This window comes from Haemophilus parainfluenzae (assembly GCF_036288925.1).
In the GTDB taxonomy this organism is placed as follows: Bacteria; Pseudomonadota; Gammaproteobacteria; order Enterobacterales; family Pasteurellaceae; genus Haemophilus_D.
On record NZ_CP127167.1, the window covers coordinates 1,491,672 to 1,953,044 of the forward strand.

Sequence of the window (461,373 nt, forward strand, 5' to 3'; positions counted from 1 at the left end):
ATGACGCGAGTAAAGGTAAAGAAACGGCATTTAACTCATCCCCTTGATGTAATACCACATCACCTTTTTTCACATCTTCACCAATACGGCGAATATTCTGATTCGCTTTAGGTAATGCTGCAAAGGTAACAGAACCATCTTCATTGACGGTGACATCTTCTTGCATCACCACCGCATCAGCACCTTCAGGAATCATCGCCCCCGTCATAATTCTGACCGCACTTTGAGCTACCCATTCCCCTTGAAATGGATTACCCGCAAAGGATTTTCCTGCGACAGAAAGCGTCATGGATTGCTGTAAATCGGCTAAACGAACTGCATAGCCATCCATCGCAGAGTTATCAAAAGAAGGCACGTTAATCGGAGAAATCACATCTTCCGCACAGATACGATCTGCAGCTTCAGTTAAAGCCAGTGTTTCAGTTTTTGTTGGGAAGGGAAGTTGGTTGAGCATTTGCGCCAAGGCATCTTCAAGTGGCAACATAATCAATCCTTTGGGTTGAGCAAAATAAACGTGGATATATTGTAGCCCGAAATACAATATGAAGGAAATTAATAAATTAGGGTGATTTTTCGCATTTTACGAATAATTCATCTTTTGTTAAAATAACACAATATTTTTTATAAATGGAAAGTAAATGAACGCGATTTCACCTGATGCGGAAAGTGTCCGCCGAGCCTTGGTAGCCAAAGGCATCGAAACACCAATGATTGATCCGACTCAATGTAAAGATGAGCGCCGTGCGGCGATTGCTTCGCATATGCGTGAAGTGATGGAATTGATTGGATTAGATCTGCATGATGATAGTTTAGAAGAAACGCCAAATCGCTTAGCCAAAATGTTTATTGATGAAATTTTCAGTGGAATGGATTATGCCAATTTCCCGAAAATGACGAAAATCAAAAACCAAATGAAAGTGAGCGAAATGGTGCAAGTGAATGACATCACCTTGACCAGTACTTGCGAGCATCATTTTGTGACAATTGATGGCAATGTTGCTGTCGCATATTATCCAAAAGATTGGGTGATTGGCTTGTCTAAAATCAATCGCATTGTGGCGTTTTTTGCGCAACGCCCACAAGTACAAGAGCGTTTAACTGAACAGCTTTTAACGGCATTTCAAACCATTTTAGAAACTGATGATGTGGCCGTTTATGTGAAAGCAACACATTTCTGTGTGAAAGCTCGCGGAGTAAAAGATACCCACAGTTATACCGTGACATCAGCCTATGGCGGGGTCTTTTTAGAAGATCGCGAAACTCGAAAAGAATTTTTATCTTCTATTTAGAAATAACGAAAAAAGCACCGAGCATTCGGTGCTTTTTTATGTTTTTAGCTTCGAACACTTAATTTCTCAAATTCATCGAAGAATGTTGGGAAGGTTTTAGCCGTACATTTTGGATCTAAAATCGTGACGGGGGTATCCGATAAAGCAATCAACGCAAAGCACATTGCCATACGGTGATCGTTATAAGTCTCAATTTCGGCATGTTTAAATTGAGAAAGGGGAAGCGGTTGAATTCGAATAAAATCTTCACCTTCTTCAACCTCTGCACCGACTTTTCGTAACTCGGCAGCCATAGCTGAAAGGCGATCGGTCTCTTTCACACGCCAGTTATAAATGTTGCGAATAACGGTTTCACCCTTGGCAAATAAAGCGGTTGTGGCAATCGTCATAGCCGCATCAGGAATGTGGTTCATATCCATATCAATGCCGTGGAGTTCAGCTTGTTCTGCTTGAATAAAATCTTCACCCCAAGTGATTTTAGCGCCCATTTTTTCTAGCACGTCAGCAAATAGGCGGTCGCCTTGAATGGAATGTTTGCCAATTCCCGTCACTTTTACGTTGCCTTTAATCGCGGCAGCGGCAAAGAAATAAGAGGCAGATGAGGCATCACCTTCGACCATGTATTTGCCAGGTGAAACATAGGATTGGTTACCTTTCACCTTAAACACTTGATAATGTTGATTTTCAACCGAAACACCAAAATCTTTCATCATCGCGAGGGTAATATCAATATAAGGTTTTGAAACTAAATCACCCACAATATGGATATCTAAATCGCCTTCAGCAAGAGGCGCAGTCATTAAAAGTGCGGTCAAAAATTGAGAAGAAATTGAACCGTCAATTTTAATCATGCCACCTTTAATCCCTTGATTACGAATTGCAACTGGTGGGTAACCGTCATTTTCTAAATAACGAACATTGGCGCCTGCTTGAAGAAGTGCATCAACCAAATGTTTGATTGGACGCTCTTTCATACGGGGCTCACCAGTCAAAATAACTTCGCCTTCTGTATCGCCTTTTAAACAAAGCGCAGCGGTTAAAGGTCGCATAGCGGTGCCAGCATTGCCTAGAAACAGCGACAAGCCATTTTCAACCTGAAATGCGCCACCTAAGCCTTCAACTTCACAGCAAGTTTTGTCTTCGGATAGTTGGTAATTCACCCCTAAAGATTTAAGGGCATTTAACATATGACGAATGTCATCACTGTCTAACAAGTTAGTGACCGTTGTGGTGCCTTTAGCTAATGCTGCTAATAATAATGCACGGTTTGATAAACTTTTCGAGCCAGGTAAGTTGATCTCACCTTCAATGCGAGAAATTGGCTCTAAAGTGATTGCTTTCATTACAAGACCACCGTTTTATTTTTATACACAAAAATACGATCATGTAAGGCAAGATCAAGCGCACGGCTTAATACGGTTTTTTCCACATCACGGCCTGCACGCATCATGGCATCGGCAGAGTAAGTGTGATCCACATTTATTACATTTTGCATAATGATCGGACCTTGATCTAATTCATTATTAATAAAGTGAGCCGTTGCACCAATAATTTTTACGCCACGTTCATAGGCTTGTTGATAGGGTTTTGCTCCAATAAATGCGGGTAAGAATGAATGGTGAATATTGATGACGCGATTGGGATAACGCGCCACGAATTCTGGATTTAATACACGCATATATTTAGCTAACACAATATAATCAGGTGCATATTCATCAATTTTTTCAGCGAGTAATTTATCGTGTTCCACACGAGTGAGCCCTTCATGACTGACACAATGGAATGGAATATCAAAGCGTTCAACTAATTCGCGTAAATTATCGTGATTACCAATGACTGCCGCAATTTCTACATCTAATGCACCGTAGTAATTTTTCATTAAAATATCACCTAAACAGTGCGCTTCTTTAGTCACTAAAATTACGATACGTTTACGTTTTGCACTGATTAGCCGACAGTTTGTCCCTTTCGGCAAACTATAATCTAAATCAGCTAGCAAGGTGTCTTCATTAAAAATCCCTTCTAACTCTGTACGCATAAAGAAATGCTTCGTTTCAAAATCAACGAACTCATTATTATGAAGGATATTTAATTGATGTTTGTAACAAATATTGGTGATTTTGGCGATTAAGCCTTTATCATCAGGACAGTCCGTCAGTAATATTTTCTTTTCTAACATAATGAATATTTTGCAAGGTAAATAAAAAAAGAGAACCCATAAAAATGGGTTCTATATAGTTGATAATGAAATTAGATTTCGAAAGAAGCTAAAGAAGCACCTTTATCTAAGGCCTTTTGAATCACTCGAGGTGTACGGCCTTGGCCCGTCCATGTTCTTTCTTGACCTGTTTCATCAGTATATTTGTATTTTGCTGGACGAGGTTCACGTTTTTTACGAATTGAAGCTGGGGCAATACCAATAATTGCCGTTAATTCTTCTGCCGTGATACCTTCTTGTTTAATTAACTCTTTATATTTGGCAATACGAGCACGACGTTCTTGTTCAGCTTGTTTAATTTCAGCGGCTTGAGCGCGTTTTTCTTCAACAGCAGCTTGTAATTTTAAAAGTGAATTTTCAGCTTGCTCTAATGTTAAATCGCGTATAGCTGCGCGCAAGCTACGAAGATTAGTTAAACCTTTTGTTAATTCGTTCATTACTACCTCTTTTTACGTGTGTGAATGCTTAATTATTTTCAAAACATATGATAGCGAAAATAATATATTTGGTAAATATGAATTAACAAAAATACAATAATTAATTAGTCGAATGTCATCATATTTATATTATCAATTGAATTATTCTTATATTGTTTTCCTCATATAGAGGTTAAATTTCTTAACAAACACGTAACAATCTTATAAGTAATGGTAAATAAAACAATAGATCTAGGAAAAAACATAAGATTTTATTGGTAATATTATCTGTTTTAATGTAATCTTTCTATATCCTATACAACAGTAGAGGTGCGATTACTATAAGTATTTTCTTAGAGTGGATAACGTTGAAGAGAAAGGAAAGGAGTGGTTGCCGAAATCGAATAAAAGTCATTTTATTCGGTTGGTTGCGTGTTCGAAAGGAACGTGACTGTCATAGTTTTATGTATTAACTATGGAGCGCTACGGTTCGGTCTGGTTATACTTGATTGTATCTTTTCTTGCCGTTGTCTCCATTAATTTATAGGTATAACTTAATGGAACTAATTGATTATTCTTCATCTATTTATTCAGTTATACCCGCATTTCTTGCGATTGTTTTAGCGATTGCAACGCGTCGGGTTCTGGTTTCTCTAAGCGCAGGGATTATTGTTGGGACGTTAATGTTGGTTGACTTCCATCCATTGGATGCGCTTATTTATTTAAAAGATAATGTTGTTGCGTTAGTTTATAGTGACGAAAATGGCATGAATTCAAATATGAATATCGTGTTTTTCCTCGTTTTACTTGGCGTATTGACCGCACTTTTAACGGTATCAGGTAGCAATCGTGCTTTTGCTGAATGGGCTCAAAAGAAGATTAAAGGTCGTCGTGGTGCAAAATTATTAGCCGCATCTTTAGTATTTGTGACATTTATTGATGATTATTTCCATAGTCTTGCTGTGGGGGCAATTGCTCGTCCAGTCACCGATCGTTTTAAAGTTTCTCGTGCTAAATTAGCGTATATTCTTGACTCAACGGCCGCACCTATGTGTGTCATGATGCCAGTATCTAGCTGGGGAGCATATATTATTACTCTCGTAGCCGGTTTATTGGCAACCTATTCTATTACATCTTATACGCCAATGAGTGCATTCGTTGCCATGAGTTCAATGAATTACTATGCGATCTTCTCATTATTAATGGTGTTCTTTGTTGCTTATTTCTCATTTGATATTGCGGCGATGGCTCGCCATGAAAAATTAGCCATGGAGCGTGATTATAAAGAAGAAGTCATTGAAGGTGTAAAAGGTAAAGTTCGTAATTTAATTTTACCGATTGTGGTTTTAATTGTGGTGACTGTATTTATGATGATCCACACGGGGAGTGAAGCTTTAACTGCTGATGGAAAACCATTTAGTATCTTAGGTGCCTTTGAGAATACAACGGTGGGAATATCACTGGTTGTAGGTGGTTCAAGTGCGGTTGCAATGTCAACATTATTGATTATCCTTGAGCGTCAAGTTTCTTTACAAGAATATGGAAAAGCCTGGATTGTTGGTATTAAATCGATGTTAGGGGCAATTGCCATTTTATTCTTTGCTTGGACAATTAATAAAGTAGTAGGTGATGCACAAACAGGTAAATACTTATCTTCTTTAGTGAGTGGTAGCATTCCTGTTCAATTTTTACCTGTTCTTTTATTTGTACTTGGTGCGGCAATGGCGTTCTCAACAGGGACAAGTTGGGGAACATTCGGGATTATGTTGCCAATCGCAGCAGCAATGGCGACCAATTCAGCACCAGAGTTATTACTCCCTTGTCTTTCAGCCGTAATGGCTGGTGCAGTATGTGGGGACCATTGTTCACCGGTTTCTGATACGACGATTTTGTCATCAACTGGGGCGAAATGTAACCATATGGATCACGTCACCACACAATTACCGTATGCGGCAACAGTAGCAACAGCAAGTGCTGTCGGTTACATTGTAGTTGGTTTTACAAAATCAGGTTTAGCGGGATTTGTAGCAACTGCAGCAGTATTAGTTGCTTTAGTGTTTATCGTGAAAAAACGTTAATCAATAAGTAAAAGAAGAAAGGGGCGTACTATGCAGTACGCCCTTTTTGCATTCATTATCAAAATTATAATAATGGACTAAACAAGAAAAACAATCGTTCGATAATTCGATGATAGAGAGGGCGATTAAGCCATTCTTGCATATCGAGTTTAGATGAATTCGCTAAGTAATTTTCGTGGAGTGTTGCGACTTCATTCGCAAAATTACGATCTTCGACGACAATGGTGATTTCAAAATTAAGTAAAAAACTACGCAAATCCATATTTACTGTACCAACAAGTGCAAGTTTATTATCAATCAGTATACTTTTTGTATGCAGAAGCCCCGCCTCAAAATGATAAATTTTTACTCCCGCTTCTAGCAAATCATCAAAGAAGGTACGGCTTGCCCAGCGAACCATTAGGGAATCATTTTGTTTCGGTAAAATAAGCGTGATATCAACGCCACGGAATGCGGCAATACGTAATGCTTCAGCGATATTGTGACTTGGTACAAAGTAAGGCGAGGTGATAACAATACTTTCCCTTGCTGCATAAATGGCGGTAGCAAGAGATTGAGCGATTAGATCATCAGGAAAAGCGGGTCCACTCGCAATGACTTGCACTGAATGCGTGTCGTTATCGTCAATTTCCATAATCGGGCAGTTTGGTAATAAAAGCGGTAATTCTTCCGTCGTTTCAATTTCCCAATCCCAAGCGTGTAGGCTGTTTAAAATCGGCGAAACAGGACCATTAATTCGCACCATTATATCTACCCAATTGCCCACATTACTTTCTTGTTTAAAGAAATTGGGATCCACCATATTCATACTCCCTGTATAGGAAATTTGATTATCAATAACAATAATTTTACGGTGTTGGCGTAAATCAATTCGGTTGAAGAACATTCGGAATAAATTTACGTGTAGCGCCTCAGTAATTTCAATGCCTTTCGTTCGCATTGCTTTACAAATAGGGCTTTTCAAAAAAGCATGACTGCCAACGGAATCGAGTAAAAGACAAACTTTTACTCCACGTTGTACAGCTTCTTCTAAGGCTTGTTTCACCTCATTAATCAGGCCATCATTGCTCCAAATATAGAACACCATATTAATCGAGTGGCGAGCTTGTTGAATATCACCGATGATACTTCGAATAATGCTTTCCGGCGTATCGAGAATATGTAATTCATTGCCTCGAATATTCGGAATGCCTAAGCGTTGGTGGACCAATTTAAATAAAGCACGATAACGTGGATCTTTAGAATGAGTGACCACATCTTTTTGTTCTGAAAGTAAGTTAAGCCATTTGATATATTTAGGTTTTAACAGCTGAAATGCTTTGGCACGGCGAGTACCGAGTTTCACTTCACCAAAAACTAGATAGGCAATGACACCAATTAGCGGCACGAGGTAAATAATCATTAGCCATGACAACGTAGCGGAAACCGCTTGTTTTTTGACGAGTAACCGCAAGGTGACAGAAATAACCGCCACCCAAATTAACACGGGAATAATATAAACCAGTATAATATGTTCAACATTCATCAATTTTTAACCGCACTTATGAAATTAGACATTATTTATCAGACCGATGATTTTATCATTATTTACAAGCCTTGTGGACTGAGCGTGCATAAAGATCAAAGCGAAATTGGTTTAACCACTTTGCTTGCTGAGCAGCTTGGCGTGTCACAGATTTGGCTTGTACATCGGTTAGATAAAGTGACATCAGGTTTACTCATTTTGGCATTGAACGCCGAAAGTGCGGCTGAATTTTTCCGACTTTTTGCTGAACACCATATTCAAAAAACTTATCTCGCCCTTAGTAATCAAAAACCCAAAAAGAAACAAGGATTGATTGTGGGAGATATGCAAAAAGCGCGTAATGGTGCTTGGAAACTTTGCCAATCGAAAGAAAATCCAGCAATTACGCGTTTTGAAAGTGTAAGTTGTGAGCCTAATTTACGAGTATTTATCTTAAAGCCACAAACAGGGAAAACTCATCAATTGCGTGTAGCAATGAAAAGCTTAGGTAGCCCGATTTTAGGCGATGCGCTTTATGGTAAAAACACTGAAAAAATTGACCGCACTTATTTACATGCCGCCAGATTGCAATTTGAATTTAAAGGTCAGGCATTTAATGTGTTTACTCTTCCTAAAGAAGGGGAGTGGTGGCATCGTGAGGGTGTTATGTCTCAGATTCAAAAAATGGCTTTAGCAAGTGCTGAAGTCAACTGAATAGGAAAAGTGCGGTTAAGATTTCAATTATTTTGTATAATAGCCACAATTTTTCACATTAGGAACAAAAATGAAATTTATCTCTTTTAATATTAATGGCTTACGAGCTCGTCCTCATCAACTTGAAGCAATTATTGAAAAATACCAACCGGATGTGATTGGTTTACAAGAAATTAAAGTGGCGGATGAAGATTTTCCGTATGCAATTACCGAAAATCTGGGGTATCACGTTTTTCACCATGGACAAAAAGGGCATTACGGTGTCGCCCTGTTAACTAAACAAGAACCAAAAGCGGTGCGTCGTGGTTTTCCAACGGATAATGAAGATGCGCAAAAACGCATTATTATGGCGGATTTAGAAACACCATTTGGTTTGTTAACGGTAATCAATGGCTATTTCCCACAAGGCGAAAGTCGTGCACATGAAACCAAGTTTCCGGCAAAAGAAAAATTTTATGCGGATCTTCAACGCTATTTAGAACAAGATCACGATAAAGCCAATCCAGTGTTAATTATGGGAGATATGAATATTAGCCCAAGCGATTTAGATATTGGCATTGGCGATGAAAACCGCAAACGTTGGTTGCGTACTGGAAAATGTTCATTCTTGTCCGAAGAGCGAGAATGGTATCAACGCTTATACGATTATGGATTGGAAGACACGTTCCGCAAATTAAATCCAACGGTCAATGACAAGTTCTCGTGGTTTGATTATCGCTCAAAAGGTTTTGATGATAATCGTGGATTACGTATCGATCATATTTTAGTGAACCGTCAATTAGCAGAGCGTTGTGTTGATGTTGGCATTGCATTGGATATTCGTGCGATGGAAAAACCGTCAGATCACGCACCAATTTGGGCTGAATTTAAATAGGAAAGCAACATGGATATGGCAAATTGGCAGAATTATCGTTCACAAGTGAATGGTATGCCTGCCGTATTTAGTGCAAATATTGAAAATTTAGATGTTTACCATGGTAAACATCTTAGTAAGGTTGTGCAATTTACCGTGCCTTATCAAGGTGATGAGGACGGTTTGCCGAATGAAGACGAATATGAAAAATTGATTAATCGCCTTTTTAAAATCCTTGCACAATTGACCGCGCTTCCAAATGTATTCTTTGCCGGGCATTTTATTTGCAACCATCAGGCAAAAATGCATTTTTATTGTGAACATGATAGTTTGCTTAAAGAAACCCTTCAACAGCTTGATTTTGTTTCAGAAATCAATGTACAGAATGATCCTAATTGGGATACCTATTTTGATTTCTTATTGGCTTCACCATTAGAAATGAAATTAAATGCGACAGAAGAAATTTTGAGCATGCTGAATAGCAAAGGGCGTAATTTAAGCGACATTTATTTGATCGAACATACTTTCCATTTTGATGACGAAGAGAAAATGTTTCCTTTTATGGATGAATTGACGCTCGGACAAGTGTCTTTTAACACGCTGAAATATTCTAGCCAAGCGATTCAAACAGAAGAAGATGAAGAACCTTACTTTATGGTGAAATTGGAGCAAGAACTTTCATTAGACAGTAATGAGATCTTCCAGTGGGTAGAGCGCTTTGAAAAGCTAGCCGTAGAATTTTCAGGCGATTATATTGGTTGGGAGTGCGATAATTTAATCGACGACCATTCAGTGCTAAATTAGTGCGATAATTCGTCAAGCAGTATAGTTTAGATAAAAATAAAGCCCATCAATACGATGGGCTTAAATTCTTTTGGCTACTAATTTAGAATTCGTAAAAGGAGACAAACGAAAGCTAAACCAAAAGAGAAATTTGGCTCCTCCTGCGGGACTCGAACCTGCGACATATGGATTAACAGTCCACCGTTCTACCGACTGAACTAAGGAGGAATAAATTTAGTATCACAAAGAATAGGCGCGCATTTTAATGAGCGGTCCATTCCTTGTCAAGGCCAAAAATGAAAAAAAGTATAAAATTTTTTGCACTTTTTTCTATCCACAAAGCCTGTGGATAACTTTGTGGATTGTTTTTGTTTAAAATGGTCAACCACTGGTGCAGACTGGCTTTTCCTTAAATTGTTCATCTATTAGCCATAAGTGGATATTCTTTTAAATATCAATACGTTGCATAAAGTCCAGCAAAAAAAATAAAATATTTTTCAATTTTGAAGTGTTTCAGACTTGACACGCCTAAGTATGTGTAAAACTTGGATTTTTATCGCTCAATTTGGAGTAATAAATGTGCTAAAATAGTCACACTTCTAAAACAGTTAAAAAATTGACCGCACTTATGGCAGAGAAAATTAATACTAAGCCTTTTATCCTTCATTCTGATTTTAAACCTTCCGGTGATCAACCCCAAGCAATCGAAAAATTAGTTGAAAATTTAGAGGATGGTTTGGCCCATCAAACCCTTCTAGGGGTAACGGGGTCAGGCAAAACATTTACCATTGCAAATGTCATAGCGACATTAAATCGTCCAGCGATGTTACTTGTCCCAAATAAAACCCTCGCTGCTCAGCTTTATGCAGAAATGAAAGCATTCTTTCCTGAAAACGCAGTGGAATATTTCGTCTCATACTATGATTATTATCAGCCGGAAGCTTATGTACCGAGTAGTGATACCTTTATTGAGAAAGATGCTTCCATTAATGATCAAATTGAACAGATGCGTCTTTCTGCTACCAAGTCGTTCTTAGAGCGTCGAGATACTATCGTAGTGGCGTCCGTATCAGCGATTTATGGTTTGGGCGATCCAGATAGCTATTTGAAGATGATGTTGCATTTACAGCAAGGGGCCATTATCGATCAACGTCAGATTTTAGCGAAGTTAGCGGAATTACAATATACAAGAAACGATCAGGCTTTTCAGCGTGGTACATTCCGTGTGCGTGGCGAAGTGATTGATATTTTCCCTGCGGAATCTGACGATCGAGCGGTACGAATTGAGTTATTTGATGATGAAATTGAACGTTTAAGTTTATTTGATCCTTTAACGGGCACAAGTTTTGGCGCTGTTCCGCGTTTTACGGTGTATCCGAAAACCCACTATGTGACGCCAAGAGAGCGTATTTTAGATGCCATTGAAAAAATCAAAGCGGAGCTTGTGCAACGCCGTGAATATTTCATCAAGGAACATAAATTGCTGGAAGAACAGCGTATTACTCAGCGTACGCAATTTGATATTGAGATGATGAATGAGCTCGGTTATTGCTCAGGCATCGAAAACTATTCACGCTATCTTTCTGGCAGAAATGAGGGCGAACCGCCTCCGACATTATTTGATTATATGCCGTCTGATGCGATTTTGATTATTGATGAATCACACGTGACTGTGCCGCAAATTGGCGGGATGTATCGTGGTGACCGTTCTCGTAAAGAAACCTTGGTGGAATATGGTTTCCGTTTGCCTTCTGCATTGGATAACCGTCCATTACGCTTTGAAGAGTTTGAGCGTTTAGCGCCGCAGACCATTTACGTTTCTGCGACACCAGGGCCTTATGAGTTGGAAAAATCGGGCAGTGAAATTGTCGATCAGGTGGTACGTCCAACGGGATTGCTTGATCCACAAATTGAAATTCGTCCAGTATCCATTCAAGTAGATGATTTACTGTCTGAAGCGCGTCAAAGAGCGGATAAAAATGAGCGAGTTTTAGTAACGACGCTGACGAAGAAAATGGCGGAAGATTTAACGGATTACTTAGACGAGCACGGCATTCGTGTGCGTTATTTGCATTCAGATATTGATACGGTTGAGCGTGTAGAGATTATTCGTGATTTACGTTTAGGTGAATTCGATGTGTTGGTTGGCATCAACTTGTTACGTGAGGGCTTGGATATTCCTGAAGTTTCTCTTGTCGCCATTTTAGATGCGGATAAAGAAGGTTTCTTGCGTTCTGAGCGTTCCTTAATTCAAACCATCGGTCGTGCCGCTCGAAACTTGAATGGTAAAGCGATTTTGTATGCTGATAGCATTACTAAATCTATGGAAAAAGCCATTACCGAAACGAATCGCCGTCGTGAAAAACAAATGAAATACAATGAAGAGCATGGTATTGTTCCACAGGCATTGAATAAGAAAGTCGGCGAGTTGTTAGATATTGGTCAAGGTGCAAATCAAAAAGCGAAATCGAAACAGCGTGGAAAAACGGCAGCTGAACCGACCGCACTTTACAATGCACCTAAATCCGCCAAAGAATTCCAACAACAAATTAAGAAATTGGAACAACAAATGTATAAATTTGCTCAAGATCTCGAATTTGAAAAAGCCGCAGCAGTACGCGATCAGCTTCATCAATTAAGAGAGAAGTTTATGATATCGGAATAAAGTAAAAGAGCGGTCAAATTAAATTGACCGCTCTTTCATTTTATTGCACTAATAAGTAGAAGTTGTTTTGACCACGTAAGATATTAAGTGCAATGGCAGATGGTTTTTCATCTAATGCTTTGCGTAAGTCTTGCGTGCTTTCAATTGGCTGACGGTTGATGCCGATGATGATATCACCTGATTTTAAGCCGCGTTGTGCTGCCATTGAATTTGGCTGTACTTTGCTAATTTCCACACCTTTCACGCCTTTTACATCATAGTTGTTTAAGGTTGCACCGTCTAATGCAGGAAGTTCGGTTTTACTTGTTGTTGGTGTACCATCGTCTGCTTGCAAGGTCACTTTTACGTTTTCAGTTTTACCATCTCGTAAGTAAGTGAGCTCAATTTCTTTACCAACACCAGAAGTCGCGATTTTTGCACGCATTTCGGCAAAGCTTGAGATTTTTTGACCATTCATTGCGGTAATCACATCACCCGCTTTTAAGCCCGCTTTTTCGGCAGCAGAATTTGGAATGACTTCACTCACAAAAGCACCTTGTTGCGCACTGACATTAAAGACTTTTGCCAAGTCTGCATTTAATTCGCCACCTTTAATACCGAGTAAACCACGGCGTACTTCACCAAATTCTAAGATTTGTTGAACGAGATTGTTGGCTTGGTTGCTTGGAATTGCAAAGGCGATCCCAGCGTTACCGCCACTTGGAGAAATAATTGCGGTATTAATGCCAATTAATTCACCTCGTAAATTCAATAATGCACCACCAGAGTTACCACGGTTTACCGCAGCATCGGTTTGAATATAGTTTTCATACGCTCCGCTATCTGAACCAGTAGAGCGGCCAAGTGCTGAAACGATACCAGAGGTTACAGTTTGACCTAAACCAAATGGGTTACCGATAGCCACAGTAAAATCACCGACACGTAATTTATCGGAGTCCGCCATTTTGATAGCAGTAAGATTAGTTGGTTTTTCAATTTGTACTAAAGCGATATCAGATTGTTCGTCTTTTCCAACGAGTTTTGCTTTGAATTCACGTCCGTCTTGTAATTTTGCGGTAATTTTATCCGCACCATCTACCACGTGATTGTTAGTTAAAACATAGCCTTTATCTGCATTGATGATCACGCCAGAACCTAAACCACGGAAGTTGCGTGATGAGCCACGGTTTCCACCAAATTGTTCGCCAAATTGATCACCAAAGAAAAATTTAAATTCTTCTGGAATATCATCAGGTAATACTGAACGGCTGTTTGCTTTTGCTTTGCCTTCAACAGAAAGAGTCACGACTGCTGCTTGCGCTTTTTCTAACATTGGCGCAAGGCTGCCTTGTTCTACGATTTCATTCGGAATAGCTGCTTGAGCGGATAAAGAGGTCGCAAATACGCTTAAACCTAATGCGATACCGGTTAATACAAAATTTCTTTTCTTCATAAGTTCTCCAAGTAAAAATAAATGACTGAATCAGTGTTCAATCAGACAAAAAAATGAGGGGAATGTTCAGTAAAAACAAGGGAGTTTAAAAAATATTTAAAAAAGTGCGGTTGGAATTGAAATTGTTTTTTATGACCACATTTTATTTAAATTTATTTATTCATTTTAGAGGATAAAAGAATAATCTATTTTAAATGGAGCAGGTACAACCTATTTTTACGCCAAAATCCTTGCCAGATAAGGTGAAAGGTAGTTTAATAACGAGTTACTAGGATTGCTTAACGAGTACAAGTTTTATGCAATTGTATAAAATTAGTGTATGAATTCAAATGAACTAGTTTACTAGTACAAAAATGGGTGTAGAGTAACGCCATGAGATTGAAACACAACATTTAAGATTTAGAGAGTGACATATGGCGACGAAGAAAGAAGAAATCGAAGTAAAAGTTGCAAATGATGATACCCGAATTGAAAAAGTCGATCAGGTATTACCTCCCATTGCCTTATTAGAAAAATTTCCTGCAAGTGAAGAAGCGGCAGATTTAGTTCATGAAACCCGTTTGCATGCGCACAATATTATTCATGGTAAAGAAGATCGTTTACTTGTAGTAATTGGCCCTTGTTCGATTCATGATCCTAAAGCCGCATTAGATTATGCTAAACGTTTAAAAGTATTACGTGATGAATATAAAGATACACTTGAAGTGGTGATGCGCGTTTACTTTGAAAAACCGCGTACAACAGTGGGTTGGAAAGGCTTAATTAATGATCCTTATTTAAATGATACATATCGTTTAAATGATGGTTTGCGTATTGCACGTAAATTATTATCTGACATCAATAACTTAGGCGTACCATCAGCAGGTGAGTTCTTAGATATGATCACACCACAATATGTAGCGGATTTCATGAGCTGGGGCGCAATTGGTGCGAGAACAACGGAATCTCAAGTTCACCGTGAATTAGCTTCAGGCTTATCTTGTGCGGTAGGCTTTAAAAATGGCACAAATGGTGGCGTAAAAGTAGCATTAGATGCAATGGGCGCGGCAGAAGCTTCGCATTACTTCTTATCTGTGACAAAATTTGGCCATTCGGCTATTGTTTCAACAAAAGGAAATGAAGACTGCCACATTATTTTACGTGGTGGGGATAAAGGTCCTAACTATAAAGCGGAAGACGTTGCAAAAGTTTGTGCAGAGATCGAAAAATCAGGTCGTATTCCACATGTCATGGTTGATTTTAGCCATGCAAATAGTAGCAAACAATTCAAAAAACAAATGGATGTTTGTGAAGATGTTTGCCAGCAAATTGCAGGTGGTTCAAAGCAGATCTTCGGTGTCATGGTAGAAAGTCATATTGTTGAAGGGCGTCAAGATTTAGTAGATGGTAAAGCGCATACTTACGGACAAAGTATCACTGATGCTTGCATCGGTTGGGAAGATACAGAAATCGTGTTAAAACAGTTATCTGATGCCGTAGCGGCTCGCCGCCGAGTAAATAACTAATAATTTTTTATTTTTCAGATAATTAAAAGTGTGGTTAATTTTGACCGCACTTTTTTATGCGCTTTGAAAAAGGGGGAGAAAAGGGGTATGCTAGCCTCAGTGGAATAAGAAAGGAGATGTATGATGCAGGATATGATAAATGGCTTATTAATTGTCTTAGTACCGATGGTGTTAGGCTATCTACTGAAGGTCAATAATAAATCCTATATCGCAAAGATTAATCATATTGTCATGTTTTTGCTTTACATCATCCTTTTCTTAATGGGGTATTTACTTGGTCAATTGGATGATTTAGAACATAAACTTCCTATTATTGGTACAACCGCATTGACGCTATCGGCGATCATTTTGGGTTCAAATATGATCGGTCTGATGCTTTATGATCGTTTTAATCCTGCTGAGCCACTTAAATCACAAGGTAAAATTGATTCTCGTTGGCATTCCTTAATCGATTCTCTCAAGCTTTCGGGCACAGTGGTACTTGGTACTCTTTGTGGTTTCTTTTTTAAATCCTATCTTATGTTGCCTACAGGTATAAATCTATATGTATTGATTGTGCTGATTTTCTTTGTGGGTATTCAACTAAGAAATAACGGCATTTCCTTAAAAGAAGCACTTTTCAATAAACGTGGTTTCCAAACAGGGATGGTGTTTACGTTTACCTCGTTACTAGGTGGCGTGGTTGCTGCTTTCGTTTTAGCGATGCCCATTACTCAAGGACTCGCTTTTGCCTCTGGAATGGGCTGGTATTCGTTATCTAGTGTGGTATTAACTAATGCGTGGGGACCGGTGCAGGGTAGTATTGCCTTTTTTAATGATTTATCCCGTGAAATTGTGAGTTTATTTGTCATTCCATTATTTATGCGTCACTTCCGTTCAACCGCGATTGGAATCACGGGGGCAACTGCAATAGATTGTACATTGCCGATTATTCAAAAAGCAGGGGGCATTGAAGTCACGCCAATTGCGATTTCATTCGGCTTTGTGACGAATATTCTGCCACCATTGTTATTGGTTTTCTTTTCCAGTATTCCGCTATAAAAAGATAAAAAAGAAATACAAAAACAAAAGCGTTAATCGTTATTTTTCGATTAATGTGGGGGAGTGACAATATTTGCATAAAGGAAAAGAAAAAATTTGGCGGGAAAAATTTGGCTTAGGGCTTGTGTGGTGCGGGATTGGATGATTTGCCGGTCGGATTTATGCAAAAATAAAAATGGTGGGAAAATCTGTAAAATGGTCGAAAATTGGGTTTTATTTTGCATAAAAATGAACGGTGGATTTGTAGTTTTTAAACCTTTTTAAAATTTTAAAGATCATTTTAAAAAGGTTTTAAAGTTTTTAATAGATGGGTTTAAGGCGGTTTCTGTGTGGAAACTGCCTTTTTTATTGGTTATTTATGGTTATTTTGGTGCGTTTGGGTGAAATCTAGCGGTTTATTGTGTGTAATTATGGGTAGAATTAGCGAAAATGCGCCATTATTTGGCGATATTTGAAAGGAACACTGGCATCCGTGCCGTTGTGTTTTAAAATATTAAGAAAGCGCTTGTGAGGCGGTTTTTTGGGGATGTTACCGACATTGATGTCGGTGACATATTAGAAGTCCCGATAACCACGCACGACTTGCCCTATCACGACAAGGCTGTTTGCTTCTTCTGTGTCTAGTTTTAATGGGCGATAGGATGGGTTGTCACTAATTAGCTCTACTCCACCGTAGGTAAACTGTACTTTCTTTACCAACATTGATCCGTTGTGGTTTAGTACAAATATTTTCCCTTCTGTTAATTCACGCTTAGAGCGGTCAACAATAATTTCTTCGCCATCTTTCAGGGTAGGCTCCATGCTTTCCCCTTTTACGGTAAACATTGCACAATGTTTTGATTTATTGCCAGTTCTTTGAAACCAAGAGCTTTCAACCATTATGTAAGCTGAATCATATTGTTCTTCATTTTCTAAACCTAAGCCTGCTGAAACTCTGACACCCCTAAAATCATCAATAGGTTCGTAGTGATCTCTGTTCATCTGTTTAAAATCAGCAAATCCATTCTCTTTTATAGCGTGCTCTTCCATAGCTTTGAATGCATTACTCTTTATGGATTGAATGCTATCTCTTAGCCCTAAAGACATCTGTGCTTCTTTTGGCAATGTAGATATATGGTATTCGAACCCACCTCCTTTTATACCTTTAGCTTCTCTAGATAGCCAATTTTCATTTTTAGCTTTCCTTGTGATGTTTGTTGCATGAGATGGCAGTCCATTTAGCTTTAAAGCCTCAAGTTCTTTGGCAGTAAACCAAACTTTATCTAATGATTTCATAAATCACCTTTCTTAATCAAAATAATTTAAAAAGATTCAGCCGATTAAGTTAAATAAAATCAATAATTTAAACACCGAATAGAAAGATTTTATAAAATTTTATTAAATCACCTATTGATTAAGAAAATGATTTGATATATATTCTAAATCGTAGATGATTAAGTACTTAATCAAGTAGTCAAACAACTAACTTTTAAGGATCGCACAAAATGAAAGAAAAAGGAAGATTTAATGATATGCATAGAGCTGACATTAGAGCTGAATTGATTAAGAAAGGGATTTCATTAGCTCAATTAGGGATTCAGCATGGATTAGCAAAAACAACTCTAAGAAATGCGTTTGATAAACGCTATCCAAAGGGGGAAAAGATTATTGCTGATGCACTAGGTAAGGAACCAAAGGATATATGGCCAAGCAGATACTTAGACTAATAAGGAAGGATTATCGTGAAACTATGGTTTATTCATGAACGTGAGGAACGCGAAGAGCGTGAGCGTAAAGAACGTGAGGAACGTGAAGAGCGTGAAGAGCTAAAAAATAGAGAAGAACTAATCTATAAGTATCTAGCGAAATGGCTAACAGATAACTGGTTACAAAGTGTGCGCGAAAAATCTTATGATAAATACTTAAATAAGTATGGTGCGAAGGCTCAAGTAAATCAAAATGGACTGCAAGCTTTACTCGACATACCATTCGAGCGAGATGCATATGGTTCAGATGGGGTTATTAATCCTGACGCCTACGCCGACGCTAAGACAGCGATGTTAAACGAGTTAGAGCGTATTAAAAAAGGCGAGGTAGATTTAAATGCGACCAAAGATTTTGAAATCGTAAAATATGATTATAAAAACATTTTATAACTCAAAGTGCGGTCAATTTGGGCCGCATTTTGTTATAAGTCAATGATTATAAGAGATAATAATGACAAACAAACAAACAAACAAACAAACAAACAAACAAACAAACAAACAAACAAACAAACAAACAAACAAACAAACGGAGTGTACTATGTTTAAACAAGCACCACTACCGTTTGTTGGGCAAAAGAGGATGTTTTTAAAGTGCTTCGAGGAAGTGTTAAACGCCAATATTAAGAATGATGGCGAGGGCTGGACTATCATTGATACATTTGGCGGGAGTGGTTTATTAAGCCATGTAGCAAAACAGCTCAAGCCTAAAGCACGCGTAATTTATAACGATTTTGATGGGTATGCTGAACGATTAGCACATATTGATGACATTAATGCACTTCGCGCACAGCTTTACGCGGTAGTTGATAACGCTACGCAAAAAAACAAAAGATTGACGAAGGATTGTAAGGCAGAATGCATCAAAATCATTCAAAATTTCAAAGGTTATATTGACCTAAATAGCCTGGCAAGCTGGCTTCTTTTTAGTGGCCAACAAGTGGCAACATTGGACGACTTATTTCAGCGCGATTTTTGGCATTGTGTTAGACAGTCTGATTATCCGAAAGCGGATGGATATTTAGACGGACTTGAGATTGCGCGCGAGTCATTCCACACGCTTTTACCTAAATTTAGCAGCGACCCTAAAGCATTATTTGTTCTAGACCCGCCATATTTATGCACCCGCCAGGAAAGCTATAAACAGGCGACGTACTTTGATTTAATCGACTTCCTCCGATTAATCAACATCACGCGCCCTCCTTATGTATTCTTTAGCTCAACAAAGAGTGAATTTGTTCGCTTTATCGAATATATGGTAGAGGATAAAGTTGATAATTGGGAAGCTTTTTACAACTCCGAGCGCGTTGTTGTTAAGGCTTCAGCAAGTTATTCCGGCAAGTATGAAGATAACATGGTTTATAAGTTTTAATACTTAAAATTTAAACGCCCTTTAATGATGATTTAAAGGGCGTTTTTATTTCAGTTTGATTTGTGATTCATTTTACATAAAGGTTTCAGGATTATGCAAAATAAATTCCAATTTTATGCAAAAAGTTTTGCGAACTTATATTAACTCTTTTTCTTATATTTTAATATTAGGAATTATCAGTTTCTATGCATGGCAATAACAGCCTGACCTAAACTGAGGCCTCCATCACCCATCGGTAGTTTATGCGCACTTAATACATGGAATTCGCTCAAATTTTCTTTTAATAAGCGACGTAGTAGTTGGTTATGCATCACACCACCAGATAACACGATAGTACGGCATTGGTATTTGCGAGCTTGATTTGCAGCAAGTTCAGCAAACCCTTGGGCGAGAGCATAGTGAAAGGCGAAGGCTTTATCTTCAACAGAAGCATGATAATTCAACCAACTTTGCCAAAAGTAAGCCAAATCCAGTTTATTGCCGATAAGCGGCATTTTTACTGGAATATTGATCGCACTTTTTGGGTGTGTAGCAAAGGATGAGTTATTTGCCAGAACTTCTAGATGGCAGGCGGCTTCGCCCTCCCAAGAAACAATGGTTGGTGCAATACCGAGAGCATAAGCTACGGCGTCAAATAAACGACCAGCAGATGATATAGGTGGACAATTGAGTCCGCGCTCAATGGCATTGACTAGTATTTGCCAATTCGGTTCAGCACAAGTTTTTGTGAGTATTTCTTGCCACTGTGGCACAAATTGATGCAGGTGAGCCAGCCAGTTGCGCCAAGGTTGTTTCGCTGCAAGATCACCGCCTGGTAGAGCAACAGCCGGCAGACCACCTAAATATTGACTATGTTGATAGTCAACGAGTAGGCATTCGCCTCCCCAAAGTTGTCCATTTTCGCCCATGCCGATACCGTCTAGAGCAAGACCAATTACTGGTTCATTACAATTGTGCTCGGCTATCACGCTGACAATATGAGCATGATGATGCAGTACTTCTATTGGTGTGATTTGTTGCTGTTCGGCAAGTTGTTGACCAATGGAAGATGAAAAATAGCCAGGGTGAGCATCAACCGCGATGATGTCTGGTTTAAATTGATAAATCTGCTGAAATAATGCAAGATTTTCACTCAATTGTGACCGCACTTGTTCATTTGCTGTATCGCCAATATGTTGGCTCAGTACGGCTTTATTGTGACGTAGCAGGCAGAATGTATTTTTCAGATCAGATCCTAAAGCCAACACATTCTTCGTGCTTTGTGTTTCAAGTGGTATTTCATCGGGTACATAGCCACGAGCGCGACGCAATGTTTCTAATCCATCGAAGGCAACACGAACGAGACTATCATCGGCACGTTGTAGAATATCGCGGTTGTGACAAAGATAAAAATCAGCTAAATCAGCTAATTGTTCCACTGCATGTTCATTTTTCAATACAGGAGGATGTCCGCTTGCATTTGCAGACGTCATCACGAGCGGACGATTAACCGCTCGTAACAACAAATGCTGCAGTGGGTTGCTTGGAAGCATTACTCCGATTTCCTGTAAGTTTGGCGCAATGTTATTCGCAATATGCGGCACTTTGTGTTTTAAAAGAAGTACAATTGGCGCAGCACTGCTGGTTAGTAATTCTGTTTCTTGGGCACTTAAATCTTGTAAAAACTGCAGGTCAGGCACCATAATGGCTAATGGTTTTGTCGGACGATGTTTCCGTTGACGTAATAAATCAACAGACTTTTGGTTATTTGCATCACAGGCTAGGTGAAAACCGCCTAAGCCTTTAATCGCAACGATATGACCTTGTTGTAATAAAAGTGCGGTCTGTTTTAGCGCAGTTTCATGAGTAGCAAGCGTTTGTTCTCGATCTTGTAACCAAATATGGGGGCCGCAAACAGAACAAGCATTGGGTTGAGCATGAAAACGACGATCAGCGGGATCTTTATATTCTTTTTCACATTGTGGACAAAGTGGAAAAGAAGCCATTGCCGTGTTTTTTCGGTCGTAAGGAATTGCCTTGATGATGGTAAAACGCGGACCGCAATGGGTGCAGTTAGTAAAAGGATAATGATAGCGTCGGTTATTGGGATCGAATAAGTCAGCTAAACAATGTGGACAGGTAGCTGCATCTGGAATAATTTGCGTGTCCATTTGATTGTTTTCACTTTCCCGAATGGTAAAGCCCGTTACAGCGGTTGCTTCTGGCCAATCTATTGGACGCTGAGTAATGTCAGTAATTTGCGCTAGCGGCGGGAGTTTGTTTTGCAGGTCGGACAAAAATTGCTTGAGTGCATCTGCTGATGGGGAGACAAAACGAATTAATACGCCTTGCCCATCATTATTTACATCTCCGTTTAACTTATATTGATTTGCCAGAAGCCAAACAAAAGGGCGAAATCCCACGCCTTGAACCTTTCCTTTTATGCGTAATTCGATCCCTTGCATAACGCAATCCTGTTTATTTTTGATTTAAGCCAAGAAAATCGCCGACTTCGTGTTCTAGCTGGCTCATGGCAATTAAGGCTTCTTGCGTTTGTTTGGCCTCTTCTTCATCGATAATCGTCATGGCAAAACCCACATGCACGAGTACCCATTTACCAACGAGAGGTTTGGGGTCATCCTGACAAATTAATGAAATATTAACTTCTCTTTTAACACCACACACATCGACTACAGCAAGCTGTAATGCACTGTCTGCAACTTGAATAATTTGTCCTGGAATACCTAAACACATAATCTGTCCTTAGTTAGAATGTTTATGAGATAAATCGTTTATTGTGTTTCAATAAACGTACTGCGAGTGTGAAATTTTATCATGTAAGCACCTAAATTTGTATAGCCATATTTTAAATAAGGCTACTGCATTTTTGTTTAAAGTCTGTTCACATTTTTAACATAAAATTATTATGTTTCACTGTTATTTAACAGGTGCATCAGAGTAATAGAAAAACAATGGAAATCTTTTGATCTTAATCACAAATTTTCGAATTAGTTCTTGAGCTTTACTTTTTTACAGGAGTATCCTTACTCCTAGAGTGGTTATTGTAAAAAACGTTATTTACATACAAGGAGGGGGAATGTATGAATCGTTTTGTAATCGGTGATCCGAAGGATTGCATTGGATGCAACACCTGTATGGCCGCTTGTAGCGAAGTGCATAAAGCTTTCGGATTACAATCTTTTCCACGCTTACAAGTCATGCGTAATGATGATGTAACCGTGCCAATTCTCTGTCGTCATTGTGATGATTCACCATGTGCTACTGTGTGTCCGGTGCACGCAATTACACATATCAATGACACTATTCAACTTAACGAAAGTCTCTGTATCGGTTGTAAACTTTGTGGTATTGCTTGCCCATTCGGTGCCATTACCCAACATGGTTCTGCACCGATTGACGCACCAACCTATTATGAAGGATTCTCCTTCACTGATGCGGTAAAACGAGATATTCGTACTGCACCAGATAATACGGATTTACACAATATGTTGGCATGGCAACCAGGTGTGAAAGCCATTGCGGTGAAATGCGATCTTTGCTATTTCCGTGAAGATGGTCCGGCTTGTGTGCAAACCTGCCCGACCAAAACGTTATTTATTATTAGTGATGAGAGTATCAAACAGGCTAACGAAAGAAAACGTGAAATGGCAATGGTTTCTTCGCCTGCTATCCCAAGATAATTAGTGTGTTTAACTTGTAATCAATGGAGTGATATTATGAGTTTACCAATCAATTTACTCATCACGACCCTGTTGATTTATGTCGTAGGTGCGTTTATTTCGCTCGCAGTGAGACGAAACGAACAACTTTCAATCAATATATCCGGCGTGACCGGTGTACTTGCTGGAGTGTTAGGTATTGTTGCCTGCATCCCCGTTCTGATCAGCAGCGACACAGTCGTTGATGTTTTCAAAACCCCATTTGAATTTGCCTCGTTCTCCATCCGTATTGACGGATTGGCAGCCTTTATGGTGTGTGTCATTTCTTTATTAGTTATTGTGACCGCACTTTATTCTTTCTCTTATGTAAAAGAATATAAAGGTAAAGGCGCAGGTTCCATGGGTTTCTTCATGAATTTATTTATCGCTTCCATGGTTGCGTTAGTCACCAGCGATAATGCATTCTACTTCCTTGTATTCTTTGAAATGATGTCATTGGCATCTTATTTCTTAGTCCTTACCGAACAAGATGACAATGCCGTAAATGCAGGCTTGCTTTATTTCTTTATTGCGCATGCCGGTTCGGTATTAATTATGATCGCCTTCTTCATTTTCTACTGCTATGCCAGTAGCTTTGAATTTAGCGCATTCCGTCAAACCACTTTACCGGCACCGCTTGCCTTTACCGCCTTTATTTTGGCATTTTTAGGTTTTGGCGCCAAAGCAGGGATGATTCCATTACACAGCTGGTTGCCAAAAGCTCACCCAGCTGCACCTTCTCATGCCTCAGCGATGATGTCTGGAGTGATGGTAAAAATTGGTATTTTCGGGATCATTAAAGTAGGTGTTGATCTTCTCGGTTCTACCAATGTTTGGTATGGCGTTATAGTACTTGGTTTCGGTGCAGTATCTTCCGTACTCGGCGTACTTTATGCCTTGGCAGAACATGACATCAAAAAACTCTTGGCTTATCACACGGTAGAAAATATCGGCATCATTATGATGGGGGTGGGCGTTGGTATGATTGGTATCGCGACACATCATCCAGTATTAGCAACCGTGGGCTTACTTGGTGGGTTATACCACTTGCTTAACCATGCTGTATTCAAAGGCTTGTTATTCTTAGGTGCAGGTTCTGTAATGTATCGCTTGCACACTAAAGACATGGACTTAATGGGCGGCTTAGGCAAACTTATGCCTTACACCGCATTCTGTTTCTTAATCGGTACCATGGCGATTTCTGCATTGCCACCGTTTAACGGTTTTGTCAGTGAATGGTTTACTTATCAATCCTTATTCACCTTAAGTCAAAGTGATGATTTCGTCTTAAAACTTGCCGGTCCAATTGCCATTATTATGTTGGCATTGACGGGTGCGTTAGCGGCACTTTGTTTCGTGAAAGTGTACGGCATCAGCTTTGGTGGTGCACCGCGTAGCGAAAAAGCAGCCAATGCACGTGAAGTGCCAAAACCAATGGTAATTGCGATGGCGGTATTAGCGTTATGTTGTGTATTGTTAGGTGTGGGTGCATCTGTGGTGACTCCAATAATTGCGAAAATTTCGACCGCACTTGCTCACAGTGAGCCGCTAATGTTGGCTCAAAATGGTGTGGTGGTCGCACAAGCTGAACCGCATACCGCGCTTTCAACACCGATGGTGACTATCATGCTATTGGCATTCTTCTTCTTGCCATTTAGTTTTTACGCCTTCACCAAAAATCAACGTTTATCCGATCGTGCAAAAGGCAATCCATGGGCTTGTGGTTATGCTTATGAACAAGATATGGCGGCCTCTGCAGGTAGTTTCACTCGTCCGTTGCGTACGATTTTCAAATCACTTTATACCTTGCGCGAAGTGTTGGATCCCGCACCTTTAGGTGATAAAGGTATCCAAGCGGTAATTAAAGGTGCAACAAAAGCTGAACCTTTCTGGGAAGAAAAAATGACGATGCCAATCGCTCGTTTTATTCCTTGGTTAGGAACTAAAATTCAATGGTTGCAACAAGGTGATTTCCGTGTGTACTGCGTGTACTTCGTGATTGCCTTGGTGGCAATACTACTTTCCATTGCGTTGATGTAGGAGGTTGAAGATGATTACGTTACCTTCAGAAATTGCAACATCTGCCGGAATGTTTGTTTTTGCCATTGTGCAAGCCTTGATTTTGCTCGCCCTTGCACCGTTATTTTCCGGTATTTCACGTATGATCCGTGCTCGTATTCAATCTCGTCGCGGTCCTGGCGTGTTACAAGATTATCGTGACATTGCGAAATTAATGAAACGTCAAAACATTTGGCCAGACAATGCGGGTTGGGTTTCTAAAGCGATGCCTTATGTGCTAATTAGCACAGTGATGGTGGTTGCCATGAGTTTGCCTTTATTTACTCGTATCGCACCATTTGGCGCTGGCAGTGATTTAATCACCGTGATTTACTTATTCGCCTTGTTCCGTTTCTTTTTCTCAATTGCGGGTTTGGATTCAAACAGCACATTCTCAAGTTTAGGGGCAAGCCGTGAAGTCACATTAGGTGTTTTAGTAGAACCAATTCTCATGTTGGCATTCCTTGTGATTGCTTTAATTGCCGGTTCAACCAATTTTGCGGTTATCGGTAATGCACTTTCCGAAAATACTTGGCAATATCCAATTGCGACAGTGATTGCTATCGCAGCAGCATTCTTCGCCGTGTTTATTGAAATGGGGAAAATTCCATTTGACTTGGCAGAAGCGGAACAAGAATTACAAGAAGGTCCATTGACTGAATATTCTGGTCCAGCACTCGCCTTATTAAAAGTCGGCTTAAGCTTAAAATCTATGGTTGTAGCATCTATCTTTGTGAGCGTGTTGCTTCCGTTTGGTATCCCAACAGAGATGAGCTTAAGTGCGGTCGTTTTAGGCGGTGTTTTATTCTTCGTGAAATTATTCGTGGTGTTCGTATTGGCTTGTGTCTTTGAAAACACACTCTCTCGTACCCGCTTTATGTTAACAGGACGTTTAACCGTAGTCGGCTTCGGCATTTCTGTGTTAGCGTTTGTATTTTACTTCACAGGGTTGTAAGGAGGACAAATATGGAACGTTTAGCTCTGATTACAATCATTTTACCTTTCGTAGGGGCGTTTATTGTTGGTTTGAACAAAAAACACTTTGCTCAAATTGCCACTGTATTTGCAGCGCTTGCTACGTTAGGAACCATGTTAGTTGCTGGGCAATGGTTTGCCGATGGTCATCAAAGCGTCACTTATGACATCGTCGCTTTTGATAAAACGGCGATCTTTGGTGTCACTCTTGATGCAGTCAGTACATTAATTGCCTTTGCCGTTGTGGCCTTGGGTTTCTTAATCTGCTTATATTCTTGCGGATACTTAACCGATAAAAACCGTGAGCACCCACATAACGGGTTACCACGTTTTTATGCCTTCTTGCTCATCTTTATTGGTGCCATGGCAGGCTTGGTGTATTCCTCAACTTTAGCAGGACAATTATTGTTCTTCGAAATTACTGGGGGATGTTCTTGGGCATTAATCAGTTATTACCAAACACCAAAAGCCCAAGCCGCTGCAATGAAAGCGTTGATTATTACCCATGTTGGTGCAATCGGGTTATATATTGCTGCAGCCTATTTGTTCAGCCAATCAGGTACATTCTCCATCACAGCATTAGAACATTTAGATCCGAGTGCGAAAACCATCGTGCTATTTGGTGTGATGTTTGCTGCGTGGGGTAAATCAGCGCAATTACCAATGCAAATTTGGTTACCAAATGCGATGGAAGCACCAACACCGGTGAGTGCATATTTGCACGCTGCATCAATGGTTAAAGTTGGGGTCTATATTTTCGCTCGTTCAGTTATGTCTGCTGGTGAGATTCCACATATTGTGGGTGAAGTCGGCATCATCATGGCGATGATTACCTTGATTTACGGCTTCTTGATGTACTTGCCACAAACTGACTTAAAACGTTTATTGGCGTATTCCACCATTACCCAACTTTCTTATATTTTCATTGGGATTTCTCTTGCTGCATTAGGTTCTAAATTGGCCTTTGTGGCAGCGATTAGCTACATCTTCAACCATGCTTTCGCGAAAAGCTTATTCTTCTTGGTCGCTGGTTCATTAAGTTATGCGACAGGAACCCGCTCAATGCCATTGTTACGAGGTATTATGCGTACAATGCCAGTGGTCGGTGCAGGATTTGGTGTTGCAGCATTAGCTATTGCTGGGGTACCACCATTTAATGGATTCTTCAGTAAATATCCATTATTTGCGGCCGGATTTGAATTAGGCAATGAATATGGCTGGATTACTTGGTTAGTGGTACTTGCTTTAGTTGAATCTACCGCGACATTCGTGTGGTTGTTGTATAAATTCGGACAATGTGTCATTGGTAAACCATCAGAAGCAGTTGCCAATGCACAACCTATACCATTCTCTATGCGTTTTGTGTTAGTTGTATTAATGGTGATGTCCGTGGTGTCCAGTTTTATCGCCGCATATTGGCTAGGTTTGGCTGGTTAGGTTAAGGAGGAATCTATGTTAATGATAAATGGACTTGCGTGTTTACTCATTATTACCTCTCTTTGCGTAATTATGGCTCGAACCGCCAAAAAAGCTGCGTTATTTTATAGTTTGCAATCATTGGTGTTGGTGTTACTGTTTGTCTATCTTGCCAATGAAATGCAAGCCCATGAACTTTATATGTGGTCAATCAGCGCATTTATTACCAAAGTGGTTTTGGTGCCCGCGATTTTAATCTATGCGATGAAAAAAGTTGATGAAAGTCAAACTCCTGCTGGAATAAATGTCGCTTGGTTGATCCCGATCACAGCAGTGATAGTGACATTGTGCTACTTTGTCGTTGTCCCAATCGATTTACCGTTGGTTGCGCATCTTAAACCGGCATTATCAGTGTCATTAAGTCACTTCTTATTAGGTTTAGTGTGCATTGTTAGCCAACGCAATATCGTAAAACAAGTATTCGGTTATTGTTTGATGGAAAACGGTTCTCATCTCACATTAGCCTTATTGGCAAATAAAGCACCTGAGTTAGTGGAAATCGGAATTGCCACAGATGCTATCTTTGCCGTCATCATAATGGTGGTGTTGGTAAACAAAATTTACCGTACATTCCACTCATTAGATGCAAAACAACTTATGAGTTTGAAGGGGTAACGCTATGTATGAACAATGGATAATCGCGTTATTAATCGCACCTTTAGCAATATCACTTGCCAGTTTCGCTTGTGGCGTGACAAAAGCACGGACAATTTGTACCGCACTTCATGTTACAGGTTTGATTTTGATGTTAGCATTTGCCTTACAAATTATTAATGGCGTGCTAACTCAGGGGGAAATCAGTGCATTAAATAACTGGGTTTACATCGACAGTCTATCTGCTATTTTCTTAGGGCTCATCGCTATTGTTGGAACATTAGCCGGTATTTATTCAATCGGTTATATTGGTACTGAATATCGCGAAGGGCATCTTGATTTGAAAACATATTGCAATTATTACGGCTTTTTGCATTTGTTTTTCTTCACTATGATTATTTCTGTGATCACCAATAACGTGATTTTGATGTGGGCTGCTATTGAAGCAACTACATTAAGTTCTGCGTTCTTGGTCGGTACATACAAACAAAAAACTTCTCTTGAAGCCGCATGGAAATACATCATTATTTGTTCTGTTGGGGTCGCGTTCGGATTGTATGGCACGATTTTAACCTTCTCTAATGGTACGAATCTTTTGGCAGATCCTAGCCAAGCCATTTTCTGGACAGAAATCAATCAGCAAGCGGCTGGTTTGAATCCGATGCTCATGTATCTTGCTTTTGCCTTCATTTTGGTTGGCTTTGGTACTAAGTGCGGTCTATTTCCAATGCATACTTGGCTATCCGATGCACACAGTGAAGCGCCAAGTCCGGTGAGTGCGATTTTATCTGCGGTATTATTGAACTGTGCCATGTTGGTGGTATTGCGCTACTACATCTTAGTTTCTAAAGCAGTTGGTCCAACTTACCCTCAAACCTTATTGTTGGTATTTGGTTTACTTTCTGTATTGGTTGCGGCCTTGTTTATTATCGTTCAATTCGACATCAAACGCTTATTGGCATACTCCAGTATTGAAAACATGGGTTTAATTAGCTTCGCTTTTGGTTTAGGTGGCCCAATCGGCGTATTTGCTGGGTTATTACATACCATTAACCATAGCTTAGCGAAAACCTTGCTGTTCTGTGCTTCTGGTAACATTTTATTGAAATACAAAACCCGTGATATGAACCAAGTACGAGGTTTATGGCATGTGGCACCAATGACAGCGGTATTATTTGCCGGAGGTGCATTAGCACTAGGTGGTATTCCACCATTTAACGTGTTCGTCAGTGAATTCAGTATTGCTGTTGCGGGTATTTACGCAGGTAAAACTTGGTTAATGGTATTCTGTTTAATTTTACTCACTATTGTGTTAGCTGGATTGTCTTTAATGGTATTAAAAACTGTATTAGGCAAACAGCCAGATAATATTGAAGTGGGGGATGTGAACAAAGTTTCACTCGTGGCGATGGCAATTTTATTGTTATTCATGTTTATTATGGGTATTCATATTGCCGAACCAATTTTGCAGTTATTAAAAAGTGCGGTCGGAATTGTACTCGGATCTGAACAAGTGTCTTTTGGTGAAATGTTAATTTTACCTTGGCAAAGTTTAGCGCAATGATCGACAGGAGGGATAAATATATGGAATTAACTAAAAATACATCAGTCGATCCAGCCAAAATGATTGGTAAAAATTACATTGAAGCAGTCAATGCAAAATTTCCAAATACCATTTTGGATGAGGAGTGGTCAACACCAAATCAGGTTACCCTTACCATTAAAACCAATATGTTACCTGATGTAGTTGAATACCTTTATTATCAACATGACGGTTGGTTACCTTTGGTATTCGGGAATGATGAGCGTTCAATTCATGGCAACTATGCAGTGTACTACGTGCTTTCCATGGAAGGGGAAGTGAAAACTTTTATCACTATTAAAGCCTTAGTTGATCCTGTGAGCTTAGAATTTCCGTCAGTGACACCAAAAGTCAAAGCAGCTGTTTGGGGCGAACGTGAATTATTCGATATGTATGGTTTGAAAGCCGTTGGTTTACCTGACCAACGTCGCTTAGTGTTGCCAGATGATTGGCCGGATGATCTTTATCCATTACGTAAAGACTCCATGGACTATCGTTTACGTCCGGATCCAACAACGGCAACAGAAACCTACGAATTTATTAACGAAAAAGGCGAAGCGCGCATTGTGCCAATTGGCCCATTACACATCACCTCTGACGAACCGGGACATTTCCGTTTGTTCGTGGATGGGGAAGATATCATTGATGCGGACTATCGTTTGTTCTATGTGCACCGCGGTATGGAAAAATTGGCAGAAACTCGCATGGATTACGACCAAGTCAACTTCCTTGCTGACCGTGTGTGCGGGATTTGCGGTTTTACTCACAGTGTGGCGTATGCCAATTCCGTAGAAAGCGCTTTGGGGATTCAAATTCCAAAACGTGCTGAATGGATCCGTGCGATTTTGTTAGAAGTAGAACGTTTACACAGTCACTTATTAAACTTAGGTCTATCTAGCCACTTTACCGGCTTTGATACCGGCTTTATGCAATTCTTCCGTGTTCGTGAGAAATCCATGACCTTGGCTGAAGTGCTAACTGGTGCACGTAAAACCTATGGTATTAACCTTATCGGTGGTGTGCGTCGTGATATGTTGAAACATCAACGTGAGCAATGTATCAAGCTTATCGGTGAAATGCGTGAAGAACTCAAAACCTTAACCGATATTTTATTAAATACACCGAATATGGAACAACGTACGGTAGGCGTTGGTGTCTTGGCAAAAGATATCGCTCGTGACTTTAGTCCGGTTGGTCCAATGATTCGTGGTTCTGGCTTTGCGCGTGATGTGCGTAAAGTACACCCATTCTCCGGTTATGGCGATATCCCTTTCAATCTCTTCACTGAAGCAAATGGTGATGTATTATCCCGTGTGAAAGTGCGGATTAATGAAGTGTTTGAGTCTATGAATATCATTGATTACATGGTGGACAATTTGCCGAGTGGTGAAATCTTAAAAGAAGGTTTCAATTATACGCCAGGACGTTTTGCTTTAGGGATTACGGAAGCGCCACGTGGTGAAGATATTCACTGGTCAATGCTAGGCGACAACCAAAAACTTTTCCGTTGGCGTTGTCGTGCTGCCACTTATGCTAACTGGCCAACCTTGCGCTATATGTTGCGTGGCAACACTGTGTCTGATGCGCCACTTATTATTGGTAGTCTTGACCCTTGCTATTCTTGTACCGACCGTGTCACCGTGGTGGATGTACGTAAACGCAAAGCGAAAACCGTGGATTATAAAGAGATTGAACGCTACGGTATCGAACGTAAAAATTCACCATTGAAATAGGGGAGGCGGAAAATGTTTAAATTACTAAAAACGGTATTTAAAGCCGGTGATGTTACCACCAAATATCCGTTCAAACCTTATGAAGTTGATGATGATTTTAGAGGAAAACCGGAACTCAATTCTGATCAATGTATAGTCTGCGCGGCTTGTACCATTGCCTGTCCAGCCAATGCGTTGACCATGAGAACGGATCCAGTGACAGGCGAACGTACCTGGTCATTATTCCTTGGTCGTTGTATTTTCTGTGGACGTTGCGAAGAAGTTTGCCCAACCAAAGCCATTCGCTTATCACAAGATTTTGAACTATCAGTGACCAATAAACAGGATCTTTTCCAAGAAACTACCTTTGCTACAGTAACTTGTCAGGAATGTGGTCAACCGTTTATTTCTTATAAAGAACTGAATTACACCATTGATTTATTCAAACAAACTTTGGATAAACCAGAATTAGTGAAACAAAAATTGGCAGAGTTGCATACTTGTCCGGTTTGTAAACGTCAGCACAGCTTAGAAAAAACCGCGAATATGGAATCCAACATGCGGATGAAATTAATCGACTTTAAAGAGCCAGTTCGCTTGAATTTCAAAAAAGCACTCGAACAACGAGAACAAAGTGCGGTTGATGTACCTAACGTTTTAGCAGGAGGCGAAAGACGATGAACACACAAATTCCAATGCCGGTCAATGGCATATCAACACCGTTTAGTATTGATGAAAATATTGCCAAAATGAAACAAACGTTGCTGAAAGATATTCAACGTTCAGCTTATGTTTATCGTGTGGACTGCGGCGGTTGTAATGGGTGTGAAATCGAAATTTTCAGTACCATTACGCCAACATTCGATGCAGAACGTTTTGGTATTAAAGTGGTCGCTTCACCTCGTCATGCAGACATTTTATTATTCACCGGTGCGGTTACTCGTGCTATGCGCACTCCTGCCATGCGTGCTTACCAAGCTGCGCCTGATCCAAAGATCTGTATTGCTTACGGAGCTTGCGGTTGCGGCGGTGGTATTTTCCACGATCTCTATTGTGTATGGGGTGGTTCTGACCAAATTGTACCGGTTGATGTGTATATCCCTGGCTGTCCTCCAACTCCTGCAGCGACCATTTATGGATTCGCAGTAGCACTTGGTTTGCTTGATCAAAAACTCAAAGGTAAACAAGAAAAAGCTGATCCTAACGCAGAAGCTAAATTGCGTTTCCCAACCATTCCGTTAGATTTGCGTATTAGTCTTGAACGTGAAGCACGTCGTCTTGCCGGTTATCGTCAAGGCGGCAACATTGCTAACCAATTTATGGCAATGATGACAGAAAATGATAAAGTGCCATTTGGTGTACGTTTAGGTGAATACCTAGAACGCGAAGCCGATCCGCGTTTAAGCGAAATCGTCAATCGTTTGCATGCGATTAGTATGCCGTTTTCGGGATAGTCTAACGATTGCTAAATAAACTAATAGCTCCGTTTTGATTTCTGCCAAATCTCCCCTTACCCCTCTTTGCTAAAGAGGGGAATAAGAGCGGTCAATTTCAATCTAGTTTTCTGCATTAACAACAGAAAATTAAAATGAGAGAGGAGTGCTTTATTGCTAAAGAAAAATCCCCCTCTTTAGCAAAGAGGGGTAAGGGGAGATTTGGCAGTATTGATTAGCGAAGAAATTACTTTACAAGTTTTATAGGACGTACCATGACAACCCATGTTTTTTTCTATTTACTCAATGAGCGTTTCGTCGAAAACGATGAACAAGTGCCAGAGCAAGCAAAACAGGTGATGTATTACTCTTTGGCGATTGGTCACCATGTTGGCGTAATTGATTGTTTTAAAAAATTACTGGTTTGCGATTACGATGCTTATCAACGTTTTGTAGATAGCTTTCCAGAAGGGGATGCTAAACGTAAATTTGCCGGCTTAATACGATTCGGTGAAATCGTGATTGATTCTAGCCATGTCAATTTATTGGCGAAAGCGATGGATGAAAATAAAGCAAATTTCACCCCAGAACATCAAGAGTGGGTCGAAATTCTGATGAATACGTTAGCATCAATTCAGCGTGAACCTGTGATGTATATTATGGTGAAACGTCGTGACGAATAATGTGATCTTAACCGTTGGCAACAGCATGATGGGGGATGACGGTGCTGGCCCTTATCTCTATCAGCTATTGAATGAAAATCCATTGCCAAATTGGACCGCACTTGACGGTGGCTCAGCACCGGAAAATGTTGCACATATTGTGCGAGGCATGAAACCTGATTTGCTTTTAATTTTCGATGCGGCTGATATGGAATTAGCACCGGGCAAAATCCGAATCATTGAAAAAGAGAGCATTGCGGAAATGTTTTTCATGAGTACGCATAATATGCCGCTCAATTATCTCATCGAGCAACTGGAACAAGATATTAAACAAATTGTTTTTGTTGGGCTTCAACCCGATCTGGTTTCCTTTGGTTTTCCAATGACAGAAAGCGTAAAAGAGTCTGTGCAATTTATGTATGATTTTTTAAAAGAGGGAAGATCGCTTGAAGAGATTCCTGTTTTGTAAAAAAGTGAGGGTGATTTTCTAAACATATTTTAAAAATATTACGAAAACCTGTTTTATATCAATAAATCCATGTTTTTTATAAGACTATAAGTTGATTTTGGGTGTAATATATACCCAGAATTAATTATTCTAATTCTATCTCTAACCTCGTGTTGTATCTAAAATAAGGACGTTACTATGGCTATTAAAAAAGTAATTACCGTATGTCCGTATTGTGCCTCAGGTTGTAAAATCCATCTTTTGGTGGAAAACAACAAAATTGTGGGAGCTGAAGGTGCAAACGGCAAGACAAACGAAGGGGAGTTATGCCTAAAAGGATATTATGGCTGGGATTTTGTGCATGATACAAAAATCCTGACTCCTCGCCTGACTCAACCGATGATCCGCTACAAACGTGGCGAACCATTCACACCAGTGAGCTGGGAAGAAGCGATTTCTTACACAGCAAAACGTCTCAGTGAAATCAAAGAAAAGTACGGTAACGAATCTATTATGGTAACGGGCTCTTCCCGTGGACCAGGTAACGAAGTGAACTTCGTTATGCAAAAATTCGCCCGTGCGGTATTAGGAAATAACAACATTGACTGTTGTGCGCGCGTGTGACACGGCCCTTCTGTAACAGGTCTGCTCAAATCGGTCGGTAACGGCGCAATGTCCAACTCAATTGTTGAGATTGAAGATACCAAATGCGTATTTATTTTTGGCTATAATGCCTCCACTTCACATCCTATTGTGGCGCGTCGGATTAACCACGCCAAAGCAAAAGGGGCGAAAGTGATTGTTTGTGACCCTCGTAAAATCGAAACAGCCCGTATTGCGGATATTTATGCACCGCTTGCTAACGGGTCTAACGTGGCATTCTTGAATGCGATGATGAATGTGATTTTAGAAGAAGGATTACAAGATCAAACATTTATTGATGAACACACCGAAAACTTCGATGCGTTCTATGAAACCGTGAAAGCTTATACACCGGAATCCACTCAACACATCACCGGTATTGAGCCTGAAATGTTGCGTGAAATTGCCCGCACTTATGCGAAAGCGGAAACCGCTACTATCTTATGGGGTATGGGCGTTTGCCAATTCCGTCAAGGTGTAGAAACCGTACGTGCATTAGCAAGCTTGGCAATGCTTACCGGTAACTTAGGTAAACCAAATGTTGGGGTGAACCCAGTACGTGGTCAAAACAACGTACAGGGTGCATGCGATATGGGGGCGTTATTCAACACATTACCTGGCTATCAAAGTTTTGCTAATCCAGAGATTAATGCAAAATTTGCGAAAGCTTGGGGCGTGCCATCTATTCCAACCAAACCTGGTGTGCCGTTGAGTGAAGTGCCTGAAGCGATCATGGAAGATAAAATTAAAGCATTCTATATCATGGGTGAAGATACATTACAAACTGAGCCTGATATTAATGCGGTTAAAAAAGCCTTCGAGAAAGTTGAGCTTCTTATTGTTCAAGATATCTTCATGACTCAAACCGCAGCAGAAGCAGATATTTTATTACCTGCGACTTCTTGTGCTGAGCATGAAGGGGTGTATAGTGCCGCCGACCGTGGTTTCCAACGTTTCTATAAAGCGGTTGAACCAACCGGCGATGTTAAGGATGACTGGGTGATCATTAGCGAAATTGCTACGGCAATGGGCTACCCAATGCACTATAACAATACCAAAGAAATTTGGGATGAGTTACGTGATCTTTGTCCACTTTATAAAGGGGCAACTTACGAAAAAATGGAAGGTATGGGCTATATCCAATGGCCATGTACTGACGAAGGTCCTGAAGATCAAGGTACAACATACTTGTATAAAGGCCAAATCTTCGACCGTCCGAATGGCAAAGCTGAGTTCTTTGCTTGTGATTGGGAGCCACCGATGGAAGAGCTTTCTGAAGAATTCCCATTAGTACTCTCTACCGTGCGTGAAGTTGGTCACTATTCTTGCCGTTCAATGACTGGTAACTGCCGCGCTCTAGCTGCACTAGCGGATGAGCCGGGATTCGTACAAATGAATGATCAAGATGCCAAAGAATTAGGTATTAAAAATAATGACTTGGTTTGGATTGCTTCTCCGCGTGGTAAAGTGATTTCTCGCGCGGATGTGAGCACTCGTACTAACAAAGGCGCTTGTTATATGACCTATCAATGGTGGATCGGTAAATGTAACGAATTAACCGCTGAACATTTGAACCCGGGTTCTAGAACGCCGGAATACAAATATAGCGCGGTTCGTATTGAGAAAATTGAAGACCAAGCCTGGGCTGAACGCTATGTGGTCACTGAATACGCGAAATTAAAAAATCGCTTAAAAGAAACCGCACTTGTGGCTTAATTAGTGTCATAAATGAATGACGGGCGAACTTAAATGGTTCGCCCGTTTTTTATTCAATTATTTTCTCATGATTATGAACGCATTTAGCCATCATTATCTGTGGCTAAAGACAAACAGGAATCGGCGAGCGTTTCACTAAAGTGTAAATCATGCGAGGCAATAAGCATTGGTAACTGTAACTCGCGTAAAAGTGCGGTCAGTTTGGCAATATTTTTTACATCCAGTCCATTGGTTGGTTCATCAAGTAATAATACTTTGGGTTGCATCGCTAGCACGCCAGCCAGTGCAGTAAAATTCTGTTCACCACCAGATAGGGTATTCACGGAACGATCTTTTAATCCAACAATATTCAGACGTTCCAGTTGTTGCAAGGCAATTTGATAGGCTTCATCTCTGTTCAATCCTTGATTAAGTGGACCAAAGGCCACATCATCAAATACGGTTGGACCGAAAAGTTGATCGCCTGCATGTTGGAAACAGATACCAATCTTTCCACGTAACGGTACAAAATCTTTTTCTTGACGGCAGGTGTTATCGAACCAGCGAATCTCACCTTGTTGGTAAGGTATAAACCCTAATAGGCTATGTAATAGCGTTGATTTCCCACAACCAATATCGCCTTGTAAAAAAAGACGATGACCTTCAGGGAGCTCAAAAGAAAGGTTATCAATAATCACACGTTGGTCGCGCATGATCTGTAATTGTTTGACTTCGAGGACGTTCATCAAGATTTATCCTGTGTTTTTTTCACATCATGCAGCTGAAAGCCACGTGCTTTTAGCGCCATTTCTGTTTTTTCTGCTTTAACGAGAGCATGAATTAATAATAATGCCACGCGTTGTGATGCAATGAATAAGGTTCTGCTGTTAAGTTTTGGCTGGTATCCGCGTGCGCGCATTGCCATATCCATTTTTTTATGTACATCACCGAGTACAGAAATATAACGTACGGTTAGAACAAATAGGTGAAGTAGTTTTTCGGGCAATGGTAAACGACATAATGCTTGTAATAAAAGGCTCTTGTTCATATCAATTAACAAGAGGCGAGTTAAACTTAAAATCAAATTGAAGCGTAGCGTGATGAGCCGTGCGAGCTGAATACCCATTGGATTTAATACTAAACCTTGCTCGGTGATTTTCCAACTTAAGGTCAACCAAACAAGCAAAGTGAAAAAATTCAGTTTTAGCCAATATTTGAAATAACCGGCAAGGGATTTTTGATAACGTATTAGCGCAATAAGTAACCCGCTGAATACGATCAGATTAAGGATAATAAGCGTTGAAATATGTGTCATTGTGCTGACGATAAGTCCACACAAAAACACATAAATTAATCGTAAGTGCGGTTGAAAAATAGCAAGAAAATTCATTTCACTACACTGAGCGCTGTTGGATACATTTTGTTTAACAATAAGACCACCCCGACGCTGACGATACTGTCGACAATAAACACGGGAATATGTGATATCACCAGAAGCATAATTAGATCGCTGTAGGCTTTACCGCCATCTAGAGCCAAGACTAAAGAAGCGAGCAAGGCTGAACCGCCAACGCCGATCACGCCAGCTCCAATTCCTGCAGTAATTTGAGTGCGACGGGAATTGTCATTTTCAAGCCTTTTTGCAAATAGCCAATGTACAAGAAGGGCTGGTAATGCCATTACGCATAAATTGACACCTAATACGGCAAATCCCCCGAAGGAAAATAGCAGGGCTTGTAATACCAATGCGATTAAAAAAGCAGGGAAAACAGCCCAGCCGAGAAACAGGCCGGCCATGCCGTTTAAGATGAGATGCACGCTACCAATACCAACCGGTACATGAATGGTACCCGCAACAAAAAAAGCAGCAGCAAACAATGCTGTTAGCGGTAATTGCTGCGAATTGAGGCGTTTCAGGCCAATCATTACGCAGACTAATGCGACAGCTGCACCACCAAGCAATACGGGTGTATGCAACACACCTTCCGATAAATGCATATTATCTTTCCTTAGATTGCGACGCACGCGTCATCTTTGAGGCTCTAATCAATGCCCATAAGCCAAAAATACCAACAATATAACCGATACCACCAATAATATCGTGCAGGTAAATTTTGTCTTTTAATTTAGAAATATCTTCGCGAACCAACATCAATGCATTGTTACTGTTATTAGTGGTTTGTGCAGATACTCTGTTGGCAACAATTGAGGCTCGATGTCCTTCTTCACCTTCTATCACCACTTTAATGGCACCTTCGGTAGTCGTATTGATCGGATAGGCAAATTGCCCATCGCGATCCGTTTTGCCTTCCAATAGAGGAGAGTCCTGGCCTGCTTGCAAAATTTCCATATAAGTTTCTGCCGCAGGGGTCATATCGGAATAATAGGCTTTACCAGAGACTGTGCGTCCATCATATTGTGCAAAAACATGCAAACTATGAGCCAATGCTGATGGTGCGCACAGCCAGGTGAAAAGTGCGGTTAAAAATATAACTCTTTTCATTATTTTGCATCAAAAGTCAGCATATATTCAACACTGCGCTCGGTATAGTCAGGGTTTTCTTTAACTGGCTCGTCAAATTCAGCCCAAACTTTGTTATAACCCGCTTTAGGGGTGAATTGTGCGATACCTTTTTCATTGGTTAAGTTGAATGGGTGATCTTCGCCTAACCCCACTTTGATGCCTTGCACAGGTTTACCTTTTACTAACACGAGAATATCGAGTGGTTGTCCCGCTTTCGGTTCACTTTGAGGGATTAATTCATAATCCATATTGTGTGATTTATTTGCTTGCGTATCCCAGTGTAAAATGGCTTTACCGAATTTGATTGGATTAACACTGCGTACAGCTTCAGGTGCCTGTTGTTTGGTTTTTTCGACATATTTACCGCTAGGTAATTTTGACCAAACACCATTATCAAAGCGAATAAAAGCGATGGCTGCATCTGGTGCAGCAAAGTGTGCTTCGCCTTCCTTAAAGTTTACAGTGGCATTTTGCAATTGGCCCTTAGCATCGAGTAGGCGTACCACTTTTAATTTGCTTTGAGGATAGGTTTCAGTTTCCTCATGACCAAATTTAACCACATATTGCCCTTTTGCATCCTTAGCAGGCTCCAACCAAACATTATGTGCATTAGCAAGTGAAGCACCGAATAGTGCGGTAATAAACAATGCTGTTTTTTTCATGGAAGTTCTCCTTTTCTAACATGTGAATACTATGATAAAGTATAAAATATGAAGTAACTTCAGAGTCAAGTGTAATTTTATAAAAATGAAAATTGGTCAACTAGCCAATATCGTTGGCTGTACGGTGGAGGCCGTACGTTTCTATGAAAAGCAAGGATTAATCGAACCCGCCAAACGAACGAGCGGTAATTTTCGTGTTTATACGGAAGAGCATTTGAAACAACTTTCTTTTATTTGTTATTGCCGCAGTTTGGATATTTCACTAAAAGAAATCAAAATGTTGCTGAATCCGCAATGTGCCACTCAAGAGCAGGAAAGGGAAATCAATGAGCTGCTAGATCGACATATTCGAGAAGTATCAAAACGGATCCATGAATTAGCTCACTTGAGACTTCGCTTAATTCAGCTCAAAGGTAAATGTAGTCACTTTGAGCAAAATAATGATTTAATGAACACTTTATTGCAGCACAGTGGCATTAATTTTGTGCCGTTGAAATAAAGTATAATGCCAACACGGGTGAATATTGAAACTCAGAAAATGAATAGTAAAAAGAGCAGAATTAAAACATACTGCTTTTTATCCTAAGGAGAAAATCATGCACGAAATGTCCCTCTGTCAGAACATGATGGAAATTATTGAACAGCAACAGAAAAAGCATAACATCCATGAAGTGACAGATATCTGGCTAGAAATTGGAGCACTGTCTTGTGTCGAGCAAAGTGCGGTTGAATTTTGCTTTGAAATTATGCGTAAAGATACTGTTGCTGAAAATTGCCAATTACATTTTATTCATTTACCCGCGATAGCATGGTGCTGGCAATGTCAAAAGGAAGTAGAGATTGAGGCCTATCAGGATTGCTGTCCACATTGTCACAGTGCATGTTTACAACGTCGAAGCGGCACAGAATTTAGAGTGAAAGAAATTGCCGTAAAATAGCAGAGTATTTTAATTGGTTAGAATGTCGTCTGACTTTTGAATATAAAACCCGCTAACTGATTGATAGTATGTGTTTATCTCTCTTCAAAGAATATATTTAACATTGAGAATATGGTATTCTAACACACATGAATTAGCATAGATTCTAAGCATTTACAGAATAAACGAAAAATTATTGAGGTGACTTATGTGTACAACCTGTGGCTGTGGCCATCCAGACCAAGTCAGAATCGGTGAATTACCGCATGTTCATCATGATTCCAATGCGCAACATGCGACAAAACTACCTAATTTTTCTCACTCCTCCTTCCGCATGCCAGACACGCCGCAACAAGAAGAAACACAGCAACGATTACTGAAAGTAGAACAAGATATTCTTGGTGCCAACAATCAATTAGCCGATATGAATCGTCGTTTTTTTGCGAATCAGCATATTTTGGCACTTAATCTTGTTTCAAGTCCTGGTTCAGGCAAAACAACCTTATTGACGACTACGTTAAATGCATTAAAAAATGACTATCCTTGTTATGTGATCGAGGGCGATCAACAAACAGAAAACGATGCGGATCGTATTCGTCAAACCGGTGTGCCAGCAATTCAAGTTAATACGGGTAAAGGTTGTCATTTAGATGCACAAATGATTGGTAATGCATTGGTGAAATTGCAGCCACAGGAAAATAGTCTGATGTTTATTGAAAATGTCGGAAACCTAGTCTGCCCATCAGAATTTGATTTAGGTGAGCATGCCAAAGTAGTGATTTTATCTGTAACAGAAGGTGAAGATAAACCACTCAAATATCCACATATGTTTGCGGCTTCTAAGTTAATGATTTTAAACAAAGTGGATTTACTGCCGTACTTAAATTTCGATGTGGAAAAATGTATTGCTTATGCGAAACAAGTGAATCCAACAATTGAGGTTATCCAGTTGTCTTCTCAAAGTGGAGAAGGATTACAGCAATGGCTAGACTGGTTAAAAGCGCAAGAACGATAGGAGCATCAAATGCAGTTTGTTGATGAATTTCGTGATCCTGAACTGGCTAAAAGTCTGTTGCAGCGATTACAAAAAATAATGGAAAAACAACCGCACTTTACGCCAGAAAATCCGTTATATCTGATGGAGGTCTGCGGCGGACATACTCATACCATTTTTAAATTTGGGCTTGATCGTTTATTACCGAAAAGTATCGAATTTATTCACGGTCCAGGCTGCCCAGTATGTGTCTTACCGATGGGGCGAATTGATGTCTGTATTGAGATTGCTCGTCGTCCAGAAGTCATTTTCTGTACTTTCGGTGATGCGATGCGAGTGCGCGGACGTTTAGGCTCATTATTAGAAGCCAAAGCTCAGGGCGCGGATGTTCGTATCGTTTATTCACCGCTCGATGCATTGAATATCGCATCAAATAATCCAGACAAAAAAGTCGTATTCTTTTCACTCGGTTTTGAAACGACGATGCCAAGTGCCGCGATTACCTTGCAACAAGCGAAAAAACAGCAGTTAAAAAACTTTTTTGTGGTATGCCAAAATATTACTATCATCCCGACATTACACAGCTTATTGTCGCAAGGACAAGTAAAAATTGACGGCTTTATTGCGCCCGGTCATGTCAGCATGGTGATTGGTTCTGAACCTTACCAAGAATTGTGTGACACCTATCATAAGCCTTTTGTGATCACTGGTTTTGAACCTTTAGATATCCTACAAGCAATTTTAATGTTGGTAACACAGATTGCTGAACAACGCTGTGAAGTGGAAAACCAGTATAAACGCATTGTGCACCAACATGGCAATCTGTTGGCTCAACAGGCAATAAGCGAAGTATTCCGCTTGAAAGCCAGCAGCGAATGGCGTGGATTGGGCGAAATTGCCGAATCGGGTGTAGAACTGACAGATGATTATCAATGCTTTGATGCAGAAGCTCATTTTGCTTGTCAGCCACATCAAGTTGCAGATGATCCTGACTCTCGCTGCGGTGATGTATTAATCGGTAAATGCAAGCCGGCGGATTGCCCATTATTTGCTAAAAAATGTAATCCAGACAATGCTTATGGTGCGTTGATGGTGTCTTCCGAAGGGGCATGTGCGGCCTATTATCAATACAGACGAGAATAAAACAATGACTGATTTTATTACAATGGCACACGGAAATGGTGGTGCCACAATGCAAGAGTTGATCCGCGATTATTTTGTCGAGGCATTTGATAACCCAATACTTTCACAAGGCGAAGATCAGGCTCGCATTGCTTTACAAGAGTTGAATGCTTTAGGTGGGACTCTGTCATTTTCTACCGATAGCTTTGTGATTGATCCGATTTTTTTCCCTGGTGGTGATATCGGCAAATTGGCTGTATGTGGTACAGCTAACGATGTAGCGGTATGTGGTGCTGTACCAAAATATTTATCCTGTGGTTTCATTTTGGAAGAAGGTTTACCACTAGAAACTTTAAAAAAATTGATTCAATCCATGGCAAAAGCCTGCCAGTCAGCCGGTATTCAAGTGGTAACCGGTGATACCAAAGTGGTACAAAAAGGCGCGATAGATAAAGTGTTTATCAATACGGCAGGCATTGGTGTGATTCCAAACGGACTTGACTGGGGCGTACATCGCATTCAACCAGGTGATCAGATTATCGTGAGTGGTACTTTGGGTGATCATGGTGCAACCATTTTGAATTTACGCGAAAATCTCGGTATTCAAACAGATTTATGCAGTGATTGTGCCGTGCTTGCCCCGCTTATTGATTGTATTCGTCCGATTGAAGGGGTTAAAGCTGTACGCGATGCAACTCGTGGTGGTGTGAATGCGGTACTTCATGAATTTGCACAGGCACAGAAAGTGGGGATTCAAATTGATGAAACGATTTTACCGATTCGTCAGGAAGTACGCGGTATTTGCGAATTACTCGGTTTGGATGCATTAAATTTTGCTAATGAAGGTAAATTGGTGATTGTGGTGGATAAAGAAAAAACAGCAGAAATTCTGACCGCACTTCGTCGCCATCCATTAGGTGAAAATGCGACCGTAATCGGCGAGGTAACGACTGATGGCAAAGTTCGTGCTGTTGGTCTTTTCGGTCAAAGTCGTTTATTAGACTTACCACGCAACGAACCTTTACCACGAATTTGTTAAGCAAAAACCGGTTTAATTTAAAATTAAACCGGTTTTAGTTTATCAATTGATATATAGAGAAGAGTGATTATTTTTTCCAAATAACGTGGAATTCACGATCTTCTTCTCGGTGTGAAATTAAGAATTTTGCAAACACATCATCCATTTCATCTTTCTCATTCACTAACCCTACCCAAACTTCAGCAAAAGCGTCAGGATCGATTAACACCCCAATTTCTTGTTCCCAATCGTCTGCTGTTTCGACAAACTCGACAGCTCCACGATCTTCAAATTGCAGATTGAATAGCATAATATCAGCGGGATCGAGATTTTCACCTGCCATCTCTAAGAAAATATCATAAGCAAGATCAATCGCTGCATCGGGATCGAGTTTTTGAATATCAGTTGTCATTGGGTTTTCCTTCATTAAGTCAATTGTGCGTATGATACCGCAAGAAATACAAAACAAAAAGTGCGGTCAAATTGATCTGACCCCAAAAAGTTAGACTGTTATTTAAAGGATTGTTTTCGATATTGTATCGGACTCAGTCCTTTTAATTTTAGTTGAATCCGTCGATGATTATAGTAATCCAAATAATCTCTGACAGCATCAACTATCTCTTCTTTTGTTTTAAATTCCCGACCATAAAAACATTCCGTTTTTAATCGCCCAAAGAAACTTTCCATTGCGGCATTGTCCAAGCAATTCCCTTTTCTCGACATACTTTGAATGATGCCATGTTCAGCTAAAATTCGACGATAAGCTACCATTTGATATTGCCATCCCTGGTCTGAATGTAAAATGACACCACAAGCTTTATTTAATCCTTTGACGGCTTGCATTAACATGTCCTCTACTTGCGCCCAATTTGGGGAATAGCTGAGATTATAGGAGACTATCTCATTGTTAAATAAGTCTAAAATTGGAGATAAATAGACTTTACTCCCATCTTTCGCCTTAAACTCGGTGATATCTGTCACCCATTTTTGTTTCGGGGCCGTTGCACTAAAATCGCGTTCAAGATGATTCGGTGCAATTACCCCTATCGTGCCTCGATAGGTGGTAAATTTCTTGCTTTTTCTTGACCGCACTTGAAGCCCAAGTGTCTGCATTAAACGTTGAACTTTTTTATGATTCACGCCTGGCAAGCTGGCATGAACACGTCGGTAGCCATAATCAGGATGATTGGCTTTGATGCGTTTAATGGCCTTTTTCAGCTCCTCATCCTTATCCGGTTTAATCTGAAGTTTCGCAAAAAACGTACTACGCGCTAACTGTGCAAAGCCTAAAAGCCATTTTAACGGATAGCGTGTTCTTAACCTTTGGATAATTTCCGTTGCTCGGCTTCGTCCTGAAGTCTGAGCCTTCTCAACTCCTTTAGGTAGGCTACCTCCGCTTCAAGCTGTAAAATTCTCAGGCGTAAACGGTCTTCTTCAGTTTTGGGTGGCGGTGGCATTCTGGCATATTTAGGTTTCATAGGCGGTCGTCCTGATGGTTTACGGGGAATAAGTCCCTTTATGCCACTTTTTTCAAACCGTTTCAACCATGTCCCGACTAGGGCGTTGGAAGGAATATTGTAAAAACGAGCTGCTTCTCTAATACTCATTTTTCCATTCAAAATAGGTTGAAGAATTTGTAATTTAAATTCGATTGTGTAGTGTTTACCCATAAAAAATCTGCACCTCAATTGTTGGTTTGTTGAGTCCAACTTTTGGGGTGCAGATCAAATTTATCATTATTTTTGGCCGCACTTATTTTTAGTTGCCGTAATTAGCCCGTATTCCGCATACCTGCGGCAATACCTGTGATGGTAATCATCAAGGCTTGTTCGACATCAGGGCTTGGGTTTTCAGGCGATTCACGGAAACGGCGGAGCAATTCCACTTGAAGGAGATTGAGTGGATCCGTATAAACATTACGTAACGCAATAGAATCGGCGATCCATGGCAAGTCCGCCATTAATTCATCTTTGTGAGAAAGCGAAAGCACGGTTTTAATATCTGCATTCAGTTGGTTACGCAGATTCTCACCTAAGTACCAAAGCTCTTTTTTCACTAAGTTATGATCATATTGCTCTGAAAGCCAAGTATCGGTTTTACTGAACACCATTTCTAACATGCCTACACGAGTAGAGAAGAATGGCCACGCTTTACACATTTCTTCAATAATATGACCTTTGCCTTCATCCACAATTTTTTGAATTGCCGCCCCTGCACCAAGCCATGCTGGTAGCATTAAACGGTTTTGCATCCAAGCAAAAATCCATGGAATGGCACGTAAGCTTTCTACGCCACCATTTGGATTACGTTTTGCAGGGCGAGATCCAAGTGGTAGTTTAGACAGTTCTTGTTCCGGTGTAGCACTGCGGAAATAAGGCACGAAGTCTTTATCTCCACGAACAACACGACGGTAAATGTCACATGAAGTAACGGAAAGCTCATCCATGACCGCACGCCATTCTGCTTTTGGTTCTGGTGGTGGAAGTAAGTTTGCTTCTAAAATTGCACTCGCGTAAAGATCAAAGGTTTCAACTGCGACTTCAGGTAAACCCAGTTTAAAGCGGATCATTTCCCCTTGTTCAGTCACACGTAAACCATTTTTGAGTGAACGTGGAGGTTGAGAAAGTAATGCTGCATGTGCAGGTGCACCACCTCGACCGATTGTACCGCCACGACCATGGAATAAAGTGAGTTCAATACCCAGTTCTTCGGTTAAATTGACTAATGCTTCTTGTGCACGATATTGTGCCCATGAAGCTGCCATCATTCCCGCATCTTTGGCTGAGTCAGAATAACCAATCATCACCATTTGATGATTGTTAATCACGCCACGATACCAACCAATATTAAACAATTGACGCATGACACCTTCAGAGGCATCTAAGTCATCTAAGGTTTCAAAGAGTGGTACGACAGGAATGTGATAAGGCACGCCCGCTTCTTTTAATAATAAATGCACAGCAAGCACATCAGAGGCACTTCTTGCCATTGAAATAATATAGCAAGCAATCACGCCTTGTTTTTGTTGGGCAATGACTTTGCAAGTCTCTAAAATCTCTTGGGTTTCAGCAGACGGCTCCCAATGGGCTGGAATTAATGGACGGCGAGAATTTAATTCACGAACCAAGAAAGATTGTTTTTCTGCTTCGCTCCATTGTGCATAATCACCAATGCCAAGATAACGGGTGATTTCAGCAATCGCATCGGTATGACGCGTGCTTTCTTGACGGATATCCATTTGTGAAAGGGTGACCCCAAAACAGCGAATACGGTGCAAAATATCCAATAAGGATCCATTGGCAATAATACGCATGCCACACGCCATTAATGATTGATAGCAATCATAGAGCGGTTCCCAAAGTTGATTATCTTCCATGATGATATCCGCCTGACTTACACGAGGCGGACGATTTGCCATGCAATCTTCAAAGTAATCAAGAGTCCCGATAAGTTTTTCACGAAGTTGTTTGACCACAAAACGATAAGGCTCTAAATGTTCACCATATTTTGCGGTAAAGTCTGGTGTGCATTTCACCATGGATAATTCATCGGCAAGAGATTTGATGTCATTTAAGAATAAATCCGCTGCTTTCCAACGAGCAAGATAGAGCACTTGTTGGGTTATTTTTGAGGTGACAAACGGGTTACCATCACGGTCACCGCCCATCCAAGAAGAAATTCGGACAGGACGTAAGCCCACAGGTAAGTCGTAGCCTAAGAATTCACGAGAATGTTCATTTAATTGACGTAAGAATTCCGGCACGCCTTGCCATAGGCTATTTTCGATCATGGCATAGCCCCATTTTGCTTCATCGAATGGCGTCGGGCGAACAGTGCGGATCTCATTAGTGTGCCACGCTTCAGCAATTAAACGAAGTAGCAATCGTTCAATAATACCGCGTTCTTTAGGCGTTAAATCATCGTGCTCTAATTTGCTTAAGCATTTATTGATCTCAACGTGTTTATGGACTAAAGAACGACGTGTAGTTTCGGTTGGATGTGCCGTTAATACAAGCTCAATGAGCAAGTTTTCAATGGTTTTGTAAACCTCTTCTTTTGAGGCATTTTGTGCTTTTAAGCGTTGAAATAAAGCACTTAATGAACGGTTAGAGGATTGTAAATCTTTATGTTGGCGAGAGACCGTTTGGTATTGTTCAGCGATATTTGTTAAGTTAAGAAAATGGCTGAATGCACGCGCAACGGGAATAATGTTTTCGTTAGAAATGGTGGAAAGAGTATCCAACAATGTTTTACGCGCTTGGCTATCGCCCGCTCGAGATTGTTTGGATAATTGGCGAACCTTTTCAATCAAGGTAAGAATGTCTTCGCCTTGCGCATCATTAATGGTTTCTCCAAGAAAACGCCCTAACATATTAATATTATGGCGGAGAGTGCGATACTCATTAGTCATATGAACTCCGATAAAGAAAAATAAAATAAAACCAGGAGAGATATAACCAAAAATATGTATCGGGATCAAATGCTATACGTCGAAAACTTGTATTAAATCAAAAAAGCTGAAAATAAGTAAAAAAAGACCGCACTTTTTTAGATAAAATTTAAAGTGCGGTCAAAAAATTTAATGTTTATGCAAGTGTACGGACTGATTTTCGTAGTACCAATTCTGGATGGATCGCAATACGATGTTTTTCGTGGCTGTCGTTATCTTTATTGGCGATTCGTTCAAATAACAGATTAACCGCCTGTGCACCTAAACGTGATTTAGATTGGTGAATCGTGGTGAGTGGCGGTGCATAGAAACGTGATGAGTGAATATTGTCATAGCCAATAATCGAAATATCATCAGGCACGCGCAAGCCTTTTTCTGTAATAGCAGAAATTGCACCTAATGCCATCACATCATTACAGCAGAAGACAGCAGTAGGTAGGCTGTCTTGTACGAGAATTTTATTCATACACTCGTAACCATCTTCAGGCTCGAAGAAACCTTCCATAATCCAATTTTCATGAATTGGCAGATTGGCTTCATTCATGGCTTTCACAAAACCTTCATAACGTGTTCTTGCGGTAGTTTTATCCAATTCCCCCGCAATAAGACCAATGGCTTTATGACCACAATCAATTAAGTGCTTAGTCGCAATATATCCGCCCGTAGAGCTATTATCTTCAATGACATCTGTATCAGTATTAGGCCCCCAGTCCATTACAACCATTGGTATGTCAGCTGCGTTAGAAAGGATATCAAGTGAATGGGATGTATATTCAGAACACATGACTAATAAGCCATCTACACGTTTTTTGGCAAGCATGTCTAAATGGTTTTTAATCTTTTCTGGATCATTTTGTGTGTTACATAAAAACAATGAATAGCTTTGGCGATAACAATGATCTTCAACGGCATGAATGATTTCAGCAAAATAAGGGGATTCACTAGTGGTAACAATCATCCCAATAGATTTTGTCGTATTGACTTTCAAACTCCGCGCAACAGCACTAGGTGAATATTTCAAGTTTTTAATGGCTTGCATCACCGCTTCTTCGGTTTCTTTTGCTACAAAACGGGTTTTATTAATTACATGGGAAACTGTGGTAGTTGAAACACCAGCCATCTTCGCGACATCTTTAATTGTTGCCATAATTTTGCCTCTAGAAAATTTTTTCTATTATAAAGATTGAAACTAAAGAGGTTAAGCAGATTATAAAAATTTTTTGAAAAAACGTACTTTATTGTTAGAATAGGATATCTTTAACTAAACAAGTGGGAAATTAAAATGGGTGATTTTGGTTACGCGATGCTAACAGTAGTACTTTCTTTAAGTGTTGTAGTTGGTTTAGCTGTTGCAATTTTTTAATAGAAAGAAAAACATATTTAGGATTAACCGCGCTTTAAGCAATTAAAGTGCGGTTATTTTTTTGGTTGTTTTTTGTCTCCGAGCTAAAAGCAATGCCAACTGGCTATTTCTTTAGTATAATTTGCAACTATTTTCGTTTGTTGCAATCAAAATAACGCAAAAACTAAATTGAGATAATGATGAATAAATATTTGATTTCACTAGATAAAGATGTTCAGCGTCGTGAGCTGTTTTTTGCTCAACCTGATACCGCCGATTTTGCTGTATTTTCAGCGATTAATACCATGCAAAAAGAGTGGGATGAATTGGCTGAAGTATTCAATCCAACGAAGTTTGAACAGCATTATGGACGCAACGTCACAAAAGGCGAAATTGGTTGTACATTAAGCCATTTAGCGGTTTATCGTCAGATCGTAGAAGATCAAAATGTGACGGAAAATGACTATGCGTTAGTCTGTGAAGATGATGCGTTATTTAACGCTAATTTATCGCCAAACACAACCGCACTTTTAACCGAAAAATGCGATGCAGATATTGTATTAATCGGGCAGTCAAAAATTGCGGAATTTGATGATGTGGAATTGGAAATTAATTATCCGACAACCTTCTCATTTTTACGTCAAACAGTGGGTGATGTCACCGTAGCTTACCCATATAAAAGTTATTTTGCAGGCACGGTAGCATACTTAATTAAAAAATCAGCGGCACGTGCATTTTTAAAGCAACTCAAACAAGAAAAGCCGTTTTGGCTGGCTGATGATTTCTTATTATTTGAAACCCAATTCCAAATCAATAACAATGTGGTTCGTCCGCTTGTGGCCATTGAAAATCCACAGTTAGTGAGTAATTTGGAAGCGATTCGTGGTTCAAAATCTAATAATTTAGTAAAGAAATTAATGAAATATCCGCTCAAAAAAATCTTAGCGGTGAAAAAGAATTTAGGAAAATAACGTAAAAAATGACCGCACTTTTTAACCTTTTTTATCTTTACGATCCTTGGCTGTTCCATGTCGTACGAATGTCATTCGTCGCGGGCTTGGCTGCATTGGTTGTTTTGGCTTATCAGTACATTAAAAAGCAGAAACCGCAAGGCATCATTTTGCCTTTAGACAGTCTTGCTGTTTTAGGCGGATTGATTGTTTTCAGTGTGATTCCGTTATTACTTAATGGCACAAAAGATCTTTCAGTTATCACCATGTATGTGAAGGAATTGATTTTATTCCTCTTAGGCGTGGGACTGTATAATGCGTTTTATGCCAATGCAAACGGACAACAACGAGTCGTGCGAGATTTGCAAATTGGTGTAGTGGTGCAATTTGCAGTGGGCATCATTGGCTTGCTCGGCGCATCATTTGTGATCGATTTCTTGCTTTCAACCAATGCAGTGTTGCCCGCACGTTTTTATGGTTCAGAGCAGGAATATCGCTTATATAACATCACCGCAACCGCCTTTTTCCAACTGAGTTTATTCTATTTAATGCTGTTGCATTTCTTACTGGCTTACAACGCTAAACATAATACACTTCCAAGTATTTTAGTGTTTTTTATGCTATGTATCGGATTAATTTCAGGACGTACATTCCTTCTGTTATCGGTTGTGAGCATTTTAGTGTATTTCAAATGGCGTTATGTTCCATCACTCATTGCATTTGCTATTTTGGTCTTGTTATTGGCGTATTTCTTACCAGAAAATCCTTATGTTGCACATGCTTTAGAACCCGTGATTAATTTATTACACGGTGAAGGATTTGTCAGTTCGTCAACAGATACCTTGATGAAAAACCACCTCTTTATGCCAACGCTCAAGCAGTTCATTTATGGCGATGGTATGTATATGACAGGTGAGTTAGAAGTCGGTCGTTATTATGGGCATACGGACTCTGGTTTCTTACGCCAAATTCTTTATGGTGGTGTGTCTTATGCTTTAGTGTGTTTTGCCGTGACATTCTATTTTGTACGCAAAGTTGCCTTAAACTGGTTTGATGGCAGCTGGAAATTTATCCTTTCTGCCTTTGTGATTTTAGCGTTCTGTAATATCAAAGCAGACACCTTTGCTTTCCCGGGCATTATGTTTGTCATGCTGATGTTCTTATCGCTTTTTGGCACTCACGGTAAACAACTTATTTTATTTAAACAAAAGGAGCCGAAAGATGTTTAGTATCATCGTGCCTTCTTATAATCGGAAAGAAGAAATTCCTGCGTTATTGGAAAGTTTAACCAAGCAAACCACTTATAATTTTGATGTGGTGATTGTGGATGATTGTTCTAAAGAACCCGTTGAAGTGACACAATCTTATCCATTTGCAGTTAAAGTTATTCGTAACGAAACCAACCAAGGGGCAGCAGAAAGCCGTAATATCGGGGCAAGAAATGCCGATAATGATTGGTTGTTATTCCTTGATGATGATGATCGTTTTGCAAATGATAAATGTCAGAAATTAGCCGATGTGATTACCGAGCATGCTGATGTTAACTTTGTTTACCATCCAGCTAAATGTGAAATGGTGAATGAAGGCTTTAGCTATGTGACCAACCCAATTGAGCCACAAGAGATCAGCGTTGAACGAATTTTACTGGCGAATAAAATTGGTGGTATGCCGATGATTGGGGTGAAAAAAGATCTGTTTTTAAAAATTGGCGGATTATCAACCGCACTTCGTTCATTGGAAGACTATGATTTCTTGCTGAAACTTGTGCAAGATCCTACGTTTAAAGCGTGTAAAGTAGCAGAACCATTAACTTATTGTACGTTCCATACTAAGCGTTCTAGCGTATCAACGGATACGACTAATACGCAAAAAGCGATTGATTATATCCGTGAAAATTATGTGAAAACGGCAGAGCAAGAAAAGAATTTTGCCATCAACGCACAATATATGTTGGCTTACCCACATATAATGAATTTATCCCGTAAAGCGGCTTTTTACTATTTTGAGATTTTTAAATTAACGAAAAGTATTAAGCAGCTAATTATTGCCTTTGTGGTTCTAATTTCACCTAAATTGGCAATTAATTTGAAACGGTTTATATAGATAACTTATTAGATAGAGAAGTATGAAATTTTCAGTTTTAATGTCCTTATACGTTAAGGAAAATCCACAATATTTAAGAGAATGTTTTGAAAGTTTAGTGGCTCAAACCCATCCAGCAGATGAGATCGTATTGGTGTTTGATGGTGCGGTAACACCAGAATTGGAAGCCGTGGTTGCTGAATTCGAAACCAAATTACCCTTAAACTTAGTGAAGTTGCCAAAGAACTTAGGCTTAGGCAAAGCACTCAATGAAGGATTAAAACATTGTTCTCACGATTGGGTCTTCCGTATGGACACAGATGATATTTGTGTGCCAGAGCGTTTTGCGAAACAAGTGGCGTTTATTGAGCAACATCCGGATACGATTATTTTTGGTGGGCAGATTGCTGAGTTTGGCGAAAATATTCAAGACATCGTGGCATATCGTCATGTGCCGACTGATGCACAAGATATCGTTAAATTTACGCAAAAACGTTGTCCGTTCAATCACATGACGGTGGCATATCAAAAAAGTGCGGTCATTAATTGTGGTGGATATGAGGATTTACAGGAAGATTATTACCTGTGGATTAAGCTTGTAGCACAAGGTCAAAACGTGGCAAACTTGCCGGACATTTTAGTTTATGCCCGCGTGGGTAATGGCATGGTCGGGCGTCGTCGAGGTTTAAACCAAGCGAAAGCAGAATGGCGTTTATTTAAATTGAAACACCGCTTAGGTATTCAAGGTTTATTTTCAGGCCTATTCACCTTTGTCTTGCGTTCAGGTTCTCGCTTATTACCAACCTCGTTATTGAAAGCGGTTTATAACCAATTTTTACGCAAATAATGCGATATTTTGATAATTAAAAAAGGAAAACAAATGAATTTAATCTCAACGTTAAAAATGACGGCATTATCGACCGCACTTTTATTAGTGGGCTGCTCGAGCGTTTCAATGGTAAATAGTAGTGCTATTTATAGTAAACCGAGAACTTTAAATAACTTCAATGATTATGTACAGTTTTTAAAAGGTAAAGCAGCGGCTGAAGGTGTATCGGCTTCAGTATTAAATGCGCAGAATAATATTCAGTATATGCAAAAGGCCGTGGATTTAGATCGTGCACAAGCGGGTAGAAGTAAACGTAGTGCAGATAAACCTCAATTACCCAATCCAAACGGCACAACCAATTATTTGAATAAAGTACTGACTCAAAACAAAGTGGATATTGCCGCAGAGCGTTATTGGGAAGTCCAAGCGCCATTACAACAAGCAAGCCAACGTTATGGTGTTCAACAGGAATATATCCTTGCCTTATGGGGTATGGAAAGTAGCTTTGGTCACTACCAAGGTCGCTATGATGTGCTTTCCGCTTTAGCCACATTAGCATTTGATGGCAGACGTGAAGCCTTATTCAGTAAAGAATTTGTGAATGCGATGAAAATGTTAGAACGTGATCATATTCAACGTCACAGAATGTTAGGCTCTTGGGCGGGCGCAATGGGACAAACTCAATTTATGCCAAGTGCATTCTTGAATTATGCGGCAGATGGTAATAATGATGGTGTGAAGGACATTTGGACGAACCAATTTGATGCGTTTGCTTCAATTGCAAATTATCTTCACACTGTAGGTTGGGATAACAAATTGCCTTGGGGCGTTGAAGTCACATTAAATCAACCATTAGATTTATCGCTTTCAGGCATTGAGAAAAACAAAGCTCGTTCATTAAGTGACTGGCAATCCAAAGGTATCACCTTAGCGAGCTTCAGCCAACAAGAACAAGATAAATTGACCGCACTTTCGCAAGCCGATCTTTGGTTAGTTCGTCCCGATAAAGAAGTTGGCCGTGCATTCTTGGTCTCCAATAACTACCGCACAATTTTAGATTGGAACAAATCAAACTATTTCGGCGTGAGTATTGGTATGTTTGCTGATCGCATTAAGATGGCCACCGGCTTGTAGAAAATTATTTTCCTTTTATAATCCAGCAAAGCTTTGTTGGATTATTTTTTATCTATAATTTGAATATTTGGAGAACACGATGCAAAAAAAATGGCTTTCTATTTTATTGTTTGCACCTTTGATACAGAGCAATTATACCTTAGCTGATCAAGCTAAAGGAAAAGAATTGAATTATCAAGGATTGGGTGAAGTGCTGTTTTTTGATAAATCGCTTTCTTTTAATAAAACACAAAGCTGCTCAACTTGTCACAACCCGGGTACGGCCTTTGTGGATCAACGTAAAAATTCGGCAAATCAAATGGTCTCCGAGGGAGATAATCCGCATCTTCATGGTAATCGCAATGCCAACACGGCACTTTATGCGATGTTTTCACCAGATTTTCATTTTGATGAAAAAACTCAAGATTATGTTGGCGGACAATTCTGGGATGGGCGTGCAAAAGATTTAGCCGAGCAAGCAGGTGGTCCACCTATTAATCCAGTGGAAATGGGCATGCCAGATAAAAAATCGATTGTCGAACGTCTAAAAGCAAATTCAATTTATTACAAGGCAATTACAGATATTTATGGTGAAAGTATTTGGGCTGATACCGACAGAATCTATGCCATTATGGAAAAAGCCATTGCAGAGTTCGAAAAGCATGAATTATTTGCGCAATTCTCTTCAAAATATGATCGTGCATTAAAAAATGAAGCGGAATTGACCGCACTTGAATCGGAAGGTAAGGCATTATTTTTCGATAAAACACGAACAAACTGCAGTAATTGCCATCAATCAAGTGACGCGAATTCAGTAAAAGAGACCTTTACGAATTATCGCTATTACAATATCGGCGTGCCAAGTAACCAAGCGTTAATTAAGTTAAATAAACTTGCGGCTGATTATGTGGATAATGGACTATTGGATAATCCAATGGTAAAAGGCGATGAAAAGCAAAAAGGTAAATTTAAAGTGCCAACATTGCGTAACATTGGTGTCACAGCACCTTATATGCATAACGGCGTTTTCCGTGATTTAAAAACCGTTTTGCTATTTAAAGACAGTTTTAATAATCCTAATCGTAAAATCAATCCTGAAACAGGAAAAGCGTGGGATAAAGCCGAATATGCTCCAACCATTAATCCTGATGTTTTAAAAGCCAAACCGCTTACAGATGAAGAGATTAATGCATTAGAAGCATTCTTAAAAACGTTAACTGACGAAGCTTACGAAGAATAATTATCAGATTAATCTATTAGAATAAGTTTACACCTATACGAAACAGAAAAATCTGATTACTATAATGGTATTACATGATTTAAGTCTTGCCGCTCAATTTTCAGATGAGTTGATTTTACTTGGTGAAGATAAAGTGCAAGGCGTAGGCGATGCTCATCATGTTTTACAAGTCGAAACCATTAATCGTTTGTATCATGTAAACGTTGAATTATTGCAATGTAGTGCCGGTTTGCAGTGGTTCGTCCACAACGTAAATCAGCACATTCTTAAGAAGGAAATGAAAATGAAGAAAATTGTACTTGCAGCATTAGTAGGTTTAAGTTTTACTGCTCAAGCCGCACATTATGACATTAAAATGTTAAATTCAAATAGTGAAGGCTCAATGGTTTTTGAACCGGGTTATTTAAAAGTTCAACCAGGAGATACAGTGACATTTCGTCCAGAAAATAAAAGCCACTTTGTACACAGTAAAGCGATTCCTGAAGGTGCACAAAAATTCCAATCTGAAGAAGATCAAGAGCTTACGATCACTTTAGATAAAGAAGGTGTGTATGTTTATAGTTGTCCAGTACACCGTTCAATGAATATGAATGGTGTGATTCAAGTGGGTGATAATCTACCAAACAAAGAACAAGCGGAGAAAGTGGTGAAAGATCTTGAGAAGAAATCCATGACGAATAAAGGTCGTCTTGAAAAATATTTTGCTCAAGTAAAATAATTATTGAAATCGATGCGCCAGTTTAATGATTGGCGCATCTTATTTTATAGGTAGATGCTGTCTAGCTATAAATAAAAAAACCTTACTTGTTACAGTAAGGTTTTTTTCATCTTTAACGCTTAATTATTTTGCAGCTGGAGCAGCTGGTGCTGCAGGTGCAAATTTTTGTGCTAAATCAGCACCGTCTTTTTGTAATTTAGCGACTGCAGCTTGTAGTTTTTCAACTTTAGCTTGGTAAGCTTTAGTTTGTTCTTCAGTTGGTGCTTTAGTTGCTAAGTTTAATTGATCAACTAATAATTCACTTGATAACGCAAGTACTTCTTTATTTTGATCTTTGATGTTTTTCACTGAAGGTGAAGCAACTTCTAATTTATCTAAGCTTGCAATAGTATCTTCAACAGTTTTGTTGAAAGTTTTGATTGCTTCTTCAATTTTCTTTTCATCTTTTGCTTCAACCGCAGCAGCTAAATCAGATTGAAGTTTTTGTTGTGCAGTCATTTGAGCTTGAGCTTGGCTTGCATTCCATTCAAGTAATTTGTTGTAGTCAGCTTGTTCTTGAGCAGGAGTTGCTTCAGCTGGTTTAGCCGCTTCAGCAGGTTTTGCTGCTTCTTGTTTAGCTTCTGGCGCAGGCTGAGTAGTTTCAGGTTTTGCCGGAGCTGGTTTATCTGCTGGTTTATCACAAGCAGTTAAGAATAATGCAAATAATGCAGTTGCACTGATTTTAGTAAATTTGTTCATAAACAATCCTTTATTGATATATAAAAAACTTCTTAGCTTATAAAAATTAAGCCCTTTTTAAGACCTTGTATTTTAAAATTAGTTTAAAAAAATTTCAAAAACTATTTTAGTGTTTGAATATATTCACTTAAATTATGAATATCTTGTTCACTTAAACGTTGTTTTGCAGGGCTTCCTGCGCTAGGAATATTTCCTGCTTTTCGTTCTGAAAGTGCGGTTGAAATTTCTTCTGGTTTTAGCTGATTAATGATTTTTGATTCACCCATTGCTGGTTTTTCGCCTTGTTTTCCATGACAAGTTGCACAAGACCGTTTATATACCTTTTCTGCTTTCACTAAGTCAGCTTCGGCAGAAAGGGCTGGAGCCGCAAATAAAAAGCCTAAAACGGGTAAAAAAATAGAGAGTAAGTAAATTCGTTTTTGCATTTTGGCTAGCCTTTAAATAATTTATCTAAATCTGCTGCGGGAATCGCCCCTTCATATTTAGCCTGAATATTGCCTTCAGGTGTGATCACAAAGCTTGTTGGCGTGCCAATAAGCTGATAGCGTTCCGCTGTGATTTTTAATTGGTCTTTGATAACTGGCAGCATAAGCTGACGTTTGGCGACTACGGCTTTGGTATCCACTTTATCACCATCTACGTTAATAGCGATAAGTTGAACTTTATTTGGATTAGCTTCAGCCAATTTTTCAAATTCTTTTAACTCAGCGACACATCGACCACAGGTTTCAGACCAGAATGTCAGTAGGCGAGTGCCTTGCCAATTATCAAGTTTCACCTCTTTACCTTGTAAATCATAGGCAGCGATGTCTGGCGCTTTTTGACCAATAGCCGCAACTTCGTCTTTACAAGAAACGCTGCCAAAAATGACCGCACTTATCGCAAGTAGTTTTACGAATTTATTTTTCATGAATGTCCTCTTTTACAAATTTTCCGTGGTGGAGATAAATAACACGATTGGTTAACTCACTCAATTCAGGATTGTGTGTAACCATCACAATGGTTCTACCTTGACGATTTAACTCTTGTAGTAAATCCAGTACAAGCGCTTCATTTTTTTCATCGAGGTTACCCGTAGGTTCATCGGCAAAAATGACCGGAGGTTGGTTCACTAATGCACGAGCAATACATACCCGTTGTTGTTCGCCTCCGGAAAGTTGGCTTGGACGGTGATCAATACGATGACCTAGTCCCACTTGCTCGAGTACCGCTTTAGCCGCCGCTTCATCAATCACACTGTGATAGTGCTGTGCGAGCATCACATTTTCAAGTGCGGTCAAATAAGGAATTAAATGGAATTGTTGGAAAACTAGACCAATTTTTTCCGCTCGGAAACGTTGGCGACCTACTTCATCCAGTTGGGCTGCATCGACACCATCTAAAATGACTTTACCTTCACTGGCGGTATCTAAACCGGTCAGAATATTCATGAGCGTGGTTTTACCGGAACCCGATGCCCCCATGATGGCAATAAATTCACCTTGGCGAATTTGAATATTAATATCTTCTAAAGCAGTGACTTGCCCGAATCGTTTATATAAATGTTGCGTTTCAATCACAAATTCACTCATTTTATTCCCCTTTCAACACATTTGCGGTTTGAATATTTAAAGCGCGTTTGGTTGGTACAATCACCGCAATAAAGGCAACCAATAACGATAAGACGATAGTAATAGGAATAACCGGTAGACGCATATCAATGTAAGATTTAAATACGGTTAATCCAAGTAATTGTGCCAAAATGTAGCCGAGAATCAGTCCCGCAACAATAGCACAAAGTGCAATGATCAGAATCTCAGTACTAATCTGTTTAATGATGTCACTTTGTTTAGCACCTAAGGCTTTTTGTAGTGCAAATTCTTTTGCTCGCTCACCAACAATCGCAATCAACGTGGTGTTCACACAAAGGGTAGCGAGAATCAAAATGACTAATGAGATTAAGCCCATCAATCCTTTAATTTTATCTAAAATCTGCCCTTCAGACGCTGAGACTTTTCGAATTGGTCGAGCAGTTAGATCGAGTTGGCGTTGCATAATGTCTTGGGCAAATTGTGCAACGTTACCTTGTTCATTTTTGACATTGAGCAAGGCGTTGTTTGCCAATCCTTCTTTATCTAACCAACTTTGTGCAAATTCTAAGCTAACGATTAACATGTTGTCTGTGGCATCGCCTGCCTCAACAATACCTTTTATCGTGAATTCATGTTTTTCGACGGCATTTTTGGAAAGCTTTAACTTACTCCCAACGCCTAAATTAAGACGTTCAGCTAAGGTTTTACCAATCATGGCATGGCGATCGTCAAAATTCACATTAATGGACGAACCGGTAATTTGCCAATAAGGCGCGAGCACACGCATATCTTCAAACCACACGCCCATAATCACGATTTTTTCTAAATCACTTCGTGCAACACCATATAAATAAGGGCTGGCAGCGGTGATAAAATTATCCGGTGCATGATGAAGAATTTGTTTTAATTGGCGTTCTTTCATCAAACCACCATTGGCAGCCCCAATGTAAAAGTTTGCCCCGAAAGTACGGAGCTCTTGGCTCATTTTGGTATTAATATCAAAATATACTGCAGCCATTGCGGTCACAATGGACGCACCGACAGTCAACGCAGAGAAGATAATAAATACCCGTTGTAAACGTAGGCGTAATGCTTGGAAGATTAAACGCCAAAACATACTTTTATTGGCGGCCATACAGCACCTCCACAGGGTAAAGTTTGGCAATACGATGGGCTGGGAACCAAGTGCCCACCACAGCAATTAAAATAGACAGCATCAATACGCAAGGGATGACAATCCAAGCGAAACTCAGTGGTACGCCAAATAGCGCTGAACCAATAAATCTTGCTAAGCCCCAACCTGCAATACAACCAAGAGTGCCACCAATTAAGGCACTGATAATGGCTTCACAATAAAATAATAAAGCAATTTGCCATTGGTATGCGCCTAAAGCCTTCATTAGACCAATTTCTTTTGAGCGCTCAATGATCCCAGTACTCATTAATGAGGCAATGCCCATAGCAGCGGCGATTAAGGCAGCAAGAGTCACGACAGCAAGCAATAACTGGATTTTACCAATGACGACACCTTCTGATGCGGCAACCTGCCAAATTGGGCGAACAATAGCACCAGAGATAGCTTCTTCTAACTGATGTGAAATAGACGAAACATAAGCTGTACAATACCAACGATCGTACTCTTCAGCATCCAATGCATCGGTATTGGCACGTGCTTTGCGAGAAAGATCATTTTCCGGAACAGTAAGCGCAGACACTTTAACCGCTTGAATTTTTCCTTCTAAACCTAGTAATTTTTGCACGGCATTGAGTGGCATGACTAATTGATTATCTTCAGCGCCCCCAGTAGATAAAATCCCGGTAATTTCAACCGCACTTTGATTATCAAGTTCATCATTTTGATAGTGGAGCTTGATTTTATCGCCTTGTTTTAACCCAGTTCGTTGTGCTAATTGTTCACCAATGATCGCAGGAATAAATTCACCTTCAGGCATTTCAAGATCGTTTACCCATTCTCCTTGAACATGCCAATAAGGGCTAATAATTTTTTGGCCAGTATGGAAATCGTCTTCGTCTGGTACAGGAATGTTGTGATCGAAAAATGTACCAAGCACATTAATTTGTTCAAGTGCGGTCGATTTTTCATACGTTTTTGCAGAAAGAATTTCTGCTTTCACATCTGCACTTAATAATGGCGCAAATCCCACAATGTTATTTCGCCAGAAAATATCTTTAATATTCGGCAGTTCTTTTTCATCGAGGAAATCTTGGCTACTTAAATCTGTGTTATGGCTGAGTTCGCCAGGCAAGGCTGCATTGCTCGCAGGTTCAACTAAAATATTGGCACCGTAAGATTTTAGTTCTTTCGCCATTTTGTCGCCGATATCAATAGAAACAGCTAATAGCGCAGAGACTAATCCCGCAGCCAAGAAAATAGTCACCACGGCTAAAAATTTACGTTTTATGCTAAAACGCCAAGATTGGAATAACATTCTTGCTAGCATTATTCCCCCTTACCTAAATATTTTTCAGGGTTATCACGGAATAAATCAAGATTTTTCTCGCTTTCAAAGAAGTAAGTCTTACCTTCGTAATTATATTTGTGCTCTGTTTTAGTGTTTTTCATTTGGGTGCCACTAATAGGATCTTTTACATCGATTTCAACAATCGTGCTAAATAAATTCAGCCCTTCTTCTAAGCTGGTTCGATTAATGAGAATTTCAGTCTCAGTTTGTTGCCAATCTTCAATCGGTACAGGATTACAGCCACCCGGTTTACCAATAGATGGAATAAACATATGTACGCCGCAACCCACGCAAACGACTTGGTTACCTTCCATCACATAGCCTTGGTCACCACAAAGCAAGCAGGCATCAAATACTGCGGCTAAGCTCAATTTATCTGGCTGACGATTAATGACAAAGAAACGCACAGCTTTACCATCATCAGCAATCCAAACAAAACGGTGTAATTTGCCGTCTTTTACTTGCTCAATCGGAATGCGAACTTGTTGCTTGTCATCTAAGGTAACAGGAATTGCTTCTGAAAGTTGTGGGGGACGAGAAGCAATTTGCTCCCAATAAAGTTGCGTTGCAAAAGTAATCGCTAAAGCTAAATAGCCCCAACCGAGTAGGTGAGAAGAGGTACGTAATGCAGCTAATTTTTGGCGTTTTTCAATCGGTTCTTGTGTGGTATTAACTTGTTGCTTGCGTGATAAATGAATTTTGCCGTAAAAGATGGCAAGTACAACTAAGAGCAATGTTGCACAGATGTAATTTAACCAACGAGTGATTTCGCCTGATTTCGCAACAAAACTTAAACGAGGCTTGGTAAGTTCAAGCACCTGAAGTTTCATTAAAATTAATAAGAGTTCACCGATAAGTGGAACAAGCAAGCAAACTAAGAGAAGGCTAATAGCACCTTTTAAAAGTGCGGTTGATTTTTGTTGTGTTTTTACCGCTTGTTTTAGAAGTAAATAGATCCAGCCTTGTAAGCATAGACAAAAAACAAAGGCAAAAATGACCGCACTTATATGTAAGATCGAATCGGTATTGATAACATCAGTAGAAACGAGAGCGGTAATGTTAGGATCTTTTGCCCAGAAGCTTCCAGCGATGAGCATTAATACCGTTTGCCAAAAGGCAGGTAAGCGACCTTTGCCGAAAATTAAACATAAGGCAAAGATAGTCAACAGCGTCAATATCACGCCATTAACGATTAAATTGGTGATTTGTCCCGTAGGTAAACTAAGGCGCAGTACGATACCGGCAATAAAACCGAATAGGCTAAGCCAAATTATTTTTTTCGCACTCACAGTGGATTGTTTACTGTGATAAACACCGAGCAATAATGAAAAAGGTAAAAGTGCTTGAAGCAGGAAAGTAAAAAAATAATTCATAGTTTGACCATTTAATAGGATAAAACAGACGATATTTTAAGGTTAAATGAAATGCTATTGCCTTCCCCTGACATACAAGGGAAGGCAAGTCGGTAAAATCAATGTTTACCTGAGATTATTTGATGCCAGTGAATTTGAATTCATAGCTTACATCAAATGGTTTCCACCAACGACCTACACCCGTTTCAGAGTCGGTATGACGGTGCATACCCGCTTTTGATGGAGGATCGATGTGGTAAGTTAATTTATAGTTACCTACGCCCATCATTTTCACGTTTGCACCGTAGTGAGGACCATCACCCGCTACCATTGGCATGAAAGTACCTTCTTGTTTTTCACCCGTATCAGCATTTACCAAAGTATAGTTGATGGTTAAGTAAGGCATCCATTCACCATCACCAAAGCCATTTTTGTTACCTTTTACTGCGTGGATATCCGCTTCTAAGTGAATATCTGATTTTGCCGCAGGTAAACCCATACCACGAGGTTCCATATCGATTGGTTTGAGATAAACCGCCGCAATTTCCATTTCATTCATGGTTACCGCTTCACCGATTGGGTACTCTTGGAATGCGTTTGCAGTAGACGCGGTAAAAATACCCGCAAATAATGCTGTTGCTAAAAGTGCTTTTTTCATTGTTTTTCTCCTAAAGGATTGTTGGGTATTACGCGGCTTTTTTGCTTTGATATTTCATAATAAACAGAGCAAATACGGCTGCGATGAGTAAGATTGCTTGTGGGATTAGGGTTTCCATATAAGGATAAATACCTAACCACGAAATTTCAGGCACACCGCTAATCAGCGTTGGCTCGAAAAGTTTGCCTTCAATGAGTTCTAAAACAGATTTACCGGCGAATACAAAGGCCATTAAATACATGAAAGAACCCGTGAACATAAAGAATGGTTTAAGCGGTAATTTCACCACGGTATAACGCATCACGAAGTAGCAAATGGTGAGAATAATTACACCGACAATGATACCTGCGAAAAGATAGATAAAACTGACCGCACTTTTCGCATCACCCACGAGGGCATAGTAGAACAATACGGTTTCTGCCCCTTCACGATATACGGCTAAGAAACTGGTAAGCCATAAGCCGATGAGTGAGCCAGTAGTGAGGGCAGTTGAGAGTTTGCCTTCTAAATAACGTTTCCAGTTTTGTGCTTCGACTTTGGACAATAACCAGTAGCTCATCATAAAGAGCATGACTACAGCAAAAATCATCGTAAAGCCTTCGAGCAATTCGCGGTTTTGACCGGAATTTTCAAAGATAAGTTGGAAGATAAATGCGGTAACCACACTGGCAATTAATGCCACATAAACAGATTGGCGGATAACTGGCAATTTATCTTGGTGGTTATTTTTAATTAAGTAAGTCACGATAGCCGCAACAATTAATAAGGCTTCCAAACCTTCACGAAGAATGATTAAAAGGCTATATAAGAACATAGACCAATCACTTTGTTCTCCGCCCTGTAACATATCAACCGCTTTAGTTAGATTCAGGTCTAAACCATCAGCTTGCGCTTGTAACTTATCACTTTGTTCAGCTTTCATTAAGCTGACTAGACGGGTAAAGTAGCCTTCAAGTTCCGCTTTAAAGTTGCTATCACGAGAGCCAATTTTGTTCTCCATACCACTGCTTTCAAACACATCAAAATAGGTGTCTTGTACAGAAAGAATTGCTTTTTTGCTTTCACCTTGTTGATAGAGCGCAATAGCTTGTTGAATACGTTGGTTGATCTCTTGTTTAATCTTATTCCAATCTTGCTCTTGTTGATTATCTGTTGCTTGCTGCGCTGCATTGGATTGAACATTTTGTTCTTCACGTGTCGTTGGCAGGTTAGGCAAGTTTTCTTCAATATCTTGTAATAATTGCGTACTTTGATAACCAATCTCTGTGATTTGATCGGTTTGTTCACTTAAACGGATGATGTTGTAAAACTGTTGATTAATCGCCGCTGAAGTTTCTGCAGAGCGATTTTGGCGAATGGACATTTCCATTTCTGAATTTTTATAGCCATCGTATTGCGCTTGTTGGAACAATTTTTTCGCGTTAGCGAGATCACCATTTTGATACGCTTCGAGCCCTTGAGCGAGCAAATCATCAATGGTTTTAAAACTTTGTTGCCAATAAGGGGCAATCGCTTGATTATCATAAACACCATGTTGACCATCGGCATTGAGCTGATGACCTTCAATCAATGATGGCAACACTTCTTGTAATTCTTTTTTGAGCTGATCGATTTTAGCTTGAATCTCTTGTTGTGAACTGCCTTCACCGATCATTTTACGGATCTCACCAAAAGTCGCTTCCATTTGGTAACTTTTTTGTGCCGAGAAATTGATACGAATTGGACCTTCTAGATTTTCAAACACTTCAAAATAAGCCATTTGCACTTCAGTGCGAGCATCATCAGTATTACCTTGCTGGACAAGTTGAGCGGTTTTATCTAAGCGTGACGTAATATCATTAACCCACTGTTGGTAGTCGTCTTGTGCAAAGAGTGAAGAAGAGAAGGCGAGTGAAAAAATTAAAAAGAAAAATCGAATAGAACGGAATAGCATCGCCTATTTACCTCAAATGAAATTAATTCCTATTAATAATTATACTTTGATATCAGTAAAATGACAATGAATAATTCCTATTTTTGTGATGAAGATCAAAAAATTCACAAGAGTCAGAAATGTTTAGAGGACGGTTGTATGCTTAAAAGAATAAAGCGCCTTTGTTAGGCGCTTTATGGCGATATCAAAGTGCGGTCAAAAATAAGCGAGTTTATTGAGTGGGTGCGGCTTCTTCAACAGGCGCTTTATTATCTAACACATCCCATACACTTTCTTGTTTTGGTGATTCTGGTTGTTCAGGTTGTGGCGATTGTGTAGTCTGCGCCGCTGTAGCAGTTGCCGTACTCGTCGTTGGCGCAGACGCACAGAAGTTTTGATCTTTATTTATCCACACAGGGATTGTCCGACTGCTACCACAACTCCAACTGCCGTAAGCATTAATGCCAACCCATTTAATCGTAGAAGGTTGTCCGAGTTTTAGTTTTTCAATAACGACACGGTTTAAATAATCTTTATAGATTTGTAATGCACCTGAGGCTCCCGTCAATTTGGTTTCACCGTTATCATCACGACCTAGCCAAATGGTGCTGACATTTTTACCATCAATACCGACAAACCACGTATCACGGGCATCATTGGTGGTGCCTGTTTTACCTGCAAGACGAAGATCCGCGTAATCATTTTGTAAGCTACGCGCGGTACCACGTTCTACGGTTTGTTGCATCGCATACAAGGTTTGATAAGCCGCTTCTCTCGGTACCACTTGATCCGGCACCGTATTGTGTTCGTAAATAATATTCCCTTGGCGATCAGCAATGCTTTGAATGGTACTTAACTCAATTTTGCCACCTTGATTTGCAATGGTTTGATAGAGTTTGGTCACATCATAAGGTGAAATACTATAAGAACCAAGCAAGGTTGCAGGTACTTTTGGAATCGCTACATTATCCCAGCCCATGGCTTTTTGCGTATTGATCACTTTGCTTAAACCGACTTTCATCCCAATATTTACCGTTGGAATATTCATCGAGCGAGCAAGGGCATCCATCAACATCACCGAACCGCTGTATTTGCGATCGTAGTTACGAGGTTGCCAAGGTTGGCTACCTTTAACATAAATCGTGATTGGCTGGTTTTGAATTGGCGTATTTAAACGAAATTGTTCCGGATTCATCAGTGCGGTCAAATAAATGGATGGTTTTACCAAAGAACCAATTTGACGTTTTGACATTAACGCACGGTTAAATCCGGCATATTCTGTTTGTAATCCACCTACGACAGCACGTACTTCACCCAGGTGATAATCCGCCACAATCATGGCACCTTCAAGGTGTGGATTTTTGGTTTGTAGTTGTAAATGATTGACCGTATTCACCACAGCATTTTCAGCTTGTTCCTGTTGTTTTAAATCCATAGTGGAGAAAATACGCGCACCAAGTAGCGCAGAGGTTTTATTTTCCCCTAATTGACGGCGAAGATCGGCTTGCAATGTTTGAATGAAAGCAGGGTATTTACGAGAAATTTGACCTTTAGCTTGCACGCCTAATGGACGTTTACTCAACATCTCATACAACTCATCCCCAATCATTTGGTGATCAAGCATCAGTTTTAACACCACATTTCGGCGATCGAGTGCATATTGTGGATTTCGCCATGGATTATAAAGGGATGGACCTTTCACCATGCCGACTAAAAGGGCAATTTGGTCAAGGCTAATTTCACGGATGGAGCGACCAAAATAGAATTGGCTCGCCAACGCAAAACCGTGAATTTGAATATCACCATTTTGACCAAGGTAAATCTCGTTCAGATAGGTTTCTAAGATACGGTTTTTATCATATCGCCAATCTAACACCAATGACATTAAGGCTTCATTGGCTTTACGTGTCAGGGAACGTTCTCTGGATAAAAATAGGTTTTTAACTAATTGCTGAGTGAGTGTACTGCCGCCTTGAACCGTTTGACCAGCTTTAATATTGGCAATCATCGCTCGCACAATACCCACTGGATTAATCCCGTTATGCTCATAAAAGCGGCGATCCTCTGTGAGTAATAAGGTATCGATGAGTAAGCGAGGGTATTGTTGTAATGGGATCGCCAAACGATCTTCATTATCTGATTCCAACATGGCAATTAATTTAGGCGCAAGACGGAATTCATCAACGGCTTTTACGTTGACCAAGTCTTCAATACGAGAAAGTTTGTTATCGGTAAAACGTAAACGTAATACACGTTGTGGCTCTGGTTTGTCAGGATAAGGGAACGCACGACGAAGTAACACGATGGTATCCTCTTCGAGCTTAAAATCTCCCGGTGCTGCAATCATTGTGGTTTGACGGTATTCGTTATCGAGTAAGATTTGAATCACTTCGTCAAAAGAAAGGTTATCAGAAAGTTTTACGCTTTCTAAACGACTATACACTTCTGCCGGTAAACGCCAAATTTGGCCATCCATTTTTGAGCGAATTTGCCAGTCTAAATAGCCACCATAAAATACAGCAAGCGTCCCTAAAGTAAAGGCTGCTTTAGCTAAAAAGATTTTACAAGAACGTCGCTTATCTGGCGCTTGTGTTTCTTGTTGTTCAGGAGAGGTGTTTTCCGTTTCCGACATAATAGTTAGCTTCAGAGAATGAGGTTAAGCAATAAATTCAAAATAGGCATTAAGAAAGTGGATGAAGTCTGTTGTACCGCAGAAGGCGATGCTTTCTTCATCATAATAATGGAAGTCGTCTTCTAAAATTTCATCTGTTTCAATCGCAAGGTTATTGGCGCGAATCATCACTTCATCGGTATTGATAAAAAGGGTGTATTCTGAACCAATTAACGTGACTTCATCATTATTTTTAATCTGCTCACAGGCAGAAAGTGCGGTCAAAAACGCTTGAGGATTTGACCGCACTTCTGAATTAAACCAATTGGCTAGCGCAATGTGTTCCATTGAACATTTGGCGTGCACATTGCCTAGATAATAGGTAAATTGAAAATCCATATTAAATGCTGAATGACGAACCGCAACCACAGGTGCTGGTTGCATTAGGATTGTTCACCACAAAACGAGAACCTTCTAAGCCTTCAGTGTAATCCACAGTACCGCCAATTAAGTATTGTAAACTCATTGGGTCAATCACTAATTGCACACCGGATTTTTCAATAGTTAAGTCACCTTCATTAACTTTATCATCAAAGGTAAAACCATATTGGAAACCACTACAGCCACCACCGGTGATGTACACGCGTAATTTTAATTCGTTGTTTTCTTCTTCGCTAATTAAACTTTTTACTTTATTGGCTGCCGCATCAGTAAAAGTTAGCGGCACGGCCATATCTAAATCTGACATATCTCTATCCCCACTTTCCTAAAAATAATCCTTGTATTATCTAATAACCTGTTAATTCATTCAAGATTTTTCACGGAATTAGTGCTATTATATGCGAATAAATCAGAATTAAATAAGGAGAAATAATGGGCATTCCATTAAGAACGGAAGAAGAAATTGTTAAGTTGCGTGAAGCGTGTAAATTAGCGTCCGATGTTTTGGTCATGATCGAACCTTATGTCAAAGAAGGGGTGACCACAGGTGAATTAGATCGCATTTGTCATGATTACATGGTGAATGTACAAAAAGTGATTCCTGCTTGCTTAAATTATCATGGTTTCCCGAAAGCAACCTGTATTTCTATAAATGAAGTAGTTTGCCATGGTATTCCAAGCGACGATAAAAAATTAAAACAGGGCGATATTGTCAATATTGATGTGACCGTAATAAAAGATGGTTATTTCGGTGATAACTCTAAAATGTATGTCGTGGGAGAAACCAATATTCGTAGCCAAAAATTGGTTGAAGCGGCACAAGAAGCGCTTTATGTGGGATTACGTACGGTTAAGCCTGGTATTCGTTTAAATGAAATTGGTAAAGCGGTACAAAAATATACGGAAAGCCAAGGTTTTAGCGTGGTGCGTGAGTATTGCGGCCACGGTGTGGGAACTGAATTCCACTGCGAACCACAAGTGTTGCACTATTATGCTGACGATGGTGGTGTGATTTTAAAACCAGGTATGGTATTTACCATTGAACCAATGATCAATGCGGGTAAAAAAGAAGTGCGTTTAATGGGCGATGGTTGGACGGTAAAAACCAAAGACCGTAGCCATTCAGCGCAATATGAACACCAAATTGTGGTGACCGAAAATGGTTGTGAAGTGATGACAATTCGCGATGAAGAAATTGCGGAAGGCCGAATTCAACGTATAATGAATAATCTTTAAATTCAGCTAAAAGCCTACGATAGTGGGCTTTTTTTATAATTGTTTTGTTTGTGGAATACCTATGCTTTTTCCTTATCATTTCGATTCTCCACTCACGCCAAGTGCGGTCAAAATCCAGCGTGAAAATTTGAAGGAATTTGAACGTCAGCATTTTGCTGATTATTCCATTTTTAATCTGATCGCTAACCGAACACAGTTTTATGATGATTTGTTAAAACAGCTTTGGCAGCAATTTGAATTAGATAAAGCTCATCTCACCTTAATTGCAGTAGGAGGTTATGGCAGACAAGAAATCTTTCCTTTATCTGACCTAGATGTTCTTATTCTCTCAAAAGAAGAAAGAGAGTCTGAAACAGAAGAAAAAATTGCTCAGTTTGTGCAGTTCTTGTGGGATTGTGGATTCGACGTAGGGCATAGTGTTCGTTCTTTGGAAGAATGTGAAAAGGAAGGTAAACAAGACATTACCATTGCAACCAATTTGCTTGAGTCCCGTTATTTATCGGGAGATGTATCGCTTTTCAATGCGTTAGGTGAAATATTGAAAAAGCCAGATTTTTGGGCGGTAAAACCATTCTTTGATGCTAAAGTTCAAGAGCAAATTGAACGTTATCAGCGTTATCACAACACCAGTTACAATTTAGAACCTGATTTAAAATACAGTCCTGGTGGCTTGCGGGATCTTCACCTTTTATATTGGATCGCCTTACGTCATACCGGAGAAATGACCCTTGATGGCATTTTGGAAAGCGGCTTTATTTACCCATCAGAATACCAACAATTATTAGAAAGCCAAGAATTTTTATTCAAAGTGCGGTTCGCTTTACACTTGATTTTAAAACGTTATGACAACCGACTGCTGTTTGATCGTCAAATTAAAGTGAGCGAGAAGCTTGGTTTTGAAGGCGAGGGAAATCGTGGTGTCGAAAAAATGATGAAACGTTTTTTCCAAGCTTTACGCACGATTTCTCGTTTGACCGATATTCTAATTAAGCATTATAAAGCGCATTTTTTATCTTCAAACGGAGAGGAATCAGTTCACCATTTGGATGACGGTTTTGAAATAGTGAATCAAAGTTTGCGTTTACGTAAGGAAGACGTGTTTTTACGTTCACCGGATCGTATTTTGGATCTTTTTTTCTATCTTACGCAGCATGAACAAGCCGAAATTCATTCTTCAACATTACGCCAATTACAGATTGCGTTGGAAAGTTTGACACAGAAATTATGTGATATTCCTGAAGCAAGAGAGAAGTTTATTCTGTTATTTAATCAACCAAAAGCGATTCAGCGAGCATTCCTCCCAATGCACCAATATGGTGTGTTAACGGCTTATTTGCCACAATGGCAGGGGATTGAAGGCTTGATGCAATTTGATCTCTTCCATATTTACACGGTGGATGAGCATACCTTGCGAGTGATGTTGAAATTGGAAAGTTTTTTAGCCGAAGATGAGGCAGAATCACATCCTATTTGCCATCAAATATTTACTCAAATTCCTGACCGCACTTTGCTCTATGTTGCCGCACTTTTCCATGATATAGCGAAAGGGCGAGGGGGGGATCATGCGGAGTTAGGGGCTGAAGATATCGCTGACTTTGCTCGTTTGCATGGTTTTGATCGTCGAGAAATTGAAACAATGATCTGGTTGGTAAAAGAGCATTTGCTCATGTCAATTACCGCACAGCGTCGAGATATTCATGATCCGGAAGTCGTGATGAACTTTGCGGAAAATGTGCAAAATCGTGTTCGTTTAGATTATCTTACTTGCCTGACTGTTGCGGATATTTGTGCGACAAATTCGACTTTATGGAATAGTTGGAAACGTTCTTTGTTTGCTTCGTTGTATGATTATACGGCTCAACAATTCCGCCAAGGGATGGATTTGTTATTAGATAATGAAGAAAAAATCCTTGAAAATCGTCAATTGGCGTTGGCAATTTTATCCGAAGAACAACCAGAATTATCGGAAGAGAAAATTTCAGCGTTGTGGCAACATTGCCCATCTGATTATTTCTTACGAAATAGTCCAAAACAAATTGCGTGGCATACCGAGTTATTAGCTGAATTTGATGGTGAAGTACTCGTTAAAATCAGTAATTGTTTTTCTAGCGGTGGGACTGAAATTTTCGTTTATTGTCCCGATCAAGCTAATTTGTTTAATAAAGTGGCCTCAACCATTGGTGCGAAAAAATTCAGTATTCATGATGCGCAAATTTTGACATCCGATGATGGCTACGTATTCGACAGCTTTATCATCACAGAATTAAATGGTGAGTTGGTTCGTTCAGAACGTCGCCGAGAATTAGAGACGGTATTAACCTCTGTTTTATTAGGCGAAAAATTGCCGTCAATGTCTTTTGCAAATAATCGACAGTTGCAACACTTCACCGTAAAAACAGATGTACGTTTTTTGAAAGAAACTAAAAAAGAGCATACCGAATTAGAAGTAGTGGCTTTAGATAAACCCGGTTTATTGGCTCAAATTACTCAAATTTTTACCGAATTAAAACTTAATATTTGTAATGCAAAAATCACGACAGTAGGAGAAAAGGCAGAAGACTTTTTTATTTTAACAAATGAGAAAGGCACAGCATTAACCGAAGAGGAAAGAGGATTATTAGAAAACGTTCTCTATGAATGCTTATAATATGAAATAAAAAAGTGCGGTTAAATTTGATCTGCACCCCAAAAGTTGGACTCAACAAACCAACAATTGAGGTGCAGATTTTTTATGGGTAAACACTACACAATCGAATTTAAATTACAAATTCTTCAACCTATTTTGAATGGAAAAATGAGTATTAGAGAAGCAGCTCGTTTTTACAATATTCCTTCCAACGCCCTAGTCGGGACATGGTTGAAACGGTTTGAAAAAAGTGGCATAAAGGGACTTATTCCCCGTAAACCATCAGGACGACCGCCTATGAAACCTAAATATGCCAGAATGCCACCGCCACCCAAAACTGAAGAAGACCGTTTACGCCTGAGAATTTTACAGCTTGAAGCGGAGGTAGCCTACCTAAAGGAGTTGAGAAGGCTCAGACTTCAGGACGAAGCCGAGCAACGGAAATTATCCAAAGGTTAAGAACACGCTATCCGTTAAAATGGCTTTTAGGCTTTGCACAGTTAGCGCGTAGTACGTTTTTTGCGAAACTTCAGATTAAACCGGATAAGGATGAGGAGCTGAAAAAGGCCATTAAACGCATCAAAGCCAATCATCCTGATTATGGCTACCGACGTGTTCATGCCAGCTTGCCAGGCGTGAATCATAAAAAAGTTCAACGTTTAATGCAGACACTTGGGCTTCAAGTGCGGTCAAGAAAAAGCAAGAAATTTACCACCTATCGAGGCACGATAGGGGTAATTGCACCGAATCATCTTGAACGCGATTTTAGTGCAACGGCCCCGAAACAAAAATGGGTGACAGATATCACCGAGTTTAAGGCGAAAGATGGGAGTAAAGTCTATTTATCTCCAATTTTAGACTTATTTAACAATGAGATAGTCTCCTATAATCTCAGCTATTCCCCAAATTGGGCGCAAGTAGAGGACATGTTAATGCAAGCCGTCAAAGGATTAAATAAAGCTTGTGGTGTCATTTTACATTCAGACCAGGGATGGCAATATCAAATGGTAGCTTATCGTCGAATTTTAGCTGAACATGGCATCATTCAAAGTATGTCGAGAAAAGGGAATTGCTTGGACAATGCCGCAATGGAAAGTTTCTTTGGGCGATTAAAAACGGAATGTTTTTATGGTCGGGAATTTAAAACAAAAGAAGAGATAGTTGATGCTGTCAGAGATTATTTGGATTACTATAATCATCGACGGATTCAACTAAAATTAAAAGGACTGAGTCCGATACAATATCGAAAACAATCCTTTAAATAACAGTCTAACTTTTTGGGGTCAGATCAAATTTAACCGCACTTTTGCTATTTATTGAATATCTTTTTTAAGAAACAATACGAATAATTCAATAAGAGAAGGGTAGAATTGGCTTTTCAATTTTACTTTCTGACTTTGTTGTTGAAATAAATCCATCCAACTAAGTAAAACAATTTGTGCAAATTCTTTTTGTTTCTCGTTATTTTGATCTTCAATGAGCTTTATAAAAATACTCAATAGCACTCCAATATGATCACTTGGTTCATTCTGCGCTTTATTCACTTTGAGCTTGTAGTGTTGCATATAACCATCTACAAGTGAGAGTGCTTTTGAAAGTTCTTCATCTTGTAAATAAGCTGACATATAAGGAATTGCACTTAAGCTTCCTTCTAACAAGAAGCAATGAGTAAAATCTGCAGCAAGTTCAAGTTGATCGTATTGCAATGATTTTAGTGCATTACGCAATGCATCAACTTGCTGTGAAAAGCCCATTTCTCCTAAAAGCTCAAATAAGCTGTCGAAATGCCCATTTTGATAATAAGAAAGTTGCTCTTGGGTAAGCTCTTTGCTTAACAAAGAGCCCATCCATTGATAAATAAATGCTCGTTCTTGATTATCTAAATTAAGCATCTTCTATTGCTCCGCTAAAGCCATTTGGTTTTGGTGCAACGCCTTGGTATTTTTCGACATTGACTAAACAAGTATTAGCAGATACAGCTTGAGCAAGCATCGAGCTACCGATATCTAATGTCATGGTATTTGGGTCACCATAGGTATCAATTGCACCGATTTCAGCACCTTCTGGAGAGTACCATGCCCCTTCTTGTAAACGTACAACGCCACTTGGGAAGTTATCAGAGATATGCGCACCAACAATAGCTTGTCCACGGTCATTAAATACGCGTAGAAGATCACCATGTTGAATCCCTAATTTTTCTGCATCTTGTGGATTCATGAATAGTGGCTCACGTCCTTGAATGCTGTAGGTTTCTCTAAGCTCTTTAGACTCACAAAGTTGTGAGTGAAGACGTTTATCTGGGTGAACGGATTGTAGCCAGAATGCAAATTTATCTGAATTAGGGCCACCATGAGAACGCTCGGCTTTTTCAAACCACATTGGATGCCCTTTACAGTCGGAATAACCGAAACTCGCAATTTTATTACTGTAAATTTCAATAAAACCTGATGGGGTACCTAATGCATGCAGTTCTGGATCATCACGGAAATCAGCATGTCTTACCCAAGGTTTACCCTCTGGGAACATGACATAGCCTTTTTCCCAGAATTCTGCAAATGGAGGCATATCAAATTTGCCTTTGTTTTCTTTTCGGCAATCTTCATATAATTTTTCAACCCATTCCATTTCATCCATATTGCGACAATATTCTTTTTCTTTGCCAAAACGGCGGCAGAGTTCTTTAAAAATCTCGAAATCTGGTTTGGATTGATACAGTGGGTCAACTAATTTTTGCATTGCGATAATGCCACGGTTGCTATAAGAACCGTAGGCATCAATATCGTTACGCTCAAATGGCGTACAGGCTGGTAATACAATGTCGGAGAATCGACAAGTTGCAGTCCAACTGTAATTGATCGACACAATCGTTTCTAACGCTAAAAAGGCTTTTTTCATTTTATTGCGTTCAGACTGTCTATGCCACTGATTACAACCAGTAAAGATAGCCATTTTATAAGGTGCATAAACCACTTTGCTACCATTGTAGTTAATGGTTTCACCTGGATATAACAGCGAATCAGTGACACGGGCGCAAGGTAAAACTGCACTGTAGCCTTTATAGTCTGTATTATTATATTTTGGTGTTTGATCCTCATCTAAGTTTAATGGGAATGCACCAGGCATAGCCGCACCAGATTCTGGAATACCAATAGAGCTATAATGGTGAGCATAACTAATTCCACCACCAGGTAAGCCAATTTGACCTAACATCGCGGCTAAAACAGCACCTAACCAATAAGGTTGTTCACCATGTTGTTGACGTTGAATAGCCCAACCAAAAATAAGTTGAGTACGTTTGCCTGCAAGCATGTGGGCAAACTCACGAATGCGATCAGCACCCACGCCACAAATATTTGCTGCCCACTCTGGTGTTTTTTCAATGTGATCTTCAGTTTGACCAAGTAAGTACGGCACAAATTTTTCAAAACCAACGGTGTAAACATCAATAAATTTTTTATCGTATAGCCCTTTGGTGTAAAGCTCATGCGCAATAGCCAGCATAAACGGCACATCAGTTTGTGGGTTAATGTACTGTTGTTCACAATTTAAATAACGTTGTGTTTTCGTTTTAACAGGGTCAACGCTAATCACGTTAATTTGCTTATTCGCGATTTTTTCTTTTAACATTTCCAAGTAAGCATAGGCCTCATGGGTTTCACAGTTCCAACCTACTTGTAAGTTTTTAACCGGATCGCTTGCCCAGAAAATGATGTTTTGACTTTCTTTTAAGATAATTTCCCAAGAAGTACCTTGAGAATAAACCTCAGTTGAACCTAATACATAAGGCAAAATCACTTGACCGGCACCAGTTGAATAATCGCCCGCTGTGCTAACACTGTTTCCGTGCATCGCAATCGCACGAATCATATGGTTACCGCAGCTATGGAATTGTCCAGTTGAACGCCAACCTACGTTACCTGTATGTAATGCCCAAGGACCATAATTTTGCTGAATGCGTTCTAGTTCTTCGTAGAAGAGATCTAAGGCTTCATCCCAAGTGACACGAACAAAGCGGTTATCGCCACGAGAAGTGCGGTCGCTTTTTTCTTTATTTTTGAGCCAATCTAAACGTACCATAGGGTAGCGAATACGTGATTCGCTATAAATAAGCCCTTTGATACCATTGATCATTTCTGTTGGGTATTTATCTAACTCAAAAGGTTTTACATCAACGACTCGACCGTTTTCTACTTTGGCACGAATTGCCCCCCAGTGAGAGCCAGTAATTTTCCATTGAGTAATATCTTCATCTGTTGGTGTTTTTGCGACTAACCAACTAGGCATTGCGCACGCAGCACCCATAAGAGATATATTTTTTAAAAATTGACGACGTGTTTGTAACATAATGATATCTCCTATTTTCCTTCTTCTTTCTTAGGTGCGGTATCTGAAGCATGTAATTGTAAATAACGTAGGACTTCTTTACTGGTTGCTTCATCAATATTTGTGAAACCAACCATTCCTTTAAATAGACCAATCCAGGTGTTGGAATCAAAATGATCAACATGTGGCTGTCTATGACAAGTACTACATTGTGTTTTATAAACGTTTTCTGCCGCTTCCCATACGGTATTTACATCGCTAATTAATTGATTTTTTGCAATCCATACCGGTAATTTCACTTTTTGCCAAGTTAAGCCCGTTAATGGATCTTCTTTGGTTTCTAAGACGGTATATTGCGGTTCAGACTGCATAAATTCTTTTGTTAATACCGCATCAGTAATATTTTTACCAAATTGGTTATACCAAATGCGTCCAAATCCTTTGTCTTTACGCCACATCACCAATTCAACAAGATCACCTTTATCGGTGGATTTTACTGCATTAACTGGAGCGGCTGTTTCGAGATGACCGATATTTTGAGTCAACGATTCATCTGCAAATAATGGCACAATGGCTTTCGCATAGTATTGTTGAGATGGTTTAATATCACTCACTACGAATGCTTCAAATTTAGATGTGTTGCCAGCATCTGCTTTTTTAGCTGGTAAGTGGTGAGCGATACCTTTATGACAATCGACACAGCTTTGATTACGTTCTGCAGCTGGTTTCATGGCTTTTTGTGCCGCTTTAGACATTTTTTCAAAGTTCATGCGATCGTAACTATGGCAATTTTTACACTCTTTAGAGCCATTTGCAGCAAATCTCGCCCATTCGCGTTCTGCCATTTCTGCGCGATGTTCTTCAAAAGAGCCTTCTTCATTATATTTACCGCTCAATTCTGCCAATACTTCGCGGCTTGCTTGCATTTTACGTGCATATTTTGCGGTTTTGTCATGTGGCAAGTGACAATCAGGGCAGGTTGCACGTACGCCACTGTTATTGCTCCAATGTACAGTTTGTTTAAGTTCTTCAAGAGGTGTTTCCATTGAATGGCAACTCACACAAAACTCTTCTGTGCTTGTCGCATCCATGACATTATTAAATTGTTGCCAAGCAATTGCACCTGCTATAAAACCAAGCGTAACGAGTACACCAAGTCCAATTCGGTTAGATGGTTTCAGAAAAAATGACTTTATTTGTTTTTTCATTTTTGGCTCCTTATATTGACTAAGCGGTTGGTAAACCAATTACATATAATTGTAAGAACCAGACAATAAAGCCATATAACCCCACACTCATTGCCATACCTAAAGGTAAAATAATAAATAATAAAAGTAGTAATTTTGAGATATCGCTTCTCATTGATGATTGATTCATCGCTCCCCCCCCTATATGTTCATATTTACATACTTATTTTTAATTAGCGGGCAATATTATCATACGCTAGTGAAAAAAAAGTGATTTATATCAAACTTTATTGATTAAATAGAATTTGCATCCTTCTTTTGGGTAAAAGACGTTTTTTTATACTTTAAGTGTTTTTAGAGCAGAGAAGGGATAGTTGAGAAAATAAAAAATGCTGATTTTCTATAAAAATCAGCACTTCATTAGTTTGGCTAAAATACGGTGAAAATTAACCGCACTTTTATATTTTAAGCCACTGCTGCAAATGCAATATCAGCGGCAGCAAGCGTTTTTTCAATGTCTTCATTTGTATGTGCTAAAGACATAAAGCCCGCTTCAAAAGCAGAAGGCGCAAAATAAACGCCTTGATCGAGCATTTTATGGAAGAACACTTTGAATTTTTCGGTATCACATTTCATGACTTCTGCATAAGAGGTAACTTGTTTTTGGTCAGTGAAGAAAATGCCAAACATGCCGCCTACATGATTAATCACAAATGGCACATTATGTTTTTGAGCTAATGCTTTTAAGCCATCACAAAGTTTTGTGGTTAATTCTGCAAGGTGTTGCTCGTTACCTGCTTTTTTCAATTCAGTTAAACAGGCTAAACCTGCCGCCATTGCAATCGGGTTACCAGAAAGGGTACCCGCTTGGTAAACCGGACCGGTCGGTGCAAGGTGTTGCATAATCACTTTTTTACCACCCACTGCACCAACAGGCATACCGCCGCCAATGACTTTCCCTAATGTAGTGAGATCTGGTGTGACTCCATAATAAGCTTGTGCACCTGCAAGTGAAACACGGAAACCCGTCATGACTTCATCAATAATGAAAAGTGCACCATATTGGTCACAAATTTCACGAATGCCTTGTAAGAAACCTTCTTTTGGTGGAATACAGTTCATGTTGCCTGCGACAGGTTCAATAATCACACAAGCGATGTCGTTAGGAAATTCTTCAAATAATTTTTTAACAGAATCAAGATTGTTATATTCTGCTGTTAATGTATGTTTTGCAAAATCTTCAGGCACACCTGGTGAGCTTGGTTGACCAAGTGTTAACGCCCCCGATCCTGCTTTTACTAGAAGTGAATCAGAATGGCCGTGGTAACAACCTTCAAATTTTAAGATTTTGCTTCTATTTGTATAACCACGCGCAAGACGGATTGCTGTCATGGTTGCTTCAGTACCTGAACTTACCATACGAACCATTTCAATAGATGGCACAATTTCACAGACTAATTCCGCTAAATCAATTTCAGAGGGGGTTGGTGCACCAAAGCTTAAACCATTCTCCGCTGCTTTTAATACAGCATCTAAAATAGCAGGGTGGTTGTGACCTAAAATCATAGGCCCCCAAGAACCCACATAATCGATATATTGTTTGCCTTCAGTATCGTAAATATAAGCGCCTTTGGCTTTTTGAATGAATACAGGTGTACCACCTACGCCTTTAAAGGCACGAACAGGAGAGTTTACGCCACCAGGAATAACTTCTTGTGCACGAGAGAAAAGTGCGGTTGATTTTGTCATGATTTGAATCCTTATATTAATAGTAAGCATATTGTACTAAAAAACTGAATTTGAGAAAAATCTTTGTGTGCTGATTTTTCTTTATGTTATCCTTTGCAAAAAAATTTTTAGGATAAAAACTATGCTAAGTCTTATTGTAACTTTCTTAGGGGCATTTTTAACCTTGATTGTGATGCGACCAATTGCGAATAAAATTGGCTTGGTTGATAAACCAAATTATCGTAAGCGTCACCAAGGTGCGATCCCACTGATTGGCGGTGTTTCTCTTTTTATGGGAAACCTTTGCTATTATTTAATGGAGTGGGATCAACTTCGTTTACCTTATCTTTATATATTCAGTATCTTTATTCTACTCGCAATCGGTATCTTAGATGACCGCTTTGATATTAGCCCTTTCTTACGTGCAGGGATTCAAGCGGTTCTTGCGATTTTAATGATCGATTTAGGTAATGTTTATTTAGATCATTTAGGCCAAATTCTCGGGCCGTTCCAATTAACGCTTGGTTCTATCGGATTGATTATTACCGTATTTGCCACGATCGCAATTATTAACGCCTTTAATATGATTGATGGTATTGATGGATTGCTAGGTGGGTTGTCTATTGTTTCATTTGCTGCTATTGGTATCTTGATGTTCCGTGATGGACAAATGGATATGGCATATTGGAGTTTTGGTTTAATTGTCGCGATTCTGCCTTACTTATTATTAAACTTAGGGATTCCGTTCGGACCAAAATATAAAGTGTTCATGGGCGATGCAGGAAGTACTTTAATCGGCTTTACGATTATTTGGATTCTACTTTTAAGTACGCAAGGAAAAGGACATCCGATGAATCCAGTGACCGCACTTTGGATTATTGCTGTTCCTTTAATTGATATGGTGGCCATCATTTATCGCCGTTTACGCAAAGGAAAAAGTCCATTCCGCCCGGATCGCTTACACGTACACCACTTAATGGTTCGTGCTGGATTAACCTCTCGCCAAGCCTTTTTATTAATTACTTTCTTTGCGGCCATTTGTGCCACAATCGGGATTTTAGGCGAAGTCTTCTATATTAATGAATGGGCAATGTTTATTGCGTTTATTGTATTATTCTTCCTTTATGCTTATTCAATTACAAAAGCATGGAAAATCACCCGTTGGGTACGAAGAATGAAACGTCGCGCACGTCGTAACAAGCAATAAATGAAATAAAGAGGATAGCAATTTGCTATCCTTTTTTACGTTTTAGCATTAAAAATAAACGAATGCATAATAAATTCTATACAAATTGAACAAAAATTTATCTTTTGATATTTTTTTTCAAAAAAGTGCTAGACAAGATATTTGTAAATCATTAATATACGCCCCGCAACGACGCAGTAACGCGTTCGTAGCTCAGTTGGATAGAGCGTTGGCCTCCGGAGCCAAAGGTCGCAAGTTCGAATCTTGTCGAGCGCGCCAGAAGTCAATGCGATGAACAACAAATCAATGGTGGCTATAGCTCAGTTGGTAGAGCCCTGGATTGTGATTCCAGTTGTCGTGGGTTCGAATCCCATTAGCCACCCCATTTCTCTTGGTTGAGAAATCTGACGGCGAGTAGCGCAGCTTGGTAGCGCAACTGGTTTGGGACCAGTGGGTCGTAGGTTCAAATCCTATCTCGCCGACCAATTTATTTTTTTTGCTCTTTAACAATGTATCAGACAATCTGTGTGGGCACTTGTTGATTGACTTGTTTTAAAAATATTTTTTAATTTTGAAGTCTTAATAGGTGCTAACTAGAAATTCATTATACTTTATTAAGTAGTGACATTTTATGTCAGCAGTATTGAGCGATTGAACTTGAATTGAAGAGTTTGATCATGGCTCAGATTGAACGCTGGCGGCAGGCTTAACACATGCAAGTCGAACGGTAACATAGAGAAGCTTGCTTCTTTGATGACGAGTGGCGGACGGGTGAGTAATGCTTGGGAATCTGGCTTATGGAGGGGGATAACTACGGGAAACTGTAGCTAATACCGCGTAATATCGAAAGATTAAAGTGTGGGACCTTCGGGCCACATGCCATAGGATGAGCCCAAGTGGGATTAGGTAGTTGGTGAGGTAAAGGCTCACCAAGCCGACGATCTCTAGCTGGTCTGAGAGGATGACCAGCCACACTGGGACTGAGACACGGCCCAGACTCCTACGGGAGGCAGCAGTGGGGAATATTGCGCAATGGGGGCAACCCTGACGCAGCCATGCCGCGTGAATGAAGAAGGCCTTCGGGTTGTAAAGTTCTTTCGGTAGCGAGGAAGGTGGTTAGTTTAATAGGCTAGCCAATTGACGTTAACTACAGAAGAAGCACCGGCTAACTCCGTGCCAGCAGCCGCGGTAATACGGAGGGTGCGAGCGTTAATCGGAATAACTGGGCGTAAAGGGCACGCAGGCGGACTTTTAAGTGAGGTGTGAAAGCCCCGGGCTTAACCTGGGAATTGCATTTCAGACTGGGAGTCTAGAGTACTTTAGGGAGGGGTAGAATTCCACGTGTAGCGGTGAAATGCGTAGAGATGTGGAGGAATACCGAAGGCGAAGGCAGCCCCTTGGGAATGTACTGACGCTCATGTGCGAAAGCGTGGGGAGCAAACAGGATTAGATACCCTGGTAGTCCACGCTGTAAACGATGTCGATTTGGGGGTTGAACTTTGAGTTTGGCGCCCGTAGCTAACGTGATAAATCGACCGCCTGGGGAGTACGGCCGCAAGGTTAAAACTCAAATGAATTGACGGGGGCCCGCACAAGCGGTGGAGCATGTGGTTTAATTCGATGCAACGCGAAGAACCTTACCTACTCTTGACATCCAGAGAACATTCCAGAGATGGAATGGTGCCTTCGGGAACTCTGAGACAGGTGCTGCATGGCTGTCGTCAGCTCGTGTTGTGAAATGTTGGGTTAAGTCCCGCAACGAGCGCAACCCTTATCCTTTGTTGCCAGCGATTCGGTCGGGAACTCAAAGGAGACTGCCGGTGATAAACCGGAGGAAGGTGGGGATGACGTCAAGTCATCATGGCCCTTACGAGTAGGGCTACACACGTGCTACAATGGCGTATACAGAGGGAAGCGAGAGTGCGAGCTGGAGCGAATCTCACAAAGTACGTCTAAGTCCGGATTGGAGTCTGCAACTCGACTCCATGAAGTCGGAATCGCTAGTAATCGCAAATCAGAATGTTGCGGTGAATACGTTCCCGGGCCTTGTACACACCGCCCGTCACACCATGGGAGTGGGTTGTACCAGAAGTAGATAGCTTAACCTTTTGGAGGGCGTTTACCACGGTATGATTCATGACTGGGGTGAAGTCGTAACAAGGTAACCGTAGGGGAACCTGCGGTTGGATCACCTCCTTACTAAAAATGAGAGACAATAAGTGTCCACACAGATTGATTGATATATTGTAGACAATATCGAGCAGAAAGCCGTTATTCCCTTGGGTCTGTAGCTCAGGTGGTTAGAGCGCACCCCTGATAAGGGTGAGGTCGGTGGTTCAAGTCCACTCAGACCCACCACTCAAACTGAGTGAGTGATGAAGGTGAATAGGGTGGTAAATAAACGATGATATGGGGATATAGCTCAGCTGGGAGAGCGCCTGCCTTGCACGCAGGAGGTCAGCGGTTCGATCCCGCTTATCTCCACCACTTATCATCGTTAAGTAAATTGACTGATTTAATGCTTAAAATGCTTTAATGAGTTTATTTAACGATGATAACTGAAAATGTTATTTATTTCTGTTCTTTAACAACCAGGAAACAAGCTGAAAAACTGAAGAGACTTTCAAGTCCTTTAAGGATAAGAAAAAGTCTGAGTAAGAATAAAATCTTGATTGAACAAAAGCAATCAAGTGTTTAGTTGAAAACACAACATCAAGAATTTTTGAGGTTGTATAGTTAAGTGACTAAGCGTACAAGGTGGATGCCTTGGCAATCAGAGGCGAAGAAGGACGTGCTAATCTGCGAAAAGCTTGGATGAGTCGATAAGAGGCGTTTAATCCAAGATGTCCGAATGGGGAAACCCAGTAGATGAAGAATCTACTATCACTGACTGAATACATAGGTAAGTGAGGCAAACCGGGAGAACTGAAACATCTAAGTACCCCGAGGAAAAGAAATCAATCGAGATTTCGTTAGTAGCGGCGAGCGAACGCGAAGGAGCCTGTTAGTGATAATGACAGAGACAGAGGAACAAGCTGGGAAGCTTAGCGACACAGGGTGATAGCCCCGTACTCGAAGTCCAGGTCATGGTACTAAGCTAACGACAAGTAGGGCGGGACACGTGATATCCTGTTTGAAGATGGGGGGACCATCCTCCAAGGCTAAATACTCCTGATTGACCGATAGTGAACCAGTACTGTGAAGGAAAGGCGAAAAGAACCCCGGTGAGGGGAGTGAAATAGAACCTGAAACCTTGTACGTACAAGCAGTGGGAGCCCTTTAAGGGTGACTGCGTACCTTTTGTATAATGGGTCAGCGACTTATATTTTGTAGCGAGGTTAACCGAATAGGGGAGCCGAAGGGAAACCGAGTCTTAACTGGGCGTCTAGTTGCAAGGTATAGACCCGAAACCCGGTGATCTAGCCATGGGCAGGTTGAAGGTTGGGTAACACTAACTGGAGGACCGAACCGACTAATGTTGAAAAATTAGCGGATGACTTGTGGCTGGGGGTGAAAGGCCAATCAAACCGGGAGATAGCTGGTTCTCCCCGAAATCTATTTAGGTAGAGCCTTGAGCGGACACCTTCGGGGGTAGAGCACTGTTTCGGCTAGGGGTCCATCCCGGATTACCAACCCGATGCAAACTACGAATACCGAAGAGTGATACTCAGGAGACACACGGCGGGTGCTAACGTCCGTCGTGGAGAGGGAAACAACCCAGACCGCCAGCTAAGGTCCCAAAGTCTATATTAAGTGGGAAACGAAGTGGGAAGGCTTAGACAGCTAGGATGTTGGCTTAGAAGCAGCCATCATTTAAAGAAAGCGTAATAGCTCACTAGTCGAGTCGGCCTGCGCGGAAGATGTAACGGGGCTCAAATATAGCACCGAAGCTGCGGCATCAGTAGCAATACTGTTGGGTAGGGGAGCGTTGTGTAAGCGGATGAAGGTGTGTTGAGAAGCATGCTGGACGTATCACAAGTGCGAATGCTGACATAAGTAACGATAAAACGGGTGAAAAACCCGTTCGCCGGAAGACCAAGGGTTCCTGTCCAACGTTAATCGGGGCAGGGTGAGTCGGCCCCTAAGGCGAGGCTGAAAAGCGTAGTCGATGGGAAACAGGTTAATATTCCTGTACTTGGTAAAGCTGCGATGTGGGGACGGAGCAGGTTAGGTTATCGCACTGTTGGATATGTGCGTTTAAGTTGGTAGGTGGGAAGTTTAGGCAAATCCGAACTTCCTTAACACTGAGAGATGATGACGAGGCTCTACGGAGCTGAAGTAACCGATACCACACTTCCAGGAAAAGCCACTAAGCGACAGGCTTTACTAAACCGTACTGAAAACCGACACAGGTGGTCAGGTAGAGAATACTCAGGCGCTTGAGAGAACTCGGGTGAAGGAACTAGGCAAAATAGCACCGTAACTTCGGGAGAAGGTGCGCCGGCGTAGATTGTAGTCCCTCGCGGGCGAAGGTTGAACCGGTCGAAGATACCAGCTGGCTGCAACTGTTTATTAAAAACACAGCACTCTGCAAACACGAAAGTGGACGTATAGGGTGTGATGCCTGCCCGGTGCTGGAAGGTTAATTGATGGTGTAATCGAAAGAGAAGCTCCTGATCGAAGCCCCAGTAAACGGCGGCCGTAACTATAACGGTCCTAAGGTAGCGAAATTCCTTGTCGGGTAAGTTCCGACCTGCACGAATGGCATAATGATGGCCAGGCTGTCTCCACCCGAGACTCAGTGAAATTGAAATCGCCGTGAAGATGCGGTGTACCCGCGGCTAGACGGAAAGACCCCGTGAACCTTTACTATAGCTTGACACTGAACATTGAATTTTGATGTGTAGGATAGGTGGGAGACTATGAAGATGATACGCCAGTATTGTTGGAGTCGACCTTGAAATACCACCCTTTAACGTTTGATGTTCTAACGAAGATTGCGAAACGCGGTCTCGGACAGTGTCTGGTGGGTAGTTTGACTGGGGCGGTCTCCTCCCAAAGAGTAACGGAGGAGCACGAAGGTTTGCTAATGACGGTCGGACATCGTCAGGTTAGTGCAATGGTATAAGCAAGCTTAACTGCGAGACAGACAAGTCGAGCAGGTACGAAAGTAGGTCATAGTGATCCGGTGGTTCTGAATGGAAGGGCCATCGCTCAACGGATAAAAGGTACTCCGGGGATAACAGGCTGATACCGCCCAAGAGTTCATATCGACGGCGGTGTTTGGCACCTCGATGTCGGCTCATCACATCCTGGGGCTGAAGTAGGTCCCAAGGGTATGGCTGTTCGCCATTTAAAGTGGTACGCGAGCTGGGTTTAGAACGTCGTGAGACAGTTCGGTCCCTATCTGCCGTGGGCGTTGGAGAATTGATTGGGGCTGCTCCTAGTACGAGAGGACCGGAGTGGACGCACCACTGGTGTTCCGGTTGTGTCGCCAGACGCATTGCCGGGTAGCTAAGTGCGGAAGAGATAAGTGCTGAAAGCATCTAAGCACGAAACTTGCCAAGAGATGAGTTCTCCCAGATTATAAATCTGTAAGGGTTGTTTAAGACTAAGACGTAGATAGGCAGGATGTGTAAGCGGTGTGAGCCGTTGAGCTAACCTGTACTAATTGCCCGAGAGGCTTAACTATACAACGCTCAAGGGTTTTGGGTGTTGGGTAAACAAAACAAACTCAGAGAAGAAGAAAGTTTTAAAGTTGAATCAGCTTGTTTGGTTGTGAGCGCTAGAGATAGCGGAGCAGAGAGAAATAGAAAAGTTATTAAAGGAATAATCCTGGCGGCGATAGAGCGGTGGTCCCACCTGACCCCATACCGAACTCAGAAGTGAAACGCCGATGCGCCGATGGTAGTGTGGGGTTTCCCCATGTGAGAGTAGGACACCGCCAGGTAGTGAATATAGAACCCCGAGCTGAATGGCTTGGGGTTTTGTTTTATATAAAACATTAGAATTCATATATAAATGAGTTTAATAATGATAAAATCTCACCTATTTCTAGATAGTAATAATTATGAAAAAACAGATAAGTAAGATTTTTTCCAGTGATGGTGAATTGAGTAAGAATATCAAAGGATTTAAGCCTCGAGCAGAACAGCTCGAAATGGCTCAATCTGTAGGATATGCTATTCAAAATAAGCAACCGCTTGTTGTAGAAGCTGGAACGGGTACTGGAAAGACTTTTGCTTATTTAGCACCAGCACTTATTGCAGGAAAGAAAACGATTATTTCAACCGGCTCTAAAAATCTACAAGATCAACTCTTTTCAAGAGATCTACCTGCCATAAAAAAAGCCTTAAATTATTCTGGAAAAATTGCATTATTGAAAGGGCGATCTAATTACTTATGTTTGGAACGACTGGATCAGGTTATCGCTCAAGGTGTGCTTGGGGATAAATCTGTTTTAGCCGATTTAAGTAAAGTAAGAAAATGGAATAATGCGACGAAAACAGGTGATTTGACTGAATGTATTGAATTGGCTGAAGATAGCCCAATTTTGCCTCAATTGACGAGTACGGCAGAAAGTTGTTTAGGAACAGATTGTCCTAACTACGCTGAATGCTATGTTGCACAAGCTCGTAAAAAAGCGCTAAATGCGGATCTTGTCGTAGTAAATCATCATCTTTTCTTTGCTGATATGGCGGTAAAAGAAAGTGGCTTTGGTGAGCTTATTCCCAATGCAGAAGTCATCATCTTTGACGAAGCACATCAACTTCCCGATATTGCAAGCCAGTATTTTAGTCAATCATTAACTTCTCGCCAGCTATTTGATTTATGTAAAGATATCAATATTGTTTATCGAACAGAATTGAAAGATATGCCGCAGCTTGGCACTACTGCAGATACATTGCTTAAAGTTATTCAGGATTTTCGCCTTCTTCTTGGGGAAGGAAATCAGCGAGGAAATTGGCGTGAGCTATTTAAGCAAAGTGCGGTTAAAAAATCGGTTGAATTATTACAAGAAAAAATTGAGTTTCTTTCTGAAGTGATCAAGATTGCATTAGGTCGCTCTCAGACTTTGGATAGTATTTTTGAACGCACTGAAAGTATCAAGAATCAATTAATTCGTCTTTGTGATACGGCCATTGTTGGCTATTGTTATTGGTACGAAAGTATGGGGAGACAATTTGGTTTGCATATTACGCCACTTACTGTTGCAGATAAATTTGGCGAACAGCTAAATAATAAAGAAGCAGCTTGGATTTTCACCTCCGCCACGCTTGAAGTCGGTGGCACTTTTAATCATTTCTGTCAGCGACTTGGTATTGAGCAAGCAGAACAAAAAATTCTTCACAGTCCTTTTGATTATCCTAATCAATCGCTACTTTGCGTGCCACGCTATTTACCAGCAACAAATCAAAATAATACGTTACAATCTCTTGGTGAAATGTTATTGCCTATCATTGAAGCGAATAAAGGACGATGCTTTGTGCTTTGTACTTCTTATTTAATGATGAGAGGCTTGGCAGAGTATTTTAGAGAAAATAGTGAGCTTTCTATCTTATTACAAGGTGAAATGCCTAAAGCCAAATTACTCGAACAATTTATTCATGAAACCCACAGCGTGCTAGTTGCAACCTCGAGCTTTTGGGAAGGTGTGGATGTCCGTGGTGATGCGCTATCATTAGTCATTATTGATAAATTGCCTTTTACTGCACCAGATGAACCTTTACTAAAAGCGCGCATTGAAGATTGCCGATTACAAGGTGGTGATCCATTTAATGATATACAGATCCCTGAAGCGGTTATTACGCTGAAACAAGGTGTAGGACGCCTAATTCGAGATGTGACAGATCGTGGTGCGGTAATTATTTGTGATAATCGTCTTGTTATGCGAAATTACGGCGAAACCTTTCTAAAAAGTTTACCTAATTCAACCCGTACCCGAGATCTCAACAAAGTGGTACAATTCTTACAAAATGAGAAAATGGATTAATAATGAAAAATATCACCTTATTAGCACTTGATACTTCAACAGAAGCCTGTTCAGTTGCACTTTGGCATAAAGGCGAAAAAACACATTTAGATGAATTAGCACAACGTACACACACAAAACGTATTCTTCCAATGGTTGATGAGTTGCTCGCTAATTCAGGTATCAATTTGAAGCAAGTCGATGCGTTAGCATTTGGACGTGGTCCTGGTAGTTTTACTGGTGTCCGTGTCGGTGCAGGGATTGCTCAAGGGCTTGCATTTGGTGCTGATTTACCTGTTATTGCGGTATCAAATTTAACAGTAATGGCTCAGGCTGCATTTGAATTACATCAAGCTGAAAATGTGGTAGTTGCCATTGATGCGAGAATGAATGAAGTTTATTTTTCTCAAGTAAAACGAGAAAAAGTGCGGTCAGAATTAGGTGAGTTTTTCCAATGGAATCCAGTCATAGAAGAACAAGTTTGCGAACCTGAAAAAGTGCTTGAACAGCTTTCAGAATTAACCGCCTATCGAGTCGGAACAGGTTGGGCAGCGTATCCTCAATTTAAAGACAGTGATTTAGAAGGGAGTGATATTATTTTACCTTCTGCACAATATATGCTTGAGCTTGCTTTAACAGATTATGCTCAGAATAAAATCATATCCGCTTTAGAAATTGAACCAGTTTATTTGCGTAATGAAGTAACTTGGAAAAAATTACCTGGGCGTGAATAATTTTCAAAAAGGAGTTGAAGATGAATAAAAAAACGGTCTTAGTTTTGACCGCACTTTCGACCACATTAGTGGGATGTGTTAATGCACCGAAAGGACTGGAAAAAGAGCAGTTTACTTTAAAATCATTATCTTCAATTCAACAGAGTGATTATAGTTGTCAGTGCAAATCAATTCGTTTAGGCGGAAAAGTATTAACAGCACACGCCTTGCCGAATAAAACTAAAATTGAAGTATTAAGCTATCCAGTTTACTCAATCTCTGCAAAGCCCATGATTGATGAACAACCTAATGGACGTTTTATTACTTATCTTGATGGTTTTGTTGAGCCTGAAAGTTTAAAAGACCAATTTATTACAATTGGCGGCACCTTACTGAAAACAGAACAAGGTAAGGTTGATCAGGCAAGCTACACTTACCCTGTAATTCAAACCAATCATTATCGTGTCTGGAAGCTTTCTCAAAGCTATTATTATCCAGATGATATGTGGGATGATTGGGGCTTTTTCGGTAGAAGACCATATTATTGGTATGGCGAGCCTGAAATTCGCTATTATCTCTATTAACTACATGATAAAATTAAGAAAATTTCCCAAAGAATAAGGATAAAAAGTGGAAAAAGTTTGGTTTCAAAATTATCCAGAAGGTTCACCAACCACGCTGGATACCTCAAAATATGATTCGATTCTCGATATTTTAGATAAAGCAATTCGTGAGCATCCAGACCGTCCTGCTTATATCAATATGGGACAAGTGCTAACTTTTCGTAAATTAGAAGAGCGAAGCCGTGCATTTGCTGCATATTTACAAAATGAATTGAAATTAAAACGTGGTGATCGTGTTGCTCTCGTGATGCCGAATTTATTGCAATATCCTATTGCGCTGTTCGGTATCTTACGTGCGGGCTTAGTTGTGGTAAACGTGAATCCACTTTATACCCCTCGAGAATTAGAACATCAGTTACAAGATAGCGGTGCAACGGCGATAGTTGTTGTTTCAAACTTCGCTTCAACCTTAGAAAAAATCGTGTTTAATACTAAAGTGAAACACGTGATTTTAACAAGAATGGGCGATCAGCTTTCTTTTGGTAAGCGTAATCTGGTCAATTTTGTCGTGAAATACGTCAAAAAGTTAGTGCCAAAATATAAATTACCGAATGCAGTGACTTTCCGTGAAGTGTTAAGTATTGGTAAATATCGCTAATATGTTCGTCCACAAGTGGATCGTGAAGATTTAGCCTTCTTACAATATACAGGTGGTACAACGGGTGTTGCTAAAGGCGCAATGCTGACTCATGGCAATATTATTACCAATATTTTCCAAGCGAAGTGGATTGCGGAGCCATTTATTAGCGATCATACCAAGCAACGCATTGCCGTACTGGCTTTACCGCTTTATCATGTTTTTGCCTTAACGGTAAACTGTTTACTCTTTTTAGAACTGGGCGTTACCGCACTCTTAATTACGAACCCACGTGATATTGATGGCTTTGTTAAAGAGCTCAAAAAATACCGCTTTGAAGCGATTACAGGGGTAAATACCTTGTTTAATGCGCTACTTAATAATGAAAATTTCAAAGAAGTGGATTTTTCACGATTAAAACTTTCTGTTGGCGGCGGTATGGCTATCCAACAATCGGTCGCAACGCGTTGGCATGATTTAACTGGCTGCAACATTATTGAAGGTTATGGTATGACAGAATGTTCACCGCTAATTGCCGCTTGTCCGATTAATGTGGTGAAACACAATGGTACAATCGGTGTACCCGTGCCAAATACCGATATTAAAATTATCAAAGATGATGGCTCGGAAGCACAACTTGGTGAAGCGGGAGAGCTTTGGGTTAAAGGTGATCAAGTCATGCGTGGCTATTGGCAACGTCCTGAAGCTACGGCTGAAGTGCTTCAAGATGGTTGGATGGCAACGGGTGATATCGTCATTATGGACGAGAGCTATAGCCTCCGTATTGTTGACCGCAAAAAAGACATGATCTTGGTTTCAGGCTTTAACGTTTATCCAAATGAAATCGAAGATGTGGTGATGCTAAATTATAAAGTCGCTGAAGTGGTCGCTATCGGTGTGCCACATGAAGTGTCGGGAGAAAGCATCAAAATCTTCGTCGTGAAGAAAGATGATAGCCTCACGCGTGATGAATTACGCCAACATTGCAGACAATATCTCACTGGTTATAAAGTCCCGAAAGATATTGAGTTTCGGGATGAATTACCGAAAAGTAATGTAGGCAAAATTTTACGACGCGTACTGCGTGATGAAGAAATAGCAAAACGCTCACAACATTAATTTAATCAGGGATATGTGTTCATATCCCTGTTTAGTCTTTACCTCTATTTGAAAATACATCCTATTACAATGATAAAAGAATGCCAAAATCAACCGCACTTTACATTAATTCAAAATAATGAAGAGCTCGCTCAGGTTTGTCAGTTAGCGCGTCAGCAAAGTGCGGTCGCTTTAGATACCGAATTTATGCGGGTATCGACCTATTATCCTAAATTAGGATTAATTCAACTTTATGATGGTGAACGAGTTTCATTGATCGATCCTTTATCCATTACTGATTTTTCACCTTTTGTAGAATTATTACGCGATCAGCAGGTGACAAAAATTTTGCATGCTTGTAATGAAGATTTATTGGTTTTCTTACAAGAGTTTGATGCACTTCCACAACCTATGATGGATACGCAAATTATGGCGCGTTTTTTAGGTTTTGCTAATTCAGCGGGTCTAGCCAAATTGGTGTTACATTATTTAGGCATTGAAATGGATAAAGGGGCAACGCGTACAAATTGGCTAAAACGTCCACTTTCCTCCGTACAGCTACAATATGCTGCAGGGGATGTATGGTATCTCTTGCCGGTCTATCAAAAAATGCAAATAGAATTAGCGCAATCTCCTTGGCTTCAAGCGGTAATTGATGATTGCCAGCTTGCGATCGCAAAAACCGGTAAATTAGATGATCGCGATCCAGACAAAGCTTATTTGGATATTCCGAATGTTTGGAAATTGAATCCGCTCGAATTAGCGCGTTTACAGCTATTGGCCAAATGGCGACAAGAAACGGCAATGGCACGAAATTTAGCCCTTTCTTATGTGGTGAAATCGGATAACCTTTGGAAAGTAGCAAAAAACAATCCTCGCAATACATCAGAAATGCTAGCGCTTGGATTATCTGAAAATGAAGTCCGTGTACGTGGCAAAAAAATGCTTCAATTATTAGCACAAAGCCGTCGAATTTCCCCTTATGATTATCCTAAACGTTTAGTGCGTATTGTGGATGATCCTCGTTATAAAAAGGCAATTCGATTGTTACAAGAAAAAGCTTATGAACTGACACCAAAAGGATTAACCCTTGATATTCTGGCAAGTAAACGAAATTTAGAAGATCTCATTAAATGGGTCTGGTTAAAAAATGAAGATATGACCAAACAGCCCGATTTACTTTTAGGATGGCGAAGAGAAATTGGCTTGAAGCTGGTTGAATACTTAAAATCTGTAGAGTAGTCATTAAAAACAATCCTAAAAATAACCGCACTTTGAATTATCAAAAGTGCGGTTATTTTCTTTAGTGTTTTACAACAAAGGCTTTAATTAAGCTTGTGTTGCTTGGATCGCGGTTAATGCGATGGTGTAGATGATATCATCTACTAATGCACCACGAGATAAGTCGTTAACCGGTTTACGCATACCTTGAAGCATTGGGCCTACAGCCACCAAATCAGCAGAACGTTGTACCGCTTTATAGCCGATGTTACCAGCGTTGATATCAGGGAATACAAATACGTTTGCTTGACCTGCCACTTTAGAGTTTGGCGCTTTAGAAGCAGCCACATCTTTCATTACCGCGGCATCGTATTGTAATGGACCGTCGATTAATAAATCAGGACGTTTTTCTTGTGCAATACGCGTTGCTTCTTTCACTTTCTCTACAGATTGGCCTGAACCAGAAGTACCGGTTGAGTAAGAAAGCATTGCGACTTTCGGATTTAAACCAAATGCTTTTGCCGATTCAGCAGATTGAATTGCGATTTCAGCCAGTTGTTCAGCGGTTGGCTCTGGGTTTACTGCACAGTCACCATACACTAATACTTGATCTGGTAATAACATGAAGAATACAGACGAGATAATTGAGCTACCAGGTGCTGTTTTGATGATTTGCATCGGTGGACGAATGGTATTTGCCGTGGTGTGAACGGCACCAGAGACTAAACCATCTACTTCGCCCGCTTCTAACATCATCGTACCTAATACAACGGTATCTTCTAATTGTGCGCGTGCTTGCTCTTCCGTTAAACCTTTAGATTTACGTAATTCAACTAAACGAGCAACGTAGTTTTCGCGTACGTCAGCTGGATGGATGATTGTGACGTCAGCACCTAAAGTCACGCCTTGTTCTGCCGCAACTTTTTTCACAGATTCTGGATCCGCTAATAATACCGATTTTGCGATACCACGTTCAGCACAGATAGCTGCCGCTTTAACGGTACGAGGTTCGTCACCTTCTGGTAATACGATGGTTTTACCTGCTTTGCGTGCTAAATCAGTTAATTTGAAACGGAATGCCGCTGGAGAAATACGTGCTTCACGAGCAAGTGGTGCAGAGATTGCATTCGCTAACGCTTGTGCATCTAAGGTTTTAATTTTGCCTGCTTGCGCACCAAACACCCCTAAGATTTCAGCGTTGTTCACTCCGCCAAATTCTGAAGCAACGGCTTCGACTAATGTGCCTTCTTCATTGTTTGCCACTAAGATAATTTGAGCATCTAAGGTTTGTGCAATCGCCAAGTTTAAGCTATTTGCAAAAGGCGCTTGAGCTGAAGGTTGAACACCTTTAACAACCACTAAATTTGCATTTAATGCTTGGAAATCAGCCACGATTTTTTCTAATAACACGTCTTTTTGGTTATTTGCGATTAATGCTTGAGCGGCTTTTACATCTTCTACTGCATTGAATACGACGGCGCCTGTTGTTTTAGCCACGTCTAATGCTGCAGCTAAATTTGCTTCTGCACTAGTTGGAATAAGAATAACTGCTTTAGTCATTTTGATATACCTTTTAATGAATGAAAAAAACCTGCTGATCTCTCAGCAGGTCTGAAGAAAATTGATTAGCCCGCTAAACGTGCTGTATCTTGTGCAATGACTAATTCTTCGTTAGTTGGAAGAACGATCGCTTTGAATGCAGAGTCATCAGCGGTAATTACGCCTGATTTGCCAAAGCGAGCAGCAAGATTACGTTCTTGGTCTAATTTGATACCAAATAATTTTAAGTGGCCTAATGCTAGTTCACGAACATGAGCTGAGTTTTCACCGATACCACCCGTAAATGCGATCGCATCTAAGTGATCATCACCTAAAACAGCCATGTATGCACCGATGTATTTTGCTAAACGGTAGCTGTAAACGTTTAATGCACGTTTTGCTTCTGGTTTAGATGCGTTGTCGTAGTTATCTTCTGCATAACGACAGTCGCTCGTTACTTCAGTTAAACCTAAAAGACCTGATTTTTTCACTAAGGTCTCTTCGATTTGCTCCATTGACATGCCTAAGTTTTTGTATAGATAGAAAACGATCGCAGGATCGATGTCACCACAACGTGTCCCCATGACTAAACCTTCTAATGGAGTTAAACCCATAGAAGTGTCGATACATTTACCGTTACGAACTACAGAAACAGAACCACCGTTACCCAAGTGACAGATAATTGCGTTTACTTGATCTGCTGGTTTGCCTACGTATTCAGCCACTTCACGAGAAACGAAGTAGTGGCTGGTACCGTGCGCACCATAGCGACGTACGCCATGTTCTTTGTAAAGTGAGTATGGAAGCGCATACAAGAATGCTTCTTCAGGCATAGTTTGGTGGAATGCGGTATCAAATACGACAACGTTCTTATCTTTTAAGTGTGGGAATGTTTTGAATGCTTCACGGATACCGATTAAGTGAGCCGGGTTGTGAAGTGGTGCAAATTGTGCAGCATCTTCAATACCTTTAACTACTTCATCTGTTACGACAACAGATTGGGTGTATTTCTCACCACCGTGAACGATACGATGGCCAATAGAGGTGATAGAGTTTTTAAGCTCATCAGTCATAATGTTTGATGCGATGAAGTTAAGTGCTTCAGTGTGCGCAGCACCAGCACCTAAATCAGCACTACCTTTTTCACCGTTAAGTTTCCATTTTATACGAGCTTCAGGAAGATAAAATGCTTCGGCTAAGCCTGATAATTTTTCTTCACCTGTCGCAGGATCGAGGATTGCAAATTTTAATGAAGAACTACCACAGTTAAGGATGAGAACAAGTTTTGACATAGGAACCCTGTTTTTTATTGAGGTTAATAAAAATCCATTCACAAGAAAGGATCACAAATATGATATAGAATACACCTTTTGGCGAATAAAATAAAATAACACAAGTGTAAAAATGCAATCTTTTCTTAAAAAAGTTGAAAATTTCAACAATTTCTAGTCAAGGATGACAATTAAACTTAAACTAGAGTATTATAAGCGCGGTTATTTTCAAGGATGTTTTCATGTCATCATTTTTTTCAACCTTAAAACAAGGGCAAATTTATTTGCAAACATGGCCATTAGAGGCGAAACTCGGCATTATTTTTCCGGAAAATCGCATTATTAAGGCTACGAAATTTGCTCAGAAATTTATGCCTTTTATGGCCGTATTTTCGGTGCTCTGGCAGCAACTATACGCAAAAGACGATCTTACAGCATTTTCGCTTGCTATTTTGACCGCACTTTGTGCGTTAGTTCTTCCATTTCAAGGTTTATATTGGTTGGGAAAAAGAGCAAAATCACCGCTAGAGCCGCAAAGTTCTCAGTGGTTTTATGAGATTAGTGAACGTTTGAGAAAACAACATGAAAGTTTGCCAACTGTGAAAGATAAACCGACATATCAGCACTTGGCAGAAGTATTACAAAAGGCGCAGCGAAAATTAGATAAAGCATTTTGGCAGGAAATCTAGTTAATTGCTTCAAATTTAATTGACGCAAACGTTTTCCTTTTGTGTTTTTTTATGTAAAATACTGCGGTCGCAATGGCGACCCTTTTTAATTGAGAGACTATTTAATGATTGATTATATTATCATTGGCATCATCGCATTTTCGATTATCGTGAGTTTATTACGTGGATTTGTGCGAGAGGTGATGTCCCTTGCAAGCTGGGTCGTTGCATTTATTGTCGCTAGCCAATTTTATCCTTATCTCGCCACCTATCTTACTCAAATTGAATCTGACTACGTGCGTAACGGCACGGCAATCGGCATTTTATTTGTTTTAACCCTAATTGTAGGCGGCATTGTTAATTATGTGATTAGCCAATTAGTGGATAAAACAGGACTAACCGGAACAGATCGTGTTCTCGGTGCGGCATTTGGCTTAATTCGTGGGGCGTTAATCGTTGCTGCGATCTTATTCTTCTTGGATACCTTCACTAACTTTGAACAAACCGATTGGTGGAAAGAATCAAAATTAATTCCTCATTTCGGCTTCATTATTGAATGGTTCTTCCAACAACTACAAGCAAGTTCTAGTTTTTTAAACTCAACTTTTAAACAATAAGGTAGTCAATCAGTATGTGTGGAATTGTCGGTATCGTTAGCCAAAATCCGGTTAATGAATCCATTTATGCAGCATTAACGTTATTACAGCATCGAGGTCAAGATGCGGCGGGGATTGTCACAATCGATGATGAAAACCGCTTCCGTTTGCGTAAGGCTAATGGTCTTGTAAGCGATGTGTTCAGACAAGAGCATATGTTACGTTTACAAGGCCATGCAGGCCTAGGACATGTACGTTATCCAACCGCCGGCAGTTCAAGCGTATCTGAAGCTCAGCCTTTCTATGTTAACTCACCTTATGGTTTAAGCCTTGTTCACAATGGTAACTTAACCAACTCAACCGAATTAAAAGATAAATTATTTAAAGAAGCGCGTCGTCATATAAATACCAATTCGGATTCAGAACTTCTTCTCAATATTCTTGCGAATCATTTGGATAGAGTGAATAAATACCATCTCGATCCGCAAGATATTTTTAATGCAATTCGTGCGACACACAAAGATATTCGTGGTGCTTACGCATGCTTAGCCATGATTATTGGACATGGTATGGTAGCATTTCGCGATCCGTTTGGTATTCGTCCACTCGTGTTAGGTAAACGAGAAGAAAATGGTTCTGTGGAATATATGTTTGCCTCTGAAAGTGTGGCATTAGACGTCGCAGGTTTTGAATTAGTGCGTGATGTTGCGCCAGGCGAAGCGATTTATGTGACCTTTGATGGCAATCTTTATGCTGAGCAGTGTGCAGAAAGTGCGGTCTTAAATCCGTGTATTTTTGAATATGTGTATTTTGCGCGCCCAGATTCGACGATAGATGGCGTGTCTGTTTATGCGGCACGTGTTCACATGGGCGAACATTTAGGTAAAAAAATTGCAAAAGAATGGGTTGAGGAAGCTGATAGCATTGATGTTGTTATTCCAGTACCAGAAACTTCAACAGACATTGCGTTACAGATTGCGAAAATCTTAGGCAAACCTTACCGTCAAGGTTTTGTGAAAAACCGCTATGTTGGCCGTACGTTTATTATGCCTGGACAAGCACAACGTATTAGTTCGGTCCGTCGCAAGCTCAATACGATTAAAGCAGAATTTAAAGATAAAAATGTGTTATTAGTCGATGATTCTATTGTTCGTGGTACAACATCAGAGCAAATCGTATCTATGGCTCGTGCTGCGGGTGCGAAGAAAATTTACTTTGCATCAGCCGCGCCAGAAATTCGTTATCCGAATGTGTACGGCATTGATATGCCAACAAAACGAGAACTCATTGCCTATGGCCGTAATGTTGATGAAATTGCGAAATTGATTGGTGTAGATAAATTGGTTTTCCAAGATCTTGAAGCGCTGACAGAATCAGTACGCCAAGAAAACCCAACCATTCAAGGCTTTGATTGTTCAGTCTTTACTGGTGAATATATCACTGGCGATATCACACCAGAATACCTTGATAGTATCGCATCTCAACGTAATGATTCAGCAAAGAAAAAACGGGAAAAAGATGCAAGTAATCTCGAAATCCATAATGAAGGATAAAACAATCTAAAAGTATAAAGCGCCAAATTCGATGAAGAGTTTGGTGCTTTTTCTTTTTAATTTAAAACGAAGAAAAAAATGACCGCACTTGGTATATTTGAAGTGCGGTCATTTTTTAATGTGTTTTAGTCTTTATAAAAATCGTTATAAAGTGTACTTTCAAATTGTACAAGTGGAGCACGTTTCGTTTTACTTTCTAAATCGCCAGTGGAGTAACCATTAATAAATTGAACGAAAGCCACTTTTTCACCTCGCGCATTGGTCATAAAACCAGCAAGGTTATATACGCCTTTTAATGAGCCTGTTTTCGCAATGACATTTTTAACCAATGGTGGACTAATTAAGCCACCGCGTCCACTGATGGTTCCATCTACACCTGCAATTGGGAAGGTTTCCATTAAATGCAGTGTATCTTCATTTTTAGCGATGTACTCTAAAACAGAAAGCATGGTTTTCGGTGCAACCAAATTATGACGAGAAAGCCCCGAACCATCGGCTAAAATGCTGTTACCAAATTTAATACCTTGTTTTTGTAATACGGATTTCACCGCCAATGTACCTAATTGGAATGAAGCAGGGCGTTTATAGTAGTTGTAGGCTACCGCTCTAAATAAAGCATCGGCAATCTGGTTATCTGATTTTTTCATCATTTTTTTCAATAACTCAGGCAGTGGTTTAGATAAATGTTGTGCAAGTTTTTGCCTTTGCTGTGGTTTTTGAGGCTGTTTCACTTTACCTGTAAATTCAATACCAAGACGTTTTAGTTGACGTTGAATAATGGCAGCGGCGTAGGCATCCGGATCTTGTACTGCAAAACTAAGCCCAAAAGGTTTTGCTTGACGAGCAATACAGCCTTTTACTTGGTAGCGATTATTGTCGTGAACAACGACGTCTAACTGGCAATAACCAGCCTCTTGCTGATCCACGACGTAAACTTGTCCGAAAACTTGAATAGGAAATTGAACAGGAACGTTAATTTTGACGGTTTCACCCACAGGTTGATTTGCATCTAACTCGGCATAAAAACAATTATTATCGATATTTGCGGCAGCAGGAGGGGAGTTAAAGCACATTGTAAGATCGTTCCAAATCCAACCTAACCCACGATCATGGCTCGAAAATACAGAGGTATCTAAAATAAGATCACCATTAATTTTCTGAATGCCTTGGTTTTTTAAATTTGCTAATAGGCTATAAAGTTGTCCACTGGTCAGATCAGGATCGCCAGTAAATTGCACAACAAGATCGCCTTCTAAAACATTATTCTGAATCTTTCCGTTACTTAAAAGTGATGTTTCAAACTGAAAGGCATCGCCTAATACTAATTTAGCTGCTACAGCGGTAAAGATTTTTTGTGTGCTAGCAGGTAACATAAACGCTGAACCATTGTAATCTGCGATAATTTGATCGTTATTGAGGTTTTTAGCAATAATACTGGCAGACGCGCCTTCTGGTAAATAGTGGGTGATAGAGGCCACATCAACTTTAGCCATAGAAGAAAAAGAAAATCCGAATGTGACAAATGCGGCCTTAAGTGCGGTCGAAATAGAAGATTTTTTAGTCATTTTTAGTTCTGTTTTGGTTGCTATTTTTCTCAAGAAGAATAATAATAAGCCTCGAATTCAATAGAGTAAATCATTTTTTATTTTTCATTGACTGCGGCAAAGTTGTAAAACATTGTCGTGGTTTTGTTTTGACCAAATTTCAAGGAAAAAGAATGAAGCAAATTCCAATGACTGTACGTGGTGCAGATCTATTACGCGAAGAATTAGATTTCTTAAAAAATGAGCGTCGTCCTGAAATTATTAAGGCGATTGCTGAGGCTCGTGAGCATGGTGACTTAAAAGAAAATGCAGAATATCATGCAGCACGTGAGCAACAAGGTTTTTGTGAGGGACGCATTCAAGAAATTGAAGGCAAACTTGCAAATTGTCAGGTTATTGATGTCACTAAATTGCCTAATAATGGTAAAGTGATTTTTGGTGCGACAGTGGTATTAATGAATACGGATACTGATGAAGAAGTCACTTACCAAATTGTGGGTGATGATGAGGCTGATATTAAATCAGGTTTAATTTCTGTGAATTCACCTATTGCTCGAGGCTTGGTGGGTAAAGAGTTGGATGATACCGTAAATATTACCACACCAGGTGGAACGGTTGAGTTCGAAATTATTGAAGTTAATTACATCTAAAAAACATCCCCTCAAATTGAGGGGATAACAATTATTTACGAGGCAGCTGGATTTTACCTTCTTCGCTTGGTCGATAGAGCACCAAAATATGCCCGATTGTTTGAACATTAGATGATTGTGTTTCACGTACAATTGCATCAATGATTAACTGTTTAGTTTCGCGATCTGCACCAGCAATTTTGACTTTGATTAATTCGTGATGATTTAACGCATTATCGATTTCGGCCAATACACCTTCAGTTAAGCCGTTACCGCCAAGCATGACGACAGGACTAAGGTGATGAGCAAGTCCTTTTAAAAATTGTTTTTGTTTTGTTGATAATATTGTCATAAGGAATCCTTTAAATAGATGAATATGAGTCAAAAAAAGACCGAAAAGAGCGGTCAGAAAAAACGTGGTTTTTCAGCACTTTTTGGTAAGTCTAGCCTTGAATTTGGCAGATTGTACCCAAATATAGACGAAACTACTACAAAAAATAGTACAAAAGAAAGAGATTATGGGAAAGAAAAAACGTTCGGCGAGTTCTTCTCGTTGGCTAAACGAACATTTTAAAGATCCGTTTGTTCAGAAAGCACATAAGCAAAAATTGCGCTCACGTGCTTACTTTAAGTTAGATGAAATTCAACAAACGGATAAATTGTTTAAACCGGGAATGACTGTGGTGGATCTCGGTGCCGCACCAGGTGGTTGGTCACAGTATGTTGTGAGCCAAATCGGTGGAAAGGGCCGAGTGATTGCTTGTGATATTTTGGATATGAACCCAATTGTCGGCGTGGATTTCTTGCAAGGCGATTTTCGTGACGAAAATGTGCTGAATGCATTATTAGAACGAGTTGGTGAAGCAAAAGTTGATGTAGTGATGTCTGATATGGCGCCAAATTTTAGCGGCATGCCATCTGTTGATATTCCACGCGCAATGTATTTGGTAGAACTAGCTTTGGATATGTGTAAGCAAGTTTTAGCAAAAAAAGGCAGTTTTGTAGTCAAAGTATTTCAAGGAGAAGGTTTTGACGAGTATCTGCGCGAAATTCGTTCACTCTTTAGTGTCGTAAAAGTGCGTAAGCCGGAGGCCTCTCGTGGGCGTTCTCGCGAAGTTTATATTGTAGCAAGTGGTTATAAAGGCGAATAGATAATTGCTTTGATAGCTTTTCATTATGTCGGGGATGAGATAGTATCTCGTTTAATTTTAATTAACTTAAGAAAGGCAGGTTAAACCTTGAACGATATGGTCAAAAATCTAGTTCTATGGGTTGTGGTAGCAATTGTTATGATGACGGCTTACCAAAGTTTTAATTCTAATGGTGTGAGTGACTCAGCAGATTACACAACCTTTGTGTATGACGTGAGTAACAGTCAAGTGAAAGAAGCGCGTTTTGATGCGAATGAAATTACTGTGACTAAAAATGACGGATCTAAATATATGACCGTCATGCCACCATTGGAAGATAAAAAACTCTTAGATGACTTATTAAATAAAAAAGTCAAAATTGAAGGTACGCCTTTTGAAAAACGTAGTTTACTATCACAAATTTTGATTTCGTGGTTTCCGATGCTATTCCTTGTTGGGGTATGGATTTTCTTCATGCGCCAAATGCAAGGTGGTGGCGGCAAAGCCATGAGCTTTGGTAAAAGCCGAGCTAAAATGCTGAACCAAGACCAAATCAAAGTCACTTTTGCAGATGTTGCAGGTTGTGATGAAGCAAAAGAAGAAGTGGGTGAAGTGGTCGATTTCTTGCGTGAACCGAAAAAATTCCAAAACCTTGGCGGTAAAATTCCAAAAGGTATATTGATGGTTGGCCCTCCTGGTACAGGTAAAACTTTATTAGCTAAGGCTATTGCGGGTGAAGCAAAAGTACCTTTCTTTACGATTTCAGGTTCTGACTTTGTGGAGATGTTTGTGGGGGTTGGTGCTTCTCGTGTACGTGATATGTTCGAGCAAGCAAAGAAAAATGCACCCTGCTTAATCTTTATTGATGAAATCGATGCGGTAGGTCGCCAACGTGGTGCTGGTTTAGGTGGTGGACACGATGAGCGTGAACAAACCCTTAACCAGATGTTAGTTGAAATGGATGGTTTCGGTGGTAACGAAGGCGTAATCGTTATTGCCGCAACGAACCGTCCAGATGTACTTGACCCAGCATTAACTCGTCCAGGCCGTTTTGACCGTCAAGTTGTTGTGGGTTTACCGGATGTGAAAGGTCGTGAGCAAATTTTAAAAGTACACATGCGTAAAGTGCCTGTTGCTGATGATGTAGATGCGATGACACTTGCTCGTGGTACACCAGGTTATTCAGGTGCGGATTTAGCGAACTTGGTTAATGAAGCGGCATTATTTGCTGCGCGTAGCAATAAACGTACTGTATCGATGCTTGAGTTTGAAAAAGCAAAAGATAAGATCAATATGGGACCTGAACGCCGTACCATGATCATGACGGATAAACAAAAAGAATCGACAGCGTACCATGAAGCAGGTCATGCCATTGTGGGTTACTTAGTACCTGAGCATGATCCTGTACATAAAGTCACGATTATTCCTCGTGGCCGCGCATTAGGTGTGACTTTCTTCTTGCCTGAAGGTGATCAAATTAGTATCAGCCAAAAACAATTAGAAAGTAAACTTTCAACACTTTATGCAGGACGTTTAGCAGAAGATTTGATTTACGGTGAAGAAAATATTTCGACTGGTGCATCTAACGATATTAAAGTGGCAACCAATATTGCACGTAATATGGTGACCCAATGGGGCTTCTCAGATAAACTCGGTCCGATTCTTTATACCGAAGATGAAGGCGAAGTATTCTTAGGTCGCTCAATGGCGAAAGCAAAACATATGTCAGATGAAACGGCGCATGCGATTGATGAAGAAGTTCGTGCGATTGTAAATCGTAACTATGCGAGAGCAAGACAGATTCTGATCGACAATATGGATATTCTTCACGCCATGAAAGATGCGTTAGTGAAATATGAAACCATTGAAGAAGAACAAATTAAACAGCTAATGAATCGTGAACCTGTTACACCACCATCTGGTTGGGAAGATAACAAAGATACGAGCCCGAAAGCTAAGCCGCAAGAAGACGCAACTGAAAGTGCGGTTAATCATTCAGAAGATTCTGAAGAGTAAGAATAAAGCCTTCCTAATTAGGAAGGCTTTTTTTATTTATAATGTCATTCTATTAATCACTATATTCCGTTATAATCTAGCCTTTAAAATTTGATTTAAAAATTGACCGCACTTTATGAAACTTTACGCTAATAACAAATGTCTAGATTTATCATTCCCTCAAATTATGGGAATTTTGAATTTCACGCCCGATTCATTTTCAGATAGCGGACAGTTTTTTAGTCTAGACAAAGCATTATTTCAAGTTGAAAAAATGCTCAAAGAAGGTGCAACAATTATTGATATTGGCGGGGAATCAACTCGATCAATGGCAGAAGAAGTGCCTGAAACTGAAGAGTTGCAACGAGTGATACCTCTTGTTGAAGCCGTGCAAAAACGTTTTGATTGTTGGATTTCAGTGGATACCTCTAAAGCAATTGTGATGCAAGAAGCAGCTAAGGTCGGCATGGATTTAATCAATGATATTCGTGCTCTACGTGAACCTGGCGCACTCGAAATAGCAGGACAGTTGAATTTACCGACTTGTATCATGCATATGCAAGGACAGCCGCGCACAATGCAGACTAATCCGCATTATGATGATGTAGTCCAAGATGTTTATCAATTTTTAAACGATAGAACTCAAGCTTGTTTAGCAGCGGGAATAGCCAAAGAAAATATTATTTGGGATATGGGCTTTGGTTTTGGTAAGACTGTACAGCATAATTATAAGCTTTTACAGCAGTTAGCTCACTTTTGTGAAAGTGGATATCCTGTTTTAGCAGGGCTTTCACGTAAATCGATGATTGGTGCTGTATTAGATAAGCCCGTGACTGAACGCGTTGTAGGAAGTGTAGCCGGGGCATTAATTGCTGCACAAAATGGTGCGACTATTTTACGTGTGCATGATGTGGCTGCAACAGCTGATGCCTTAAAAGTATGGCAAGCTACACAAGAAGCGTAAGCAACTAACAGATTTTATATGTTGTGGAATAAATGATTTTTGTAACATCATTATTCAAATTTAATTAAGGAATAAATATGGCAAATCGTAAATATTTTGGTACTGATGGTGTCCGTGGAAAAGTGGGTACATATCCAATCACACCTGATTTCGCATTGAAATTAGGTTGGGCAGCAGGTAAGGTTTTAGCTTCCCAAGGTTCTCGTACGGTATTAATCGGGAAAGATACTCGTATTTCAGGTTATATGCTGGAATCTGCACTTGAGGCAGGTTTGGCTGCAGCGGGTTTAACTGCCGCATTTACTGGTCCTATGCCGACACCAGCCGTGGCGTATTTAACCCGTACTTTCCGATTGGAAGCAGGTATTGTCATTTCGGCATCTCATAACCCTTACTATGATAACGGGATTAAATTCTTCTCTTCACAAGGTACAAAATTACCAGACGATATTGAGGAAGCGATTGAAGCCATGCTTGATCAGCCAATGGATTGTGTGGAGTCTGCTGATTTAGGTAAAGCAAGCCGTATCAGTGATGCCGCAGGACGTTATATTGAATTTTGTAAAAGTACTTTCCCTGCACATCTTGGTTTAGATGGTTATAAAATCGTGGTGGATTGTGCAAATGGAGCGACTTATCATATTGCGCCAAATGTATTACGTGAGTTAGGCGCAGAAGTGATTGAAATTGGTACAGATCCTAACGGAATCAATATTAATGAGAAGTGTGGTGCAACCGATGTAAAAGCGTTACAGGAAAAAGTGCTTGAAACAAAAGCAGATGTTGGTCTTGCTTATGATGGTGATGGTGACCGTATTATGATGGTGGATCACTTAGGTAATAAAGTAGATGGTGACCAAATCCTTTTCATTATTGCTCGTGAAGCTTTACGTTCAGGTCAGCTAAAAGGTGGCGTAGTGGGCACATTAATGAGTAATATGAGCTTAGAGATTGCTTTAAAAATGTTAGGTGTACCTTTTGTGCGTGCTAACGTTGGAGACCGTTATGTGTTAGAAAAAATGGTAGAACATAACTGGACGCTAGGCGGAGAAAACTCAGGCCATATTATTATTGCTGATAAAAATACGACAGGTGATGGTATTATTGCATCACTAGCTGTATTAAGTGCAATGGTTCAACATCGTTTATCTTTAAACGAGCTTGCAAGTGCGGTGAAATTATTCCCTCAAGTACTCATTAATGTTCGTTTTGCTGGTGGTGATAATCCATTAGAAAGTGAAGCGGTAAAAGCGGTAGCTGCAGATGTGGAAAAACGTTTAGAAGGCAAAGGTCGAATTTTACTGCGTAAGTCTGGTACTGAGCCTCTTATTCGCGTCATGGTCGAATGTGAAGACGGTGTACTTGCAAAACAATGTGCAGAAGAAATTGCAGAAGCAGTGAAAGCGAATTAATAAAGTGGGGGCTTGCCCCCATTTTTGATCCATAAAATTTATCTTTTATTATTTTTAGGAAAGCAAAGACATGAAAATTTTTATTATGCGTCATGGAGAAGCTGAAGTTGTCTCTTCATCAGACGAGGCTCGGCATTTAACCGACTATGGACGCAAACAATCAATATCACAAGGTCAATGGCTTAAAACACATCTAAATTCAACCGCACTTTCAGTTCAGAAAGTGATTGTCAGTCCTTATGTTCGTACTCAAGAAACCTTTGAGCTCGTCAATTCAGCGTTAGACAATATTCTTAATGATGTTGAAACTTGGAGTGGGATCACACCTTACGGGAATGCGACGCTAGTAGCAGATTATTTATCTGTTTTACAGGAACAAGGTGTTAAAAGTATTTTGCTTGTTTCTCATTTACCTTTAGTGGGCAGTATTGTTTCGGAGCTTTATGGCAAGCGAAATCCAATCAGTTTTTACCCTTCAACGATTGTTCAAATTGACTGGAATGGTGAAAAAGGTATTATTGAAGCCTGCAATTCTTATAAAGAACATGGTTAAAAGTGATTAAAGAGAGCAGGGTAAATACGTTTTATTTGATTCGCTTTTTAATAAATGCAAAAAATTCAATTACTAGAGATGTGTTTTTGGGGTGTATTCTTTTTTCTTTTTTGATAGACTGGAGGGGAGCTATATTTGAATAGCTTTATATTAACCACTATAATCATGCTAGGAGAGTAGTTATGAATAATAAAATTGAAGATACGGTAACTGAAGTAAAAGAGACGACAGTTAATGCTGCGACACAAGTTAAAGATGTATTAGTTGCAGCAGCTAACTATGTAAAAGATACTGTGACAAATAACGCATCAGAAGCAAAAGAAGCAGTGGAAGATAAAGCTGCTGAAGTGAAAGATGCGGCTGAAGATAAAGCATCAGAAGTAAAAAAAGCAGCTTCAGAGGCAAAGGATGAAGCGACAGATAAAGTAGCAGAGCTAAAAGATGCAGCTGAAGACAAAGTATCAGAAGCAAAAGAGGACGTTTCTGAAGCAAAAGATACAGTGCTAGACAAGGTCGCTAAATTAAAAGATGCATTTGCAGATAAAGTTGCAGAAGTAAAGAATGCGGTTTTTGAAGCAAAAGATGGCGCGGCTGATAAAGCAACAGAGCTAAAAGATGAAGCTAAAGACAAAGTATCAGAAGTAAAAGAAGCTGTAGAAGATAAAGCTGCTGAAGTGAAAGATGTGGCTGAAGATAAAGCAACTGAAGTGAAAGATGTGGCTGAAGATAGAGCATCAGAAGTAAAAAAAGCAGTCTCAGAGGCAAAAGATGAAGCGACAGATAAAGTAGCAGAGCTAAAAGATGCAGCTGAAGACAAAGTATCAGAAGCAAAAGAGGACGTTTCTGAAGCAAAAGATACAGTGCTAGACAAGGTCGCTAAATTAAAAGATGCATTTGCAGATAAAGTTGCAGAAGTAAAGAATGCGGTTTTTGAAGCAAAAGATGGCGCAGCTGATAAAGCAGCAGCGCTAAAAGATGAAGCTGAAGATAAAGTATTAGAAGCAAAAGAAGCAGTGGAAGATAAAGCTGCTGAAGTGAAAGATGCGGCTGAAGATAAAGCATCAGAAGTAAAAAAAGCAGCTTCAGAGGCAAAGGATGAAGCGACAGATAAAGTAGCAGAGCTAAAAGATGCAGCTGAAGACAAAGTATCAGAAGCAAAAGAGGACGTTTCTGAAGCAAAAGATACAGTGCTAGACAAGGTCGCTAAATTAAAAGATGCATTTGCAGATAAAGTTGCAGAAGTAAAGAATGCGGTTTTTGAAGCAAAAGATGGCGCGGCTGATAAAGCAACAGAGCTAAAAGATGAAGCTAAAGACAAAGTATCAGAAGTAAAAGAAGCTGTAGAAGATAAAGCTGCTAAAGTAAAAGATTAGGTTTCATAGGCAAAAAATATGGTGTCTACTAAAGTTTACGCTGTAAAAGATGTAATAGTAAGCACGGTAGTACAAGTTAAGATTCTGTCATTGTCGTAGCTAAGCATGTTAAACATGTTGCCGAAAAATGACTGAAGTAAAAGATGCCATATGCTCTAAAGCAGAGGAAGTAAAAACTAGATTCTGAAACAAAAGATCAATCTGCAGACGTAAACAAAGTAACTGAAAAGTAAAAACAATGATTAAGGATTATTCAAATTAACTGAGCCTGTCTGTTTAAAAAAACACAAAAAGTAATTTTTATCTTTACAAAAAATAAAATTTTTATAATGAACTTGTGTATAAGTTTTTAAATTCATAGAGTTATAGTTATTTTTATAAAAACTATATCTTTAGAAATGTAAATTTTTTTTGAAGATATTCTATTTTGAGTTTTTTTGTGTAGACTAATCAGCGCAAAGCATGTAGCTTTGGATTAATCCTTAACCATGAAATGGAGAATAACAATGAAAAAATCAGTATTAGCCGCATTAGTATTAGGTTCATCTTTAGCCGTAACAGGCTGTTTCGATAAAGAAGAAGCACAACAAAAAGTTGAAGCGACAAAAGATGCGGCAACACAAGCTAAAGATGCAGTAGTAGATAAAGCCGTTGAAGTAAAAAATGGGGTTGCTGATAAAGCTGTTGAAGTAAAAGATGCGGTTGCTGATAAAGCAGCTGAAGCAAAAGATGCGATGTCTTCTAAAATGGAAGCGGCAAAAGATTCAGCTTCTAAAATGAAAGATGCAGCAGCAGATAAAATGGCTGAAGCAAAAGATGCGATGTCTTCTAAAATGGAAGCGGCAAAAGATTCAGCTTCTAAAATGAAAGATGCGGCAGCAGATAAAACGGCTGAAGCAAAGGATGCAATGTCTGCTAAAATGGAAGCAGCAAAAGATTCAGCTTCTGAAACAAAAGATGCAGTAGCTGATAAAGCTGTAAAAGTAAAAGATGCAGCGGCAAATAAAGCAGTAGAAGCAAAAGATGCAGCAGCAGATAAAGCAGCTGAAACGAAAGATGCTGTGACTAAATAATTAAACTTTTGTAAAATGAAAACCTATCAGAGATTATCTGGTAGGTTTTTTCTTTTGGAGCAATAAAATGTTATGTGCAATTTATAAAAGTTTACGTAAGCCAGGCTGCTATCTCTATATTTCGAAACGAGATGATTTTTCAGCTGTACCAGACGTATTGATGCAAAGTTTTGGTAAGCCTCAGTTTCTTATGCTATTTAATTTGAAAGGAAGCAAGCTGCTTGTTCATGCTGATAAAAGCGAGGTAATGGAAAAAATCACTCAGCAAGGATTTTATCTTCAAATGCCAAAACAGAATGATGGTTTATTTTATAGTTTGAGTGAGATCAAATAAAATTGTTATTTTTTAGTAAAATTATTAAAGTTTGTGCTATCTCAATATTTTTTATTTAAAATGCCTTTAAAATTCAATCCGATTTAAAAAGGAGAGTGAAAATGAGTAGTTTTTTTGTGGTTGGCACAGATACAAATGTAGGAAAAACTACAGCTTGTCGTGCCATTATTCAAGCATTACAAGCAAAAGGTGTGAGAATTGTAGGTTATAAGCCGATTGCTTGTGGCTGTGAGGAAAATATATATCTGACTGAAAATCAGTCTGATGAGAGTCAAACAGATTATGATGCTGAAAATAATTCAGATGTGTTAGCTTTGATGGATGCAACAAATGAACCAGTATCTTATCAAGAGGTGAATAGTTATACTTTTTTACATTCTTTACCTATGTTAACACAAGATAAATCACGTATTAAATTAAGCAAGATAGATCAGGCGTTAACAAAATTAATCAAAAAATATCAATCTGTTGTAGTTGAAGGTTCATTTGGCTTACTCACACCAATGGCTGAAAATAAAAGTTTTGCAGATTGGATTGTTACACATAAAATGCCAGTTGTATTAGTTGTTGGAATTAAAGAAGGATGTATAAACCACGCATTACTTACAGCAAGAGTGATTAAACAGCTTGGCGTCCCTTTATTAGGTTGGGTTGCTAATCGTATTAATCCAGGCTTAGGTCATTATAAAGAAATTATAGGTGTCCTAGAATCACAAATTGATGCACCGTTGCTTGGAAAAATTCCTTATATTCACAAACCAGAAATTCAGGAGTTAGGGCATTATTTAACGGATATTGATCATTTAATGTACATGCAAACAGAATTAGTTAAATAGCAGTTTTAAATGTGGAGTGAGGTTAAAATTTTTTAAATTTTAACCTCATTGTTTTTATTCTTCATTTTCTGAATATTCTTTTTTCAGAATATCATTTTCTGCCAAACTAGATAAACGAGCAATGGCATTACGATAAGAAATTTCAAGGCTTTCGCGACTTGTTGCTATTACACCTTGATCTACTAGGAAACCATCATTTACATCATATACCCAACCATGTAGCGAAAGCTTTTGTCCTCGTTCCCAAGCACTTTTTACGATAGATGTACGGCCTAGGTTATAAACTTGTTCTGCTACATTTAATTTAGTTAGCATGTCTGCACGTTTTTCTGCAGAAAGGTTACCCAATAGGTGCCCATGCTTGAACCAAATATCACGAATATGGAGTAACCAGTTATTGATTAATCCAAGATCTTTATCTTGCATAGCCGCTTTAATACCTCCGCAATTTGTGTGCCCACAAATAATAATATGTTCAATTTTGAGTACATCAACGGCATATTGCACAACCGAAAGACAGTTGAAATCTGTATGAATAACTTGATTGGCAACATTACGATGGACAAATAACTCGCCTGGTTCAAGATTTGTTAATTTTTCGGCTGGAACGCGGCTATCAGAGCAACCAATCCAGAGATAGTGAGGGGTTTGGTGGTCTGCAAGTTCTTTAAAATAAGTGGAATTTTCTTCCTTCATTCTTTGCGCCCAACTGTAATTGTTGGCAAAGAGTTGTTTAATTTTGTCCATTTTTACTTTCCTTAATTCGATGTACTGAAAGATTGTTTTAAGTACAATAAATGAAATAGGGGATAAATTATCGCCTAAAATAATGACCGCACTTTAAATAAAGTGCGGTCAATTTAATCAATATTTTTAGAAATTTGCATTTCTTGGTGCACGAGGGAATGGAATCACATCGCGAATATTTTGTACGCCTGTTACATAAACAATTAAGCGTTCAAAACCAAGACCAAAGCCTGAATGTGGTACGGTACCATATTTACGAAGATCACGATACCACCAGTAATCTTCAGGATTTAAGCCCATTTCTTCCATACGTTTATCTAATACGTCTAAACGTTCTTCACGTTGAGAACCACCGATGATTTCACCAATTCCTGGGGCGAGAACATCCATTGCCGCAACGGTTTTACCATCGTCATTTAAACGCATGTAGAAGGCTTTGATATCTTTCGGATAGTTTTTCACGACAACCGGTGATTTGAAATATTCTTCTGCTAAGAAACGTTCATGTTCAGAAGACAAATCAATTCCCCAAGATACAGGGAACTCGAATTTTTTACCTGATTTTAATAATACATCGATCGCATCAGTATAGTCGATTTGAGCAAAATCAGAGTTTACAAAGTTTTCTAAACGAGTAATAACATCTTTATCTACATGTTTTTCAAAGAATTTTAAGTCATCTTTGCGCTCAGCAAGCACTGCGCGGAACACATATTTCAACATGTCTTCTGCTAATTTAGCATTGTCAGCAAGTGTTGCAAACGCAACTTCAGGTTCAACCATCCAGAATTCTGCAAGGTGACGAGTTGTATTTGAATTTTCAGCACGGAATGTTGGGCCAAAAGTATAGATTTTGCTTAATGCACAAGCATAAGTCTCGCCATTTAATTGGCCTGAAACCGTTAAAAATGATTCTTTTCCGAAGAAGTCTTGGCTGAAATCAACTTTACCATCTTCGCCACGAGGAAGGTTTTCTAAATCAAGTGTTGAAACACGGAACATTTCACCCGCACCTTCAGTATCTGATGCAGTAATTAATGGGGTAGCGACCCAATAGAAACCTTGTTCATGGAAGAAGCGATGAATAGCTTGAGCTAAGCAGTGACGAACACGTGCGACGGCACCGATAATATTGGTACGAGGACGTAAGTGAGCCACTTCACGTAAGTATTCAATTGAGTGGCGTTTTGCTGCCATTGGATAAGTGTCAGGATCTTCTACAAACCCTGTCACTTCTACTTTTTCAGCTTGAAGTTCAACACTTTGACCTTCAGCAGGTGACTCAACAATAGTACCGGTTACGATCACAGAGCAACCCGTTGTTAAGCGTAAGACTTCGCTCTCATAATTTTCAATATCATTATTAACAATCGCTTGAATAGAATCAAAGCAAGAGCCATCATAAACTGCAAGGAAAGAAAGACCCGCTTTAGAATCACGACGGGTACGGACCCATCCGCGTACAGTAACTTTTTCGCCTATAGCGATTTTACCTTGTAACACATCAACAATAGATGCAACTTTAGACATATAAACCTCTGTAATTCATTATAAATTAGGCAATAAAACTGTGGTAGTTTACCTTAAATCGCAAAATTTTCCATAAAAAGTTAGTGTAAATCAGGCTTGCACAGTAAAATAATTCCTTCACTTTATTTAGGAGAAAAACTATGTGGTCTGATATTTTGACCGGCTATGGCATTTTTATTTTAGAGATTTTAACGATTTTACTTGTAATCGCCGCTATCGTGGCAATGATTATTTCTGCAAAGCAACGTAATCTGGCACATCATGGTGAATTAGTTGTGACAGATCTTTCTGAAGAATTTAAGGAAACAGTTAAGCATTTACGTGATTTCCAACTTTCAGAAGAAGAGCTAAAACAAGCCGAGAAAACAGAGAAGAAAACCAAAAAACAAGAAGCAAAGGCTTTAAAAGCAAAATTAAAAAATGGTGAGAAAGCAGCACCTAAACCTTGCGTTTACGTGCTCGATTTTAAGGGGGATATTTCTGCATCAGAAACAACCGCACTTCGTGAGGAAATTTCGGCAATTATTAATGTGGCAAAAACCGATGATGAAGTCTTACTACGTTTAGAAAGCCCAGGCGGTGTTGTTCATGGTTATGGCTTGGCTGCCTCACAGTTAGCCCGCTTAAAACAAAAAGGCATTAAATTAACGGTTGCTGTAGATAAGGTTGCAGCAAGTGGTGGATACATGATGGCTTGTGTGGCAGATAAAATTGTTTCTGCGCCTTTTGCGATTATCGGTTCTATTGGTGTGGTTGCGCAAATCCCTAATATTCATCGTTTATTAAAAAAACATGATGTCGATGTTGATGTGATGACAGCCGGAGAATTTAAACGCACCGTCACGGTGTTAGGTGAAAATACTGAAAAAGGGAAACAGAAATTCCAAGCAGAACTTGAAGAAACCCATCAATTATTTAAACAATTTGTGGTCCAAAATAGACCGCACTTAGATGTAGATAAAGTCGCAACAGGTGCGCATTGGTTTGGTCAGCAAGCTTTAGAGCTTCTGCTAGTCGATGAGTTAGCAACCAGTGATGATATTATTCTTGAAAAGATGAAAGATAAGTCAGTGATCTCAGTGAAATACAAAGTGAAAAAGCCACTGTTACAAAAAATAGGTAAACAAGCAGAAGAGAGTATTGAGGGAATTATCCACCGAAATTTAACAAAAAATGGGCAAGATTTTATTCAATGAGAAAAATTTTTACTTATTTGACAACTCTTTACACAACTTTACAAAAAAAGTTTCATAAAAAATCATTTTTTAATGTTTTTTTATTTACAAATTAAAGAATTATGACTACTATCACGCAACGGAACTTTTTATAGTTTTATTTGTAAACTTTATAAAGTTTAGTTGTGTGGGTTCTTCTTGCAAGGATTGCACCTTAACAGAAAAAAGGTAAAGAAATGAAATTATCTCGTATTTTATTATCTGCAGTTGCAGTAGCAACAGTTGTTGCTTGTGGTAACTTAAGCAAAGTTACAGAAGCTGGTACACCAGAATATAAAGAAGTTGATGGTCAACAAGTACCACAATTGGTATGGCCAAAAATTGATAAGTCAACTTTTAATCATGACGGTAGTCAATTTGGTTCATGGCCAAATTGGGACAACGTTCGTATGATCGAACGTGGTATGAACAAAGACCAATTATATAACCTAATCGGTCGACCACACTTCTCTGAAGGATTATTTGGTGTTGAAGAATGGGATTATGTATTCAACTATCGTGAGAATGGTGTTCATAAAATTTGTCAATACAAAGTATTATTTGACAAAAACCACAATGCTCAAAGTTTCTTCTGGTATCCAAACGGTTGTAACGGAAACTCAGCATTTACTTTAAGTGGTGACTTCTTATTCGACTTCGATAAAGATACTTTAACTCCACGTGGTAAACAAGTTGTTGATAGCGTAGCATCTCAATTAAAATCTACTGGTGCTAAAGATGTTAAAGTTGCGGGTTACACAGACCGTTTAGGTTCTGATGCTTATAACTTAAATCTTTCACAACGTCGTGCTGATCGTGTTAAAGCACGTTTAATTGAAGATGGTGTGAATACTCAAATTACCGCTGTTGGTTACGGTAAAAACCCTCAAGTAAAAGCTTGTGATGGTATTCCACATGGTCAAGCATTAAAAGATTGTTTACGCCCTAATCGTCGCGTTGAGATCACTACTTCTGGTTCTGTATTAAAATTACAAGAAGGTGGTCAAGTTAACGGTGGAACTCAAGGTCCAGCACCTCTTTATCAAAAATAATAGATAGAGAAGATAGAAAGAGCGTAATGAAAATTACGCTCTTTTTTTATCTGATGTTTAAGAAATTATTCAAGTAGAAGTTCTTCAATCAATTTAGTGGTTAAGTTGATATAACTCCCATTAAAACGATGGCTAAAATTTAGTAAATAATAGAGCTGGTAAAGGTGTTTTCTTTCTTCAAAGCCGTCTTTATCAAGAGGTAAAGTGCGGTCATAAATTTCATAGAATTCAGCTGAGAACGGTTGGAAAAGCTCACTAAATGCCAAATCACATTCTCTATCCCCCCAGTAGCAAGCAGGATCATAAGTAAAGGTTTGATTACCTACTATAGCCGTATTTTCAACCCATAAATTACCATGTAACAAAGAGGGTTTCGGATTATGTTTTGCGAGCTTTTGTTTTACTTTTTCAGTTATTAAATCAAGATCGCCAAAATCCAATCCTTTATCTTTGCAAAGTTGTAATTGCCATCCAATACGTTGTTCTGCAAAGAATTTCGCCCAGCTCCCATTCCATTTGTTAGGTTGATACTCAGGACCAAGCCAAGTATCAAAATCTAAACCATAGTTTTTAGTACCAGATATTTGATGAAGTTTTGCTAACTCTTCGCCAAAATGTGCTGTCGCATCAGTTTGTTTAGTAATAGGAAGTGATTCTAGCAGTAAGAAACTATGATTTTGAGAACAGCCTACGCCATACACTTGTGGAAGTCTGATTGTATTCGTCTTGCCTAGTAGATTTAATTGGTCAGCCTCAGCACGAAACATTGAACGATAAGACCGTTCATTTACTTTAACAAAGACTGGTTGGATTCCATCCGTAATAAGCCAAGTTTCATTTACCTCCCCTCCAGGTGTTTTGTTTTTTTCTTTGATGTTATAGTAAGCACCAAATTGATCAGCTAAGACTTGAGAAATTGATTTCCACATATTACACCTCCTAGACATGGTCGATTGTCTAGTATTCTAACTAAAGTATTAAAAATTACTGTGATAGATCTCAAAAAATAGTAAAAAATTTTGTTATTTTTTCATTCGAAATGTCAATTCCTCAATAAATACGTGATTTTTTAATAAGTTAGTATTATCATTAAGCGTATTTTTAGTTAGAAAAGATAATCAGGGGAAACCATGCAACATCTGAAAGATCTTGTTGAGAAAGCAAAATCAGCGATTGAACAAATCGAAAATAAAAGTTTGGCCACATTAGATGAAATTCGTGTGGAATATTTTGGTAAAAAAGGTCATTTTACCCAACTTATGCAGGAATTGCGTAATGTTGCAGCAGAAGAGCGTCCAGCAATGGGGGCTAAAATCAATGAGGCAAAACAAACAGCATTAGATTTTTTAAATGCTAAAAAAGCAGAGTGGGAACAAGCTGAACTCAATGCGAAATTGGAAAAAGAGCGTATTGATGTGAGTCTTCCAGGTCGTAAAACAGAAACGGGTGGGTTACACCCAGTGACCATTACCATTAATCGCGTAACAAAATTCTTTTCAGAGCTAGGTTTTTCTGTGGAAACCGGTCCCGAAATTGAAAGTGATTATTACAATTTCGATGCATTGAATATCCCTAAACATCACCCAGCTCGTGCTGATCATGATACTTTCTGGTTTAATCCCGAATTATTACTGCGTACACAAACCTCTGGTGTGCAAATTCGCACCATGGAAAAAATGCAGCCGCCTATTCGTATTATGGCGCCAGGTCGTGTATATCGTAACGACTATGATCAAACACACACACCGATGTTCCATCAAATTGAATTGCTTTATGTAGATAAAAAAGCAAACTTCACCGAATTAAAAGGCTTATTACACGATTTCTTACGTGCATTTTTTGAAGAAGATTTACAAGTTCGTTTCCGTCCTTCCTATTTCCCATTTACTGAACCTTCTGCAGAAGTCGATGTAATGGGTAAAAACGGTAAATGGTTAGAAGTATTAGGTTGTGGTATGGTGCATCCTAATGTGTTACGTAACGTAGGTATTGATCCAAATGAATATTCTGGCTTTGCAGTAGGCATGGGGGTTGAGCGTTTAACTATGTTACGCTACAACGTCACAGATTTACGTTCATTCTTTGAAAACGACTTACGTTTTTTAAAACAATTTAAGTAGTTAACCGTAAGGTTAAATTGACGATAATGATTAATTTAGAACGTAGCACGTTCATCAATAAAGGATACAGAGATAATGAAATTTAGCGAAAATTGGGTGAGAGAATGGGTTAATCCATCAATTTCAACAGAGCAGTTATGTGATCAAATCACAATGCTTGGTTTAGAAGTTGATGGTGTTGAAAAAGTAGCTGGCGACTTTACAGGTGTTGTTGTGGGTGAAGTTGTTGAATGTGCGCAACACCCAGATGCAGACAAATTACGAGTCACTAAAGTAAATGTTGGTGGCGACCGTTTATTAGATATCGTTTGTGGTGCACCAAATTGCCGTCAAGGTTTAAAAGTAGCATGTGCAACTGAAGGCGCTGTATTACCCGGTGATTTTAAAATTAAGAAAACTAAATTACGTGGTCAACCTTCAGAAGGGATGCTTTGCTCATTCTCTGAATTAGGCATTGATGTAGATGCAGAGGGCATCATTGAATTACCATTAGATGCACCAGTAGGGACAAATCTACGTGAATATTTAGATTTAGATGATAAAGCCATTGAAATTAGCTTAACGCCAAACCGTGCAGATTGTTTAAGTATTGCTGGTGTTGCACGTGAAGTTGGTGTGGTTAATAAACAAGTTGTTAATCAACCGCACTTTGATGCTGTGCCAGCAACGATTTCAGATAAAGTTCAAATTGAATTAAACGCGCCAGAAGCATGTCCACGTTATTTATTGCGCGTGGTAAAAAATGTGAATGTTAAATCGCAGTCACCAATTTGGTTACAAGAAAAATTACGTCGTTGTGGTATTCGTTCTATCGATCCGATTGTGGATATTACCAACTATGTTTTACTTGAATTAGGTCAACCAATGCATGCTTTTGATGCATCAAAAGTAGCTCAACCTGTTCAAGTGCGTTTAGCCAATAGCGGTGAAGAACTTGTTTTATTAGATGGCACAACGGCAAAATTACAACCGAATACTTTAGTGATTGCAGACCAAACTGGTCCATTAGCAATGGCAGGTATCTTTGGTGGTCAAGCTAGTGGTGTTGATGCTGAAACAACAAAAGATGTGATTTTAGAAGCGGCATTCTTCGCACCATTAGCGATTGCGGAACGTGCAAGACAATATGGTTTACACACAGATTCCTCACACCGCTTTGAACGTGGTGTTGATTTTACGCTACAACGTCACGCAATGGAACGTGCAACAGCATTGTTACTTGACATCTGCGGTGGTGAAGCAGGCGAAATTTGTGAAGTCGTGAGCGAGCAATATTTACCAAAAATCAATGAAGTCATTTTACGTCGTGAAAAATTAGATAGCTTATTAGGTCATCATATCGAAACTGAAACCGTGACCGAGATTTTTAAGCGTTTAGGCTTTGCCGTGAAATATACGAATGATGTTTGGACCGTGACTTCTGCAAGCTGGCGTTTTGATATTGAAATCGAAGAAGATCTCATTGAAGAAGTAGCCCGTATTTATGGCTATAATAGCATTCCAAATAATGCACCATTAGCGCATCTTCGTATGCGTGAGCATAAAGAAGCTGATTTAGAGTTAAGTCGAATTAAGACCGCACTTGTGGATGCAGATTATCAAGAAGCGATTACTTATAGCTTCGTTGATCCAAAAGTACAGACATTACTTCATCCAGAAATTGATGCACTTGTATTGCCAAATCCAATTTCAGTTGAAATGTCAGCAATGCGTGTTTCATTATTAAGTGGATTACTCGGTGCAGTACTATACAACCAAAATCGTCAGCAAAACCGTGTACGTTTATTTGAAACAGGATTACGCTTTGTTCCGGATGCCAATGCAGAATTTGGTGTGCGCCAAGAATTTGTTCTTGCAGGTGTGATTACAGGTACGGCTAAATCTGAATCTTGGACGGGTAAGGCCGAAAATGTTGATTTCTTTGATCTTAAAGGTGATTTAGAAAGCATTCTTTCTCTCACTGAAGTGGGGAATCGTGTTAAGTTTGTGGCAAAAGCATATAGTGCATTGCATCCAGGACAATCTGCTTCAATTGAATTAGATGGAAAAGAAATTGGTTTTATTGGAACTATTCATCCACTTATTGCTCAAAAATTAGGATTAAATGGTAAAGCGGTTGTTTTTGAAATTTTATGGGAGGCCATTGCAAATCGTCGAGTAGTGCAAGCCAAAGAGATTTCAAAATTCCCAGCAAACCGTCGTGACTTAGCTTTAGTCGTTGCCGATAATGTGCCAGCGGGCGATATTATCGAAGCATGTCAGCAAGCTGGCGGAGAAAAATTAACACAAGTCAATTTATTCGACGTATATCAAGGCATTGGCGTTGCGAGCGGACATAAGAGCTTAGCAATCAGTTTAACCATTCAAGATAATGAAAAAACGCTTGAAGATGATGAGATTAATGCGGTAATCTCAGCTGTATTAAACGAAGTTAAGCAACGCTTTAATGCGGAGCTTAGAGACTAAACAGGAGACTAACATGGCAACGATTACAAAAATTGATATTACTGAATACTTATTAGATAAGTATCAATTACAAAAAGCTGAAGCTAAATCATTAGTGGAAGACTTTTTTGAGGAAATTCGTTTATCGTTAGAATCTGGTGGCGAAGTGAAATTATCAGGTTTTGGTAATTTTGAACTTCGTAATAAAGCTTCCCGTCCAGGGCGTAATCCAAAAACAGGTGAAAGTATTCCTGTTTCTGCACGCCGTGTAGTGGCATTCAAGCCAGGGCAAAAATTACGTGCTCGCGTGGAAAATACCAAGCCAAAACAATAGTAAGAAAAGTGCGGTCGTTTTTGACCGCACTTTTGTCAGGATTGAACATGAATAAGGTTAAATGTGCTTTTTTAGTCGCAGGAAGTTTTTTACTTTTTGCTTGTTCAAGTGGTGTTCGTGAAGAGTATGCAATGAACTATAAAGGTCAGATTGGTGATCCTATTATGGCCATTGCCATGTTAAGTGAACAACAATATGAATGGGCGGGTACTCCATATGTTTTAGGCGGGCAATCTCGAGGTGGTATAGATTGTTCTGGTTTTGTGCAAAAGACCTTTATTGAGCGTTTTAACATTCGCCTTCCTCGTACAACGAAAGATCAAGCGGGTTATGGAAAACTTGTTCGTAAAGAAGATATCCAAACTGGCGATTTAATTTTCTTTAAGACAGGGCGAGGACCAAATGGCTATCATGTTGGGATTTATGTAAAAGAAGATAAATTTTTACATGCTTCAACCAAAGGTGGTGTGATTTATTCTTCGATGAATAGCCCTTATTGGAAGAAAGCCTTTTGGCAAATTAGGCGAGTATAGTGAGAAATAGACTCCATGGATGAGCGATAGATCCGATTGTAATCAACCATCTGAATATTTTCTGATGGTAAGTACCTCGTTTAAAAGAGTGTGATAAAAATGGCAAAATTTAACTGAAATTAAAAGGACTAAGTACGATATGACATCATCACTAGCCCTTAATTTTAGTGGTATCTTCAGGAGGTCAGGAAAAATGACCTCACTTAGTTTATATAAAAATTATGATTTATGATTAAAGCCCAGCTTTCAAACTCGCTTCAATAAAGCGATCAAGATCGCCATCCAATACGGCTTGAGTATTCCGATTTTCAACGCCAGTGCGGAGGTCCTTAATACGCGCATCATCTAACACATAAGAACGAATTTGGCTGCCCCAACCGATATCAGATTTATTATCTTCCATCGCTTGTTTGTCTGCATTTTTCTTTTGTAACTCAAGCTCATACAATTTCGCTTTTAACTGCTTCATGGCTTGATCTTTATTTTTGTGTTGAGAACGATCGTTTTGACATTGCACGACAATCCCACTTGGCATGTGAGTAATACGCACCGCACTTTCAGTTTTATTGACGTGCTGACCACCCGCACCAGATGCACGGTAAACATCAATACGTAAATCAGCTGGATTGATTTCAATATCAATGTCGTCATCAATTTCAGGATAAACGAAAGCCGCTGCAAATGATGTATGACGTCGATTATTGGAGTCGAATGGGCTTTTGCGAACTAAACGGTGAATTCCCGTTTCTGTGCGTAACCACCCAAAAGCATATTCACCACTGACACGAATCGTCGCTGATTTTAAACCTGCGACATCGCCATCCGAGACTTCCATTAATTCTGTTTTAAAGCCCTTGCTTTCAGCCCAGCGAAGGTACATGCGAAGTAACATTTCCGTCCAGTCTTGTGCTTCTGTACCACCAGAACCTGCTTGTAAATCGACATAACAATCACACGCATCATGTTCACCGCTAAACATACGGCGGAATTCTAATTTGGCAAGTTGTTGTTCAAGCTCATCTAATTCAGCAACGGCTTCATTGAAGGTTTCTTCATCTTCCGCTTCAACGGCTAATTCAAGCAGTCCTTCAACATCTTCTAAACCTTGTTCTAAATTTTTGATGGTATCAACTACTTGTTCAAGTGAAACGCGCTCTTTCCCAAGCGCTTGAGCTTTTTCAGGTTCGTTCCACACATCGGGTTGTTCTAATTCGGCATTAACTTCTTCTAAACGCTCGACTTTGGCATCGAAGTCAAAGATACCCCCGAAGCACAGAAGTGCGCTCGGAAAGGTCGGTGATTTTGTTTTTGATTGGATTGATTTCAAACATAATAAATAAACCTCTATAAACGGCAGAAGTATAAGTCATTTTCAGTTTTTTGGGTAGTTTGGCTTGCACAAATTATCGATCCATTTATAATTCTACTCCTCGTTGTTTAGATATATTTAGGAATAAAAATGAAGAAATTACTGACCGCACTTTTAATCTCTGCTTCAGCTACTGCTATGGCGAGTGATGCTGAGATTAAATCGAAGTTACAGGCATTAGGTGCAAAAAATATTGAAGTGAAAGATTCCCCTGTGAAAGGCCTGAAAACAGCCGTGACTGATCAGGGGATTTTATATGTGAGTGAAAATGGGCAATATGTTTTGCAAGGCAAAATGTATGAATTAACAAATAAAGGCCCGGTTGATGTCGCAGGTAAATTTTTAGCCGATAAAGTAAATGCATTAAAAAATGAAATGATTGTTTATCCGGCAAAAAATGAACAATATGTCGTAACCGTATTCATGGACATTACTTGCCATTATTGCCATCTTCTCCATCAACAGACAAAGGAATATAATGATTTAGGTATTACAATTCGTTATCTTGCTTTCCCTCGAGCAGGAATGAATGATACGGCTCGTCAAATGGAAACCATTTGGACTGCAAAAGATCCTGTATTTGCATTGAACGAAGCAGAAAAAGGTAACTTACCGAAAGAATTGAAAGCACCTAATATTGTGAAAAGACACTATGATTTAGGTGTACAACTCGGCGTGCAAGGTACGCCAAGCATTGTAACGTCAACAGGTGAAGTGATTGGAGGATATTTAAAGCCTCAAGATTTGCTAGCGGCCTTAAAAGAATCGGTGCAATAATTTTAAGTGAGGGCGTGTGATATACGCCCTTAAAATATTCATATCATAAAAATACATACCAAATATTTCTTTAAGTGATTATTAGTCAATCATAAAATATTGTGAAAAAACTCATCAAACGTCGTGAAATTCCTGCCGGAAATTCTGTTTCAGATAATGCATTACTCGATCGTCTTTATCGTTCTCGTCATATTAAAAACAGTCAAGAATTAGACCGCACTTTGCAATCAATGCTGAATCCCAATAAATTATATGGTATTCAAAAAGCTGTAGATTTATTGGTAGAAGCTTATCAACAGCAACAAAAGATAGTTATCGTTGGTGATTTTGATGCTGATGGGGCAACGAGTACGGCGCTTTCAGTATTGGCTTTACGCATGCTTGGTTTTACTGATGTAGAATATCTTGTACCAAACCGTTTTGAACAGGGTTATGGCTTAAGCATTCCTGTTGCAGAGATGGCAATGGAAAAAGGTGTGCAATTATTGATGACGGTAGATAATGGTGTATCATCCTTTGATGGTGTGGCCTCTTTGAAAGAGCAAGGTGTGAAGGTATTGATTACGGATCATCACTTGCCACCAGAAATGCTACCGAATGCTGATGCCATTGTTAATCCAAATTTGCAACAATGTGATTTCCCTTCAAAATGTTTAGCTGGTGTAGGTGTGGCATTTTATTTAATGCTCGCTTTACGTGCAAAATTTCGCGAGTTGGGCATTTTTACGGCAGAAACACAGCCTAATTTTACTGAATTACTGGATTTAGTCGCACTCGGCACGATTGCGGATGTTGTTCCCCTTGATCAAAATAACCGCGTTTTAGCTCATCAAGGGTTGATGCGAATTCGTGCGAAACGTTGTCGCCCTGGAATTATTGCATTAGCAGAAGTGGCTAATCGAGAAGTCGAAAAACTTTGCTCGACGGACTTGGGCTTTGCGATAGCACCCCGTTTAAATGCTGCAGGGCGATTAGATAATATGTCTGTTGGTGTGGAGTTATTACTTGCAGAAAGCATGCAAGAGGCAAGAGAACAAGCCTTGGACTTAGATAGCCTGAATCAGGTTAGAAAAGAAATTGAACAAGGCATGAAGCTTGAGGCTTTAGAAATTTGCCGCAATCTCACCGCACTTTCCGATGAATTACCGATGGGAATCGCCTTATTTCAGAAAGATTGGCATCAAGGCGTATTAGGCATTGTAGCTTCTCGTATTAAAGATCAATACCATCGACCAGTCATTGCTTTTGCACAAGATCAAGAAGGCATTTTAAAAGGTTCTGCACGTTCAATTGAAGGCTTGCATATGCGCGATGTATTAGAACGCATCCATTCTCAACATCCAGATATGATTTTAAAATTTGGTGGTCATGCCATGGCTGCAGGATTAAGCATTAAAGAAAGCTTTTTCCCTGATTTTCAAAAGATTTTTAATCAAACTGTACGAGATTGGTTAGATAAAGAACAACTACAAGGCGTGATTTGGACGGATGGTGAACTTCAAACAAATGAATTTAATATTCAAACAGCAGAAGAGATCAAATCTGGCGGACCTTGGGGGCAAGCATTCCCTGAACCAGTGTTTGATGGCGAATTTAGAATTTTTGAGCAACGTGCTATTGGGCAAAATAAGAATCATTTAAAAATGTTGGTAGAACCTAAAAATGGTGGGCCATTATTAGATGCCATTGCGTTTAATATTGATACTAGGTATTATCCCGATTTATCTATTAAACAGGCAAAATTTGCTTATAAGTTAGAAATTAATGCGTTTCGAGGAAATCGAAACATCCAATTATTAGTCGATTATATTGAACCAATTGGTTAATTCATGAAAAAAGTTTGGCAGAATAAATTATTAAAAGGATCCTTTGCAATGATATTGCTAAGCGTGACAGATATCGCATTTAGTGAAGTTAATTCAAAGAGTTTTTCTGTCCAAAATTCACCACATTTACCATCAGCAAATATCATACAGTTTGAAGATGGGCGTGATTATTTTTCATATCAAGAACCAATTGTACAAGCTAAAAGAAACGATCGTAAAATCCCCATCCAATTTTTCTTTGATTATGACTGCCGAGTTTGTTCTTCAGCTCAAGATATCTTACAGCTTTATAGTCAAATTCGCCCAAATAAGCTCATTTTCAAGGAATATCCTGTTGCAACGAATGAGGATAAATTTTCAGCAATAATATTTTATACATTGCAGCGCTTAAATGCGAGTGAGTTGTCTGATGCGTTATTATTTGAAACCTCAGAAAAAGCTCGTTATACCGAGTTATCGTCATTAGATAAAATGAGTGAATGGGCTGCTTTGCAAGGAATTAATCAGTCTGAATTTGACGAGGTAGCATCCTCTATTGGAGTGAAAGAGGATGTGAGTAATGCTATTGATTTAACTGAAGAATATGGTGTTTTTACCTTTCCTTATGTGGTTGTAGATGGAAAATATGTGCTTACAGCAAGCACACTATATAATGATGATTACAGTGTAGCGGTATTGGATTTTTTAGTGAATAAAATAGAACAAGAAAGGAAACAATAATGAAAATCGGGATTGTTGGTGCAATGGCACAAGAAGTGGAAATTTTATCTCAGTTAATGACAGATAAAAGAGAAACAAAAGTGGCAAGTGCGGTCATTTTTGAAGGCAAAATTAATGGCAAAGAGATCGCATTATTACAATCAGGAATTGGTAAAGTTGCAGCCGCTATTGGTACTACCGCTTTATTACAATTGACAAAACCGGATGTGGTTTTAAATACCGGCTCAGCAGGTGGTGTTGCAAAAGGTTTAAAAGTAGGAGATATCGTTATTTCCGATGAAACATGCTACCACGATGCAGATGTGACAGCATTTGGCTATGAAAAAGGTCAGTTACCTGCGAATCCAGCGGCTTTTCTTTCTGATAAACAATTAGCCGATTTAGCTGATGAAATTGCACAGTTACAAGGACAAAATGTAAAACGTGGTTTAATTTGCTCGGGTGATAGCTTTATTAATAGCGAAGAAAAAATTGCTCAAATTAAAGCGGATTTCCCCAATGTGACCGCAGTAGAAATGGAAGCAACCGCGATTGCGCAAGTTTGTCATGCCTTTAACGTACCTTTTGTGGTCGTTCGAGCTATTTCTGATGCAGGTGATGGCGAAGCGAGTATGTCATTTGAAGAATTTCTCCCACTTGCAGCAAAACAATCTTCAGCGTTAGTATTAGGAATGCTTGAACAGCTATGATCGTTTACGGGCAATTAGTTGGATGATGAAACTCGCTGCGTTCACTATCGCGGAGAAAAAGACATTATTGCCCTAAAATGCGAAAAGTGCTTAAAGTTCTATCCCTGCTATCAATGTCATAATGAAGCCGAGGATCATAATTTTGAACCTTGGCTTGCCTCACAGTTCGATGAACATGCTATTCCTTGTGGATATTGTAAACAAACATTAAGCATCGAAACTTATCTTTCCGTTGATGCCTGCCCGCATTGTTATCATCCTTTCAATCCAAATTGTGCAAAGCATTACGAATTATATTTCAAAAAATAGACGTCTCTTTTGAGGCGTTTTTTTTCATTCTAAACGCTATATTCTAAAAAGCTATATGTTAGGGTGAATGAGTATTAGATTGTTATAAAAAACTTTTCTAAAATCATCCGCACTTCTATTTTAAAAGTTAGTATTTTAATAATTAACAGGAAAGAATATGCGATCCTTCATTAAAAAAGCACTCACAACAAGTGCGATTCTTTTTTATTCGGTATTTAGCCAAGCGCAAGATGAGAAAAATTTGCGTGTTGGTATCGACTTAACCTATGCGCCTTATGCATATTTAGATAATGGCAAAGCGAGTGGTTTTGATCCTGATTTAATGCGTACCTTGGGCAAAAATCTTAACAAAAATGTTGAGTTCAAAGATACCCGTATCGAAAACATTATTATCGGTTTAAATGCGGGGCACTATGATGTAGTGGCATCTGCACTTTACGTCAATCCACAGCGTGCGAAGCAAGTAGATTTCTTGCCTTACTTGCAAACAGGCGGCGTGCTTGTTGTTCGTGGTAATGATGATTTTGCGCCGCAACGCTTAGAAGACTTATGCGGTAAAAGCATGTCTTCAATGAAAGGTGCAGCATGGATTCCAACAGTAAATAAAGTGTCAGAAGAATTCTGTGCGCCGAAAAATTTAAAACCAATTACGATAAAAGAATATCCAAGTGCGCCTGAAGCTGCACAAGCATTATTGTCAGGTGGTGTGGATGTTCAATATGAAGATGCTGCCGTGGCACAAATGGTGATTAATCAATTAGGTGATCGCTTAAAAATTACTAATAAAGAACAACTTTATCCAGTATTAATCGGCTTAGCATTTAACAAAGATGATGTGAAAGGCAAAGCGATTATTGCACAAGCCATTAAAGATACATTGGCAGATGATTCATACAATGAATTGTTGAAAAAATACAATCTTGAGTTTCCAAATGAAGCCTTACTCAAAGCTAATGGTTTAGAGAATGCAATTGATCAAGCGATCACTGCAAATTCTGCAACGCAAAGTGCGGTCGATTCTGACAAAGTTTCTGAAAAAGGTTTTAACTGGGCGTATTTAGGTAGTTTATTTACTAATACAGATTTTTGGAAAGCGGTATTAACGGTTTTAGAACTCAGTACCTTAACGTGGATTTTTGCGATCCTTTGGGGCTTTGTTTTAGCATTGGGTACACAATCTAAAAATCCATTATTTAATAAAGCGGCAAACACCTATATTTGGTTGTTCCGTAGCTTGCCGTTGTTAGTGTTACTGATCTTTATCTATAACGTTCCACAATTTTGGCCTGCAAGTTCAGTGGTATTATCAAATCCGTTTGTGGCAGGTTTGATTTCAATGGTGCTAAGCGAATCAGCCTATATTGCAGAAATTCATCGTGGTGCATTATCAGCTATTCCTAAAGGTCAATATGAAGCGGGTAAAGCCTTGGGAATAGGCTTCTGGGGCGTTCAGCGTCATATTGTGATTCCACAAGCGTTGAAAGTCGCGTTACCGCCATTAACAAACCAATATATTACGATTGTTAAATTAACGTCATTGGTTTCAGTGATTTCATTAACAGAAATTTTATTAGTAGGCCAACAGCTTTATACACGTAACTTCTTGGTATTAGAAACGTTATTAGCCGTAGCATTCTACTATGTTGTGATTGTGAGCTTGCTTTCTTGGTTATTGAAAAAATTAGAACAACGTTTAGATGTGTCATTACGTCATGAAGAAAGTGAACAACCAGTTAATGTAGAACGTTCAGAACTTGCACCTTACAGTGTGTTAAAAACTGAACACAGCAACAATGCTGAAGCGTTACGCATTGAAAATGTGAAAAAATCCTTTAATCATGTTCAAGTATTAAAAGGTATAGATCTTTCATTGAAATGGGGTGAAGTGCTATCAATTATTGGTTATTCTGGTTCAGGTAAAACGACATTAATTCGTAGCATTAACGGATTAGAAACTTTAGACCAAGGTTCAATTTACTTGGATGGCGAAAGCTTTATTGAAGGTAAACATTTAGCATCGAATGCACAAAATAAAATTGTTAACTTAGGTATGGTATTCCAAAACTATAACTTGTTCCCACACAAAACAGTATTAGAGAACTTATTATTAGCACCAGAATATCATGGTAAACCAGAACAAGAAACTCGCTTGCTTGCATTGGCAATGTTAGATAAAGTAGGTCTATTAGCACATGCGAATAAATATCCGCATCAGCTATCAGGTGGTCAACAACAACGTGTGGCAATTGTACGTGCGTTAGTAATGAAACCGAAAATTATGCTCTTTGATGAACCTACATCAGCATTAGACCCTGAATTAGTGGGCGAAGTATTGTTGGTAATGGAAGAGCTTGCAAAAGAAGATATGACAATGGTGATTGTTACCCATGAAATGCAATTTGCCTTGAAAGTATCAGATAAAATTGCCTTTATGGATGCGGGTGAAATTGCCTTCTTGCAAACACCAGATGAATTAAGAAAAAATGACGATCCTCGTATTCGTAAATTCATCAATAACGAAATTTTAAGAAACGACTTTATTATTTAAGGAAAGCATTATGTCAGTAGATTTTCCAGAATTTGTAGAAATTGGAATTCTTCAACAACGTAAAATTGAAGCAGAAATTATCAAGCCAATTTATGAAATTATGAAACGTGAATTTGGTCTTGAAAAGGCTAAAGCAATTATCGAAGAAGCGGTTGCAAATGCAGCTGTGGATGCTGGTAAAGAATATGCGAAACGTGAGCCTGAAGGTACGAGCGTAGAAAGCTTTGTGGCATTGCAATATCTGTGGGAAAAAGATGATGCACTTCGCATTGAAGTGCTTAATAACGATCATTACCAATATAATTACAACGTCCATCGTTGTCGCTATGCGGAAATGTATCAAGAAATGGGATTAGCTGATATTGGTTTCTTGCTTTCTTGTAACCGTGATAGCAAATTTATTGAAGGCTATGCGCCAAATGTAAAATTAACACGTCCTCATACGGTAATGAATGGTGATGGTTTCTGTGATTTCCGTTACCAACTTCAAGAAGAAACAAAAGCAGAGAAATAATGTATGACAGTACAAATTAATACTGCGAGATTATTAAAACTCATTGATGATTTTGCTCAATTTGGACGAACAGAAAAAGGCGGGGTAACCCGCCTTACTTTAAGTGATGAAGACAAACAAGCTCGTGATTATTTTGTACAAATTGTAAAAGAGGCGGGCTTTTCTGTTCAAGTAGATGGAATTGGTAATATTTTTGTTCGCCGCCTAGGATTACAACCAAATTTATCACCAATTTTGCTTGGTTCACATGGTGATTCTCAACCGCTTGGTGGTCGCTATGATGGTATCTATGGTGTATTGGCTGGATTAGAAGTTTTACTCTCGCTTAATGATCAAAGAATTGAAACTGTGCGTTCGATTGATTTGGTGATGTGGACGAATGAAGAAGGCGCAAGGTTTGCCCCTGCGATGATGGGGGCTGCGGTTTTTACGGGAAAATTGTCCCTTAATGATGCGTTAAAAATCCAAGATAAAGATGGCTTAACGATTAAAGATGAGCTTGAACGCATTGGCTACTTAGGTCAGGCGGATTTTTCACAATATAAAGCTCATGCAGCGTTAGAAGTTCACATTGAGCAAGGTCCAATTTTAGAACGCAATCAAACAGATGTCGGCGTAGTGACTGGGGCATTAGGACAACGTTGGTATCAAATTACATTTGATGGTTTAGCGTCTCATGCAGGGACTACACCGATGAATATGCGTCAAGATGCAGCTGTGGGAATGGCTAAAGCCATTGTGAAATTTAATGAAATTGGATTGCGTGAAGTACTAAATCAAGGTCGTGTAACAGTAGGGTATGTACAACTTACCCCAAATTCGCCAAATGTGATTCCTGGAAAAGCGTATTTTACCTTAGAAGTTCGTCATCCAAGTACAGTGTCTTTAACTCAAATAGATCAAGAAATTCGTCAGATTTTGACAGATATTGCAACTGAAACCAATCTATCAGTGTGCATTAAACAAGTTGTTACATTAGAGCCTCTAGCATTTGATGTTCGCCTGACGGATATTATTCAGAATACTGCGGAAGCATTGAATTATTCATGGGAACGTATTGTATCAGGTGCAGGGCATGATTCTTGTCATTTAAATAGTAAATTTCCAACAGCAATGATTTTTATCCCTTGCATTGATGGTTTGAGTCACAATGAAGCGGAAAATATTACGGATGAATGGTGTGAGTTTGGCGGAAATATGTTGTTAAATACGACACTTGCTCTGGCGAACGAACACTAAATGATTGAGTCATTTGATAGAAGTCTTTTATAATGCACAAAATTTAAAAGATAGGATTTTATTATGGGAATGATTATTACCGTTGATGGTCCAAGTGGGGCAGGAAAAGGAACACTTTGTTACGCATTGGCTGAAAAGTTAGGTTTTACCTTATTAGATAGTGGCGCCATTTATCGTGTGACAGCATTGGCTGCGCTGAAACGTCATGCAGACTTAACCGATGAAGAAAGATTAGCGGAGTTAGCTCGTCATTTAGATATTCAGTTCATTCCAAAGAATGGCGAAGTCAATGTGCTTCTTGGTGGGATGGATGTGAGTCATTTAATCCGTACGCAAGAAGTGGCGGAAGCTGCTTCAAAAGTGGCGGTTTTCCCCAAAGTGCGGTCAGCTTTACTGCAACTTCAGCAGGATTTTGGTAAAAATGACGGTCTGATTGCGGATGGGCGAGATATGGGAACGGTGATTTTCCCAAATGCACAAGTGAAACTATTTTTAGACGCGAGTGCGGAGGAACGTGCAAAAAGACGCTATAAACAGTTGCAAAATAAGGGAATTAATGGTAACTTTGCACAGATTTTAGCCGAGATACAAGAGCGCGATTTTCGCGATAGAAATCGTGAGGTTGCGCCATTGAAACCGGCCGATGATGCTTTATTGTTAGATAGTACAACATTGAGTATTGATGAAGTCATTGTTCAAGCGTTAGCTTATATTCAACAAAAAGCGTCAATTTCGATTTAACTGTTTATTCAAGGAAGAATAGACATTTACCTCAACCCCGCATTTTATGGATCTTAATGTGGATGTTATTAACTTAAATTAAGAAGATTATTTATATGTCAGAATCTTTTGCTCAACTCTTTGAAGAATCATTAAAAGGCCTTGAAACCCGTCAAGGTTCAATCGTTAGCGGTACTGTTGTTGCTATTCAAAAAGGCTTTGTACTTGTTGATGCAGGCTTAAAATCTGAATCTGCAATTCCTGTTGCTGAATTCCAAAACGCTCAAGGTGAACTTGAAGTTAAAGTTGGCGACACAGTAAACGTAGCTTTAGATGCAGTTGAAGATGGTTACGGCGAAACTAAACTTTCTCGTGAGAAAGCAGTTCGTCACGAATCTTGGATTGAATTAGAAAAAGCTTACGAAGAAAAAGCGACCGTTATCGGTTTAATCAACGGTAAAGTGAAAGGCGGTTTCACAGTTGAGTTAAACGGTGTTCGTGCATTCTTACCAGGTTCATTAGTTGATACACGTCCAGCACGTGAAGCTGATCACCTACTTGGTAAAGAATTAGAATTCAAAGTAATCAAATTAGATCAAAAACGTAACAACGTTGTTGTTTCTCGTCGTGCAGTGATCGAATCTGAAAACAGCCAAGAACGTGAACAAATCCTTGAGAACCTAGCTGAAGGTTCAGAAGTTAAAGGTATCGTTAAAAACTTAACTGACTACGGTGCATTCGTAGATTTAGGTGGCGTTGACGGTTTATTACACATCACTGATATGGCTTGGAAACGTGTTAAACACCCAAGCGAAATCGTGAATGTAGGTGATGAAGTTACAGTTAAAGTATTGAAATTTGATAAAGATCGTACTCGCGTATCTTTAGGCTTAAAACAATTAGGTCAAGATCCTTGGATTGCTATCGCTGAAAACCACCCAGTAAACAGCAAATTAACTGGTAAAGTAACTAACTTAACAGACTACGGTTGTTTTGTTGAAATCTTAGACGGTGTTGAAGGTTTAGTTCACGTTTCTGAAATGGATTGGACTAACAAAAACATCCACCCATCTAAAGTTGTAAGCCTTGGTGATACAGTTGAAGTAATGGTGTTAGAAGTTGACGAAGAACGTCGTCGTATTTCTTTAGGCTTAAAACAATGTAAAGCTAACCCATGGACTCAATTCGCTGAAACTCACAACAAAGGCGATAAAGTTACTGGTAAGATCAAATCAATCACTGATTTCGGTATCTTCATCGGTCTTGAAGGTGGTATCGACGGTTTAGTTCACTTATCTGACATTTCTTGGAATGTTGCAGGTGAAGAAGCAGTTCGTAACTACAAAAAAGGTGACGAAGTTTCTGCAGTAGTATTAGCAGTAGATGCAGTGAAAGAACGTATTTCTTTAGGTATCAAACAACTTGAAGATGATCCATTCAACAACTTCGTAGCAATCAACAAAAAAGGTGCTGTAATTTCTGCAACTGTTGTTGAAGCTGATGCTAAAGGTGCTAAAGTTGAATTAGCAGGTGGCGTTGAAGGTTATATCCGTGCAGCAGACTTAACAAACGAAGTTGCAGCAGGTGATGTAGTTGAAGCGAAATATACAGGTGTTGATCGTAAAGCTCGTATCGTTCACTTATCTGTAAAAGCGAAAGATCAAGCTGAAGAAGCTGCTGCAGTTGCAAGTGTGAATAACAAACAAGAAGAAGTTGCTATTCCAAACGCAATGGCTGAAGCTTTTAGAGCAGCTAAAGGTGAATAATTAATTCATATAAATAAGGCTGAGTAATTACTCAGCCTTATTATTACTCGCAATATTTAATAAAGATTTAGCGATAATTTGTTATGAACAAATATATTACTCGTAAATTTTAATGAAAGGTTTGAATATAATTTAAAGGAGAGTTGACGATGACTAAATCAGAATTAATTGAAAATCTATCAACAAAGTATCCAACTTTATCGACAAAAGAAGTAGAAAGTATTGTGAAGGATATTCTTGAACTGATTACACAATCTTTAGAAGATGGTGATCGGATTGAAGTACGTGGTTTTGGTAGTTTCTCTTTACACCATCGTCAACCGCGAGTTGGCCGTAATCCTAAAACGGGTGATTCTGTAAAATTGGATGCTAAATCCGTACCGCACTTTAAAGCAGGTAAAGAATTAAAAGATCGTGTAAATGTTTTTGCTTAAGCATATCAATTGATATCAATAAAACGACACTTAGGTGTCGTTTTTTATTATAAATTTTGGCATAATGAAACTATTCTTAATAAGGAGATTGTGATGATTAAATATATTCTTGGACTTATTATTGTGTTTGCTATCGTATTAGTTGCGATAACTATTGGGGCAAATAATGATCAAGTCATTACTTTTAATTATATTGTTGCCGAAAGTCAATTACAACTTTCAACATTGGTTGCAATTTTATTTGGCATTGGATTGATTCTAGGTTGGTTAATTACTGGATTCTTCTACTTAAAATTAAAATTCAAAAATATGTCGTTAGCGCGTCAAGTTAAACGTCAAACATCACAAATTAACGAATTAACGACTACTCGCGATAAGGCAGTATAATGCTTGAATTACTCTTTCTGCTTCTGCCAATAGCCGCCGCTTACGGTTGGTATATGGGGCATCGGAGTGCTAAGAAGGATCAGGAAGATATTAGTAATAAACTCTCCCGTGATTATGTCACGGGGGTGAATTTTTTGCTTTCTAATCAAACGGATAAAGCTGTTGATTTGTTTCTTGATATGCTGCAAAAACAAGAAACAGAAAATGAAATTGAAAGCAACTCACAGTTTGAAGCAGAGCTAACGCTCGGTAATCTTTTCCGTTCTCGAGGCGAAGTGGATCGTGCTTTGCGGATCCATCAAGCCCTCGATCGTAGTCCCAATTATTCTTTCGAACAAAAATTATTAGCTAAACAGCAACTTGCCAAGGATTTCATGGCGGTAGGTTTTTATGACCGTGCTGAAGCGCTTTACATCATTATGGTGGATGAACCAGAGTTTGCTGAAAATGCACTGCAACAGCTTTTGGTGATTTATCAAAAAGTAAAAGAATGGAAAAAAGCGGTTAATATCGCAGAGAAGCTTGCCAAGATTTCACCTACAGAAAATAATGTGGAATTAGCACAATGTTATTGTGAATATGCCTTAAGCGGTGAACTTGAAAGTGCGGTCGAAAAACGCAGTATTCTACAAAAAGCGCTGAATGTATCTCCAACCAGTGTGAGAACATCAATGCTACTTGCTGATTTAGAAATGGCCAATAAAAACTATCGCCAAGCTATTCAGTTTTTAGAGAATATTCTTAATCAAAATCCAATTTATATTGGTGAAGTGCTGAAAACGCTCAAATATTGTTATGATGAATTAGGGGAGAGAGATAACTTTGAGTTATTCTTGATTCGAGCTAGCCAGCAGGCTAACAATACTAAAGTCGATTTAATGTTAGCAAGTGTGATTGAAGAGAAAGATGGTAAAAGTGCAGCACAATCAAAACTTTATCAACAATTAACAAAGCACCCAAGTATATCTATTTTCCATCGTTTTATCCAATTTCAAATTGATGATGCTGAGCAAGGTCGAGGCAAAGAAAGCCTAATTTTGCTACATAAGATGGTTGGTGAGAGGATTAGACAAGATTTTGGTTATCGTTGTACAAATTGCGGTTACCAAACTCACAAATTGATGTGGAATTGCCCTTCTTGTAAAGAGTGGGAGTCCATTAAACCTGAACATAATTAATTGACACTGTGAGGTAAAATTATGAATAGTAAAGTAATCGTTGCATTGGATTACGAAACGGAAGCACAAGCGCTATCCCTCGTGGATAAAATTGATCCAAGCTTATGCCGTTTAAAAGTAGGTAAAGAGATGTTTACCACACTGGGAACAAATTTCGTTAAGCAATTACACGAGCGTCAATTTGATGTTTTCCTCGATCTTAAATTTCATGATATTCCGAATACTGTGGCAAGAGCAGTACGTTCTGCGGCTGATTTAGGGGTATGGATGGTTGATGTCCATGCTAGTGGTGGTCTGAAAATGATGGAAGAGGCGAAGAAAATTCTCGAGCCTTATGGAAAAGATGCGCCTTTATTAATTGCAGTAACCGTATTGACCAGTATGGAAGATTTGGATTTATTACAAATCGGTATTAATTCTTCACCGCTTGAACATGTTTTACGTCTTGCGCATTTAACACAGCGAGCAGGATTAGATGGCGTCGTTTGTTCACCACAAGAAGTGGAGATTTTACGTAATACTTGTGGTCCTGATTTTAAATTAGTCACACCGGGAATTCGTCCAATAGGAAGTGATTTTGGTGATCAACGTCGCGTCATGACTCCTGCTGCGGCTATCCGTTCTGGTTCTGATTATTTGGTGATTGGTCGCCCAATTACTCAAGCTGAAAATCCAGCAGAAGTGCTTCGTTCAATTAATTCATCACTTTTGTAATATGACAGAGAGTACTTTAGTTTATTCTACCGAAGTTGATCGAATTAAAGCGCAAAAGCAGCCGGTACAACGCCCTAAAGGTGATGGAGTGGTTCGTATACAAAAACAAACTAGTGGTCGAAAAGGCGCAGGCGTTTCAGTGATTACTGGGCTAGATTTATCAGATGATGAATTGAAAAAGTTAGCGGCTGAACTTAAAAAGCGTTGTGGTTGTGGTGGTTCAGTTAAAGACGGCAATATTGAGATTCAAGGCGAAAAACGTGATTTACTTAAACAACTTTTAGAACAAAAAGGGTTTAAAGTAAAATTAGCGGGTGGCTAAGATAAAACAAAAAATCCATCTTCAATTGAAGATGGATTTTTTTATGATTAACTTACCATGAAGTCTGGTTGGTAAGCAAAGAAAATTGCGCCCAAGAAACTTAATACAGCAAATGCCAGAAATGCATTATTTGGATTTGTAGCTTTGCGACTAAAATATTTAGCCGAGAAGAAGATATAAAGCACAAGCATGATGATTTTCATGATGAGCCAGCTTTGTAACTGATAACCGACCAAGAAGAAAATCGTTAAGCCACTGGCAATTAAAAGTGTATCAACTAAGTGCGGTAAAATTTTTAGCAGTTTAATCGCTCGCCAATCTTTCCCACTTAATTGCATTCCCCCACGGATAATTAATAATCCTAAACTTAAAAATGCACAAACAATGTGCAAATAAACTAACATAATCACTCCAGATGTAAAAGGAAAGTGCGGTCAAAAGTGACCGCACTTTGATTGCTTATTTTGCAATACGCTTATATTTAATACGATGTGGTTGTGTTGCGGCTTCACCTAAGGTTTTCTTTTTCCACTCTTCGTAGTCTGAGAAGTTACCTTCGTAGAACGTCACTTTACCTTCATCACCGTAATCTAAAATATGCGTTGCAATACGGTCTAAGAACCAACGGTCATGGGAAATCACCATGGCACAACCAGGGAATTCTAAGATCGCATTTTCTAACGCACGTAAGGTTTCAACGTCTAAGTCATTGGTTGGTTCGTCCAATAACAGTACGTTACCACCACGCTGTAGAAGTTTAGCCAAGTGTAAACGACCACGCTCACCGCCCGATAATTCGCCCACACGTTTTTGTTGATCTACGCCTTTGAAGTTGAAGCGTCCAACATACGCACGGCTTGGAATTTCAAAGTTACCAATCGTGAGAATATCTTGTCCGTTAGACACTTCTTCCCATACGGTTTTCTTATCATCCATTGAATCACGGAACTGATCGACAGAGGCAAGTACTACCGTTTCACCCATTGTAATTGAGCCGCTATCTGGTTGTTCTTGACCTGAAAGCATACGGAATAGGGTCGATTTACCCGCACCATTCGCCCCAATAATACCCACAATAGCACCTTTTGGAATGCTGAATGATAAATCATCAATTAAAGTGCGATCGCCGTAGGATTTAGTGAGATGTTCTACCTCAATCACTTTATCACCTAAACGTGGACCAGGTGGGATAAAGAGTTCGTTAGTCTCGTTACGTTTTTGGTATTCGCCAGAGTTCAACTCATCAAAACGCGCCATACGCGCTTTGCTTTTCGCTTGACGGCCTTTAGGATTTTGACGAACCCACTCTAATTCTTTTGCAATCGATTTTTGACGTGCGTTTTCAGTGGCTTGTTCTTGTTCTAAACGTTTCTCTTTTTGCTCTAACCAAGAAGAGTAGTTGCCCTCCCAAGGAATACCTTCACCACGGTCAAGCTCTAAGATCCAACCTGCTACATTATCTAAGAAGTAACGGTCGTGGGTAATCGCCACAACGGTACCTTCGTAGTCATGTAAGAAACGCTCTAACCATGCTACAGATTCCGCATCTAAGTGGTTAGTTGGCTCGTCTAATAAGAGCATGTCTGGTTTTTCGAGTAATAAGCGACAAAGTGCGACACGACGACGTTCCCCTCCGGATAAATGCTCAATTTTTGCATCCCAATCCGGTAAACGTAATGCATCTGCGGCACGTTCTAACTGGTTATCTAAATTATGTCCATCATGCGCTTGAATAATCGCTTCAAGGTTGGCTTGCTCAGCGGCTAACTTATCGAAATCTGCATCAGGATCGGCATAAAGTGCATAGACTTCATCTAAACGGGTCAGTGCATTTTTTACTTCAGAAACCGCTTCTTCTACTACTTCGCGTACAGTTTGTTGCGGATCAAGTTTTGGTTCTTGTGGAAGATAACCAATCTTAATACCCGGTTGTGGACGAGCTTCACCTTCGAACTCTTTATCCACGCCCGCCATAATGCGTAAAAGGGTTGATTTACCTGCACCATTTAAGCCCAGTACCCCGATTTTTGCACCAGGGAAAAAGCTTAAAGAAATATCTTTCAAAATATGACGCTTCGGTGGCACGACTTTGCCGACACGATGCATCGTATATACAAATTGCGTTGACATTATTTTCTCTATGTTGTGAATAAAAGTACGGTTATTTTACTTGATGTTTCGGGAATAAGCTATTTGAAAGGTAAAAAAAACCACCCATGCAGGGTGGTAGGAAAGTAGTTTAGCTATATTTATGATTATTTTATTTAGGAACTTTATGAATATCAAGCAATCACTTGACGAGGCAAATAGTACATAAATTTCAGTTATAATGGAAATGCGAATGAATAATTTGTTGATACAAATCAAGAAAATCACAGAATTTTTTACGTTTAGAACGATTTTTATTCGATTTTGATTAGGAACTACTTGTGATAAAATCTGTCTACTCAATTATTTAGCCCACTTTATTCTTATTTATGTTTAAAAAATTACTCTTTGGATTATCACTAATTTCTCCTTTTTCAGTTTTTGCTCATCCTCACGCCTTTATTGATATGCAAACCAAACCCTTAGTGAAAGATAATCAACTTATTGGTTTTTCAACCCAATGGCTACTGGATGAAGCTAGCTCTTCAGCCGTATTGTATGATGTGATGCAGACGAAAGGGGATAAAGCAGCTAAACAAAAACTCATTGATGAAGTGATGGCAAATGTTGTAAATGAGCATTACTTTAGTTATGTCTTTGACAAAGAAAATCATAAAATTAAATATAAAAAACAGCCTGAAAATTATGGCATGCGTGTTAAAGGGAATGAGGTGGAATATTATTTTGATTTTCTTTTGGCACAACCACAGCCTTTGCAAAATAATGAATTTACGCTGATGACTTATGACCGAACCTATTATGTGGCAATGCGTTATGTAGAAACAGGAAAAAGAGCGGTTGATTTTTCAGCACTTCCTGCAAACTGCAAAGGGGAAGTGCTCGAAGCTAATGTGGATGAAAAAATTAAATCCTACGCTTCATCATTGGATAAATCTCAAAAAAATGAAGATGACTCTCTTGGTGTATTGTTTGCACAGAAAGTAAAAATTAAATGTGAATAAAAAAATGAAGTTAAAACTGACCGCACTTTTTATCGGCTTATTGGCGGTTATTTTCGCCTTGTTACCTTGGCTTTTTGTGCAAGTAGCCGATTGGCAAAAAGCCTTTAATCAGCTGATTTCTGAAAATCTGCACCAAATTCAAGCACATTCATCTACTGCAGGATTGTGGTTAATTTTTGCCGCCTTTTCTTATGGTGTATTACATGCATTAGGCCCTGGGCATGGGAAATTTATTATCGCTAGTTATCTTTCCACTCACGAAAGCCAACTTAAAACCAGCGTACGCTTAAGTTTGCTTTCCTCTCTCATGCAAGGTTTTGTCGCAGTCGCAGCAACCTCTATTGTGGTGGTGATACTTAATCTTTCCTCAAAATATTTTAAACTTAGTCAGCTATGGCTGGAGCGTAGCGCTCTGATTTTATTATTGTTGTTAGGGCTTTATTGGATGGCTCAAGGTTTGAAAGGCTTGAAGAAAAAACAATCTTTTCGTATCACATCGATTCAATCATTGCCAAAACAGATTGGAGCAGCTTCGCCATTTAGATATGAGCCAGGAAAAGCAAGCCAAGCGCAATGTAGTTGTGGACATCAACATCTACCCAATCATCAACAGCTTAAGCAATCGGGTGATTTAAAATCTCAACTCTTAGTGATTTTAACTATTGGTATGCGACCGTGTAGTGGCGCCATTTTTGTGCTTTTTCTCGCTTATATGCTGGATCTTTATTGGTGGGGAATTTTAGCCACGTTTGCCATGTCTTTGGGGACAGGATTAATGCTTTCGCTTTTTGCAGCGTTAGTACGCTATGCGAGAAATGTCGCGACTCGCTTAGGCCATTGGTATGGTTTAGCGGGTTCTAATCAAAAAGGCGAAGCCATGATCAAATGTATTGCGGGCGTAATGATGATCTTTTTTGCACTAAGCTTGTTATATGGCACGATGGGGGCTGTAACAGGTGGCGCAGCCTTATTTGGTGGATAAAGAAAAGGGCAGCGTTTGCTGCCCCTTTCTTTAAAAATGGATTATTCAACCCAAGTGACGATTTCTTCAATTGGTCGACGAGATTTTTTGGTAATGTCTCTCGCACGATAACCAAATGTTGCGGCCACGGATACACCCCATTCATTTGGATCAAAGAGACCTTCAGCGGCTAAAACTTCATTCATTTTATCATAGTTAAAGCCTTCAATAGGGCAAGAATCTACACCGATAGCGGCAGCACCCGTTAGCATATTGGCTAATGCAATGTAGGTTTGTTTGCTTGTCCAGTCAAATAATGCACGCTCGCTTTCTGCTGTTTTCATTTCAACTTCTTGTAAGCCTTTATATTTTTCCAAGGCTTTTTCTAATTGCTCGCCTTGTAAACCTCTCCGCACCGCAACATCACGAAAGAAAGCAGAGTCATAACGAGCATTTTTCTTCGCAAGAATGACGACTAAATGGCTGCAATCATCTAATTGATATTGCATGCCCCAGCTAAAAGGTTTGAGCTTATCGCGTAATGCTTTATTTTGAATAACTAAGAATTGCCATGGCTCAGAACCAACGGAGCTTGGTGATAAACGAGCAAATTCTAAAATTGCTGCGAAATCTTCTTGGCTAATTTTTTTATTCGGATCGTAATAACGTGTTGAACAGCGATTTTCGAATACTTGAAGCATTTGTTCGCGTGTAATTTGATTCATGTTTTTTCCTCTTTACATTATCTAATTTGTAATCTTTTGACCGCACTTTAGCGCTCTTTCCAATATCCAATCCACTCTTTGAGTAATTGCATATTTTTCGTAATTGCGCCACCTTGCGGAATAAAATGCATCATATTGAGTCCGTAACTGTCGGGCGTAATTCCTTCACCTACACTTGCAGGTAATACATCAAAGCCTTGTTGTTGGAATAATAATTTTGCACGTTGCATATGCCATTCATTAGTGACTAAAATAATTTTATGAATACCTTCTTTTTCCAATATCTGCTTGGTGAAAAGCGCATTTTCTTTAGTAGTAAGTGCTTTAGGTTCAATCCATTTGGTTGGCACATTAAAGAAGTTTTGGAGTTCTTCGGCGGCGATTTTTGCCTCAATGGCGCCAGTTGGACTTGCCCCTGTAATTAATAATGGCAAGTGCGTTTCTTTTTGCAAGAATGCTGCATAGCGTAAGCGTTCAAGTTGAATAGCAGTTGAAGCTAATGGCGCATAAAGTTCTTTGCTATCACGCAAACCACCGCCAAGTAAAACGATCGCTTGAGCTTGTTGGTAATCTTGCAGTGTTAAATGATCTTCAGTGATGAGGCTATCTTTAAGTACTTGTGCGGTGTAAGGGATACTTAAAAGATAGAGTAGTGAGAAACCAAGTGCGGTCGAAATTCGGCTTAATTTTTTAAAATTGAATTTAGCTAGAATAAGAGACAGCCCCCATAAAATTAAAATATTAAATGGGGGAAGAATCATAGCGGTAATGAGTTTTTTCAATTCAAACATCATTTATCCAATTCAACAAAATCCAACGCTTTGGTCCACAATTTTGCATAGCTGCTATTTTTACCATAAGAGTTATCGCAAACACGATTTGGGATTTCTAATAGGCAAGAGAAAATATGGCCATGCAAGCGAGTCGTGGTCACTTTGTCGTTTGCTAAGAATACTTGCGCAACACGTTTTACAATGCGTTGAGTATAGGCATACCAGAATTGATGGCAAAGATCTTTCAACCAACCTAAGCCAAATTTGTTCGCCATTTTACTCATTCGCCAGCTTAATGCTAAAACAACATCATCTTCGGTTGAAAGAATGTCTTCCCAGTCTTTTACATTACTGTTAGCGGGCAGTTGCGCTAAGATATTTTTTTCTACATCACTTGCTTCAATGTCTTTACGCAAGAAATAAAGTTGTTCACCGGTTGTGCCTTGCTTGGTTTCCATCGTGCCATAGAGCTGATGCGCCATATCGGGTGATAAATAAACATGATCAGAAAATTGTGCAAATAAATTCGCTGTTCTTTCGTCACGAGCCAGTAAATGGCAATCACCGTGGTTACGGAAAAGTGCGGCTGATTTTTGCAGATTTTCTTCGTGCTTAAAATAAGCAGTTTGTGGAAGCACAATAATACGATTATTTGGGAAATGCGTTACCATTTCTTCACGGATCTTTTGATGCTGTGGATAAAGATCGCCAAAGTTGCCGCCACCATGTAAAAGGATGGTGGTGTTCGGTGTGATTTTTGCTTTGACTTCTTCAAGATCTAAATCGTATTCACAGCGTTTTAAGGTCACATTAATGTGGTGATCTTTAAAAAATTGCTCGGTTCCGTGATAAATCAATAAATCGCCCACGTTCAAATGAAGCGGGTAGTCGAAATAAAATACGTCGTTTTTATCTTTGATCAGTTCGACAATAGGATTCAGTTTGTTTTTTAAATCAATAAGAAGTTGATTCATTTTTTTACTCTTTTCTTTAAATAGCTAAACAAGAAATTTTTTTCTGCTGTGTTTAATCCGAAGATTAAGATGACACAGATTAATACCATTTCTAAGATGATGGATTGTCCAATAAATTCCAATAAAGAATAACTGCGGGTGGTATCTGATATATAGATGATACTTAATAGCAGGCCAAACACCACGCCGACATTCACTAAATATGAGACAAATTCTTTTTGGTTAAATTTAATTTTTTTATTAATAAAATATAATCGATAGATTTGTGAGATGACCATCGTACTAAATTTACCCACAAAGGCAAATACTGGATTATAACCTAGTGTGAACAAATAATAAGCCAATGGTACCGTACAAAGATCAATTAACGCCACGATGATATTGTATTGTTTTACGATGGATGTGCCAATGGCTAATGCGCTCATCCAAAATGCGCCAGCCATTGCACTGATTAGTAAGCAAGCAATAATAGCTTGTACAAGTTGTTCAGTATATTGCGGAAGATGATCGCCTAGCCAAAATGTCAGTAAGGTATGGGTGAAATACAATACAGGTGCCGAGAGAATCGCCATTAAATAAAGTGAATATTTTGAAATACCAAGAATTAATTGGCGATTGCGATCATAATCTTTTGCTGCATAAGACTGAACCAACTGTGGATTAGCTGCCATTTGGAAATTATTTACAAAGCTGTAAACGGCACCTTCTACCTGAGTCGCAATAGCGACAGCGGCGTTGACTGCGACACCAAAGAATAAGTTAGACACCATATTCAAGCCTTGTGTTGAACCCACATAAGCGACTTGCCCCATAAGCATCCAACCGGAAAAACTCACCATTTCTTTGGTTTTGCTTAAATCTTTATATAAGCGGAAACGTGCGGCCTCTTTGAAATAATATTTAGTGAATAACACATAAAGAGAGAGCACAATTAAGCTGACTGAAAGCAATAAGCCGCCATAAGTAATCAACTTATCGTAATGTGTGATATGACTTAAGATAAAGACAGAGGTTAGTTTTAAGATGGTTTCACCTAATCCCAACCACGCATAGAATCCCATTTTTTCGTGTGCAACAATCATGGCATTAAATGGCACTTTGATAATTTCAACAAGGGCAATAATTAATGCCAATTGGTAAACGATATTTGCGGCTTGCAAGCGTTCAGCGGGGATCACCAATTTGTGATTTAAAAACCATAAACCTACGGTTTCAGCTAACACGAATACGATAAAAATAATGAGTAGGTGATTTAAGATACTAATATTAAAGACTTTATTGACACGTTGGATGTCATTCGAGGCTTTTTCTACGTTAATAAAACGCTGAGTGGTGGCGGTCATTGTGCCATTAAAAAAGGAAAATAAGACCACGACACCCATCACAATGTTATAGATACCAAAATCTTCTACACCCAAAACCTGCAATATCACACGAGAGATATACAGCATCGCTCCCATGTTGAAAAGCATTCGGATGTAAAGAAATAGCGTATTTTTAGCAATGGTTTTATTTGACATTGTGAAAATGAAATTAGAAAAATTGGGGGAATTATAGGGGGGATTGGGGTGTGTAGCAAGCATTGTGCAAGTTCAACTCATTTGTTAAGGGATGGAAAAGAAAAGGCCAAATATCAATTTAGCCTTTTTGGTTGGTTACACAATACACACCGCTAAATCTAGCTGTTTATTATGGAATTGATGTAATGTACCACGATGGCCCACACTTAGAATGATCATATTCGGTAAGCGCTCTTTAATCGTTTTATAAAGGAGATACTCTGTTGGCTCATCAAGTGCTGATGTGGTTTCATCTAAAAAGATCACTTCAGGCTTAGTCAGTAAAATCCGAATAAATGCCACACGCTGTAATTCACCCGGTGACAAAATAGCTTGCCAATCGTTATCTATATCAAGACTATGAAGATATTTATCCAAACAGCAATCTGCGAGTGTTTTTTCCAATTCAGGATGATAAGGATCAATATCTGGATAGCAAATCGCTTCACGTAACGTGCCTTGTGGCATATAAGGACGTTGTGGTAGGAACAAACTAGTCACGCAAGGGTGTTCTACTAAGCCGACTGTCTCAAAAGGATAAATTCCAGCCATTGCTTTTAATAGAGATGTTTTCCCCGTGCCAGATGGACCTTGAATTAATAAAGCATCACCATTTTTTAATTCAATATTTAAGTTATTAAGCAACAATCTACCTTGCTCATCTTTAATACCAAAGTTTGACAATGCAACACGGTTAGAACATTTCATGGGTTGATGAACCTCTGAATGATCTAATTCATCCAACTTAGTCATAAAACCATAAAGACGATTTAAACGCGCTTGGTAGAGTGTAAATTCTTCATAGAACAAACGGAAGAAGGAAAGGGCGGTCATTAATCGGTTAAATGCTTGCACAGTTTGGTGCATATCGCCCAGCTTGATTTGTCCAGTAAAAAAACGAGGCGCTTGCAGCATTAACGGTAAGAGTTTTGCAACGCGCGTGACACTTCCATTAAATCCGTCTAACCCCAGCATTCTCAATACAATTGCCCAACGGTTATGAATGATTTCGGCAAATTTATTTTTCAGTAAATGCTGTTCTTGCTGTTCACCTTGATAGAACGCGATACTTTCCGCATTATCTCGCACTCGAATTAAAGAATAACGGTAGTCACCATTGAGTTTTTCTTTATTGAAGTTCAGCTTGATTAAAGGGTGGCCAATCCAAACGGACATTAATGTTGCGAGGATAATAAAGGCATAAATAAAGAAAACAACACCTTTTTCGATATTCAAGCCGAAAAGACTCAACACCCCAGACAGTGACCAAAGAATGATGGTGAATTCAATGGTAGTCAGAATTGAATTAATCATGCCCCGCACAATTTTGACGGTGCTACTGATAAATTCACGTGCATCTTGTTCAATACGTTGATCGATATTATCGGGCAAATCTTTTTCGTATTTGAGGCGATAGTATTTTTTATTTTCTAACCATCGTTTAACAAGGGCTTTATTCAAGCTTTCCAACCAACGGATTTCAAATACTTGTTGCAAGAAATAATCGGCGATGGAGTGGATAACTTGTACCAATACTAAAAGGGCATTCAGTTTTGCAAAGAACCAAAACTTATCCGCATCTAATTCCTGCATTGAGCTATAAAGCCCATTATAGAAAAAAGAGTTGAGTACGCTGAAGCGCACTTCTAACAAAATCATGGTAAATAACACCAGTAGCATAACGATGATTTTGATGCTGTTACGGCGATTAATCGAAGGGGATGCAATATGCCAAAACTTCTGACCGAATGGGGTTTGTTTGAGTGCGACTATCGTTACGCTAAAGCACACAATCACCCAGAAAAGTGCGGTCAAAATCCAGCTTAAACTTGAGTTAAGTTCAGTTTGCCAATTCATTGATTATCCATAAAGTAAAAAACGAAAAAAGGGCGAAATGATTCGCCCTCATATTGTGCGTTCAATTAAAACTCAACTTTGGTGTTGAAGATAAATTCACGTCCATAACCTAATGCAACAGGGATTAACGTGTTTGTTGCGTTACCAGAGGTAGATGGATAGTAAGTTTTATCTGTTAAGTTTTTACCATTAAGTTGGAAAGAGACTTTCTTGCCAGAGATTTTGGTATCGTAAGCAATAAAGGCATCATATACCACGGCATGAGGTAATTTGTATGCTTTTGTATAAGTATTATTGTAGGCATACCAGGAACCTAAATAACGAGCACCACCACCAACACGGATGTTACCAAAATCAAATTCACCTACGTTATAAGCTAGGAATAAAGACGCTTGATGTTTTGGTACACCAGAAAGTTGTTGATTTACTGCATCAGGATAAAGCTCATTTTCAAGTGATTTAACTTTGGTGTAGGTATAGTTAGCCGCTACGCTTAGACTATCCGTAATTTGACCATTAAGATCGAATTCCACACCACGAGAACGTTGTTTGCCGACGATGTTCAATTGCGCATTTGAACCAGAACCAACAGCCTCAGCCACATTACGTTTGCTGATATTGAATAATGCAAGTGTCGTATTAAAGCCTGAGTTTTCGTATTTTGCACCAATTTCAAAAGATTTACCTTGTTCTGGTTTTAAATCGCCGCTAACTGGAGTTGCCACACTCATTTGTGGACGGAAAGACTCAGAGTAGTTTGCAAAGGTCGCAATATGTGGCGTAAATTTATATACGGCACCTAATTGATACAATAATTTACCATCGTGCTGATCGGTATTTCCTGTTTTTGTTAGATTTTGACCTTTTTTACAGTTTGCCGCATTTAAGCAATGACGTCCTGCAAATTGATCAAAATACTCATAACGTAAACCACCCGTCATAATAAAGTTATCTGTAAAGTAGGCGGTATCTTGAATATAAACACCAACGGTTTTGAGATAGTTATATTGGTAGGCGTTGCCATTACCATTTTTATGTTCCGCAACAGGGCTGGTATAGTTTGGATTATCAATATTGATATCAGAATTCATGATGCCTTGGTTATAAATAGGACCAAGATCACGAATATTACGCATTGCATCAATACCCGCTACAAAGCGGTTAGCAATATCACCAATACCAAATTCACCAACGATATTTAATGTACCGCTATGAACGCGTTGATCGCCTTGTTGCTGTTCAATCGCACGGCGGGCTGTACGTGTTTTAACGTTAACATTTGTAATACGAGCTTGATCGTAGAAATATTTGTAACGAGCATAGCTGTAACCTGCATTTAATTTCCAACCATCACTTAATTTGTGTTCAATTTTGAAATCGATGTTATCGGTTTTTGCCGTGGTTTCATTATTTGGCTCATCTAAACGACGCGATACAGGAATATCCGGTAATGCATTAGTTGCCGTAAAAAGATTTGTACCACGATCAAATGGCTCAAGAATATCTTTATGTTCATAAGAAAGAAGCACTTTAGTTTTATCATTTTCCCAAGAAAGAGAGGGGGCATAAGTCGTATTTTTCACTTTGCCAAAATTACGCCAGTAGTCTTTTTCTTGTTTGTCATAGATAAAGCGGTAAGCAAAACCATTTCCTAAGCCACCAGTAAAATCTAATTGCGTTCCCCACAGGCTATGATTACCTAAGGTTCCACCAACGACATAACGTGGCGTTTGTTGTGGTTTTTTAGTAATGATATTAACTACACCACCTGGATCTTGAATACCATAAAGTACAGATGCAGGTCCTTTTAAAACTTCAACGGTTTCAGTTGTTGCGCTAAAGTTTTTAGCTGGGCCAGCTTGTAAACCGTTACGCATAATTGAATTATCACGGTTTCCACCAAAACCACGTTTTTGAATAGAGTCAAACATACCACCTAACGTATTTGCTTGACTTACACCACTGACGTTATAAAGCGCATCAATGAGTGATTCAGGTTTGCGATCTTCTAGTAGTTTAGTTGAAAGAATATTTACTGTGTTTGGCGTGTCGAATACTGGCACTTCAGCTTTTGATACGACAGATGTTCCTGTCGTTTGGTAACCATTTTGTTTAATCCCCGTATCTTGAACGTTAATTTGCTCAAGCGTCTCGGTATTTGTATCTACGGCCTGCTTAGTTCCTGCAAACGTAGAAATAGAAAAACTGGTTAAAAGTGCGGTTGAAATAAGGCTTAATTTAAAATTCATAATCTCTTTCCAATATATAATAAAAGAGCCCAGAGTATAGCGAAAACGTTTACATCAATCAATGCAAATTATTTTCATTTATATATGTGATTATCTAGAAAAGATTCATTCAAATTAAGCAGGGGATAAAAAGAAAAAATCCCAAGCTAAAAAGCTTGGGATTGCAATATGGTGCACTAGCTGAACCCGAATTCACTTGTAGTATATTGATTTTTAATGTTTATTTTTTAAAGTCTAAAATCTTGTTACTAAGCTTGTTACTAAAATTCAAATTCACCACAAATCAATAATAGTTTCTGATGCCATAATACCACTAATAAGCCGTGTGTTAAAAATTTTATAGAAAAACTGTTCACCTTGTTCACCAACCCTTAAAACTCTTTATTTATTATATAGTTATATTCTTTTTTATTGTTCACCAACTGTTCACCATTGTTCACCTTTGTTCACCAATCAAAAAAAGATATCTCAATACAGAATATTTACTCTCTATCTGTTCAAAATTTAAGCAATCAAACAACCTTAACTTACCGTATCTAAACGCAACTAAACTATTGAAAAATAATGTGTTTATTTAATAATAAAAACACTATATATTATATTTTGACTTAATGAAAGTCGTCTAAATTTAGACTAAGAAATCTCATAAGGAATAGATGAATATGTTTAAAAAACTAATTGAGTTACGCCAACAAAAGGCGGAAAAAGTCGCAGAAATGCGTTCAATGCTTGAAAAAGCAGAAAAAGAAAATCGTTCATTGAATGAATCTGAATCAGTAGATTTTGAAAAGCTGAAAGATTTAGTCAAACAGATGACAGATGAAATCAGCAAGTACGAAACCGTAGCAGATGAAGAACGTAGCCTAGATGCTCAAACTAAACAGGTAGAACAACGCAACATGAAACAACTTTCAAATGATGAGTTACGCCATTATGTTAAAACTGGTGAACTTCGCAATTTAACTACGGCTAACGGTGAAGATGGCGGCTATTCAGTTATCCCACAGTTAGACAAAGATGTAATGAAACGCTTAACAGACGATAGCGTAATGCGCCAACTTTGTAACGTAGTACGCTTACCGGTTGGAGCGAAAGAATACAAGAAATTAGTATCGGCTGGTGGTGCAGCAGTAGAACACGGCACAGAAGGCACAGCACGCAACGGCACAGCAACCCCGAAACTTCATGAAGTAACAATCGCTTTAAATTCAATCTATGCTTATCCTAAGACTACACAAGAAATCTTAGACTTCTCAAGCATTGATGTTTTAGGTTGGCTAACTGATGAAATTTCTGAAACCTTCACAGAAACAGAAGAAACCGATTTAACTTCCGGTGATGGTAACAAAAAATCAAAAGGCTTCTTAACCTACCAACGCACAACCGAAGATGACAAAGTACGCCAATTTGGCAAACTTCAAAAAATTGAAGTAGCAGGCGTAGCGAAGATTGATGCAGATACTTTAATCGATGCGTTCTATACACTTCATAGCAAATACCGTAAAAATGCGGTTTGGGTGATGTCATCAACGATTGCAGCAGCATTACAAAAACTTAAAAACAAAAACGGCGATTATATCTGGCGCGATGGTTTAACAACCGATGCCCCAGCAACATTATTAGGTCGCCCAGTCCACTTCTTAGAAACAATGCCGACAGGCGGAGCAAACAAAGCAGTAATTGCCTTCGGTGACTTCAAGCGCGGATATTTCATTATCGACCACGAAACAGGCGTGCGAACCCGTCCGGACAACTTAACCGAACCTGGATTCTATAAAGTACACACCGATAAATATTTAGGCGGTGGCGTAGTAGATTCAAACGCAATCAAAGTGATTGAAACAACAGCATAAATCATAGAGGGGCGAAAGCCCCTTTTTTTGCTTAATAGGTGAAATATGAATAAAGAATTTGAAATCCGCTCCGCAACACTTTCAGCCGATGAAGAAAATCAAAAGCTAATCGGTTATGCGGTGAAATGGAATAGCCCTTCACAAGTGCTTTGCTGTGATTTTGTGGAATCCTTTGCGCCTAAAGCTTTCAGTGACAGCCTAGCAAGTGGCGAAGATGTGCGCGCACTCTTTGAACATGACTACACCAAGTTACTAGGTCGAACAAGTGCGGGAACATTAAAGCTAGAAGAAGATTCAATCGGCTTACGCTTTGAACTAACTCCGCCCGATACAACAATCGGAAAAGATTTATTAGTTAGCGTTTCTCGCGGTGATATTACAGGGATGTCTTTCGGATTCAGAGCTATTGAAGAAGAATGGAAATTTGATGTAGAGCCTTACCAAAGAAACGTAATTAAAGCAGATCTCTTTGAGGTTACAGTAACAAGCGTTCCAGCCTATCCGGAAAGTAGTGTAGAAATCGCTAAGCGTTCGATGGTGGCCGCTAAAGAAAAAACGCAAGATAAATCTACCGCACTTTTAAGCAAGTGGGTTGATGTAATGGGGGCGTAATATGTGGAATCCTTTTAGACGAAAAGAGCAACGCAGCGAACCAATCACTATTGATGAATTCCTATCTTACATGGGCGTAAATAATACTGGCGCGGGTGAATATGTCAGCCCGCAAACGGCAGAGGCTCTACCAGCGGTTATGAACGCCGTAACAGTGATTGCCGAGGCAGTAGCATCTATGCCTTGTTATCTGTACGCACTGAAAGAAGATGGGCGAGAAAGAATCTACCGTCATCCGGTTGAATATCTTTTAAATGAAATGCCTAACCGAAATCAAACGCCTTACCAGTTTAAATATACGATGATGCGCCATTGTTTGCTAACTGGTAATGCTTATGCGGTGATTGAGTGGAATAACAAGGGCGAACCTGTAAGCCTTACACCTTACCAGCCGAGCGCAGTAAATATCTTCCGTAAAGTAACAGGCGAACATATTTACCAAGTAACGGACTTAAACGGAGTAACTAGAAACTATCTTCAAGATGAAATGTTACACCTACGCCATAGTTCCCTTGATGGATTTATGGGGCGTTCACCTGTGACAGTTTGCCGTGAAACTATCGGGCTAGGTTTAGCACAACAACGACACGGTGCAGCAATCATGAAAAACGGATTGATGGCAAGTGGACTAATTTCAACGGCTGAATGGTTAGACGATGCGAAAGCACAGAAAGCAGTGAAAGCCTTAGAGCGTTACAAAGGCGCGAAGAACGCGGGGAAAACACCAATCCTTGAAGGCTCAATGGAATACAAACAATTAGGCATGACAAACCAAGATGCCGAATGGTTACAAAGTCGAACCTTCACAATTTCCGATATAGCTCGAATCTACAATATAAGCCCGATTTTCCTACAAGATTATTCCAATAGTAGCTATGCGAATTTCAGTGAGGCCAGCAGAGCGTTCTTATCACAAACCTTACGCCCATGGCTGACTAACTTTGAACAACAGCTTAAAGATGCCTTAATGATTGACTTAACGAGCAGTAGCAAGAAACGGCACTTAATCGAGTTTGACACAAGCGACTTACTCCGCACCAGTCAAAACGAACGTTTCAATAGTTACGATGTGGCGATTAAAGCGGGCGTAATGTCACCTAACGAAGTACGCAGACGTGAAGGCTTGCCGCCTTATGCTGGCGGTGATGAATTTAGTCAAGCATGGAAACAAACCGTAGAAGTTAAACGCAATGATAGCGTAAACGAAAACGAGGTGAACGATGCCTAGAATGATTAGAGCCGGTAAATATAACAAGGCGATAAGTTTACAAAAACAAGTAAACGAAACTAATGATTATGGCGGATTTATAAGTAAGTGGAAAACCGTTGCGAATATACGCGCAGCAGTTGAACCGTTACAGGGTAGAGAGTTCTTTGCTAGCGCAAGCATAACCAATGAAAACATTGTGCGAATCCGTATTAGATACGGAACGAATGTGGATAACACAATGCGCGTGAAATACGGTAATCGCAACTTAGAAATAACCAGCATCATTGATAGCAAGGAATCACACAGGGAATTACAACTTATTTGTAAAGAGGTAAGCAATGGAAAAAACTGATTTAACGCTTGAAGAAATTAAGCAGCATTTAAACGTAGATCATGATTTAGATGATGACTTAATCGAAAGCTATAAGGTAGCAGCCTTTGAAGTATGCCAAAAGCATATAGGCAAAACCTTCGGTAATGAAGAAACAGAAAACACCGTTCCTTTTACCCCAGCTATAAAAGTGGGCTGCTTAATGTATATCGGGCATTTATACAGTAACCGAGAAATAACAACGGATGCCCCTCAAACGCTTATCCCCATGACTGTTAAATCTCTATGGGATGTTTACCGTGAGCCGTGCGCTTACTAAGAATTTAGTAATCGATATGCCTTATCAACCACTAAGACGATGCAGCTATCCTAACTGTAAAAACAAAGTAAAGTCCGGTAGATGCGAAGAACATAAGCCAAAAGACACAAGAGCAAGCAGTAGCGCGCGAGGATATGACCATAAGTGGAGCAAGTACCGCGCGCAATACTTACGCTTTCACCCGCTTTGTGTAATGTGTTTAGAGAAAGGAATCTACACACCCGCAACGGTGATAGATCATATAAAGCCAGTAGAGAATGGACAGGCAGACCCTCTATTCTGGGTTGAATCTAATCATCAAGCTTTATGCCGAAATTGTCACAGTTACAAAACACGAGTAATAGACCAACGCGGATATGGAGCGAAAAAATAATGATTAGATGGGTGGGGGCAGTTTAAAAAAGAAAGGCTCAAGCCGTCAGAACCGCCCCCCTATACAAATTTTTACGCAAGGCAATTTTTTTGAAAATAAGGAAATACAATGACAACAAAAAACAAGAAAAAAACGCATAATCCACCGAGTTTTTTAGATCCAATCGCTAAAGCAGTATGGAAAGAACGAATTCCACAACTTCTTGAACGTGGTGATATTCAAGATGCGGACTTAATTCACCTGGAATTATATTGCGTGAATTACTCTCTTTTCCGTGCTGCAGTTGAGGATATTCATAAAAACGGCTTTTCAATAGTAAATAGCCAAGGTACGCAATCAAGAAACCCCGCACTGTCAGCGAAAGCAGATGCTGAAAAAGTGATGGTGAAAATGTCCTCGCTTTTAGGCTTTGACCCAGTAAGTCGCAGAAAAAATCCGGTTGAAGTTGAAACTACAGATATGTTTGATCAAGTGCTTACAATGTAGGTGAAAATGGTGATTTGGCATGAGTATGCGGGAAAAGTTCAATCTGGAGAAATAGTAGCTTGTAAAAAAATAAAACAAGCTGTAGCACGCTATTTTAATGATTTAGCAAACCCCGCTTATTTCTTTGATGAAGGTGTGGTAAATAAGTTTTTGGCTTTCTCTAAATTATGCCCACACGTTAAAGGGCATTTGCGCGGTGAACCTATTATTCTTTCTGATTGGCAAGTGTTTCTATTTGCTAACCTATTAGGCTTTAAACGGAAAGATACTGGATTGAGAAAATATCGTTCTGCTTATGTTCAAGTGGCACGAAAAAATGCTAAATCGACAGTAGCGGCAGTACTGGCTAATTGGTTTTTATTGGTAGAAGGTGGGCAACAAGATATTTATACTGCAGCCGTAAGCCGAGATCAGGCGAGAATCGTATTTGATGATGCTCGTCAAATGTGCTTACTTTCAACTCCATTGAAAAAACGCCTTAACATTCAGCAACACAAGCTAATCAATCCAAAGAACAATAGCATTATGCGGCCGCTTGCCGCAAAATCTTCAACCATTGAAGGAACTAACCCTAGTTTAGCGATTGTTGATGAATATCACCTACACACGGACAACAGCGTATATAGTGCGTTAGAGCTAGGGCAAGGCGCACGCCCTGAAGGTTTACTCTTTGCTATTACAACAGCGGGAAGTAACGTTATTTCAGCCTGTAAACAGCATTATGATTATTGCGCTCAGATCCTTGAAGGAAATGAGCTGAATGAAAGCCTATTTGTGTTGATTTTTGAGTTAGACGAAGAAAGCGAAATCGACAATCAAGAGAACTGGATAAAAGCAAATCCGAATATAGGTAAATCCATTCCTTACCTTGATTTTGAGAACACTATCAAGAAGGCTAGGGGTATTCCGTCCGAATGGGTAGAAATGCTAACTAAGCGCTTTAATGTATGGTGTCAAGGCTCTACGCCGTGGCTAGGTGATGGAAACTGGGCGCAATGCGAACGGAAGTACACTGAAAGCGATTTACTTCATCAAGATTGCTATTTAGGGCTAGATTTATCAAGTACCAACGACTTAACAAGCCTTTGTTATACATTCCCACACGGAAACAAAGTTAGATTGTTTACACGGCACTACATTCCCGAATTCCAACTTAACAACGTGGCAAATAAAAACCGCGCAATGTATCGAAACTGGGTGCGCAGTGGTTGGCTAATTGCCACAGAGGGCGACTGTATCGACTACGATAAAATCAGAGATGATATTCTGAAAGATGCTGAACGTTTCAATATCAAAATGACAGGCTTTGACGTATGGAACGCAACCCATTTACGAACACAATTACAAGCGGCGGGGCTTGAAGTAGAGCCATTCCCGCAAACATACCAACGATTTAGCCCAGTGGCAAAAAGTGCGGAAGTTTTAATAAACAGACAGATGATAGAACACAACGGCGATCCGGTGCTTGCGTGGGCTTTATCAAATGTAGTTATGGAAACAGACGCGAACGCCAATATTAAACCGAACAAGAAGAAAGCCGCAAACAAGATAGACCCAGCAGTCGCCTTCCTGATGTCTTTCGGCACTTATCAACTTGAATACGGTGATTTAATTTTCGAACTATCAGACGAACACAAACAGGCACTAGAAGAATTTAACGGATTGGATATATGATTAGATGTAAAGAGGCAAAACAGAACTTACTAATAGCGGCAGTGAAACACTATAAGAAATCTACCGCACTTTTCACTTTTATTAGCTTATATGATGACAATGAACCTTATCCAATAGAAGAGGTTATTTATGTTTTAAAGTGTAAATGTAATGCAGCAAAACGTGAAATAGATAGCAGACAGAATAGCCCTAATATGGAAGTGTTAGAAACAATTTACCATATTGCGCACAAAAATCTTGAAGATATGAAGAGGGCCGAAAGAAGAATTGCGAAAAGAAGATAAAATAAATCCCTACGTTTCACAACGTGGGGATTTTTTATACGTGACTACATCGCACGAACATATTATCAAATTGCTAATTTTTAAAATTTTCCCTAAAAAAGGCTTTAGGGTACGTACTACAATTTTGTAGCGAAGTTATTATAATCTAAGCGTAAAAATAAGAAATAAACGTAGCTTACCGCATTTAAACTTTGATAAAATAGAACAATAAATAATCAAAATATTAAAAGGGGTTAATATGATTAAATCTGTCTTCGCTGCATTTGATTCCTTTGTGTTTTCTGCTTTAGATTTTTTACTCTTTTTAGCAATATGCCTTTTTGTAATCCTGTTAGGTTACTTTTTTTGGCCAATCTTAAAATTACCTATATTGATCGGTGCAATATTAGCTATTACATATTTTTGTTATCAACTTTATAAATTAAGAGCAGAACAAAAACGTATAGAACAAACGACAAAATTAGCTGAATGGTCTAAACAAGAGTTACAGCGCCCAATCATTCAACAACTTTTGAAAAAAACAATAAGAAAGTAAATCATTCATTCCCGGAACAATAATTAGTAGTAGCAATCGCAATAAAGAAACTATGCTAACTAATATCTCCGTGAGTATGAAAAATAAGGCCAGATATGGAAAATAAAGAGTATATACTTAGTTTTTTTGTAATAGATAGTATGGGAAATGAAGTAGATAGCGATACCATCTCTATAAATGCGGTAGATAAAACAGACGCTAGAACGAAAGCTGTAAAATTTCTGCAAAAAAATTATAAAGGCAATAGATGGGAAATTGAATCTATTACAATAGCTGAATAACCAAATAAAGCGCATCTAGGCTGATCCCCGAAAGCAAGAAACCTTATCTTGTTGGTGCGCTCCTACCAATAAGGACAAATGCGAAAGGGGCGTTTATGTCGAATCAAAAGTTCTTGCCTAAAAAGGCATATTCAATCACTGATGCGGTAAAATATATCTCATTAAACTACAATATTAATATTTCAGAATACGATTTATTAGAATATATTCAATCAGGTGATTTACAAGCTTCAATTCATCTTGAAGGGCGAATTAATAAGATAGATAGCGTAAATAAACGGGAAATTCCACATAATAAAACGCTAAATATTAGAAATGAAGAAATATTTTTACAATTTAGCCAAAGGGAAACAAAGCCAGAAATAGAACACAACGAAAACTTTGAAATTTACAGAATAAAACTAAATAATATTTATTTTAGTATTGATGTTATATTAAATGATGCCTACTACCTCCCTGACTACTTTTCTAAAAATGATGAAATAAAGCTTTATACCGGAGAACTAGACCGTTTTAGAAATCTTGTTTTTAATGGTTATTTTCCTCTCTCTAAGGAAGTATTCGAACCATACAATACCCTAGAGCTAATAGAGCGTGGTTATATAGAGGAATTCCCTGATATTTATGTAAACACCTTTTCTGGGCTTTATCTTCATTTGCCTATTTACGAAAACAGAACAGAGCTTTATTTAGATGATATTTATATTATTCACGAGGATATGATCTCATTTTTGAAATTATTTTCCGTAATTGATGAAAGTTATGAACAGCAAGAAGAAATTCAGAAACTTAAAAATCAAATTAGTGATAAAAATAAACAAATTGAAGAATTCCAAAAAAAGATAGGGGAAAGCAGTAGAGAAATTTCTGGAAAATCTGAAACTTCTTACTTAAATCTTATACAAGCCTTAAAAGAACTTTGTTTGTCTGAAAATAGCTTTGGTAACCAAGAAGAATTAATAGTTTATATTAGTGAACAATATCAAGGTTATACTGGATTAAGTGAAGCTAATTTACGAGATAAATTCAGCAAAGCAAATAAAATCAAATAACCCTTCAAGAGATCTATATAGATTCGTTTTGGATCTATATAGATTTTGCCACCCTAAAAAATCCTTTCTAATACCTCCCGTTCGAACAACTCAACGGAATAGAACGCTATTCCACATGGTTAAACTAACGTGAGGTATTTTTTATGGAACAATCTCAAATCCAATCACAAAAATTAATTCCTGGTAAAACCGTTTGCCGCATTGTTGGCTTCCAGCGCACAAAACTAAATTGTTTGGTTAAAGAAAAAAAATTTCCACAACCTATTCGGCTTTCACAAACCTTTGTTTTATGGGATGTAGAAGAAGTAAATCAATGGATTGAAGAGCAAAAAGCCGCACGGGCTTAAGGTGGTGGAAGATGGGTGAAATAAGAAAACCAACTCAATTTTTAAAAGTTCTTCATCGCTTAATAAATTCAAGTATTAGCGGAATTGATGGTTACGAAATGGGGATGACTTCCGCACGTAATTATATAAGTGAGCTAGAGCGAGAATATTTAAGCGAAAAATTAAAGCGTACAACAGAAAAGACCTCGGATGGAGCAGGTCAATATTACCGTTATGAAGTTGCAAATGCTAAACAATTAAAAGAAGTGGTTGCAATTTACAAAGCTAAAGGGGGCGAACTTTCAGCGGTTGAAGAAAAGCAAGCCTATTCACGGTTTGAATAGGAAAGAAAAACGCCGCAAGGCTATCCAATGCGGCGTTTAAACCTTCTAAAGGTAATTTTTATCAATATGTTAAGGTCATTTAAAAATATGGAAATAATCACCATGAATTTAAATCATAAATATTTTAATCAATATGAAATATTTTTCAAGTTGTTTTTGATTAAAATCGCTTTACAAACCACAGTTAATTTTGGCATCATGAACACGCAATCAGAAAAAGTGATTGCCAGCCGTGGAAAGCTGAACTATCTAACTTTGGCGAACGACAGCACGCCATTAGACCGTGCTTTTTTTGTTCGTAACATTCGCACACCAAAAGAATATGCGGATTTTGTTTTACATATAAATCCGATCATTCTCTCAATGGTAGAGCGTAATAAGCCGTCTATGACGGGCTGTCTTCCAAAGTTGGCAGTTTTCCACCTTGTTACGTTCTACCGCCCGACCGTGGAAAGTCTAGCAGTAGTTCCTGAAAATCTAACTTTGGAACTTACGCAAATGTATCAATTCATCTTCGCGGCTATTCGCCGTACTGATTTATCAAATCACCTTCAAAAAATCCGTATTACCGCTGATAGCGAACGCAACGCACGCGCTAAGCTTGCCCGTGAGTTCGTCTTAGTGCTTGCTGGAAGAATCAATCTTCAATCAGACCGCACTTTATCAGCAAATACTTTCCCTTCAATCTCTTTCGCGGAGGTGGCTCATGACTAACAAAACTCCTACACATTGCGCCATTCAGATGGCCAAAGTGGGCAAACTTCATAGTTCTATCCGCAGAGCGAAAGCAATTTTGGCATTAATTCGGAACGATGGGGCGGATATGGATTTAGAAGGCTTTTATACAAGCGAAGAAATTATCCGAGCCGCCTTATCTGCGATTGATGATTATTTAGAGCAAGCGGAGCAATCCTCAACAGTAGATTTTTATTTCACAAAAGGGGAAGAAAATGAGAACTAAAAAAATCAAATCATTTAAAGAGCCATACGTACCGACACCAGAGCAGTTAGAGAAAGCCTGTAAACGTATTAAACAATTATTAGCCTTCGCTGAAGATTATCTACACACAGGACACTATAAAGGACTAGCAGCATCGATCGAGCAAATTAAGAAAGCAGCAACAATTAGAAAGGCGGCAAGAAATGAAACCAAATAATCCTATGGAACAGCTAAAACAATGGAAAGCGGCAAGTGATAAAAATTTAGTAAGCAGTGGCGAAAAACGCCACCAGTTACAAAAAGCGCCACCGGTGGCGAAAAGTGCCACTGGTAATGAAGAACAGAAAGTTGAAAAAAGAAAAGGTAAGCTGTTTTTTAATCCATTGGCTTTGAAGTATTCCCAAATTTCACGTCAATTCCAACTAATACAGGATAGCAACAAACGATGTCTTGAAGTTTATCCAGGTGATTTTCATCACAAGATCAAGTTTCGTGATGAAATAGTGGATTTAATGAATAAATTGGCTGGTGGTGGAAATTTGCTTAACGCATTGGCCAAAGACGGCAATCTATCCCGAGAAGATACGGCCAAATTGAAATATTTCAATCAAGCTAATAAATATCTGCTCTATAAGTTTAGCGAGGTGGTGGAACAGATAGGCGCTTTAAACTCTGAACGAGCTGAACAACAAAAGGGGAGTAAGTAAGATGAATATGAATGAAAAATTAGACTACTCAAATTTAAGTGCGGTCGAATTGAAAGCGATTATGCTTTGCCAGATAAATTGTGAAAAGAAAGAGGGGGATGCTCTTTATTTACCTTTACCTTATCTGGGTGAAACAATCGTAACGTTAGCAGAAATTTTTGAAAGTTATCCGTCTGAAAAACTGTATGTGTTACGAAATCTACACGATGAACTGTTAGCGGCTAATAAACATTTATTACAACTAGCACCTAATCCGCCTTCACTTAATCCGGAAGAAATAGTCGCAAGTTTAACTAACGATGAAATTATTGATGGATTGCTGAAAAATAGCATAGTCATTTCTTTAGTTGAAACTCTTACATACTTCCAAAAAGTAGTCGCTGACCGCATCAATGATATTGAAAACGGAGTACTTAAAGGGGTGAACAATGGCTCGATTAATTAATGCTCCGCATCTTGCGGATCAACCGCATGAACCTTATTCCGATTTATTTGTGTTAGCTGGCTCTAAAGCATGGCAAGCATGGGGAAAAGGTAAAGGGGAAGAATGGCTTTTATTGTGTTCGTTGGTGGATGGTCTAGAAAGTAATCAGAAACCAGTTATTCTAGGTGAAAATCAACTTGATAATATTTCTTCAACACGTATAGCTAAGGAAGATCAGCAGTTAGTGAAGATTGCTCAATATGGCGAATTAAAACAGGAAGAAATTACCGCAATTTGTCAGAATTTAGCAAAAAACACTTCGGCTAGAGAAGTGAAACTCATTGATGCAGCCGCGCAATTAAAAGAGGATTTAAGCTCTTACATTCAACTCTTGCGAACCGATAAAAAGACCGCTGATTTAGCAACGCAATTAGCACTGCCTGAAAAAGTAAAAGAAAATGACGGAGTCAATAAGAAAGCGCGAGCTTTGACTAAGTCGTTAGAAATGGATTTGGCATTAAACCCAAGAAATCGGGAGCTTTATAACTATGACGGCATAGGCTGGCAAATGGTGGAGAAATATGAGTTCTTGGATAAAGTAGTTGCTTTCTTTGAAGAACAGGACTTTGGATATAGCGCACGTTCTATAGAAGGTACTATTGATACGATAAAAATTCAAGTTCCCAAAATGGGAGTACAGACACAAGAATTGATCGCTTTCAATAATGGAACTTTAAACCGCACTACGTTAGAGTTCTTGCCCCATTATAGGGAAAACTGGCTAACATCGTATATTCCGCATGAATATCTAAATTCAGCGCAAAATACGCCATATTTTGATAAATGGTTAGAGTTTGTAAGCGGTGGTAAAGAAAGCAAAAAGAACGCTATTCTAGCGGCTTTATACGCAGTTTTAACTAATCGCAACGACTGGCAATTATTCTTTGAAGTAACAGGTGATGGCGGTAGTGGTAAATCTGTTTTTGCTAATATTGCCACGTTATTAGCTGGTGAGCAGAACACAGAAAGCGGGCGGTTAGTAGATTTAGATGAACCACGCGGACGGGAAAGTTTTGTAGGTAAGACTTTGCTAATTTGCCCTGAACAATCGCGTTATGGTGGTGATGGTGGTGGATTGAAAAGTATCACAGGTGGTGATCCTGTAAATATTGACCCAAAACACCGCAGTAAATTTAAAGCGGTTATTCCCGCAGTAGTCTTAATCGTTAATAACGAGGCGACTAGATTTACAGAGCGTAGCGGTGGGATTGAGCGAAGAAGGGTAATCTTTCACTTTGACAAAGTAGTACCTGAAAACGAGCGAGACCCTAATTTCATGGATAAGATTGAGAGGGAAATAGGGGGTATAATTTACAAACTAATACATACCTTTGAACAGCCTGAAACCGCTAAGGCCGCTTTAAAAGAGCAACAAACAAGTGATGAGGCTTTAGAAATAAAAAGCGAATCTGACCATATCACCGAATTTTGCGGCTACTTTTATACTACGGCACAGAATGACGGTTTGTATATAGGAAATGCTAATCTAGGTGGTAAGGCAAGAACACACCTCTATCCGGCATACTTAGCATTTACGGCTGCAAGTGGAATTTCAAATACTCTTACTTTGAGAAACTTCTCAAATTCATTAAAGCAAGGATTTGCGCAGCATAAAAATAAATTTGAGTTCTTCAAAGTTAAAGGAAAATTTGGATATCGCTCCAATGTTCACTTCAAAAACTATGATGAGTTCCAAAGTGAGTTCGATTCATAAACTAGGAAAGAGGGGCAAAAGCCCCTTTTTTTATGCTTTTCTCTTAAAGGTGAACAATTAGGGTGAACAATAATGTTCACCTATTCACCCGTAACTATATGAAATAAAAGGTTAAATTGATAAGGTGAACAGGTGAACCAATTTTTGTAATATTTTTTACACGCCGCTCATTCACACGCTTTCTTTTTCGCATTGCTCCACAAAATCACTCCATAATTGCATCACAGGGCGGCGGAGTTCTACATAATCGTAACGGTTATACGCCTGACTTGTTTTATTCCCAATGCTATGAGCAAGACAACTTTCAGCAATACGGAAATCAACTTGCTGATCTTCTAAAAACGTTCTAGCTATCGATCTCAATCCGTGAGCATCTTGAATCCCTTTGTAACCTATTTTTCTCAATGCGTTAGCTATTAGTTCTTTACTAGCTGATTGGTTAGGTTTGTGGTAGTGAGAAAATACGAATTTGTCATCACCTGTTATAGGTTTCAATTCTTCTAAAATATCCATCATTAAAGACGAGAGAGGAACAATGTGAGGAAATTGCCCTTGTCTTGTTTTTTTCATTTTTTCTGCTGGGATAGTCCATAACTTTTTATCAAAATCAATTTCAGACCATTCAATAGAAACCGCCTCAGCCGGACGAACCATAGAAAGTAATTGCCAGCGGAATAAAACCTTTGTCAGATAATCCCTGTTTGAATTTTTGAAGTCTTGTAATAGTTTCGGTAGTTCTTCCGGTTTGATTGCTGGGTGATGTTTTTGAGGCTCTTTATGGTAAGCATCAGATGCTTTCAAGCAAGAATTAAACGAAATCAATCCTATTGTTACCGCATAATTTAAAATCTGATTAGCGAGGTTTAATAAACGGTGCAGCGTATCATTGAAACCTTTTTCATTTAATGGCCGAACAGTTTTAATCAATAAAGGGGAAGTAATCTGATCGATAGGGTAATTCCCAAGAGTAGGGAATAGATAATTTTCTAATCTTGCCCAATTTTTTTCCATTGTCATAGGCTCAATTTCTTTACTTCTTTTTTCTTTCCAAAGTAAAGCGACTTTATAGAAAGTATTTTCGTTCTGACCGTTTTTAATTAGTTCTTGTTCTTTTATGTATTCTTGCGGATCGATACTTTGAGCGAGTAGGGCGCGATATTCTTCGCGTTTTTGGCGAGCTTGCGCAAGTGTTATAGCTGGATAAGTTCCAATAGTAAAAGATGTGCGTTTATTTGTTACTGGGTGATAATAATTGAAAATCCAAGCCTTAGCACCGGTAGGCTTAATGCGTAAAAAAAGACCGTTACCATCACTTAGATTGTATTCTTTATCCTTTGTTTTCGCCTTATCTACTTCTGTATTTGTGAGCGGTTTAGTAACACGAGGCATCATTTTTCCTTAGTTTTAGTAACAAGATTTTTCGAAGTTTATCACCTTGTTACTAAACTTGTTACTAAAAAATGCGGTTAAAGACAATTAAGTCTGATTAGTGGCGATAAGTAAAAGGGCTGAAAAGCCTTGAAAACACTAGGAAAAACAAAACCCCGCGAGTAACTTCGCGGGGCTGTGTTTAGGGTAAATGGTGCGACTAGCTGGACTCGAACCAGTGACCCCCACCATGTCAAGGTGGTGCTCTAACCAACTGAGCTATAGTCGCACAAAAGATGTGGCAGATGATAAACAGTTTTAAGGATGAAAACAAGTGGATTTGTTTTAAGTTAAGTTTAGATGCTAAAAAAATAACCAATATTTGACTTGAAAAGTCTCGGTAGCTATTTTGATTTTATATTGGTTTAAGCGTATAATGCGCAACGTTTTTCATCTCGGATAAGCCGAAATTAAAAAAGTTTTATTAAAATTGTAACCATTTGTGGAGTTTAGATAATGTCTAGAAAATTAAGAAGAACGAAGATTGTATGTACAATGGGACCTGCAACAGACCGCGATAATAACCTTGAGAAAATTATCGCAGCTGGTGCGAACGTTGTACGTATGAATTTTTCTCACGGTACACCAGAAGATCATATTGAGCGTGCTGAGCGTGTTCGTGCGATCGCGAAGAAATTAGGTAAAACCGTGGCAATTTTAGGTGACTTACAAGGTCCTAAAATTCGTGTTTCTACTTTTAAAGATGGCAAAATTTTCTTAAATGTTGGCGATAAATTTATTCTTGATACGGAATTACCAAAAGGTGAGGGTAATCAAGAAGCTGTTGGTTTAGACTATAAAACTCTTCCACAAGATGTTGTACCAGGCGATATTCTTTTATTAGATGACGGCCGTGTTCAATTAAAAGTGCTTTCTACTGAAGGTGCAAAAGTATTTACTGAAGTGACTGTTGGTGGTCCACTATCAAACAATAAAGGGATCAACAAATTAGGTGGTGGCCTATCTGCAGATGCATTAACTGAAAAAGATAAAGCAGATATCATCACTGCAGCTCGTATCGGTGTAGATTACTTAGCTGTATCTTTCCCGCGTTCAAGTGCAGATTTAAACTATGCACGTGAGTTAGCAAAACAAGCGGGTTTAGATGCGAAAATCGTTGCTAAAGTTGAACGTGCTGAAACTGTCGTTGATGAAGCATCAATGGATGATATTATCCTGGCTTCTGATGTAATCATGGTGGCTCGTGGCGACTTAGGTGTTGAAATTGGTGACCCAGAATTAGTTGGCGTACAGAAAAAATTAATTCGTCGTTCACGTCAATTAAACCGTGCGGTAATTACTGCAACTCAAATGATGGAATCAATGATCAGTAATCCAATGCCAACTCGTGCAGAAGTGATGGACGTGGCAAATGCAGTATTAGATGGTACTGACGCGGTAATGCTTTCAGCAGAAACGGCAGCAGGTCAATATCCAGCTGAAACTGTGGCGACAATGGCACGCGTATGTTTAGGGGCAGAAAAAATGCCTAGCATCAATATTTCTCATCACCGTTTAGATCGTGAATTCAGAGATATTGAAGAATCTGTGGCAATGTCTGCAATGTATGCAGCAAACCATTTAAGTGGTATTGCTGCAATCATTACATTAAGCCACTCTGGTCGTACACCATTATTAATGTCACGTATCAGCTCAGGTTTACCAATTTTTGCACTTTCTCGTGTTCAAGAAACCTTAAACCGTTGTGCATTATACCGCGGCGTGACACCAGTTCATTTTGATGGTGAATCTCGTAGCTCTGCAGGTGCAAAAGCAGCGATTAACCTATTAAAAGAAAAAGGTTATTTAGTTTCAGGTGATCTTGTTTTATTAACACAAGGTGATGAATCAGAAGGCACAACCAATGTTTGTCGTACTTTAACGGTTGAATAATCAACATTCCTGAATAAAAAAGAGCGGTGGATTTTTCCACCGTTTTTTATATCTAAAATATTGAAAATATTGACCGCACTTTTTTCTTAAAACCACCTCGTATTTGCGGTATCATAAGCACAGTTTTTTAGTTTAAATTGAAATCCTTATGGCATCACAACGACAAATCCAATCGTCTGATCAGAAAACTGAACAAGTTAGCATCCCGCCTCATTCCACTGAAGCTGAACAAGCCGTACTTGGCGGCATCATGTTGAGTAATCAACATTGGGACGGTATTGCAGAAAGAGTGATCGCTGAGGATTTTTATACTTTTGCACATAAAGCAATCTTCCAAACCATGGAAGAATTAATGCGTAACCAAACCCCGATTGATTTAATCACCCTTGATCAAGCCCTTAAAGCGAAAGGTATTAGCGATTCGGTAGGCGGTTTTGCTTATTTAGCGGATCTTTCTAATAACACGCCAAATGCCATTAATATTTTGGCTTATGCTGAAATCGTACGTGAAAAAGCGATTTTGCGTGAGCTTATTGCTGTAGGAAATCGTATCGCAGAAAACAGCTATTCTCCGAAAGGCAAAGACATCAAAATGGTGTTGGATGAAGCCGAGAGAGAAGTGTTTGCTATTGCTGAAAAACGCAGTTCTTCAACTGAAGGACCACAAAATGTGATCAGCGTGTTGGAAAGTACCATTGCTCGAATTGACACCTTAAGTAAGCTTGAAAATCATAGTGGTGTGACAGGGGTCACAACGGGCTTTGTTGACTTAGATAAGAAAACAGCAGGGTTACAACCTTCTGATCTTATCATTGTCGCTGCACGTCCTTCTATGGGAAAAACCACCTTTGCAATGAACCTTTGTGAAAATGCCGCCATGGCAAGTGATAAGCCTGTGTTGGTATTCAGTTTAGAGATGCCTGCGGAACAAATCATGATGCGTATGATTGCCTCTCTTGCTCGCGTTGATCAAACCAAAATTCGTACTGGTCAAAATTTGGATGAAACGGAATGGAGCAAAATTGCCAGCGTATTTGGGATGTTTAAGCAAAAAAATAATCTTTATATTGATGATTCATCGGGCTTAACCCCAACGGAATTACGTTCGCGCGCGCGTCGTGTGTATCGCGAAAATGGTGGCTTGAGCATGATTATGGTGGACTACCTTCAATTAATGCGCGCACCTGCATTTTCAGATAACCGTACCTTAGAAATCGCGGAGATTTCCCGTTCGTTAAAAGCATTAGCGAAAGAATTAGAAGTCCCAGTCATTGCACTTTCCCAGCTTAACCGTACGTTGGAACAACGTGCAGATAAACGTCCAGTAAACTCAGATTTACGTGAATCAGGCTCTATTGAGCAGGATGCTGACTTGATTATGTTCATTTATCGTGACGAAGTGTATAACGATAATTCTGAAGATAAAGGTATTGCTGAAATCATTATTGGTAAACAACGTAACGGCCCGATTGGACGTGTACGTTTAGCATTTAACGGTCAATTCTCACGCTTTGATAATCTTGCCGAACAGCGTGAATACAGAGATGATTATTAGGCAAGAGATAACGGATTATAAACATGAACGTAAAACCGGCAACAGCGAAGATCAGTTCGCTTGCCTTAAAACATAATTTACAAGTTATTAAAGAAAAAGCGCCCCACAGTAAAATTATTGCCGTGGTAAAAGCAAACGCATATGGTCACGGCGTGGTATTTGTCTCATCGGCTTTAGAAAGCATGGTGGACTGCTTTGCCGTGGCGCGTTTAGAAGAAGCATTATCTTTACGCTCTAACGGTATTATTAAACCGATCTTATTGCTAGAAGGCTTTTTTGATGAAAAAGATCTGCCTATTATTGCAGTAAATAATATTGAGACGGTGGTACATAACCGCGAACAGCTTGAAGCATTAAAACGAGCCGTAGTACCAAGTCCAATTAAAGTTTGGTTGAAGATTGATACTGGTATGCACCGTTTAGGTGTATCACTTGATGAAGTGAATTATTTTTATCAAGAGCTGAAAAAACTCCCTCAAATTCAACCGCACTTAGGTTTTGTCAGCCACTTTAGTCGTGCTGATGAGTTAAATTCAGATTACACTCAAGTTCAGTTAGATCGTTTTCTTCAAGCTACAAAAAATAAAGAGGGAGACCGAACCATTGCCGCATCAGGTGGGATTCTATTCTGGCCTGAAGCACATTTAGATTGTATTCGCCCAGGGATTATTATGTATGGCATTTCACCAACGAATACTGTCGGCGCAGAATTTGGTTTAATCCCCGTGATGAATTTAACGTCATCTTTGCTTGCTGTACGTGAGCATAAAAAAGGTGAACCTGTTGGCTATGGCGGTATTTGGATGAGTCCGAAAGATACTAAAATTGGCGTGATTGCCATTGGTTATGGTGATGGATATCCGCGTGATGTACCAGAAGGTACGCCAGTTTATCTAAATGGTCGTATTGTTCCTATTGTTGGTCGAGTCTCAATGGATATGCTAACGGTAGATTTAGGCGAAGATAGCCAAGATAAAGTCGGTGACGAAGTGATTTTATGGGGTAAGGAATTACCAATTGAAACGGTAGCTAAATACAGTGGTATTTTAAGCTATGAACTGATTACAAAATTAACGCCTCGTGTTATAACAGAATATGTCGATTAATTGTTTTTGTAAGAAAGCAAAAATGTAAAGAATTCAATTTTAAAAGGAAATATTCATGAAAAACATTAACCCAACCAATACACAAGCTTGGAAAGCACTTGAAGCTCACCAATCTCAACTGGCTCATACCACCATCGCTGATTTATTCAAACAAGAACAAAATCGTTTTAACGATTATTCTTTAACTTTTGAAAATCAAATCTTAGTGGATTTTTCAAAAAATAAAATTAACCAAGAAACTCTTAAATTGCTTCGTCAATTAGCCAAAGAATCGGCATTAGATGAAGCGATTAATGCTATGTTTACAGGCGAAAAAATTAATCGCACAGAAAATCGTGCCGTATTACATACCGCACTTCGTAACCGTTTAAATACACCAGTATATGTAGATGGTAAAGATGTGATGCCGGAAGTGAATGCGGTATTAGCGAAAATGAGAGCGTTCTGTGATCGTGTGATTTCAGGTGAATGGAAAGGTTATACCGGAAAAGCAATTACTGATGTGGTGAATATCGGTATCGGTGGTTCGGACTTAGGCCCTTACATGGTGACCGAAGCGCTTCGTCCTTATAAAAATCACTTGAATATGCACTTTGTTTCAAACGTAGATGGTACACATATCGCTGAAACGTTGAAAAAAGTCAATCCTGAAACCACACTTTTCTTAGTGGCATCTAAAACCTTTACCACACAAGAAACCATGACTAATGCGAATTCTGCACGTGATTGGTTATTGGCGGCAGCGAAAGATAGCAGCGCGGTGGCAAAACACTTTGCTGCACTTTCGACCAATGGTAAAGCAGTAACAGAATTCGGTATTGATACAAACAATATGTTTGAATTCTGGGATTGGGTTGGTGGCCGTTATTCTTTATGGTCTGCAATCGGTCTTTCAATCGCACTTTCAATCGGCTTTGATAATTTTGAAGCACTACTAAGTGGTGCGCATGAAATGGATAAACATTTCCGTACTGCGCCATTAGAAAAAAATATCCCGGCAACATTAGCGTTAGTCGGTTTATGGAATACCAATTTCCTCGGTGCACAAACTGAAGCAATTTTACCTTATGACCAATATTTACACCGTTTTGCGGCGTATTTCCAACAAGGCAATATGGAATCAAACGGTAAATATGTCGATCGTAATGGCAATGTTATCAGTGATTATCAAACAGGCCCAATCATTTGGGGTGAACCGGGTACAAACGGTCAACATGCGTTCTACCAATTGATTCACCAAGGTACGATGTTAATCCCTTGTGACTTTATCGCGCCAGCACAAAGCCATAACCCATTAGGTGACCATCACAGCAAATTGTTATCAAACTTCTTTGCACAAACTGAAGCACTTGCTTTCGGTAAAACCAAGGAAGAAGTTGAAGCCGAGTTTGTGAAAGCCGGTAAATCGTTGGAAGAGGTAAAAGACATTGTGCCATTTAAAGTCTTTACCGGTAACAAACCGACCAACTCTATTTTAGTGCAGAAAATGACACCATTTGTTCTTGGTGCATTAATTGCGATGTACGAACACAAGATTTTTGCACAAGGTGTGATTTTCAACATTTTTAGTTTCGACCAATGGGGCGTGGAATTAGGTAAACAATTAGCGAATCGAATTCTTCCTGAATTGGCAGACAAAGAGAAAGTGACAAGCCATGATAGCTCAACCAATGGATTGATTAATCAATTTAAAGCATGGCGCTAAGATAATGTAAAGTAAAAGGCGGTCAAAAACTGACCGCACTTTTTTATTTTCATTAAACTGATTTGACTTTCCACATACAGGTTACGCTGATAAAAATTAGTGCCACAGCGATATAAAAAATAGAATTGTAATGCCAGATTTCCGCAATCATGCCCGCAAGAGGTCCTCCGATAATCCAGCTACTTTTTGCTGCATTACTGAATAGTGTGGTAGCCGTGCCCATTTTAGTCGGCATTAAATCTTGGAAATACACCATGCCAATGGTAGCGGTGATACCGATAAAAATCGCATTAAGTATTTGTAATCCGATAAGCTGCCAAGTTTGCTCGGCGAATAATAAACTTGAATAGAAGGCAAGACCAGAAACTAAAGCAATCATCATCAAGCGCTTTTTACTGAAATATTTGGTGAGATAGCCCGCAAAAATCATCACAGGAATTTCCAATCCCGCCGCTGTTCCCATTAATGTTCCCGCCAGTTCTTTGTTTAAATGTAATTCATTAATCACAAATAATGGCATATTAATGAGATACATGCTGTTACAGGTCCAAAGCAATAGATTAGCGATGAACAAGTAAATCACACTTTTTCTTGGTGGCGTATTGTCTAAAATCTCTTGATTTTTAACCGCACTTTGACGAGGAATTTTCGGCAATAATTTGCTGACGCCTGCACACAGTAAAAAGGCAGAACCCGCCACCAAATACATGTAATCAAATCCCCAGTTTAACGCAATGAAAAAAGAAAGCGGTGGCCCAACAATCCAAGCCAATGAGATTTGAGTTCGCATAATTGTGGTGAACATCACCGCTTCACGATGACTACTTTCAGCATATTCTCGCGCTAAAGCAAAAGATTGCGGATTAGCGGATGAACCTAGCCCTAATAGCGTTGTACCGATAATAATCAACACATAATAATTTCGGCTATAAGCAAAAATCAGACAGCCAAGCACAGCCATTAAACAGCAAACAATCATCACTTTGCGACGATCATCTTGCTTATCAGAATATTTCGCCAGAATTTGGCTTAAGATAATGCCAATAATGGCATTAACTGAATAGAACAAGCCCACAAAAAAAGGTGAAACTTGAATCTCTTGAGAGAGATATAAACTCAAGGTTGGCGTTTGAAAGGCAGAGGCAATTCCCGTTAAAAAAGCAATCAATAGAAAATTGAATGCTACAAGATTAGATGGTGTTACGTTTTGTTGTTGAACAAACATAGTCATTATTTAATAAAAGAACATAGTTGGAAATAAAAGTGCGGTTAATATTAACCGCACTTGAGCTGATTATTTGTCATAATGAATAGCCGGTAAATAACCGATCGTTAAATCCAATGGACGGCTACTGCTTATTGTATTTTTTCTGTTCTCAATGAAAAATCTTGATGTCATGGCTTTTTCACCATGATTAAAGAAAATTTCAATAATTGAGCGATCAAAGAAAATTTCAACAGTCTGCAGATTTTCAATTTCGCAGAAGCGTTTTGTATTGAATTTCTCCATTAATTCCGTTTGTTCGCTTTGACTGCGATCTAAACAGATCAAGCCATTTTTATAAGATAGGCGCAGTGATTGTCCTTTTTCATTTTGGAAGAAGGTTAAGTCAAAGGCTTGGTTATTTGCCTCAAATTTAACATAGGCACGATCTAAATTGGCAATATCCGCTTTTTCACCAAGATGACGCGCTGAAAGTGCGGTCAGATTTTCGTCTATTTTAGCAATCGGACGTTGATAAATTCTTGTGCCTTCTAAGCGCAATTCTCTTGGCAAGGTTAAAGCCGAATGCCATTTAAATTTATCTGTTGGGTAAGTTAAATCGGGTAAACCAATCCAACCGAAAAGTACGGCATGATTTTGATTATCTAAGCCGCCAAACGTTTGTGGTGCGTAGAAATCAAAGCCCTGATCTAATTCGCCGATATATTCTGCTTCAAAGGTTAAATCTGTTAATTTACCCACAGCATAAGTCGCATGATAATTATTTTGGAATTGATGCGCTTCCCGATCTTTACCTTGTGGCGACCAAATAAAGACATCTTTATCACCGATCTTCAATAGGTCAGGGCATTCCCACATAAACACGTTTTTATTGTCAAAAGCAGGCAAGGAAAGCTCGCCTAATAAGCGAGGCGTATCTTCAAGATTGTCCATTTCAAAAATAATGGCTGTTCCTGTGAGGTTTTCTCGCTGTGCACCACAGATAAAACGGATTTTCCCGTCTTCAGTAAAATACGGTTTAGGATCACGAACATGTTCTGTATAGCCTTCAGGCGCATTTTCAATTAACGGATGTTTGCTAAGCAATTTCCCATTAAGATCGAAAATCGCTAAATTTTGATAAGGCACGCGTTGATTATCACTTGGTCGACGAGTATTGCCGGTATAGAACATGGCCAATTTGTCACCAACTTTTAAAGCGCCACCAGAATAACAGCCGTGAGACTCAAAAAGCTCACAAGGAATCAGATCATCTGCTGATTGATAATGTTGGAAATCTTTCGTGATTAAATGCTTCCAATGTTTCATCCCGTGAATTGCATCGAATGGAAACCATTGGTAGAACAGATGATACTTTTCACCATCAAAGATCAAACCATTCGGATCATTCATTAAGCCGGTTGGTGGGGCAATATGAAAGTGCGGCCGAAAATCTTTGTCTTTTTGCACGCTTTCAGCAATTTCTGCGAGTTCGCCTTTTTCTGCGGCTAGGATGCTTTTATATTTGCCATTATTGAAAATAATCATCGTGATCGTGCCTCGTTAATGTGATCGGGTAAGTAAAAGGTGCAATCATTTGCACCTTTGATCCTTAGTTGGCTAGGAACGCTGCTAATTGTGCTTTATTTGGTAGCGCAGACATCGCCCCTTTTGCTGTAGTAGCAAGGGCACCACAGGCATTGGCTTGACGGATAATTTGCACAAGCACATCGTTTTCTTTCCAGTTTGGATGCTGTGAAAGTCCAGCAAGTAGTCCACCGACAAAGGCATCGCCTGCACCCGTTGTATCAATCGGTTGTAAGGCTTTCCCTGCAATCACATCTTTTTTACCTTCTAAATGATAGAGCGCACCATCTTTACCTAAAGTCACGATAATCAATTTTTCAGGATAAAGTGCGGTCACTTTTTCAAAGGCTTTTTCAAGACTGTCAGTATTAGTCAAAAGCGTTAATTCTTCTTCAGAGAATTTTAATACGTCAGCTAATGCAACGGCTTCCATTACCACGGTTTTCATTTCTTCTAGGCTAGACCAAAGTGATTCACGTAAATTTGGGTCAAAAGAGAAGAAACCGCCACCAGCTTTAATACGGCGAATCGCTTCGAAAGTTGCTTCGCGAGATGGATTATTAATCAGCGCGATAGAGCAGCAATGTAGCCATTCACCTTGTTGGAAAGGCGGTAAATCGCTAGCTTGTAAGAACTGATCTGCACTTGGATTTACCATAAAGGTAAAGCTGCGTTCGCCATTATCTAAACCAACCACAACCGTAGAGGTTCGATGTTGCGGATCTAAAATCATATGTTGCGTATTCACATTTTCCGCATTTAAGGTATCTTGCATAAATTGGCCAAGCGGATCGTTACCTACGCGACCAATAAAGGCACTCGGGCTGCCTAAGCGTGCTACGCCAACAGCCACATTGGCAGGCGCACCACCGGCACAGCGTAAATAATGATTTTCACCGTCAGGAATAAGATCAACAACCGCATCGCCGGTTACCCAGATTTTTTGGCTCATATTATTTTCCCTCTATTGTGGATATCAGTTAAAAAATAACCGCACTTAAAAAGAGCGGTCATTTTCATAGGTGTTTTATGCGATGGTTACGCGTGCAAACTTACGTTTACCGACTTGGTAAACATTCGTGCCTTTTGGTGCATTGGCTTTCATGTCTTCGACTTTTTCGCCATTGATTTTCACACCACCTTGCTTCGCTGAGCGAATCGCTTCAGAAGTAGAAGGAACCAGTCCCGCTTCTTTTAATAAGGTTGCTAAACCAATTTCGCCTTCAAAGGTGAATTCAGGCATTTCATCTGGCATTGCACCTTTTTGGAAACGGTTAATAAATTCTTGTTCAGCCGCCTCTGCCGCTGCTTCATCATGGAAACGTGCAATGATTTCTTTGGCTAATAAAATCTTCACATCACGTGGGTTTTTACCATTTGCTACTTCTGCTTTTAATTCAGCAATTTCAGTGAGTGGACGGAAAGAAAGTAAGTTGTACCAATCCCACATTAATTCATCCGAGATCGACATGATTTTACCGAACATATCGCTTGGTGCATCTGTCACGCCGATGTAGTTACCTAATGATTTAGACATTTTCTTCTCACCGTCTAAACCAACAAGTAATGGAAGCGTAATCGCTACTTGTGGTTTCTGACCAGCTGATTTTTGTAATTCACGACCAACAAGTAAGTTAAATTTTTGGTCTGTACCACCAAGTTCCACGTCAGCTTCTAATGCAACAGAGTCATGACCTTGTAATAAAGGATAAATAAATTCGTGAATTGCGATAGGTTGGTTGTTACCAAAACGTTTTTTGAAATCATCACGTTCTAGCATACGCGCTACGGTATAGTTACTTGCTAAACGGATCATCCCTTCAGTACCCAATTTACCCAACCATTCAGAGTTGAATACGATTTTCGTTTTTTGTGGGTCTAGAATTTTGTAAATCTGTTCTTTATAGGTTTCCGCATTGCGAAGCACATCTTCGCGGCTAAGCGGTGGGCGAGTGGTATTTTTACCAGATGGGTCACCGACCATCCCCGTGAAATCACCGATTAAGAAATAGACTTCGTGGCCTAATTGTTGGAATTGACGGAGTTTGTTTAATACCACGGTATGCCCTAAGTGAATATCCGGAGCAGTAGGGTCTGCACCAAGTTTAATTTTAAGTGGGCGATTTTCTTTTAGTTTTTCGATTAAATCTGCTTCAGAAAGAATCTCATCAGTACCGCGTTTTAGTTCTGCGAGAACGGTATTAATATCAGTCATTCTATTTCCTAATGTTATTTTAATATTAAAGGCTACATTATAGAGAATATGGCTGAAATGAAAAGATTGAGATGAAAAAAAACGCCTATTTGTGGGGAAATAGGCGTGAAGTTGGAGTGATTATCTGTTTGTTTTTGGAATGGCTAGATGATAACTATTATCAAATACCTTGTCAACAACAAAATGCAAATAATTCTCAATTATTTTTTAATCGATGTAAGGTACACTTTCTGTGAGAGAAAGTGCGGTCGGAATGCCATCTGAAATGTCAAATTTTCCCGCATAAGCATAAGCTTCAACGCCCTGAGATTTTGCGTCTTTTAAGAGGCGATCATATTCAGGATCTACAAACTCAGCGATTTTAAAACGATCGAAGCCATCATGTAATCCGGCAAAGAGAACAACGGCGCGATGTCCTTGTTTTTTCATGGCTAAAAGCTCACGAACATGTTTCTGTCCACGAGTAGTCACCGCATCGGGAAACATTCCTAATGTACCTTTTACGAAGGTGATGGATTTCACTTCAACATAGCAATCAGGCAAGCCTTCACCTTTCAGTAAAAAGTCGATACGGCTATTTTCTTCACCATATTTCACTTCAGGATAAATTTCATCATACATAGCGAGTTCTTTGATTTGTTTATTTTGCAAGGCTTCAAAGACTAGCTGGTTGGATCTGTGTGTGTTAATGCAAACAAGTTGGCCATTTGCTAATTGCGTTAATTCCCAACTGTGTGGATATTTTCGCGTTTGGCTATCAGAATAAGAGTACCAAACGGTATCCCCTTTTTCACCACAGCCAGTCATTGCACCGGTGTTTGCACAATGAATCGTGATCACTTCGCCATTTGGTAATTCAATATCAGTTAAAAAGCGTTTATAGCGGCGAATTAATTTTGCGGATTGTAGGGTAGGGAGTTGCATGATTGTTCCTTGTTAAGATAATTAAAATTATATCGTTATGATTTATTTCTAATAACTTTAATGTTAATTATTAAAAAATAAAATGCTGTTTTACTAGTGGAAACAGCATTTTATTTTAGTTAGAATAATGAGTTTATTTGTTTAAATAGATTCTCAAAACGTTCTATTGTTTCTTGACTAAAATCACCCTTCGATAAACCTAGTTTGCTTGCAGTCATTGATGGTCTGTAATGATTATATCGAGATTTTCCAATGATTTTATTTATTTGTTGAATTACTGGTTTATTAGCATCTATAACTGATGCAGCTATATCGTCATATTCATCAAAAGCTGAATTAAAGAACTTCAAATACTCTTCAATACTAAATAGATCCTCTAAATCAGCTATATTACCAACATTTCTAGAAAATTCATTGAAGAAAAGTATGCTTTTGTCTTTAATGATCTTCTGCTCAATAAGACTATTGAGCCTTGCCTTTCCTTTCTGATCAGTAAATGTATCTAATGCACAAACAATATTTAAATTTTGACCTTTTAGCAAAGAAATAAATGATGTAACTTTATCTAATCCACCAACGGGAACAATTGTTATATCGTCCCTTATACCTTGTAGACCAGATTCTTCTAATATAGAAGACATCATTGTTAAATAGATTAAATCTGACACTCCTTCAACCAATAGATTATTTTTATTAATAAAAAGATTTTGAGCTATATCATATCCAAGAGCAGCCTGTAATGGGAATAAAGTATCCGAATCTTTTTCTTCAATGGCATCTTTTATTGTTGTCCCATCTTTTGATTCATATACAGTCCTAACTCTTTCTAAACTATTATGTGGAACCATAAATGGTGAGTGTGTTGTGTATATAATTTGATATTCTTTAGATAAATCATCTAAAAAATTCAATAGATCAGCTTGTGCTGCAGCATGAAGATTTAGACCTGGCTCATCTAATAATAAGATATATTCATTTGATTTATCCTCTTGGATTCGGCTGAACCAAACAATGAATGAAAAGAACCAATTGAATCCTTTACTACGGTTAGACAATGGGAGGCTAATATGATGTTTATCACTCCAAACTCTAATATTAAGATATTTCTTAATATTATTTGGATAGTTACGATTTTCTTCTTTTTCAATATCAAATTGAACTCTTAGCCCAGTATTATTTTTCCAATATTTGAAAATATGTTGAGTAATTTCGCTTGATGTTGCTTCAAGCTCAGCTTTAAAATCCTCATAAGTATCTGGATTTGTTAAATCATCTAAATCAACATCAGCTAATTCTAATAATGCTTTAGCTGTTTTAGCATCCTGAGTTGTAGATGTACCAATAGTTTCTAAATCTATTTTAGATGGTAATTCGTAATACTCATCAAAATACATAAACTTAGGTATAACTGGGTTAAGGTGTTTTTCCCAAATATGTGCAGCCAACCAATTATCCCAATCTAAGTCTGTAAAATAATTATCCTTAATATTATTTAACTATTTAAATAGTTTATATTCCTCAGAGGTTTCTTCAGTGTTTTTATATTCATTAATGGCATTAATAATCTTTTCTTTACTTGTCAATGTTTTAAGGATTCCTAAATTTTGAGAATTCAATTGGTATATATTGCCAATAAACTCTAGAAATTTACTTATATCAATATCTGGATAAGTGATTTTTTTATTATTGTTATATTTAGTTGTAATAGAAAACTCCCATTTGCTAACGACCCCATATCCTAAATCTTTTTCAATTTTGCTAATTTCTTCTTGATTTAGTTGATAAGTGCAAGAAATTGCTTCTCCCACCGCTCCAGATTTGTCATATTTCTTTTTCTCTTTTCTTGGATAATCATGAATTGGATTAAATTTAAAATCATCATCATCAGAAAAGTAATTTGTTTTTGCGATCGCTTCTAAAATAGCTGTTTTTCCAGACTCATTCTTTCCTACAATAATTGTAATATCATTATCAATGGGAAATGATTGGCTTTGGTCATAAGATTTATACTTATGGATAGTGACATTAGTTAGTTTCATATTTGATCCTATAAATATTAATTAATTATATTAAGTATTTAATCTAAATAATTTAAATTTGTGTTAAATTGATTTTATTTATTTCATTAAATCTGAAGTATATTAAAATTATCAGTTCGATATTGTTTGATTTATAACCTTTTAGATACTATCTTAATCGAGTAAGTAAAGCAGATTTTTAATATCTAGATATAGCATCTTGTGTATCACAAAGAAATAATGTTATCTGTAGTGGAAATTTTATTAAATGGCATAACTAGATAATACTCTATTTAATGACGAAATTGACCGCACTTTGTCTTTATGAATGTTTAGTAAATAGTAAATGATTATTCAATGGCATATTCAATGGTCACGACTAAGCGTGCTTTTTTCTCAATCGTGCTTGTGTCGTAGCTACCAGTGTAATCGCTAGAATCATCCGGGTGCTTGAATGTAGAATGGCCCTTGTGAAGCGGATTTTAATACACCCACTTTTACATTGCTGGTTTTCGTAAACTCTTCAGCTCGAACATGTGCATCTTACGTGGCTTTTGAAATTAATTCACGCTTAATTTGTTCAAGATTTTCTAAGTAATAATTAGGATCATCAAAGCTAATGTCTTGGTTGTTGGCAACCAATTGGTGAATATTGGTGAGCGCTTTTTGTAACATAGTCAGTTCTTTGGTTGAAATTCTGATTGCTCTTGAAGCATCAAAGCCATTATCTCTACTTTTGGTTTCACCTTTTTCATTTTCATAATAGTCAGTATGAGTAGAAACATCTAATTCTGTGATTTCTCGATTTTCATCAGCGAAACCTTGAGCTTTAAGGAAACGAACGGCTTCATTCAAGTTTTTCTGATTCGCTGCCATTGCATCATTATATGTTGAACCCCAACCGCTTACACGAATAACCCATGTTCCTTGTGTTGAGGTGTAATGACTTTCGGCCAAGCCTTTAACTGAAATAGAGCCGGTCTGGCGTAAATTTTTAAATTGATTACCTAAGATAAACGCTGATGCCATCAATCCAACTGCAAGAATGATGCCAAAAATAGCGAGATAAGATTTTTTGCTGTTCATATAATGTCTATGATGTGGAATAAATAGAATGCTCATTATAATGTAATTCAGCTTGTTGAGTAAGTTAATTTATTTGCTATAACACATATAGAAAATAACCCTTAAAATTGACCGCACTTTTACCTTCTTAAATTTAAAAATTAAAACAAATTCTTAATTTACCATTGACTTTTTGACCTATAGCCCTTACTTTACGGATTGATGTTTCATCAACTTTATTCTTTGTAAAATAAGGAGCTTTTATGCAATCTCGCATTGTGGTTAATTCACAGGATGAATCACTACTTAGCACACATAAAGTGCTACGTAATACCTATTTCTTATTGGGATTAACGATGGCATTTTCGGCGGTTGTTGCTTATATTTCGATGAGCTTAAACTTGCCTTATCCAAATCTTATTATGTTACTTGTAGGTTTTTATGGTTTACTTTTTGTCACAAATCGTTTAGCAAATAGTGCATGGGGAATCTTGGCTGCATTCGCGTTTACTGGTTTTATGGGCTATACCATTGGGCCAATTTTAAACATGTATGTGGCGAGAGGAATGGAAGATTTAATTATGCTTGCATTCGCAGGTACAGCAATCGTCTTCTTTGCGTGTTCAGCTTATGTGCTTACTACGAAGAAAGATATGTCTTTCCTTTCTACCGCAATTTTCTCATTATTTATCGTGTTATTGTTAGGGATTGTGGCAAGCTTCTTCTTCCAAATTCCGGCACTAGCGGTAGGGATCAGTGCATTGTTTGTGGTGTTCTCAACAATGACAATCCTTTATGAAACCAGCAATATTATTCACGGTGGCGAAACAAACTACATTCGTGCAACTGTGAATATTTATGTGTCAATTTACAACTTATTCATTAGCTTATTAAGATTACTTTCTATCTTCTCAAGCGATGATTAGTCAGTATTAAATTTAAAGCGCTCCTTATTAGGGGCGTTTTTTGTTTTGAACTAATTTTCTGAAGAGAAGTCTTAGCATACAGGTTCGCTTGTCGAGCCTATTAATAACAAAACAGGAGTTTTTATGAAATCTTTAAAATCACTTTTCACATTAACATCACTTGCATTAGCCATATCTGGTTCTGCATTGGCAACGAATACATCTGTATTACCAACAAAAGAATCAGTCGTCACTAATTCAAAATCAATGGTTGAAAGTACAAAAGCTGACGTGAAAAATGCGGCAAATGATAAGCTTAAATCAATGACTGATAGTGCGAGTTCAACGAAATCAACTGCATTAGATAAAGTTAATGCAGCTAAAGAAAAGGCAACTTCTGCAAAAGATGCAGTAAAAGAGAAAGCATCTGCTTTAAAAGAAAAAGCGACAGAGAATAATCAACCGTCCATGAAAGACAAAGCCACTGAAAAATTAAATTCAGTGAAAGATAATGCGAAAGAAAAAGCGTCTGACGCAAAAACAAAATCGGCAGATAAAGTAAAAGAAGTGAAAGAAAAAGCGACTTCAACAAAAGACTCAGCTAAAGAGAAAGTGGCTTCTTCTGCTAAAGTAAATATCAATAAAGCAGATGCGGAAACTCTACAAAAACTTTCAGGTATCGGTGAGAAAAAAGCACAAGCGATTATTGATTACCGTAACAAAGTGGGCAAAATCAAAAGTGCTGCCGAGCTTTCAAATATTGATGGTATAGGTGAAGCTACAATTGAAAAAATCACCCCATTCTTAAGTTTCTAAGAAAACTCAGATAAAACAGACCGCACTTTATGTGCGGTTTTTTTATTGAAGTAGATCACAAAATTGTAACAAAGTGTGATTTGATGATTATTTCTTTTTTTATCCTATGTATAATGAGCAGACAACATCATGTAATACAAGGGGTAGATATGCAGCATTACAGTGCCTTTGATGAGTGGTTGGCTTCAACCGCTTTAGGTGGTTCTAATCAATCGTATATTGAGGAGTTATACGAACGTTATTTAGAAGATCCATCTTCAGTCGATGAAAGCTGGCGTGCCACATTTGATGCATTGCCGAAAACAACCGCAGTAGAGCAACCACATTCACCAGTCCGTGATTATTTCCGTCGTTTAGCAAGAGAAAATACAACAGAAGCCGTGACGGTTATTGATCCAGAAGCCAGTGCAAAATTAGTCAAAGTTCTTCAATTTATCAATGCTTATCGCTTCCGTGGCCATTTAGAAGCGAAACTAGACCCAATCAATTATTATCGCTGGAAAGTCTCCACCGTACCTGAGTTGGATTACCGTTATCACGGTTTTACCGAACAGGATCTCAATGAAACCTTCAATATTAATCACTATGTCTATCATCGCGATAACATCAAATTAGGTGATTTAGCTGAAATGCTAAAAGAGACCTATTGTAGCTCAATTGGCCTTGAGTTTATGCATGTTCAGGATATGGAGCAAAAAAGTTGGCTACAAAGCAAATTAGAGAGCCAATTAAATAAACCGCTCTTTACCAAAGAAGAAAAAATTAATTTATTAAGTGAATTGACCGCTGCAGATGGTTTAGAGCGTTATCTTGGTGCGAAATTCCCGGGGGCAAAACGTTTCTCTTTAGAGGGAAGTGATGCCTTTATTCCATTGATGAAAGAAATTATTCGCCATGCGAGCAAACAAGGCGTAAAAGATGTGATGTTTGGTATGGCACACCGTGGTCGTTTAAACATGTTAGTAAATGTGCTCGGTAAGAAACCCGAAGATCTTTTTGACGAGTTTGCGGGTAAACATTCAAGCGAGCGTACAGGTGACGTGAAATACCACCAAGGTTTCTCTTCTGATTTCGCAGTCGGTGATCGTCGTGTTCATTTAACCCTTGCATTTAACCCTTCACATTTAGAAATTGTTAGCCCAGTAGTTATTGGTGCGGTGCGTTCTCGTCAAACGAAAAAGAACGATACAGAGCGTAATCAAGTATTAGCGGTTACTGTTCATGGGGATTCTGCGGTAGCGGGACAAGGTGTGGTACAAGAAACCTTGAATATGTCTAATGCACGTGGTTATACCGTTGGTGGCACAATCCGTATTGTGATCAATAACCAAATTGGTTTCACCACCTCTAACCCAAATGACACCCGTTCAACAGAATATTGTACTGATATCGCGAAAATGATTCAGGCTCCGATTATTCATGTAAACGGTGATGATCCTGAAGCGGTCGCTTTTGCTGCGAGAATGGCGGTGGAATATCGCAATTTATTCAAACGCGATATTTTCATTGATCTGATTTCTTATCGTCGTCATGGTCATAATGAGGCGGATGAACCATTAGCCACTCAACCAATGATGTATAGCATCATTAAAAAACATCCAACGCCACGTAAAGTCTATGCGGATCGTTTAATTGCTGAAGGGGTGATGACTGAAGAAGAAGCCATTGAAATGATGAATCTCTATCGTGATGCCTTAGATAATGGCGATCGCGTAGTGAAAGAATGGCGAGAAATGGATACTGCTCAAATGGATTGGTTGCAATATCTCAACTATGACTGGACATCCCCTTACGAAAGTAAATTCCCACAAGAACGTTTCCAAACTTTAGCGGAGCGTGTTAGTGAATATCCAGAAACCTTGCGAGCTCATCCTCGTGTCGAAAAAATCTATGCTGATCGCCGTGAAATGGCAAAAGGCGAGAAATTGCTCGATTGGGGTATGGCGGAAACTATGGCATACGCAACCTTATTAGATGAAGGTGCTAATGTTCGTTTATCGGGTGAAGATGCGGGACGTGGTACGTTCTTCCATCGTCATGCGGTTGTGCACAATCAAAATGATGGTACAGGCTATGTGCCATTAACGCATTTACATGCCAACCAAGGTCGTTTTGAGGTGTGGGATTCAGTATTATCCGAAGAAGCCGTATTGGCTTTTGAATATGGTTATGCAACGACAGATCCAAAAACATTAACCATTTGGGAAGCACAGTTTGGTGACTTCGCAAACGGCGCACAAATCGTGATTGACCAATTTATTAGTTCTGGTGAACAAAAATGGGGCAGAATGTGTGGCTTAGTAATGCTATTACCACATGGTTATGAAGGCCAAGGTCCAGAGCACTCATCTGCTCGTTTAGAACGTTATTTACAACTTTGTGCTGAACAGAATATGCAAGTGTGTATCCCATCTACACCAGCACAGGTTTACCACATGTTACGTCGTCAAGCGATCCGTAAAATGCGTCGTCCATTAATTGGTATTTCACCAAAATCTTTATTACGTCATCCACTTGCCGTGTCAAGTTTAGATGAATTAGTAAATGGCACATTCCAAACAGTCATTGGTGAAATTGATAACATCGATCCGAAACAAGTTAAACGCGTAGTCCTATGCTCAGGTAAAGTGTATTACGATCTCTTGGAACAACGTCGAGCGAATAACCAAACAGATGTGGCGATTATTCGAATTGAACAGCTTTACCCATATCCACATGAAGATGTGAAGAAAGCATTAGAGCCTTATGCTCATGTGACGGATTATGTATGGTGTCAAGAAGAGCCATTAAACCAAGGCGCTTGGTATTGTAGTAAGCATAACTTTGATAGCTCGCTTCCAGAGCATGTGAAGTTAAAATATGCAGGTCGTCCTGCCTCTGCTTCACCAGCGGTAGGTTACATGTCTTTACACACCAAACAGCAAAAACAATTGGTAGAAGACGCGCTGACACTGTAAAAGTGCGGTCAAAATTTCAGTAATTTTTAAAGAAAGAATAATTTAAAGGAAAATAAAATGACAATCGAAATTCTTGTTCCAGATTTACCGGAATCCGTTGCGGATGCAACTGTTGCAACATGGCATAAAAAAGTTGGTGAAGCAGTAAAACGTGACGAAGTATTAGTGGAAATCGAAACAGATAAAGTGGTACTTGAAGTGCCCGCATTAAACGATGGCGTAGTGGCTGAAATTCTTCAAGAAGAAGGTGCAACGGTAGTAAGTAAACAGCTTTTAGGTAAACTTTCAACCCAACAAGCGGGCGATATTTCAACTGAAACAGTGAAAGACAATGAGCCAACACCAGCCGATCGTCAAAGAGCCGCCATTGAAAATAGCCATAACAATTCAGCGGATCAAGGTCCAGCTATTCGTCGTTTATTAGCTGAACACGATTTAGATGCAGAGAAAATTCAAGGCTCAGGTGTGGGTGGTCGTATTACCCGTGAAGATATTGTGCGTGAAGTGGCAAAACGTGATGCTCAAAAAGCGAAACAAGATGTGGCGACAGAGCAGAATACTATTAGCACCGTGGCATATAGCTCTCGTTCAGAAAAACGCGTACCGATGACTCGCTTACGTAAACGTATTGCGGAACGTTTATTAGAAGCGAAAAATACCACCGCAATGCTCACCACATTCAATGAAGTGGATATGCAGCCGATTATGAAATTACGTAAAACATACGGCGAGAAATTTGAGAAACAACATGGTGTCCGTTTAGGCTTTATGTCTTTCTACATTAAAGCTGTAGTTGAAGCATTAAAACGTTATCCTGAAGTGAATGCTTCAATTGACGGTGATGACATTGTGTATCATAACTATTTTGATATTAGCATTGCTGTTTCAACGCCGCGTGGTTTAGTAACACCTGTATTACGCAACTGCGATAAACTCAGCATGGCGAATATTGAAAAACAAATTAAAGCACTAGCAGAAAAAGGCCGTGATGGTAAATTAACGGTTGAAGATTTAACAGGCGGTAACTTCACCATTACCAATGGTGGTGTATTTGGTTCTTTAATGTCTACACCAATTATCAATCCACCACAAAGTGCAATTTTAGGTATGCATGCCATCAAAGAACGTCCGGTTGCGGTAGATGGTCAAGTCGTGATTCGCCCAATGATGTATTTGGCATTATCTTATGACCACCGTTTAATTGATGGTCGTGAATCCGTCGGCTTCTTAGTGGCGATTAGAGACTTATTAGAAGATCCAACTCGTTTATTATTAGAAATCTAAGCACATGGGCTTTTCTCTTTTGAGGGGAAAAGCCTTTTTTACATTGATGTGAATAAAAGGGCGGGAACAATGCCTGCCTTTCTATAGTTAAAATCCGATCTTTATTTAGTTATTTTGCGTACTAAGATTGCTAAGATAAAGGTAATGATGATAACAGGGAAAGTTAGACCTAAATCGGTTTCCCAACCTTTTGTCATAAGGAAACGATAGAGTACGAAGCCGACAAACCAAACGCCGAGTCCGATACTATCAACAGATTTTTTAACATCATGCTGTTTAAGCACAAAGAAATCAGCGATAAGCACAGCGATCATTGGCGCGAATACTGAACCAATAAAGAACAAGAAATGTTCGTATTCTGTCACTGGTAAGGTTGAGGCTAATATAATGCCTACAATCACGGTAAGTACGGAGATTGGCGTGACTTTTAATTGAGGGAAAATGTTGTTTAAACTCATACCGGTAGAATAAGCGGGAAGTGCAGTGTTAATCATGGTAGAGGCGATGACAATTAATACACCAATAACACTTACACCAGCAAGGGAAAGAATTTGTGAGATTTCAGATTTACCGGTCACTAATGCTGCACCTAAGCCGAGAGCATACATCCAGCAGCTGGTCGCGGTATAAGTTAGCGTTGAAAGTGCGGTCGTTTTAAATGGTGTTTCGCTGTTCTTCGTGTGGTCAGATACTACTGGTAACCAAGAAAGTGGCATGACGGTAGCAATTTCTACAGCAGTACCAAATTTAATATTTTGTGCAACGTCCATGGCAATAAATGGTTTATTAGCTACTTGAATACTTAGCCACAGCATCAGTAAAAACATGGTGACAAGTGAGAGGCTTTTGAAGATACCTAATTTAGTGAAGCCGAGTAGTAGCCAAAGTATGATGAGTATGCCTAAGCCAAGTGTAAGGAATGGAAAGATGGAAGCATCAGCTGTTTGATTTAAGATAGAAATGACTTCAGCCCCCATATAAATCATGACAGCAGTCCATCCCATAAGTTGCATGGCATTGAGTAAAGAGAAAAGGGCAGAACCTTTTTCACCAAATGATATTTGTACCGTTTGCATGGCACTTTTTTGGGTTTTTGCACCGATGTAACCTGCACAGAAAAACATCGAACCACCAATAAAGTGCCCAACGACGATGGCAATTAAACCTTGTTGCCACCCTAGAGGAGCAAACCAAGTACCAGTGAGAATTTCTGCCATTGAAATAGCAGCAGTAAACCAAATGAGTGCAATCGCAAGATTGTTTGATTTTTTTGTTTGCATGTTGTTATCCTTAACATGGATTGTGGTTATTCTGGCTCAGTATATAACTCAATATGTAAAGAGCAAGCCCAGAATTTAAAATAAAACAAAGTGCGGTCAAATTTTTGTTTGTTTCGCTAAACAACATCAAAATAGGAAGGAAATATGAATTTACATGAGTACCAAGCCAAGCAGCTTTTTAAGCAATATGATCTGCCTGTGAGTGAAGGTGTCGTATGTCAAACAGCAGATGAAGCTGAAATGGCGCTCTTTCAGCTGAATGGCGATGTTTGGATAGCGAAATGTCAAGTTCACGCAGGTGGACGTGGAAAAGCTGGTGGTGTGAAACTTGTACATAATACCGAAGAAGCGCGTGCTTTTGCGGATAAATGGCTTGGACAGCATTTAGTGACCTTCCAAACCGATAAAAAAGGCCAACCCGTTAATAGCATTTATATTGAAGAAACCTGCCAGATTGATAAAGAACTCTACTTAGGTGCGGTGATTGATCGTGCTTCACAGAAAGTCGTTTTTATGGCGTCTTCAGCTGGTGGCATGAATATTGAAGATGTTGCAAGAGAAACGCCTGAGCTAATCCATAAAGTCGCCATTGATCCTTTGGTTGGTGGAATGCCATATCAAGGTCGTGAATTAGCCTTTAAACTTGGCTTAAGTGGCGAGCAAAATAAACAATTTGCTGCTATTTTTGTGAAATTATCGCAGCTTTTTATCGAAAAAGATTTTTCTTTAGTTGAAGTGAATCCACTCGTGGTGACAAAAGAAGGTCACTTAATTTGTCTCGATGCGAAAGTAGGCATTGATGATAACTCACTTTATCGTCATCCTGATTTGTTAGCCTTACGAGATTTAAGTCAAAGTGATTCACGTGAAGCAGAAGCAGAAAAATATCAGCTAAACTATGTCGCCTTAGAAGGGGATATCGGCTGTATGGTTAATGGCGCTGGACTAGCCATGGGAACCATGGATATCGTGAAATTATATGGCGGTAATCCAGCAAACTTCCTTGATGTTGGTGGCGGTGCAACGAAAGAGCGTGTCGCAGAAGCCTTCAAAATTATTCTCACGGATAAAAATGTGAAATCTGTCCTAGTGAATATTTTTGGTGGAATCGTACGTTGCGATCTTATTGCTGAAGGGGTCGTTGCAGCGATTCAAGAAATCGGTGTGAAAGTGCCCGTTGTGGTTCGATTAGAAGGAACCAATGCTCCACAAGGCAGAGCAATTTTAGCAGAAAGTGGTGTGAATTTAATTGCAGCGCATACTTTACAGGAAGCTGCACAAGCGGCAGTGAAAGCGGCAAAAGGAGAATAATCATGGCGATTTTAATTAATAAAGAAACAAAAGTAATTTGCCAAGGTTTCACCGGTGCGCAAGGGACATTTCATTGCGAGCAAGCATTGGCTTATGGCACAAAGTTAGTCGGTGGGATTTCACCGAATAAAGGCGGAACAACGCACTTAGGTTTACCGGTATTTAATACAGTGCGTGAAGCAGTAAAAGCGACGGGCGCTACGGCAACCATGATTTATGTGCCAGCACCATTTTGTAAAGATGCGATTTTTGAAGCCATTGATGCAGGAATTCAGTTAGTAGTTTGTATTACAGAAGGTATTCCAACATTGGATATGTTGTTAGTGAAACAAAAATTAAATGAAACGGGTGTCGTGATGATAGGGCCGAATTGCCCAGGCGTGATTACACCAGATGAATGCAAGATTGGTATTATGCCAGGCAATATCCATAAAAAAGGCAGAGTAGGGATTGTTTCTCGTTCGGGTACTTTGACCTATGAAGCGGTACAACAGACAACAGATGAAGGTTTCGGTCAATCTACTTGCGTAGGGATCGGCGGCGATCCTATCCCAGGATCCAACTTCATTGATATTCTAAAACGCTTCCAAGAAGATCCTGAAACTGAAGCTATCGTGATGATTGGTGAAATCGGTGGCTCTGCGGAAGAAGAGGCGGCATCATTCATTAAATCTCATGTAACAAAACCTGTGGTGGCTTATATTGCAGGTGTGACAGCGCCAAAAGGCAAGCGTATGGGACACGCAGGCGCGATTATCAGTGGTGGAAAAGGAACGGCAGAAGATAAAATTGCTGCACTTGAAGCAGCTGGCGTGAAAACGGTGAGAAGTCTTGCTGAAATCGGTTCAGCCCTCCGTGAATTATTGAAATAAAATACTTAAAAAATGGACCGCACTTTGGATTCGTTTTCAAAGTGCGGTCGTTTTTTATAACAAATTCTTATAACCTGCATCTAAATCGGTGTATAATCTCGTCAGTTTTTTAAGGACAAAATTATGAGCCAATTTTTCTATATCCATCCTGAAAACCCACAAGCGCGTTTGATTAATCAAGCGGTAGAAATCTTGCGTCAAGGTGGTGTCATTGTGTACCCGACAGATTCGGGCTATGCCTTAGGCTGTATGATAGGTGATAAACATGCGATGGAGCGTATTGTTGCAATTCGTAAATTGCCAGAAGGGCATAATTTTACGTTGGTATGTAGCGATTTATCCGAGCTTTCAACCTACGCAACGGTGAGTAATTCGGCTTACCGTTTAATTAAAAACAATACGCCGGGGCGTTATACTTTTATTTTGACGGCGACGAAAGAACTTCCACGTCGATTAATGACCTCAAAACGCAAGACCATTGGATTGCGTGTGCCAGATAACCAAATTGCTTTGGATTTATTGAGTGCATTAGGTGAGCCAATTCTATCTTGCTCACTGATGTTGCCTGATAATGAACATATGACTTATTCCGATCCAGAAGAGATTCGTGAATGTTTAGAACGTCAAGTGGATTTAATTATTCATGGTGGCTATTTAGGTCAAGAGCCAACAACGGTGGTAGATTTAACGGAAGAATCGCCAGTGATTTTACGTGAAGGAAGTGGTAGTACCGATCCTTTCATTTAACTTATTTTAGACGCTTGGGAAAGCGACAAAGGAAAACAGATGAAACCTATTCAAAAAACAGTCAGACAAGAACGTGAAAAACAAGCGGGAAAGCAACCGCACTTTGAGCGTAAAGAACGTAAAAGTGCGGTCAATTCTGACATCAAATCAACCCCTAAAGCTAAGGTAGCTAGACCCTCTCGTCAATCTACTGTAGAAGGTGAAAAATTACAGAAAGTGCTTGCGCGTGCGGGACAAGGCTCTCGTCGTGAAATTGAAGCGATGATTGCTGAAAACCGTGTGAGTGTTGATGGCAAAATGGCGACTCTTGGTGATCGTATCGATGTACATTCTGGTGTAAAAGTGCGTATTGATGGTCGAATCATCAACCTTCAACAAGCACAAAAAGAAGTATGTCGTGTATTAATGTATTACAAACCGGAAGGCGAACTTTGTACCCGTAGTGATCCAGAAGGTCGTGCAACTGTATTCGACCGTTTACCACGCTTAAATGGTGCAAGATGGATTGCAGTCGGTCGTTTAGATATTAATACTTCGGGCTTATTACTTTTCACAACTGATGGTGAATTAGCTAACCGTTTAATGCACCCAAGTCGTGAAGTTGAACGTGAATATTCTGTGCGCGTATTTGGTCAAGTGGACGATGCGATGTTAGCACGTTTACGTAAAGGTGTGCAGTTGGAAGATGGTCCAGCCAATTTCAAAGAAATCAAATTTGCTGGCGGTGTTGGGATTAACCAATGGTACGACGTGACTCTAATGGAAGGTCGTAATCGTGAAGTGCGACGTTTATGGGAATCACAAGGTATTCAGGTGAGTCGCTTAATTCGCATTCGTTACGGCAACATTAAGCTAATGAAAGGCTTACCGCGTGGTGGCTGGGAAGAAATGGATCTGGAAAACGTCAACTATCTACGTGAGTTAGTAGGCTTACCACCAGAAACCGAAACCAAATTAGATGTAACAAAACCTCGTCGCCGACCAAAATCAGGTCAAATTCGTAAAGCAGTAAAACGTTATACTGAGTTAAGTAAACGCTATAAAAAATAATAGGTGGTATTAGCGATGAAAATGCAGCAACTTCGCTATATTGTTGAGATTGTAAACCAAAATTTAAACGTGACAGAAGCGGCTAACGCACTTTATACCTCTCAACCTGGTATCAGTAAACAGGTTCGCTTGTTAGAAGATGAACTCGGTTTAGAGATTTTTGAGCGTAATGGTAAACACATTAAATCCATTACACCTGCGGGTAAAAAGATCGTGGCTATTGCTCGTGAGCTTTTGGTTAAAGCACAAAGCATTAAATCGGTTGCCAATGAATATACCTGTCCGAATCATGGGGTGTTACGCATTGCGACAACCAATACACAAGCGCGTTATATGCTGCCAACCGTGGTGGAACGTTTCTCTAAACAATATCCGGATGTGAGTTTACATATTCATCAAGGTTCACCGACTCAAATTCATGATGCGTTGATTTCTGGCGAAGTGGATTTAGCGATCACGACAGAGGCACCGTATCTTTTCGATGATTTAATTCAACTGCCTTGCTATTTATGGAATCGTTCGGTGATTGTTGAACCTGATCATCCTTTAGCAAAAGTGAAAGAGCTTACCGTTGAAGACTTAGGTAAATATCCGTTAGTCACTTATACTTTCGGCTTTACTGGTGTATCTGATTTAGATTATGCGTTTAACCGAGCTGGTATTTTGCCGAATATTGTGTTTACTGCAACGGATGCTGACGTGATAAAAACCTACGTGCGTTTAGGATTGGGCGTGGGCATTATGGCGTCTATGGCACATACACCTTCCGATACGGATTTAGTGGCGATTGATGCGGGAAATTTATTTCGTCCGAGTATAACGCAAATAGCCTTTAAACACAGCACATTCTTACGCAACTATATGTATGATTTTATCGAATTTTTCTCACCGCACTTAACACGTCCAATGGTTGAAAAAGCCGAGAGATTGCGTGATAACAATGCCGTGAAGAAATTGTTTGATAATGTCGAATTAGATGTGAAGTAAAATAGCAGTTAAAAATTAAACTTTTTTATAGAAGAAAGGACACGTTATAGCGTCCTTTTTTGCTATTGTTTTTCATTTTGATTCTGAAGTTTCTCTTGTTTTGAATGATAAAAATAGAGGTATGTTAAACCAATTGGTGCGATAAATACTGCGAACACAAAACACAGCATCATGGTTATGAATTTGATTATAAGCATGAATAGAGCATTAACAAAGAAAACATTATTTCCTAAAATATATTCAATAATACTTTCATAAACAAATCGAGAATAGGGATATAAGAATAAACAAATTAATCCAAGGATTATATTAGTAAGAAATATAGATGAGTTACCAGTATGACTGTAGTTGTTATATCCTATAACAGCCATAAATGTAAAAAAGATTGACCCGAATAAAAATTGACGAATATAGTAATCTTTTGATAAGCCACCAAGAGTCTTAGATAAAAATGACATAACATCTCCTTATAGTTGAACCTAAAACGGGTACAAGTATGACTTGCACCTAAAATAGGTGCAATGAGAAAATTAAGATTATCTATTCATTCCGATGAATATATTTGGTTAAGAGAATTATTGCTTAATCGAAGAAAAGAGCTGGGTTTATCACAACGCGCATTTGGAGAAAAATTGGGCGTTGTACATTCGTTTATTGGAAAAGTCGAGACAGGAGATCGTCGTTTAGATGTATTTGAATTCATCGAATATTGCAAAGGACTTAATTTAGATCCAATTCAGGTATTAAGAGAAATTGAAGAAAAATTTAAAGTATAATATTTGTCATATAGTTTTACAAAAGTGTATTGAGACATTGACTCAATACGCTTTTTTACAATAAAAACAAATGAGGCACTAAATTCATGACGATAACGGTCGCGATAGAAAGCAATAATCGTGATGAGCCAAAGATAAAACCTCGGTTGGTGCCGTTATCAAATTTTACTAATAAATTTGCCATCGCCGTTAAGGCATAGACTTCAATTACCGTGAAGATGACTAAGTAAATATAAGCGGAAACCACAGAAATATATTTCAACGTAATAAACCAAGGCAAGATAATGCCCACAGCCAAGATTGGTGCCACCCATAAGGTTTGTTTAATCGTTAAATTAATTTTTCGAGAAAAATAACTTTGTAATGATACAGTCAACAAACCATTTACAAAAAGTGCCATCGGGGAGTGTTCTGTCATCCCTAATTTATTATCGAAAAGAAATGGGAAGATCACAAAGAATGACGTTGCAATGGAAAGAGGAATAAATAGCATCAAATGCACAAATAAAAATTCTTTGGTGATGATTTCTTTAACTTGAGCAATGCGAAACTTCACTAAGGTCTGTAAGGTTTGGATTTGATAAAACGGTTTTACCATTAAGGCAAAGAGAACCGCTTCCATCGCAAAGCAGACCCAAATCAGCGACTCAATGTGATTGTATTTGATAAATGGAATCACTAACAAAGGCGCAAACATAGACGACATGGAGGTGACTTTTAAATATTTTCCCTGTAATCGAGTTTTCTCTTTGTATTCTTCGCCTGCGAGTACAAGTAGGCAGGCTTTCGCATTGGTACCAAACAAACAACTGCCTAAGCCAAAACAGGTGGTGGCAATTAAAAGCAGAAGGTAATTGTCTGCAGAGAGAAAGAAAATGTAGGCGATCACATCTAAAAAGCACCCAAGCAACATCATTTTGGCCAGTCCAAATCGATCGCCCCAAATACCGGCTAAAATGGCTAATGCTTGGTTGCAGAAGAAAAGCAACGAGAGTGAAAAGGCAATTTCACTGTTACTTAAGCCTTTTCCTTGTAAATAGATGAAAAATACCGTTTGCATGGAAAAGAATGCAAGGGTAGAAAAGAAACGGCGAGTCAGTAAAAGTTTTTGTAAATTCATTGTGTTATTAAAAAAAGAAAAGCACGCGTTAAGAACGCGCGCCAGTAATTGGTTAAGTGCGGTCAAAATTCACGACGATTTTTAACCGCACTTGAGATTAAAATGAATCGTGATATTTCACTAAATCTTCGCGGCTAATGGCAAATACACCTAGACCGCCATTTTTTAGTTCAACCCATTCAAATGGCACATCTGGATATTGTTCAATGAGACTTACCATACTATTGCCTACTTCGCAAACGAGCACGCCATTTGGTGTTAAATAATCCGGCACTTGTTTTAAAATTTGTTTTGTAATTTCTAAACCATCAACACCGGAACCTAAGGCTAATTCAGGCTCATAATGGAATTCTTCCGGCATATCTGCCAAATCTTCTTCATCTACATAAGGTGGGTTGGTCACGATTAAATCATATTGTTGACCGAAGAGATTTTGGAATAAATATGATTGAATCGGGAAAACACGGTGTTCTAATTGGTGGCGTGCAATATTGATTTCCGCTACATTTAACGCATCCACAGAAAGATCGACTGCATCCACTTCAGCCTCAGGAAAGGCTTCAGCAGTAGCAATCGCGATACAACCACTGCCGGTACAAAGATCTAAAATACGTTTTGGTTCAGATTTTAAAAGCGGAGCAAATTTATCTTGGATTAATGCACTAATTGGCGAGCGAGGAATAATCGTCCGCTCATCTACATAGAATTCTAATCCGCAGAACCACGCACTATTTGTTAAATAGGCGACAGGCATACGTTGCTCAATACGGCTTAAGACTAATTGTACTAAGGTTTCTTTTTCTGAGTGAGTGAGTTTGCTGCTAAATAAATCTTGCGGTAAATCGAGCGGTAATTGAAGTCCCGCAAGGACTAATTGAAGACTTTCATCCCACGCATTGTCATGGCCTTGTCCGTAATAAATATCAGAACGGTTAAATGTGCTGTATGTCCAGCGTAAAAAATCTTGAATGGTTGTTAATTCACTTGCCACATTATCTTCTAAAATTGTCGCAACAAGTTCTTGATTGTGTAAGGTTTCCATTTTGTGCCTCAATAAAAAATTTGGCTAGTTATACCATAGAATAGATGTGCTATCATTAAGCAAAATAACAAATTGAGAAAAATAATGACAGAACAAGATGATTTCGATCTTTTTCGGGCGGAAACAAAAGGGATCAAACCCATCAAGCAAGATACTTTTGTGGCGCCGCGTCAAAAGAGCGGTCAAAAAAAATCCGATTTACGTGATATTCGAGAAAAAGAAGATACGCTTTTCTATTTTTCCGATGAATATGAACCATTGCTAAATGAACATGATGGTGTCATCAAATATTTACGCGAAGGGGAAGATAGCCATTTATTGAAACAACTTCGTCGTGGCGATTTTTCACCCGAATTATTTTTGGATTTACATGGTTTAACCCGTGAGCAAGCCAAAATGGAATTAGCGGCATTGTTGCTAGCTTGTGAAGATCAGCATGTTTATTGCGCGAGCATCATGACCGGCTATGGAACCTTTACGTTGAAAAAACAAATTCCACGTTGGTTAGTTCAGCACCCTAAAGTCCGGGCGTTACACCAAGCACCCAAAGAATGGGGTGGAGAAGCAGCGATACTCATTTTAGTGGATGTATAAAGAAAGATGCAGATCGACATTGATCTGCATCTTTTGTCAATTATTTTGTTGCTGCTTTCATATTGCGAACAAACTCAGCAAGTTCAGTTAAACATTGAGCTTGATTATCTAAATTTCGCTCAATGATTTTTACCGTTGCAGAGCCTGAAATAGCTCCCGCAGCACCAAGTTGAAGAGCCTCTTTTACTTGAGCAGGTTGAGCAATACCAAAACCTTGTAGAATTGGTGGAGCCTTATGAGCTTTAAGTTGTTCTACAAGTGTATCTAAGTTTGCAGCATGAGCTTGATTCTCTGCACTTGTTACACCTGCACGAGAAACTAAATAGGTATAGCCTTCGCTGTTTTCAGCAACACCTTGTACCGTTTTGGCATCAGCATTTGGTGGGCAAATAAAGACAGGTTGAATGCCATACTTTTTAGCAGCTTGAACATAGTCTTCTTTTGCCAATAGTGGAATATCTGCTACTAAAACCGCATCCACGCCGACTTCTGTACAACGTTGATAGAAATTATCTAATCCTTTAGCAAAAATCAAATTTGCACAAAGGAGTAAGCTAATCGGAATTTCTGGATATTTTGACCGTACTTTAGCGAGTAATTTAAAGCTGTCTTCAGTGCTATGGCCCGCATTTAGCGCACGGTTATTAGCTGCCTGGATTACGGGACCGTCTAATAGCGGATCAGAAAATGGAAAGCCTAATTCCAACGCATCTGCGCCATTTTCAACTAAAGTACAAATAATCTCAAAAGAGCGATCAAATGTTGGATCGCATAATGTAACGAAAGGTACAAAAGCCCCTTCTTTTTTCGCTGCAAGTTCTGCAAATTTAGTTTCAAAACGGCTCATTATTGCATTCCTTTTTCTTTTAAAATTTTATCAACGGTGAAAATATCTTTATCCCCACGACCAGAAAGATTCACCACTAAAATTTGTTCTTTATTCGGTTCTTGATGAATCATTTTTAGTGCATGAGCTAATGCATGAGAACTTTCCAATGCAGGAATAATCCCTTCATGTTTTGCTAATGCTTGGAAAGCGTTTAATGCTTCATCATCTGTAATGCTTGGGTATTCGGCACGACCAATACTTTGCAAGTAAGCATGTTGAGGCCCAACAGAAGGGAAGTCTAATCCAGCAGAAATAGAGTAGGATTCTTCCACTTGACCATCTTCAGTTTGCATTAAAGGTGATTTCATGCCGAAATAAATACCCACTTTTGCATGGCCTAATGGCGCACCATGTTCACCACTTTCAATGCCGTGACCTGCAGGTTCTATACCAATTAAACGTACATCTTTTTCATCAATAAAATCGGCAAACATACCAATCGCATTGGAACCACCACCAACTGCCGCGATGACAGCATCCGGTAAACGGCCTTCTTTTTCTAAAATTTGACGTTTAGTTTCTTCACCAATCATTTTTTGGAATTCACGTACAATCGTCGGGAATGGATGAGGACCTGCTGCGGTACCCAATAAATAATGGGTGTTTTCATAGTTGGCTGACCAATCACGCATCGCTTCACAGCACGCATCTTTCAATGAGCAAGAACCTTTTTGTACAGGAATCACTTCTGCGCCCATCAAACGCATACGGAAGACGTTTGGTGATTGACGTTCCACGTCTTTTGCCCCCATATAAACACGGCAAGGCATATCTAACATCGCACAAGCAAGGGCTGTTGCTACGCCATGTTGTCCTGCACCAGTTTCTGCGATAATACGTGTTTTACCCATGCGTTTTGCTAATAAAATTTGACCTAATACTTGGTTGGTTTTATGGGCACCGCCGTGAAGTAAATCTTCACGTTTTAAATAAATTTTTGCTTTTGTCCCTTTGGTTAAATTACGGCAAAGGGTAAGTGCGGTTGGTCTGCCCGCATAATTTTTAAGTAAATCTTGAAATTCACGTTGGAATTCAGGATCGTCTTTTGCTTCCACAAAGGCTTTTTCTAGCTGTTGTAATACCGGTACGAGAATTTCCGGTACATACATTCCGCCAAATTCACCGAAATAAGGATTTAAAAGGGTTTCTGACATAATATTTCCTTGTTATTTTTGAATTCTTGCAACATTAAGTGGTGCAAAGGTTTGTGCAGTTGGCATCACTTCAATGCGATTAATATTGACATGTTCAGGTTGTTGATTGAGCCATAACACAATATTAGCTATATCTTGTGGGCTGACATATTCCACATTTTCATAGAGTTTTTTTGCTCGGGCATCATCACCTTTAAAGCGGATATTAGAAAATTCAGTTCCACCACAAAGACCGGGTTCAACATTGGACACGCGAATTTGTGTACCAGCAAGATCGGCTCGAAGATTTAAACTAAATTGTTTTATAAAAGCTTTAGTGCCACCGTATACATTGCCACCTGGATAAGGATAAGTACCTGCAATTGAGCCTAAATTAATAATATGACCTGAATTGCGTTCAACCATTTGTGGTAACACAAGACGAGTGATGGTGACGAGACCTTTAATATTGGTATCAATCATTTGCATCCAATCGTCTAAACTCGCTTTATCTGCACTTTCTAAGCCTAATCCTAAACCTGCATTATTCACCAATAAATCAATGGATTGCCAAGTAGCGGGAAGGGAATGGAAAGCATCTTCTGTTGCTTGGCGATCTGAAATATCAAAGGCAAGAAAATGGAAGTTCTCACCTAATTCTTGTTGTAATTGTTCTAAACGAGCTACGCGGCGCCCTGTGCCAATTACACGATAACCATTTTCAATAAATGTGCGACAAATTGCCGCACCAAATCCGGCAGTTGCGCCGGTTACTAACGCTGTTCTTTGCATAATGCTTCCCCTTAGCAATCAGATTAATTTGACAAAATCGTCTTAAAAACTGACCGCACTTTTTCGCTGTCTTTTACGCCTGCGGCAGTTTCTACACCAGAATTGAGATCAACCCCTAGGCAACCTTGCTTAATGGCTTGTTCAATATTGTCGGGTGAAATACCACCCGCCAAAATAATTTTGTGTTTCAAGTTTTCAGGAATGAGTGACCAATTAAAGGTTTTTCCTGTGCCACCTTGCTGATTAGCGGATTGGCTATCGAAAATATAGCGAGCAATATTTAAATCATCAGTAAAATCAACTGCACTTTGTGCTTCAGTATCGACTGAAATAGCTTTCCAAATTTGAGTATCCTCAGGTAGTTGATGGCGAAGTGCAGTAATAAATTCAGTGGTTTCTGAACCGTGTAGCTGAACGGCATAAAGCTGCAATTGTTTAGCGATTTTTACAATAAAATCAATTTCTTGATTCTGGAACACGCCAACAAAATGAAGTGGTGATGCTGTCACTAATTCTTGTGCTTGACGTAGGCTCACACAGCGTTTTGAATGATCGACGAAAATTAAGCCGCCGTATAATGCCCCGTTTGCGTAAACCTCTTTGACGTCTTGCGTGCGAGTTAAACCGCATACTTTATTTTCGCCAAAAATCACTTCACGCACAGCATTATTTAAATCTGCACTGCCCATTAGGCTGCTGCCGATCAAAAAGCCATGTGCCACTTTTTGCAAATCACGAATTTGACTGTGATTATAAATCCCTGATTCGCTGATAATACGTGCATCCGCGGGGATACGATCGGCATATTTTTGTGTGAGTTCTACTACGCGGTTTAAATCAACAGTGAGATCGTGAAGATTACGATTGTTAACACCGATAATTTTTGCACCTAGAGCAAGGGCTCGCTCAAATTCTTCTTCATTGCTGGTTTCTGTCAATACCCCCATGCCGAGAGAATGTGCAAGATCAGCCAATACGCGATAGGTTTCATCATTCACCACTGAAAGCATCAATAAAATAGCATCAGCTTGATAGGAACGCGCAAGATAAACCTGATATTCGCTGATCATAAAATCTTTGCACAATACAGGTTGTGAGACAACGTCACGTACTTGCGGCAAATAGTCAAATTTACCTTGGAAGTATTTCTCATCCGTTAGCACTGAAACCGCTGACGCATAATGTTTATACACATTGGCGATTTCATCTAAATTAAATTCACCACGAATTAATCCTTTAGAAGGGGACGCTTTCTTACATTCTAAAATATAAGCCGGTTTTTGATGGGTGCCTTTACCCAACGCATCATAAAAAGAGCGGTCAGATTTTTGAATGTTTTCTTTAAATTGTGAAAGCGGAAATTCAGTTTCCTTTGCTTTAACCCATAGTGCTTTGTCTAAGACGATTTTTTGTAGCACCGTAGCAGAGTCAATTGGTTTGGTGAAATCTTGCGTGATCATAATTTTTCTTCTTATTGTGGCTTATCAAATCAGCCTTTATCTTAATATTTTGTCAAATGTTGTAGTGTCTCAAACGCTTTGCCTGAAGCAAGGTGAGCCAACACATTTTGAACATTTTGTTTTAAGTCATCATGACCAAATAATTTCAGCAATAATGCCACATTTGCGGCTACCGCATTAGCATGCTCTGCTTTGCCTTTACCTTGTAAAAGTGCGGTCAGATATTGGGCGTTTTCTTGCGGTTCGCCACCACGTAAACTTTCTAAAGATTGTGTTTTTAAACCAAAATCTTCTGGCGTTAAGGTGAAGTAGTCAATTTTGCCGTTTTTAATTTCAGCGACTTGCGTTTCACCATGTACGGCGACTTCATCAAGACCCGCACCATGAACCACAAAAGTATGTTGATGGCCTAATGCAACAGCTGTTTCAGCATAGGTTTTCACTAATTCAGGAGCATACACACCAAGCAAATGATAAGTTGGGCGAGCTGGATTGATTAATGGCCCCAAAATGTTAAAAAGCGTACGTGTTTTTAATGCTGCACGAACAGGAGCGACATGTTTAAACCCACTGTGATATTGTTGAGCAAATAAGAAGCATACGCCAATATCATCAAGTGCTTGACGAGCTTGTTCTGACGTGACATTCACATTTACACCAAGTGCGGTTAATACATCACTGGCACCTGATTTGCTTGATACGCTTCGGTTACCGTGTTTTGCTACTTTGGCACCCATAGAGGCTGCAACAATGGCACTCGCCGTAGAAATATTAATTGTGTTTTGACCATCGCCACCCGTTCCTACAATATCCGCAAAAGGGTAATCAGGACGAGGGAATGATTTGGCATTGTTCAAGGATGCTGATACCGCACCACTTAATTCCTCAATGGCGGCACCACGTACTTTTAACGCAATCAGCATGGCAGCGATTTGTTCGTTATTCAGTTCGCCTTGCATAATGGCATTAAAAATGACCGCACTTTCTTCTTTATTAAGTGTTTTTCCACTGTAAAGTTGTTCTAATAATTGAGCCGTTTGCATAATCTCGTCCTTTATACGTAAATATCGTAATCTAAATCGCGTGCTTCATCGCCAGTCATACCACGGAAACCCCAACAATGCGCAGGTTGTTCTTTAATCGTAATTTCAACGTTGTGAGATTTAATCCCAATTTTGTATTCCAGTTCGCTGAAAAGCATTTTGATTAAACGTTTTTTCGTGCCTTCCATACGACCTTGCATGAGGTTAATTTCAATAACGGTGTAATCATCGTTACGATCGATAGGATAAAGGAAATCTTCTTTATCTAAACATAAAAAACGAATTGCATGCTTTCCACGAGGAATGTCTAAACCAAGGTTTAAACAGTTATAAATTACTTCAGCAATATCTTGACGACGAGGTGCAAGCACTTCTTTTAATCCATATACGGTAATCATTTTTCTTCCTTAATCTCTGTTTAATAACCATTCCACAGATTGTTGTAATAATTTGGGACCTTGCACAGTAAGGATGCTTTCTGGATGGAATTGGAAAGCACAAATTGGCAAGGTTTTATGACGAATCGCCATCACGATACCATTGTAATCGGCATTGACAATAAATTCGTCAGGCAGATTTTTACCCATTAAAGAGTGATAGCGTGCCACAGGCATTGGGTTAGCAATATCTTTAAACATGGCTTGGTTATCGTGTTGAATGCGCGATACTTTACCATGTAATACTTCGCCTGCATGTACAACCTCTCCACCAAAAGCTTGAATAAGCGCTTGATGGCCTAAGCAAATACCAATAATTGGCACATCATTTTTTAAACGTTCAATAAGTGGGAGTAAGATGCCTGCTTCTGCCGGGGTACCTGGTCCTGGAGAGAGTGCAAGAATCGTATCCGGTGTATTTAATGCTTCTTGTACCACTTGTTCTAAATTAGTGTCATTACGATAAATTTTTACGTTATGCCCAAGCACTCGGAATTGATCCACTAAGTTATAAGTGAATGAATCAAAATTATCTAAAAAGAGAATATTAGCCATAATTTATCGTCCTTATTTTGCTTGGGTATTGATTTGTTTGATTGCTTTAAGCACTGCAGCCGCTTTATGGCGAGTTTCATCCGCTTCCATTTGTGGATCAGAATCCAATACTTCGCCACAACCCGCTTGAATATGGGCAATGCCATTTTGTACAAAAGCAGAACGAATGACGATACAGGTATCGAAATGACCATCAGACGTGAGATAACCGACCGCACCACCGTAGCTGTGACGTTTTTGCTGTTCAAATTGATAGATTAACTGCATCGCTTTGATTTTAGGCGCACCAGTTAATGTCCCCATATTCATACAAGCTTGATAAGCGTGTAAGGCATCAAGTTCAGGACGAAGTTTACCCACTACGCGAGAAACCAAATGCATGATGTGCGAATAGCGATCCACTTGCATTAATTCGGCGACTTTACGTGTACCACTTTGGCAAACACGAGCAATATCATTACGGGCTAAATCCACTAACATTAAATGTTCAGCTTGCTCTTTATGATCAAGACGTAATTCTAATTCCAAACGTGCATCTAATTCTGGATCAATATTACCATGGGCATCAAAACCACGTGGGCGAGAACCTGCAATTGGATAAATTTCTAATTGGCGATTGTCCGGTGCATATTTCAACGCACTTTCTGGTGATGCTCCGAATAAAATGAAATCCTCATCGTTCATGTAGAACATATAAGGGCTTGGATTGTTATGTTTTAATTGTGCATAGCTCGCAAGGGTATTCGGGCAAGCCAATGAAAAACGGCGGGATGGCACGATTTGGAACACATCACCAATATTAATATGATGTTTTAATGCTTTTACAATGCCGATGAATTCAGGATCTTCAAAGTTAGTGTTGACCTCATCACTTGCTGCTTTAATGGAAAATACACCATCAATATTTTTTAATTTTTGAGCAATAGAAAGTGCCGTTTTCGCGACTTCCACTTGTTCTTCTTGACTAAAACAAAAGCTTTTTAATGTGGCTTGTTGGCTTTGGTGATCGATGGTGATTAAATTTTCTGCGAGATAAAAACTGTAATCCGGGCAGTTAATGCCATCATCTTTTAATTCAACACCTTGCATTGGAATAAAATTTGCCACCAAATCATAAGCAAATAAACCACCTAAAAAGACAGGTGTGCTGCTATGTTGATAATGGTTAGAAATTACACGAAGTCCATCAAAAATGGTTGCAGCTTGTAATTTGCTGTCTTCATCTAATTGATTGTCGAGCTGCGCAAATTGTACAGAAAATTCATTCTCAAAATTAACCACACTTACGGTACCAAGTTGGCTTAATACAGGATGAATTTCGTTTAACACTTGTTTTCCGTTCGCATTCAATGCTCTAAAGGTCACCTGATTGCCTAAACAAGTAATTTTAACGGCAGCATTAATTAGAATAAGGCTCTGTAAGCTATTTTTACTACCAATTTCGGCAGAGTCGAGTAGAAGAGAATTTGAGTTCTGTTGGCAAAGCGTATTAAAAATTGCGGTGGTGTCGGCATGATAGGGAACCGGTTGAGAGGTCACCGCAATAAAAGGGGTATTTTTCATAATCAATCCTGTATTTTGAACTTTTGCACTATTAAACTAGTACACAATGCATAAGTCAAGAAAATAATCAAAAAATTGGCGTGATTTTACAATATTTTTTTAATTTTTAACCAAAGATATTAAAAATAGAGAAAGTTGATTAGAAAAAAGCCATTTTGAGGCATATCTCAAAATGGCTTATCTGGGGATTTTAGTAATTAGAGAGATGCAACAATCTCATCAATTTTATTTCTTGCTGAACGTTGTGCTTTTTCAATCGCTTCAGCACCTAATCCGATGCCTTTTGCATAAGCAAACTGAACATCGGTAATGCCAACAAAACCTAAAATCGCTTTTAAGTAAGTTGTCACATTGTTGTTGTCATCATACATGCCACCAAAACTTGCTAATACAACCGCTTTTTTACCTTGAAGTAAACCTTCAGGGCCATTTGCGGTGTATTGGAAAGTCACACGAGGACGCGCAATAAAATCAAAATAAGATTTAAGTTGTGTTGGGATGCCTAAGTTATACATAGGTGCACCAATTACAATAATATCAGCGGCTTTTAATTCAGCCACTAACTCATCAGATAAGGCTAAAAGTGCATTTTCTTCTGCAGTTTTAGGTTCGCCACGTACCGCAGTTGCCGCCGTTGCATCAAAATGGGGAAGTTGTTGCGCCGCTAAATCACGTACCACAATGTTGTGGTCTTTTAATTTTTCAATGGTGTAATCGGCTAATTTATTACTTTGAGAGTTATCTGCAAGGATGCTTGATTTCAATACTAATACGTTCATAGAGTTTCCTTTAATTGGTGTTTATCAAAAGTGCGGTCATTTTATCGGAAATTTTGAATAGATAAAGTAGCTATCAGGAAAATCATTATTTACTCATTGGAAAGAATTCAGCGAGATATTAACAAGTGTGGTGGAAAGTGCTAAAATTCTCCGCCGCACTTGGTTTGCTCGATAGTGGGAGTGAATGAAAGTGCGGTTTGTTTTTAATCATTATTTGCATGTTGCCTTTCGTATGGGCGACCACTGTATAAGGAAAAATTATGCCTATTATTACTTTACCGGACGGTTCTAAACGTGAATTTGATCGTCCAGTTTCTGTGTTAGAAGTGGCTCAAGATATCGGAGCCGGTCTTGCCAAAGCAACCATCGCTGGCCGTGTAAACGGTGAACGTCGTGATGCGTGTGACATCATCAATGAAGATGCCAACCTTGAAATTATTACGGCAAAAGATGAAGACGGTTTAGAAATTATTCGTCACTCTTGCGCACACTTGCTTGGTCACGCTATCAAACAATTATTCCCAGATGTCAAAATGGCAATCGGTCCAACGATTGAAAATGGCTTCTATTATGACGTGGATTTAGACCGTTCTTTAACGCAAGAAGACATTGATGCTATCGAAAAACGTATGCTGGAATTGGCGAAAACCAATTATGACGTGATCAAAACTCCGGTAAGCTGGCAAGAAGCAAGAGATACTTTTGAAAAACGCGGTGAGCCATACAAAATGGCTATTTTAGATGAAAACATCGAACGTACCGCAACGCCTGCGCTTTATCATCACGAAGAATACATTGATATGTGTCGTGGGCCGCATGTGCCGAATATGCGTTTCTGCCATCACTTCAAATTAATGAAAGTAGCCGGTGCATACTGGCGCGGTGATAGCAAAAATAAAATGTTACAACGTATCTACGGTACGGCTTGGGCAGATAAAAAACAATTAGCAGAATACTTAACTCGCTTAGAAGAAGCGGCAAAACGTGACCACCGTAAAATCGGTAAAGCGTTAGATTTATATCATATGCAAGAAGAAGCACCGGGTATGGTGTTCTGGCATAACGATGGTTGGACAATTTTCCGTGAATTGGAAACCTTCGTACGTACTAAATTAAAAGAATACGATTATCAAGAAGTGAAAGGTCCGTTCATGATGGACCGTGTGTTATGGGAAAAAACAGGTCACTGGCAAAACTACGGCGATTTGATGTTTACTACACAATCAGAAAACCGTGAATATGCGATTAAACCAATGAACTGCCCGGGACACGTTCAAATCTTTAACCAAGGTTTAAAATCTTACCGTGATTTACCAATCCGTATGGCGGAATTTGGTTCTTGTCACCGTAACGAACCATCAGGTTCTTTACACGGTTTAATGCGTGTACGTGGCTTTACTCAAGATGATGCACATATTTTCTGTACTGAAGACCAAATTGAAAGTGAAGTAACCAGTTGTATCAAAATGGTTTACGACATTTACAGCACGTTCGGTTTCCAAAATATTCAGGTGAAATTATCCACTCGTCCTGAAAAACGTATCGGTGCAGATGATATGTGGGATCGTGCAGAAGCAGGTCTTGCAGCAGCATTAGCACATAACGGCCTTGAATATGAAATTCAAGAAGGTGAAGGTGCATTCTATGGTCCGAAAATTGAGTTTGCATTACGTGACTGCTTAGATCGTGAATGGCAATGCGGTACTATCCAATTAGACTTTGCATTACCAGGCCGTCTAAATGCGTCTTATGTGGCAGAAGATAATGATCGCCGTACACCAGTGATGATTCACCGTGCGATTTTAGGTTCGATTGAACGTTTCATCGGTATTATTACTGAAGAGTATGCGGGTTTCTTCCCAGCATGGTTAGCGCCAGTTCAAGCGATTGTGATGAATATTACTGATAGTCAAGCTGATTACGTGCAAAAAGTGGTGAAACAACTTTCTGATGCTGGATTACGTGTTAAAGCTGATTTACGTAATGAAAAAGTCGGCTTCAAGATTCGCGAACACACCTTACGTCGCGTGCCTTATATGCTTGTTTGCGGTGATAAAGAAATCGCCGAAGGCAAAGTGGCAGTACGTACCCGTAAAGGTGCTGATTTAGGTACTTTCACGATTGAAGAGTTTGCTGAAATCTTAAAATCCCAAGTAAGACAACGTGAGTTGAAATTGTTGGGTGAAGAGTAATTAATTTTTTAAAATCTTAATTAAAAATGACCGCACTTTGATGTGCGGCTTTTTTATATTCACGGTATAAAAATAAACTCAAGTCTCTCTTTCTTCTATATAATAACCTTATCACAAGGAGGCGAATATGACAGCTCAAACTCAACAATTAACACCAGAATTAACTTTAGAATATATCAATGAAATTCCTGTTTTAATCTTAAATCACCCAGTAGGATCGGCTCGAATTGCACTACAAGGGGCACAGCTATTAAATTGGCAGCCTAAAGGGGCAGAGCAGGATATTTTTTGGTTAAGTGAGATTGAATCTTTTACACAAGGTGTTGCGATTCGTGGTGGTGTACCGATTTGTTACCCTTGGTTTGGCGGTGTTAAACAACCTTCACACGGTACAGCGCGTTTACGTTTATGGCAATTAAGTGATTATGATCTGCAAGCGAATGAAGTGCGGTTAGAATTTTCACTGTTTTCTGAATATGGTGTGATTGAAGCCAAAATGAAAATGGAATTTACCGATAAATGCACAATGACTTTAACGCATTTGGGACAAGAGCCAGCTCAAGCAGCATTACACAGCTATTTTAATATCGGTGATATTTCACAAATTGAAGTCCAAAATTTACCAAGCCGTTGTTATGACTCATTACAAGGTAAACATACTGATGTTCCTTCAACACGCAGAATAGAACAAGGTGTAGATTGTATTTATACGTTAGAGAAAGATAAAACATTGTTGGTGGATAAAGCATTTAATCGACGTATTCAAATTACCCATCATTATGTAGATTCAATTGTGCTATGGAATCCTTGGGAGAAAACACCTAGTGCAATGAAAGCAGATGGATATAAAAATATGGTGTGTATTGAAACCGCAAGATTAGAGAAACTACTTCAATTTGGAGAGAGCATTTCAGCTGAAATAAGTGCTTTACCTGCTGATATTTAAAGGAATAGAAATCCTTGTTGCATAAACGTGGCAAATACTATAAAATCTGGCTCGTTTTTTGTTTGTTTTTATAGCAAATGATTTAATAGATCTTCTGTTTGAATGCAGTCGATTTTTTCTTAAATAAATAGAAGGAATAACATTATCAAAACCGTAAAAAAAGCGCCGGCAGCTAACCGCCCGAATCGCATTAACGATGAAATTCGAGTAAAAGAAGTTCGTTTGATTGACCAAGATGGTGAACAAGCGGGGATTGTATCAATTCAACAGGCCTTAGAAATGGCAGAACAAGCAGCGCTTGATTTAGTTGAGATCAGTCCGAATGCCGAACCACCGGTTTGTCGTATTATGAACTACGGCAAGTTCCTCTATGAAAAGAGCAAAACCGCAAAAGAACAGAAGAAAAAACAAAAAGTTGTACAAGTAAAGGAAATTAAATTCCGTCCAGGTACTGATGAAGGTGACTACCAAGTTAAATTACGTAGCTTAATCCGTTTCTTAGAAGATGGCGATAAAGCGAAAATTACCGTACGTTTTCGTGGTCGTGAAATGGCTCACCAAGATATTGGTTTAGACGTATTAGAACGCGTTAAAAACGATTTGGCTGACATTTCAGTAGTGGAATCTGCACCGGGTAAACTAGAAGGTCGCCAAGCGGTAATGGTGTTAGCACCTAAGAAAAAATAATTTTTTATTTAGATCTAATCTAGATAATCTAATTTTCACTTCGGTGAGGATACAATTGCATATTAGGCAAACTACGCAGCCTAATTGCTTTTGGAGAAGGGCAATTCAATTTGCTATATTGGAATAATTAGTGCCTACAAGTAATCTTCGGATTCGCCTAATTATGTGTTTAACTTAAAATGCGGAGTTTTTTAACAATGCCTAAAATTAAAACAGTACGTGGTGCTGCTAAGCGTTTCAAAAAAACAGCTTCTGGCGGTTTCAAACGTAAACAATCTCACTTACGTCATATTTTGACTAAAAAGACAACTAAACGTAAACGTCATTTACGTCATAAATCAATGGTTGCGAAAGCAGACCAAGTTTTAGTAGTAGCTTGCTTACCATACGCATAAGCCGTTATTTAAGCAAAACGTACGATTAGTTAAATTAGTTAAAAATATTACATAGGAGATTAAATAATGGCTCGTGTAAAACGTGGTGTTATTGCAAGAGCACGCCATAAGAAAGTTCTTAAGGCTGCTAAAGGTTATTATGGTGCACGTTCACGCGTGTATCGCGTTGCTTTCCAAGCGGTGATCAAAGCTGGTCAATACGCATATCGTGACCGTCGTCAACGTAAACGTCAATTCCGTCAATTATGGATTGCACGTATCAACGCTGCGGCTCGTCAAAATGGTTTATCTTACAGCAAATTCATCAACGGCTTAAAAAAAGCGTCTGTTGAAATCGACCGTAAGATCCTTGCTGATATCGCTGTATTCGACAAAGTGGCGTTCGCTGCATTAGTTGAAAAAGCAAAATCTGCACTTTAATTTTTTAAAGTTTAGATCAAAAATTAGGACGCTGAAAAGCGTCCTTTTTTATTACCTCCCAAAAGAAAAAACCGCTACTCAAAACTTGAATAGCGGGGAGGTCTTAATTTATAAGAAACTTCAAAAAGATAACTGCAATATACAGTGCACTAGCAATGTATCAGACTGTGTGTTTTTGAAATAGTTCGATATTTTTGAAAATTTTTTATAAAAATATAAAAATTAAACCAAAATGAATGAATTTAGCCCTTTATAAAGGCGATAATTTGTTCTTCAATCCCTTTTTCATCTAATTTAATTTCAGCAAGTGCTTCTTGTTGTGTGCCTTGCGGAATAAAAATATCAGGTAAACCAAGTTGTAAAAGTGCGGTTGTTTTTCCATGAGAATTTAGCACTTCTGAAACCGCAGAACCTGCACCACCTTGAATCGCATTTTCTTCTAATGTCACAATGACATCATAGGTATTTGCCACGTCTAGGATACGAGCTTCATCAATTGGTTTTACAAAACGCATATCGACAACAGTCGCATTGAGTTTTTCTGCCACAGATAAAGCAGCAGGTAAGAGTGTGCCAAAATTTAGAATCGCGATTTTTTCACCTTGACGAACCATTTTTGAACGACCAATTTCTAATTCTGCAAGTGGGGTTAACTCTACGCCGATTGCATTTCCACGCGGATAACGTACTGCAGCCGGTTTACCACATTTATAACCGGTATAAAGCATTTGGCGACATTCATTTTCATCACTTGGTGTCATAATGATCATATTTGGAATGCAGCGCATAAAGCTTAAATCAAAAGCACCTTGGTGAGTTTGACCATCAGCACCTACGATACCAGCACGGTCGATGGCAAAGAGAACAGGTAAGTTTTGAATGGCGACATCATGAATAAGCTGATCATAAGCACGTTGTAAAAAGGTAGAATAAATGGCTACAACAGGTTTATAACCACCAATTGCAAGGCCCGCAGCAAAAGTGACAGCATGTTGTTCAGCGATGGCAACATCAAAATATTGTTGTGGGAATCGTTCTGAAAATTCTACCATGCCAGAACCTTCACGCATAGCAGGGGTAATACCGACTAATTTATCGTCTTGTTCCGCCATTTCACATAACCAATCGCCAAAGATTTTTGAATAGGTGGGTTTGGAGTTTGATTTAGGCAGTTGACCGCTTGTTGGGTCAAATTTTGGTACGCCATGGAAACCAATCGGGTCTTTTTCAGCGGGTTCGTAACCCTTTCCCTTTTTGGTTTTGATATGCAAGAATTGCGGCCCTTTAAGATCACGCATATTGCCTAAGGTAGCAATTAATTCATCAATATTATGCCCATCAATAGGTCCAATATAGTTAAAACCAAGCTCTTCAAAAAGCGTACTTTCTGGCGAGAACATCACACCCTTCATGTGTTCTTCGGTTTTCTTCATAAAGTTTTTAACAGTTGGCACTTTATCTAAAATTTTCTTACTGCCATCACGAACCGTTGAATATAATGAGCCCGAGAAAATACGGGCTAGATGATTATTTAAGGCGCCGACATTTTCAGAAATCGACATTTCATTGTCATTTAAAATGACCAACATATCAGTATGCAAAGAACCCGCATGGTTTAAGGCTTCAAATGCCATACCCGCAGTGATTGCACCATCACCAATCACACAAACGGTTTTGCGACCTGCATTTTCACGTTCTGCCGCAACAGCAATACCTAGTCCTGCACTGATTGAAGTAGAAGAGTGACCAACACTTAATACATCAAACTCACTTTCTTCACGCCAAGGGAAAGGATGAATTCCGCCTTTTTGGCGAATGGTGGACATTTGATCTCGACGACCTGTTAAGATTTTATGTGGATAAGCTTGATGGCCCACATCCCAAATTAATTGATCAAAAGGGGTTTTAAAAATGTAGTGTAATGCAACCGTCAATTCAACGGTACCAAGACCAGATGCTAAATGGCCGCTGGTTTGACTAACGGATTCCAACAGATAACTCCGTAACTCCTGGCAAAGTTGCGGAAGCTGATCTTTATTCAAAAGACGCAAATCTTCCGGCGAATTAATTAAGGATAAAAGAGGATAGTTGTTCATATATTCGTTAGTCCTAAAATGTGAAAAAAGTGACCGCACTTTGAGAAATCAAGATAAGTGCTGTCACCATTAACTTTTACGATTGACAATAAATTCAGCTAATGCACGCAATGCAGTGGTATCAAAAGGTAAATTGTCTAATTCATGTAAGGCGGTTTGATAGAGTTCTTGTGCTTTTTGTTTCGCGCCCTCTAACCCTAACAGCTTTGGATAAGTGCTTTTATCTAAACCTAAATCAGAACCCACCGGTTTACCGATTTCGGCACTGTTACCTTCAATATCTAAAATGTCATCTTGCACTTGGAAAGCTAAACCAATAGCTTGTGAATAACGTTCTAGTTGTTGCTCTAATTCTTTGTTTTCAAAGTGAGGCGAACAGATAAAACCCAGTTTTAATGCGGCTGTTAGCAATGCACCAGTTTTGTTGCGATGAATAAGTTCTAATTCGGCTAAATTAACTTGTTTGTGCTCTGAAATTAAATCTAAACTTTGCCCTAAACACATGCCTTGTACGCCAGATGCTTGAGCTAAGACTTTCACTAATTGCAATTTTTGTTCAGCAGAAAGAGAAGGGGCTTCAGTAAGAATTTCAAAGGCAAAAGCTTGTAATGCATCGCCAGCTAAAATGGCCGTCGCTTCATCAAAAGCGATATGACAAGTTGGTTGACCTCGACGAAGTTCATCGTTATCCATTGCAGGCAAATCATCATGGATTAAAGAATAGGCGTGAATAGCTTCAATGGCTGCGGCCGCGTAATCTAAAGCGGACATTTCAGCTCCCAGCATTTTACCCGTTGCATAGACAAGGAAAGGACGAACACGTTTACCGCCTAGCAATAAGCCATATTTCATGGCATCACGCAAAGGGGCATTATAAGCGTCAATTTCTTCAAATTGATTGGCTAAAAACTGATTAATGCGATCTTGAACTTGTTTGAGTTCAGTGCCGAATTGATAACTCATGGATTACTCGTCCCCTTGATAATCACTTAAAGGGGCGGTTTCGCTTTTTTGTAACAAAATTTGAATACGTTGTTCTGCTTGTTGCAAGCGCTCTTGACCAAGTTGAGCCAATTTAATGCCGTTCTCAAATTCTTTCAGCGCATCTTCCAATGGCAATTCACCGCTTTCAAGCTTTGTCACAATCGTTTCCAATTGTGCAAGTGTTGTTTCAAAATCAGGTTCAGCATTTGCTGGTTTACGCGCCATTAAATTATCCTTTTCAGATGAATAAATTGCTCCGTATTGTACTTGATTTTTATAGGGATGTTAAAAACTTATTTCAAAGTGCAGTCAGTTTTTCGTGAGAATTTGAACTTTGTGGGATGTGGAATTTAGCGTACAATACGGCCATTTTTTATTATTCACAGATTATTATGAAATTTATCGTTAAACTTTTTCCTGAAATTATGATTAAAAGCGAAACCGTGCGTAAGCGTTTCGCAAAAATTTTGACCTCAAACATCCGAAATATTTTACAGAAATATGATGAAGAAACGGCGGTTGTTCGTCATTGGGATTACATCGAAGTGCGCTCAAAAAATGAAGCCAATCGTGAAGAGTTGATTGCGCTTTTGCAACGTATTCCAGGGATTCATCATTTTTTAGAAGTAGAAGAAAAACCGTTTACCGATCTACATCATATCTTTGAGTTGACCTTAGCAGATGTCGCTGATCAACTTGAAAACAAAACCTTTTGTGTACGTGTAAAACGTAAAGGGAAACATGATTTCAGTTCCATTGAAGCAGAACGTTATATCGGTGGTGGTTTAAATCAGCATATTGCAAGCACAAAAGTACGTTTAAAAAATCCTGATGTAACCGTTCGTATTGATATTGAAGATGACAAAATGATGCTGGTGAGAGCTCGTCATGTTGGCCTTGGCGGTTATCCAATTGGGACACAAGAAGATGTGCTTTCATTGATTTCAGGTGGCTTTGACTCTGGCGTATCCAGTTATATGCTTATTCGTCGTGGTTCACGTGTGCATTACTGTTTCTTCAATTTGGGTGGTGCAGCCCATGAAATTGGCGTGAAACAAATGGCTTACCATATTTGGAATCGTTATAGTTCATCCCATAAAGTCCGTTTTATTGCCATTTCTTTTGAAGGCGTAGTGGGCGAGATTTTAGAGAAAGTCGATAACGGCCAAATGGGCGTCGTGTTAAAACGAATGATGGTGCGTGCTGCAAGTAAAGTTGCACAACGTTTTGATATTCAAGCTATCGTTACTGGTGAGGCACTCGGACAAGTTTCGAGCCAAACTTTAACCAATTTGCGCTTAATTGATGAAGCATCCGATGCATTAGTATTACGTCCACTCATTACTCATGATAAAGAACAAATTATCGCGATGGCGAAAGAGATCGGTACGGATGATATTGCTAAATCAATGCCGGAATTCTGCGGGGTAATTTCTAAAAATCCAACGATTAAAGCGGTACGTGAAAAAATTCTTGAAGAAGAAAATCACTTTGATTTTGGCGTGTTGGAAAGTGCGGTTGAAAATGCACAATATTTAGATATTCGCCAAATTGCAGAAGAAACGGAGAAAGAAGTGGTGGAAGTGGATACCATTTCAGTGCTTGGTGAAAACGATATTATTTTAGATATTCGTAGCCCAGAAGAGACAGATGAAAATCCATTTGAATCAGACGAGCATCAAGTGATGCAATTGCCGTTTTACAAATTATCTTCACAATTCGGTTCATTAGATCAAAGTAAAAACTATGTGCTTTACTGTGAACGAGGCGTAATGAGTAAACTGCAAGCACTTTATTTAAAAGAAAATGGTTTCACGAATGTGAGAGTTTTCGGGAAAAAATAAGCAAAAAAATGACCGCACTTTAACGTGCGGTTTTTTATTCGTAATCTAATTCACCCACTAATTCATCGATAGCTTTGGCAAGTAACGTTCGGTCATGACGATAGCTGATATCATCTGCATTCAGGCGTTTAGCTAAGATTTTAACGGAAGAAATCGCAGACAAATCGACCGCACTTTGTTCACGATAAGGGGTTATAGCCCCATCAATAACGGGGTCACCGACGATTTCATTTATTTTCTGAATACGATCAGCCAACGATAGATGAGAGGCGGCGCCAATTTCTATCCCTAAATTATCAATAAAAATGACTTTCGCTTTGCTATTACGCAGGGCAGTCGCTAATTCAGGTAGCAATAGCGGGGGCATAATGCTTGTCATAAAACTCCCTGGACCAAGTAAAATGACTTCCGCTTGCTCCAATGCTTGGATGGCTTCTTGTGCGGCTTTAACCATAGGCACTAAGAAAAGTGATTGGGGTAATTCTGTTAAATTATCAATGCTCACTTCACCGACAATACTGGATCCTGAACCTAAACTCGCGGCAAGATGAACAGGTTCTTCTGACATGGGAATAATGTGAGATTTTACTTTGAGTAATTCACGAATTAAGTTAATGGCTTCAATGGGGCGAATATGCATATCTTCTAAGGCTTTGAGCATTAAATTGCCTAAATTATGCCCAGAAAGTTCACCTTCGCCAGTAAAGCGGTATTCAAATAATGCGGAGGCCGTGCTTGGCTCAATGATGATTTGGTTTAAGCAATTACGTAGATCGCCCCATGCAATGCCACCTTGAGCCAGCCGAATGCGACCCGTTGAACCGCCGTTATCTGTGGTGGTGACAATACCGGTTAAGCGCTCTTTCATAAAACTGAGCGCCGATAATACACGTCCTAATCCATGGCCACCACCAATAGCAACAATATGTTTGATTTCGTCTAAATGTTCATGACGGCTGTGACGAGATAAATCAGACATTTTTATTCCTTTTTTACCTATAAATTATTATAAAAAATAATGCTATATATTTTTTTATATAAGTTAATGCTGTTATTTTTATCAATATAGTCGGGTTATTCTACCAAATTATTGCTATTAACCGCTTGCTTTTATTACAATATCAACACAATTTATTTTTAACGCATAACTCCGAGCTTGTTTAGCCTAAGTTTCACAAGAAATACGGTGGCAAGCCAATAACGCGGTACGTTATTCAGGGATACGCTGGAAACGGTTTATCCTCTCCATATTTAGAAAGGTGTAAAATGCAATCCATTCCTATTAAAAACGTAGGAGAGTCTCGCTTAGTCGATCCTTTCCAACGCCAATATTACTATCTACGACTGTCGATTACCGATCAGTGTAACTTTCGTTGTACCTATTGTTTACCTGATGGTTATCAACCCGAAGCTAACAAACCAAGTTTCTTAACCTTAAAAGAAATCACCCATCTTGCTCAAGCGTTTGCTGAAATGGGCACAGAGAAAATCCGTTTAACGGGTGGCGAACCGACTTTACGTAAAGATTTTATTTCTATTGCTGAAAGCATCGCTAACATTGATGGCATTCGTCAATTAGCCGTCACGACAAATGGCTATCGCATGGCAAAAGATGTGGCTGATTGGAAGAAAGCAGGAATTACGTCTATTAACGTCAGTGTTGATAGCTTAGATCCAAAAATGTTCCATCAAATTACAGGTATCAATAAATTTGATGACGTGATGCGTGGTATCGATCGTGCATTTGAAGTGGGTTACAACAAAGTTAAAGTCAATTCAGTTTTGATGAAAAATTTGAATGACAAAGAGTTTGAGCAATTCCTTGTTTGGGTGAAAGATCGCCCAATTCAAATGCGCTTTATCGAACTGATGCAAACCGGTGAAATGGACAGTTTCTTTGATAAACACCATCTTTCTGGACAAGTCTTAGCTGATAAATTGCTGAAAAATGGTTGGACATTACAGCATAAATCCCATACAGATGGCCCAGCTAAAGTCTTCACACATCCTGATTATGCAGGCGAAATTGGCTTAATTATGCCTTATGAGAAGAATTTCTGCGCAAGCTGTAATCGTCTCAGGGTATCAGCGAAGGGCAAACTTCATCTCTGTTTATTCGGCGAAGAAGGCATTGAATTACGTGACTTATTGCAATCTCATGAACAGCAAGATATTTTGCAAGCACGTATTTTTGCCGCACTGCAAGGCAAACGTGAACATCATTACTTGCATGTCGGCGATAGTGGCGTAAGAAATCATTTAGCCTCTATCGGTGGCTAAAAGAAAATAGGTGAATTTGCTATTCACTTATTTTGCTTTTGTCACACATGTAAAACATTCAATATTTTAACCTCACTTTATTTTATTATGACTACATTTACGCATATCAATTCTCAAGGCGAAGCCAATATGGTGGATGTTTCTGCAAAAGCAGAGACTGTTCGCGAAGCTCGTGCTGAAGCCATTGTAACCATGTCAAAAGAAACCCTTTCCATGATCGTGGAAGGCAAACATCACAAAGGCGATGTATTTGCTACTGCACGTATTGCAGGTATTCAAACGGCAAAACGTACTTGGGAACTTATCCCGCTTTGCCACCCCTTATTACTTTCTAAAGTAGAAGTGAATTTAGAACCGTTACTTGAAACCAATCAAGTTCGTATTCAATCTCTTTGCAAATTAACCGGAAAAACCGGCGTAGAAATGGAAGCATTAACCGCTGCAAGTGTTGCCGCATTAACCATTTATGACATGTGTAAAGCCGTACAAAAAGACATATTAATTGAGCACGTTCGTCTGTTAGAAAAGAGCGGTGGAAAATCCGGTCATTTTATTGCGGAGGAAAAATAAGATGTTAAATGTTTTATTTTTTGCTCAAACTCGTGAATTAATTGGGGAAGATTCTATTCAGCTTGAAGGCGATTTTGAGACAGCGGAAGCGGTGCGTGAACATCTTGCTCAAAAAGGTGATAGATGGGCGCTAGCGTTAGAAAAAGGAAAACTTTTAGTCGCTATCAATCAAACATTGATGCCATTAGAAAGTGCGGTCAAAAATGGGGATGAAATTGCGTTTTTCCCACCGGTAACTGGAGGCTAAATGGCTGATATTCAAATTTCAGTACAAGAACAACCTTTTGATCAAAATGCCGTTTACCAATGGCTTTCTGAGCAACATTCGGTTGGCGCAACAGTTATTTTTGTGGGTAAAGTACGCGATCTTAATTTAGGCGATGAGGTATCCAGTTTATACTTAGAGCATTATCCCGCCATGACAGAAAAAGCCTTACGTGAAATTGTAGAACAGGCGGAAGCGCGTTGGGATATTCAACGAGTGTCTGTGATACATCGAGTAGGACTTTTGCATACTGGCGATGAAATTGTTTTAGTCGGCATCAGTTCTGCTCACCGAGGTGATGCCTATCATGCCAACGAATTTATTATGGACTTCTTAAAATCTAAAGCCCCGTTCTGGAAAAAAGAACAAACCCATCAAGGTGAACGTTGGATTGAAGCAAGAGAGAGCGATAAAGAAGCGTTAGAGAAGTGGTAAATTAACCACTATAAAATAAATTTTTATTGATTTACAAGAAAGGACCAATTACCATGCTTGACAGCACAGCACAGCACAGCACAGCACAGCACAGCACAGCACAGCACTTGGATAACCTATCCATTAAATTAATGCAACTCAAATTACTTCTACCTGAAATTTTTTGCGAAGAACAAATTGATTTTCAAAAATTCCAACAACTTTTTTCTGACCACATTACTTCCGAGCCCGAGCGTTATATGTTGAACTGGGCAGGGAAATCGGAAGCCTATCGCATATTACAAGCACAAACTAGCAAAACCCTCACACCGCGACCTGCGGAAAGTGTCAATTTTGATTCCACTGAAAATATATTTATTGAAGGTGAAAATCTGGATGTGTTGAAAGTGTTACAAAAATCCTATTTCAATAGCATCAAAATGATTTATATCGATCCGCCTTATAACACGGGTAATGATTTTGTTTATAATGACAATTTCAAGCAGGATCTTAAAGATTACCAGGAACAAAGCGGAGAATTGGATGAGGAAGGCAAACTCAAACTGGCTTTCAAGAAAAACAGCAAGGAAAACGGGCACTTCCACAGCAAATGGTTAAATATGATGCTCCCCCGTTTACATTTGGCAAAGAATTTGCTGAAAGATGACGGTGTCATTTTTATTTCCATTGATGACAATGAACAAGCTCAGTTGAAGTTATTGTGTGATGAGGTGTTTGGGGAGGAGAATTTTGTTGCAGAGCTTATTTGGGATAAACAACATTCACAACAGCAAGGATTGTTTAAAAAGTATCATGAATATGTATTACTTTATGCTAAAAATATAGAAAATCATAAAAATATAAAAGGTGGAATGGGAATTATTGATGCAGGAGCAATAAAGAAAATATCAAAATCTAATCCAGAGAGTGAATTTACATTTCCTGCCGGAGTGAAATTTGAAGCAAAAAATGGAATAAAATTGACGGGAGTATTTGGTGATAGTGAAAAAGTTACAGTTGTTAGAGGAATCCTTGAAGCAAAAGATGGTAAGACTGTAGAAGAAGTTACTCTATCTGCAGGGTGGACACAAAAGAAACAAATGACAGAATTTTTTGCAGGAAACGAAGTTTATGATACTAAGGGACAAAAAGTCATTGAGTTCTATTTTTCATCAACTGGAAAGCTTAAGTGTAGAAAAGAGAGGGCTTCAATAACACCCCCCACCTTATTACCTAAATATGGCATGAGTAGCTTGCATACAGAGAATTTAAATAACCTTATGGGTGGTACAGTATTTAATAACCCTAAACCATTACCAATGTTGAAGGATTTTATTCAATGGTTTACCGAAGATGAAGATATTATTTTAGATTTTTTTAGCGGGAGTAGTTCAACTGCCCATGCAATTTTGGAACTAAATTTATCTGAGAATAAATGTAATAAATTTATAAGTGTTCAACTGGCTGAGCCGTTAAACTTTAATGATGACGCTCAAAAGCAGACGTATAGATTTTGTTTAGATTTAGGTATTCCAACAAACATCGCTGAAATCTCCAAAGAACGCATCCGCCGAGCAGGCAAACAAATTGCTGAAAATCATCCTGACAAACAACTGGATATTGGTTTTAAAGTGTTCAAACTAACTGACAGCCACTTTAAACAATGGCAATCGCCTTCAGTAGAAAATTTAACGCAGCAAATCGAATTGTTTGTCGATCCTGTGCGGAAAGAGGCAACGCCTGACGCCATGCTTTATGAAATTTTATTGCGCTTGGGCTTGAAATTAACGGCAAAAGTGCGGTCGGAAAATCAGGTGTTTTGGATGAGTGATGAAAACGGGCAACAGTTTGCCTTGTTACTTGAAACCCTGAGTGCGGATTTATTGGATCAGGTGATTTCTGTCCAGCCGAAAAAAGTCGTGATGTTAGATTCGCTGTTTAATGGCAATGATGCCTTAAAGAAAAATGCCGAGTTGCAAATGAATGATGCAGGCATTGCCTTCTTTGTGCTTTAAGGAGGCAAAATGGAACTTCAATTTGAAACCTTGGATTACCAAACGCATGCGATTCAAGCGGCGGTGGATTTGTTCATCGGACAGCCTAATCAGCAAACGGAATTCGGTTTGAAAGCGCAGAATGATATGCGTTTCGTGGCGAATTTGTCATTACAAATTAATGATGAACAGCTACAACAAAACTTGGCGAAGCAACAAAACAAGTTTAATTTTTACCGTACTTTAATTGAGGAACAGGGTAGAAATTTTACCGTAGAAATGGAAACCGGCACGGGGAAAACCTATGTTTACTTGCGCACGATTTTTGAATTGAATCGTCAATATGGTTGGCAGAAATTTGTAATTGTGGTGCCGAGCGTGCCTATTCGTGAAGGGGTATTGCATACCTTGGAAACGACGCGTAGCCACTTTGCCACCCTGCTTGATAACCCGAGCGTGAACCCGAAATATGAATATAAAAGTAATCAACTTTCCCGCTTAAAAGCCTTTGCTACCGGCAATCATATTGAGATTTTGGTGATGAATATTGATGCCTTTGCCAAAGAAAGTAATGTGATTAATACACAAAATGAAAGTGGCGATGCGCCCATTCGTTATATTCAACACGTCAATCCTATTGTGATTATTGATGAACCGCAGAATATGGAAACGGATATTCGCCGTCATGCTATCGCAAGTCTCAATCCTTTATTCACTCTGCGCTATTCTGCGACCCATAAAAACGCCTACAACCCGATTTTTCGCCTCAATCCTGTGCAGGCGTACGAATTAGATTTAGTGAAACAAATCGAAGTGGACAGCGTGTTGGCGGATAATGATGTGAATGGCGCTTATGTGGCTTTAAAAGAAATTAACGTAGGTGCGAAAAGCTGGTCGGTGAAAGTGGAAATCTTGGTGAATGATAAGTCGATGAAGAAGAAAGTCGTCACTGTTAAGCCGAATCAAGACTTATTTGATCTTTCCAGACAAAATGAAGTTTATCGCAATGGTTATATTTTGGAAGGAATGAATATTGAGGAACAACAGATTGAGTTTTCCGGCGGATTAAAAGTGACGAAAGGCGTTGATAATTCTCTCTTGAAAGATGATATTCAAAAAATGCAAATTCGTCGCACAATAGAAGAGCATTTACGTAAGGAAAAAAGTTTAAATCCGCTAGGTATAAAAGTGTTGTCGCTATTTTTTATTGATAAAGTAGCTAACTATCGTAATGATGGCAAATTTTATCAATGGTTTGAAGAGATTTATCGTCAGTTAACTGATGAAGATCCTTCTGGCGTGCATGCTGGTTATTTTTCAGAAGATAAAAAAGGCGTATGGAAAGATACCAATGGCACAACACAGGCAGACAATAAGGCTTATAATTTAATTATGCGGAATAAAGAATCCTTGCTGTCGTTGGGTAATCCGTTGCGTTTTATTTTCTCTCACTCTGCTTTGCGTGAGGGGTGGGATAATCCGAATGTGTTTCAAATTTGTACGTTGAACAATACCCATTCGGAAATTAAAAAGCGACAAGAAATCGGACGTGGATTGCGCTTACCGGTGAATCAGCTTGGCGTAAGAAGCCATGAGCGGGATAAAAATATCCTGACAGTGATTGCTAATGAAAGCTATGAGGAATTTGCGACCAAATTACAACGTGAAATTGAAGAAGATTGCGGTGTGTCCTTTGATAAAGGACAAATTAAAAATAAGCTGGATCGAAAATATGTGCGTTATCGCAAAGATTTTACCCAACACCCGGAATTTGCTGCGATTTGGGGACGTATTAAGCACCAAACGACTTATCGGGTCAATTTTTCACAGGATGAGCTGATCGAAAGTGCGGTCAACAATTTGGTCAAAATGCCACGTATTGATGAAGTGAAAATTCGACATGAAAAGGTCGCCTTTGCGATTAATGAAAAAGGTGTGACGACAGAATATCGTTCTTCCAATCAGGTAGCCTCAAAAACTCACTGGGATATTCCCGATGTGTTGGGTGAATTACAGAAGAAAACCGGGCTAACCCGTCAAACCATTTGCCGTATTTTGCAAAAATCAAAACGATTGGCTGAGATTTATCATAATCCACAACGTTTTATTGATTTGGTTGCAGAAAAAATTAATGAAGCGTTAAGTCAAATTATGGCGGATGGTGTGGAATATCACCGCATTGCGGATCGCACCTATGAAATGACGTTATTTAAGGATTTTGAGTTTTATCTTAATCAATACAGTTTTTCTGTGAGTAATCAATCAAAAACCATTTATGAGAGTTATATTGCCCTAGATTCCAACACGGAAAATACGTTTGCCCGCCATTGTGAAAGCTGTGAAGATGTCGAGTTTTATTTTAAGTTACCGAAAAATTTTAAAATTCCAACGCCATTGGGGAATTATAATCCCGACTGGGCGGTGGTATTTAAAGGGCAGAATAAAGTTTACTTTGTGGCGGAAACCAAAAATACCGGTAAAGGTATTCAGCGTGGTGTGGATGAAAGTAAGTTGGATCCTTCAGAACAAATGAAAATTGCTTATGCCAGAAAGAATTTTGAACATCTCCATAGAGATTACGATGATTTGGAATATCGGGTTGTACAAAGTATAGATGAATTAACTGAAAATGTGTAAAAAATATCAGACAGCCAATATTGGCTGTCTGATCGCGTTAATTAAAGCACTTTAACAATGCTTTCACACAAATAACGAATATTGTCTTCAGTGATACCGGCCACATTGATACGACCAGAACGAACAGCGTAAATCGCAAATTCTTCTTTTAAGCGATCGACTTGTTCAGGCGATAAGCCACTGAAAGAGAACATACCGTTTTGTTCTATGATAAAGCTGAAATCTTGTTCTGCACCATATTCTTTTAATAACTGAACGAATAAATGACGCATTTTTTTGATGCGTTCACGCATTTCAGTCAATTCATTTTCCCACTCTTGGCGAAGTTGTGGATCATTTAACACCGTGGCTACGGTCGCCCCACCATGAGATGCTGGGTTAGAGTAGAGAGTGCGAATAATTGATTTCACCTGTGTTAATGCAGTTGAAGCAATTTCTGCATTTTCAGCGACAAGCGTAAAGGCACCTACGCGCTCATTGTATAAACCAAAGTTTTTAGAGAATGAACTCGCCACTAATAATTCTTTATGATTTGCCGCAAAAGCACGTAAACCGTAAGCATCTTGGTCTAAGCCATTGGCTAAACCTTGATAAGCAAAGTCAAAGAGTGGTAACCAGCCATTTTTTGCTGAAAGTGCGGCTAATTCTTGCCATTGTTCTGGGGTTGGATCAATACCAGTTGGATTGTGGCAGCAACCGTGTAAAAGCACAACATCGCCTTCGCTTGCTTGGCTTAAATCTTCAAGTAAATGTTCCCAGTCAAGGGCTTTGCGTTCAGCATCATAATAACGATATTCACGAATCGTCATGCCTACCGCATTGAAAATTGCATTGTGGTTAGGCCATGTTGGTGTACTAATCCATACATTTTGAGCTTTGGTTTGGCGTTTAATGAATTCTGCCGCAATGCGTAATGCACCTGTGCCACCTAAACTTTGCGCAGTTCTTGCACGGTTTGCTTTAATTACATCAGAATCTTTACCAAAAAGGAGCTCTTTTGTGCGTTCGTTATAATCGGCAATACCATCGATAGTCAGATAGTTTTTCGTTTTTTCGTTATCAAATAAGCGTTTTTCTGCTTCTTTCACTGCACGCATAATCGGTGTTGTACCTTGTGCATCTTTATAAACGCCAATACCTAAATTGATTTTATTTTCACGGGTTTCAGATTTGAATGCTTCGCCTAAGCCTAAGATAGGATCGGCCGGAGCCGCTTTGATATGTTCAAACATAGCTTTTCCTTATGTATGTGTTGTGAGATAAGTAATTTTATACTTCAGCCGATAGATTTTATCAAGAAGAACCTGATAAAAATCAACCGCACTTTGATGTTTTTAGATATTCATCAAAAAGTGCGGTTGTTTTTTGGATTATTTTAATTTCTCAATCGCCCAATTTAAACCGGATTGATAGTCTTCAGGAAGTTCGTGACGAAGTTTTTCAAGCTGTTGAATAATGATTGTTTTATCAGGATGCGTAATATTGATATGACCTAATTTTCTACCCGGACGAACTTCCTTACCATACCAATGTAATTGGGAAAAGGGCGTGTTCAACCATTGTGGACTATGTTCTGTACCAATTAAATTAACCATGACACTTGGTGCAATAGGTTGTAATGACGGTGTAGGTAAATCTAATAAAGCACGTAGATGCAATTCAAATTGACTAATAGCACAGCCTAATTGTGTCCAATGTCCGCTATTATGCACACGAGGGGCAAGTTCATTAATTAATAATTTATCCCCCACTACAAAGCATTCCATCGCCATTACACCCACATATTCAAGTTTATCCATGATTTTTCCAAGCATAGATTCAGCCTGAATTTGTTGGTTTTGTTGTTGAGGGAATGAAATATCTGTCACACTGTAACGTAAAATGCCATTTTGCTGTAGGTTATGTGTTACAGGATAGAAACGTTTTTCACCATTTTTAAATCTTGCGCCTACGATAGACACTTCGTAATCAAAAGGAATAAATTTTTCTGCAATAACTTCACCGAATAAATCGTCCGTAATATCACGTTGATTATTTTCAGTGATAATCCATTGACCTCGACCGTCATAACCACCGGTACGACGTTTTACCACGACTTTTTCGCCTACGTTTGTAAATACTTCAGTCCATTGCGTTTTATCTTCTAATAAACACCATGGTGAGGTAGAGAGATTGAGTTCATCCAGTAAAGATTTTTGGGTAAAACGATCAGCCAATAAGCCAAAAACATTCTGATTAACGAAATTCTTATGATGGCCTAATAATTCAGTTAACGGTGTTTTTTCCCAACGTTCAATCTCTGCGGTGATGATGGCATTTTTAGGTAAATCAAATACGGGGGCATTGAACTCAAGTGGTTGAACATTAATGTCTAATGGCGCGCCAGCGTAACGTAACATTCTGCCGAGTTGGCCATTCCCAAGCACATAAACGGTAGGATATAGGGTAGAGTTTTGCATAAAATTTCTCATCAAATCTAGCTAAAAAAACAACCGCACTTTAAAAAGTGCGGTCAAATTAAAAGGTGTTTTATGTACGTGGATCAGGATTATCCAATACCATATTGGTTTGATTTTCGCGGAATACTTGTAGGCGAGCGAATAACGCATCATCCCAACCTGCAAGAATTTGTGCAGCGAGTAATCCTGCATTAGAAGCACCAGCAGGGCCAATCGCTAACGTACCGACAGGAATGCCTTTCGGCATTTGCACGATAGAATAGAGACTATCAACACCGCTTAACATAGAACTTTTAACAGGGACACCCAATACAGGTACAAGCGTTTTAGCCGCAATCATACCGGGTAAATGAGCAGCGCCACCCGCACCTGCAATAATCACTTTGTAACCATTTTTTTGTGCATTTTCGGCAAATTCAAACAGCTTATCGGGGGTTCGATGTGCGGAAACGACTTCAATATGATATGTCACATTGAGTTCATCTAAAATTTGAGTGGCTTCTTGCATGGTTGCCCAGTCGCTTTTTGAGCCCATCACAATAGCAATTTGTGCGGTATTTGACATATTTTTAAAAAATTATCTGATAAAAAAACGATACGTAGAATAGCATATTTGTTCACTTTTAAGCAAACGTTTGCTATGCGGTGAAAGCTGAAAATTCCATTGCAAGTTTGGTCATAAAATCTTATCCTAATACGAGTTTTTTTCTTAGAAATAGAGCAGATTATGTTAGCTAAAGCGAAATATAGAAAAGATTACAAACAACCTGATTTTACGGTTACGGATATTTTCCTTGATTTTCAATTAGATCCTAAGCATACCGTTGTCACTGCAAAAACAACCTTCCAACGTTTAAATGATGAAGCAACCCATCTACGATTAGATGGTCATGGTTTCCAATTTGCCTCCATTAAATTCAATGGCGAAGATTTTAAACATTATCATCAAGACCACGAAAGTTTAACGTTAGATTTAACCAATCAAAGTGCGATTAATTTTGAACTTGAAATTGTGACGAATCTAGAGCCTGCACAAAACACCTCTTTACAAGGGCTTTATCAATCAGGTGAGGGTATTTGTACACAATGTGAAGCAGAAGGTTTTCGTCAAATTACCTATATGCTTGACCGTCCAGATGTATTAGCTCGCTATACAACCAAAATTACCGCAGATAAAACTAAATATCCTTACTTACTTTCTAATGGTAACCGCATTGCAAATGGTGAATTAGAGGATGGTCGTCATTGGGTTGAATGGAATGACCCATTCCCGAAACCGAGCTATTTATTCGCTTTAGTGGCAGGTGATTTTGATTTATTACAAGATACCTTTACGACAAAAAGTGGTCGTAAAGTAGCCTTAGAGCTTTATGTTGACCGTGGCAATCTTGATCGCGCTTCGTGGGCAATGGAAAGCCTGAAAAAAGCGATGAAATGGGATGAAGACCGTTTTAATTTAGAATACGACTTAGATATTTACATGATTGTTGCTGTGGACTTCTTCAATATGGGTGCCATGGAAAATAAAGGGTTGAATATTTTTAACGCTAAATTTGTGTTGGCAAATCCACAAACTGCAACCGATGATGATTATCTCGCCATTGAAAGCGTAATTGCACACGAATATTTTCATAACTGGACGGGAAACCGTGTAACTTGCCGTGATTGGTTCCAGTTAAGTTTGAAAGAAGGTTTAACGGTTTTCCGTGATCAAGAATTTTCATCTGACACAGGTTCTCGAGCAGTCAATCGTATTAATAACGTGAAATTCTTACGTACGGTACAGTTTGCCGAAGATGCAAGCCCAATGTCACACCCAATTCGCCCTGAAAAAGTCATTGAAATGAATAACTTCTATACCGTGACTGTATATGAAAAAGGGGCAGAAGTGATTCGTATGTTGCACACTTTATTAGGTGAACAAGGTTTCCAAAAAGGCATGCAACTTTATATTGCTGAAAACGATGGTAAAGCGGCAACCTGCGAAGATTTTGTGTCTGCAATGGAACGTGCGAATGACGTTGATTTAGCTCAATTCCGTCGTTGGTATAGCCAATCTGGTACGCCAGAATTATTGATTAGTGATGCCTATGATGAACAAACTCATACTTATCGTTTAACCGTTTCACAATCTACGCCGCCAACAGCGGATCAAATGGAAAAAGTAAACTTACATATTCCATTGAAAATTGCGCTTTATGATGCTAACGGTAACAAGCAAACATTACAGTACAATGGAAAATTATCAAATGATGTACTCAATGTTACGGAAAAAGATCAAACATTTGAATTTCATAATCTCTATTGTCGACCTATTCCTGCATTATTGTGTGATTTTTCTGCACCAGTTAAACTGGATTATGATTATACGACTACACAATTACTTAGCCTACTTAAATTTTCTAATAATCAGTTTGTTCGATGGGATGCGGCACAAACGCTATTGACTCAAGAATTACGCCGTAATGTGGCGAATTATCAGCAAGGAGAGCGATTAGAGATCTCACCTGACATTTTGATTGCACTCGCTCATGTGTTGGAAAATTATGAACAAGATATTGAATTAGCTACATTGATTTTGACTTTTCCAAAAGAAATTGAGTTTGCAGAAAGTTTCAAAACAATTGATCCTGATGGTATTACTGCAGCAAGAGAATTTATGTTGGTGCAAATAGCCGAATACTTAAAAAATGATTTATTGAGGATTTACACGCATATTCGTCTTGATGTTTATCAAGTGACTCAGAAAGATATTGCTTTACGAGCAATGCGCAATGTTTGTTTAAGTTATTTGGCCTACAGTAACCTAGGTAATAATGTGGTACAAAAACATTACAATAATGCTAATAATATGACGGATACTTTAGCGGCATTAAATATGGCAACCAAAGCAGCGTTACCTTGTCGTGATGCCTTGTTGGCGGATTTTGAACAAAAATGGCAACATGATGGCTTGGTAATGGATAAATGGTTTGCGTTACAAGCAACTCGCCCTGATGAAAACGTATTGGAAATTGTACAAGTATTAATGGATCACCCAAGCTTTAATTTTAACAATCCAAACCGTTTACGCTCATTAGTTGGAAACTTTATAAATTATAATTTAAAAGCCTTCCACCATATTAGTGGATCTGGTTATCGTTTTTTGACAGATGTTTTAATTCGTTTAAATGATAGTAATCCACAAGTTGCAGCACGTTTAATTGAGCCACTGATTCGTTTCTCTCGTTTCGATGAACAGCGTCAAACCTTAATGAAACGCGCCTTGGAGCGATTAAGCGCTGTTGAAGATCTCTCAAAAGATCTATTTGAGAAAATAGAGAAAGCCTTGCAATAACCCAATAGTGCGGTTAATTTTAACCGCATTTTCCATTTACAGTGAACTATCCTGAGAGATAAACGAGTATGTATTCTTTGATCCGTAAAGCTATCTTTTCCCTTGATCCTGAAACCGCCCATGATTTAGTGATTAAATCATTGCATTTAGCGGGTAAATCACCTTGCCAATTTTTATTAAAGCAGCTTTTGGCTTGTCCACAAGGTTTGCCTAAGCAAGTAATGGGCATTATGTTTAAAAATCCTATTGGGTTAGCCGCGGGCGCAGATAAAAATGCCGAAGCGATTGATGGATTTGGTGCGATGGGATTTGGTTTTATTGAAGTGGGTACGGTTACGCCTTTGGCACAAGAGGGAAATGCGAAACCCCGTCAATTCCGTTTAGTGGAAGCTGAGGGGATTATTAACCGTAATGGATTCAATAATTATGGCATTGATTACGTGGTCGAGAATGTTAAAAAGGCAAAATTTGATGGTGTAATTGGGATTAATATTGGCAAAAATAAAGTCACGCCACTTGAAAAGGGGAAAGATGATTACTTATTTTGCTTAAATAAAGCCTATAACTATGCGGATTATATTACGGTAAATATTTCATCACCGAACACTCCAGATTTGCGTCAATTGCAGTATGGTGATTATTTTGATGATTTATTACAAAGTATTAAACAACGTCAAAAAACTTTAGCTGAGCAATATAATAAATATGTACCGATTGCTGTAAAAATTGCACCTGATTTATCCGAGACTGAACTCGTTCAAATTGCTGATACGTTACTTCGTCATCAAATGGATGGGGTAATTGCCACTAATACAACGATTTCACGCGACAACGTCACCGGTTTGAAAAATGCGGAACAACAAGGTGGCTTAAGTGGAAAACCGTTACAGCAGAAAAGTACAGAAATTATTCGAAGATTGCATCAAGAGCTGAAAGGTCAAATTCCGATTATTGGGAGTGGTGGCATTGATGGTGTACAAAATGCACAAGAGAAGATTGAAGCAGGTGCTGAATTGTTACAAGTTTATTCGGGTTTGATTTATCACGGTCCAAGCTTAGTTAAAGAATTAGTGAAAGCGATTAAATAAATGACAAAAAAATATGATTTACATTGCCATAGTACGGCTTCAGATGGTGTTTTAACGCCTACAGAGCTTGTGCAACGAGCTCATGAGCTAGGTATCAATGTGCTTGCTTTATGTGATCACGACACCGTGATGGGCATTGATGAAGCTAAAATTGAAGCAGATAAATTAGGTATTGAGCTAATTAATGGCGTGGAAATTTCAACGAATTGGGAAGGTCGTGGTATCCATATTGTCGGATTAAATTTTGATAAAACGCATCCTAAAATGACCGCACTTTTAGCCGAACAAAAATCACTGAGAGAAAAAAGAGCGGTCGAAATTGGCCATAAATTAGAAAAAGCAGGCGTCCCCAATGCCTATGAGGGCGCAAAAGCGTTAGCCAATGGGGAAGTAACTCGTGCGCATTATGCGCGTTATTTAGTGCAAATCGGCAAAGTTTCAAATGATGGGCAAGCCTTTAAGCGTTATCTAGGCGGTGGAAAATCGTGTTTTGTCAAAGCTGAATGGGTCGATATTCCAACGGCGATTGAGACGATTCATGCGGCAGGTGGCGTTGCCGTCATTGCTCATCCTATGCGTTATAACATGACAGGAAAATGGATTGGTCGATTAATTGTTGATTTCAAACAATGGGGCGGTGATGGCATGGAAGTGGCAGATAGTGGACAGACCAAAGAGCAACGTCAATATCTTGCGCGTTTAGCCAATGAATATGACTTAGCCGCCTCTTTAGGGTCAGACTTTCATTTTCCTTGCGGATGGATTGAATTAGGAAAGAATTTGTTTTTACCTGAAGAGGTAAAACCGATTTGGACATTATTTGAATAATAAAGGGCGGTTAATCCGCCCCTGTTTTTTTATATTTGACTGTTCTCACACAAACCGAGGCTTGCGAGAAATTCAATAAATGCGCGAACTTTAGCCGGTAAATGACGACGATTTGGGTAAAGCACATAAATATCTAAAGGTTTTTGTTTATATTCAGACAAAATTTCAACTAATTCACCTGAAGCAAGCGCATCTTTTACAAAGAAATTCGGTGCATTACTGATGCCTAAACCCGCTTTTGTCATTTCTAACAACGCCATACCATTATTAGAAACCACTTTAGATTGAATTTTATAACGTTGAATTTGATTGGCTTTTGTTGATTGCCAATGCACTTGATTTAACGATGATTTATAAAGTAAACCTTGGTGATATTCTAAATCGTCAGGTGTAAGCGGTGTGCCTCGCGCTTCTAAATAACTTGGAGAAGCAACAAAATGCATAAGGGAGCTACTAATTTTACGCGCAACAAGTGAGCTGTCTTGCATATAACCGATACGTAATGCTAAGTCATAGCCTTCCGCAACGAGATCAACACGCTTGTCTTCAAATTCAATTTCTACGTGTAAATTGGGATGAAGCTCAATAAATTTAGGCAAGTTAGGTGAAATATAAAGTAAGCCAAAATCACGTGGCATAGAGATTAATAAATTACCTTGTAAGCTCGTTGCCATATTACTGATGCTAGAGTCTGCCTCACTTAAATCTAATAGAATGGCTTGGCAACGTTGGTAATAAAGCATACCGGCTTCAGTTGGCATAATTTTTCGTGTTGTACGTTGTAATAATCGTGTTTTTAAATGTTCTTCTAATTGTGAAACTAATTTACTCGCCATTGCCACAGAAATATTCTGTTGGTTTGCGGCTTGTGTAAAACTTTGCGTTTCGATCACTTTGCAGAAAACCGAAATTGCATTGAGTTTATCCATTTATAAATCCTTTTTGAAAAAAAGCTTGATTTTATCGGCGTAAGTTTGCAGTATATCGGCTATTTTAGAGAATTCTAGTTATATTTTAGGTAAGCAAATGAGCAAATCTTTAGTGATTGTGGAGTCGCCAGCCAAAGCGAAAACCATCAATAAATATTTAGGTAGCCAGTATGTGGTGAAATCCAGCGTAGGGCATATTTGTGATTTGCCGACATCAGGAAGTAGTACTGGCGAAAAGGCTAAGCCAGTTTCGACAAAAGGATTAAGTACAGAAGAAAAAGCAAAAATTAAAGCAGAGAAAGAGCGTTCCGCTTTAGTTAAACGTATGGGGATTGATCCTTATCACGATTGGAAAGCTAATTACCAAATTCTACCTGGCAAAGAAAAAGTGGTCGCCGAATTAAAATCCCTTGCTAAAAAATCCGATCATATTTATCTCGCAACCGACTTGGATAGAGAAGGAGAGGCTATCGCATGGCATTTACGTGAAGTGATCGGTGGCGATGATAGTCGTTTTAGTCGCGTTGTATTTAATGAGATTACTAAAAAAGCGATTGAAAAAGCGTTCCAGCATCCTGCTCACATTAATATGGACCAGGTTAATGCTCAGCAAACCCGTCGTTTCTTAGACCGCGTAGTAGGCTTTATGGTGTCACCATTATTATGGAAGAAAGTGGCACGTGGGTTATCTGCAGGACGAGTACAATCTGTTGCCGTAAAATTGGTGGTAGAACGTGAGCGTGAAATCAAAGCATTCCAACCGGAAGAGTTTTGGGAAATTGAAGCGCTAACCCAAACGACTAAGAAAGAAGGCTTGCGTTTGGATGTGGTGCAATATAAAGGCAAGAAATTTGAGCCGAAAAATGAAAAAGAAGCTCAAAGTGCGGTCGATTTTTTAAATAAATCACACTACGTTGTCACAGATTTAGAAACAAAACCAACAGGTTCTAAACCAAGAGCACCATTTATTACTTCAACCTTACAACAAACTGCAAGCACGCGTTTAGGTTTTGGAGTAAAGAAAACCATGATGTTGGCACAACGTTTATATGAAGCTGGTTATATCACTTATATGCGTACTGACTCTACCAACTTGAGCCAAGATGCATTAAATATGGCACGTGCTTATATCGAAAGCCATTTTGGCAAAGATTATTTGCCCGCTAAACCGAATTTCTATTCGAGTAAAGAAAACGCACAAGAAGCACACGAAGCCATTCGTCCTTCTGATGTGAAAATGCTCGCAGATCATTTAAGTGGCATAGATAAAGATGCAGTACGCTTGTATGATTTAATCTGGCGTCAATTTGTGGCTTGTCAAATGCCGGCTGCACAATATGACAGTACAACCGTCACTGTAATGGCTGGCGATTATGAATTGAAAGCCAAAGGCCGTATTTTACGCTTTGATGGTTGGACAAAAGTCTTGCCACAATTAGGTAAAAATCCAGAAGACCAAATTTTACCGACTGTGAGTTTAAACGAAACATTAGCACTAAAAACGGTTTCGCCAAGCCAACACTTTACCAAACCACCCGCTCGTTTTACTGAAGCAGCATTGGTGAAAGAATTGGAGAAACGTGGTATTGGTCGTCCTTCGACTTATGCGGCAATTATTTCGACTATTCAAGAACGTGGTTATGTGCGCATTGAAAATCGCCGTTTCTATGCAGAGAAAATGGGCGAAATCGTTACTGATCGCTTAAATCAATCTTTTACTGATTTGATGAGTTACGATTTCACTGCAAACATGGAAAATGTACTAGACCAAATTGCATCCGGTGAAAAAAATTGGAAAGCTGAGTTAAATCAATTCTTCAAAGATTTTTCTACCCAACTTTCTACGGCTGAATTAGATGAGCTAGAAGGTGGAATGAAGCCGAATAGCCTTGTGCTCACCGATATTGATTGCCCAACTTGTGGCCGCAAAATGGCGATTCGCACAGCAAGTACTGGTGTCTTCCTTGGTTGTTCTGGTTATGCATTACCACCAAAAGAGCGTTGTAAAACAACGATTAATCTCATTCCAGAAGCAGAATTACTCAATGTATTGGATGAGGCCTCTGAAACCAAAGCCTTAATGGATCGTAAACGTTGCCCAAAATGTGGTACGGCGATGGATAGCTATATCATCGACCCACATCGTAAATTGCATATTTGTGGTAACAATCCGAATTGTGATGGTTATTTGGTTGAACAAGGCCAATTCAAAATTAAAGGCTATGATGGTCCGATTGTAGAATGTGATAAGTGTGGTTCAGATATGCACTTAAAACTCGGTCGTTTTGGTAAATATATGGGCTGTACCAGCTGTGATAATACCCGTAAGATTTTGAAAAATGGCGAAGTTGCACCGCCAAAAGAAGAACCGGTTCATTTCCCTGAATTGAAATGTGAAAAATCTGATGCGTATTTTGTATTACGTGATGGTGCAAGTGGCGTGTTTATGTCAGCACATAACTTCCCGAAATCACGTGAAACTCGACCAGCAAAAGTGGCGGAATTAGCGCTTTATCGTGATCGTTTACCAGAAAAATTACGTTATTTAGCCGATGCGCCACAAAAAGACCCTGAGGGTAATGAAGCCATTATCCGCTTTAGCCGTAAAGAAAAACATCAATATGTGACATCTGAAAAGAATGGCAAAGCCACAAAATGGATTGTGGATTATATTGATGGAAAGTGGGTAGAACGGAAAAAGTAGGATGAATATCACGGTTTATTGCGGAGCAAGTTTAGGTAATGATTCAGCCTATCAGTCTGTCGCAAAAAAATTAGGAAAATGGATTGCTGATGTTCAACATACTTTAGTTTATGGTGGCGGAAAATTGGGATTAATGGGCGTAGTTGCAGATACTGTACTTGCTCATCAAGGTAAAGTAATTGGCATTATCCCTCAATTTTTACAAGACAGAGAAGTTTCACATCCTAATTTAACTAAGACCGTAATTGTTGAAAGCATGTCTGAGCGAAAAAATAAAATGATTGAGCTTGGCGATGCTTATATTGCTTTGCCTGGTGGACCTGGCACTTTAGAAGAGATTGCTGAAGTGATTTCTTGGGCGCGAATTGGAAAAAATAATAATCCTTGTATTCTGTTTAATGAAAAGGGGTATTTTGATTCACTAAAGTCCTTTTTTAGCCATATGGTGAAAGAAGGCTTTTTTACTCAAGATGATTTTGAGAAAATTTTATTCTCGAATGATCTTCAAGAAATTGAAATCTTTATTGAACATTACCAACCTCCAGCGTTAAGAACATATTAAAAAAGTGCGGTTAAATTGATTTGACCGCACTTTTTTATGGTTAATGGTGATGATGTTCTGGTTTTGGTGGAAGTTTAGCTCTAGCTTTACCAACAGATAGAATTAACGTTGCGTAATTTGCTGATTGTTGACACACCTTTTGATCTTCAAATGGTTCTTTATGAATCACTTTAAGCTTCCAAACACCTTCAATTAATGGGATAAAGTTAACTTTACCTTCACTGTCCGTTTTACCTGAAAACGCTTGTGGTTCACGGTGAGACGTTGCCGCTTCCATATCTTTTACAACAAACGTATCAGACGTTGCGATAATTGTTTCGCCTGCAAGTGGTTGGTCTTTATAGAAAATCTGAACAGGGAAAGCTTCACCTGCTTTAATTGTTTTCGGATCTTTAAGTGGCACGATTTCAAGTGGTAAACCGAGGCGTGTCATTGCCATATCTGCATTTAATGGTTTTTTGCCCACTACAGTAAAGGCTTTACCAAACATTTGAGTTTGTTCGCAATAGAATGCATTTGGTGTGCCTTGTAAGTTATCCATTTTCCAACCTTCATTATTTTGTGACCAGAAAGTTGGTTTATAAGTCGCTGTTACCCAATATGAACCATCTTTTAACGGTTTTTCTGATTGATATTGGTAGTTTTCACCTTTTTGTACTAATGTTTGCATTTCACCATCTTGATTGATGAGTTCCATCGGTGGGAAAATGGCGAGACGTTTTTCAGGAATTTTTTCAACGTAAGGGTAGTCACCATAAGCTAAATCAGCTTTTAAAACGCTATTAGAAGTCAGTTGTGCTGGGGTTGCAACCCAAACTTCATGGGCTTGCGCGAGCGCAGAGAAGCCAAGTAGTGCAGCAATTAATGTTTTTTTCATTGTCTTTCCTTTTTTTAATCAATAAATCAATTTATAGAAAGTCTTCGATAGGGCGGACGAGTATAACGAAAAAGAAATGATGAGACGAATAGAAAAAGTTGATTTTGTGAGGAACTTCACATTTTTTTAACAAAAAAGTGCTGTCAATAAAACGATTGTTTTTCTGACCGCACTTGTTTTAAATAAAAAGCTAAATAGGCTTATTTTTTAGACGGTTTAATGGCTAATAAATTGCAGCTTAATTTACTAATCACATGTTCAGCTGTATTACCTAGTAACGCTGCCGATAAACCTGTTCTTCCCACTGTGCCTAGAATCACTAATTCAGCTTCAATTTCTTTCGCCACTTCAGGGATTACTTCTTCAGGGAAACCTTCGCGTACATGGGTATGATCCTCATCAATACCAAATTTTTGACGTAAGGCTTTCATATTGATAAGGTGTTGACCACGAATGCCATTTTCATAACCTGAAGTATTAAATTCAGGTAAATCAATCGCCATATTAATTGGCGCAACAGGGTAGGCTGCGACTAAATGTACGTTACCACGGTTTAAGTTCTCTGCTAAACTCATGCCTGTTGAAACTAACTCTTGGTTAAATTCATCTTGATATTCTTGTTCACCCGACACATTAACCGCAACTAAAATACGGCGTTGGTGTTTCCAATCACCATCACGTACCATCAATACTGGGATTGGACATTTACGTAACAATTGCCAATCTACTGGTGTGAAAATCAATGAGGTAAAACTTTCTTCATCTTTAGTGTATTTCACAACGAGATCATATTGATTTTTTTCAACTTCGTCATTTATTGCATCGGCTTCATTACTGTTCCATACAATATGAGATTCAAATTCAATTTCAGGATCAGCATATTTATCTAAATAAAATTGTACAGCTTGACGTTGTTGCTCAATGGCAGTTTTATGCATTTCACTTCGTTCTTCCGAAGAAAGAAGAGCAGACATCTCATAAGATAAATCATAGACACTTAATAGTGCAGTAATTTTCACTTTTTTTTCACTTTGCTGTTCTTTCGCCAAACGAACAGCTCGAGCAAGTGCGTATTGTTTTTCATTATCAGGATTAAGAACAACAAGAATATTATTAAATTTCATAAAACCTCCAAAAGATGAGATATCAATAGGATAGAAAAGATTTTAAACGATGACAAGAACCGATTATCAAAAAAGTGATCTCGTGCAAGTTTTTTTTGTTTCAAATGTTAAAAAAGCGTGAAAACTCACGCTTTTAATTTATTCTGCTAATTGGATTTTGGTTTTATGTACACCTGTTAAATCAATCAAGGCATTAATATCATTAATCGTAATGTATTTACCTTGAACAGAGAGTACACCCAGTTTTTGGAAACGACCAAGTAAACGACTGATGGTTTCAACGGTTAAACCAAGATAGTTACCAATATCACTACGAGTCATGGTTAAACGAAATTCTTTCGCTGAGAAACCACGAGCAGAATAGCGTTTTGATAGATTGTGAATAAATGCCGCTAAACGTTCTTCCGCATTCATTTTAGAAAGTAATAAAATCATTTCTTGATCGCTTTTGATTTCACTACTCATTAAACGCATAATTTGCTGGCGAAGCTTAGGCATTTTGCCAGATAAATCATCTAAAATATCAAAGGGAATCTCACATACCATAGCAGTTTCTAACGCTTGAGCAAAACTTGGATGGCGCATATTGGTGATGGCATCAAAGCCCACTAAATCACCAGGCAAATGAAAAGACGTTATTTGTTCTTCACCAGTTTCACTAATAGTGTAGGTTTTGATCGTGCCAGAACGAATGGCATAAATAGAATTAAGTGTATCGCCCGCTTTAAAAAGAACTTGTGATTTTTGAATAGGTTTTTTACGCTCGATAATATTATCAAGCTGATCAAGCTCGTGCTCATTTAAAGTGAAAGGAATACAAAGCTGACTAATACTGCAATCTTGGCAATGAATCGCACAACCACCAGATTGAACTCTGCGCCCTGATTTGGTTTCTGAAACAAAAGTTTTCATTAGTTCCTCAAATCGATAAATATAGTGTAAAATTGATCTAACTCAATTATTCTACCACTAAATAGTCAATTAAAGAAGTTATCTAAGAGTAAATAGGTATGGCAGCAGAAAAATTAACCAAAAAACGTTTAATACAAATTATTATCATGCTGATTATTTTAGTTAGTGCATTTGTGTGGCGATATATATTGTGATAAATGTGACAAGTTTTAATGTTTTTAAGCGAATAAATCAAAGAACGATTTAAACTGTTTTTTCTTTTTGAATAATCATACCTCACTGTATAAAGATTATAATTCTTAATGAATTGTGCATAATACCTATACATATAAAAAGTGCGGTCAATTTACAAGAAGATTTTCAAGATTGACAAAAAATCCTGTATAATCTCACCAATTTTTTGTTCAATTTTAAGCTTTTGTAACCGAATGATCGAAACCTCACAAACCATTCCTGAACTCGTCTTATGGGCGAAAGAGCGGGAATTTTCGTTAAATCTGCCGACAGAGCGTTTGGTGTTTTTACTGGCTATTGCCATCTATAACAACGAACGTTTAGACGGTGAGATGTTAGAAGCTGATTTAGTGGATATTTTCCGCCATACAGCCAATGCCTTTGACCAATCAACGGACGCGATTGCCACCCGTGCCAATAATGCTATCAATGAATTGGTGAAGCAGCGTTTTCTTAACCGTTTCAGCAGTGAATTTACTGAAGGGCTTTCCATTTATCGTCTCACCCCATTAGGTGTTGGCGTATCGGATTATTATATTCGTCAGCGTGAATTTTCTGCGTTACGTCTTTCTGTACAGCTTTCTATTGTGGCTGATGAAATTCAGCGTGCATCTGATGCTGCAGAAGAAGCGACAGCAAAAGGGGAGAATGAGCATTTTTGGCGTCGGAATGTTTTCGCTCCGTTAAAATATTCTGTGGCAGAGATTTTCGATAGTATCGATTTATCACAACGCGTGATGGATGAAAATCAGCAAAGTATTAAAGAAGAAATTGCAAATTTACTTACTAAAGATTGGCAGGCAGCAATTTCTAGCTGTGAGCGCTTATTAGATGAAACCTCAGGCAATTTACGTGAGTTACAAGATACTTTAAATGCAGCGGGTGATAAGTTACAGGCTCAATTATTACGTATTCAAGATTGTGTAATTGGTCATGATGAGCTGTATTTTATTGAACAATTAATCACTGATTTACAATCCAAGCTTGACCGCATTATTAGCTGGGGACAACAAGCTATTGATTTATGGATTGGTTATGACCGTCACGTGCATAAATTTATCCGTACCGCCATTGATATGGATAAAAACCGTGTATTCTCACAACGCTTGCGTAATTCTATCCATAGCTATTTCGATCATCCTTGGTTCTTGTGGACTGCTCAAGCGGAACGTTTGGTCGATCTGCGTGATGAAGAAATGGTATTACGTGAAGATGATGCATTGGGTGAATTACCTGAAGCGTTGCAATATGAATCTTTGGCTGATTTACATGATCAAATCGTCGAGCATATGCAAGGCTTACTCATTCAATACCGTGAAAATAATCGTCCAATTGATTTAAGTTTGGTCTTAAAAGAACAATTAGAGGCTTATCCACTTTCCCGTCATTTTGATGTGGCACGTATTATTGTGGATCAAGCAGTGCGTTTAGGTATGGCAAATGATGATTTAGCCGGTCTTTATCCGCAATGGCAGGAAATTAACGATTACGGCGCAGAAGTGCAAGCGCATGTGATTGATAAATATTAATTTCGTGGCTTACCCAAAAACGAATTCATAAAATGAGAAATTAACCATGACATATATTCAAGATGTAATTTCCCCGAAATTGGCAAATGCCATTGCAAATCCTATTTTCCCGGCAGTGGACAGCTTATTGCGTTCAGGTCGCCATATCAGCACAGATCAATTAGATAATCATGCTTTTTTGATGGATTTCCAAAATGAGTTGGATGGCTTTTATCGCCGCTACAACGTGGAATTGATTCGCGCACCGGAAGGCTTTTTCTATTTACGTCCGAAAGCCACGACCTTAATTGCCCGTTCAGTGCTTTCCGAATTAGAAATGTTGGTTGGGAAAGTGCTTTGCTATTTGTATTTAAGTCCAGAACGTTTGGCACAGCAAGGTATCTTCAGTACACAAGAAGTCTATGATGAATTACTAAATTTAGCAGACGAAGGCAAATTATTGAAAGCCGTCAATCAACGTTCTAGCGGTTCAGATTTAGATAAGCAAAAATTAGCTGAAAAAGTACGCGCGGCGATCGGCCGTTTACGCCGTTTAGGCATGATTCATACAGTAGGTGAACAGCATAGCGGTAAATTTACTATTTCAGAATCAGTTTTCCGTTTTGGAGCTGAAGTCCGTTCTGGCGATGACCCGTTAGAAGCACAAGCTCGCTTAATTCGTGATGGGGAAGCGGCAACACCGCAATCCCTAGAATTGGAAAAACAAGCAAAAGCGGCAAGCCATGCTGATGACCTCGATGATGAAGAAAGTGCAGTCGAAATTGATGAAGAATTTGATGATGCAGGAGAACAAGAATAATGTCTGATGTATTAGAACTTGAAAATGAAATCTATCAAGACGAACCTGAGCAATCAACCGAACAGGTTGAAGAAGAATTTATTGCTCCTGTATTAAACCAACATAATGGGGTAGAACGTGGTAAATTCCGTTCACTAACCTTAATTAACTGGAATGGTTTCTTTGCCCGTACCTTTGATTTGGATGAATTGGTGACCACACTTTCTGGTGGTAATGGTGCCGGTAAATCTACAACCATGGCGGGTTTTGTCACTGCATTAATTCCAGACTTAACCTTATTGCATTTCCGTAATACCACAGAAGCAGGCTCGACAGGTGGCTCTCGTGATAAAGGCTTACACGGTAAATTGCGTCCGGGCGTTTGTTACGCAGTATTGGATACCATCAACTCACGTCACCAACGAATTCTCGTAGGTGTGCGTCTGCAACAAATCGCAGGTCGTGATAAGAAAGTCGATTTAAAAACATTCTCGATTCAAGGTGTAGAATTATCCTTAAATCCGACCTCACTTTTCACTGAAACAGTCGGTGAGCGTCAAGCGCGTGTACTCAATTTAAATGAATTAAAAGACAAAATTGAAAATCTTGGTGCGCAATTTAAACAATATCATTCCATCACTGATTATCACGGCATGATGTTTGATTTAGGTATTATTCCAAAACGCTTACGTAGTGCCTCAGACCGTAGCAAATTCTATAAATTAATCGAAGCTTCTTTATACGGTGGTATTTCCAGCGCTATTACTCGTTCTTTACGTGATTACTTATTGCCAGAAAACCTTGGTGTGCGCAAAGCCTTCCAAGATATGGAAAGTGCGTTACGTGAAAACCGCATGACCCTTGAGGCAATTAAAGTTACGCAATCTGACCGTGATTTATTCAAACATTTAATCACCGAAACCACTAATTATGTGGCATCAGATTATATGCGTAACGCCAATGAACGTCGTGGCAATATCGAAGCGGCTTTAGGTTTCCGCCGTGATTGGTATAAAGCAAAAGCTGAGCAAGAATTATCGCAACATCGACTAATTGATTTAAGCCGTGAAGCAGCTGAATTGGCAGAAAATGAACGTACTTTAGAAGTCGATCACCAAAGTGCGGCGGATCATCTGAACTTGGTATTAAATGCGTTACGTCATCAAGAAAAAGTGTCGCGTTATCAAGAAGATGTGGCTGAACTTACAGAAAAATTAGAAGAACAAAAAATGGTTGTGGAAACCGCAACCGAACAGCTTGAAGAAAGCCAAGCACAATTTGAGCAAACAGAACTTGAAATTGACCAAGTACGTGCGCAACTTGCGGATTATCAACAAGCATTAGATGCACAACAAACCCGTGCATTGCAATATCAACAAGCAATTGCCGCACTTGAAAAAGCGAAAACCTTATGTGGTTTAGCGGATTTGAGCGTAAAAAATGCGGAAGATTACCAAGCAGAGTTTGCTGTCCATGCAGAAAGTCTTACCGAGCAAGTGCTTGAGTTAGAACATAAAATGTCTATTTCTGAAGCGGCTAAATCACAATTTGATAAAGCCTATCAGTTGGTATGTAAAATTGCTGGTGATATGCCACGTTCAAGTGCTTGGGAAAGTGCTAAAGAATTATTGCGTGAATATCCAACACAAAAAATTCAAGCACAACAAACCCCGCAATTACGCGCAAAATTACATGAGTTAGAGCAGCGCTATGCTCAACAACAAAGTGCGGTTAAATTATTGGCTGATTTTAATCAACGTGCTGATTTATCTTTAGAAACTGCTGATGAACTTGAAGCATACCACGCTGAACAAGAAGAACTCATTGAAAGTTTGAATGAAGAATTTGCTGAGCAAGTAGAAAACCGTTCAACTTTGCGTCAAAAACGTGAAAGTTTGACCGCACTTTACGAAGAAAATGCTCGTAAAGCACCGGCTTGGTTAACTGCTCAAGCCGCTTTAGAACGCTTACAAGAGCAAAGTGGTGAAACCTTCGAGCATAGCCAAGATGTGATGCATTTTATGCAATCACAATTGGTGAAAGAACGTGAGCTGACTATTCAACGTGACAATTTAGAAAAACAACGTCAACAATTAGACGAGCAAATTTCTCGTTTAAGCCAACCAGATGGTTCTGAAGATGCTCGCTTGAATGTGCTTGCAGAACGTTTTGGTGGTGTATTGCTTTCTGAATTATATGATGATGTACCAATTGAAGATGCACCTTATTTCTCGGCACTTTATGGTCCTGCACGTCATGCTATTGTCGTTCATGATCTCAACATGGTACGCGAACAATTAGCTAATTTAGAAGACTGTCCAGACGATTTATATTTAATCGAAGGTGACCCAAATGCCTTTGATGACAGTGTTCTTTCAGCTCAAGAGCTTGAAATGGGCGTTGTGGTGCAAGTTTCTGATCGTGAATTGCGCTATTCAAAATTCCCGCAAATTCCATTATTCGGCCGTGCAGCACGTGAAAAACATTTAGAAGAATTACAAGCTAAACGTGATGAAATTGCGGAAGAATACGCACAAATCGCCTTTGACGTACAAAAATGTCAACGTTTACACGAACACTTTAGTCAGTTTGTTGGCTTACATCTAGCCCTTGCGTTCCAACCAAACCCAGAAGAGGTGATGGCGGAAATCAATCAAGAACGCAATGAAATTGATCGCGAGCTCAATCAATTCTCAAGCACCGAACAACAAATTCGCATTAAATTGGATAATGCCAAAGAAAAAATGCAATTGTTGAATAAGTTAATGCCACAGCTTAACTTGCTCGCTGATGAAGAATTACTTGATCGCATTGAAGAGTGCCGCGAACAATTAGACATCGCAGAGCAAGATGAAAGCTTTATTCGTCAACATGGCGTTGCGTTGTCACAATTAGAACCGATTGCCAATACCTTACAAAGTGATCCAGAAAACTATGAACGCTTAAAAGCTGATTTAACTCAAGCGGTTGAACGTCAAAAACAAGTACAACAACGTGTATTTGCTTTAGCGGATGTAGTACAACGTAAAAATCACTTCAGCTATGAAGATGCAGGTCAAGCAGAAACGTCAGAGCTTAATGAGCAACTTCGTCAACGTTTGGAACAATTGCAGTCACAACGTGATACTCAACGTGAACAATTACGTCAAAAACAAAGCCAATTTGCACAATACAATCAAGTATTTATCCACTTGCAAAGTTCTTATGATAGTAAAAATCAATTGTTAAAAGAATTAATTGCTGAGATTGGTGAATTGGGTGTGCGAGTTGATGAAGGGGCAGAGGAACGTGCGAGAAATCGCCGTGATGAGTTGTATCAACAACTTTCAACCAGTCGTCAACGTCGTTCTTATGTTGAAAAACAATTAACACTTATTGAAAGCGAAGCGGAGAACTTAAATAAACGTATTCGCAAAGCGGAACGTGATTATAAAACTCAACGTGAATTAGTTGTGGCAGCGAAAGCCAGCTGGTGCGTGGTTCTCCGATTATCTCGTAATTCCGATGTGGAAAAACGACTCAATCGTCGTGAGTTAGCTTATTTATCTGCTGATGAGTTACGTTCAATGTCGGATAAAGCCTTAGGTGCGTTACGTACTGCGGTGGCAGATAATGAGTATCTACGCGATGCATTGCGTATTTCTGAAGATAGCCGTAAACCAGAAAATAAAGTCCGCTTCTTTATTGCTGTCTATCAACATCTTCGTGAACGTATTCGTCAGGATATTATTAAAACAGATGATCCGATTGATGCAATTGAGCAAATGGAAATTGAGCTTAATCGCTTAACAGAAGAATTGACTGGCCGTGAGAAAAAATTGGCGATCAGTTCTGAAAGTGTGGCGAATATTATGCGTAAAACCATTCAACGTGAACAAAACCGTATTCGCATGTTGAACCAAGGCCTACAAAATATTGCTTTCGGTCAGGTGAAATCGGTACGTTTAGTGGTCAATATTCGCGATACACATGCGATGTTGCTTGATGCGCTGTCAGGTAAACAGGAAGAATATCAAGATTTATTCAGCGATAATCGTATTACTTTCTCTGAAGCCATTGCGAAACTTTATCAACGCATTAACCCGCATATTGATATGGGGCAACGCACAGCACAAACTATCGGTGAAGAATTATTGGATTACCGTAATTACCTTGAGTTAGAAGTTGAAGTATTCCGTGGTGCAGATGGTTGGTTACGTGCTGAAAGTGGCGCATTATCGACTGGTGAAGCAATTGGTACGGGTATGTCAATCCTATTAATGGTTGTACAAAGCTGGGAAGAGGAAAGCCGACGTATTCGCGGTAAAGACATCGTACCATGTCGTTTACTCTTCTTAGATGAAGCGGCGCGTTTAGATGGTAAATCTATTTCCACCTTGTTCGAACTTTGCAAACGTTTGGATATGCAATTACTTATCGCAGCGCCAGAGAATATCAGCCCTGAAAAAGGGACAACCTATAAACTCGTGCGTAAAATCGCCGGCAACCAAGAGCAAGTTCATGTGGTGGGTTTGCGTGGCTTTGGCGCAGAGTAGTTTTTTAAAGCGGCCAACGCAATTGGCCGCTTTTTTCATTGTTATTTTTATGAGAATTTAGGACAAATTATGCACAACCTCATTTTTGCTATTTTATGTAGTGTTGCCGTATCGGTGTTACTCAAAGTTGCCCGCAAGAAAAACATCATTATTGAACAAGCAATAGCGTTCAACTATATTGTCGCCATTTCATTAAGCTATTTCTTACTCAAACTTGATTTTAAAGGATTAGAATTTACTGAATATCTAGCACAAAGTGATAGCACACCTATTTTCCTGGCGTTAGGGATTTTATTACCAACCGTATTTATCATTATGTCTAAAGCGGTTGAATTTGCTGGCATCGTGCGTTCTGATGCTGCACAACGCTTATCATTATTTCTACCGATTGTTGCCTCTTTTATTATTTTCCATGAAACATTAAGTCAGCCTAAAATTGTTGGTATTATTTTGGCATTCATCGGTTTATTCTGTATTTTGAACAAATCAAATGAACAAAGTGCGGTCACTTTTAAAGGTATTTTAGGCTTAATCGGTGTTTGGTTTGGTTATGGCACCATTGATATCTTATTCAAACAAGTTGCCAAAAGCGGGGGAGCATTCCCAACCACATTATTCATTGCTTTCTCATTAGCCGCTTGTGTCATGTTCCTGTATTTATTCCTAAAACGCACTCAGTGGACAGTGCCAAGCTTTATTGGTGGAATCATTTTAGGTGTATTGAATTTTTTCAATATCCTGTTTTACATTAAAGCACACCAAAGTTTTGGACAAAACCCAACCTTAGTTTTTGCGGGAATGAATATTGGTGTGATTTGTTTAGGCACCATCACCGGCGCATTTTTTTTCAAAGAAAAAATCAGCAAAATCAACTGGTTTGGTGTGCTTATCAGCCTTTCAGCAATTTTCTGCTTATATTATTTAGATAAAATTTTGGCTTAATTATGATAAACAATTTTAGTTTTTTTATCTACGATTACGAAAGTTTTGGTATCAATCCGGCAAGTGATCGTCCAGCTCAATTTGCTGGTATTCGTACCGATGCAGATTTAAATATCATTGGTGAGCCTATTATGTTGTATTGCAAGCAAACCAATGATTATTTGCCCGCCCCGGAAGCCGTAATGGTCACAGGAATTACGCCACAAGAATGTAATGAAAAGGGGATTCCTGAACCTGAATTTGCCGCAAAAATTTTAGCTGAGTTTTCACAACCTAATACTTGTGTGATGGGTTATAACAACATTCGTTATGACGATGAAATGACTCGTTATACCTTTTACCGTAACTTCATTGATCCCTATGAATATAGCTGGAAAAATGGTAATTCTCGTTGGGATTTACTGGATTTGGTCCGAGCTTGCTATGCACTGCGTCCAGAAGGGATAAATTGGGCTTATGACGATGATGGTATGCCAAGCTTTCGCTTAGAAAAGCTAACCAAAGCAAATGGTATTGAGCATGAAAATGCCCATGATGCGATGGCGGATGTGTATGCAACCATCGCTATGGCTAAATTAATCAAAGAAAAGCAGCCTAAATTATTTCAATTCTTCTTTGAGCATAGAGGTAAAAAGGAAATTGAGAAATTGATTGACACAGCTGAAATGACACCATTAGTGCACGTTTCTGGCATGCTGGGGAATTATCGTGGCAATTGTGCTTGGGTAGCACCATTAGCATGGCATCCAACTAATCAAAATGCTGTAATCGTCTGTGATTTATCAGGTGATATTGATAATTTACTCAATAAAAGTGCGGTTGATTTGCGACAAGATTTATATACCAAGAAAAGCGAGCTAGAAGAAAGGGGAGTTTCATCAGTTCCATTAAAATTGGTTCATATTAATAAATGTCCAATTTTGGCGCCTGCAAAAACGTTACTGCCGGAAAATGCAGCTCGTTTAGGGATAGACAGACAACATTGCTTAGTTAATTTAGCAAAATTGCGCCAATCCTTAGATATTCGTGAGAAAGTTATTGAAATCTTCTCAGAAGAACGCGAATTTGAGCCGAGTGATAATGTAGAAACGGAACTTTATAACGGTTTCTTTAGCAATGCCGATAAAAACAATATGGCTATTTTACGTGATTTACCACCTGAAAAATTAGCTGATCATGGTTTAGCATTTGAAGATAAACGGATTCCTGAATTGTTGTTCCATTATCGCTCAAGACATTTTTATAAAACTCTAAATCGTGCAGAGCAAATCAAATGGCAAAAATACCGCCAACGTAAATTAGAACAAAGTGCGGTTAAATTTGAAGAAAGTTTACAACGGTTAGTAGAGGAATATTCGGATAATCCAATTAAGCTAAATTTACTGCAACAGATTTATGAATACGGAGCAAAACTGTTATCTTAATCTTATACATATCGTGACATAGTCACACGAATACTATTCATCAAAAACGTAAATCTTATTCCCTAAGATTTACGTTTTTCTTTTTCAAATCTGATGATATTCACCTCATAAAATAACGCAGAATTCACGTAGCGTTGTCATTATTTGATATATATAAACTTCTTTATTTTTTCCTTACATAACAATTTTAGAGTGTATAAATCATTATTTAATCTTATTGCAAGGTATTGTGAAGCTAGATTTTGCATCGTTTGAGTGATATTCGCACCTTGTGTATAACCCTGTGATTTATTTAACCCGTAGTTTCCGCTAACCTGATAACTAATTTCGCATAATGCATATTATGTTAAATCGAACATGTAAATATGTCACAAATCAAAATAGATAACTATCCTACTTTCATGCTCTGGTCAAAATAAGGTGATTTGCGGTTATGGATATAAAAGAAATAAATGGATGTCTTTGTGATGGAATAATTAAATTAGAATGAAATTTTGAGATAACGCTACGTGAATTCTGAATACAATTGCGTACATCAATTCTGCAGATTTCATCATTTTTGATCTGATAATGAGAATTTATTTTATACATTTTACATAAATGAGAATAATTAACGTTGATTTTTCTTTTATTATTAGTGGCTTATAAAAATAATTTTAAAAAAAATGCTTGATTATTCTCATTTGTGGAATTAGAATGCACACCGATGACAAGTTAAGCAGTCTTGTTTTTATTTTTAATCTCTACTTAATAAGGAAAGGAGTTGGTTATGCTTAATAAAGCAATCGCAGATAAGTTAAATGAGCAGATCAATTTAGAGTTCTACTCTTCTAATGTTTATTTACAAATGAGTTCTTGGTGTAGTAAACACGGTTACGAAGGTGCTGCAGCATTTTTACTTCGTCATGCTGATGAAGAATTAGAGCATATGCAAAAATTATTTCAATACGTAAATGAAACTAGTGGTATGCCACTTTTAGGTAAAATTGATGCACCTAAAAATGACTATAAATCACTTAAAGAAGTATTTGAAACCACACTTGAACATGAAAAACTCGTTACTTCTAAAATTAATGAATTAGTTGAAGTGACTTTTGCAAACAAAGACTATTCTACTTTTAACTTCTTACAATGGTACGTTGCAGAACAACACGAAGAAGAAAAATTATTCAATAGCATTATTGATAAATTTAACTTGTTGGGTGAAGACGGTCGTTCGCTTTACTTTATCGATCGTGATTTAGCAACATTATAATTTTAGAAGGAGAATACAAAATGTTATCAGCAAACGTAATCAAATTATTAAATGATCAAATGAACCTTGAGTTCTACTCTTCAAATCTTTACTTACAAATGAGTGCATGGTGCGAACAAAATGGTTTTGAAGGTGCAGCTAAATTCTTATCAGAACACGCTGCAGAAGAAATGCAACACATGCGTAAATTATTCACTTATTTGAATGAAACTGGTGCTTTAGCGGTAATCACTGCAATTGAAGCACCTGCGCATGAGTACAAATCATTAAAAGAAATCATTGAATTAACTTATAAACACGAAAAATTGATCACAAGTAAAATCAATGAATTAGTGGGTAAAACTTTTGAAGAAAAAGACTACTCTGCATTCAATTTCTTACAATGGTATGTTGCAGAACAACACGAAGAAGAGAAATTATTCAGCGGTATTTTAGACAAATTAAATCTTCTTGGCGAAGATGGCAAAGGCTTATTCTTAATCGATAAAGATTTAGGTAACCTTGCTGGTCAAACCGCTTAATTAGATAATCATAAAGCTTAGTAGAACTACTAAGCTTTTATTTTACTCATAAATTGTGACAACGTATCAATTATTTTAAACTTTCCTTTTATCCTTGATGCAAGTTGATGAAATTTAAAACAACCACACGTTTTTAATGAAATTTTACTTGCAACGAAGTCAGATAAACGTATAATTCAAAACAGCCCAAATGCCTGGGTGGCGAAATTGGTAGACGCAGCGGATTCAAAATCCGCCGGTGAATAACCGTGTCGGTTCGAGTCCGACCCTAGGCACCACATTATAATCCTCGTTCATTGAACGGGGATTTTCTTTTATGCTTTTCTATTAATAAAATCAATACTTTACAGATTAAAACCATCACTTTTCCTCTCTCTTAATCTTATCCAGTATTGCAAGTTTTTATATATTTTTATGCACCAATTACGCCAAAATTACGCCAAGCGGTTTAATTTATGGTGGTTTATATCTTAAAAGGTGTGAAAAATGGCAACAGTTAGAAAGCGTGGTGAGAAATGGCGTGTTGAGATTTATCGAGACGATATAAGAAAGTCTAAAACCTGCTCTACAAAGGCGGAGGCTGTCTTATGGGGAGCGGAAGAAGAAAAAAATAGAACTACAAGCTAAAGGCTTACAGCCTGAAACACTATTCTCTGATGTAATTAAGCGGTGTATCTAAATGAAATCACACCTACAAAACGAGGTGAAAAGCACGAATTCAACCGATTAACTAAGTTTTTACGCCACCCTATAACTGATAAATATATTTCAGATGTAACAAGGCAGGATTTAGAGCTTTGGATAAATGAAAGATTGGAAACTGTGAAAGGCGAAAGTGTTCGCAGAGAGCTATCCACTATCGGACATATATTTAAGGTTACGCTGGAGCGATGGGGATACATTCAATCCTCCCCGATGGTTGGATTGCAACAGCCAAAAGCAAGCAAGCCAAGAACGCAAAGATTTACTCAGGAAGATATTGACGAGATAGTTAATATTAGTGGATATAACAAGAGTTTAAAAACAGCCAAAGCAAGAACTGGAGCTGCACTATTGTTTGCGATTGAAACAGCTATGCGAGCCGGTGAGATATGCGGATTAACTTGGGATAATGTAAGTCTAGAAAGAAAGACGGCTTATTTGCCAATGACGAAAAACGGCTCTTCTCGCACTGTTCCACTTTCAAAAAATGCGGTGAGAATACTGGAAAAGTTAAGAGATGAAATAGAACAAGGCGAAACTTGCTTTCAAGTGAAATCAAATATACTTGATGCGACATTCAGAAAGTTAAAGAAAGCGGCTAATAGAGATGATTTACACTTCCACGACACTAGACGAGAAGCTTTGACGAGATTGGCTAAAAAGGTTGATGTGATGACTTTGGCGAAAATATCGGGGCATAAAGACATAAGGATTTTACAAAACGTCTATTACGCCCCGAATATGGAAGAAGTTGCTGAACTTCTAGATTAAGGCAGGGTTTCTGGGAACGGATCGTCCGTTATCCAACTGATAACAGGCATACGCATATAATCCATATCTTCAGCAGGCGGTTTATCTCTAAATCTCAACTCGATATAGTTGCTATCTCCTCTGCTTCCAACATACACTACTGCAATCTCATTGCCGTCATCACTATAAAATGGAAGCATAATAGGCACGGTGGCACGGAATCCTTGTGGTATTTGGAAACGTGGTAAAATATCCATTCGTTTAGCGTGGTTTTTTCTTGTGTATTTAGGATTATTACTTCCATAAAAAGAAATAGTATCCCAACGACCAGCACTAAAAGAACACTCTACTCTATCGTTCACTCGTCTTAGAGATATATGACCCCCTTTAACATTCACAGATGTTTTTGTCATTCGTCTAATGCCTGTATCGCCAGATACGACAACCCATTTTCTGCTCTGCTTCTGCCACAGATACGCTCCAACGCCAGCACCATTTGTTGAACTATAGAAAGTTCCGTTCGGCTCATCTCCTTTAATTTTATATTCATAGGATGTACGCCCATCTTCAGATCTAACAGGTGCTTGTGTTGTCTCAGGCTTATCTGGCCGCCCATTGCCAGTAATTATCATTGAACCACTGGATTGACTGCTACCACCCTCTGAAATTTTATTCTCAATTCGCTTAATTTCAGTTCCTACAAATTCAGCGAATTCTGATATGTTCGCTTGAAATGTCATTATTTATTGTAACCTCTGTTATAAGCTTCTTTTAAATTAACACCGTTTAGAGCCGTGAACTTCTGACTAAGCGTGGTTAATGCTTCATTGGCTTGTGAGATTTTTTGAATAAGCTTATTCAAGCCATCTTCGCCTGTTTTCATACCGTTTAACGCATCGGCTAATTCCTTAATGGTATCTAATTCAGCTGCTACATTACCGCCTAAGATTTCGCTTTTCGCATCGGTTTTCGCTTGATTTACAAGTTCAAGGATTTTTTTAGCGGATAAGGTTGAAGTTTCGTTAGTTGCGCTGTCGTTAATCCCTGCCACACTGCCAGATAACTAATCTAATAATCATCTCGCCTCCGTTATGTCGTGAATAAGCGTGAATTCACCGCCTGCGAGCGTTCTAATTAATCCTTGCGGACTGGTTCCCAGTTTGCGCTTTCCCACTTCGCCCCTAGCGTTTTATCGTGTGATAACGTAACGGTTACTAGATTTTCGCTTACAGTAATCTCGCCCGTTTCAGTTGACAACTTAATAATCTCGCCTTTCTTTGGCTCAATCCACATATCGAACTTGCTACCAGATAAATCACTCTTCTGCTCGTTATCTTCTAAGATTTCAAACGTCCACCCGTCATCATCACCACGCACTGTTTCTAGCTCAATGTTTTCCATTTTTGCTCCAATAAAAAACCGCACCAAGATTGCTCAAAGTGCAGTTGATTTTAGTTAAGGTTGATTAGATTACAATTTGACCGTTTTCTTTCAGATAAGCATAAATTCGTTCCAAATCAATCTGCGCTGTTGTTTTACCAATATCATCTTTGGTTAGTGGCTTACTCATTAGCTCTTTAGCTGCTGCTGCATCAATCCATTTGTAATCAGAGATGATTGGCGTGAAATTAGTAACCGAACCGTCACTATCTTCGCCCGTGCCTAATACATACTTGGCATTGATTGAGCTATCTTCTTGTTTGGAGTATGCAGCAATGGCTGAATACATTGGGTTTAAGATTTTGTTGAATGTTGTCATATTTGCTCCGTTTATTGATACATTGTTGTTGTGTTAGATAGCCAAAGCTTGACCGAACTGCATTAATGCCGCTTCTGATGACGCTTGTGCTGCACCTGATAAAGCAACTGCTTTTGATACGGTTTCTGTTAGTTCTACGACTTTTTGCTGACTAATATTTAAAGTATCAGCATTTTTTGCAAAACGTTGATAGATTTGAGCAGTTGCACCAACAGCTTGATTGGTTCGAGACGATATATCAAACACGCTTTCTGTAGCCTGAGCCATTTCTGTCTGACTATGAGTCACTAGTCTAATACGGTTCTGTAGCTCAGTGTAGCTATCCATCATCGCAATAGCTTGCTTTGACAAATCTTGCGCTCTACCTAAATTATCAAGGCGAAAACTCCATTTTGTTGTCGAATTGATGTTATTGGCAGCTTTCTCAATATTATTTAAATATTGTGTTGTACGTTCTGAGAACTGACGTGCTTTTTCTTGAGCTCGAGAAAAATTAGCTTCAAATTGTCTAGTAAATTTTCGGGTCTGATACTCCGACTTACTCAATCCATTCTGAAATTGGACTGTATCGAGACTCAACCCAATGTATAAACTACCGAGTGATGACATATTTTCTCCAGAAATAAAAAAAGCCCGCATATTGCGAGCTTTCTATATAAACACTAACTATTTAATGATGACGTACTTAACTTCGTTTTCTTTTTCAATTTGCTGCAACACTTTATTTTCAGTTTTCTTTATAAAGAAAAACATAGCTACTTTTGCAAAAATAAAAAAGGCAATGTAGGCCAGAGAAACACCAAGTAAAATTTTTGTGGTTATGCCTGTTACAGCCAAGATAAAAATAATAGGTAACACAAAGAATAAAGCGAAAAACGCAATAATCTCTTTGCTCAACCAATGGATAAGTTTAATTTCATCTTTAAACATAACCCCTCCTTATTTACTTATCTATACTGTACAAAATACATTCATTTTAATCAATAGGGAGTAGCTAATTTTTTCAACTTTTTTACTAAACAATCAACGATTTAACAAATAAGACTCTACGCCATCATCTTCTTTATCTTCTGCCACCTTATTTTCATTGAAAAATGGCATTAAATCGCTCAATGTTGTGGCTTTCTGTTTTGGATCTTTATGAATTAACGCTAACAAATGAGCAATCTGTGCTGTGCGATAATCATCTCTCCATAAACCAAATGGCTGTTCTTGATAAAACAGCATATATTCCTGAAAATGTTTTTCAGGCATTTGTTCGATTTCTTCTAATGTTTTACCCAACGCAAGCGATAGGGTTATTTGGAACTTGCGTCGGTCATTAAGTTTTTTGGTTCATCCCCCATCAATGCGCGACTTAATTCTTCAGAAACTTCATTATCTAGGCTTGATAATGCTTTCAAGTCATCTTCATTTTCAAAATCAAACAATAGATTGCCATCTTTATCACATAAGCGGAGGGCTAGATTTCTAGCTAAACGATATGGATCGTAAACTTTTCCTAATTGCTTACCTAACTCATCTGGATCATCATAATCAAGCTCAACACCTTGTGCTTTTGCAATATCACACAATAGTTTGTGCTGGCCAAACAATCCACGGTTCACATCACCAACACTTAATGCTCTTACATAGTACTTTTCGCCGAGAATTTCAATTTCGGTTACTTTAGGTTTATGTTGCAACAATTTCTTTCTCAAATCCATTTTATTTACCCTCTTTTATGGTTAAAATTTACTTGCAGGTAAACTTCTCCTGCAATAAAGGTTAATCTAATAATTAAAGCCAAGAGCCGATCACTCTTGGCTTTTTTTATTTTTAAGCTACAGGTAAGTGATATTCCTGTTTTGTATGCTTAATAGTTGCACCGCTTTCAAATTTACCCATAGTTTCACCAGAGTAACCATTGCCAGATTTGAAATAACCAGTAGGGTTCTCCAATAATCGAATTAACGGTAAATTTCTTCTATCAACTCGTATTTTTGCGACTGGTCGATTCACTGTTGCTTTTTGGGATAGATATTAACAAGTGCAGTGATAATACCTATCGCCAAACTAAGCAACATAAGGTTATTCTGATCGCCTAAATCGAGCTTAACAGGAATGAAAAAAGCCCCGACCGTTTCCGATCAGGGCTATAAAATTCTTTCTTGCGTTTGCTATGCGCTAAAACCGCAATATAGTACATATAATACACTTTTAGTGTGCGCTGTCAAGCGGTTTATGAAGTGCGGTAATTAGTGATGACGTGTCACAAATATACCCATCGCAATCTTGGTTTAAATTGAGTTCGTATGCTGCCCATAACAACGCCACCGCAAAGATAATTCTGAACATAATTTATCCTTTTTCGTGAATTTGAGGTGTAAAAATCCGCCACACGATTTTTCAAAAGTGCGGTCGGATTTTGCGTTGTTTTTAGAAGTCGATTTTGACTGCTTTTGGATTAAAGCTTCGCAAGTGTTTTAATACACGCCAGTTTGTCATTGGGTCAATCTCAAACTCTTGTGTAATGCGGTTTAAGATTTTGTTTGTTGAGCGTAATACACTTAAATATTCGTAAGCCTGTCCGTAGATTTGCCCGCTCATATTTGAGCCTAACACGTTAAAAGCTCTTTCAATGTGTTGGAAAGTGCCGACGCCACATTTGAAAGCAAACCATAACCAAATAAGCTGTTGGAGTTCGTACTCAGTAAATTCAAACGTGTATTTCTTTTCAGGTTCTGGCAAGGCGAGCTGTTGAGGTTGAAGTTGATATTTTCCTGTTTTACGAATTTGCGGGAGAACTTCTTCAAATACCCAAGCCTCGAATGGTTCGGCTTCTGGTTTACGAGATTTGATGATCAGACGGTAAAGATTTGGTTCGTTGATGAATGTCATTTCTTGAACCGCACTTTTGGTAGGGGTGTCGCGTTTCGCTACCCCCCCCCCCCTGCTTTACAGTGTTTTGAAATAGCATCACGCGAGTTTGAGTAGCCGAGAATATCGCAAACATCATTCGCACAAAACCAAGACTCCTGATTTTTATCAGTGATGACTCGAACAGAATTAGATTTGAAAGTAAATGCTGAAAATTGAACTTGATTAGACATAACGGTCTCCTGTGTAATTTTTTGAGTTTTCCTATTTTGAGATAGGGCGATCGAGTAGCTCAAAAGCCTTTACACAGTAAGGTTGGACGTATTCCCCTTTCGGGTATTGTATTAGTCCCCACTCGACCATTGATAGATAATTTTCTTTTTATACGCTGTAAGTCTTAATGGCAATAAAACAAACAAGGTAAATTTTACGCATAAAAAAATCACGCTGACGGGGTGAACGATTCCGCTGTGTAGTTGTTAAGGTTTTGAGACTTTAGGATAAATCCTACCCTTGAAATAGGAGCTTGTCAAGGGGAGGTAAAATTAAGCGGATAAGATCTTATCTGCTGCGATTTTAGCTAAAAAACTGCTACGGTTTTTATATTCACGATGTGTTGAAACAAAATCATCAATGCGCTTAATTAAATAAGCTGGCATTGTGATGTTGATTTTCTCAGATTTACCCAATAAATGAGTAATATCCACATCCACCACACCAAAGAACATTCCATAATCAGTAAAATCAGGGTTATTACGGTGATTTTCCATTGATGTTGGCAATGGTACTTCTTCGCCCATTTCAACCAATAATTCCAAATGCCCCGCAATAGCTTCTTTCGCATTAATATAAGCTTCTTCAAGCGTATCACCAGCAGAAAAACAGCCAGGAATATCTGGTACAATCACACCAAATGCGTGAGTTTCGTCGCCTGGCTCAATTGCGATTGGATATAACATAATCTTTCCTCTTTGCTTTAATAGCAGGGCTATTTTAGCCCCGCTTGTTTTAATATTGAATTTTCCGTCCCTTTCTTTAAATCCTTTTTAGGGTGCGGGACGGTCACAATCCCTTTCTTTGTTGGATGAGTGAAATGGGTGGTGACTTCCTGTGGCGTGATGGAAAACCCAACCATCTGCTTCAATCATCTTAATTATTTTTCGGCTATCCACATTGATTTGCTCCTATATCGTTTGTTTATGTGGTTATTATACCTATAAATTAATTAATGTCAATTATTTTTGTGGTTATTGTGGGTATTGATAATAAAAATGCGGTCAAAATAGACCGCACTTTTCAGGCAATAAATAAACATTGCTTACCTTTTGTTGATAATAGCAATAAAAGTGATGTTTTTACCGTTTTCAATCTACTGAAATATTCACGCCGTGAAATACCTAAATATAGCCAAATTATTATTTTTTCCCATCTCTTGATATAAGTTAGAACGAATACATCATAAAGTTCTGGTGTGACTTTTCTAATTACTCCAAGGTAGCCATCAATTTCCATTCCTAATTCATCGCTTAACCGAAGGTGGAAATGGTAGTTCAAGCGTTATCGTTGTCATAGAAATCTCACTTAAAAAAAGACCGCACTTTTTATTGTTAATCTATTAATCAATAGTTAATGCACCAATCTTGATGGCATATAAAAAGAACTTATGCCAAAGCTCTATTTGTGAACCATACTTTTCTTCAAATGCTTTTACGTTTTGATGTAATTCATTGTGATGAATTCGGCAAAGCGGCACACAATCCAAATCATCTGCTTTACTTCCCATCACACCATTACCATGACCAATTAAATGATGTGGATCATCTGCTTGTTTACCACAGCACACACAAGGCTGAGTTTTTACCCAACGTAACCATTTTTCAGAACGAATATATTGTGGCTTTGGTCTTGCCATATATTGAAGTAGCGGGTCATCATCAGCTTTTAAATTTAAAATGGCTTTGTCTAAACGGTCCATGTGATAAATAAGAGGATCTTCAAAACGAGTAGAACTTTCTTTATTGTCTCGTTCATAATCTTTAACACTAAAGACCTTTCTTAATAACGCATCACTTAATAAACGTTGAAGTCCATTCTTAAAACAATACAGCACTAAATCTGATTCTGTTAAAGGACGAGCATGTTTTAAATCTAATTGGATTTTTGCAATGATTGCTTGCTCTATATTTTGTTCCACCACCAACTTTGCTTTTTCTGCATCATAGTTTCCCTTGCGCATTTCTGTATCGTGGTGCCAACAAGTTCTGATAAAACCGTCTAAGTGCGGAGTGATTGTTAATTCTTTATGACAGTATTCACCATCACTCAACTGACAATGCTTAATACTGCCAACAAAATTCATCAACGCTTTTTTTGTAAGTAATTTTGACTGCACTTCCTTATTTTTTAAGAAATCCACCACCAACGGTGGAAATTCTTCACTAATAGCCCCTTGCCAATTAACTACACCAGATTCATTATGTTGTAACTCAATAGGTTCTGGCATTAACACCATTCTCTTCGTCATTACCTGTGCAGCATTGCGCGGAATTCTAAACATCATTAAACCAAGGTCTGATTGTTTATATGGTGTCAACAACAATACTTGCATTAATGCCCCAGCAACGATCCTTTAATGCTTGCAATAATCTCTGCTTACCCATTGTTCCGGCGTGACTTTATCTATCGTTAATTCACCGCCCCGTCTTTTGATTTGGTTGATGAATTGAGGGCTCACACCTAATGCTTCAGCTAATTTTTTTTGAGTGTCAAAGGCTTCGATTGCTTTGTCAACCGGTGTCATTGTTATCCTCCAATAAAATTAACCATGTTGATTTAATCAACCTAATGTTACTCAATAAATCAACACAAATCAATGCAAATCAATATAAAGATAATTTGATTTAGTAAACAATCCGTTTATATTTGTAAAAAATAAGGAGAATTGCATGAACAATGAAGAATTAACTAAACAACGAATCTCTGAACGCCTAGAATTTGTTATTGTTGATAGCAATTTAAGAACTAGAAAGGCGCTAGCTGATTTGGTTGGAGTAAAAGCGCAGGCGGTCACAAATTGGATACAGCGAGGACAAATCAGTCAGGAAAATGCCAGGGTTATAAATCTAAAATTAGGTTATCCGATTGATTGGTTACTTGGCGGTGACAGCGAACTTCCTGAAATTTCGACCGCACTTTCACCTTCCGAATTGATGGACACTCAACACGACGGACGGCACAAACATCGCATTGATTACCTAGATGTGCGCGCAGCAGCAGGTTTAACAGGATTTGAAAATTCGGATTATCCGGAGGTGATCTCAAGTCTTTATTTAACCGATGAAGGGATGTTGCAAATTATTGGCAAGAAAAATGCTAACGGTATTTGCATTGTTAACGTGCCTACTGACAGCATGGAGCCGACAATTCGTAAGAGCGATATTGTATTTATCGACACTAAAATAAACGCCTACAACGGCGACGGCATTTATGCTTTTACTATTGACGGCGCATTGTTTATCAAGCGTGTACAAAAGCTTGTTGGAGGTGGTTATAGATTGCACTCAGACAATAAAGACTATGATCCGCAAGACATAACAGATGAGATTTGCCAAACCGCGAAATTTATCGGCAGATTTATCCGCACTGTGCATATCGAAGCGGTGAATTTGTGATTAGCGCGGTAAGGTAAAGGATTAAAAACTGTAATTAAATCATAACCAACCTAAGGACAAATTATGACTAATGTAAATATTAGAGCGTTACTTTTAGACTCCAAAAATCCAAGACACGTCCCAATAGAAAACCAAAAAGAAATTATCAATTATCTCATTGAAAATGAGAAGATTAAAGAACTTGCAAAAGATATTGCCGAGAAGGGAGTAACTAATCCCTTGGACCTTGTAGGCATTATCATTGAAAATAACAAAAAAATAGTGGTCGAAGGTAATCGTCGAGTTTGCGCTTTAAAGCTACTAGATAAACCGAATTTGGCACCGAAAAAGTACCAAAGATATTTTACAACTCTACAAGGGAAAGTAAAAAATCACATCAAAAAACTTCCTGTTTATGTCTTTACAAATAGGGAGGAAGCATTGCCTTGGCTATCTACTTTGCACACAGCCAGCTCAAACACATCTAGAAAACCTTGGAGCCCTGAACAAAAAACACGCTTTGATCAAGGTGTTGATGGGAAACCAAATCATGCGGCAGCATTGACTATTCTTGATTTCTCATTAGAGAATAATTTAATTTCTCCTGAGAAATCTCAGAAAGTGATTACAACAATAACACGTATGTTAAGTACTCCAGAGGTAAGAGATGCTTTCGGTATTACCACTGGGGTCACAGAACGCAATATTCTTATTAATATTACAAGAGAAGAATTCACTGCGATCATTACCCAATATTTTAATGATTTCGATAACCCAAATTACAACATAGGCTCCCGCTCAAATAAAAATGATCGACTAGACTATATTCAACACCTAAAAAATATTGGGAAAATTCCAAGTAACCGGTTAGATAAAGATATTGAATTAATTTCCGGTATATCATCTACAACAACTACAAGTAGCGCCATTTTACCCAAAAATACTACGCCCAAAAGAACTACTAAGACAACTAAAAGTAAATCAGCGCAATTAATTGATTATGAGTTAGAGATCCCTGTAAGTAAAATTCAATCAATTTATTCTGAAATTAATAACATGGATATAGAAAAGCATCCCTACGCAACAGCAGCATTACTACGTGCTCTAATTGAGCAAAGTTGCGACTATTTTCTATTAAAATCTGGGCACTCTATACAGTTTCACGATTGTTCCAATACACAAAAAATTGGCGAAAAATCAAAACTCAGAGAAAAGATTCTTGGTATTGCGCAGTATTTTGAGAAAACCCAGCATATAGAGAATAAGGAGTTAATTGCTCTAACCAATGAATGCGCACCCAAAAAAGAAGGTTCTGGCACGTTGAATTTATTACATGGCGTACTACACAATTATGCGCACAATATTTGTTCAGCGCAAATTATTAGCGCGCATAATAATCTCCGCCCATTTATTATTGCAATGTGGCAAAAATTCTGCTGGCCAAATACAAATTAAAGAATTATAATAATGAGCATATATTAATAATAGGCTCTAGTTATGTTTTATACTCCATTAAGATACCCGGGGGGCAAAGCTAAATTTGCCCCAACAATAAAATCCATTATCGAAAAAAATAACCTTCAAGGGCACTATGTGGAACCATATGCCGGTGGCGCTGGAGTCGCTTTAGATTTGCTCTTTAATGGGCATTGCACTGATATTCACATCAACGATTTGGATTTGGCCGTCTATAATTTTTGGTTATCTGTGACAACTCAGAATGCCGACTTTATTCAATTGGTTCGAGAAACACCTGTTACCATTGAAGAATGGCATAAGCAAAAACATCGATTGAACAATATTAATTTATCCCCCCTTGAACATGGCTTTGCTGCTTTCTTCTTAAACCGGACTAACCGCTCAGGAATATTAAAAGGTGGCGTCATGGGCGGACTTAATCAGTCTGGCCATTATAAATTAGATTGCCGCTTTAATAAAAACGAACTAATCAAAAGAATTGAACGCATTGGGAAATGCGCTGACCATATTTACGTTTACAACGAAGACGCGTTAACGCTATTGACTAATGTGGATAATATTGTACCTGAACGCTCTATAATATATATTGACCCACCTTATTATGTAAAAGGACAAGGGCTATACCGTAATTTTTACAAACACAGTGATCATGTTGCTATTTGTCAAGCTTTGACCAATGTGAAAACTCCATGGATAGTCTCTTATGATAACCACTCCGCTATTAAGGAGATTTATCAAGATTATCGCCAAACTGACTACACACTCAATTATTCAGCTAGTCGTAAGGTTAAGGGCTGTGAAGTGATGATATACTCTCCGCAGCTTAATATTCTATCCTAACCGCCCTAGAGGCGGTTTCTTATTACCCGCATACCTTGCTTAAATTTACAAAAACTTGCTTACGACCACCAAACCATCTAAAAATCAACCGCACTTTCGCTCTCCATTGATTAAAAAATAAGCAATCAAACATCATCTCTAAAAATTTATCTCTTTAAAAATCAACACATTGAATATGATTAATCAACTTTTTGAAAATATATAATCAACTTAACGTTTACGCCAAACTTAACATATTGTTTAATAATCACATCAAAACGAGATAACCTCGACGCTCTTTAAAAATTTGAAACAGGTTAATGATGGGAATTCATCTGTTTATCAAGCTCAGCAAGAACACGTTGCTCTTCTGTTGATAAATTATGAAGTAGATTGATTAATCTAGCTTGCTCTGAATTAGTTTTTAATGATTCATGCAGTTTTGAAATAATTGATTTGGTCGCTTTAGAAATAAGAATCCAAATCATGGTAGAAACCAACGCAAAAATTAAAGAACCGAAATTGGCAAGCGTGAACCAATCGGGAAAGAATGCTGGTGTTTTTGCGTCGAGATACAACGTTAATTCGGGCGGAATGAACGTAAAGCCAATAAACAAGAAAACGAAGAACATAGTCATGTGATTAAAAACTACCTTGGTAAGTATGGTATTAAGTAACTTGGCGTACTCTTCCATGATGTTCCTCTGATTAAATTGTAGTCGCAGAGAGCATTATATTCCTCGTTGTAGTCGCATACAAGAGGACTTGAGCCTTACAAGTATAAAGAAAGGCACTCATCATTAACCTGTTTTGAGTTTTAGACAATTTGGTCTCGTGCGGGATATAAATTATCGGCTGTTTAAGTCGAGTAACCCCAGAGCAGAAAACTGTACTGCGTGTTTAACCGAAGAGATGTGGTTGGCAGGTCAATGGCAGCGCTGTTTATATCTTTAAGCAATCCCTTAGAGGATACGAGTTCAGTCGGAGAAATGGCAAACAAGCCTACGGACTGGTTACGCCCTATTAGCTCAATCGTATAGAGCAATTGCCTTCTAAGCAATAGGTTACAAGTTAGAATCTTGTATAGGACGCCATTTCAAAGCGAACTTATTAAATGTTCCATCAAAGGTCTGGGTAAACTGCAGATTACCAATTTAAGGATAGCTAGATCAGAATTTGGTAAGTTTGCTTTGAAATGGTAACAATAAAACAAACGAGGTTAAAAAATGGAAGAAAAACAAGAAAACAGCCTATCTGAAAGAGATAAAGATCAAATCAAATGGGCTGTATTAAGAGCAGTTGAAAACGGTTGTTTAGATCCTGCATTAATTGCCGATAGATGCTGTTTCGCATTTGAACGCATTAATCGTTACGGCAAAAATACGGGGGCTGGAAGTTGTGGATCTATTTCCACCACTGATCCTGAATAAATTGCTGCACTTTGGCAGACAATCCTATCCAAGAAGCATCGCTCATATCTGCAACGAAAATAGAATCGTTGAAATCAGTCACTTTAGTTAGATGATCTAAAACTTCATTAGCTGAATAAGAGGTGTGAAGATACCAAACAGATTGTTGGACTTTAGCCCATACGCCTAAAGTTTTAATTTTTTCAATGAGCGCATTGTAATTCTGACCAGACTTATTTAAATCATAAGTAACTAAGATATTATTTTTCATAATTTATCCTTCATTGTGTTGTGGTTGGCTAAATTATATTCCTTATGTGTTGTGGTGACAATAAGGGCTTGAGCCTTACAAGCATAAAGAAAGGCGCCTTAATGGCTCTTTGTTTCGTTGGTTGTGGAAACCGACATGGGGCAAAATTCCAAAATATCTGGGCTTTGCAATGATTGTTAAAGCTGGTCGAGTCGATTTAGTCACGGCTGACACCGCTCAAGACGAGCTTACTCAATTGGGATGACTACCCAAACTTTTGGTTACTGTCTCAGCCGAGCATGAGGGCTTAAAACTTATGCAACCTATAAAATTGGTTCCTTAGGTTTGCCCTCTGTAAAACGAGGGCTTTTTTATCCCGAAAAATTACCTTACAATCAGAGTAATTTTTAATATATAAAGGGAATACTATGAAAACCGTTAAAGCAAGACTGACTGAGTTAAAAAACTTAATTAATACAAAAATCAACAAAGACTATGAGTGGATGGGCGAAATAAAATCACCCTAAATTATCAAAGAAATAGAGCAACTTTATCCCTTAATAGAGAAAATAGAAAAATCTGGAAAAAGTCTTGAAATTTCGTATGCAAAATATATTTCTCTTCAATTAATTAAAAAAATAATTCGTATCATCAATCAAAAAAGAGCGAGTAATAAATGGGATAAATATGATGTAAATTCATTTATTTTATCTCTAATCAAACTAAGAATGACAATCAAGGAATTATATTTAATTGAAGTTAAGGGCGAATTAAGAACAGAAGAAGAACTCAATGCTATTGCTGCAGATATATCCAAAGCAAAATTGAATTTAGAAGAGCAAATCTCACTTGAAGAGCAATTAGTAGAGAATAAAAAGGAGTTCGAAAATTTAAAAAACTCGCTGATTACACTTAAAAAATCTTATAACGATGCACAAGAACAAATAACTGAAATTTCCCAGTGGCACGAACAGTCAGAGAAATTAAGTAGCGATATTTCGAGCTACGAATTCACCGCACAAAATAATCTCACTAAAATTACGACATTAGCAACCACAGCAGAAACCAATAAACCCCAAATCGAAAAATATCATGAAGATATTGAAGGTATGATTAAATTATTCAATAAACAAAAAGAGGAGATTGAAATGATTATTGAAGACGCCAACCGAGCAAGCATGGCAGGTTCGTTTAAAACTCAATCTGAAAATATCGATAGTAAAATGAAAGCTGTAGATAAAATTTTGCTTGGATCACTTGTTGCAACATCTGTTATTTCATTTATCAATTATTCAACAAGCCTGAGTGCAACAGACAGCCTTAATATTTTACAATTTCTTGCTAAGTCTATTGTGACAATCCCGTTACTTGTCATCGCCTGGTTAAAAGCAAAAGAACGGGCTTATCTCTTTAGATTAAGGGAGGATTATAACTACAAATATTCCTCAGCAATGGCATTTGAAGGTTATAAGAAACAAGTACAAGAACAAGACCCTAAATTACATCAGCAACTTCTGCAAATTGCCGTGGATAATTTGGGGATAAATCCAACCAAAGTCTTTGACAAAGATTTAAAAAGCACACCACTTGAAACGATTATCGATGGCGTAGGAAAACGCCTGGATAAAGCTGTTGATGGTATTAAAGGAGAGGTGAATGACATTCCAAAGAAAACAAAAGAATTAATTGATGATGAATAACTCGCTCCCTCAAATTCTCAGCGCTTTTTTATTTGACACCGCTCCTGCTTCGAATTAGGATAGTATTACTTTCAACAGCCTCTTTTAGAGGTTTTTTTATACCCAAAGCGTGGAATATGGCAGAATTATTTATTAAATCTGAATATCATTCAATTCCTCATCAATTTGCTAAATTTCGTGTAGCAAATGTTGATTATATTATTGATTTCTCATCAGATAATGATGTGATTGAAAGTCTCTTTTCTTTAGATGAACGCTTAGTGCCGCTATTAAAAAATCGTAAAACATACAGTGTCAAATTTGGCGTAAAAGAATACTACGAAAGCACCGACCCGAATATCGATTTATATGCGCCACCAATCAATCATCAGCTAAAGAAAACCGATATTCAGCACTTAAAAGAGCAACTTGAAACATTGCTCTATAAGCACTATTTAATTTACCAACCTGAATGTTATTTTTTCATCGCTGAACGTCCCTCATTGAGCAGAATGTATCAAAAAATGTGCGACAATCGCCATCCACTTATGATAGACTTTCAACCAATCGGACAATTAGGCAATAATCAAGATTGCTTTATCATTAAAACCCCAAATTATAAGGAGTAAACATATGGCAGAAAATAAGCCAAGCGCAAAAGAGCTAAAACGCCAAGCTATGCTTGCTTCACGGTTAGCTTACCAAAAAGCAAGAAATCAATCATAAACCTCGCCCCGAAAAAATCGGGGCTTTTTATCGACACCGCCCCCACTTCGGATTAAGATACCCCCCGACTTTCAACAGAAAGTCGGGATTGGCGTCCCGAATGTTACGAGCGGTGAAAAAGATAGTCGCTCAACGCGGCTTTTTTTATAGCCGAAAATCAGTAAATCAAACCTTTAAAGGTATTACCAATTTGGTAAACAGCAGAGTTTTCCAAAAGGCGTAAGATTAAAAGAAAAATCGCACCCAAGATGGATAGCTGGTGAAGTTATTCGCTGGTGTAGAATTAACGCCAAACGTATCAAATGACCTTTCAAACTTCCCACCATTGGCACAATTCACTTCTGTGATATAATGCTCAAACAAGGATATTTTATCCAATACGTTTTAGAGCAAGTACGCCAAAATTACGCCAGAAGTCAAAAATCTCTTTCAAAATCAATACAGGAAGAAACTGACCCTAGGCACCACAGAATTTATAAGCTCTGAAGTTGATTCAGGGCTTTTTTATTAGCTAAAGTTAATCAATATGACAGAACAAAACCAAGATAAAAAACAGACTTATAATTTCAATAAATTGCAAAAACGCCTTCGTCGTAATGTAGGCAATGCAATTGCTGATTTTGGCATGATTGAAGATGGTGATAAAGTAATGGTTTGTCTTTCTGGTGGTAAAGACAGCTATACACTGCTTGATATTTTGTTGAATTTACAACAAAGCGCTCCGATTAAATTTGATATCGTTGCAGTCAATTTAGACCAAAAACAGCCTGGTTTTCCGGAGCATGTTTTACCTGAATATCTGCAAAGTATTGGTGTGGATTATAAAATCGTTGAAGAAAATACTTATGGCATCGTGAAAGAGAAAATTCCAGAAGGCAAAACAACTTGCTCTCTCTGCTCTCGTCTACGCCGTGGTATTTTATACCGTACAGCAACAGAACTTGGTGCAACAAAAATCGCACTTGGTCATCATCGTGATGATATGTTGGCTACCCTGTTCCTGAATATGTTCTACGGTGGAAAATTAAAATCGATGCCACCGAAATTAATTTCAGATGACGGCAAGCAAATCGTGATTCGTCCATTGGCTTATTGTAAAGAAAAAGATATTGAAAAATATGCCGTAGCCAAAGAATTTCCAATTATCCCTTGTAATTTATGTGGTTCTCAACCTAATTTACAACGTCAAGTAGTGAAAGAAATGCTGAATACTTGGGACCGTCAATATCCAGGTCGCCTAGAAACCATGTTTAGTGCAATGCAAAATATTACGTTGTCACACTTATGTGACCCGAAACTTTTCGATTTCAAAGGCATTAAACATGGTCAATCACTTGATGGCATTGAAGGTGATACTGCATTTGATGAAGAACGTATCGAACCAATGAAATTTGATGATGAAGATACGTCTGACTACTCCGATAACGAAATGATCAGCTTTAAAGAAGTGAATTAATATGATTACCGTACAAGGAAAACAAATCGAAACCGATGCCTTTGGCTATTTACTTAATATTGCTGATTGGAATGAAGATGTAGCAAAACACATCGCTCAGCTAGAAGATGTAGAACTGACCGAAGCTCACTGGGAAGTGATTTATTTTGTGCGTGATTTTTACCAAGAATATAACACCTCCCCTGCAATTAGAATGCTGGTAAAAGCAATGTCAGAAAAATTAGGTGCAGATAAAGGCAATAGCCGCTATTTACAACGACTCTTCCCTGACGGACCAGCTAAGCAAGCAACCAAACTGGCGGGTCTGCCAAAACCAGCTAAATGCTTATAAAATAACGTAACCGTGCCACAAAGTGCGGTTATTTTTTTACTCAATTTTCGCTATATACAAAAAAAATACAATCGCTATATACTTATAAAAACAATGAATTTTGAGTGTATGAATAAATTCTCCCTTACCTTTCCTCTTTTACTTTGCCTACTTATTGGGCTGATTTTTTGCTCGCTCTCTTGGGGGCGTTTTGCAATTCCGCTTGAGGATGTAGTGCAAAGTCTGATTGGTAATAATGTCAGTGATGTGCAAAACAACATTATTTTTAATCTTCGTTTACCTCGTGAGCGGCATTTGAAATACTAGTTAGCTTCTCTGAGAGTTTTTCCTATTTATTGATCGCAATATAAATTGAAAATAGGCATTAAAAAAGACGATAGATGTTGCTTTTCTATCGCCTTTAATTATCTTATATTCAGTTCGACAAACTGGGATTTAATTATTTATCAATTCTTGCAGTTCATTGACAAACCGGCAGATATGAAATCCATCACACACTGCATGATGCACTTGGATGGCGAGAGGAAGTATGATTTTTTCATCATCTCTGTAATATTTCCCCATCGTAAAAATAGGAATCAAATAATCATATCCTTTCTGCAAATTCAGATTAAAGCCATCGAAGGTTGACCATGGTATCATCGATACATTAAAAACATTTTCGGGTACATCTGGTTTTCCTATCATTCCATAATTGCTTCCATACCGTTGCATATCATTCGCATACGCCATAGAAAATGCTTCAAAATCTGGTATGTATGGTGTCCAAAGGCTGGAAAATGTCTCTGTGTCCTCATGGAATATGGTATAGCTGGGTATCATCTCGTCATATATTCCCAGTTCACCCTCCTGATTAATTGCCGTTCTAAACTCTGAATGGCGGTTTACAATCGTTGTAAGATAATAAAGCATTGCGGGATATAGCTTCATTCGCTTTTTCTTTATTTGTGTAATATCCACTTTAACGGTTATGCTGTATGTGCAAGGTATATTCGTAAAGTAATGTTCAAAATACTCATTTCGTTTCCAACTATTTTTATCAATTTTTTCAAAAACCATTTTTGCGTCCTCACAAATTCAAATTTGTTCTATTATACAATAATTATAAAGCTATAACAGAAAATATTACAATCTTGTAATTACTGTATTTCTATTCATCTTAACTTTGCCTTTTCTTCTGATGTATTCTTCAATATCAAACACATTCTTTTTATCATAGTCTTCCAAGAGCTTGTAATTCTTGTGCTTTTTAATATCAGAATTTGTCTGACAAAAACGGTCTGACACCTCGAAGCTGAAAAATACACTTACTGCCATCCATAACCGTTATCTCATCCTGACTCATCAGCTCCTTTCCTGTCTTTTGATAATTCAGTCCATAACTATTGGCATTGGATCTAGTTTCCGATGTGTTATATAGGTCTATGATTTCTTTACCCAGTGTTTCAGATAGTTCTTTAAGTGTGGTCTTTTCCTTTCCACCAAGAAACAAGGTACTATCACAGTTACCTACAATAGTATCTGCATTATCTTTATAAATTGCCTTTAGCTGAGATTGTGCTTGCAAGATAATACTTGCGGATATTTCTCTACTTCGGATTGTCGCTATTAACTCCTTCAATTTTGGAATTAAGCCGATGTTGGCAAACTCGTCAAGCAAGCACCTTATATGAACAGGTAATCTTCCCCCGTATTCATCATCTGCCTTATCACAAAGTAGATTAAATAGCTGTGAATACATAATAGATACCACAAAGTTAAAAGTATCATCTGTATCAGAGATAATAACAAAGAGTACTGTCTTTCTATCGCCAAGAGTGTCAAGCTCAAGTTCATCTTCCTTCATCAAGTCTCTAAGCTCCTGAATATCGAAAGGAGCAAGCCTTGCACCACATGATATAAGAATAGACTTCGCCGTTTTTTGATGGTTTGAAGAAAACCGTACGGATTACCGCTGAAGTTTTAGGTGATAAAGCACCTGAAATTGCAGAAAGCTATATCAAAGAATTAGAAGACAATATTCAATTTGTGGAAAATCGTCTTAAAGGTCTCAAAGATGAAGTGCGCCCTACGGTGTTACATATCACTAAAGGCTCAGACTTATTGATGATTGACGGCGGAAAATCCATGATCGGCGAATAGATTAAATTAGCTAGCGGTAAAAGCGTGTTACCGGATGAAGCCAATATGGTGACCGTCACCGTAGAAAGCATTATTCAAGCAAATCCAGATGTCATCATCATTGGCAGCAGCGGCAATAAAGCGCAAGCCGCAATCGAAAAAATCAAAGCTGATCCAGCATGGCAATCAATAAGTGCGGTTAAAAATAATCGTATTTATGCCAATCCAACCGGCACGTTCCCATGGGACCGCTACAGTGCCGAAGAAGCCTTACAAGTTCTTTGGGCAGCTCAACTCTTCCACCCAGAGCAATTTAAAGACTTAAATATGGTGGAAAAAACGCAAGGTTTCTATAAAAAATATTACGGTTATACATTAAGCAAAGAAAATGCTGAACAAATCTTGAAAGGCCTAGCACCTCTTAAGTAGTATTTTCATTTGAAGCATTTATCGTTATAATGCGCGCTCTTTTTTTTAACTCAAACATAAGGAAATACTTGATGAAAATTAGTGCAAGAAACCAACTTAAAGGTACTGTAAAATCAATCGAAACTGGTTCTGTGAACGCAATCGTACACATTGATATCGGTAACGGTAATGTAATTTCTTCTACTATCTCTATCGATGCAGTAAAAGAATTAGGTTTAGCAGTTGGTAAAGAAGCATATGCGATTATCAAAGCAACTTCTGTAATGGTTGGTGTTGAATAATCTCAACTAAACTGTTCAGAATTCTCTATAACCGCGCTTTAAAAGTGCGGTTATTTTTTGTCTAAAATATAAAAAAGGCGGTCAAATTGATCTGACCCCAAAAAGTTAGACTGTTATTTAAAGGATTGTTTTCGATATTGTATCGGACTCAGTCCTTTTAATTTTAGTTGAATCCGTCGATGATTATAGTAATCCAAATAATCTCTGACAGCATCAACTATCTCTTCTTTTGTTTTAAATTCCCGACCATAAAAACATTCCGTTTTTAATCGCCCAAAGAAACTTTCCATTGCGGCATTGTCCAAGCAATTCCCTTTTCTCGACATACTTTGAATGATGCCATGTTCAGCTAAAATTCGACGATAAGCTACCATTTGATATTGCCATCCCTGGTCTGAATGTAAAATGACACCACAAGCTTTATTTAATCCTTTGACGGCTTGCATTAACATGTCCTCTACTTGCGCCCAATTTGGGGAATAGCTGAGATTATAGGAGACTATCTCATTGTTAAATAAGTCTAAAATTGGAGATAAATAGACTTTACTCCCATCTTTCGCCTTAAACTCGGTGATATCTGTCACCCATTTTTGTTTCGGGGCCGTTGCACTAAAATCGCGTTCAAGATGATTCGGTGCAATTACCCCTATCGTGCCTCGATAGGTGGTAAATTTCTTGCTTTTTCTTGACCGCACTTGAAGCCCAAGTGTCTGCATTAAACGTTGAACTTTTTTATGATTCACGCCTGGCAAGCTGGCATGAACACGTCGGTAGCCATAATCAGGATGATTGGCTTTGATGCGTTTAATGGCCTTTTTCAGCTCCTCATCCTTATCCGGTTTAATCTGAAGTTTCGCAAAAAACGTACTACGCGCTAACTGTGCAAAGCCTAAAAGCCATTTTAACGGATAGCGTGTTCTTAACCTTTGGATAATTTCCGTTGCTCGGCTTCGTCCTGAAGTCTGAGCCTTCTCAACTCCTTTAGGTAGGCTACCTCCGCTTCAAGCTGTAAAATTCTCAGGCGTAAACGGTCTTCTTCAGTTTTGGGTGGCGGTGGCATTCTGGCATATTTAGGTTTCATAGGCGGTCGTCCTGATGGTTTACGGGGAATAAGTCCCTTTATGCCACTTTTTTCAAACCGTTTCAACCATGTCCCGACTAGGGCGTTGGAAGGAATATTGTAAAAACGAGCTGCTTCTCTAATACTCATTTTTCCATTCAAAATAGGTTGAAGAATTTGTAATTTAAATTCGATTGTGTAGTGTTTACCCATAAAAAATCTGCACCTCAATTGTTGGTTTGTTGAGTCCAACTTTTGGGGTGCAGATCAAATTGACCGCACTTTGTTTAACGATGATAGAGAAAAGAAAGCTTAGAAACTGTATTTTAAATTAGCAAAGTAAGAACGACCACGTTCATTATAAGTACGAGCTGTACCTGCATTACGATAAATACGTTTATCTAAAATGTTATTCACACCAACTCGTAGGCTTAAACTATCATTGAATTTATATCCCACGTTAGCTCCCCAAATACCATAGCTACCAAGTTGATATTGCGTAACAAGGCTTTCACCCGTGGTGTAAATCACTTGCATGAAGTTTTCAGCATTTTCTACCGTTTTTTGTCTGCCATAACGGGTGTACGAGGTATTCACATCCCAATGGTCATTGATTTTCCAGTTAAGATTACTGTTCACTGTATATTTCGGTACAAGTGAGATCGGATTACCGGTTTTCTTGTTTTCATTTTTGAGCATATACGTGAAATTGGTACTGAATACTAGCGCATCATCTAAGAATGGTAATGTAATATTTCCTTCCAACCCTTCAATGATTGCTCTTGGTGTATTTCCCCAACGATAAACGTTAGTTGCTGTGTAGTTGCGGTAAATTGCTTTTCCATTTGGTGTATTGCTTGGGCGAATTTCACGATCATAACCACCAGCTGGTGCATCAATCGTTGTCAAGAATTCACCGTTAGACACAATTTTATTACGGTAATCATTATGGAAATAAGCTAAAGAGAATAACTTACCATCTTTCTCATATTCCACACCAATCTCTTTGTTCCAGCTTGTTTCTGGCTTAATATTTTCATTACCTAAGAAGTAACAAGCTCGTCCCCAATCAAAGCCTTTTGCATTGCTATTTTGAAGAACGGTATATTGTTTACCTTTTGCATCTGTCTTAACAATACTACCTGTTGAGGTTAATGCATTCGGATTATTCCAGTTATTAGCACTATCAATCGGGCAACCATTACTTGCATTAATTAACAAATAATTTGGTGAAGATTGGTAAAGATTTGGTGCTTTGTAAGCTCGAGCTACCCCACCTTTGATTTTCCAGTTATCGCTAACTTGATGGGAGAAGTTCAGAGAGGGACTCCAATTTGATTTAGAGTTCGTACTAGAATCAAAACGAATACCTGGGGTTAAAATAGTTTTCTCATTCGGCAATATAATATTGTCTTCTAAGAACGCTGCCCATTCATTTTGTGCCACTTTACCGCTACGGCCTTTATCAGCTAACCAAGGTACAAGTGCGTAAACTTGCATGGTTTGCGTCATAGAGGCCGCGTCGTTTAATTCTGAACGAGAGCCTTCTAAACCAACGGTTAACATATGTCCAGTACGACCGGTCATAAACGGAATATAAAGCTCATTACTAAAGCGATAATTTCGCAACAAACCAACCGATTTTTCTAAACCGTTATAAGCGCCTTCCGTACTACCTAATAAACCTTCTGGATAATGATAGTTGCGGGTTTGGTCAAAGGTAAAATAAGTGCGGTTATCGAAAGCCCCCCATTTTCCTTCATGCGTTAAGCCGTAACTTTGGCGATAAAGTGTTGACGTTTCTGCTTTTTGTAAAGCAAGATCACGACTCGTTTTCATCGCTTGAGTCAGTAAAACAGAACTATTTTGAGTATCACCATTATAAATATTACCCTGTCTGCTATATGTTGCATCAAAGGTTAACTTTTGATCCGGAGTTCCAAACTAACTGTCCTGCAATATCGCGGTTACGAACCCCTTCACGACTTGCATAGCGTGTATTATCTTGCGTTGCTGCATTATTATTTGTACTAGAATCCTCTCCCGAGTTAATATCTAGCGCATCCGCCTGTGTTTTAGCAATGTTGCCGTATAAACGGAAGCCCAATACATCTTTAACTAGTGGACCGCTGAAATTAAAACCGAGACGATTAGTGTAACCTTCTTTGCTGTCTTCTGGTTGTTCTGTAAATAAATTCAAACTACCATGGTATTCGCTTGTTGGTGATTTGGTTTTGATATTAACCACACCACCCATTGCACCAGAACCGTAACGTGCAGCAGCGGGACCTCGTAGTACTTCGATAGAGTCGATTGCGTCTGCCGGCACCCAGTTTGTATCACCACGTGTATTGCGTGTGCCATTACGTCCATAACGTTCTGAATTACGAGATTTTACAGGTTTTCCATCTACTAAAATCAGCGTATTTTCCGGCCCCATTGCGCGGATATCAACCTGACGTTTATTACCGCGGGCACCGCCAGGCGCATTTGTACTTAATGTGACCCCTGGTTGTTTAGCAATAATTTCAGAGGCATCATTTTCAATTGGATCTCGCTCTAAATCTTTTTGTGAAATCACCGAAACACCGAGAGATTGTTTAACTTGCTCTTCTGCTGTGACATTAATAGCTTCAAGTTTTTCTTCAGCATACGCTGTACTCGAAATCACTAATATCGCTAACAGACTTAATTTATGTTGTTTTTTCATTGGGTTATCCTTAAATATCATTATATAAAAAAAGATATAAAGGCCTCATATTACATCGTTATATAAATATGTAAATAACAAATATGAGTTATGAGAAATTTCATCATAAAATGCAGAAAAACGATGGAGAGTTACTACTATTTGGAGAAGGAAAAAGAAAATAATCAAACAGCAAATCTTAATTATTAATTTTATTCATATAAAACCTGAAAATTATGAAGTTGTATAATCTTTTATTTTATTGCATTCTATACATGAAAAGACGTTTAGACGTCTAAACTAAACAATAGAAGGATTAATTATGACAACATTTCATTTAGCAGGATTTCCGCGCGTAGGCGCAAAGCGTGAACTTAAATTTGCTCAAGAGCGTTACTGGCGTGGCGAAATTGAGGAAGCGGATTTATTAGATATTGCAAAAAGATTACGTGAACTAAATTGGCAGCACCAAGCCAAGGCAAATGCTGATTTTATCGCAGTGGCTGATTTTACACTTTACGATCATATTTTAGATTTACAAGTGGCAACAGGTGCGATTCCTACTCGCTTTGGTTTCGATAGCCAAAATTTAACACTCGATCAATATTTCCAATTAGCGCGTGGTAATAAAACTCAATTTGCGATTGAAATGACAAAATGGTTCGATACCAACTACCATTATCTTGTTCCTGAATTCCATAAAGAAACGCAATTTAAAGCAAATCCAACTCATTATGTGACACAAATCCGTGAAGCTAAAGCGCTTGGGTATGATGTTAAACCAACTATCGTTGGTCCACTCACTTTCCTTTGGTTAGGGAAAGAAAAAGGTGCAGCATTTAATCGCTTTGATTTATTAACACAACTCGTGCCGGTTTATGTTGAAATCTTAAATGCATTAGCTGCAGAAGGTGTTGAATACATTCAAATTGATGAACCTGCTCTCACTTTAGATTTACCGGCAGAATGGATTTCTGCTTATAAAGCGGTTTACGCCACTTTTGCTGAACAAGTGAAAGCGAAATTATTGCTTGCGACTTATTTCGGCTCTGTGGCAGAACACGCTGATTTGTTAAAAGCCTTACCTGTAGCAGGTTTACATATCGATTTAGTGCGCGCACCAGAACAACTTGCTGCCTTCGCGGATTATGACAAAATCTTATCTGTAGGCATCATTGATGGCCGTAATATTTGGCGTGCAAACTTGAATCAAGTGTTAGATGTGGTTGAACCATTAAAAGCGAAATTAGGTGATCGTTTGTGGATTGCGCCAAGCTGCTCTCTCCTCCATACACCTTATGATTTAGAAGTTGAAACGCAACTCCAAGCAAATAAGCCTGAGCTTTATCAATGGTTGGCTTTCACGTTACAAAAAATTCAAGAATTACGCATTATTAAGACCGCTCTAGAACAAGGTCGTGAAGCCGTTCAAGCGGAATTAGCTGCATCTCAAGCAGCTGCGGATGCTCGTAAAAACTCGCGTGAAATTCACCGCACTTGTGTAGCTGAACGTTTAGCAAACTTACCGGAAAATGCTGACCAACGTAAATCGCCATTTGCGGAACGCATTAAATTACAAAATGCATGGTTAAATTTACCACTTCTGCCAACGACGAATATTGGTTCCTTCCCACAAACGACAGCCATTCGTCATGCTCGTGCTGCCTTCAAAAAAGGCGAACTCAGCTTAACTGATTACGAAACTGCAATGAAAAAAGAAATTGAATTCGTTGTACGTGAGCAAGAAAAATTAGACTTAGATGTATTGGTACATGGCGAAGCAGAACGTAACGACATGGTGGAATATTTCGGTGAATTACTCGATGGTTTTGCGTTCACCAAATTTGGTTGGGTACAAAGTTATGGTTCACGTTGCGTAAAACCGCCTGTGATTTACGGTGATGTTACTCGTCCAGAACCCATGACGGTACGTTGGTCACAATATGCCCAAAGCCTTACCAATAAAGTGATGAAAGGCATGCTGACTGGTCCGGTCACGATCTTACAATGGTCTTTCGTGCGTAACGATATTTCTCGTGAAACAGTCTGCAAACAAATTGCGGTAGCGCTTTCTGATGAAGTATTAGATTTAGAAAAAGCAGGTATCAAAGTGATTCAAATTGATGAGCCGGCTATTCGTGAAGGTTTACCGTTAAAACGTGCAGATTGGGATGCTTATTTGAAATGGGCGGGCGAAGCCTTCCGTTTAAGCTCAATGGGTTGCAAAGATGATACCCAAATTCATACGCACATGTGTTATTCCGAATTTAACGACATTCTACCGGCTATTGCGGCCTTAGATGCCGATGTCATTACTATCGAAACCTCGCGTTCTGACATGGAATTACTCACCGCATTTGGTGATTTCAAATACCCGAATGATATTGGTCCTGGCGTATATGACATTCATAGTCCACGCGTACCTACAGCAGAAGAAATTGAACACCTCCTTCGTAAAGCATTACAAGTGGTGCCGAAAGAACGTTTATGGGTGAACCCAGACTGTGGATTAAAAACTCGCGGTTGGCCAGAAACGATTGCTGCACTAAAAGTGATGGTTGATGTCACGAAAAAATTACGTGCTGAATTAGCATAAAATCAGTAAAAAGAAAGGCGAACATGAAAGATTATCTCTGTTCGCCTCTTTCTTTTCGTTCAAAAACTAATTCATTTTTGACCGTGCTTACAGGCTAATATATTCCATTTTCACCTTGCAGAGGCTCTTCAATAACTGCTCTGCCATCTTGCGGTGACTTAAACGCAACGGTTTCTCTGCAAATACTACTCGCTCAATTTTCGATACATCCAATTGATTTAAGTAGGCAAAATTAATCGCTGTTTGCATAGCCGGTAAGCTTGGGTTAAATGCTGCATTTTCTGCATATCGACCACAAATCATTTCCCCATTTTTAAATAAAATGCCTACACCGTGAGGGCTTTTAGAATAAGGTGAATGAGCTCGGTTTGCCCCTAAAATCGCTTTATTTGCCACTTCATCTTCCGTCGTCAAAGTAAAACCTTGTTCTTCTTTGTTTAATAGAAGCAAATCAACGCCTAAAGCTTTCGGGCCAAAGCTATCGGGTAAATATTGAGGAAGTGGATTATTTTGGCTGTGTGGTAAATGAATTTTTAAATCTTGCGCTTGATAAAGCTCATTCATAAATTGACGGCAGTGACCACAAGGCGTGTAATTCACTACAATATCAGTGATTCGAGGTTCATTACGTAACCATGCATGGCTAATCGCACTTTGTTCAGCATGGATGGTTTGAGCCATGCTACTACCCTGAAACTCTTGATTCGCACCAAAGTAAAAATCACCACTTTCACCAATCGCAATCGCGCCAACATGAAATTCTGAAATGGGTGTATGGCTATAACAAGCCGCTACGGGCAAAAGTGCCAACCCTAGTTGAACAGGCGTAAGCTTAAATTCATCACAAATTGACCGCACTTTTTCAGCCGGTAAAAAGCCTTTCCATTCTTGTTCTTCTAACGCAGAAAGAATTGCATTTGAAAGTGGCGAGTTTGCTAATGCTTGTTGAATTTTTTGTTGCATGTTAAATCTCCTCATTTTTATATGCCCATTCTACGCTATTTGAGAAAAAAACCTAAACTCTAAAAGACTTTCGGAATATGTTTCTAAAATTTATCAACACCTTAAAACAAAAAATGCTCAAAAAAATAACCGCACTTTTAAAGTGCGGTCATAAATTAAGATGTTTTATTCACTCGTTTTATAACAATGACGGGGCAACACCAAGTAATTTTCGGGTGTAATCCACGGTTGGGTGGTTGAAAATATCTTCAGTGCTACCGGTCTCCAAAATTTGACCGCCGTACATCACGACAATACGGTCAGATACTTGGCGTACGGTTTGAATATCGTGAGAGATAAACACCATGGCAAGATTGAGTTCTTTTTTCAAGTCCGCCAATAAGTTTAATACCTGAGCACGAACGGATACGTCTAACGCAGAAGTCGGTTCATCCGCAACAATCAGTTTTGGATTCAGCGCTAAAGCACGTGCAATCGCCACACGTTGTTTTTGCCCGCCAGATAAACGAGTTGGCTCAACTTGTGCTGCAGAACGTGGTAAACCGACGCGAGAAAGCAAGTCATACACACGTTTTTCCCGTTCATGAGGTTGTAACACATTGTGAATATCCATTGGGTCACGCAAAATATCCAACACTTTCATACGAGGATTCAGTGCGGTTGCTGGGTCTTGGAAAATGACCGATACTTGGCGACCGAATTGTTTTCTCGCTTCTGAGCTGCCATATTGCATTTGTAAACCGTTGAATTTCACTAAACCAGATGTTGGTTTAAGAAGTCCAATTATTACATTGGCTAGGGTAGATTTCCCGCAGCCAGACTCCCCTACTAAACCAATGGTTTCCCCCGCTTTAATGCCAAGACTCACATTATTCACCGCTGTGAATTTTTTACGTCCAAACAATGAACCGTCGCGAGAAGGAAATTGCACCACGATATTTTCTAAATCGATGATGTTTTGTTCTTTAATGACTTTAATACTACTGCTCATATTATGCTCCTTTCGCTTCCGTTACAGGCTCAGCTAAATGAGAAGCCCACAAGTGAGACGGCTCACCTTCCACGGCGGTTAATATCAATTTTTGATCCGGATTAGCATCTGGTCGCAATGAACGACTTGCAAAACGGTCGCCGGCAGCAAAATCGTAAGGTGATGGTACGCTGCCCGGAATTTGATATAAACGTTTCGCACGGACTTCGGTTGAAAGGACAGAACCCAATAAGCCACGGGTATATTCGTGTGTTGGATTAGCAAGCAATAAGGATGTTGGTGCCATTTCAACCACTTGACCTGCATACATTACCGTAATGTGGTGAGCTAATTGTGCAACTAATGCTAAATCGTGGCTGACAAATACCATAGCAAAACCCAGTTTTTCACGTAATTCATTCAATAATTTCACCACTTCAGCTTGAACGGTTACGTCTAATGCGGTTGTTGGTTCATCGGCGATTAATAATTTCGGCTCACGAGTTAATGCCATTGCAATCACCACACGTTGACGTTGACCACCAGAAAGTTCATGCGGATAACGGTTCAACACTTTTTCTGGAGCGAGGTGTACCCATTCCAGCAATTTTTCTGCGGTATGGTGGCTACCACGTTTGATGAGCTGTGCCATTTGATCTTTGATACGCATTGATGGGTTTAATGCACTTAAAGAGTCTTGGTAAATCATCGCAATTTCAGAACCACGCAATTCACTTAGATTGTTAGCGTTAAGCAAACTGTGTTGTTTTCCGCTACGGTCTGTGAAAAGCACTTCCCCAGTAATTTTAGCTGTTTTTGGTAACAAGCCCATGATAGAGAATGCTGTAATAGATTTACCACAACCGGACTCTCCTACTAACCCCATGGTTTCCCCTTCATTTACGGTGAAGCTGATGTTATCAACCAATGGAATTTCACCATAACGATTCGGGAAACGGATTGATAAGTTTTTCACTTGTAAAATCGGTTTTGCATTTGGATCTAATTGCATACGATTCGTACGGGTGATTTCTTTTTCATGTAATTTGAGCAAGTAACGTTTTAATGCAAGACCTTCAGAAAGCGCTTCTTGTACGTCAGTAGAAAGACGTTCATCTGATTTACCTTCTGGTTTTTTACCGCCTTTCAAGCGCGGGTTAACCAAGGCATCGGTAAGCCCTTCCGCTAAGATATTTAAGGCTAATACGGTTAAAAGAATCATCACACCCGCAAAGGTTGTCGCCCACCATGCACCGTTTAATACGATGTTACGACCTTCAGAAAGGATGTTACCCCATGAAGGATGTGGAGGTTGTACACCTGCGCCTAAGAAAGAAAGCGAGGCTTCAAACACAATAGCATCTGCCACCATTACGGTCGCGAAGACTAAAACCGGTGCCGCGGTATTGCGTACAACGTGTTTGAGAAGAATATAAGTACGGCTACCACCAATAACACGTTCAGCACGCACATAGTCTTCATCCCATTGTGATACCACATTCGCACGAACTACACGAGCAAGTTGCGGGGTATAAACCACGGCAATGGTGATGATAATGACCGGCACTGAGTTACCAAAGGTTGCTAATAACACTGCCGCTAATGCGATACCTGGGAAGGCCATTAAAATATCCATTAAGCGCATGATAATTTCATTGCCCCATTTCTCGGATGTGGCTGCAGTTGCACCTAAAACACTACCGAAAATAATGGCGCAAGCTACCGCACCTAAACCGATAAATAAGGACGTTTGGGCACCATAAACAATACGAGAGAAAATATCACGACCAAGTCGATCAGTCCCAAACCAATATTCCGCACTTGGAGCACGCATACGTGCGATCACTTCTAATGGATCATGTGTTGCTACCCAAGGGGCAAATACCGCCACTAAAGCAACGAAAACTAAGAATAATAATGAAATTTTTGATGCGGTGGAAAGTGCTCGGAATCTCGCACCGCTTGCAGCTAATCGATCTGCTAAACCTTGACGAAACATTATAGACTCCGAATTTTAGGGTTAATCAACACATAGAGAATATCAACGATAATATTCACTAAAACGAAGGTAAAGGCGATTGTCAGAACCACCCCTTGTACTAAGTGTAAGTCATGATTGACGATACCGTTAAAAATCAATTTACCCATGCCCGGTAAGTCAAAGATTTGTTCGATAACTACCGCACCACCAAGTAAGTAGCCTACGCGTAAACCTAATACTGTTACTGGTGTGATTAATGCATTACGTAATACGTTGTGACGAATAACAGTTGCATAAGGCACACCGTTACCAATCGCCGTTCTCACATAATCTTTATCCATTTCTTCTACCATGGTTGTACGCACCACACGAATTAATGACGCACATACCGGCACGGCAAGTGCAAGAGATGGCAAAATCATGGAATTGATATACCCCATCGGGCTTTCGCTGAATGGCACAAAACCACCTGAAGGCAACCAATCTAACTCCAAAGAGAACCATTGAATAAGTAAGATACCTAACCAGAATGAGGGGGTCGCAACCGCTGCAACAGAGATTAAACGAATCACTTGGTCTACCCAGCTATCACGATAAAGCGCGGCCAGTACACCTAATGAAAAAGAGACTACTGCCGCAAACACCACACCAATTAGGGTAAGTTGTAACGTGATTGGGAAAGATTTCGCTAGCATGCTACTGATTGGTAATTCTGGTGGCATAGTCACACCAAAATCCAATACAAGTAAATGACCTAAGAAACGAAAATATTGAACAAAGAGTGGATCATTTAAGCCGTGTGATTCGCGGTAAAGTTGTTTTGCTGCTTCACTCGCACTTTCGCCTAGTGCCACCGTAGCGGGATCACCTGGTGTAAATTGAAGCACCACAAAAACGAGTGCTGTTACACCTAGAATCATGACTGGCAAAGCCATCAATCGACGTAACAATAATCGAAGTATCATATCCATCTAACTTCTCCTGTTCTAGCTTGAGAAATTCGTTCGCTTCAAAAATGAAGCAAAACAATCAAATTCAAAAACAAAATGAATTACAGTAATCATAGTGTTCAGCTCAAGCCCTGTCAATCCAAGTACATAGAGCAAAATTCAAATCTGTGATCGGCTTCACAAAGATTTTTTTGAAATGAAATTGAGAGAAAAAATGATTGAAAAACAGAGAGAAAAATGACCGCACTTTGAGATAAAAAGGAAAGAAAAAAGGCTGTTGATTGCTCAACAGCCAAAACATTAAATTAAAAAGCACTTTTATTTACGGCCCACACCGAGGAAAGATAAACCGGTTGTTGCCAATGGTTGATAGCCTTCAAGGCTACTATCATCCCATGCTGAAGGAAGTTTACGATGAACAATCGGATAAAGTGGTACTTCAGCCGCAATAATGTTAATCGCCTCTTCCCATGATTTTTTCGCTTCAGCGTGATCTTTTGCTCTCACTGCTGCATTGAGTAATTCAGTCACTTTCGCAAATTCAGGGGTATTACTCCAACGGAAACGACGTTTCGGCCATACATCACCACGATACCACCAGCTTAAAAGCAAGTCTAAGTCATTACCGAACACTGATGGGTCACCCGGTGCGATTGCCACTTCATATACACCTGGATCTACGTTGTTGCTGTATAACGCACCAGATTGTAAGTGTTGTAAAGTCACTTTCACACCTGGAATCTTATTCCAAGACTCTAAAATTAACGGTGCAGATTCTTTCACCCAGTCATGGTCGGTTGCGAGCAATTCAAATTTAAGCTCAGTTACACCGGCTTCTTTTAATAATGCCGCGGCTTTTTCCTGATCATAAGGATATTGAGTTGATGCCTTAATATAATCTGGGTGAGTCGTTTGTAAGTATGATGTTGCAGCTTCTGCATTACCATCAAATACAATATCAACCAGTTTGTCAGTGTTTAAACCATAGTGTAACGCTTGACGTACTTTTGGATTATTAAACGGTGCTTTTTCACAGTTAAACATTAAGAATAGCAAGCCGAAAGATTGAACGGATTGCACTTGTTGTTTTTTGTTTTTCAAGCGATTAATGTCTAAATAAGGCACGCTTTCCATTGCTTGAGTACGTTTAGACTCTTGTGCAGTCACACGAGCTGCGGCATCAGAAAGTAATAACCAAGACATTTTTTCAACTTGCGCTGGATATTTACCATTGTAAGGTTCATACGCTTCAAAGACGATTTTGTCATCTTTCACAGCTGAAACAAATTTGAATGGACCAGAACCAACTGGGTGCGCATCAAATGCAGATTGACCGACTTTGTCGATTACATGTTTCGGTACAATTTTCACACAAGTTAAACGGTTAGCAAATAAAGCAAATGGATATTTCAATTTAAATTCCACCACTTTATCATCCACAGCTTTCACACTTTCAATGAAATCAATAAACATCACAAATAAAGATTTATTGGCTGGATCCATAATACGATTGAAAGAATACACAACGTCTTCAGTGGTGACTGGTGCGCCATCATGGAAGGTTGCGCCTTCACGTAAAGTAATGCGCCATGTTGTTTCATCAACTTGTTCTGGCTCTTTTCCTGCTAAAGCAAGATAAGGTTCACGAGTTGCAGGATGCAAATCCACTAAACCTTCAAAAATGTGCAAGTTTGCTGCATAAGGTGAAGCGCCACTTGATGTCATTGGGTCAAAACCGGTAGAAAGCGGATAAGCAATCCCCGCTTCAATAGTTTTACCTTTAATTTCTGCAGCAAAGGCTTTTGGTGCAAATGTGCCTAATGTACCACTAAATGCAAGACCCGCCCCCACGCCAGCCATAAGTTTCATAAAATGACGACGAGATTCATTCGTTTCAAAGGAAAAATGCTTTGTCATACTAAACTCCTGATGAGTAATAAAATCATATTTTGGGTTTTTAAACCTAGCCAAACATTTCATTCGAAAATGAAGTAAAGCAATCAAATCTTAGAACAAAATGATTTGCATCAATCATAGTCATCTTCGCTTCATTCTGTCAAAGGGGAAATATTGAATGTGTGATCTACTTCACAGAGTTTTTTTCCGCACCTTAAAATAAAAACTTTTAACTATGTATAATTTTTATAAATAGGTTTTAACTATTAAATCACTAGATAATATGAAATAGCTATCAGAAAAAATGATGCTTATAATGACCACACTTCCTAAGCAAGGGAACAATATTTTAATTAACAATAAAGAGGAAAATACTATGTCAAAAACATCAATCGGTTTAGATAAAAAAGCATCTGAAAAATTAGCAGCAAAATTAAATGAATTATTAGCAACCTATCAAGTATTCTATACCAACGTGCGCGGTTACCACTGGAACATTAAAGGGGTAAACTTCTTTGAATTACACGCAAAATTTGAAGAAATCTACACAGATTTAGTAGTAAAAATAGATGAAGTGGCAGAACGTATCTTAACTTTAGGTTACACACCGCATAACGGTTATTCACAATACTTCCAACACTCACGTATTAAAGAAGAGTTAGGGGTAAGTGATGCGCAATCTTGCTTAAAAGGCACATTAGAAGGATTAAAAGTACTACTTGAACAACAACGTGAAATCCTTGAATTAGCGGGTGAGTCTGATGATGAAGGTACCGCTTCTCAAATGAGCGACTACATCAAAGAACAAGAAAAACTTGTTTGGATGTTCCAAGCCGCTTGCCAAACTTGCCATGGTTAATTAAATATTGATTAAATGCGAAAGCCGATTCATGTCGGCTTTTTTATTTTCTACACGACCGGTTTTTGTCGATAGAACAATAGTCCTGGTAAGGCTAAGCCCAAAACAAGAGCGCCCAAAATAAAGCTGGTATTGATAAAAGAGCTGATCATTTGCTCAAATAATTTATCGGAAAAGCCATAATGGTGAATTTGTACGATAGCAATCATCGCTTTATAAGCATGAACACCTGGAATCATTGGAATAATTGCCGCAACAGTAAAGACTTTCGGATGGGCTAAATAACGATGAGATAAATGCACCCCAATAAAACCAATTACACAAGTGGCGAAAAAAGTGGCAAAAACAATTGGGACACCAAAGTGTAGTAATAAAGTTCGTGTGACATGTCCAAGTGCACCTAAAATCGCACAATACTTTAAGGCTTTAGGCGGAACATTAAATACTAAAGCAAATCCTACTGCGGGGATGGCAGCAAAAAGCATATCATCGAGTAAATTCAGTAAAAACATCTTATTACCCCACCCAAGAAACAATATTTAAAAGATTTAACGCAAAGACAATACCTAAACAAGCACCAAAAGTGAGAACCGTAGCGATGGTCCAGCGTCCTATTCCCATATTGACATACCCTTTTAAAATATCCGCAAGTGAATTAATTAATGGGAATCCTGGAACGAGTAATAAAACGCTAGACGCTAATGCGATATGGGGATCGTTGCCTAAACTATATTTCAAACTCATACCTGAAATAAGTGAAGCAACAAACGCGGTAATGGCAAAAACGATGAGTGGATTGTAATGACGTTTAGAAATTTCTTGTCGAATAAACATGGCAATGGCAGAAGCAATAAAGGTGATCGCACAAATTGTCATATCTCCGCCAGAAAGGTGAGCAAAAGAGGCACAAGATAAACCAATCATAAACACCACCAAATAACGGTTATATTTTAGTGGTTTTAACTTATCCAATTTCTTTTGTGCCATAGACAAATCATACAAATGATGCTCTACGGCAACCACAATGTGCTGAACATCCGTAACGATTTGCATATTAATGCCTTTATCGACATTCTTACGCACTGTGGTAATGCAATGTTGTTTAGAAAGTGTGGTCAATAAGACGGCATTTGCCGTTAAAGCACACTCCACGCTTTCAATGCCTAAAGCTACACCTAATCGCTGTGCCATTTGTACGACAACAGCACTTTCTGCTCCATGCTGTAACAATAACAAAGCGGTTTCCACACAAATGCGGGTAACCGCTCGTTGGTATTCCTGATCCATATCTCTACGCTCTTATTAAAGTAAACGTAGAGATTATAGATCGATGAATAAAAAATACTGAAAAAATGACCGCACCTATGATCCAAGTCAAAACTTCAGTATTTCCAATGCCTATGAATCAGCAGTGATTAAATGGCTTTATCAAAATATAGCGGCACATTGCTTAACTTAGCCATATTCGTGATATAAGCTAAAACTGCTGGTGGAAATTCGATGCCTTTCACACAAGTTAGATTTCGTAATACAGGGAAAACGATAATATCTTCAAGAGAAAGTTGGCCGTTTAAGGCATTTTCAGATTGAATTAATACAGCTAATTTCTTTAAATCCCCTTTTAAGCGAGTAAGATAGGTTTCAGTCTTCGCAATATTTTCAGCAAAATCCCCAATAAATTCCGTTTTCTTTTTAGTGAAATAATCGACCGCACTTTGGGTTTCAAATTCTGCTAAGCCAATTTGCGTGAAGCGTGCAGTCGTAAGATGACCATAATAACTGCCGACTTCTTTTAACCACGCTTCAATTTCAGGACGAACGTGTTCAGATAAGATTTTTTCACCAAAATGTTCATCGACATAATGCACAATATCTAAACTTTCTGGCATCGCTGCACCATCTTCTTTGACAAGAATTGGTACAACCTTTTTCCCCACTAAACCGATTGGCGTTGCTTCATCATCATTCGCGAGCACTACAAGCTCTACCGACAAATTTTTTAAACCGAAAATCATGCGAGCTCGCACACAAAATGGGCAATGATCGTAAACATATAATTTCATTTTTTACTCCTCTTTTTCCTGTAATAACTTGCCTAATCCACTTTGTCGTTTCACGGTATTTCTGACCGCACTTTGCCAAATTTTTTCATTGGCAAATACAGAAAGCTGATTTTTTGCACGGGTAACACCGGTAAATACCAGCTCTCGTGAAAGCACTGGATTAGGTTCTGTTGGTAACACCATGACGGTATGTTCAAACTCCGAACCTTGGGATTTATGAATCGTCATCATAAACGCAGGCTCGTGAGCGGGAATACGACTGGTCGAAACTTCTCGATTGCCGAACCACACTTTGCCTTTAGCTAAACACAAGCCAATATCACCGTTATACAGTTTCACATTATGATCATTTTCCGTAATCATAATTGGTTTACCAATATACCAATCGTCCTCTTGACGGAACCAAAGTAATTTCTCAGCACGCAATACCAAAGCAATTTCTCGATTTAACTCTTCTACACCTAATGCCGAAGCACGAAGTGCGGTCAAAAATCTCACCGAATTAAAACGGTCTAAAATCGCTTCTGCATAAGTTTTCTCATTGCCCTTTTCATCTATAAATTTTGCATTAAGATCTTTCTTCTGAGCAAAATAAGTTTGAAGCTGGGTTAAATAAACACGGTAATTTTCGACCGCACTTTTCACCACTTGGCGAACCGATTCTTTAATATCTTGTTCTTCATCAAAATGATGGAAATGCAATTCTTCTGGGTATTCCGCAAAAGTCGCCACACTGCCCTCACCTTTTCCTTGTTGAATTTGCTCAGCAAGTTGTTTAATGCCCGAATCATCTCGGAAACGGCGACTAAAGGTTAAATGGCAAATGGCATCACGCAACGGACTATGTTCATCTGAAGTTGGAACGGTATAGCCTGTTGTTGCATGAATATAATCAGCTTGAGCTGGGCTATAATCTTGCGTTAAAAACTGTGCTATTTCCCCTAATACCGCTCCCGCTTCCACTGAAGCTAATTGAGCTTGGTCACCCAATAAAATCAAACGCGTTTCGGGTTTCAACGCTTGCACCAGTTTCGCCATCATCGGCAAATCAATCATCGAGGTTTCATCCACTACTAGCACATCGATTTGCAGTGGATTATGCGCATGATATTTCACGCTATCGGTAAAAGGTCGAACGCCTAGTAAACGATGCAACGTTTCTGCTGTTTTAGGAATGGATGCGCGTAACTCATCTGAAATCGGCATTTGTGCCAAAGCGTTTTCGATAGATTCCGTTAAACGAGCTGCGGCTTTTCCTGTTGGTGCGACCAATTTAATGTGAAGTTTGCCACCAAATAATTCCTGTAATACACATAACAAGCGAGTGACTGTCGTGGTTTTCCCTGTTCCCGGTCCACCTGTAATCACAGAAAATGGACTTTTTACCGCCGTTGTGACAGCTACTTTTTGCCAATCAACTTGCGCTTGTTGTTGAGGGAAATAACGATCTAATAATGGCCGAATTTGTTGCGGCTCTACCGATAAAGTGCGGTCATTTTTCAAGGCGTTTTTAATATATTGCGCAACGCGGAATTCATCTTGCCAAGCTCGATAGAAATAAATCGCCCCAAATTGAAATGCGAGAGGCGCAATCTGATTTTCAGGATCTTGTGTAAAAGCAATATGTCCCGCTAAGGCTGATTGCCATTTTGATACAGGAAGCGAACCAATCTTTTCATTGATCAGTGACAAAAAATCCGTTTCAGTATGACGATAAGCCAAGCCGAATAAATTACGTTCTAAGAAACGATCTAACACACAACAAGTATTGCCTTGCGTATAGCTCCAGTTGCAAAGTGCGGCTAATAAAATCGCTAAATTTTGTACGGTCTCTGCATAGCCTTTATCTTTTTGTTTATCAGTAATTAATTGAGCAAAATAATAATCGCCTTGAGTAATCACACCTTGTTCTTGCAAGGATTTTAATAGGCTTAACATTAAAATAATTCCTCTAATTGTTGGATTAATTGCCAATCTGGTTTATCAAAAAAGATGCCCGATTGCGGCGAACCATTCATTCCTCGTAAAAATGCATAGACCACACCACCAAAATCTCGGTTGTAATCGTAGTGAGGCAAACGTGTTTTTAAATAACGGTGTAATGCCACCACATACAACAAGTATTGCCAATCATAATGATGCTCTAACATGGCTTTTTTCAATGCAGCTTGATCGTAATCCTTTAATGTATCACCTAAGAAATTCGATTTGTAATCAAGCAAATAATATTTATCTTGATGACAGAAAACTAAGTCCATTGTGCCTCGCACCATGCCTTGAATATCATCAAACTGTAACGGTTCTGACGGCAAATGATGTAAGGTTGATAACGCTCGATTAAAACCTGTGACATCAAAATGGCTTGTGATATTGAGATAAAATGCCAACTCTTTTAAGCATTGTTTTTCGTTAATTTGTGCAAGGGTAAAATCATCGTTTGGCAAAATTGGCGTGCTGAGTATTTGTGCAAACCAGTATTGAACTGCTACAAATTGCTCTTCTGCAAGATTCAAATCCTGACATAATTTTTCAATATTTTCTTTCTCAGCTAGTTGAGCAAAAGGCACCTTTTCAAAATAACGATGCAATAACGTACCGATTTGTGTTCCCCGTGGGAAATCTAAAACCATTTCATCGTTATCATGAGCAAGTGCGGTCAGATTTTCAGGGATATTTTCTGTTGAAATCGAGGCATCATAATCTTTCGCGTCATCAAAAATGAGCGATTTTTTCACCGCACTTTCATTCAAATAAGCTTTGCGTTGATGGGTTTGTTCTATGCCACTAAAGCTCGTCACTCGCCAATCTTGTTCAATTTCACCTTGGAAAATTTCTGCACTTAAATTTTCTTGAGAAACATTTAAAGTAAGTGGTTCACTGGCTTGTAACACATCGGTTGATTCAATCTCTACATCATTAGGTAAAAGTTGCTTAAATTTTTCCAATAATGGTTGAGTATCCCAATTATTTGGCAAATCGAGTTTTCGACCAATTTCACCTTGCGTTAAAACATACAATAAAGCATTCCATTTTTTATCAAAGGCTTTCGGTAACACAAAGGCCATTTGATATTTTGCTCGAGTCAATGCTACATAAAGCAAACGCAATTCTTCCGCAAAAACTTCTTCTGTTAAATCATCCAAGTGTTGATCTTGCATATCCCACAAGGTTTTCTCTTCATCACTGTTGTAATATAAATTAAACAGTTTCTTCTGCTTACCTGATTTTGTTGGGTCTTTTGCTTCATTACCTAAAAATGGCAACCAAACCAAATCATATTCCAATCCTTTGGATTTATGGATAGTCACAATCTTCACTAACTGACGTTCGCTTTCTAAACGAATTTGTGCTTCTTGACGGCCATTATCTTGAATTTGCTTTTCAAACCAGCGCAATAATGCCGCTTCACTTTCATTTAATGCGGCTGCTTGCTGTAAAATTTCAGCTAAATGTAATAAATCCGTCAGTTTTCGTTCACCATCAGGCCGAGATAAGAGTTTTTCTGTGATATTTTCTGCTAAAAGTAAATGATGCAACATCGGCAAGATACCTTGGCGTTGCCAAATTTGTTGATACTCTGCGAATTTTTCAGCCCAACGTTGCCACTGAATTTCATCTTGGTGAATTTGGTGAATTTCAGCGGCATTTAAGCCGAAAAGTGCGGTCGCAATGGCATTCAAAATTGGGCGTTCCGTCACACTCAAACAAGCTTGCAAAATCAAGGCCAGTTCTTTTGCGGTGTTACTCTCAAAGACATTTCCTCTATCCGAAAGGTAAACCGAAGCAATACCGAGTGCTTGCAATTCTTTTTTCACCAGATCGGCTTCAGTATAACCACGCACCAAAACGGCAATATTTTCTGCTCGCAATGTTTGATTTTCTGCTTTGCTTTCATTCGGAAAAACAACTGGATTTTCAGCCGCACTTTTTAACCATTGCTGAATCGATGTCGCGCAAGCTTTCGCATAATCTTGCTGGGTGGATTTGTCTTTATCATTAATGTAAAAACGGAAGGCCGGTTCAGGTTGATTATTCAGCTGAAAAACAAGATTTTTCTTGGCTGCACCGACATTTAAAAATTCAATATTTTTATAAATAAAGGGGTCATTTTTAAAATCAAATAATCGATTTACCCCTTCCACTAAAGGTTGGGATGAACGGTAGTTTGTGCCTAAATTAAAACGCTCGCTCGCTTCGTCTGCTGCTTTTAAATAAGTGAAAATATCGGCACCACGGAAACGATAAATCGCCTGTTTTGGGTCCCCGATCATCATAAAGCCAACATTACCGGACGCAGTTTCATTGCGATAAATTTTCGAGAAAATTTGATACTGTAACGCATCCGTATCTTGGAATTCGTCAATCATGGCAAAGGGATATTGAAAACGAATTAATTCCGCTAACTGTTCTCCGCCCTCACCATATAGTGCTTCTTTCAATAAGCGTAATAAATCATCAAAGGATTTTTCAGGATGATTCGCTTTGTATTCAAGAAGTTTCTTTTGAATACCTTGACGATAGTGATAGAGAATGATTTTTTTAAATAAATCACTTGGTTGAATTTCTTCAATTAAAGCTTCAATCTCTTCAAAGGCTGGATGCGTTATTCTCACCCCTTTTTTCTTAAAATCTGCTTTGACGGCGTTATCTAAAGCCGATTGCGTAAATTTTTTTACTAGCGTTTCATTTAAGGTGATATCTGCTCTATTTTTTGCCCATGAGGTGACTTCATCCACAAAAGATAAAATCGTTTTACCTGAATATGTTTTACCATTTAAACAAGATTTCTCTTTTTTCACGACTTCTTCATCAAAAAGGTTTCGGATTTCAACCGCACTTTCTAACCAAGTATCTTTAATCTTTTCAATAATTTCCGCATTTTTAGTGATATCTTTTTGCAAAAATTCTTTTAATGACAGTTCTAATAGTTCTGGTTTATTCAGTTGTATAGAAAAATCATTCCCAATATTTGAGCCTAAATCATTCAATACCTCTTCTGGCGACTTTAATTCTTTTGAGATAAATACAGCTAAATGGAAAGGCAAATCATAAAAATGCTCCCGCCAAAATTCATTTGCAAATTGTTTGAGTAAATCAGACTGATCTTTGAGAAGTTTTAAATTGAAATGCACGCCTGAATTGAAAGCATGTTGCATCAGCATTCGGCGACAAAAACCGTGAATGGTATAAATGGAGGCTAAATCTAAATTTTGTTCGGCCAGCTTTAAGCGGCGAAGTGCAGTCGGAATATCCCCTAAATAAGGCAACAATTCCGCTAAAAATTGATGTTCTCCAGTAAAAATCGCCTTGTCTTGCTTTTCATAATATTCAGAAAAAACCGAAATTGCCGCCGTTAAACGTTCCCGAATTTTGCGTTTTAAATCTTCTGTCGCCATTTCAGTAAAGGTTACCACCAAAATCTCTTCCACATTCAACGGACGAGGAAAACAATTCTCACCAGCCTGTAAAAGTAAACGAAGATAGATAGAACCAATGGTATAGGTTTTCCCTGTACCTGCAGAGGCTTCAATTAAATTGACTTGATTTAAGGGCAACGAAATAGCATTAAGTGCGGTTGATTTTTGGCTCATTTTTTATTTTTTTGGAAACATTAGTGTGTTCTTATTGTAGAGGAATTTCCATAGAAATTCATTTAGTTATTATTTATTTCTTGTATAATTTGGAGCATTTATATCATTAATAATGACACAAAATATTCTGAGGATTTTATGGCAGCAGCAATTCAACAACGCGCCGAACTTCAACGCCGTATTTGGCAAATTGCTAATGATGTACGCGGTTCTGTCGATGGTTGGGATTTTAAACAATACGTTTTGGGCTCACTTTTCTATCGCTTTATTAGCGAAAACTTTGCTAATTATATTGAAGGTGGTGATAAAAGTGTGAACTATGCCGGTTTATCTGATGACATCATCACGCCAGAAATTAAAACAGATGCGATAAAAACCAAGGGCTATTTTATTTACCCAAGCCAATTATTTAAAAATGTCGTGGCAACAGCCAACACTAATCCGAATTTAAATACAGACCTAAAAAACATTTTTACAGCTATCGAAAACTCCGCTACTGGCTACCCTTCCGAACAGGATATCAAAGGCTTATTTGCTGATTTTGATACCACCAGCAACCGCTTGGGCAATACCGTTGCCGATAAAAACAGCCGTCTCGCTGCCGTATTAAAAGGCGTTGCCGAGTTAGATTTTGGTGACTTTGAAGATAATCATATTGATTTATTCGGTGATGCTTACGAATTTTTAATTTCCAACTATGCTGCTAATGCCGGTAAATCGGGTGGCGAGTTCTTTACGCCACAATGCGTTTCCAAGCTGATTGCTCGACTGGCTTTATATGGACAAGAGAAGGTCAATAAAATTTACGACCCTGCGGCCGGTTCAGGTTCTTTATTATTGCAAGCGAAAAAACAATTTGATGAACACATCATTGAAGAAGGATTCTTTGGGCAAGAAATCAATCACACCACTTATAACCTTGCTCGTATGAATATGTTTTTGCATAACATCAACTACGACAAGTTTGATATCGCCCTTGGCAACACTTTAATGCATCCGCAATTTGGCGAGGATAAGCCCTTTGATGCCATTGTTTCTAACCCACCTTACTCCGTGAAATGGATTGGCTCAGACGATCCAACGCTAATTAACGATGAACGCTTTGCCCCTGCTGGCGTGCTTGCACCAAAATCCAAAGCGGACTTTGCCTTTATTTTACATGCGTTAAGTTATCTTTCAGCAAAAGGCCGTGCGGCGATTGTCTCCTTCCCCGGCATTTTTTACCGTGGCGGTGCGGAACAAAAAATTCGTCAATATTTGGTGGATAATAACTATGTGGAAACCGTGATTGCGCTTGCTCCAAATCTCTTTTTCGGCACCAGTATTGCGGTGAATATTTTGGTGCTTTCCAAACATAAACCCGATACTCAAACCCAATTTATCGATGCCAGCGGTTTATTTAAATCCGCCACCAATAACAACATTTTAGAAGAAGAACATATTGAGCAAATGCTCAAACTGTTTGCCGATAAAGAGAATGTACCGCATTTGGCAAAATCAGTCTCCTTTGAAGAAATCGTTAAAAATGACTACAACCTTGCGGTGAGTTCTTATGTGGAGCAAAAAGACACCCGCGAAGTCATTGATATCGATGAGCTCAATGCGCAAATTCGTGAAACTGTTGCCAATATTGACTGCTTGCGTGCCGAGATTGACAAGATTGTGGCAGAAATTGAGGGATAAAATGTAGGGTGGGCTTTAGCCCACCAATAAGATTAAAAAATAACAGCAAACCGTAGGGTGGGCTTCAGCCCACCAATTTACGATAACTTGCGGTGGGCTGAAGCCCACCCTACGAGAAGCAACAAAAATACAATGAAAAACAACCGCACTTTTTTAGAAAAATTATTGGATGGGGCTAAGGTTGAGTGGAAGCCTCTAAAAGACATTCTAATCAGAACTAAAGGCACAAAAATTACAGCTGCTGAAATGAAAGTATTGCATAAAGACAATGCACCACTAAAAATTTTTGCTGGCGGGAAAACATTTGCATTAGTAAATTTTGAAGATATCCCTGAAAAAGACATCAATAAAAATCCTTCAATTATTGTAAAGTCTCGAGGAATTATTGAATTTGAATATTACGATAAGCCTTTTTCTCATAAAAATGAAATGTGGTCTTATTATTCAAATGATAAAAATATTAATATTAAATACATTTATTATGTTTTGAAAAATCAGGAACCCTATTTCCAAAATTTAGGTTCAAAGATGCAAATGCCTCAGATTGCAACACCTGATACAGATAAATATTTAGTCCCCATCCCCCCACTCTCGGTCCAAACCGAAATCGTAAAAATTTTGGACGCATTGACAGCCCTTACCAGCGAGCTTACCAGCGAGCTTACCAGCGAGCTTATACTACGCCAGAAACAATATGAATACTATCGGGAAAAATTGTTATCTTTTGATAGTTTAGAACAATTAAATTCGGGGGGGGGGAAGAAGAAACTTATTGATGTGGCTATTTATGCAAAATCACGCATCTCGACTGATAAATTGGATAAAGAAAATTATATAGGGGTAGAAAATTTACTTCAAAATAAACTGGGTAAAACAAGTTCCAATTATGTACCAACTGAAGGCTCATTTATTGAATATCTTCCTAATGATATTTTAATTGGAAACATTCGTCCCTATTTAAGAAAAATCTGGTTAGCAGATAAAACAGGTGGAACAAATGGTGATGTGTTAGTTATACGATTGACAGATGAAAACATTATTTCACATTATCTTTATCATATATTGGCAAATGAACATTTCTTTGAATATAACGTTAAATATTCAAAAGGTGCAAAAATGCCTCGAGGGGATAAAACTGCAATTTTGCAATATGAGTTTGATGTTCCCCCACTCGAAGAACAACACCGCATCGTTTCAATCCTCGATAAATTTGAAACCTTAACTAATTCCATCACCGAAGGCTTGCCTTTAGCGATTGAACAAAGCCAAAAGCGGTATGAATATTACCGAGAATTGCTATTAAATTTCTCGTAACCCGTAGGGTGGGCTTCAGCCCACCAATTAATCACAACAAACGGTGGGCTAAAGCCCACCCTACAATGTAATGAGAATATTTTTATGGTGGGCTAAAGCCCACCCTACGAACGACAATTTGGAATAATATATGTCTAATTATCGTCGCAATTTTACTAAAGGTGGATTATATTTTTTCACAATTGTTTTACAAGATAGAACAAAATCTTATCTAACTGACTATATCAATGAATTTAGATCTGCATATAAACAAACTTGTGAACATTATCCATTCGAAACAGTAGCAATTTGTATTTTGCCCGATCATATTCATTTACTGATGCAATTACCTGAAAATGATGATAATTACGCAATACGCATCGCATATTTAAAAACACAATTTACACGACAACTTCCAAAAGAATGCCGACAATTTAATAAAAATAGACAAAAATATCGAGAATCAGGTATTTGGCAACGCCGATTTTGGGAGCATTTAATTCGTGATGATAAAGATTTAGCGAATCATTTAGATTATATTTATTACAATCCTGTGAAACACGGCTATGTTGAGGTAGTAAAAGATTGGCCGTATTCTTCCTTCCATCGTGATGTAAAAGCAGAGATTTATCCTGAAGATTGGGGAGGCAACCCAGATTTGAAAATTAAAGGTGATATATAACAATACTGTAGGGTGGGCTTTAGCCCACCAATTAACAATCATAAATAAAACGGTGGGCTAAAGCCCACCCTACAAAAACTAAAAAGCAAAAGCATTAAGGAACTACTTATGACCCAATACAAAACTATCGCTGAATCTAATAATTTTATCGTTTTAGATCAATATAATAAGTTTGTTGAAGAACCTAATGCCGGTTATCAAACGGAAGGTAGCCTTGAGCGTGAGTTTATTCGTAATTTACAGGCGCAAGGCTATGAGTATTTACAAGAAATCAATGGTCATGATGCGTTGATTAAAAACTTACGGGCACAATTACAACGCTTAAATAACGTGGTTTTCTCTGATGCGGAATGGCGACGTTTTTTAGAGGAATATTTGGATAAATCGAGCGATAGTCTGATTGAAAAAACCCGTAAAATTCATGATGACTATATTTATGATTTTGTGTTTGATAATGGACGCATTCAGAATATCTATTTGCTAGATAAGAGAAATCTTACCAATAACACTCTGCAAGTCATCAATCAATTTGAGCAAAGCGGTAGCTATGATAATCGTTATGATGTGACGATTTTGATCAATGGTTTACCGCTTGTGCATATCGAACTAAAAAAACGTGGCGTGGCGATTCGTGAAGCCTTTAATCAAATTCACCGCTACAGCAAAGAAAGTTTCAATAAAGAAAATTCTCTCTTTAAATATATTCAGATTTTTGTCATTTCTAATGGCACAGATACCCGATATTTTGCCAATACCACCAAGCGAGATAAGAACAGCTACGACTTCACAATGAATTGGGCAACGGCAAAAAATACTCTGATTAAAGATTTAAAGGATTTTACGGCGACATTCCTACAAAAACATACCCTGCTCAATGTGTTGGTGAATTACTGCGTGTTTGATGTTTCCGACACCCTATTAATTATGCGCCCCTATCAAATTGCCGCCACCGAGCGTATTTTATGGAAAATCAAAAGTTCTTATTTAGCAAAAAGCTGGAGCAATAAAGAAAGTGGTGGCTATATTTGGCATACCACAGGTTCAGGCAAAACGCTCACCAGCTTTAAAGCCGCACGTCTTGCAACAGAATTAGACTTTATTGAAAAAGTATTCTTCGTAGTAGATAGAAAAGATTTGGACTATCAAACTATGAAAGAATACCAGCGCTTTTCACCGGATAGCGTGAATGGCTCGGAAAGTACGGCTGGGCTAAAACGCAATATCGAAAAAGACGACAATAAAATCATTGTTACCACCATTCAAAAACTCAACAACCTGATGAAATCGGAAGATAAATTACCGATTTACGATAAACAGGTCGTTTTTATCTTTGATGAATGCCATCGTTCTCAATTTGGTGAAGCGCAAAAAAATCTAACGAGAAAATTTAAAAAATACTATCAATTTGGTTTTACCGGCACGCCTATTTTTCCAACTAACGCATTAGGTGCCGAAACTACAGCCAGTGTTTTTGGCATCGAACTCCACTCTTACATTATCACCGATGCGATTCGTGATGAAAAAGTGTTGAAATTTAAAGTGGATTACAATGATGTACGACCACAATTCAAGAGCATTGAAACCGAAAAAAATCTTGAAAAACTGACCGCACTTGAGAAGAAACAAGCCTTTTTACAGCCTAAACGCATCGAGCAAATAGCCCAATATGTTTTAGATAATTTCAAACAAAAGACACATCGCTTTAATGCGGGTAACAATGGCTTTAATGCGATGTTTGCGGTAAGTAGCGTAGATGCTGCTAAAGCTTATTATCAAACGTTTAAACAGTTACAAAGTGCGGTCAAAAATCCACTTAAAATTGCAACAATCTTTTCGTTTGCCTCGAATGAAGAACAAGATGCGATTGGCGATATTGTTGATGAAAGTTTTGAAGTAGAGGCAATGAACTCTTCTGCTAAGGAATTTTTAAAATCTGCCATTGATGATTACAACGGCTATTTTGCCACCAATTATGATGTGGATGCAAAATCGTTCCAAAACTACTATCGTGATCTCGCCAAACGCGTCAAAAACAAAGAAGTGGATTTACTGATTGTCGTTGGAATGTTTTTAACTGGTTTTGATGCCCCAACCTTAAATACGTTATTTGTAGATAAAAACTTGCGTTATCATGGTTTGATTCAAGCTTATTCTCGTACAAACCGTATTTACAACAGCACCAAAAGTTTCGGCAATATCGTCACTTTCCGCGACTTGGAACAAGATACCATTGATGCGATTACCCTTTTCGGTAAATCCAATACGCGCAATGTCGTTTTGGAAAAAAGTTACCAAGAATATATGGAAGGCTTCACCGATGCGGGTGTTGCCCGTCGTGGTTATTTAGAGGTTATTGCTGAATTGCAAGAACGCTTCCCAGATCCAGATGTAATTCAAACGGAAAAAGACAAAAAAGACTTTGTGAAATTATTTGGTGAATATTTGCGGGTTGAAAACATTCTGCAAAACTATGATGAGTTCGCTGCTTTACAAGTATTTCAATCACTCGATACCAGCGATGCAAAAGCCGTTGAAGACTTTAAAGAAAAATATTATTTAACGGACGAAGCTTTTGCTGAAATGCAACCTATTGATATGCCAAGCGAACGTAGCATTCAGAATTACCGTTCAACTTACAACGATATTCGGGATTGGCTCCGTCGTCAAAAAGATGGTGAGGAAAAAGCAAAATCGACCATTGATTGGGACGATGTGGTGTTTGAAGTGGATTTATTAAAATCCCAAGAAATCAATCTAGATTACATCTTAGAATTGATTTTTGAACACAACAAGAAAATGAAAAATAAATCTGAGCTGATTGATGAAATTCGAACCACAATCCGAGCGAGCCTAGGTAATCGAGCCAAAGAAAGTTTAATCGTAGATTTTATCAATCAAACGGACTTAGATAGCATAGTTGATAAAGCCGGTATTATTGAATCTTTCTTCCAATTTGCCCAAAAAGAGCAACAGAAAGAAGCTGACGAATTAATTAGCAGTGAAGGGCTGAATATTGATGCCGCGAAGCGTTATATTAACGTATCCTTAAAACGCGGATATGCTAGTGAACAAGGTACGGATTTAAATGATGCCCTACCGAAAATGAGTCCGCTTAATCCGCAATATCTCACGAAAAAACAAAGCATTTTCCAAAAGATCGTTGCCTTTGTTGAGAAGTTTGTTGGGATTGGTGGCGAGGTTTGAAAACTTAAACCAACTATATAGAATTAAAAAGGTGCAATCTATTGATTGCACCTTTTTATTTTGTCAGTTATATCAGAAATTAGAACGTTAAAACTTTATCCGCCCATAATGTCCACTCGGATACATCATCTAAGGTACCAAGGGTCACGCCATCAATTAATTTAGCGTCTAATAAACCACGTGCTTTTACGCAGCTGGTGCATAATTTAATTTCAGCACCTTGTGCCGCTAAAATATCGATAAGTTGTTGGATATTGAAACCTTCGTTTGGATTTTGCCCAGCAATACCGCATAAAATCGCATCAGAAAAGCAGAATAATTTAATATTCACATCCTTGCTGTACTCTTCTTTCATATTGATAGCGAAACGAACAGCGTTGAATGTTTTTTCTCCGCTATATGGGGAATCATTGACGATAAAAAGAATATTTTGCATAACGTACTCCTTGTTGTAAAAACTGTGATTAAAATAGGAGAAGAAATATTGCTTCCCCTTTATTTAGCCAACCCAAATGAATTTAGCGATAAATAATAAAGATACAACCCAAACAGGCGCATTTACTTCTTTGATTCTACCTGTTCCAACTTTCATAACGCAATAACTAATAAAGCCAAATGCGATACCTTCAGTAATTGAATAAGTAAATGGCATCATCGCTGCAGTGATAAAAGCAGGCGTGGCTTCGGTTAAATCATCCCAGTGTACACGAATAAGACTAGATGCCATTAAAATCCCTACATAGACTAACGCCCCTGCGGTTGCATAAGCCGGTACCACACTAGCTAGTGGCGAGAAGAAAATGGTAAGTAAGAATAAAACACCGACTGTCACCGCTGTTAAGCCAGTTCTACCACCGACAGAAACTCCTGCACCACTTTCAATATAGGTACTGATAGCGGATGTGCCGATATAAGAACCCACTACCGCACTCATACTATCTACATAAAGGGCTTGTTTCATTTTCGGGAAACGACCTTTTTCATCGCTGAAACCTGCTTTATCAGTCACACCTAATAACGTGCCTGATGAGTCAAATAGGTTTACTAAAAGGAAAGAGAAAATGATGCCGAGCAAAGCGGTATCTAAAGCACCTGCAATATCCACTTTACCCACAACCGTACCTAAGCTTGGAGGCATAGAAACAATGCCGTGGAAAGTCACTTGATCATCAATAAAAAGGGCTAAACCAGTGACTACTGCGATAGAAATTAAAACACCAGAGAAAATATTACGTGCAGCTAAAACTACGATAATAAAGAAACCTAATACGCCAAGCAGAATTTTCGGATCATGTAAATTGCCTAATGCCACTAAGGTTGCAGGATTCGCTACAACCAATCCCATATTTTTAAAGCCAATTAACGCAATAAAAAAGCCGATACCCGCACCAATTCCCACGCGTAGTGAAAGCGGAATGGAAGCCATTAACCAATAACGGATTTGGAATAAGGTGAGAACAAATAAACCAATTGAGCCCCAGAAAATGGTGCCCATGCCCACTTCCCAAGAATAACCAAGCTTGCCAACAACTACATAAGCAAAGAACGCATTGAGCCCCATGGCAGGTGCAAGGGCGATAGGTAAATTACTGAATAATCCCATCGCAATGGTGCCGAGTGCGGCAATTAAACAGGTAGTCACGAAAACAACTTGCTTATCCATTCCCGCATCACCTAATACGGATGGGTTCACAAACACGATGTACACCATGGTAAAGAAGGTGGTAATACCGGCAATAATTTCGGTTTTGGTCGTACTGCCCTTTTCTTTAATGGAAAAAAGGCGTTCAAGTAAAGATTGTTGCATTGTCTTCCCCTTAACTTAAATTAATAACCTTGGTGATAAATCGACTCAAGTAATTTCACACCTAATAAGGCAATATTGAAACGTTGCTCATCTGCAACCGTCCAAAATTCGATGCCATTTTCAACCGCACTTTGTTGGCTAATATGCAATTTTACGCTGTCTTCACCATTTTCATTTTCACCGTTAATCACAGGCGTAATAAGGCTATCGTGTAATTCAACCAATTCGCTTTGTTGTGGCTGGTAATCAAATTCATAATCTGAAAGTGCGGTCACTTTTTGTGCCATGCCGTAGAAGACTGGCACTTGAATTTGGTGGAAAATTACATTGCCTAACTGTGGAAAGATTTTTTGTAATTGCAGATTTAAATTTGCCGCTTGTTGTGGAAACACATCAAAGGCAAAACGAGTTTCACCTTCTTCTAATGGCATACCATTCAGTAAACGAGCGGTTTGTCCAGCAAGTTTATTCACGGTTTCACCATCCGTATAAGAAGCCGGTAAAAGTGACGTTGCAAAAACTTGAGTTAAATTTGTTTGTTGAACGATTGGTAATAAAGATAAAGCTAATTGACTCACTTGCGGATCGGGCAAACTCACAATGTTACGTTGTCTTAACTCAGTCAGATTTTCTTCATTGATTGTAGGGACCACGACGGGTACATCAGACAATGCAGCACAAATCCCTTTTAAATCAATCACCACACAGCCACTTTCTGCGGCTTGAGCTAATAAGGGGGCTTGGTCAATTTGGCCAGCGAAGAAAAGATAATTAATGCTATCCCACTCAATCTCATCGGTGGCTAATTGAGCAACGGCTTTATTGCGAAAACGTACTGCTTGCTCTTCTTCAAAAGGATAAATTTCTACAATTGAAACCTTGCCAACATCTAGCTCACTTTGTTCAAGGGCTTCGGCAATTTTTTCACATAGATCAAATTCTGCTGCAATAGCAATATTTAGGCTTGCGTCCATTTTTCTCTCCGCTGTAAAATGTTCTGAACCGATTCATTCTACAGAAAAAAGACTAATAAATACATAAGGAAATCAGATGACACCGGCAATTGATTTACTAAAGAAAAATAAAATTCCTTTTACTCTCCATACCTATGATCATGACCCTAACAATACGCATTTTGGCGATGAAGCCGCTGAAAAACTTGGGCTTGATCCGCACCAATCCTTTAAAACACTTTTAGTCGCTGAAAATGGTGATCAGAAAAAATTAGCGTGTTTTGTACTTTCCACGGCAAATATGTTGAGTTTAAAGAAAGCGGCAAAATCCATTGGTGTCAAAAAAGTGGAAATGGCCGATAAAGATGCGGCACAAAAAAGCACGGGATATTTAGTCGGTGGCATTAGTCCATTAGGTCAAAAGAAACGTGTAAAAACAGTGATAAATTCGACCGCACTTGAGTTTGATACGATTTTTGTTTCAGGTGGTAAACGCGGATTAAGCGTCGAATTGGCCCCACAAGATTTAGCTAAATTACTGAATGCCGAATTTGTCGATATCATTGACGAAGAATAGGAAAAGAAAAGCCCGAGTAAATCGGGCTATCTTTTTTATGATGTTGTGTTTATTTAAATTAGAAACTTGATGTATCTTGGAATAAGCCAACTTTTAAATCAGTTGCAGTGTAGATAACACGACCATCTACTTCCACTTCACCATCAGCCATTCCCATCACTAATTTGCGATTAATTACGCGTTTCATATTGATGCGATAAACCACTTTTTTCGCGCTTGGTAAGATTTGTCCGGTAAATTTCACTTCACCAACGCCTAATGCACGGCCTTTACCTTTACCGCCTACCCAGCCAAGGAAGAAACCGACCAATTGCCACATCGCATCTAAGCCTAAGCAGCCTGGCATGACTGGGTCACCAATGAAGTGACAACCAAAAAACGGTAAATCTGGATGAATATCTAATTCTGCTTCAATATACCCTTTACCAAACGCACCACCGTCTTCGGTCATTTTTACAATACGATCCATCATCAACATCGTTGGTGCTGGAAGTTGCGGGCCTTCTTTACCAAATAATTCACCACGCCCAGAAGCTAATAAATCTTCATAGGTATAGCTGCTTTTAATATTTGGTGTACAGGTGTTTTCCATTTTTTATTTCCTTGTATACATAGTTTTACTTGGTTACAACCAATAAGTAAGGATTTTATGGGGATTTATAAGAAATGTAAACAGCGAACACTTGTTAGCTCAACTTGTCGGATCAGTCAGTGAAATTAAGATAAAAGAAAAGCGAACACAAGGCTCGCTTTTAAGAAAATTAAGATTTAAAGAAATCTAACCAGCTTTTTTTCGGCGTTTCCGAGCGGAAAGCAATTCGATTTTGAATTAAACGCGCAATAGGCTCTTTGCCCTTCGCATATTCTTCTTTCTCTTCCAATAAATCGCGGTCAAATAGGATTTTGGCTGTTTGATAAATATCTTCGACTTGATAGATAAAGAACTGCTCATTTTTCACCGCCTCAACCACTTCATCAGATAAACTTAATTGCTGAATTGTTGTTGCAGGAATAATCACCCCTTGTTTACCCGTCAAACCACGACGTTGGCAAATAGTGAAAAAGCCTTCAATTTTATCATTCACACCACCTACCGCATGCACCAAACCAAATTGGTCAATGGTACCGGTAATGGCAATATTTTGTGGCAACGGCAAATCAGATAACGCACTGACCAATACGGAGAAAATAGCTAAAGACGCACTGTCACCATCAATTTCACCATAAGACTGCTCAAATACTAAAGAAGCAGAAAATGGTAACTGTGATGGCAACTCTAAGATACTTGCCAAGCACGCTTCAGAAATCATCATGCCTTTTCCGTGGAGGTTGCCCGCTAATTCATTTTTACGCTCCACATCCACAACTTCACCATCACCAAACTGCACTAAGCAACTGATACGAGAAGGTTCACCGAAACAAACGGGGGTACCAGGATATTCAATCACAGACAAGCCATTAATCTGCCCAACAATTTCGCCGTTGGTTTCCACATAAATTTGCTCATTGAGAATATCCGCATAAGTACGTTCACGTAAAAAACCGTGCTGTTCGTTCTTTTGTTTAAAAGCTTGTTCAAAATCAACCGCACTTAAGGTTTGTTTTTGTGACAACGTCGCGGAATTAAGCAACATTTCTGTTATTTTTAACGGTGAAATGTTAATTAAAAAGCGATCTTCACTCTCACGCACCAATAACTGATAGAGTTTATTTAATGCGGTTAAATCTAAATCGAGCTCATATTTTGAGGCTAATGCCAACACATAATTAGCCCAATTTTCTTGTGCTTTAGGTTGTGCAACAGAATAATAACTTTCAATTTCAGCATAATCAGCCAAGCTGTAAAGATCTTCTTCTAACTCACCTAAGGTCGCAATTTCAGTGCGATTGCCTAAAATCACCACTTTTAAATTAAGTGGATAACTTGGAATATCACAAGGCAAGGTTTTAAATGGATGGGCTGAATACCAATCAAAAGTTTGCGTTTGTAAAATATGTTTTAAGCGTTGCCATAAATCAAATTGGCTTAGCATCGTTGCTGCACTTAAAATCAAAACGCCCCCATTGGCTTGATGCACTAAACCTGGTGTAAGCAAAATATCTTGCGAACTTGGGTGAACTCGCACACTACCAAAAAGACTAAATTGATCGGCATGTAATGCCTTCAGTACATCACCTTGTGCAGCAAAATTATCAGCGAGAGATTGGGCAGGCTCAGTATAAATACGAGGGAAAGAAAAAGAATCTCCCTGCTCAACTACATAATTCACCCCAAAAACTGACCGCTCTTTTGGCTGTTCTTGGCGAATAAGTTCCGCTAATAAATCTGCATATTCTGCTTGATCATCGGCTTTTAAAACCAATAGAGAGCGACGAGGCTGTTTTAAAAATAAAGAAATCGCTTTTGTGGCATGTTTTTGTAATGACCAAAAATCAGCCTTTTCAGCTGAAAGTTCAGTAATCGATAATTCTGGTTGTAAGGCTCGCCAATTTAAGGCTTGTTCCGAAGATGTTGAAGTCACGACATATCTCGCTTTAATTAAATTGGCGGTATTATCGCACACTTCATCCTAAGTGAAAATCCGTTATAAAAATCTACTGGAAAATTTTGTTTAAAGCGCGTATATTTATGAGGTTACCACGTCACTAAAAAGCATAATAAAACGATGAAATATCAGAAATTAGAAAACCAAGAAGCAAACTGGAAATGGATTTATCTCATTCGCAAATATCGCGAAGGGGAAAAAATTACCCGTTATGAAGAAAAAAGCTTAGAAGAAAGCAAAGTTCAAGAATTAATAGAATGTCAGAATTATCCTGAAAAAATAGAGGAATGGATTAAAAATCACCTTTCTCTTGATTTACCTATTAAACTTGACCAGGCTATTCGTGCAAGACGTAAACGCTTTTTTAATGCTGAAAAACAATCAACGAAGAAAAAATCTATTGATTTAGAATATGGTGTTTGGCTTCGTTTATCTAAATATTCACGCAAAATGAAAATGACACTTTCTGAAACTATCACTTATATGATTGATGAACGTGAAAGCAAAGCATTATATGAAAGCCAAATGACGGCAATGAAAGCCGGTTTAAAAAATTTGCTCAATAAATAAGATGAAAAAAAGCCAAAGTCGAAACCTTGGCTTTTGATTATGCTAAATAGAGAAAATTTTGAAACGTTTTAGCGTTCCATCTATTCCACAATCGGAATAATTTTTGTAGCGTGAGATCCTTTGTCGCCGTGAATCACCTCAAACTGCACACGCTGCCCTGCTTTCAATGAACGGTAACCATCCATCTCAATCGCTGAATAATGTGCAAAGATGTCTGTATCCACGCCTTCTGCAGAAATAAACCCAAATCCTTTTGCGTTGTTAAACCATTTTACTACACCAATTTCCATAGTAGACCTCTATAGGCTTCGCCATTAATACCTAAAAACAATAAGACTCATGCCTTATCACCTAAATTAGAAATATATTCAAACATTTTATTTTTTTATGCAACAAGGAAACTTAAAAAATGATACATTGATCACAAAAATTTTATTTATTTACTCTCAGAAATCGATTTCTCATCTTTTTGATGAATTTCACGTAATGCTTTTGCCACAATTTGAATGGCTTCGCCGCTACTCATTCCTTGTGCCATTAATTCCTGAATTTGTTCTACGGCTTTTTGTTGTTGTTCATGGGTTAAATTAATGTCTAACATGATTTCTTCTCGTTAAATTGACCAATTAAATAATTCCATCACACGCTTCCATTGTTCATCTATACCAGCCTTAATTTCTATTTTGGTAAAATGAATAGGATGCTCAAAAATAAGTGTATCTGCGTGTAAAAATAAACGCTGACAGCCAGAATATTCTGTTAAAGCACGATTTTGATGTAAATCACCATATTGTGTATCACCTAAAATAGGGTGAAAGATATGCTTCATGTGACGTCGTAACTGGTGTTTTCTGCCCGTTTGAGGAACTAACCTCACCAATGAATATCTCGCGGTTTGATAACGCCCTACCGCATAAGACATTTCCACAATTTTTAAGCCTTCATAATCCGTCACCGCCTCTTGAGGCGCTTTATCTTCTTGCGCAAATTTATCCGCAATCTTATCTAATTGGATTTTAAGGGGATAATCAATCCGTCCTTCCCCTTGCAAATACCCTCGCACAATCGCTAAATAAGATTTTTGCACCGTTTTCTGTTCAAATTGCTGACACATTAAATTTGCTATTTCACTATTTAAGGCAAATAGCAATACACCTGATGTAGGGCGATCTAATCGATGAATAGGAAAAACATGCTGCCCGATTTGATCGCGCAAGGTTTGCATCACAAATTGCGTTTCATGCGTATCAAGCCAACTACGATGCACCAACATGCCTGCTGGTTTATTGACGACGACAAGATATTCATCTTGGTATAAAATTTCTAACATTTATTGATTTTGTAATAAGGCTTCTAATTCACGTAGCGGGGTTAATAATTCAACTAAAAAATCTTCTTCTGCTTCTTTAAATGCTTCCTCTAAATAAGGAGATACCGCAATTTGTGAAGGTAAATCTGCCCCGCTTTCAAGTAAGGCGAACATTCTTGGGATGAAAATCCATTGCAACCATTCTTCTGGTGACATGGTATCAATAGCAAAAGGCTCCTGGCTTAAAAAAGCGTCTTGTGGAGGCGGAACCGCTTGCCATAAATCAAGCTTTTGCATGGCAAGCTGTAATTGTTGAAGATGAAGTTTTGTTTGATTACGCATAATTTTTCCTATTTATAAATGAGCGGCGTATTCTACGAGCATCAATTAACGCTGTAAAGTGCGGTCTGTTTTAACGGTGAATAATAGAAAAGTCAGGATAGTGTTTATTTTCAATATTATCCTCTAAGACTCGTTCTACACTTGCAGTTCTTGGACCGACTTTTAACCAATTATAAAAATCCTGTAGTTGGCCATCATTACCTTCGGCTACGATTTCCACGCTCCCATCTGCACAATTTCTGACGGTGCCTTTAATGCCAATTTTCTCTGCCTCCTTCCAAGTAAAATAGCGAAATCCTACCCCTTGAACTCGCCCATATACAACAAATCGTTTTGCCATGATTTACTCCTTTATTACAAAAACTTTTTAAAAATTAACCGCACTTTCCTATTCCCATTTTTTTAAATTTAGCATAGCATTACAACTATCTAATTTCATTCAAAAAATAAAAGGAGTAATTATGAAATTATGTAAGTTTGCTTTAGGCGTTGTCGCACTTGCTGTCAGTATGAGTAGCTTAGCTGGCATGGTAACCAGTTCATCAAACCTTGAATTTCTTGCAATCAACGGCCAAAAAGCCAGCAAATCTCTTCTAAAAGAAAAAAAATCATTCAATGCTGATACGAACCAAACACAACAAGTTGTTGTTCGTTTAGGCGAAATCGTAGGATCAGGCTCTAGCCAAGCGCTTTTTGAATCTAATCCTATTATTGTGACCTTCAAAGGTACGGCTGATGATGTTGTGGTATTTGCCGAAAAAATTCGCTCTCAAGAAGAGGGTGAAAAATTTAATAAACAACCACAAATTACCGTTAAAACAAAATCAGGTAATGTAATTGATGCTAAAATCGACACCTTAAAACAAGAAGGTTTATTCCCCGCTGCGAATATTGTTAACGATTTAGCTGAATATAATGCCTCAAATGCGCCAGCGGCAGTTTCTGCTTTAGCTGTTCCTGCAGTTGGAATGATGCCCATTGTGTCAGGAAAAACAATGAAAGGCAAAGTGGTTGTACAAGGTGAAAACATTGCTGAACAACAATTACAATACTGGTTCCAACAAGCCGATAAAGAAACCCAAACTCGTTTCTTAAACTGGGCGAAAAAACAAAAATAAGCGTTTTTAACCATACGTTAGAAAAAAGAAGTGGGCCTTCCTCTCACTTCTTTTCTATTTAATACTTAACGACGAAATATTCGAGGATATCAATATGAATCAATGGCTTAATGCAAAAGTAATCGCTTCAATACCTATTTTTATTGCAGTGAATATAGCCGCATTTGGTGTTTGGTTATTTGATATTTCTACGCAATCCATGCCCTTAATTTTAGGCATTATTGCTGGCGGTTTAGTGGATTTAGATAATCGCCTCACTGGACGATTAAAAAATATCTTTTACACATTAATTGCCTTTTCTATTTCAACCTTCATCGTTCAGCTTAATATTGGTCAACCTATCCAATATGTATTGTTGATGACCATCATCACCTTTTTATTTACGATGGTTGGCGCTGTAGGTGAACGTTATCGTACTATTGCTTTTGGTACGCTAGTGGTTGCTATTTATACGACGCTCACTTATATACCAGATAATTCTTCAAGTTGGTTTATCAATCCAGTAATGATTTTATTAGGCACTTTGCTCTACAGTATTGTGACCATTATCGTCTATCTCTTTTTCCCAAACCGTCCTGTACAAGAAAGTGTCGCAAAAGCTTTTTGTGCATTAGGTAATTATTTAGATGCCAAATCAGAATTTTTTGATCCTGATGAAATTGATGAAATTGAGAAAAAACATCTTAACTTTGCGATGAAAAATACCAATGTGGTAGATGCCTTCAATCAAGCAAGAACAGCGCTTTTCTACCGTATTCGTGGACAACATCGCCATGCTCGTACACAACGTATGCTCCGCTATTATTTTGCTGCGCAAGACATTCATGAGCGTGCCAATTCGACACATTTTGATTATCGACAAATTGCGGAACAGCTCAAAAATACAGATTTAATTTTCCGTATTCAGCGCTTGCTCGAATTACAAGCACAAGCCTGTCATGATATTACGGCTTGTCTGCGTCAAAATACGCCTTATCACTATAATATTCGCGTAGAAAAAGCGTTAATGGGTACAATTCAATCCCTTGAGCTTTATAGTAAAGAACACACCAATCAAAACAATGTTTTGCTTGCCCTTCAAACACTGATTGATAACCTGCAAAGCATTAACTGGCAATTACGTCAGCTCGAACAAGAAAGCAATGAAAATGAGCAAACTGCACAAATTCATACCGAACAAATTACAGGATTAAAAAATATTCTTTCTGTTATTGGAAGCAATTTCACTTTTGAGTCACCGCTTTTCCGCCATGCTGTGCGTTTGTCTATCGTGGTGTTTTTATGTTGCGCTATTGTTGAATTCTTCCAATTTAATTTGGGTTACTGGATTTTGCTTACAGCGGTCTTTGTTTGTCAACCAAACTATTCCGCAACCAAAGTGCGGTTACGTCAGCGTATTATTGGGACGATTTTAGGGGTAATTATTGGCTCCTTATTGCCCTATCTCAACCCCACATTAGAGATGAAACTGGGTTTAATGGTGGTCACCAGTACGCTGTTTTTCTTCTTCCGCAGTAATAATTACAGTTTCTCAACGTTCTTTATTACCTTACAGGTATTGATCAGTTTCGATGTGATGGGATTTGACACACAATCGGCGCTCTTCCCTCGCCTCATTGATACAGTCTTAGGTTCAGCCATTGCATGGTTTGCGGTTTCTTATTTATGGCCGGATTGGAAATATCTGCAACTCGATAAAGTGAGTCGCCGAGCGATGCAAAGTGATGCGCAGTATTTCTTACACATTATTAGCCAACTGCAATTTGGTAAAAGCGATAATTTAAAATACCGTATTGCACGCCGTAACGCTCATCAATATGCGGCAGCATTAAGCACAACGCTTTCCAATATGAATAATGAGCCGAAGAAATATCAGGCCTATTTGCAGGAAGGTTTTGACTTGTTAAAAATGAATTATTCCCTATTAAGCTATATTTCTGCTTTAGGGGCATATCGCAATAAAATGGCGCAATTACAACAAACTACCGAGTTTTTGTCAGACTTTTATCCTATTGCGAAAAAGGTTTTATATACACTGGAAAATATCGAAAAACTTCGTCCTGAAATTTTTGAAAAGCTCCAAAATAGTATTGAACAAAGCCTTAAAAAAATTCAGTGGGATGAAACCCAAGCCAAAAACAATGCGGTCTTTGCTTTGCCATACCAGCAACTTAATTTGATTTCTCAATTGCTACCTCAGCTATATCGCTATTTCCAACATAGCCAGGTAGAACCAATGAACAAATAAAAAACAAAGGAAAAACTGACCGCACTACCCCGAATTTTTTATTGTTCTCAAGGCGATAAACAGGGATAATACCTCACTTATATAAAATAAATTTAGACGCAATGACACATTATATTCTACTCGTTATCAGTACTGCATTAATCAATAACTTCGTTTTGGTCAAATTCTTAGGACTTTGTCCATTTATGGGCGTATCCAAAAAGATTGAAACGGCGATTGGTATGGGGCTTGCTACGACATTCGTATTAACTGTAGCATCACTGTGTTCTTATTTAGTCGATAATTATATTTTAATGCCGCTAAACGCCACATTTTTGCGCACGTTAGTCTTCATTTTAGTGATTGCCGTTGTGGTTCAATTTACTGAAATGGTGATCAATAAAACGAGTCCATCACTTTATCGCTTATTAGGGATTTTCTTGCCACTGATTACCACAAACTGTGCAGTTCTCGGTGTGGCATTATTAAATGTCAATTTGGCACACAATTTAACCGAGTCTGTCATTTATGGTTTTGGCGCCTCTTTAGGTTTTGCGCTGGTTTTAGTTTTATTTGCAGCCTTACGTGAACGTTTAGTTGCTGCAGATGTGCCCATTACGTTTCGTGGCTCGTCTATCGCATTAATTACGGCCGGTTTGATGTCTCTCGCCTTTATGGGCTTCGCCGGATTAGTAAAATGATTTATCTCTTGATGTTTATTACTGTAACAGTGATTTTTCTCGGCTTATTTTGGAATAACACTAAAAAATAATGTTTATCTTAATTTCAGTAACCGTTCTCGCTTTAATTTTTGGTGCGATTTTAGGCGTTGCTTCGATTAAATTAAAAGTCGAAGCTGATCCTATCGTTGAAAAAATTGATGCCATCTTACCGCAAAGCCAATGTGGGCAATGCGGCTATCCTGGTTGCAAGCCTTATGCCGAAGCGATTGCCAATGGTGACGTTATCACAAAATGTGTGCCGGGTGGTCGACCAACGGTAGTAAAAATAGCCGAAATCATGGGCGTTGATGTACCCGCAATGGATGATGTGGCAGAACCAGAAGAAATGGTTGCCTTTATTGATGAAAATATGTGTATTGGCTGTACCAAATGTATTCAAGCCTGCCCTGTTGATGCGATTATCGGCACAAACAAAGCCATGCATACTATTATTCCTGATCTCTGTACTGGCTGTGAACTTTGTGTTGCACCTTGCCCAACAGATTGCATCTCCATGATTAAAGTGAAAAAAGATATTGATAATTGGAACTGGAAGTTTGATCCTAAATTAGTCATTCCAGTCGTAAATACCACAGAAATCGAGAAAAAATTAGTGGTTGGGGAGTAGGAATCACATGGCTGATGTATTAACAAGATTTAACTCCGGCAAAATTTGGGATTTTAAAGGCGGAATTCATCCTCCGGAAATGAAATCTCAATCAAACCAATCCCCTATTCAGCAATCAAAACTTGCTCATGATTTTTATGTGCCGATTAAACAACATGCTGGCACTGCAGGAAATATATTAGTTAAAGAAGGCGATTATGTCCTTAAAGGCCAGCCTTTAACACAAGGCGATGGCTTAAGAACCTTGCCTGTTCATGCGCCAACTTCTGGTACTGTAAAATTTATCGGAAAACATGTTGCGCCTCATCCTTCTGGTTTAACCGAAGACATGATTCATATTCAAGCGGATGGTTTGGATAAATGGCGTGAGCAATTTCCACTTGAAGAATTTTTTACACAACCGGTAGAGCAACTTATTGATCGTATTTACCAAGCTGGCATTGCCGGCTTAGGTGGTGCGGTATTCCCGACTGCAGCCAAAATCCAATCGGCTGAAAAGAAAGTTAAACTCTTAATTATTAACGGTGCAGAATGTGAACCCTATATTACCTGTGATGACCGCTTAATGCGTGATTACACCGATGAAATGATCGAAGGGATTCGCATCTTACGTTATATCTTACGCCCTGAAAAAGTGGTGATTGCGGTTGAAGACAATAAACCTGAAGCGATTCAGGCTATTCAACAATCACTACAGGGTGCAAATGACATTGAATTGCGCGTTATTCCGACTAAATATCCATCAGGTGCAGCCAAACAACTGATTTATTTACTTACCGGTATAGAAGTGCCAAGCGGTGGACGCTCTTACGATATTGGCGTATTAATGCATAATGTCGGCACGGCTTTTGCGATAAAAAGAGCGGTCATTAATGACGAACCGTTAATTGAGCGTGTCGTCACGCTGACTGGTGATAAAATTTCCGAGAAAGGCAACTACTGGGTTCGCTTAGGTACACCAGTTGACCACTTATTGGCACAAGTTGGCTATCAATATGACGAACGCTTCCCTGTTTTTGCAGGTGGGCCAATGATGGGCTTGCAACTTTCAGATCTCAATGCCCCCGTCACCAAATTAAGTAACTGTCTATTGGCACCTGATCATTTTGAATATGGTGAACCCGAACCGGAACAATCTTGTATCCGCTGCTCTGCTTGTTCTGATGCTTGCCCAGTCAATTTAATGCCACAGCAACTTTATTGGTATGCTCGCAGTGAAGATCATCAAAAATCTGAAGAATACAGCTTAAAAGATTGTATTGAATGTGGTGTGTGTGCTTATGTTTGTCCAAGCCATATTCCACTTATCCAATATTTCCGTCAGGAAAAAGCCAAAATTTGGGAAATTAAAGAAAAAGCAAAAAAAGCTGAAGAGGCTAAAATCCGTTTTGAAGCCAAACAAGCTCGTATGGAGCGTGAAGAACAAGAGCGTAAAGCACGTTCACAACGTGCGGCAGAAGCTCGCCGTGAAGAGCTTGCAAAACAAAAAGGTGAAGACCCGGTTAAAGCGGCGTTAGAACGCTTGAAAGCAAAACAAGCGGGTTCAGCAGCAAATAAAGAAACAAAAACTATTGTATCTGAGAAAGGTGAAATCTTACCGGATAACCATGAGCTCATGGAGCAACGTAAAGCCCGTCGCCTAGCTAAACAACAAGCACAAGCAGATACAGGCACTGTGACAGAAGCAACAACGTCACAAACTGACGAAAAAGAGGCGAAGAAAGCAGCTGTTGCTGCAGCTCTAGCAAGAGCAAAAGCAAAAAAAGCAGCTGCTCAAGGTGAAACTGCTACAACAAATGCAACTGAAAGCGCAGTCGAAAAAACAGATGAAAATCCAACCGCACTTGATACGAAAAAAGCTGCAGTAGCTGCGGCCATTGCGAGAGCCAAAGCGAAGAAAGCTGCCGCTCAAAATGAAGCAGTTACAACAAATGAAATTGAAAGTGCGGTCAAAAAAACAGATGAAAATCCAACCATATTTGATCCGAAAAAAGCGGCTGTAGCTGCAGCCATTGCAAGAGCCAAAGCGAAGAAAGCTGCTGCTCAAAGTGAAGCAGTTACAACAAATGAAACAGAAAGTGCGGTCGAAAAAACGGATGAAAACCCAACCGCACTTGATCCGAAAAAAGCGGCAGTAGCTGCGGCCATTGCGAGAGCTAAGGCTAAGAAAGTTGCCGCTCAAAGTGAAGCAGTTACAATAAATGAAACTGAAATTGCGGTCGAAAAAACAGATGAAAACTCAACCGCGCTTGATCCGAAAAAAGCCGCGGTAGCTGCAGCCATTGCGAGAGCTAAAGCTAAGAAAGTTGCCGCTCAAAGTGAAGCAGTTACAATAAATGAAACTGAAAGTGCGGTCGAAAAAACAGATGAAAACTCAACCGCGCTTGATCCGAAAAAAGCCGCTATCGCAACAGCCATAGCAAGAGCTAAAGCAAAAAAAGCGGCGGCTGAAGCTGCCAAAGAAATAGAATAACGCAGGAAAAGATTATGTTTAAGAAAATGGTGAGTTCGCCTCATACCCATTCAGGCAAATTAACCGCCCGTATTATGTTATGGGTGATTGCAGCCATGTTGCCTGCTCTGCTCACACAAATTTATTATTTTGGAATGGGTGTTTTGGTGCAATCCGCTTTGGCTATTTCTTTCGCATTATTGCTTGAGTTTATTGTGACCAAATTGCGCAATAAGCCAAATCTTGTCTATATTTCAGATTTTAGTGTGGTGCTTACTGCCTTAATTTTAGCGATGGCGATTCCGCCTTATGCACCTTATTGGGTAATTTTAATTGGTACGCTTTCTGCTGTTATTCTAGGTAAACATGTTTATGGTGGTTTAGGACAAAACCCATTTAATCCGGCTATGGTGGGGTATGTGGTGCTATTGATTTCTTTCCCACTACCAATGACTAGTTGGATGCCACCGATTTCATTATTAAATGAACCCCCAACATTTGCAGATTCGCTTTCTTTAATTTTCACAGGCTTAACCACTGATGGTTTTAGCTTAAGCCAACTCGTCCATTCCATTGATGGAATTACACAAGCGACACCATTAGACAGCGCAAAAATCTTCTATAACTTACATCAAGGCGATGAAAGCGTATTCCATGATTTTGTAAAATTACCGATTTTATTACAAAACGGGACTGACTTCGCTGAAGGTTGGTGGCAGGTTAATCTGGCATTCATGCTTGGTGGGATTGTATTAATCTTAAAGAAAAAAATTCACTGGCAAATTCCCGTTTCAATGCTCGTGACCTTTGTAACCTTAGCAACAATCACTGCGATGTCAGGTCATCATCATTTAAGTATGATTAGCCAACTCTTTAGCGGTGCCATGATGTTCGGCGCATTCTTTATTGCGACTGACCCTGTCACCGCTTCTATTACACCTCGTGGTAAGCTTGTATTTGGTGCATTAGTTGGACTATTGGTTTACCTCATTCGTTACTTTGGAAACTACCCTGACGGCGTGGCATTTGCGATTTTATTAAGTAATATTTGTGTGCCACTTATCGACTACTACACCCGTCCTCGCGTAGCTGGGCACTTTACAAAAGGGAGAAAATAATGGGTATTTTAAAAGTCACCTCCCGTTTTGGTCTTTTATTAGGTTTCATCGCATTGCTTTGTACAGCAGTTTCTGCGGGCATTTATATGCTAACAAAAGATAAAATTGATGAAGCCATGGCTGAACAACAAAAAGCGTTATTGCTTCAAGTCATCCCTCAAGCGTATTTCAATAATAACTTGCTTGAAAGCGTTGAAATACCTGAGCAAGATAAACTCAAAGGTATTCAAAAAGTCTATTTTGCGATCAAAGATCATGTGCTAACAGCCTATGCTTATGAAACGACAGCGCCAGATGGCTATTCGGGAAATATCCGTTTATTAGTAGGGATTACACCAAAAGGTGAAGTTTTAGGTGTGCGTGTGATTGAACACCATGAAACCCCAGGATTAGGCGATAAAATCGAACTTCGCATTTCTGACTGGATTTTAAGTTTTACAAACCAAGTTATCGTACCAGAAAGCCTAAAAGATTGGGCGGTCAAAAAAGATGGTGGTAAATTTGATCAATTTTCTGGCGCAACTATTACGCCGCGCGCGATTGTGAATCAAGTAAAACGCTCTGCTCTCGTGATGCTTGAAAATGAAGCATTACTCAACGAGATGGCAAAAAAATACGCGCAATAGGATATTTATTATGACTGATTTAACCGAAAAAACGACCGCACTTGATAAGCAAAGTGCGCTTGAAAATTCAGAAGAAATAACGCAAACGCCTTCTGTTTGGAAAGAAATCTTTATTCAGGGTGTGTGGAAAAACAACTCAACTCTCGTGCAATTATTAGGACTCTGTCCGCTCTTAGCTGTTTCGAGTACGGCAACAAATGCCTTAGGTTTAGGGCTTGCAACTATGTTGGTTTTAACTTGCACCAATACAATTGTTTCACTCTTTCGTAAGCAAATACCTCATGAAATCCGTATTCCGATTTATGTGATGATTATTGCGACTACCGTAACGGTGGTGCAATTATTAATGAATGCTTATACCTATACACTCTATCAAGCTCTCGGGATTTTTATTCCTTTAATCGTCACCAATTGTATTGTGATTGGCCGTGCAGAAGCCTTTGCCTCTAAAAATAGCGTAGCACATGCTGCCTGGGATGGTTTTTCAATGGGGTTAGGCATGGCATTAAGTATCACCGTATTAGGTGCATTACGTGAAATCTTAGGTCAAGGTACCCTTTTCGAAGGGATTGAAAACTTATTTGGTCAAGGTGCGAAATTCCTTACATTACATATTTATCACGCTGACAGTAGCTTTTTACTCTTTATTCTTCCGCCAGGTGCCTTTATTGGATTAGGCATCCTATTGGCGATTAAAAACCGAATTGATATGAAAAAATGAACCAAGCTAAACGAATTGAAATTCTCACTCGACTTAGGGAGCAAAACCCGCGTCCCACCACGGAATTAGAGTATAATTCGCCTTTCGAATTACTCATCGCCGTGATCTTATCGGCCCAAGCCACCGATAAAGGTGTCAATAAAGCGACGGCAAAATTATTCCCTGTAGCAAATACTCCACAAGCCATTTTAGATCTTGGCTTAGAGGGGTTAAAAGAATACATTAAAACCATCGGGCTTTATAACAGCAAAGCAGAAAATATTATTAAAACCTGCCGTGATTTAGTTGAGAAACACAACGGCGAAGTACCTGAAAGCCGTGAAGCCTTAGAAGCCCTTGCGGGTGTCGGTAGAAAAACAGCAAATGTGGTATTAAATACCGCTTTCGGCCACCCGACTATTGCAGTGGATACCCATATTTTTCGCGTATGCAACCGCACGAATTTTGCCCCTGGTAAAGATGTGGTAAAAGTAGAAGAAAAACTGCTCAAAGTTGTGCCTAAAGAATTTAAAGTAGATGTACACCACTGGCTTATTTTACACGGGCGCTATACTTGTACCGCACGAAAACCTCGCTGCGGTGCTTGCATTATTGAAGATCTCTGCGAATACAAAGAAAAAACAGAATATTAAACGAATAAAATCAAACGGAATATATTATGACAACAAACAATCAATCTCGCCAAACGTGGTCTAGTCGACTAACTTATGTGCTCACCGTAGCGGGTGCGACAGTTGGCTTTGGGGCAACATGGCGCTTTCCTTATTTAGTGGGTGAAAATGGCGGTGGTGCCTATGTACTCCTCTTTTGTATTGCGATGATTGTGATTGGTATCCCGATGATTTTAGTGGAAAACGTTATCGGACGCCGTTTGCGTGTGAATTCCATTGATGCTTTTGGCGATAAAATCCAAGATAAAGGTAAAAACATCTCCAAATATTGGAAGATTCTCGGCTACATGGGGCTTCTCGGCGCATTTGGTATCATGGCCTATTATATGGTGCTTGGTGGTTGGGTGATGTCTTATATCATCAGCCTAATTAATAACACCCTTGATATTTCTGCACCAATAACAAAAGAAGTAGCCAAAGATTTCTACGATTTACATATCAGCAACAGTCCATGGGAAATCATGCTTTATACCTTCCTGTTTGTGGCGGTGAATTACATCATTTTAGCGAAAGGTATCATTGGTGGGATTGAACGTTCCGTGAAATACTTAATGCCATTGCTCTTTATCTTCCTAATTGGCATGGTAATTCGTAACCTCACCTTACCTGGCGCAATGGAAGGTGTGACTTTCTACTTAAAGCCTGATTTCAGCAAAATCACACCTAAATTATTCATCTTCGTATTAGGGCAAGTATTCTTCGCTTTAAGCCTTGGTTTCGGTGTATTGATTACCCTCTCCAGCTATTTGAACAAGGAAGAAAACCTTATTCAAACAGCCGTTATTACGGGTTTTACTAACACCATTATCGCCGTGTTATGTGGTTTTATGATCTTCCCATCATTATTCACATTCGGCATTGAACCTAACGCAGGGCCAACCTTGGTTTTCCAAAGTTTACCAATTGTATTCTCACATTTATGGGCGGGTAAATTCTTTGCTATCGTGTTCTTCGGTTTATTGCTTATTGCAGCATTAACCACGTCAATTACGATTTACGAAGTCATCATCACCGCGTTACAAGAAAAACTCAGAATGCGCCGAGGCAAAGCAATTTTTGTTACCTTAATGGGGATTTTCTTATTAGGTAACGTGCCATCTATTCTAGGTGATAACCTTTGGAAAGATTTCACCATATTCGGTAAAAGCATTTTCGATGCCTTCGATTTTGTTAGCGGAAATATTCTCTTTATGCTGACCGCACTTGGCTGTGCCATTTTCGTTGGTTTCGTGTTAAAAGACGATGCAAAAAAAGAGCTCTCTCCAACACCAAATTCACGCTTCACCACAATTTGGTTTAACTATGTTAAATTTGTGGTTCCAGTGATTATTTTGGTGATTTTTATCAGTAATATTTAATAAAAAAACCGAGCTATTTAGCTCGGTTTCTTTTTATCTATCCTCTATTTTGCTTCAGCTTGAGTTTTTTTCTCTTCAAGTTCTTCCCAACGAAGAAAAGCCGTTTCAAGCTCCGCTTCAGTGTCCGATAATTCCTTAAGCTTAGCATCTGTTACATCATGGGCTTGTTGGAAAAAGTGAGGATCACCAATTTCAGCTTGAAGTGCAGTAATTTTCTCTTCCAATTCTTCCAACAATTGCGGTAGCTGTTCTAACTCACGTTGTTCTTTGTAAGAAAGTTTAACGGATTTTGGCTTTTGAGAAACAGCGTCATTTTTAACCGCACTTTCCTGTGCTTTTGGTGCTTCTTTTTTGGATTTTTGGGTCTCTTGCTCTGCTTTCATAGCAAAGTAATTAGCTTGTTGTCCTTTTGCATCAAAGAAACCGCCTACGTATTTATTCAATACGCCGTCACCTTCAAAGAAATAACACTCCGTTGCGACGTTATCAATAAACTGACGATCATGGCTGACAATCAATAAGGTGCCTTGATAATCCGTGAGAATTTCCTCTAATAATTCTAAGGTTTCTACATCCAAGTCATTGGTTGGTTCATCGAGAATCAATAGATTATTAGGTTTCAGTAATAATTTAGCCAATAACAAACGGTTACGTTCACCACCTGAAAGCGCTTTTACGGGTGTCATAGCTCGTTTGGGGGGAAATAAGAAATCCTGCAAATAGCCCAAGACATGACGTTTTATGCCATTGACTTCAATATCCTGCTTGCCATCGGCAACGTTATCCATCACCGTTTTTTCTGGATCGAGATCGGCACGATATTGGTCAAAATAAGCAATGTCTAATTTTGTACCACAATGAATGCTGCCACTCGTTGGCTTGATTTCACCTAATAAAAGTTTAATAAAGGTGGTTTTTCCGCAGCCATTTGGACCAACCAATGCAATTTTATCGCCACGTAAAATGGTCGTGCTGAAATCTTTGAGCAGCTGTTTGCCTTCAATCTCATAGCTCACATTTTCCATTTCAAATACGATTTTGCCAGAACGACTTGAGTTATCTAATTGTAACTTGGCGGCGCCCATCACTTCACGACGTTGGCGACGTTCTTCACGCATAGCTTTTAAAGCTCGCACACGGCCTTCATTACGCGTACGGCGCGCTTTAATCCCTTGACGAATCCAAACTTCTTCTTGCGCTAAACGCTTATCAAAAAGGTCATTTTGCAATGCTTCGACACGTAAGCTTTCCTCTTTAGCGGTGAGGTATAAATCATAGTTACCTGGATAAGACACTAATTTCCCGCGATCTAAATCCACAATACGGGTCGCCATTTTGCGGATAAAAGAACGATCGTGGGAAATAAATACAATACTTCCGGTAAATTCTAATAAGAAGTTTTCTAACCATTCGATTGCATCCACATCCAAGTGGTTGGTTGGTTCATCTAATAACAAGACATCGGGGTTACACACCAATGCACGAGCAAGAGCGGCTTTACGCAACCAACCACCCGATAAATCGGCTAATTTAGTATCAGGATTTAACTCGAGTTTTTGCAATACTTCATTGATTTTATTTTCAAACTGCCAGCCGTTGGCATGCTCTAATTTTGCTTGCACTTGTGCCAGTTGGTTAAGAGTTTGTTCACTATAATTTTGTGTCAACTCTTGCGAAATATGATGGTATTCCTTTAACAAGTCCGCTAAATGCTCAATGCCTTCTGCCACATAATCAAATACATTTCCTTCAGCATGGCGAGGCGGGTCTTGTTCTAAACGTGAAACCACTAAATCTTTTTCATACTGCACTTTGCCGTCATCCATGGTGACTTGCTGTGCAATAATTTTTAATAAAGTCGATTTACCTGCACCGTTGCGCCCCACTAAACACACGCGCTCATTGGGTTCAATATGAAGTTCAGCATGATCAAGTAAAGGATGATCACTAAAAGAAAGATAAGCGTTAGTTAAACTAATTAATGCCACAAAATTGTCCTATAAATTCAAAATATCAATAAAAATAACCGCACTTTAGAGCTGGTGATAAACCTTTAAGGCATAGGCATCTGACATGCCCGCGATATAATCACAAATAATACGTTTTTTACCCTGCTCCGGTGCATTTCTCCAACGATTAGCGGTATTCGTTGGCAATAAACGTTCTGGGTCAGACTCAAAAATCTGGAACATTTCTGTGAGAATACGTTGTCCTTTATATTCAATACGTTGCGTTTCCACATGGCGAATTACATATTTCCACACAAACTTTTTGAACACATTTAATGCCGCAATCACATCTTGTGGTAATTCTGCGTTATAACGTAACAAAGGTTCATCAAAATTGCCGGTGACTTTCCAACGCACATGGGTGATAAAGAAATTCACTAATGCCCCAATGGCATTTTTACGTTCAAAATGATGATTGGAGAACAATCGTTGGCTAACTTGCTCTATATTTTTTGCCAACCAATCTGAAGGAATTGTTTTAAGTTCAGCCAATGCTTCTTGCCACTGATGTTGATTTACTACACCAGTCACAATCGCATCTTCTAAATCATGTACCCCATACGCAATATCATCCGCCAATTCCATAATGCTGCAATCTAATGATTTAAATTGTGTTTTTAAAAACTCAGCAGGATTTGACCGCACTTTTTGAAATGAACCAAACAAAGTGCGGTCATTTTCAGAAAGGTTTTGCAACAACCAAGTAAACATTGTGACGTCATCACGGAATAACCCTTTTCCAGGCTTCCAATCGCTAATTTTGACATAACGCGGATCAGCGTTTTCAGTATGCGGCAACTGGGCATATTGCGGGGAAGATAAGTCTAAAATATTCGGATATTTCACCACACCTAAAATAGCACGACGCGTTAAATTCATCCCTGCTGTTTCAGTATAAGGCTCGAGTTTAGTAATAATACGAAATGTCTGCGCATTGCCTTCAAAGCCGCCATGATTACGCATCATATAATTGAGCGCCACTTCCCCACCATGACCAAACGGTGGATGACCAATATCATGTGCAAAGCACAAACTTTCAATTAAATCATTGCTTGGTAATAAAGGCTTGAGTTGTTTCTGTAATTCACTTTTTTCGATATGAAGCTGGTCTGAAATAGCAACATAACTTTCCGCAAATTTTAATTGGGAAACCAGGCTGCTACCGATTTGTGCCACTTCAAGGGAATGAGTTAAACGAGTACGATAAAAATCATTTTCACCCACCGCGTGAATCTGTGTTTTGGCTTGTAAACAACGGAAAGCAGCAGAATGTAAAATCCGCCCGCGATCACGACGAAATGGTGGTCGGTGATCTTTTTCGCGAGGCGGATCAGGAAGGAAACGTTCAGTCCAAAAATCAGCTAATTGGGTTCTCATAAAAATAAACGAATAACATGGAATACTAAGGGGGCTAAAATTGAGCTCATAATACCGCAAAGTACCAAAGAAATCGAACTATAACTCCCCGCTTTCGGATCAGCTTCCATACAGCTTACTGTGCCGAGTGCGTGAGAAACTGCACCAACAGATAACCCCACCGCTTCTTGTTGTTTGATACCGAGTTTTTTCAAGATGAGATAACCAAAAACCGAACCTTGCAAACCTGCAACAATCACGCCTACGGCTGTAACGGCTGGAATACCGCCTAAATGAGAAGACACTTCCATCGCAATTGGCGTGGTAATTGATTTGGGTAATACGGTCGCCACCATTTCAGGACTCGCTCCTAAAATAATTGCCAAAATAGCGCCAGTAAACATAGAAAGCAAAGAAGCTAATATCACCACAGAAAGAATGATTTTCCACTGTCTCGCGATTTGTTGAAGCTGCTCATACAATGGCAAGGCAAGCGCCACAATACTTAAACCAAGCAAATTATTAATTGGTGTATTCCCCGCCATGTAATCATCATAAGAAATATCCCCAATTTCTAAAATCAGCACGAGAATTGATACCGTTAGGACGAAGGTATTGAAAATCATAGATTTCCAACGTTTACTAATTTGCAATGCGAGCCAAAATCCGAAAATCGTTAAACCGGTATAAAGATAAATTGCATATTGCATAATGAAACCTTACTCTGCTTGAATATTACGTTTTTCTAATACTTTTTGACGTTTATGGGTAAAGGATTGTTTGTAAAACAAATAATTCCCAAGAAATGCGATAATGAAGAGCGTCAGAAAAGTACTAAGAATATTTGGAATAAGTAAAATTTTCCATTGAGCAACAAGTAAATCATAATATTTAATAATGCCTACACTCACCGGCACAAAAAGTACTGCCATGTAACGAATCAATAGACTAGAACCCAAATAAATCCATTCCAAGCGAATGATACGAGTGGTTAATCCGATAAAAAGTATCAATAATCCCCAGATGCTGCCAGGAATTCCAACGGGTACATAGTGCGAAATCAAATTGCCGAGTAGCAACATAATGTATAAAATCACGAGTGAGCGAACAAGTTGAACGCCTTTTTGGAGTAACATATTTCCTCTTTCAACTTATTTAACAATAATTCAAATTTATTTTACGCTTTTTTTGTTAGAATTACCCCCTCTTTTTAGTTAAATTTTGCGATATAGATCAAAGAAATTCAAAATGATTAAGAAATTCTTATTATTTTTAACCATAATTTTGACCGCACTTTGGGGTCAATTTTCAGTCTCTGCGGAACGCCAAATGGCGTGTTGGGTGGTGGGTGTCAGTGATGGCGATACTCTAACTTGTCTCTTACCCACTAAAAAACAATTCAAAGTACGATTACAAGAAATTGATGCCCCTGAGAAAGGTCAGGCATTTGGTAAGAAAGCCAAACAATATCTTTCACAGCTTGTTTTCAAACAAAATGTGACGTTGTCAGTTTCTGGTTATGATCGCTACCAACGTATTTTGGCAACGGTTTATCTACAAGAACAAAACATTAACTTAGAAATGGTGAAAAATGGTATGGCGTGGGTTTATCCGCAATATGCTAAAAATCCAATCTACTTTCAGGCACAAGATTTTGCCCAACAACAAAAAATCGGCTTATGGCGAGATCCCACCCCTATTGCCCCTTATGAATGGCGTAAACAGAAAAAAACACTCAAACACGGAGATAACCATGGCTTTTGATTATCAATCATTTAAAAATGAATTCCCTTATTTTAAATCGCCAAATGCCGTGATTTATTTGGATAATGCAGCGACGGCATTAAAACCTCAAGCACTCATTGATGCAACGACTACATTTTATCAATCGGCAGGCTCCGTACATCGTAGTCAGTACGAAGCGGCACAGACAGCACAATATGAAAATGCTCGTCACCTAGTTAAAACCTTAATTAATGCAGAAAATGAAAAAGCGGTAATTTGGACGTCTGGAACAACTCATAGCATTAATTTGGTTGCCAACGGTTTACTCCCCTCTTTACATGCGGGAGATGAAATCTTAATTAGCCAAGCAGACCATCATGCTAATTATGTTACTTGGCATGAAACAGCGAAAAAATGCGGAGCGAAAATTGAAGTGCTGCACATTTCGGATAATTGGTTAATTGATGAAAATGCCTTGATTGCAGCATTGAATGAAAAAACTAAGTTAGTAGCACTCAATTTTGTCTCCAACGTAACGGGAACGGAACAACATATCCAGCATTTAATTCAACTAATCCGCCAACATAGCAATGCGCTCGTTTTAGTAGATGCCGCTCAGGCTATTAGCCATATACAGATTGATTTACAGGCATTAGATGCGGATTTTATTGCCTTTTCTGCACACAAAATTTATGGACCAAACGGCATTGGTGTATTAAGCGGAAAATTAAGCTCGCTTTCCCTGCTACAACCACTTTTTTACGGTGGAAAAATGATTGACCGCGTATCCCATGAATGTATTACCTTTGCCGATTTACCTTATCGATTAGAAGCCGGTACACCAAATATTGCGGGCGTGATTGGCTTTGGTACAGTGCTAGATTGGCTCAAAAAATGGGATTTTCAGGCTGCCGAGGCGCATGCTATTGAGCTTGCCGAGCAAAGTAAAGTGCGGTTGAAAAACTATCCAAATTGTCGTTTATTCAATTCACCACAACCGAGTTCAGTAGTTTGTTTTGTTTTTGATGGGATTGCGGCATCCGATCTTGCTACGCTCCTGAGCGAACAAAAAATTGCGTTGCGAGTTGGCGAACATTGCGCCCAACCTTACTTAGCCCGTCTTGGTGAGCGTACTACATTAAGACTTTCTTTTGCGCCTTACAATAGCCCGCAAGATGTGGATGCTTTTTTTGCGGCATTAGATAAATCCTTAGAGTTATTAGCATGCTAGAAAACATTAAACAGGCAAAAAATTGGGAAGATCGTTACCGTTTCATTATTCAAGCCGGTAAGCATCTTCCTCAACCCTCTCCAGATGAATTAGCTCAAATGCAATCGATTCAAGGCTGCGAAGCAGGGCTTTGGTTTAAGACCATTCCACAAAATGACGGCACGTTTCAATTTCAAGCTTACAGCGAAGCGCGCATTATGAATGGTTTGTTATGGTTGTTGTTACAAAACATCAATGGACAAACCAATAATCAACTACAACAATTTAATATTCGTCAATTTTTTGATGAGTTCGGTATTGCCTCTCGCTTAAGTGAAACTCGCTTGAATGGTTTAAAACAAATCGAAGAAATATTGCACAATCTGTAATTATGTATCTGATCGAACCCTTTTTTAAATTAGGCGCCTTAGAAAATGATATCGGCCAACAAAGCCGTTTGCTCAATGCAGTCATCGACCAATGGCGTTATAACGGACAAATTATCGGCCGTGAAATCCCGCTTTATTTAACAGAAGAAGAGGGAGAACAAGGTTTTGCGATGCGCGTCATTTGCCCTGAGCAAGATAGCCTTTTACCCGAGAATAATAACCAAACTGTGAATCTGGCGATGGAAAATGCTGAAAAGTGCGGTCTACATTTTCAAGGTTTCCAAATTATTGCCGATGATTTAAATGCAGACAGCACCGCAGAATGTAGCCAACCAGCATGGCAGATTCTCTATACTACACATTTGCAATCTAGCTCCCCCTTGCATAGTGGAGATGATTTTTCTCCAATTCCGCTCTATAAACAGCTAAAAAATCAACCTCATTTAAGCCAAGATTTGATTAAATGGCAGGAAAATTGGCAGGCTTGCGATCAGCTGCAAATGAATGGTTCGGTTTTAGAAAAAGAATCGTTAAACGAAATCGCCGAGGTTAATAGCACGCTCAGCAAACATGGACGCTACCTTGCTACTGAAATCGAAAAAGAAAGCGGCATACCGACCTATTATTATTTATACCGTGTCGGAGGCCATTCTTTAAAATCGGAACAGCAACGCTGTTGCCCGCAATGTGGTGGAGATTGGGCATTAAACGCGCCGCTATTTGATGTGATTTACTTTAAATGCGACCAATGTCGATTAGTCTCGAATGTGTCGTGGAACTTTTTATAACGCTTTCGTCATTTAGGAAAACAAATGAACTATCAAGATAAAAGTCTTCAATCTTTAAAACTCGGTCAAGCAACAGAATATACTGCGAATTATGACCGCACTTTGTTACAACCCGTGCCTCGTAAACTCAATCGTGATGGCTTAGGCATTACCGAACAACAGCCATTTACCCATGGAGCCGATATTTGGACGGCCTATGAAATTTCTTGGTTAAATCCAAAAGGTTTGCCGCAAGTGGCCATTGCTGATGTGGAAATTGATTATCGCAGTGAAAATTTAATTGAATCAAAAAGCTTTAAACTCTATTTAAACAGCTTTAACCAAAGTCAATTTGCTGATTTTGCTAGCGTAGAGCGCACGATGCGAGAAGATCTCAGTGCTTGTGCCCAAGGCGAGGTCAAAGTACATTTACATCCATTATCCCACTATCAAGGACAAAGTATTGATACTTTAACGGGCGATTGCATTGATGATCAGGATATCGAAATCCACAGCTACGAATTTAATGCAAACATTTTGCAAAATTGTACGTCCGATAATGTGGCGGAAGAAATCTTAGTAAGCCATTTATTGAAATCTAACTGTCTGATCACCAGTCAGCCCGATTGGGGAACCGTGCAAATTCATTATGTAGGTAAACAAATCGATCGCGAAAAACTTCTCCGCTACATTGTGTCTTTCCGTCAACATAATGAGTTTCACGAGCAATGTGTCGAGCGTATTTTCTGTGACTTGATGCATTACGCTAAACCAGAAAAACTCACCGTCTATGCGCGTTATACGCGTCGTGGTGGATTGGATATTAATCCATTCCGTTCTAACTTTGAGGAAATTCCGCAAAATTTACGCCTGGCAAGACAATAAATCACAAAACAAAGTGCGGTGAAAAATCAACCGCACTTTTATTTTATACATGTCGTAGATCATGAGCTTGTTGTAATAACTGACGACTTTCCTGCAAGAATTGATCTGAATACTCCCCAAACCATTCCCTCACCTGATGGAAAGCATCAATAAACCCTTGGCGATCGCTTTTTTCAAAAAATTGTAACGCTTCTTCATACGTTTGCTTCAAGCTTTCAATCACGTCTAAATTTTCTGGCTTATCCATAATAATATCGGCATAAAGTGCCGAATCCTGGGCAAATAGACGACCAATCATAGCTAATTCCAAACGATAAATCGGGGAAGATAATGCCAATAAATTACTTAAATTGACTGGTTGTTTGGAAAGATGCAGACCATTCGCGAAGGTGGAAAAGTGGCGTAATGCTTGAATGTACGTCATATTGTGATCATGCTCCGCTGCATCAATTTGATAAATTTTTGCACCCCAGATTTGAATTTGCTCTAACAACCATTCATAACGCTCACTAAAACGCCCATCACAACGCACAACCACTTGTTTTGCCATGCTCGCAATATCAGGGCCAAACATTGGATGTAATCCAACTACCGCCCCTTTATGCACGTCTAACATTTTAGCTAATGGAATACGTTTCACGGAGGTAAGATCCGCCAGTAGCATATTTTCCTTTAAATAGGGTTTTAAACGTTCTATTGTTTCTAACGTGTGATCAATCGGCACTGAGACAATAACAACATCTGCATTCGTTAAAATGCGTTCTGCTACATCCCAATCATCTCGGTCTAAAATAGAAATAGGATAACCGGAAGCACGCAAATAACGGGCAAATAACTGCCCCATTTTTCCGTAACCACCGACGATAACAATTTTGTTAATGGCTGGATTCAGGGTTTTAAAACCAAATTGATTTTCATTGGAATAAGATTCACGCATAAAGCGACGTAGCACATCTTCAATAAGCTGTGGAGAGATTCCTGCTTTAGCCGCTTCTTCTCGGCGTGCTTGTAACATGGCTAATTCACGATCTGGTGAATAAATCGGTAAACCTTTTTCGTGCTTTACTTCGCCTACTTGGCTTACTAATTCGAGACGTTTAGCAAAAAGTTGAATCAGTTCACGATCGAGCGCATCAATTTCCTGACGTAAATGGTTAAGGGCATCCATAATTCACCTGTAATATCTTATTTACATGATTGCAATTAAAAGGTTACAGGTGAGATTACTGGAATTAAAAAAGAAAGACAAATAGTTAGAGAGATTGCGTAATCAAGCGTTGTGGACGAATCACATTGTTATCATCGACAAGTGCTACACCTAAAAAGATATTCTCGTCAGAAAATAACCGCACTTGACCATGTAATTTTGCTTCATTAGCAAATTTAACGCGTTGTCCAAAGCCGATACCTTTACTTTGCTCGGCATTTAGCTGTAATGCGGGTAATTTACTGACCGCTGTATCTGTCGGTAAAAGATGTTGATCAAGTGGTGCAAGATCTCCTTGCTCTGCAAGCGCCTGCAAAGCATCCCATGTCATCATCTTTTCTGTTGGATAATCTGCAACCGCAGTTCGACGTAACACTGTCACATGAGCGCCACAACCTAACACTTCACCTAAATCATCCACTAATGTACGGATATAAGTTCCTTTCGAACAATGCACTTCTAAAGTTAGAAAAGGTGCTTGATACTCGATAAAATTTAGCTCAAAAATCCTGATAGGACGGGCTTCACGTTCTACGGTAATGCCTGCGCGAGCATACTCATACAACGGTTTCCCATTGTGCTTTAATGCAGAAAACATAGTCGGTACTTGTAAAATATCACCACGAAATTGTTCAAGTGCGGTCAAAATTTGTGATGTTTCCACATTGACAGGGCGCGTTTCTACCACTTGTCCTTCAGCATCAGAGGTATCCGTACGTTCACCTAGTTTTGCTGTGACCACATAGCGTTTATCTGCATCTAATAAGAATTGGGTAAACTTTGTCGCTTCGCCTAAGCAAATAGGTAGCATACCGGTTGCTAATGGATCGAGCGCACCAGTATGCCCTGCTTTATTCGCTTGGAATAAGCGTTTAACTTTTTGCATAATGTCATTAGATGACATGCCTTGTGGCTTATCTAATAAAAATACACCATCAATATCACGTCCACGCTTACGAGGTCTCGACATTAGTCATTTTCCTCAACGTGTTTTTTCTCGTCTTCACGCACCACGTTTGTTACTAAATTAGACATACGCATCCCTTCAACTAAGGATTGATCGTAGAAGAAACGAATTTCCGGCACAATGCGTAAACGCATCGCTTTACCCACTAATGAACGGATATAAGGTGCCGCTTTTTCTAACCCTTTCATGCCTTGCTCAATTGCCGTTTCATCGTGATCGAATAAAAATGTGACAAACACTTTTGCATAAGCTAAGTCGCTTGATACTTCCACATCTGACACGGTTACCATGCCAATACGGGGATCTTTCACTTCACGTTGCAAAATGATGGCGATTTCTTTTTGTAATTCTTGTGCAACACGATCGCTGCGTTTAAATTCTCTTGTCATAGTCATTCCTTATTTATAAAAGCCCTCATTCTACTGGAAATCATTGGATTTAGCACGCAAAAATCCCTTTTAACCCGATACTGTTTTCGATAAAATGACGCCTGATAATTTGTTTGAATATTCAAACTTCCGATAAAAATCACTTTACAGAGGGCATAATTTATGCAAGCGAGACGAGACGAGACGAGACGAGACGAGACGAGACGAGACGAGACGAGACGAGACGAGACGAGACGAGACGACCAAGATTGTCGATGAAAATCACACATTACAACAAGCATTTTTAAATGAATTAGACGAAAAACTTTGGTCATCTGCCGATAAACTGCGCCAGCAGCTTGATGCCGCCAATTACAAACACATCGTACTCGGCTTAATTTTCCTTAAATACATCTCCGACAGCTTCACCCATCAGCAAGAAAAAATTCAGGCAGAGCTTAGCGATCCCGAAAATCCACTCTATCTTGACCGCACTTTCTACGATACAGACGAAGAATATCAAGAAGCCTTAACCGTCGAACTGGAAAACCGCGACTACTACACTGCCGACAATGTATTCTGGGTGCCGCAGCAAGCCCGTTGGGACGAGATTAAAGCCGTTTCCATCTTAAACATCGGCGCACAGCTGCCTTGGGGTGGAAAATTTTCTGGCGTAGCAAAACTCATTGACGATGCCTTCGATGCCATTGAAAAAGACAACGGAAAACTCAAAGGCGTACTCCAACGCATCAGCGGCTATGCCGTAAACGAAGATACTCTGCGCGGGCTGATTATCCTCTTCTCCGATACCAACTTTACCCGTCCGACTTACAACGGCGAACCCGTACATTTAGGCGCAAAAGACATTCTCGGTCACGTTTACGAATACTTCCTTGGTCGCTTTGCCCAAGCCGAAGGCAAACGTGGCGGACAATATTTCACGCCAAAATCCATCGTTTCCCTGATTGTCGAAATGCTCGAGCCATACTCCGGTCGCGTCTATGACCCGGCCATGGGCAGTGGCGGCTTTTTCGTGCAAACCGAACGCTTTATTACCGTCCATCAAGGCAACATCAACAACGTTTCCATCTATGGGCAAGAATTCAACCCAACCACCTGGAAACTCGCCGCCATGAACATGGCCATCCGCGGCATTGATTACGACTTCGGCAAACACAACGCCGACAGCTTCACGCAGCCGCAACACATCGATAAAAAGATGGATTTTATTATGGCAAACCCACCATTCAATATCAGCGATTGGTGGAGCGAATCCCTTGCCGATGACCCACGTTGGGCATACGGCACGCCGCCCAAAGGCAACGCCAACTTTGCTTGGCTGCAACACATGATTTACCACCTCTCGCCCAACGGCAAAATGGCATTGTTGCTGGCCAACGGCTCCATGAGCAGCCAAACCAACAACGAAGGCGAAATCCGCAAAGCCATCATCAATGCCGACTTGGTCGAATGTATGGTCGCCCTGCCCGGCCAGCTCTTCACCAACACCCAAATCCCCGCCTGTATTTGGTTCTTAAACCGCAACAAAAAGCGCAAAGGCGAAGTATTGTTTATCGACGCCCGCCAAATCGGCTATATGAAAGACCGCGTATTGCGTGATTTCACCACTGACGACATCGCCAAAATCACCAATACCCTCCACGCTTGGCAACAATCAGACGGCTATGAAGACCAAGCCGCTTTCTGCAAATCCGCTACGTTAGAAGAAATTAAAAACAACGACTTCGTCCTCACACCGGGACGCTATGTCGGCACCGCAGAACAAGAAGACGACGGCGTACCATTTGCAGAAAAAATGCAAAATCTGACCGCGCTTTTGAAGGAACAATTTGCGAAAAGTGCGGAATTAGAAGCGGAGATTAAGAAGAATTTAGGGGGATTGGGGTATGAGTGATTGGAAAGAGTATACATTAGAAGAATTATGTGATTTTCAGAATGGTTTTGCATTCAAAAATTCTGATTATGTAGATTCTTCAGAAAATACAAATGAAGTATTTAGAATGGGATATATAAATCGTGGAGGTGGATTTAAAGAAGACACAACACCTGTATTTGTGCCCCAAAATTATCCTAAAAATTTAGATAAATTTATTTTAAAACTAAATGATATTACTATTGTCATGACTGATATGAAAAACTCAATGGCATTACTTGGCTGTTGTGCAAGAATATCTCACAATAATAGATTTATATTAAATCAAAGAGTTGGAAGAATTAGAGTTGTTAGAAATGATATACTAGACCCAATTTATCTTTATTATTATTTAAACTCATCAAAACAAATTGACTATCTAAGAGCTAATGCAAATAGCGGTGTGCAAGTTAATCTTAGTACAGATACTATAAAAAAATCTATTTTAAAAATACCTAGCATAGAAAAACAAAGAGAAATAGCTAACATTCTATTTGCTTTAGATCAAAAAATAGAACTCAACACTCAAATCAACCAAACCTTGGAACAAATCGCCCAAGCCCTGTTTAAAAGCTGGTTTGTCGATTTCGATCCCATGCGTGCCAAAGTCCAAGCGCTTTCAGACGGCCTTAGCCTTGAACAAGCAGAGCTGGCAGCCATGCAGGCAATCAGCGGAAAAACACCCGAAGAACTGACCGCACTTTCACAAACACAGCCTGACCACTACGCCGAACTAGCCGAAACCGCCAAAGCGTTTCCGTGTGAGATGGTGGAGATTGATGGGGTCGAGGTGCCGAAGGGATGGGAGGTTAAAGCCTTAGATGAAATTGCAAATTATCAGAATGGTTTAGCATTGCAAAAATTCCGCCCTGAAGATGACGAACCATTTTTACCTGTTGTGAAAATTGCTCAATTAAGACAAGGCTATGCCGACGATGAAGAAAAAGCTAAAGCAAGTATTAAGCCTGAATGTATTATTGATAATGGCGATGTAATTTTTTCTTGGTCAGGAAGTTTATTAGTGGATATTTGGTGTGGAGGAAAAGCTGCACTAAACCAACATCTATTCAAAGTCACATCCAAAGAATATCCTAAATGGTTCTATCATTTTTATACCAAACATCATTTAACCGAATTTCAGCGTATTGCTTACGACAAAGCTGTAACAATGGGGCATATTAAACGTGAGCATTTATCTGCTGCAAAATGCATAGTACCAAATGACGAATTATTAGCAAATAAATCATTAGAAAATATTTTAGAAAAAATTATTTTTAATAGGCTGGAAAATTTCAATCTTCAAAACACAAGAGATTTATTATTGCCTAGATTGTTGAGTGGAAAGTTTTAACATGAACAAAAATACATTACCAAATGAACAAAAAGAAAGAATCATTGCATTATCCAATGCAATCTATGAAACAATAAAAATTGGACATTACTATCTTATCGAATGGGAAAAAATAATGCTTCAAGGAAATGATGATAACGGAGAAATATTTAACAAATACTATTACCCAATGGCTTATATAAGAAAAGCATATTTGGAAACTGGACTTTTAACCTTAGGAAGGTTATTTGATGGATATGATGGAATTAACTTTAAAAGTTTACGAGAATGCATTAATTCACTAAGTACTAACTATACAATTCCTTCTTTTGAAGATTTCGATAAAAAAATTAAAATCTTAAGAAAAAAACTGAAAATAATTAGAGACAAAACTATCGCACATTCAGAGGGGGTTAATCTAAATATATTTTATAAAGAAGCAAAACTTCCATTTAAATACGCTATCTACATATGTGATTCAGCAATTAAATATCTTAATTTTTTGCAACAGTATATTGAAGGAAAAAATTATCCAAACTTATCTGAAAATACTGTCGGAGTGGATATTCTTTATAGCCTTTTTAAAGATAGAGAAAATGGAAAAATCTACACTATTTCAGATATAAAAACAGCTATTGAGACAGGCTGGTGTCCAGACGATGAAACTTACTGAAAATCCCTGGGTATAAATACCCATGGTTACGCATAGTTATTCCCTGTTAGGGAACTTTATGCTAACTGCAATCCCATTGGGGTTAGACTATACTTAACCTAGAATAATTTATTACCCGAGGGAGAAAGGCAAGCGATCATTTTTTCAGAGCATTTTGCAAATGATGAGCTTTATTTCACTTCTGCCAAATCTCCCCTATCCCCTCTTTGCTAAAGAGGGGGATTTATTCAGAGGTTTGTTGACTCCAAGCGGGCGGATTTACAGAAAAATTTACTAATGAAAAACACCTAAACTAACACTACGCTCAAAACCATTCCCCTCTTTCGTAAAGAGGGGTTAGGGGAGATTTAAACCACACACTAAGGAAACCACTATGCTCAACGAAAACGACATCGAACAACTCACTCTTCAACGCCTGCAATCTCTCGGTTGGGAATATCGCTATGGTAAAGACCTGCCTGTTCATGAGGGCGAGTTTGCCCGTGGCGATTTGAGTGGCGTAGTCTTTGTTGAGCAATTGCGTGCGGCGGTGCGCAAGCTTAATCCGCAGCTGCCTGAAAGTGCGGTTGATTCTGTGCTCAAATCGGCGACGAAAAGCGATATTGGCGACTTGGTGGTGCGCAATCAGGCATTTTATAAACTGTTGCGTGATGGCGTGCGGGTGGAATATACGTTAAACGGCGAACAAAAAATCGAGATGGCGCGCTTGGTGGATTTTGAGCATGTGAAGAACAACCGCTTTGTTGCCGTCAATCAGCTGGAAATCCGCAGCCGTAAAGGGGGCAAACGGATTCCCGATATTATCGGTTTTGTGAATGGTCTGCCCTTGGTGGTATTTGAGCTGAAAAATCCGCTGCGTGAATCGGCGGATTTGTTGCAGGCGTTTAATCAGTTTGAAACCTATAAAGATGAAATTGCCGAGCTGTTTGTTTACAACCAAGCCTTGATTATTTCAGACGGCATTGCTGCACGTTTAGGCTCGCTTTCGGCAGATTTCCAACGCTTTACGCCGTGGAAAGTGGTCGATGAAAAAAATAAAAGCGCGCGCTTATATTTTGATGATGAATTGCAAAGCCTGCTCAGTGGCTTGATGAATCCTGAAGATTTATTGGACTATATCCGCTATTTCGTCTTATTTGAGCGGGATTCCAGCGGAAAAACCATTAAAAAAATCGCGGCGTACCATCAATATTACGGCGTAAATGAAGCGGTAGATTCCACGCTTTTTGCGACTTCGGAAAAAGGCGACCGCCGCATTGGCGTGATGTGGCATACACAGGGTTCAGGTAAGTCGATTTCCATGTTGTTTTATGCCGGCAAACTGCTTGCGCAGCCTGAATTGAAAAATCCGACGATTGTGGTGGTGACCGACCGCAACGATTTGGACGGCCAGCTCTTCCAAACCTTTTCTTCAGGCAAAGATTTAATCAAACAAACGCCGCAACAAGTGGAAGACCGCGACCAACTGCGCCAGCTGCTCGCGCAAAATGAAGTCGGCGGCGTGTTTTTTACGACGATTCAGAAATTCGCCCTAAATGAGGAAGAAAGCCGCTTCCCTGTGTTAAATGAGCGCAGCAATATTATTGTAATCAGCGATGAGGCACACCGCAGCCAATATGGTTTTACGCAAAAATTGCATAACGGCAAGTTTCAAGCAGGCTACGCCCGCCATTTGCGCGATGCGTTGCCTAATGCTTCGTTTATCGGTTTTACCGGTACGCCGATTAGCCTAGAAGATAAGGACACGCAAGATGTGTTCGGGCGTTATGTGTCGATTTATGACTTGCAAGACGCGGTGGAAGATGGCGCAACCGTGCCGATTGTGTATGAAGCGCGCCAAATCCGCTTAAACGAAAAAGAACACGATGAGCTATTCAAAGAAATTGATGATTTGCTGGAAGAGGAGCAATCCCCTGCCCTGCGTTTACAGGAAAAATTGCTGGGTTCGCAAGCCCGTCTGGCCGATTTAGCCGCAGATTTTGTGCAGCATTTTGCCAAACGCAATGAAGTGGTGGACAGCAAAGCGATAATGGTGGTTTCCAGCCGTCAGATTTGCGTGGACTTATACAATGAAATCATCAAACTGCGCCCTGAATGGCATTCAGACAATATCAACGAAGGCGCGATTAAAATTGTGATGACAGGTTCTGCTTCCGATGCGCCGGAAATGCAGAAACACGTTTACAGTAAACAGGAAAAACAAACGCTGGAACGCCGCTTTAAAGACCCGAACGATCCGCTGAAGGTTGTGATTGTGCGCGATATGTGGCTGACGGGATTTGATGCGCCTTGCTGTAATACGATGTATATCGACAAGCCGATGCAAGGGCACAACCTGATGCAGGCGATTGCGCGGGTTAACCGTGTATTCCGCAATAAAAGTCGAGAAAATGGCGGTTTGATTGTGGATTATGTTGGCATTGCCGAAAAACTCAAAGAAGCAACCCATCAATACACCAATTCGCAAGGCAAGGGCAAGCTGACGGATAGCGTGATTGATGTGTTCTTTAAAATGAAAGAGCATTTAGAGTTCGTCCGCAGCCTGTTTGCAACGCCGGTTGAAGGGAAAACCTTTGATGTTCAGACGGCCCTAAAAAAAGATAATCCACATGATCTTTTGATGGCTATTCGGTTTGCCGCCAACCATATTTTAAGCCTCGATCAATTACCGTTTGATGGCAAAGCGCACGAGCAACATTGGTTTGATAAAAAAGAAACCGAGCCACGCAAAAAAGCCTTTTTGAAAGCGGCGGGTTTGGTGAAAAAAGGCTATATGCTGTGCGGCGCATTGGCTGAAGTTGAGCCATATAACCAAGAAATCGCCTTTTATGATGCCGTACGGGCAATTTTAACTAAACGTGAACAAAAAGGCACAGGCACAAATGAAAGACAGATTTTATTAAAAAAACTGGTTAATCAAACTGTGTATTCTGAAGGCGTGATTGATTTATTTGATCTCCTAGAAAAACCACAACCACAAATCAGTTTGCTTTCCGAGGAATTTTTACAAACAGTTAAAAATAGCCCAACTAAAAATTTATGGGTTAGCGCGATGGAGCGTTATTTGGCAAGCGAAATCAAAGCCAAATCAGGCGCGAACCTCACCTTGCAAAAAGACTTCGAGCAACGTTTGAAAGAAGCCCTAAATCAATACCACAACCACAATTTAAGCGTGGTAGAAATTTTGGATGAGCTCTTCAAAATGAGCCAAGACTTCCAAGAACGCTTAGCTTTAGGTGAAAAGCTGGGGCTGAAAAAAGAAGAACTCGCCTTCTACGAAGCCCTCGCCCAAAACCAAAGCGCCCGTGAACTGATGGGCGATGAAGTGCTTTCCAAACTAGCCAAAGAAATTACCGATACTTTAAGACGCTCAGTTACCATCGACTGGCAATACAAAGAAGGCGTTCGCGCCAAAATGCGCATTCTCGTTAAACGCGCCCTACAACGCTACAAATATCCACCTGATAAACAGGAAGAAGCGGTAACTTATGTGATTAAACAAGCTGAAGAAATTGCTGAGGATTTAACTGGTTTATAATTTTGATGCGGTTTATTTAATAACAAAAGGGCGATTAAAAACACCATGATTTTTAACCGCCCTTTATGTTGTTAAAAGTTAGATTGAACGTTTAATCTCAACCACTTCAAACACCTCAATTTGGTCGCCAACTTTTACGTCATTGTAGTTTTTAACGCCGATACCACATTCCATACCATTACGGACTTCAGAAACGTCATCTTTAAAGCGACGGAGAGATTCCAATTCACCTTCAAAGATTACCACGTTGTCACGTAATACGCGGATTGGATTATTACGTTTTACTACACCTTCAGTCACCATACAACCCGCGATGGCGCCGAATTTAGGATGTTTAAACACCTCACGCACTTCAGCCAAGCCGATGATTTCTTGTTTGAATTCAGGTTGTAGCATACCACTCATCGCGGCTTTCACATCATTTAATAGTTCATAAATGATAGAGTAATAACGAAGATCAATATTTTCTGCTTCGATAATACGACGAGCAGAAGCATCCGCACGTACGTTAAAGCCAACCATAATCGCATTAGAAGCCGCCGCTAAGGTTGCATCAGTTTCAGAAATACCACCTACACCAGAACCCACTACTTTCACTTTCACTTCATCAGTAGAAAGATCTTGTAATGATTGAATAATCGCTTCCACAGAACCCTGCACGTCTGCTTTCACAATAATATTCAGTTCAGCCACATCACCTTCCGTCATATTGCTAAACATATTTTCAAGTTTCGCTTTTTGCTGACGAGCAAGTTTCACTTCACGGAACTTACCTTGACGGTGTAATGCTACTTCACGTGCTTTTTTCTCATCACGCACTACGGTTGCTTCATCACCCGCTGCAGGTACGCCAGAAAGACCTAACACCTCAACAGGAATAGATGGACCGGCTTCATCGATTTCTTGACCATTTTCATCGCGCATTGCACGAACACGACCGTATTCAAAACCACAAAGTACGATATCACCTTTACGTAAAGTACCTGATTGAACAAGAATCGTCGCAACCGGACCACGACCTTTATCAAGGTAAGATTCAATCACCACACCACTTGCCATACCGTCTTTTACAGCCGTTAATTCAAGTACTTCTGATTGAAGCAAGATGGCATCTAATAAGTCATCAACACCTGTCCCTTTCTTCGCAGAAACAGGCACGAATTGTACATCACCACCGAATTTCTCAGAAATCACTTCGTGTTGAAGTAATTCTTGTTCTACGCGATCTGGGTTGGCTTCTGGTTTATCAATTTTATTCACCGCAACCACTAAAGGCGCACCCGCTGCTTTCGCGTGTTGAATCGCTTCAATAGTTTGAGGCATCACACCATCATCTGCCGCCACCACAAGAACGACGATATCCGTTGCTTTCGCACCACGTGCACGCATTGAGGTAAATGCAGCGTGTCCCGGCGTATCTAAGAAGGTGATCATTTTTCCGTCATCCATTTCTACGTGGTATGCACCGATGTGCTGAGTAATACCACCCGCCTCGCCTGCTGCAACTTTCGCTTTACGAATGTAATCAAGTAATGAGGTTTTACCATGGTCAACGTGACCCATAATCGTTACAACTGGTGCTCGAGTCACTTTTTCTGCGTTAACATCACGGTCGCCTAATACTTCTTCTTCAAGTTCATTTTCATTGCGAAGAATCACTTTGTGACCTAATTCTTCAGCCACTAATTGCGCTGTTTCTTGGTCAAGCACTTGGTTAATGGTTACCATTTCGCCCATCTTCATCATTGCTTTGATGATTTCAGTCGCTTTGGTTGCCATTTTATTTGCTAATTCTGCAACAGTAATGGTTTCACCAATAACAACATCCTGTTTTACAACCTGAACAGGTTTTGTGAAGGCTTGTTGTAATGCTGCACCTTTCTTACCATGTTTACCTTTACCGAATTTTCCGTCTTTTTGATTTTTACGGTTGGATTCGCGCTCATTTTTGCTGCCTTTCACGTCATCACGTTCTTTTTTCGCTTTGGCCACTTTATTTTTGCCACGACCTCGATTTTCGTTACGACGTTCTTCTTCATTTTCTGCTTCTAGTGCATAACGAGAACTTAAGTTGTAATCCGCATAATCTTCAGATGAAGACTCCGTTGCCGAGTTATCAGCTTCAGCGTAACGTCTTGCTTCTTCAGCAGCTTTACGCGCTTGTTCCTCAGCTTTCTGACGAGCCAATTCGTCCGCTTTACGACGAAGTTCGGCTTCTTCTGCTTTTAGCTTTTCTTTTTCAGGATCAGTCGATTTAGGTTTATTTTCCACCACACTTTGTGCTGGTTTCACTGATTTTTCTGCTTCAGATTTGACTTGTTCAGCTTTTGTTTTTTCAGCTGCAGCTTTTTCAGCGGCTAAACGCGCTTTTTCTTCTGCCGCTTTCTTTTCTGCTGCCTCCGCCTCTTGCTGTGCTTTTAATTTTGCAGCTTCTGCTGCTTTCTGTGCAGCATTAGTTGGTACCGTCCGTTTTTTACGAACTTCAACTTGTACGGCCTTTGCTTTACCACCTGCGGTCGTACCACTTACAGTTGTCTTCGTTCTGCGTTGAATACTTAGTTTTTTGGGTGCATTTGCATCTATATTTTTTACATCTTCAGTCATAATTATAAACTCCTTACTCTTCGCTGAACCAGCAAATATTTCGAGCAGCCATAATAAAATCAGCGGCTTGCTCTGCGGTTAATTCTTCGATATCAGCTAAATCATCTACTCCCTGCTCTGCAAGTTCTTCAAGTGTAGTAATTTGTTTTTCAGCTAATTTAAAGGCAATGTGACGATTCATACCTTCAAGATTTAATAAACGATCTTCAATATTCGCTTTTTTCAACGCTTCTTCTTCAGCGACAGCTTCAGCGGTAATCGCCTCTTTTGCTCGACCTTGTAATTCTTCAATCAAGTCTTCATCTTCTAAACCATCAATTGCAGTCAGTTCACTCACGGGGACATAAGCCACTTCTTCTAATGAAATGAAACCTTCATCCACTAAGATTTGAGCAAACTCTTCATCAAGCCCTAATTTATCCATAAATAAGTTTAATACTTTAGTATCTTCAGCTTGATGTCTTTCATTTAGCTGTTCAGTAGTCATCACATTTAATGTCCATCCTGTTAATTGGGTGGCTAAACGAACATTTTGACCGTTACGGCCGATTGCTTGTGCTAAGTTATCTGCATTAACGGCAATATCCATTGAGTGATTATCTTCATCCACGATAATTGAAGTCACATCAGCCGGCGCCATCGCATTAATTACGTATTGTGCCGGATTATCATCCCAAAGTACGATATCCACACGTTCACCACCTAACTCATTGGTAATCGCTTGAACGCGGGCACCCCGCATACCCACACATGCACCAACAGGGTCAATACGTTTATCATTGGATTTCACCGCAATTTTCGCACGAGAACCTGGATCACGTGCAGCACCACGAATTTCAAGCATTTCTTCGCCAATTTCTGGTACTTCAATACGGAATAACTCGATTAACATTTCAGGTTTTGCGCGAGTCACAAATAATTGTGCCGTTTTGCTTTCTGGATTCACTTTATAAAGCACACCACGAACACGATCGCCTGGACGGAAATTTTCACGTGGAAGCATATCTTCACGCATAATTACGGCTTCAGCTTTATTGCCTAAATCTAAAATAATGCTTTCACGATTTACTTTTTTCACCGTACCTGTAACAATTTTGCCTTCTTCAGAACGGAATTGCTCAACCACTTTTGCACGCTCAGCTTCACGAATTTTAGTGCTGATCACTTGGCGAGCGGTTTGCATTGCAATACGGTCAAATGCGATAGACTCAATTTGATCTTCGACATAATCGCCAAGTTGAATATTCGCATCTTCAAATTGTGCCGCTTCTAACGTAATTTCTTTTGTTGGCACTTTAACTTCATCAACAACTAACCAGCGACGGAATGTATCAAACTCACCAGTTTTGGTGTTGATTGATACACGGATATCAGTTTCATAGTCATATTTTTTCTTTGTAGAAAGCGCAATCGCACTCTCTAACGCTTCAAAAATTTTTTCACGTGGTAATAACTTCTCGTTAGATACTGCTTCAGCAGCTAACAAAATCTCTTTACTCATTTTCCTTTTTCTCCTTTAAAATTTTGCGATTACATTGGCTTTTTGAATGTTGCCAAAAATAAGAATTTGTTCCTGACCATCAACAATAAGTGTCAATATGTCATTTTCAATTTTTTCTAATTTACCTTGCCATTTACGACGATCTAAAACAGGAATACGTAAATGCACAGCAATATCCTCGCCCACATAACGTTGGAATTGTTCAAGCGTAAATAATGGACGATCGAGACCTGGTGATGACACTTCGAGGTTATATTTATCCGCAATCGGATCTTCCACATCTAAAATTGCGCTCACTTGACGACTTACATCAGCACAATCATCAACGCCTACGCCACCTTGTTTATCAATGAATAAACGTACGGTCATAAAACGACCTGCACGTTGGCATTCAATCCCCCAAAGTTCGCAGCCTAGATCTTCTACGGCACCTTGAAGCATCGCTTGCAAGTTTTGTTCTAATGTTGCCAATTTTTGCTCCTAATCTTAAAATTCAGACATAAAAAAAGGGTTAGGTTCGTCAATGAACCTAAGCCCAGTTTCTAAATTTCTCGTACAAAAAAACCCCAAATTTGGGGTTCTTTTTACTGAACTTGTTATTGGTTGCGGGGGCCGGATTTGAACCGACGGCCTTCGGGTTATGAGCCCGACGAGCTACCAAACTGCTCCACCCCGCGTCCGAAATATGCGGTGTATTATAGTATTTCAACACGGAAAGATCAAGTGATTTCTGCTCATTTTCATGAAAAGTACAATTTAGAATCCAAAACCAGTACCAAGTCCAATACCTACGCCGTTACTCCCACCTTTAGCCCCCACTCCGACAGAACATGCGCTCACAACAAGACTTAATAACATAACTAAAAATAATTTTTTCATTAATTTCCTATTTTAAATGTTCGAATAAGCGATAAATAGCCAATAAATCTGTCCGTGCAATAGGCTTAAATGGAAGTAAAACATAGTAAAGCCAACGCATTTTTTTTACATATCTAACCATAGCAATCCAATAATCTGAAGGACAATGCAATTTATAATAATCAAATAGTGCTCTTAGTTTTTTATCATTTAAATTTTTTACTCGGCACAAACTATTTAAAAATGCCAACATATCACGAGCGATCAGCCACTGTTTATTATAACTTTTAGAATGAGATTCAAAATCCATAAACCTCACCTTTCCTGATTGCCAAGCTATATCACGAATAGCGGGACGCCCATGAATAATACCTTTTTGATGTAATTGAATTAACGCTCGTATCGCTGTCTGCAAAATATTTTCTTTCTGTGCCCAATTTATTTCATTATTATCTAACCAACAATTTAATGTTGGACCAACATCTTCAAGAACCAAATGGTCATCACTAAAGTCACATAATTTAGGTACTGGTGCGCCAATACTATTTAATTTTTGTAGAATGTAGCATTCTTCTTTAAAATGTTTCTTAGGGTAAGGTTTTAAGATTAGCCAGATACCTTTTAAACGCTCAGGTTGTTTCAGCCAATAATATTTGCCCAAATATTCAAAACGAAAAACCCTTTCTTCATTATGTTTTTTTAGCAATGTTTGCACATAAGCTTTAAAGGATAAGACCATACTTTATTACCCATTTTTTTTAGTGTATAGTGAAAAATCAGGGATGTATTGTACGAAACTTTCACTTTTTTTCAATAAAGGAAACATAATGAAAACTTTTAAAATCATATTGGGCATGCTGATTTTTAGTCTATTTACGCCAACCGTTCAAGCCACCCCTTTTAGTATTAATGAACAAGAAATGAATCATTATTTGAATAAAACAGTAACTATTAATGATAGTCTTCGTATTCCAGGCTTATTTTCTGTTGATTATTCTCTGAAAGATTTAATAACACGTATCGGCCAAAATAATGATAGTCGTGTAGAAATGAGTGGTTTAGCTGATATGTTTATTCGCTTATCTGATAAAACTTATGTAGCAAAATTGCATCTAACTTTTGATGCCATTCCAGAATATAACCCACAAGAAGGCGCTCTGTATTTAAAACAACTACGGATTTTGCGCTGGTCAGGTGAACCTAATAATGTGATGGAGCAACTACAAAGTGTGATGCCATTATTAAGCAGAGGGATCGCCACCTTACTCGGCGAGATACCTGTTTACACCTTAGATGAAACAGATATGAAACAAATGATTATAAAAAAATTTGCTCGAGATATTAAGGTAGAAAAAGGGCATATTGACTTAATTGGTGGGATATTTTAACAATCGTAATAAGGGCGTTCAAAAACGCCCTTAACTATAACTCAATCACAGCCCGTAAACCTTGGATTTTACCTTGGTATTCAATATTTTCTAAATAAAAACGATAGTGATGCAATTCTGCAATTCTTGCAACAATCGATAGTCCTAATCCACTTCCTTTTTCATTTTGTCCTGCTGGTCGATAAAAACGTTGGCCTAATTTCGCTAACTCTTCAGGTTCAACGCCTCCACCATTATCTTCGATTAATATTTTGGTTCGTTGCAAAATGACTCGAACTTCTGTTCCTTTGGGGCAATATTTAATAGCATTATCAAGTAAATTGCGTAACATTTGTGACAATAAGAGTGGTTGCCCCTGTTTAATCGGAGGCGAATGCTGATAATCAAAGCTCAAATCAATTTGATGATTCAAGGCATTAAAATATAATTCGCTAACCAATGAAGTAATAATTTCTGACCAATCAATTAGAGCTTGCTCATCTAATTCATTAAGATTATCCAAGCGAGAAAGTGTAAGGAGCTGTTCAATTAATTGATTAGCACGATCGATGCCTTGAGTTAAATGTATTAATGCTATTTCACGAGTTTTTGTATCATCACCAGCTAATTGGGCAACTTCTGTTTGAATACGCAATGCAGCCAATGGACTACGCAATTCATGAGCCGCATCGGAAACAAAACGTCGCTCTCGTTCCAACTGCTCACTGGTACGTGTGAAAAATTGATTTAAGTTTTGGACTAACGGTAGAATCTCTGTTGGCACATCATCAGTTTCTAATAACGACACATCACCTGGTCGGCGAGCTTGTATGTTTCGACTCAATCGATTAATTGGTTTTAATGCACGATAAATCACAATAAACGCAACCAATAATAATACTGGTAATCCTGCAAACCAAATCCCTGTTTGGCTGAAGACCATTTTATTGACCAACTCTTCGCGGTATTCTAATTCTTGTCCCACCGCAATGACAAGTTCGCCTTTACCGACAGGTTGCCAATAAATCAGCCATTCATCGTCGTCATCTAAAATATGTTCTTTGCTAAAACCCGTTTTATTTTGAAAAATAAATTTGTCGCCATTATCGCCATCGGTTAATAGTCTTTCGCCTTTGTTAGAAAATATAGCAAAAGCTAGAGCGTCATTATCGTAATGACGTTTCTGCGGTTTAAATCCACCACGTGGAAAATTCGCATTTTCGTCCAACAATACATTTTTTAAATCAGATGTTGCCAAACGCTCAGCAAAAAGCACTTGTTGTGCATTAAACACATCTTTAGCTTCTTTTTTGACGATCGTCCATGCAACAGCTGTGGCAATGCACCACACGCAAAGTGCGGTCAAACTTAAACCGATTAAGAGACGAAAACTCAGTCGTTTATTTTTCATTAACTTGTCCTAAAGCATAGCCTACGCCATGTACAGTACGAATAAATTGTTTACCCAGTTTTTGACGCAAATTATAAATATGCACATCCAATGCACCACTACTTAATTCTTCATCCCAATTTGACAATTTTTCTTCAATGGTTGTTCGTGAAAGTACCCTCTCCTTATTTAGCATGAAAAGCTCAAGCAATTTATATTCACGCCCGGTTAATGTAATTTCATCCTCATTCAACCAAGCCTTATGTTGAGCAGGATCGAGTTTGACATTACCATGCTCAATTTGTGGTTTAACTTGCCCATAACGACGACGAATCAATGCCTGTAATCGCACCACCACCTCAGCCAAGGCAAAGGGTTTGCAAAGATAATCATCCGCACCTTGTTGAATGCCTTTAATGCGTTCATCCAACGTATCACGTGCAGTTAAGATCAATACAGGCACATCTTGATTATTTGAACGCCATTGTTTTAATACATCCAACCCATCTAACTTAGGCAGAGTCAAATCCAACACTACCGCATCATAAGGTGCACCGATTAAGGCATTTAATCCAGTTTGACCATCGGTAAACCAGTCCACGACAAAACCAGATTTTGACAAACCAATTTGTAACCCATTACCGATTAACGGATCGTCTTCTACTAATAAAACTCGCATAATATTGACCGCACTTTTATCTTTCTCAAAACGAAAAAATGGCGGGCTTTTGCCCACCACTTTAAATTATATTGAGTTATTGCGCTTTTTCAACGCTAATGACTTCAAGCTCTGCTTTATCAAAAGCTTCATTATCTAATTTACCGTAAACGCGAATTTTATCCTGAGGGCCTACATTTAAGCCATTCCAAACACGGTTTTTAATTTCTAATTTGATTTGGCCAGTACCATCAGTGAAAAGATATTCATCACCATCAACTTGTTGAGTGATTTTACCAACTAAGCTAATCATTGAGTCATCTTTCGCAGATAATGCTTGTTTAACAGTCAGTTGTTGACCTTGGTTACCACCTTGGAAGCCACCTTGTGCAGTGTTGCCATTAAAACCAGCAAATGCAGCTGAAGTAGATAAAGCTAAAAGGGTTGCTAAAGCAAATTTTTTCATCATGTTCTCCTAAATAGAATTAAGCATAAATTAATCATGTTTCAAAGCGAAGGATTATCCTCATTGCCGCCTTGTTGATGCTTATTAAACACAACAAATCTTAATAAAATCTTAAGCAACCTTAAGATTTTTAAATTTTTTTAAAATCACCAACAAAATCGCTCATTCACCCAGTTATCTTGGCGTTCTTTTTCCCATTTTGCTTTATTTTCAGGATTAGCAAAATAGCGTTCTTGCTCAACTAAACGCGCATCAAGTTTTGCTTCAGCTTCTTTTAATGCTTGTTTTCTATCTGGATGCTTGCTCGGTAATTGAGGTAAAAATACAGTCTGATACGGGTGATTTTTCGCCCAGTCAATGGCATCTTGCGCCGCCTTGTGTTGTTTGTTCAAATCACAGAACGCATACGGATTAACATGCTGTCCCACTAATTGCCCAAATGCTGTGTTATTCGATACTGTTAATTTATCTAAATCCAACACATATAACGCGGTGATTAAACGGTTTTGCCCACGATAAAACCATTTTACCGCTTCATCACGTAAGCCAAAATCATAAGCACGAGCAGAAAGTGCAAACATTGTCATCGGAGAAACAAAATCCACTTTTTTCTCAATAATATTGACCGCACTTTCAAAATCTTTTTGTGTATTTTTCAGCAATAACACATCAATATCTTTGTTAACATTAATCTGTTCAAGTCGTCCATCTCTGGCATCGTAATAAGGCTTTACATACATATCAATATGCTTAACCGGCTCTTTTGAAATGGAGCTACAAGCCGTTAATAAAAGTGCGGTTGAAATCCACGTTAATTTTAGAAAGGTTCGCATGTTCTTCCCTTATGATGACTATTAGCTCGCTATATTACAACAAAAGAGCCGTGAGTTTTACTTCTCTTTCTTCTATAATGAGCAAAATTTTGTTTTATTTTGTTTCATGAAAATCTATCTTATTCAGCGCCAAATCACCTTAAATTTCGATAACCAAACTTCTCTGCTTAACTTTTTAGAACAACATCAAATTTACCATGAATATCAATGTCGTTCAGGTTATTGTGGTTCTTGCCGCGTGAAGATCAAAAAAGGTAAGGTATCTTACGCCGATGCGCCCCTTGCCTTTATTCAACCGGATGAGATTCTACTGTGTTGTTGTCGGGTGGAAAGTGATTTAGAAATAGAATTATAAATTATTCAAATCCAACACATCAGTCATATCAAACAATCCGTGAGATTGTTTTTCTAGCCATTTACCTGCACGCACTGCGCCATTAGCAAAGGTCATACGGCTTGATGCTTTGTGAGCAATTTCAACGCGCTCACCAATATCCGCAAACCAGACACTATGTTCACCCACGACATCAGAGGCACGAATGGTAGAGAAACCAATTTCATCACGTTTACGTTCGCCTGTAATGCCTTCGCGACAAAATACGCCATGTGTTTTCAAATCACGTCCAAGAATTTTCGCAATGTGTTCGCCCATGGAAAGCGCGGTACCTGATGGGGCATCCACTTTGTGGCGGTGATGTGCCTCAATGATTTCGATATCGCAATAATCACCCATCACTTTGGCGGCTTTTTCTAATAATTTAAACACCAAATTCACCCCCACACTGAAGTTGGATGCAAATACAATGGCAATTTTTTCTGATGCAGCTTGAATTGCGGCTTTGCCTGCATCATCAAACCCCGTGGTACCAATCACCATTTTTTTGTTATGAGCGACACAAAATGCGATATGCTCAAGCGTGCCTTCCAGACGCGTGAAATCAATTAGTAAATCAAAGTTATCTTTTTCTGCATTTAAATCATCTGATACTTTGATACCTAATGCACCAATACCCGCTAGTTCACCCGCATCTGCGCCAACTAAAGAAGAACCTTTACGCTCAAAAGCAGCACCTAATTCTGCCCCTTCTGCATTATGTACGGCTTGAATTAATTGACGTCCCATTCTTCCGCCTGCGCCAGCGATCGCAATTTTTAATGTCATATTTTGTCCTTTTTTTATCAAATTAAAGCGTGTTGAACGCTACTATAAATTAAATAGATTCCGAAGAAAATAAAAATCAGCCCTGCTGCATTATCAATATAGCGACTATATTGGCTATAAAACTGTTTTGCAACAGAACGCGAGAAAAGCACTGAAATGATGTAGAAATATAAAAAGGTTTCGACGGTAATCACGGCAAGTGCGGTCAAAATTTGTGATGTTTCGGTAATATTTACTAAAACCAATGACATCACACTGCTGAAATAAATCACCACTTTAGCATTAGACAAATTGACCAATAAGCCTTTCATAATGCTTTTTAAAATCGATTGATTTGGCACATTTGCATTCTGTTTTTCATCAAAAACCGCATTGGTTTTCACTTTTGCCATTTTAATGCCGAGATAAACTAAATACGATCCGCCAAGCATCATCACAATGCCTTGAATAATTGGCATCGTGGTAAAAATAATCGCGAGTCCTAAAACGGCAGCCGTTGCCCAAATTAATACGCCTATGGTAATTCCAATCACGCCACTAATAGCTTCTCGACGAGATCTCATGGCAGAAATTCGGCTGACATAGAAAAAATCTGGACCAGGCGAAAGTAAACCAACAAGATGAATAATCATTAAATTTAGCATGGCAAGCCTACAATACGTAATATCACAATCACGATAACAGCATAGATTGCTGCTAAAACATCATCCACCATAATCCCAAAACCACTTTCCAGTTTTTGGTCAAAATAACGGATGGGATAAGGTTTTAAGATATCGAAGAAACGGAACAGTACAAAGGCAATAACAATCCAAGGCAAGGATAAAGTTGGAATTGCAGCTAGCACAATAAATACCCCAACAAATTCATCCCAAACAATGGAACCGTGATCATGAACGCCCATATCATCTGCGGTTTTTTGACATAGATAACAGCCAAGCGCAAAGCAAAGTGCGGTCAAAATTAAGAAGATTTTTAGTCCTACACAAGCTAATAATGCGGAGCCTAAAATCGTTCCAACTAAACTTCCCCATGTACCCGGTGCTGGACGAATTAATCCAGAACCAAAACCTAATGCAAGTAAATGAACTGGATTTTTTAAGCTAACTCTATCAAGTGGTGAACTATTCATTATTTATCCTTAAAATGATCGAAACCAGACGACGCTTGATAATTGATGACACGTCCATCTTTTAAAAAAGTAATCTGATTGTTATTTTGCGGAACAATTTTTCCGATACAGGTACAAGGTACATTCAACGCTTGAGATAACTTCTCAATCTCAGATTTTTTATTTGCGGGAATCGTAAAGCAAAGCTCATAATCTTCCCCACCACTTAATGCAAACGCTTCTGCTTTTTCTAAGCGATATGTTTTTTTGAGTGATGTAGATAAAGGTAAGAAGGATAAATCAATCTCCGCAGAACATTGGCTTCTCGTTAAAATATGTCCTAAATCAGCGACAAGACCATCTGAAATATCAATGCATGAATGCGCTACATCCACTAAGGCTTGACCTAATTCAACGCGTGGCGTTGGATGAAAATGACGTTTTACTAAAAATTCACTATCAAAATCGACCGCACTTTTACCTTGTAAGATCCAATTTAAACCCGCCGCGCTATCACCTAACGTGCCCGATACATAAATTAAATCGCCAACCTTCGCATTATGTCGGAATAATGCCTTTCCTTTTGGTACAACCCCTTGTGCCGTAATGGTGACAGAAAGTGGGCCTTTTGTTGTATCGCCACCAATTAACGTCACATCATATTGATTTAATGTATCAAACAGACTTTGACTAAATTGGCTTAGCCAGTTTTCATCAACTTCAGATAATGTCAGTGCAAGAGAAATCCAAGCAGGTTTAGCGCCCATAGCAGCTAAATCACTTAGATTTGTCGCGATAGCTTTATAGGCTAAATCTTGGGGGAAAATAGAAGATAAAAAATGCGTACCCTCGACCATTGTATCGGTGGTGATCGCAAGCTGATAGCCTTCTGGAATATGAGTGATCGCACAATCATCCCCAATACTGAAATCAACAAAGTGTTGATTGCCTTTTTGTATTGAGAAATATAGTCCTATAAGATCAAATTCACCTGTACTCATTTTATCTGCACACCAAAAAACAAAGGGCAGACATTTGTCTACCCTACATTTGAATAATTATTTGCGACCTAATGCAGGAGCGACTTTATCCAATACACCGTTAATGTACTTATGGCTTTCATCTGCACCAAACACTTTCGCCACTTCAATTGCCTCATTAATCGCCACTTTATACGGTACATCTGGCTCAAATTGAAGTTCGTAAACCGCTAAACGTAAAATCGCTTTTTCAATAGGATCTAATTCATCCAATGCGCGATCTAAATAATGGCTCATTGAAAAATCAACAGCTTCTACATTCGCAACAGTTTGACGGAAAAGGCGGCTAAAATAAGGTTTATCCACACCTTTTAAATCTTGATCTATAACGAAAGTGAGTTCCACTTGTTCTGGTGCGTTACCAGACAGCGCCCAAGAATATAATGCTTGAACCGCACATTCTCTCGCTCTACGACGTGGTGATACTTTTTTTACAGGTTCTTTTTTCTCTGTCATTTGAATTATGCCGCATCAATTTGTTGTAAAAGGTTCACCATTTCAAGTGCAGTTAATGCTGCTTCTGCACCTTTGTTACCTGCTTTAGTACCTGCACGCTCGATAGCTTGTTCAATATTTTCAGTGGTTAAAACACCGAATGCTACTGGGATTTCAGCTTGCATTGCTACTTGACCTAAACCGCTGCTTGCTTCGCCAGCCACATATTCAAAGTGAGCTGTACCACCACGGATTACTGTACCCAATGCTACAATCGCATCAAATTTTTTGCTTTCAGCTAAACGACGTGCTACTAATGGAAGTTCATACGCACCTGGTGCTCGAACGATTGTAATATTCTCATCTTTCACTTGGCCGATACGTTTTAATGCATCTACCGCACCTTCTAATAAACTTTCATTAATAAAACTGTTAAAACGAGCAATCACCACTGCGATTTTAGCATTTGGCGCAGCTACCGCACCTTCTAAAACTTTCATACTTTTTCCTAATCTGAATGAACAATAAATTTGACGGTGGATTTTAGCATAAAAAGAAACCCTGTGGAAATAATCCGACAGGGTTTTCTATGAGTGGAAAAGAACTTACTTCTCGAGTTTTAACGGCTCAATTTTCCAAATATTTTTCGCATATTCAAGAATCGTACGGTCTGATGAGAAGAAGCCCATATTCACCATATTTTGAATGGTACTTGCAATCCATACATCACGATCTTGATATTTTTTATCTACCGCTTTTTGCGCTTCCATATAACTGCGAAAATCAGCAAAGGATTGATAATAATCGTGGTATTGTAAACCTTGAATGAGAGAGTGATAACGGTTCGGTTCTTCTGGTGAGAAATAACCACGAATGATTTGATCAATGACTTCACGTAACTGCTCGTCATTTTGATAATAATCAAACGGACGATAACCTTCGCGACGTAATGCTTCAACTTGTTCAACCGTATTACCAAAGATAAAGATATGATCCTTACCAACGTTATCTAAAATCTCAACGTTCGCACCATCAAGTGTACCCAATGTTAACGCACCATTTAAGGCAAATTTCATGTTACTGGTACCTGATGCTTCTGTTCCTGCAAGAGAGATTTGCTCAGAAATATCTGATGCTGGAATGATTAATTGTGCAAGACTCACGCTGTAGTTCGGGATAAATACAACTTTTAAACGACCTTTTAAGCGCTCATCGTTATTGATGACATTCGCGACATCGTTAATTAAACGAATGGTTTGCTTTGCCGCATAGTAAGCCGAAGCCGCTTTACCCGCTAAAATAAATACGCGTGGCTGCCAATCTTTTTCTGTGTGTGCCAACATTTCGTTATAACGAGCAATAATGTGTAACACATTAAGCATTTGACGTTTGTATTCGTGAATACGTTTTACTTGAACGTCAAATAATGCATGCGGATCTAAATCGATGTTAAGTGTTTTCTTCACATATTCTGCTAATTTCACTTTGTTATCGTATTTGATATCTGCGACAGCACGCTTAAATTCACCTTTATCTGCAAACGCTTTAAGTTTTTCAATTTGGCTTAAATCGCAACGCCATTCAGAACCAATATATTGATCAAATAAAGCCGCTAATTTCGGATTTGCTACCGCAAGCCAACGACGTGGTGTAATACCGTTTGTCACATTGGTGAAACGTTCTGGATAGATACGCGCAAAATCAGCAAAGGTTGATGTCACCATAAGATCTGAGTGAATTGCCGCAACACCGTTCACTTTATGAGAACCTACAACAGACAACCATCCCATGCGTACTTTACGTTGATATCCTTCTTCGATAAGTGAAACACGACGGATAAAGTCCATATCGGTGGTAACATAAGTTTTTACATACTCAAGGAAATGATCATTGATTTCAAAAATCATTTGTAAGTGACGAGGCAAGATTTTCGCCATCATTTCTACCGGCCAGGTTTCTAATGCTTCTGACATTAAAGTATGGCAAGTGTAAGAGAAAATGCGACGAGTCTTATCCCAAGCATGTTGCCATGAGTAACCGTGTAAATCGATTAAAATACGCATTAACTCAGGAATGGCTAATGCAGGATGGGTATCATTCAAGTGAATCGCCACTTTATCAGCAAGATTATCCAATGTACCATGGGTTCTTAAATGACGACGGAGAATATCTTGTAAAGACGCTGATACTAAGAAGTACTCTTGACGTAAACGCAACTCACGGCCATTCCAAGTAGAATCATCCGGATAAAGGACACGAGAAAGGTTTTGGTTAGCTGAACGCGTTGCAACTGCTGCTAAGTGATCACCACGGTTAAACTCGGCTAAATCAAACACCTCACCACCATGAGCAGACCATAAACGCAACGTTGATGCTGAATCATTTTTATAGCCAGGAATCATTTGGTCGTATGCAAGTGCGGTCACTTTTTCAGCCGGATTCCAAATACATTTTTTGCCTTCAAAATAAATATGACCACCAAAATCAATACTGAAACGTTTTGATGGACGCATAAATTCCCAAGGTGCGCCTTTTTCTAACCAATCATCAGGGCGCTCAACTTGTTGGCCATTTTCAATTTTTTGACGGAACATACCGTATTCATAGCGAATACCGTACCCCATTGCTGGAATCGCTAACGTTGCCAGTGAGTCCATAAAACAAGCAGCAAGACGACCTAAACCACCATTACCTAAACCAGGATCCACTTCTTTTTCAATAATCTCTTCTAAATCAACATTTAATTCAGCCAAGGCTTTTTGTGCCACATCATAAATGCCTTCTGCGATCATAGCATTAGAAAGTGTACGGCCGATTAAAAATTCCATAGAAAGATAATAAACACGGCGAGTTTCTTCTGCACGAGATTGGCGTGCAGTCGTAATCCAACCTTCTGTCACTAAATCACGCACCGCATGGAGAGTTGCATTGAGCCAGTCACGTTGACTCGCCTCTTTTGGTGAACGACCAATTAAGAAAATTAATTTATAAACAATTGCTTTTTTCACGCCTTCAATATCAAGACTTGGTCGATTGTAGAGAAATGGCGAATCAAAATTATCCATGATCATAGAAAGTAAAACCTCAATAAAAAATCGCACAAATTTTAAGCTTTTTTATGAAAAAAACAACAAAAATTCCCCCTTCAAAGGCGATTATTTCGAAGAGAGAGTCAATCTATTGAATTATGCATTTAAAATGCCTAAATAGAGCTGCTCATATTGAGTGGCTGCATTTTTCCAACTAAAATCCTGTGCCATGGCATTATTACGAATCCTCGCCCAAACACGTTGTTTTTGCCACAAGGCAAAGGCATGCTGAATTGCACTTCGTAAATCATCAGCTTCGGCTTTCTGGAATACAAAACCTGTTGCGGTACTCGCTTCAATGGTTTCACTTGTACAGTTTGTGACTGTATCCGCTAATCCTCCTGTCGCACGAACAAGCGGCAATGTGCCATATTGCAATCCATACAATTGAGTTAATCCACAAGGCTCAAAACGGCTTGGTACTAAAATCACATCACCGCCTGCAACCATTAAATGTGAAAGTGCTTCGTCATAACCAATTTTTACTGCGATATTTTCTGGGTAACGTTGTGCTAATTGACAAATTCCCTCTTCCAAATGTTTAGCACCAGAACCGAGAATCGCTAATTGACCACCTTGTTTCACAATTTCATCCGCTGTCGCAATCAATAAATCCACGCCTTTTTGTTCCGTTAAGCGAGTCACCATCACAAATAAGAGTGCATCTGGCTGTTGTGGTAAATTGAAATAAGCTTGTAAATCAGCTTTATTTTTCTTCTTGCCCGCAATGGATTTCAATTTGTAGTGATGCTGAATATAAGCATCACAACTTGGATGCCAAATTTCTTGATCTACGCCATTTAAAATCCCTACCAACTTGCCAGCTTCACGTAAACCCGTTAATAAGCCTTGCAAGCCATAAGCAAAATCTGGTGTGGTAATTTCTTTCGCATAAGTAGGACTAACGGCTGTCACCATATCAGAATAATAAAGCCCCGCTTTCAAATAGGAGATTTGACCAAATAACTCTAAACCATTAACATGAAACATCCCTTCTGGTAAGCCAATTTCATGTAAATGGTGATGTGCGAATTGCCCTTGATAAGCAAGATTGTGAATCGTAAATACTGATTTTGCAGGACGACCTTTATTAAAGAGATAAGCTGCTGCTAAACCTGCATGCCAATCATGGGCATGAACTACTTCTGCTCGCCACCAACTGTCTAAGCCTGTCGCAAGCTCAGCCCCCACCCAGCCTAATAAAGCAAAGCGCTTATAGTTATCGGCATAATCATTGTAATCGGTATCATGATAAGGATTCCCTTCTCGCCAATAAAGATGTGGCGCATCAATTAAATAAATCCCTACGCCATTGTATTCGCCATAACGTAATACAACATGACCTGCAAAATTATCAAATTCTGTCACGACATGCGTATTCTCAATGCCCGCAGAAATTTTTGGATAAGCCGGCAATAAAATACGTGTATCAATACCAATCTCTTTTTGGGCAAAAGGTAACGCCCCTAAAACATCGGCAAGTCCGCCTGTTTTGAGTAAGGGATACAGCTCCGAGCAAACATGTAAAACTCTCATAATTTTCCTTTTATAGTTAAAATTGTGCTATCATTGATAACAGCACAATCTTTTTAATTCAATAAAATACTGTCAAAATTAACCGCACTTTAGTCCAAATGCTCTTCATTAGTGACTTCTTCACCGTGCAATCTTTTCAACATTGTCGATGTAACTAGTACAACTTTACCCGTTGAACTGACGCGGAAGCGTTTACTATCAAGGGCTTTATCCACACCGATTTCCATTCCATCTGGAATGATACAATGGCGATCAATAATACAATCTTTCAATATGCAATTTTTACCGATTTGTACTTGCGGTAATACAACACAGTGATCAACTGAAGATCCTTCATTGATTTTAATTCTGTCGAATAAAACAGAGTTACTGATTGACGCATCAGTAATCACACAACCCCCTCCAATAAGCGAGTTATCTACCGGTTTGACATTCACATTTTTATAGAAGAATTTAGATGGATAAGCTTGTACTGGATTACCACGAATTGGCCAGCTTTGATCGTAAATGTCTAATTGCGGATTTTCTGAAACCAAATCGATATTAGATTGCCAGAAGCTATCAAGCGTCCCCACATCACGCCAGTAAATTTCGCCTTCAGTGTTACGTCCAGTACAAGAACGGCTGAACGGATGCGCATAAAGCACACCTTCTTCTAAGCATTTTGGTAACACATCTTTACCAAAGTCATGTGATGTACAAGGCGTATTGACTTCTCTATCTAACATTTTGTAGAGGTATTCTGCATCAAAAACATAAATACCCATTGAGGCTAATGATGTATCTGGTTTGCCAACCATTGCTGGTGGATCTTTCGGTTTTTCAACGAAGGCTTTCACTTTAAGATTTTCGTTTACTGCCATCACACCAAATTCACTCGCTTCAGAACGTGGTACTTCAATACAACCTACTGTACATTTTGCTCCACTTCTCACGTGATCCATCAACATGACACTGTAATCTTGTTTATAAATATGGTCACCTGCAAGAATCAAAATATATTTTGGACGATAGTGATTACGGATAATCGCCATATTTTGATATACCGCATCCGCTGTACCACGGTACCATGTAGAATCATCAATTTGTTGACGAGCAGGTAGCATATCAACGAATTCACCACGCTCTTGTGGTAAGAATGACCAACCTGTTTGTAAATGGCGTAATAAAGAATGAGCGGCATATTGAGTCACGACCCCAATGCGATTAAGACCGGAGTTAATACAGTTGGAAAGCGCAAAATCAATAATGCGACGATTACCGCCAAAATATAACGCAGGTTTAGCGCGTTTATCTGTTAATTCATGTAAACGGGAACCACGACCACCAGCCAAAATAAGCACTAAAGTATCTTTAACTAATTCATATTTATTAAGATCACTTTTCATAACAAACTCCATCGTTTTCATCATCCATATGTTCCAACACTTCAAATGCTATACCGCTCACATCACATTGTTGAATCACGCTATTTTCAGTTTCGGCAATCTTTTTCCATTTACCACTTGGAAAATAAAAAGATTGCGGTTCAGTTTTTGCATTAATTAAGAAAAGATACTTGCCGTCCAACATGATTTGTAGGGCTTTGCTTTCCCGATTATGCCAATCGTCTAGGGTCATCGGGTTTCCCCCAGTATTCAACCACACGACATTTTCATCCGACCACCAAGCCTCCTGTTGCAAACTTTTAATTTTTTTTCGCAATGCAATCGTTTGCTTGGTGAAGTCAAATAAGGTTTGGTTAAAATCATCCCACTTTAACCAAGTAATTTCATTATCCTGGCAATAGGCATTGTTATTGCCATATTGGCTGTTGCCGAACTCATCTCCGGCAAGTAGCATGGGTACACCATTTGCCAGTAATAAAGAGCCTAATAAGCCTTTTTCTGATAAAATACGGTTATTTTCGACCGCACTTTGCCATTCATCTGCTAAATCCAGTTGAGAACCTTCAATTCCATGATTGTAGCTATAGTTTTCATTCCGTCCATCACGGTTCTCTTCACCGTTAGCTTCATTATATTTATGGTTATAGCTCACTAAATCTCGCAACGTAAAACCATCATGGGCTGTAATAAAGTTCAAGCTGCCATGTGGTAATCGATCTTCACGATTAAAGATATCGCTAGAGCCAGCAAAACGCTCAGCAAAGACGCCTACCTCACCACTTTGCCATAGCCAAAAACGGCACATATCATCACGGAAACGATCATTCCATTGAGAGAAATAAGCGGGGAAATACCCAACTTGATAACCGTAATGGCCTATATCCCAAGGTTCTGCAATTAATTTAATTTTTTGTAGAACGTCATCTTGTTCCATTTCCACAAACAATTTTGCATTCGGATTGAAATCAGGCGTTTCACGCCCCAACACTGTGGCTAAATCAAAACGGAAACCATCTACATGGCATTCTGTTACCCAGTAACGTAAACAATCTAATACCCATTTGCGAGTAACATCATTAGCAAGATTGAGCATATTGCCGCATCCCGTCCAGTTGAGGTAGCCTCCATGCTCGTTTTGCCAGTAATAGGTTTCATCATCAATACCACGCTGACAAAATGTAGGAAATGATTTTTCGGATTCAGCCGTATGGTTAAATACGACATCTAAAATCACTTCAATGCCCGCTTGATGCAAGGTTTTGATCATGCTCTTAAACTCATTTAAAGGCTGTTTTTGATCAGCGGCATAACTTGGTTCTAAAGCAAACATAGCTAGTGGATTGTAACCCCAATAATTACGTAATCCTTTTTCTTGCAAATGCGGTTCATCAATAAAGAAATTCACTGGAAGCAATTCAAGGCTAGTAATACCCAATGATTTAAAATACGCAATATTTTCTAGGTGTGCTAACGCTGCATAAGTACCCCGGATATTTTCTGGAATACGGGAATTTAATTGGCTAAATCCTTTGATATTCAGTTCATAAACAATGGTTTGAGCCCAAGGAATAGACGGCTTACAATCCCCTGACCAATCAAAACGTTCATCCATAATACGACCTTTAGGCGCAACTGATGCATTATCTCGTTCATCATTTAACAAGAAAATTGAGCGGGCTTCTGATGAACTCAAATCTGGTTTATGAGTGACCGCTTTCGCATAAGGATCAAGCATTAACTTTTGCGGGTTAGCTAAAGTGCGGTCATTTTTGCCAGTGATTCTGAACGCATACTCATCATTTAACTCAACTCCTTCAATTGCCACATGCCAAATATCATCGGTTCTGCTCATGGCAAAACGGCTTTCTTTGCCATCTCGGAACAAGCAAAGTTCAATAGCATCCGCCGCACTAGAAAAAAGTGCAAAATTCGAAATTTTTAGTCCATTTTCCAGCGTTTGCGAATATCCCATTGGGGAAGGTTTTCCATTGTTATAAATACTAAACATCGTGTTCTTCGCTATTGTTATGCTTTATATTTTAAATAGATTGTTGCGAGTGGCGGAATGGTCACGCTAATCGAATTATCACGTCCGTAACTGGCGATCGCTTCGCTTTTCACTGAACCGAAATTACCTACATTTGAACCTTGATAATACATTGAGTCAGTATTCAAAATTTCCTCGTATTCACCCGAGGCATTCACACCGATACGATAGCCTTCACGTGGTACTGGGGTGAAGTTGCTGATCACAATAATGCGTTCGCCATTACTACTTTTACGTTCAAAAGCAAAAACTGAATTTTCCGCATCATCTACCACTAACCAATCAAAGCCTTCCGGCTCACCGTCTAGTTCAAAGAGCGGTGCATTTTTTTGATAAATTCCGTTCAAATCTTTGACTAATTGCAATACGCCTTTATGCCATAGGCCACCATGGTTTTCGTCAAGCAAAAACCAATCCAAGCTTTCTTCATAATTCCATTCACGACCTTGAGCAAATTCATTACCCATGAATAATAATTTCTTGCCTGGATAGCCCCACATATAACCATAATAGGCACGTAAATTCGCGAATTTTTGCCATGTATCACCCGGCATTTTACCGAGTAACGAACATTTGCCGTGTACAACTTCATCGTGAGAAAGCGGTAATACAAAGTTTTCGCTGTATTGATAAATCATCCCGAAGGTCATTTTGTCGTGATGGTAACGACGATAAACTGGATCGAGTTTCATATAACTTAAGGTGTCATTCATCCAGCCCATGTTCCATTTGAAATTAAATCCAAGTCCACCATTTTCTGTCGGATGAGTTACACCACCAAAAGAAGTCGATTCTTCAGCAATCGAAATAGCGCCAGGCACCTCAGAATGAATTTTCCAATTGGTATGTTTTAAGAACTCAATCGCTTCTAAATTTTCACGCCCTCCATATTGATTCGGGATCCATTCGCCTTCAGCACGACTATAATCACGGTAAATCATCGATGCTACTGCATCTACACGGATACCGTCTAGACCAAATCGTTCAAGCCAATACAGGGCATTGCTGGATAAGAAGTTTTTCACTTCATTACGACCATAGTTGTAAATCAAAGTATTCCAGTCTTGGTGATAGCCTTCTCGTGGATCAGCATACTCATATAAGGCAGAGCCATCGTATGCTGCTAAACCATGTGTATCACTTGGGAAATGTCCAGGCACCCAGTCTAAAATGACATTAATGCCTGCTTTATGTGCTTTTTCGACTAAACGTTTAAAAGCTTCTGGCGTACCGAAACGGCTGGTTGGAGAATACAAGCCTATCGGTTGGTAGCCCCAAGAACCATCGAATGGAAATTCGGAGAGCGGTAAAAACTCAATATGAGTAAAGCCCATATGTTTGACATAAGGAATGAGTTCATCAGCAATTTGGTCATAATCAAGCCAGAAATTATTCTCTAAATTACGTCGCCATGATCCCAAATGCACTTCATAAATCGAAATAGGTTGATTACGTTGGTTCGCTTTACGACGTTGCTCCGTCATTTCGACTACATCCGGTAACATACTGATTTCTGATGCGGTATCAGGACGTAATTCCGATCTGAATGCATAAGGATCGGCTTTCAAACGAAGGTTGCCATTGCAATCAATTAATTCAAATTTATAGCGTTGACCAAGGCTAGCTTTTGGTAAGAATAATTCCCACACACCACTTGCGGGATGGAAACGCATTGGATGACGGCGACCGTCCCAATAGTTGAAATCACCGACCAACGAAACGCGTTTAGCATTTGGCGCCCATACACGGAAATTCACACCTGATACACCATCACATTCGGAGAAATGTGCACCTAATACGTCATAAGGACGTAATAATGAACCTTCTGCTAATAGCCATTGGTCTAAATCATTAATCATTGAATGGAAACGGTAAGGATCTTCAATGAGATGCACATCCGATCCCCAATACACTTTAAATTGATAAGCAAAAAAGTGGTTCACGTCTGGCACAATAGCGGAGAAAAAGCCACGTTCATCCACTCTTTCTAAAGTAACCACCATGGATTGGGTTTCTTTATCAATCACTTCCACTTTATCTGCATCTGGTAATAAAGTACGGATCTCAATACCATTGTGGGTCTCATGCATGCCTAATACAGCAAAAGGATTGGCATGTTTGCCATCAAAAAATGAATTAATTACTGATTGCGCGACTAGTTTCGTCATAACATACTCCTTTATGCTTTAGAAGCTTAATTAATTTACAACCGATTGCATTTTCTCATTTGTTGAGCGACAAAAAGCATTAAACGATAATAGCTAAAAGGCAAAGCAGGCAATGAAAGTGCGGTTGAATATGGCATTGTTTTTTCAAACTGAATTTGGTTTTGCTCGTCGAGCAATTGATAACGCAAAGAAGCATCTGGAGGAGAAGAAAACGCGGTTAAATCATCATGAATGGGCTCGTTTTCAAAGGCACACATTACATCTTGGAACGGCTGATTTTGTCCAATGTTCGGCGGAAATTGCAACTGCTCGATAAAATAATCAATACTGGTTGGCGATGCATCAATCAAATGCCCATCAATATCATAATGGGAAAACGAAATGCCAAGATGTTTAGCAGATTGTTTGAATGATAAGGACATTTGCATACAACGAATAATACTTCTACATAATACTTACTAAGTATTATAAGTAAGTGCAATTGAAATACAATTACCAATATTGCAAATTGTGACCTACATCAAAAAACAAATTTCAAAAAGTATATTAGTGAAAATTTATTCAGTTTCAGTCACAAATTCAAACCAATCAATCACATCTTCTTCGTGTACGCCATCTTGAATTAAAATGCCTGCTTTTTTCACTGAGTCTGGATCGCCACTGATTAAGGGATGCCATTCGGGCAAAGGTTTCCCCTCATACAATAAACGATACGCACAGGTATTCGGCAGCCAACCAAAATCAGGCAAATTCTTTTTGGTTAATTTCGTACAATCACTCTCGATTTTAAAACGTTCAGGATAATTACGACACTTTCCTGTTTCCACATCTAAGAGATTGCAAGCAATGCGTGTGTAATAGAGTTTTTCACGCTTGCCTCGCCCTTGAATATATTTTCGATAACAGCATTTTCCGCAGCCATCACATAAAGCTTCCCATTCGGATTCCGTCATTTCAAGGAGAGATTTTTTTTGCCAAAAATGAGATTCAAATTGCATAGTCAAGCCAATAAAAAAGTGCGGTCAAAATTTACGTGATTTTTGACCGCACTTTGTTGTTTAGAATTAGAAGCCTTCTTTTAAGCTTACGGTTAAGTTAAACACTAAGTGCTCTGGACGGCTATCTTTGTTATCCGCACAGAAATAACCTTCACGTTCAAATTGGTAACCTTTTTCTGGTTCCGCATTTGCGAGGCTTTGTTCTACAAAACCGTGTTTTACCACGAGAGAATGTGGATTTAACACGCTTTCAATATCATCTTCAGCACCTGGATTTGGCACAGTAAATAAGCGATCATACAAACGGAACTCAGCAGGGTGATTATGCACTGCAGATACCCAGTGAATTACCCCTTTCACTTTACGACCATCCGCTGGATTTTTACCTAACGTTTCTGGATCGTAAGTACAGAAGATCGTGGTGATTTCACCATTTGCATCTTTTTCGACACGTTCAGCTTTAATCACGTAAGCGTTACGTAAACGCACTTCTTTACCTAATACTAAACGTTTATATTGCTTGTTCGCTTCTTCACGGAAGTCTGCACGATCAATATAAAGCTCTTTTGTAAATGGTAATTGACGCTCACCTAATTCAGGACGATTCGGGTGATTTGGCGCCGTTAAGGTTTCTTCGCCTTCAAAGTTTTCAATCACAACACGAACAGGATCAATCACCGCCATTGCACGAGGTGCGTTTTCGTTTAAGTCTTCACGAATGCAGGCCTCAAGTGCTGAATACTCTACAACGTTATCTTGTTTAGTCACACCAATACGACGACAGAATTCACGTAACGAAGCCGGGGTATAACCACGACGGCGTAAACCTGAAATTGTTGGCATACGTGGATCGTTCCAACCATCCACAATGCCGTCGTTTACTAATTTCAATAACTTACGTTTAGAGGTTAACGTACCTTCTAAATTTAAACGAGAGAATTCATATTGATGCGGTAATGGACGTTCAATACTGATATTTTCCAACACCCAGTCATATAAACGACGGTTGTCTTGGAATTCTAATGTACATAGAGAGTGTGTAATACGTTCAATCGCATCAGAGATACAGTGAGTGAAATCGTACATTGGGTAAATGCACCATTTTTCACCGGTTTGGTGATGGCTCGCAAATTTAATACGATAAAGCACGGGATCACGCATGACCATAAATGGCGATGCCATATCAATTTTCGCTCGAAGACTTAATGTCCCTTCGGCAAACTCACCGTTTTTCATTCTTTCAAATAACGCAAGGTTTTCTTCGACACTACGATCACGATATGGGCTGTTTTTACCCGGCTCAGTTAATGTACCACGATATTCACGCATTTCATCCGGAGAAAGCTCATCCACATACGCTAAACCTTTTTCGATCAACTCAATGGCATAGCCATAAAGTGCATCGAAGTAATCAGATGCATAACGAGGTTCGCCTTCCCATTTAAAGCCTAACCATTCCACATCCGCTTTGATAGAATCCACATATTCCACATCTTCTTTCACCGGATTAGTATCATCAAAACGTAGGTTACATAAACCGTTATATTCTTTTGCTAAGCCGAAGTTTAAGCAAATCGATTTTGCATGGCCAATATGCAAATAGCCGTTTGGCTCAGGCGGGAAACGAGTATGAACGCTTTTATGTTTACCTGAAGTTAAATCTTCATCAATAATTTGAGTAATGAAATTGTGTGTGCGGGTATTTTCCGCATTTTCTAGAGTGTGTTCTGTATTGCTCATAAATTTCTCAATAAATTGAAAATAATTACTCCATTCTATACGAAAAGTCAGGCGTTGTGAATTTGATCCCAAAACTAACCGCACTTTCATTGAATTAACACGGAATTTTTTAGAATTTTTAGGTCTAATTTGAAGATTTATCGTGCAAACTAAAAAGTTTACCTTTAGAATACACACCCACTGAACAAACGTTCATTTTTTATTTAGGATGACACGTCTTTATGAAAAAACGCTTTTTTATTTTACTCGGATTACTCATTGCTGCTAGTGCAGCTTATTATTTTTTCTCTAGCAATAGCAAACAAGAAACGACTTACCTGACGGAATCCATTACACGTGGCAATGTTGAAAAAACAGTTGTCGCTTCTGGTTCAGTTGAAAGCGTGAATGAAGTCGATGTCGGTGCCCAAGCTTCGGGTAAAATCACAAAACTCTATGTCAAATTAGGGCAAGAAATCAAAAAAGGCGAAATGATCGCTGATATTGATTCCACCACACAAATTAATACCTTAAACACAAAAAAGGCCGCGTTAGTTAGCTATCAAGCACAATTAAAAGCGAAAAAAACCGCTTACGATGTTGCCCTTTCAAGCTATAACCGCTTATCAAAACTTTATACGCAAAAAGCCACGTCTTTGGACAGTGTAAATACCGCAAAAAGCACCCTTGATAATGCAAAAGCTGAAATGGAAGCCATTGAAGCCAATATCAAACAAGCTGAAATTGAAGTGAATACCGCAGAAACCAATGTGGGCTACACCAAAATCACCGCCCCAATGGACGGTACCGTTATTTCTGTACCCGTTTCTGAAGGTCAAACCGTTAATGCCAACCAAACGACGCCAACAATTGTAACCATTGCCGATTTAAGCAAAATGAAAATTAAGCCTGAGATTTCAGAAGGTGACATTACCAAAGTGAAAGCCGGTCAAGAAGTGAGCTTTACTATTTTATCGGATAGCCAAACCCTGTATCACTCCGTCATTGATTCTATTGATCCAGCCAATACCACGACAAGTGATAGTTCTTCAACCTCAACTTCTAGTAGCTCAAGTAGTAGCTCAACGACCAGTGCAATCTACTACTACGCGAATGTGTTGATTGATAACCCAGATCGTACTTTACGCATCGGAATGACGACAGAAAATAACATCAAAATTGCCAACGCGAAAGATGTGTTATTGGTTTCCAATATGGCTATTCAAAAACGTGATGGCAAAAGCTTTGTCAATGTATTGAATGACAAAAATCAGCCAGAACCTCGCGAAGTTGAAACCGGTGTTCAAAATGATTTCAAAACTGAAATCAAATCGGGTTTAAACGAAGGTGAAAAAGTCATCGTGTCGCAAGTCGCGAATGGTGAACAAGTTGGCTCGATGCCTCGTGGTCCAAGAATGTTCTAAAAGTGCGGTAGAAAATTAATGAATATTATTGAAATTAAGGATCTCAACCGTTATTTCGGAGAAGGCGAAAATCGTGTTCATATTTTAAAGAATGTCGCTTTAAATATAGAAAAAGGCGATTTCGTTGCGATTATTGGGCAATCGGGTTCGGGTAAATCGACCTTGATGAATATCATCGGATGCTTGGATTCGGCAACCAGTGGCTCTTACAAAATCAATGGCAAAGAAACCATTGAATTAAGCAAAGATCAACTTTCAGATTTACGTAGCCAAAAATTCGGCTTTATTTTCCAACGCTATAACTTATTGTCGAGCTTGACCGCAGCAGAAAACGTTGCCTTGCCTGCAATTTATGCGGGGATGTCGCAAGAAAAACGTCTTTCTCGTGCGAAACAACTTTTAGAAAAATTAGGTTTAGGCGATAAATGGCAAAATAAACCAAGCCAGCTTTCTGGTGGTCAGCAACAACGTGTGAGTATTGCGCGTGCGTTGATGAATGGCGGTGAAATTATTTTAGCCGATGAACCCACTGGTGCATTGGACTCACAAAGCGGTCAAAATGTGATGGAAATTCTGCGTCAATTACACGCAGAAGGCCACACTATTATTATGGTAACCCATGATCGCGAAATTGCTGCCAGTGCCAATCGCGTAATTGAAATTAAAGATGGCGAAATCATTGGTGATACGCAAAAAGAAGCGGTAAAAAGTGCGGTCGAAAATCCAACCAAATCTAAACCGCACTTTGGGTTCAGCAAAGATCAATTTGTTGAAGCTTTTCGTATGTCAGTGAGTGCGATTATTGCCCACAAAATGCGTTCTCTTTTAACCATGCTTGGGATTATTATTGGGATTACCTCCGTGGTTTCCGTTGTGGCATTGGGAAACGGTTCACAACAAAAAATCTTGGCAAACATTAAAGGCATTGGTACAAGTACCATGACCATCTTTAATGGTACTGGCTTTGGTGATCGTCGTGCTGAACAAATGCAAAATCTGACGATTAATGATGCCACTGCTTTAAACCAACAAAGCTATGTACAAAGTGTCACGCCGAATAGCTCATCAAGTGGCACATTAATTTATGGTAACCAGACTTTCTCCTCGACCAGTTTAAAAGGTGTGGGCGAACAATATTTTGATGTAGATGGATTAAAACTAAAATCAGGCAATTTATTTTCTGCTCAAGATGTTGCTGATAACAATCAAGTAGCCTTAATCGATGAAAGTGCAAAAAAATCCATTTTTCCAGATGAAAATCCCATTGGCAAAATTGTAATGTTTAATAAACGTCCACTACGTATTATTGGCGTGGTATCTGATAAACAAATGGGCGGAGCAAGCAGTTCACTTAATCTCTATGCCCCTTATACCACCGTGATGAATCGTATTTCGGGTAGCAAAAAAATTGGTTCAATTACCGTAAAAGTAGATGATTCGGTGAATACGACTGTTGCTGAAAAAGGGATTACTGAATTGCTGACCATGCGTCATGGTAAAAAAGATTTCTTCATCATGAATAGCGATACCATTAAACAAACTATTGAAAGCACAACGGGCACGATGAAATTGCTCATTTCTTCTATCGCCTTTATTTCACTGATCGTTGGTGGGATTGGGGTGATGAATATTATGTTGGTTTCCGTAACAGAACGGACCAAAGAAATTGGTGTGCGCATGGCGATTGGCGCGAGACAATTTAATATTCTGCAACAATTTTTAATTGAAGCTGTGTTGATTTGTTTAATTGGCGGCGTGACGGGGATTCTGCTTTCGGGTTTAATCGGTCTGCTCTTTAACGTATTTATGACTGACTTTACGATGGCATTCTCAACTGGCTCAATTGTTGCCGCAGTGGTCTTCTCAACTTTGATTGGTGTGATCTTCGGTTATATGCCGGCAAAACGCGCAGCACAATTAGATCCAATCACAGCCCTTGCGAGAGAATAAAGAAATTTTGTAAAACTCAAAAGAGCGGTTAAAATTCTTACTAATTTTTGACCGCACTTTAATTGAAAAAGAAAGGAAAAATCCATGTTAAAAATGAAAAAATTAACCTTAGCAATCGCAATGGCAACGGCTCTAGCAGGTTGTGCTAATATCGGCGATTCTTATAAAGCGAGCCAGCAGGATTACCAAAATTATTCGGAAATCACCAAACAATTTAATGTAAAAGAAAACTGGTGGGCGCTTTACAATGATTCACAATTAAATCGTGTGGTAGAACAAGCATTAGTAAATAACAAAGATTTAGCCAAAGCGTCTGTTGCCGTAAATCGTGCTCTATATAATGCAAACCTTGCAGGCGCGAATTTAATTCCGGCATTTAGCGGTTCAACCCAATCTTCCGCAAGTAAAAACGTGAAAACGGGTGGTAACTCAACCATCAGTCATAAAGGTGCATTAAATGTGAGTTATACATTAGATTTATGGCAACGTTTAGCAGATACTGCAGATGCCGCAGAATGGTCACATAAAGCAACGGCTGAAGATTTAGAAGCTACAAAACTTTCACTCATCAACTCTGTTGTAACAACCTATTATCAAATAGCCTACTTGAATGATGCGATTAGCACCACGCAAGAAAGCATTAAATACTACAACGATATTAGCAGCATTATGCAACGTCGTTTATCACAAGGTGTTGCGGACAGCGCAAGTGTAGATCAAGCACAACAAGCGGTATTGAACGCACGTAACAACTTGATCAACTATCAAACACAACGTAAAACAGCAGAACAAACTTTACGTAACTTACTTAACTTAAAACCAGAAGAAGCATTAAATATCAACTTCCCACACATTCTTAATGTAAAAAATGTAGGCGTAAATTTAAATGTGCCAATTTCTGTGATTGCGAATCGTCCTGATGTAAAAGGCTATCAATATCGCTTAAGCAGTGCATTCAAAAATGCCAAAGCAACTGAAAAAGGCTGGTTCCCTGAAGTCACTTTAGGCGGAAGTTTAACATCAAGTGGTAATAAAGTGGGCAATGCCCTGCATAATCCTATCGGAGCTGGCGTATTAGGAATTAACCTTCCTTTCCTCAACTGGAATACCGTAAAATGGAACGTGAAGATCTCTGAAGCTGATTATGAAACTGCTCGTTTGAACTATGAGCAAAGCATCACTAAAGCCTTGAATGATGTAGATACCAACTACTTCGCCTATACCCAAGCACAAAGCGCCTTTTCGAACTTGCAAAAAACTCACAGTTATAACCAACGTATCACTAAATACTATCGAGATCGTTACAATGCAGGTGTATCTGAATTACGTGAATGGCTTGCTGCGGCAAATACAGAGAAAAGCTCTCAACTTTCTATCTTGAATGCGAAATACAACATCATTCAAGCAGAAAATGCCGTATATAGCTCAATGGCAGGTTATTACTCTCGTTAAAATTCTGGTTAAGGAAGTTTCAACTTCCTTAATCTTTTTTATGGACATGAAAAATGAAAAAACAGCTGACTTTTTATTTTATTCGTCACGGTAAAACTGTTTGGAATACGGAAGGTTTAATGCAAGGGCATGGCGATTCCCCTTTAACTGAAGAAGGCGTTAATGGTGCGAAAAAAACAGGTATGGCACTTAATCATATTCCTTTCATTGCTGCTTATTCCAGCATATTGAAACGTACTATCGCGACCGCTTCTCATATTATTGGTGAACGAGATATTCCCCTTTTCCATCACCAAGGTTTAAACGAACAGTATTTTGGTTCTTGGGAAGGCAAAGTTGTCGATACGTTAAGAGAACATCCAGAATTCCAGCAACTTATCAAAGATCCCGCCAATTACAACGCTGTTTCAAATCGCGGTGAAACCTATGAGCAGCTTGCTGAACGAGCCATGAAAGCATTAGACGATATCATCAAAGTTCACAATTACGGAAATATCTTAATTGTTTCTCACGGACATACATTACGTTTATTGCTTGCTCTATTAAATGGTGCAACCTGGCAAAATCACCGAGATGAAGATAAATCAGTATCACTCATTAATGCCTCTATTAGTGTTGTTCATTATGACGATAAAAAAGGATTTGATGTTGAAAAGATCAATGAATCTCGCCATTTAGTGTAACTCAATAGTAATATATTACTAATCTATCTTTTGCTTATAGGCCTACCTTTATATCCTTGCTGATAATAAAGCAGACGTTTTTAAATTATTTCCTTTAATCTTATTGAGTTAAGGGAGCTGATTAGCGATCTTAGCTCAATAATCCATCAAATTTAATTAATCACCTAACTTTCACAGCTCTTCATAATATTATTTGTAAATCTTATGTAAACTTATGTAAATTTATGTAAAGCTATGTAAGGCTTATGTAAAGCCTTGTAATTTCATGTAAATTATACGGTAAAAACGTGTTACTTATTTGTTATATCAACTCATTCTTTATATACTAAATATATCTTTTTCAAAGATGGAGATTATTCTAGATTATTATAAAAACAATCTAAAATAACTCAAAAATTCCTCATATACATATGTGATTTTTTTAGAAAATCATACATGTTATGCAAAATAACATAAATAAACAGATTGATATATCAAGATAAAACACATAAGTTCTGTGATTTTCTCTTTTATCAGATCTTTTTTTCATTCTCTATTAAAGGATTACTATCAATGAAAAAATCTTTATCCATGCTTGCTATTGCTATAGCAGTGTCTGCTTGTACTTCTCGTGGACCTGATGGTGCACTTGAATCATGGAATAATTACAGTAATAAACCAATTAGCACTGAAGGATTAAAAGAAAATCAAGCTTTAGCTGTTTTCTATCGTCCAGCAGAATCTCAAAAGAAGGCTATTAATGTTTATGTAAATGGCGATTATCAAGCTTCTTTACTTGATCATTCATTTACTTCTATTCCTGTTTGTGCAACTAAACAATTATTTACCTCATCTGTAAGTTCTGCGACTAACTTTGGGAATAGAACTGATGGGGCACGCTATACGTTACCTGTTAACGATATTGCTTATATTCGAGTAAATGCTGATACGAATGGTAAAGCCATATTAAGTAAAGTAAGCAAAGAAACGGCAGAACAAGAGATGCAAGGGTTAAAATATGTTTCTAACACCTTATCTCGAGTTGTAACACATAAAGATTGTGAGCCAGTTATTGCAGCGAAAGACTTATCTGCTTCTGCATTATTCAAATTTGATAAATCAGGCTATAACGATCTTTTACCTAAAGCTAAGCAAGAAGTTCACGAATTTGCGGCCCAAATCAAAGCGCTTGATGCGAATCAAATCAATCGCATCGTAATTAGCGGTTATACAGATCCTCAAGGCTCTGCTGCATACAATAAGAAACTTTCTCAGCGTCGAGCTGAATCTGTTGCTCGCTTATTGAGAGAAACAGGTGTCAATGCCAAGATTGAAGCTGTCGGTTATGGCCAAGCTGACTTACTCGTTCCAAATTGTGCTGCTTTACATCCTGCTGGTCAGCAACGTATTACATGTAATCAACCAAACCGTCGTGTTGAAATAGCGGTATACGGTAAAAATTAATTAGTTTATAGGGAAACTTTATGACGACAACAGTCAAGATATTAAATGCTAAAAAAGAAGTGGGCAATTACACCATTTCAAAAGAAAATAAATTAGTTATTCAAGCTCAAGATAAGGTTAATTATCAACTTATTGATGATTCTACCGGTTTAGCTCCACAAAATATCATTACAAAGCGTGAACATAATAATTTAATTATTATGTTGGAAGATGGTGATACCAATCCAGACATCATCATTGAAAATTATTACCGTGATAATGAAGAAGCAACTAACTTAATTATTGGTCAACATGAAGATGGTAATTTGTATGTTTATGTACCAGAATCTGGCTTAAATTCTGAAGCGATCAGTATTCTTGCCGAAGAAGTCGTTGCACCACAAGCATTGGGTGGAAATGCTTTACAAGATCCATTTTGGACATTCAACCCTTGGTGGTTATTAGGTGCTGCTGCCTTAATTGGCGGTATCGCTGCACTTTCTTCCGGCGGAAGTAATGGTGGCAAAGATACCACGCCACCAAGTGCACCTGAAGTTGTTGCTCAACCTGATGGTTCAGTGACCATTACACCTGCACCTGAAGGCGATGTGGCTAAAACTACCGTAACTTATACCGATAAAGACGGTAACGAGCATACTGAAATCTTCACTAAAGATCCTGAAACCGGTAAATGGATTGATAACAATCCAGGCGATAGTATTTCTATTGACCCTGAAACAGGTGTGATTACTATTCCTGAAAAAGGTGTTAAAGATGGTTCTGATGTTGTCGTCACGAATACTGATGACTCTGGCAATGTTGGCCCTGAGACCAAAACTACCGCAAAAGATATCACGCCACCAAGTGCGCCTGAAGTTGTTGCTCAACCTGATGGTTCAGTGACCATCACACCTGCACCCGAAGGTGATGTGACTAAAACTACTGTAACTTATACTGATGAAGACGGTAACGAGCATACTGAAATCTTCACTAAAGATCCTGAAACCGGTAAATGGATTGATAACAATCCAGGCGATAGTATTTCTATTGACCCTGAAACAGGTGTGATTACTATTCCTGAAAAAGGTGTTAAAGATGGTTCTGATGTGACGGCAAAAAATACTGATGATTCTGGCAACGAAGGTCCAGAAGGTAAAGGTATGGTATATCCAGATGATTCGGATGCCGACGCAGATGCCGATGCTGACGCCGATGCCGATGCTGACGCCGACGCTGATGCGGATGCTGACGCAGATGCTGATGCCGATGCTGACGCAGATGCAGATGCTGATGCTGATGCTGACGCAGATGCCGATGCTGACGCTGATGCAGACGCCGACGCTGATGCTGATGCTGATGCTGATGCTGATGCGGATGCCGACGCAGATGCGGATGCTGACGCTGATGCCGACGCTGATGCGGATGCGGATGCTGACGCAGATGCTGATGCCGATGCTGACGCCGACGCTGATGCCGACGCGGATGCAGATGCTGACTCCGACGCTGATGCAGATGCGGATGCCGATGCCGATGCTGATGCGGATGCCGATGCGGATGCTGATGCCGACGCTGATGCCGATGCAGATGCGGATGCCGACGCAGATGCTGATGCGGATGCCGATGCGGATGCTGATGCCGACGCTGATGCCGATGCTGATGCCGATGCCGATGCAGATGCCGACGCAGATGCCGACGCTGATGCGGATGCTGATGCGGACGCTGATGCTGATGCGGATGCCGACGCAGATGCGGATGCTGACGCCGATGCAGATGCGGATGCCGATGCCGACGCAGATGCTGATGCGGATGCCGATGCGGATGCGGATGCCGACGCGGATGTCACTCCACCAAGTGCACCTAAGGTTGTTGCTGAACCAGATGGCTCTGTGACCATCACGCCTGCACCTGAAAAGGATGTGAACAAAACAACCGTAACTTATACGGATGAAGACGGTAACGAACATACTGAAACCTTTACTAAAGATCCGAACACCAATAAGTGGGTCGATAATAATCCAAATGACAGTGTCTCTATTGACTCTGATACAGGCGTGATTACTATCCCTGAAAAAGCGGTGAAAGACGGTTCTGAAGTTACGGCGAAAAACACTGATAATTCAGATAACACCGGTGAAAAAGGTAGTGATACCGTTAAAGATGTCACCCCACCAAGTGCACCTGAGGTTGTTGCCCAACCGGATGGCTCTGTGACCATCACGCCTGCACCTGAAAAGGATGTGAACAAAACAACCGTAACTTATACGGATGAAGACGGTAACGAACATACTGAAACCTTTACTAAAGATCCGAACACCAATAAGTGGGTCGATAATAATCCAAATGACAGTGTCTCTATTGACTCTGATACAGGCGTGATTACTATCCCTGAAAAAGCGGTGAAAGACGGTTCTGAAGTTACGGCGAAAAACACTGATAATTCAGATAACACCGGTGAAAAAGGTAGTGATACCGTTAAAGATGTCACCCCACCAAGTGCACCTGAGGTTGTTGCCCAACCGGATGGCTCTGTGACCATCACGCCTGCACCTGAAAAGGATGTGAACAAAACAACCGTAACTTATACGGATGAAGACGGTAACGAACATACTGAAACCTTTACTAAAGATCCGAACACCAATAAGTGGGTCGATAATAATCCAAATGACAGTGTCTCTATTGACCCTGATACAGGCGTGATTACTATCCCTGAAAAAGCGGTGAAAGACGGTTCTGAAGTTACGGCGAAAAACACTGATAATTCAGATAACACCGGTAAAGAAAGTAAAGATACAGTTAAAGATCTAACGCCACCTGATGCGCCAACAGTTGTAATTAATGATGGTAATGATGGTAAGATTAATAAAGGCGATTTAGATCAATTTGATAAGGCCACAACTACAATTACCATTCCTAGCACAGCTAAAAATGGAGATTCACTGGTTGTGACGATTAACGGTTCTCAGCAAACCTTTATTGTCGATGACAATAATCGTTCTAATGGTATTACAATAACGTTTGATCCTCTTGCAAATGGTCAAAATAATACCGTAGATGCCTATATTCAAAGAGGTAATTTAAAATCAACTATTGCTACAGATAGTTCAATTACTGAGTTAAGTAATCCTGGGTTGAATATTACCGTTACTGATATCGTTGGTGTAAATCTATCTTTAGATTATGGTATCAAAGCTTCAGAATATAACACTCATATTGGTCAAGTAGATTTGTCACAGGATACCTCAGTGGCTCCTCGTTTCAGCTCTGCTGATGATAGTTTAACTGTAACCAAAAATATGGATGGTTCACAAAACTTCATCAATATGGGTGATGGTAATAACGAACTAAATGTAGGTGGTTATATATCAGGAAATACTCAAGTAAACTTTGGTAATGGTAATGATAAAGTTCATATCTCTGGTTATTTAGGCGGCTCAAGCCCGATTAACCTTGGTGCTGGTGACGATGAAATTATCGTTGATGGTAAATTACAAGGCTCTGCACGTATCAATGCAGGTGATGGTGATGATCACATTAGTGTTGGTTCAATGGTAATCTCATCAACTGCGAGAATTGATGGAGGCAACGGCCATGATGTACTGACCTTTACTGATAACTTCAAAACACCTACAAATGTTGGTAATTTACATCACATCTGTGGAATAGAAGAAATCGTTCTAGATGGTACAAACCAAACTTTATTAGGCGTAACTTATGAGAATCTGCTATCGAATAGTAAATCTCTATATATTACCGGTGATTCAAATGATACAGTTCACTTAGGTAACCAAAAAGGCAACCTAAATGACTCAATGAACGGAGCTGGCTCATACCAATGGAATGCTACTGGTTCTGTGACAAAAGGTGATCATACGTATACTGAGTATACTTTCAGTGGTGATAACAACTATAAAGTGTATATCGATACCGATATTCAAGTTGTTTAAACATCCATAAAATATCTGCAAGTCTAACATTGCTAGACTTGCAGAAAGTATTAAGAAAAGCAGAGTTTTGTTTATCAAAACCCTGCTTTTTTGCCAATTTTACGTGCTTAAAATGAATATCTTATTTTAAAGTTAAAGCAATTTATTAAAATAAGCTTATAATAACTTCGATTGTCATTTCATCAACTGAAATAGACGTATTTTCATTACCATTATTAATCATTATTTATTGTGATAAAACTATGACTTTATTTTGCTCTGATATTTCAGTGTCATCCACACATGACTTGGCTAAGATCTCCCAAAAATTATGTGAGACACTGCAAAACATATCATCCTCTACTCATAATCATCAATTGTCCAATTATTGGCTATTATCCGCAACAGATGGTATAACGCGCGCTAAAACAACAAGTTTTCAGCTATTATCTTTAGGTGAAACTGATATTACTTTTCATCTAGAAAAGCTAGCTCAAAAATTCAATGCACCATTAAGATGGTTACGTTTAGAGTGGGTAAGCTCTACACAAGAAACAACATGGGAAGCATTACAACAAGAATTAAGAAAATACAAACGTAATTATTTTCTTAAAGGTATTGCTTTTAAAGGAAAAAAATATCCATGGCTACTCTGCTCTGAAATGGAGCTCAATGCACATGCCTGCTTTTATAATGGAGCTGATGTTGGTGTTGCTGAAGTTAATAAAAAGAATTTACAAGCTTATTTAAAAGCTCGGCATGGTAGCAGTGAAATGCCTGAATTTTCAGATAACATGGAAATCCTAACTTTTTCAACGGATGGTATCTTTATGGATTTGTCCACAAAAGAAATACACCGCCTATCTACAACGCCTCGCCAACACGGCCGACGGAAACTACAACCGTTAGATAAAAATAATTTACAACCAATTATAAAAAATCTCACCACCTATTTGGGTAATCAAGTAAAGAAAAATGGCAGATTCGAATATGGTTATTTTCCTGTATTTGGACGAACTATAAACACATATAATACTTTACGTCATGCAAGCAGTACTTACGCACTAATTGAAGGTTATGAATTTTGTAGAACATATCAAACTGGAAATTTAGCTAAGCTAAAACAGCAAATCGAGGCAACATTAGAATATTTTATTAAATCTTTTATTCGTTATTATCCAAATAACTTAGCTTATGTAATAGAAATTAATAATGAAATTAAGCTTGGTGCCAATGCCGTAGCCATTTTAGCATTAGTAAAATATATTCAAGTTTTCCCTGATAGCCCAAATAACAAGCATTATCTTACTCTAGCTGAAGCCTTAGCAGAAGGAATAGCATTTATGCAACAATCCGACGGTAGTTTCGTACATATTTTAAACGCCACCGATTTATCAATTATAGCTAAAAACAGGGTAATTTATTATGATGGTGAAGCTGCATTTGGTCTGATGCGTCTATATAATCTCACTCGAAATCATCGTTGGCTAGATATTGTAATGAATGCTTTCAATTATTTTATTTCAGCAGGACATCATAAGACACATGATCACTGGTTATCTTATTGTTCTAACGAGTTAATTCAACATTGTCCAGCCGAAAAATATTTCCGCTTTGCCGTAGATAATATAAAAGATTACACCCATTTTATTGAAAAACGTATTACGACATTTCCTACCTTGCTCGAATTAAGCATGGCATTTCATAAAATGCTACTTAAACTTGATGAATTTCCACAATTTTCCCATGTACTAGATGGATTTGATGTCGGTCAGTTTTATCATGCGTTGCACACTCGAGCTAATTATCTACTTAATGGGATATTTTTCCCTGAAATAGCAATGTTCTACAAATTACCATCCTCGATCTTATGGGGAGCGTTTATTCGTCATCATGCTTTTCGTGTCCGCATAGACGATGTAGAGCATTATTTATCAGGCTTGGTGGCTTATCATCAACTACTATCAGATAATAACTATCCAAAATTGGCACAAAAAACAGGTACTGATTTAGTCACTCCTCATTGTAGTTTGACTGCACAAGGTGTTGCAGCAGCTACGTCTGGCAAATGGATAATTCCACCTCCAAATGATTGGCTAGCGACAGGTGTTGCAATACATACATTGGGATTTAAACCAGGCAGCTTATTAGTCGCTCGCGGTAAAAATATGGATAAAGGTTTTTTAACATTACCTTCCGTTCGTTCCCTTATTAGTAAAGGCGCTTGCGGTATTATCACTGACGATTCAACTCACTATCTAGATTTTGGTATTCCCGTATTACAAGTTCAAAATGTTCGTCAAGCTACACTTGATTTAGGCGCTTGGGCTCGCAAACATTTTTCTGGACGTGTTATAGGAATTACTGGTAGTGCAGGTAAAACAACAACAGTAGCAATGATGGCTACCGCATTAAAATCAAGCAAGCAAGTGGGCCATACAATTAAGAGTGCCAATCTCCCGATCGGTATAGCATGGAATATGGCTTCATTGCGTTCAGATCTTGATTATTGGGTGATGGAAATGGCTATCGGTCAAATGACATTAAATTCTCAAATTACTCGCCCTGATATTGCTTTGATCACCAACATTGCACCTGCTCATTTAGAGTATCATGATAATGTTGAAAATATTGCTCTAAAAAAAGCGCGTATTTTTGATGCTATGAAGCCTGGCAGTTATGCAATTATTTGTCGTGATATCAATCAATTTGACCTAATTGCTGAAAAAGCAGCACTGCGAGATTTAAAGGTTATCAGTTACGGGGAGTCAAAAAATGCCGACATGCGTTTACTCTCATATGAGAAAGGTATTGCAACGATATCCATTAATAACGAAAAGCTCTCTCTAAAACTTAAAACTGCTGGTCGCCATATGGCACTCAATGCTGTAGCCGTATTAACCGTAGCTTATCTTGAAAAATTTTCCTTGAAAGAGATTGTAGCGGCATTAGAAGAATTTGAAGCGGTAGATGGTCGAGGTAATATATTTATGAGTGAAATTGAGGGACACAGAGTAACAGTATACAATGAAGCCTATAATGCTAATCCATTATCAATGAAAGCTGCTTTAGAGGCTTTTGCCGATAATATGATAAATTCTGATCTCAAAATTCTCGTAGTAGGTGATATGTTAGAACTTGGTCATAATAGCGAACATTTACACCGCTTAATAATAGAACGGATTGCCTTATTACCGATTAAACGTATCATTTTAGTTGGAAGAGAAATGTGTAAACATGCAAAATGGCTAGAGACACAAGATAAAATTGTTCTTACCGCAAAAGATAAAATTGCTGCTACTGAGCATTTAGCGAAGATCGCTCAAACTGGAGATCATGTCTTCTTAAAAGCCTCTAATGGTGTTGGTTTACATAGTTTATTCAAGAGAATTTGATTAATCTCCCACTAAATGTGCTTAACTAAACAATAACATTAAACGCTGTATCAATATTTGTTATAAAGTAACATCAAAAAATGCGGAGTACAGCTATTCAAGTTAGTACTCCGTTTGTGGGTATCTCTTAAAGAAGAAAAACTAAACGTTTAATCGCTATCCCCTTCTGCTCAACTTCTCATATAGACGTTCAACTATCGCTAATTCCTTCAAAAAGTGCTGTCAAAATTAACTTATTAGAAAAAAGGCTATATACATAGCCTAATTTTTCATTCTATTTCACTTCTCTAAATAAAATTTCGCTTGGGATGACAGAGCCTTGCCAGTAAAGCTCAGTTGATACTTTCTCCGCTAAATCTAAGAAAGATTTCGCAATTTCACTGTCTGGCGCTGCAACTACGGTTGGTTTACCCGCATCCAAATCTTGACGAACTTGGATATTCAACGGTAATTGACCTAATACTTTCACATTGTATTTTTGTGCCATTTTTTCTGCACCACCAGTGCCAAAAATTGCTTCGTGATGGCCACAATTGCTACAAATATGCATAGACATATTTTCCACAATACCTAACACTGGTACAGACACACGTTCAAACATCGATACACCTTTCACTGCATCTAATAAAGCAATATCTTGTGGTGTTGTGACCACTACCGCACCCGTTACAGGAATTTGTTGTGAAAGTGTTAATTGGATATCACCTGTACCCGGTGGCATATCGATCACTAAGTAATCTAAGCTATCCCATAAGGTTTCATTTAAAAGCTGACTTAATGCACTACTTGCCATTGGACCACGCCAAATAGTCGCATTATCTTCATCCATTAAGAAACCGATCGAGTTTGCAGATAAACCATGCGCTTTAATCGGGGTGATATGTTGGTTATCTGGTGAAGTTGGGCGTTGATGTGGAGCGCCTAACATATGCGGAACAGATGGACCATAAATATCCGCATCTAAAACTCCCACACGAGCACCTTGAGCTTGTAAAGCTAAAGCTAGATTCACTGAAACAGATGATTTCCCTACCCCGCCTTTACCAGAGGTAACAGCAATAATATTTTTCACACCTTTTACTGCGGGTTGATTATTCGCACGTTTTAACGTGGCGATTTGATAATTCACCACCCATTTGATTTCTTTGCTATCTGTCACTTTTAATAACGTATCAGAAAGCTGTTGTTTCACTTGCTCCACGCCAGTGTTCCATGCAAAAGGCAATTGTAATTCAATACGTAACACGTCACCGCCTTTTTCTACTTTCTTCAAAGTATTTAAGGCGATTAAGTCTTTTTGCAAACTTGGATGTTGGAATTGTTGAAAAACTTGCAGAACTTGAGATTGTTGTTCCGCCGTTAAATTTTCAGAAAAAGCAGTTGCCATAATATTCCTTTAATAAATAGTGGTAGGTAGTAGAGTAAATTTGTCAGGGATATTCTACCCCTTTTACACCTCAAATGTTAAGCTAAAAGTATAACTAAACTAGAAAAAATCGCACTAATCGGGTAACATACTCGCAATTTTTGCAAAAAGAATAAGAGAAAAATAATGACAACTCAACCTCGTAAAATTTTAGTCACTTGTGCATTACCTTATGCAAATGGCGCCATTCATTTAGGCCATATGTTAGAACATATTCAAGCGGATATTTGGGTACGTTTCCAACGTATGCGTGGCAATAAAATTCATTTTGTCTGTGCTGATGATGCGCACGGTACACCAATTATGCTTAATGCCGATAAATTAGGCATTACACCAGAAGAATTAATTGCAAAAGCAAAAGCTGATCACATACGTGATTTTGCAGGTTTCAATATTAGTTTTGATAACTATCATTCCACTCACAGCGAAGAAAACAAAGAGCTTACCGCAGAAATTTACAATAAACTCAAAGCTAATGGCTTTATTAAGAGTAAAGTTATTTCTCAGTTATTCGATCCTGAAAAAAATATGTTCTTGCCTGATCGTTTTGTGAAAGGCACTTGCCCGAAATGTAAAGCAGAAGATCAATACGGTGATAACTGTGAAGTTTGTGCTTCCACTTATAGCCCAATGGATTTAATTAATCCACGTTCTGCAGTGTCAGGAGCAACACCAATCGTCAAAGAATCTGAACATTTTTTCTTTGACTTACCCGCTTTTGAAGGCATGTTAAAAGAATGGACTCGCTCTGGCTCACTTCAACCTGAAATTGCAAACAAAATGCAAGAATGGTTTGAAAGTGGCTTACAACAATGGGATATCTCTCGTGATGCACCTTATTTTGGTTTTGAAATTCCAGGTGCAAAAGATAAATTCTTCTATGTTTGGTTGGATGCGCCAATTGGCTACATGGCTTCTTTCAAAAATCTCTGCGATCGTGAAGGCATTGATTTTAATGAATTCTGGGCAGAAAACAGCGATGCAGAACTTTATCACTTTATCGGTAAAGATATCGTGTATTTCCATAGTCTGTTCTGGCCAGCAATGCTAGAAGGGAGCGAATACCGTAAACCAACCAATGTGTTTGCACACGGTTATGTCACCGTAGATGGCGCCAAAATGTCAAAATCACGCGGTACATTTATCCAAGCCAGCACTTATTTAAATCACATTGATCCTGAATGTTTACGTTACTACTACGCAGCGAAATTAAACGATCGCATCGAAGATCTCGATTTCAATTTGGAAGATTTCGTTCAACGTGTAAACACAGATATCGTTAATAAATTAGTCAATTTAGCGTCTCGTAATGCGGGCTTTATCACAAAACGTTTTGAAGGCAAATTAGCAGAGAAATTAGAAGACGAGGCGCTTTTCAATGAATTCACCGCACAAGCTGAACAAATCGCTACTTATTATGAAAGCCGCGAATACAACAAAGCGATTCGTGAAATCATGGCATTAACCGATAAAGCCAATAAATATATTGATGAAAAAGCCCCTTGGGTCATTGCAAAAGAAGAAGGCAAAGAGGCAGAATTACAAGCGGTTTGCTCAATGGGTATCGAGCTTTTCCGTGTATTAATGTCTTACTTAAAACCGGTTCTTCCAAAACTGGCTGAACGTGCAGAAGCGTTCTTACAAACAGAACTAACTTGGAATAATATTGCACAACCACTATTAGGTCATCAACTTACGCCATTTAAAGCGCTTTTCTCGCGTTTAGAGAAAAAACAAATTGATGCTGTTGTAGAAGAAACTAAAGCACTTTTCGCTGAAGCAAATAGAGCGACAGAAAAAACAGCGGCAAAACCAACCGCACTTTCAAATGTCGAACCGATTGCTGACACCATTACCATTGATGATTTTGCTAAAATCGATATGCGTGTGGCAAAAGTACTGAAGTGCGAAGCCGTACCAGAATCAAACAAACTCTTACGTTTTGAATTAGATTTAGGTGACCATACTCGCCAAGTGTTCTCTGGCATTAAAGCGGCTTACAACAAACCTGAAGAATTAGAAGGTCGTTTTGTTATTGTGGTTGCAAATCTTGCACCGCGTAAAATGAAATTCGGTGTATCGGAAGGGATGATTCTTTCTGCTGGTACTGGCGGAAGTGATTTATTCTTACTTTCAGCTGATAGCGGTGTTACTGCGGGTATGCAAGTAAAATAATTTAATATTTAGGCGACTTCGGTCGCCTTTTTTATTGCCAAACAGAATCAAATACCCTACCATATCAATCAGCTATTTATCATGCAAATTAACAGGAATTCATTATGACAAACGAACTTATCTGCTATAAACAAATGCCGGTTTGGACAAAAGATAAATTACCTAAAATGTTCCAAGAAAAACACAATACTAAAGTGGGGGCTTGGGGAAAACTCACCGTACTAAAGGGTAAACTTAAGTTTTATGAGCTAACCGAAGATGGCGATGTCATTGCTGAACATATTTTCACCCCAGAAAGTAACATTCCGTTTGTCGAGCCACAAGCCTGGCACCGAGTTGAAGCACTTTCTGATGACTTAGAATGTACGCTTGGTTTCTATTGCACAAAAGAAGATTACTTCAGCAAAAAATATAATATGACTGCAACGCACGGTGATGTAGTTGATGCGGCTAAAATTATTAAGCCTTGTAAAGTGCTAGATTTAGGCTGCGGACAAGGTCGTAATTCCCTTTATTTAAGTTTAAAAGGCTATGACGTAACCTCTTGGGATCATAACGAAAACAGCATCGCCTTCTTGAACGAAACTAAAGACAAAGAAAACTTGAATATTAAGACTGCTGTTTATGATATTAACACTGCCAATATTCAAGAAAACTACGACTTCATTTTATCTACCGTGGTATTTATGTTCTTAAATCGTGAGCAAATTCCTGCCATTATTAAGAATATGCAAGAACACACCAACCCAGGTGGTTATAACTTAATTGTAGCCGCGATGTCTACGCCCGAGGTGCCTTGCCCACTCTCCTTCTCATTTACGTTCTCGGAAGGTGAGTTAAAAGAATACTACAAAGATTGGGAATTCTTAGAATATAACGAAAATATGGGCGAATTACACAAAACTGATGAAAACGGCAATCGCATTAAATTAAAATTTGCGACAATGCTAGCAAGAAAAAAATAATTTGCTAATTTAGAAAAGAAAATGACCGCGCTTCGTCAAATAAAGTGCGGTCATTTTTTATAAAATTTTTTTATTACTCTTCAATAGAACGTAATAATTCGTTGATACCTACTTTACCTAAAGTTTTTGCATCAACTTTTTTCACAATCACTGCACAGTATAAGCTGTATTTACCACATTTAGATGGAAGGCTACCTGATACCACTACAGAACCAGCAGGAACGCGGCCATAGAATACTTCACCTGTTTCACGATCGTAGATCTTCGTTGATTGACCAATGAATACGCCCATAGAGATCACACAACCATCTTCCACAATCACACCTTCAACAACTTCAGAACGTGCACCGATAAAACAGTTATCACCGATAATGGTTGGGTTTGCTTGTAATGGCTCTAACACACCACCGATACCTACACCACCAGATAAGTGTACGTTTTTACCAATTTGTGCACATGAACCAACAGTTGCCCATGTATCGACCATGGTACCTTCACCTATGTATGCACCGATATTGACATAAGATGGCATTAATACACAGTTTTTAGAAATGTATGCGCCTTTACGTACTGTTGCAGAAGGTACGACACGGAAACCTTCTTGAGCAAAACGCTCTTCGGTATAGTCAGCAAACTTCAATGCCACTTTGTCATAGTATTTTGTTTCTGCTCCATCAATAATTTGATTATCATTGATACGGAAAGATAATAATACGGCTTTTTTCAACCATTGATGTGTCACCCATTCACCATCAATTTTTTCTGCAACACGGTATTTACCGCTATCTAATCCTTCGATCACTTCTTCGATTACTGCACGAGTTTGTGCATCAACAGTTTTAGGTGTGATTTCTGCACGTTTTTCAAATGCTGCTTCAATAATTTGTTGTAAATTTGACATTTTGCTTCCTATTGTCGATATGAAATAACGGTTTATAGTTTTATCATATTTTTGACTTTCAAGCAAAACAACTACGTTTTCTTTTGATTTCAAATATAAAAAAAGCGAACCTAATGGCTCGCTTTTTTCTAGTTCTTGTTTACGTTAGTTTATAACAGAAACATTTAATGATGAACCACCAACGATTCTTACGCGACGACCCGCTTTAAAGTTAGGATCTGCTTTTTGAACGACTACAATTTCTTCGTTATTATCTTTTCTGATAACAAGTTCTGCGCCATTCACTTGACTCATTTTTTCTTCAGCCTTACTACCGAGCATTGCACCACCAATTGCACCAACCGCTGTTGCAATAGCTTGGCCTGTACCGCCACCAATTGTACTACCCGCAATACCACCTAGTGCGCCGCCACCAACAGTACCAATTACGCCAGGATTATCGGCTTGAATTTTAACTGGACGAACAGAAACAATCGTACCATAGCTAATTGAACGCGCTTCTTTCGCCTGCCCAGCTTCATATACATCACCACTAAAAATATCGGTATTAGCACAGCCAGTTAAACCAATAGACATCATAAGTGCTAACGCCACTGTTATTTTTTTCATAAAACTACCTTCTAAAATTTAATTAAATTGGATTTCTTGGAGACCACGTCGAAATATTTTTTACGCCTTGCCTATCTCCAGAGACTTTCGCACAGACTCCTGTTACTAGAGTTGAATCGTATTTTTGAACGATTACTTCTGTTTCGCCTTCTTGCTTGTATGAACAATCATTCTTTCGAAGGGTTAATTTTATATCATTCCCCTGAGCTTCAGTAAAAATAATTTGTCCTTTATACGTATACTCATCTTTTTTTAATTGAGATGAACATGCAAATAAACCTAAGCTAAATAAAACAATTAATGCTAAGGCAACTTTTTTCATTATATTAACCCTCAAGTATTTTCTTTATCGCATAAGGATGAACCTTTATGCAAACGTAATTTTCTGTTTTATCAACAAAACTTACTGCAATGGATGGATTAGGCAATTGCTCCCCTTCCACTTTAGGCTCACTCACTTTCATGGTTAATTGAGTTATTTCCTTCCATAAAAAAGTATTATAAATCCGATTAACCCAACTCTCCACAGATTCATTAAGTAAAAACGGCATTACAATCTCAATATGTTCCCAAGTTTCTTGGGGATATTGTTTATTTTTAGGGAAAGGTAATTCAATAACATCGACAGGTTGACCAATAAAATTAACTGGTTCATCTAATTCAATCAAATAGATAGGACGATGATTGACGATATTACTGCTTAAAATTTTACCGTACTTTAATAATTCTGTCAGCCAATTTTTTGCTTTTTCTTTACTATTTGCTCTTAAAGCTAAATGATCAATTTGGTAATCGGTTAAATTAATTTTCATTACAGCAGCTAATTGTTGAATTTTTTCCTTAAACGAAGGTAACTCTTGATAAAGTGCGCTCGATTTTTCCATTAAATTTGACATTTTCTACTACTCTTACTTTGAGAAATCTATAAACAACGGTATCATAGCCGATTATTTTCATTATTCAATTTCAAGATTAGGAAAAACCGTGAATATTCAATCTATTTTATCCGATAAAATTAAACAAGCGATGATTGCAGCTGGTGCAGATGAACAATGTGATGCACTTATTCGTCAATCTGGTAAACCGCAATTTGGTGACTATCAAGCAAACGGCATCATGGCTGCTGCTAAAAAACTAGGTTTAAACCCACGTGAATTTGCACAAAAAGTACTTGAGCATTCTAATCTTTCTGATGTTGCCGAAAAAACTGAAATTGCTGGCCCAGGCTTTATCAATATTTTCTTAAATCCAACTTGGTTAGCGAATAATGTTTCTGCCGCATTAAAAGATCAAAATCTTGGTGTAAGTGTAAATGAAAAACAAACCATTGTAATTGATTATTCTTCACCAAATGTTGCGAAAGAAATGCACGTAGGTCACTTACGTTCTACCATTATCGGAGATGCCGTTGTTCGTACCCTTGAATTTTTAGGTCATAACGTTATTCGTGCGAACCACGTAGGCGACTGGGGTACCCAATTTGGTATGCTCATTGCTTATCTTGAAAAAATGGAAAATGAACATGCGAGCGAAATGGAACTTCAAGATCTTGAAGCGTTCTATCGCGAAGCGAAAAAACACTATGATGAAGATGAAGCTTTCGCTGAAAAAGCACGTAACTATGTGGTGAAATTGCAAAGTGGAGATGAATATTGCCGCACGATGTGGAAAAAATTAGTTGATATCACCATGCAACAAAACCAACGCAACTATGATCGCTTAAATGTCACGTTAACCGAAAAAGATGTAATGGGTGAAAGCCTTTACAACCCGATGTTACCTGCTATCGTTGAAGATCTAAAAAAACAAGGTTTAGCCGTTGAAGATGAAGATGCATTAGTAGTTTATCTTGATGAATTCAAGAATAAAGAAGGCGAAGCAATGGGCGTTATCGTTCAGAAGAAAGATGGTGGTTTCCTTTATACCACTACTGACATTGCTGCGGCTAAATATCGTTATGAAACCTTAAAAGCGGATCGAGCATTAGTGTTCTCAGATACTCGTCAAAGCCAACACATGCAACAAGCTTGGTTAATTACGCGTAAAGCAGGTTATGTGCCAGACAGCTTCTCACTTGAACATAAAAACTTTGGCATGATGTTAGGTAAAGATGGTAAACCATTCAAAACTCGTACTGGCGGTACAGTAAAATTAGCGGATTTATTAGATGAAGCGATTGAACGTGCAACTGTATTAATCAACGAGAAAAATACCAATTTATCTGACGATGAAAAAACAGCGGTTATTGAAGCGGTTGGTATTGGCTCGGTGAAATATGCAGATCTTTCTAAAAACCGCACGACTGACTATGTATTCGATTGGAACAATATGCTTAGCTTTGAAGGTAATACTGCGCCTTATATGCAATATGCTTACACGCGTATTCGTTCTATCTTCAATAAAGCAGATGTGAATCCAACCGCACTTGCCGAAGCTAAGATTCAGCTTTCTGATGAAAAAGAACGTGCATTGGCCATCAAATTGCTTCAATTTGAAGAAGCCGTTCAAACAGTGGGCAAAGAAGGTACACCGCATGTGCTCTGTGCTTATTTATATGAATTGGCAGGTGTGTTCTCCTCATTCTATGAACACTGCCCAATCTTAAATGCAAAAGATGAAAACGTAAAATTAAGCCGTTTAAAACTCGCTTCTCTTACAGAGAAAACCTTAAAACAAGGTCTAGAGTTATTAGGCATTAAGACAATTGAAAAAATGTAAAAAAGTCGATACAAAAAGCTAGCTGCACCCGAAAAAGTTGAACTAAATAAATCAACAAATGAGGTGCAGCCCTTATTATAAAGAAACTCTATAACAGAATTTTAATTATGGTCATCTGTCCATTCACAGTTTGTTATTTATATGTAAATAATAAGGATATCGAGTATATGATGAAGTGATTTAATTTTTAAGTAGAGTTAAAAATAATATATTGTTATGAATAGCTAATAGAAACATAATTGATAGAGTTGAGAGTTGTTTAACTCATTATCATCATCAATATATTCAACTAAAATTAAAGGAACTGACTTCGATATCATATCATCAGTTCCTAATAAAGATCACTCATTTAGAGCTACTCTTTTTCTTTATCAATCAACAATTCGTAAATGAGATGCTGATTTTTGTATTTTATTTTTAAGTCTAGGCTTATCTACAGCTTCAGAAAAGCTTAAGGGCTGTTCAGATATTGGCTCTCGGTTTAATTCATCGTAAATTTCTTCTGCCTCAAACATTACACCATCACCATTTTCACGAGCGTAAATAGCTAAAGCCGCTCCCATCGGAATATATAACTCACGAGAAATACCTTTAAAACGTGCATTAAACTGAATAAAATCATTCGTTAATTGTAAATTTCCTGTCGCTCCAGCTGAAAGATTTAAGACAATTTGTCCATCTTTTACATATTCTACAGGCACATTAGTACCATAATAATTGGCATCTACAACTAAATATGGTGTGAAATCGTTATCCACTAACCAATCATAATAGGCTCTTAGCAAATAAGGTCGTTTTGGAGAAGATAAATTGGCCATTATTTGTCATCCATTAAATTTTTAGGCGCAGCTTCACCCACTGATTGTAAGAATGAGTCATGGCTAAACACACGATCCATATAACCTTTAATTGCTTTGCTTCCTGTACCAGTAAACTCAACACCCATATTACGTAATTTCCAGAGTAATGGTGCAATATAACAGTCTACTAAACCAAACTCTTCACTCATAAAATAAGGCGTTTGTTGAAAAATTGTAGATACCGCTAACAATTCTTCTTTTAGCTGTTTTAACGCTTCTTCACGCTCAACTCCAGTACCTTTTTCAGCAATTTCTAATGTCGGATACCAATCTTGCTCAATACGTAACATCAACAGGCGGCTCTTAGCTCGAGCTACTGGGTAAACTGGCATTAGTGGCGGATGTGGAAAACGCTCATCAAGATATTCCATAATAATACGTGAGCTGAATAATATTAAATCACGATCTACTAAAGTCGGTAGTGTACCGTAAGGATTTAATTCCATTAAATCTTCTGATAATGCTTGCAAATCCACTTCCTCGTTTTCGTAAGCAACTCCTTTTTCAGCTAAGACAATCTTAACCTGATGACAGTAAATGTCATTTTTATTTGAAAAAAGAGTCATTACTGAACGTTTATTCGATGCATTGGACATTTATTCCTCCGAAGATCCAAAATAATCTATATACTTCTACTTAAAATTGACGACTATTTTAACATAAATGATAGACAAATCGCCAATAATTTCTTATTTTCACTTTAAAATCAAACGGTTAGATAGCAAAATGAAAAATCAAAGAACGGTGATTTTTATTTAACTTACTTTTTACAAGCATAAAAAAAGCAGAGATTGCTCTCTGCTTTCTTGAAACGATAATAAAAATTAACGTTTGGAGTATTGTGGACGACGACGTGCTTTGTGTAAACCCACTTTTTTACGCTCAACGCGACGTGCGTCACGAGTAACGAAGCCAGCTGCACGAAGAGCAGGACGTAAAGTCTCATCATATTCCATTAATGCACGAGTGATACCGTGACGGATTGCACCCGCTTGACCAGAAATACCACCACCTTTAACAGTGATGTATAGGTCTAATTTATCAGTTAATTCCACTAATTCTAACGGTTGACGTACGATCATACGAGCTGTTTCGCGACCGAAATATACGTCTAATCCACGTTGGTTAATAGTGATTTTACCACTGCCCGGTTTGATAAATACACGAGCTGAAGAGCTTTTGCGGCGACCTGTGCCGTAGTTTTGATTCTCTGCCATTTCCTAAACCTCGTGATTAAATGTCTAATACTTGTGGTTGTTGTGCTGCGTGTTGGTGTTCTGCACCCGCATACACTTTTAATTTACGGAACATTGCACGGCCTAATGGACCTTTTGGCAACATACCTTTAACCGCAATTTCAATCACCGCTTCAGGACGGCGAGCGATCATTTCTTTGAAAGTCGCTTGTTTGATACCACCTACATAGCCAGTGTGCCAGTAGTAAAGTTTATCTGTTTCTTTACGACCAGTTACTGCCACTTTATCTGCGTTGATAACAACGATGTAATCGCCAGTATCTACGTGTGGAGTGTACTCAGCCTTGTGTTTACCACGAAGACGACGCGCTAATTCAGTAGCTAAACGACCTAAAGTTTTACCTGTCGCATCTACCACATACCAGTCACGTTTTACTGTTTCTGGTTTTGCTACAAAAGTTTTCATTAATTAATTACCAAAATATAAGTTTGATACCCAGTGTTCCATATTGATTGAAACACAACCATTAATCTTAATCTCCACCCCTTCGAGTGTGATCTCGATAAAATAATACACAGTGGGAATCTGTGTATTTACAGGGTCGGCATATTATACCTATTTTCAATAAAAATGCTAACTTTTTGTTCAAAAAACTCATTTTATTTATAGAACACAAAAATAAACATTAATTAATTTCATGATTTTTATGAAACAATTGAAATTGACGCATGTTTATTCTTATCTTATGATAAATGCATTCTAATAAAAATATGAGAAAGCATGCTATGAGCTACGCAAAAGAAATTGACACATTAAACCAACATCTTGCCGACATTAACAAAAAAATCAATGTATCCTTCGAGTTCTTTCCTGCTAAAAATGAAAAAATGGAAAGTATGCTTTGGGATTCTATTCATCGCTTAAAAGAATTAAATCCTAAATTTGTTTCCGTAACCTATGGCGCAAACTCTGGTGAACGTGATCGTACACATAGCATAGTAAAAGCCATTAAAGCAGAAACAGGTTTAGAAGCCGCTCCTCATTTAACGGGTATTGATGCGACACCTGAAGAATTAAAAGAAATTGCAAAAGATTATTGGGATAGCGGTATTCGTCGCATCGTCGCATTGCGTGGTGATGAACCAAAAGGTTATGAAAAGAAACCATTCTATGCAGCTGACCTAGTTGAACTACTCCGCTCCGTAGCTGATTTTGATATCTCGGTTGCCGCATATCCAGAAGTTCACCCTGAAGCAAAATCAGCGCAAGCAGATTTAATCAATTTAAAACGTAAAATTGATGCCGGTGCCAATCATGTCATTACTCAATTTTTCTTTGATATTGATAATTACCTTCGCTTCCGTGATCGCTGTGCGTCTATTGGCATTGATGCTGAAATTGTACCTGGCATTCTCCCTGTAACCAACTTTAAACAACTTCAAAAAATGGCATCGTTTACGAATGTAAAAATTCCAGCATGGTTGACTAAGGCTTATGAAGGATTAGATGACGATCCAACGACTCGTAATCTTGTTGCAGCAAGCATCGCAATGGAGATGGTAAAAATTCTTTCTCGTGAAGGCGTAAACGATTTCCACTTTTATACATTAAACCGTAGTGAACTGACTTATGCGATTTGCCATACATTAGGCATTCGCCCTAAGTCTAATTAAATATTCGGCTAAACTAAATTCAAGCTATAGATAGAATTCTCCTACGTAACCCTCTTTTCAGGGATATCATAAAACCAGCACCTAATTGTTGATTATTTGTTCAAGATTAGGTGCATATCAATTCTAAATTGAAGTTTTTAATATATATCCTCTGTTTCCCTTGCTTTATTTTTACCTAACACAACATCTTTCATCACCGTCAGCAACTCTTTTTGAACATGAGAAAGTTTTGGTTTTTCGGCTTTCTCAAATGCAAGAGGACGACAAAACTCCATCGCCTTAATGCCCAATCGAGCCGTCAATAATCCCACGCCGATCCCCTGCGCAGCGCGTGCAGAAAGTTTTGCGGTAATATTTTGAGAAAGCCAATCCATCCCTAAATCTTGCACGATTTCAGTCGCACCAGCAAAAGCGAGATTCACTAACACTATTCTGAGCAAACGAAGACGGGTAAAATAGCCAAGCTCAATCCCATAAATCGCTGCAATTTTATTGATTAAACGAATATTTCGCCATGCAATAAAAAACATATCAATAACGGCCAAAGGACTGATTGCGACAATCACCGCTGATTCCGCTGCCATTTTCGTAATCAGTTTTTTTGCTTTTTTATCAAAAGATTGCAACACCGTTTGACTAAATAAATGGGTAACTTCGCGAGCAGAATAACTTTCATTAAGTTGCTTTTCCCATTGAACAATTGCGGGATGCTGCGAATCCAATTTTAAGGTATCGGCAATGGACAAACACAAGGCTTTTCCTTTATCGCTATCTTGCTCTGAAAAAACGTGATGATTTTCGACCGCACTTTCACCTATTAATCGCTGACTTTGTTCTTGTAAATTCAAACGTTTTTTAAGTTTCACCAAACGTCGCCATTCTGCGATAATTTCAGATAAACCAAACAACACAACGACAAAACTCACTAACGCAAAAGCAAGGTAAATCCATTGTTGATTTTGATAAGTATCCCAAATCCATTGAACAGATTGCGCAACCGTCGCCCCTAAAAATAAAAGTGCGGTCAATTTCAAAGCCGTTTTCCAACCACTCGATTTAGGCTTCACAATTTGCTCAAATTGCTCGTCCAACAACTCCCCTTCTAAAGGTTCGTTATCAATGGTGGTTTCAACATTATGAAATTCTTGTTTAGGCAGAATTTCTTCCTCTTCGACTTGTTGAGATTGTGTGAAAATTTGTTTTGTCATTATTCTTTCCAATAAAAATAGAAACGGTATTTTACTTCGAATTTCTTTAGCAAATCTTAAATGGCTGAAATAAAAAAGCAATATTGACTAGAAAATAAAATGAGCTACTATAGCCATTGTCCACAATTAGTTTATCTAATGTGTTAAGTTTTAACTGTTAACTAACTAGAGGGATCTTTTCATGAAGAAACTTATCGCCACTGCGGTGCTCTCCGCATGTTCTATGGCTTACGCCAATACCGACATTCCAAACTACAATACCGATTCTCATCTGTATGAATTCACTCAAACTTATGATTTAGTTGCGCCAAAAGGTTCGCAAGGACAAGCGAATCTGTGGGTGCCTTTACCATTTAATGGTGAGTATCAACAGGTAAAATCTATCCATTTTGAAGGTAACTATTTGGATGCCTATGTGACAGAAAACAACAAATATGGTGCGAAAACGCTCTTTGCGACTTGGGATAAAGATGCACAAAAACGCGATTTAAAAATCACAATGGTGATTGAAACCAAAGATCGTGAACCAATGGTTAAAGGTGCATTAGAAAATTACAAACCACCAAAAGATATTCACTATTCTGTTGATGTACAAGAATATTTAAAACCGACTCAACATATTAAAACTGATGGCATTGTGAAACAGTTCGCCGATAAAATTGTGGGCACTGAAACTAATCCATTGAAAAAAGCTGAGTTGATTCACCAATGGATCGTCAATAATATGGAACGTGATAATTCCGTTTTAGGCTGTGGCGATGGTGATGTAGAAAAAATTCTGACCACTGGTGTGTTAAAAGGTAAATGTACTGATATTAACTCTGTTTTCGTTGCACTTGCTCGTGCCAGCGGTATTCCTGCTCGTGAAATTTTCGGTATTCGTTTAGGTGCAGCGGATAAAATGGGCAAATACTCCAAAGGTGCATTCGGTAGCGCGGACGAACATGGCGTAGCAAACGTAAGCGGTGGTCAGCATTGTCGTGCTGAGTTCTATCTTGCGGGATTCGGCTGGGTGCCTGTTGATTCTGCAGACGTGGCCAAAATGCGTTTAGCAGAGAAAAAATCGGTTGATGATCAGGATACACAAGCCGTTGCCAAATACTTATTCGGTAACTGGGAAGCAAACTGGGTAGGATTTAATCATGCTCGTGATTTCGATTTATATCCACAACCAGAACTTGCTCCACTCAACAACTTTGGCTATCCGTATGCTGAAGTGGGCGGCGACCCGTTAAATTCCTTTGACCCGAAAGAATTTAAATATGACTACATCTCTAAAAAGCTCTAATAAATCTTTTTGGGTTGCGATTGCCACCGCACTAAGTGCTGCGGTGGCATCAACCTTGTGCTGCATTGCGCCTTTAATCTATTTAGTATTTGGCGTGTCATCCACATGGTTGATTGGCTTGGGTGAATATGATTATTTACGCATTCCTATGCTTATCGTTTCATTATGCGCCTTTGCCTACGGCTTTTGGTTGCTGATGTTTTCAAAAAAAATCATTTGCAGCAAATACATTTCCCGTAAAAAGCTCATTGTTTTGTATTGGATTGTATTTATCGTCATGCTCTTTTTCTTAACTTATCCAACCATTTTACCGTGGATTTTAGAGCTTTCTAATTAGGAACAAAAAATGAAGAAATTAACGACCACACTTTTGCTTTCATTATTCACTTTATCTATCGCACAAGCGGAAGAAACAAAGCAACTTGTGCTAAAAGTGAATGAAATGAACTGCCAGCTTTGTGCTTATTTAGTGAATAAAGAGTTACGCAATATTGATGGCGTGATTTCCACTAAAGCCTCCATTAAAGATAGAACTGTGACTGTTGTGGAAGATCCAAAAGTTGCTGATGAGCAGTTAATTAATGCAATTCATAAATTGGAATATACGGCGGAAGTGGTTAAGTAACCTGATAAAAAATAAAAGTGCGGTCAATTTTTGAGAGGTTTTAAAACTCTTTAGAAATTAACCACACTTTTTTATCTTTCGATAATCAACTTATTTAATCACGCCACATGCCATACGTGGGCCGCCACCGCCAAGTGGAGCTGGATGATCTGAGTGATTATCACCACCCGCGTGGATCATAATAGAGTGACCACGAACTTCATCTAATTTTTTAAGACGAGGCGCTAAAACAGGGTTAGTTGCTGTACCATCATGTAATACAGTTAAAGCCGGTAAGTCACCTAAGTGAGCATCATCTTGCCATGGATAACCGTGTTGTTTTGCACCTTTAGGATCCCAGTGACCGCCAGCCGCTAAACCTGCGGTTAATTTACCGTCTTTTTCTTTTGGATCACAGCTTGGATTTTCATGAATGTGGAAGCCATGTAAACCTTCAGCTAAACCTTGTAGATTTGGTGTAAATACTAAACCATAATTTGATTCAGTAATAGTTACAGTCCCTACATCCTTGTTACCATTTGCAGGATCTAATTGTTGTACTTTTACTTCGATTGAAGGACCTGCTGGTTTTGCCATATGGTCATGTGCATTTGCCACGCCAGCAGCACAAATTCCGCTGATTGCTAATGCTAAGAGAGTTTTCATTTTCATCATAAGCTCCTTTACTTTAGAAAGACTCAAATTGATTCTACCTAAATACCAATAAAAAAATAGTGGTTTATATTAAGAATTGAACGATTAAATTGATTTGATTTTCCTATTGACCGAAAATTAAGATACTGATTATTAATTATTTTTGCGTTTCATTGTAGTACTGATACGCTTTATCCATATCTTCAAAATGATGCATGATGCCATTTTCCAATACTACCGCATTATCACAATAAGATCTCATTGCACTGGGACTGTGTGAAACCAAAATAATTGAACGATCTTTGCGCTTTTCAAATAACTCATACTTACATTTCTCTGCAAATCGCGAATCCCCTACCGCAATAACTTCATCAATTAAGTAACAATCAAATTCAACAGAAAGAGAAAGGGCGAATGCAAGTCGAGCTTTCATCCCGGAAGAATATTTCTTCACTGGCTCATACAGATAATCGCCTAATTCAGAAAATTCTTTTGTAAAACGAGTGACATATTCAGGATCAACATCATATAAACGGCAGATAAAACGCAGGTTATCCATACCGGTTAAGCTACCCTGAAATGCGCCACTAAAAGCTAATGGCCAAGAAATACTCATTGAACGCTCAATGGTACCGCTTGTTGGTGGTTCAACGCCACTAATCAAGCGGATGAGGGTTGATTTTCCCGCACCATTCCGACCTAGGATCCCAATTTTTTCACCTTTTTTCAGCTCAAAATTGATATCTTTTAATACCGTTTTCCAACCGTTATTAGTGTGATACTTTTTGCACACATTATTCACACGAATCATTGCGGCTCAATCCCTTTACTAAAGTTTTTAACCATCACCAAACCAATTAGTAATAAAGCCAAATCACTTATAACTAAAAATCCAATACTCTCATAAGTAACTATCGTATCTCCAAAGTAGCCATGACGAAACATTTCTGTGCCATGAATCATTGGAAGCCAAAGAGCAATAGATTGAGCTTGAGCTGGAAGATTATGTACAAAGAAAAATGCTCCTGAAATGGGTAACAATACAAAACTGAGCGTTCCCCACACTTTACCAAAAACCTCAAATTGCTGAGCGATAGCACAAATAATTAGGCCTAAGCTAAAAGCAAACATAGCCATGAGAAACCATGCAATAAGCATATAAAACACATCTTGCGGAGCATCAATCCAACCGATCATCACCAGGATTACCATAAAAAGAATTTGAGCAATAGAAGCCCCCGCTACCTCCAGTAAAACTCGTGTAAAAATAGTATCTAACACACGAACATTTCGATGATAAAGTAAGCTAAGATTTGCTGAAATTGATCCTATTGCACGATTCGAAGCATTGCGCCACATCATCGCCATAGGGTAGCCTGTCATGACAAAAGCAATCATATTTAAAGTTGAAAATTTATCAGCACGAATAAATTTCCACATCATCACAATAAAAAAAGTCATGAGTAAAGGCTCAACAAATAACCATAGAAAGCCAATATTTTTACGCCCATAACGAGTGATTATTTCACGCATAAGTAATGCGTTAATCACTCTCCCTTGAATCGCTAATGATTGTTTAAACGTTGTTTGATCACCATATTGCATTAGTTTTTATGCTCTCTTACGCTTGCGATAAGTAAACTCAATACACCATATAACATTAAACCGACAATAAAGGTCGCAATGATATTATAAATACGACTTGGCTCTAATGCCCAGTCAGGTTTACTTGGTTGGCTAATTATTTCTAAATAAAGTTGTTGGCGATCGGCTTCTCCGCGAGTGTTTTGTAAAGATGTCATCGCTGCGGTCAGTTGTTGTTGAGCAAGCTCATTGTCTAAGACTAAACGTTGATAATCTGCAGTTTGTGTTGCAGCTGAATTTCCATTACCTGATAATTGACGTGTTTGTTCATCAATTTCTCTTTTCAAACTTTTCTGGCGCATTTGTAATGCGGGTACTTGCGGGTTATCTGGCGTGATTGAAATTAATTGTGCTAATTGAGTTTCAACTCGGATTAATTCACTTTTCAACGTTGAAATTAATGACATTTGCACGCCAGATTGAGCCGGCAAATCAAAAATTTTATTTTTGATACGATATTGACTCAATGCTTGTGCACTTTCATTCACATTTTTCTCTGCATCTTTTACTGCCTGCTCAGCAAATTCAATCGTATCTTTTCTTGCACGCTCATTTAATCTATTGATTAATGATTCACCTTCTTTCAATAAGCGCTCATTGATTTGATAACCTTCTTCAGCATCAAAAGCATGCACTCGCAATGTTGCAATGCCTGAAATAGAATCCACATCGACACTCAAGCGCTCTTTAAAATAACGATAGAATGCTTCTTGTGTATCATTCAAACCAACCCCATTAAAGCGGCTTAATAAATCGCCTTTTTCAGAATAAAAAGTACGAAGAGGTAAACTTTGCTCTAATGCGAATAGTGCTGTACGTGAACGCATATACTCTTGCACAGAGTAAGTATCATCCTGTGAACGAGAAAACCCCGTACTTTGCAATAATGCTCCAACTCCGCTTAAAGAAGACTGACTACGAGGAGAACGTACTACAAAACTAGATTCTGAAACATAAATATCAGACGCAAACAGTCCAAAATATACTGCAGAAAAGGCCGTTGGAATCAATACAGTTAATCCAAAAAGCGAATTCATTTTATTCCAAAGTGATTTCTTCTTTTTCTTCGGTGTCACTGGGTTTTCAGTTGTCATGTTATCCCCTTAAATTAATAATTTCTGATCGTATTGGTCGTACTCGTTACCGGAGAGGTAATCGAGAAAATCATTCTCAAGAATTTTTGGAATTCTGAAAGTGGTGCATTCGACACATATACAATATCTTTATCTTGGATAGGGAAGCGTTGTAATAAAAACATGGTTTCCGGTTGTAATAAATTCGCACGGTATACGGTTGGCACTTCCATGCCATTACCATACCCCTTAGCCGCCCATTCTTGCTGTGCTTTAGAGTCTAATTGTGCAAATGGCATATAACGGAATACAAAGACACCTCGTGGGTCTGAACGCGTATCAATCAAACCGCCCATTTTACCAATCGCTTCAGCAAGCGTAATACCACTGCTAGAAAAACGTAACTGTTGGTTATTACCTACAGCGCCTAGTCCTGTAAATTTATATGGCGTATTTAAAAGTGAAACCACATCGCCTGCACGTAATATAATATTTTGCTTAGGATCGGCAATTAAGGTTTCAAATGCCAATGTTTTCACTTGGTTTCCTCGCGTAAGCTGAACAGTCACATCTTCAATATTTTCTGTTGATCCACCTACCGCAGCCACTGCATCTAAAACACGTTCATCATTTGCAGTTAATGGCATACGCACAGTACTACCTTGACGAATAACAGTCACATCTGAGGAATTATTGTTGGCTATTTTTACAACAGCCTGTGGTTGATTTGCTTTACGTCTAAGGCTTGCCACAATTTGAGCTTGAATAACCTCTGGTGTCTTACCTGCAACACTAATATTTCCAACAAATGGTACAGTCACCGTACCATTTTTATTTACAATTTGTGAAGGTAATTGTGTAACATGGCCACTGCCCTGTCCTTCACTACTAAAGGTTGTGCCAAATAATACTGCTGGAGGCGCTTCCCAAATGGAAATCTCTAATACATCACCCACATTTACAGCACCAGCATAACCGCGACTACCAGACACATCTGCAAACCCTGAAAAGCGTTGACTTTGTTGTGCCATGTACATTTGTTGCACAAGTAATTCATTTAAATCAACGACATTAACTTTTGTCGCTAATTCCGATGCATCAGCCCCTTGGTTCATATCCAACACTGCAGAATGGCTCGGCCCCGAAGTAGGTAGCGAAGAACAAGCGGACAGTCCAAATATCAAGGCAAAGCTGACCGCTTTTAATGGATAATTTTTCATTGAATATCTCATCTCATAATTAGGAATAAAAACGTCAATCTTTGACAAATACTATACAAATCATTTTCGCCCATATTCGTGAAAATAATTCTACCGAGTATAACATTTATTCAATCAGGAATAAAAAATTTTATCCCCTCTTTAAGGTTAATACAATTTATTCATTGTTTATATTTTTATGAATCTCACAATAATTTAAATTTACATTAATTTACTTTTTTGGTACTGACAACTTATAATAAATAGGCTAAAATCGCCAGCTACAACTTAAACTAGCCTCTATACAAACAGCAAGTAAGGCTAATAATGATTCTAAAATATATATTAGAGTTAATATATTAAATATAATTAGTGAAGTTATATTAATATGAAAAAACTAAAAAAATTAGTTACAAAACCCCACATATTCTTTCGGGATGCATTGAATAATAAATATCCTATTATAAATAATGAACAAGGAATTAAAGAATTAGATGAACGAGCAGTTGTTTCCCATCAAGAAAATCTGGAGAAACTAGAAAACTCACTAATGAATACATCAATACCTATTGATGTCGTTTTCACATGGGTTAATGATAAAGATGAAAAATGGCAGGAAAAGAAACAGCACTATTCGAAACTAGCAAACAACTATGCACTCTATGCGAAAGATAATGCCAGATTTGAAGAACATAACGAGCTATTTTACTCTGTCAAAAGTGTACAAAAATTCTTACCTTGGGTACGGTATATTTTTATCGTAACGGATAATCAAATACCACATTGGCTTAACAATGAAGATCCCCAAATTAAAATTGTGGATCATCGTGAGATCATTGATCACGATTATCTTCCTACGTTTAATTCACATGTTATTGAGGCTAATCTACATAAAATTCCAAACCTAAGTGAACATTTTATTTATTTTAATGATGATGTATTTGTAGCTAAACCTTTACAAAAAAGCCATTTTTTTAAACCTAATGGGCTATCCTCTATTTTCCTATCCATTAAAAACTTAGATAAAATGTATGCAAAAGGTACAACTACGCCTACATTACTCGCTTCAATGAATTCAAGACGCTTATTACGAAAAATGTATGGGCAAGAATTAAACATACAAACACCACTAATTCACTCCTATATTCCACTCAAGAAAAGTGTTTTTGAAAAAATATGGAGTGTGTTTAAAGAAGAGATTGAAAGTTTTTTATCAAATAGATTTAGGGGTAAAAACGATCTTAATCTCGCTACTTTTTTTGTACCTTATGCCATGTATTTAGAAGGGAAAAGTGTTCTTACACCTGAAATTTGCTATTACTTTAATATTCGCTCCGCAAATGCTAAGGCACAGTATAAAAAGTTACTAAAGAAAAAACATTCATCAAATCAACCGCACTCTTTTTGTGCTAATGATTTTAATGGGAAAAAACATATATCAAATTATAATGAACAATTAGAAAAAGTTTTAGAAACATATTACAAATAGGATAAGATTTATGAGTAAAATCAATAGAAAAATTAAGAAACTAATGAGAGATCCTAAATTATTCTTTACAGATATGTATAAGAAGCGTAAAAACCAAATTAAAAAATACTACCCTCTTAAAACTCAAGGAATTAACCAATACACTGTTGTATCAGCAGCATATAATGTTGAAAAATATCTTGATGAATTTTTTTCTAGCTTAATAAAACAGAGTCTCAATTTTAAGAATCATATTCAGCTAATATTAGTTGATGATGGTTCTACCGACTCGTCTGCAAAAATTATAAAAAAATGGCAGAAAAAATTCCCTCATAATATTAAATATATTTATAAAGAAAATGGAGGACAAGCATCGGCACGTAATTTAGGACTAGAATATGTTCAAACTGAATGGGTCGTATTTACGGATCCAGATGACTACTTACATACCGATTATTTCAAATCTATTGACTCACAGCTACAAAAAAGACCAGATCTAGCTATGATAGCTACTAATATGCTATTTTTTATGGAAAATCAAAATATCGTAAAAGACACTCACCCTCTTAAATTTAGATTTAATGATGATACATATGTAAAAATATCGAATTTAGATAAGCTAATTAATCTATCTGTAGCTACTACATTCTTTAAAATGTCTGAAATTCGTAAGAATAAGGTTTATTTTGATAACAGAGTAAAACCTAATTTTGAAGATGGAAAATTTATTGCTGATTATTTATTTAACCTTCAAAGCGGTTATGCTAACTTTTGTAAATCTGCAATCTATTTTTATCGAAAAAGAGAAGATAGCTCATCTACTCTAGATGGTTCTTGGAAGAAGACGGAAAAATATTCTAATATTTTTGAGTTCGGATTTATTCCTATGCTAAAAAATTATAAGGATAAATTTAAATACATTCCTAATTTCATTCAAAAAACTGCCCTGTATGATTTGGGTTGGTATATTCAATATTTATTAAATTCTCCAGAAAAAATTAATTTTCTTGACAACAATGCTAAGCAAAAATTCTATCATTTTATAGATGAAGCATTTTCATTTATTGATGAAAAAAACATCATGGAATTCGGGATGGGGGGAATCTGGATGTTTCACAAAGTTGGAATGCTTGGCGCATTTAAAAATGCAGAACCACCATTCCAAATGGCTTATATTGAAAACATAGATAGAGAACAAAAACAGATACTAATCAGCTATTTTACATATTTTGATTTCCCTTTTAGTATCGAATCTAAAACGGGAGAAGTTTTTCCAGAATATTTAAAAACTGTAAAAAACACATTTAATGATAAGCTTTTTGTGTATGAAAAGAGACTTTGGGTTCCATATGGCAATCTTCCATTATCTGAAAAATTTAAAATATCTCTTAACGCTAAAAATATGCGTATATCTATTCGTGGAAAGATCTTTAATAATGGTATCTCTCCAAAAGAAATTGAAGAGCTATTTACATATTCTGAAAAATATCTGAGTGATGGTAGTTGGCTACTTATGGATCGAGAAACGAAAGCTGATGACAATGCAGAACACTTATACCGTTACATAATAAAAAATTATCCTAATCAAACTTGTTATTTTGCATTAAATAAAAATTCTCCAGATTGGAATAGACTCTATAAAGAAGGATTCAAATTAGTAGAATTTGGAACGAATGATTTTAAAAACAAGTTATCTAGAGCAAGTAAAATTATCTCAAGTCATTTAGAAGCACATATCAATGACCATTTTGGAGATTTATATGAATTTAGTAAGAAATTTGTATTCTTACAACATGGGGTAATAAAAGATGATTTATCTAGATGGATTAATACTAAAAAGAATCTACATTGTTTTGTAACAACTACTCAACCAGAATATAACTCAATAGTAGAAAACCTGAATAAATATAAAGTAACAGAGAAAGAAGTCGTTCTAACAGGACTTCCGCGATATGACAGCCTTTTAGCTAAAAAAATAGATAATAGTAATCAGATCCTGATTATGCCAACATGGCGAAATAATATTGTTGGAACTAGCACGGCGGCTGGAGCAAATACTCGTACCATCAATAAAAATTTTATGGAAACCGAATATGCTAAACATTGGTGTAGCCTACTTCATTCATCAGAGTTGAAAAAAATGATTGATGAATACAACTATGAGGTTATTTTTGCACCACATGCGAATATTCAACCGTACCTCAATCAATTCAAGGTTCCTAAATATATAAAATGTTGGTCTGGAGAAAGCGGGGATAAAAGTATACAAGATTTATTTGGTGAGTCCTCTATCTTAATAACTGACTACTCTTCTGTAGCATTTGACATGGCTTATCTGAATAAAGCAATTGTGTACTATCAATTTGATAAAGAATCTTTCTTCTCAGGGAATCATACTTATCAACAAGGCTATTTTTCATATGAAAAAGATGGCTTCGGTCCCGTTTTATACACAGAAAAAGAACTTTTATCAGCATTATCTTTAATTATTAAAAATAATGGAAAACCTAATAAATTATATGAGAAGCGTATAAAAGAGACATTTCCGTTTCAAGATCAAGGAAACTGTGAGCGTGTTTATCAGGCAATTATAAACCTAGATCGTGATAGCAATCGGAATAAACTTCCTATTATTGAATCGATGATAGAACAAGCTGAGAAATATCAGAACTGGAGACTTGTTGAGACTCGTACTAAGTTAATACTTGATTTCAACTACTTTTCGACTAGAAAAGAAAAAGCAAAATATGAGAATAAGTATTTTACTGCTTTATTTATGAATAATAAATTTTTGAACTATTAGATTCTCTAAATAATAGCAGCATTACATTCAACCAATTAGAATATTGGAAAGCTAAGATTGATTTACAATTTGGTAAACCCGAAAATTATATTTCATATTTTGCTAAAAACAATACATCATCTATTAATGATAATTTATTAGCTTTAATATACTCGGCATATATCAAACAAGAAGATGCTTATAAACAAATTTTAGGAAAAGTTAAGAAAAGTAAATATTTGACAGAAACTCATGAAAAATGCTTCTTCTGGCAAAAGAAATTTATTTGAATAATCTTGAATCTGGATTATATATTATCGATGCCTTATTAGAGCAGATACCTAAAAATGAAAAAGTTCTATTTAAACTAGAATTGCTAGCATCATATCTTTGTATGAAACTATTTAGATTAAAAGAAGCTAACCAATATCTTGTTCAATATGAAAAATATGCTGTGAATGACCAAGCTTGTCGTATAGCAATTGCACGGTTAGCAAAAATAAATAACAATAAAGCAAAATTAGTTGATCAACTAGATAAAGCTTTCGAAAAAAATATCGAGTTAATGCCAAAAGATCTCTATTTTGATTATTTATCTGGAATAAAAATGATAGGCAAAAACAAAATATCTATTAGATAAATTAGCCGAGAAAGATATAGCTGATATCTCATTGTTTGATCTTAAAATAAATATATTATTTAAAGAAAACAGATGGAAAGATATTGTCGAGGCTATGAAAAATAGTGAGCCTCATAGTGAAGAAATTAATGATATATATATTCATTCATTAATTAAAACTGGAAAATTAGATAAAGCTATTTCTATTTTCCAGAATCTAGCTCCTAGAAAACGCTATACTTACTGGAAACTCGCTTCAGAAATGGCTGAAAAAAATAAAGATTATAAAACACTTAGAATGTGTCTAAAAAATCAATTAGACTTAACTAATTTACTATCATAGGAATTAACTAATGTTAGAAAATAAATTTACTGCATCTAATGGTGTTGAGATTACATATAAGCAAAAGAAAAACAAATTTGATTTTAAACATCTAATTTTTGTTTTTTCTGGATTCTTAAATAAAACACCGGGTAATTATGATTTCATTAATGCTATGAGTGATTGCCCGGCTGAAGTTATCTGGATAAATGATAGCTTCGATAACATGTATACCTATTATCTATGTGTCAATATGGATTTTAAGATTGAAGAAGCTATCAAAGAATTTATGATGCAAAAAATTCAAGAGCGTAACCTTTCATATTCACAGGTTACGACAACTGGCTACTCTAAAGGTGGAAGTGCTGCACTTTACTATGGTTTATCCATGGGAATTAAAAATATTGTTACTACTGTTCCACAAATGAAAATTGGGAGCTATGTAGCTAATAATTGGAAAGAAGTAGCAAGCCATATGATGGGGGAAGATTATCAAAATGCCCATATTAATTACTTAGATAAATTACTTGTAAAAGTATTAAAGCAAGAGAAAGACTTTAATAGAAATATCTATCTCCTAACCTCTGAATCAGACATTCAATACAACACGGAGATCAGACCTTATTTAGAGGATTTTGCGAAGTATGACAACTTTAACTTAATGAAATCGTTTTCTGTATTTGTAAGAGAGCATAATCAAGTAACTTCTCATCATACGGCGCTATTACTTAGCATTTACTATGCTTTAGCATCGGAAGCTGTACCAAGATTTAATCAAGGGGAAGTTAATTTCTTTGGAAGCCAGCCTTGTCCGAAACCAGACTCAAACAGTAAAGAAACTTTTGTTGATTTAAGAACATTTGGGTTAAAAGAGAATACTATTTTCGTGGAAGGAGTAGCTATTATTAGAGGTACTCATCTTCAAGAATATTCTGATGTGGATTACCATTTAATATTTACTGAAAAAAATAGTAAGAAAGAATATATTAAACCGCTTGCAAAAACACATAAACCGCATTTAACAAGAGAGCTCTTTGATGGTAATTTTGTTGTTTATGACAAGGGGTGGTTTACAACATATCAATATAAAGGGATTAATATCTCTGATATTCCAAAAGGGACTTATCAATTAAGCATTAATATAAATACTAAAAATAATAATATTAGAGCTCCAATACAAAGTATGAAAAACATTAAAGAAAACATTGAGAACATTCACTTTGAGTGTAGCAAAACTGAAGCCACTTTAATGATTAAATAATTTATGTCATAGGAAATAATAACATGAGCTGTTGCAAAGAATTTATTGTGGACTTAAAAAAATTCAAGCTACTCGAAAGTACTCTTTACTTAGAGGAGATTGGAATCGTTTTAGGACAAAATGCTAAAGAGTATAGTGATATTAGCTATCAATTAATTATTAAAGATTCAACCAATAGCTATGTAAAGCCCTTAGCTAAAGCACATCGAGCTGAACTAACAACCCAGTACTCTATAGATAAAAATATTTCTTATGATAAATGTTGGTTTGCTACTCCAAATTACGAAGGTGTAGACATTTCTGATATTCCCTTAGGAGATTACGAGCTTTTTCTAAAAATAATAGTAAATGGCATAGAAAAAATTATTAGTTTACAAAGTGGAACTAAAATTAATATTGATAATGACATATTTACTTTTAAAACAAACAACACCGGCAATCAATTTAAAATTAAAAGAAAGTTAGAAGGTGATATAGCTTACTGCAAATATAGTAACGATAAATTTAAAATTGATGGATGTTATCAAGATGAATATGATAATTTTATTCAAGCACCATCTAACTTAAATAATGTTCATGTTCAATTTTTTGGCAAAAACAACCGTGTTATCTTGCATAAAAATTCGAATCTAAAAAATACTTTTATTGAGTTTAAAGGAAATAACGCCACTATTATAATAGGAGAAAAAGCAGGTATTTTTGGTAATTTTCGGTTAGGTTTTGGTTGTAAAATCGAAATAGGAAATGGAACAACAAGTACCAATGGTGTTTATATGACTTGTGCTGAAAGTACGAGTATTACGATTGGAAATGACTGCATGTTTGCTACTAATAACCAGATTCGAACAGATGATGCCCATGCAATTTATGATGCGGATACCGGCAAACGTATCAATTTTTCTAAAAATATTGTAATTGGTAATCATGTTTGGGTTGCATATGGAGCGACTATTTTGGGTGGAAGTAACATTGGTGATGGTTCAGTTATTGGCGCTTACTCATTACTCAAAAAATCAGTTCCCAATAATTGTATCGCAGCAGGAGTTCCCGCAAAAGTGATTAAAGAAAATATTATTTGGGAGCGCCCATTATTGCTGAATGCTGTAGATGAAAATAGCTTTTTAATTGCTAATGGCTACGAATAAACCCATGCCAACTGCTCTGATTTTCTCGCACGGAATCAAAAAAATTCCGCATTTAGCCTCATTTTTCCCTAATCAAAAATTGGCTTTCGAGCGCATTTTTTCTGTGCCGAAGGCTGATTCTGTATTAGGTTGGGGGTTACGTCCTTCCACGAAAAAATCTCGTGCATATGCACAAAAGCATAACTTACCATTTATCGCCTTAGAAGACGGCTTTTTACGTTCTCTTGGTCTGGGCGTTGATGGTTATCCACCACTTTCTATGGTCGTGGATAAATTAGGCATTTATTACGACACGACTCGTCCCTCAACATTGGAGCAGCTTGTTCTGGCGGGAGAATGTGACGAGGTTTTAGCGGAAAAGGCTAGGTCACAAATTGTGACGCATCAACTATCAAAATATAACCAAACATTAGTGGATTATGAGAAAGAAGGTGATGAACCGTTAGTGCTTGTTATCGATCAAACCTTTGGCGATATGGCGGTGAAATATGGTCAAGCCGATGCCGAGCATTTTGCGCAAATGTTGCAAGCTGCTATTGCAGAAAATCCAAACGCTAAAATTTTAGTGAAAACTCATCCTGATGTCTTAAGTGGTAAAAAACAGGGTTATTTTTCGCCAAATGAAAATTATCCAAGCAACGTGCATTTTTTTAGTGATCCCGTCAATCCGATTTCACTGATTAAAGCCGTAGAGAAAGTTTATTGTGTTACCTCTCAAATGGGATTTGAAGCATTATTAGTGGGAAAACCAGTGGTGACTTTTGGCGTACCATGGTTTGCTGGCTGGGGCGTGACGGATGATCGTCATCCGAATGCTAAAGCATTGGCACAAAGTGAGCGCCGTAAAGTGCGGTCAATTTTACAACTGTTTTATGCGGCATATTTTCAATATACCCGTTATTTGAATCCGAATACCGGCAAGGCAGGCACAATTTTTAATGTAATCAACCACATCATTCACACCAAAGCACTTAACTTGCGATTACAAGGCAATCTCTATTGCGTTGGAATGTCGTTGTGGAAACGTGCAGTTATTAAACCGTTTTTCCGTTTACCAAGCTGCAAGCTACATTTTATTAAAGATGTGAGCAAACTCAATGGTAAAACATTCACCAAAAATGACCGCTTGTTACTATGGGGAACGGGTAAAGAAGCTGCGCTAAATTATGCTAAAGCGCATAATATTAACGTACTCAGAATGGAAGATGGCTTTATTCGTTCAGTTGGGCTTGGTTCAAACTTGGTTGCGCCACTTTCTTTAGTGTGTGACGATTTAGGTATCTATTTCAATGCAGAAAGCCCTTCTCGCTTAGAAGAGATTTTGCAGCATCAACAATTTACCGAAGCAGATTTAATCGAAGCCAGCCAGCTACAACATGCGTTGGTATCGCAACATATTGGTAAATATAATGTCGGTGAAGGTACATTTTCTTTGCCGAATACAGACAAAAAGAAAATTTTAGTGGTGGGACAGGTCGAAGACGATGCCTCTATTCGAACTGGCTCCCCGAATATTCTCACTAATTTAGATTTATTAAAAACAGTACGTGCAGCAAACCCAGAAGCCTATATCGTTTATAAGCCACACCCCGATGTTGTAAGTGGTAACCGTATTGGTCATATTGCAGAATCGCAAGTGGTCAAATTAGCGGATCAAATTACAAAAACAGAAAACGTGCTTGACTGTATCAATGCCGTGGATGAATTACACACCATGACATCTCTTGCCGGCTTTGAAGCCTTGCTAAGAAACAAAACTGTGCATTGTTATGGTTTGCCATTTTATAGCCACTGGGGATTGACTATTGATCACTGCTCTTTTAACCGCCGCAATCGAAAACTTTCATTGTTAGAACTTATTGCTGGCACATTGGTCTATTATCCACAATATGTTAATCCGAATACGGGTGAGCTAACCAATGCTCAAACAGCGATTGAAATTTTAAAAGCACAGCGTTTAGCGGTTAATCACAGTGGCATTCATCGCCATTGGCTAGCTAAACAATATGGCAAATTGCAGCATTTAGTGCGCGCATTGCGTACTTAAAAAATCAGGGTAAAATATCCTTTGATTGCATAATGAATAACGGTTTTAGAATGAAACATTATTTAGATGAATTAGCCCAAACTTCCCAGCAGATCTTGCTTTTGCAAGGGCCGATCGGCCATTTTTTTGCCGATCTTTCTGCTTGGTTAGTGGGACAAGGAAAAACCGTTTATAAAATCAATTTTAACGGAGGCGATGAGCATTTTTATCCGTCATCGATTGAAAACACGATTGCTTATCGTGGCTCAGTGAGTGAGTTCTACCCTTACCTGCAACTCTTTTGCAAACAACACAATATTGATACGATGGCTTGCTTTGGTGATAACCGTAAATACCACAAAATCGCAAAAAAAATATCACAAGATGAACAGATTCCATTTTGGGTGTTTGAAGAAGGCTATTTCCGTCCTGATTACGTGACACTCGAAAAACAAGGGGTCAATGCGTTCTCTCCTCTTCCTCGCCAAGCTGATTTCTATCTTGAGCAAGCCGACAATTTACCTGAGCCAGCTGTACCACTTAAATTAGCCAAAGGTTTTTTACCGATGGCAAAAGTGGCAATTGCTTATTATATTAACACTCATTTGGGGCGAGACAACTACCCCAAATACCAACATCACCGCATTCTGAATCTGAAATACTATATAAAACTCTGGGTGACATCAGGCATCAAGCGCGCTTGTTATTACTTGCGAGATCGCTCGTTTGCAAAAAAAGTAACAAAAGGAGAACTCGGTTATTTTTTTATTGTACCACTGCAAGTTTACGATGACAGCCAAGTAAAAGTACATTGCGACTTCAATAGTGTCGGTGAATTTTTAGCTGAAGTACTACGGTCTTTTGCTACATTTGCGCCTAATCATTTAAACTTGATCATTAAGCACCATCCAATGGATAGAGGTTTTATTCATTATGAGTCTGTTATTCTAGAGTTTGAAAGCCGCTATCCTCAGTTAAAAGGAAGATTATTCTATGTGCACGATGTGTCATTGCCTGTTCTACTTCGCCATGGAAAAGGCATGGTGACATTAAACAGTACGAGTGGTATTTCAGCCTTATTGCATGGAATGCCCGTTATTACGCTTGGGCGTGCTAATTATCATTTTGAAGGTCTTACACACCAAGGGGATTTGGCTTCATTTTGGCAAAATCCAACCAAGCCTGATATGCCAGTATTTGAGGCTTACCGCAAATATCATCTGAATAAAACCATGATTAATGGTAGTTTTTATAATCGAGTGATTCTCTCCCTACATTCTGGTGAGAATTAATCAAACCTATCCGCCAATAAAAACTGTAAAACTGCATCCATTCTTAAATGAGGGATGCTTTCACCTTGTTGTAAAACTTGAGGTTCAAAGGAATCAAAATCAAAAGATTGTTTTGACCAGAACTCTGCATTAGGTAATTTACTTGGTACAGAACCCGGATAAAGCGTAATAAGTTGCTTATCTAAAGAACGCACACCTTGAATAGCTTTAATTTGTTTACCGTTTTGATTAACTAAAACTTGTTTGGTCGCTCGAATCGCAGAAATTGCGGTATATTCTGTATCAATCCCTTCAAATTCAACATGACGACCGCCCTCTTGCACCAATTGGCGCATCAGGCTGATTAAGTTTTGAATTTGATCTGTCGTGATATGATCGGCTTTTGTTGCCACAAACATGAGCTTATCAATATTCGGAGAAAACAAGCGATTAAGTAAATTACGTTTTCCATAATGGAAATTTTTGAAAAGCTGATTAAGCCCTGTTTGCATATCGATAAAAGCTTGTTGGCTATGATTCAGTGGCGTTAAGCAATCGGCTAAAATCACTTGGCGATCAAAGGTCGAAAAATAATTTTCATAAAAGCCTTTCACCACCTTATTACGATAATAATCATATCGTTTATTCAACACCGCAAAATAGCTATTGGATTTCGCTTCTTTTTTCAGTTTTAACCATTGTTCTTCTGACAAATGCAATAATGGGAAAAATTGTAATACAGGTGCACCTTCTAATTCCCCAGGCAAGACAAATCGGCCTGGTTGAATAAATTGCATTCCTTCTGCTTTGCAAGCAAGTAAATAATCGGTATAAGATTTTGCAATCTGCGCTAAAACATCTTCATTGACGACTGCACTTAGGTCAAGATTTTTCAGTTTATCCAACCAATCTTGTGCAAACTGTTGGCGAATACCTGATGTAATTTTAGCTTGTTCAAGTGACCATTGTTGAAAGTCTAGATTCAGCAAAGGTAAATCCAATAACCATTCACCAGGATAATCAAAAATATCTAAATATAATGTGCCACGTTCTTTAAAATGGCGAAGTAAGCCCGATTGACGTTCGAAACGAATAGCAAGACGTGTTTCACTCACGCCTCGAGTAGATTGGCACCATTGTGGTGGATTATTCATTAAATCATTGAGATTCGCTTCATAATCAAAACGTGGAATACTTAAATCCTGCTGAGGCACACGTTTTACCGCTAAAATAGATTGATTTCGGGCTGCCTCAAATAAAGGAAGATGAGCATTTTCCTCTTGATTAATATATAACAGTTGATTAATCAAACTCGTAGTAAAAGCGGTTTTACCGCTTCGACTTAACCCCGTTACAGCTAAACGCAAAGTGCGGTCAAATCCGCGATTGATTATTTGATTAATTTCCCGATTAATTGATTTAAACATATCCTAAAAATCCAATAACTAGCCATTTTTGCCAAGATATTTTACAATTCACTCAATTTATCACAAAACGGTCTTTAATAATAAAGCTATGTTACGTCGAAATGTCACTTTTTGTTTTTTATTGTGTGGGTTGAGCCTAATTAATCTGGCACAACCCGCCCCACGCATACCTAAAATGCTGACGGAAAATGGCTTAACATACTGCACAAATGCATCAGGTTTTTCCTTTAACCCGCAAACTGCCGATGCAGGTACCAGTATGAATGTGGTAACGGAGCAAATTTATAACAAATTGTTTGATATTAAAGACCACAGTGCCGCACTTATTCCTGTGTTAGCACAATCCTATTCAATTTCATCTGATGGCAAACAAATTCTCATTAATCTTCGTAAAGGAGTGAAATTCCATCGTACTCCTTGGTTTACACCAACACGTGACTTTAATGCAGAAGATGTGGTCTTTTCGATTAATCGTGTTTTAGGGCATGATACTTATCTGCCAACACTTTCAGATGACGTAGTAACCTATAAAAATCCACAATATAGAATCTTCCACGAGCAAGCCAAAAAGGTTCACTTTCCATATTTTGAAAGTATTAAGCTGAATCAAAAAATTAAAAGTATCACAGCAACCAATCCTTATCAGGTCAAGATTGAGCTGTTTGAACCCGATGCCTCAATTCTGTCGCATCTTGCCAGTCAATATTCTATTATTTTCTCGCAAGAATATGCGTACCAATTAAGTGCCGATGATAACCTCACCCAATTGGACACACACCCTGTTGGTACGGGGCCTTATCAAGTGAAAGATTACGTTTATAACCAATATGTTCGCTTGGTACGCAATGAGGATTATTGGAAAAAAGAAGCCAAAATCAAAAATATTATTGTGGATCTTTCGGCAGATCGTACAGGGCGTTTAATTAAATTCTTTAATAATGAATGTCAAATCGCGTCTTATCCTGAAGTCAGCCAACTCGGTTTATTAAGTGAAAAGGACGACCGTTATTATCTGCAATCTACAGATGGAATGAACTTGGCCTATTTGGCTTTCAATTTTCAAAAGCCATTAATGCAGGATAAAACTATTCGTCAAGCTATTTCACAAAGCTTAAACCGTTTTAGAATTGTGCGAAATATTTACCACAATACAGCAACCGTAGCGAATAATATTATTCCTGATATTTCTTGGGCTTCTGCGATTAATACACCTGATTTTTCTTATGATTATCAGCCCTCAGAAGCGGAAAAAACGTTACGCGATAAAAAACTCACGTTAAAGATGTGGGTAATAAACGAAGAGCAAGTATATAACCCTGCACCGATTAAAATGGCAGAGCTCATCAAATGGGATTTAGCCAAAGCGGGAGTGGATGTTAAAGTGCGGTCAGTCACACGCACATATTTAATCGAACAATTGCGCAAAGGCACAGAAGATTATGATTTAATCTTAACAGGTTGGCTTGCTGGAAACCTTGATCCTGACGGTTTTATGCGCCCGATTTTAAGTTGTGATACACAAAAGGAAATCACTAATCTATCCAATTGGTGTAACCCTGAATTCGATAAGATGATGGATCGCGCACTATCCACTAATCATTTATATGAACGGTCTAAAGCGTATAACAATGCGCAAGAGCTCATTTTGAACGAATTACCTATTGTGCCAATTGCAAACGTAAAACGACTTTTAGTCGCACGTGGTAATGTAAAAGGAATTGAAATGACTCCATTTGGTAGCATCAATTTTTCTACCTTGTATTTCATGAAAAATAAGGAGAAAAAATAATGCTCTTTTCAGCAATTCGTTACGTCATTTGGGTAAGCATTTTATTATTGATTTTATCCGTATTAAGTTTTGTGATTTTAATGCGAGATCCGCTCAATGCTGATCTTGTCACAAGTAACATTTATAGTGCTTATTATCATTATCTTACATCATTGTTACAGGGTGATTTAGGGATTACCTATAACGGCGGAGAATCGTTAAAAGATTTAATTTTTACTGTATTACCACCTACATTAGAGCTCTGTTTTACCGCACTTTTATTGGCTTGCATCTTAGGTATTCCTCTCGGCGTATTAAGTGCGGTCTATAATCAGCGTCCTTGTGCACGCGCATTGCAAAGTATATCTAATGTTGGTTTGTCTATTCCTATTTTCTGGTTTGCCCCAATTTTACTCTATGTGGCCGCGATTCAAAGCTGGGAGATTGCAGCCATCGGGCAGTATAATTTGCTGTATGAAATCAAACCTATCACAGGCTTCCCTACCATTGACATGTGGTTTGTTGATGTCCCTTACCGAACCAAAATCGTACAAAACGTTTTACAGCATTTAGCCTTACCGACATTAGTGCTTTGTATTCTGCCGACAATGGAATTTATCCGCATTATTCAACAACGAGCAAATTATTTACTTCAGCAGGAATATGCTAAAGCGGCAGCAACACGTGGATGGTCAAAATGGACGATTTTAAAACGTTACGTTTTTCGTAATACATTTCCATTATTGATTCCACAGCTTACTCGCGTATTTACCTTAGTGTTAACACAATGTATGCTAGTAGAGACTGTCTTAGGCTGGCCTGGTATTGGACTTTGGCTCATAAATGCTGTAACCCAACAAGATTACAACAGTATTTCGGCTGGTGTCGTAGTGATCGGTGTTTGCATCATCATTATTGATACCTTAGCCAAGTCGCTGATGTTTATGTTAGATCCATTTAATAAGAAGGGCTGGTATGCAAGATAGAGAACCTGATGAATTTCGCGAAAGCACTTCCCTCTTGCAAATTTGGTTGCTTTTCCGCCAAAATCGTGTGGCATTATTTAGTTTCTACTTATTTTTTATCCTGATTTTGGTCGCTCTTTTCCCGAAGCTAATCATGCCTTATAGCGAAAGCATGGAGTTTGTAGGAGAAGAATTAATGCCACCATCTTGGGTAGAAAAAGGTCGTATCGCCTTTTTCTTTGGCACCGACGATCTTGGCCGAGATGTACTCAGTCGATTAATAATGGGGACACAATACACTCTTGGTTCATCCCTTTTGGTGGTTGTCGCTGTGGCAATTATTGGGGGCGCATTAGGTATTCTTGCGGGTATGTCTGACGGGATTAAAGCGCGTTTTTTAGGTCATTTTTTTGATGCGTTTTTATCGATTCCTATTTTGCTGATTGCCATTATCATTTCCACGTTAATGGAACCAAGCTTGATGAATGCCATGTTTGCTACTCTATTAGCTATTTTGCCGTATTTTGTGCATGCCATTTATCAAGCGATTCAACAAGAGCTGAAGAAAGACTATGTTCTCTTACTAAGATTAGATGGGATTTCAAACTGGGAGCTATTAAAAAGCACCATTTTGCCGAATATTAGTGTTGCCTATACGCAAGAAATCGCCCGTGCATTTGTGGTTGCTATTTTAGATATTACATCATTAAGCTTTATTTCTCTAGGTGCACAACGTCCAATGCCTGAATGGGGTGCAATGATTAAAGATTCATTAGAATTAATTTATCTTGCACCATGGACAGTTTTATTACCCGGTTTTGCTATTATTTTTACCATTTTATTGAGCATTATTTTTACTAACGGATTGTGTCAAGCAATCAACAAATATTACGAGTAACCGATGGCGCTGTTAGATATTCGCAATCTTAATATTGAAATTCAAACACCAAACAGCCGTATAAAAATTGTGGACGGCGTCAATCTTTCAGTCAATGAAGGGGAAATTCTAGGACTTGTTGGTGAATCGGGTTCCGGTAAAAGTTTAATCGCTAAAATAATCAGTAATTCTATTAAAGATAACTGGATTGTTACGGCTGACCGTTTTCGTTTTAATGATATTGAATTACTTAAACTCACACCGAATCAACGTCGAAAAATCGTTGGAAAAGAAATTTCAATGATTTTCCAAAATCCATTAAGCTGCCTAGATTCAAGCCGAAGAATCGGCAAACAGCTTATTCAGAGTATTCCGAACTGGACATTTAAAGGTCATTGGTGGCAATGGTTTGGCTGGAAAAAACGTCGAGCAATTGAATTACTACATCGTGTAGGGATTAAAGACCACAAAGACATTATGGCAAGTTATCCTGACGATCTCACAGAAGGTGAAGGCCAAAAAGTCATGATCGCAGTAGCGATTGCAAATCAGCCTCGCTTATTAATTGCGGATGAACCTACCAATTCTTTGGAGTCAATTACAGCATTACAAATTTTCCGCTTACTTTCAAGCATGAATCAGAACCAAGGCACAACAATTTTATTAGCGAGTAATGATCTGAAAAGTATTAGTGAATGGTGTGATAGCATTTCTGTGCTTTATTGTGGACAAAATACGGAATCGGGGCCAACTGAACAATTATTGGAAACGCCTCATCACCCTTATACGCAAGCATTGCTCTACTCTGTGCCGGATTTTAGTCGCCCTTTAAGCTTTAAAAGCAAATTAGGGACACTAGAAGGCACCGTACCGATTTTGGAACAAATGCCTATTGGTTGTCGTTTAGGGCCACGTTGTCCTTTCGCTCAACGTGAATGTATTCAAAAACCAAGCCGCTATCGCATTAAACAGCACGAGTTCTCCTGCCATCATCCGATAAATCTTCGAGAACGGCAGTTTAAAGATAAAGTGGCCGCTTCACCGCTTACGCTTAACACTGAATCAAAAGGAAACGAATAATGCCATTATTACAAGTGGAAAATCTTAGCAAAACCTTTGAAGGTCCGGCTAAATTTTTTGGTACAGAGCAGTTTTATGCAGTAAAAGGTATAAGCTTTTCACTTAATCGCAAAGAAACGCTTGCGATCATTGGTAAAAATGGTTCGGGTAAGTCAACCTTAGTGAAAATGATCGCAGGGATTACCCCCCCAACTTCAGGAAAAATATTATTTAATGATTTACCGTTACAATTTGAAGATTTTCATAATCGAGCGCAGCATATCCGAATGGTTTTCCAAGATGCGAATTCAGCATTTAACCCTCGCTTAAATATAGGACAAGCCTTAGACGCACCATTGAAATTAATTACCAATTGGGATGAAGAAACACGCAATCAAAAGATCTTTGAAACGCTTTCATTAGTCGGCCTTTATCCCGATTATACTAATCTTAAAATTAAACATCTCTCAATGAGCCAAAAACAGCGTATTGCCTTAGCTCGTGCACTGATTCTTCAGCCTGAAATTATTATTATTGATGACGTTCTTAGCACATTAGATGCTTCTGTACGTGTTCAATTACTTAACTTAATTTTAGATTTACAAGAACATTTGGGGCTTTCCTATATTTATGTCGGGCAAAACTTAGGGATTATCAAACATATTGCAGACCAAGTGCTGGTGATGGACGAAGGTCAAATTATCGAATCAGGTACACCAAGAGAAATCTTTACCGATCCTCAAAATAATATTACTCGTCTTCTTGTAGAAAGTCATTTTGGTCAGTTGCTTGATGAAAATGCTTGGCAAACCACTACTTCCTAATTCTCTGTCAAACAAGTTAGGCATAGACATCTCAAAAAAACGTCTTTAAAATTGACCGCTCTTTTCATTCTTTTTAACAAAATAGGAAAGCAACTATGCAAGCATTATTAAAACTCACTAACTTTGTGAGTAAAACTTTCGCATTATGGGCGATTGTTTTTGCTCTTCTCGCCTTTCTCTTCCCTGCACAATTTAAAATTTTTGCACCCTATATTCCTTACCTTTTAGGTTTAGTGATGTTTGGTATGGGGATTACCTTAACGTTTGCTGATTTCAGCGAAGTGGCTAAACATCCTAAATCAGTATTCATTGGTGTATCAGGTCAATTTATCATCATGCCTGCTATTGCATTTGGATTAGCAAAAGCCTTTGATTTGCCTGCTGATTTAGCAGTTGGTGTGATTCTTGTAGGTTCTTGCCCAGGAGGGACATCATCAAACGTAATGACCTATTTAGCGAAAGGTAATACTGCGCTTTCTGTCGCTTGTACGACAATTTCAACCTTACTTTCACCAGTATTAACGCCTGCTATTTTCTATGTATTGGCAAGTCAATGGTTAGATATTAATGCGGGTGCCATGTTTATGTCTGTATTAAAAATGGTATTGTTCCCCATTTTCTTAGGTTTAGTCGTTCGTGCGCTCTTCAAAAAACAAGTGGAACAAGCAAGCCAAACGATGCCATTAGTCTCTGTTATTTCTATCGTCTTAATCTTGGCGGCCGTTGTAGCAGTAAGTAAAGATAAAATCGTAGAATCAGGTCTATTAATTTTCAGTGTAGTGGTTTTACATAACTGCTTAGGTTATTTAATTGGTTACTTTGCGGCAAAATTATTTAAACTTAATACGGCGGATAGTAAAGCTGTAGCAATTGAAGTGGGTATGCAAAACTCAGGTTTAGGCGCCGCACTGGCAGCGGCTCATTTCAACCCGATTGCAGCGGTACCAAGTGCTTTATTTAGTTTCTGGCACAATGTATCGGGTCCAATTCTAGCGAATATTTTCTCTAATATCAAAAATGAAAAATAAGCGATTTGGGTAAAAAATAAGGGCGGAAATTACATTCCGCCCTTTTTGTATTTTACAGTTTTACTTAACCGAACCACAATTTAAACAATACAAATACTGCCCTTTTGGATCATTAAATTTAGTCAATACATTCAGTTGTTTTTTCACTTGATGTACTTCCTGTGGCAATCCCAACCAATTTGTCAGTAAAGCTTGGCCTTTTTGTTTAAGCTTGCGATCTAATTTAGCTAAGAAGCTATTATCTTCATCAACCAACCATTGTACACTAAAATTATCCATGTATTTATCAGGATGTTGATTGACTAGCGCGACCACTTTATCAATGGCTATATCAATATCACCTAATTCGTCGACTAAGCCGTTTTTCTGTGCATCTTGTCCTAACCAAACTTGGCCTTGAGCAATTTTATCCACTTTATCTTTTGATAATTGACGCCCACGGCTTACCACATCTAAGAAACGATCATAACCATTTTCAATACTGAGTTGGTAAATATCCTGAGTATTTTTACTCAATGGACTTAAAGCTGAGGTTTCCGCGAGATCTGTTGTCGCTACGCCATCGGTACTCATTCCCATTTTTTTGATTGTATTTTCAAAGGTTGGGAATAATGCAAAAATCCCGATTGAACCCGTAATCGTATTTTTATCCGCGACAATATAGTCTGCAGTTGAAGAAATCCAATAACCACCAGAGGCAGCCATCCCTCCCATTGATACCACAACAGGTTTGCCTACTTTTTGGAGATTTTCAGTTTCCTGGCGAATAATCTCAGAGGCAAATGCACTGCCGCCAGGTGAGTTAACACGGAGAACAACCGCCTTCACGTTCTCGTTATCGTAGGCCTGTCTTAATAACTTCGCAATGGTATCTCCACCTGCGGATTCTTCATCACTTTCACCATCAATAATCGTCCCTTCGACATTCACTACCGCAACGATATTTTTTTCATTAGGATCGACAGAGAAACGATCACCTAAATCAGATAAATAATCTTCAAACTCTAATAATTTCGCTTTTCCTTCTTCATCTTGCCCAAAAAGTGCGGTCAATTTTTTATCTAAATCCAATCTTGTCGCAAATTGTGTCACTAAATGACGTTTTTTCACATAAGCCGTTTCATCACCTTTTAATACTTTTAAATCACTAATATATTTTTGTGCATTCGGTAATACATCATTAGCGGTAATATTACGATTAGCTATTAATGTTTGCATATAATTTTGCCACATACCTCCAAGCCATTTTTGCATATTCGCTTTTGCCTCTGGCGACATATCATCACGCAAGAAAGGTTCTACAGCAGACTTATAAGTCCCAACACGGAAAATATGCGGCGTAATTTCAAGTTTTTCGATCATGGATTTAAAGTAAAGATTTTCCTGACGTAAACCTTGAATGCCGACTTGCCCAATCGGATTGAGATAAATTTCATTCGCAAAACTCGCAAGAAAATATTGTGCCTGCGTGTAATTGTCTGCATAAGCAATGACAGGCTTTTCGGATTCTTTGAAGCTTTGAATCGCTTTTCCTACATACTCTAACGATGGAAGATCGCCCCCTTCAAAGTCATTTAAATTCAGTACTAAGCCACGAATTCGTTCATCATCTTTCGCAGATAAAATACTTTGTACCACATCAAAAGTGGAATATTTATACGAGACCTTTTCATTATTTAAACGTTGAAATTCCGCTTGCCAACTCAGCATATTCTCTGTGTTATCCGCAAGATAGCCTGTTAAATTTAAATATAATGCGCCTTGATCGCCCGATAAAACTTGGCTTTTCTTGCCATCACTAAAAAGGCTGACAAGCACAATCAACGCTAAAACAAATAATAAGAACACAAAATTCATCACAAGATTTCGGATAAAATTGAGCGCTTTACAACAAAATTTCAATACGCTTAATATGACATTCATGTGAAATTAAACCTTTTAAAACAGAAATAAAAATTGTGCGTAGCCTATCATAAAGTCCTATGAAAAACTATGTTATAATCAACCGCACTTAACTGGAAGAAGGAAAATACTATGGATGCATTAACTCTTTTAACACAACGCAAATCCAATAAAAAATTAACAGCCCCCGCCCCTAACCAAGTGCAATTAGAGCAAATGTTTCAAGCCGCTTTACGTGCACCTGATCATGGTAAACTCGAACCTTATCATTTTGTCGTGATGCAAGGCACTGGTTTAAGTAAATTAGAAGGCTTGCTCAAAGCATCTGTGGCTGAATTTGATTTAGGTGAAGAGAGATTAAAAAAAGCAGAGAATTTTGCACGCCGCGCACCAATGGTTATTGCCGTCATTGCTAAAATTAATCATGAAGTCGCCAAAGTTCCTGGTTGGGAACAAATGCTTACTGCAGGTGCAGCAACTTATGCCCTTCAACTTGCAGGTAATTCGCTTGGCTTTGAGAGCTTTTGGGCAACGGGTCCACTTATTGAAGGACGTGAATTACGTGAAGCATTTGGCTGTGGTAAAAATGATAAGATTGTTGCCTTATTACAAATTGGTACAGCAGCTGAAAAATTAGAAAAAGACTGTAAACCAAAAGATTTATCACGTTTCGTGAGCCATTTATAAAAATCAAAAAAGGCGGAAGTTTCCGCCTTTTCTGTTTATTTTATTCTAACTCGCCTTCTATTCCGCTTCGAATTTTGTGCTCAAACGCCGTATAATCCACTAAAAAGGCATCATGTCCATAATCCGATGGGAATTCGTAAAATTTTAAATCGACTCCCGCTTGTTCTAAAAGCTGTTTACTTTTATGTAAATCAACAGATTTAAATAATTGATCGGTCGTTACTGAAACTAATGTATAGCATGCCTTAATTCGAGATAAGGCTTCTTTTACATCAATATATCCCATACTTGGATCATACAGATCGAGCGCTCGCAATAAATGTAAATAGGAATTAGCATCAAAACGATCTAAGAATTTTTGACCTTGATAACTTAGATAGGACTCCACTTGAAAGTGATCCCCCCAGAATTGCCCGTCAGATTTAGTCGCTCGACCAAATGCCTTCGCCAATTGCAAATCAGTGCGATAGGTTAGCATACCCAGCATTCGAGCTATCGAAAGGCCTTGGTGAGGTGGAGTCCCCTCATAATAATCACCATGATTAAAATTTGGATCATTGATTATTGCTTGACGCATAACATGATTAAACCCAATGGCTTCCGCACTAAAAAAAAGAGAAGAGCATAGATTTACAATATTATCCATAAAATCGGGATAATCAATTGCCCACTGTGTGGCTTGCATTCCACCAAAAGAGCCACCTACGATTGCTTTTAAATGCGTGATGCCGAGATAATCAAGTAAGGCTTTTTGCACTTTGATAATATCTTGAACAATGATATTTGGGAACTGGCTACCATAAGGCTTTCCCGTAGTGGGATTAATTGAGCTTGGTCCCGTTGTCCCTTTACACCCGCCTAATACATTTGAACAAATAAAAAAATATTTAGATGTATCAAAAGCGAGACCTTCGCCCATAAAGTTTTGCCACCAACCGTCTTTATTCGGTTCATCAAAATAAGGTTCTGCGTCTCCTGTTAAGGCATGGCAAACCAGAACAACATTGCTTTTATCTGCATTTAAAGTGCCATAAGTTTTATATGCCACATTGATAGGCGAAAGCTGTCCGCCCAATGCTAATTGAAGCGGATAGTCTTGAAAAAGCACGACATGTTGCACAGCCATTGAAATAATAACCTTTTAAATTGGTGATTCGCCAATTATCAACAGCTTATTTTTTTTGTCAAGAAATTTTAGACGTTTAGACGTCTAAATATTTTGTTATCAATTCAGTAAATAAATTACACTTGAACTTACATTGTTTTTTCAGTATGTTAGCAAAATGCAACTATCTAAAACGCTGTCAAAAATGACCGCTCTTTCCTGGCTCTCATGCCTTCCTCTAAAAAAACTCCTCGGTTATATCTTGGGGCTCTTTTTACTTGTCTTGATAGGTTGCTTCACCATTGATCGTGCCGTGAGCTTTTATGTACAAGACCGTGTGTATGAAGATCTCGAAACACTCCCGCATCGCCATTATGCATTGGTACTCGGTACATCCAAATATGTTGCCAAGGGAAAAACCAATAAATATTATGATTACCGCTTGGAAGCATCAAAACTCTTGGTCGAGCAAGATAAAGTCGATTATTTACTACTAAGTGGCGATAATCGCACGCTTCAATATAACGAGCCTCGCACCATGTTTTTGGATCTACGCAAAATGGGCGTATCTGAAAGTGTGATGTTTAAAGATTTTGCAGGATTCCGCACCTTAGACTCTGTTGTGCGCGCAAGTAAAGTTTTCCAAGTGCCCTCTTTTACGATTATCAGCCAAAAATTCCATTGTGAACGCGCGCTGTTGATTGCTAAACACTATGATATTGATGCAATTTGCTTTACTGCGAAACAACCCGAAATGTATTTTGGGATACGTATTCGCGAAATATTTGCTCGCATGAAAGCCGTGTTAGACTTAATTATTGGCGTAAAACCTTATTTCCTTGGTGCACCAGAGCCTCTGCCAATACCTATCGAATAGTTAATGATTCTTTAATTTTTACCCTGTTAAATCAAAAAATATCTAAATAATTGGTTTTTTACTCTATTTTGGGGAGTATTTATTTGACAATTTTTGATGAAATCGCTATTTCTAATACCTAATCATAAAACACAACATCTTACTTTTCATTTTTAGAGGATTATCTTATGTCTCATTTATCGGTAGCAAAATTCGGCGGTACATCTGTTGCAAACTATTCAGCCATGCAAGCCTGTGCCAAAATTATTATTGCCGATCCTAATACCCGCGTTGTCGTGCTTTCTGCATCGGCAGGTGTCACAAACTTATTAGTTGCCCTAGCCAATGGTGTAGAAGCAGAAGAACGTGCAAAATTAATCGGTGAAGTCCGCCAAATTCAAGAAAATATTTTAAATGAATTACAAGACGATAGCCGTGTACGTCCTATCATCGAAAAATACTTAGAAAATATTGCCGCACTTTCTGAAGCGGCTAGCCTTGCAACATCACTTGCTTTAACCGATGAACTCATTAGCCATGGCGAAATGATGTCAACACAAATTTTCATTGAAGTATTAAGAGAATTACGAACATCAGCCACCTGGATCGATGTACGTACTTTAGTGGCAACTAATGATAACTTTGGTAAAGCCGCACCAGATGATGCTCAAACTCAAGTTAACTGTGATAATTTGTTAAAACCATTAATTGATCAAGGTGAACTGGTTATTACCCAAGGATTTATTGGCCGTGAACCAAATGGCAAAACCACAACTTTAGGTCGAGGAGGTAGTGACTACTCTGCTGCACTTTTAGCGGAAGTATTAAATGCAAAAGACGTATTAATTTGGACGGATGTAGCGGGTATTTATACGACTGATCCGCGTATTGTACCCAATGCACAACGCATTGATACAATGAGTTTCTCCGAAGCTGCTGAAATGGCAACCTTTGGTGCGAAAGTATTACACCCTGCAACACTACTTCCAGCTGTGCGCAGTAATATCCCTGTTTATGTCGGTTCTAGTAAAGCGCCTGATGCAGGCGGTACTTGGGTAACACGCGATCCACAACCACGTCCTACATTTCGTGCAATTGCATTACGTCGCGATCAAACCCTATTAACCCTTTCAAGTCTAAGTATGCTACATGCACAAGGCTTCCTGGCGAATGTATTCAATATCTTGTCCAACTATAAAATTTCCGTCGATACAATCACCACGTCTGAAGTGAGCATCGCATTAACCTTAGATAAAACAGGATCTGTTTCATCTGGTATCGAATTACTTTCTCCAGAATTATTAGAAGAATTAAGCCAATATTGTACCGTGAAAGTCGATACAGGCTTATCGCTTGTTGCATTAATTGGCAATGACTTACACCTCGCTTCTGGTGTAGCAAAACGTATTTTTGACACCCTAGAAGGCTATAACATTCGCATGATTAGCTATGGCGCAAGTACGAATAACATTTGTATGCTCGCGCATAGTGACAAAGCAGATGACGTAGTACGTTCATTACATAAATCGTTGTTTGAATAATAAATTTAGAGAAAGTGCGGTTAAAAATAACCGCATTTTTTACGTTTTAAATTTGAGATTAAGGCAAAAAAAGAGTAAAGTAATCGTTTGTCTGATTTATAAACTTACGCAAACTTAAGGCGGAAATTATGGGAAAAAGTGTTGTTATTCTTGGCGCTCAGTGGGGCGATGAAGGAAAAGGTAAGATCGTTGATTTATTAACAGATCGAGTTAAATATGTGGTGCGTTACCAAGGTGGCCACAACGCAGGTCACACGTTAATTATTAATGGTGAAAAAACCGTATTACGCTTAATTCCATCAGGTATTTTACGTGATAATGTGACCTGTTTAATTGGTAATGGCGTAGTGCTTTCTCCTGCCGCATTAATGCAAGAAATGGGCGAGTTAGAAAACCGAGGGGTAAAAGTACGTGAACGTTTGTTAATTTCTGAAGCTTGTCCATTAATTCTCCCTTATCATGTTGCGATGGATCATGCTCGTGAAGCTGCATTAGGCAAAAAAGCCATTGGTACAACCGGTCGGGGTATCGGTCCCGCTTACGAAGATAAAGTGGCACGTCGTGGTTTACGCGTGGGTGATTTATTCAATCGCGAAGCCTTTGCTGAAAAATTAAAAAATATCCTTGAATACTATAATTTCCAATTGGTGAACTACTACAAAGTAGAACCTGTTGATTATCAAAAAACATTAGACGATGTGTTTGCGGTAGCTGATATCATCACGGGCATGGTAGCAGATGTGACAACCATCTTAGATACGGCTCGCAAAAATGGCGACAACATTTTATTCGAAGGTGCACAAGGTACCATGCTTGATATCGACCACGGCACCTATCCATATGTAACCAGTTCCAACACTACCGCAGGTGGCGTAGCGACTGGTTCAGGTTTCGGTCCTCGTAACCTTGATTATGTGTTAGGTATCATCAAAGCATACTGTACACGTGTTGGTGGCGGTCCATTCACCACAGAATTATTCGATGAAACGGGTGCTGAAATTGCACGTAAAGGTAATGAATTTGGTGCTGTAACTGGTCGTCCTCGTCGTTGTGGTTGGTTTGATGCTGTAGCCATTCGTCGTGCAATTCAACTAAACTCAATTTCTGGCTTCTGTATGACCAAATTAGATGTATTAGATGGCTTTGATGAAGTGAAAATCTGTACAGCTTACAAAATGCCAAATGGCGAAATCGTTGAATATGCACCATTGGCAGCGAAAGATTGGGAAGGCGTAGAACCAATTTACGAAACTTTACCAGGTTGGAAAGAAAACACCTTCGGTGTCACTGATGTAAATAAATTACCGCAAACTTGCCGTGATTACATCAAACGTATCGAAGAAGTAACTGGTGTACCGGTAGATATCCTTTCAACGGGTCCAGATCGTGTTCAAACGATGATTTTACGCGATCCATTTGCGGCCTAAAACGGCATAAAAATAAACCGCACTTTGGCACAACCAAGTGCGGGTATTTTTTAAGGAGTTTTTAATGACTGAACAAGATATTGCTGACTACCTAAAAAATCACCCTGATTTTTTTACCCATCATCCTGAACTACTTCAACTGCTTAGTATTCCGCATAGCCATGAAGAAGGGACGATTTCCTTAGTCGAAGCACAGCTTGCTCAGCAACGAGAACAAATCAAAACGCTTACTCAACTCCTCGAAAAATTTCATCTGCTTGCCCATCAAGAAGCGGATATCTTCTTTGCTCTGTTACCTTTGCAGAAAAAACTATTTCAAACAGAAGACTTTATTGCCATCAATGAAAAACTTGATGACTGGGCAAAAGGCTATGAGCTAAAAGGTGCTAAAATCTTACTTTTCACTGACAGCTGGCAAAAAAAGGACACTATTCCTGAACAACATTGGCTAGACCGAAAAGCGTTTGAACTCATTCGCCTAGAGCGCATGGGGTTACGCCAATTCTATTTAGGCGATCTCTCCAATAAAGAAAAAGCCCTTATGTTCCTTCCGGAAGAACTCCCTATCGGTTCTGTGGCGATTTGCCGTTTAGGTGGAACACCGCAAAAACCAACCGCACTTTTAGTCTTCAAATCTCGAGACACTGACCGTTTCCACAACGACCAAGACACCACATTTCTTCGACATTTAGTCGATATTGTAGAATTGCATTTGGGAAGGTGGCTTTAAATATTGAAAATCAACTTGTGATATACAATCATCATTATGAGTAACGGGTATGCTACATAGCATTAACACCATTTTGTCATTTCCTTTATTAACTATTAGCATTCAGTCAAAACACCTAAAAAGAAAGTCCAATTATTCGGCCACCCAAAAATGCGAAGCCTTCTTAACCTGACTTTCTTTGATGATTAAAGTATATTCTTCTCACCACGAGAAAGACTAATTAAGCCTGAACGCACAATTTCAAGTAATGTGCTTTCTTCTTTCAGTGCCTCAACAAAAGCATCTAATTTGTCTTTTGTACCCGTTAACTGAATGGTATAAGATTTTGTTGTCACATCCACAATCTGACCACGGAAGATGTCGGCTAAACGTTTTAATTCATCACGCGATGAACCTGTTGCACGCACTTTCACTAACACCACTTCACGTTCTACGTGATCATGCTCACTCAAATTGATAACTTTAAACACATCCACTAATTTGTGAAGTTGCTTTTCAATTTGCTCAAGTACTTGCTCATCCCCTACCGCTTCAATCGTCATACGAGAAAGGGTTGGGTCGTCCGTAGGTGCCACGGTTAAGCTTTCAATGTTAAATGCACGTTGGGAAAATAAGCCGACCACTCGAGATAATGCACCGGATTCATTTTCTAATAAAACAGATAAAATTCTACGCATTATTCTTTCTCCTCTTGTGGTTTGCTGAAAATCATCTCATTCATCGCCCCGCCGCGAACTTGCATCGGGTAAACGTGTTCGGTTTCATCAACATTAATATCAACAAAAACCAATTTATTTTTAATGCTGAAGGCTTCTTGTAATTTGCTGTCTAATTCATCAGGTGTCGAAATTTGAATCCCCACATGACCATAAGACTCGGCTAACTTCACGAAATCTGGTAAAGAATTCATATAAGTTTGGGAATGGCGACCTGAGTAAATCAAATCTTGCCATTGTTTTACCATGCCTAAGAAGTGGTTGTTCAAACAAATCACCACAACTGGAATGCGATATTGTGTTGCCGTTGAAAGCTCTTGAATATTCATTTGAATACTGCCATCACCCGTTACACAAACTACAGTTGCGTCAGGATGTGCAAGTTTCACCCCTAATGCAGCAGGTAAACCAAAGCCCATCGTACCCGCACCACCTGAATTGATCCAACGACGCGGTAAATCAAACGGATAATGCAATGCAGCAAACATTTGGTGTTGCCCTACATCCGATGCCACATAAGCTTGGCCTTTTGTTATGCGATATACCGCTTCCATCACTTGCTGTGGTTTGATAACGCCTGAAGTGCGGTCGAAATCTAAGCATTTTTTTGCTTTCCATTCATCGATTTGTTTCCACCAATCTTCTAAGTGATTTTGCGGACGCGAACCGATTTCTTCACCTAATAAACTTAAGAATTCATCCAATACATTTTTCGCATTACCTACAATTGGAATCGCAGCAGGTACATTTTTGGAAATAGAGGTTGGGTCAATATCAATCTGAATCACTTTTGCATTCGGACAATATTTATCTAAGTTGTTAGTGGTTCGGTCATCAAAACGTACCCCAACACCAAGGATTAAATCACTTTCATGCATCGCTGTGTTAGCTTCATAAGTTCCGTGCATCCCAAGCATGCCTAAGAATTGTTTATCGGTACTAGGATACACACCTAAACCCATTAATGATGACGTGACCGGTAAATTTAAACGTTGCGCAAATTGTATTAATTCTTCATGACAACTTGCCGCAATTGCCCCACCACCCACGAATAAAACCGGTTTTTTAGCTACTAATAATGCTTTTAATGCTTTCTTAATTTGACCTTTGTGACCATTTACCGTTGGATTATAAGAACGAAGCTCAACAGATTTTGGATATTCATAAGGATATTTTAATGTTGGGTTTACGGTATCTTTTGGAATATCTACGACAACGGGACCTGGACGGCCTGTTGAAGCAATATAAAAGGCTTTTTTCAAGATCCCTGGAATATCTTCTGCTTTTTTAACGATAAAGCTGTGTTTAACCACTGGGCGAGAAATCCCCACCATATCACATTCTTGGAACGCATCACGACCGATTAAGCTACTCATCACCTGACCTGAAATGATCACCATTGGCACAGAATCAGTATAAGCGGTCAAAATACCCGTAATCGCGTTGGTTGCACCTGGTCCTGATGTGACTAATACACAACCCACTTTACCTGTCGCACGTGCATAACCATCTGCCATATGTACCGCTGCTTGCTCATGACGGACTAAAATATGCTCAATTCCACCAAGAGTATGGATTGCATCATAAATATCCAATACGGCACCGCCTGGATAACCAAATAAATACTCAACGCCTTCGTCACGCAAAGACTGAACCACCATTTCCGCACCGGATAATTTCTTCATATTTTACTCCTAAAACTGACCGCACTTTTATTTGTTACGATTCGTATCAAAACAATGGAAACATCATACCGAAAGAAAACAACTTGTCTAGCATTGCAAAAGTCTAAAAAGACAAATTTAAAAGAATTAAAATCTGGAAAAATATGAAAATAAAGTTTTAAATAAATATTAAAGTCAAAAAATAAAGAGAATTGTATTTTTATATAGAGTTTTATAAAAATAAAAAAATTTTATTCTTTTGTTCAGAAATTTGAACTAGATCACATTTTAAATGTTGTGTTCTCTTATGAGTGGAAGAAAAAGAATCGATGACAAGAAAAAACCGCACTTGGAAGCCCAAAAGTGCGGTTAGATTTTAAGTGATTTTTAATTAGCCGTTATAGCGTTTGAACACTAAAGTTGCGTTTGTACCACCGAAACCAAAGCTATTTGACATGACAGTTTGTAAGCCTGCATTTTCTTTTGTTTCAGTCACGATATTGCAGCCTTTTGCCGCTTCGTCTAATGTTTCGATATTAATGCTTGGTGCAATGAAGTCATTGTGTAACATTAATAAGGTATAGATTGCTTCGTGTGCACCTGCTGCACCTAAAGAGTGACCGGTCATTGATTTGGTTGAAGAAATCGCTGGAATTTTGTCACCAAATACATTTTTGATTGCCCCTAATTCTTTCACATCACCAACTGGTGTTGATGTACCGTGTACGTTGATGTAATCAATTGGAGTATCTACCGTTGCCATTGCTTGTTTCATACAACGCTCTGCCCCTTCACCGCTTGGCGCGACCATGTCGTAACCATCAGAAGTTGCACCATAACCCACGATTTCAGCGTAGATTTTTGCGCCACGTGCTAATGCATGTTCTAATTCTTCAACCACTACAACAGCACCACCACCAGCGATAACGAAACCATCACGGTTTGCATCGTAAGCACGAGAAGCTTTTTCTGGGGTATCATTGTATTTGGTTGAAACAGCACCCATTGCATCGAATTCAGTTGCACATTCCCAAGATAATTCTTCCGCACCACCCGCGAAAACCACATCTTGTTTACCTAATTGGATTAATTCAACTGCGTGACCGATACAGTGTGCAGAAGTTGCACAAGCAGAGCTGATTGAGTAGTTCACACCACGGATTTTGTAAGGGGTTGCTAAACAAGCTGACACACTTGATGCCATGGTTTTAGTTACCGCATAAGGACCAATCGCTTTCACACCGCGTGGACCACGCACTGCATCACAAGCCACTAATTGGTTATGTGCTGAACCAGTACCTGCACCGATTACAAGACCTGTACGGTCATTTGAAACTTGATCTTCTGTTAAACCTGAATCTTCAATCGCTTCACGCATTGAAAGGTATGCATAAGCTGCCGCATCCCCCATAAAACGATACACTTTACGATCGATATGCTCGCTTGGATCAAGTTTGATTGTGCCGGCAACATGGCTACGCATTTTCATTTCAACAAACTCAGGGACAATTTCAATTCCCGATTTACCCGCTTTTAATGATGCCAAAACTTCTTCTTTGTTGTTACCGATACTTGAAATAATACCAAAACCAGTAATTACAGCTCTTTTCATTCTTTATTCCTTATGATTTAGGGGAAATTTAATTCAACTTACAGTTGTTAGCTGAACGCAATTTACTATGAAATGAAAATATTGCAAGCAATAATTCATTTGTTCGACCAGTTAAGTTTTAACCGTCTCAAAATTTCCGTGCTATTATAAAAGAATTTGATAAGGCAAAAAAGGGCTAACACATGTTCACCATTCAGCATGCAAAAATTCATTTTAACGAAGAGAATACCCCCGTTTCAGATAAGTTTGATGACGTGTATTTTTCCAATCAAGATGGTTTAGCAGAAACCCACTATGTGTTTTTAGAAGGTAATCAGTTGTGGGAACGTTGGGTTCATTACCAAGAAGCCCATTTTGTTATTGCTGAAACAGGGTTTGGCACAGGATTAAATTTCTTTGCGGTGACCACGCTATTCCGTGAATTTCGTCAGAAATATCCAGATTCACCTTTAAAACGCCTTTATTTTATCTCTTTCGAAAAATACCCTTTGCCACTTGATGCATTACAACAAGCTCATTTAGCCTATCCACAATTTTCTTGTCTTGCTCAGCATTCACAACAGCATTGGCTTAATCCCATTCAAGGTTGCTATCGTTTTCATTTTGATGAAACCACGTTAGATCTTTGGTTTGGCGATGTCGCTGAAAATCTGCCGCAACTGGGCGATTATATGAATAGCAAAATTGATGCGTGGTTTTTAGATGGTTTTGCGCCGAGTAAAAACCCCGACATGTGGAATGAGCAGCTTTATCAGCAAATGTTTCGTTTTACCAAGCTACAAGGTACCTTTGCGACTTTCACTGCGGCAAGTGCGGTGAGAAAAGGCTTAGAAAATGCAGGCTTTAATATGAAGAAACGCAAAGGCTTTGGTAAAAAACGGGAATGTCTTTCTGGTCAAAAAACGCAGGAAAAACTGACCGCACTTTCTGCGCCCTGGTTTCATAGTCAGCCAGCCAATCTCAAAGAACAAGATATTGCCATTATTGGTGGCGGGATAGCCTCGCTTTGTACAGCCATTTCATTGGTTAAACGTGGGGCTAAAATCACGATTTATTGCGAAGATGAGCAAACCGCTCTCAATGCATCCGGCAATAAACAAGGCGCTTTTTATCCACAACTGAGCGATGATAACGAACGCAATATTCGTTTTTATATTCATGCTTTTGCCTATGGCCATCAATTCCTACAATGGGCAATTCAACAACAAATCGAATTCGAACATGAGTTCTGTGGTGTCACACTTTGTGCTTACAATGAGAAAGCTGAAAGTAAATTAAATAAAATCGCTGAGCTGAATTTGCCTTCTGATTTATATCAGTCACTAAACCAAACTGAATTAAGCGAAAAAGTAGGTTTACCGTTACCTTTTGGTGGCGGTTTTATTCCTCAAGGCGCTTGGCTTGCACCACGTCAGTTAGTTCAGCATGCTTTTGCCTTTTTAGAAAAACAAGGTGTCCAGATTAAAACATCACAAAAAGTAACCGCACTTTCTCAAACAGAAAATAGTTGGCAAATCACCACAGCTGAAAATAAAACTTTCTGCCATGAAGTGGTTGTTTTAGCAAACGGGCATAAACTCACTGAGTTTGAACAAATGCAAAAACTGCCACTCTACCCAGTTCGCGGACAAGTAAGCCAAATTCCGACATCGGAAAACTTGCTAAAACTCAAAACCGTGTTGTGCTATGACGGCTACCTGACGCCAGTCGATCAAGCGAAAACCAGCCATTGTATTGGTGCCAGTCATGTTCGTGATAATTCGACTCGTGAATTTAGCCTCACTGAACAACAAGAAAACCAACAAAAAATTCAGCAAAATATACCTGAAGAGTGGACAAAAGAAGTGGATACATCGAGTAATCTTGCTCGAATCGGTGTACGTTGTTCGGTACGTGATCTTACGCCAATGATGGGCGCTGTTCCTCATTTTCCAACACAGCAAGTGCAATATCAAAATTTGTTTAATTTACGCCGCCGTAAACAGCCAATAGAACAAGCTGAAAACTACCCTAATCTCTATTTAATCGGTGCATTAGGCTCACGAGGATTAACTTCTGCGCCATTTTTAGGGGAAACACTGGCTTCCTTAATTTATGGCGAACCCTTACCGATGAGTGAAGATCTAATTCATAACTTAATGCCAAACCGCAGTTGGGTCAGACGCTGGTTGAAAGGGGCGGAGGTGAAATAAAAAAAGTGCGGTTAAAATCAACCGCCTTTTTCTTAATACAAGCTTAAACGTTGTAATCGCTGTCTGGCGATTTCTTTGATTTCATCCTTTTTTGCCGTATTCATAATTTCCAAATAAAGCAATTTGGCCAAACCAATATTCACTTGTGTCCCAATCCCTTCTTCATACAAACGAGCCAAACGGAATCGCCCCTCATTGCTACCCGCATTCGCAGCTTTTTGGAACCATTCAAAGGCTTTGGTAAATTCTTTCTGATTGGTATAGATTTCCCCTAATGTAAGCATGGCATCAGGATCTTTTGTCGCACTGGTTTCAAATAATTTAATCGCTTGAGCAGTATCTTGCTTCACATAGTTGTTACCGTTGAAATACATGACTGCCAAATTATTGATAGCTTTAATACTGCCTCGCTCAGCAGCTTCGCTAAACCACCAATAGGCCAACTCTTCATTTTCATCTACTCCGCGACCTAAATTATAAAGCATCCCTAAATTGCTTTGAGCTTGTAAATTACCTTCCAAAGCTAAAGGATACATAATTTCAAAAACGGCTTTCCAATCTTGTTTCTCAGCCAGTTTTTGCGCCAGATCCATTTTTTGCTGTTCTGTCATTTGTGCTTTATCCACCAAATCAATGGTTTTCATGGCAAATGCTGAACTGCTTAAGGTGAGCGTGGTGAGGAGTAAAAGTTTGGCTAATGTCTTCATCTTATAACGTCGCTATCAATAAAATAATCAAAAAAATGGCGGATGTTCCGAATTCTATTAGACCGACTTGCTTCACGGAAAGTTTCTTGGTGGGTAAATAAATCGCACGAATTAATGCCGGCACAAAAGCAAGTGATAAGACATATTGTTGGGTAAACAAGCAACCAAGCACGCAAAGCACATGGAAAATAATAGAGGCTTTGAGATAAAGCGGATTTTTGCGTTCACGCATCATTGATTTGACATAAAGCGTCGTGCCTATAAAAAAGAGACTTGGATACAGTGCTACCCACCAAATTTTTTCGTCAAAAGTGCGGTCAGAAAAATAATAGGATCCCATACCTGCAAGGGCAAAAATCGCAATACCCGCTAAATCATTGAGAAGATTACGTTCATCTTTTTTCTTGGTGTAATAGATACTCACCAATACAAAAGGAAACATGGCTGCAATAAAGAAAAGAATTTGCCAGTTATAAAAAATGGCAGGAAGCGCAAATAAAAAAGCTGTGACACCATAGATGATTGTCCACTTTTTATATTCCGCCATATTTTTGCCTTTAAAGAGACTCAGCATTGGGTAACTCAGCAAATACATGCTGAACCAAGCTAAAAGCAAAAAGAAATGCGCCCAAACAGGTGAAGCTAATAACATACCGTAAACAAAAGGCAATAATGCCATCACAATGGCGCCATATTGATTCGAAATCAGGAGTTTCATAGTTTTCTTTAGTTGATAAAAATTCTCAATTATTTTATCTCACAATTTCTTGATTTACAAAGTCTAAAACCGCCTTTAGAATGGAATTATCGTCATCAAAAAGGAGCTATTATGTCGATTCAACGCATTCAACCAAGCAAACGCTTTTCTGAAGTGGTCATTCATAACAATACTGCCTATTTTGCAGGCCAAGTACCAGAAAAAACCGTTAAGCAAAATGCTTACGAGCAAACCAAAGAAGTCCTTTCACTGATCGATAAATTATTGGCTAAAATTGGTTCTGAAAAAAGTAAAATTCTTACCACGCAAATCTTCCTTGCTGATATGGCAGATTATGCTCAACTCAACCAAGCATGGGATGAATGGGTCGATAGTCAAAATCCACCAAGCCGAGCAACGGTAGAAGCGAAACTTGCAGAGCCTGATTGGAAAGTTGAAATCGTGATTATTGCAGCCGTGTAAGTATAGCTTTTTCAAAATGTGATCAACCGCAAAGAAACTTTTTTGTTTTTCCTTTACACTAAACACAAAATTCAAATAAGGAGTAATGTATGCAATCATGGACACCAGAAATATGGCAAGCAGCGGTGATCGGGCTTGTCGTTGGCGTAATCTTCGGCTATTTGCTATTACGTTTAACAAAAGGGTCTGTTAAAAAACAAGCTCAGACAGAAGCTGAACTGAAAGAAGTGAAAACACAATTAAGCGATAAACAAGCACAACTTGAAAAATATTTCGCTGAAAGTGCTGAATTATTTAAAACCTTAATTGGTGATTATCAAAAACTGTATCGTCACTATGCGGTTTCATCTGAAGCTTTACTCGGCAATAAACCTACCAATAAAGGTTTATTTACCCAGCAATTGGTGACAGCCTCATCAGAAAGTAAATCAGAAGAACCCCCACGTGATTATTCTGAAGGTTCATCTGGCTTATTAAAAACAGATAAAGAAAACCAATAATGATTAACGGTTGAGCAATAAAAAAATCAGGGATTAAATACTTAATCCCTGATTTTTTATTAATGATTACTCAACACTTGAGCCGGTTGTAATTTTACTGCCCTACTGGCTGGATAAAGACTCGCGAGTAAACTCAATACCAATGCCGCCACGAGAACTAATACAACATCGAACCAATGTAATTCACTTGGTAAGAAATCAACGAAATAGATGCCATCTGATAACAGTTTTTTACCGAGTAATGTTTCGATGCCTTGAATAATCGGCGTGAGATTCAATGCGAGTACAACACCTAACACAATACCAATCAAACATCCTTTCATCCCTGCAAGTAAACCATACCAAATAAAGATTTGTTTAATAAATCCATTATTCGCCCCTAGTGTTCGCATAATCGCAATATCACCTTGCTTGTCTTTTACCGCCATAATTAAGGTAGAAACGATATTAAAACACGCCACCCCAATTACAAGCACCATCGCGATATACATCACCGTACGAATAAGCTGAATATCTCGATACATATAGCCAAATTTTGCCACCCAGTTTTGAATATAAAGCAGTTGCGGATAATCATTCAGCATCGAATAATCCATTTCTTGTACTTTAAATGGATCATCCACTTTCAATTCAACACCGGTAATTTGATCTTCACGATATCCCATTAATTCCTGTGCTTGAGGCAGGGAGAGTAAAGCATAACTGTGGTCTAACTGACCATCTAAACGTAAAATAGCGGTCACTTGAACACGCTCACGATTAGGCTGAGCCATTTGATCTTCACCATTCGGTTGAGAAATCAATAACGACACCCAATCGCCTGCTTTAACATCTAGCTCTTTGGCAATACCAGAGCCCAGCACCAATCCACCTTCTTCTGCGAATTTCTGCCAGCCATCACCTTCCACAAACTTACCAAGAGAACTCACTTGATCTTCAGCTTGTTTATCGACCCCTTTCACTTGAACGACTTTAAGTTTATTGCCATTTTCGACTAAGGCAGTAAAACTCACAAAAGGTGAAAGTGCGGTAATTTTTTTGTTTGTTTTTAGACGTTCCGCAAGGTTCTGCCAATGGTTTAATGTGCTCTCATTGCCCTGTGGGTTTAATGTGATTTCCGCATGTGGTACGACTGCCAAAATACGTGAATTCAGTTCACGCTCAAAGCCATTCATGGCACTTAACCCCACGATCAACACCGCCACGCCAAGAGCTATACCGATAGCAGAGAATTTTGAAATTAACGCCACCAACGGATTCTTTTGCTTACCCCGTTGATAACGCCAACTAATGAAAAAAGGCGTATTCATTATGCACCTTCCTTCAAAATTCCGTCTTGCATGGTTAAGCAACGAGACAGTTTTTGCGCTAATGACATATCATGTGTAACCAATAAAAACGCAATGTTTTGTTCCGCATTCAAGGTTTGAATCAACTCAAAAATACTTTCTGTGGTTTTATGATCTAAGTTACCTGTTGGTTCATCAGCCAAGACAAGAGCAGGGTTATTCACCAATGCACGAGCAATCGCAACACGTTGACGTTCACCGCCAGAAAGTGCAGATGGACGATGAGTAATACGATGACTTAAGCCTACTGCGCCTAATATTTTTTCAGCACGATCTTTTGCTTCTGTTTTATTCTGACGACCAATTAACATCGGCATCATCACATTTTCCAATGCGGTAAAATCTGCCATTAAATGGTGAAATTGATACACGAAACCGAGATTTTGATTACGCAATTTAGCCAATTCACTTTCAGACGCTTTTTGCAAAGATTGCCCTTTAATAAACACTTCCCCACTACTTGGCTGATCTAAACCGCCTAAGGTGTGTAATAAAGTACTTTTTCCCGAACCAGAGCTTCCCACAATCGCCACTAATTCTTGTGGTTTCATGGCAAAGCTCACGCCTTTTAATACTTGGGTTTGGTTCTCGCCTTCTTGGTAAAATTTATTAATATTTTGGCATTCTAATAAGTAGTTATTCATATTTTACTCATAACGTAATGCTTCCGCCGGCTCAGTTTTCGCCGCACGATAAGCTGGGTAAATGGTTGATAATAAGGATAATAATAGAGAAAAGGCAATCACAACAATGACTTGCACTGGCTCAATGGATGTTGGCAAGAAAACACCGTTCGGATTGACCGCACTTAAAATTGCCCCAAGGTTTAAGGTGATTAATACGCCCAGTACAGCACCAATCAATGTACCCACTAGCCCAACCAATAAACCTTGATAAATAAAGATAGAACGCACTTGTGATTTAGTCACACCTTGTGTTTGCAAAATGGCGATTTCCCCTTGTTTATCCACCACCATTAAACTTAATGAGGTCACGATATTGGAAATCGCAACAATAATAATTAAGCTAATCAACAAGCCCATCATATTTTTTTCCATACGAACCGCTTGGAAAAACTCCCCTTTTTGGACACGCCAATCACTGATATGGCTCTCTTTAAAATAGGTTGGCAATTCTGTGATTTGGAAAGGATCATCCAGGAATAAACGATAGCCTTGAGCTTCGCCTGGCTGAATTCGCATTAGGCGACCAATATCAGCTAAATTAGCAAAAACTTCATAACCTGACGCTTCGCCATAATCATAGTAAAGCTCGCTCACCGTAAATAAACGCTGCATCGGCACGCGACCAAATGGGGTGTATTGGCTGTTTTCCGTAATCATTAAACGAACCTTATCACCCACTGCTAAGCCTAATTTTTGTGCCAGGTTATCCCCAATAATCAACTTAAACTCACCTTGCGGTAAAAGTTGATTAAATTGGCTAGGATCGAAACCGTCCAGTAAAAGATCATCTGAAAAAGACTGAATACCAATCACTTGTCCTGCGCTCACGCCTTTTGCCGTTTGAAACACAACATTTGTGGTATTAATCGGCACAGCTTTTTGCACAAAGTGCGGTGTATTTTCAAGCGGTTTTTCTGCCGAAATAGGCACTTCTTGACTAACAATCGCGTGTGGAATGATCGAAAGCACCTGTTGTTTTTGATAGCCTTCTAATCCATTCATGACAGAAAGCACAATAATCAATGCCATCACACCCAGTACGATGCCAAAGCTTGCTAAATTAGCAACAAGTCGCCCAAAACGATCGGCGCTTTTTGCACGCCAATATCGCAGGGCGACGTATAAAGAAATAGGTAAATTCATTATTTTTGATTGAATTGTTGAACGAAATCTTCGATATTTTGCGTCACTTTTTTCGTTAGCGTGGTTACCGCACTATCACTCGCCCAAGCAATATGAGGTGTGATAATTAAATTCGGCATCGTTTTCGCTAATTCAATCAGTGGATTATTTTTCTCTGGAGGCTCTTTCACTAACACATCTAATGCGGCACCACCTAATTGTCCTGATTTTAATGCGTCACAAACCGCTTGCTCATCAATCAATGGACCACGACCAGTATTGATTAAATACGCCCCTTTCTTACAAAGTGACAAGGTTTCTTGATTGATTAAATTTTTAGTTGTTTCAGTTAATGCACAATGCAATGTCAGAATATCAGCCTGTTTTAGCACCTCTTCAAAAGGCGTGTAACCTTCACGACAAGTTGTCGCATTTCGATGTTCAGCATAAAGGACTTTCATGCCTAAAAGTTCTGCTAAACGCCCGACTTCTGTACCTAAACAGCCTTTTCCAAACACACCTAACGTTGAACCTTTAACATCTGTAATGGGATAATCAAAGTAGCAGAACTGTTTACTCTCAGTCCATTTTCCCGTGATTTGATCGCGCTGCCAGCCAGCCAAGCTGTGTTTTAACGCAAAAATCATGCCTAATACATGCTCAGGTACGGTCGTGGCAGAATAACCCGTCACATTTTTAACCGTCACACCTAATTCTTTTGCCGCGTCTAAATCCACGTTATTAGTACCTGTCGCAGTGATAGCAATGAGTTTTAATTTCGGTAATTGTTGCAACACCTCGCGGCTTAAAATCACTTTACTGGTGATAATAATATCCGCGTCTTTTGCTCGCTCAATGATTTGCTCTGCGGAAGTATATTTATACTCTACCCAGTTATGCGGAAAGCTTGGACGAGGAATAGGAATATGTTTCGGAATTGCGGTGCTGTCTAAAAATACGATATTCATTGTTATCTCCTTTTACAGAACAAAAGTGCGGTCAAAAACAATGCTATTTTCAACCGCACTTCTCTATTAAATAGACGTATCCAATTCAGGGAAAGATTTCACTAAATCATCAATGGCTTTCATCTGTGAGACAAAACCTTCTAATGCCGAAAGTGGCAATGCAGAAGGGCCATCACATTTTGCTTGATTTGGATTCGGATGTGCTTCTAAGAATAAGCCTGCAATGCCAATTGCTAAACCAGAACGGGCTAATTCTGTCACTTGTTCACGACGACCGCCTGAAGCAGCACCAAACGGATCACGACATTGTAATGAATGAGTCACGTCAAAAATAATTGGGCTGCCTTTCGACACTTTTTTCATTACGCCGAAGCCTAACATGTCCACCACTAAATTATCGTAACCGAAGTTTGAACCACGATCACAAAGGATAATTTTATCATTACCACATTCTTCAAACTTATCCACGATATTACCCATTTGACCTGGGCTTAAGAATTGTGGTTTTTTTACATTAATTACCGCACCGGTTTTTGCCATGGCTTCGACTAAATCAGTTTGACGAGCTAAGAATGCCGGTAATTGAATCACATCCACCACATCGGCAACAGGCTGACATTGATAGATTTCGTGCACATCGGTAATCACTTTCACGCCAAAGGTTTCTTTTATCTCTTGGAAAATTTTTAAACCTTCCTCCATGCCTGGACCACGGTAAGAATGAATTGAAGAACGGTTAGCTTTATCGAAAGATGCCTTAAAAACATAAGGCACACCCAACTTTTCAGTCACTTTTACATAAGCTTCGCAAACTTGCATCGCCATATCACGACTTTCAAGCACGTTCATTCCGCCTAAAAGTACAAAAGGTTTGTCGTTTGCAACATCAATATTGCCGATTTTTACAATTTTATTTTGCATAATATTTCCTTTTTAATGGATGGCATTGGCATCTTTCAATGCTTCGCCTTTCAGTTCTAAAAGTTGAGTTTTTAACAGAGATGAAGTGGGATCATTCGGACATTGATCCACAAAATATTCTAAATCCTCAATGGCGGAAGAATAAGCGCCCATTTGCGCCAACACTAAGCCACGATCGCGAATATCGTAAGGATCTTTTCTTACCGCTAACAAGAATTGGATATAATTAAAAGCAAAATCGTTTTGTTCTTCACGAATTAAGGCATTTTTGGCGAGCTGACGGAAACGTGTAGTCAGCATCGGAATATCTGCTCGAGCTAAATCTTCAGATTGAATTTGAGCGCCAAAACCAAAGGCGCCTTCATAGAGTTTTTTCAATTCATCCACTGAAATATATTTTCCGCTCCAAGGATCAATAAATGCTACTTCTCCGTCTATTTCTGCACGTAAAATCAGCTGGGTCGGGAAATTTACGGGATAAATCGGCAATTTTAAACTTGCAGCTAAATAAAGTATTAAGGCACCAAGACTCACCGGCATACCTTCACGCTCTTCTAAAATATATGGAAGATATAAATTGCGGGCATAGAAATAATTGTCCGCATCACAATGAAAGCCCCAATCACCGTAAAATAGCTGTAGTAATTGATGAATTTTAGCTTTATCATCCCATTCTTCTGGAATAGCTTGGCGAGCTCTACGCACTAAGCCCCCCACAAGCCCTCTTATACGAGGCTCATCAAGTTGCTCTTTCTCACAAATGCTCAAATAAAAATGAGTCAGTTCAGCATACAAGGCTTTTTGATCGTATTTCATTACCGCTTCCTATATCCCAACGTTACGCGCTCATTGTCGCCATAATCCCGTATGGTTGCAACCCCTTGCCAATGATTTTGCCAGAAAATTGACCGCACTTCTTCACCCTGTTTCCAGCCGTGCTCTAACAATAAATAGCCATTATCTTTTAAATGTACTTGTGCGCACTCAATAAGATGGCGTAAATCAGCTAAACCGTTTTCACCTGCCACTAACGCCGAACGTGGTTCAAAACGTACATCACCTTGTGAAAGGTGCTCATCGGTTTCATCAATATAAGGCGGATTACTGACGATAAGATCAAACTGCCCTTCAACATGTTCAAACCAACGACTCTGAAAAAATTGTACCTTGAGCTGATTTTTTTCTGCATTGGATTGCGCTAATTTGACGACTTCAGGCATTAAATCCACACCGATGACATCTAATTGAATAGCCTTTTTTTGACAAATAGGAGAAAGCTCAGAAGCTAACGCCAACGCAATAGCACCCGTGCCAGTGCCAAGATCGAGAATACGAAAGTGCGGTGGATTTTCTTCCAGTTTTTCTAACGTAATTTGTAATGCTTTTTCTACGAGAATTTCAGTATCGGGGCGAGGAATTAATGTTCCTTCAGACACATTTAAAGGCAAGGACCAGAATTCTTTTTCACCGAGGATATAAGCGATAGGCTCGCCTTTTAGACGACGATCTAAAAGTGCGGTCAATTTTAACCGCACTTTTTCATCAATCTCGGTATCATCAAAAGCAAGGATTTGCGTACGCGATTTGCCCGTTGCGTGTTGAAGAAGCACAAGCGCATCAATTTTACTATTTTCAGTGGGATTTTTTGGTGCTAAATCCGCCATTGCTTGTACCAGCCATTCTTTATAATTCATTATTTTTCGTCTTTTAACACAATCGTGCCAGCCACTAAATCCGTTAAAGAACGACGATCATCACGCACAAGTGCAACAATACCGCTAATAATTAATAAGAAACTCGTCCACGCCAATAAAATATCAATAATTTCGCGACCGATGTATTTACCAAATTCAACAGGCTGATTGGTATGATAATTAAATACTCGCAAGTCTAACCAGCGTTTTGCCATTGTCTGGCCATAAGTTTTCATGAAATATAACTGAAAACCAGCATATACAATCGTCCCCACTACACCGGCAAAATCCCCCAATGCAAAACCGAGACCAACCATCACCCAAAGCACAAGCCCATTAATCATACTTGCAAGCCAACGTTTAAAACGGCTTGCTTGAGCGGGTTGAGAAGGTTTGAAAGCAGAAGAAAATTCAGCATCTTTTTGATTTTCAATGATCATTTTATTTCCCTGTAAAGTTAAAAAGGACATCTGAAATCAGATGCCCCTATCATTAATTCTGTTCAGACAATGCCGCCAACTGATCCGCTTGATATTCGGTAATAATCGGCTGAATCAGTTCATCAATTTTACCATTCATCACTTCATCCAAACGGTAAATTGTGAGATTGATACGGTGATCTGTTACACGACCTTGTGGGTAGTTATAAGTACGAATTTTATCGGAACGATCGCCTGAACCTAATAAGTTACGGCGAGTATCGGCTTGCTCTGCAGCTTGGCGTTCTTGCTCTGCTTGAACAATACGTGATGCTAATACCGACATTGCTTTCGCTTTATTTTTGTGCTGTGAACGCTCATCCTGACATTCCACCACAATACCTGTTGGAATGTGAGTAATACGTACGGCAGAGTCTGTTGTATTAACGTGCTGACCACCTGCACCAGATGAACGGTAGGTATCAATACGTAAATCTGCTGGATTGATTTCCGGCATTTCAGATTCAGGTAATTCAGGCATAACCGCAACAGTACAAGCTGAAGTATGAATACGCCCTTGCGATTCAGTTTTTGGTACACGTTGTACACGGTGGCCGCCTGATTCAAATTTTAACTGACCATACACGCCATCACCGCTTACTTTCACGATCACTTCTTTATAACCGCCCTGCTCGCTTTCATTTGCGCTGAGCATTTCAACACGCCAGCGTTTACTTTCAGCATAACGGCTGTACATACGGAATAAATCGCCGGCAAAGATGCCCGCTTCATCACCGCCTGTTCCCGCACGAATTTCTAAATAACAGTTATATTCATCATTTGGATCTTTCGGTAATAAAAGAATTTGAAGTTGTTGCTCCACTTCTTCAATTTCGGCTTTGGATTCTTCAATTTCCATTTCGGCCATTTCTTTCATTTCAGGATCATCTAACATCAATTCTGCTTCAGCAATGTTAGAATTAAGCTGATTCCAACGATTAAAACATTTCACCACATCTTCAAGTTGTGAATATTCTTTAGAATACGCACGGAATTTATCCTGATCCGAAATCACCGACGCATCGCCTAGCAATGCCTCTAATTCTTCATAACGTTCTTTTAAACTTTCAAGTTTTGCAATAATAGAATCTTTCATATTTTTATAAAGTTAAAGCCAAAAATAAAATCGGCCTATTTTAGCCGATTTTAAGGAAAATTGACAGACGCAAAATCTGCCTAAAAATGACCGCACTTTAGATACGAGTCACATTAAATTTCGCTAAATCAATTCGATCTTCTGTGCCATAAAATTGAGCCAGCGCATGACGCAAGGTTTCGGCTCGTTTTGGTAAGCCTTTTTTTGCATAGGTTTTCACTTGTTCATACACCGCTTGCTTAAATGGTTGCGTATCTCCCGGATTGCCATTCAAATTATCCGCACTGGCAAAATAACGAAATCCCGCCGCAGTGGCTAAAATCCATTCCAATGCTTGAGGCTTCACTTCAACCTTTTCAAAATCACGCTGACGATCTTCTGAACGGCCATCCGGCTCATACCAATAGCCAAAATCTTCTAATTTACGGCGTTCTTTCCCCGCCACTAACCAATGGGCAATTTCATGTAATGCACTGCTGTAAAAGCCTCTCGCAAAGTAAATGGCGTTATAAGGCACCTCATCATTTGCAGGAATGTAAATTGGCTCATCCCCACCTTTAACCAATCGCGTATTATATTCTTCTTCAAAACATTGATTAAAAATCGCAATGATATCCTCAAGTTTGTGTTCCATGCTTTCTCCAAATATTTTTATCAATAAAGCCTCTTAAAATGTTTGAGAATTATCTCATTTTTAATGTTTTTCACAAAATCTTGGTTAAATAAAAAACGTCTGAAATTAACGTTTCAGATTTTTAGGTGTTTTTAAACCTATCTTTAAGCCCCATCTATTTAATATCCCCCTTGAGCGCATGCCCGAAATACCGTTTGTATTCACGGCTGAATTGGCTAGGTGATTCGTAGCCGACTTGGTAAGCGGTTTCGGTAATACCTCGTCCTTCTTGTGCGATCAATCGTCTGGCTTCCATCAAACGTAATGATTTTTGATATTGTAGCGGTGAAAGGCTGGTTATCTTCTTGAAATAACTATGAAATCCAGATAATGACATGCCACTTAGATTTGCCAAGGTTTCCACAGTGATGGTTTCACTAAAATGTTGTTGCAGATAATGGGTGGCTTGGGCGATTTTTTTGGTGTGAGACCCATTGCTTACCATGGCTTTAAATTTGCCACCTTGTTCGCCTGTAAGGAGTCGATAATATATTTCTTGTTGGATAAGCGGTGCAAGAAACCCAATACCTTTTGGATTTTCGTGCAAGAATAATAAGCGTTCAACAGCATTTTTGAGAGATTCATCCAAATGCCATTGTGCAAAACCTTCGTCGCCCGGTTGAAGAGCATCTGCAAGGTTTGGATTTGCTAATAAAATCTTGCTAACGCTCTCAATATCAATTTTCATCGACATCACTAAAAACGGCTTTTTCGGCTCGGCATATTTAATTTCGCCGCGCATCGGCACATTGACAGGGCAGAACATAAAGTGTTGATTGTCAAAACGGTAGCATTGTTCGCCTAGTTGTATTTCACGTTCCCCACTTAACACGATGCAAATGCTCGGTTCTTGAATAATACCCTCGTAGCAAAACGGCTGATCGGCATGGCGAATCACCAAGCCTTTAATTGGAGATGAATAGGTTTCGTTATGTGGAATAACTTTTAATAAGCGTTCTATCGTTTCAGTTGAGAACATAGTTTTGTAGGAATAGGCAAGTAATTTGGATAAATCATATAACACTTCATATTGCCGTTCAATATAATGAACTCACTTTCAACGGCAGTACGCCAAAACATTTAACCAATATTGAATTGAGGACAATATCATGAAAATTTTCTACAAAACATCAGCAACAGCAACCCGCGGACGTGATGGTCGTACCCAAGTGGACGATGGTTCAATCGGCTTTGATTTGGTTTCATTTCAAAATGACGGCACCGGAGCTGATGAAAAACACCAACGCGCCGAGTATGGCAAGCACCGCCGCACCGACGAAAAACGGCCGCATGGGGTGGGTGAAAAACTTATTCATGGTTTGGCTTAATTCTGCATGAAGATGCTTTCGGATATGGATTTATTGGGCGGACAGGGTTGTATCTTGTATTGAAGAAGCAAGCCGAAGGTTTGTCAGATACTCAAATGCCCGTATCATTCATATTATTGATATTATTGTTTGAATTGTATTATTTTCAATAATAATAAATAACCCTAAACCAATATAAATAACAGCCATTATCCAACGACTAAACTTCTCTACAATTTCACCAACACCTGAAATATTAGCCAATCTTTGTGCTGTATATACTAAAACAAAAATCAATATTAAAAATACAAGAAGAGTAACTAATAAGTCGACAAGATCTAAAGTCACAAAGTAAGGAACAAAAAGTCCAATATTATCTGCACCACAACTAGCAACTGTAACCAAAGCAACAATACCGACTAATTTTGACAACCCTTTTTCATCCAATTCTTTTTTAGCTCTTTTTTCGCCCTCACAATCGTCGTAAATAGCAACTTTAATACCTAAGTAAATCGGTATTAAACCTAATAAACCCAACACCCATTTTTCCGGAACATAATTCAAAACAAAAGCTAGAAATAAACTAACTAATATTAAAATTACAGAACCTAAATATTGTCCGATATAAATATCTCGATATTCTTTTCTAGTATTTGCTCTAGCAAAAAATATTAATAGTATTACCAACAAATCTACTGCTGTAGCAATATATAAAACAGCAGCAGTAATCACAGTCGAAAACATAAAGCACCTCATAATGAATCCCCTGCCCCCTTGGCACCACGGCTTCTTCAAAAGCCCAATCGCGTTCGGACAGCGGCGTAGGCAGGGTAATCACGTTTTGCACGTTCATGCCCTTAGTGGAAAGCAGCATGATTTCATGGCTCAGGCGTGCGGCTTCGAAGCGGTCGTGCGTTACCAGCATACACGCCATGCCCTGCCGCTCGATTTTTCCACCAGCATGGCGACCAAAATATCGCGCAAATCGCGGTCCAAACCGACGAACGGCTCGTCCAGCAAGGCAAGGTCGCAGCCGCACAGCAGCAGGCGCAAAAATGCTACCCGTTTCGCCATGCCGCCGGACAATTCGGTCGGATATTTGTTCAAATCGCCCGCAGTCAGCCCGACTTTCGCCGCCAGCGCGATGATTTCGCCTTCATCGGGTTTGTCCATAAAAATAGCGATATTCTGCATCGCGGTCAAGTTTTCCAGCAGGCGGTTTTCCTGAAACAGAAAACCCGTTTTGCGGAAAGTATTGCGTATCGTGCCCGATTTCGGCGTTTCCAAGCCCGCAATCAAACGCAAAACCGTCGTATTGCCACAGCCGCTCGGCCCGAACAAAGCTTTCACTTCGCCATGTTGCAGGTTCAAACTGAAATCGTGCACGATGGGGTCACGGAGAATTTCAAAACGCACGTTTTCAAGACAGAGCATCACCTTCTCCACGGCATAAACAAAATTTCCAAAGGCTTGGTAATCAGGTATTCAAACAGTGACACAAACACGATAACCAACACCACATAAGCCATCACCGTCGAAGTCCCCCTGATAGCGCAAGCGTCCTCGCTTGTGCCATTACAATCTATTGTGGTTTCGGAGTTAGCAAAATCCCGAGGCAAGCTCACGAATAAAGTTTACCGGAAAAGTGATATTTGGCGATAAAGTGATTACCTGTTTAAGTTCTTCAATTTTCTTCTAATGACAAAAAAGTGCGGTTATAAAATCAAAAGGATTCTGAACGTTGGCTTTGCCAACGGCTCCCCAGATAGCCCCTCCTTCTGACGCGTAGTTTTATCTATCTAAAAAATAAGCAAATTGAAGTTATTCATGAAAATAGTAAAAATCTGAATCAAACGAAATTGATTTTCAGGCACGCGTTAGGAAACGCGCGCTATCGTGGGGTCCAGGTTTTGGGGTGCAGATCAAAGTGCTGTCAATCTTAAGTGAATTTTATATTAATTTTGATATTCCATAATTCACTAAAAATCCACCAACCACTAGCCATAAATAAATTAGTATTCCTAAAATCAGAGGTTTTAATCCTGCTTTCTTGATTGCGCTTGCTTGTGTAGTTAAGCCGAGCGCAGCCATCGCTGAAATTAATAAGAAAGAATCGATTTCAACTAATAAGTTTACAAGTTCTTTTGGTAATAAATCAAAAGAATTAAAAATCGCAACACCAATAAAAAGTACAGCAAACCAAGGAATTGTAATTTTGTGTGATGTATTTTCTGATACTCCATTACTACGTGTTAATAACCAAGAAAGCATTAATAAAAATGGGGCGAGCATCATCACTCGGATCATTTTGGAAATGACGGCAGTATTTGCCACGATAGGATCAATATTTTCCCCAATCGCATAAACTTGAGCCACCTCATGCACGCTAGAGCCAACATAAATACCGAATTGATGAGCATTAATTAAATGTTGTGACCAAGTGTAGAAAAAGGGGTAAGTAAAAATAGCAAGCGTCCCGAAAATGACCACTACGGCAATCGCTACTGAAACTTTATGAGATTCTGCTTTGGTAACAGGCTCTGCCGCCATAACCGCTGCCGCACCACAAATACTACATCCAGCCCCAGTGAGATAAACTAATTGTTTATCCATTTTTAGATAACGAATGCCTAAAAGTGCGGTAAAAAAGAAGGTTGAAATTAGCATAATCGCATCAGTGACAACAGCATTTAATCCTACATCGGCAATATCGCCAAAAGTGAGGCGGAAACCATACAACACAATGCCTGTGCGAAGAAGCGTGCCTTTCGCAAATAACACACCTTTTTCCACTTGTGTTGAAAATTGCGGATAAATGGTATTGCCGATTGCCATTCCCAGCAAGATGGCAATAATTAAAGCACTGATATGATAATGATGGGAAAAATCAGTGTTTCCTAAATAGTTAGCAAGTATAGCGATAATCGCAATAAATATAAGTCCGAAATAAAAGGGACGAGTGTTCATTTTTCCTTTCCTTAGTGAGTCAAGCGGTTTCATCTAAAATTTTGCCAAAATAGCTTTCGACTAAGCGACGAGTAACATCAGTTTGTGGATTAAATGAAAAACCTGAAGCGTGGGTGCAATAAGTTAAGCCATTTTCAGTTAAAAATGTTGGAATACTTGGCGCAGCCTGTAATTCTACACTTTAGCTTATGCAGAGCAGAAAATATAAAAATCTCAGATTTAGACGTAACATAACAAATGCATTGTAATAAATTATGTGCCAAATTGTAAGGCATATTAGTAAAAATGGCTAGGATATTGAATGTTTAATAGGGTTCAAAAGGAAATCAATCAAATTATTAATCGTGGTTTTGACCGCACTTTGATCTGCCCCCAAAAGTTAGACAGGTTAGTTAACTTAAATATTGAGCTCGGTATTGCACCGGGCTCAACCCTTTGAAAGCAAGTTTAATTCGTTTTTGGTTGTAATACACTAAATATTCTTCAATTTCAGCCTGTAATTCAGCAATTGAATGATAAGTCCGAGAGTAAAAGCACTCTGATTTTAGTATCGCAAAAAAACTTTCAATCACCGCATTATCGTAGCAATTTCCTCGGCGACTCATACTTTGCACCGCTTTACCCTCCAACATCTTTACCCATTCCGCCGTGCCATACAATACACCTTGGTCGCTGTGAATAATCGGGCATTCTGTCGGTTTAAGAATTGTAGCGTGCAACTTGTTGCACGAAATCGTGAATGCCCGAAAGGGTTAAATAACGTTCCGTGCGTGATTCGGTCGTGCATCAAGATGCACGCTACGAGGGGTAAATAATCCTCCTATATGTTGAATTTTGGTTGTCAGCCTTGTTCATTATATAGCGAGGATTTTTTTCTGTTCATCGCTTAAGCTATTTGTCTCCATACGCATAGCGTATGGTTTTTATAGCCTGACTTTGCCTGGCTATAATCAAAAGCCGTCTGAAAATTCAGACGGCTTTTATATAACGAAGTGCGGTTAAATTTTTAGGTGTTTTTTGTGAATTATCCTAAGAACTCAACCACTTGTTTTTAAAACTTCACTGTTTCACCATCTTCTGGAATTGCTACATTTTCAAGCTTATTTGCTTGGACAAATTGGCGTAAATCCTTACGGTAAACAGACATATGATTTACTGCATCCATGTGCACCGTGATAAGTTTTGTATTTGGTAGCATGTTACGAGCATGAGCAACATCTTGTAACCCCATAATAATGCCATCATTCGGAAAAGCTAAGGTACGCGCATCACCTGTGTTCATAATCATTACATCAGGTTTATAACGATTAATGGCTTTGTTTACTTCGGCAGTCCAAACTGTGTCACCAACCAAATAAACCGTTGGATGGTCTTTCGCTTGGAATGTTACGCCCATCGCCTCATCTAAAATCTCGGCTAATTGTGGTACAGCGTACATTTCCGTTGTGCCGTGAGAACCGCCGGTTTTATTTAAAATAATACCTTCGAACTCCACCGGTTTTTCTAGCGATAAACTGGTTATGTTAGTAAAACCTTGCGCTTTGAGTAAGTCGCCATCCCGTTCATGTTGCACAAAAATTTTGATGGATTTAGGTAAAATTTTTTGTGCAACCTTATCCCAATGATCTTCATGTGTATGAGTTAAAATAATGGCATCAACATCTTTAAAAGTATCTTCTGCTTTCATTGGCAATTCCACAAGTGGATTACGCAAATGGCTATTTAATGTTCCTTCAAAGCCTGCATAACGTCCTTTTTCAGCAAGCATCGGGTCAATTAAAAAAGTTTTCCCTGCGTAGTTCAGGCGACCAGTAGCATTGCGGATATGTTGGTAGCTATCAGTGTTTTTAGAGGCAAGATCTACGGCGAAAGTATTTGCGCTAATAGCCAATGCTGTAGTGCTAATTAAGGTTTTTAAGTTCATTGTTTTTCCTTTTCTATACGTTATTGAATGAATAAACATATTATAGTGAGAACAAGATTGCGTAAAAATGGATAAAAAATCAATAAACGTAATAATCGGGTCATTTCTGTGTTATGCTCATATCAAAGTAGGAGAATAAAATGAATACACCCACAGTTGCTTTGATTGTGTATGAACAAATGATGCCCATTCATTTTGCGATGGCATATTCCGTTTTTTCTATGTCGGATTTAAACGGCAAGCCGTTATTTGACTGTAAAATCGTTAGCGATTCGGACAACCTGACAAACTCGCTATTTCACATACATTTAGATGGAGGTTTAGAATGGTTGGATAATGCCGATATTGTTGTGATGACTGGATGGCATGATACTCAAGTGATGCCGAGTGAGACTTTATTAACAGCGTTACGGCAAGCGTATCAACGTGGTGCGACAGTAGTGGGTTTATGTTATGGTGCCTATGTGTTGGCGTGCAGTGGCCTACTTAACGGCAAAAAAGCAACCACGCATTGGCTAGGAGATAGTGATTTTACTAATCGTTTTCCGCAGGTGAAATGGGATTTAAATCCCATTTATTTGGAACAAGATCGACTGATTACCTCAGCAGGAACAGCCGCTTCCATGGATTGTTGCCTTTCTATTGTCCGTAAATTATATGGTGTAAAAATTGCCAATCATATTGCCCGAATACTGGTTATCCCCCCTCATCGTGAAGGCGGACAAGCACAATTTATCGAACGTCCTATTTCTCGTTCCACACCTAATCATAATATCAATGCGTTGCTTGCTTATTTAAATGAAAATCTGACCGCACTTCATTCGACTGATAGTCTTGCAGAACGTTTGTCAATGAGCCGTAGCACTTTCACCCGACATTTCCGTAAAGCAACCGGAATGTCATTAAATCAATGGTTAATTGAAGCAAGACTACAGCGAGCAAGAGAGCTTTTGGAAAGCACAGATTTATCTATTACTGATATTGCAGAACAAAGTGGGTTTCATAGCGATACCGCCTTGCGTCAGCACTTCTTGAAAAAGCATAAGATTTCACCAAATCACTGGCGTAAGCAGTTTCAAATTGAGGATATTTAGATCTTTTTATTTTAAAGTGCGGTCAGATTTTTGGATGTTTTTACAAATTCAATTCAAAATTAGACCGCTTGTTTGATCTAAACTCAGTCTATTTCTCTTCCCTCTCCCCGTTAGGAAATTTGATTAGATAAAAATAAAAAAGGTGAGCCAAAATGCTCACCTTCTAAACTCATATTTTGTAATTATCCGAACACTTTTTCCAAATGTGCTTGGTAGTCTGCTAAGTATTGTTCTACTTGTGGGTTTTTAATCACATCGTTACATAAGAATGTTGGCAGACGGGTCAAGCCGATGAATTCGTTGAGTTTGTGGAAGTGCATGTATAACGCATCCACGCCTTTGCCTTCGAAGAAATCGCCTTCGCGGGTAAAGGCTTCAATCGGGGCATTCCACGTAAGCGAAAGCATGTGTTTTTTGCCTTGCAACAAGCCACCTGTGCCGTAGCCTTCTGTCGGATTGACACGATGACGGCCGTCACTGTGGTAAAGCTTGCCGTGTCCAGCGGTTAATACTTCGTCTATGTATTTTTTCACTGTCCAAGGTTCGTGCATCCACCAGCCCGGCATTTGCCAAATCACGGCATCCATCCACAAGAATTTTTCGATTTCTGCTTCAACATCATAGCCGGCATCAATCACGGTTTCTTTTACATTGTGTCCAAGTGCGGTCAAAATTTCTTTCGCTTTTTTGTGAAGTGTGTGATTTAACTCACCATGTGAATGTCCGAAATCTTTACCACCGTCTAGTAATAAAATATTCATTTTTTCTCCTTTAGCTAATAATTTACCGATTACTAAGCACTTTAGTAATGCAACAATTTAACCAATCAATAAGCTCCAACTATTAAACATACTACTCAAATTCGAGAGTTTGATAGAAGTTAAAAGCGCAATAAAAAAGCCTTGAAGTCATTATTTTCAAGGCTTTAAAGTCTTTCATAGGACTTGATAGGTTTATTTTGTGGTGGGCTGGCGTTATCTGAATTGTTGTTTGTAAGCCTTGTTATTGCTAGATCTGTGCAATTTGGTTTTTACTCCGTATAACTAAACGTATAACTAAAATCTAAAGTGCCTATAAAAATGGCGGTAATAGGGAGGTTTCTTAACGCTATAAAAAAGAGGTTTTCGGGAATTATAAAAAAGCGATTTAAGCAGAAGATGATGATGGTTAGAAATGCGAAAAATTGGCAATCTCCGCGCGCCCGTTACCCCGTGGAAAAGGGTATCCCTTCAGGAGTACCTTTTATTCAATGGGGAATAAGTCCGTTTTTAGTCGCCGTTATCTGTCATCATAAAATCTTAATTTTGCGGTTGTAAAAATTGAGTTGAATGTACGGTTTTGACAGGTAAGCCCATAGCGATTTTACCCCTCGCGCGCGCGTACTGGTCGCAAAACTCAATAAAAAAACGCCTAAAAGTAGGCGTTCTATCATTAATAGCGTTGATGATTGATTATTATATCCCAGCGATAAGCTCAAAGGTTTGCGGTGCTTTATCCACCATACGCAACAATAAAGAGGCGTGTGCGCTAGGTTTGGTTTTACCTTGCTCCCAGCCTTGATAGGTTCTTACACTGGTTCGTAACTTCTGCGCAAAGACAGCTTGAGAAAGGTTTAATTTCTCTCTAATTGCTTTCACTTCCTCTGCCGTAATGCTTGCGGGTTCGATTCGTTCGCGCGTTTCTGTGCGGAGTGTGATTTTACCTTGTAAATGTTGCTCAAGAGCTTGCGCGCCTTCCATTAAATCATCAAATAAACGGCTCATTCTTTCCCCCTTGCCATTGCTTTCAAATTCTCTAATACAACTTTAAATGCGCGTTTCTCGCTTTCGTTTAAGTCTGCTTTTTCACCTTTTCCGTAAGCACTAAAAAGCCATATTTGCGCACCGTCTAAAAAGTAGTAATAAATCACCCTTGCGCCACCACGTTTGCCTTTATTTCTCTCACTATCGGCAATTCTAATCTTTCTCAATCCGCCTGTATTTTGTATCACATCGCCTTTTTCGGGGTTTTCTAATAGCTCATTCTGAAAAGTCCGATATTCATCATCAGATAAATGTGCTTTTCTATAACGCTCAAAGGGCGGTAATTCAATAAACGATAGTTTCACGATAAATAGGCTAAATATTATTTGCTGCTCATTATACGCTTTAAGGGTATGAAGTAAATATTTTATTGCTCATTTCCTCGCGCGCGTGCGCGTACTGATGACAAAACTCAATAAAAAAGGCTCAATGTACTGCATCAAGCCTTTATTTATCCTTGATTAATTATTCTATTTTTTTAAGCGTGCTAATAAGTCGCTAGGCGTAATGTAGCCTATCTGATTCCCATTTTTTAATTGCCCAAATAGATTTAAATCAGCAAGGCGTTTCAAATCTTTTCGTGCGGTGTTTTCGGTTATGTCATACTCTCTACTTATTTCCTTAGCTGTAAAAATAGCCCCCGTTTCTTTTGATGCTTTTTGTAGTAGCTGCACTTGTCTATCATTTAGTTTAGGTGTAACGCTTGTTGTAAATTGTGCAATAGCAGCACTAAAGGCTTTGAAATTGTTTTGTTTATCACTGATATATTTTTCTAAATCGGTAATTGCTCTTTGAATAATTTCCGCTTGATAGTAAAGAAAATAAGTTAAATCTAAATCGTCAGTTTCTGTGTACAGATATGCGCGCGCATACTTAGCTGGTGCTTCTTTCAGTAACCGACTGATAGAAATATATTCAAACAACCAGTAGCCATTTTTTAGCATAAACCAATAAAACAAGGCACGTGCGGTTCTGCCGTTACCATCTCCGAAAGGGTGGATAAATCCAACAAGAAAATGAAGTATCATTGCTTTAATTACGGGATGAATAAATTCTGCATCTATGCCGTTGTGATTGGTGTTAGCAAAATCACAAAGGGATTGCATTAAATTGGGTAAATCTGTTGATTTAGGCGGTTGATAAATGATATTTCCGTCATAATCTGCAATAAAGATTTCATCATCCCCCCTTAATTCGCCCGCTATTGCATTATTTTCTATTGCTTGTAGTGTTGCTGTCCTGTGAAGCTTTAAAATCATTTCCATTGAAAGCGGGGTGTTTTTTAATGCGATCGCTTGTTTCATTAAGTGGTAGTTATTGGCAATCATCATTTCATCTTTATTGCTTGGTTTCCGCGCTTTCTCTAGCATTTCTTTAGCTACTTTACGCGTAGTTACCGCCCCCTCAAGTTGTGCGGACGTTATCGCCTCTTCCATAATGAGTGATTTTAACAAGAATCTATTCTGCTCGCTTTGGCTTAACCCCGTAAGATTATTTACGCCAATATTTCCACCTGAGGTTTTATCAATGAAGTGTAACAAGGCTTGCAAAGTCGTAGGGACAGCATAAGAAAAATCATACTGCCCAATAGAAAAATGATTCAGTAATGCACCGCGACTTAATTTTGTAGCTAGCCACGCAAAATCGGTGTTTTTTGTATAAATGCGCTTAAATTTATCCCAATGTAAATAACGTCCCTTTTCATCAATAGCTTTATATTGATTCATTAAAAGGATATTTTCAGGTGTAAGCTCTGTTTTTAATAGCTCTATAAGTGGTTTGGGTTTAGATACTTTCATAACTCAAGGAACGCAATTTTTAAATATTGCGTTAGTTAAGCATTTTTTTAAAAATTTGTCTATATATACCTGCAGGTATATTTCGGGATATTTTGGATTGCCCTCGCGCGCGTACTGCTGACAAAACTCAATAAAAAAGGCTCAATGCATTGCATAAAGCCTTATTCTTACCTCTACCACGTTTTAGTAAAGTTTTACCTATAGATCAACCATAGCTATCCACCACCGAAAAAATAAAAAAAGTGTATAGATAACTAAAAAACACTGGGCACGCTGGGCATTTGGGCACGCACCTTTAAAATCAATAACTTAAATGCGATTTTCGTGCCCAATGCACTGGGCACGGCTGGGCACAAATTGGGCACGGTGAAAGATTGATTATTTTTTGACTGGGCACGGAAGCCCTAAAATTGGGCACGGAAAGCCTATTTTTGGGCACGGAAAGGGGTAATTTGGGCACGCTATTTTTTATAAGTTATTGATATATTTATATTTTGTTGTTTTCGTGCCCAAAATGCCCAATATTTTTTAACTCATCTACACACGGAAAAAATTTTTTTGTTTTTTTCCGTTGGTGAAATAAAAAAAAGAGCAAATCAATTATGATCTGCTCTTTATTATTGATAGCCTGCACCTTTCAAAATAGACTTTTTATTCCATTTCTTCGCTTTCCTCGTCCTCGTTTAAGATTTCCAGTACATAACATCGGATAGTTTTTCCTCCGCTTATTGTTTTGGGTAAACGGTTGAGGTATTTACGACCTCTCTCTTTTCCCTGTATCAACATTCCCGCACCCAATAAGATTTCATTTGCCTGTTTTTCATTAAAGCCTTTAATAACATCTTGAACGTAAACTTGCGGAAATACCCAATATTTATCGCTATCTTGCTGTTCTTTGCTGTCGGCTAACTGGCGATAACCTGCCGTGTCGTTCGGTTCTTTCTGATTTGGATTGAAAGGAAAATCTAGAAATCTTGCCCCATTGCGTAAAAGCCAGCCATTCACCTGCTCAATGATTTGCTTTTCTTCTCGGGAATGTAGCCCATATTCATTTATCCATTCGTTAAATTCGTGCAGAAGTGCGGTTTTGTTTTCGCTCGTTTCCCAGCCCGTTAAATGCGTGGCCAACTGTAAAGCGGTTTCTAAAATGGCAAATCGCCCTGCCACTCGTTTTACTTGTGAGCTTGCGTCATTTGGTAGCATAGCTTGCCATTGTTCGCTTAAACGCTCATATTCAGCCGCTACCGCACTTTTATTTTCAAGTAACCATTCTATCCACGCTCTGCCCATTGTGCCGTAGTAACGCCTTGTCATTGCGTTCAAATGGTCGGCATGGGCTTTACCATTGCCAAAATGATAAAACGTGCTAGTAGGCGTGATGGGGATATTTAACAAGCGGACTAATTGCCCTGCGTTAGTTTTGATATTGTCTTGTTTTAAATAAAGCTCTAAATCTTGCTCACCCGTAGAAAATGCCAAAATCCGCCAGCGGTTTAGTTCTCTGTTTCCGCCGTCTTTTGCACCTTGTATTTTTCCCACACCATTAAATAACGCATAGGCGGTTTGCTCTACGTGCTTTTTGCTTGCCCCTTGTCCGATTTCATCAAGAGGAATAAAGCCATCATTACGCGCAGAAGCCTCGTTAATCAATCCTAGGCTTGTTCCGTTCCACGATAAACGGATTAAATCAGGCTCTCCATAAATTGAACTCGCAATATTGGCTATGGTGGTCTTTCCTGCACTGGATTTACCGAACAAATGCACACCAAAACTTTCCGCCCCAATTAAGCCAATCAACGGGGCAGATAAAGAACAAGCCACGCCTAGCATCATTGAATGATTGCCTCGTAGATATTGCCCTATTTCCCTCTGCCAGTCGCTTAACGTGCCTTTGGCTTGATAGCCTGCACTGGTGGCTGATTTGCTGTCGAAATAAATAGGGCGTTCAGGTTGCCCCAATACTTCGCCACTCGGCAGCACGTAGGCGTTAAAGTCTGATTGCCAACCCGTTTCATTCACGATTTGATAAATCGGCTTGTTCTGGGTATCTTGCAGAAAATCCGCTAAATGCGGTTTTAAGCGTTGGCTATTGGTAATTCTTAACCCGTTTTGTTTGAGTAATTGCCAGCCTGCACGCTCACCAATATCCGCCCATGGTAAAGCAATTAAAATCGGCTCGGGCTTGCCTTGTGCATGAAATGAAAGCATTGAAAAATAATCGCTCTCGGAAAGTCCAATCCCCACTACATCAACACAATCAGCCAACCATTCGCATTTATCCATCATTTCGCCCGTGTCCTTGTCTAACTTCGGCACAACCCTAAAAAGCCCCTCTACGCCGTTTTCTTTGCGTTTTTCGGTGTAGGGCTGGTGATTATCTCGGACAGGTTCACAAATTGGCTTAATTTCCCCATGATAGGTTTCACCATTGCGTAGCCGTTGAATATATCGGCTTACATCATCCAGTAATTCGCCCGCCTCATTGCAATAAATAACACTCTCTGCGCTGGTGGTCTGCACGATATTTAAATAAATTCGCTCAAGCGTTTCATTTGAGAGTGCTACGCCATTATTTGCCTGTATTAAGCGGATATACTGGGTATTTTTAGGCGCAATGCGATAGCTTTCTATCTGCTCTAAAATCTCACTATCCACCACCACACAAGGAAATAATTTCCCTTGCTCGCCGAGTGTGTTTTCTAGCTCTATTTCTACCGCACTTTTACCCATTTCATTAAAATGCTTTGCAATGGCTTGTGCTTGCGTGCCTATGCAGATAGTCACAAGACTTTGACCTGTGGGGTCTTGCTGTTTAGCGTAAGGGGCATTGATTAATTTAGCCATTTCTTGCCCCCTTGCGCTGCATCAATCCCTAATCCAATTCCCGCACATTGCTTAAATAAAAATGCGTCCTTGAACTGAATCACTCTAATTTGTGCAGTAGGGTAGAGTGTTTTGAAAGGTGCAATCGCCTCCTCTAAACCTGCAGGTTCTCTTTTCCCCTCTGCGTGAATAAGGGGGTGCGCGTGCATTGCCTAAGCTAATTTCTAGCGTGTAGTGATTTAAATTAATCTCCTTAATCTTCGTAAGTTTCCCCTGCAGGGTATAAGCGCGATGAAGAATTAAAATATCCCCTTTGCTTTCTCGCATTGCGATAACAATCGGCATAAAAGCATCCTCAAAAACGTGATGGCCAGCCGTTAAAATAAAGGCGGTTTTACTCATTGCTCACCCCCTGTAATCTCTCACTCTTAACTCGTTCAATATTGAGGCGGTTTATTTGTGTGATCACTTCTTCAAACTTATGAATCAAATAGCCGTTAGCTTGATTAAAGTCTTTTAGGGTAATTTGATTGTCTCGGCAAAATGTTATCCCTTGAGATTTAGCCAGCGCATTAAAGAGCTTGCCACCAGCTTTTAATCGGTCGATTAAGTCCATCATTTCATCACGCATTTTTAGCTTATGATGAAAATCATCGGGGTAAACGTCTAAACAACGTTGGTTACTGTCTAAAATCAGCTTAAATTGGCGTGTAAGCTGGGCAAATTGAAAGGCTAAGGGATTAGCGTATAGTTTGCTTTTAACCTCGCTACGTGCGTTTCCTTGCGTATTTTTAACCGATTCATTTTTGGTTTCGTTGTTGCTGGTGGCTTTATGGTTAGCTTTCCACTGCTCAAGCTGTGCCATTGCATTAGTTGGTTTCATTTTCTCCCCCTTTCAAAACCGTGATCACTTCTAACACTCGACCTAAAATATCGGTTTGCCCTATTTCGTGCTTGCATCTGATTTTTGCCTGTAACGCCTCTCTAAGCGTGCCATATTCGCCTGCTATGAATTGGTCGCCATCGTCATAAACAAAGATTAATTGATAGGGTAGGTTCACTTGATTAATCATCATTTCTTTCAATCTCCCCATCTAAGCCACCAGCAAGATAATATTCGCTTAAGCTAGCGGTTTCTCTTAACGCATTGAGTAGATAGGCATTTGCCTTGATTAATCCCCCGATATGTTTCACGTTATCGTTACTCATTGCCTCGCGTGTAAAATCCTGCTCTGTGTCGGCAAGATTGCCTAATGTTTGCATTAAGTCGCCTAAGTGCATCAATCCATATTCGATAGATTCACATAACATTTCAGATTCATTGCACAAGTCTGTTAATTTTTCCTTGCTTATTGGTACAGGGATTTGCTTATAGTTGTTAATGTCATTAAATTCCGCTATTTCTTGTAGTGCAGATAAAATTGATTGATTAAACATTTGCGCCCCCTTGTGCTGAAGATACAGAAAGGGTAGGAAGTGCCGCTAAAGTGCGGTTGTTTTTGGGGTAGATTTTCATTGTTGGATTTCCGATAGATTTAGTTAATGTAAGAGTATCGCCCGTAAATGGGTGCGATACAGACTCAACTACCGCTATCGAACGGCTAGCCTTATTCGTGCGGATAAACTCCGCCTTATTTCGGCTTATCATCTGTACCGCAAATTCGATATAAGACAACGTGCCTAATTTTTTAGGAACGTGCAAGGAATGAATTTTAGGTAAAAAAATACCGCATTGATAAGGGTTGCGGTTGCCCTCGATAGTAGTAGTGCTTTCAATACTACCTGTATCTTCACATTTCGGCAAGCTGTGATTATTTACAGAAAGAGGAGAGCGTACCGCTAAAGTGCGGTTGTTTTGAGGATTGATTCTCGCCACCACCGCAATAAAACGATAATCAGCAGATAGGCTCAAGCGTGCCTGTTCTTCGGTGGTGGAATTAAGAGATATGACGCATAAGTTAAAATGCGCTTGTGTGCGATTGACGCAAAGAAATTTGTAGATCATTTCTGCGGTGTCCTTGTATAAATTTTCAGGAACTACCGCTAGACTTCTCACGGTCGGGCGGTAGAACGTAACAAGGTGAGAAACTGCCATACAAGGAAGACAGCCCGTCATAGACGGCTCATTACGCTCTACCATTGAAGAATAAATTGTTGATAAATGTTGAAACAAAATCCGCAATTTATTTTGAGGTGTGCGAATGTTACGAACAAAAAAAGCACGGTTTAATGGCGTGCTATCGTTCGCCTTGTATAAATTCAGCTTCTCACGGCTGACAATCACTTTTTCTGATTGCGAGGAAATAATGCCATTTTGTGATAAGGTTGTAAAGAGGTTTCACAGAACAGGAAGAATAATTAGAATATCCTCAAGCCATAAACGATAGGGCATAGCACGTTACGGACGTTAAGCAGGTGCCAGTTGTGAACCAAGCACTATGTGAGTTTATGGCTTCTTTTTCTTTTAGAGTTTCATCATTTGATAATAAGCATTGCGCTTACTTTTTCAGGAACTAATTCCGCAAAGTGGTAAATCATCTAAATTTTCATAGCTGGTTATATCCCACTCCTGAAATATGTCATTAAACCCACCCAAATGAGCCATAGAGGTTTTTTTATAGGTAGTTAGTAGGATTATTAGGGTATCTAGTTTTTCTCGCTCTGTGAGCGTTTTATCGCCATTTATGCGCATTAGTGCAGAGTCGGCATTATTAGCCCCATCAACTATCGCTATAGGTAAATCTATATTTAGCTGGTGGTTATGAACTGTATAAGCTGTTTTGCCTTGAGATATGCACCGAGAAATGAAGTTATTTTGACTTAGTGTAACGAGTAGCGACCTGCCGTCTTGCCATCGGCATTGTAAGGCTTTCAAGCTTTGTCTGTTTGCTCTGCGTGTAATTGAATAGCTAAACTTTTAGCCTGTTGAATTAATAGATTCATTTTAAATGCTCCAAGTTTTATGCTACTACCTAATCTTAGACAAGATAATTTAGATTTTTTGATGTTAACTGAGTTAACCAATGATGTTAACTGAGTTAACCAGTTTGTTTATTTTGTAATCAATGTTTTGGTCTATAGGTTAACTGAGTTTACCTGTCAGAGCATTTTTCTTCGTCTCATAGGTTAACTGAGTTAACACCTATATATATTATATGCCATAGGCTATGTTTTTTTATTGTGTTTTTTATCTGTAAAATTATTGAAAAAATGAACGATAAATACAGTTTGGTCTTCGACAAAAAAATTTTGGCTCACACAAATTCAATACCTCTTCCACTTATCGCTCGCTCTTTCAGTTGCTTTAATTGAAATACCTGCTTTGTTCACATCATTTAGCGGAAAGCACGTTAAGGCATAAAGCGAACATTGATTCTTGCCACCTTGTCGAGTGACCTCCAAAAAATCGGCTTCACTTAATTCATCAAGTGCTTTTTTCAATCCCGGCTTAGATAATCCAAAGGTTTCTTTAGCTTTATTCAGTGGAGCGGATAAGTCACCATTATTGATTTTGTTGTAAAGCCCTATCATCCTCATTAATACCCATCGTGCCGCAAGACTTAACTGTCCGACTTCTTTACTGTTGATCATATCATGGCGTAACATCGAGTAAGTGCTGCCATTTGTGAATCGCTTAAATTCATTTTTCTTTTTCGAACTTCTGCCTTTTCTTTCTGCGTAACTCTTCATATAATAAACTCGTTCAATTGATATTTAATCTTGCCTATGCCCATTCTTGTGAAAGCATAGGCATTTTTGTTTTATAGGGTTGATGCAAGGCTAAAAGCCACCAGCAATAAGGCGATAAAGATTAGAAATTGAATCATCTCGGTAAAGTCATTCATTGTGTTTCTCCTTTATTCCGCTCTTTCACGCTCTGCCAGCTCGGATAATCTGCCTTTACGCTCGTGATAGCTCATATCAAGATTGATTAAGGCTGTGTTCGTTGCTTGTAATGTTTTTAATAGTTTCAGTTGCGATACATCAAGCGCATCTCGAACATTGCCTACAATGCCGTGTTTAGCTTTCCATTTCCGCACATTTGAACCAATAACAAGGCTATCTAGCATTTCTTGATTTTGGCTGTAGTGATAGGCTTTAGGTTTCACACCTGCACGCACTAGTTGAGCCTTAATTGCATCAGTCATTTCCTTGTTTCGGTCAATGCTTTCCAATCGCTCTATAGTTTTTGATAGGGTGTTTTTATATATGGCAGGTGATGAAGTTCTTAGCTGTTTTTCAGCCTCAATAAAATGCTGTCTTATTGCTCGCCCTATTTCGTTCTTTTCCATTAAGCATAGGTGCTTTGCCATATCTAAAGAAACGATATAATCAATCAGCTTTTGCGGTCGTGCCATCGGTGAAAGCTGTTCATTATTTGCGCTCACCAATTCGGGGGAGCTCAAATTTTCTACAACCACAAAATCTTGATTTTCGATAAAGCCTGCTTGTTTGATTCTGGCTCTAATCCATGTGGAATAATCCCTCCCAACTTTTAAGAATCGGTGCACATCTCGGGCATTGATTCCGCTCGCGCCATTAAAACGGTTCTGCGGATTGGCTAATAGGTTGATAATTTCTGCTTTGCTTGTATCAAGCTCCGATAAATCTAGTTCAATTCTATTTTTCATTGTCTATCTCCTTACGCTGCTTTGCGCTGTTTGGTACATTGGCTGGCGTTTATTTTGTTCATTCTGATAATAGGACGGCTGGAAATTGAGCCGTCTAAAATCCTCTGAACAATCTAAGTTTTTAATCGCCTATCTCCTGTTTTCTTTTTCTCATCATCTCTAAGTGTTTTTTCGTGGTGTAAAAACTCGTTTCTAATCGCTCGTTCTTCCGTAGTCCTGCCGTCATCTTCGTGAAGTTGTCTATTTCGCACTGAATCGCTACAAGGCGCTGTTCTAACACTTGAATGACCTCATCTATCGGGTATGGCTCGTTATCGCTGTATAGGCTCATAAACGTGAAGATTTGATGCGATTTTCTATAGTGTTGAATGGCTTGTTTAAGTAGAAAAAGATTGTTTTTTGCTATGGTGCATTTCATTAAATACTTACCCTTTTATTAGTGGATCTTTTTGTTCCCAATTAAAAAAATGTCAGGGTTTTCATAGTGGATCTTTTTAACCGCCCCATCTCTTTAAACAACCCTTTCATTCCACGAGGAATAACAACAGGGCGGGGCGGTATCTTTATCGGCTCATAGACTTCATCACTGATCAAATCCGCCCGCCATGTTCTTCCCCTGTAATGAGGTAAGGTCTCCCCACGTTGTTGCATCTCTGCTTTTTCCTGCTCGATTTGCTCCCATACTCGGCAATGATTCAGTAGGTCACTGGCTCTTGCTCGTAGTGTGTGCGGTTTCATTCGATTAGCTCGCTCATCACCTAGAACCGCCAATAAAGCATGCGTAGCGTTACCCATTCGCGCATAGGCTTTCGCAAATTGGCTTTCTATCTCTTTTCCGTAACTCATTTTTAAATCCCCCCTCTTTGGCCAGCGCCCAAATTTGGACGCACCCTCGCGCGCGCGTACTGCTCCGAAAACTCTTGTTAATCCACCAGCGGTAAATAATTCGTATCAGCTCTATGTTCTTGATGAATAGCCAACACTTCGATTTGCCGTTTTAAGTCGTCAATATCTGATAGCACTACACTTAACCTATCTAAAACAAACTCTAAGCCGTCTTTGTGAGTGAATGGGATTTGTACTTTCTCCCCATCTTCGGTGGTGGCTGTTTTGGTAATTTTGCCATCTAATGTTGCATCTGCTATTTCGTAAGTTTCCTCAATAGCTCGGTAAATACTCCATAGCGTTGCATACTCGCGTTTTTCGGTGTTGGTCTGTTGATTTGTGTTAGTCATTTTTTTCAATCGCTCCTTGCTCGTTTAATTCAACATTCCGCCCATTTCGGTAAATGTCAGTTTTTCATCTTGGCAAAATTGTTGTTCAAGGTGCCGCATGGTTTCTTGTTTGGTATCAGTGGAAAGGATTTCAGCAAGTGGAATGAGTGCGCCATTTCCTTTTTTCATCGGGTTAAATGCAATGCCATTTTCAGAAAGTGCGGTAAGTTCTTGTTGCATTTTTTCATCAATCAGTAACGTGGCTTTTGTGCTTTGTTGAAGAAAAGCAATCATGATCAACGCCTCTTGCATCGTGTCAGCATCAATGCCTAAGGGTAGAAAATCGCCCACATCAAGCCATAAAACGGTATTTACCCCCCAATCTTCAGAAGTTACCGTTAAATGTGGAAATTGCGCCTTTGAATAAGTAATTGAAATCGGGGTATTAATTAAATCTTTGCGCCCTTGTTCTGTTGTGCAGTCTTTGCAATCGGTCATTTTTAATTTCTCCTTAGTCGTTATATTGATGATTTTGGCTTACTTCATTTTGGTGCAGTACATACACGCCCACACGGTGCGCTAATCCGCTTGAATCGGTTTCTTTGCGGTAAAAGGTATCAATATGAAAGCCTTTATCTCTGAGTTCCTTAATTCGTGCCGGTGGATAATAAATGCCCATTTGGCGTAGTTCGTTAGTGCTGTACGGGCGCTCTCTCAGTCGTTCAATGGTGAATCGGCGTTGTTCGCCTGTGCTGGTGGTGGAAATAATCATTAACGCCCTCCTATGCTCTTGCTTCTGCCAGCTTGGCAATGTAAGAGTTAATTTCGCTTTCCAAGTAACCGACTGAATTAACCCCTAATTGAATTTTCTTTGGAAAGTCCGGGCGGTAACGTTTCGATTTAGGGTTTTGCCAATCGGCAAAGGTGGATTTGCTTACGCCTAGCATTTTCATTGTGTCAAGGCGGCGGATAATACGATCTGATTGATTCATTGTGTTTACTCCGTACTGGTTGGAATGGTTAAAGCCGTTTGGGGCTTTGTTGTGTCGGAGTGGATTGTAGAAAAGTGAAAATATTGAATCATCGCAACGAAAAAGATATTTTCGTTACGAAAAAATAGGATTGATTTTTAAGGATTTTTAGCAGATATGAAAAACGCCCTGAAATGGGCGTTAGTGGATTATGGTTTTAGTCTTTTGTTGGCGTTGGCAAAATATTCTTCGATTGTTCGTTGTTTTAAGCCTTTTGCAGAAATATTTTCATTTTGGCGGCGCTCTAAAATCTTGTCTATGATTTCACTTTGTGTCCATTTCTTTGCTCTAGTACCTATTATCTGTAAAACTTCGCCTAATAGATACATAGCATTATCTAAATCTAATTTGCTATTGGAATCTACGTCACTATCTAAACTAGCTAAAAATTGGTTTAAATGCTCTGTTTGAATAACAAAAAATGCGCCATCAATTTCTTTTATTCCAGAACAGGGATAATGAAATTTTTTGTATTTATTGACACGTTCAAGCCCATCCAGTTCTATATAAGGTATATCATCAACAACAGTTTGACGCTCTATTACAATTCCGTTATTTGTAAACACATAAAAACCCGCCAAATTATAAGTTGGGGTAAGTTTTAAGTTTCTTTCGAATTTAAATGCATTTTCAATATCAATTTTAGAATTTCCAATTAATTTAACTTCATAAATTCCAGCTTTGAGGAGGTATAATTCAGGATACACTTTTATAAATTCGTCCGAATTACATTTCTCATACTCATATATTTTGGCAACCTCTCCCTCAAGTCCGGTTATTTCCTTAAATTTTGAAGCTAATTCAACATCCGTTGTAACATGGCAAATTTTTCCATCCCAATCATGAGGAAAATTAACTGAAATTCTAAGTTGTTCATCCGATGCTAATTGGAAAATATCAGCTTTAGTTACATCTTCGCCTAACTCAATACTTAATCGATGGGCGGCTTCATCAATAGTGAGCCATTTTTTTAGTTTATAAAGTTTTTCCATCTGTTCAATCTTAATGTTTAATCTAAGGTGTTTGTAAGCAGTAAAACGCCGTCAAAAACGACCGCACTTTACTTCATGTTTCATCAGTCTCTAAGCCACAATCTTCAAGTGAAATTGCGGCAAAGTGCCTTGTGAGGATTGTTCTACAAAATCCGCCCATGCCTGTAATAGCTTGAATCGCTGTTCTAATTTTTCCCCTCTGTCATAGGCAGTTTTTACCCGGTCTGAATTGAGGTGTGATAGTGCCACTTCAATCAAATCACTATTAAAGCCCTGATCGTTTAAATAGGTGCTGGCGATACTGCGTAAACCGTGCGCCACCAATTTACCGGCATAGCCCATTCGCTTAATCGCGGCATTTGCCGTTTGCGTATTAACGTGGGATTGTGGGTTCTTTACGCTCGGGAAGAGGTAAGTTTTTCCGCCACTCAATTTTTTAATTTGTCCTAACAGGGCTAGGGCTTGCCGTGATAACGTGATTCTATGTTCAATGCCACGTTTCATTTGCTCCGCTGGAATCGTCCATATCCTGTTTTTCTCGTCAATATCCGCCCATTTCGCCGTAGCTGCTTCGTTCGGTCTTGTCATGGTGAGCAGTTGCCATAAAATCAAATAACGCGTCTGTAAGTGAATCTGAGCGTTTTGTAGCGTGAACATAAATTCGCTTAAATCCTCAGGCTTAAGGGTTTTAAAATGTTCAACCGTTGGGCTGTCAAATTCCTTTGCGATATTTGCCGTTGGATTAAAAGAGATTAAG

Annotated in this window: 428 protein-coding genes, 10 tRNA genes, 3 rRNA genes, 13 pseudogenes and 2 riboswitches (2 of these 456 running past the window's edge); of the genes and pseudogenes, 233 read left to right on the forward strand and 221 right to left on the reverse strand. The window is 38.8% G+C overall.

From position 1 onward, the window contains the following. Positions 1 to 484, reverse strand: partial view of a molybdopterin molybdotransferase MoeA gene (moeA, locus tag QQS40_RS07610; protein ID WP_329504659.1) — the 5' portion only. The gene continues 734 nt to the left of window position 1, outside the view; only the first 484 of its 1,218 coding nucleotides appear in the window; its start codon is at positions 482 to 484; its stop codon lies off the left edge, out of view. Between the two features lie 154 nt (positions 485 to 638). Between moeA and folE the strand changes: the two genes are divergently transcribed. Then, entirely contained in the window at positions 639 to 1,289 is a 651-nt protein-coding gene (folE, locus tag QQS40_RS07615) for a GTP cyclohydrolase I FolE (RefSeq protein ID WP_128787452.1), read from the forward strand. Positions 1,290 to 1,333: 44 nt separating this feature from the next. Here folE and aroA read toward each other — a convergent pair whose 3' ends face one another. The 3 genes from aroA to QQS40_RS07630 all read right to left on the reverse strand — a co-directional run bounded on the left by aroA (position 1,334) and on the right by QQS40_RS07630 (position 3,944). Next, positions 1,334 to 2,632 (reverse strand): 3-phosphoshikimate 1-carboxyvinyltransferase, encoded by a 1,299-nt coding sequence (aroA, locus tag QQS40_RS07620; protein WP_128787451.1) that lies wholly within the window; start codon positions 2,630 to 2,632, stop codon positions 1,334 to 1,336. Next, positions 2,632 to 3,468 (reverse strand): formyltetrahydrofolate deformylase, encoded by an 837-nt coding sequence (gene purU, locus QQS40_RS07625; RefSeq protein ID WP_128787450.1) that lies wholly within the window; start codon positions 3,466 to 3,468, stop codon positions 2,632 to 2,634. The genes aroA and purU overlap by 1 nt, the downstream gene beginning before the upstream one ends. 71 nt (positions 3,469 to 3,539) lie before the next feature. Beyond that, entirely contained in the window at positions 3,540 to 3,944 is a 405-nt protein-coding gene (locus QQS40_RS07630) for an H-NS family histone-like protein (protein WP_128787449.1), read from the reverse strand. A 296-nt stretch (positions 3,945 to 4,240) separates the two neighbouring features. Continuing rightward, a riboswitch (Lysine riboswitch) is annotated at positions 4,241 to 4,417 on the forward strand. Positions 4,418 to 4,480: 63 nt separating this feature from the next. Here QQS40_RS07630 and QQS40_RS07635 point away from each other — a divergent pair. After that, positions 4,481 to 6,001: a Na+/H+ antiporter NhaC family protein gene (locus QQS40_RS07635; protein ID WP_297569262.1), complete on the forward strand. Its 1,521-nt coding sequence runs from the start codon at positions 4,481 to 4,483 to the stop codon at positions 5,999 to 6,001. Between the two features lie 64 nt (positions 6,002 to 6,065). On the opposite strand, the gene cls is transcribed toward QQS40_RS07635, so the two are convergent. Beyond that, the gene (gene cls / locus QQS40_RS07640; RefSeq protein WP_329506749.1) at positions 6,066 to 7,526 is read right to left on the reverse strand and encodes a cardiolipin synthase; all 1,461 of its coding nucleotides are present in this window, start codon (positions 7,524 to 7,526) and stop codon (positions 6,066 to 6,068) included. Positions 7,527 to 7,544: 18 nt separating this feature from the next. Here cls and QQS40_RS07645 point away from each other — a divergent pair, with 18 nt between their 5' ends. From QQS40_RS07645 to QQS40_RS07655, 3 genes are all read left to right on the forward strand, one after another. Further along, a complete protein-coding gene (locus QQS40_RS07645) occupies positions 7,545 to 8,219 on the forward strand; it encodes a TIGR01621 family pseudouridine synthase (RefSeq protein ID WP_329506751.1) in 675 nt (224 codons plus the stop codon). A 70-nt stretch (positions 8,220 to 8,289) separates the two neighbouring features. Next, positions 8,290 to 9,093 carry an exodeoxyribonuclease III gene (gene xthA, locus QQS40_RS07650; protein ID WP_289902050.1) on the forward strand — a complete coding sequence of 268 codons (804 nt, stop codon included), beginning with the start codon at positions 8,290 to 8,292 and terminating at the stop codon, positions 9,091 to 9,093. Positions 9,094 to 9,102: 9 nt separating this feature from the next. After that, positions 9,103 to 9,876 carry a TIGR01619 family protein gene (locus QQS40_RS07655; RefSeq protein WP_289902051.1) on the forward strand — a complete coding sequence of 258 codons (774 nt, stop codon included), beginning with the start codon at positions 9,103 to 9,105 and terminating at the stop codon, positions 9,874 to 9,876. A 131-nt stretch (positions 9,877 to 10,007) separates the two neighbouring features. Here QQS40_RS07655 and QQS40_RS07660 read toward each other — a convergent pair. Further along, positions 10,008 to 10,083: transfer RNA gene (locus QQS40_RS07660), tRNA-Asn, on the reverse strand. Positions 10,084 to 10,483: 400 nt separating this feature from the next. Here QQS40_RS07660 and uvrB point away from each other — a divergent pair. Further along, positions 10,484 to 12,520: an excinuclease ABC subunit UvrB gene (gene uvrB / locus QQS40_RS07665; protein WP_329504664.1), complete on the forward strand. Its 2,037-nt coding sequence runs from the start codon at positions 10,484 to 10,486 to the stop codon at positions 12,518 to 12,520. Between the two features lie 40 nt (positions 12,521 to 12,560). Here uvrB and QQS40_RS07670 read toward each other — a convergent pair whose 3' ends face one another. Continuing rightward, positions 12,561 to 13,952, reverse strand: coding sequence for a DegQ family serine endoprotease (locus QQS40_RS07670; protein ID WP_329504666.1), 1,392 nt, complete (start codon positions 13,950 to 13,952; stop codon positions 12,561 to 12,563). A 413-nt stretch (positions 13,953 to 14,365) separates the two neighbouring features. Here QQS40_RS07670 and aroG point away from each other — a divergent pair, with 413 nt between their 5' ends. Next, positions 14,366 to 15,457: a 3-deoxy-7-phosphoheptulonate synthase AroG gene (gene aroG / locus QQS40_RS07675; protein WP_049357471.1), complete on the forward strand. Its 1,092-nt coding sequence runs from the start codon at positions 14,366 to 14,368 to the stop codon at positions 15,455 to 15,457. Positions 15,458 to 15,580: 123 nt separating this feature from the next. Further along, positions 15,581 to 16,498, forward strand: coding sequence for a LysO family transporter (locus QQS40_RS07680; protein WP_172622036.1), 918 nt, complete (start codon positions 15,581 to 15,583; stop codon positions 16,496 to 16,498). A 50-nt stretch (positions 16,499 to 16,548) separates the two neighbouring features. Here the strand turns inward: QQS40_RS07680 and QQS40_RS07685 are convergent, their stop codons facing one another. Further along, entirely contained in the window at positions 16,549 to 16,722 is a 174-nt protein-coding gene (locus QQS40_RS07685) for a hypothetical protein (RefSeq protein ID WP_329504668.1), read from the reverse strand. Positions 16,723 to 17,053: 331 nt separating this feature from the next. Next, complete coding sequence (locus tag QQS40_RS07690) at positions 17,054 to 17,773, reverse strand: helix-turn-helix domain-containing protein (RefSeq protein WP_128787441.1); 720 nt, start codon at positions 17,771 to 17,773, stop codon at positions 17,054 to 17,056. Between the two features lie 209 nt (positions 17,774 to 17,982). Here QQS40_RS07690 and QQS40_RS07695 point away from each other — a divergent pair, with 209 nt between their 5' ends. From QQS40_RS07695 to QQS40_RS07705, 3 genes are all read left to right on the forward strand, one after another. Beyond that, entirely contained in the window at positions 17,983 to 18,204 is a 222-nt protein-coding gene (locus tag QQS40_RS07695; protein WP_049368124.1) for a helix-turn-helix domain-containing protein, read from the forward strand. Between the two features lie 15 nt (positions 18,205 to 18,219). Beyond that, positions 18,220 to 18,633, forward strand: a complete 414-nt coding sequence (locus QQS40_RS07700) for a hypothetical protein (RefSeq protein ID WP_329504671.1) — start codon at positions 18,220 to 18,222, stop codon at positions 18,631 to 18,633. Positions 18,634 to 18,781: 148 nt separating this feature from the next. Then, positions 18,782 to 19,612, forward strand: a complete 831-nt coding sequence (locus QQS40_RS07705) for a hypothetical protein (protein WP_128787439.1) — start codon at positions 18,782 to 18,784, stop codon at positions 19,610 to 19,612. Positions 19,613 to 19,788: 176 nt separating this feature from the next. Here the strand turns inward: QQS40_RS07705 and hypF are convergent, their stop codons facing one another. Further along, complete coding sequence (hypF, locus tag QQS40_RS07710; protein WP_128787438.1) at positions 19,789 to 22,056, reverse strand: carbamoyltransferase HypF; 2,268 nt, start codon at positions 22,054 to 22,056, stop codon at positions 19,789 to 19,791. A 13-nt stretch (positions 22,057 to 22,069) separates the two neighbouring features. Beyond that, positions 22,070 to 22,345 carry a hydrogenase maturation factor HybG gene (hybG, locus tag QQS40_RS07715; protein WP_005696275.1) on the reverse strand — a complete coding sequence of 92 codons (276 nt, stop codon included), beginning with the start codon at positions 22,343 to 22,345 and terminating at the stop codon, positions 22,070 to 22,072. Between the two features lie 347 nt (positions 22,346 to 22,692). Between hybG and QQS40_RS07720 the strand changes: the two genes are divergently transcribed. The 12 genes from QQS40_RS07720 (at position 22,693) to fdhF (ending at position 36,608) form a co-directional block, all read left to right on the forward strand. After that, the gene (locus QQS40_RS07720; RefSeq protein ID WP_014065505.1) at positions 22,693 to 23,292 is read left to right on the forward strand and encodes a 4Fe-4S dicluster domain-containing protein; all 600 of its coding nucleotides are present in this window, start codon (positions 22,693 to 22,695) and stop codon (positions 23,290 to 23,292) included. Positions 23,293 to 23,328: 36 nt separating this feature from the next. Continuing rightward, positions 23,329 to 25,350, forward strand: a complete 2,022-nt coding sequence (hyfB, locus tag QQS40_RS07725; RefSeq protein WP_289902054.1) for a hydrogenase 4 subunit B — start codon at positions 23,329 to 23,331, stop codon at positions 25,348 to 25,350. Positions 25,351 to 25,360: 10 nt separating this feature from the next. Continuing rightward, on the forward strand, positions 25,361 to 26,323 hold the full coding sequence (locus QQS40_RS07730) for a respiratory chain complex I subunit 1 family protein (RefSeq protein WP_329504674.1): 963 nt from the start codon (positions 25,361 to 25,363) through the stop codon (positions 26,321 to 26,323). 11 nt (positions 26,324 to 26,334) lie between these two features. After that, positions 26,335 to 27,780, forward strand: a complete 1,446-nt coding sequence (locus tag QQS40_RS07735; protein ID WP_289902055.1) for a hydrogenase 4 subunit D — start codon at positions 26,335 to 26,337, stop codon at positions 27,778 to 27,780. Between the two features lie 15 nt (positions 27,781 to 27,795). Then, a complete protein-coding gene (hyfE, locus tag QQS40_RS07740) occupies positions 27,796 to 28,434 on the forward strand; it encodes a hydrogenase 4 membrane subunit (protein ID WP_289902056.1) in 639 nt (212 codons plus the stop codon). A gap of 4 nt (positions 28,435 to 28,438) precedes the next feature. Further along, on the forward strand, positions 28,439 to 29,977 hold the full coding sequence (locus QQS40_RS07745; RefSeq protein ID WP_289902057.1) for a hydrogenase 4 subunit F: 1,539 nt from the start codon (positions 28,439 to 28,441) through the stop codon (positions 29,975 to 29,977). Between the two features lie 20 nt (positions 29,978 to 29,997). Beyond that, positions 29,998 to 31,728, forward strand: a complete 1,731-nt coding sequence (locus QQS40_RS07750; protein ID WP_329504676.1) for a hydrogenase large subunit — start codon at positions 29,998 to 30,000, stop codon at positions 31,726 to 31,728. Positions 31,729 to 31,740: 12 nt separating this feature from the next. Then, positions 31,741 to 32,388, forward strand: a complete 648-nt coding sequence (locus QQS40_RS07755; protein WP_049357457.1) for a formate hydrogenlyase complex iron-sulfur subunit — start codon at positions 31,741 to 31,743, stop codon at positions 32,386 to 32,388. After that, positions 32,385 to 33,161 carry an NADH-quinone oxidoreductase subunit B family protein gene (locus tag QQS40_RS07760; RefSeq protein ID WP_288505530.1) on the forward strand — a complete coding sequence of 259 codons (777 nt, stop codon included), beginning with the start codon at positions 32,385 to 32,387 and terminating at the stop codon, positions 33,159 to 33,161. Before QQS40_RS07755 ends, QQS40_RS07760 begins: the two co-directional genes overlap by 4 nt. 254 nt (positions 33,162 to 33,415) lie before the next feature. Then, on the forward strand, positions 33,416 to 33,823 hold the full coding sequence (gene hycH, locus QQS40_RS07765) for a formate hydrogenlyase maturation HycH family protein (protein WP_329504681.1): 408 nt from the start codon (positions 33,416 to 33,418) through the stop codon (positions 33,821 to 33,823). A gap of 25 nt (positions 33,824 to 33,848) precedes the next feature. Further along, the gene (hycI, locus tag QQS40_RS07770) at positions 33,849 to 34,271 is read left to right on the forward strand and encodes a hydrogenase maturation peptidase HycI (RefSeq protein ID WP_420485564.1); all 423 of its coding nucleotides are present in this window, start codon (positions 33,849 to 33,851) and stop codon (positions 34,269 to 34,271) included. A 177-nt stretch (positions 34,272 to 34,448) separates the two neighbouring features. Then, positions 34,449 to 36,608, forward strand: coding sequence for a formate dehydrogenase subunit alpha (gene fdhF / locus QQS40_RS07775; protein ID WP_521705706.1), 2,160 nt, complete (start codon positions 34,449 to 34,451; stop codon positions 36,606 to 36,608). 83 nt (positions 36,609 to 36,691) lie between these two features. Here the strand turns inward: fdhF and QQS40_RS07780 are convergent, their stop codons facing one another. Genes QQS40_RS07780 through QQS40_RS07800 form a run of 5 tightly spaced genes read right to left on the reverse strand, consistent with a single transcriptional unit; the run spans position 36,692 to position 39,773 of the window. Beyond that, entirely contained in the window at positions 36,692 to 37,333 is a 642-nt protein-coding gene (locus QQS40_RS07780) for an energy-coupling factor ABC transporter ATP-binding protein (protein ID WP_049357449.1), read from the reverse strand. Beyond that, positions 37,333 to 37,977, reverse strand: a complete 645-nt coding sequence (locus QQS40_RS07785) for an energy-coupling factor transporter transmembrane component T family protein (protein WP_289902061.1) — start codon at positions 37,975 to 37,977, stop codon at positions 37,333 to 37,335. Before QQS40_RS07785 ends, QQS40_RS07780 begins: the two co-directional genes overlap by 1 nt. Further along, the gene (gene cbiM / locus QQS40_RS07790; protein ID WP_289902062.1) at positions 37,974 to 38,585 is read right to left on the reverse strand and encodes a cobalt transporter CbiM; all 612 of its coding nucleotides are present in this window, start codon (positions 38,583 to 38,585) and stop codon (positions 37,974 to 37,976) included. Before cbiM ends, QQS40_RS07785 begins: the two co-directional genes overlap by 4 nt. Before the next feature lies 1 nt (position 38,586). Beyond that, positions 38,587 to 39,090 (reverse strand): HI_1622 family ECF transport-associated protein, encoded by a 504-nt coding sequence (locus tag QQS40_RS07795; protein ID WP_289902063.1) that lies wholly within the window; start codon positions 39,088 to 39,090, stop codon positions 38,587 to 38,589. Beyond that, positions 39,090 to 39,773 carry a DUF4198 domain-containing protein gene (locus tag QQS40_RS07800; RefSeq protein WP_289902064.1) on the reverse strand — a complete coding sequence of 228 codons (684 nt, stop codon included), beginning with the start codon at positions 39,771 to 39,773 and terminating at the stop codon, positions 39,090 to 39,092. Before QQS40_RS07800 ends, QQS40_RS07795 begins: the two co-directional genes overlap by 1 nt. Positions 39,774 to 39,858: 85 nt before the next feature. Between QQS40_RS07800 and QQS40_RS07805 the strand changes: the two genes are divergently transcribed. The 5 genes from QQS40_RS07805 (at position 39,859) to hypE (ending at position 43,845) form a co-directional block, all read left to right on the forward strand. Further along, entirely contained in the window at positions 39,859 to 40,272 is a 414-nt protein-coding gene (locus tag QQS40_RS07805; protein WP_128787424.1) for a MerR family transcriptional regulator, read from the forward strand. A 97-nt stretch (positions 40,273 to 40,369) separates the two neighbouring features. Then, complete coding sequence (hypA, locus tag QQS40_RS07810; RefSeq protein WP_289902065.1) at positions 40,370 to 40,711, forward strand: hydrogenase maturation nickel metallochaperone HypA; 342 nt, start codon at positions 40,370 to 40,372, stop codon at positions 40,709 to 40,711. Positions 40,712 to 40,898: 187 nt separating this feature from the next. Continuing rightward, on the forward strand, positions 40,899 to 41,705 hold the full coding sequence (gene hypB / locus QQS40_RS07815; RefSeq protein WP_070590768.1) for a hydrogenase nickel incorporation protein HypB: 807 nt from the start codon (positions 40,899 to 40,901) through the stop codon (positions 41,703 to 41,705). Between the two features lie 9 nt (positions 41,706 to 41,714). Continuing rightward, on the forward strand, positions 41,715 to 42,827 hold the full coding sequence (hypD, locus tag QQS40_RS07820; RefSeq protein ID WP_289902066.1) for a hydrogenase formation protein HypD: 1,113 nt from the start codon (positions 41,715 to 41,717) through the stop codon (positions 42,825 to 42,827). Positions 42,828 to 42,831: 4 nt separating this feature from the next. Beyond that, positions 42,832 to 43,845 carry a hydrogenase expression/formation protein HypE gene (gene hypE / locus QQS40_RS07825; protein WP_289902067.1) on the forward strand — a complete coding sequence of 338 codons (1,014 nt, stop codon included), beginning with the start codon at positions 42,832 to 42,834 and terminating at the stop codon, positions 43,843 to 43,845. A 67-nt stretch (positions 43,846 to 43,912) separates the two neighbouring features. Here hypE and QQS40_RS07830 read toward each other — a convergent pair whose 3' ends face one another. The 5 genes from QQS40_RS07830 to purR all read right to left on the reverse strand — a co-directional run bounded on the left by QQS40_RS07830 (position 43,913) and on the right by purR (position 49,421). After that, positions 43,913 to 44,236, reverse strand: a complete 324-nt coding sequence (locus tag QQS40_RS07830; RefSeq protein ID WP_049357433.1) for an HI1450 family dsDNA-mimic protein — start codon at positions 44,234 to 44,236, stop codon at positions 43,913 to 43,915. 98 nt (positions 44,237 to 44,334) lie between these two features. Next, positions 44,335 to 45,156 carry an IS3 family transposase gene (locus tag QQS40_RS07835; RefSeq protein WP_128787665.1) on the reverse strand — a complete coding sequence of 274 codons (822 nt, stop codon included), beginning with the start codon at positions 45,154 to 45,156 and terminating at the stop codon, positions 44,335 to 44,337. Then, entirely contained in the window at positions 45,141 to 45,494 is a 354-nt protein-coding gene (locus QQS40_RS07840) for a helix-turn-helix domain-containing protein (RefSeq protein ID WP_128787400.1), read from the reverse strand. Before QQS40_RS07840 ends, QQS40_RS07835 begins: the two co-directional genes overlap by 16 nt. Before the next feature lie 101 nt (positions 45,495 to 45,595). Then, positions 45,596 to 48,235 carry a phosphoenolpyruvate carboxylase gene (ppc, locus tag QQS40_RS07845; protein ID WP_329504692.1) on the reverse strand — a complete coding sequence of 880 codons (2,640 nt, stop codon included), beginning with the start codon at positions 48,233 to 48,235 and terminating at the stop codon, positions 45,596 to 45,598. A 175-nt stretch (positions 48,236 to 48,410) separates the two neighbouring features. After that, positions 48,411 to 49,421 (reverse strand): HTH-type transcriptional repressor PurR, encoded by a 1,011-nt coding sequence (gene purR / locus QQS40_RS07850; protein ID WP_329504694.1) that lies wholly within the window; start codon positions 49,419 to 49,421, stop codon positions 48,411 to 48,413. Between the two features lie 395 nt (positions 49,422 to 49,816). Between purR and QQS40_RS07855 the strand changes: the two genes are divergently transcribed. The 8 genes and pseudogenes from QQS40_RS07855 (at position 49,817) to QQS40_RS07885 (ending at position 56,548) form a co-directional block, all read left to right on the forward strand. Further along, positions 49,817 to 50,587 carry a glycosyltransferase family 25 protein gene (locus QQS40_RS07855; RefSeq protein ID WP_297569187.1) on the forward strand — a complete coding sequence of 257 codons (771 nt, stop codon included), beginning with the start codon at positions 49,817 to 49,819 and terminating at the stop codon, positions 50,585 to 50,587. 8 nt (positions 50,588 to 50,595) lie between these two features. Then, on the forward strand, positions 50,596 to 51,795 hold the full coding sequence (locus QQS40_RS07860; protein WP_297569161.1) for a hypothetical protein: 1,200 nt from the start codon (positions 50,596 to 50,598) through the stop codon (positions 51,793 to 51,795). After that, the gene (locus QQS40_RS07865; protein WP_289902071.1) at positions 51,788 to 52,669 is read left to right on the forward strand and encodes a glycosyltransferase family 2 protein; all 882 of its coding nucleotides are present in this window, start codon (positions 51,788 to 51,790) and stop codon (positions 52,667 to 52,669) included. Before QQS40_RS07860 ends, QQS40_RS07865 begins: the two co-directional genes overlap by 8 nt. Before the next feature lie 22 nt (positions 52,670 to 52,691). Then, positions 52,692 to 53,495, forward strand: coding sequence for a glycosyltransferase family 2 protein (locus tag QQS40_RS07870; protein ID WP_289902072.1), 804 nt, complete (start codon positions 52,692 to 52,694; stop codon positions 53,493 to 53,495). Positions 53,496 to 53,528: 33 nt separating this feature from the next. Continuing rightward, entirely contained in the window at positions 53,529 to 54,611 is a 1,083-nt protein-coding gene (locus QQS40_RS07875) for a lytic murein transglycosylase (RefSeq protein WP_289902073.1), read from the forward strand. A gap of 79 nt (positions 54,612 to 54,690) precedes the next feature. Next, positions 54,691 to 55,830, forward strand: coding sequence for a cytochrome-c peroxidase (locus tag QQS40_RS07880; RefSeq protein WP_289902074.1), 1,140 nt, complete (start codon positions 54,691 to 54,693; stop codon positions 55,828 to 55,830). Beyond that, positions 55,829 to 56,100: pseudogene (locus QQS40_RS11240) on the forward strand (ABC transporter ATP-binding protein); the annotation flags it as partial. The gene QQS40_RS07880 and the pseudogene QQS40_RS11240, both read left to right, overlap by 2 nt. Before the next feature lie 13 nt (positions 56,101 to 56,113). Continuing rightward, positions 56,114 to 56,548 (forward strand): pseudoazurin, encoded by a 435-nt coding sequence (locus tag QQS40_RS07885; RefSeq protein WP_128787413.1) that lies wholly within the window; start codon positions 56,114 to 56,116, stop codon positions 56,546 to 56,548. A 123-nt stretch (positions 56,549 to 56,671) separates the two neighbouring features. On the opposite strand, the gene QQS40_RS07890 is transcribed toward QQS40_RS07885, so the two are convergent. The 12 genes from QQS40_RS07890 to erpA form a co-directional block, all read right to left on the reverse strand. Beyond that, positions 56,672 to 57,286: a PM1805 family lipoprotein gene (locus tag QQS40_RS07890; protein WP_289902075.1), complete on the reverse strand. Its 615-nt coding sequence runs from the start codon at positions 57,284 to 57,286 to the stop codon at positions 56,672 to 56,674. Between the two features lie 101 nt (positions 57,287 to 57,387). Further along, positions 57,388 to 57,711 carry a c-type cytochrome gene (locus QQS40_RS07895; protein WP_049357409.1) on the reverse strand — a complete coding sequence of 108 codons (324 nt, stop codon included), beginning with the start codon at positions 57,709 to 57,711 and terminating at the stop codon, positions 57,388 to 57,390. Between the two features lie 5 nt (positions 57,712 to 57,716). Continuing rightward, on the reverse strand, positions 57,717 to 58,196 hold the full coding sequence (locus tag QQS40_RS07900) for a TlpA family protein disulfide reductase (protein WP_049357407.1): 480 nt from the start codon (positions 58,194 to 58,196) through the stop codon (positions 57,717 to 57,719). Then, a complete protein-coding gene (locus tag QQS40_RS07905) occupies positions 58,186 to 58,857 on the reverse strand; it encodes an ABC transporter ATP-binding protein (protein ID WP_289902076.1) in 672 nt (223 codons plus the stop codon). Before QQS40_RS07905 ends, QQS40_RS07900 begins: the two co-directional genes overlap by 11 nt. A gap of 1 nt (position 58,858) precedes the next feature. Beyond that, the gene (locus tag QQS40_RS07910) at positions 58,859 to 59,992 is read right to left on the reverse strand and encodes an ABC transporter permease (protein ID WP_297569170.1); all 1,134 of its coding nucleotides are present in this window, start codon (positions 59,990 to 59,992) and stop codon (positions 58,859 to 58,861) included. Further along, entirely contained in the window at positions 59,979 to 61,319 is a 1,341-nt protein-coding gene (locus tag QQS40_RS07915) for an ABC transporter permease (protein WP_289902078.1), read from the reverse strand. The genes QQS40_RS07910 and QQS40_RS07915 overlap by 14 nt, the downstream gene beginning before the upstream one ends. Continuing rightward, positions 61,319 to 62,713 carry a Fe-S-containing protein gene (locus QQS40_RS07920; protein ID WP_289902079.1) on the reverse strand — a complete coding sequence of 465 codons (1,395 nt, stop codon included), beginning with the start codon at positions 62,711 to 62,713 and terminating at the stop codon, positions 61,319 to 61,321. Before QQS40_RS07920 ends, QQS40_RS07915 begins: the two co-directional genes overlap by 1 nt. Positions 62,714 to 62,828: 115 nt before the next feature. Next, positions 62,829 to 63,350, reverse strand: a complete 522-nt coding sequence (locus QQS40_RS07925; RefSeq protein WP_049357398.1) for an iron transporter — start codon at positions 63,348 to 63,350, stop codon at positions 62,829 to 62,831. 28 nt (positions 63,351 to 63,378) lie between these two features. Continuing rightward, entirely contained in the window at positions 63,379 to 65,283 is a 1,905-nt protein-coding gene (locus QQS40_RS07930; protein WP_289902080.1) for an FTR1 family protein, read from the reverse strand. A gap of 211 nt (positions 65,284 to 65,494) precedes the next feature. Continuing rightward, positions 65,495 to 67,894 carry a penicillin-binding protein 1B gene (mrcB, locus tag QQS40_RS07935; protein ID WP_329504704.1) on the reverse strand — a complete coding sequence of 800 codons (2,400 nt, stop codon included), beginning with the start codon at positions 67,892 to 67,894 and terminating at the stop codon, positions 65,495 to 65,497. A 24-nt stretch (positions 67,895 to 67,918) separates the two neighbouring features. Continuing rightward, complete coding sequence (locus QQS40_RS07940; protein ID WP_172622034.1) at positions 67,919 to 68,272, reverse strand: YacL family protein; 354 nt, start codon at positions 68,270 to 68,272, stop codon at positions 67,919 to 67,921. A 1-nt stretch (position 68,273) separates the two neighbouring features. Then, a complete protein-coding gene (gene erpA / locus QQS40_RS07945) occupies positions 68,274 to 68,621 on the reverse strand; it encodes an iron-sulfur cluster insertion protein ErpA (RefSeq protein WP_049357392.1) in 348 nt (115 codons plus the stop codon). A 125-nt stretch (positions 68,622 to 68,746) separates the two neighbouring features. On the opposite strand from erpA, the gene map reads away from it, so the two are divergent. From map to QQS40_RS07965, 4 genes are all read left to right on the forward strand, one after another. Beyond that, a complete protein-coding gene (gene map, locus QQS40_RS07950) occupies positions 68,747 to 69,550 on the forward strand; it encodes a type I methionyl aminopeptidase (RefSeq protein ID WP_128787403.1) in 804 nt (267 codons plus the stop codon). Between the two features lie 61 nt (positions 69,551 to 69,611). Then, positions 69,612 to 72,197 (forward strand): bifunctional uridylyltransferase/uridylyl-removing protein GlnD, encoded by a 2,586-nt coding sequence (glnD, locus tag QQS40_RS07955; protein ID WP_329504706.1) that lies wholly within the window; start codon positions 69,612 to 69,614, stop codon positions 72,195 to 72,197. Between the two features lie 84 nt (positions 72,198 to 72,281). After that, entirely contained in the window at positions 72,282 to 72,635 is a 354-nt protein-coding gene (locus tag QQS40_RS07960) for a helix-turn-helix domain-containing protein (RefSeq protein ID WP_128787400.1), read from the forward strand. Further along, positions 72,623 to 73,441 carry an IS3 family transposase gene (locus tag QQS40_RS07965; protein ID WP_253257864.1) on the forward strand — a complete coding sequence of 273 codons (819 nt, stop codon included), beginning with the start codon at positions 72,623 to 72,625 and terminating at the stop codon, positions 73,439 to 73,441. Before QQS40_RS07960 ends, QQS40_RS07965 begins: the two co-directional genes overlap by 13 nt. Before the next feature lie 48 nt (positions 73,442 to 73,489). Here QQS40_RS07965 and torD read toward each other — a convergent pair whose 3' ends face one another. The 5 genes from torD to hemL form a co-directional block, all read right to left on the reverse strand. Continuing rightward, entirely contained in the window at positions 73,490 to 74,068 is a 579-nt protein-coding gene (gene torD, locus QQS40_RS07970) for a molecular chaperone TorD (protein WP_289902083.1), read from the reverse strand. Continuing rightward, the gene (torA, locus tag QQS40_RS07975; RefSeq protein WP_297569179.1) at positions 74,061 to 76,520 is read right to left on the reverse strand and encodes a trimethylamine-N-oxide reductase TorA; all 2,460 of its coding nucleotides are present in this window, start codon (positions 76,518 to 76,520) and stop codon (positions 74,061 to 74,063) included. The genes torD and torA overlap by 8 nt, the downstream gene beginning before the upstream one ends. Before the next feature lie 11 nt (positions 76,521 to 76,531). Continuing rightward, the gene (gene torC, locus QQS40_RS07980) at positions 76,532 to 77,707 is read right to left on the reverse strand and encodes a pentaheme c-type cytochrome TorC (protein WP_289902085.1); all 1,176 of its coding nucleotides are present in this window, start codon (positions 77,705 to 77,707) and stop codon (positions 76,532 to 76,534) included. 19 nt (positions 77,708 to 77,726) lie between these two features. Continuing rightward, positions 77,727 to 77,861, reverse strand: coding sequence for a hypothetical protein (locus QQS40_RS07985; protein WP_049368002.1), 135 nt, complete (start codon positions 77,859 to 77,861; stop codon positions 77,727 to 77,729). 290 nt (positions 77,862 to 78,151) lie between these two features. Continuing rightward, positions 78,152 to 79,435 carry a glutamate-1-semialdehyde 2,1-aminomutase gene (gene hemL, locus QQS40_RS07990; RefSeq protein WP_289902086.1) on the reverse strand — a complete coding sequence of 428 codons (1,284 nt, stop codon included), beginning with the start codon at positions 79,433 to 79,435 and terminating at the stop codon, positions 78,152 to 78,154. 121 nt (positions 79,436 to 79,556) lie between these two features. On the opposite strand from hemL, the gene wecA reads away from it, so the two are divergent. From wecA to rnd, 14 genes and pseudogenes are all read left to right on the forward strand, one after another. Continuing rightward, on the forward strand, positions 79,557 to 80,621 hold the full coding sequence (wecA, locus tag QQS40_RS07995; protein ID WP_049365564.1) for a UDP-N-acetylglucosamine--undecaprenyl-phosphate N-acetylglucosaminephosphotransferase: 1,065 nt from the start codon (positions 79,557 to 79,559) through the stop codon (positions 80,619 to 80,621). A gap of 181 nt (positions 80,622 to 80,802) precedes the next feature. Continuing rightward, positions 80,803 to 80,879: transfer RNA gene (locus QQS40_RS08000), tRNA-Arg, on the forward strand. A 30-nt stretch (positions 80,880 to 80,909) separates the two neighbouring features. Beyond that, positions 80,910 to 80,985: transfer RNA gene (locus QQS40_RS08005), tRNA-His, on the forward strand. A 23-nt stretch (positions 80,986 to 81,008) separates the two neighbouring features. Continuing rightward, a tRNA-Pro gene (locus QQS40_RS08010) sits at positions 81,009 to 81,085 on the forward strand. A gap of 174 nt (positions 81,086 to 81,259) precedes the next feature. Next, positions 81,260 to 82,799: ribosomal RNA gene (locus tag QQS40_RS08015) — 16S ribosomal RNA — on the forward strand. A gap of 82 nt (positions 82,800 to 82,881) precedes the next feature. After that, positions 82,882 to 82,958: transfer RNA gene (locus tag QQS40_RS08020), tRNA-Ile, on the forward strand. A 53-nt stretch (positions 82,959 to 83,011) separates the two neighbouring features. Then, a tRNA-Ala gene (locus QQS40_RS08025) sits at positions 83,012 to 83,087 on the forward strand. Between the two features lie 247 nt (positions 83,088 to 83,334). Then, positions 83,335 to 86,232 (forward strand): 23S ribosomal RNA (locus QQS40_RS08030). A gap of 142 nt (positions 86,233 to 86,374) precedes the next feature. Continuing rightward, positions 86,375 to 86,490 (forward strand): 5S ribosomal RNA (gene rrf / locus QQS40_RS08035). Together the 16S, 23S and 5S rRNA genes with 5 tRNA genes alongside form the textbook arrangement of a ribosomal RNA operon. 120 nt (positions 86,491 to 86,610) lie before the next feature. Next, positions 86,611 to 88,533 carry a DNA repair helicase YoaA gene (gene yoaA / locus QQS40_RS08040; RefSeq protein ID WP_297569734.1) on the forward strand — a complete coding sequence of 641 codons (1,923 nt, stop codon included), beginning with the start codon at positions 86,611 to 86,613 and terminating at the stop codon, positions 88,531 to 88,533. 2 nt (positions 88,534 to 88,535) lie between these two features. Next, positions 88,536 to 89,246, forward strand: coding sequence for a tRNA (adenosine(37)-N6)-threonylcarbamoyltransferase complex dimerization subunit type 1 TsaB (gene tsaB, locus QQS40_RS08045; RefSeq protein ID WP_329504710.1), 711 nt, complete (start codon positions 88,536 to 88,538; stop codon positions 89,244 to 89,246). Positions 89,247 to 89,266: 20 nt separating this feature from the next. Next, on the forward strand, positions 89,267 to 89,809 hold the full coding sequence (locus QQS40_RS08050) for a Slp family lipoprotein (protein ID WP_128787396.1): 543 nt from the start codon (positions 89,267 to 89,269) through the stop codon (positions 89,807 to 89,809). A gap of 46 nt (positions 89,810 to 89,855) precedes the next feature. Continuing rightward, a pseudogene (fadD, locus tag QQS40_RS08055) lies at positions 89,856 to 91,544 on the forward strand (long-chain-fatty-acid--CoA ligase FadD). Between the two features lie 69 nt (positions 91,545 to 91,613). Beyond that, positions 91,614 to 92,765 (forward strand): ribonuclease D, encoded by a 1,152-nt coding sequence (rnd, locus tag QQS40_RS08060; RefSeq protein ID WP_128787394.1) that lies wholly within the window; start codon positions 91,614 to 91,616, stop codon positions 92,763 to 92,765. 87 nt (positions 92,766 to 92,852) lie between these two features. Here the strand turns inward: rnd and pta are convergent. From pta to QQS40_RS08070, 3 genes and pseudogenes are all read right to left on the reverse strand, one after another. Continuing rightward, positions 92,853 to 93,842, reverse strand: a pseudogene (pta, locus tag QQS40_RS08065) (phosphate acetyltransferase); the annotation flags it as partial. Between the two features lie 183 nt (positions 93,843 to 94,025). After that, positions 94,026 to 94,304, reverse strand: a pseudogene (locus tag QQS40_RS11245) (phosphate acetyltransferase); the annotation flags it as partial. A gap of 65 nt (positions 94,305 to 94,369) precedes the next feature. After that, positions 94,370 to 95,575, reverse strand: coding sequence for an acetate kinase (locus QQS40_RS08070; protein ID WP_128787392.1), 1,206 nt, complete (start codon positions 95,573 to 95,575; stop codon positions 94,370 to 94,372). A gap of 221 nt (positions 95,576 to 95,796) precedes the next feature. On the opposite strand from QQS40_RS08070, the gene yfbV reads away from it, so the two are divergent. The 3 genes from yfbV to purF all read left to right on the forward strand — a co-directional run bounded on the left by yfbV (position 95,797) and on the right by purF (position 98,371). Continuing rightward, positions 95,797 to 96,243 carry a terminus macrodomain insulation protein YfbV gene (gene yfbV, locus QQS40_RS08075; protein WP_128787391.1) on the forward strand — a complete coding sequence of 149 codons (447 nt, stop codon included), beginning with the start codon at positions 95,797 to 95,799 and terminating at the stop codon, positions 96,241 to 96,243. Positions 96,244 to 96,347: 104 nt separating this feature from the next. Further along, on the forward strand, positions 96,348 to 96,839 hold the full coding sequence (locus QQS40_RS08080; protein WP_005696203.1) for a CvpA family protein: 492 nt from the start codon (positions 96,348 to 96,350) through the stop codon (positions 96,837 to 96,839). A gap of 14 nt (positions 96,840 to 96,853) precedes the next feature. Continuing rightward, the gene (gene purF / locus QQS40_RS08085; RefSeq protein ID WP_289902325.1) at positions 96,854 to 98,371 is read left to right on the forward strand and encodes an amidophosphoribosyltransferase; all 1,518 of its coding nucleotides are present in this window, start codon (positions 96,854 to 96,856) and stop codon (positions 98,369 to 98,371) included. Positions 98,372 to 98,496: 125 nt separating this feature from the next. Here the strand turns inward: purF and dacB are convergent, their stop codons facing one another. Then, positions 98,497 to 99,864 (reverse strand): serine-type D-Ala-D-Ala carboxypeptidase, encoded by a 1,368-nt coding sequence (gene dacB, locus QQS40_RS08090; RefSeq protein WP_420485565.1) that lies wholly within the window; start codon positions 99,862 to 99,864, stop codon positions 98,497 to 98,499. 224 nt (positions 99,865 to 100,088) lie between these two features. Here dacB and greA point away from each other — a divergent pair, with 224 nt between their 5' ends. Beyond that, the gene (greA, locus tag QQS40_RS08095) at positions 100,089 to 100,565 is read left to right on the forward strand and encodes a transcription elongation factor GreA (protein WP_049355876.1); all 477 of its coding nucleotides are present in this window, start codon (positions 100,089 to 100,091) and stop codon (positions 100,563 to 100,565) included. A gap of 31 nt (positions 100,566 to 100,596) precedes the next feature. Here greA and yhbY read toward each other — a convergent pair whose 3' ends face one another. Then, positions 100,597 to 100,896, reverse strand: coding sequence for a ribosome assembly RNA-binding protein YhbY (gene yhbY, locus QQS40_RS08100; protein ID WP_014065444.1), 300 nt, complete (start codon positions 100,894 to 100,896; stop codon positions 100,597 to 100,599). A gap of 166 nt (positions 100,897 to 101,062) precedes the next feature. Between yhbY and rlmE the strand changes: the two genes are divergently transcribed. From rlmE to bioD, 9 genes are all read left to right on the forward strand, one after another. Beyond that, complete coding sequence (gene rlmE / locus QQS40_RS08105; protein WP_005697532.1) at positions 101,063 to 101,695, forward strand: 23S rRNA (uridine(2552)-2'-O)-methyltransferase RlmE; 633 nt, start codon at positions 101,063 to 101,065, stop codon at positions 101,693 to 101,695. Between the two features lie 96 nt (positions 101,696 to 101,791). Continuing rightward, positions 101,792 to 103,690: an ATP-dependent zinc metalloprotease FtsH gene (ftsH, locus tag QQS40_RS08110; protein WP_289902324.1), complete on the forward strand. Its 1,899-nt coding sequence runs from the start codon at positions 101,792 to 101,794 to the stop codon at positions 103,688 to 103,690. 115 nt (positions 103,691 to 103,805) lie between these two features. Continuing rightward, positions 103,806 to 104,633 carry a dihydropteroate synthase gene (folP, locus tag QQS40_RS08115; protein WP_289902323.1) on the forward strand — a complete coding sequence of 276 codons (828 nt, stop codon included), beginning with the start codon at positions 103,806 to 103,808 and terminating at the stop codon, positions 104,631 to 104,633. Between the two features lie 77 nt (positions 104,634 to 104,710). Continuing rightward, complete coding sequence (gene glmM, locus QQS40_RS08120) at positions 104,711 to 106,045, forward strand: phosphoglucosamine mutase (RefSeq protein WP_049367663.1); 1,335 nt, start codon at positions 104,711 to 104,713, stop codon at positions 106,043 to 106,045. 70 nt (positions 106,046 to 106,115) lie between these two features. Then, positions 106,116 to 106,598, forward strand: a complete 483-nt coding sequence (gene sixA / locus QQS40_RS08125; protein WP_329504725.1) for a phosphohistidine phosphatase SixA — start codon at positions 106,116 to 106,118, stop codon at positions 106,596 to 106,598. A 182-nt stretch (positions 106,599 to 106,780) separates the two neighbouring features. Beyond that, positions 106,781 to 107,971, forward strand: coding sequence for a hypothetical protein (locus tag QQS40_RS08130; protein ID WP_329504726.1), 1,191 nt, complete (start codon positions 106,781 to 106,783; stop codon positions 107,969 to 107,971). 506 nt (positions 107,972 to 108,477) lie between these two features. Then, complete coding sequence (locus tag QQS40_RS08135; protein ID WP_289902319.1) at positions 108,478 to 109,044, forward strand: histone; 567 nt, start codon at positions 108,478 to 108,480, stop codon at positions 109,042 to 109,044. Positions 109,045 to 109,111: 67 nt separating this feature from the next. Next, positions 109,112 to 109,378: a YcgL domain-containing protein gene (locus tag QQS40_RS08140; RefSeq protein WP_126471202.1), complete on the forward strand. Its 267-nt coding sequence runs from the start codon at positions 109,112 to 109,114 to the stop codon at positions 109,376 to 109,378. A gap of 101 nt (positions 109,379 to 109,479) precedes the next feature. Next, complete coding sequence (bioD, locus tag QQS40_RS08145; protein WP_049355797.1) at positions 109,480 to 110,214, forward strand: dethiobiotin synthase; 735 nt, start codon at positions 109,480 to 109,482, stop codon at positions 110,212 to 110,214. Positions 110,215 to 110,268: 54 nt separating this feature from the next. Here the strand turns inward: bioD and can are convergent, their stop codons facing one another. Together can and asnS are read right to left on the reverse strand one after the other, a co-directional pair. Next, positions 110,269 to 110,961: a carbonate dehydratase gene (can, locus tag QQS40_RS08150; RefSeq protein WP_126471206.1), complete on the reverse strand. Its 693-nt coding sequence runs from the start codon at positions 110,959 to 110,961 to the stop codon at positions 110,269 to 110,271. Positions 110,962 to 111,087: 126 nt separating this feature from the next. Beyond that, a complete protein-coding gene (asnS, locus tag QQS40_RS08155) occupies positions 111,088 to 112,491 on the reverse strand; it encodes an asparagine--tRNA ligase (RefSeq protein WP_289902318.1) in 1,404 nt (467 codons plus the stop codon). Positions 112,492 to 112,631: 140 nt separating this feature from the next. Here asnS and sohB point away from each other — a divergent pair, with 140 nt between their 5' ends. Together sohB and QQS40_RS08165 are read left to right on the forward strand one after the other, a co-directional pair. Further along, a complete protein-coding gene (gene sohB / locus QQS40_RS08160; protein ID WP_289902317.1) occupies positions 112,632 to 113,687 on the forward strand; it encodes a protease SohB in 1,056 nt (351 codons plus the stop codon). A gap of 215 nt (positions 113,688 to 113,902) precedes the next feature. Beyond that, positions 113,903 to 114,757, forward strand: coding sequence for an OmpA family protein (locus tag QQS40_RS08165; RefSeq protein WP_289902316.1), 855 nt, complete (start codon positions 113,903 to 113,905; stop codon positions 114,755 to 114,757). Positions 114,758 to 114,822: 65 nt separating this feature from the next. Here the strand turns inward: QQS40_RS08165 and QQS40_RS08170 are convergent, their stop codons facing one another. Next, positions 114,823 to 115,686 (reverse strand): fructosamine kinase family protein, encoded by an 864-nt coding sequence (locus QQS40_RS08170; protein WP_289902315.1) that lies wholly within the window; start codon positions 115,684 to 115,686, stop codon positions 114,823 to 114,825. Positions 115,687 to 115,887: 201 nt separating this feature from the next. Between QQS40_RS08170 and pheS the strand changes: the two genes are divergently transcribed. The 4 genes from pheS (at position 115,888) to QQS40_RS08190 (ending at position 120,189) form a co-directional block, all read left to right on the forward strand. Beyond that, entirely contained in the window at positions 115,888 to 116,877 is a 990-nt protein-coding gene (gene pheS / locus QQS40_RS08175; protein ID WP_289902314.1) for a phenylalanine--tRNA ligase subunit alpha, read from the forward strand. Positions 116,878 to 116,952: 75 nt separating this feature from the next. Further along, positions 116,953 to 119,343, forward strand: a complete 2,391-nt coding sequence (pheT, locus tag QQS40_RS08180; RefSeq protein WP_329504733.1) for a phenylalanine--tRNA ligase subunit beta — start codon at positions 116,953 to 116,955, stop codon at positions 119,341 to 119,343. 13 nt (positions 119,344 to 119,356) lie between these two features. Next, positions 119,357 to 119,656, forward strand: coding sequence for an integration host factor subunit alpha (locus QQS40_RS08185; protein ID WP_049355789.1), 300 nt, complete (start codon positions 119,357 to 119,359; stop codon positions 119,654 to 119,656). Positions 119,657 to 119,703: 47 nt separating this feature from the next. After that, positions 119,704 to 120,189: a C40 family peptidase gene (locus QQS40_RS08190; protein WP_049355788.1), complete on the forward strand. Its 486-nt coding sequence runs from the start codon at positions 119,704 to 119,706 to the stop codon at positions 120,187 to 120,189. Between the two features lie 232 nt (positions 120,190 to 120,421). On the opposite strand, the gene prfB is transcribed toward QQS40_RS08190, so the two are convergent. Continuing rightward, a protein-coding gene (gene prfB, locus QQS40_RS08195; protein WP_152669853.1) for a peptide chain release factor 2 occupies positions 120,422 to 121,520 on the reverse strand; the annotation gives its coding sequence in 2 pieces (ribosomal slippage) (positions 120,422 to 121,444 and positions 121,446 to 121,520; 1,098 coding nt in all). Between the two features lie 128 nt (positions 121,521 to 121,648). Between prfB and dsbC the strand changes: the two genes are divergently transcribed. The 15 genes from dsbC to yciH all read left to right on the forward strand — a co-directional run bounded on the left by dsbC (position 121,649) and on the right by yciH (position 135,701). After that, a complete protein-coding gene (dsbC, locus tag QQS40_RS08200; protein WP_049355786.1) occupies positions 121,649 to 122,335 on the forward strand; it encodes a bifunctional protein-disulfide isomerase/oxidoreductase DsbC in 687 nt (228 codons plus the stop codon). A gap of 101 nt (positions 122,336 to 122,436) precedes the next feature. Next, positions 122,437 to 124,161 carry a single-stranded-DNA-specific exonuclease RecJ gene (gene recJ, locus QQS40_RS08205; RefSeq protein ID WP_329504739.1) on the forward strand — a complete coding sequence of 575 codons (1,725 nt, stop codon included), beginning with the start codon at positions 122,437 to 122,439 and terminating at the stop codon, positions 124,159 to 124,161. Positions 124,162 to 124,164: 3 nt separating this feature from the next. Further along, positions 124,165 to 124,881 carry a thiol:disulfide interchange protein DsbA/DsbL gene (locus QQS40_RS08210; protein ID WP_374047758.1) on the forward strand — a complete coding sequence of 239 codons (717 nt, stop codon included), beginning with the start codon at positions 124,165 to 124,167 and terminating at the stop codon, positions 124,879 to 124,881. Further along, positions 124,881 to 125,570 (forward strand): 5'-methylthioadenosine/adenosylhomocysteine nucleosidase, encoded by a 690-nt coding sequence (locus QQS40_RS08215; protein WP_329504741.1) that lies wholly within the window; start codon positions 124,881 to 124,883, stop codon positions 125,568 to 125,570. The genes QQS40_RS08210 and QQS40_RS08215 overlap by 1 nt, the downstream gene beginning before the upstream one ends. A gap of 18 nt (positions 125,571 to 125,588) precedes the next feature. Continuing rightward, positions 125,589 to 125,879: a CHY zinc finger protein gene (locus tag QQS40_RS08220; protein ID WP_329504743.1), complete on the forward strand. Its 291-nt coding sequence runs from the start codon at positions 125,589 to 125,591 to the stop codon at positions 125,877 to 125,879. A gap of 157 nt (positions 125,880 to 126,036) precedes the next feature. Then, positions 126,037 to 128,427 carry an ABC transporter permease subunit gene (locus tag QQS40_RS08225; RefSeq protein WP_329504746.1) on the forward strand — a complete coding sequence of 797 codons (2,391 nt, stop codon included), beginning with the start codon at positions 126,037 to 126,039 and terminating at the stop codon, positions 128,425 to 128,427. A 10-nt stretch (positions 128,428 to 128,437) separates the two neighbouring features. Beyond that, positions 128,438 to 128,941, forward strand: coding sequence for an L-2-amino-thiazoline-4-carboxylic acid hydrolase (locus QQS40_RS08230; RefSeq protein ID WP_329504748.1), 504 nt, complete (start codon positions 128,438 to 128,440; stop codon positions 128,939 to 128,941). 3 nt (positions 128,942 to 128,944) lie between these two features. Further along, positions 128,945 to 130,180: a Zn-dependent hydrolase gene (locus QQS40_RS08235; protein WP_329504749.1), complete on the forward strand. Its 1,236-nt coding sequence runs from the start codon at positions 128,945 to 128,947 to the stop codon at positions 130,178 to 130,180. Between the two features lie 63 nt (positions 130,181 to 130,243). Continuing rightward, the gene (gene cmk, locus QQS40_RS08240; RefSeq protein ID WP_329504750.1) at positions 130,244 to 130,921 is read left to right on the forward strand and encodes a (d)CMP kinase; all 678 of its coding nucleotides are present in this window, start codon (positions 130,244 to 130,246) and stop codon (positions 130,919 to 130,921) included. A gap of 95 nt (positions 130,922 to 131,016) precedes the next feature. After that, the gene (rpsA, locus tag QQS40_RS08245) at positions 131,017 to 132,666 is read left to right on the forward strand and encodes a 30S ribosomal protein S1 (RefSeq protein WP_049355781.1); all 1,650 of its coding nucleotides are present in this window, start codon (positions 131,017 to 131,019) and stop codon (positions 132,664 to 132,666) included. Between the two features lie 149 nt (positions 132,667 to 132,815). Beyond that, positions 132,816 to 133,100 (forward strand): integration host factor subunit beta, encoded by a 285-nt coding sequence (locus tag QQS40_RS08250; protein WP_049355780.1) that lies wholly within the window; start codon positions 132,816 to 132,818, stop codon positions 133,098 to 133,100. A gap of 93 nt (positions 133,101 to 133,193) precedes the next feature. Then, the gene (locus QQS40_RS08255; RefSeq protein ID WP_049355779.1) at positions 133,194 to 133,487 is read left to right on the forward strand and encodes a LapA family protein; all 294 of its coding nucleotides are present in this window, start codon (positions 133,194 to 133,196) and stop codon (positions 133,485 to 133,487) included. Then, the gene (gene lapB / locus QQS40_RS08260; RefSeq protein ID WP_049355778.1) at positions 133,487 to 134,665 is read left to right on the forward strand and encodes a lipopolysaccharide assembly protein LapB; all 1,179 of its coding nucleotides are present in this window, start codon (positions 133,487 to 133,489) and stop codon (positions 134,663 to 134,665) included. Before QQS40_RS08255 ends, lapB begins: the two co-directional genes overlap by 1 nt. Positions 134,666 to 134,686: 21 nt before the next feature. After that, positions 134,687 to 135,379, forward strand: coding sequence for an orotidine-5'-phosphate decarboxylase (gene pyrF / locus QQS40_RS08265; protein WP_308602309.1), 693 nt, complete (start codon positions 134,687 to 134,689; stop codon positions 135,377 to 135,379). 1 nt (position 135,380) lies between these two features. Further along, entirely contained in the window at positions 135,381 to 135,701 is a 321-nt protein-coding gene (gene yciH / locus QQS40_RS08270) for a stress response translation initiation inhibitor YciH (RefSeq protein ID WP_329504754.1), read from the forward strand. Between the two features lie 47 nt (positions 135,702 to 135,748). Here yciH and QQS40_RS08275 read toward each other — a convergent pair whose 3' ends face one another. Together QQS40_RS08275 and ettA are read right to left on the reverse strand one after the other, a co-directional pair. Continuing rightward, positions 135,749 to 136,105: a SirB2 family protein gene (locus QQS40_RS08275; RefSeq protein ID WP_289902302.1), complete on the reverse strand. Its 357-nt coding sequence runs from the start codon at positions 136,103 to 136,105 to the stop codon at positions 135,749 to 135,751. A 55-nt stretch (positions 136,106 to 136,160) separates the two neighbouring features. Next, positions 136,161 to 137,831 (reverse strand): energy-dependent translational throttle protein EttA, encoded by a 1,671-nt coding sequence (gene ettA / locus QQS40_RS08280; protein WP_329504756.1) that lies wholly within the window; start codon positions 137,829 to 137,831, stop codon positions 136,161 to 136,163. 347 nt (positions 137,832 to 138,178) lie between these two features. Between ettA and zevA the strand changes: the two genes are divergently transcribed. Together zevA and zevB are read left to right on the forward strand one after the other, a co-directional pair. After that, on the forward strand, positions 138,179 to 138,811 hold the full coding sequence (gene zevA, locus QQS40_RS08285) for a zinc transporter binding subunit ZevA (RefSeq protein ID WP_329504758.1): 633 nt from the start codon (positions 138,179 to 138,181) through the stop codon (positions 138,809 to 138,811). Positions 138,812 to 138,815: 4 nt separating this feature from the next. Continuing rightward, positions 138,816 to 139,793, forward strand: coding sequence for a zinc transporter permease subunit ZevB (zevB, locus tag QQS40_RS08290; protein WP_329504760.1), 978 nt, complete (start codon positions 138,816 to 138,818; stop codon positions 139,791 to 139,793). A gap of 41 nt (positions 139,794 to 139,834) precedes the next feature. Here zevB and QQS40_RS08295 read toward each other — a convergent pair whose 3' ends face one another. From QQS40_RS08295 to QQS40_RS08320, 6 genes are all read right to left on the reverse strand, one after another. Then, positions 139,835 to 140,497, reverse strand: coding sequence for an NAD(P)H-dependent oxidoreductase (locus QQS40_RS08295; RefSeq protein ID WP_329504762.1), 663 nt, complete (start codon positions 140,495 to 140,497; stop codon positions 139,835 to 139,837). 47 nt (positions 140,498 to 140,544) lie between these two features. Next, positions 140,545 to 141,288 (reverse strand): YdcF family protein, encoded by a 744-nt coding sequence (locus QQS40_RS08300; RefSeq protein WP_290989816.1) that lies wholly within the window; start codon positions 141,286 to 141,288, stop codon positions 140,545 to 140,547. Next, the gene (locus QQS40_RS08305) at positions 141,288 to 142,244 is read right to left on the reverse strand and encodes a polysaccharide pyruvyl transferase family protein (protein WP_329504766.1); all 957 of its coding nucleotides are present in this window, start codon (positions 142,242 to 142,244) and stop codon (positions 141,288 to 141,290) included. The genes QQS40_RS08300 and QQS40_RS08305 overlap by 1 nt, the downstream gene beginning before the upstream one ends. Next, entirely contained in the window at positions 142,241 to 143,764 is a 1,524-nt protein-coding gene (locus QQS40_RS08310; protein ID WP_329504768.1) for a lipopolysaccharide biosynthesis protein, read from the reverse strand. Before QQS40_RS08310 ends, QQS40_RS08305 begins: the two co-directional genes overlap by 4 nt. A 135-nt stretch (positions 143,765 to 143,899) precedes the next feature. Next, entirely contained in the window at positions 143,900 to 145,660 is a 1,761-nt protein-coding gene (locus tag QQS40_RS08315; protein ID WP_329504770.1) for an ABC transporter ATP-binding protein/permease, read from the reverse strand. A 65-nt stretch (positions 145,661 to 145,725) separates the two neighbouring features. Continuing rightward, positions 145,726 to 147,909: a TonB-dependent siderophore receptor gene (locus tag QQS40_RS08320; protein ID WP_329504771.1), complete on the reverse strand. Its 2,184-nt coding sequence runs from the start codon at positions 147,907 to 147,909 to the stop codon at positions 145,726 to 145,728. A gap of 662 nt (positions 147,910 to 148,571) precedes the next feature. Between QQS40_RS08320 and QQS40_RS08325 the strand changes: the two genes are divergently transcribed. From QQS40_RS08325 to QQS40_RS08420, 20 genes are all read left to right on the forward strand, one after another. Further along, on the forward strand, positions 148,572 to 149,762 hold the full coding sequence (locus tag QQS40_RS08325; RefSeq protein ID WP_289902292.1) for a phage major capsid protein: 1,191 nt from the start codon (positions 148,572 to 148,574) through the stop codon (positions 149,760 to 149,762). Between the two features lie 45 nt (positions 149,763 to 149,807). After that, positions 149,808 to 150,374 (forward strand): HK97 family phage prohead protease, encoded by a 567-nt coding sequence (locus QQS40_RS08330; RefSeq protein ID WP_289902291.1) that lies wholly within the window; start codon positions 149,808 to 149,810, stop codon positions 150,372 to 150,374. Between the two features lies 1 nt (position 150,375). Continuing rightward, positions 150,376 to 151,602, forward strand: a complete 1,227-nt coding sequence (locus QQS40_RS08335; RefSeq protein WP_289902290.1) for a phage portal protein — start codon at positions 150,376 to 150,378, stop codon at positions 151,600 to 151,602. Further along, positions 151,595 to 151,936 (forward strand): phage head closure protein, encoded by a 342-nt coding sequence (locus tag QQS40_RS08340; protein ID WP_289902289.1) that lies wholly within the window; start codon positions 151,595 to 151,597, stop codon positions 151,934 to 151,936. Before QQS40_RS08335 ends, QQS40_RS08340 begins: the two co-directional genes overlap by 8 nt. Continuing rightward, complete coding sequence (locus tag QQS40_RS08345) at positions 151,923 to 152,234, forward strand: head-tail connector protein (RefSeq protein WP_065285338.1); 312 nt, start codon at positions 151,923 to 151,925, stop codon at positions 152,232 to 152,234. Before QQS40_RS08340 ends, QQS40_RS08345 begins: the two co-directional genes overlap by 14 nt. A gap of 16 nt (positions 152,235 to 152,250) precedes the next feature. Continuing rightward, positions 152,251 to 152,607, forward strand: a complete 357-nt coding sequence (locus QQS40_RS08350; protein WP_289902288.1) for an HNH endonuclease signature motif containing protein — start codon at positions 152,251 to 152,253, stop codon at positions 152,605 to 152,607. Positions 152,608 to 152,715: 108 nt separating this feature from the next. Continuing rightward, positions 152,716 to 153,093 (forward strand): phage terminase small subunit P27 family, encoded by a 378-nt coding sequence (locus tag QQS40_RS08355; protein ID WP_197555701.1) that lies wholly within the window; start codon positions 152,716 to 152,718, stop codon positions 153,091 to 153,093. A gap of 6 nt (positions 153,094 to 153,099) precedes the next feature. Further along, positions 153,100 to 154,767: a terminase large subunit gene (locus QQS40_RS08360; RefSeq protein WP_289902287.1), complete on the forward strand. Its 1,668-nt coding sequence runs from the start codon at positions 153,100 to 153,102 to the stop codon at positions 154,765 to 154,767. Continuing rightward, entirely contained in the window at positions 154,764 to 155,051 is a 288-nt protein-coding gene (locus tag QQS40_RS08365) for a hypothetical protein (RefSeq protein WP_289902286.1), read from the forward strand. The genes QQS40_RS08360 and QQS40_RS08365 overlap by 4 nt, the downstream gene beginning before the upstream one ends. A 238-nt stretch (positions 155,052 to 155,289) precedes the next feature. Next, positions 155,290 to 155,586, forward strand: a complete 297-nt coding sequence (locus tag QQS40_RS08370) for a hypothetical protein (protein ID WP_289902285.1) — start codon at positions 155,290 to 155,292, stop codon at positions 155,584 to 155,586. A 95-nt stretch (positions 155,587 to 155,681) separates the two neighbouring features. Further along, positions 155,682 to 155,867: a hypothetical protein gene (locus QQS40_RS08375; RefSeq protein WP_289902284.1), complete on the forward strand. Its 186-nt coding sequence runs from the start codon at positions 155,682 to 155,684 to the stop codon at positions 155,865 to 155,867. Between the two features lie 95 nt (positions 155,868 to 155,962). Then, positions 155,963 to 156,919 carry a SlyX protein gene (locus tag QQS40_RS08380; protein WP_289902283.1) on the forward strand — a complete coding sequence of 319 codons (957 nt, stop codon included), beginning with the start codon at positions 155,963 to 155,965 and terminating at the stop codon, positions 156,917 to 156,919. 143 nt (positions 156,920 to 157,062) lie between these two features. After that, a complete protein-coding gene (locus QQS40_RS08385) occupies positions 157,063 to 157,266 on the forward strand; it encodes a helix-turn-helix transcriptional regulator (RefSeq protein WP_289902282.1) in 204 nt (67 codons plus the stop codon). A gap of 11 nt (positions 157,267 to 157,277) precedes the next feature. Beyond that, positions 157,278 to 157,589 carry a hypothetical protein gene (locus tag QQS40_RS08390; protein ID WP_289902281.1) on the forward strand — a complete coding sequence of 104 codons (312 nt, stop codon included), beginning with the start codon at positions 157,278 to 157,280 and terminating at the stop codon, positions 157,587 to 157,589. A 102-nt stretch (positions 157,590 to 157,691) separates the two neighbouring features. After that, positions 157,692 to 158,303 carry a host cell division inhibitor Icd-like protein gene (locus tag QQS40_RS08395; RefSeq protein ID WP_329506766.1) on the forward strand — a complete coding sequence of 204 codons (612 nt, stop codon included), beginning with the start codon at positions 157,692 to 157,694 and terminating at the stop codon, positions 158,301 to 158,303. Next, positions 158,296 to 158,550 (forward strand): hypothetical protein, encoded by a 255-nt coding sequence (locus QQS40_RS08400; protein ID WP_289902279.1) that lies wholly within the window; start codon positions 158,296 to 158,298, stop codon positions 158,548 to 158,550. The genes QQS40_RS08395 and QQS40_RS08400 overlap by 8 nt, the downstream gene beginning before the upstream one ends. After that, positions 158,540 to 158,746, forward strand: coding sequence for a hypothetical protein (locus tag QQS40_RS08405; protein WP_289902278.1), 207 nt, complete (start codon positions 158,540 to 158,542; stop codon positions 158,744 to 158,746). Before QQS40_RS08400 ends, QQS40_RS08405 begins: the two co-directional genes overlap by 11 nt. Beyond that, positions 158,733 to 159,236, forward strand: a complete 504-nt coding sequence (locus QQS40_RS08410; RefSeq protein ID WP_289902277.1) for a hypothetical protein — start codon at positions 158,733 to 158,735, stop codon at positions 159,234 to 159,236. The genes QQS40_RS08405 and QQS40_RS08410 overlap by 14 nt, the downstream gene beginning before the upstream one ends. A gap of 1 nt (position 159,237) precedes the next feature. Next, complete coding sequence (locus tag QQS40_RS08415; RefSeq protein ID WP_289902276.1) at positions 159,238 to 159,681, forward strand: hypothetical protein; 444 nt, start codon at positions 159,238 to 159,240, stop codon at positions 159,679 to 159,681. After that, on the forward strand, positions 159,665 to 161,434 hold the full coding sequence (locus QQS40_RS08420) for a DNA primase family protein (protein ID WP_289902275.1): 1,770 nt from the start codon (positions 159,665 to 159,667) through the stop codon (positions 161,432 to 161,434). The genes QQS40_RS08415 and QQS40_RS08420 overlap by 17 nt, the downstream gene beginning before the upstream one ends. A 171-nt stretch (positions 161,435 to 161,605) precedes the next feature. Here the strand turns inward: QQS40_RS08420 and QQS40_RS08425 are convergent, their stop codons facing one another. Together QQS40_RS08425 and QQS40_RS08430 are read right to left on the reverse strand one after the other, a co-directional pair. Next, a complete protein-coding gene (locus QQS40_RS08425) occupies positions 161,606 to 162,823 on the reverse strand; it encodes a tyrosine-type recombinase/integrase (RefSeq protein ID WP_297569694.1) in 1,218 nt (405 codons plus the stop codon). Between the two features lie 191 nt (positions 162,824 to 163,014). Then, a tRNA-Val gene (locus tag QQS40_RS08430) sits at positions 163,015 to 163,091 on the reverse strand. A 227-nt stretch (positions 163,092 to 163,318) separates the two neighbouring features. Here QQS40_RS08430 and pyk point away from each other — a divergent pair. The 4 genes from pyk (at position 163,319) to pgi (ending at position 169,121) form a co-directional block, all read left to right on the forward strand. Next, positions 163,319 to 164,755 (forward strand): pyruvate kinase, encoded by a 1,437-nt coding sequence (gene pyk / locus QQS40_RS08435; protein ID WP_329504780.1) that lies wholly within the window; start codon positions 163,319 to 163,321, stop codon positions 164,753 to 164,755. A 148-nt stretch (positions 164,756 to 164,903) separates the two neighbouring features. Then, positions 164,904 to 166,310 carry a replicative DNA helicase gene (locus QQS40_RS08440; RefSeq protein ID WP_329504782.1) on the forward strand — a complete coding sequence of 469 codons (1,407 nt, stop codon included), beginning with the start codon at positions 164,904 to 164,906 and terminating at the stop codon, positions 166,308 to 166,310. Between the two features lie 23 nt (positions 166,311 to 166,333). After that, entirely contained in the window at positions 166,334 to 167,416 is a 1,083-nt protein-coding gene (alr, locus tag QQS40_RS08445) for an alanine racemase (protein WP_329504784.1), read from the forward strand. A 55-nt stretch (positions 167,417 to 167,471) separates the two neighbouring features. Then, positions 167,472 to 169,121 carry a glucose-6-phosphate isomerase gene (gene pgi / locus QQS40_RS08450; RefSeq protein ID WP_329504786.1) on the forward strand — a complete coding sequence of 550 codons (1,650 nt, stop codon included), beginning with the start codon at positions 167,472 to 167,474 and terminating at the stop codon, positions 169,119 to 169,121. A 52-nt stretch (positions 169,122 to 169,173) separates the two neighbouring features. Here the strand turns inward: pgi and QQS40_RS08455 are convergent, their stop codons facing one another. From QQS40_RS08455 to QQS40_RS08490, 8 genes are all read right to left on the reverse strand, one after another. After that, positions 169,174 to 170,352, reverse strand: coding sequence for an MFS transporter (locus QQS40_RS08455; RefSeq protein WP_329504788.1), 1,179 nt, complete (start codon positions 170,350 to 170,352; stop codon positions 169,174 to 169,176). Between the two features lie 63 nt (positions 170,353 to 170,415). Beyond that, on the reverse strand, positions 170,416 to 171,873 hold the full coding sequence (locus tag QQS40_RS08460; RefSeq protein WP_329504790.1) for a glycoside hydrolase family 32 protein: 1,458 nt from the start codon (positions 171,871 to 171,873) through the stop codon (positions 170,416 to 170,418). Positions 171,874 to 171,937: 64 nt separating this feature from the next. Beyond that, positions 171,938 to 172,864 (reverse strand): fructokinase, encoded by a 927-nt coding sequence (gene cscK / locus QQS40_RS08465; RefSeq protein WP_329504792.1) that lies wholly within the window; start codon positions 172,862 to 172,864, stop codon positions 171,938 to 171,940. A 75-nt stretch (positions 172,865 to 172,939) separates the two neighbouring features. Then, a complete protein-coding gene (gene tyrS / locus QQS40_RS08470) occupies positions 172,940 to 174,127 on the reverse strand; it encodes a tyrosine--tRNA ligase (protein ID WP_005695949.1) in 1,188 nt (395 codons plus the stop codon). A 207-nt stretch (positions 174,128 to 174,334) separates the two neighbouring features. Further along, complete coding sequence (sfsA, locus tag QQS40_RS08475) at positions 174,335 to 175,051, reverse strand: DNA/RNA nuclease SfsA (RefSeq protein ID WP_329504795.1); 717 nt, start codon at positions 175,049 to 175,051, stop codon at positions 174,335 to 174,337. A gap of 119 nt (positions 175,052 to 175,170) precedes the next feature. Then, positions 175,171 to 176,496, reverse strand: coding sequence for an ATP-dependent nuclease (locus QQS40_RS08480; RefSeq protein ID WP_329504797.1), 1,326 nt, complete (start codon positions 176,494 to 176,496; stop codon positions 175,171 to 175,173). Between the two features lie 51 nt (positions 176,497 to 176,547). Next, on the reverse strand, positions 176,548 to 177,090 hold the full coding sequence (locus tag QQS40_RS08485) for an AAA family ATPase (RefSeq protein ID WP_329504799.1): 543 nt from the start codon (positions 177,088 to 177,090) through the stop codon (positions 176,548 to 176,550). Positions 177,091 to 177,612: 522 nt separating this feature from the next. Then, entirely contained in the window at positions 177,613 to 178,155 is a 543-nt protein-coding gene (locus QQS40_RS08490; protein ID WP_329504801.1) for an SIMPL domain-containing protein, read from the reverse strand. Between the two features lie 242 nt (positions 178,156 to 178,397). Between QQS40_RS08490 and QQS40_RS08495 the strand changes: the two genes are divergently transcribed. The 4 genes from QQS40_RS08495 (at position 178,398) to odhB (ending at position 184,096) form a co-directional block, all read left to right on the forward strand. Further along, complete coding sequence (locus QQS40_RS08495; protein ID WP_297570029.1) at positions 178,398 to 179,060, forward strand: Bax inhibitor-1/YccA family protein; 663 nt, start codon at positions 178,398 to 178,400, stop codon at positions 179,058 to 179,060. Positions 179,061 to 179,183: 123 nt separating this feature from the next. Beyond that, positions 179,184 to 179,855: a helix-hairpin-helix domain-containing protein gene (locus tag QQS40_RS08500; protein ID WP_297570027.1), complete on the forward strand. Its 672-nt coding sequence runs from the start codon at positions 179,184 to 179,186 to the stop codon at positions 179,853 to 179,855. A 149-nt stretch (positions 179,856 to 180,004) separates the two neighbouring features. Continuing rightward, on the forward strand, positions 180,005 to 182,812 hold the full coding sequence (sucA, locus tag QQS40_RS08505) for a 2-oxoglutarate dehydrogenase E1 component (RefSeq protein ID WP_297570024.1): 2,808 nt from the start codon (positions 180,005 to 180,007) through the stop codon (positions 182,810 to 182,812). A 57-nt stretch (positions 182,813 to 182,869) separates the two neighbouring features. Beyond that, positions 182,870 to 184,096, forward strand: coding sequence for a 2-oxoglutarate dehydrogenase complex dihydrolipoyllysine-residue succinyltransferase (odhB, locus tag QQS40_RS08510; RefSeq protein WP_297570022.1), 1,227 nt, complete (start codon positions 182,870 to 182,872; stop codon positions 184,094 to 184,096). Positions 184,097 to 184,197: 101 nt separating this feature from the next. Here the strand turns inward: odhB and cytX are convergent, their stop codons facing one another. Then, the gene (gene cytX, locus QQS40_RS08515) at positions 184,198 to 185,376 is read right to left on the reverse strand and encodes a putative hydroxymethylpyrimidine transporter CytX (protein WP_329504805.1); all 1,179 of its coding nucleotides are present in this window, start codon (positions 185,374 to 185,376) and stop codon (positions 184,198 to 184,200) included. Between the two features lie 144 nt (positions 185,377 to 185,520). Here cytX and sucC point away from each other — a divergent pair, with 144 nt between their 5' ends. From sucC to cysB, 5 genes and pseudogenes are all read left to right on the forward strand, one after another. After that, positions 185,521 to 186,687 carry an ADP-forming succinate--CoA ligase subunit beta gene (sucC, locus tag QQS40_RS08520; protein WP_111316014.1) on the forward strand — a complete coding sequence of 389 codons (1,167 nt, stop codon included), beginning with the start codon at positions 185,521 to 185,523 and terminating at the stop codon, positions 186,685 to 186,687. Between the two features lie 2 nt (positions 186,688 to 186,689). Continuing rightward, a complete protein-coding gene (sucD, locus tag QQS40_RS08525) occupies positions 186,690 to 187,559 on the forward strand; it encodes a succinate--CoA ligase subunit alpha (RefSeq protein ID WP_329504809.1) in 870 nt (289 codons plus the stop codon). 123 nt (positions 187,560 to 187,682) lie between these two features. Beyond that, positions 187,683 to 188,306, forward strand: coding sequence for an L-threonylcarbamoyladenylate synthase (locus QQS40_RS08530; RefSeq protein WP_128787353.1), 624 nt, complete (start codon positions 187,683 to 187,685; stop codon positions 188,304 to 188,306). A 117-nt stretch (positions 188,307 to 188,423) separates the two neighbouring features. Then, positions 188,424 to 189,356 (forward strand): annotated as a pseudogene (rluB, locus tag QQS40_RS08535) (23S rRNA pseudouridine(2605) synthase RluB); the annotation flags it as partial. 15 nt (positions 189,357 to 189,371) lie between these two features. Further along, positions 189,372 to 190,343, forward strand: coding sequence for an HTH-type transcriptional regulator CysB (gene cysB, locus QQS40_RS08540; protein WP_329504813.1), 972 nt, complete (start codon positions 189,372 to 189,374; stop codon positions 190,341 to 190,343). 62 nt (positions 190,344 to 190,405) lie between these two features. On the opposite strand, the gene QQS40_RS08545 is transcribed toward cysB, so the two are convergent. Then, positions 190,406 to 190,801, reverse strand: a complete 396-nt coding sequence (locus QQS40_RS08545) for a hypothetical protein (RefSeq protein ID WP_289902261.1) — start codon at positions 190,799 to 190,801, stop codon at positions 190,406 to 190,408. A gap of 63 nt (positions 190,802 to 190,864) precedes the next feature. Here QQS40_RS08545 and QQS40_RS08550 point away from each other — a divergent pair, with 63 nt between their 5' ends. After that, entirely contained in the window at positions 190,865 to 191,119 is a 255-nt protein-coding gene (locus tag QQS40_RS08550; protein ID WP_126471291.1) for a helix-turn-helix domain-containing protein, read from the forward strand. 55 nt (positions 191,120 to 191,174) lie between these two features. Here the strand turns inward: QQS40_RS08550 and QQS40_RS08555 are convergent, their stop codons facing one another. Next, a complete protein-coding gene (locus QQS40_RS08555) occupies positions 191,175 to 192,239 on the reverse strand; it encodes an MFS transporter (protein ID WP_329504817.1) in 1,065 nt (354 codons plus the stop codon). Between the two features lie 97 nt (positions 192,240 to 192,336). Continuing rightward, positions 192,337 to 193,281 carry a 50S ribosomal protein L3 N(5)-glutamine methyltransferase gene (prmB, locus tag QQS40_RS08560; protein WP_289902259.1) on the reverse strand — a complete coding sequence of 315 codons (945 nt, stop codon included), beginning with the start codon at positions 193,279 to 193,281 and terminating at the stop codon, positions 192,337 to 192,339. Between the two features lie 84 nt (positions 193,282 to 193,365). Here prmB and smrB point away from each other — a divergent pair, with 84 nt between their 5' ends. Next, positions 193,366 to 193,875, forward strand: coding sequence for an endonuclease SmrB (gene smrB / locus QQS40_RS08565; protein ID WP_049355742.1), 510 nt, complete (start codon positions 193,366 to 193,368; stop codon positions 193,873 to 193,875). 40 nt (positions 193,876 to 193,915) lie between these two features. On the opposite strand, the gene trpA is transcribed toward smrB, so the two are convergent. The 9 genes from trpA to QQS40_RS08610 form a co-directional block, all read right to left on the reverse strand. Continuing rightward, positions 193,916 to 194,722, reverse strand: coding sequence for a tryptophan synthase subunit alpha (gene trpA, locus QQS40_RS08570; protein WP_289902258.1), 807 nt, complete (start codon positions 194,720 to 194,722; stop codon positions 193,916 to 193,918). Then, a complete protein-coding gene (gene trpB, locus QQS40_RS08575) occupies positions 194,722 to 195,918 on the reverse strand; it encodes a tryptophan synthase subunit beta (protein ID WP_289902257.1) in 1,197 nt (398 codons plus the stop codon). The genes trpA and trpB overlap by 1 nt, the downstream gene beginning before the upstream one ends. 12 nt (positions 195,919 to 195,930) lie before the next feature. Continuing rightward, a complete protein-coding gene (locus tag QQS40_RS08580; protein ID WP_289902256.1) occupies positions 195,931 to 196,689 on the reverse strand; it encodes an SDR family oxidoreductase in 759 nt (252 codons plus the stop codon). A 23-nt stretch (positions 196,690 to 196,712) separates the two neighbouring features. Further along, entirely contained in the window at positions 196,713 to 198,149 is a 1,437-nt protein-coding gene (gene trpCF / locus QQS40_RS08585) for a bifunctional indole-3-glycerol-phosphate synthase TrpC/phosphoribosylanthranilate isomerase TrpF (protein WP_329504819.1), read from the reverse strand. 41 nt (positions 198,150 to 198,190) lie between these two features. Then, entirely contained in the window at positions 198,191 to 199,192 is a 1,002-nt protein-coding gene (gene trpD / locus QQS40_RS08590) for an anthranilate phosphoribosyltransferase (protein WP_289902254.1), read from the reverse strand. 11 nt (positions 199,193 to 199,203) lie between these two features. After that, entirely contained in the window at positions 199,204 to 199,590 is a 387-nt protein-coding gene (locus QQS40_RS08595; protein WP_005629316.1) for a tautomerase family protein, read from the reverse strand. Between the two features lie 9 nt (positions 199,591 to 199,599). Beyond that, positions 199,600 to 200,184, reverse strand: a complete 585-nt coding sequence (locus tag QQS40_RS08600) for an aminodeoxychorismate/anthranilate synthase component II (RefSeq protein ID WP_289902253.1) — start codon at positions 200,182 to 200,184, stop codon at positions 199,600 to 199,602. A gap of 12 nt (positions 200,185 to 200,196) precedes the next feature. Further along, positions 200,197 to 201,747 (reverse strand): anthranilate synthase component I, encoded by a 1,551-nt coding sequence (gene trpE, locus QQS40_RS08605; RefSeq protein ID WP_289902252.1) that lies wholly within the window; start codon positions 201,745 to 201,747, stop codon positions 200,197 to 200,199. A gap of 197 nt (positions 201,748 to 201,944) precedes the next feature. Continuing rightward, a complete protein-coding gene (locus QQS40_RS08610) occupies positions 201,945 to 202,526 on the reverse strand; it encodes an FMN-dependent NADH-azoreductase (protein ID WP_289902251.1) in 582 nt (193 codons plus the stop codon). Between the two features lie 260 nt (positions 202,527 to 202,786). Between QQS40_RS08610 and thrS the strand changes: the two genes are divergently transcribed. The 5 genes from thrS (at position 202,787) to rplT (ending at position 207,166) form a co-directional block, all read left to right on the forward strand. Continuing rightward, entirely contained in the window at positions 202,787 to 204,718 is a 1,932-nt protein-coding gene (gene thrS / locus QQS40_RS08615; RefSeq protein ID WP_289902250.1) for a threonine--tRNA ligase, read from the forward strand. Positions 204,719 to 204,845: 127 nt separating this feature from the next. Next, entirely contained in the window at positions 204,846 to 205,664 is an 819-nt protein-coding gene (locus QQS40_RS08620) for a D-hexose-6-phosphate mutarotase (RefSeq protein ID WP_289902249.1), read from the forward strand. Between the two features lie 222 nt (positions 205,665 to 205,886). Further along, complete coding sequence (gene infC, locus QQS40_RS08625) at positions 205,887 to 206,351, forward strand: translation initiation factor IF-3 (RefSeq protein WP_049363529.1); 465 nt, start codon at positions 205,887 to 205,889, stop codon at positions 206,349 to 206,351. A 197-nt stretch (positions 206,352 to 206,548) separates the two neighbouring features. After that, complete coding sequence (gene rpmI, locus QQS40_RS08630; RefSeq protein ID WP_005596065.1) at positions 206,549 to 206,746, forward strand: 50S ribosomal protein L35; 198 nt, start codon at positions 206,549 to 206,551, stop codon at positions 206,744 to 206,746. Between the two features lie 66 nt (positions 206,747 to 206,812). Continuing rightward, on the forward strand, positions 206,813 to 207,166 hold the full coding sequence (rplT, locus tag QQS40_RS08635; RefSeq protein WP_005596075.1) for a 50S ribosomal protein L20: 354 nt from the start codon (positions 206,813 to 206,815) through the stop codon (positions 207,164 to 207,166). A gap of 242 nt (positions 207,167 to 207,408) precedes the next feature. Here rplT and dxs read toward each other — a convergent pair whose 3' ends face one another. The 3 genes from dxs to xseB form a co-directional block, all read right to left on the reverse strand. Further along, positions 207,409 to 209,262, reverse strand: coding sequence for a 1-deoxy-D-xylulose-5-phosphate synthase (dxs, locus tag QQS40_RS08640; protein ID WP_329504825.1), 1,854 nt, complete (start codon positions 209,260 to 209,262; stop codon positions 207,409 to 207,411). A 69-nt stretch (positions 209,263 to 209,331) separates the two neighbouring features. Then, positions 209,332 to 210,225 (reverse strand): (2E,6E)-farnesyl diphosphate synthase, encoded by an 894-nt coding sequence (gene ispA / locus QQS40_RS08645; RefSeq protein WP_297567836.1) that lies wholly within the window; start codon positions 210,223 to 210,225, stop codon positions 209,332 to 209,334. 3 nt (positions 210,226 to 210,228) lie between these two features. After that, a complete protein-coding gene (gene xseB / locus QQS40_RS08650; protein WP_005696153.1) occupies positions 210,229 to 210,471 on the reverse strand; it encodes an exodeoxyribonuclease VII small subunit in 243 nt (80 codons plus the stop codon). Between the two features lie 167 nt (positions 210,472 to 210,638). Here xseB and thiI point away from each other — a divergent pair, with 167 nt between their 5' ends. Then, entirely contained in the window at positions 210,639 to 212,090 is a 1,452-nt protein-coding gene (gene thiI, locus QQS40_RS08655; RefSeq protein ID WP_289902246.1) for a tRNA uracil 4-sulfurtransferase ThiI, read from the forward strand. 34 nt (positions 212,091 to 212,124) lie between these two features. Here thiI and QQS40_RS08660 read toward each other — a convergent pair whose 3' ends face one another. Further along, entirely contained in the window at positions 212,125 to 213,069 is a 945-nt protein-coding gene (locus tag QQS40_RS08660) for a gluconeogenesis factor YvcK family protein (RefSeq protein ID WP_329504829.1), read from the reverse strand. Positions 213,070 to 213,226: 157 nt separating this feature from the next. Continuing rightward, positions 213,227 to 213,368, forward strand: a riboswitch (molybdenum cofactor riboswitch). Between QQS40_RS08660 and moaA the strand changes: the two genes are divergently transcribed. The 6 genes from moaA to QQS40_RS08690 all read left to right on the forward strand — a co-directional run bounded on the left by moaA (position 213,357) and on the right by QQS40_RS08690 (position 220,250). Next, positions 213,357 to 214,370, forward strand: coding sequence for a GTP 3',8-cyclase MoaA (gene moaA, locus QQS40_RS08665; protein ID WP_289902244.1), 1,014 nt, complete (start codon positions 213,357 to 213,359; stop codon positions 214,368 to 214,370). (Overlaps the previous riboswitch by 12 nt.) Before the next feature lie 87 nt (positions 214,371 to 214,457). Continuing rightward, entirely contained in the window at positions 214,458 to 214,940 is a 483-nt protein-coding gene (moaC, locus tag QQS40_RS08670) for a cyclic pyranopterin monophosphate synthase MoaC (protein ID WP_329504832.1), read from the forward strand. 1 nt (position 214,941) lies between these two features. Further along, positions 214,942 to 215,187 (forward strand): molybdopterin synthase sulfur carrier subunit, encoded by a 246-nt coding sequence (moaD, locus tag QQS40_RS08675; RefSeq protein WP_118788283.1) that lies wholly within the window; start codon positions 214,942 to 214,944, stop codon positions 215,185 to 215,187. Beyond that, complete coding sequence (gene moaE / locus QQS40_RS08680; protein WP_297567828.1) at positions 215,188 to 215,640, forward strand: molybdopterin synthase catalytic subunit MoaE; 453 nt, start codon at positions 215,188 to 215,190, stop codon at positions 215,638 to 215,640. It abuts the gene before it with no gap. A 131-nt stretch (positions 215,641 to 215,771) separates the two neighbouring features. Beyond that, a complete protein-coding gene (locus QQS40_RS08685) occupies positions 215,772 to 217,634 on the forward strand; it encodes a site-specific DNA-methyltransferase (RefSeq protein ID WP_297567912.1) in 1,863 nt (620 codons plus the stop codon). 9 nt (positions 217,635 to 217,643) lie between these two features. Next, positions 217,644 to 220,250, forward strand: a complete 2,607-nt coding sequence (locus QQS40_RS08690; protein WP_329504835.1) for a restriction endonuclease — start codon at positions 217,644 to 217,646, stop codon at positions 220,248 to 220,250. 41 nt (positions 220,251 to 220,291) lie between these two features. Here QQS40_RS08690 and QQS40_RS08695 read toward each other — a convergent pair whose 3' ends face one another. The 3 genes from QQS40_RS08695 to purE form a co-directional block, all read right to left on the reverse strand. Beyond that, positions 220,292 to 221,482 carry an amino acid aminotransferase gene (locus tag QQS40_RS08695; protein ID WP_289901782.1) on the reverse strand — a complete coding sequence of 397 codons (1,191 nt, stop codon included), beginning with the start codon at positions 221,480 to 221,482 and terminating at the stop codon, positions 220,292 to 220,294. Positions 221,483 to 221,620: 138 nt separating this feature from the next. Then, positions 221,621 to 222,709, reverse strand: a complete 1,089-nt coding sequence (gene purK, locus QQS40_RS08700) for a 5-(carboxyamino)imidazole ribonucleotide synthase (RefSeq protein ID WP_289901781.1) — start codon at positions 222,707 to 222,709, stop codon at positions 221,621 to 221,623. A 70-nt stretch (positions 222,710 to 222,779) separates the two neighbouring features. Next, positions 222,780 to 223,274 (reverse strand): 5-(carboxyamino)imidazole ribonucleotide mutase, encoded by a 495-nt coding sequence (purE, locus tag QQS40_RS08705; protein ID WP_289901780.1) that lies wholly within the window; start codon positions 223,272 to 223,274, stop codon positions 222,780 to 222,782. 162 nt (positions 223,275 to 223,436) lie between these two features. On the opposite strand from purE, the gene pepN reads away from it, so the two are divergent. The 3 genes from pepN to rnm all read left to right on the forward strand — a co-directional run bounded on the left by pepN (position 223,437) and on the right by rnm (position 227,962). Further along, the gene (gene pepN / locus QQS40_RS08710) at positions 223,437 to 226,046 is read left to right on the forward strand and encodes an aminopeptidase N (RefSeq protein WP_289901779.1); all 2,610 of its coding nucleotides are present in this window, start codon (positions 223,437 to 223,439) and stop codon (positions 226,044 to 226,046) included. 68 nt (positions 226,047 to 226,114) lie between these two features. Next, positions 226,115 to 227,134: a quinone-dependent dihydroorotate dehydrogenase gene (gene pyrD, locus QQS40_RS08715; protein ID WP_289901778.1), complete on the forward strand. Its 1,020-nt coding sequence runs from the start codon at positions 226,115 to 226,117 to the stop codon at positions 227,132 to 227,134. After that, complete coding sequence (gene rnm, locus QQS40_RS08720) at positions 227,135 to 227,962, forward strand: RNase RNM (protein ID WP_049355719.1); 828 nt, start codon at positions 227,135 to 227,137, stop codon at positions 227,960 to 227,962. Positions 227,963 to 227,991: 29 nt separating this feature from the next. Here the strand turns inward: rnm and QQS40_RS08725 are convergent, their stop codons facing one another. Next, positions 227,992 to 228,891: a LysR family transcriptional regulator gene (locus tag QQS40_RS08725; protein ID WP_289901777.1), complete on the reverse strand. Its 900-nt coding sequence runs from the start codon at positions 228,889 to 228,891 to the stop codon at positions 227,992 to 227,994. 97 nt (positions 228,892 to 228,988) lie between these two features. Between QQS40_RS08725 and topA the strand changes: the two genes are divergently transcribed. Together topA and QQS40_RS08735 are read left to right on the forward strand one after the other, a co-directional pair. Continuing rightward, positions 228,989 to 231,595: a type I DNA topoisomerase gene (gene topA, locus QQS40_RS08730; RefSeq protein WP_289901776.1), complete on the forward strand. Its 2,607-nt coding sequence runs from the start codon at positions 228,989 to 228,991 to the stop codon at positions 231,593 to 231,595. 1 nt (position 231,596) lies between these two features. Next, positions 231,597 to 232,157 carry an LOG family protein gene (locus QQS40_RS08735; RefSeq protein ID WP_329504840.1) on the forward strand — a complete coding sequence of 187 codons (561 nt, stop codon included), beginning with the start codon at positions 231,597 to 231,599 and terminating at the stop codon, positions 232,155 to 232,157. 40 nt (positions 232,158 to 232,197) lie between these two features. Here the strand turns inward: QQS40_RS08735 and QQS40_RS08740 are convergent, their stop codons facing one another. From QQS40_RS08740 to fnr, 3 genes are all read right to left on the reverse strand, one after another. Continuing rightward, on the reverse strand, positions 232,198 to 233,034 hold the full coding sequence (locus QQS40_RS08740) for a DUF4198 domain-containing protein (RefSeq protein ID WP_128787326.1): 837 nt from the start codon (positions 233,032 to 233,034) through the stop codon (positions 232,198 to 232,200). 200 nt (positions 233,035 to 233,234) lie between these two features. Next, positions 233,235 to 234,158, reverse strand: a complete 924-nt coding sequence (gene uspE, locus QQS40_RS08745) for a universal stress protein UspE (protein WP_329504843.1) — start codon at positions 234,156 to 234,158, stop codon at positions 233,235 to 233,237. 138 nt (positions 234,159 to 234,296) lie between these two features. Continuing rightward, positions 234,297 to 235,070, reverse strand: coding sequence for a fumarate/nitrate reduction transcriptional regulator Fnr (gene fnr / locus QQS40_RS08750; protein WP_049358045.1), 774 nt, complete (start codon positions 235,068 to 235,070; stop codon positions 234,297 to 234,299). Between the two features lie 428 nt (positions 235,071 to 235,498). Here fnr and mukF point away from each other — a divergent pair, with 428 nt between their 5' ends. The 10 genes from mukF to QQS40_RS08800 all read left to right on the forward strand — a co-directional run bounded on the left by mukF (position 235,499) and on the right by QQS40_RS08800 (position 247,761). After that, complete coding sequence (gene mukF, locus QQS40_RS08755; protein ID WP_329504845.1) at positions 235,499 to 236,833, forward strand: chromosome partition protein MukF; 1,335 nt, start codon at positions 235,499 to 235,501, stop codon at positions 236,831 to 236,833. Between the two features lie 46 nt (positions 236,834 to 236,879). Beyond that, positions 236,880 to 237,632, forward strand: coding sequence for a chromosome partition protein MukE (gene mukE, locus QQS40_RS08760; RefSeq protein WP_329504847.1), 753 nt, complete (start codon positions 236,880 to 236,882; stop codon positions 237,630 to 237,632). Continuing rightward, positions 237,632 to 242,146 carry a chromosome partition protein MukB gene (mukB, locus tag QQS40_RS08765; RefSeq protein ID WP_329504849.1) on the forward strand — a complete coding sequence of 1,505 codons (4,515 nt, stop codon included), beginning with the start codon at positions 237,632 to 237,634 and terminating at the stop codon, positions 242,144 to 242,146. The genes mukE and mukB overlap by 1 nt, the downstream gene beginning before the upstream one ends. Before the next feature lie 69 nt (positions 242,147 to 242,215). After that, positions 242,216 to 243,088 carry a DMT family transporter gene (locus tag QQS40_RS08770; protein ID WP_049358049.1) on the forward strand — a complete coding sequence of 291 codons (873 nt, stop codon included), beginning with the start codon at positions 242,216 to 242,218 and terminating at the stop codon, positions 243,086 to 243,088. Between the two features lie 2 nt (positions 243,089 to 243,090). Continuing rightward, positions 243,091 to 244,512, forward strand: coding sequence for an exodeoxyribonuclease I (gene sbcB / locus QQS40_RS08775; RefSeq protein ID WP_049358050.1), 1,422 nt, complete (start codon positions 243,091 to 243,093; stop codon positions 244,510 to 244,512). Between the two features lie 769 nt (positions 244,513 to 245,281). Further along, the gene (gene ftnA / locus QQS40_RS08780) at positions 245,282 to 245,767 is read left to right on the forward strand and encodes a non-heme ferritin (protein WP_049358051.1); all 486 of its coding nucleotides are present in this window, start codon (positions 245,282 to 245,284) and stop codon (positions 245,765 to 245,767) included. Positions 245,768 to 245,787: 20 nt separating this feature from the next. Then, positions 245,788 to 246,288 (forward strand): non-heme ferritin, encoded by a 501-nt coding sequence (gene ftnA / locus QQS40_RS08785; RefSeq protein ID WP_014065386.1) that lies wholly within the window; start codon positions 245,788 to 245,790, stop codon positions 246,286 to 246,288. Positions 246,289 to 246,480: 192 nt separating this feature from the next. Then, positions 246,481 to 246,566: transfer RNA gene (locus QQS40_RS08790), tRNA-Leu, on the forward strand. A 208-nt stretch (positions 246,567 to 246,774) separates the two neighbouring features. Beyond that, positions 246,775 to 246,915, forward strand: a complete 141-nt coding sequence (locus tag QQS40_RS08795) for a hypothetical protein (RefSeq protein ID WP_329504852.1) — start codon at positions 246,775 to 246,777, stop codon at positions 246,913 to 246,915. Between the two features lie 42 nt (positions 246,916 to 246,957). Then, a complete protein-coding gene (locus QQS40_RS08800) occupies positions 246,958 to 247,761 on the forward strand; it encodes a tyrosine-type recombinase/integrase (protein WP_329504854.1) in 804 nt (267 codons plus the stop codon). Here the strand turns inward: QQS40_RS08800 and QQS40_RS08805 are convergent. The 15 genes and pseudogenes from QQS40_RS08805 to QQS40_RS08875 form a co-directional block, all read right to left on the reverse strand. Further along, complete coding sequence (locus QQS40_RS08805) at positions 247,758 to 248,480, reverse strand: hypothetical protein (RefSeq protein WP_329504856.1); 723 nt, start codon at positions 248,478 to 248,480, stop codon at positions 247,758 to 247,760. The two genes, QQS40_RS08800 and QQS40_RS08805, sit on opposite strands and share 4 nt — an antisense overlap. After that, a complete protein-coding gene (locus QQS40_RS08810; RefSeq protein ID WP_329504858.1) occupies positions 248,480 to 248,791 on the reverse strand; it encodes a hypothetical protein in 312 nt (103 codons plus the stop codon). The genes QQS40_RS08805 and QQS40_RS08810 overlap by 1 nt, the downstream gene beginning before the upstream one ends. Before the next feature lie 83 nt (positions 248,792 to 248,874). Beyond that, complete coding sequence (locus QQS40_RS08815) at positions 248,875 to 249,141, reverse strand: hypothetical protein (protein ID WP_329504860.1); 267 nt, start codon at positions 249,139 to 249,141, stop codon at positions 248,875 to 248,877. 64 nt (positions 249,142 to 249,205) lie between these two features. Continuing rightward, positions 249,206 to 249,499: a hypothetical protein gene (locus tag QQS40_RS08820; RefSeq protein ID WP_329504862.1), complete on the reverse strand. Its 294-nt coding sequence runs from the start codon at positions 249,497 to 249,499 to the stop codon at positions 249,206 to 249,208. 39 nt (positions 249,500 to 249,538) lie between these two features. Then, positions 249,539 to 250,108 (reverse strand): annotated as a pseudogene (locus QQS40_RS08825) (tape measure protein); the annotation flags it as partial. 57 nt (positions 250,109 to 250,165) lie between these two features. After that, positions 250,166 to 250,429: a hypothetical protein gene (locus tag QQS40_RS08830; protein WP_329504866.1), complete on the reverse strand. Its 264-nt coding sequence runs from the start codon at positions 250,427 to 250,429 to the stop codon at positions 250,166 to 250,168. 93 nt (positions 250,430 to 250,522) lie between these two features. Beyond that, positions 250,523 to 250,783, reverse strand: coding sequence for a phage tail assembly protein T (locus QQS40_RS08835; protein WP_420485551.1), 261 nt, complete (start codon positions 250,781 to 250,783; stop codon positions 250,523 to 250,525). A gap of 14 nt (positions 250,784 to 250,797) precedes the next feature. Beyond that, positions 250,798 to 251,205: a hypothetical protein gene (locus QQS40_RS08840; RefSeq protein ID WP_329504868.1), complete on the reverse strand. Its 408-nt coding sequence runs from the start codon at positions 251,203 to 251,205 to the stop codon at positions 250,798 to 250,800. A 112-nt stretch (positions 251,206 to 251,317) separates the two neighbouring features. Then, complete coding sequence (locus QQS40_RS08845) at positions 251,318 to 251,500, reverse strand: hypothetical protein (protein ID WP_329504870.1); 183 nt, start codon at positions 251,498 to 251,500, stop codon at positions 251,318 to 251,320. 198 nt (positions 251,501 to 251,698) lie between these two features. Next, on the reverse strand, positions 251,699 to 251,836 hold the full coding sequence (locus tag QQS40_RS08850; protein WP_329504872.1) for a hypothetical protein: 138 nt from the start codon (positions 251,834 to 251,836) through the stop codon (positions 251,699 to 251,701). 81 nt (positions 251,837 to 251,917) lie between these two features. Then, positions 251,918 to 252,591, reverse strand: a pseudogene (locus QQS40_RS08855) (BRO family protein). A 312-nt stretch (positions 252,592 to 252,903) separates the two neighbouring features. Continuing rightward, complete coding sequence (locus QQS40_RS08860) at positions 252,904 to 253,317, reverse strand: type II toxin-antitoxin system HicB family antitoxin (protein ID WP_105881575.1); 414 nt, start codon at positions 253,315 to 253,317, stop codon at positions 252,904 to 252,906. Between the two features lie 29 nt (positions 253,318 to 253,346). Beyond that, a pseudogene (locus QQS40_RS08865) lies at positions 253,347 to 253,506 on the reverse strand (type II toxin-antitoxin system HicA family toxin). A 467-nt stretch (positions 253,507 to 253,973) separates the two neighbouring features. Then, positions 253,974 to 254,918: a DUF968 domain-containing protein gene (locus tag QQS40_RS08870; protein ID WP_329504876.1), complete on the reverse strand. Its 945-nt coding sequence runs from the start codon at positions 254,916 to 254,918 to the stop codon at positions 253,974 to 253,976. Positions 254,919 to 254,987: 69 nt separating this feature from the next. Then, positions 254,988 to 255,158: a hypothetical protein gene (locus QQS40_RS08875; protein ID WP_329504878.1), complete on the reverse strand. Its 171-nt coding sequence runs from the start codon at positions 255,156 to 255,158 to the stop codon at positions 254,988 to 254,990. Between the two features lie 145 nt (positions 255,159 to 255,303). On the opposite strand from QQS40_RS08875, the gene QQS40_RS08880 reads away from it, so the two are divergent. The 3 genes from QQS40_RS08880 to QQS40_RS08890 all read left to right on the forward strand — a co-directional run bounded on the left by QQS40_RS08880 (position 255,304) and on the right by QQS40_RS08890 (position 258,327). Further along, complete coding sequence (locus QQS40_RS08880; RefSeq protein ID WP_329504880.1) at positions 255,304 to 256,029, forward strand: LexA family transcriptional regulator; 726 nt, start codon at positions 255,304 to 255,306, stop codon at positions 256,027 to 256,029. A gap of 63 nt (positions 256,030 to 256,092) precedes the next feature. Next, positions 256,093 to 257,463, forward strand: a complete 1,371-nt coding sequence (locus QQS40_RS08885; protein ID WP_329504882.1) for a ParB/RepB/Spo0J family partition protein — start codon at positions 256,093 to 256,095, stop codon at positions 257,461 to 257,463. Between the two features lie 42 nt (positions 257,464 to 257,505). Further along, positions 257,506 to 258,327 (forward strand): DNA adenine methylase, encoded by an 822-nt coding sequence (locus QQS40_RS08890; protein WP_329504884.1) that lies wholly within the window; start codon positions 257,506 to 257,508, stop codon positions 258,325 to 258,327. Between the two features lie 296 nt (positions 258,328 to 258,623). Here QQS40_RS08890 and QQS40_RS08895 read toward each other — a convergent pair whose 3' ends face one another. Beyond that, on the reverse strand, positions 258,624 to 259,001 hold the full coding sequence (locus tag QQS40_RS08895) for a hypothetical protein (protein WP_329504886.1): 378 nt from the start codon (positions 258,999 to 259,001) through the stop codon (positions 258,624 to 258,626). A gap of 322 nt (positions 259,002 to 259,323) precedes the next feature. On the opposite strand from QQS40_RS08895, the gene QQS40_RS08900 reads away from it, so the two are divergent. Next, a tRNA-Arg gene (locus QQS40_RS08900) sits at positions 259,324 to 259,400 on the forward strand. 132 nt (positions 259,401 to 259,532) lie between these two features. Continuing rightward, positions 259,533 to 259,736 carry a hypothetical protein gene (locus QQS40_RS08905; RefSeq protein ID WP_329504888.1) on the forward strand — a complete coding sequence of 68 codons (204 nt, stop codon included), beginning with the start codon at positions 259,533 to 259,535 and terminating at the stop codon, positions 259,734 to 259,736. Here QQS40_RS08905 and QQS40_RS08910 read toward each other — a convergent pair. Further along, positions 259,711 to 259,986 carry a hypothetical protein gene (locus QQS40_RS08910; RefSeq protein WP_329504890.1) on the reverse strand — a complete coding sequence of 92 codons (276 nt, stop codon included), beginning with the start codon at positions 259,984 to 259,986 and terminating at the stop codon, positions 259,711 to 259,713. The genes QQS40_RS08905 and QQS40_RS08910 overlap by 26 nt on opposite strands. A 707-nt stretch (positions 259,987 to 260,693) precedes the next feature. On the opposite strand from QQS40_RS08910, the gene QQS40_RS08915 reads away from it, so the two are divergent. The 7 genes and pseudogenes from QQS40_RS08915 to QQS40_RS08940 all read left to right on the forward strand — a co-directional run. Beyond that, a complete protein-coding gene (locus tag QQS40_RS08915; RefSeq protein WP_329504892.1) occupies positions 260,694 to 261,665 on the forward strand; it encodes a hypothetical protein in 972 nt (323 codons plus the stop codon). 116 nt (positions 261,666 to 261,781) lie between these two features. Continuing rightward, a complete protein-coding gene (locus QQS40_RS08920; RefSeq protein ID WP_329504894.1) occupies positions 261,782 to 262,273 on the forward strand; it encodes a helicase in 492 nt (163 codons plus the stop codon). A gap of 4 nt (positions 262,274 to 262,277) precedes the next feature. Next, positions 262,278 to 262,370 (forward strand): transcriptional regulator, encoded by a 93-nt coding sequence (locus tag QQS40_RS08925; RefSeq protein WP_329504896.1) that lies wholly within the window; start codon positions 262,278 to 262,280, stop codon positions 262,368 to 262,370. A 237-nt stretch (positions 262,371 to 262,607) separates the two neighbouring features. Beyond that, a pseudogene (locus QQS40_RS11270) lies at positions 262,608 to 262,676 on the forward strand (hypothetical protein); the annotation flags it as partial. Between the two features lie 220 nt (positions 262,677 to 262,896). Further along, positions 262,897 to 263,826: a tRNA 2-thiocytidine(32) synthetase TtcA gene (gene ttcA / locus QQS40_RS08930; RefSeq protein ID WP_070592095.1), complete on the forward strand. Its 930-nt coding sequence runs from the start codon at positions 262,897 to 262,899 to the stop codon at positions 263,824 to 263,826. A 1-nt stretch (position 263,827) separates the two neighbouring features. Next, positions 263,828 to 264,157, forward strand: coding sequence for a TusE/DsrC/DsvC family sulfur relay protein (locus QQS40_RS08935; protein ID WP_070592098.1), 330 nt, complete (start codon positions 263,828 to 263,830; stop codon positions 264,155 to 264,157). A 108-nt stretch (positions 264,158 to 264,265) separates the two neighbouring features. Next, positions 264,266 to 264,442: pseudogene (locus QQS40_RS08940) on the forward strand (iron ABC transporter permease); the annotation flags it as partial. Positions 264,443 to 264,592: 150 nt separating this feature from the next. Here QQS40_RS08940 and catA read toward each other — a convergent pair. Beyond that, a complete protein-coding gene (catA, locus tag QQS40_RS08945) occupies positions 264,593 to 265,216 on the reverse strand; it encodes a type A chloramphenicol O-acetyltransferase (RefSeq protein ID WP_329504899.1) in 624 nt (207 codons plus the stop codon). Between the two features lie 196 nt (positions 265,217 to 265,412). Continuing rightward, positions 265,413 to 266,063, reverse strand: a complete 651-nt coding sequence (locus tag QQS40_RS08950; RefSeq protein WP_521705707.1) for a VirD4-like conjugal transfer protein, CD1115 family — start codon at positions 266,061 to 266,063, stop codon at positions 265,413 to 265,415. A gap of 14 nt (positions 266,064 to 266,077) precedes the next feature. Between QQS40_RS08950 and QQS40_RS08955 the strand changes: the two are divergent. Together QQS40_RS08955 and QQS40_RS08960 are read left to right on the forward strand one after the other, a co-directional pair. Further along, positions 266,078 to 266,707: pseudogene (locus QQS40_RS08955) on the forward strand (ABC transporter substrate-binding protein); the annotation flags it as partial. 71 nt (positions 266,708 to 266,778) lie between these two features. Next, positions 266,779 to 266,988, forward strand: a complete 210-nt coding sequence (locus tag QQS40_RS08960) for a TOBE domain-containing protein (protein ID WP_007525241.1) — start codon at positions 266,779 to 266,781, stop codon at positions 266,986 to 266,988. A gap of 113 nt (positions 266,989 to 267,101) precedes the next feature. On the opposite strand, the gene QQS40_RS08965 is transcribed toward QQS40_RS08960, so the two are convergent. The 3 genes and pseudogenes from QQS40_RS08965 to QQS40_RS08975 all read right to left on the reverse strand — a co-directional run bounded on the left by QQS40_RS08965 (position 267,102) and on the right by QQS40_RS08975 (position 270,758). Next, positions 267,102 to 267,923 carry an IS3 family transposase gene (locus tag QQS40_RS08965; protein WP_128787665.1) on the reverse strand — a complete coding sequence of 274 codons (822 nt, stop codon included), beginning with the start codon at positions 267,921 to 267,923 and terminating at the stop codon, positions 267,102 to 267,104. Beyond that, positions 267,908 to 268,261 carry a helix-turn-helix domain-containing protein gene (locus QQS40_RS08970; RefSeq protein WP_128787400.1) on the reverse strand — a complete coding sequence of 118 codons (354 nt, stop codon included), beginning with the start codon at positions 268,259 to 268,261 and terminating at the stop codon, positions 267,908 to 267,910. The genes QQS40_RS08965 and QQS40_RS08970 overlap by 16 nt, the downstream gene beginning before the upstream one ends. Positions 268,262 to 268,360: 99 nt before the next feature. Then, positions 268,361 to 270,758 (reverse strand): annotated as a pseudogene (locus QQS40_RS08975) (TonB-dependent receptor). Positions 270,759 to 271,059: 301 nt separating this feature from the next. Between QQS40_RS08975 and metE the strand changes: the two are divergent. After that, the gene (gene metE, locus QQS40_RS08980; RefSeq protein ID WP_289901767.1) at positions 271,060 to 273,333 is read left to right on the forward strand and encodes a 5-methyltetrahydropteroyltriglutamate--homocysteine S-methyltransferase; all 2,274 of its coding nucleotides are present in this window, start codon (positions 271,060 to 271,062) and stop codon (positions 273,331 to 273,333) included. 87 nt (positions 273,334 to 273,420) lie between these two features. Here metE and cdd read toward each other — a convergent pair whose 3' ends face one another. The 5 genes from cdd to QQS40_RS09005 form a co-directional block, all read right to left on the reverse strand. Then, positions 273,421 to 274,296 carry a cytidine deaminase gene (gene cdd / locus QQS40_RS08985; protein WP_289901766.1) on the reverse strand — a complete coding sequence of 292 codons (876 nt, stop codon included), beginning with the start codon at positions 274,294 to 274,296 and terminating at the stop codon, positions 273,421 to 273,423. A gap of 178 nt (positions 274,297 to 274,474) precedes the next feature. Continuing rightward, positions 274,475 to 275,287 carry an ABC transporter ATP-binding protein gene (locus tag QQS40_RS08990; RefSeq protein ID WP_005696082.1) on the reverse strand — a complete coding sequence of 271 codons (813 nt, stop codon included), beginning with the start codon at positions 275,285 to 275,287 and terminating at the stop codon, positions 274,475 to 274,477. 1 nt (position 275,288) lies between these two features. Continuing rightward, entirely contained in the window at positions 275,289 to 277,265 is a 1,977-nt protein-coding gene (locus tag QQS40_RS08995; RefSeq protein ID WP_289901765.1) for a dipeptide/oligopeptide/nickel ABC transporter permease/ATP-binding protein, read from the reverse strand. After that, positions 277,265 to 278,218 (reverse strand): ABC transporter permease, encoded by a 954-nt coding sequence (locus QQS40_RS09000; protein WP_049358061.1) that lies wholly within the window; start codon positions 278,216 to 278,218, stop codon positions 277,265 to 277,267. Before QQS40_RS09000 ends, QQS40_RS08995 begins: the two co-directional genes overlap by 1 nt. 297 nt (positions 278,219 to 278,515) lie before the next feature. Continuing rightward, a complete protein-coding gene (locus QQS40_RS09005) occupies positions 278,516 to 280,114 on the reverse strand; it encodes an ABC transporter substrate-binding protein (protein WP_329504903.1) in 1,599 nt (532 codons plus the stop codon). A gap of 355 nt (positions 280,115 to 280,469) precedes the next feature. Here QQS40_RS09005 and QQS40_RS09010 point away from each other — a divergent pair, with 355 nt between their 5' ends. After that, positions 280,470 to 280,952, forward strand: coding sequence for a Dps family protein (locus tag QQS40_RS09010; RefSeq protein ID WP_289901763.1), 483 nt, complete (start codon positions 280,470 to 280,472; stop codon positions 280,950 to 280,952). A gap of 50 nt (positions 280,953 to 281,002) precedes the next feature. On the opposite strand, the gene QQS40_RS09015 is transcribed toward QQS40_RS09010, so the two are convergent. The 5 genes from QQS40_RS09015 to recB all read right to left on the reverse strand — a co-directional run bounded on the left by QQS40_RS09015 (position 281,003) and on the right by recB (position 288,606). Then, positions 281,003 to 281,464, reverse strand: coding sequence for a threonine/serine exporter family protein (locus tag QQS40_RS09015; protein WP_049363622.1), 462 nt, complete (start codon positions 281,462 to 281,464; stop codon positions 281,003 to 281,005). Positions 281,465 to 281,468: 4 nt separating this feature from the next. Beyond that, complete coding sequence (locus QQS40_RS09020; RefSeq protein WP_289901762.1) at positions 281,469 to 282,239, reverse strand: threonine/serine exporter family protein; 771 nt, start codon at positions 282,237 to 282,239, stop codon at positions 281,469 to 281,471. A gap of 128 nt (positions 282,240 to 282,367) precedes the next feature. Continuing rightward, on the reverse strand, positions 282,368 to 283,015 hold the full coding sequence (grxB, locus tag QQS40_RS09025) for a glutaredoxin 2 (protein ID WP_289901761.1): 648 nt from the start codon (positions 283,013 to 283,015) through the stop codon (positions 282,368 to 282,370). A 3-nt stretch (positions 283,016 to 283,018) separates the two neighbouring features. Beyond that, the gene (recD, locus tag QQS40_RS09030; RefSeq protein ID WP_329504907.1) at positions 283,019 to 284,953 is read right to left on the reverse strand and encodes an exodeoxyribonuclease V subunit alpha; all 1,935 of its coding nucleotides are present in this window, start codon (positions 284,951 to 284,953) and stop codon (positions 283,019 to 283,021) included. Beyond that, positions 284,953 to 288,606: an exodeoxyribonuclease V subunit beta gene (gene recB / locus QQS40_RS09035; RefSeq protein ID WP_329504909.1), complete on the reverse strand. Its 3,654-nt coding sequence runs from the start codon at positions 288,604 to 288,606 to the stop codon at positions 284,953 to 284,955. The genes recD and recB overlap by 1 nt, the downstream gene beginning before the upstream one ends. A 138-nt stretch (positions 288,607 to 288,744) precedes the next feature. Between recB and QQS40_RS09040 the strand changes: the two genes are divergently transcribed. From QQS40_RS09040 to QQS40_RS09055, 4 genes are all read left to right on the forward strand, one after another. Then, positions 288,745 to 290,289, forward strand: a complete 1,545-nt coding sequence (locus QQS40_RS09040) for a type I restriction-modification system subunit M (RefSeq protein ID WP_289901758.1) — start codon at positions 288,745 to 288,747, stop codon at positions 290,287 to 290,289. A 132-nt stretch (positions 290,290 to 290,421) separates the two neighbouring features. Beyond that, positions 290,422 to 291,603 (forward strand): restriction endonuclease subunit S, encoded by a 1,182-nt coding sequence (locus tag QQS40_RS09045; RefSeq protein WP_289901757.1) that lies wholly within the window; start codon positions 290,422 to 290,424, stop codon positions 291,601 to 291,603. A gap of 130 nt (positions 291,604 to 291,733) precedes the next feature. Further along, complete coding sequence (locus QQS40_RS09050) at positions 291,734 to 292,264, forward strand: REP-associated tyrosine transposase (protein ID WP_071162753.1); 531 nt, start codon at positions 291,734 to 291,736, stop codon at positions 292,262 to 292,264. Between the two features lie 108 nt (positions 292,265 to 292,372). Next, a complete protein-coding gene (locus QQS40_RS09055) occupies positions 292,373 to 295,468 on the forward strand; it encodes a type I restriction endonuclease subunit R (protein WP_329504914.1) in 3,096 nt (1,031 codons plus the stop codon). Between the two features lie 79 nt (positions 295,469 to 295,547). Here the strand turns inward: QQS40_RS09055 and QQS40_RS09060 are convergent, their stop codons facing one another. The 3 genes from QQS40_RS09060 to QQS40_RS09070 all read right to left on the reverse strand — a co-directional run bounded on the left by QQS40_RS09060 (position 295,548) and on the right by QQS40_RS09070 (position 298,249). Continuing rightward, on the reverse strand, positions 295,548 to 295,904 hold the full coding sequence (locus tag QQS40_RS09060; RefSeq protein WP_289901755.1) for a DsrE/DsrF/TusD sulfur relay family protein: 357 nt from the start codon (positions 295,902 to 295,904) through the stop codon (positions 295,548 to 295,550). A gap of 63 nt (positions 295,905 to 295,967) precedes the next feature. Continuing rightward, a complete protein-coding gene (locus QQS40_RS09065; RefSeq protein ID WP_289901754.1) occupies positions 295,968 to 297,275 on the reverse strand; it encodes an NCS2 family permease in 1,308 nt (435 codons plus the stop codon). A gap of 20 nt (positions 297,276 to 297,295) precedes the next feature. Then, entirely contained in the window at positions 297,296 to 298,249 is a 954-nt protein-coding gene (locus QQS40_RS09070) for an oxidoreductase (RefSeq protein ID WP_289901753.1), read from the reverse strand. 76 nt (positions 298,250 to 298,325) lie between these two features. Between QQS40_RS09070 and ybaK the strand changes: the two genes are divergently transcribed. Further along, on the forward strand, positions 298,326 to 298,805 hold the full coding sequence (ybaK, locus tag QQS40_RS09075; RefSeq protein WP_005696054.1) for a Cys-tRNA(Pro) deacylase: 480 nt from the start codon (positions 298,326 to 298,328) through the stop codon (positions 298,803 to 298,805). A gap of 58 nt (positions 298,806 to 298,863) precedes the next feature. On the opposite strand, the gene fabA is transcribed toward ybaK, so the two are convergent. Together fabA and QQS40_RS09085 are read right to left on the reverse strand one after the other, a co-directional pair. Continuing rightward, positions 298,864 to 299,397 carry a bifunctional 3-hydroxydecanoyl-ACP dehydratase/trans-2-decenoyl-ACP isomerase gene (fabA, locus tag QQS40_RS09080; RefSeq protein WP_014065350.1) on the reverse strand — a complete coding sequence of 178 codons (534 nt, stop codon included), beginning with the start codon at positions 299,395 to 299,397 and terminating at the stop codon, positions 298,864 to 298,866. A 169-nt stretch (positions 299,398 to 299,566) separates the two neighbouring features. Continuing rightward, positions 299,567 to 301,369 carry an AAA family ATPase gene (locus QQS40_RS09085; RefSeq protein WP_329504917.1) on the reverse strand — a complete coding sequence of 601 codons (1,803 nt, stop codon included), beginning with the start codon at positions 301,367 to 301,369 and terminating at the stop codon, positions 299,567 to 299,569. Between the two features lie 102 nt (positions 301,370 to 301,471). On the opposite strand from QQS40_RS09085, the gene matP reads away from it, so the two are divergent. Beyond that, positions 301,472 to 301,921 (forward strand): macrodomain Ter protein MatP, encoded by a 450-nt coding sequence (gene matP, locus QQS40_RS09090; RefSeq protein ID WP_126471477.1) that lies wholly within the window; start codon positions 301,472 to 301,474, stop codon positions 301,919 to 301,921. Positions 301,922 to 302,001: 80 nt separating this feature from the next. Here the strand turns inward: matP and cspD are convergent, their stop codons facing one another. The 5 genes from cspD to QQS40_RS09115 form a co-directional block, all read right to left on the reverse strand. Beyond that, positions 302,002 to 302,211, reverse strand: a complete 210-nt coding sequence (cspD, locus tag QQS40_RS09095; RefSeq protein WP_049358078.1) for a cold shock domain-containing protein CspD — start codon at positions 302,209 to 302,211, stop codon at positions 302,002 to 302,004. A gap of 146 nt (positions 302,212 to 302,357) precedes the next feature. After that, positions 302,358 to 302,522 (reverse strand): YoaH family protein, encoded by a 165-nt coding sequence (locus QQS40_RS09100; protein WP_128787298.1) that lies wholly within the window; start codon positions 302,520 to 302,522, stop codon positions 302,358 to 302,360. Between the two features lie 12 nt (positions 302,523 to 302,534). Continuing rightward, the gene (gene truC, locus QQS40_RS09105; RefSeq protein ID WP_329504920.1) at positions 302,535 to 303,251 is read right to left on the reverse strand and encodes a tRNA pseudouridine(65) synthase TruC; all 717 of its coding nucleotides are present in this window, start codon (positions 303,249 to 303,251) and stop codon (positions 302,535 to 302,537) included. Beyond that, positions 303,252 to 303,572 (reverse strand): YqcC family protein, encoded by a 321-nt coding sequence (locus QQS40_RS09110; protein ID WP_314690440.1) that lies wholly within the window; start codon positions 303,570 to 303,572, stop codon positions 303,252 to 303,254. It lies immediately after the preceding gene. 70 nt (positions 303,573 to 303,642) lie between these two features. Next, positions 303,643 to 303,912, reverse strand: coding sequence for an acylphosphatase (locus tag QQS40_RS09115; RefSeq protein WP_080969800.1), 270 nt, complete (start codon positions 303,910 to 303,912; stop codon positions 303,643 to 303,645). A gap of 121 nt (positions 303,913 to 304,033) precedes the next feature. Between QQS40_RS09115 and QQS40_RS09120 the strand changes: the two genes are divergently transcribed. From QQS40_RS09120 to QQS40_RS09165, 10 genes are all read left to right on the forward strand, one after another. After that, positions 304,034 to 304,690, forward strand: coding sequence for a curli polymerization inhibitor CsgI-related protein (locus tag QQS40_RS09120; RefSeq protein ID WP_329504926.1), 657 nt, complete (start codon positions 304,034 to 304,036; stop codon positions 304,688 to 304,690). Positions 304,691 to 304,784: 94 nt separating this feature from the next. Then, the gene (yccS, locus tag QQS40_RS09125; RefSeq protein ID WP_329504927.1) at positions 304,785 to 306,938 is read left to right on the forward strand and encodes a YccS family putative transporter; all 2,154 of its coding nucleotides are present in this window, start codon (positions 304,785 to 304,787) and stop codon (positions 306,936 to 306,938) included. 101 nt (positions 306,939 to 307,039) lie between these two features. Continuing rightward, positions 307,040 to 307,618: an electron transport complex subunit RsxA gene (rsxA, locus tag QQS40_RS09130; protein WP_049363585.1), complete on the forward strand. Its 579-nt coding sequence runs from the start codon at positions 307,040 to 307,042 to the stop codon at positions 307,616 to 307,618. Positions 307,619 to 307,688: 70 nt separating this feature from the next. Continuing rightward, positions 307,689 to 308,267 carry an electron transport complex subunit RsxB gene (gene rsxB / locus QQS40_RS09135; RefSeq protein WP_369866522.1) on the forward strand — a complete coding sequence of 193 codons (579 nt, stop codon included), beginning with the start codon at positions 307,689 to 307,691 and terminating at the stop codon, positions 308,265 to 308,267. A 7-nt stretch (positions 308,268 to 308,274) separates the two neighbouring features. Next, entirely contained in the window at positions 308,275 to 310,740 is a 2,466-nt protein-coding gene (gene rsxC, locus QQS40_RS09140) for an electron transport complex subunit RsxC (protein ID WP_289901747.1), read from the forward strand. Between the two features lie 14 nt (positions 310,741 to 310,754). Continuing rightward, entirely contained in the window at positions 310,755 to 311,837 is a 1,083-nt protein-coding gene (gene rsxD, locus QQS40_RS09145; RefSeq protein WP_289901746.1) for an electron transport complex subunit RsxD, read from the forward strand. Beyond that, positions 311,837 to 312,463: an electron transport complex subunit RsxG gene (rsxG, locus tag QQS40_RS09150; protein ID WP_289901745.1), complete on the forward strand. Its 627-nt coding sequence runs from the start codon at positions 311,837 to 311,839 to the stop codon at positions 312,461 to 312,463. The genes rsxD and rsxG overlap by 1 nt, the downstream gene beginning before the upstream one ends. Before the next feature lie 10 nt (positions 312,464 to 312,473). Further along, positions 312,474 to 313,184: an electron transport complex subunit E gene (gene rsxE / locus QQS40_RS09155; RefSeq protein WP_289901744.1), complete on the forward strand. Its 711-nt coding sequence runs from the start codon at positions 312,474 to 312,476 to the stop codon at positions 313,182 to 313,184. Further along, the gene (nth, locus tag QQS40_RS09160) at positions 313,181 to 313,816 is read left to right on the forward strand and encodes an endonuclease III (RefSeq protein WP_289901743.1); all 636 of its coding nucleotides are present in this window, start codon (positions 313,181 to 313,183) and stop codon (positions 313,814 to 313,816) included. The genes rsxE and nth overlap by 4 nt, the downstream gene beginning before the upstream one ends. A gap of 26 nt (positions 313,817 to 313,842) precedes the next feature. Then, a complete protein-coding gene (locus tag QQS40_RS09165; protein WP_049374534.1) occupies positions 313,843 to 315,213 on the forward strand; it encodes a sodium-dependent transporter in 1,371 nt (456 codons plus the stop codon). Positions 315,214 to 315,257: 44 nt separating this feature from the next. On the opposite strand, the gene QQS40_RS09170 is transcribed toward QQS40_RS09165, so the two are convergent. Genes QQS40_RS09170 through QQS40_RS09185 form a run of 4 tightly spaced genes read right to left on the reverse strand, consistent with a single transcriptional unit; the run spans position 315,258 to position 319,714 of the window. Next, complete coding sequence (locus QQS40_RS09170) at positions 315,258 to 317,201, reverse strand: ABC transporter ATP-binding protein (protein ID WP_289901742.1); 1,944 nt, start codon at positions 317,199 to 317,201, stop codon at positions 315,258 to 315,260. A 45-nt stretch (positions 317,202 to 317,246) separates the two neighbouring features. Beyond that, positions 317,247 to 318,599 (reverse strand): anti-phage deoxyguanosine triphosphatase, encoded by a 1,353-nt coding sequence (locus tag QQS40_RS09175; RefSeq protein ID WP_289901741.1) that lies wholly within the window; start codon positions 318,597 to 318,599, stop codon positions 317,247 to 317,249. Continuing rightward, positions 318,596 to 319,291 carry a CidB/LrgB family autolysis modulator gene (locus QQS40_RS09180; RefSeq protein WP_289901791.1) on the reverse strand — a complete coding sequence of 232 codons (696 nt, stop codon included), beginning with the start codon at positions 319,289 to 319,291 and terminating at the stop codon, positions 318,596 to 318,598. Before QQS40_RS09180 ends, QQS40_RS09175 begins: the two co-directional genes overlap by 4 nt. Before the next feature lie 6 nt (positions 319,292 to 319,297). Beyond that, a complete protein-coding gene (locus tag QQS40_RS09185) occupies positions 319,298 to 319,714 on the reverse strand; it encodes a CidA/LrgA family protein (protein ID WP_289901740.1) in 417 nt (138 codons plus the stop codon). 112 nt (positions 319,715 to 319,826) lie between these two features. Here QQS40_RS09185 and QQS40_RS09190 point away from each other — a divergent pair, with 112 nt between their 5' ends. From QQS40_RS09190 to queF, 5 genes are read left to right on the forward strand one after another with little or no spacing between them, the layout of a single operon-like run. Beyond that, the gene (locus QQS40_RS09190; RefSeq protein ID WP_289901739.1) at positions 319,827 to 320,342 is read left to right on the forward strand and encodes a thermonuclease family protein; all 516 of its coding nucleotides are present in this window, start codon (positions 319,827 to 319,829) and stop codon (positions 320,340 to 320,342) included. Next, positions 320,332 to 321,534, forward strand: a complete 1,203-nt coding sequence (locus tag QQS40_RS09195) for a cysteine desulfurase (RefSeq protein WP_329504933.1) — start codon at positions 320,332 to 320,334, stop codon at positions 321,532 to 321,534. The genes QQS40_RS09190 and QQS40_RS09195 overlap by 11 nt, the downstream gene beginning before the upstream one ends. Continuing rightward, positions 321,528 to 321,902 carry a SufE family protein gene (locus QQS40_RS09200; RefSeq protein ID WP_289901737.1) on the forward strand — a complete coding sequence of 125 codons (375 nt, stop codon included), beginning with the start codon at positions 321,528 to 321,530 and terminating at the stop codon, positions 321,900 to 321,902. Before QQS40_RS09195 ends, QQS40_RS09200 begins: the two co-directional genes overlap by 7 nt. Before the next feature lie 2 nt (positions 321,903 to 321,904). After that, entirely contained in the window at positions 321,905 to 322,690 is a 786-nt protein-coding gene (locus tag QQS40_RS09205; protein ID WP_289901736.1) for a Zn-ribbon-containing protein, read from the forward strand. A 24-nt stretch (positions 322,691 to 322,714) separates the two neighbouring features. Further along, a complete protein-coding gene (queF, locus tag QQS40_RS09210) occupies positions 322,715 to 323,554 on the forward strand; it encodes an NADPH-dependent 7-cyano-7-deazaguanine reductase QueF (RefSeq protein ID WP_329504936.1) in 840 nt (279 codons plus the stop codon). A 43-nt stretch (positions 323,555 to 323,597) separates the two neighbouring features. On the opposite strand, the gene tyrA is transcribed toward queF, so the two are convergent. The 3 genes from tyrA to rbfA form a co-directional block, all read right to left on the reverse strand. After that, positions 323,598 to 324,722, reverse strand: coding sequence for a bifunctional chorismate mutase/prephenate dehydrogenase (tyrA, locus tag QQS40_RS09215; RefSeq protein WP_329504938.1), 1,125 nt, complete (start codon positions 324,720 to 324,722; stop codon positions 323,598 to 323,600). Positions 324,723 to 324,807: 85 nt separating this feature from the next. Further along, positions 324,808 to 325,731, reverse strand: coding sequence for a tRNA pseudouridine(55) synthase TruB (gene truB, locus QQS40_RS09220; protein WP_329504940.1), 924 nt, complete (start codon positions 325,729 to 325,731; stop codon positions 324,808 to 324,810). Further along, positions 325,731 to 326,117, reverse strand: coding sequence for a 30S ribosome-binding factor RbfA (gene rbfA / locus QQS40_RS09225; protein ID WP_289901732.1), 387 nt, complete (start codon positions 326,115 to 326,117; stop codon positions 325,731 to 325,733). Before rbfA ends, truB begins: the two co-directional genes overlap by 1 nt. Before the next feature lie 247 nt (positions 326,118 to 326,364). Here rbfA and QQS40_RS09230 point away from each other — a divergent pair, with 247 nt between their 5' ends. The 4 genes from QQS40_RS09230 (at position 326,365) to QQS40_RS09245 (ending at position 333,570) form a co-directional block, all read left to right on the forward strand. Beyond that, positions 326,365 to 328,011, forward strand: coding sequence for a class I SAM-dependent DNA methyltransferase (locus QQS40_RS09230; RefSeq protein ID WP_329506779.1), 1,647 nt, complete (start codon positions 326,365 to 326,367; stop codon positions 328,009 to 328,011). Further along, entirely contained in the window at positions 328,004 to 329,380 is a 1,377-nt protein-coding gene (locus tag QQS40_RS09235) for a restriction endonuclease subunit S (protein ID WP_329504942.1), read from the forward strand. Before QQS40_RS09230 ends, QQS40_RS09235 begins: the two co-directional genes overlap by 8 nt. Position 329,381: 1 nt before the next feature. Then, the gene (locus tag QQS40_RS09240) at positions 329,382 to 330,032 is read left to right on the forward strand and encodes an AbiU2 domain-containing protein (RefSeq protein WP_297568108.1); all 651 of its coding nucleotides are present in this window, start codon (positions 329,382 to 329,384) and stop codon (positions 330,030 to 330,032) included. A 373-nt stretch (positions 330,033 to 330,405) separates the two neighbouring features. After that, on the forward strand, positions 330,406 to 333,570 hold the full coding sequence (locus QQS40_RS09245) for a type I restriction endonuclease subunit R (RefSeq protein WP_329504946.1): 3,165 nt from the start codon (positions 330,406 to 330,408) through the stop codon (positions 333,568 to 333,570). 78 nt (positions 333,571 to 333,648) lie between these two features. Here QQS40_RS09245 and infB read toward each other — a convergent pair whose 3' ends face one another. From infB to QQS40_RS09275, 6 genes are all read right to left on the reverse strand, one after another. Beyond that, positions 333,649 to 336,174 (reverse strand): translation initiation factor IF-2, encoded by a 2,526-nt coding sequence (gene infB / locus QQS40_RS09250; RefSeq protein WP_289901728.1) that lies wholly within the window; start codon positions 336,172 to 336,174, stop codon positions 333,649 to 333,651. A gap of 13 nt (positions 336,175 to 336,187) precedes the next feature. Then, positions 336,188 to 337,675 (reverse strand): transcription termination factor NusA, encoded by a 1,488-nt coding sequence (gene nusA / locus QQS40_RS09255; protein WP_297568117.1) that lies wholly within the window; start codon positions 337,673 to 337,675, stop codon positions 336,188 to 336,190. Positions 337,676 to 337,690: 15 nt separating this feature from the next. After that, complete coding sequence (gene rimP, locus QQS40_RS09260) at positions 337,691 to 338,146, reverse strand: ribosome maturation factor RimP (RefSeq protein ID WP_297568120.1); 456 nt, start codon at positions 338,144 to 338,146, stop codon at positions 337,691 to 337,693. Between the two features lie 129 nt (positions 338,147 to 338,275). After that, positions 338,276 to 338,352 (reverse strand) — tRNA-Met (locus QQS40_RS09265). 79 nt (positions 338,353 to 338,431) lie between these two features. After that, entirely contained in the window at positions 338,432 to 338,554 is a 123-nt protein-coding gene (locus QQS40_RS09270) for a hypothetical protein (RefSeq protein ID WP_263970175.1), read from the reverse strand. A 7-nt stretch (positions 338,555 to 338,561) separates the two neighbouring features. Then, positions 338,562 to 339,272: an RIO1 family regulatory kinase/ATPase domain-containing protein gene (locus QQS40_RS09275; protein ID WP_049355680.1), complete on the reverse strand. Its 711-nt coding sequence runs from the start codon at positions 339,270 to 339,272 to the stop codon at positions 338,562 to 338,564. A gap of 88 nt (positions 339,273 to 339,360) precedes the next feature. On the opposite strand from QQS40_RS09275, the gene QQS40_RS09280 reads away from it, so the two are divergent. After that, positions 339,361 to 339,921, forward strand: coding sequence for a YceB family lipoprotein (locus QQS40_RS09280; protein WP_049355679.1), 561 nt, complete (start codon positions 339,361 to 339,363; stop codon positions 339,919 to 339,921). Positions 339,922 to 339,955: 34 nt separating this feature from the next. Here the strand turns inward: QQS40_RS09280 and qseC are convergent, their stop codons facing one another. The 4 genes from qseC to QQS40_RS09300 form a co-directional block, all read right to left on the reverse strand. After that, positions 339,956 to 341,311: a quorum sensing histidine kinase QseC gene (gene qseC / locus QQS40_RS09285; RefSeq protein ID WP_297568127.1), complete on the reverse strand. Its 1,356-nt coding sequence runs from the start codon at positions 341,309 to 341,311 to the stop codon at positions 339,956 to 339,958. Beyond that, positions 341,301 to 341,969 (reverse strand): response regulator, encoded by a 669-nt coding sequence (locus tag QQS40_RS09290; protein WP_289901722.1) that lies wholly within the window; start codon positions 341,967 to 341,969, stop codon positions 341,301 to 341,303. The genes qseC and QQS40_RS09290 overlap by 11 nt, the downstream gene beginning before the upstream one ends. Before the next feature lie 76 nt (positions 341,970 to 342,045). After that, on the reverse strand, positions 342,046 to 342,414 hold the full coding sequence (locus QQS40_RS09295; RefSeq protein WP_289901790.1) for a NirD/YgiW/YdeI family stress tolerance protein: 369 nt from the start codon (positions 342,412 to 342,414) through the stop codon (positions 342,046 to 342,048). A gap of 146 nt (positions 342,415 to 342,560) precedes the next feature. Then, positions 342,561 to 343,247, reverse strand: coding sequence for a hypothetical protein (locus QQS40_RS09300; protein ID WP_289901721.1), 687 nt, complete (start codon positions 343,245 to 343,247; stop codon positions 342,561 to 342,563). A 106-nt stretch (positions 343,248 to 343,353) separates the two neighbouring features. Between QQS40_RS09300 and yfaE the strand changes: the two genes are divergently transcribed. Further along, on the forward strand, positions 343,354 to 343,602 hold the full coding sequence (gene yfaE / locus QQS40_RS09305) for a class I ribonucleotide reductase maintenance protein YfaE (protein ID WP_289901720.1): 249 nt from the start codon (positions 343,354 to 343,356) through the stop codon (positions 343,600 to 343,602). Here yfaE and dapB read toward each other — a convergent pair. The 14 genes from dapB to glnS all read right to left on the reverse strand — a co-directional run bounded on the left by dapB (position 343,597) and on the right by glnS (position 359,961). Continuing rightward, complete coding sequence (gene dapB / locus QQS40_RS09310; RefSeq protein ID WP_329504956.1) at positions 343,597 to 344,409, reverse strand: 4-hydroxy-tetrahydrodipicolinate reductase; 813 nt, start codon at positions 344,407 to 344,409, stop codon at positions 343,597 to 343,599. The genes yfaE and dapB overlap by 6 nt on opposite strands. A gap of 17 nt (positions 344,410 to 344,426) precedes the next feature. Continuing rightward, positions 344,427 to 345,053, reverse strand: a complete 627-nt coding sequence (locus tag QQS40_RS09315) for a LysE family transporter (RefSeq protein WP_289901718.1) — start codon at positions 345,051 to 345,053, stop codon at positions 344,427 to 344,429. Beyond that, positions 345,047 to 345,541: a phosphatidylglycerophosphatase A family protein gene (locus QQS40_RS09320; RefSeq protein WP_369866504.1), complete on the reverse strand. Its 495-nt coding sequence runs from the start codon at positions 345,539 to 345,541 to the stop codon at positions 345,047 to 345,049. The genes QQS40_RS09315 and QQS40_RS09320 overlap by 7 nt, the downstream gene beginning before the upstream one ends. After that, positions 345,541 to 346,521 (reverse strand): thiamine-phosphate kinase, encoded by a 981-nt coding sequence (thiL, locus tag QQS40_RS09325; protein WP_289901717.1) that lies wholly within the window; start codon positions 346,519 to 346,521, stop codon positions 345,541 to 345,543. Before thiL ends, QQS40_RS09320 begins: the two co-directional genes overlap by 1 nt. 57 nt (positions 346,522 to 346,578) lie before the next feature. Next, positions 346,579 to 347,016, reverse strand: coding sequence for a transcription antitermination factor NusB (gene nusB, locus QQS40_RS09330; RefSeq protein ID WP_289901716.1), 438 nt, complete (start codon positions 347,014 to 347,016; stop codon positions 346,579 to 346,581). Positions 347,017 to 347,021: 5 nt separating this feature from the next. Continuing rightward, entirely contained in the window at positions 347,022 to 347,495 is a 474-nt protein-coding gene (ribH, locus tag QQS40_RS09335; protein WP_005695997.1) for a 6,7-dimethyl-8-ribityllumazine synthase, read from the reverse strand. A 105-nt stretch (positions 347,496 to 347,600) separates the two neighbouring features. Beyond that, a complete protein-coding gene (locus QQS40_RS09340) occupies positions 347,601 to 350,066 on the reverse strand; it encodes a glycogen/starch/alpha-glucan phosphorylase (protein ID WP_297568133.1) in 2,466 nt (821 codons plus the stop codon). A 114-nt stretch (positions 350,067 to 350,180) separates the two neighbouring features. Continuing rightward, entirely contained in the window at positions 350,181 to 351,620 is a 1,440-nt protein-coding gene (gene glgA / locus QQS40_RS09345; RefSeq protein ID WP_289901714.1) for a glycogen synthase GlgA, read from the reverse strand. Positions 351,621 to 351,709: 89 nt separating this feature from the next. Continuing rightward, positions 351,710 to 353,008, reverse strand: coding sequence for a glucose-1-phosphate adenylyltransferase (gene glgC / locus QQS40_RS09350; RefSeq protein WP_289901713.1), 1,299 nt, complete (start codon positions 353,006 to 353,008; stop codon positions 351,710 to 351,712). Next, positions 352,998 to 355,016, reverse strand: a complete 2,019-nt coding sequence (glgX, locus tag QQS40_RS09355; protein WP_297568137.1) for a glycogen debranching protein GlgX — start codon at positions 355,014 to 355,016, stop codon at positions 352,998 to 353,000. Before glgX ends, glgC begins: the two co-directional genes overlap by 11 nt. 17 nt (positions 355,017 to 355,033) lie before the next feature. After that, on the reverse strand, positions 355,034 to 357,223 hold the full coding sequence (gene glgB / locus QQS40_RS09360; protein WP_289901711.1) for a 1,4-alpha-glucan branching protein GlgB: 2,190 nt from the start codon (positions 357,221 to 357,223) through the stop codon (positions 355,034 to 355,036). A 35-nt stretch (positions 357,224 to 357,258) separates the two neighbouring features. Further along, positions 357,259 to 357,651, reverse strand: coding sequence for a 4-alpha-glucanotransferase (locus QQS40_RS09365; protein WP_297568140.1), 393 nt, complete (start codon positions 357,649 to 357,651; stop codon positions 357,259 to 357,261). Between the two features lie 129 nt (positions 357,652 to 357,780). Then, a complete protein-coding gene (locus QQS40_RS09370; RefSeq protein ID WP_289901709.1) occupies positions 357,781 to 358,221 on the reverse strand; it encodes a YcgN family cysteine cluster protein in 441 nt (146 codons plus the stop codon). 66 nt (positions 358,222 to 358,287) lie between these two features. Beyond that, the gene (gene glnS / locus QQS40_RS09375; protein ID WP_329504965.1) at positions 358,288 to 359,961 is read right to left on the reverse strand and encodes a glutamine--tRNA ligase; all 1,674 of its coding nucleotides are present in this window, start codon (positions 359,959 to 359,961) and stop codon (positions 358,288 to 358,290) included. A 221-nt stretch (positions 359,962 to 360,182) separates the two neighbouring features. On the opposite strand from glnS, the gene QQS40_RS09380 reads away from it, so the two are divergent. The 7 genes from QQS40_RS09380 (at position 360,183) to QQS40_RS09410 (ending at position 374,189) form a co-directional block, all read left to right on the forward strand. Beyond that, positions 360,183 to 361,364, forward strand: coding sequence for an efflux RND transporter periplasmic adaptor subunit (locus QQS40_RS09380; protein WP_289901707.1), 1,182 nt, complete (start codon positions 360,183 to 360,185; stop codon positions 361,362 to 361,364). Between the two features lie 18 nt (positions 361,365 to 361,382). Further along, positions 361,383 to 363,314: a MacB family efflux pump subunit gene (locus tag QQS40_RS09385; RefSeq protein WP_329504967.1), complete on the forward strand. Its 1,932-nt coding sequence runs from the start codon at positions 361,383 to 361,385 to the stop codon at positions 363,312 to 363,314. Between the two features lie 84 nt (positions 363,315 to 363,398). Continuing rightward, positions 363,399 to 364,766: a toxin/drug exporter TdeA gene (tdeA, locus tag QQS40_RS09390; protein ID WP_289901705.1), complete on the forward strand. Its 1,368-nt coding sequence runs from the start codon at positions 363,399 to 363,401 to the stop codon at positions 364,764 to 364,766. A gap of 53 nt (positions 364,767 to 364,819) precedes the next feature. Beyond that, positions 364,820 to 365,449: a histidine phosphatase family protein gene (locus QQS40_RS09395; RefSeq protein WP_289901704.1), complete on the forward strand. Its 630-nt coding sequence runs from the start codon at positions 364,820 to 364,822 to the stop codon at positions 365,447 to 365,449. A gap of 552 nt (positions 365,450 to 366,001) precedes the next feature. Next, the gene (locus QQS40_RS09400; RefSeq protein WP_289901703.1) at positions 366,002 to 366,892 is read left to right on the forward strand and encodes an OmpA family protein; all 891 of its coding nucleotides are present in this window, start codon (positions 366,002 to 366,004) and stop codon (positions 366,890 to 366,892) included. A 20-nt stretch (positions 366,893 to 366,912) separates the two neighbouring features. Then, complete coding sequence (locus QQS40_RS09405; RefSeq protein ID WP_329504970.1) at positions 366,913 to 370,815, forward strand: hypothetical protein; 3,903 nt, start codon at positions 366,913 to 366,915, stop codon at positions 370,813 to 370,815. A 269-nt stretch (positions 370,816 to 371,084) separates the two neighbouring features. Next, on the forward strand, positions 371,085 to 374,189 hold the full coding sequence (locus QQS40_RS09410) for a UDP-N-acetylmuramoyl-tripeptide--D-alanyl-D-alanine ligase (RefSeq protein WP_329504972.1): 3,105 nt from the start codon (positions 371,085 to 371,087) through the stop codon (positions 374,187 to 374,189). Between the two features lie 274 nt (positions 374,190 to 374,463). Here QQS40_RS09410 and apbC read toward each other — a convergent pair whose 3' ends face one another. Beyond that, positions 374,464 to 375,576: an iron-sulfur cluster carrier protein ApbC gene (apbC, locus tag QQS40_RS09415; protein WP_289901700.1), complete on the reverse strand. Its 1,113-nt coding sequence runs from the start codon at positions 375,574 to 375,576 to the stop codon at positions 374,464 to 374,466. Between the two features lie 165 nt (positions 375,577 to 375,741). Between apbC and metG the strand changes: the two genes are divergently transcribed. Continuing rightward, positions 375,742 to 377,790, forward strand: coding sequence for a methionine--tRNA ligase (gene metG, locus QQS40_RS09420; protein WP_297570058.1), 2,049 nt, complete (start codon positions 375,742 to 375,744; stop codon positions 377,788 to 377,790). Positions 377,791 to 377,894: 104 nt separating this feature from the next. Then, positions 377,895 to 378,755, forward strand: coding sequence for an SAM-dependent methyltransferase TehB (tehB, locus tag QQS40_RS09425; RefSeq protein ID WP_297570056.1), 861 nt, complete (start codon positions 377,895 to 377,897; stop codon positions 378,753 to 378,755). A gap of 73 nt (positions 378,756 to 378,828) precedes the next feature. Here the strand turns inward: tehB and dapD are convergent, their stop codons facing one another. From dapD to QQS40_RS09445, 4 genes are all read right to left on the reverse strand, one after another. Further along, positions 378,829 to 379,656, reverse strand: a complete 828-nt coding sequence (gene dapD / locus QQS40_RS09430) for a 2,3,4,5-tetrahydropyridine-2,6-dicarboxylate N-succinyltransferase (protein WP_289901697.1) — start codon at positions 379,654 to 379,656, stop codon at positions 378,829 to 378,831. Positions 379,657 to 379,800: 144 nt separating this feature from the next. Further along, entirely contained in the window at positions 379,801 to 380,265 is a 465-nt protein-coding gene (locus QQS40_RS09435; protein ID WP_049355522.1) for an outer membrane lipoprotein, read from the reverse strand. Between the two features lie 22 nt (positions 380,266 to 380,287). Continuing rightward, positions 380,288 to 380,587 carry a hypothetical protein gene (locus QQS40_RS09440; protein WP_289901696.1) on the reverse strand — a complete coding sequence of 100 codons (300 nt, stop codon included), beginning with the start codon at positions 380,585 to 380,587 and terminating at the stop codon, positions 380,288 to 380,290. A gap of 4 nt (positions 380,588 to 380,591) precedes the next feature. Then, complete coding sequence (locus QQS40_RS09445; RefSeq protein WP_289901695.1) at positions 380,592 to 381,161, reverse strand: VOC family protein; 570 nt, start codon at positions 381,159 to 381,161, stop codon at positions 380,592 to 380,594. An 88-nt stretch (positions 381,162 to 381,249) separates the two neighbouring features. On the opposite strand from QQS40_RS09445, the gene argS reads away from it, so the two are divergent. After that, complete coding sequence (gene argS, locus QQS40_RS09450) at positions 381,250 to 382,983, forward strand: arginine--tRNA ligase (RefSeq protein WP_289901694.1); 1,734 nt, start codon at positions 381,250 to 381,252, stop codon at positions 382,981 to 382,983. A gap of 371 nt (positions 382,984 to 383,354) precedes the next feature. On the opposite strand, the gene QQS40_RS09455 is transcribed toward argS, so the two are convergent. The 4 genes from QQS40_RS09455 to rplM all read right to left on the reverse strand — a co-directional run bounded on the left by QQS40_RS09455 (position 383,355) and on the right by rplM (position 385,505). After that, on the reverse strand, positions 383,355 to 383,801 hold the full coding sequence (locus tag QQS40_RS09455; RefSeq protein ID WP_126471568.1) for a ClpXP protease specificity-enhancing factor: 447 nt from the start codon (positions 383,799 to 383,801) through the stop codon (positions 383,355 to 383,357). Next, positions 383,801 to 384,439: a stringent starvation protein SspA gene (sspA, locus tag QQS40_RS09460; protein ID WP_126471570.1), complete on the reverse strand. Its 639-nt coding sequence runs from the start codon at positions 384,437 to 384,439 to the stop codon at positions 383,801 to 383,803. Before sspA ends, QQS40_RS09455 begins: the two co-directional genes overlap by 1 nt. Before the next feature lie 228 nt (positions 384,440 to 384,667). Then, positions 384,668 to 385,060 (reverse strand): 30S ribosomal protein S9, encoded by a 393-nt coding sequence (rpsI, locus tag QQS40_RS09465; protein ID WP_049355528.1) that lies wholly within the window; start codon positions 385,058 to 385,060, stop codon positions 384,668 to 384,670. Positions 385,061 to 385,076: 16 nt separating this feature from the next. After that, the gene (gene rplM, locus QQS40_RS09470) at positions 385,077 to 385,505 is read right to left on the reverse strand and encodes a 50S ribosomal protein L13 (protein WP_049355529.1); all 429 of its coding nucleotides are present in this window, start codon (positions 385,503 to 385,505) and stop codon (positions 385,077 to 385,079) included. Positions 385,506 to 385,825: 320 nt separating this feature from the next. On the opposite strand from rplM, the gene metF reads away from it, so the two are divergent. Continuing rightward, positions 385,826 to 386,713: a methylenetetrahydrofolate reductase gene (gene metF / locus QQS40_RS09475; RefSeq protein ID WP_289901693.1), complete on the forward strand. Its 888-nt coding sequence runs from the start codon at positions 385,826 to 385,828 to the stop codon at positions 386,711 to 386,713. A gap of 137 nt (positions 386,714 to 386,850) precedes the next feature. Here metF and QQS40_RS09480 read toward each other — a convergent pair whose 3' ends face one another. Next, entirely contained in the window at positions 386,851 to 387,921 is a 1,071-nt protein-coding gene (locus tag QQS40_RS09480; RefSeq protein ID WP_289901692.1) for a TIGR01620 family protein, read from the reverse strand. A 181-nt stretch (positions 387,922 to 388,102) separates the two neighbouring features. Here QQS40_RS09480 and QQS40_RS09485 point away from each other — a divergent pair, with 181 nt between their 5' ends. From QQS40_RS09485 to QQS40_RS09495, 3 genes are read left to right on the forward strand one after another with little or no spacing between them, the layout of a single operon-like run. Further along, complete coding sequence (locus QQS40_RS09485) at positions 388,103 to 389,209, forward strand: transglutaminase-like domain-containing protein (RefSeq protein WP_289901691.1); 1,107 nt, start codon at positions 388,103 to 388,105, stop codon at positions 389,207 to 389,209. Next, positions 389,184 to 389,546: a mercuric transporter MerT family protein gene (locus QQS40_RS09490; protein WP_005695901.1), complete on the forward strand. Its 363-nt coding sequence runs from the start codon at positions 389,184 to 389,186 to the stop codon at positions 389,544 to 389,546. The genes QQS40_RS09485 and QQS40_RS09490 overlap by 26 nt, the downstream gene beginning before the upstream one ends. A gap of 9 nt (positions 389,547 to 389,555) precedes the next feature. Beyond that, entirely contained in the window at positions 389,556 to 389,834 is a 279-nt protein-coding gene (locus QQS40_RS09495; RefSeq protein WP_289901690.1) for a heavy-metal-associated domain-containing protein, read from the forward strand. Positions 389,835 to 389,924: 90 nt separating this feature from the next. Here QQS40_RS09495 and sodC read toward each other — a convergent pair whose 3' ends face one another. The 5 genes from sodC to QQS40_RS09520 all read right to left on the reverse strand — a co-directional run bounded on the left by sodC (position 389,925) and on the right by QQS40_RS09520 (position 394,404). Beyond that, positions 389,925 to 390,485: a superoxide dismutase family protein gene (gene sodC / locus QQS40_RS09500; RefSeq protein ID WP_005695896.1), complete on the reverse strand. Its 561-nt coding sequence runs from the start codon at positions 390,483 to 390,485 to the stop codon at positions 389,925 to 389,927. 139 nt (positions 390,486 to 390,624) lie between these two features. Then, positions 390,625 to 391,278: a capsule polysaccharide exporter ATP-binding protein BexA gene (bexA, locus tag QQS40_RS09505; RefSeq protein ID WP_329504979.1), complete on the reverse strand. Its 654-nt coding sequence runs from the start codon at positions 391,276 to 391,278 to the stop codon at positions 390,625 to 390,627. Further along, the gene (bexB, locus tag QQS40_RS09510; RefSeq protein WP_329504981.1) at positions 391,275 to 392,072 is read right to left on the reverse strand and encodes a capsule polysaccharide exporter permease BexB; all 798 of its coding nucleotides are present in this window, start codon (positions 392,070 to 392,072) and stop codon (positions 391,275 to 391,277) included. Before bexB ends, bexA begins: the two co-directional genes overlap by 4 nt. After that, a complete protein-coding gene (bexC, locus tag QQS40_RS09515; RefSeq protein WP_329504983.1) occupies positions 392,072 to 393,205 on the reverse strand; it encodes a capsule polysaccharide exporter BexC in 1,134 nt (377 codons plus the stop codon). The genes bexB and bexC overlap by 1 nt, the downstream gene beginning before the upstream one ends. 14 nt (positions 393,206 to 393,219) lie before the next feature. Then, positions 393,220 to 394,404, reverse strand: a complete 1,185-nt coding sequence (locus QQS40_RS09520; RefSeq protein WP_329504985.1) for a polysaccharide biosynthesis/export family protein — start codon at positions 394,402 to 394,404, stop codon at positions 393,220 to 393,222. Positions 394,405 to 394,771: 367 nt separating this feature from the next. Between QQS40_RS09520 and QQS40_RS09525 the strand changes: the two genes are divergently transcribed. From QQS40_RS09525 to QQS40_RS09560, 8 genes are all read left to right on the forward strand, one after another. Then, the gene (locus QQS40_RS09525) at positions 394,772 to 395,872 is read left to right on the forward strand and encodes a stealth family protein (RefSeq protein WP_329504987.1); all 1,101 of its coding nucleotides are present in this window, start codon (positions 394,772 to 394,774) and stop codon (positions 395,870 to 395,872) included. A gap of 10 nt (positions 395,873 to 395,882) precedes the next feature. Continuing rightward, positions 395,883 to 398,654, forward strand: coding sequence for a CDP-glycerol glycerophosphotransferase family protein (locus QQS40_RS09530; protein ID WP_329504989.1), 2,772 nt, complete (start codon positions 395,883 to 395,885; stop codon positions 398,652 to 398,654). 265 nt (positions 398,655 to 398,919) lie between these two features. Then, positions 398,920 to 399,273 carry a hypothetical protein gene (locus QQS40_RS09535; RefSeq protein WP_329504991.1) on the forward strand — a complete coding sequence of 118 codons (354 nt, stop codon included), beginning with the start codon at positions 398,920 to 398,922 and terminating at the stop codon, positions 399,271 to 399,273. 31 nt (positions 399,274 to 399,304) lie between these two features. Then, positions 399,305 to 399,595, forward strand: a complete 291-nt coding sequence (locus QQS40_RS09540; RefSeq protein ID WP_329504993.1) for a hypothetical protein — start codon at positions 399,305 to 399,307, stop codon at positions 399,593 to 399,595. A gap of 10 nt (positions 399,596 to 399,605) precedes the next feature. Beyond that, entirely contained in the window at positions 399,606 to 400,835 is a 1,230-nt protein-coding gene (locus tag QQS40_RS09545; protein WP_329504995.1) for a hypothetical protein, read from the forward strand. Between the two features lie 23 nt (positions 400,836 to 400,858). After that, entirely contained in the window at positions 400,859 to 401,980 is a 1,122-nt protein-coding gene (locus tag QQS40_RS09550; protein WP_329504997.1) for an acyltransferase, read from the forward strand. A 4-nt stretch (positions 401,981 to 401,984) separates the two neighbouring features. Then, a complete protein-coding gene (locus QQS40_RS09555) occupies positions 401,985 to 404,027 on the forward strand; it encodes a capsule polysaccharide biogenesis protein (RefSeq protein WP_329506785.1) in 2,043 nt (680 codons plus the stop codon). Positions 404,028 to 404,077: 50 nt separating this feature from the next. Then, complete coding sequence (locus QQS40_RS09560) at positions 404,078 to 405,298, forward strand: capsule polysaccharide biogenesis protein (RefSeq protein WP_329504999.1); 1,221 nt, start codon at positions 404,078 to 404,080, stop codon at positions 405,296 to 405,298. On the opposite strand, the gene QQS40_RS09565 is transcribed toward QQS40_RS09560, so the two are convergent. Beyond that, positions 405,295 to 406,704 carry a YcjX family GTP-binding protein gene (locus tag QQS40_RS09565; RefSeq protein WP_329505001.1) on the reverse strand — a complete coding sequence of 470 codons (1,410 nt, stop codon included), beginning with the start codon at positions 406,702 to 406,704 and terminating at the stop codon, positions 405,295 to 405,297. The two genes, QQS40_RS09560 and QQS40_RS09565, sit on opposite strands and share 4 nt — an antisense overlap. An 88-nt stretch (positions 406,705 to 406,792) precedes the next feature. Here QQS40_RS09565 and QQS40_RS09570 point away from each other — a divergent pair, with 88 nt between their 5' ends. The 6 genes from QQS40_RS09570 (at position 406,793) to QQS40_RS09595 (ending at position 413,225) form a co-directional block, all read left to right on the forward strand. Then, positions 406,793 to 408,493 carry an ABC transporter substrate-binding protein gene (locus tag QQS40_RS09570; RefSeq protein ID WP_329505003.1) on the forward strand — a complete coding sequence of 567 codons (1,701 nt, stop codon included), beginning with the start codon at positions 406,793 to 406,795 and terminating at the stop codon, positions 408,491 to 408,493. Continuing rightward, a complete protein-coding gene (locus QQS40_RS09575) occupies positions 408,493 to 409,458 on the forward strand; it encodes an ABC transporter permease (RefSeq protein WP_329505005.1) in 966 nt (321 codons plus the stop codon). The genes QQS40_RS09570 and QQS40_RS09575 overlap by 1 nt, the downstream gene beginning before the upstream one ends. Beyond that, complete coding sequence (locus QQS40_RS09580; protein WP_308602499.1) at positions 409,448 to 410,335, forward strand: ABC transporter permease subunit; 888 nt, start codon at positions 409,448 to 409,450, stop codon at positions 410,333 to 410,335. The genes QQS40_RS09575 and QQS40_RS09580 overlap by 11 nt, the downstream gene beginning before the upstream one ends. Before the next feature lie 3 nt (positions 410,336 to 410,338). Next, the gene (locus tag QQS40_RS09585) at positions 410,339 to 411,394 is read left to right on the forward strand and encodes a peptide ABC transporter ATP-binding protein (protein WP_308602501.1); all 1,056 of its coding nucleotides are present in this window, start codon (positions 410,339 to 410,341) and stop codon (positions 411,392 to 411,394) included. Continuing rightward, positions 411,394 to 412,197, forward strand: a complete 804-nt coding sequence (locus QQS40_RS09590) for a peptide ABC transporter ATP-binding protein (protein ID WP_308602503.1) — start codon at positions 411,394 to 411,396, stop codon at positions 412,195 to 412,197. The genes QQS40_RS09585 and QQS40_RS09590 overlap by 1 nt, the downstream gene beginning before the upstream one ends. A gap of 95 nt (positions 412,198 to 412,292) precedes the next feature. Beyond that, positions 412,293 to 413,225, forward strand: coding sequence for a bile acid:sodium symporter family protein (locus QQS40_RS09595; RefSeq protein WP_329505014.1), 933 nt, complete (start codon positions 412,293 to 412,295; stop codon positions 413,223 to 413,225). A gap of 60 nt (positions 413,226 to 413,285) precedes the next feature. On the opposite strand, the gene sppA is transcribed toward QQS40_RS09595, so the two are convergent. Further along, a complete protein-coding gene (gene sppA / locus QQS40_RS09600) occupies positions 413,286 to 415,148 on the reverse strand; it encodes a signal peptide peptidase SppA (RefSeq protein ID WP_329505016.1) in 1,863 nt (620 codons plus the stop codon). Between the two features lie 111 nt (positions 415,149 to 415,259). Between sppA and QQS40_RS09605 the strand changes: the two genes are divergently transcribed. Beyond that, positions 415,260 to 415,814, forward strand: a complete 555-nt coding sequence (locus tag QQS40_RS09605) for a nitroreductase family protein (protein WP_049355542.1) — start codon at positions 415,260 to 415,262, stop codon at positions 415,812 to 415,814. Positions 415,815 to 415,854: 40 nt separating this feature from the next. Here QQS40_RS09605 and metX read toward each other — a convergent pair whose 3' ends face one another. After that, positions 415,855 to 416,940, reverse strand: coding sequence for a homoserine O-acetyltransferase MetX (gene metX, locus QQS40_RS09610; RefSeq protein ID WP_329505019.1), 1,086 nt, complete (start codon positions 416,938 to 416,940; stop codon positions 415,855 to 415,857). A gap of 157 nt (positions 416,941 to 417,097) precedes the next feature. Between metX and QQS40_RS09615 the strand changes: the two genes are divergently transcribed. The 4 genes from QQS40_RS09615 to QQS40_RS09630 all read left to right on the forward strand — a co-directional run bounded on the left by QQS40_RS09615 (position 417,098) and on the right by QQS40_RS09630 (position 421,473). Further along, positions 417,098 to 417,796, forward strand: coding sequence for a SanA/YdcF family protein (locus QQS40_RS09615; protein WP_128787237.1), 699 nt, complete (start codon positions 417,098 to 417,100; stop codon positions 417,794 to 417,796). 167 nt (positions 417,797 to 417,963) lie between these two features. Beyond that, the gene (gene lysC, locus QQS40_RS09620; RefSeq protein ID WP_308602512.1) at positions 417,964 to 419,316 is read left to right on the forward strand and encodes a lysine-sensitive aspartokinase 3; all 1,353 of its coding nucleotides are present in this window, start codon (positions 417,964 to 417,966) and stop codon (positions 419,314 to 419,316) included. 128 nt (positions 419,317 to 419,444) lie between these two features. Further along, positions 419,445 to 420,743, forward strand: coding sequence for an adenylosuccinate synthase (purA, locus tag QQS40_RS09625; protein ID WP_289901681.1), 1,299 nt, complete (start codon positions 419,445 to 419,447; stop codon positions 420,741 to 420,743). Positions 420,744 to 420,807: 64 nt separating this feature from the next. After that, positions 420,808 to 421,473 carry a DUF484 family protein gene (locus QQS40_RS09630; protein WP_289901680.1) on the forward strand — a complete coding sequence of 222 codons (666 nt, stop codon included), beginning with the start codon at positions 420,808 to 420,810 and terminating at the stop codon, positions 421,471 to 421,473. A gap of 185 nt (positions 421,474 to 421,658) precedes the next feature. On the opposite strand, the gene ilvN is transcribed toward QQS40_RS09630, so the two are convergent. The 3 genes from ilvN to fabB all read right to left on the reverse strand — a co-directional run bounded on the left by ilvN (position 421,659) and on the right by fabB (position 425,465). Further along, a complete protein-coding gene (gene ilvN, locus QQS40_RS09635) occupies positions 421,659 to 422,150 on the reverse strand; it encodes an acetolactate synthase small subunit (RefSeq protein ID WP_289901679.1) in 492 nt (163 codons plus the stop codon). Next, on the reverse strand, positions 422,150 to 423,874 hold the full coding sequence (locus tag QQS40_RS09640) for an acetolactate synthase 3 large subunit (RefSeq protein ID WP_329505026.1): 1,725 nt from the start codon (positions 423,872 to 423,874) through the stop codon (positions 422,150 to 422,152). Before QQS40_RS09640 ends, ilvN begins: the two co-directional genes overlap by 1 nt. A 370-nt stretch (positions 423,875 to 424,244) precedes the next feature. Further along, positions 424,245 to 425,465, reverse strand: coding sequence for a beta-ketoacyl-ACP synthase I (gene fabB / locus QQS40_RS09645; protein WP_049355550.1), 1,221 nt, complete (start codon positions 425,463 to 425,465; stop codon positions 424,245 to 424,247). Between the two features lie 182 nt (positions 425,466 to 425,647). Between fabB and mnmC the strand changes: the two genes are divergently transcribed. Further along, the gene (gene mnmC, locus QQS40_RS09650; protein WP_329505029.1) at positions 425,648 to 427,657 is read left to right on the forward strand and encodes a bifunctional tRNA (5-methylaminomethyl-2-thiouridine)(34)-methyltransferase MnmC2/FAD-dependent 5-carboxymethylaminomethyl-2-thiouridine(34) oxidoreductase MnmC1; all 2,010 of its coding nucleotides are present in this window, start codon (positions 425,648 to 425,650) and stop codon (positions 427,655 to 427,657) included. 32 nt (positions 427,658 to 427,689) lie between these two features. On the opposite strand, the gene QQS40_RS09655 is transcribed toward mnmC, so the two are convergent. Next, on the reverse strand, positions 427,690 to 428,364 hold the full coding sequence (locus tag QQS40_RS09655; RefSeq protein ID WP_049355552.1) for a tetratricopeptide repeat protein: 675 nt from the start codon (positions 428,362 to 428,364) through the stop codon (positions 427,690 to 427,692). Between the two features lies 1 nt (position 428,365). Beyond that, on the reverse strand, positions 428,366 to 429,082 hold the full coding sequence (locus QQS40_RS09660) for a YwiC-like family protein (protein ID WP_049355553.1): 717 nt from the start codon (positions 429,080 to 429,082) through the stop codon (positions 428,366 to 428,368). Between the two features lie 111 nt (positions 429,083 to 429,193). Between QQS40_RS09660 and QQS40_RS09665 the strand changes: the two genes are divergently transcribed. Both QQS40_RS09665 and QQS40_RS09670 read left to right on the forward strand, forming a co-directional pair. Next, positions 429,194 to 429,544, forward strand: a complete 351-nt coding sequence (locus QQS40_RS09665) for a RidA family protein (protein ID WP_329505032.1) — start codon at positions 429,194 to 429,196, stop codon at positions 429,542 to 429,544. A gap of 89 nt (positions 429,545 to 429,633) precedes the next feature. Then, positions 429,634 to 430,044 (forward strand): Z-ring associated ZapG family protein, encoded by a 411-nt coding sequence (locus tag QQS40_RS09670; protein ID WP_329505034.1) that lies wholly within the window; start codon positions 429,634 to 429,636, stop codon positions 430,042 to 430,044. Positions 430,045 to 430,103: 59 nt separating this feature from the next. On the opposite strand, the gene lolE is transcribed toward QQS40_RS09670, so the two are convergent. From lolE to QQS40_RS09725, 11 genes are all read right to left on the reverse strand, one after another. Beyond that, positions 430,104 to 431,354 (reverse strand): lipoprotein-releasing ABC transporter permease subunit LolE, encoded by a 1,251-nt coding sequence (gene lolE / locus QQS40_RS09675; RefSeq protein WP_329505035.1) that lies wholly within the window; start codon positions 431,352 to 431,354, stop codon positions 430,104 to 430,106. After that, positions 431,354 to 432,037, reverse strand: a complete 684-nt coding sequence (gene lolD, locus QQS40_RS09680; protein ID WP_014065207.1) for a lipoprotein-releasing ABC transporter ATP-binding protein LolD — start codon at positions 432,035 to 432,037, stop codon at positions 431,354 to 431,356. Before lolD ends, lolE begins: the two co-directional genes overlap by 1 nt. A 3-nt stretch (positions 432,038 to 432,040) precedes the next feature. Beyond that, complete coding sequence (locus QQS40_RS09685) at positions 432,041 to 433,222, reverse strand: lipoprotein-releasing ABC transporter permease subunit (protein WP_128787227.1); 1,182 nt, start codon at positions 433,220 to 433,222, stop codon at positions 432,041 to 432,043. After that, a complete protein-coding gene (locus QQS40_RS09690) occupies positions 433,222 to 434,169 on the reverse strand; it encodes a 2-hydroxyacid dehydrogenase (protein WP_128787226.1) in 948 nt (315 codons plus the stop codon). Before QQS40_RS09690 ends, QQS40_RS09685 begins: the two co-directional genes overlap by 1 nt. A gap of 66 nt (positions 434,170 to 434,235) precedes the next feature. After that, the gene (gene kdsA, locus QQS40_RS09695; protein WP_128787225.1) at positions 434,236 to 435,090 is read right to left on the reverse strand and encodes a 3-deoxy-8-phosphooctulonate synthase; all 855 of its coding nucleotides are present in this window, start codon (positions 435,088 to 435,090) and stop codon (positions 434,236 to 434,238) included. A gap of 12 nt (positions 435,091 to 435,102) precedes the next feature. Beyond that, complete coding sequence (locus QQS40_RS09700) at positions 435,103 to 435,906, reverse strand: SirB1 family protein (RefSeq protein WP_329505041.1); 804 nt, start codon at positions 435,904 to 435,906, stop codon at positions 435,103 to 435,105. Beyond that, positions 435,906 to 436,784, reverse strand: coding sequence for a peptide chain release factor N(5)-glutamine methyltransferase (prmC, locus tag QQS40_RS09705; RefSeq protein WP_329505043.1), 879 nt, complete (start codon positions 436,782 to 436,784; stop codon positions 435,906 to 435,908). The genes QQS40_RS09700 and prmC overlap by 1 nt, the downstream gene beginning before the upstream one ends. After that, positions 436,784 to 437,224 carry an RDD family protein gene (locus tag QQS40_RS09710; protein ID WP_308602535.1) on the reverse strand — a complete coding sequence of 147 codons (441 nt, stop codon included), beginning with the start codon at positions 437,222 to 437,224 and terminating at the stop codon, positions 436,784 to 436,786. The genes prmC and QQS40_RS09710 overlap by 1 nt, the downstream gene beginning before the upstream one ends. A 52-nt stretch (positions 437,225 to 437,276) precedes the next feature. After that, positions 437,277 to 438,359, reverse strand: a complete 1,083-nt coding sequence (gene prfA, locus QQS40_RS09715) for a peptide chain release factor 1 (protein WP_329505046.1) — start codon at positions 438,357 to 438,359, stop codon at positions 437,277 to 437,279. Positions 438,360 to 438,456: 97 nt separating this feature from the next. After that, on the reverse strand, positions 438,457 to 438,993 hold the full coding sequence (locus QQS40_RS09720) for an elongation factor P hydroxylase (RefSeq protein WP_329505048.1): 537 nt from the start codon (positions 438,991 to 438,993) through the stop codon (positions 438,457 to 438,459). A gap of 154 nt (positions 438,994 to 439,147) precedes the next feature. After that, complete coding sequence (locus tag QQS40_RS09725; RefSeq protein ID WP_329505050.1) at positions 439,148 to 440,011, reverse strand: AraC family transcriptional regulator; 864 nt, start codon at positions 440,009 to 440,011, stop codon at positions 439,148 to 439,150. A 130-nt stretch (positions 440,012 to 440,141) separates the two neighbouring features. Between QQS40_RS09725 and QQS40_RS09730 the strand changes: the two genes are divergently transcribed. Then, positions 440,142 to 440,360, forward strand: coding sequence for a hypothetical protein (locus QQS40_RS09730; RefSeq protein ID WP_329506810.1), 219 nt, complete (start codon positions 440,142 to 440,144; stop codon positions 440,358 to 440,360). A gap of 108 nt (positions 440,361 to 440,468) precedes the next feature. Here the strand turns inward: QQS40_RS09730 and QQS40_RS09735 are convergent, their stop codons facing one another. From QQS40_RS09735 to QQS40_RS09760, 6 genes and pseudogenes are all read right to left on the reverse strand, one after another. Further along, positions 440,469 to 441,083, reverse strand: coding sequence for a CadD family cadmium resistance transporter (locus QQS40_RS09735; RefSeq protein WP_003766668.1), 615 nt, complete (start codon positions 441,081 to 441,083; stop codon positions 440,469 to 440,471). A gap of 171 nt (positions 441,084 to 441,254) precedes the next feature. Continuing rightward, positions 441,255 to 441,773: an ATP-binding cassette domain-containing protein gene (locus QQS40_RS09740; protein ID WP_329505055.1), complete on the reverse strand. Its 519-nt coding sequence runs from the start codon at positions 441,771 to 441,773 to the stop codon at positions 441,255 to 441,257. Beyond that, positions 441,773 to 441,901: pseudogene (locus QQS40_RS09745) on the reverse strand (ABC transporter permease); the annotation flags it as partial. The pseudogene QQS40_RS09745 and the gene QQS40_RS09740, both read right to left, overlap by 1 nt. A gap of 388 nt (positions 441,902 to 442,289) precedes the next feature. After that, on the reverse strand, positions 442,290 to 443,306 hold the full coding sequence (locus QQS40_RS09750; protein WP_065244871.1) for a YeiH family protein: 1,017 nt from the start codon (positions 443,304 to 443,306) through the stop codon (positions 442,290 to 442,292). Between the two features lie 392 nt (positions 443,307 to 443,698). After that, positions 443,699 to 444,025, reverse strand: coding sequence for an IS3 family transposase (locus QQS40_RS09755; RefSeq protein ID WP_133253120.1), 327 nt, complete (start codon positions 444,023 to 444,025; stop codon positions 443,699 to 443,701). Positions 444,026 to 444,357: 332 nt separating this feature from the next. Further along, positions 444,358 to 445,230, reverse strand: a complete 873-nt coding sequence (locus tag QQS40_RS09760) for an MBL fold metallo-hydrolase (protein ID WP_289901666.1) — start codon at positions 445,228 to 445,230, stop codon at positions 444,358 to 444,360. Positions 445,231 to 445,370: 140 nt separating this feature from the next. Here QQS40_RS09760 and QQS40_RS09765 point away from each other — a divergent pair, with 140 nt between their 5' ends. Continuing rightward, positions 445,371 to 446,324, forward strand: a complete 954-nt coding sequence (locus tag QQS40_RS09765) for a GlxA family transcriptional regulator (RefSeq protein ID WP_289901665.1) — start codon at positions 445,371 to 445,373, stop codon at positions 446,322 to 446,324. 182 nt (positions 446,325 to 446,506) lie between these two features. Here QQS40_RS09765 and QQS40_RS09770 read toward each other — a convergent pair whose 3' ends face one another. The 19 genes from QQS40_RS09770 to QQS40_RS09860 all read right to left on the reverse strand — a co-directional run. Then, a complete protein-coding gene (locus QQS40_RS09770) occupies positions 446,507 to 447,085 on the reverse strand; it encodes an NAD(P)H-dependent oxidoreductase (protein ID WP_329505060.1) in 579 nt (192 codons plus the stop codon). Between the two features lie 693 nt (positions 447,086 to 447,778). Continuing rightward, the gene (relB, locus tag QQS40_RS09775; RefSeq protein ID WP_048953974.1) at positions 447,779 to 448,087 is read right to left on the reverse strand and encodes a type II toxin-antitoxin system RelB family anti-toxin transcriptional regulator; all 309 of its coding nucleotides are present in this window, start codon (positions 448,085 to 448,087) and stop codon (positions 447,779 to 447,781) included. Beyond that, positions 448,084 to 448,431, reverse strand: coding sequence for a type II toxin-antitoxin system RelE/ParE family toxin (locus QQS40_RS09780; RefSeq protein ID WP_048953973.1), 348 nt, complete (start codon positions 448,429 to 448,431; stop codon positions 448,084 to 448,086). The genes relB and QQS40_RS09780 overlap by 4 nt, the downstream gene beginning before the upstream one ends. Before the next feature lie 165 nt (positions 448,432 to 448,596). Further along, positions 448,597 to 449,925: a Fic family protein gene (locus QQS40_RS09785; RefSeq protein WP_128787827.1), complete on the reverse strand. Its 1,329-nt coding sequence runs from the start codon at positions 449,923 to 449,925 to the stop codon at positions 448,597 to 448,599. Between the two features lie 651 nt (positions 449,926 to 450,576). Then, a complete protein-coding gene (locus QQS40_RS09790; protein WP_329505065.1) occupies positions 450,577 to 452,769 on the reverse strand; it encodes a DUF927 domain-containing protein in 2,193 nt (730 codons plus the stop codon). Positions 452,770 to 452,853: 84 nt separating this feature from the next. Beyond that, positions 452,854 to 453,150: a hypothetical protein gene (locus tag QQS40_RS09795; protein ID WP_329505067.1), complete on the reverse strand. Its 297-nt coding sequence runs from the start codon at positions 453,148 to 453,150 to the stop codon at positions 452,854 to 452,856. Further along, complete coding sequence (locus QQS40_RS09800) at positions 453,143 to 453,631, reverse strand: hypothetical protein (RefSeq protein ID WP_329505069.1); 489 nt, start codon at positions 453,629 to 453,631, stop codon at positions 453,143 to 453,145. Before QQS40_RS09800 ends, QQS40_RS09795 begins: the two co-directional genes overlap by 8 nt. After that, a complete protein-coding gene (locus QQS40_RS09805; protein ID WP_329506787.1) occupies positions 453,618 to 453,821 on the reverse strand; it encodes a hypothetical protein in 204 nt (67 codons plus the stop codon). The genes QQS40_RS09800 and QQS40_RS09805 overlap by 14 nt, the downstream gene beginning before the upstream one ends. Further along, positions 453,814 to 454,185, reverse strand: a complete 372-nt coding sequence (locus QQS40_RS09810; protein ID WP_005656483.1) for a hypothetical protein — start codon at positions 454,183 to 454,185, stop codon at positions 453,814 to 453,816. The genes QQS40_RS09805 and QQS40_RS09810 overlap by 8 nt, the downstream gene beginning before the upstream one ends. Continuing rightward, positions 454,178 to 455,032, reverse strand: coding sequence for a host cell division inhibitor Icd-like protein (locus tag QQS40_RS09815; protein WP_329505078.1), 855 nt, complete (start codon positions 455,030 to 455,032; stop codon positions 454,178 to 454,180). Before QQS40_RS09815 ends, QQS40_RS09810 begins: the two co-directional genes overlap by 8 nt. Positions 455,033 to 456,012: 980 nt before the next feature. Further along, positions 456,013 to 456,438 (reverse strand): ArsR family transcriptional regulator, encoded by a 426-nt coding sequence (locus QQS40_RS09820; RefSeq protein WP_118861001.1) that lies wholly within the window; start codon positions 456,436 to 456,438, stop codon positions 456,013 to 456,015. A gap of 167 nt (positions 456,439 to 456,605) precedes the next feature. Continuing rightward, complete coding sequence (locus QQS40_RS09825) at positions 456,606 to 457,379, reverse strand: antA/AntB antirepressor family protein (RefSeq protein ID WP_329505082.1); 774 nt, start codon at positions 457,377 to 457,379, stop codon at positions 456,606 to 456,608. 459 nt (positions 457,380 to 457,838) lie between these two features. Next, on the reverse strand, positions 457,839 to 458,225 hold the full coding sequence (locus QQS40_RS09830) for a terminase (protein ID WP_329505084.1): 387 nt from the start codon (positions 458,223 to 458,225) through the stop codon (positions 457,839 to 457,841). A 77-nt stretch (positions 458,226 to 458,302) separates the two neighbouring features. After that, positions 458,303 to 458,614 carry a hypothetical protein gene (locus QQS40_RS09835; RefSeq protein WP_297567628.1) on the reverse strand — a complete coding sequence of 104 codons (312 nt, stop codon included), beginning with the start codon at positions 458,612 to 458,614 and terminating at the stop codon, positions 458,303 to 458,305. A 24-nt stretch (positions 458,615 to 458,638) separates the two neighbouring features. After that, the gene (locus QQS40_RS09840) at positions 458,639 to 459,091 is read right to left on the reverse strand and encodes a hypothetical protein (RefSeq protein ID WP_297567630.1); all 453 of its coding nucleotides are present in this window, start codon (positions 459,089 to 459,091) and stop codon (positions 458,639 to 458,641) included. Positions 459,092 to 459,104: 13 nt separating this feature from the next. Continuing rightward, positions 459,105 to 459,365 (reverse strand): helix-turn-helix domain-containing protein, encoded by a 261-nt coding sequence (locus tag QQS40_RS09845; protein WP_329505087.1) that lies wholly within the window; start codon positions 459,363 to 459,365, stop codon positions 459,105 to 459,107. A gap of 10 nt (positions 459,366 to 459,375) precedes the next feature. Continuing rightward, the gene (locus tag QQS40_RS09850; RefSeq protein ID WP_005594653.1) at positions 459,376 to 459,585 is read right to left on the reverse strand and encodes a helix-turn-helix transcriptional regulator; all 210 of its coding nucleotides are present in this window, start codon (positions 459,583 to 459,585) and stop codon (positions 459,376 to 459,378) included. A gap of 188 nt (positions 459,586 to 459,773) precedes the next feature. Then, on the reverse strand, positions 459,774 to 460,616 hold the full coding sequence (locus QQS40_RS09855; RefSeq protein ID WP_289901808.1) for a hypothetical protein: 843 nt from the start codon (positions 460,614 to 460,616) through the stop codon (positions 459,774 to 459,776). A gap of 90 nt (positions 460,617 to 460,706) precedes the next feature. Continuing rightward, positions 460,707 to 461,373, reverse strand: partial view of a tyrosine-type recombinase/integrase gene (locus QQS40_RS09860; RefSeq protein WP_329505090.1) — the 3' portion only. The gene runs 578 nt beyond the window's last position; only the last 667 of its 1,245 coding nucleotides appear in the window; the start codon falls outside the window, past its right edge — the gene reads right to left on this strand; its stop codon occupies positions 460,707 to 460,709.

What these genes read in the sequence shown, in the direction of transcription:
- folE (WP_128787452.1), top strand. Translation starts at nt 639, where the DNA reads ATGAACGCGATTTCACCTGATGCGGAAAGTGTCCGCCGAGCCTTGGTA.
- aroA (WP_128787451.1), bottom strand. Translation starts at nt 2,632, where the DNA reads ATGAAAGCAATCACTTTAGAGCCAATTTCTCGCATTGAAGGTGAGATC.
- purU (WP_128787450.1), bottom strand. Translation starts at nt 3,468, where the DNA reads ATGTTAGAAAAGAAAATATTACTGACGGACTGTCCTGATGATAAAGGC.
- QQS40_RS07630 (WP_128787449.1), bottom strand. Translation starts at nt 3,944, where the DNA reads ATGAACGAATTAACAAAAGGTTTAACTAATCTTCGTAGCTTGCGCGCA.
- QQS40_RS07635 (WP_297569262.1), top strand. Translation starts at nt 4,481, where the DNA reads ATGGAACTAATTGATTATTCTTCATCTATTTATTCAGTTATACCCGCA.
- cls (WP_329506749.1), bottom strand. Translation starts at nt 7,526, where the DNA reads ATGAATGTTGAACATATTATACTGGTTTATATTATTCCCGTGTTAATT.
- QQS40_RS07645 (WP_329506751.1), top strand. Translation starts at nt 7,545, where the DNA reads ATGAAATTAGACATTATTTATCAGACCGATGATTTTATCATTATTTAC.
- xthA (WP_289902050.1), top strand. Translation starts at nt 8,290, where the DNA reads ATGAAATTTATCTCTTTTAATATTAATGGCTTACGAGCTCGTCCTCAT.
- QQS40_RS07655 (WP_289902051.1), top strand. Translation starts at nt 9,103, where the DNA reads ATGGATATGGCAAATTGGCAGAATTATCGTTCACAAGTGAATGGTATG.
- uvrB (WP_329504664.1), top strand. Translation starts at nt 10,484, where the DNA reads ATGGCAGAGAAAATTAATACTAAGCCTTTTATCCTTCATTCTGATTTT.
- QQS40_RS07670 (WP_329504666.1), bottom strand. Translation starts at nt 13,952, where the DNA reads ATGAAGAAAAGAAATTTTGTATTAACCGGTATCGCATTAGGTTTAAGC.
- aroG (WP_049357471.1), top strand. Translation starts at nt 14,366, where the DNA reads ATGGCGACGAAGAAAGAAGAAATCGAAGTAAAAGTTGCAAATGATGAT.
- QQS40_RS07680 (WP_172622036.1), top strand. Translation starts at nt 15,581, where the DNA reads ATGCAGGATATGATAAATGGCTTATTAATTGTCTTAGTACCGATGGTG.
- QQS40_RS07685 (WP_329504668.1), bottom strand. Translation starts at nt 16,722, where the DNA reads ATGCAAAATAAAACCCAATTTTCGACCATTTTACAGATTTTCCCACCA.
- QQS40_RS07690 (WP_128787441.1), bottom strand. Translation starts at nt 17,773, where the DNA reads ATGAAATCATTAGATAAAGTTTGGTTTACTGCCAAAGAACTTGAGGCT.
- QQS40_RS07695 (WP_049368124.1), top strand. Translation starts at nt 17,983, where the DNA reads ATGAAAGAAAAAGGAAGATTTAATGATATGCATAGAGCTGACATTAGA.
- QQS40_RS07705 (WP_128787439.1), top strand. Translation starts at nt 18,782, where the DNA reads ATGTTTAAACAAGCACCACTACCGTTTGTTGGGCAAAAGAGGATGTTT.
- hypF (WP_128787438.1), bottom strand. Translation starts at nt 22,056, where the DNA reads ATGCAAGGGATCGAATTACGCATAAAAGGAAAGGTTCAAGGCGTGGGA.
- hybG (WP_005696275.1), bottom strand. Translation starts at nt 22,345, where the DNA reads ATGTGTTTAGGTATTCCAGGACAAATTATTCAAGTTGCAGACAGTGCA.
- QQS40_RS07720 (WP_014065505.1), top strand. Translation starts at nt 22,693, where the DNA reads ATGAATCGTTTTGTAATCGGTGATCCGAAGGATTGCATTGGATGCAAC.
- hyfB (WP_289902054.1), top strand. Translation starts at nt 23,329, where the DNA reads ATGAGTTTACCAATCAATTTACTCATCACGACCCTGTTGATTTATGTC.
- QQS40_RS07730 (WP_329504674.1), top strand. Translation starts at nt 25,361, where the DNA reads ATGATTACGTTACCTTCAGAAATTGCAACATCTGCCGGAATGTTTGTT.
- QQS40_RS07735 (WP_289902055.1), top strand. Translation starts at nt 26,335, where the DNA reads ATGGAACGTTTAGCTCTGATTACAATCATTTTACCTTTCGTAGGGGCG.
- hyfE (WP_289902056.1), top strand. Translation starts at nt 27,796, where the DNA reads ATGTTAATGATAAATGGACTTGCGTGTTTACTCATTATTACCTCTCTT.
- QQS40_RS07745 (WP_289902057.1), top strand. Translation starts at nt 28,439, where the DNA reads ATGTATGAACAATGGATAATCGCGTTATTAATCGCACCTTTAGCAATA.
- QQS40_RS07750 (WP_329504676.1), top strand. Translation starts at nt 29,998, where the DNA reads ATGGAATTAACTAAAAATACATCAGTCGATCCAGCCAAAATGATTGGT.
- QQS40_RS07755 (WP_049357457.1), top strand. Translation starts at nt 31,741, where the DNA reads ATGTTTAAATTACTAAAAACGGTATTTAAAGCCGGTGATGTTACCACC.
- QQS40_RS07760 (WP_288505530.1), top strand. Translation starts at nt 32,385, where the DNA reads ATGAACACACAAATTCCAATGCCGGTCAATGGCATATCAACACCGTTT.
- hycH (WP_329504681.1), top strand. Translation starts at nt 33,416, where the DNA reads ATGACAACCCATGTTTTTTTCTATTTACTCAATGAGCGTTTCGTCGAA.
- hycI (WP_420485564.1), top strand. Translation starts at nt 33,849, where the DNA reads ATGATGGGGGATGACGGTGCTGGCCCTTATCTCTATCAGCTATTGAAT.
- QQS40_RS07780 (WP_049357449.1), bottom strand. Translation starts at nt 37,333, where the DNA reads ATGAACGTCCTCGAAGTCAAACAATTACAGATCATGCGCGACCAACGT.
- QQS40_RS07785 (WP_289902061.1), bottom strand. Translation starts at nt 37,977, where the DNA reads ATGAATTTTCTTGCTATTTTTCAACCGCACTTACGATTAATTTATGTG.
- cbiM (WP_289902062.1), bottom strand. Translation starts at nt 38,585, where the DNA reads ATGCATTTATCGGAAGGTGTGTTGCATACACCCGTATTGCTTGGTGGT.
- QQS40_RS07795 (WP_289902063.1), bottom strand. Translation starts at nt 39,090, where the DNA reads ATGAAAAGAGTTATATTTTTAACCGCACTTTTCACCTGGCTGTGCGCA.
- QQS40_RS07800 (WP_289902064.1), bottom strand. Translation starts at nt 39,773, where the DNA reads ATGAAAAAAACAGCATTGTTTATTACCGCACTATTCGGTGCTTCACTT.
- QQS40_RS07805 (WP_128787424.1), top strand. Translation starts at nt 39,859, where the DNA reads ATGAAAATTGGTCAACTAGCCAATATCGTTGGCTGTACGGTGGAGGCC.
- hypA (WP_289902065.1), top strand. Translation starts at nt 40,370, where the DNA reads ATGCACGAAATGTCCCTCTGTCAGAACATGATGGAAATTATTGAACAG.
- hypB (WP_070590768.1), top strand. Translation starts at nt 40,899, where the DNA reads ATGTGTACAACCTGTGGCTGTGGCCATCCAGACCAAGTCAGAATCGGT.
- hypD (WP_289902066.1), top strand. Translation starts at nt 41,715, where the DNA reads ATGCAGTTTGTTGATGAATTTCGTGATCCTGAACTGGCTAAAAGTCTG.
- hypE (WP_289902067.1), top strand. Translation starts at nt 42,832, where the DNA reads ATGACTGATTTTATTACAATGGCACACGGAAATGGTGGTGCCACAATG.
- QQS40_RS07830 (WP_049357433.1), bottom strand. Translation starts at nt 44,236, where the DNA reads ATGACAACTGATATTCAAAAACTCGATCCCGATGCAGCGATTGATCTT.
- QQS40_RS07840 (WP_128787400.1), bottom strand. Translation starts at nt 45,494, where the DNA reads ATGGGTAAACACTACACAATCGAATTTAAATTACAAATTCTTCAACCT.
- ppc (WP_329504692.1), bottom strand. Translation starts at nt 48,235, where the DNA reads ATGACTAATGAGTATCGCACTCTCCGCCATAATATTAATATGTTAGGG.
- purR (WP_329504694.1), bottom strand. Translation starts at nt 49,421, where the DNA reads ATGGCAACAATTAAAGATGTCGCGAAGATGGCTGGTGTTTCAACTACC.
- QQS40_RS07855 (WP_297569187.1), top strand. Translation starts at nt 49,817, where the DNA reads ATGAATAAATATTTGATTTCACTAGATAAAGATGTTCAGCGTCGTGAG.
- QQS40_RS07860 (WP_297569161.1), top strand. Translation starts at nt 50,596, where the DNA reads ATGACCGCACTTTTTAACCTTTTTTATCTTTACGATCCTTGGCTGTTC.
- QQS40_RS07865 (WP_289902071.1), top strand. Translation starts at nt 51,788, where the DNA reads ATGTTTAGTATCATCGTGCCTTCTTATAATCGGAAAGAAGAAATTCCT.
- QQS40_RS07870 (WP_289902072.1), top strand. Translation starts at nt 52,692, where the DNA reads ATGAAATTTTCAGTTTTAATGTCCTTATACGTTAAGGAAAATCCACAA.
- QQS40_RS07875 (WP_289902073.1), top strand. Translation starts at nt 53,529, where the DNA reads ATGAATTTAATCTCAACGTTAAAAATGACGGCATTATCGACCGCACTT.
- QQS40_RS07880 (WP_289902074.1), top strand. Translation starts at nt 54,691, where the DNA reads ATGCAAAAAAAATGGCTTTCTATTTTATTGTTTGCACCTTTGATACAG.
- QQS40_RS07885 (WP_128787413.1), top strand. Translation starts at nt 56,114, where the DNA reads ATGAAGAAAATTGTACTTGCAGCATTAGTAGGTTTAAGTTTTACTGCT.
- QQS40_RS07890 (WP_289902075.1), bottom strand. Translation starts at nt 57,286, where the DNA reads ATGAACAAATTTACTAAAATCAGTGCAACTGCATTATTTGCATTATTC.
- QQS40_RS07895 (WP_049357409.1), bottom strand. Translation starts at nt 57,711, where the DNA reads ATGCAAAAACGAATTTACTTACTCTCTATTTTTTTACCCGTTTTAGGC.
- QQS40_RS07900 (WP_049357407.1), bottom strand. Translation starts at nt 58,196, where the DNA reads ATGAAAAATAAATTCGTAAAACTACTTGCGATAAGTGCGGTCATTTTT.
- QQS40_RS07905 (WP_289902076.1), bottom strand. Translation starts at nt 58,857, where the DNA reads ATGAGTGAATTTGTGATTGAAACGCAACATTTATATAAACGATTCGGG.
- QQS40_RS07910 (WP_297569170.1), bottom strand. Translation starts at nt 59,992, where the DNA reads ATGGCCGCCAATAAAAGTATGTTTTGGCGTTTAATCTTCCAAGCATTA.
- QQS40_RS07915 (WP_289902078.1), bottom strand. Translation starts at nt 61,319, where the DNA reads ATGCTAGCAAGAATGTTATTCCAATCTTGGCGTTTTAGCATAAAACGT.
- QQS40_RS07920 (WP_289902079.1), bottom strand. Translation starts at nt 62,713, where the DNA reads ATGAATTATTTTTTTACTTTCCTGCTTCAAGCACTTTTACCTTTTTCA.
- QQS40_RS07925 (WP_049357398.1), bottom strand. Translation starts at nt 63,350, where the DNA reads ATGAAAAAAGCACTTTTAGCAACAGCATTATTTGCGGGTATTTTTACC.
- QQS40_RS07930 (WP_289902080.1), bottom strand. Translation starts at nt 65,283, where the DNA reads ATGCTATTCCGTTCTATTCGATTTTTCTTTTTAATTTTTTCACTCGCC.
- mrcB (WP_329504704.1), bottom strand. Translation starts at nt 67,894, where the DNA reads ATGTCGGAAACGGAAAACACCTCTCCTGAACAACAAGAAACACAAGCG.
- QQS40_RS07940 (WP_172622034.1), bottom strand. Translation starts at nt 68,272, where the DNA reads ATGGATTTTCAATTTACCTATTATCTAGGCAATGTGCACGCCAAATGT.
- erpA (WP_049357392.1), bottom strand. Translation starts at nt 68,621, where the DNA reads ATGTCAGATTTAGATATGGCCGTGCCGCTAACTTTTACTGATGCGGCA.
- map (WP_128787403.1), top strand. Translation starts at nt 68,747, where the DNA reads ATGGGCATTCCATTAAGAACGGAAGAAGAAATTGTTAAGTTGCGTGAA.
- glnD (WP_329504706.1), top strand. Translation starts at nt 69,612, where the DNA reads ATGCTTTTTCCTTATCATTTCGATTCTCCACTCACGCCAAGTGCGGTC.
- QQS40_RS07960 (WP_128787400.1), top strand. Translation starts at nt 72,282, where the DNA reads ATGGGTAAACACTACACAATCGAATTTAAATTACAAATTCTTCAACCT.
- torD (WP_289902083.1), bottom strand. Translation starts at nt 74,068, where the DNA reads ATGCTTAATTTAGATAATCAAGAACGAGCATTTATTTATCAATGGATG.
- torA (WP_297569179.1), bottom strand. Translation starts at nt 76,520, where the DNA reads ATGTTACAAACACGTCGTCAATTTTTAAAAAATATATCTCTTATGGGT.
- torC (WP_289902085.1), bottom strand. Translation starts at nt 77,707, where the DNA reads ATGAAAAAACAAATAAAGTCATTTTTTCTGAAACCATCTAACCGAATT.
- QQS40_RS07985 (WP_049368002.1), bottom strand. Translation starts at nt 77,861, where the DNA reads ATGAGAAGCGATATCTCAAAATTACTACTTTTATTATTTATTATTTTA.
- hemL (WP_289902086.1), bottom strand. Translation starts at nt 79,435, where the DNA reads ATGACAAAATCAACCGCACTTTTCTCTCGTGCACAAGAAGTTATTCCT.
- wecA (WP_049365564.1), top strand. Translation starts at nt 79,557, where the DNA reads ATGCTAAGTCTTATTGTAACTTTCTTAGGGGCATTTTTAACCTTGATT.
- yoaA (WP_297569734.1), top strand. Translation starts at nt 86,611, where the DNA reads ATGAAAAAACAGATAAGTAAGATTTTTTCCAGTGATGGTGAATTGAGT.
- tsaB (WP_329504710.1), top strand. Translation starts at nt 88,536, where the DNA reads ATGAAAAATATCACCTTATTAGCACTTGATACTTCAACAGAAGCCTGT.
- QQS40_RS08050 (WP_128787396.1), top strand. Translation starts at nt 89,267, where the DNA reads ATGAATAAAAAAACGGTCTTAGTTTTGACCGCACTTTCGACCACATTA.
- rnd (WP_128787394.1), top strand. Translation starts at nt 91,614, where the DNA reads ATGATAAAAGAATGCCAAAATCAACCGCACTTTACATTAATTCAAAAT.
- QQS40_RS08070 (WP_128787392.1), bottom strand. Translation starts at nt 95,575, where the DNA reads ATGTCAAAACTTGTTCTCATCCTTAACTGTGGTAGTTCTTCATTAAAA.
- yfbV (WP_128787391.1), top strand. Translation starts at nt 95,797, where the DNA reads ATGTCATCATTTTTTTCAACCTTAAAACAAGGGCAAATTTATTTGCAA.
- QQS40_RS08080 (WP_005696203.1), top strand. Translation starts at nt 96,348, where the DNA reads ATGATTGATTATATTATCATTGGCATCATCGCATTTTCGATTATCGTG.
- purF (WP_289902325.1), top strand. Translation starts at nt 96,854, where the DNA reads ATGTGTGGAATTGTCGGTATCGTTAGCCAAAATCCGGTTAATGAATCC.
- dacB (WP_420485565.1), bottom strand. Translation starts at nt 99,864, where the DNA reads ATGGCTAAAGTTGATGTGGCCTCTATCACCCACTATTTACCAGAAGGC.
- greA (WP_049355876.1), top strand. Translation starts at nt 100,089, where the DNA reads ATGAAGCAAATTCCAATGACTGTACGTGGTGCAGATCTATTACGCGAA.
- yhbY (WP_014065444.1), bottom strand. Translation starts at nt 100,896, where the DNA reads ATGACAATATTATCAACAAAACAAAAACAATTTTTAAAAGGACTTGCT.
- rlmE (WP_005697532.1), top strand. Translation starts at nt 101,063, where the DNA reads ATGGGAAAGAAAAAACGTTCGGCGAGTTCTTCTCGTTGGCTAAACGAA.
- ftsH (WP_289902324.1), top strand. Translation starts at nt 101,792, where the DNA reads ATGGTCAAAAATCTAGTTCTATGGGTTGTGGTAGCAATTGTTATGATG.
- folP (WP_289902323.1), top strand. Translation starts at nt 103,806, where the DNA reads ATGAAACTTTACGCTAATAACAAATGTCTAGATTTATCATTCCCTCAA.
- glmM (WP_049367663.1), top strand. Translation starts at nt 104,711, where the DNA reads ATGGCAAATCGTAAATATTTTGGTACTGATGGTGTCCGTGGAAAAGTG.
- sixA (WP_329504725.1), top strand. Translation starts at nt 106,116, where the DNA reads ATGAAAATTTTTATTATGCGTCATGGAGAAGCTGAAGTTGTCTCTTCA.
- QQS40_RS08130 (WP_329504726.1), top strand. Translation starts at nt 106,781, where the DNA reads ATGAATAATAAAATTGAAGATACGGTAACTGAAGTAAAAGAGACGACA.
- QQS40_RS08135 (WP_289902319.1), top strand. Translation starts at nt 108,478, where the DNA reads ATGAAAAAATCAGTATTAGCCGCATTAGTATTAGGTTCATCTTTAGCC.
- QQS40_RS08140 (WP_126471202.1), top strand. Translation starts at nt 109,112, where the DNA reads ATGTTATGTGCAATTTATAAAAGTTTACGTAAGCCAGGCTGCTATCTC.
- bioD (WP_049355797.1), top strand. Translation starts at nt 109,480, where the DNA reads ATGAGTAGTTTTTTTGTGGTTGGCACAGATACAAATGTAGGAAAAACT.
- can (WP_126471206.1), bottom strand. Translation starts at nt 110,961, where the DNA reads ATGGACAAAATTAAACAACTCTTTGCCAACAATTACAGTTGGGCGCAA.
- asnS (WP_289902318.1), bottom strand. Translation starts at nt 112,491, where the DNA reads ATGTCTAAAGTTGCATCTATTGTTGATGTGTTACAAGGTAAAATCGCT.
- sohB (WP_289902317.1), top strand. Translation starts at nt 112,632, where the DNA reads ATGTGGTCTGATATTTTGACCGGCTATGGCATTTTTATTTTAGAGATT.
- QQS40_RS08165 (WP_289902316.1), top strand. Translation starts at nt 113,903, where the DNA reads ATGAAATTATCTCGTATTTTATTATCTGCAGTTGCAGTAGCAACAGTT.
- QQS40_RS08170 (WP_289902315.1), bottom strand. Translation starts at nt 115,686, where the DNA reads ATGTGGAAATCAATTTCTCAAGTCTTAGCTGATCAATTTGGTGCTTAC.
- pheS (WP_289902314.1), top strand. Translation starts at nt 115,888, where the DNA reads ATGCAACATCTGAAAGATCTTGTTGAGAAAGCAAAATCAGCGATTGAA.
- pheT (WP_329504733.1), top strand. Translation starts at nt 116,953, where the DNA reads ATGAAATTTAGCGAAAATTGGGTGAGAGAATGGGTTAATCCATCAATT.
- QQS40_RS08185 (WP_049355789.1), top strand. Translation starts at nt 119,357, where the DNA reads ATGGCAACGATTACAAAAATTGATATTACTGAATACTTATTAGATAAG.
- QQS40_RS08190 (WP_049355788.1), top strand. Translation starts at nt 119,704, where the DNA reads ATGAATAAGGTTAAATGTGCTTTTTTAGTCGCAGGAAGTTTTTTACTT.
- dsbC (WP_049355786.1), top strand. Translation starts at nt 121,649, where the DNA reads ATGAAGAAATTACTGACCGCACTTTTAATCTCTGCTTCAGCTACTGCT.
- QQS40_RS08210 (WP_374047758.1), top strand. Translation starts at nt 124,165, where the DNA reads ATGAAAAAAGTTTGGCAGAATAAATTATTAAAAGGATCCTTTGCAATG.
- QQS40_RS08215 (WP_329504741.1), top strand. Translation starts at nt 124,881, where the DNA reads ATGAAAATCGGGATTGTTGGTGCAATGGCACAAGAAGTGGAAATTTTA.
- QQS40_RS08225 (WP_329504746.1), top strand. Translation starts at nt 126,037, where the DNA reads ATGCGATCCTTCATTAAAAAAGCACTCACAACAAGTGCGATTCTTTTT.
- QQS40_RS08230 (WP_329504748.1), top strand. Translation starts at nt 128,438, where the DNA reads ATGTCAGTAGATTTTCCAGAATTTGTAGAAATTGGAATTCTTCAACAA.
- QQS40_RS08235 (WP_329504749.1), top strand. Translation starts at nt 128,945, where the DNA reads ATGACAGTACAAATTAATACTGCGAGATTATTAAAACTCATTGATGAT.
- cmk (WP_329504750.1), top strand. Translation starts at nt 130,244, where the DNA reads ATGGGAATGATTATTACCGTTGATGGTCCAAGTGGGGCAGGAAAAGGA.
- rpsA (WP_049355781.1), top strand. Translation starts at nt 131,017, where the DNA reads ATGTCAGAATCTTTTGCTCAACTCTTTGAAGAATCATTAAAAGGCCTT.
- QQS40_RS08250 (WP_049355780.1), top strand. Translation starts at nt 132,816, where the DNA reads ATGACTAAATCAGAATTAATTGAAAATCTATCAACAAAGTATCCAACT.
- QQS40_RS08255 (WP_049355779.1), top strand. Translation starts at nt 133,194, where the DNA reads ATGATTAAATATATTCTTGGACTTATTATTGTGTTTGCTATCGTATTA.
- lapB (WP_049355778.1), top strand. Translation starts at nt 133,487, where the DNA reads ATGCTTGAATTACTCTTTCTGCTTCTGCCAATAGCCGCCGCTTACGGT.
- pyrF (WP_308602309.1), top strand. Translation starts at nt 134,687, where the DNA reads ATGAATAGTAAAGTAATCGTTGCATTGGATTACGAAACGGAAGCACAA.
- yciH (WP_329504754.1), top strand. Translation starts at nt 135,381, where the DNA reads ATGACAGAGAGTACTTTAGTTTATTCTACCGAAGTTGATCGAATTAAA.
- QQS40_RS08275 (WP_289902302.1), bottom strand. Translation starts at nt 136,105, where the DNA reads ATGTTAGTTTATTTGCACATTGTTTGTGCATTTTTAAGTTTAGGATTA.
- ettA (WP_329504756.1), bottom strand. Translation starts at nt 137,831, where the DNA reads ATGTCAACGCAATTTGTATATACGATGCATCGTGTCGGCAAAGTCGTG.
- zevA (WP_329504758.1), top strand. Translation starts at nt 138,179, where the DNA reads ATGTTTAAAAAATTACTCTTTGGATTATCACTAATTTCTCCTTTTTCA.
- zevB (WP_329504760.1), top strand. Translation starts at nt 138,816, where the DNA reads ATGAAGTTAAAACTGACCGCACTTTTTATCGGCTTATTGGCGGTTATT.
- QQS40_RS08295 (WP_329504762.1), bottom strand. Translation starts at nt 140,497, where the DNA reads ATGAATCAAATTACACGCGAACAAATGCTTCAAGTATTCGAAAATCGC.
- QQS40_RS08300 (WP_290989816.1), bottom strand. Translation starts at nt 141,288, where the DNA reads ATGTTTGAATTGAAAAAACTCATTACCGCTATGATTCTTCCCCCATTT.
- QQS40_RS08305 (WP_329504766.1), bottom strand. Translation starts at nt 142,244, where the DNA reads ATGAATCAACTTCTTATTGATTTAAAAAACAAACTGAATCCTATTGTC.
- QQS40_RS08310 (WP_329504768.1), bottom strand. Translation starts at nt 143,764, where the DNA reads ATGTCAAATAAAACCATTGCTAAAAATACGCTATTTCTTTACATCCGA.
- QQS40_RS08315 (WP_329504770.1), bottom strand. Translation starts at nt 145,660, where the DNA reads ATGAATTGGCAAACTGAACTTAACTCAAGTTTAAGCTGGATTTTGACC.
- QQS40_RS08320 (WP_329504771.1), bottom strand. Translation starts at nt 147,909, where the DNA reads ATGAATTTTAAATTAAGCCTTATTTCAACCGCACTTTTAACCAGTTTT.
- QQS40_RS08325 (WP_289902292.1), top strand. Translation starts at nt 148,572, where the DNA reads ATGTTTAAAAAACTAATTGAGTTACGCCAACAAAAGGCGGAAAAAGTC.
- QQS40_RS08330 (WP_289902291.1), top strand. Translation starts at nt 149,808, where the DNA reads ATGAATAAAGAATTTGAAATCCGCTCCGCAACACTTTCAGCCGATGAA.
- QQS40_RS08335 (WP_289902290.1), top strand. Translation starts at nt 150,376, where the DNA reads ATGTGGAATCCTTTTAGACGAAAAGAGCAACGCAGCGAACCAATCACT.
- QQS40_RS08340 (WP_289902289.1), top strand. Translation starts at nt 151,595, where the DNA reads ATGCCTAGAATGATTAGAGCCGGTAAATATAACAAGGCGATAAGTTTA.
- QQS40_RS08345 (WP_065285338.1), top strand. Translation starts at nt 151,923, where the DNA reads ATGGAAAAAACTGATTTAACGCTTGAAGAAATTAAGCAGCATTTAAAC.
- QQS40_RS08350 (WP_289902288.1), top strand. Translation starts at nt 152,251, where the DNA reads ATGCCTTATCAACCACTAAGACGATGCAGCTATCCTAACTGTAAAAAC.
- QQS40_RS08355 (WP_197555701.1), top strand. Translation starts at nt 152,716, where the DNA reads ATGACAACAAAAAACAAGAAAAAAACGCATAATCCACCGAGTTTTTTA.
- QQS40_RS08360 (WP_289902287.1), top strand. Translation starts at nt 153,100, where the DNA reads ATGGTGATTTGGCATGAGTATGCGGGAAAAGTTCAATCTGGAGAAATA.
- QQS40_RS08365 (WP_289902286.1), top strand. Translation starts at nt 154,764, where the DNA reads ATGATTAGATGTAAAGAGGCAAAACAGAACTTACTAATAGCGGCAGTG.
- QQS40_RS08370 (WP_289902285.1), top strand. Translation starts at nt 155,290, where the DNA reads ATGATTAAATCTGTCTTCGCTGCATTTGATTCCTTTGTGTTTTCTGCT.
- QQS40_RS08375 (WP_289902284.1), top strand. Translation starts at nt 155,682, where the DNA reads ATGGAAAATAAAGAGTATATACTTAGTTTTTTTGTAATAGATAGTATG.
- QQS40_RS08380 (WP_289902283.1), top strand. Translation starts at nt 155,963, where the DNA reads ATGTCGAATCAAAAGTTCTTGCCTAAAAAGGCATATTCAATCACTGAT.
- QQS40_RS08385 (WP_289902282.1), top strand. Translation starts at nt 157,063, where the DNA reads ATGGAACAATCTCAAATCCAATCACAAAAATTAATTCCTGGTAAAACC.
- QQS40_RS08390 (WP_289902281.1), top strand. Translation starts at nt 157,278, where the DNA reads ATGGGTGAAATAAGAAAACCAACTCAATTTTTAAAAGTTCTTCATCGC.
- QQS40_RS08395 (WP_329506766.1), top strand. Translation starts at nt 157,692, where the DNA reads ATGAATTTAAATCATAAATATTTTAATCAATATGAAATATTTTTCAAG.
- QQS40_RS08400 (WP_289902279.1), top strand. Translation starts at nt 158,296, where the DNA reads ATGACTAACAAAACTCCTACACATTGCGCCATTCAGATGGCCAAAGTG.
- QQS40_RS08405 (WP_289902278.1), top strand. Translation starts at nt 158,540, where the DNA reads ATGAGAACTAAAAAAATCAAATCATTTAAAGAGCCATACGTACCGACA.
- QQS40_RS08410 (WP_289902277.1), top strand. Translation starts at nt 158,733, where the DNA reads ATGAAACCAAATAATCCTATGGAACAGCTAAAACAATGGAAAGCGGCA.
- QQS40_RS08415 (WP_289902276.1), top strand. Translation starts at nt 159,238, where the DNA reads ATGAATATGAATGAAAAATTAGACTACTCAAATTTAAGTGCGGTCGAA.
- QQS40_RS08420 (WP_289902275.1), top strand. Translation starts at nt 159,665, where the DNA reads ATGGCTCGATTAATTAATGCTCCGCATCTTGCGGATCAACCGCATGAA.
- QQS40_RS08425 (WP_297569694.1), bottom strand. Translation starts at nt 162,823, where the DNA reads ATGCCTCGTGTTACTAAACCGCTCACAAATACAGAAGTAGATAAGGCG.
- pyk (WP_329504780.1), top strand. Translation starts at nt 163,319, where the DNA reads ATGTCTAGAAAATTAAGAAGAACGAAGATTGTATGTACAATGGGACCT.
- QQS40_RS08440 (WP_329504782.1), top strand. Translation starts at nt 164,904, where the DNA reads ATGGCATCACAACGACAAATCCAATCGTCTGATCAGAAAACTGAACAA.
- alr (WP_329504784.1), top strand. Translation starts at nt 166,334, where the DNA reads ATGAACGTAAAACCGGCAACAGCGAAGATCAGTTCGCTTGCCTTAAAA.
- pgi (WP_329504786.1), top strand. Translation starts at nt 167,472, where the DNA reads ATGAAAAACATTAACCCAACCAATACACAAGCTTGGAAAGCACTTGAA.
- QQS40_RS08455 (WP_329504788.1), bottom strand. Translation starts at nt 170,352, where the DNA reads ATGACTATGTTTGTTCAACAACAAAACGTAACACCATCTAATCTTGTA.
- QQS40_RS08460 (WP_329504790.1), bottom strand. Translation starts at nt 171,873, where the DNA reads ATGATTATTTTCAATAATGGCAAATATAAAAGCATCCTAGCCGCAGAA.
- cscK (WP_329504792.1), bottom strand. Translation starts at nt 172,864, where the DNA reads ATGAGCCAAAAAATCTGGGTAACCGGCGATGCGGTTGTTGATCTTATT.
- tyrS (WP_005695949.1), bottom strand. Translation starts at nt 174,127, where the DNA reads ATGACTGATATTAATACCGTTCTCGCAGAACTAAAACGCGGTACTGAT.
- sfsA (WP_329504795.1), bottom strand. Translation starts at nt 175,051, where the DNA reads ATGCAACTCCCTACCCTACAATCCGCAAAATTAATTCGCCGCTATAAA.
- QQS40_RS08485 (WP_329504799.1), bottom strand. Translation starts at nt 177,090, where the DNA reads ATGAAACTAACTAATGTCACTATCCATAAGTATAAATCTTATGACCAA.
- QQS40_RS08490 (WP_329504801.1), bottom strand. Translation starts at nt 178,155, where the DNA reads ATGAACAGCAAAAAATCTTATCTCGCTATTTTTGGCATCATTCTTGCA.
- QQS40_RS08495 (WP_297570029.1), top strand. Translation starts at nt 178,398, where the DNA reads ATGCAATCTCGCATTGTGGTTAATTCACAGGATGAATCACTACTTAGC.
- QQS40_RS08500 (WP_297570027.1), top strand. Translation starts at nt 179,184, where the DNA reads ATGAAATCTTTAAAATCACTTTTCACATTAACATCACTTGCATTAGCC.
- sucA (WP_297570024.1), top strand. Translation starts at nt 180,005, where the DNA reads ATGCAGCATTACAGTGCCTTTGATGAGTGGTTGGCTTCAACCGCTTTA.
- odhB (WP_297570022.1), top strand. Translation starts at nt 182,870, where the DNA reads ATGACAATCGAAATTCTTGTTCCAGATTTACCGGAATCCGTTGCGGAT.
- cytX (WP_329504805.1), bottom strand. Translation starts at nt 185,376, where the DNA reads ATGCAAACAAAAAAATCAAACAATCTTGCGATTGCACTCATTTGGTTT.
- sucC (WP_111316014.1), top strand. Translation starts at nt 185,521, where the DNA reads ATGAATTTACATGAGTACCAAGCCAAGCAGCTTTTTAAGCAATATGAT.
- sucD (WP_329504809.1), top strand. Translation starts at nt 186,690, where the DNA reads ATGGCGATTTTAATTAATAAAGAAACAAAAGTAATTTGCCAAGGTTTC.
- QQS40_RS08530 (WP_128787353.1), top strand. Translation starts at nt 187,683, where the DNA reads ATGAGCCAATTTTTCTATATCCATCCTGAAAACCCACAAGCGCGTTTG.
- cysB (WP_329504813.1), top strand. Translation starts at nt 189,372, where the DNA reads ATGAAAATGCAGCAACTTCGCTATATTGTTGAGATTGTAAACCAAAAT.
- QQS40_RS08545 (WP_289902261.1), bottom strand. Translation starts at nt 190,801, where the DNA reads ATGTCATTTTTATCTAAGACTCTTGGTGGCTTATCAAAAGATTACTAT.
- QQS40_RS08550 (WP_126471291.1), top strand. Translation starts at nt 190,865, where the DNA reads ATGAGAAAATTAAGATTATCTATTCATTCCGATGAATATATTTGGTTA.
- QQS40_RS08555 (WP_329504817.1), bottom strand. Translation starts at nt 192,239, where the DNA reads ATGAATTTACAAAAACTTTTACTGACTCGCCGTTTCTTTTCTACCCTT.
- prmB (WP_289902259.1), bottom strand. Translation starts at nt 193,281, where the DNA reads ATGGAAACCTTACACAATCAAGAACTTGTTGCGACAATTTTAGAAGAT.
- smrB (WP_049355742.1), top strand. Translation starts at nt 193,366, where the DNA reads ATGACAGAACAAGATGATTTCGATCTTTTTCGGGCGGAAACAAAAGGG.
- trpA (WP_289902258.1), bottom strand. Translation starts at nt 194,722, where the DNA reads ATGAGCCGTTTTGAAACTAAATTTGCAGAACTTGCAGCGAAAAAAGAA.
- trpB (WP_289902257.1), bottom strand. Translation starts at nt 195,918, where the DNA reads ATGTCAGAAACCCTTTTAAATCCTTATTTCGGTGAATTTGGCGGAATG.
- QQS40_RS08580 (WP_289902256.1), bottom strand. Translation starts at nt 196,689, where the DNA reads ATGCAAAGAACAGCGTTAGTAACCGGCGCAACTGCCGGATTTGGTGCG.
- trpCF (WP_329504819.1), bottom strand. Translation starts at nt 198,149, where the DNA reads ATGATCACGCAAGATTTCACCAAACCAATTGACTCTGCTACGGTGCTA.
- trpD (WP_289902254.1), bottom strand. Translation starts at nt 199,192, where the DNA reads ATGCAAACGGCTCAATTATTAGAACAACTTTACAGTGGAAAAACACTT.
- QQS40_RS08595 (WP_005629316.1), bottom strand. Translation starts at nt 199,590, where the DNA reads ATGATTACCGTATATGGATTAAAAGAAGTGCTTGCACCTCGTCGTCAA.
- QQS40_RS08600 (WP_289902253.1), bottom strand. Translation starts at nt 200,184, where the DNA reads ATGGCTAATATTCTCTTTTTAGATAATTTTGATTCATTCACTTATAAC.
- trpE (WP_289902252.1), bottom strand. Translation starts at nt 201,747, where the DNA reads ATGAAAAATACCCCTTTTATTGCGGTGACCTCTCAACCGGTTCCCTAT.
- QQS40_RS08610 (WP_289902251.1), bottom strand. Translation starts at nt 202,526, where the DNA reads ATGAACGTATTAGTATTGAAATCAAGCATCCTTGCAGATAACTCTCAA.
- thrS (WP_289902250.1), top strand. Translation starts at nt 202,787, where the DNA reads ATGCCTATTATTACTTTACCGGACGGTTCTAAACGTGAATTTGATCGT.
- QQS40_RS08620 (WP_289902249.1), top strand. Translation starts at nt 204,846, where the DNA reads ATGACAGCTCAAACTCAACAATTAACACCAGAATTAACTTTAGAATAT.
- rpmI (WP_005596065.1), top strand. Translation starts at nt 206,549, where the DNA reads ATGCCTAAAATTAAAACAGTACGTGGTGCTGCTAAGCGTTTCAAAAAA.
- rplT (WP_005596075.1), top strand. Translation starts at nt 206,813, where the DNA reads ATGGCTCGTGTAAAACGTGGTGTTATTGCAAGAGCACGCCATAAGAAA.
- dxs (WP_329504825.1), bottom strand. Translation starts at nt 209,262, where the DNA reads ATGAACAACTATCCTCTTTTATCCTTAATTAATTCGCCGGAAGATTTG.
- ispA (WP_297567836.1), bottom strand. Translation starts at nt 210,225, where the DNA reads ATGAGTTATCAATTCGGCACTGAACTCAAACAAGTTCAAGATCGCATT.
- xseB (WP_005696153.1), bottom strand. Translation starts at nt 210,471, where the DNA reads ATGGCGCGTAAACCAGCAAATGCTGAACCTGATTTTGAAACAACACTT.
- thiI (WP_289902246.1), top strand. Translation starts at nt 210,639, where the DNA reads ATGAAATTTATCGTTAAACTTTTTCCTGAAATTATGATTAAAAGCGAA.
- QQS40_RS08660 (WP_329504829.1), bottom strand. Translation starts at nt 213,069, where the DNA reads ATGTCTGATTTATCTCGTCACAGCCGTCATGAACATTTAGACGAAATC.
- moaA (WP_289902244.1), top strand. Translation starts at nt 213,357, where the DNA reads ATGCAATCCATTCCTATTAAAAACGTAGGAGAGTCTCGCTTAGTCGAT.
- moaC (WP_329504832.1), top strand. Translation starts at nt 214,458, where the DNA reads ATGACTACATTTACGCATATCAATTCTCAAGGCGAAGCCAATATGGTG.
- moaD (WP_118788283.1), top strand. Translation starts at nt 214,942, where the DNA reads ATGTTAAATGTTTTATTTTTTGCTCAAACTCGTGAATTAATTGGGGAA.
- moaE (WP_297567828.1), top strand. Translation starts at nt 215,188, where the DNA reads ATGGCTGATATTCAAATTTCAGTACAAGAACAACCTTTTGATCAAAAT.
- QQS40_RS08685 (WP_297567912.1), top strand. Translation starts at nt 215,772, where the DNA reads ATGCAACTCAAATTACTTCTACCTGAAATTTTTTGCGAAGAACAAATT.
- QQS40_RS08690 (WP_329504835.1), top strand. Translation starts at nt 217,644, where the DNA reads ATGGAACTTCAATTTGAAACCTTGGATTACCAAACGCATGCGATTCAA.
- QQS40_RS08695 (WP_289901782.1), bottom strand. Translation starts at nt 221,482, where the DNA reads ATGTTTGAACATATCAAAGCGGCTCCGGCCGATCCTATCTTAGGCTTA.
- purK (WP_289901781.1), bottom strand. Translation starts at nt 222,709, where the DNA reads ATGCAAAACTCTACCCTATATCCTACCGTTTATGTGCTTGGGAATGGC.
- purE (WP_289901780.1), bottom strand. Translation starts at nt 223,274, where the DNA reads ATGTCAAATACCGCACAAATTGCTATTGTGATGGGCTCAAAAAGCGAC.
- pepN (WP_289901779.1), top strand. Translation starts at nt 223,437, where the DNA reads ATGTTAGCTAAAGCGAAATATAGAAAAGATTACAAACAACCTGATTTT.
- pyrD (WP_289901778.1), top strand. Translation starts at nt 226,115, where the DNA reads ATGTATTCTTTGATCCGTAAAGCTATCTTTTCCCTTGATCCTGAAACC.
- rnm (WP_049355719.1), top strand. Translation starts at nt 227,135, where the DNA reads ATGACAAAAAAATATGATTTACATTGCCATAGTACGGCTTCAGATGGT.
- QQS40_RS08725 (WP_289901777.1), bottom strand. Translation starts at nt 228,891, where the DNA reads ATGGATAAACTCAATGCAATTTCGGTTTTCTGCAAAGTGATCGAAACG.
- topA (WP_289901776.1), top strand. Translation starts at nt 228,989, where the DNA reads ATGAGCAAATCTTTAGTGATTGTGGAGTCGCCAGCCAAAGCGAAAACC.
- QQS40_RS08735 (WP_329504840.1), top strand. Translation starts at nt 231,597, where the DNA reads ATGAATATCACGGTTTATTGCGGAGCAAGTTTAGGTAATGATTCAGCC.
- QQS40_RS08740 (WP_128787326.1), bottom strand. Translation starts at nt 233,034, where the DNA reads ATGAAAAAAACATTAATTGCTGCACTACTTGGCTTCTCTGCGCTCGCG.
- uspE (WP_329504843.1), bottom strand. Translation starts at nt 234,158, where the DNA reads ATGAAATTTAATAATATTCTTGTTGTTCTTAATCCTGATAATGAAAAA.
- fnr (WP_049358045.1), bottom strand. Translation starts at nt 235,070, where the DNA reads ATGAAAACTTTTGTTTCAGAAACCAAATCAGGGCGCAGAGTTCAATCT.
- mukF (WP_329504845.1), top strand. Translation starts at nt 235,499, where the DNA reads ATGATCGAAACCTCACAAACCATTCCTGAACTCGTCTTATGGGCGAAA.
- mukE (WP_329504847.1), top strand. Translation starts at nt 236,880, where the DNA reads ATGACATATATTCAAGATGTAATTTCCCCGAAATTGGCAAATGCCATT.
- mukB (WP_329504849.1), top strand. Translation starts at nt 237,632, where the DNA reads ATGTCTGATGTATTAGAACTTGAAAATGAAATCTATCAAGACGAACCT.
- QQS40_RS08770 (WP_049358049.1), top strand. Translation starts at nt 242,216, where the DNA reads ATGCACAACCTCATTTTTGCTATTTTATGTAGTGTTGCCGTATCGGTG.
- sbcB (WP_049358050.1), top strand. Translation starts at nt 243,091, where the DNA reads ATGATAAACAATTTTAGTTTTTTTATCTACGATTACGAAAGTTTTGGT.
- ftnA (WP_049358051.1), top strand. Translation starts at nt 245,282, where the DNA reads ATGCTTAATAAAGCAATCGCAGATAAGTTAAATGAGCAGATCAATTTA.
- ftnA (WP_014065386.1), top strand. Translation starts at nt 245,788, where the DNA reads ATGTTATCAGCAAACGTAATCAAATTATTAAATGATCAAATGAACCTT.
- QQS40_RS08795 (WP_329504852.1), top strand. Translation starts at nt 246,775, where the DNA reads ATGGCAACAGTTAGAAAGCGTGGTGAGAAATGGCGTGTTGAGATTTAT.
- QQS40_RS08805 (WP_329504856.1), bottom strand. Translation starts at nt 248,480, where the DNA reads ATGACATTTCAAGCGAACATATCAGAATTCGCTGAATTTGTAGGAACT.
- QQS40_RS08815 (WP_329504860.1), bottom strand. Translation starts at nt 249,141, where the DNA reads ATGGAAAACATTGAGCTAGAAACAGTGCGTGGTGATGATGACGGGTGG.
- QQS40_RS08820 (WP_329504862.1), bottom strand. Translation starts at nt 249,499, where the DNA reads ATGACAACATTCAACAAAATCTTAAACCCAATGTATTCAGCCATTGCT.
- QQS40_RS08830 (WP_329504866.1), bottom strand. Translation starts at nt 250,429, where the DNA reads ATGTTTAAAGATGAAATTAAACTTATCCATTGGTTGAGCAAAGAGATT.
- QQS40_RS08840 (WP_329504868.1), bottom strand. Translation starts at nt 251,205, where the DNA reads ATGGATTTGAGAAAGAAATTGTTGCAACATAAACCTAAAGTAACCGAA.
- QQS40_RS08850 (WP_329504872.1), bottom strand. Translation starts at nt 251,836, where the DNA reads ATGTTCAGAATTATCTTTGCGGTGGCGTTGTTATGGGCAGCATACGAA.
- QQS40_RS08860 (WP_105881575.1), bottom strand. Translation starts at nt 253,317, where the DNA reads ATGTTATATCCAATCGCAATTGAGCCAGGCGACGAAACTCACGCATTT.
- QQS40_RS08870 (WP_329504876.1), bottom strand. Translation starts at nt 254,918, where the DNA reads ATGATGTTTAGAATTCCGCGCAATGCTGCACAGGTAATGACGAAGAGA.
- QQS40_RS08875 (WP_329504878.1), bottom strand. Translation starts at nt 255,158, where the DNA reads ATGACACCGGTTGACAAAGCAATCGAAGCCTTTGACACTCAAAAAAAA.
- QQS40_RS08880 (WP_329504880.1), top strand. Translation starts at nt 255,304, where the DNA reads ATGAACAATGAAGAATTAACTAAACAACGAATCTCTGAACGCCTAGAA.
- QQS40_RS08885 (WP_329504882.1), top strand. Translation starts at nt 256,093, where the DNA reads ATGACTAATGTAAATATTAGAGCGTTACTTTTAGACTCCAAAAATCCA.
- QQS40_RS08890 (WP_329504884.1), top strand. Translation starts at nt 257,506, where the DNA reads ATGTTTTATACTCCATTAAGATACCCGGGGGGCAAAGCTAAATTTGCC.
- QQS40_RS08895 (WP_329504886.1), bottom strand. Translation starts at nt 259,001, where the DNA reads ATGGAAGAGTACGCCAAGTTACTTAATACCATACTTACCAAGGTAGTT.
- QQS40_RS08905 (WP_329504888.1), top strand. Translation starts at nt 259,533, where the DNA reads ATGGAAGAAAAACAAGAAAACAGCCTATCTGAAAGAGATAAAGATCAA.
- QQS40_RS08910 (WP_329504890.1), bottom strand. Translation starts at nt 259,986, where the DNA reads ATGAAAAATAATATCTTAGTTACTTATGATTTAAATAAGTCTGGTCAG.
- QQS40_RS08915 (WP_329504892.1), top strand. Translation starts at nt 260,694, where the DNA reads ATGACAATCAAGGAATTATATTTAATTGAAGTTAAGGGCGAATTAAGA.
- QQS40_RS08920 (WP_329504894.1), top strand. Translation starts at nt 261,782, where the DNA reads ATGGCAGAATTATTTATTAAATCTGAATATCATTCAATTCCTCATCAA.
- QQS40_RS08925 (WP_329504896.1), top strand. Translation starts at nt 262,278, where the DNA reads ATGGCAGAAAATAAGCCAAGCGCAAAAGAGCTAAAACGCCAAGCTATG.
- ttcA (WP_070592095.1), top strand. Translation starts at nt 262,897, where the DNA reads ATGACAGAACAAAACCAAGATAAAAAACAGACTTATAATTTCAATAAA.
- QQS40_RS08935 (WP_070592098.1), top strand. Translation starts at nt 263,828, where the DNA reads ATGATTACCGTACAAGGAAAACAAATCGAAACCGATGCCTTTGGCTAT.
- catA (WP_329504899.1), bottom strand. Translation starts at nt 265,216, where the DNA reads ATGGTTTTTGAAAAAATTGATAAAAATAGTTGGAAACGAAATGAGTAT.
- QQS40_RS08960 (WP_007525241.1), top strand. Translation starts at nt 266,779, where the DNA reads ATGAAAATTAGTGCAAGAAACCAACTTAAAGGTACTGTAAAATCAATC.
- QQS40_RS08970 (WP_128787400.1), bottom strand. Translation starts at nt 268,261, where the DNA reads ATGGGTAAACACTACACAATCGAATTTAAATTACAAATTCTTCAACCT.
- metE (WP_289901767.1), top strand. Translation starts at nt 271,060, where the DNA reads ATGACAACATTTCATTTAGCAGGATTTCCGCGCGTAGGCGCAAAGCGT.
- cdd (WP_289901766.1), bottom strand. Translation starts at nt 274,296, where the DNA reads ATGCAACAAAAAATTCAACAAGCATTAGCAAACTCGCCACTTTCAAAT.
- QQS40_RS08990 (WP_005696082.1), bottom strand. Translation starts at nt 275,287, where the DNA reads ATGAGCAGTAGTATTAAAGTCATTAAAGAACAAAACATCATCGATTTA.
- QQS40_RS08995 (WP_289901765.1), bottom strand. Translation starts at nt 277,265, where the DNA reads ATGTTTCGTCAAGGTTTAGCAGATCGATTAGCTGCAAGCGGTGCGAGA.
- QQS40_RS09000 (WP_049358061.1), bottom strand. Translation starts at nt 278,218, where the DNA reads ATGGATATGATACTTCGATTATTGTTACGTCGATTGATGGCTTTGCCA.
- QQS40_RS09005 (WP_329504903.1), bottom strand. Translation starts at nt 280,114, where the DNA reads ATGACAAAGCATTTTTCCTTTGAAACGAATGAATCTCGTCGTCATTTT.
- QQS40_RS09010 (WP_289901763.1), top strand. Translation starts at nt 280,470, where the DNA reads ATGTCAAAAACATCAATCGGTTTAGATAAAAAAGCATCTGAAAAATTA.
- QQS40_RS09015 (WP_049363622.1), bottom strand. Translation starts at nt 281,464, where the DNA reads ATGTTTTTACTGAATTTACTCGATGATATGCTTTTTGCTGCCATCCCC.
- QQS40_RS09020 (WP_289901762.1), bottom strand. Translation starts at nt 282,239, where the DNA reads ATGGATCAGGAATACCAACGAGCGGTTACCCGCATTTGTGTGGAAACC.
- grxB (WP_289901761.1), bottom strand. Translation starts at nt 283,015, where the DNA reads ATGAAATTATATGTTTACGATCATTGCCCATTTTGTGTGCGAGCTCGC.
- recD (WP_329504907.1), bottom strand. Translation starts at nt 284,953, where the DNA reads ATGTTAAGCCTATTAAAATCCTTGCAAGAACAAGGTGTGATTACTCAA.
- recB (WP_329504909.1), bottom strand. Translation starts at nt 288,606, where the DNA reads ATGAGCCAAAAATCAACCGCACTTAATGCTATTTCGTTGCCCTTAAAT.
- QQS40_RS09040 (WP_289901758.1), top strand. Translation starts at nt 288,745, where the DNA reads ATGGCAGCAGCAATTCAACAACGCGCCGAACTTCAACGCCGTATTTGG.
- QQS40_RS09045 (WP_289901757.1), top strand. Translation starts at nt 290,422, where the DNA reads ATGAAAAACAACCGCACTTTTTTAGAAAAATTATTGGATGGGGCTAAG.
- QQS40_RS09050 (WP_071162753.1), top strand. Translation starts at nt 291,734, where the DNA reads ATGTCTAATTATCGTCGCAATTTTACTAAAGGTGGATTATATTTTTTC.
- QQS40_RS09055 (WP_329504914.1), top strand. Translation starts at nt 292,373, where the DNA reads ATGACCCAATACAAAACTATCGCTGAATCTAATAATTTTATCGTTTTA.
- QQS40_RS09060 (WP_289901755.1), bottom strand. Translation starts at nt 295,904, where the DNA reads ATGCAAAATATTCTTTTTATCGTCAATGATTCCCCATATAGCGGAGAA.
- QQS40_RS09065 (WP_289901754.1), bottom strand. Translation starts at nt 297,275, where the DNA reads ATGCAACAATCTTTACTTGAACGCCTTTTTTCCATTAAAGAAAAGGGC.
- QQS40_RS09070 (WP_289901753.1), bottom strand. Translation starts at nt 298,249, where the DNA reads ATGGACGCAAGCCTAAATATTGCTATTGCAGCAGAATTTGATCTATGT.
- ybaK (WP_005696054.1), top strand. Translation starts at nt 298,326, where the DNA reads ATGACACCGGCAATTGATTTACTAAAGAAAAATAAAATTCCTTTTACT.
- fabA (WP_014065350.1), bottom strand. Translation starts at nt 299,397, where the DNA reads ATGGAAAACACCTGTACACCAAATATTAAAAGCAGCTATACCTATGAA.
- matP (WP_126471477.1), top strand. Translation starts at nt 301,472, where the DNA reads ATGAAATATCAGAAATTAGAAAACCAAGAAGCAAACTGGAAATGGATT.
- cspD (WP_049358078.1), bottom strand. Translation starts at nt 302,211, where the DNA reads ATGGAAATTGGTGTAGTAAAATGGTTTAACAACGCAAAAGGATTTGGG.
- QQS40_RS09100 (WP_128787298.1), bottom strand. Translation starts at nt 302,522, where the DNA reads ATGTTAGACATTAATTTAACCCATGAACAACAACAAAAAGCCGTAGAA.
- truC (WP_329504920.1), bottom strand. Translation starts at nt 303,251, where the DNA reads ATGTTAGAAATTTTATACCAAGATGAATATCTTGTCGTCGTCAATAAA.
- QQS40_RS09110 (WP_314690440.1), bottom strand. Translation starts at nt 303,572, where the DNA reads ATGCGTAATCAAACAAAACTTCATCTTCAACAATTACAGCTTGCCATG.
- QQS40_RS09115 (WP_080969800.1), bottom strand. Translation starts at nt 303,912, where the DNA reads ATGGCAAAACGATTTGTTGTATATGGGCGAGTTCAAGGGGTAGGATTT.
- QQS40_RS09120 (WP_329504926.1), top strand. Translation starts at nt 304,034, where the DNA reads ATGAAATTATGTAAGTTTGCTTTAGGCGTTGTCGCACTTGCTGTCAGT.
- yccS (WP_329504927.1), top strand. Translation starts at nt 304,785, where the DNA reads ATGAATCAATGGCTTAATGCAAAAGTAATCGCTTCAATACCTATTTTT.
- rsxA (WP_049363585.1), top strand. Translation starts at nt 307,040, where the DNA reads ATGACACATTATATTCTACTCGTTATCAGTACTGCATTAATCAATAAC.
- rsxB (WP_369866522.1), top strand. Translation starts at nt 307,689, where the DNA reads ATGTTTATCTTAATTTCAGTAACCGTTCTCGCTTTAATTTTTGGTGCG.
- rsxC (WP_289901747.1), top strand. Translation starts at nt 308,275, where the DNA reads ATGGCTGATGTATTAACAAGATTTAACTCCGGCAAAATTTGGGATTTT.
- rsxD (WP_289901746.1), top strand. Translation starts at nt 310,755, where the DNA reads ATGTTTAAGAAAATGGTGAGTTCGCCTCATACCCATTCAGGCAAATTA.
- rsxG (WP_289901745.1), top strand. Translation starts at nt 311,837, where the DNA reads ATGGGTATTTTAAAAGTCACCTCCCGTTTTGGTCTTTTATTAGGTTTC.
- rsxE (WP_289901744.1), top strand. Translation starts at nt 312,474, where the DNA reads ATGACTGATTTAACCGAAAAAACGACCGCACTTGATAAGCAAAGTGCG.
- nth (WP_289901743.1), top strand. Translation starts at nt 313,181, where the DNA reads ATGAACCAAGCTAAACGAATTGAAATTCTCACTCGACTTAGGGAGCAA.
- QQS40_RS09165 (WP_049374534.1), top strand. Translation starts at nt 313,843, where the DNA reads ATGACAACAAACAATCAATCTCGCCAAACGTGGTCTAGTCGACTAACT.
- QQS40_RS09175 (WP_289901741.1), bottom strand. Translation starts at nt 318,599, where the DNA reads ATGAGAACCCAATTAGCTGATTTTTGGACTGAACGTTTCCTTCCTGAT.
- QQS40_RS09185 (WP_289901740.1), bottom strand. Translation starts at nt 319,714, where the DNA reads ATGTTACTCCAAAAAGGCGTTCAACTTGTTCGCTCACTCGTGATTTTA.
- QQS40_RS09190 (WP_289901739.1), top strand. Translation starts at nt 319,827, where the DNA reads ATGATTAAGAAATTCTTATTATTTTTAACCATAATTTTGACCGCACTT.
- QQS40_RS09195 (WP_329504933.1), top strand. Translation starts at nt 320,332, where the DNA reads ATGGCTTTTGATTATCAATCATTTAAAAATGAATTCCCTTATTTTAAA.
- QQS40_RS09200 (WP_289901737.1), top strand. Translation starts at nt 321,528, where the DNA reads ATGCTAGAAAACATTAAACAGGCAAAAAATTGGGAAGATCGTTACCGT.
- QQS40_RS09205 (WP_289901736.1), top strand. Translation starts at nt 321,905, where the DNA reads ATGTATCTGATCGAACCCTTTTTTAAATTAGGCGCCTTAGAAAATGAT.
- queF (WP_329504936.1), top strand. Translation starts at nt 322,715, where the DNA reads ATGAACTATCAAGATAAAAGTCTTCAATCTTTAAAACTCGGTCAAGCA.
- tyrA (WP_329504938.1), bottom strand. Translation starts at nt 324,722, where the DNA reads ATGGATGCCCTTAACCATTTACGTCAGGAAATTGATGCGCTCGATCGT.
- truB (WP_329504940.1), bottom strand. Translation starts at nt 325,731, where the DNA reads ATGTCGAGACCTCGTAAGCGTGGACGTGATATTGATGGTGTATTTTTA.
- rbfA (WP_289901732.1), bottom strand. Translation starts at nt 326,117, where the DNA reads ATGACAAGAGAATTTAAACGCAGCGATCGTGTTGCACAAGAATTACAA.
- QQS40_RS09235 (WP_329504942.1), top strand. Translation starts at nt 328,004, where the DNA reads ATGAGTGATTGGAAAGAGTATACATTAGAAGAATTATGTGATTTTCAG.
- QQS40_RS09240 (WP_297568108.1), top strand. Translation starts at nt 329,382, where the DNA reads ATGAACAAAAATACATTACCAAATGAACAAAAAGAAAGAATCATTGCA.
- QQS40_RS09245 (WP_329504946.1), top strand. Translation starts at nt 330,406, where the DNA reads ATGCTCAACGAAAACGACATCGAACAACTCACTCTTCAACGCCTGCAA.
- infB (WP_289901728.1), bottom strand. Translation starts at nt 336,174, where the DNA reads ATGACTGAAGATGTAAAAAATATAGATGCAAATGCACCCAAAAAACTA.
- nusA (WP_297568117.1), bottom strand. Translation starts at nt 337,675, where the DNA reads ATGAGTAAAGAGATTTTGTTAGCTGCTGAAGCAGTATCTAACGAGAAG.
- QQS40_RS09270 (WP_263970175.1), bottom strand. Translation starts at nt 338,554, where the DNA reads ATGAAAAAATTATTTTTAGTTATGTTATTAAGTCTTGTTGTGAGCGCA.
- QQS40_RS09275 (WP_049355680.1), bottom strand. Translation starts at nt 339,272, where the DNA reads ATGGTCTTATCCTTTAAAGCTTATGTGCAAACATTGCTAAAAAAACAT.
- QQS40_RS09280 (WP_049355679.1), top strand. Translation starts at nt 339,361, where the DNA reads ATGAAAACTTTTAAAATCATATTGGGCATGCTGATTTTTAGTCTATTT.
- qseC (WP_297568127.1), bottom strand. Translation starts at nt 341,311, where the DNA reads ATGAAAAATAAACGACTGAGTTTTCGTCTCTTAATCGGTTTAAGTTTG.
- QQS40_RS09290 (WP_289901722.1), bottom strand. Translation starts at nt 341,969, where the DNA reads ATGCGAGTTTTATTAGTAGAAGACGATCCGTTAATCGGTAATGGGTTA.
- QQS40_RS09295 (WP_289901790.1), bottom strand. Translation starts at nt 342,414, where the DNA reads ATGAAAAAATTTGCTTTAGCAACCCTTTTAGCTTTATCTACTTCAGCT.
- QQS40_RS09300 (WP_289901721.1), bottom strand. Translation starts at nt 343,247, where the DNA reads ATGCGAACCTTTCTAAAATTAACGTGGATTTCAACCGCACTTTTATTA.
- yfaE (WP_289901720.1), top strand. Translation starts at nt 343,354, where the DNA reads ATGAAAATCTATCTTATTCAGCGCCAAATCACCTTAAATTTCGATAAC.
- dapB (WP_329504956.1), bottom strand. Translation starts at nt 344,409, where the DNA reads ATGACATTAAAAATTGCGATCGCTGGCGCAGGCGGAAGAATGGGACGT.
- QQS40_RS09315 (WP_289901718.1), bottom strand. Translation starts at nt 345,053, where the DNA reads ATGCTAAATTTAATGATTATTCATCTTGTTGGTTTACTTTCGCCTGGT.
- QQS40_RS09320 (WP_369866504.1), bottom strand. Translation starts at nt 345,541, where the DNA reads ATGAATAGTTCACCACTTGATAGAGTTAGCTTAAAAAATCCAGTTCAT.
- thiL (WP_289901717.1), bottom strand. Translation starts at nt 346,521, where the DNA reads ATGAGTACAGGTGAATTTGATCTTATAGGACTATATTTCTCAATACAA.
- nusB (WP_289901716.1), bottom strand. Translation starts at nt 347,016, where the DNA reads ATGACAGAGAAAAAAGAACCTGTAAAAAAAGTATCACCACGTCGTAGA.
- ribH (WP_005695997.1), bottom strand. Translation starts at nt 347,495, where the DNA reads ATGAAAGTTTTAGAAGGTGCGGTAGCTGCGCCAAATGCTAAAATCGCA.
- QQS40_RS09340 (WP_297568133.1), bottom strand. Translation starts at nt 350,066, where the DNA reads ATGATCATGGATAATTTTGATTCGCCATTTCTCTACAATCGACCAAGT.
- glgA (WP_289901714.1), bottom strand. Translation starts at nt 351,620, where the DNA reads ATGAGAGTTTTACATGTTTGCTCGGAGCTGTATCCCTTACTCAAAACA.
- glgC (WP_289901713.1), bottom strand. Translation starts at nt 353,008, where the DNA reads ATGAAAAGTGATCTTAATAAATATGAATTAGTTAAAGATACTTTAGTG.
- glgX (WP_297568137.1), bottom strand. Translation starts at nt 355,016, where the DNA reads ATGTTTAGTATTTATAACAATGGAAAACCTTCCCCAATGGGATATTCG.
- glgB (WP_289901711.1), bottom strand. Translation starts at nt 357,223, where the DNA reads ATGACGAAACTAGTCGCGCAATCAGTAATTAATTCATTTTTTGATGGC.
- QQS40_RS09365 (WP_297568140.1), bottom strand. Translation starts at nt 357,651, where the DNA reads ATGCAAATGTCCTTATCATTCAAACAATCTGCTAAACATCTTGGCATT.
- QQS40_RS09370 (WP_289901709.1), bottom strand. Translation starts at nt 358,221, where the DNA reads ATGCAATTTGAATCTCATTTTTGGCAAAAAAAATCTCTCCTTGAAATG.
- glnS (WP_329504965.1), bottom strand. Translation starts at nt 359,961, where the DNA reads ATGAGCAATACAGAACACACTCTAGAAAATGCGGAAAATACCCGCACA.
- QQS40_RS09380 (WP_289901707.1), top strand. Translation starts at nt 360,183, where the DNA reads ATGAAAAAACGCTTTTTTATTTTACTCGGATTACTCATTGCTGCTAGT.
- QQS40_RS09385 (WP_329504967.1), top strand. Translation starts at nt 361,383, where the DNA reads ATGAATATTATTGAAATTAAGGATCTCAACCGTTATTTCGGAGAAGGC.
- tdeA (WP_289901705.1), top strand. Translation starts at nt 363,399, where the DNA reads ATGTTAAAAATGAAAAAATTAACCTTAGCAATCGCAATGGCAACGGCT.
- QQS40_RS09395 (WP_289901704.1), top strand. Translation starts at nt 364,820, where the DNA reads ATGAAAAAACAGCTGACTTTTTATTTTATTCGTCACGGTAAAACTGTT.
- QQS40_RS09400 (WP_289901703.1), top strand. Translation starts at nt 366,002, where the DNA reads ATGAAAAAATCTTTATCCATGCTTGCTATTGCTATAGCAGTGTCTGCT.
- QQS40_RS09405 (WP_329504970.1), top strand. Translation starts at nt 366,913, where the DNA reads ATGACGACAACAGTCAAGATATTAAATGCTAAAAAAGAAGTGGGCAAT.
- apbC (WP_289901700.1), bottom strand. Translation starts at nt 375,576, where the DNA reads ATGGCAACTGCTTTTTCTGAAAATTTAACGGCGGAACAACAATCTCAA.
- metG (WP_297570058.1), top strand. Translation starts at nt 375,742, where the DNA reads ATGACAACTCAACCTCGTAAAATTTTAGTCACTTGTGCATTACCTTAT.
- tehB (WP_297570056.1), top strand. Translation starts at nt 377,895, where the DNA reads ATGACAAACGAACTTATCTGCTATAAACAAATGCCGGTTTGGACAAAA.
- dapD (WP_289901697.1), bottom strand. Translation starts at nt 379,656, where the DNA reads ATGTCAAATTTACAACAAATTATTGAAGCAGCATTTGAAAAACGTGCA.
- QQS40_RS09435 (WP_049355522.1), bottom strand. Translation starts at nt 380,265, where the DNA reads ATGAAAAAAATAACAGTGGCGTTAGCACTTATGATGTCTATTGGTTTA.
- QQS40_RS09440 (WP_289901696.1), bottom strand. Translation starts at nt 380,587, where the DNA reads ATGAAAAAAGTTGCCTTAGCATTAATTGTTTTATTTAGCTTAGGTTTA.
- QQS40_RS09445 (WP_289901695.1), bottom strand. Translation starts at nt 381,161, where the DNA reads ATGTCAAATTTAATGGAAAAATCGAGCGCACTTTATCAAGAGTTACCT.
- QQS40_RS09455 (WP_126471568.1), bottom strand. Translation starts at nt 383,801, where the DNA reads ATGGCCAATTTATCTTCTCCAAAACGACCTTATTTGCTAAGAGCCTAT.
- sspA (WP_126471570.1), bottom strand. Translation starts at nt 384,439, where the DNA reads ATGTCCAATGCATCGAATAAACGTTCAGTAATGACTCTTTTTTCAAAT.
- rpsI (WP_049355528.1), bottom strand. Translation starts at nt 385,060, where the DNA reads ATGGCAGAGAATCAAAACTACGGCACAGGTCGCCGCAAAAGCTCTTCA.
- rplM (WP_049355529.1), bottom strand. Translation starts at nt 385,505, where the DNA reads ATGAAAACTTTTGTAGCAAAACCAGAAACAGTAAAACGTGACTGGTAT.
- metF (WP_289901693.1), top strand. Translation starts at nt 385,826, where the DNA reads ATGAGCTACGCAAAAGAAATTGACACATTAAACCAACATCTTGCCGAC.
- QQS40_RS09480 (WP_289901692.1), bottom strand. Translation starts at nt 387,921, where the DNA reads ATGACAAAACAAATTTTCACACAATCTCAACAAGTCGAAGAGGAAGAA.
- QQS40_RS09485 (WP_289901691.1), top strand. Translation starts at nt 388,103, where the DNA reads ATGAAGAAACTTATCGCCACTGCGGTGCTCTCCGCATGTTCTATGGCT.
- QQS40_RS09490 (WP_005695901.1), top strand. Translation starts at nt 389,184, where the DNA reads ATGACTACATCTCTAAAAAGCTCTAATAAATCTTTTTGGGTTGCGATT.
- QQS40_RS09495 (WP_289901690.1), top strand. Translation starts at nt 389,556, where the DNA reads ATGAAGAAATTAACGACCACACTTTTGCTTTCATTATTCACTTTATCT.
- sodC (WP_005695896.1), bottom strand. Translation starts at nt 390,485, where the DNA reads ATGAAAATGAAAACTCTCTTAGCATTAGCAATCAGCGGAATTTGTGCT.
- bexA (WP_329504979.1), bottom strand. Translation starts at nt 391,278, where the DNA reads ATGATTCGTGTGAATAATGTGTGCAAAAAGTATCACACTAATAACGGT.
- bexB (WP_329504981.1), bottom strand. Translation starts at nt 392,072, where the DNA reads ATGCAATATGGTGATCAAACAACGTTTAAACAATCATTAGCGATTCAA.
- bexC (WP_329504983.1), bottom strand. Translation starts at nt 393,205, where the DNA reads ATGACAACTGAAAACCCAGTGACACCGAAGAAAAAGAAGAAATCACTT.
- QQS40_RS09520 (WP_329504985.1), bottom strand. Translation starts at nt 394,404, where the DNA reads ATGAAAAATTATCCATTAAAAGCGGTCAGCTTTGCCTTGATATTTGGA.
- QQS40_RS09525 (WP_329504987.1), top strand. Translation starts at nt 394,772, where the DNA reads ATGAAAAAACTAAAAAAATTAGTTACAAAACCCCACATATTCTTTCGG.
- QQS40_RS09530 (WP_329504989.1), top strand. Translation starts at nt 395,883, where the DNA reads ATGAGTAAAATCAATAGAAAAATTAAGAAACTAATGAGAGATCCTAAA.
- QQS40_RS09545 (WP_329504995.1), top strand. Translation starts at nt 399,606, where the DNA reads ATGTTAGAAAATAAATTTACTGCATCTAATGGTGTTGAGATTACATAT.
- QQS40_RS09550 (WP_329504997.1), top strand. Translation starts at nt 400,859, where the DNA reads ATGAGCTGTTGCAAAGAATTTATTGTGGACTTAAAAAAATTCAAGCTA.
- QQS40_RS09555 (WP_329506785.1), top strand. Translation starts at nt 401,985, where the DNA reads ATGCCAACTGCTCTGATTTTCTCGCACGGAATCAAAAAAATTCCGCAT.
- QQS40_RS09560 (WP_329504999.1), top strand. Translation starts at nt 404,078, where the DNA reads ATGAAACATTATTTAGATGAATTAGCCCAAACTTCCCAGCAGATCTTG.
- QQS40_RS09565 (WP_329505001.1), bottom strand. Translation starts at nt 406,704, where the DNA reads ATGTTTAAATCAATTAATCGGGAAATTAATCAAATAATCAATCGCGGA.
- QQS40_RS09570 (WP_329505003.1), top strand. Translation starts at nt 406,793, where the DNA reads ATGTTACGTCGAAATGTCACTTTTTGTTTTTTATTGTGTGGGTTGAGC.
- QQS40_RS09575 (WP_329505005.1), top strand. Translation starts at nt 408,493, where the DNA reads ATGCTCTTTTCAGCAATTCGTTACGTCATTTGGGTAAGCATTTTATTA.
- QQS40_RS09580 (WP_308602499.1), top strand. Translation starts at nt 409,448, where the DNA reads ATGCAAGATAGAGAACCTGATGAATTTCGCGAAAGCACTTCCCTCTTG.
- QQS40_RS09585 (WP_308602501.1), top strand. Translation starts at nt 410,339, where the DNA reads ATGGCGCTGTTAGATATTCGCAATCTTAATATTGAAATTCAAACACCA.
- QQS40_RS09590 (WP_308602503.1), top strand. Translation starts at nt 411,394, where the DNA reads ATGCCATTATTACAAGTGGAAAATCTTAGCAAAACCTTTGAAGGTCCG.
- QQS40_RS09595 (WP_329505014.1), top strand. Translation starts at nt 412,293, where the DNA reads ATGCAAGCATTATTAAAACTCACTAACTTTGTGAGTAAAACTTTCGCA.
- sppA (WP_329505016.1), bottom strand. Translation starts at nt 415,148, where the DNA reads ATGAATGTCATATTAAGCGTATTGAAATTTTGTTGTAAAGCGCTCAAT.
- QQS40_RS09605 (WP_049355542.1), top strand. Translation starts at nt 415,260, where the DNA reads ATGGATGCATTAACTCTTTTAACACAACGCAAATCCAATAAAAAATTA.
- metX (WP_329505019.1), bottom strand. Translation starts at nt 416,940, where the DNA reads ATGGCTGTGCAACATGTCGTGCTTTTTCAAGACTATCCGCTTCAATTA.
- QQS40_RS09615 (WP_128787237.1), top strand. Translation starts at nt 417,098, where the DNA reads ATGCAACTATCTAAAACGCTGTCAAAAATGACCGCTCTTTCCTGGCTC.
- lysC (WP_308602512.1), top strand. Translation starts at nt 417,964, where the DNA reads ATGTCTCATTTATCGGTAGCAAAATTCGGCGGTACATCTGTTGCAAAC.
- purA (WP_289901681.1), top strand. Translation starts at nt 419,445, where the DNA reads ATGGGAAAAAGTGTTGTTATTCTTGGCGCTCAGTGGGGCGATGAAGGA.
- QQS40_RS09630 (WP_289901680.1), top strand. Translation starts at nt 420,808, where the DNA reads ATGACTGAACAAGATATTGCTGACTACCTAAAAAATCACCCTGATTTT.
- ilvN (WP_289901679.1), bottom strand. Translation starts at nt 422,150, where the DNA reads ATGCGTAGAATTTTATCTGTTTTATTAGAAAATGAATCCGGTGCATTA.
- QQS40_RS09640 (WP_329505026.1), bottom strand. Translation starts at nt 423,874, where the DNA reads ATGAAGAAATTATCCGGTGCGGAAATGGTGGTTCAGTCTTTGCGTGAC.
- fabB (WP_049355550.1), bottom strand. Translation starts at nt 425,465, where the DNA reads ATGAAAAGAGCTGTAATTACTGGTTTTGGTATTATTTCAAGTATCGGT.
- mnmC (WP_329505029.1), top strand. Translation starts at nt 425,648, where the DNA reads ATGTTCACCATTCAGCATGCAAAAATTCATTTTAACGAAGAGAATACC.
- QQS40_RS09655 (WP_049355552.1), bottom strand. Translation starts at nt 428,364, where the DNA reads ATGAAGACATTAGCCAAACTTTTACTCCTCACCACGCTCACCTTAAGC.
- QQS40_RS09660 (WP_049355553.1), bottom strand. Translation starts at nt 429,082, where the DNA reads ATGAAACTCCTGATTTCGAATCAATATGGCGCCATTGTGATGGCATTA.
- QQS40_RS09665 (WP_329505032.1), top strand. Translation starts at nt 429,194, where the DNA reads ATGTCGATTCAACGCATTCAACCAAGCAAACGCTTTTCTGAAGTGGTC.
- QQS40_RS09670 (WP_329505034.1), top strand. Translation starts at nt 429,634, where the DNA reads ATGCAATCATGGACACCAGAAATATGGCAAGCAGCGGTGATCGGGCTT.
- lolE (WP_329505035.1), bottom strand. Translation starts at nt 431,354, where the DNA reads ATGAATACGCCTTTTTTCATTAGTTGGCGTTATCAACGGGGTAAGCAA.
- lolD (WP_014065207.1), bottom strand. Translation starts at nt 432,037, where the DNA reads ATGAATAACTACTTATTAGAATGCCAAAATATTAATAAATTTTACCAA.
- QQS40_RS09685 (WP_128787227.1), bottom strand. Translation starts at nt 433,222, where the DNA reads ATGAATTTACCTATTTCTTTATACGTCGCCCTGCGATATTGGCGTGCA.
- QQS40_RS09690 (WP_128787226.1), bottom strand. Translation starts at nt 434,169, where the DNA reads ATGAATATCGTATTTTTAGACAGCACCGCAATTCCGAAACATATTCCT.
- kdsA (WP_128787225.1), bottom strand. Translation starts at nt 435,090, where the DNA reads ATGCAAAATAAAATTGTAAAAATCGGCAATATTGATGTTGCAAACGAC.
- QQS40_RS09700 (WP_329505041.1), bottom strand. Translation starts at nt 435,906, where the DNA reads ATGAAATACGATCAAAAAGCCTTGTATGCTGAACTGACTCATTTTTAT.
- prmC (WP_329505043.1), bottom strand. Translation starts at nt 436,784, where the DNA reads ATGAATTATAAAGAATGGCTGGTACAAGCAATGGCGGATTTAGCACCA.
- QQS40_RS09710 (WP_308602535.1), bottom strand. Translation starts at nt 437,224, where the DNA reads ATGATCATTGAAAATCAAAAAGATGCTGAATTTTCTTCTGCTTTCAAA.
- prfA (WP_329505046.1), bottom strand. Translation starts at nt 438,359, where the DNA reads ATGAAAGATTCTATTATTGCAAAACTTGAAAGTTTAAAAGAACGTTAT.
- QQS40_RS09720 (WP_329505048.1), bottom strand. Translation starts at nt 438,993, where the DNA reads ATGGAACACAAACTTGAGGATATCATTGCGATTTTTAATCAATGTTTT.
- QQS40_RS09725 (WP_329505050.1), bottom strand. Translation starts at nt 440,011, where the DNA reads ATGTTCTCAACTGAAACGATAGAACGCTTATTAAAAGTTATTCCACAT.
- QQS40_RS09730 (WP_329506810.1), top strand. Translation starts at nt 440,142, where the DNA reads ATGAAAATTTTCTACAAAACATCAGCAACAGCAACCCGCGGACGTGAT.
- QQS40_RS09735 (WP_003766668.1), bottom strand. Translation starts at nt 441,083, where the DNA reads ATGTTTTCGACTGTGATTACTGCTGCTGTTTTATATATTGCTACAGCA.
- QQS40_RS09740 (WP_329505055.1), bottom strand. Translation starts at nt 441,773, where the DNA reads ATGCTCTGTCTTGAAAACGTGCGTTTTGAAATTCTCCGTGACCCCATC.
- QQS40_RS09750 (WP_065244871.1), bottom strand. Translation starts at nt 443,306, where the DNA reads ATGAACACTCGTCCCTTTTATTTCGGACTTATATTTATTGCGATTATC.
- QQS40_RS09760 (WP_289901666.1), bottom strand. Translation starts at nt 445,230, where the DNA reads ATGAACTTAAAAACCTTAATTAGCACTACAGCATTGGCTATTAGCGCA.
- QQS40_RS09765 (WP_289901665.1), top strand. Translation starts at nt 445,371, where the DNA reads ATGAATACACCCACAGTTGCTTTGATTGTGTATGAACAAATGATGCCC.
- QQS40_RS09770 (WP_329505060.1), bottom strand. Translation starts at nt 447,085, where the DNA reads ATGAATATTTTATTACTAGACGGTGGTAAAGATTTCGGACATTCACAT.
- relB (WP_048953974.1), bottom strand. Translation starts at nt 448,087, where the DNA reads ATGAGCCGTTTATTTGATGATTTAATGGAAGGCGCGCAAGCTCTTGAG.
- QQS40_RS09785 (WP_128787827.1), bottom strand. Translation starts at nt 449,925, where the DNA reads ATGAAAGTATCTAAACCCAAACCACTTATAGAGCTATTAAAAACAGAG.
- QQS40_RS09790 (WP_329505065.1), bottom strand. Translation starts at nt 452,769, where the DNA reads ATGGCTAAATTAATCAATGCCCCTTACGCTAAACAGCAAGACCCCACA.
- QQS40_RS09795 (WP_329505067.1), bottom strand. Translation starts at nt 453,150, where the DNA reads ATGAGTAAAACCGCCTTTATTTTAACGGCTGGCCATCACGTTTTTGAG.
- QQS40_RS09800 (WP_329505069.1), bottom strand. Translation starts at nt 453,631, where the DNA reads ATGAAACCAACTAATGCAATGGCACAGCTTGAGCAGTGGAAAGCTAAC.
- QQS40_RS09805 (WP_329506787.1), bottom strand. Translation starts at nt 453,821, where the DNA reads ATGATTAATCAAGTGAACCTACCCTATCAATTAATCTTTGTTTATGAC.
- QQS40_RS09810 (WP_005656483.1), bottom strand. Translation starts at nt 454,185, where the DNA reads ATGTTTAATCAATCAATTTTATCTGCACTACAAGAAATAGCGGAATTT.
- QQS40_RS09820 (WP_118861001.1), bottom strand. Translation starts at nt 456,438, where the DNA reads ATGAAGAGTTACGCAGAAAGAAAAGGCAGAAGTTCGAAAAAGAAAAAT.
- QQS40_RS09825 (WP_329505082.1), bottom strand. Translation starts at nt 457,379, where the DNA reads ATGAAAAATAGAATTGAACTAGATTTATCGGAGCTTGATACAAGCAAA.
- QQS40_RS09830 (WP_329505084.1), bottom strand. Translation starts at nt 458,225, where the DNA reads ATGAGTTACGGAAAAGAGATAGAAAGCCAATTTGCGAAAGCCTATGCG.
- QQS40_RS09835 (WP_297567628.1), bottom strand. Translation starts at nt 458,614, where the DNA reads ATGACTAACACAAATCAACAGACCAACACCGAAAAACGCGAGTATGCA.
- QQS40_RS09840 (WP_297567630.1), bottom strand. Translation starts at nt 459,091, where the DNA reads ATGACCGATTGCAAAGACTGCACAACAGAACAAGGGCGCAAAGATTTA.
- QQS40_RS09845 (WP_329505087.1), bottom strand. Translation starts at nt 459,365, where the DNA reads ATGATTATTTCCACCACCAGCACAGGCGAACAACGCCGATTCACCATT.
- QQS40_RS09850 (WP_005594653.1), bottom strand. Translation starts at nt 459,585, where the DNA reads ATGAATCAATCAGATCGTATTATCCGCCGCCTTGACACAATGAAAATG.
- QQS40_RS09855 (WP_289901808.1), bottom strand. Translation starts at nt 460,616, where the DNA reads ATGGAAAAACTTTATAAACTAAAAAAATGGCTCACTATTGATGAAGCC.